This is a genomic window from Sphingopyxis sp. YF1, from assembly GCF_022701295.1.
Taxonomy (GTDB): Bacteria; Pseudomonadota; Alphaproteobacteria; order Sphingomonadales; family Sphingomonadaceae; genus Sphingopyxis.
The window spans coordinates 953795-1410564 of sequence record NZ_CP033204.1 but is presented as its reverse complement, the minus strand read 5'-3'; the positions used below and the strand labels follow the sequence as shown (position 1 = coordinate 1410564).

General features: G+C 66.2%; 423 protein-coding genes, 7 tRNA genes, 2 other RNA genes and 4 pseudogenes (2 of these 436 running past the window's edge). 204 read left to right on the top strand and 232 right to left on the bottom strand.

Features of this window, described 5'->3' with window-relative positions:
• Positions 1-658: the 5' portion of a response regulator transcription factor gene (locus tag EAO27_RS06840; RefSeq protein ID WP_242778657.1), read on the bottom strand. 65 nt of this gene lie to the left of the window's left edge; 658 of the gene's 723 nt are visible here — the first part of the coding sequence; its start codon is at positions 656-658; the stop codon falls past the left edge of the window.
• Positions 659-820: 162 nt separating this feature from the next.
• On the opposite strand from EAO27_RS06840, the gene EAO27_RS06835 reads away from it, so the two are divergent.
• The 3 genes from EAO27_RS06835 to EAO27_RS06825 all read left to right on the top strand — a co-directional run bounded on the left by EAO27_RS06835 (position 821) and on the right by EAO27_RS06825 (position 6147).
• Positions 821-3181: a TonB-dependent receptor gene (locus EAO27_RS06835; RefSeq protein ID WP_242778654.1), complete on the top strand. Its 2361-nt coding sequence runs from the start codon at positions 821-823 to the stop codon at positions 3179-3181.
• A gap of 534 nt (positions 3182-3715) precedes the next feature.
• Positions 3716-4282: an isoprenylcysteine carboxylmethyltransferase family protein gene (locus EAO27_RS06830; RefSeq protein WP_242778651.1), complete on the top strand. Its 567-nt coding sequence runs from the start codon at positions 3716-3718 to the stop codon at positions 4280-4282.
• A gap of 98 nt (positions 4283-4380) precedes the next feature.
• The gene (locus tag EAO27_RS06825) at positions 4381-6147 is read left to right on the top strand and encodes a hypothetical protein (protein ID WP_242780474.1); all 1767 of its coding nucleotides are present in this window, start codon (positions 4381-4383) and stop codon (positions 6145-6147) included.
• 15 nt (positions 6148-6162) lie between these two features.
• On the opposite strand, the gene EAO27_RS06820 is transcribed toward EAO27_RS06825, so the two are convergent.
• The gene (locus EAO27_RS06820) at positions 6163-7551 is read right to left on the bottom strand and encodes a short-chain fatty acyl-CoA regulator family protein (RefSeq protein WP_242778648.1); all 1389 of its coding nucleotides are present in this window, start codon (positions 7549-7551) and stop codon (positions 6163-6165) included.
• Between the two features lie 141 nt (positions 7552-7692).
• On the opposite strand from EAO27_RS06820, the gene EAO27_RS06815 reads away from it, so the two are divergent.
• The 4 genes from EAO27_RS06815 to EAO27_RS06800 all read left to right on the top strand — a co-directional run bounded on the left by EAO27_RS06815 (position 7693) and on the right by EAO27_RS06800 (position 12665).
• Complete coding sequence (locus EAO27_RS06815; RefSeq protein WP_242778645.1) at positions 7693-9285, top strand: isocitrate lyase; 1593 nt, start codon at positions 7693-7695, stop codon at positions 9283-9285.
• Between the two features lie 519 nt (positions 9286-9804).
• A complete protein-coding gene (locus tag EAO27_RS06810) occupies positions 9805-10476 on the top strand; it encodes a hypothetical protein (protein ID WP_242778642.1) in 672 nt (223 codons plus the stop codon).
• Between the two features lie 139 nt (positions 10477-10615).
• Positions 10616-12175, top strand: a complete 1560-nt coding sequence (locus EAO27_RS06805; protein ID WP_242778640.1) for an NAD(P)/FAD-dependent oxidoreductase — start codon at positions 10616-10618, stop codon at positions 12173-12175.
• Between the two features lie 190 nt (positions 12176-12365).
• Positions 12366-12665 carry a WYL domain-containing protein gene (locus EAO27_RS06800; protein WP_242778637.1) on the top strand — a complete coding sequence of 100 codons (300 nt, stop codon included), beginning with the start codon at positions 12366-12368 and terminating at the stop codon, positions 12663-12665.
• A 36-nt stretch (positions 12666-12701) separates the two neighbouring features.
• On the opposite strand, the gene EAO27_RS06795 is transcribed toward EAO27_RS06800, so the two are convergent.
• A complete protein-coding gene (locus tag EAO27_RS06795) occupies positions 12702-13688 on the bottom strand; it encodes a TerC family protein (protein WP_242778634.1) in 987 nt (328 codons plus the stop codon).
• A 77-nt stretch (positions 13689-13765) separates the two neighbouring features.
• On the bottom strand, positions 13766-13942 hold the full coding sequence (locus tag EAO27_RS06790; RefSeq protein ID WP_242778631.1) for a hypothetical protein: 177 nt from the start codon (positions 13940-13942) through the stop codon (positions 13766-13768).
• A gap of 254 nt (positions 13943-14196) precedes the next feature.
• Between EAO27_RS06790 and EAO27_RS06785 the strand changes: the two genes are divergently transcribed.
• Both EAO27_RS06785 and EAO27_RS06780 read left to right on the top strand, forming a co-directional pair.
• Positions 14197-14994 carry a crotonase/enoyl-CoA hydratase family protein gene (locus tag EAO27_RS06785; RefSeq protein ID WP_242778628.1) on the top strand — a complete coding sequence of 266 codons (798 nt, stop codon included), beginning with the start codon at positions 14197-14199 and terminating at the stop codon, positions 14992-14994.
• An 85-nt stretch (positions 14995-15079) separates the two neighbouring features.
• Positions 15080-15985, top strand: a complete 906-nt coding sequence (locus EAO27_RS06780; RefSeq protein ID WP_242778625.1) for an alpha/beta hydrolase — start codon at positions 15080-15082, stop codon at positions 15983-15985.
• 48 nt (positions 15986-16033) lie between these two features.
• Here EAO27_RS06780 and EAO27_RS06775 read toward each other — a convergent pair whose 3' ends face one another.
• The 6 genes from EAO27_RS06775 to EAO27_RS06750 form a co-directional block, all read right to left on the bottom strand.
• Positions 16034-16858 (bottom strand): helix-turn-helix transcriptional regulator, encoded by an 825-nt coding sequence (locus EAO27_RS06775; RefSeq protein WP_242778622.1) that lies wholly within the window; start codon positions 16856-16858, stop codon positions 16034-16036.
• A gap of 260 nt (positions 16859-17118) precedes the next feature.
• Positions 17119-18348 (bottom strand): serine hydrolase domain-containing protein, encoded by a 1230-nt coding sequence (locus EAO27_RS06770; RefSeq protein WP_242778619.1) that lies wholly within the window; start codon positions 18346-18348, stop codon positions 17119-17121.
• Positions 18349-18353: 5 nt separating this feature from the next.
• On the bottom strand, positions 18354-19694 hold the full coding sequence (locus EAO27_RS06765; RefSeq protein WP_242778616.1) for an amidohydrolase: 1341 nt from the start codon (positions 19692-19694) through the stop codon (positions 18354-18356).
• Between the two features lie 141 nt (positions 19695-19835).
• Positions 19836-20450: a DUF4893 domain-containing protein gene (locus EAO27_RS06760; RefSeq protein WP_242778613.1), complete on the bottom strand. Its 615-nt coding sequence runs from the start codon at positions 20448-20450 to the stop codon at positions 19836-19838.
• 277 nt (positions 20451-20727) lie between these two features.
• A complete protein-coding gene (locus EAO27_RS06755) occupies positions 20728-21513 on the bottom strand; it encodes a 3-hydroxybutyrate dehydrogenase (RefSeq protein ID WP_242778610.1) in 786 nt (261 codons plus the stop codon).
• Positions 21514-21547: 34 nt separating this feature from the next.
• A complete protein-coding gene (locus EAO27_RS06750; RefSeq protein ID WP_242778607.1) occupies positions 21548-22702 on the bottom strand; it encodes a patatin-like phospholipase family protein in 1155 nt (384 codons plus the stop codon).
• A 166-nt stretch (positions 22703-22868) separates the two neighbouring features.
• Here EAO27_RS06750 and EAO27_RS06745 point away from each other — a divergent pair, with 166 nt between their 5' ends.
• Genes EAO27_RS06745 through EAO27_RS06735 form a run of 3 tightly spaced genes read left to right on the top strand, consistent with a single transcriptional unit; the run spans position 22869 to position 25692 of the window.
• Complete coding sequence (locus EAO27_RS06745) at positions 22869-23774, top strand: neutral zinc metallopeptidase (RefSeq protein ID WP_242778603.1); 906 nt, start codon at positions 22869-22871, stop codon at positions 23772-23774.
• A complete protein-coding gene (locus EAO27_RS06740) occupies positions 23747-25033 on the top strand; it encodes an amidohydrolase family protein (protein ID WP_242778600.1) in 1287 nt (428 codons plus the stop codon). The genes EAO27_RS06745 and EAO27_RS06740 overlap by 28 nt, the downstream gene beginning before the upstream one ends.
• Positions 25030-25692, top strand: coding sequence for a hypothetical protein (locus tag EAO27_RS06735; RefSeq protein ID WP_242778597.1), 663 nt, complete (start codon positions 25030-25032; stop codon positions 25690-25692). The genes EAO27_RS06740 and EAO27_RS06735 overlap by 4 nt, the downstream gene beginning before the upstream one ends.
• Before the next feature lie 28 nt (positions 25693-25720).
• Here EAO27_RS06735 and EAO27_RS06730 read toward each other — a convergent pair whose 3' ends face one another.
• The gene (locus EAO27_RS06730; RefSeq protein WP_347567131.1) at positions 25721-26410 is read right to left on the bottom strand and encodes an HPP family protein; all 690 of its coding nucleotides are present in this window, start codon (positions 26408-26410) and stop codon (positions 25721-25723) included.
• Positions 26411-26551: 141 nt separating this feature from the next.
• On the opposite strand from EAO27_RS06730, the gene EAO27_RS06725 reads away from it, so the two are divergent.
• The 5 genes from EAO27_RS06725 to EAO27_RS06705 all read left to right on the top strand — a co-directional run bounded on the left by EAO27_RS06725 (position 26552) and on the right by EAO27_RS06705 (position 35081).
• Positions 26552-28621: a S9 family peptidase gene (locus tag EAO27_RS06725; protein WP_242778594.1), complete on the top strand. Its 2070-nt coding sequence runs from the start codon at positions 26552-26554 to the stop codon at positions 28619-28621.
• Between the two features lie 165 nt (positions 28622-28786).
• Positions 28787-31609, top strand: coding sequence for a valine--tRNA ligase (locus tag EAO27_RS06720; RefSeq protein WP_242778591.1), 2823 nt, complete (start codon positions 28787-28789; stop codon positions 31607-31609).
• A 17-nt stretch (positions 31610-31626) separates the two neighbouring features.
• Positions 31627-33069, top strand: coding sequence for an MATE family efflux transporter (locus EAO27_RS06715; RefSeq protein WP_242778588.1), 1443 nt, complete (start codon positions 31627-31629; stop codon positions 33067-33069).
• 108 nt (positions 33070-33177) lie between these two features.
• Complete coding sequence (locus EAO27_RS06710; protein ID WP_242778585.1) at positions 33178-34350, top strand: histidine kinase; 1173 nt, start codon at positions 33178-33180, stop codon at positions 34348-34350.
• 2 nt (positions 34351-34352) lie between these two features.
• Entirely contained in the window at positions 34353-35081 is a 729-nt protein-coding gene (locus EAO27_RS06705; RefSeq protein WP_242778581.1) for a response regulator transcription factor, read from the top strand.
• 40 nt (positions 35082-35121) lie between these two features.
• Here EAO27_RS06705 and EAO27_RS06700 read toward each other — a convergent pair whose 3' ends face one another.
• On the bottom strand, positions 35122-35466 hold the full coding sequence (locus EAO27_RS06700; RefSeq protein WP_242778578.1) for a UrcA family protein: 345 nt from the start codon (positions 35464-35466) through the stop codon (positions 35122-35124).
• Between the two features lie 236 nt (positions 35467-35702).
• Between EAO27_RS06700 and EAO27_RS06695 the strand changes: the two genes are divergently transcribed.
• The gene (locus EAO27_RS06695) at positions 35703-36200 is read left to right on the top strand and encodes a hypothetical protein (RefSeq protein ID WP_242778575.1); all 498 of its coding nucleotides are present in this window, start codon (positions 35703-35705) and stop codon (positions 36198-36200) included.
• Between the two features lie 63 nt (positions 36201-36263).
• On the opposite strand, the gene EAO27_RS06690 is transcribed toward EAO27_RS06695, so the two are convergent.
• Positions 36264-36635, bottom strand: coding sequence for a hypothetical protein (locus EAO27_RS06690; RefSeq protein WP_242778572.1), 372 nt, complete (start codon positions 36633-36635; stop codon positions 36264-36266).
• 131 nt (positions 36636-36766) lie between these two features.
• Between EAO27_RS06690 and EAO27_RS06685 the strand changes: the two genes are divergently transcribed.
• Positions 36767-38305 carry a BCCT family transporter gene (locus EAO27_RS06685; protein ID WP_242778569.1) on the top strand — a complete coding sequence of 513 codons (1539 nt, stop codon included), beginning with the start codon at positions 36767-36769 and terminating at the stop codon, positions 38303-38305.
• Positions 38306-38312: 7 nt separating this feature from the next.
• Here the strand turns inward: EAO27_RS06685 and EAO27_RS06680 are convergent, their stop codons facing one another.
• Positions 38313-40397: a M13 family metallopeptidase gene (locus tag EAO27_RS06680; RefSeq protein ID WP_242778566.1), complete on the bottom strand. Its 2085-nt coding sequence runs from the start codon at positions 40395-40397 to the stop codon at positions 38313-38315.
• Positions 40398-40639: 242 nt separating this feature from the next.
• Between EAO27_RS06680 and uvrA the strand changes: the two genes are divergently transcribed.
• Positions 40640-43540 carry an excinuclease ABC subunit UvrA gene (gene uvrA / locus EAO27_RS06675; RefSeq protein ID WP_242778563.1) on the top strand — a complete coding sequence of 967 codons (2901 nt, stop codon included), beginning with the start codon at positions 40640-40642 and terminating at the stop codon, positions 43538-43540.
• A 33-nt stretch (positions 43541-43573) separates the two neighbouring features.
• On the opposite strand, the gene EAO27_RS06670 is transcribed toward uvrA, so the two are convergent.
• From EAO27_RS06670 to EAO27_RS06660, 4 genes are all read right to left on the bottom strand, one after another.
• Positions 43574-44122, bottom strand: a complete 549-nt coding sequence (locus EAO27_RS06670; protein WP_242778560.1) for a hypothetical protein — start codon at positions 44120-44122, stop codon at positions 43574-43576.
• A 767-nt stretch (positions 44123-44889) separates the two neighbouring features.
• Complete coding sequence (locus EAO27_RS20915) at positions 44890-45012, bottom strand: hypothetical protein (RefSeq protein WP_278190133.1); 123 nt, start codon at positions 45010-45012, stop codon at positions 44890-44892.
• Positions 45013-45018: 6 nt separating this feature from the next.
• Positions 45019-45927, bottom strand: a complete 909-nt coding sequence (locus tag EAO27_RS06665; RefSeq protein ID WP_242778557.1) for a retron St85 family RNA-directed DNA polymerase — start codon at positions 45925-45927, stop codon at positions 45019-45021.
• Entirely contained in the window at positions 45917-46822 is a 906-nt protein-coding gene (locus tag EAO27_RS06660) for a retron St85 family effector protein (RefSeq protein WP_242778553.1), read from the bottom strand. The genes EAO27_RS06665 and EAO27_RS06660 overlap by 11 nt, the downstream gene beginning before the upstream one ends.
• Before the next feature lie 357 nt (positions 46823-47179).
• Between EAO27_RS06660 and EAO27_RS06655 the strand changes: the two genes are divergently transcribed.
• The 6 genes from EAO27_RS06655 (at position 47180) to phoB (ending at position 53352) form a co-directional block, all read left to right on the top strand.
• Positions 47180-48241, top strand: a complete 1062-nt coding sequence (locus EAO27_RS06655; protein WP_242778550.1) for a substrate-binding domain-containing protein — start codon at positions 47180-47182, stop codon at positions 48239-48241.
• Between the two features lie 257 nt (positions 48242-48498).
• Positions 48499-49875 carry a phosphate ABC transporter permease subunit PstC gene (pstC, locus tag EAO27_RS06650; protein WP_242778547.1) on the top strand — a complete coding sequence of 459 codons (1377 nt, stop codon included), beginning with the start codon at positions 48499-48501 and terminating at the stop codon, positions 49873-49875.
• Positions 49868-51124 (top strand): phosphate ABC transporter permease PstA, encoded by a 1257-nt coding sequence (pstA, locus tag EAO27_RS06645; RefSeq protein ID WP_242778544.1) that lies wholly within the window; start codon positions 49868-49870, stop codon positions 51122-51124. Before pstC ends, pstA begins: the two co-directional genes overlap by 8 nt.
• A gap of 2 nt (positions 51125-51126) precedes the next feature.
• Positions 51127-51909, top strand: coding sequence for a phosphate ABC transporter ATP-binding protein PstB (gene pstB / locus EAO27_RS06640; protein ID WP_242778541.1), 783 nt, complete (start codon positions 51127-51129; stop codon positions 51907-51909).
• 25 nt (positions 51910-51934) lie between these two features.
• On the top strand, positions 51935-52654 hold the full coding sequence (gene phoU / locus EAO27_RS06635; protein WP_242778538.1) for a phosphate signaling complex protein PhoU: 720 nt from the start codon (positions 51935-51937) through the stop codon (positions 52652-52654).
• Complete coding sequence (gene phoB / locus EAO27_RS06630; RefSeq protein WP_242778535.1) at positions 52654-53352, top strand: phosphate regulon transcriptional regulator PhoB; 699 nt, start codon at positions 52654-52656, stop codon at positions 53350-53352. Before phoU ends, phoB begins: the two co-directional genes overlap by 1 nt.
• 72 nt (positions 53353-53424) lie before the next feature.
• Here phoB and EAO27_RS06625 read toward each other — a convergent pair whose 3' ends face one another.
• Together EAO27_RS06625 and EAO27_RS06620 are read right to left on the bottom strand one after the other, a co-directional pair.
• On the bottom strand, positions 53425-53799 hold the full coding sequence (locus tag EAO27_RS06625; protein WP_242778532.1) for a hypothetical protein: 375 nt from the start codon (positions 53797-53799) through the stop codon (positions 53425-53427).
• Positions 53800-53866: 67 nt separating this feature from the next.
• Complete coding sequence (locus EAO27_RS06620; RefSeq protein ID WP_242778528.1) at positions 53867-55234, bottom strand: porin; 1368 nt, start codon at positions 55232-55234, stop codon at positions 53867-53869.
• A 199-nt stretch (positions 55235-55433) separates the two neighbouring features.
• On the opposite strand from EAO27_RS06620, the gene EAO27_RS06615 reads away from it, so the two are divergent.
• From EAO27_RS06615 to EAO27_RS06605, 3 genes are all read left to right on the top strand, one after another.
• Entirely contained in the window at positions 55434-56336 is a 903-nt protein-coding gene (locus tag EAO27_RS06615; RefSeq protein ID WP_242778524.1) for an SDR family oxidoreductase, read from the top strand.
• Positions 56337-56397: 61 nt separating this feature from the next.
• Positions 56398-57054, top strand: a complete 657-nt coding sequence (locus EAO27_RS06610) for a DUF4328 domain-containing protein (protein ID WP_242778521.1) — start codon at positions 56398-56400, stop codon at positions 57052-57054.
• Positions 57055-57131: 77 nt separating this feature from the next.
• Positions 57132-58202, top strand: a complete 1071-nt coding sequence (locus EAO27_RS06605; protein ID WP_242778518.1) for a hypothetical protein — start codon at positions 57132-57134, stop codon at positions 58200-58202.
• Here EAO27_RS06605 and EAO27_RS06600 read toward each other — a convergent pair.
• The 6 genes from EAO27_RS06600 to EAO27_RS06575 all read right to left on the bottom strand — a co-directional run bounded on the left by EAO27_RS06600 (position 58180) and on the right by EAO27_RS06575 (position 63042).
• Positions 58180-58521 carry a DUF2794 domain-containing protein gene (locus tag EAO27_RS06600; RefSeq protein WP_242778515.1) on the bottom strand — a complete coding sequence of 114 codons (342 nt, stop codon included), beginning with the start codon at positions 58519-58521 and terminating at the stop codon, positions 58180-58182. The genes EAO27_RS06605 and EAO27_RS06600 overlap by 23 nt on opposite strands.
• Complete coding sequence (cysE, locus tag EAO27_RS06595; RefSeq protein ID WP_242778512.1) at positions 58521-59228, bottom strand: serine O-acetyltransferase; 708 nt, start codon at positions 59226-59228, stop codon at positions 58521-58523. Before cysE ends, EAO27_RS06600 begins: the two co-directional genes overlap by 1 nt.
• 83 nt (positions 59229-59311) lie before the next feature.
• Positions 59312-59956, bottom strand: a complete 645-nt coding sequence (locus EAO27_RS06590; protein ID WP_242778509.1) for a hypothetical protein — start codon at positions 59954-59956, stop codon at positions 59312-59314.
• Positions 59957-60100: 144 nt separating this feature from the next.
• Positions 60101-61495, bottom strand: coding sequence for a pyruvate dehydrogenase complex E1 component subunit beta (locus EAO27_RS06585; RefSeq protein ID WP_242778506.1), 1395 nt, complete (start codon positions 61493-61495; stop codon positions 60101-60103).
• 1 nt (position 61496) lies between these two features.
• Positions 61497-62525, bottom strand: coding sequence for a pyruvate dehydrogenase (acetyl-transferring) E1 component subunit alpha (pdhA, locus tag EAO27_RS06580; RefSeq protein WP_242780470.1), 1029 nt, complete (start codon positions 62523-62525; stop codon positions 61497-61499).
• A 190-nt stretch (positions 62526-62715) separates the two neighbouring features.
• Entirely contained in the window at positions 62716-63042 is a 327-nt protein-coding gene (locus EAO27_RS06575; protein ID WP_242778503.1) for a septum formation initiator family protein, read from the bottom strand.
• A gap of 124 nt (positions 63043-63166) precedes the next feature.
• On the opposite strand from EAO27_RS06575, the gene EAO27_RS06570 reads away from it, so the two are divergent.
• Complete coding sequence (locus tag EAO27_RS06570; protein WP_242778499.1) at positions 63167-65098, top strand: S9 family peptidase; 1932 nt, start codon at positions 63167-63169, stop codon at positions 65096-65098.
• Positions 65099-65378: 280 nt separating this feature from the next.
• On the opposite strand, the gene eno is transcribed toward EAO27_RS06570, so the two are convergent.
• Positions 65379-66653 carry a phosphopyruvate hydratase gene (gene eno, locus EAO27_RS06565; RefSeq protein ID WP_242778496.1) on the bottom strand — a complete coding sequence of 425 codons (1275 nt, stop codon included), beginning with the start codon at positions 66651-66653 and terminating at the stop codon, positions 65379-65381.
• Between the two features lie 192 nt (positions 66654-66845).
• On the opposite strand from eno, the gene EAO27_RS06560 reads away from it, so the two are divergent.
• From EAO27_RS06560 to EAO27_RS06540, 5 genes are all read left to right on the top strand, one after another.
• Positions 66846-67385 carry a hypothetical protein gene (locus EAO27_RS06560; protein WP_242778493.1) on the top strand — a complete coding sequence of 180 codons (540 nt, stop codon included), beginning with the start codon at positions 66846-66848 and terminating at the stop codon, positions 67383-67385.
• 14 nt (positions 67386-67399) lie between these two features.
• On the top strand, positions 67400-67852 hold the full coding sequence (locus EAO27_RS06555; RefSeq protein WP_242778490.1) for a phage holin family protein: 453 nt from the start codon (positions 67400-67402) through the stop codon (positions 67850-67852).
• Positions 67852-68244: a hypothetical protein gene (locus EAO27_RS06550; RefSeq protein ID WP_242778487.1), complete on the top strand. Its 393-nt coding sequence runs from the start codon at positions 67852-67854 to the stop codon at positions 68242-68244. Before EAO27_RS06555 ends, EAO27_RS06550 begins: the two co-directional genes overlap by 1 nt.
• On the top strand, positions 68228-68617 hold the full coding sequence (locus EAO27_RS06545; protein WP_242778484.1) for a hypothetical protein: 390 nt from the start codon (positions 68228-68230) through the stop codon (positions 68615-68617). The genes EAO27_RS06550 and EAO27_RS06545 overlap by 17 nt, the downstream gene beginning before the upstream one ends.
• Positions 68618-68699: 82 nt before the next feature.
• A complete protein-coding gene (locus EAO27_RS06540) occupies positions 68700-68915 on the top strand; it encodes a DUF4170 domain-containing protein (protein ID WP_242778482.1) in 216 nt (71 codons plus the stop codon).
• A 153-nt stretch (positions 68916-69068) separates the two neighbouring features.
• Here the strand turns inward: EAO27_RS06540 and EAO27_RS06535 are convergent, their stop codons facing one another.
• The 4 genes from EAO27_RS06535 to EAO27_RS06520 form a co-directional block, all read right to left on the bottom strand.
• A complete protein-coding gene (locus tag EAO27_RS06535) occupies positions 69069-69347 on the bottom strand; it encodes an ETC complex I subunit (protein WP_242778479.1) in 279 nt (92 codons plus the stop codon).
• Positions 69348-69414: 67 nt separating this feature from the next.
• Positions 69415-71880, bottom strand: a complete 2466-nt coding sequence (gene hrpB / locus EAO27_RS06530; protein WP_242778476.1) for an ATP-dependent helicase HrpB — start codon at positions 71878-71880, stop codon at positions 69415-69417.
• Entirely contained in the window at positions 71877-72263 is a 387-nt protein-coding gene (locus EAO27_RS06525; RefSeq protein WP_242778474.1) for a DUF1801 domain-containing protein, read from the bottom strand. Before EAO27_RS06525 ends, hrpB begins: the two co-directional genes overlap by 4 nt.
• A gap of 9 nt (positions 72264-72272) precedes the next feature.
• Positions 72273-73286 carry a polyprenyl synthetase family protein gene (locus tag EAO27_RS06520; RefSeq protein WP_242778471.1) on the bottom strand — a complete coding sequence of 338 codons (1014 nt, stop codon included), beginning with the start codon at positions 73284-73286 and terminating at the stop codon, positions 72273-72275.
• Positions 73287-73390: 104 nt separating this feature from the next.
• On the opposite strand from EAO27_RS06520, the gene EAO27_RS06515 reads away from it, so the two are divergent.
• Together EAO27_RS06515 and EAO27_RS06510 are read left to right on the top strand one after the other, a co-directional pair.
• Complete coding sequence (locus EAO27_RS06515) at positions 73391-73678, top strand: chorismate mutase (RefSeq protein WP_242778468.1); 288 nt, start codon at positions 73391-73393, stop codon at positions 73676-73678.
• Positions 73675-74370 (top strand): glutathione S-transferase N-terminal domain-containing protein, encoded by a 696-nt coding sequence (locus tag EAO27_RS06510; protein WP_242778465.1) that lies wholly within the window; start codon positions 73675-73677, stop codon positions 74368-74370. The genes EAO27_RS06515 and EAO27_RS06510 overlap by 4 nt, the downstream gene beginning before the upstream one ends.
• Before the next feature lie 219 nt (positions 74371-74589).
• On the opposite strand, the gene EAO27_RS06505 is transcribed toward EAO27_RS06510, so the two are convergent.
• The 12 genes from EAO27_RS06505 to EAO27_RS06450 all read right to left on the bottom strand — a co-directional run bounded on the left by EAO27_RS06505 (position 74590) and on the right by EAO27_RS06450 (position 85035).
• Positions 74590-75894 carry a HAMP domain-containing sensor histidine kinase gene (locus tag EAO27_RS06505; protein WP_242780468.1) on the bottom strand — a complete coding sequence of 435 codons (1305 nt, stop codon included), beginning with the start codon at positions 75892-75894 and terminating at the stop codon, positions 74590-74592.
• A gap of 113 nt (positions 75895-76007) precedes the next feature.
• Positions 76008-76673, bottom strand: a complete 666-nt coding sequence (locus EAO27_RS06500) for a response regulator transcription factor (RefSeq protein ID WP_242778462.1) — start codon at positions 76671-76673, stop codon at positions 76008-76010.
• A 94-nt stretch (positions 76674-76767) separates the two neighbouring features.
• The gene (locus EAO27_RS06495; RefSeq protein WP_242778459.1) at positions 76768-77079 is read right to left on the bottom strand and encodes a hypothetical protein; all 312 of its coding nucleotides are present in this window, start codon (positions 77077-77079) and stop codon (positions 76768-76770) included.
• Between the two features lie 74 nt (positions 77080-77153).
• Positions 77154-77228 (bottom strand) — tRNA-Val (locus EAO27_RS06490).
• Between the two features lie 163 nt (positions 77229-77391).
• The gene (locus EAO27_RS06485) at positions 77392-77664 is read right to left on the bottom strand and encodes an HU family DNA-binding protein (protein ID WP_242778456.1); all 273 of its coding nucleotides are present in this window, start codon (positions 77662-77664) and stop codon (positions 77392-77394) included.
• Between the two features lie 161 nt (positions 77665-77825).
• On the bottom strand, positions 77826-80222 hold the full coding sequence (gene lon, locus EAO27_RS06480; protein ID WP_242780466.1) for an endopeptidase La: 2397 nt from the start codon (positions 80220-80222) through the stop codon (positions 77826-77828).
• 158 nt (positions 80223-80380) lie between these two features.
• Positions 80381-80716 carry a YbaB/EbfC family nucleoid-associated protein gene (locus EAO27_RS06475; RefSeq protein ID WP_242778452.1) on the bottom strand — a complete coding sequence of 112 codons (336 nt, stop codon included), beginning with the start codon at positions 80714-80716 and terminating at the stop codon, positions 80381-80383.
• The gene (locus EAO27_RS06470; protein ID WP_242778448.1) at positions 80713-82476 is read right to left on the bottom strand and encodes a DNA polymerase III subunit gamma/tau; all 1764 of its coding nucleotides are present in this window, start codon (positions 82474-82476) and stop codon (positions 80713-80715) included. The genes EAO27_RS06475 and EAO27_RS06470 overlap by 4 nt, the downstream gene beginning before the upstream one ends.
• Positions 82477-82573: 97 nt before the next feature.
• Positions 82574-82671, bottom strand: an RNA gene (ffs, locus tag EAO27_RS06465) — signal recognition particle sRNA small type.
• A gap of 434 nt (positions 82672-83105) precedes the next feature.
• Positions 83106-83531: a hypothetical protein gene (locus tag EAO27_RS06460; RefSeq protein ID WP_242778445.1), complete on the bottom strand. Its 426-nt coding sequence runs from the start codon at positions 83529-83531 to the stop codon at positions 83106-83108.
• Between the two features lie 77 nt (positions 83532-83608).
• On the bottom strand, positions 83609-83947 hold the full coding sequence (locus tag EAO27_RS06455) for a 2Fe-2S iron-sulfur cluster-binding protein (protein ID WP_242778442.1): 339 nt from the start codon (positions 83945-83947) through the stop codon (positions 83609-83611).
• Complete coding sequence (locus EAO27_RS06450; RefSeq protein WP_242780463.1) at positions 83944-85035, bottom strand: aminotransferase class V-fold PLP-dependent enzyme; 1092 nt, start codon at positions 85033-85035, stop codon at positions 83944-83946. The genes EAO27_RS06455 and EAO27_RS06450 overlap by 4 nt, the downstream gene beginning before the upstream one ends.
• 253 nt (positions 85036-85288) lie before the next feature.
• Here EAO27_RS06450 and EAO27_RS06445 point away from each other — a divergent pair, with 253 nt between their 5' ends.
• Positions 85289-85945, top strand: coding sequence for an alpha/beta hydrolase (locus tag EAO27_RS06445; RefSeq protein WP_242778439.1), 657 nt, complete (start codon positions 85289-85291; stop codon positions 85943-85945).
• Positions 85946-85985: 40 nt separating this feature from the next.
• On the opposite strand, the gene EAO27_RS06440 is transcribed toward EAO27_RS06445, so the two are convergent.
• Entirely contained in the window at positions 85986-86150 is a 165-nt protein-coding gene (locus EAO27_RS06440; RefSeq protein ID WP_242778436.1) for a hypothetical protein, read from the bottom strand.
• A 151-nt stretch (positions 86151-86301) separates the two neighbouring features.
• Here EAO27_RS06440 and rpiB point away from each other — a divergent pair, with 151 nt between their 5' ends.
• The 5 genes from rpiB to EAO27_RS06415 are packed head-to-tail and all read left to right on the top strand — an operon-like array spanning position 86302 to position 89477.
• A complete protein-coding gene (rpiB, locus tag EAO27_RS06435; protein ID WP_242778433.1) occupies positions 86302-86754 on the top strand; it encodes a ribose 5-phosphate isomerase B in 453 nt (150 codons plus the stop codon).
• Positions 86751-88058: a serine hydroxymethyltransferase gene (glyA, locus tag EAO27_RS06430; RefSeq protein ID WP_242778430.1), complete on the top strand. Its 1308-nt coding sequence runs from the start codon at positions 86751-86753 to the stop codon at positions 88056-88058. The genes rpiB and glyA overlap by 4 nt, the downstream gene beginning before the upstream one ends.
• Before the next feature lie 4 nt (positions 88059-88062).
• Complete coding sequence (locus EAO27_RS06425) at positions 88063-88281, top strand: hypothetical protein (RefSeq protein WP_242778427.1); 219 nt, start codon at positions 88063-88065, stop codon at positions 88279-88281.
• 3 nt (positions 88282-88284) lie between these two features.
• Positions 88285-88752, top strand: a complete 468-nt coding sequence (gene nrdR / locus EAO27_RS06420) for a transcriptional regulator NrdR (RefSeq protein ID WP_242778424.1) — start codon at positions 88285-88287, stop codon at positions 88750-88752.
• Positions 88749-89477, top strand: a complete 729-nt coding sequence (locus tag EAO27_RS06415; RefSeq protein ID WP_242778421.1) for an RNA methyltransferase — start codon at positions 88749-88751, stop codon at positions 89475-89477. Before nrdR ends, EAO27_RS06415 begins: the two co-directional genes overlap by 4 nt.
• Before the next feature lie 73 nt (positions 89478-89550).
• On the opposite strand, the gene EAO27_RS06410 is transcribed toward EAO27_RS06415, so the two are convergent.
• Positions 89551-89865, bottom strand: coding sequence for a chorismate mutase (locus tag EAO27_RS06410; protein ID WP_242778418.1), 315 nt, complete (start codon positions 89863-89865; stop codon positions 89551-89553).
• Between the two features lie 198 nt (positions 89866-90063).
• Between EAO27_RS06410 and rpsD the strand changes: the two genes are divergently transcribed.
• Entirely contained in the window at positions 90064-90675 is a 612-nt protein-coding gene (gene rpsD / locus EAO27_RS06405; RefSeq protein WP_242778415.1) for a 30S ribosomal protein S4, read from the top strand.
• A gap of 68 nt (positions 90676-90743) precedes the next feature.
• Here rpsD and EAO27_RS06400 read toward each other — a convergent pair whose 3' ends face one another.
• Positions 90744-92711, bottom strand: a complete 1968-nt coding sequence (locus EAO27_RS06400) for a S9 family peptidase (RefSeq protein WP_242778413.1) — start codon at positions 92709-92711, stop codon at positions 90744-90746.
• A 154-nt stretch (positions 92712-92865) separates the two neighbouring features.
• Here EAO27_RS06400 and EAO27_RS06395 point away from each other — a divergent pair, with 154 nt between their 5' ends.
• Together EAO27_RS06395 and EAO27_RS06390 are read left to right on the top strand one after the other, a co-directional pair.
• Complete coding sequence (locus tag EAO27_RS06395) at positions 92866-94554, top strand: M28 family metallopeptidase (RefSeq protein ID WP_242778410.1); 1689 nt, start codon at positions 92866-92868, stop codon at positions 94552-94554.
• Between the two features lie 53 nt (positions 94555-94607).
• Positions 94608-95138 (top strand): hypothetical protein, encoded by a 531-nt coding sequence (locus EAO27_RS06390; protein WP_242778407.1) that lies wholly within the window; start codon positions 94608-94610, stop codon positions 95136-95138.
• 36 nt (positions 95139-95174) lie between these two features.
• On the opposite strand, the gene EAO27_RS06385 is transcribed toward EAO27_RS06390, so the two are convergent.
• The gene (locus EAO27_RS06385; protein ID WP_242778404.1) at positions 95175-95567 is read right to left on the bottom strand and encodes a hypothetical protein; all 393 of its coding nucleotides are present in this window, start codon (positions 95565-95567) and stop codon (positions 95175-95177) included.
• Positions 95568-95652: 85 nt separating this feature from the next.
• Here EAO27_RS06385 and EAO27_RS06380 point away from each other — a divergent pair, with 85 nt between their 5' ends.
• On the top strand, positions 95653-96636 hold the full coding sequence (locus tag EAO27_RS06380) for an agmatine deiminase family protein (protein WP_242778401.1): 984 nt from the start codon (positions 95653-95655) through the stop codon (positions 96634-96636).
• 7 nt (positions 96637-96643) lie between these two features.
• Positions 96644-97495 carry an N-carbamoylputrescine amidase gene (gene aguB / locus EAO27_RS06375; protein WP_242778398.1) on the top strand — a complete coding sequence of 284 codons (852 nt, stop codon included), beginning with the start codon at positions 96644-96646 and terminating at the stop codon, positions 97493-97495.
• A 26-nt stretch (positions 97496-97521) separates the two neighbouring features.
• Here the strand turns inward: aguB and EAO27_RS06370 are convergent, their stop codons facing one another.
• Positions 97522-98196, bottom strand: coding sequence for a hypothetical protein (locus EAO27_RS06370; protein WP_242778395.1), 675 nt, complete (start codon positions 98194-98196; stop codon positions 97522-97524).
• Positions 98197-98252: 56 nt separating this feature from the next.
• On the opposite strand from EAO27_RS06370, the gene EAO27_RS06365 reads away from it, so the two are divergent.
• A complete protein-coding gene (locus EAO27_RS06365; protein WP_242778392.1) occupies positions 98253-99053 on the top strand; it encodes an HEXXH motif-containing putative peptide modification protein in 801 nt (266 codons plus the stop codon).
• 99 nt (positions 99054-99152) lie between these two features.
• Positions 99153-99800, top strand: coding sequence for a heme-binding beta-barrel domain-containing protein (locus EAO27_RS06360; RefSeq protein ID WP_242778389.1), 648 nt, complete (start codon positions 99153-99155; stop codon positions 99798-99800).
• Positions 99801-100004: 204 nt separating this feature from the next.
• On the opposite strand, the gene EAO27_RS06355 is transcribed toward EAO27_RS06360, so the two are convergent.
• From EAO27_RS06355 to EAO27_RS06260, 20 genes are all read right to left on the bottom strand, one after another.
• Positions 100005-103772 (bottom strand): DUF6519 domain-containing protein, encoded by a 3768-nt coding sequence (locus EAO27_RS06355; protein ID WP_242778386.1) that lies wholly within the window; start codon positions 103770-103772, stop codon positions 100005-100007.
• Between the two features lie 11 nt (positions 103773-103783).
• Complete coding sequence (locus EAO27_RS06350) at positions 103784-106066, bottom strand: hypothetical protein (protein ID WP_242778383.1); 2283 nt, start codon at positions 106064-106066, stop codon at positions 103784-103786.
• Positions 106059-109151: a putative baseplate assembly protein gene (locus tag EAO27_RS06345; RefSeq protein WP_242778379.1), complete on the bottom strand. Its 3093-nt coding sequence runs from the start codon at positions 109149-109151 to the stop codon at positions 106059-106061. Before EAO27_RS06345 ends, EAO27_RS06350 begins: the two co-directional genes overlap by 8 nt.
• A gap of 2 nt (positions 109152-109153) precedes the next feature.
• Complete coding sequence (locus EAO27_RS06340; RefSeq protein WP_242778376.1) at positions 109154-111721, bottom strand: baseplate J/gp47 family protein; 2568 nt, start codon at positions 111719-111721, stop codon at positions 109154-109156.
• Entirely contained in the window at positions 111718-112077 is a 360-nt protein-coding gene (locus EAO27_RS06335; RefSeq protein WP_242778373.1) for a GPW/gp25 family protein, read from the bottom strand. Before EAO27_RS06335 ends, EAO27_RS06340 begins: the two co-directional genes overlap by 4 nt.
• A complete protein-coding gene (locus tag EAO27_RS06330; protein WP_242778370.1) occupies positions 112074-112409 on the bottom strand; it encodes a hypothetical protein in 336 nt (111 codons plus the stop codon). Before EAO27_RS06330 ends, EAO27_RS06335 begins: the two co-directional genes overlap by 4 nt.
• Complete coding sequence (locus EAO27_RS06325) at positions 112406-112924, bottom strand: phage baseplate assembly protein V (protein ID WP_242778367.1); 519 nt, start codon at positions 112922-112924, stop codon at positions 112406-112408. Before EAO27_RS06325 ends, EAO27_RS06330 begins: the two co-directional genes overlap by 4 nt.
• Positions 112921-114078: a hypothetical protein gene (locus tag EAO27_RS06320; protein WP_242778365.1), complete on the bottom strand. Its 1158-nt coding sequence runs from the start codon at positions 114076-114078 to the stop codon at positions 112921-112923. Before EAO27_RS06320 ends, EAO27_RS06325 begins: the two co-directional genes overlap by 4 nt.
• A complete protein-coding gene (locus EAO27_RS06315; RefSeq protein ID WP_242778362.1) occupies positions 114075-114380 on the bottom strand; it encodes a hypothetical protein in 306 nt (101 codons plus the stop codon). Before EAO27_RS06315 ends, EAO27_RS06320 begins: the two co-directional genes overlap by 4 nt.
• Before the next feature lie 12 nt (positions 114381-114392).
• Positions 114393-115046 (bottom strand): hypothetical protein, encoded by a 654-nt coding sequence (locus EAO27_RS06310; RefSeq protein WP_242778359.1) that lies wholly within the window; start codon positions 115044-115046, stop codon positions 114393-114395.
• The gene (locus EAO27_RS06305; RefSeq protein ID WP_242778356.1) at positions 115043-118585 is read right to left on the bottom strand and encodes a DUF4157 domain-containing protein; all 3543 of its coding nucleotides are present in this window, start codon (positions 118583-118585) and stop codon (positions 115043-115045) included. The genes EAO27_RS06310 and EAO27_RS06305 overlap by 4 nt, the downstream gene beginning before the upstream one ends.
• Positions 118582-118848: a hypothetical protein gene (locus EAO27_RS06300; protein WP_242778353.1), complete on the bottom strand. Its 267-nt coding sequence runs from the start codon at positions 118846-118848 to the stop codon at positions 118582-118584. The genes EAO27_RS06305 and EAO27_RS06300 overlap by 4 nt, the downstream gene beginning before the upstream one ends.
• Entirely contained in the window at positions 118845-120740 is a 1896-nt protein-coding gene (locus tag EAO27_RS06295) for an ATP-binding protein (RefSeq protein ID WP_242778350.1), read from the bottom strand. The genes EAO27_RS06300 and EAO27_RS06295 overlap by 4 nt, the downstream gene beginning before the upstream one ends.
• Positions 120737-122014, bottom strand: coding sequence for a DUF4255 domain-containing protein (locus EAO27_RS06290; RefSeq protein ID WP_242778347.1), 1278 nt, complete (start codon positions 122012-122014; stop codon positions 120737-120739). The genes EAO27_RS06295 and EAO27_RS06290 overlap by 4 nt, the downstream gene beginning before the upstream one ends.
• Positions 122011-122937 carry a hypothetical protein gene (locus EAO27_RS06285; protein WP_242780698.1) on the bottom strand — a complete coding sequence of 309 codons (927 nt, stop codon included), beginning with the start codon at positions 122935-122937 and terminating at the stop codon, positions 122011-122013. The genes EAO27_RS06290 and EAO27_RS06285 overlap by 4 nt, the downstream gene beginning before the upstream one ends.
• A complete protein-coding gene (locus tag EAO27_RS06280; protein WP_242778344.1) occupies positions 122934-123614 on the bottom strand; it encodes a hypothetical protein in 681 nt (226 codons plus the stop codon). Before EAO27_RS06280 ends, EAO27_RS06285 begins: the two co-directional genes overlap by 4 nt.
• 9 nt (positions 123615-123623) lie before the next feature.
• Positions 123624-124157, bottom strand: coding sequence for a phage tail protein (locus EAO27_RS06275; protein WP_242778341.1), 534 nt, complete (start codon positions 124155-124157; stop codon positions 123624-123626).
• A 20-nt stretch (positions 124158-124177) separates the two neighbouring features.
• Positions 124178-125755: a phage tail sheath subtilisin-like domain-containing protein gene (locus tag EAO27_RS06270; protein WP_242778338.1), complete on the bottom strand. Its 1578-nt coding sequence runs from the start codon at positions 125753-125755 to the stop codon at positions 124178-124180.
• A gap of 38 nt (positions 125756-125793) precedes the next feature.
• Positions 125794-126174 (bottom strand): hypothetical protein, encoded by a 381-nt coding sequence (locus EAO27_RS06265; RefSeq protein WP_242778335.1) that lies wholly within the window; start codon positions 126172-126174, stop codon positions 125794-125796.
• A gap of 283 nt (positions 126175-126457) precedes the next feature.
• Entirely contained in the window at positions 126458-127078 is a 621-nt protein-coding gene (locus EAO27_RS06260; protein ID WP_242778332.1) for a PilZ domain-containing protein, read from the bottom strand.
• Between the two features lie 832 nt (positions 127079-127910).
• Between EAO27_RS06260 and rlmJ the strand changes: the two genes are divergently transcribed.
• Positions 127911-128735, top strand: a complete 825-nt coding sequence (gene rlmJ, locus EAO27_RS06255; protein WP_242778329.1) for a 23S rRNA (adenine(2030)-N(6))-methyltransferase RlmJ — start codon at positions 127911-127913, stop codon at positions 128733-128735.
• A 154-nt stretch (positions 128736-128889) separates the two neighbouring features.
• Here rlmJ and EAO27_RS06250 read toward each other — a convergent pair whose 3' ends face one another.
• Both EAO27_RS06250 and EAO27_RS06245 read right to left on the bottom strand, forming a co-directional pair.
• Entirely contained in the window at positions 128890-131301 is a 2412-nt protein-coding gene (locus EAO27_RS06250; protein ID WP_242778326.1) for a TonB-dependent receptor, read from the bottom strand.
• A 137-nt stretch (positions 131302-131438) separates the two neighbouring features.
• Positions 131439-132311 (bottom strand): alpha/beta hydrolase, encoded by an 873-nt coding sequence (locus EAO27_RS06245; RefSeq protein WP_242778323.1) that lies wholly within the window; start codon positions 132309-132311, stop codon positions 131439-131441.
• A gap of 78 nt (positions 132312-132389) precedes the next feature.
• Between EAO27_RS06245 and EAO27_RS06240 the strand changes: the two genes are divergently transcribed.
• Positions 132390-133109: an SDR family oxidoreductase gene (locus EAO27_RS06240; protein WP_242778320.1), complete on the top strand. Its 720-nt coding sequence runs from the start codon at positions 132390-132392 to the stop codon at positions 133107-133109.
• Positions 133110-133188: 79 nt separating this feature from the next.
• A complete protein-coding gene (locus EAO27_RS06235) occupies positions 133189-133821 on the top strand; it encodes a TetR family transcriptional regulator (protein WP_242778317.1) in 633 nt (210 codons plus the stop codon).
• Positions 133822-133879: 58 nt separating this feature from the next.
• Here the strand turns inward: EAO27_RS06235 and EAO27_RS06230 are convergent, their stop codons facing one another.
• The 5 genes from EAO27_RS06230 to EAO27_RS06210 are packed head-to-tail and all read right to left on the bottom strand — an operon-like array spanning position 133880 to position 139391.
• Positions 133880-135043: a transporter gene (locus EAO27_RS06230; RefSeq protein ID WP_242778314.1), complete on the bottom strand. Its 1164-nt coding sequence runs from the start codon at positions 135041-135043 to the stop codon at positions 133880-133882.
• Positions 135043-135441: a zinc ribbon domain-containing protein gene (locus EAO27_RS06225; protein ID WP_242778311.1), complete on the bottom strand. Its 399-nt coding sequence runs from the start codon at positions 135439-135441 to the stop codon at positions 135043-135045. Before EAO27_RS06225 ends, EAO27_RS06230 begins: the two co-directional genes overlap by 1 nt.
• A 2-nt stretch (positions 135442-135443) precedes the next feature.
• The gene (locus EAO27_RS06220) at positions 135444-136664 is read right to left on the bottom strand and encodes a cytochrome P450 (protein ID WP_242778308.1); all 1221 of its coding nucleotides are present in this window, start codon (positions 136662-136664) and stop codon (positions 135444-135446) included.
• 10 nt (positions 136665-136674) lie between these two features.
• On the bottom strand, positions 136675-138174 hold the full coding sequence (locus EAO27_RS06215; protein ID WP_242778305.1) for an AMP-binding protein: 1500 nt from the start codon (positions 138172-138174) through the stop codon (positions 136675-136677).
• A 38-nt stretch (positions 138175-138212) separates the two neighbouring features.
• Positions 138213-139391, bottom strand: coding sequence for an aromatic ring-hydroxylating dioxygenase subunit alpha (locus tag EAO27_RS06210; RefSeq protein ID WP_242778302.1), 1179 nt, complete (start codon positions 139389-139391; stop codon positions 138213-138215).
• 144 nt (positions 139392-139535) lie between these two features.
• Here EAO27_RS06210 and EAO27_RS06205 point away from each other — a divergent pair, with 144 nt between their 5' ends.
• Both EAO27_RS06205 and EAO27_RS06200 read left to right on the top strand, forming a co-directional pair.
• The gene (locus EAO27_RS06205; protein ID WP_242778299.1) at positions 139536-141152 is read left to right on the top strand and encodes a GMC family oxidoreductase N-terminal domain-containing protein; all 1617 of its coding nucleotides are present in this window, start codon (positions 139536-139538) and stop codon (positions 141150-141152) included.
• A gap of 1 nt (position 141153) precedes the next feature.
• Complete coding sequence (locus EAO27_RS06200) at positions 141154-142158, top strand: acyl-CoA dehydrogenase family protein (RefSeq protein WP_242778296.1); 1005 nt, start codon at positions 141154-141156, stop codon at positions 142156-142158.
• A gap of 102 nt (positions 142159-142260) precedes the next feature.
• On the opposite strand, the gene EAO27_RS06195 is transcribed toward EAO27_RS06200, so the two are convergent.
• Both EAO27_RS06195 and EAO27_RS06190 read right to left on the bottom strand, forming a co-directional pair.
• On the bottom strand, positions 142261-143466 hold the full coding sequence (locus EAO27_RS06195) for an acyl-CoA dehydrogenase family protein (RefSeq protein WP_242778293.1): 1206 nt from the start codon (positions 143464-143466) through the stop codon (positions 142261-142263).
• A gap of 4 nt (positions 143467-143470) precedes the next feature.
• Positions 143471-144883 carry an aldehyde dehydrogenase family protein gene (locus EAO27_RS06190; protein ID WP_242778290.1) on the bottom strand — a complete coding sequence of 471 codons (1413 nt, stop codon included), beginning with the start codon at positions 144881-144883 and terminating at the stop codon, positions 143471-143473.
• A gap of 118 nt (positions 144884-145001) precedes the next feature.
• Between EAO27_RS06190 and EAO27_RS06185 the strand changes: the two genes are divergently transcribed.
• Both EAO27_RS06185 and EAO27_RS06180 read left to right on the top strand, forming a co-directional pair.
• Positions 145002-145418: a GFA family protein gene (locus EAO27_RS06185; RefSeq protein ID WP_242778287.1), complete on the top strand. Its 417-nt coding sequence runs from the start codon at positions 145002-145004 to the stop codon at positions 145416-145418.
• Positions 145415-147628 carry a CoA transferase gene (locus tag EAO27_RS06180; RefSeq protein WP_242778284.1) on the top strand — a complete coding sequence of 738 codons (2214 nt, stop codon included), beginning with the start codon at positions 145415-145417 and terminating at the stop codon, positions 147626-147628. The genes EAO27_RS06185 and EAO27_RS06180 overlap by 4 nt, the downstream gene beginning before the upstream one ends.
• 41 nt (positions 147629-147669) lie before the next feature.
• On the opposite strand, the gene EAO27_RS06175 is transcribed toward EAO27_RS06180, so the two are convergent.
• The 5 genes from EAO27_RS06175 to EAO27_RS06155 all read right to left on the bottom strand — a co-directional run bounded on the left by EAO27_RS06175 (position 147670) and on the right by EAO27_RS06155 (position 155142).
• Entirely contained in the window at positions 147670-149694 is a 2025-nt protein-coding gene (locus EAO27_RS06175) for an acyltransferase family protein (RefSeq protein ID WP_278190132.1), read from the bottom strand.
• Between the two features lie 145 nt (positions 149695-149839).
• Positions 149840-151081: a cytochrome P450 gene (locus EAO27_RS06170; protein ID WP_242778279.1), complete on the bottom strand. Its 1242-nt coding sequence runs from the start codon at positions 151079-151081 to the stop codon at positions 149840-149842.
• On the bottom strand, positions 151081-152790 hold the full coding sequence (locus tag EAO27_RS06165; protein WP_242778276.1) for a PEP-utilizing enzyme: 1710 nt from the start codon (positions 152788-152790) through the stop codon (positions 151081-151083). The genes EAO27_RS06170 and EAO27_RS06165 overlap by 1 nt, the downstream gene beginning before the upstream one ends.
• A gap of 52 nt (positions 152791-152842) precedes the next feature.
• Positions 152843-153892, bottom strand: coding sequence for a hypothetical protein (locus EAO27_RS06160; protein WP_242778273.1), 1050 nt, complete (start codon positions 153890-153892; stop codon positions 152843-152845).
• Positions 153893-153924: 32 nt separating this feature from the next.
• Positions 153925-155142, bottom strand: a complete 1218-nt coding sequence (locus EAO27_RS06155; RefSeq protein ID WP_242778270.1) for an amidohydrolase family protein — start codon at positions 155140-155142, stop codon at positions 153925-153927.
• A gap of 164 nt (positions 155143-155306) precedes the next feature.
• Between EAO27_RS06155 and EAO27_RS06150 the strand changes: the two genes are divergently transcribed.
• From EAO27_RS06150 to EAO27_RS06140, 3 genes are all read left to right on the top strand, one after another.
• On the top strand, positions 155307-155969 hold the full coding sequence (locus tag EAO27_RS06150; RefSeq protein WP_242778267.1) for a TetR/AcrR family transcriptional regulator: 663 nt from the start codon (positions 155307-155309) through the stop codon (positions 155967-155969).
• 102 nt (positions 155970-156071) lie between these two features.
• Complete coding sequence (locus tag EAO27_RS06145) at positions 156072-158192, top strand: PEP/pyruvate-binding domain-containing protein (protein ID WP_242778264.1); 2121 nt, start codon at positions 156072-156074, stop codon at positions 158190-158192.
• Between the two features lie 188 nt (positions 158193-158380).
• Complete coding sequence (locus tag EAO27_RS06140) at positions 158381-160756, top strand: TonB-dependent receptor (protein WP_242778261.1); 2376 nt, start codon at positions 158381-158383, stop codon at positions 160754-160756.
• 439 nt (positions 160757-161195) lie between these two features.
• Here the strand turns inward: EAO27_RS06140 and EAO27_RS06135 are convergent, their stop codons facing one another.
• On the bottom strand, positions 161196-161945 hold the full coding sequence (locus tag EAO27_RS06135) for a transporter (RefSeq protein WP_242778258.1): 750 nt from the start codon (positions 161943-161945) through the stop codon (positions 161196-161198).
• Entirely contained in the window at positions 161935-162690 is a 756-nt protein-coding gene (locus EAO27_RS06130; RefSeq protein ID WP_242778255.1) for a hypothetical protein, read from the bottom strand. Before EAO27_RS06130 ends, EAO27_RS06135 begins: the two co-directional genes overlap by 11 nt.
• A 160-nt stretch (positions 162691-162850) precedes the next feature.
• On the opposite strand from EAO27_RS06130, the gene EAO27_RS06125 reads away from it, so the two are divergent.
• Together EAO27_RS06125 and EAO27_RS06120 are read left to right on the top strand one after the other, a co-directional pair.
• The gene (locus tag EAO27_RS06125) at positions 162851-163339 is read left to right on the top strand and encodes a hypothetical protein (RefSeq protein ID WP_242778253.1); all 489 of its coding nucleotides are present in this window, start codon (positions 162851-162853) and stop codon (positions 163337-163339) included.
• Positions 163340-163589: 250 nt separating this feature from the next.
• Positions 163590-165725 (top strand): TonB-dependent siderophore receptor, encoded by a 2136-nt coding sequence (locus tag EAO27_RS06120; protein WP_242778250.1) that lies wholly within the window; start codon positions 163590-163592, stop codon positions 165723-165725.
• 43 nt (positions 165726-165768) lie between these two features.
• Here the strand turns inward: EAO27_RS06120 and EAO27_RS06115 are convergent, their stop codons facing one another.
• A complete protein-coding gene (locus tag EAO27_RS06115; protein WP_242780460.1) occupies positions 165769-166551 on the bottom strand; it encodes a sulfite exporter TauE/SafE family protein in 783 nt (260 codons plus the stop codon).
• Between the two features lie 279 nt (positions 166552-166830).
• Complete coding sequence (locus EAO27_RS06110) at positions 166831-167112, bottom strand: hypothetical protein (protein WP_242778247.1); 282 nt, start codon at positions 167110-167112, stop codon at positions 166831-166833.
• A 260-nt stretch (positions 167113-167372) separates the two neighbouring features.
• On the opposite strand from EAO27_RS06110, the gene EAO27_RS06105 reads away from it, so the two are divergent.
• The 5 genes from EAO27_RS06105 (at position 167373) to EAO27_RS06085 (ending at position 173245) form a co-directional block, all read left to right on the top strand.
• On the top strand, positions 167373-168086 hold the full coding sequence (locus EAO27_RS06105) for a virulence factor (protein WP_242778245.1): 714 nt from the start codon (positions 167373-167375) through the stop codon (positions 168084-168086).
• Between the two features lies 1 nt (position 168087).
• Positions 168088-168486, top strand: a complete 399-nt coding sequence (locus tag EAO27_RS06100) for a DUF2147 domain-containing protein (protein WP_242778242.1) — start codon at positions 168088-168090, stop codon at positions 168484-168486.
• Positions 168483-171107 (top strand): bifunctional lysylphosphatidylglycerol flippase/synthetase MprF, encoded by a 2625-nt coding sequence (gene mprF / locus EAO27_RS06095; protein WP_242778239.1) that lies wholly within the window; start codon positions 168483-168485, stop codon positions 171105-171107. The genes EAO27_RS06100 and mprF overlap by 4 nt, the downstream gene beginning before the upstream one ends.
• A 65-nt stretch (positions 171108-171172) precedes the next feature.
• Positions 171173-171859: a response regulator transcription factor gene (locus EAO27_RS06090; RefSeq protein WP_242778236.1), complete on the top strand. Its 687-nt coding sequence runs from the start codon at positions 171173-171175 to the stop codon at positions 171857-171859.
• Between the two features lie 6 nt (positions 171860-171865).
• Complete coding sequence (locus EAO27_RS06085; RefSeq protein ID WP_242778233.1) at positions 171866-173245, top strand: HAMP domain-containing sensor histidine kinase; 1380 nt, start codon at positions 171866-171868, stop codon at positions 173243-173245.
• 198 nt (positions 173246-173443) lie between these two features.
• Here EAO27_RS06085 and EAO27_RS06080 read toward each other — a convergent pair whose 3' ends face one another.
• On the bottom strand, positions 173444-174628 hold the full coding sequence (locus EAO27_RS06080) for a lipase family protein (protein WP_242778230.1): 1185 nt from the start codon (positions 174626-174628) through the stop codon (positions 173444-173446).
• A 23-nt stretch (positions 174629-174651) separates the two neighbouring features.
• Positions 174652-177552 (bottom strand): TonB-dependent receptor, encoded by a 2901-nt coding sequence (locus tag EAO27_RS06075; RefSeq protein WP_242778227.1) that lies wholly within the window; start codon positions 177550-177552, stop codon positions 174652-174654.
• Between the two features lie 306 nt (positions 177553-177858).
• Between EAO27_RS06075 and EAO27_RS06070 the strand changes: the two genes are divergently transcribed.
• Both EAO27_RS06070 and EAO27_RS06065 read left to right on the top strand, forming a co-directional pair.
• A complete protein-coding gene (locus EAO27_RS06070) occupies positions 177859-178431 on the top strand; it encodes a TetR/AcrR family transcriptional regulator (RefSeq protein WP_242778224.1) in 573 nt (190 codons plus the stop codon).
• 35 nt (positions 178432-178466) lie between these two features.
• The gene (locus EAO27_RS06065) at positions 178467-179852 is read left to right on the top strand and encodes an amidohydrolase (protein ID WP_242778221.1); all 1386 of its coding nucleotides are present in this window, start codon (positions 178467-178469) and stop codon (positions 179850-179852) included.
• Between the two features lie 99 nt (positions 179853-179951).
• Here the strand turns inward: EAO27_RS06065 and EAO27_RS06060 are convergent, their stop codons facing one another.
• From EAO27_RS06060 to EAO27_RS06050, 3 genes are read right to left on the bottom strand one after another with little or no spacing between them, the layout of a single operon-like run.
• A complete protein-coding gene (locus tag EAO27_RS06060) occupies positions 179952-181163 on the bottom strand; it encodes an NnrS family protein (RefSeq protein ID WP_242778217.1) in 1212 nt (403 codons plus the stop codon).
• Positions 181160-183409: a nitric-oxide reductase large subunit gene (locus tag EAO27_RS06055; RefSeq protein ID WP_242778214.1), complete on the bottom strand. Its 2250-nt coding sequence runs from the start codon at positions 183407-183409 to the stop codon at positions 181160-181162. Before EAO27_RS06055 ends, EAO27_RS06060 begins: the two co-directional genes overlap by 4 nt.
• A gap of 52 nt (positions 183410-183461) precedes the next feature.
• Positions 183462-183794, bottom strand: coding sequence for a cupin domain-containing protein (locus EAO27_RS06050; RefSeq protein WP_242778211.1), 333 nt, complete (start codon positions 183792-183794; stop codon positions 183462-183464).
• A 256-nt stretch (positions 183795-184050) separates the two neighbouring features.
• Here EAO27_RS06050 and EAO27_RS06045 point away from each other — a divergent pair, with 256 nt between their 5' ends.
• Positions 184051-184794, top strand: a complete 744-nt coding sequence (locus tag EAO27_RS06045) for a Crp/Fnr family transcriptional regulator (protein ID WP_242778208.1) — start codon at positions 184051-184053, stop codon at positions 184792-184794.
• A gap of 156 nt (positions 184795-184950) precedes the next feature.
• Here the strand turns inward: EAO27_RS06045 and EAO27_RS06040 are convergent, their stop codons facing one another.
• From EAO27_RS06040 to EAO27_RS06020, 5 genes and pseudogenes are all read right to left on the bottom strand, one after another.
• Complete coding sequence (locus EAO27_RS06040; protein WP_242778205.1) at positions 184951-185136, bottom strand: hypothetical protein; 186 nt, start codon at positions 185134-185136, stop codon at positions 184951-184953.
• Between the two features lie 90 nt (positions 185137-185226).
• Positions 185227-185943 (bottom strand): MFS transporter, encoded by a 717-nt coding sequence (locus tag EAO27_RS06035; protein ID WP_278190131.1) that lies wholly within the window; start codon positions 185941-185943, stop codon positions 185227-185229.
• Positions 185892-186035: pseudogene (locus EAO27_RS06030) on the bottom strand (transposase); the annotation flags it as partial. The gene EAO27_RS06035 and the pseudogene EAO27_RS06030, both read right to left, overlap by 52 nt.
• A 119-nt stretch (positions 186036-186154) precedes the next feature.
• Entirely contained in the window at positions 186155-186433 is a 279-nt protein-coding gene (locus EAO27_RS06025) for a hypothetical protein (RefSeq protein WP_242778199.1), read from the bottom strand.
• 58 nt (positions 186434-186491) lie between these two features.
• Positions 186492-186576: transfer RNA gene (locus tag EAO27_RS06020), tRNA-Leu, on the bottom strand.
• A 133-nt stretch (positions 186577-186709) separates the two neighbouring features.
• Between EAO27_RS06020 and EAO27_RS06015 the strand changes: the two genes are divergently transcribed.
• The gene (locus EAO27_RS06015; RefSeq protein ID WP_242778196.1) at positions 186710-187807 is read left to right on the top strand and encodes an AI-2E family transporter; all 1098 of its coding nucleotides are present in this window, start codon (positions 186710-186712) and stop codon (positions 187805-187807) included.
• A 121-nt stretch (positions 187808-187928) separates the two neighbouring features.
• Here EAO27_RS06015 and EAO27_RS06010 read toward each other — a convergent pair whose 3' ends face one another.
• The 3 genes from EAO27_RS06010 to EAO27_RS06000 all read right to left on the bottom strand — a co-directional run bounded on the left by EAO27_RS06010 (position 187929) and on the right by EAO27_RS06000 (position 191171).
• On the bottom strand, positions 187929-189383 hold the full coding sequence (locus EAO27_RS06010; protein ID WP_242778193.1) for a coniferyl aldehyde dehydrogenase: 1455 nt from the start codon (positions 189381-189383) through the stop codon (positions 187929-187931).
• Between the two features lie 640 nt (positions 189384-190023).
• A complete protein-coding gene (locus tag EAO27_RS06005) occupies positions 190024-190701 on the bottom strand; it encodes a hypothetical protein (RefSeq protein ID WP_242778190.1) in 678 nt (225 codons plus the stop codon).
• A gap of 71 nt (positions 190702-190772) precedes the next feature.
• Positions 190773-191171: an Imm39 family immunity protein gene (locus tag EAO27_RS06000; RefSeq protein WP_242778187.1), complete on the bottom strand. Its 399-nt coding sequence runs from the start codon at positions 191169-191171 to the stop codon at positions 190773-190775.
• A gap of 227 nt (positions 191172-191398) precedes the next feature.
• Here EAO27_RS06000 and EAO27_RS05995 point away from each other — a divergent pair, with 227 nt between their 5' ends.
• The 4 genes from EAO27_RS05995 (at position 191399) to EAO27_RS05980 (ending at position 194571) form a co-directional block, all read left to right on the top strand.
• Positions 191399-192586, top strand: coding sequence for an acetyl-CoA C-acyltransferase (locus tag EAO27_RS05995; protein ID WP_242778184.1), 1188 nt, complete (start codon positions 191399-191401; stop codon positions 192584-192586).
• Complete coding sequence (locus tag EAO27_RS05990; protein WP_242778181.1) at positions 192583-193413, top strand: hypothetical protein; 831 nt, start codon at positions 192583-192585, stop codon at positions 193411-193413. Before EAO27_RS05995 ends, EAO27_RS05990 begins: the two co-directional genes overlap by 4 nt.
• A gap of 176 nt (positions 193414-193589) precedes the next feature.
• Positions 193590-194054, top strand: coding sequence for a hypothetical protein (locus EAO27_RS05985; protein WP_242778178.1), 465 nt, complete (start codon positions 193590-193592; stop codon positions 194052-194054).
• 121 nt (positions 194055-194175) lie between these two features.
• Positions 194176-194571, top strand: coding sequence for a hypothetical protein (locus EAO27_RS05980; protein WP_242778175.1), 396 nt, complete (start codon positions 194176-194178; stop codon positions 194569-194571).
• A 31-nt stretch (positions 194572-194602) separates the two neighbouring features.
• Here the strand turns inward: EAO27_RS05980 and EAO27_RS05975 are convergent, their stop codons facing one another.
• Positions 194603-195064: an SH3 domain-containing protein gene (locus EAO27_RS05975; RefSeq protein ID WP_242778172.1), complete on the bottom strand. Its 462-nt coding sequence runs from the start codon at positions 195062-195064 to the stop codon at positions 194603-194605.
• Positions 195065-195186: 122 nt separating this feature from the next.
• Between EAO27_RS05975 and EAO27_RS05970 the strand changes: the two genes are divergently transcribed.
• Positions 195187-196185: a D-glycerate dehydrogenase gene (locus EAO27_RS05970; RefSeq protein WP_242778169.1), complete on the top strand. Its 999-nt coding sequence runs from the start codon at positions 195187-195189 to the stop codon at positions 196183-196185.
• 39 nt (positions 196186-196224) lie between these two features.
• On the opposite strand, the gene EAO27_RS05965 is transcribed toward EAO27_RS05970, so the two are convergent.
• The 3 genes from EAO27_RS05965 to EAO27_RS05955 all read right to left on the bottom strand — a co-directional run bounded on the left by EAO27_RS05965 (position 196225) and on the right by EAO27_RS05955 (position 199781).
• Positions 196225-197628: a nitronate monooxygenase gene (locus EAO27_RS05965; RefSeq protein ID WP_242778166.1), complete on the bottom strand. Its 1404-nt coding sequence runs from the start codon at positions 197626-197628 to the stop codon at positions 196225-196227.
• 84 nt (positions 197629-197712) lie between these two features.
• Positions 197713-198891 (bottom strand): glycosyltransferase family 4 protein, encoded by a 1179-nt coding sequence (locus tag EAO27_RS05960; RefSeq protein WP_242778163.1) that lies wholly within the window; start codon positions 198889-198891, stop codon positions 197713-197715.
• Complete coding sequence (locus EAO27_RS05955; RefSeq protein ID WP_278190154.1) at positions 198888-199781, bottom strand: alpha/beta hydrolase; 894 nt, start codon at positions 199779-199781, stop codon at positions 198888-198890. The genes EAO27_RS05960 and EAO27_RS05955 overlap by 4 nt, the downstream gene beginning before the upstream one ends.
• Before the next feature lie 215 nt (positions 199782-199996).
• Here EAO27_RS05955 and astD point away from each other — a divergent pair, with 215 nt between their 5' ends.
• The 6 genes from astD (at position 199997) to EAO27_RS05925 (ending at position 205529) form a co-directional block, all read left to right on the top strand.
• Positions 199997-201442 carry a succinylglutamate-semialdehyde dehydrogenase gene (gene astD / locus EAO27_RS05950; protein ID WP_242778157.1) on the top strand — a complete coding sequence of 482 codons (1446 nt, stop codon included), beginning with the start codon at positions 199997-199999 and terminating at the stop codon, positions 201440-201442.
• Positions 201443-201612: 170 nt separating this feature from the next.
• Positions 201613-202410 carry a uroporphyrinogen-III C-methyltransferase gene (gene cobA, locus EAO27_RS05945; RefSeq protein WP_242778154.1) on the top strand — a complete coding sequence of 266 codons (798 nt, stop codon included), beginning with the start codon at positions 201613-201615 and terminating at the stop codon, positions 202408-202410.
• The gene (locus EAO27_RS05940) at positions 202398-202694 is read left to right on the top strand and encodes a DUF2849 domain-containing protein (RefSeq protein ID WP_242778151.1); all 297 of its coding nucleotides are present in this window, start codon (positions 202398-202400) and stop codon (positions 202692-202694) included. Before cobA ends, EAO27_RS05940 begins: the two co-directional genes overlap by 13 nt.
• Before the next feature lies 1 nt (position 202695).
• Positions 202696-204330, top strand: coding sequence for a nitrite/sulfite reductase (locus EAO27_RS05935; protein WP_242778148.1), 1635 nt, complete (start codon positions 202696-202698; stop codon positions 204328-204330).
• Entirely contained in the window at positions 204323-204745 is a 423-nt protein-coding gene (locus EAO27_RS05930) for a DUF934 domain-containing protein (protein WP_242778145.1), read from the top strand. Before EAO27_RS05935 ends, EAO27_RS05930 begins: the two co-directional genes overlap by 8 nt.
• A complete protein-coding gene (locus EAO27_RS05925) occupies positions 204738-205529 on the top strand; it encodes a phosphoadenylyl-sulfate reductase (RefSeq protein ID WP_242778142.1) in 792 nt (263 codons plus the stop codon). Before EAO27_RS05930 ends, EAO27_RS05925 begins: the two co-directional genes overlap by 8 nt.
• Before the next feature lie 84 nt (positions 205530-205613).
• On the opposite strand, the gene EAO27_RS05920 is transcribed toward EAO27_RS05925, so the two are convergent.
• Together EAO27_RS05920 and EAO27_RS05915 are read right to left on the bottom strand one after the other, a co-directional pair.
• Positions 205614-205904 (bottom strand): GIY-YIG nuclease family protein, encoded by a 291-nt coding sequence (locus EAO27_RS05920; RefSeq protein WP_242778139.1) that lies wholly within the window; start codon positions 205902-205904, stop codon positions 205614-205616.
• Between the two features lie 67 nt (positions 205905-205971).
• A complete protein-coding gene (locus tag EAO27_RS05915) occupies positions 205972-207483 on the bottom strand; it encodes a replicative DNA helicase (protein ID WP_242778136.1) in 1512 nt (503 codons plus the stop codon).
• 131 nt (positions 207484-207614) lie between these two features.
• Between EAO27_RS05915 and EAO27_RS05910 the strand changes: the two genes are divergently transcribed.
• The 8 genes from EAO27_RS05910 to EAO27_RS05875 all read left to right on the top strand — a co-directional run bounded on the left by EAO27_RS05910 (position 207615) and on the right by EAO27_RS05875 (position 213006).
• Entirely contained in the window at positions 207615-208112 is a 498-nt protein-coding gene (locus EAO27_RS05910; RefSeq protein ID WP_242778133.1) for a UPF0262 family protein, read from the top strand.
• Positions 208113-208114: 2 nt separating this feature from the next.
• Positions 208115-208867 carry a GH25 family lysozyme gene (locus EAO27_RS05905; RefSeq protein ID WP_242778130.1) on the top strand — a complete coding sequence of 251 codons (753 nt, stop codon included), beginning with the start codon at positions 208115-208117 and terminating at the stop codon, positions 208865-208867.
• Entirely contained in the window at positions 208864-209319 is a 456-nt protein-coding gene (locus EAO27_RS05900) for a cytidine deaminase (RefSeq protein WP_242778127.1), read from the top strand. Before EAO27_RS05905 ends, EAO27_RS05900 begins: the two co-directional genes overlap by 4 nt.
• Positions 209320-209357: 38 nt before the next feature.
• A complete protein-coding gene (gene dcd / locus EAO27_RS05895; RefSeq protein ID WP_242778124.1) occupies positions 209358-209912 on the top strand; it encodes a dCTP deaminase in 555 nt (184 codons plus the stop codon).
• Between the two features lie 73 nt (positions 209913-209985).
• Entirely contained in the window at positions 209986-210141 is a 156-nt protein-coding gene (locus EAO27_RS05890) for a hypothetical protein (RefSeq protein ID WP_242778121.1), read from the top strand.
• Positions 210142-210310: 169 nt separating this feature from the next.
• Positions 210311-210823 carry a DoxX family protein gene (locus tag EAO27_RS05885; RefSeq protein ID WP_242778118.1) on the top strand — a complete coding sequence of 171 codons (513 nt, stop codon included), beginning with the start codon at positions 210311-210313 and terminating at the stop codon, positions 210821-210823.
• Positions 210824-211025: 202 nt separating this feature from the next.
• Positions 211026-212198 carry a saccharopine dehydrogenase NADP-binding domain-containing protein gene (locus EAO27_RS05880; RefSeq protein ID WP_242778115.1) on the top strand — a complete coding sequence of 391 codons (1173 nt, stop codon included), beginning with the start codon at positions 211026-211028 and terminating at the stop codon, positions 212196-212198.
• 7 nt (positions 212199-212205) lie between these two features.
• Positions 212206-213006: a thioesterase family protein gene (locus tag EAO27_RS05875; protein ID WP_242778112.1), complete on the top strand. Its 801-nt coding sequence runs from the start codon at positions 212206-212208 to the stop codon at positions 213004-213006.
• On the opposite strand, the gene EAO27_RS05870 is transcribed toward EAO27_RS05875, so the two are convergent.
• From EAO27_RS05870 to EAO27_RS05850, 5 genes and pseudogenes are all read right to left on the bottom strand, one after another.
• Positions 212997-214358, bottom strand: coding sequence for an ATP-binding protein (locus tag EAO27_RS05870; protein WP_242778108.1), 1362 nt, complete (start codon positions 214356-214358; stop codon positions 212997-212999). The two genes, EAO27_RS05875 and EAO27_RS05870, sit on opposite strands and share 10 nt — an antisense overlap.
• Positions 214355-215089: a response regulator gene (locus tag EAO27_RS05865; protein ID WP_242778105.1), complete on the bottom strand. Its 735-nt coding sequence runs from the start codon at positions 215087-215089 to the stop codon at positions 214355-214357. Before EAO27_RS05865 ends, EAO27_RS05870 begins: the two co-directional genes overlap by 4 nt.
• A gap of 132 nt (positions 215090-215221) precedes the next feature.
• Positions 215222-215851 (bottom strand): hypothetical protein, encoded by a 630-nt coding sequence (locus tag EAO27_RS05860; RefSeq protein WP_242778102.1) that lies wholly within the window; start codon positions 215849-215851, stop codon positions 215222-215224.
• 553 nt (positions 215852-216404) lie between these two features.
• On the bottom strand, positions 216405-217706 hold the full coding sequence (locus tag EAO27_RS05855) for a DUF6596 domain-containing protein (protein ID WP_242778099.1): 1302 nt from the start codon (positions 217704-217706) through the stop codon (positions 216405-216407).
• A gap of 94 nt (positions 217707-217800) precedes the next feature.
• Positions 217801-218154 (bottom strand): annotated as a pseudogene (locus tag EAO27_RS05850) (YciI family protein); the annotation flags it as partial.
• A gap of 310 nt (positions 218155-218464) precedes the next feature.
• On the opposite strand from EAO27_RS05850, the gene EAO27_RS05845 reads away from it, so the two are divergent.
• Positions 218465-219478: a GGDEF domain-containing protein gene (locus tag EAO27_RS05845; RefSeq protein WP_242778094.1), complete on the top strand. Its 1014-nt coding sequence runs from the start codon at positions 218465-218467 to the stop codon at positions 219476-219478.
• Positions 219479-219520: 42 nt separating this feature from the next.
• A complete protein-coding gene (locus tag EAO27_RS05840; protein ID WP_242778091.1) occupies positions 219521-220060 on the top strand; it encodes a GNAT family N-acetyltransferase in 540 nt (179 codons plus the stop codon).
• An 8-nt stretch (positions 220061-220068) separates the two neighbouring features.
• Here EAO27_RS05840 and pgi read toward each other — a convergent pair whose 3' ends face one another.
• On the bottom strand, positions 220069-221574 hold the full coding sequence (gene pgi, locus EAO27_RS05835; RefSeq protein ID WP_242778088.1) for a glucose-6-phosphate isomerase: 1506 nt from the start codon (positions 221572-221574) through the stop codon (positions 220069-220071).
• Positions 221575-221767: 193 nt separating this feature from the next.
• On the opposite strand from pgi, the gene lepB reads away from it, so the two are divergent.
• The 4 genes from lepB (at position 221768) to EAO27_RS05815 (ending at position 224782) form a co-directional block, all read left to right on the top strand.
• Positions 221768-222586 (top strand): signal peptidase I, encoded by an 819-nt coding sequence (lepB, locus tag EAO27_RS05830; RefSeq protein WP_242780458.1) that lies wholly within the window; start codon positions 221768-221770, stop codon positions 222584-222586.
• Complete coding sequence (rnc, locus tag EAO27_RS05825; protein ID WP_242778085.1) at positions 222583-223266, top strand: ribonuclease III; 684 nt, start codon at positions 222583-222585, stop codon at positions 223264-223266. Before lepB ends, rnc begins: the two co-directional genes overlap by 4 nt.
• Positions 223263-224156, top strand: a complete 894-nt coding sequence (era, locus tag EAO27_RS05820) for a GTPase Era (protein ID WP_242778083.1) — start codon at positions 223263-223265, stop codon at positions 224154-224156. The genes rnc and era overlap by 4 nt, the downstream gene beginning before the upstream one ends.
• 83 nt (positions 224157-224239) lie before the next feature.
• Positions 224240-224782, top strand: coding sequence for a hypothetical protein (locus tag EAO27_RS05815; RefSeq protein WP_242778080.1), 543 nt, complete (start codon positions 224240-224242; stop codon positions 224780-224782).
• A 40-nt stretch (positions 224783-224822) separates the two neighbouring features.
• Here the strand turns inward: EAO27_RS05815 and EAO27_RS05810 are convergent, their stop codons facing one another.
• From EAO27_RS05810 to plsY, 7 genes are all read right to left on the bottom strand, one after another.
• Positions 224823-226628 (bottom strand): VWA domain-containing protein, encoded by a 1806-nt coding sequence (locus EAO27_RS05810; RefSeq protein ID WP_242778076.1) that lies wholly within the window; start codon positions 226626-226628, stop codon positions 224823-224825.
• 103 nt (positions 226629-226731) lie between these two features.
• Positions 226732-227862 carry an alpha/beta fold hydrolase gene (locus tag EAO27_RS05805; protein ID WP_242778073.1) on the bottom strand — a complete coding sequence of 377 codons (1131 nt, stop codon included), beginning with the start codon at positions 227860-227862 and terminating at the stop codon, positions 226732-226734.
• A gap of 66 nt (positions 227863-227928) precedes the next feature.
• Complete coding sequence (topA, locus tag EAO27_RS05800; protein ID WP_242778071.1) at positions 227929-230520, bottom strand: type I DNA topoisomerase; 2592 nt, start codon at positions 230518-230520, stop codon at positions 227929-227931.
• Between the two features lie 186 nt (positions 230521-230706).
• Positions 230707-231699, bottom strand: coding sequence for a hypothetical protein (locus tag EAO27_RS05795; RefSeq protein ID WP_242778068.1), 993 nt, complete (start codon positions 231697-231699; stop codon positions 230707-230709).
• 112 nt (positions 231700-231811) lie between these two features.
• Positions 231812-233395, bottom strand: coding sequence for a vWA domain-containing protein (locus EAO27_RS05790; protein WP_242778065.1), 1584 nt, complete (start codon positions 233393-233395; stop codon positions 231812-231814).
• Positions 233396-233510: 115 nt separating this feature from the next.
• Entirely contained in the window at positions 233511-234596 is a 1086-nt protein-coding gene (dprA, locus tag EAO27_RS05785) for a DNA-processing protein DprA (protein WP_242778063.1), read from the bottom strand.
• On the bottom strand, positions 234593-235195 hold the full coding sequence (gene plsY, locus EAO27_RS05780; RefSeq protein ID WP_242778060.1) for a glycerol-3-phosphate 1-O-acyltransferase PlsY: 603 nt from the start codon (positions 235193-235195) through the stop codon (positions 234593-234595). The genes dprA and plsY overlap by 4 nt, the downstream gene beginning before the upstream one ends.
• A 116-nt stretch (positions 235196-235311) precedes the next feature.
• Here plsY and murI point away from each other — a divergent pair, with 116 nt between their 5' ends.
• Entirely contained in the window at positions 235312-236118 is an 807-nt protein-coding gene (gene murI / locus EAO27_RS05775; protein WP_242778057.1) for a glutamate racemase, read from the top strand.
• A gap of 7 nt (positions 236119-236125) precedes the next feature.
• On the opposite strand, the gene EAO27_RS05770 is transcribed toward murI, so the two are convergent.
• Positions 236126-236647 carry a hypothetical protein gene (locus EAO27_RS05770; protein WP_242778054.1) on the bottom strand — a complete coding sequence of 174 codons (522 nt, stop codon included), beginning with the start codon at positions 236645-236647 and terminating at the stop codon, positions 236126-236128.
• Between the two features lie 204 nt (positions 236648-236851).
• On the opposite strand from EAO27_RS05770, the gene hemA reads away from it, so the two are divergent.
• The 4 genes from hemA to EAO27_RS05750 are packed head-to-tail and all read left to right on the top strand — an operon-like array spanning position 236852 to position 239377.
• On the top strand, positions 236852-238066 hold the full coding sequence (gene hemA / locus EAO27_RS05765; protein WP_242778051.1) for a 5-aminolevulinate synthase: 1215 nt from the start codon (positions 236852-236854) through the stop codon (positions 238064-238066).
• A complete protein-coding gene (locus EAO27_RS05760) occupies positions 238063-238527 on the top strand; it encodes a DUF695 domain-containing protein (protein ID WP_242778047.1) in 465 nt (154 codons plus the stop codon). Before hemA ends, EAO27_RS05760 begins: the two co-directional genes overlap by 4 nt.
• Positions 238514-239194: a nitroreductase family protein gene (locus EAO27_RS05755; RefSeq protein WP_242778044.1), complete on the top strand. Its 681-nt coding sequence runs from the start codon at positions 238514-238516 to the stop codon at positions 239192-239194. The genes EAO27_RS05760 and EAO27_RS05755 overlap by 14 nt, the downstream gene beginning before the upstream one ends.
• A 15-nt stretch (positions 239195-239209) precedes the next feature.
• On the top strand, positions 239210-239377 hold the full coding sequence (locus EAO27_RS05750; RefSeq protein ID WP_242778041.1) for a hypothetical protein: 168 nt from the start codon (positions 239210-239212) through the stop codon (positions 239375-239377).
• Here the strand turns inward: EAO27_RS05750 and EAO27_RS05745 are convergent.
• From EAO27_RS05745 to EAO27_RS05735, 3 genes are read right to left on the bottom strand one after another with little or no spacing between them, the layout of a single operon-like run.
• On the bottom strand, positions 239374-239970 hold the full coding sequence (locus EAO27_RS05745; protein ID WP_242778038.1) for a GNAT family N-acetyltransferase: 597 nt from the start codon (positions 239968-239970) through the stop codon (positions 239374-239376). The genes EAO27_RS05750 and EAO27_RS05745 overlap by 4 nt on opposite strands.
• A 29-nt stretch (positions 239971-239999) precedes the next feature.
• The gene (locus EAO27_RS05740) at positions 240000-240446 is read right to left on the bottom strand and encodes a hypothetical protein (protein WP_242778035.1); all 447 of its coding nucleotides are present in this window, start codon (positions 240444-240446) and stop codon (positions 240000-240002) included.
• 38 nt (positions 240447-240484) lie between these two features.
• Positions 240485-241489 (bottom strand): pyridoxal-phosphate dependent enzyme, encoded by a 1005-nt coding sequence (locus tag EAO27_RS05735; RefSeq protein WP_242778032.1) that lies wholly within the window; start codon positions 241487-241489, stop codon positions 240485-240487.
• 67 nt (positions 241490-241556) lie between these two features.
• Between EAO27_RS05735 and EAO27_RS05730 the strand changes: the two genes are divergently transcribed.
• From EAO27_RS05730 to EAO27_RS05710, 5 genes are all read left to right on the top strand, one after another.
• Positions 241557-242765, top strand: a complete 1209-nt coding sequence (locus tag EAO27_RS05730; RefSeq protein ID WP_242778029.1) for a saccharopine dehydrogenase family protein — start codon at positions 241557-241559, stop codon at positions 242763-242765.
• Between the two features lie 163 nt (positions 242766-242928).
• Positions 242929-244023 carry an alpha/beta hydrolase gene (locus EAO27_RS05725; RefSeq protein ID WP_242778026.1) on the top strand — a complete coding sequence of 365 codons (1095 nt, stop codon included), beginning with the start codon at positions 242929-242931 and terminating at the stop codon, positions 244021-244023.
• Entirely contained in the window at positions 244020-244370 is a 351-nt protein-coding gene (locus EAO27_RS05720) for a DMT family protein (RefSeq protein WP_242778021.1), read from the top strand. The genes EAO27_RS05725 and EAO27_RS05720 overlap by 4 nt, the downstream gene beginning before the upstream one ends.
• A gap of 153 nt (positions 244371-244523) precedes the next feature.
• Positions 244524-245525 (top strand): N(4)-(beta-N-acetylglucosaminyl)-L-asparaginase, encoded by a 1002-nt coding sequence (locus EAO27_RS05715; protein ID WP_242778019.1) that lies wholly within the window; start codon positions 244524-244526, stop codon positions 245523-245525.
• 45 nt (positions 245526-245570) lie between these two features.
• On the top strand, positions 245571-246758 hold the full coding sequence (locus EAO27_RS05710) for a carboxynorspermidine decarboxylase (protein WP_242778016.1): 1188 nt from the start codon (positions 245571-245573) through the stop codon (positions 246756-246758).
• Here EAO27_RS05710 and EAO27_RS05705 read toward each other — a convergent pair whose 3' ends face one another.
• Positions 246759-247499, bottom strand: a complete 741-nt coding sequence (locus EAO27_RS05705; protein ID WP_242778013.1) for a hypothetical protein — start codon at positions 247497-247499, stop codon at positions 246759-246761. It abuts the gene before it with no gap.
• 55 nt (positions 247500-247554) lie between these two features.
• Positions 247555-249225, bottom strand: a complete 1671-nt coding sequence (locus tag EAO27_RS05700) for an FAD-dependent oxidoreductase (protein WP_242778010.1) — start codon at positions 249223-249225, stop codon at positions 247555-247557.
• A gap of 234 nt (positions 249226-249459) precedes the next feature.
• On the opposite strand from EAO27_RS05700, the gene EAO27_RS05695 reads away from it, so the two are divergent.
• From EAO27_RS05695 to EAO27_RS05670, 6 genes are all read left to right on the top strand, one after another.
• Positions 249460-250653 carry a type III PLP-dependent enzyme gene (locus tag EAO27_RS05695; protein WP_242778007.1) on the top strand — a complete coding sequence of 398 codons (1194 nt, stop codon included), beginning with the start codon at positions 249460-249462 and terminating at the stop codon, positions 250651-250653.
• A 183-nt stretch (positions 250654-250836) separates the two neighbouring features.
• The gene (gdhA, locus tag EAO27_RS05690; protein WP_242778004.1) at positions 250837-252186 is read left to right on the top strand and encodes an NADP-specific glutamate dehydrogenase; all 1350 of its coding nucleotides are present in this window, start codon (positions 250837-250839) and stop codon (positions 252184-252186) included.
• A 67-nt stretch (positions 252187-252253) separates the two neighbouring features.
• Positions 252254-253603 (top strand): MFS transporter, encoded by a 1350-nt coding sequence (locus EAO27_RS05685; protein ID WP_242778001.1) that lies wholly within the window; start codon positions 252254-252256, stop codon positions 253601-253603.
• A 78-nt stretch (positions 253604-253681) separates the two neighbouring features.
• A complete protein-coding gene (locus EAO27_RS05680) occupies positions 253682-254839 on the top strand; it encodes a CoA transferase (RefSeq protein ID WP_242777998.1) in 1158 nt (385 codons plus the stop codon).
• Positions 254840-254907: 68 nt separating this feature from the next.
• Positions 254908-255339 carry an MAPEG family protein gene (locus EAO27_RS05675; protein WP_242777995.1) on the top strand — a complete coding sequence of 144 codons (432 nt, stop codon included), beginning with the start codon at positions 254908-254910 and terminating at the stop codon, positions 255337-255339.
• Positions 255340-255353: 14 nt separating this feature from the next.
• Positions 255354-255788, top strand: coding sequence for an MAPEG family protein (locus EAO27_RS05670; protein ID WP_242777991.1), 435 nt, complete (start codon positions 255354-255356; stop codon positions 255786-255788).
• A 40-nt stretch (positions 255789-255828) separates the two neighbouring features.
• Here EAO27_RS05670 and EAO27_RS05665 read toward each other — a convergent pair whose 3' ends face one another.
• The 5 genes from EAO27_RS05665 to EAO27_RS05645 all read right to left on the bottom strand — a co-directional run bounded on the left by EAO27_RS05665 (position 255829) and on the right by EAO27_RS05645 (position 260829).
• Positions 255829-257028 (bottom strand): class I SAM-dependent RNA methyltransferase, encoded by a 1200-nt coding sequence (locus EAO27_RS05665; RefSeq protein WP_242777988.1) that lies wholly within the window; start codon positions 257026-257028, stop codon positions 255829-255831.
• A gap of 1 nt (position 257029) precedes the next feature.
• Complete coding sequence (locus EAO27_RS05660; RefSeq protein WP_242777985.1) at positions 257030-258391, bottom strand: NAD(P)H-hydrate epimerase; 1362 nt, start codon at positions 258389-258391, stop codon at positions 257030-257032.
• An 86-nt stretch (positions 258392-258477) separates the two neighbouring features.
• Complete coding sequence (locus EAO27_RS05655) at positions 258478-259278, bottom strand: SDR family oxidoreductase (RefSeq protein ID WP_242777983.1); 801 nt, start codon at positions 259276-259278, stop codon at positions 258478-258480.
• Between the two features lies 1 nt (position 259279).
• Complete coding sequence (locus EAO27_RS05650; protein ID WP_242777980.1) at positions 259280-259900, bottom strand: glutathione S-transferase; 621 nt, start codon at positions 259898-259900, stop codon at positions 259280-259282.
• Positions 259897-260829 carry a DMT family transporter gene (locus tag EAO27_RS05645; RefSeq protein ID WP_242777977.1) on the bottom strand — a complete coding sequence of 311 codons (933 nt, stop codon included), beginning with the start codon at positions 260827-260829 and terminating at the stop codon, positions 259897-259899. Before EAO27_RS05645 ends, EAO27_RS05650 begins: the two co-directional genes overlap by 4 nt.
• A gap of 110 nt (positions 260830-260939) precedes the next feature.
• Here EAO27_RS05645 and EAO27_RS05640 point away from each other — a divergent pair.
• The 3 genes from EAO27_RS05640 (at position 260940) to ndhC (ending at position 261941) form a co-directional block, all read left to right on the top strand.
• Positions 260940-261015 (top strand) — tRNA-Trp (locus EAO27_RS05640).
• A 92-nt stretch (positions 261016-261107) separates the two neighbouring features.
• Positions 261108-261428, top strand: a complete 321-nt coding sequence (gene sugE / locus EAO27_RS05635; RefSeq protein WP_242777975.1) for a quaternary ammonium compound efflux SMR transporter SugE — start codon at positions 261108-261110, stop codon at positions 261426-261428.
• A gap of 90 nt (positions 261429-261518) precedes the next feature.
• Positions 261519-261941, top strand: a complete 423-nt coding sequence (gene ndhC, locus EAO27_RS05630) for an NADH-quinone oxidoreductase subunit A (RefSeq protein ID WP_242777972.1) — start codon at positions 261519-261521, stop codon at positions 261939-261941.
• A gap of 25 nt (positions 261942-261966) precedes the next feature.
• On the opposite strand, the gene EAO27_RS05625 is transcribed toward ndhC, so the two are convergent.
• The 3 genes from EAO27_RS05625 to EAO27_RS05615 all read right to left on the bottom strand — a co-directional run bounded on the left by EAO27_RS05625 (position 261967) and on the right by EAO27_RS05615 (position 263633).
• Positions 261967-262320, bottom strand: coding sequence for a YbaN family protein (locus EAO27_RS05625; protein WP_242777968.1), 354 nt, complete (start codon positions 262318-262320; stop codon positions 261967-261969).
• Between the two features lie 74 nt (positions 262321-262394).
• Positions 262395-263447: a Glu/Leu/Phe/Val dehydrogenase dimerization domain-containing protein gene (locus EAO27_RS05620; RefSeq protein WP_242777965.1), complete on the bottom strand. Its 1053-nt coding sequence runs from the start codon at positions 263445-263447 to the stop codon at positions 262395-262397.
• A 109-nt stretch (positions 263448-263556) separates the two neighbouring features.
• Positions 263557-263633, bottom strand: a tRNA-His gene (locus EAO27_RS05615).
• Between the two features lie 104 nt (positions 263634-263737).
• On the opposite strand from EAO27_RS05615, the gene EAO27_RS05610 reads away from it, so the two are divergent.
• Positions 263738-264415 (top strand): 2OG-Fe(II) oxygenase, encoded by a 678-nt coding sequence (locus EAO27_RS05610; RefSeq protein WP_242777962.1) that lies wholly within the window; start codon positions 263738-263740, stop codon positions 264413-264415.
• Between the two features lie 69 nt (positions 264416-264484).
• On the opposite strand, the gene EAO27_RS05605 is transcribed toward EAO27_RS05610, so the two are convergent.
• The gene (locus tag EAO27_RS05605) at positions 264485-265234 is read right to left on the bottom strand and encodes an SIMPL domain-containing protein (protein ID WP_242777959.1); all 750 of its coding nucleotides are present in this window, start codon (positions 265232-265234) and stop codon (positions 264485-264487) included.
• Between the two features lie 133 nt (positions 265235-265367).
• Here EAO27_RS05605 and EAO27_RS05600 point away from each other — a divergent pair, with 133 nt between their 5' ends.
• Both EAO27_RS05600 and EAO27_RS05595 read left to right on the top strand, forming a co-directional pair.
• Positions 265368-267146 (top strand): ATP-binding cassette domain-containing protein, encoded by a 1779-nt coding sequence (locus EAO27_RS05600; protein ID WP_242777956.1) that lies wholly within the window; start codon positions 265368-265370, stop codon positions 267144-267146.
• Between the two features lie 63 nt (positions 267147-267209).
• A complete protein-coding gene (locus tag EAO27_RS05595; protein ID WP_242777953.1) occupies positions 267210-267710 on the top strand; it encodes a DUF2569 family protein in 501 nt (166 codons plus the stop codon).
• Positions 267711-267712: 2 nt separating this feature from the next.
• Here EAO27_RS05595 and EAO27_RS05590 read toward each other — a convergent pair whose 3' ends face one another.
• Positions 267713-268120 (bottom strand): DUF6456 domain-containing protein, encoded by a 408-nt coding sequence (locus EAO27_RS05590; RefSeq protein ID WP_242780456.1) that lies wholly within the window; start codon positions 268118-268120, stop codon positions 267713-267715.
• Between the two features lie 172 nt (positions 268121-268292).
• On the opposite strand from EAO27_RS05590, the gene EAO27_RS05585 reads away from it, so the two are divergent.
• On the top strand, positions 268293-268853 hold the full coding sequence (locus tag EAO27_RS05585) for a helix-turn-helix transcriptional regulator (protein WP_242777950.1): 561 nt from the start codon (positions 268293-268295) through the stop codon (positions 268851-268853).
• 106 nt (positions 268854-268959) lie between these two features.
• Positions 268960-270126 carry a glycosyltransferase gene (locus EAO27_RS05580; protein WP_242777947.1) on the top strand — a complete coding sequence of 389 codons (1167 nt, stop codon included), beginning with the start codon at positions 268960-268962 and terminating at the stop codon, positions 270124-270126.
• Positions 270127-270174: 48 nt separating this feature from the next.
• Here the strand turns inward: EAO27_RS05580 and secF are convergent, their stop codons facing one another.
• Genes secF through yajC form a run of 3 tightly spaced genes read right to left on the bottom strand, consistent with a single transcriptional unit; the run spans position 270175 to position 273158 of the window.
• Positions 270175-271155, bottom strand: a complete 981-nt coding sequence (secF, locus tag EAO27_RS05575) for a protein translocase subunit SecF (protein WP_242777944.1) — start codon at positions 271153-271155, stop codon at positions 270175-270177.
• A gap of 12 nt (positions 271156-271167) precedes the next feature.
• A complete protein-coding gene (gene secD, locus EAO27_RS05570) occupies positions 271168-272778 on the bottom strand; it encodes a protein translocase subunit SecD (protein WP_242777941.1) in 1611 nt (536 codons plus the stop codon).
• Between the two features lie 50 nt (positions 272779-272828).
• The gene (gene yajC / locus EAO27_RS05565; protein WP_242777938.1) at positions 272829-273158 is read right to left on the bottom strand and encodes a preprotein translocase subunit YajC; all 330 of its coding nucleotides are present in this window, start codon (positions 273156-273158) and stop codon (positions 272829-272831) included.
• A gap of 256 nt (positions 273159-273414) precedes the next feature.
• On the opposite strand from yajC, the gene EAO27_RS05560 reads away from it, so the two are divergent.
• Both EAO27_RS05560 and EAO27_RS05555 read left to right on the top strand, forming a co-directional pair.
• Positions 273415-273491, top strand: a tRNA-Pro gene (locus EAO27_RS05560).
• 76 nt (positions 273492-273567) lie between these two features.
• Positions 273568-274131 (top strand): hypothetical protein, encoded by a 564-nt coding sequence (locus EAO27_RS05555; protein WP_242777935.1) that lies wholly within the window; start codon positions 273568-273570, stop codon positions 274129-274131.
• Here the strand turns inward: EAO27_RS05555 and EAO27_RS05550 are convergent.
• From EAO27_RS05550 to EAO27_RS05540, 3 genes are all read right to left on the bottom strand, one after another.
• A complete protein-coding gene (locus EAO27_RS05550; protein WP_242777932.1) occupies positions 274128-274694 on the bottom strand; it encodes a hypothetical protein in 567 nt (188 codons plus the stop codon). The two genes, EAO27_RS05555 and EAO27_RS05550, sit on opposite strands and share 4 nt — an antisense overlap.
• Before the next feature lie 291 nt (positions 274695-274985).
• Positions 274986-275291: an EF-hand domain-containing protein gene (locus tag EAO27_RS05545; RefSeq protein WP_242780454.1), complete on the bottom strand. Its 306-nt coding sequence runs from the start codon at positions 275289-275291 to the stop codon at positions 274986-274988.
• Between the two features lie 139 nt (positions 275292-275430).
• Entirely contained in the window at positions 275431-276408 is a 978-nt protein-coding gene (locus EAO27_RS05540) for an NADPH:quinone oxidoreductase family protein (RefSeq protein WP_242777929.1), read from the bottom strand.
• Between the two features lie 95 nt (positions 276409-276503).
• Here EAO27_RS05540 and EAO27_RS05535 point away from each other — a divergent pair, with 95 nt between their 5' ends.
• Together EAO27_RS05535 and EAO27_RS05530 are read left to right on the top strand one after the other, a co-directional pair.
• Positions 276504-277043: a glycosyl hydrolase 108 family protein gene (locus EAO27_RS05535; protein WP_242780452.1), complete on the top strand. Its 540-nt coding sequence runs from the start codon at positions 276504-276506 to the stop codon at positions 277041-277043.
• Positions 277044-277107: 64 nt separating this feature from the next.
• Positions 277108-277521 (top strand): holin family protein, encoded by a 414-nt coding sequence (locus tag EAO27_RS05530; RefSeq protein WP_242777926.1) that lies wholly within the window; start codon positions 277108-277110, stop codon positions 277519-277521.
• Here the strand turns inward: EAO27_RS05530 and EAO27_RS05525 are convergent.
• The 14 genes from EAO27_RS05525 to dapA all read right to left on the bottom strand — a co-directional run bounded on the left by EAO27_RS05525 (position 277484) and on the right by dapA (position 292443).
• Positions 277484-278008, bottom strand: coding sequence for a hypothetical protein (locus tag EAO27_RS05525; RefSeq protein WP_242777923.1), 525 nt, complete (start codon positions 278006-278008; stop codon positions 277484-277486). The genes EAO27_RS05530 and EAO27_RS05525 overlap by 38 nt on opposite strands.
• Positions 278005-278496 (bottom strand): SRPBCC domain-containing protein, encoded by a 492-nt coding sequence (locus EAO27_RS05520; protein WP_242777920.1) that lies wholly within the window; start codon positions 278494-278496, stop codon positions 278005-278007. The genes EAO27_RS05525 and EAO27_RS05520 overlap by 4 nt, the downstream gene beginning before the upstream one ends.
• Positions 278493-281156: an alanine--tRNA ligase gene (alaS, locus tag EAO27_RS05515; protein ID WP_242777917.1), complete on the bottom strand. Its 2664-nt coding sequence runs from the start codon at positions 281154-281156 to the stop codon at positions 278493-278495. The genes EAO27_RS05520 and alaS overlap by 4 nt, the downstream gene beginning before the upstream one ends.
• Before the next feature lie 63 nt (positions 281157-281219).
• A complete protein-coding gene (locus EAO27_RS05510; RefSeq protein ID WP_242777914.1) occupies positions 281220-281957 on the bottom strand; it encodes a hypothetical protein in 738 nt (245 codons plus the stop codon).
• Positions 281958-282067: 110 nt separating this feature from the next.
• Positions 282068-282652 carry a hypothetical protein gene (locus EAO27_RS05505; protein WP_242777912.1) on the bottom strand — a complete coding sequence of 195 codons (585 nt, stop codon included), beginning with the start codon at positions 282650-282652 and terminating at the stop codon, positions 282068-282070.
• Between the two features lie 7 nt (positions 282653-282659).
• The gene (locus EAO27_RS05500) at positions 282660-283307 is read right to left on the bottom strand and encodes a glutathione S-transferase (RefSeq protein WP_242777910.1); all 648 of its coding nucleotides are present in this window, start codon (positions 283305-283307) and stop codon (positions 282660-282662) included.
• Positions 283308-283319: 12 nt separating this feature from the next.
• On the bottom strand, positions 283320-284156 hold the full coding sequence (locus tag EAO27_RS05495) for an agmatinase family protein (protein WP_242777907.1): 837 nt from the start codon (positions 284154-284156) through the stop codon (positions 283320-283322).
• A gap of 120 nt (positions 284157-284276) precedes the next feature.
• On the bottom strand, positions 284277-285350 hold the full coding sequence (recA, locus tag EAO27_RS05490; RefSeq protein WP_242777904.1) for a recombinase RecA: 1074 nt from the start codon (positions 285348-285350) through the stop codon (positions 284277-284279).
• Between the two features lie 123 nt (positions 285351-285473).
• On the bottom strand, positions 285474-285827 hold the full coding sequence (locus EAO27_RS05485) for a response regulator (RefSeq protein ID WP_242777901.1): 354 nt from the start codon (positions 285825-285827) through the stop codon (positions 285474-285476).
• Positions 285820-288183, bottom strand: coding sequence for a response regulator (locus tag EAO27_RS05480; RefSeq protein ID WP_242780450.1), 2364 nt, complete (start codon positions 288181-288183; stop codon positions 285820-285822). Before EAO27_RS05480 ends, EAO27_RS05485 begins: the two co-directional genes overlap by 8 nt.
• A gap of 106 nt (positions 288184-288289) precedes the next feature.
• Positions 288290-290356 carry a M13 family metallopeptidase gene (locus EAO27_RS05475; protein ID WP_242777898.1) on the bottom strand — a complete coding sequence of 689 codons (2067 nt, stop codon included), beginning with the start codon at positions 290354-290356 and terminating at the stop codon, positions 288290-288292.
• 91 nt (positions 290357-290447) lie between these two features.
• Positions 290448-291077 (bottom strand): DUF2062 domain-containing protein, encoded by a 630-nt coding sequence (locus tag EAO27_RS05470; protein ID WP_242777895.1) that lies wholly within the window; start codon positions 291075-291077, stop codon positions 290448-290450.
• Positions 291074-291559: an SsrA-binding protein SmpB gene (gene smpB / locus EAO27_RS05465; protein ID WP_242777892.1), complete on the bottom strand. Its 486-nt coding sequence runs from the start codon at positions 291557-291559 to the stop codon at positions 291074-291076. The genes EAO27_RS05470 and smpB overlap by 4 nt, the downstream gene beginning before the upstream one ends.
• An 8-nt stretch (positions 291560-291567) precedes the next feature.
• A complete protein-coding gene (gene dapA, locus EAO27_RS05460) occupies positions 291568-292443 on the bottom strand; it encodes a 4-hydroxy-tetrahydrodipicolinate synthase (RefSeq protein WP_242777889.1) in 876 nt (291 codons plus the stop codon).
• Between the two features lie 101 nt (positions 292444-292544).
• Here dapA and EAO27_RS05455 point away from each other — a divergent pair, with 101 nt between their 5' ends.
• Together EAO27_RS05455 and greB are read left to right on the top strand one after the other, a co-directional pair.
• Positions 292545-294578, top strand: a complete 2034-nt coding sequence (locus tag EAO27_RS05455) for a lytic transglycosylase domain-containing protein (RefSeq protein WP_242777885.1) — start codon at positions 292545-292547, stop codon at positions 294576-294578.
• 5 nt (positions 294579-294583) lie between these two features.
• Positions 294584-295066, top strand: coding sequence for a transcription elongation factor GreB (gene greB / locus EAO27_RS05450; protein ID WP_242777882.1), 483 nt, complete (start codon positions 294584-294586; stop codon positions 295064-295066).
• A 3-nt stretch (positions 295067-295069) separates the two neighbouring features.
• Here greB and EAO27_RS05445 read toward each other — a convergent pair whose 3' ends face one another.
• The 3 genes from EAO27_RS05445 to rnpB all read right to left on the bottom strand — a co-directional run bounded on the left by EAO27_RS05445 (position 295070) and on the right by rnpB (position 297686).
• Positions 295070-296773 (bottom strand): caspase family protein, encoded by a 1704-nt coding sequence (locus EAO27_RS05445; RefSeq protein WP_242777879.1) that lies wholly within the window; start codon positions 296771-296773, stop codon positions 295070-295072.
• A gap of 297 nt (positions 296774-297070) precedes the next feature.
• The gene (locus tag EAO27_RS05440; protein ID WP_242777876.1) at positions 297071-297226 is read right to left on the bottom strand and encodes a hypothetical protein; all 156 of its coding nucleotides are present in this window, start codon (positions 297224-297226) and stop codon (positions 297071-297073) included.
• Between the two features lie 73 nt (positions 297227-297299).
• Positions 297300-297686, bottom strand: an RNA gene (rnpB, locus tag EAO27_RS05435) — RNase P RNA component class A.
• A 160-nt stretch (positions 297687-297846) separates the two neighbouring features.
• Between rnpB and EAO27_RS05430 the strand changes: the two genes are divergently transcribed.
• Entirely contained in the window at positions 297847-298392 is a 546-nt protein-coding gene (locus tag EAO27_RS05430; RefSeq protein ID WP_278190153.1) for a cytochrome b, read from the top strand.
• A 288-nt stretch (positions 298393-298680) separates the two neighbouring features.
• Here the strand turns inward: EAO27_RS05430 and EAO27_RS05425 are convergent, their stop codons facing one another.
• From EAO27_RS05425 to nadC, 3 genes are all read right to left on the bottom strand, one after another.
• A complete protein-coding gene (locus EAO27_RS05425) occupies positions 298681-298914 on the bottom strand; it encodes a hypothetical protein (protein ID WP_242777869.1) in 234 nt (77 codons plus the stop codon).
• 94 nt (positions 298915-299008) lie between these two features.
• Positions 299009-299731, bottom strand: a complete 723-nt coding sequence (locus EAO27_RS05420) for a ribonuclease T(2) (RefSeq protein WP_242777866.1) — start codon at positions 299729-299731, stop codon at positions 299009-299011.
• On the bottom strand, positions 299718-300563 hold the full coding sequence (nadC, locus tag EAO27_RS05415) for a carboxylating nicotinate-nucleotide diphosphorylase (RefSeq protein WP_242777863.1): 846 nt from the start codon (positions 300561-300563) through the stop codon (positions 299718-299720). The genes EAO27_RS05420 and nadC overlap by 14 nt, the downstream gene beginning before the upstream one ends.
• Positions 300564-300668: 105 nt before the next feature.
• On the opposite strand from nadC, the gene EAO27_RS05410 reads away from it, so the two are divergent.
• A complete protein-coding gene (locus EAO27_RS05410; RefSeq protein ID WP_242777860.1) occupies positions 300669-301805 on the top strand; it encodes a nitronate monooxygenase in 1137 nt (378 codons plus the stop codon).
• A 163-nt stretch (positions 301806-301968) separates the two neighbouring features.
• Here the strand turns inward: EAO27_RS05410 and EAO27_RS05405 are convergent, their stop codons facing one another.
• Complete coding sequence (locus tag EAO27_RS05405; protein ID WP_242777857.1) at positions 301969-302418, bottom strand: peptidylprolyl isomerase; 450 nt, start codon at positions 302416-302418, stop codon at positions 301969-301971.
• A gap of 169 nt (positions 302419-302587) precedes the next feature.
• On the opposite strand from EAO27_RS05405, the gene mgtE reads away from it, so the two are divergent.
• Positions 302588-304033: a magnesium transporter gene (gene mgtE / locus EAO27_RS05400; RefSeq protein WP_242777854.1), complete on the top strand. Its 1446-nt coding sequence runs from the start codon at positions 302588-302590 to the stop codon at positions 304031-304033.
• Between the two features lie 217 nt (positions 304034-304250).
• Positions 304251-304376, top strand: a complete 126-nt coding sequence (locus tag EAO27_RS05395; RefSeq protein WP_242777850.1) for an entericidin A/B family lipoprotein — start codon at positions 304251-304253, stop codon at positions 304374-304376.
• 21 nt (positions 304377-304397) lie between these two features.
• On the opposite strand, the gene tatC is transcribed toward EAO27_RS05395, so the two are convergent.
• The 9 genes from tatC to EAO27_RS05350 all read right to left on the bottom strand — a co-directional run bounded on the left by tatC (position 304398) and on the right by EAO27_RS05350 (position 311698).
• Positions 304398-305189, bottom strand: a complete 792-nt coding sequence (gene tatC / locus EAO27_RS05390) for a twin-arginine translocase subunit TatC (protein ID WP_242777847.1) — start codon at positions 305187-305189, stop codon at positions 304398-304400.
• Positions 305186-305566: a Sec-independent protein translocase protein TatB gene (gene tatB, locus EAO27_RS05385; RefSeq protein WP_242777844.1), complete on the bottom strand. Its 381-nt coding sequence runs from the start codon at positions 305564-305566 to the stop codon at positions 305186-305188. The genes tatC and tatB overlap by 4 nt, the downstream gene beginning before the upstream one ends.
• A gap of 32 nt (positions 305567-305598) precedes the next feature.
• Complete coding sequence (locus EAO27_RS05380) at positions 305599-305832, bottom strand: twin-arginine translocase TatA/TatE family subunit (protein ID WP_242777841.1); 234 nt, start codon at positions 305830-305832, stop codon at positions 305599-305601.
• Positions 305833-305903: 71 nt separating this feature from the next.
• Positions 305904-306503, bottom strand: coding sequence for an SMC-Scp complex subunit ScpB (gene scpB / locus EAO27_RS05375; RefSeq protein ID WP_242777838.1), 600 nt, complete (start codon positions 306501-306503; stop codon positions 305904-305906).
• A complete protein-coding gene (locus EAO27_RS05370; RefSeq protein ID WP_242777835.1) occupies positions 306500-307267 on the bottom strand; it encodes a ScpA family protein in 768 nt (255 codons plus the stop codon). Before EAO27_RS05370 ends, scpB begins: the two co-directional genes overlap by 4 nt.
• A gap of 18 nt (positions 307268-307285) precedes the next feature.
• Positions 307286-308293 carry a beta-N-acetylhexosaminidase gene (gene nagZ, locus EAO27_RS05365; RefSeq protein WP_242777832.1) on the bottom strand — a complete coding sequence of 336 codons (1008 nt, stop codon included), beginning with the start codon at positions 308291-308293 and terminating at the stop codon, positions 307286-307288.
• A 105-nt stretch (positions 308294-308398) separates the two neighbouring features.
• On the bottom strand, positions 308399-309163 hold the full coding sequence (locus tag EAO27_RS05360; RefSeq protein ID WP_242777829.1) for an SPOR domain-containing protein: 765 nt from the start codon (positions 309161-309163) through the stop codon (positions 308399-308401).
• Positions 309163-310890: an arginine--tRNA ligase gene (gene argS, locus EAO27_RS05355; RefSeq protein WP_242777826.1), complete on the bottom strand. Its 1728-nt coding sequence runs from the start codon at positions 310888-310890 to the stop codon at positions 309163-309165. Before argS ends, EAO27_RS05360 begins: the two co-directional genes overlap by 1 nt.
• A gap of 136 nt (positions 310891-311026) precedes the next feature.
• On the bottom strand, positions 311027-311698 hold the full coding sequence (locus EAO27_RS05350; RefSeq protein WP_242777823.1) for a hypothetical protein: 672 nt from the start codon (positions 311696-311698) through the stop codon (positions 311027-311029).
• 144 nt (positions 311699-311842) lie between these two features.
• Between EAO27_RS05350 and ispH the strand changes: the two genes are divergently transcribed.
• From ispH to rnhA, 3 genes are read left to right on the top strand one after another with little or no spacing between them, the layout of a single operon-like run.
• The gene (gene ispH / locus EAO27_RS05345) at positions 311843-312829 is read left to right on the top strand and encodes a 4-hydroxy-3-methylbut-2-enyl diphosphate reductase (protein WP_242777820.1); all 987 of its coding nucleotides are present in this window, start codon (positions 311843-311845) and stop codon (positions 312827-312829) included.
• A gap of 6 nt (positions 312830-312835) precedes the next feature.
• A complete protein-coding gene (thrB, locus tag EAO27_RS05340; RefSeq protein ID WP_242777817.1) occupies positions 312836-313798 on the top strand; it encodes a homoserine kinase in 963 nt (320 codons plus the stop codon).
• Positions 313795-314253 carry a ribonuclease HI gene (rnhA, locus tag EAO27_RS05335; RefSeq protein ID WP_242777814.1) on the top strand — a complete coding sequence of 153 codons (459 nt, stop codon included), beginning with the start codon at positions 313795-313797 and terminating at the stop codon, positions 314251-314253. Before thrB ends, rnhA begins: the two co-directional genes overlap by 4 nt.
• 21 nt (positions 314254-314274) lie before the next feature.
• On the opposite strand, the gene EAO27_RS05330 is transcribed toward rnhA, so the two are convergent.
• On the bottom strand, positions 314275-314451 hold the full coding sequence (locus EAO27_RS05330) for a DUF1508 domain-containing protein (RefSeq protein WP_242777811.1): 177 nt from the start codon (positions 314449-314451) through the stop codon (positions 314275-314277).
• Positions 314452-314526: 75 nt separating this feature from the next.
• On the bottom strand, positions 314527-315657 hold the full coding sequence (locus tag EAO27_RS05325; protein WP_242777808.1) for an FAD-dependent oxidoreductase: 1131 nt from the start codon (positions 315655-315657) through the stop codon (positions 314527-314529).
• Positions 315658-315752: 95 nt separating this feature from the next.
• Here EAO27_RS05325 and EAO27_RS05320 point away from each other — a divergent pair, with 95 nt between their 5' ends.
• The 7 genes from EAO27_RS05320 (at position 315753) to EAO27_RS05290 (ending at position 322900) form a co-directional block, all read left to right on the top strand.
• Positions 315753-316241: a prepilin peptidase gene (locus EAO27_RS05320; RefSeq protein WP_242777805.1), complete on the top strand. Its 489-nt coding sequence runs from the start codon at positions 315753-315755 to the stop codon at positions 316239-316241.
• Positions 316242-316288: 47 nt separating this feature from the next.
• On the top strand, positions 316289-317332 hold the full coding sequence (gene cpaB / locus EAO27_RS05315) for a Flp pilus assembly protein CpaB (protein ID WP_242777802.1): 1044 nt from the start codon (positions 316289-316291) through the stop codon (positions 317330-317332).
• A 34-nt stretch (positions 317333-317366) separates the two neighbouring features.
• Positions 317367-318887, top strand: a complete 1521-nt coding sequence (locus tag EAO27_RS05310; protein WP_347567124.1) for a type II and III secretion system protein family protein — start codon at positions 317367-317369, stop codon at positions 318885-318887.
• 25 nt (positions 318888-318912) lie between these two features.
• Entirely contained in the window at positions 318913-319554 is a 642-nt protein-coding gene (locus EAO27_RS05305) for a CpaD family pilus assembly protein (protein ID WP_242777796.1), read from the top strand.
• Positions 319551-320825, top strand: coding sequence for a pilus assembly protein CpaE (locus tag EAO27_RS05300; protein ID WP_242777793.1), 1275 nt, complete (start codon positions 319551-319553; stop codon positions 320823-320825). Before EAO27_RS05305 ends, EAO27_RS05300 begins: the two co-directional genes overlap by 4 nt.
• 64 nt (positions 320826-320889) lie before the next feature.
• Positions 320890-321861, top strand: a complete 972-nt coding sequence (locus EAO27_RS05295) for a type II secretion system F family protein (RefSeq protein WP_242777790.1) — start codon at positions 320890-320892, stop codon at positions 321859-321861.
• Positions 321862-321874: 13 nt separating this feature from the next.
• On the top strand, positions 321875-322900 hold the full coding sequence (locus EAO27_RS05290) for a type II secretion system F family protein (RefSeq protein ID WP_242777788.1): 1026 nt from the start codon (positions 321875-321877) through the stop codon (positions 322898-322900).
• A gap of 60 nt (positions 322901-322960) precedes the next feature.
• Here the strand turns inward: EAO27_RS05290 and EAO27_RS05285 are convergent, their stop codons facing one another.
• Together EAO27_RS05285 and EAO27_RS05280 are read right to left on the bottom strand one after the other, a co-directional pair.
• Positions 322961-323962: a fumarylacetoacetate hydrolase family protein gene (locus EAO27_RS05285; RefSeq protein ID WP_242777786.1), complete on the bottom strand. Its 1002-nt coding sequence runs from the start codon at positions 323960-323962 to the stop codon at positions 322961-322963.
• A 48-nt stretch (positions 323963-324010) separates the two neighbouring features.
• Positions 324011-324436 (bottom strand): hypothetical protein, encoded by a 426-nt coding sequence (locus EAO27_RS05280; RefSeq protein ID WP_242777784.1) that lies wholly within the window; start codon positions 324434-324436, stop codon positions 324011-324013.
• A gap of 141 nt (positions 324437-324577) precedes the next feature.
• Between EAO27_RS05280 and EAO27_RS05275 the strand changes: the two genes are divergently transcribed.
• A complete protein-coding gene (locus EAO27_RS05275) occupies positions 324578-325834 on the top strand; it encodes an ATP-binding protein (protein WP_242777782.1) in 1257 nt (418 codons plus the stop codon).
• 48 nt (positions 325835-325882) lie between these two features.
• Here the strand turns inward: EAO27_RS05275 and EAO27_RS05270 are convergent, their stop codons facing one another.
• The 4 genes from EAO27_RS05270 to EAO27_RS05255 form a co-directional block, all read right to left on the bottom strand.
• Positions 325883-326989, bottom strand: coding sequence for a choice-of-anchor A family protein (locus EAO27_RS05270; protein ID WP_242777780.1), 1107 nt, complete (start codon positions 326987-326989; stop codon positions 325883-325885).
• A gap of 134 nt (positions 326990-327123) precedes the next feature.
• A complete protein-coding gene (locus EAO27_RS05265; RefSeq protein ID WP_242777778.1) occupies positions 327124-328440 on the bottom strand; it encodes an aspartate aminotransferase family protein in 1317 nt (438 codons plus the stop codon).
• Between the two features lie 21 nt (positions 328441-328461).
• A complete protein-coding gene (locus EAO27_RS05260) occupies positions 328462-329400 on the bottom strand; it encodes a DUF808 domain-containing protein (protein ID WP_242777776.1) in 939 nt (312 codons plus the stop codon).
• A 76-nt stretch (positions 329401-329476) separates the two neighbouring features.
• Positions 329477-330448, bottom strand: a complete 972-nt coding sequence (locus EAO27_RS05255) for a glucokinase (RefSeq protein WP_242777774.1) — start codon at positions 330446-330448, stop codon at positions 329477-329479.
• Between the two features lie 234 nt (positions 330449-330682).
• Here EAO27_RS05255 and EAO27_RS05250 point away from each other — a divergent pair, with 234 nt between their 5' ends.
• Both EAO27_RS05250 and EAO27_RS05245 read left to right on the top strand, forming a co-directional pair.
• Positions 330683-333034 (top strand): hypothetical protein, encoded by a 2352-nt coding sequence (locus tag EAO27_RS05250; protein WP_242777772.1) that lies wholly within the window; start codon positions 330683-330685, stop codon positions 333032-333034.
• Between the two features lie 123 nt (positions 333035-333157).
• The gene (locus EAO27_RS05245) at positions 333158-334009 is read left to right on the top strand and encodes a class I SAM-dependent methyltransferase (protein WP_242777770.1); all 852 of its coding nucleotides are present in this window, start codon (positions 333158-333160) and stop codon (positions 334007-334009) included.
• A 304-nt stretch (positions 334010-334313) separates the two neighbouring features.
• Here the strand turns inward: EAO27_RS05245 and EAO27_RS05240 are convergent.
• The 6 genes from EAO27_RS05240 to EAO27_RS05215 all read right to left on the bottom strand — a co-directional run bounded on the left by EAO27_RS05240 (position 334314) and on the right by EAO27_RS05215 (position 341489).
• Positions 334314-334390, bottom strand: a tRNA-Arg gene (locus EAO27_RS05240).
• A 44-nt stretch (positions 334391-334434) separates the two neighbouring features.
• Positions 334435-334962, bottom strand: coding sequence for a DUF1254 domain-containing protein (locus tag EAO27_RS05235; RefSeq protein WP_242777768.1), 528 nt, complete (start codon positions 334960-334962; stop codon positions 334435-334437).
• Between the two features lies 1 nt (position 334963).
• A complete protein-coding gene (locus EAO27_RS05230; protein WP_242777766.1) occupies positions 334964-335539 on the bottom strand; it encodes a DUF1214 domain-containing protein in 576 nt (191 codons plus the stop codon).
• Positions 335540-335552: 13 nt separating this feature from the next.
• Positions 335553-338207, bottom strand: coding sequence for a pyruvate, phosphate dikinase (ppdK, locus tag EAO27_RS05225; RefSeq protein WP_242780448.1), 2655 nt, complete (start codon positions 338205-338207; stop codon positions 335553-335555).
• A gap of 223 nt (positions 338208-338430) precedes the next feature.
• Complete coding sequence (glyS, locus tag EAO27_RS05220; RefSeq protein WP_242777764.1) at positions 338431-340611, bottom strand: glycine--tRNA ligase subunit beta; 2181 nt, start codon at positions 340609-340611, stop codon at positions 338431-338433.
• Complete coding sequence (locus EAO27_RS05215) at positions 340608-341489, bottom strand: glycine--tRNA ligase subunit alpha (protein WP_242780446.1); 882 nt, start codon at positions 341487-341489, stop codon at positions 340608-340610. Before EAO27_RS05215 ends, glyS begins: the two co-directional genes overlap by 4 nt.
• A gap of 235 nt (positions 341490-341724) precedes the next feature.
• Here EAO27_RS05215 and EAO27_RS05210 point away from each other — a divergent pair, with 235 nt between their 5' ends.
• The 5 genes from EAO27_RS05210 to EAO27_RS05190 all read left to right on the top strand — a co-directional run bounded on the left by EAO27_RS05210 (position 341725) and on the right by EAO27_RS05190 (position 345079).
• On the top strand, positions 341725-342111 hold the full coding sequence (locus EAO27_RS05210; protein WP_242777762.1) for a UrcA family protein: 387 nt from the start codon (positions 341725-341727) through the stop codon (positions 342109-342111).
• A 236-nt stretch (positions 342112-342347) separates the two neighbouring features.
• Complete coding sequence (locus EAO27_RS05205; RefSeq protein WP_242780444.1) at positions 342348-342563, top strand: helix-turn-helix transcriptional regulator; 216 nt, start codon at positions 342348-342350, stop codon at positions 342561-342563.
• Entirely contained in the window at positions 342553-343182 is a 630-nt protein-coding gene (locus EAO27_RS05200; RefSeq protein ID WP_242777760.1) for a hypothetical protein, read from the top strand. The genes EAO27_RS05205 and EAO27_RS05200 overlap by 11 nt, the downstream gene beginning before the upstream one ends.
• 62 nt (positions 343183-343244) lie before the next feature.
• Positions 343245-344177 (top strand): TraB/GumN family protein, encoded by a 933-nt coding sequence (locus EAO27_RS05195; RefSeq protein ID WP_242777758.1) that lies wholly within the window; start codon positions 343245-343247, stop codon positions 344175-344177.
• 92 nt (positions 344178-344269) lie between these two features.
• The gene (locus EAO27_RS05190; RefSeq protein WP_242777756.1) at positions 344270-345079 is read left to right on the top strand and encodes a TraB/GumN family protein; all 810 of its coding nucleotides are present in this window, start codon (positions 344270-344272) and stop codon (positions 345077-345079) included.
• A 20-nt stretch (positions 345080-345099) separates the two neighbouring features.
• Here the strand turns inward: EAO27_RS05190 and EAO27_RS05185 are convergent, their stop codons facing one another.
• Positions 345100-345666 (bottom strand): septal ring lytic transglycosylase RlpA family protein, encoded by a 567-nt coding sequence (locus EAO27_RS05185; protein ID WP_242777754.1) that lies wholly within the window; start codon positions 345664-345666, stop codon positions 345100-345102.
• Positions 345667-345845: 179 nt separating this feature from the next.
• Between EAO27_RS05185 and EAO27_RS05180 the strand changes: the two genes are divergently transcribed.
• The 4 genes from EAO27_RS05180 (at position 345846) to EAO27_RS05165 (ending at position 350915) form a co-directional block, all read left to right on the top strand.
• The gene (locus EAO27_RS05180) at positions 345846-346472 is read left to right on the top strand and encodes a 50S ribosomal protein L25/general stress protein Ctc (protein WP_242780442.1); all 627 of its coding nucleotides are present in this window, start codon (positions 345846-345848) and stop codon (positions 346470-346472) included.
• 62 nt (positions 346473-346534) lie between these two features.
• On the top strand, positions 346535-347104 hold the full coding sequence (gene pth / locus EAO27_RS05175) for an aminoacyl-tRNA hydrolase (protein ID WP_242777752.1): 570 nt from the start codon (positions 346535-346537) through the stop codon (positions 347102-347104).
• 801 nt (positions 347105-347905) lie between these two features.
• Positions 347906-348901 (top strand): SDR family oxidoreductase, encoded by a 996-nt coding sequence (locus EAO27_RS05170; RefSeq protein ID WP_242777750.1) that lies wholly within the window; start codon positions 347906-347908, stop codon positions 348899-348901.
• Between the two features lie 148 nt (positions 348902-349049).
• Complete coding sequence (locus EAO27_RS05165) at positions 349050-350915, top strand: PhoX family phosphatase (protein ID WP_242777748.1); 1866 nt, start codon at positions 349050-349052, stop codon at positions 350913-350915.
• Positions 350916-350975: 60 nt separating this feature from the next.
• On the opposite strand, the gene EAO27_RS05160 is transcribed toward EAO27_RS05165, so the two are convergent.
• Complete coding sequence (locus EAO27_RS05160; protein WP_242777746.1) at positions 350976-351641, bottom strand: CAP domain-containing protein; 666 nt, start codon at positions 351639-351641, stop codon at positions 350976-350978.
• A 142-nt stretch (positions 351642-351783) separates the two neighbouring features.
• Here EAO27_RS05160 and ychF point away from each other — a divergent pair, with 142 nt between their 5' ends.
• Complete coding sequence (gene ychF, locus EAO27_RS05155) at positions 351784-352881, top strand: redox-regulated ATPase YchF (protein ID WP_242777744.1); 1098 nt, start codon at positions 351784-351786, stop codon at positions 352879-352881.
• Positions 352882-352920: 39 nt separating this feature from the next.
• Here the strand turns inward: ychF and EAO27_RS05150 are convergent, their stop codons facing one another.
• Positions 352921-354318 (bottom strand): GGDEF domain-containing protein, encoded by a 1398-nt coding sequence (locus EAO27_RS05150; protein WP_242777742.1) that lies wholly within the window; start codon positions 354316-354318, stop codon positions 352921-352923.
• Positions 354319-354437: 119 nt separating this feature from the next.
• Between EAO27_RS05150 and EAO27_RS05145 the strand changes: the two genes are divergently transcribed.
• The gene (locus tag EAO27_RS05145) at positions 354438-354893 is read left to right on the top strand and encodes a globin (RefSeq protein ID WP_242777740.1); all 456 of its coding nucleotides are present in this window, start codon (positions 354438-354440) and stop codon (positions 354891-354893) included.
• Here EAO27_RS05145 and EAO27_RS05140 read toward each other — a convergent pair.
• Positions 354884-355306: a MerR family DNA-binding protein gene (locus EAO27_RS05140; protein WP_242777738.1), complete on the bottom strand. Its 423-nt coding sequence runs from the start codon at positions 355304-355306 to the stop codon at positions 354884-354886. The two genes, EAO27_RS05145 and EAO27_RS05140, sit on opposite strands and share 10 nt — an antisense overlap.
• Before the next feature lie 41 nt (positions 355307-355347).
• Between EAO27_RS05140 and EAO27_RS05135 the strand changes: the two genes are divergently transcribed.
• The gene (locus tag EAO27_RS05135; protein ID WP_242777736.1) at positions 355348-356085 is read left to right on the top strand and encodes a glutaredoxin; all 738 of its coding nucleotides are present in this window, start codon (positions 355348-355350) and stop codon (positions 356083-356085) included.
• A gap of 88 nt (positions 356086-356173) precedes the next feature.
• The gene (locus tag EAO27_RS05130; RefSeq protein ID WP_242777734.1) at positions 356174-357739 is read left to right on the top strand and encodes an alkaline phosphatase D family protein; all 1566 of its coding nucleotides are present in this window, start codon (positions 356174-356176) and stop codon (positions 357737-357739) included.
• A 12-nt stretch (positions 357740-357751) separates the two neighbouring features.
• On the opposite strand, the gene EAO27_RS05125 is transcribed toward EAO27_RS05130, so the two are convergent.
• A complete protein-coding gene (locus EAO27_RS05125) occupies positions 357752-358240 on the bottom strand; it encodes a hypothetical protein (RefSeq protein ID WP_242777732.1) in 489 nt (162 codons plus the stop codon).
• 638 nt (positions 358241-358878) lie between these two features.
• Positions 358879-360693 (bottom strand): DNA mismatch repair endonuclease MutL, encoded by a 1815-nt coding sequence (mutL, locus tag EAO27_RS05120; RefSeq protein ID WP_242777730.1) that lies wholly within the window; start codon positions 360691-360693, stop codon positions 358879-358881.
• A gap of 186 nt (positions 360694-360879) precedes the next feature.
• Here mutL and EAO27_RS05115 point away from each other — a divergent pair, with 186 nt between their 5' ends.
• The 6 genes from EAO27_RS05115 to EAO27_RS05090 all read left to right on the top strand — a co-directional run bounded on the left by EAO27_RS05115 (position 360880) and on the right by EAO27_RS05090 (position 366597).
• On the top strand, positions 360880-361926 hold the full coding sequence (locus tag EAO27_RS05115; RefSeq protein WP_242777728.1) for a rod shape-determining protein: 1047 nt from the start codon (positions 360880-360882) through the stop codon (positions 361924-361926).
• 17 nt (positions 361927-361943) lie between these two features.
• Positions 361944-362837 (top strand): rod shape-determining protein MreC, encoded by an 894-nt coding sequence (gene mreC / locus EAO27_RS05110; RefSeq protein WP_242777726.1) that lies wholly within the window; start codon positions 361944-361946, stop codon positions 362835-362837.
• Entirely contained in the window at positions 362834-363358 is a 525-nt protein-coding gene (gene mreD / locus EAO27_RS05105; RefSeq protein WP_242777720.1) for a rod shape-determining protein MreD, read from the top strand. The genes mreC and mreD overlap by 4 nt, the downstream gene beginning before the upstream one ends.
• Before the next feature lie 34 nt (positions 363359-363392).
• Positions 363393-365306, top strand: a complete 1914-nt coding sequence (gene mrdA / locus EAO27_RS05100) for a penicillin-binding protein 2 (RefSeq protein WP_242777719.1) — start codon at positions 363393-363395, stop codon at positions 365304-365306.
• Complete coding sequence (gene rodA, locus EAO27_RS05095; RefSeq protein WP_242777718.1) at positions 365303-366409, top strand: rod shape-determining protein RodA; 1107 nt, start codon at positions 365303-365305, stop codon at positions 366407-366409. The genes mrdA and rodA overlap by 4 nt, the downstream gene beginning before the upstream one ends.
• Positions 366410-366521: 112 nt before the next feature.
• Positions 366522-366597: transfer RNA gene (locus EAO27_RS05090), tRNA-Lys, on the top strand.
• A 161-nt stretch (positions 366598-366758) separates the two neighbouring features.
• Here EAO27_RS05090 and EAO27_RS05085 read toward each other — a convergent pair.
• Complete coding sequence (locus EAO27_RS05085) at positions 366759-367979, bottom strand: site-specific integrase (RefSeq protein ID WP_242777717.1); 1221 nt, start codon at positions 367977-367979, stop codon at positions 366759-366761.
• A gap of 365 nt (positions 367980-368344) precedes the next feature.
• Positions 368345-368446: pseudogene (locus tag EAO27_RS05080) on the bottom strand (transposase); the annotation flags it as partial.
• A 659-nt stretch (positions 368447-369105) separates the two neighbouring features.
• Between EAO27_RS05080 and EAO27_RS05075 the strand changes: the two are divergent.
• Together EAO27_RS05075 and EAO27_RS05070 are read left to right on the top strand one after the other, a co-directional pair.
• Positions 369106-369675 (top strand): hypothetical protein, encoded by a 570-nt coding sequence (locus EAO27_RS05075; protein ID WP_242777715.1) that lies wholly within the window; start codon positions 369106-369108, stop codon positions 369673-369675.
• A gap of 266 nt (positions 369676-369941) precedes the next feature.
• Entirely contained in the window at positions 369942-370109 is a 168-nt protein-coding gene (locus tag EAO27_RS05070; protein WP_242777713.1) for a hypothetical protein, read from the top strand.
• An 8-nt stretch (positions 370110-370117) separates the two neighbouring features.
• Here EAO27_RS05070 and EAO27_RS05065 read toward each other — a convergent pair whose 3' ends face one another.
• The 10 genes from EAO27_RS05065 to EAO27_RS05020 form a co-directional block, all read right to left on the bottom strand.
• Positions 370118-370387 (bottom strand): hypothetical protein, encoded by a 270-nt coding sequence (locus EAO27_RS05065; RefSeq protein WP_242777711.1) that lies wholly within the window; start codon positions 370385-370387, stop codon positions 370118-370120.
• 74 nt (positions 370388-370461) lie between these two features.
• Complete coding sequence (locus EAO27_RS05060) at positions 370462-371031, bottom strand: hypothetical protein (RefSeq protein WP_242777710.1); 570 nt, start codon at positions 371029-371031, stop codon at positions 370462-370464.
• On the bottom strand, positions 371025-371948 hold the full coding sequence (locus EAO27_RS05055) for a hypothetical protein (RefSeq protein WP_242777708.1): 924 nt from the start codon (positions 371946-371948) through the stop codon (positions 371025-371027). The genes EAO27_RS05060 and EAO27_RS05055 overlap by 7 nt, the downstream gene beginning before the upstream one ends.
• Before the next feature lie 18 nt (positions 371949-371966).
• Positions 371967-372842 carry a hypothetical protein gene (locus tag EAO27_RS05050; protein ID WP_242777707.1) on the bottom strand — a complete coding sequence of 292 codons (876 nt, stop codon included), beginning with the start codon at positions 372840-372842 and terminating at the stop codon, positions 371967-371969.
• On the bottom strand, positions 372839-373852 hold the full coding sequence (locus tag EAO27_RS05045) for a hypothetical protein (protein WP_242777706.1): 1014 nt from the start codon (positions 373850-373852) through the stop codon (positions 372839-372841). Before EAO27_RS05045 ends, EAO27_RS05050 begins: the two co-directional genes overlap by 4 nt.
• Before the next feature lie 250 nt (positions 373853-374102).
• Positions 374103-374468: a hypothetical protein gene (locus EAO27_RS05040; protein ID WP_242777704.1), complete on the bottom strand. Its 366-nt coding sequence runs from the start codon at positions 374466-374468 to the stop codon at positions 374103-374105.
• 25 nt (positions 374469-374493) lie between these two features.
• Positions 374494-374874: a hypothetical protein gene (locus tag EAO27_RS05035; protein ID WP_242777702.1), complete on the bottom strand. Its 381-nt coding sequence runs from the start codon at positions 374872-374874 to the stop codon at positions 374494-374496.
• Between the two features lie 31 nt (positions 374875-374905).
• Positions 374906-375394 (bottom strand): hypothetical protein, encoded by a 489-nt coding sequence (locus EAO27_RS05030; RefSeq protein ID WP_242777700.1) that lies wholly within the window; start codon positions 375392-375394, stop codon positions 374906-374908.
• 125 nt (positions 375395-375519) lie between these two features.
• Positions 375520-376167, bottom strand: a complete 648-nt coding sequence (locus tag EAO27_RS05025) for a response regulator transcription factor (protein ID WP_242777698.1) — start codon at positions 376165-376167, stop codon at positions 375520-375522.
• A gap of 2 nt (positions 376168-376169) precedes the next feature.
• Positions 376170-378296: an ATP-binding protein gene (locus EAO27_RS05020; protein WP_242777696.1), complete on the bottom strand. Its 2127-nt coding sequence runs from the start codon at positions 378294-378296 to the stop codon at positions 376170-376172.
• A gap of 92 nt (positions 378297-378388) precedes the next feature.
• Between EAO27_RS05020 and EAO27_RS05015 the strand changes: the two genes are divergently transcribed.
• From EAO27_RS05015 to EAO27_RS05005, 3 genes are all read left to right on the top strand, one after another.
• The gene (locus tag EAO27_RS05015) at positions 378389-378595 is read left to right on the top strand and encodes a hypothetical protein (protein WP_242777694.1); all 207 of its coding nucleotides are present in this window, start codon (positions 378389-378391) and stop codon (positions 378593-378595) included.
• A 57-nt stretch (positions 378596-378652) separates the two neighbouring features.
• A complete protein-coding gene (locus EAO27_RS05010; protein ID WP_242777692.1) occupies positions 378653-379231 on the top strand; it encodes a hypothetical protein in 579 nt (192 codons plus the stop codon).
• A 429-nt stretch (positions 379232-379660) separates the two neighbouring features.
• A complete protein-coding gene (locus EAO27_RS05005) occupies positions 379661-381112 on the top strand; it encodes a hypothetical protein (RefSeq protein ID WP_242777690.1) in 1452 nt (483 codons plus the stop codon).
• 106 nt (positions 381113-381218) lie between these two features.
• Here the strand turns inward: EAO27_RS05005 and EAO27_RS05000 are convergent, their stop codons facing one another.
• Positions 381219-381848: a tyrosine-type recombinase/integrase gene (locus tag EAO27_RS05000; protein ID WP_033073847.1), complete on the bottom strand. Its 630-nt coding sequence runs from the start codon at positions 381846-381848 to the stop codon at positions 381219-381221.
• A 480-nt stretch (positions 381849-382328) separates the two neighbouring features.
• Here EAO27_RS05000 and EAO27_RS04995 point away from each other — a divergent pair, with 480 nt between their 5' ends.
• The 5 genes and pseudogenes from EAO27_RS04995 to EAO27_RS04975 all read left to right on the top strand — a co-directional run bounded on the left by EAO27_RS04995 (position 382329) and on the right by EAO27_RS04975 (position 384243).
• The gene (locus tag EAO27_RS04995) at positions 382329-382625 is read left to right on the top strand and encodes a hypothetical protein (RefSeq protein ID WP_242777688.1); all 297 of its coding nucleotides are present in this window, start codon (positions 382329-382331) and stop codon (positions 382623-382625) included.
• A 517-nt stretch (positions 382626-383142) separates the two neighbouring features.
• Entirely contained in the window at positions 383143-383349 is a 207-nt protein-coding gene (locus tag EAO27_RS04990) for a cold-shock protein (RefSeq protein ID WP_079640318.1), read from the top strand.
• A gap of 8 nt (positions 383350-383357) precedes the next feature.
• Positions 383358-383611, top strand: a pseudogene (gene infA, locus EAO27_RS04985) (translation initiation factor IF-1).
• 182 nt (positions 383612-383793) lie between these two features.
• Entirely contained in the window at positions 383794-384006 is a 213-nt protein-coding gene (locus EAO27_RS04980) for a hypothetical protein (protein WP_242777686.1), read from the top strand.
• Positions 384007-384045: 39 nt separating this feature from the next.
• Positions 384046-384243, top strand: coding sequence for a hypothetical protein (locus EAO27_RS04975; protein WP_184101809.1), 198 nt, complete (start codon positions 384046-384048; stop codon positions 384241-384243).
• Positions 384244-384559: 316 nt separating this feature from the next.
• Here the strand turns inward: EAO27_RS04975 and EAO27_RS04970 are convergent, their stop codons facing one another.
• The gene (locus EAO27_RS04970; RefSeq protein WP_237835924.1) at positions 384560-385285 is read right to left on the bottom strand and encodes an SDR family NAD(P)-dependent oxidoreductase; all 726 of its coding nucleotides are present in this window, start codon (positions 385283-385285) and stop codon (positions 384560-384562) included.
• 100 nt (positions 385286-385385) lie between these two features.
• Complete coding sequence (locus EAO27_RS04965) at positions 385386-385958, bottom strand: PAS domain-containing protein (RefSeq protein ID WP_237835923.1); 573 nt, start codon at positions 385956-385958, stop codon at positions 385386-385388.
• A gap of 217 nt (positions 385959-386175) precedes the next feature.
• On the opposite strand from EAO27_RS04965, the gene EAO27_RS04960 reads away from it, so the two are divergent.
• The 3 genes from EAO27_RS04960 (at position 386176) to EAO27_RS04950 (ending at position 390283) form a co-directional block, all read left to right on the top strand.
• Positions 386176-387120 carry an FAD-dependent oxidoreductase gene (locus tag EAO27_RS04960; RefSeq protein WP_242777684.1) on the top strand — a complete coding sequence of 315 codons (945 nt, stop codon included), beginning with the start codon at positions 386176-386178 and terminating at the stop codon, positions 387118-387120.
• On the top strand, positions 387117-388679 hold the full coding sequence (locus EAO27_RS04955; RefSeq protein WP_242777682.1) for a phytoene desaturase: 1563 nt from the start codon (positions 387117-387119) through the stop codon (positions 388677-388679). Before EAO27_RS04960 ends, EAO27_RS04955 begins: the two co-directional genes overlap by 4 nt.
• Positions 388680-388909: 230 nt before the next feature.
• Positions 388910-390283, top strand: coding sequence for a deoxyribodipyrimidine photo-lyase (locus tag EAO27_RS04950; RefSeq protein ID WP_242777680.1), 1374 nt, complete (start codon positions 388910-388912; stop codon positions 390281-390283).
• A gap of 18 nt (positions 390284-390301) precedes the next feature.
• Here the strand turns inward: EAO27_RS04950 and EAO27_RS04945 are convergent, their stop codons facing one another.
• Together EAO27_RS04945 and EAO27_RS04940 are read right to left on the bottom strand one after the other, a co-directional pair.
• Complete coding sequence (locus EAO27_RS04945; RefSeq protein WP_242777678.1) at positions 390302-390640, bottom strand: putative quinol monooxygenase; 339 nt, start codon at positions 390638-390640, stop codon at positions 390302-390304.
• The gene (locus EAO27_RS04940) at positions 390637-391059 is read right to left on the bottom strand and encodes a nuclear transport factor 2 family protein (protein ID WP_242777676.1); all 423 of its coding nucleotides are present in this window, start codon (positions 391057-391059) and stop codon (positions 390637-390639) included. Before EAO27_RS04940 ends, EAO27_RS04945 begins: the two co-directional genes overlap by 4 nt.
• Positions 391060-391278: 219 nt before the next feature.
• Here EAO27_RS04940 and EAO27_RS04935 point away from each other — a divergent pair, with 219 nt between their 5' ends.
• Positions 391279-391833, top strand: a complete 555-nt coding sequence (locus EAO27_RS04935; protein WP_242777674.1) for a fasciclin domain-containing protein — start codon at positions 391279-391281, stop codon at positions 391831-391833.
• Positions 391834-391893: 60 nt separating this feature from the next.
• On the opposite strand, the gene hemH is transcribed toward EAO27_RS04935, so the two are convergent.
• Entirely contained in the window at positions 391894-393102 is a 1209-nt protein-coding gene (hemH, locus tag EAO27_RS04930) for a ferrochelatase (RefSeq protein ID WP_242777672.1), read from the bottom strand.
• A 184-nt stretch (positions 393103-393286) separates the two neighbouring features.
• Here hemH and EAO27_RS04925 point away from each other — a divergent pair, with 184 nt between their 5' ends.
• Positions 393287-393766 carry an Hsp20 family protein gene (locus EAO27_RS04925; protein WP_192648991.1) on the top strand — a complete coding sequence of 160 codons (480 nt, stop codon included), beginning with the start codon at positions 393287-393289 and terminating at the stop codon, positions 393764-393766.
• A gap of 102 nt (positions 393767-393868) precedes the next feature.
• On the opposite strand, the gene EAO27_RS04920 is transcribed toward EAO27_RS04925, so the two are convergent.
• Both EAO27_RS04920 and EAO27_RS04915 read right to left on the bottom strand, forming a co-directional pair.
• A complete protein-coding gene (locus tag EAO27_RS04920; RefSeq protein ID WP_242777670.1) occupies positions 393869-394138 on the bottom strand; it encodes an usg protein in 270 nt (89 codons plus the stop codon).
• Entirely contained in the window at positions 394135-394362 is a 228-nt protein-coding gene (locus EAO27_RS04915) for a hypothetical protein (protein ID WP_242777668.1), read from the bottom strand. The genes EAO27_RS04920 and EAO27_RS04915 overlap by 4 nt, the downstream gene beginning before the upstream one ends.
• A gap of 260 nt (positions 394363-394622) precedes the next feature.
• Here EAO27_RS04915 and groES point away from each other — a divergent pair, with 260 nt between their 5' ends.
• The 5 genes from groES (at position 394623) to EAO27_RS04890 (ending at position 399261) form a co-directional block, all read left to right on the top strand.
• Entirely contained in the window at positions 394623-394937 is a 315-nt protein-coding gene (gene groES, locus EAO27_RS04910; protein ID WP_242777666.1) for a co-chaperone GroES, read from the top strand.
• A gap of 47 nt (positions 394938-394984) precedes the next feature.
• The gene (gene groL / locus EAO27_RS04905) at positions 394985-396604 is read left to right on the top strand and encodes a chaperonin GroEL (RefSeq protein ID WP_242777664.1); all 1620 of its coding nucleotides are present in this window, start codon (positions 394985-394987) and stop codon (positions 396602-396604) included.
• A 276-nt stretch (positions 396605-396880) separates the two neighbouring features.
• On the top strand, positions 396881-397480 hold the full coding sequence (folE, locus tag EAO27_RS04900) for a GTP cyclohydrolase I FolE (protein WP_237835911.1): 600 nt from the start codon (positions 396881-396883) through the stop codon (positions 397478-397480).
• Between the two features lie 115 nt (positions 397481-397595).
• A complete protein-coding gene (gene trpB / locus EAO27_RS04895; RefSeq protein ID WP_242777662.1) occupies positions 397596-398837 on the top strand; it encodes a tryptophan synthase subunit beta in 1242 nt (413 codons plus the stop codon).
• An 88-nt stretch (positions 398838-398925) separates the two neighbouring features.
• Positions 398926-399261 carry a response regulator gene (locus EAO27_RS04890; RefSeq protein ID WP_242777660.1) on the top strand — a complete coding sequence of 112 codons (336 nt, stop codon included), beginning with the start codon at positions 398926-398928 and terminating at the stop codon, positions 399259-399261.
• A gap of 88 nt (positions 399262-399349) precedes the next feature.
• Here the strand turns inward: EAO27_RS04890 and EAO27_RS04885 are convergent, their stop codons facing one another.
• Positions 399350-399415 carry a DUF1993 domain-containing protein gene (locus tag EAO27_RS04885; protein WP_242780440.1) on the bottom strand — a complete coding sequence of 22 codons (66 nt, stop codon included), beginning with the start codon at positions 399413-399415 and terminating at the stop codon, positions 399350-399352.
• On the opposite strand from EAO27_RS04885, the gene EAO27_RS04880 reads away from it, so the two are divergent.
• Positions 399395-399841 (top strand): hypothetical protein, encoded by a 447-nt coding sequence (locus EAO27_RS04880; RefSeq protein ID WP_242777658.1) that lies wholly within the window; start codon positions 399395-399397, stop codon positions 399839-399841. The genes EAO27_RS04885 and EAO27_RS04880 overlap by 21 nt on opposite strands.
• 146 nt (positions 399842-399987) lie before the next feature.
• On the opposite strand, the gene EAO27_RS04875 is transcribed toward EAO27_RS04880, so the two are convergent.
• The gene (locus EAO27_RS04875; RefSeq protein WP_176141507.1) at positions 399988-400572 is read right to left on the bottom strand and encodes a LuxR C-terminal-related transcriptional regulator; all 585 of its coding nucleotides are present in this window, start codon (positions 400570-400572) and stop codon (positions 399988-399990) included.
• 190 nt (positions 400573-400762) lie between these two features.
• On the opposite strand from EAO27_RS04875, the gene EAO27_RS04870 reads away from it, so the two are divergent.
• The 6 genes from EAO27_RS04870 to EAO27_RS04845 all read left to right on the top strand — a co-directional run bounded on the left by EAO27_RS04870 (position 400763) and on the right by EAO27_RS04845 (position 407257).
• A complete protein-coding gene (locus EAO27_RS04870; protein WP_079637433.1) occupies positions 400763-401734 on the top strand; it encodes an FAD-dependent oxidoreductase in 972 nt (323 codons plus the stop codon).
• Positions 401735-401769: 35 nt separating this feature from the next.
• Positions 401770-403254 (top strand): phytoene desaturase, encoded by a 1485-nt coding sequence (locus EAO27_RS04865; RefSeq protein ID WP_242780438.1) that lies wholly within the window; start codon positions 401770-401772, stop codon positions 403252-403254.
• A 143-nt stretch (positions 403255-403397) separates the two neighbouring features.
• On the top strand, positions 403398-404243 hold the full coding sequence (locus EAO27_RS04860; RefSeq protein WP_079637432.1) for a MipA/OmpV family protein: 846 nt from the start codon (positions 403398-403400) through the stop codon (positions 404241-404243).
• 62 nt (positions 404244-404305) lie between these two features.
• Positions 404306-405355, top strand: a complete 1050-nt coding sequence (locus tag EAO27_RS04855; RefSeq protein ID WP_242777653.1) for an efflux RND transporter periplasmic adaptor subunit — start codon at positions 404306-404308, stop codon at positions 405353-405355.
• A gap of 1 nt (position 405356) precedes the next feature.
• Positions 405357-406562, top strand: coding sequence for an ABC transporter permease (locus tag EAO27_RS04850; protein WP_079637430.1), 1206 nt, complete (start codon positions 405357-405359; stop codon positions 406560-406562).
• Complete coding sequence (locus EAO27_RS04845; RefSeq protein WP_079637429.1) at positions 406559-407257, top strand: ABC transporter ATP-binding protein; 699 nt, start codon at positions 406559-406561, stop codon at positions 407255-407257. The genes EAO27_RS04850 and EAO27_RS04845 overlap by 4 nt, the downstream gene beginning before the upstream one ends.
• 143 nt (positions 407258-407400) lie before the next feature.
• Here the strand turns inward: EAO27_RS04845 and EAO27_RS04840 are convergent, their stop codons facing one another.
• From EAO27_RS04840 to EAO27_RS04820, 5 genes are all read right to left on the bottom strand, one after another.
• Entirely contained in the window at positions 407401-408858 is a 1458-nt protein-coding gene (locus EAO27_RS04840; protein ID WP_242777651.1) for an alpha/beta fold hydrolase, read from the bottom strand.
• A 219-nt stretch (positions 408859-409077) separates the two neighbouring features.
• Positions 409078-410463, bottom strand: coding sequence for an IS66 family transposase (locus tag EAO27_RS04835; RefSeq protein ID WP_242777649.1), 1386 nt, complete (start codon positions 410461-410463; stop codon positions 409078-409080).
• Positions 410464-410516: 53 nt separating this feature from the next.
• Positions 410517-410864, bottom strand: coding sequence for an IS66 family insertion sequence element accessory protein TnpB (gene tnpB, locus EAO27_RS04830; protein WP_242777647.1), 348 nt, complete (start codon positions 410862-410864; stop codon positions 410517-410519).
• A complete protein-coding gene (locus EAO27_RS04825; protein ID WP_242777645.1) occupies positions 410861-411217 on the bottom strand; it encodes a transposase in 357 nt (118 codons plus the stop codon). Before EAO27_RS04825 ends, tnpB begins: the two co-directional genes overlap by 4 nt.
• Before the next feature lie 134 nt (positions 411218-411351).
• Entirely contained in the window at positions 411352-414327 is a 2976-nt protein-coding gene (locus tag EAO27_RS04820) for an EAL domain-containing protein (protein ID WP_242777643.1), read from the bottom strand.
• Between EAO27_RS04820 and EAO27_RS04815 the strand changes: the two genes are divergently transcribed.
• The 5 genes from EAO27_RS04815 to EAO27_RS04795 all read left to right on the top strand — a co-directional run bounded on the left by EAO27_RS04815 (position 414328) and on the right by EAO27_RS04795 (position 424974).
• Entirely contained in the window at positions 414328-414642 is a 315-nt protein-coding gene (locus EAO27_RS04815) for a hypothetical protein (protein WP_242777641.1), read from the top strand. It begins immediately after the preceding gene.
• A complete protein-coding gene (locus EAO27_RS04810) occupies positions 414639-416072 on the top strand; it encodes a ThiF family adenylyltransferase (protein ID WP_242777639.1) in 1434 nt (477 codons plus the stop codon). The genes EAO27_RS04815 and EAO27_RS04810 overlap by 4 nt, the downstream gene beginning before the upstream one ends.
• 365 nt (positions 416073-416437) lie before the next feature.
• Positions 416438-421192 (top strand): DUF3320 domain-containing protein, encoded by a 4755-nt coding sequence (locus tag EAO27_RS04805; RefSeq protein ID WP_242777637.1) that lies wholly within the window; start codon positions 416438-416440, stop codon positions 421190-421192.
• A gap of 24 nt (positions 421193-421216) precedes the next feature.
• Positions 421217-422335 carry a metallophosphoesterase gene (locus tag EAO27_RS04800; protein ID WP_242777635.1) on the top strand — a complete coding sequence of 373 codons (1119 nt, stop codon included), beginning with the start codon at positions 421217-421219 and terminating at the stop codon, positions 422333-422335.
• A complete protein-coding gene (locus EAO27_RS04795) occupies positions 422335-424974 on the top strand; it encodes an AAA family ATPase (RefSeq protein ID WP_242777633.1) in 2640 nt (879 codons plus the stop codon). The genes EAO27_RS04800 and EAO27_RS04795 overlap by 1 nt, the downstream gene beginning before the upstream one ends.
• Positions 424975-425325: 351 nt before the next feature.
• Here the strand turns inward: EAO27_RS04795 and EAO27_RS04790 are convergent, their stop codons facing one another.
• From EAO27_RS04790 to EAO27_RS04735, 12 genes are all read right to left on the bottom strand, one after another.
• Positions 425326-425763, bottom strand: coding sequence for a RidA family protein (locus EAO27_RS04790; protein ID WP_242777631.1), 438 nt, complete (start codon positions 425761-425763; stop codon positions 425326-425328).
• Between the two features lie 8 nt (positions 425764-425771).
• The gene (locus EAO27_RS04785) at positions 425772-426905 is read right to left on the bottom strand and encodes an alanine racemase (protein WP_242777629.1); all 1134 of its coding nucleotides are present in this window, start codon (positions 426903-426905) and stop codon (positions 425772-425774) included.
• Positions 426906-427003: 98 nt separating this feature from the next.
• Entirely contained in the window at positions 427004-428446 is a 1443-nt protein-coding gene (locus tag EAO27_RS04780) for a CapA family protein (protein ID WP_242777626.1), read from the bottom strand.
• Positions 428443-429720, bottom strand: a complete 1278-nt coding sequence (locus tag EAO27_RS04775; RefSeq protein WP_242777624.1) for a M20/M25/M40 family metallo-hydrolase — start codon at positions 429718-429720, stop codon at positions 428443-428445. The genes EAO27_RS04780 and EAO27_RS04775 overlap by 4 nt, the downstream gene beginning before the upstream one ends.
• Before the next feature lie 34 nt (positions 429721-429754).
• On the bottom strand, positions 429755-431077 hold the full coding sequence (locus EAO27_RS04770) for a dicarboxylate/amino acid:cation symporter (protein ID WP_242777622.1): 1323 nt from the start codon (positions 431075-431077) through the stop codon (positions 429755-429757).
• Between the two features lie 142 nt (positions 431078-431219).
• Entirely contained in the window at positions 431220-432158 is a 939-nt protein-coding gene (locus tag EAO27_RS04765; protein WP_242777621.1) for a hypothetical protein, read from the bottom strand.
• Positions 432158-435007, bottom strand: a complete 2850-nt coding sequence (locus EAO27_RS04760; RefSeq protein ID WP_242777620.1) for a TonB-dependent receptor — start codon at positions 435005-435007, stop codon at positions 432158-432160. Before EAO27_RS04760 ends, EAO27_RS04765 begins: the two co-directional genes overlap by 1 nt.
• Before the next feature lie 747 nt (positions 435008-435754).
• A complete protein-coding gene (locus tag EAO27_RS04755) occupies positions 435755-436738 on the bottom strand; it encodes an isoaspartyl peptidase/L-asparaginase (RefSeq protein WP_278190130.1) in 984 nt (327 codons plus the stop codon).
• 124 nt (positions 436739-436862) lie between these two features.
• Positions 436863-437999 carry an FAD-binding oxidoreductase gene (locus EAO27_RS04750; RefSeq protein ID WP_242777618.1) on the bottom strand — a complete coding sequence of 379 codons (1137 nt, stop codon included), beginning with the start codon at positions 437997-437999 and terminating at the stop codon, positions 436863-436865.
• On the bottom strand, positions 437996-439219 hold the full coding sequence (locus EAO27_RS04745) for a P1 family peptidase (protein WP_242777616.1): 1224 nt from the start codon (positions 439217-439219) through the stop codon (positions 437996-437998). The genes EAO27_RS04750 and EAO27_RS04745 overlap by 4 nt, the downstream gene beginning before the upstream one ends.
• 151 nt (positions 439220-439370) lie before the next feature.
• Positions 439371-440267, bottom strand: coding sequence for a LysR family transcriptional regulator (locus EAO27_RS04740; protein ID WP_242777614.1), 897 nt, complete (start codon positions 440265-440267; stop codon positions 439371-439373).
• Positions 440268-440411: 144 nt separating this feature from the next.
• Positions 440412-440873 carry an Lrp/AsnC family transcriptional regulator gene (locus EAO27_RS04735; protein ID WP_242777612.1) on the bottom strand — a complete coding sequence of 154 codons (462 nt, stop codon included), beginning with the start codon at positions 440871-440873 and terminating at the stop codon, positions 440412-440414.
• 131 nt (positions 440874-441004) lie between these two features.
• Here EAO27_RS04735 and EAO27_RS04730 point away from each other — a divergent pair, with 131 nt between their 5' ends.
• From EAO27_RS04730 to EAO27_RS04720, 3 genes are all read left to right on the top strand, one after another.
• Positions 441005-442066: a Glu/Leu/Phe/Val dehydrogenase dimerization domain-containing protein gene (locus tag EAO27_RS04730; RefSeq protein ID WP_242777610.1), complete on the top strand. Its 1062-nt coding sequence runs from the start codon at positions 441005-441007 to the stop codon at positions 442064-442066.
• Positions 442063-442293, top strand: a complete 231-nt coding sequence (locus EAO27_RS04725) for a hypothetical protein (protein WP_242777608.1) — start codon at positions 442063-442065, stop codon at positions 442291-442293. The genes EAO27_RS04730 and EAO27_RS04725 overlap by 4 nt, the downstream gene beginning before the upstream one ends.
• Before the next feature lie 123 nt (positions 442294-442416).
• Complete coding sequence (locus EAO27_RS04720) at positions 442417-444234, top strand: arylsulfatase (RefSeq protein ID WP_242777606.1); 1818 nt, start codon at positions 442417-442419, stop codon at positions 444232-444234.
• Positions 444235-444251: 17 nt separating this feature from the next.
• Here EAO27_RS04720 and EAO27_RS04715 read toward each other — a convergent pair whose 3' ends face one another.
• Positions 444252-444869: a TetR/AcrR family transcriptional regulator gene (locus EAO27_RS04715; RefSeq protein ID WP_242777604.1), complete on the bottom strand. Its 618-nt coding sequence runs from the start codon at positions 444867-444869 to the stop codon at positions 444252-444254.
• A 116-nt stretch (positions 444870-444985) separates the two neighbouring features.
• On the opposite strand from EAO27_RS04715, the gene EAO27_RS04710 reads away from it, so the two are divergent.
• Positions 444986-446620, top strand: a complete 1635-nt coding sequence (locus EAO27_RS04710) for a sulfatase-like hydrolase/transferase (RefSeq protein ID WP_242777602.1) — start codon at positions 444986-444988, stop codon at positions 446618-446620.
• 45 nt (positions 446621-446665) lie between these two features.
• Here the strand turns inward: EAO27_RS04710 and EAO27_RS04705 are convergent, their stop codons facing one another.
• The gene (locus EAO27_RS04705) at positions 446666-447604 is read right to left on the bottom strand and encodes a helix-turn-helix domain-containing protein (RefSeq protein ID WP_242777600.1); all 939 of its coding nucleotides are present in this window, start codon (positions 447602-447604) and stop codon (positions 446666-446668) included.
• A gap of 132 nt (positions 447605-447736) precedes the next feature.
• Positions 447737-450025, bottom strand: coding sequence for a TonB-dependent receptor (locus EAO27_RS04700; RefSeq protein WP_242777598.1), 2289 nt, complete (start codon positions 450023-450025; stop codon positions 447737-447739).
• 115 nt (positions 450026-450140) lie between these two features.
• On the opposite strand from EAO27_RS04700, the gene EAO27_RS04695 reads away from it, so the two are divergent.
• The 6 genes in view from EAO27_RS04695 to EAO27_RS04670 are tightly spaced (at most 41 nt apart) and all read left to right on the top strand, a layout consistent with a single transcriptional unit that may run on beyond the window.
• The gene (locus tag EAO27_RS04695) at positions 450141-451109 is read left to right on the top strand and encodes a nitronate monooxygenase (protein ID WP_242777596.1); all 969 of its coding nucleotides are present in this window, start codon (positions 450141-450143) and stop codon (positions 451107-451109) included.
• Positions 451106-452602, top strand: coding sequence for a carotenoid oxygenase family protein (locus tag EAO27_RS04690; protein WP_242777594.1), 1497 nt, complete (start codon positions 451106-451108; stop codon positions 452600-452602). The genes EAO27_RS04695 and EAO27_RS04690 overlap by 4 nt, the downstream gene beginning before the upstream one ends.
• Before the next feature lies 1 nt (position 452603).
• Positions 452604-454295, top strand: a complete 1692-nt coding sequence (locus tag EAO27_RS04685) for a class I adenylate-forming enzyme family protein (RefSeq protein ID WP_242777592.1) — start codon at positions 452604-452606, stop codon at positions 454293-454295.
• A 1-nt stretch (position 454296) separates the two neighbouring features.
• Positions 454297-455526, top strand: coding sequence for an acetyl-CoA acetyltransferase (locus EAO27_RS04680; protein WP_242777590.1), 1230 nt, complete (start codon positions 454297-454299; stop codon positions 455524-455526).
• A gap of 1 nt (position 455527) precedes the next feature.
• Positions 455528-456685: a beta-ketoacyl synthase N-terminal-like domain-containing protein gene (locus tag EAO27_RS04675; protein WP_242777588.1), complete on the top strand. Its 1158-nt coding sequence runs from the start codon at positions 455528-455530 to the stop codon at positions 456683-456685.
• Positions 456686-456726: 41 nt separating this feature from the next.
• Positions 456727-456770: the 5' end (the start) of a hypothetical protein gene (locus tag EAO27_RS04670; protein ID WP_242777586.1), read on the top strand. 556 nt of this gene lie beyond the right edge of the window; the window shows 44 of its 600 coding nt (coding positions 1-44); the start codon lies at positions 456727-456729; the stop codon falls past the right edge of the window.

The window sequence follows — 456770 nt, the reverse complement described above, 5'->3', positions numbered from 1 at the left end:
GCGACTTGCGACCGTCGCCGATCTTGCGCCGGAGCCGGCTGATCAGCACGTCGATGCTGCGGTCGGTCGACGTCGCGATCCGGCTGCGCGACAGCTCAAGCAACCGCTCGCGCCCGATCATCCGCTGCGGGTAACGCAGCAATGTCAGCAGCAGTTCATGCTCGGCGGCGGTCAATTCGACCTCGGCGCCCGACGGCGCGACCAGCTCGCGGCGCCGCGCATGATAGCGCCAGCCCGCAAAGTCGAAGCATTCGGGCGCGGGCACGTCGAGCGGCACATGCGCGTCGCCGGCGCGGCGCAGCACCGCGCGCACCCGCGCCAACACCTCGGCGCGGCCGAAGGGCTTGGCGACATAGTCGTCGGCGCCGAGGTCGAGCCCCGCGACGCGGTCGCTTTCCTGCCCGCGCGCGCTGATCATGATGATCGGCACGCGGCTGCGCGCGCGGATCGTGCGGCAGATGTCGAGCCCGCACGCCCCCGGCAGCATGATATCGAGCAGCAGCAGGTCGACCTGCCGCGCCGCCATCGCGGCTTCCAGCTCGGCGCCGTCGGCCGCGCCGGTGACGTCGTAACCGCATTCGCGCAGGATGCGCGACAGCAGCGTGCGCACCCCGGCATCGTCCTCGACGACGACGATATGCGGCGGGACGGACGGCACGCGTCCGCCCGCCCCGGGGTCCGGCCCGTCGATCGCTGCCGAATGTAACAAAGTATTGCTCCCGCGCTGCGCCGCCGTCTTCGCAATTGACCCGGCGCGCCGTCCGCACCAGTTCGCCCCTCGAATGTCAATGATAATCATTCGCATTATCGGGGGTACCAGATGATCAAGCCGCTTCGCTCTTCCACCGCACGCAACGCCAGCATCGCCGCGATCACGATCGCGACCATGCTCGCCGTGCCCGCCGCCGCCGAAGAGGGCGACGCGCCGGGCAGCGACATCGTCGTCACCGCCACCGGCTATGAACAGAAGATCACCGACGCCCCCGCGAGCATCACCGTGGTCAGCGAGGCGGAGCTGCGCCAGCGCCCCTATATGACGCTGATCGACGCGGTCCGCGACATCGAGGGCGTCGACGTCGGCGAGACGTCGGACAAGACCGGCCAGCGCACGATCAGCATCCGCGGCATGGGGTCCGACTATACGCTGGTCCTGATCGACGGCCGCCGCCAGAACAACCATGGCGACATCTATCCGAACAGCTTCGGCGGCAATCAGTTCAACCACATTCCGCCGCTCGACGCGATCGAGCGGATCGAGGTCATTCGCGGCCCCGCCTCGACCCTCTACGGCGCCGACGCGCTCGGCGGGGTGATCAACATCATTACCAAGAAGGTGCTCGATCGCTGGAGCGGCTCGGCGACCTTCGGGCGCAGCATCCAGGAAGACAGTGACTTCGGCGACGACATGACCTTCGACGCCAATGTCAGCGGCCCGATAGTCCCCGGCATCATCGGGATGAAGCTGCGCGGTTCCTATTACAAGCGCTACCCGTCGGAACCCGATTTCGCGCCCGTCGCCGATCCGGCCGGCGTCTCGCACGTCCGCGGGCTCGGCTTCGGCGGCGGCGGCAAGACGGTGCGCAACACCAACCGCAGCTATGGCGGCTCGCTGACCTTCACCCCGTCGCCCGACCACAGCTTCCTCTTCGACATCGACTATTCGAAACAGGTCTATGACAACACCCCGATCGTCGATCCCGATACCGGCGCAATCACCTATCCGCTCGGCACGCTCGACGGTATTGACAGCATCTGGCGCGCCTCGGGCGGCATCGTCCAGCCGCGCGTCGGCTATACCGAGGATCAGGTCTTCGACCGCCTGAACTGGGCGGTCAGCCATCATGGCGACTGGGGCTTCGCGCGCAGCTTCGTCTCGTTCGCGCATATCAAGACCAACAACAAGGGCCGCACCATGCCCTTCTCGGTCGCCGAACGCCTGCTCCTGCAACAGATGTACAGCGGCACCGGCCCTTATGCCGGCATCCCCACCGCCGAGCGCCGCGCGCTCGCCGAACGCACCTTCCTGCCGCGCCCGCTGCGCACGCTCGAAAGCGCGCAGTCGACACTCGACGTACGCATCGACATCCCGGTCGAAAACCTCGCGGGACGGCATAATTTCGTGATCGGCGGGCAGTATATCGACGGCACGCTCGACGACGGCGTATTCGGGCTCGAAGCCGCGGTGGGCGGGATCGACGCGGTACAGGACCACCGCCTCTGGTCGCTGTTCGCCGAGGACAACTGGACCATCTTCGAAGGCTTCAGCCTCACCGGCGGCATCCGATACGACAACCACAATCTCTTCGGCGGCCATGTCAGCCCGCGCCTCTACGCCAATTATGCGATCACCCCGACGCTCACGGTCAAGGGCGGGGTGAGCACGGGGTACAAGACGCCGAAGACCACCGACCTCTACGACGGCATCCGCGGCTTCGGCGGCCAGGGCACCAGCCCGTTCATCGGCAATCCCGACCTCAAGCCCGAAACCAGCGTCAACAGCGAGATCGCGCTCTACTGGAATCCGACCGCCGCCAGCGGCTTCAACGTCACCCTGTTCCACAACAAGTTCAGGGACAAGATCGACACGACGCTCGTCGAACCCTGCGCGCTCACCAACTTCGTGCGCCCCTGCGCCAATCTCGGCGATTATTGGGAAGTCCTCGGGCTCGGCCGCACGATCAGCATCCCGTTCAACATCGACAGGGCGCGGATCAAGGGGGCCGAGGTCGCGGGCCGCTATGAATTCTTCACCGGCCTGTCGATCCGCGCCAATTACACCTACACCGACAGCAAGCAGCTCACCGGCGCCTCGGCGGGCCAGCCGCTGACCCAGTCGGCGCGGCATATGGCGAACGCAACGCTCGACTGGCAGCCGCTCGACGGCGTGTCGGCGCAGCTCTCGGCCGAACATCGTTCGCGCCGCTATCGCGGTGTCGCGACGAACGGCGACCATCTCTATTACAAGAGCTACACGGTGCTCAATTTCGGCGCGCAATATCGGATCAACGATCATTTGACGATCAGCGGCCGGGTGAACAACCTGCTCGACCAGGACTTCCGCGCCTATGACGTCGATTTCGGCGATCCGGTGAACGGCGCCTACACGCCGACCTACATCGATCACTACAACAACAAGGACAAGGCGCGCAGCTATTGGGTCAGCGTCAGCGCGCGTTTCTGACGCACAGCGGATCGCGTCACGATCGGCGCCGTCGAGCGGCCACTACCCGAGCCGGACGCCCGCCGCTCCTCCCTGTCGCGCAGCGATGGAAAGGAGCGGCAGCAAGCGACCGGAAGCGGACATCGCCTTCAAATAGGCCGTTCCAAAATTGTCCGGCCGTGCCGGCCTTCGTGCGGTACTTTGATTTGGCGGATAAAGGCCGTTGCGGCCCGGCTTGCCGATGCGCCACGGCGCGCCGGACCGGGCACGTCCAGCCCCGCGCGAGGTGCCAATCGGGGGCGCGCAGGGCTGAACTTTACTGAACTTTGGAAGGCCGCGCGGCGCGTGCGCCGACGCGTCCAACCCGGGACGACGAAAGAAGACCACAGCGGTTTGTCATCCCCTTCCCGTCAGTCGGCACCATGGGCGACGCCAGACCCGGCAACGCCGCCCCCTCTCTGCCCCGGCGCCGCCGCGTCCACAAAACCACCTTGACCCTGTAGTCGCTACAGACTGTATTCCACCCGGCATCGCAACCCTTCCGGGAGATCTTCGATGCTGTCCTTCGTTCCGCTTGTCCTGTTCCTGCTCGTCACCCTCGCCACGCTGATCCGCGGCCGGTCGGTCCGCGCGCGCACCGGCGTGAGCGCCTTCGCCTTCCTCGAAGCCCGCGGCCTCCAGCGCGTCGCGGGGTTCGTCTTCGGACTGGCGATCACCGCGCTCGTCGCGGCAAGCCTGCTCCTCGCACTCGGTCGCCTCGCAGCCCCGCCCGCGGCGCTGGCCGCGGGCAGCGCGCTCATGGGGCTCGGCGCGCTCGCCGTTCTCGTCGCCCAGCGCCAGATGGGCGACGCCTGGCGCATCGGGGTGCGCGCCGGCGACGCGCCGCTCTTCGTCACCCGCGGCCTCTTCGCCTTCAGCCGCAACCCGATCTTCGCCGGCATGATCGCGATGGCGATCGGCGCCGCGCTGGCGGTCGCGACAGCCTGGGGCTGGGCCGCCGCGATCGTCTTCGCGCTCGCCTGCCATGTGCAGGTGCGCCTCGAGGAAGCGCATCTCGCCGCGCGCTTCGGTACCGCCTATGCCGATTTCCGCCGTGCCGTTCCGCGCTGGCTGCTGCGCTGACGCGAGCCACCCGCCCGGCCACGGGCTTGGGCACCTCCCGCTTTCATGATAGGCTCCCGCGCTGTTTCGGGTTCGCCTTGAGGGGAAGGGGAATGATGATGCATCCGTTCAGGGCGGCCGCGATCGTCGGCATCGGTTTTTCGCTCGCCAGTTTCGCGCCGCCGCCGGGCTTTTCGGCCGCCGCGCTCGACGCGCTCGATCCGAGCCGCCTTGCCTCGCTGTCGTGCGGAATCCGCCGCGGAGGGTCGACGCTCGCGCGCGACCTGCTCGTCGCCGCGGCCTTCGCCGCTCCCGCCAGTTCGGCGGGGTCGATGCCGCTCTATCCCGACCTCGCCGCCTCGCCCTTCCCCGTTTCGACGCGCGACGCACAGGCGCGGTCCTATTTCAGCCAGGGCTTGCTGCTGACCTACGGCTTCAACCATGCAGGCGCGGTGCGTTCGTTCCGCGAAGCACAGCGCCGCGACCCCGGCTGCGCGATGTGCTGGTGGGGCGAAGCACTGGCGCTCGGCCCGAACATCAACGCGCCGATGGACGACCGCGACCGCGACGCCGCGCTCGCCGCGATGGACAAGGCGATGGCGCTGCGCAGCGGTGCCGCCCCGGTCGAACGCGCACTGATCGAAGCCGTCGCCAAACGCTATTCGCGCGATCCGGGCGCCGAGCGCGCCGCGCTCGATGCCGCCTATGCCGATGCGATGCTCGACGTCGCGCGGCGCTTCCCCGCCGACGACGATGTCGCCGTCCTCGCGGCCGAAGCCGCGATGGACACCAGCCCGTGGAATTATTGGGAGGGCGACGGGAAGACGCCGGTGGGGCGCAGCGGCGAAGCGGTGCGGCTGATCGAAGCGGTGCTCGGCCGCAATCCCGGGCATGTGCAGGCGAACCATCTCTATATTCATCTGATGGAATCGAACGATCCGCAGCGCGCCGAAGCCGCGGCCGACCGGCTGGCGAACCCGCGCGCGCCCAGCGCCGCGCATCTCGTCCACATGCCGGGGCACATCTTCCAGCGGCGCGGCCGCCACGCCGACTCGATCCGCGTCAACGTCGCCGCCGCACGCGCCGACGAGGCCTATATCCAGAGCACGGGCGACCGCGGCCTCGTGCGCTACGGCTATTATCCGCACAATATCCACTTCATCGTCACCTCGGCGCAGATGGCGGGCGACATGGGCACCGCGATCCGCGAGGCGAAGCGCCTGCGCACCATACTCGATCCCGAAACCTCGGCGCGGATCGCGTGGATCCAGGCCATCGACGCCGCACCCTTTTTCGCGATGGCGCAGTTCGCCGACCCCGAGGCGATACTGGCGATGCCCGCACCCGACGCGCGGCTCGCCTATCCGACCGCGATGCGCCATTATGCGCGTGGCATCGCCTATGCGCAGCGGCGCGATCGCAAGGGCTTCGACGCCGAAATGGCGGCGCTCGCGCGCCTGCGCAGTTCGGACGCGCTGAACGCGATGATCGAACAGGGGGTGCCTGCCCCCGACCTGCTGACGCTTGCCGAACAGGTTGCGCGCGGCCGTTTCGCCGCGGCGCTGGGGCGTCACGACGAAGCGATCGCCCATTATCGGACAGCGGCGGCGATCGAGGCCCGCCTTCCCTATCAGGAACCGACCTACTGGTACTTCCCGGTCAATCAGGCGCTCGGTGGCGTCCTCTATCGCGCGCGGCGCTACGACGACGCCAGCGCCGCCTTCCGCGCCGCGCTGGCGCAGGCGCCGAACAACGGCTGGGCGCTCTACGGTCTTTCCCGCAGCGAGGCCGCGCAAGGACGCAAGCTCGAGGCGGCAGCGGCGGACAAGGCGCTCGCCAAGGCCTGGCTCGGCGACCGGCGCTGGCTCCGCATGGACCGGCTGTAGCCGCTCGCCCGCGCTTCAATCGCCCGCGAAGTCGAACGCCGACACCCCGCGCTCGCCCTCGCGAAAGCGCAGCGGACGGCCGAGCGGCGGCACCGAACGCTGGACGCACCCCGTGCGCGTGCAGCGGCGGCATCCGAGCCCGATCGGGGTCGCGGGCGATCGCATCAGGTCGATGCCGCGCGCGGCGATCAGCGGTGCCGCAACCTTGGCGTCGACCCCGACGCACACCGCGAAGCGCGCGGGCGTCCCGCTGCCGCTTGCTCCCGGCGCGGCAACCGAGCGGCTCTGCGTAAACCAGCGGCTGCCATCTTCCAGTTCGACCAGGTCGGCGACCACCTCGCCCGGCCGCGCAAAGGCTTCGTGCACGCCCCACAAGGGACAGCGCGCATCGCCGTCGACCAGCGGCGACTGGCTCGCCCCGGCGTAACGCTTGCTCCCCTGCCCCGCGCGGTCGATGCGCAGCATGAAAAAGGGCAGCCCCCGCGCACCGACGCGCTGGAGCGTCGTCAGCCGGTGCGCCACCTGCTCATAGCCCGCGCCAAAGCGCCGCTGGAGGAGCAGCAAATCATAGCCCGTCGCATCACACGCGCGCAGGAAGCGGCCGTAGGGCATCATCAGCGCGGCGGCAAAATAATGGATCAGGTGGCGCTCGAACAGCCGCGCCGCGGCGGGCTCGGCGAATTCGGCGCCCGCGACCAGCGCGTCGATCTCGCCCTTCGCCTCGACCTGCGCCAGCGTCGCCGCCGCCTGGAAGGTCCGCGACGCCGGGCGCAGCAGTTCGTTCAGCATTAATTGCCGCGCGTGCCAGTCGAGCCAGCGCAGCCGGTCGGGCATCACGTCGGCGGGCAGGATGCGGATGCCGAGCTGGTGCCGCGTACGCAGCCGCTCCGAAATCGTGCCGTACAGGTCGCCGCCGGCGAGGCGCAGTTCGTCGGCCAGTTCCTCGGCGCGCGCGTCAAGGTCGGCGAAATGGTTGCGCCATTTCTCGATCGCGCGGCGGACGGCGGCAACTTCGGGCGCGTCGCCTTCCCCTTCCGCGCGCCCCTCGGGCGCCGTATCGAACAGCCGCGCAAAGGCGGCGGCGGTCGCGGGTGCGGTCTGCAACCACTCCTCGACTTCCTGCGCACCGATCCCGAGGTCGGCGAAGCGCGGGTCGGCGAGCCGCCGCCGCAGCCCCGCGAGACCGCCCGGCACCTCCTCGGCCCCGAGCTTCGCCGCATCGAAGCCGAAGCGCTCGGCCAGCCGCACGATCACCGTCGCCGACAGCGGCCGCTGCCCATGCTCGATCAGGTTGAGATAGCTCGGCGAGATATCGAGCGCCTCGGCCATCGCCGCCTGCGTCATCCCTGCCTCGCGCCGCACCTTGCGCACCGCCGGCCCCGCAAACACCCGCCGTTCCGCCATGAAATTGTAACTTTCTTTACTGATTTACACGCACATTACCACCAAACTCGGATATTTCACAAATATTATTGACAAAGCTTTTCACATTCCGCGGCACTTTCGCCAACTTCCACCCATCACCTCTCCACAAGGACTCGAACGATGGGCTATCAGGAAGACATGGCACAGGCAGGCCGCCTCATCCGCGATTACGACGGCACGTGGGACGGCATCAGCGGCGAGAGCGTCGCCCGCATGCGCGCCCAGAACAAGTTCCGCACCGGCATCGACGTCGCCCGCTACACCGCGCGCATCATGCGCGCCGACATGGCTGCCTATGACGCCGACCCCGCCAACTACACCCAGTCGCTCGGCTGCTGGCACGGCTTCATCGCGCAGCAGAAGATGATCTCGGTCAAGAAGCATTTCGGTACTGTCAAGGGCCGCTACATCTATCTCTCGGGCTGGATGATCGCCGCGCTGCGCAGCGAATTCGGTCCGCTGCCCGACCAGTCGATGCATGAAAAGACCAGCGTCCCGGCGCTGATCGAGGAAATCTACACCTTCCTGCGTCAGGCCGACGCCCGCGAACTTGGGCTTCTGTTCCGCGACCTCGACGCCGCGCGCGCCGAAGGCGACGAACTCAAGGCGAAGCAGGTCCAGGCCGCAATCGACAATCACGAGACGCATGTCGTGCCGATCATCGCCGACATCGACGCGGGCTTCGGCAACGCCGAGGCGACCTATCTGCTCGCCAAGAAGATGATCGAAGCCGGCGCCTGCGCGCTCCAGATCGAAAATCAGGTCTCGGACGAAAAGCAGTGCGGCCACCAGGATGGCAAGGTCACCGTGCCGCACGAGGACTTCATCGCGAAGATCCGCGCCTGCCGCTACGCCTTCATGGAACTCGGCGTCGAGGATGGCATCATCGTGACGCGCACCGACAGCCTCGGCGCGGGCCTCACCAAGCAGATCGCCTTCTCTAAGGAGCCCGGCGACCTTGGCGACCAGTATAACAGCTTCCTCGATTGCGAAGAGGTCGACGGCGCGGGCAACCCCGGCGACGTCCTGATCAACCGCGACGGCAAGCTGATGCGCCCGAAGCGCCTGCCCTCGAACCTCTATCAGTTCCGCTCGGGAACCGGCGAGGACCGTTGCGTGATGGACTGCATCGCGTCCTTGCAGAACGGCGCCGACCTGCTCTGGATCGAAACCGAAAAGCCGCACATCGAACAGATTGCCGGCATGGTCGACCGCATCCGCGAAGTCGTCCCCAATGCAAAACTCGCCTACAACAACTCGCCGAGCTTCAACTGGACGCTCAACTTCCGCCAGCAGGTGTTCGACGCCTGGCAGGCCGAGGGCAAGGACGTCGGTGCCTACGACCGCGCCAAGCTGATGAGCGCCGATTATGACGCGACGCCGCTGGGCGAAGAGGCCGACAACCGCATCCGCACCTTCCAGCGCGACGCGGCGAAGCGGGCGGGCATTTTCCACCACCTCATCACCCTGCCGACCTATCACACCGCCGCGCTGTCGACCGACAATCTGGCGAAGGAATATTTCGGCGACGAAGCGATGCTCGGCTACGTCAAGGGCGTCCAGCGCGCCGAAATCCGCCAGGGCATCGCCTGCGTGAAGCACCAGAATATGAGCGGAAGCGACATCGGCGACGACCACAAGGAATATTTCGCCGGCGAAGCGGCGCTGAAAGCGGCGGGCAAGGACAATACGATGAACCAGTTTGCGGCCTGATGGCCGCGGCGGGGAACGGTTCCCCGCCTGACCACCAGTTTGGCGCGCCGCCGCCTTGCAGCCGGCGCGCCTCCCGAGCTTTCCTGGGGAGGAAAGCCTGTCCGTCGGAAGCCTCCGGGCTTCCGGCGGGCATTTTTTGTCGTCCGACCACAGCGAAGCCCCGGGGGCACCGCGCCGGGCGCTGGCTTCCACCCCCTTTCCGTCCCCGCTGATCGAGCCGCGCGGGTGCGAAGCGGACCTTCTGATCCCCTCTGCGGCGAAACCACGGAGAGGATATCGGGCGCCTTCCGGTCACGGACCGACATCCTTCGCCCGCGTCCATCGGCGCTCGCCCTTGTCAAAGCCCGGGTGCCTCACTATCCCGCCCCTGCCGCTCCGGCCGATTGGCCCCGCGGACGCCGCCACCAAAGATCGCCTCCGCTGAACCCTCATCCAGCCTCTCCCGACGCCAATCTGCTCAACATCGGGGCGGGGCGCCGCACACTCGCCATCGGCCTCGCTATCGTCATCGCGGGTTTGATGCTGTTCCTGCTGCTCGCCTTCGGTGTCGGAGACCAGCCTGAAAAGACCGCGACACCGATCAGCGTGATCACCCTCGAAGCCGCCGAGATTCCGGAAGACGCGCCCGAACCCGGCCCTGCCGCGAGCGAAAAAGCCGAAACGCGGCCTTCACCGCCGGCCCCCGTCAGGAACGAACCGCTGCCCACGCCGCCGTTACCTTCGCAAGTCACCGAACCCAGTCCCGCGTCGCCCCCGCCCGTCGCGGCCGAACGGCTACCGACGCCCACCACTCCGACGATCGGTGTCCGCCCCCCGAACGGACAGGTCTATGGTCCCCCGAACCGGGGCGGCTCGCCCTCCGCCGGCGACACCGCGCGCGTCGGAACCGCCCCCAATGGCGAACCGCTCTACGCCGCGGCGTGGTACCGCGAGCCGAGCGACGACGAACTGCGCGGCTTTCTGTCGACCGCCAGCGGCCCGGGCTGGGGGCTGATCGCGTGCCGCACCGCGCCCGACTATCGCGTCGAGGATTGCGTCGGGCTCGACGAATATCCGAACGGATCGCAGATCACGCGCGCGGTGCTCGCCGCCGCATGGCAATTCCGTGTCCGCCCGCCGCGCCTCGGGGGAAAGCCGATGGTCGGCGCATGGGTCCGGATTCGGATCGATTACGGCATAAAACGGCGCTAGCGCCGCATCGCAGACAGGCGTTCCTGCCAGGCCCAAGCCACGGTGCCCCCGCGATGACGAGGCGAACTGCACCACCTGTTCGTACCCGCGGCCAACCATGCTACACTTGCCCTTGGGCGCAACAACAGGGAGGCGACCGATGCGGGGTTCCGGGCCATTGTGGGGGCTGCTCAATCAGGCCCGCCGTGCCAATCTTGCGGATGCGGGCGCACCCCCGCCGATCGCCGTGCATCAAGGGATCACCCGGCGCCGGATGCTCGCCGCGCTCGGCGCCGCGGCGGCACTGCCGCTGATCGGCTGGCCCACCCGGTCGCGGGCGGCATCGGGCCTGCGCGTCGCAATCATCGGGGGCGGCCTCGCAGGACTGACCGCGCTCGACGCGCTGACCGCGGCGGGGGTGGAGGCGCATCTCTACGAAGCGCGCGGCCGCCTCGGCGGGCGCGTGCTCACCGCGAACAATGCTCCCGAACCGGGGCTGAACATCGAGGATGGCGGCAACCTCATCAACACCGACCATGACGACATGCTCGCGCTGGCGAAACGCTTCGGCATCCCGCTGATCGACCGCCAACCCATGGTCGCACACACGCGCTATGTCGCCGACGGCCGTCTGCTCGCCGACACCGAACTGATCGAGGATCTGCGTCCGATTGCCGAGCATATCGGCCGGGACGCGGCGATCCTCGACGCCGATTACGCGGTTGCCGCGATCGGGCTCGACTCGATTTCGGTCGCCACCTATCTCGACGCCAATGCCGGGTTGATGAAGCCGCATATCCGCGCACTGATCGAAGCGACGATCCGCACCGAATTCGGCGCCGAACCCGATCAGGCCTCGGCGTTGGAACTGCTGTTCAATCTGCCCGTCGTCGACGGCGAACAGGCCGAACTGATCTCGCTCAGCGACGAGCGCTTCATCCTGACCGGCGGCTCGTCGAGCATCGTGCGGGCCTTGTCCGAACCGCTGATGCCGCGCATCTCCACCGGCCATGCGCTGCGGTCGATCGCCCCAGGCAAGGATGGACTCGACCTGCGCTTCGCCAACGGCAAGCGCGACCGAGTCGATCGCGTGATCGTCACCGTGCCCGCGCCGCTGATGCGCACGATCGACTATGGCGGGCTGCTGTCCAAAGAATGGGCGGCGCTGGTCGGCGAGATCAATTGCGGCCGCAATGAAAAGATCAACGCCGGCTATGCGGCGCGCGTCTGGGAGCCGGCGACCGGCACCGCGGGGTCCGCCTGGGCGGTCGACACTAAGGGGCCGGGCATCTTCTCCGAATTTTGGGATGCGAGTTCGGGCCAGCCGGGCGATGCCGGGGTGCTCACCTGGTTCTTCGGCGGCGATCAGGTCGATGCGCTGATGGCCGCCAGCCCCGAAACCACGCTGCGACGCGCCGAAGCGGCGATCGCACCCGCCGTCCCGGGCCTCGAGGCGCGCTCCATGCGCCGCACCGCGTGGGGCCAGGACCCGTTCGCGCGCGGCGCTTATTCGACCTTCAGGCCCGGCCAGCTCACGCGCTTCGCGCCGCATTTCTGGGTCGAGGAGGATGGCACCGCGACGCGGCAGGCGGTTGCCGGGCCGATCGTCTTTGCCGGCGAGCATCTGTCGGACGCCTTCCCCGGCTATATGAACGGGGGCGCCCAGACCGGGCGGCTGGCGGCGGCGGCGATATTGGCCGCGCTCGAGGTCGCGGCCTGACGCAACGCCGGGCCGCGCGCGCGAAACCGGGGCAAAACCGGCATGCCGCGATGCCGCCCGGCGCGCGCGCGTCGCATAATCATCAACTTTTTTGTCGATTCCGACCTTGAACCTTCATGCGCGCGTGGGTTATGGTGCATTGCACAATCAATCAGAAACTTCTCCCTCCCCCTCCCCGAGCCTGCCGATCATGAACGACACCCGCCTCAAACTGATGGAAGCCATCGCGCGCCGCCGCATGGTCACTGCGCAATATAACGGCAACATCATGCAGCTCGCGCCGCACCAGATGTTCGAACGCCGCGGCGACCTGTTCATCAGCGCGCTCAACCTCAGCAAGAACTGGCGTTCGCCCGACGACTGGCGGCTCGGCCATTTCAAGCTCGACGGCCTCGCGGTCACCGAATTGCAGGACGAGGAATTCGAACCCCTGCCCTCGTTCGAGGCCGCTGCGCCGCACGAGGACGACACGTTGCTCCTCGCCGTCTGACCGAAAAGGGGCGAGCCTTGCGGCCCGCCCCTTTCGCTATTTCTCGATCACCAGCGGCTCGTCCTTCGTCTTGACGAGCGACCAGATCACCCCGCCCGCGATCAGCGCGACGGTAACGCCCAGGCTGACCAGCGGCGGGAACTTGTCGCCGCCGAGGATGAAATCGGCGACGAAGATCTTCGACCCGATGAACACCAGCACCAGCGCGAGCGCATATTTGAGGTAATGGAAGCGGTGGACCATCGCCGACAGCGCGAAGTACAGCGCGCGCAGGCCGAGGATCGCCATGATGTTCGAGGTGTAGACGATGAAGGTGTCGGTGGTGATTGCAAAGATCGCCGGCACGCTGTCGACGGCGAATACCAGGTCGGCGAGGTTGATCACCACCAGCGCGAGGAACAGCGGCGTCGCGGTCAGCGCGAGCTTGCCCGTCTTGCTGTCGGGCAGCTTGACGAAGAATCTCTCGCCGTGCAGTTCGTGCGTCAGCGGGATGTGACGCAACAGCCACTGCACCACAGGGTTGCCCTTCACGTCCATCGGCGTGTCGCTCGCGAAGAGCATCTTCACCCCCGTAAACACGAGGAAGGCCGCGAAGACATAGAGCACCCAGCCATATTCGTTTACCAGCGCCGCGCCGCCCGCGATCATGATGCCGCGCAGCACGATCACCGCGACAATGCCCCACAGCAAGGCGCGATACTGGTAACGCGGCGGGATCGCAAAGGTCGTGAAGATCAGCGAGATGACGAAGATGTTGTCGATCGACAGCGCCTTCTCGATGAAGAAGCCGGTGTAATATTGCAGCCCCGCCTCGCCGCCCTTGGCAAGCCAGACCCAGACGCCGAACGCCAGCGCGATGCTGATGTAGAAGGCCGAGAGCTTCAGGCTCTCGCCGATGCCCATCTCCTTGTTTTCCCTGTTGAGGACGCCAAGATCGAAGGCGGTGAGCAGAACGACCAGCCCGATGAAGGCCAGCCAGAACCAGGCCGGAGTGCCCAGCCAGTCCGCGGTCAGAAATTCCATGAAATTCATCCCTGAACAGGCCGTGCGTGCCGCCCGCGAAGGGGCGGCACGCACGGCCGCTTGTCATGATTGCCGGTTCAGCGCGCGAGCGCGGGCTGCATCTGCGCGGCGAGCCGGCGCTTGACCGCCAGCTTGGCACTTTTCAGCCGCAGCAGGCGAAAGGCATCGGCGCCGCGGCGCGCTTCGCTGCGCACGGCATCGTCGAGCTGCCGGTACAGCAGCGAAAGTCGGTAGAAACGCGAAATGGAACGCATAGGGGCCTCCTGATCGAGCAAGCTCAAGAAACAGGTGACGCCGACGCAGGGGCCCGTGGTCAGGGGGGAGAGGAGGGCCGCAAGCATCGGTGTCACCCGATGCGGTCCGACATCACGAGGGCGGGAATATCCCGCCGACGCCAGAGGGGCCCGGCCCGCATGACCCATACCTAGGCACGCGGGGACTCGCTTTCAACCCCCGCCCGCGCCATGGTCGCGAAAATTTCGTCCGACCGCCCGGAGAAGCGCTGCCCATGTCCATCCAGATCGACCGCGACGGCGCGATCACCGTCATCGCCATCAACCGCCCGGCCAAGCGCAACGCGGTCGACCCCGCAACCGCCGGGGCGCTGCGCGACGCCTTCGCCGCCTTCGCCGCAGACGAAACCGCGCGCGTCGCGATCCTGACCGGTTGCGGCGGCCATTTCTGCGCGGGTTTCGACCTCACCGCGGTCGGCGCGACGCGCTACGATCCCGAAGCCCCCGGCCCGATGGGTCCGACGCGCATGCTGCTCGAAAAGCCCGTGATCGCCGCGGTCGAAGGCCATGCCGTCGCCGGCGGGCTCGAACTTGCCTTGTGGTGCGATCTCCGCGTCGCGGCCGAATCCGCAATCTTCGGCGTCTATTGCCGCCGCTGGGGCGTTCCGCTGATCGACGGCGGCACCGTTCGCCTGCCGCGCATCGTCGGCCAAGGCCGCGCGCTCGACATGATCCTCACCGGACGCCCGGTCGACGCTGCCGAAGCGCAGCGCATCGGCCTCGCCGACCGCGTCGTTCCCGACGGCACCGCCCTCCCCGCAGCGATCGCGCTCGCCAGACAGATCGCCGCTTTCCCGCAAATCTGCATGAACAGCGACCGGATGAGCGCCTACCGCCAGTGGGATTTCGACCTCGAAGCCGCGCTCACGCACGAAGCCCATGCCGGCGTTCGCCCCCTGCGCGAAGGCGCCGCCGCGGGCGCCCGGCGTTTCGCCGAAGGCGAAGGCCGCAGCGGCAGCTTTGCGGCGTTCGGGGAAAGCGAGATGCGCCTTCCGCCCAATTCATCGCCATAGCCCTGAGCCTGCGAAGGGCGCTTCCCGGACGGTCCCCTTCGGACAGGCTCAGCGCAATGGTTCAATTCAGGGGAGACAAGCCAGCATGAACCGCAAACTCGCCGTCGTCACCGCGCTCTCGATCGCGGCGCTGCCCGTACCCGCTCTCGCCCAAAGCGCCGGCATTCCCGCCGCAATCTACACCGACCCGCCCGCCGACAAGGCGTTTCCCGCCGCGATGGAGGTTCTCCATATTCCAACCGGAGGGCCGACCGGCGGGGTGGAGGTCAACGGCGTCGCCTATATCCCGGCCGGCTCCGGCCCGCACCCGGCAGTCATCATCTGCCACGGTCTGCCCGGCATCGAAAAGAATCTCGACCTCGCACAGGCGATCCGCCGTGCCGGCTGGACCGTCATCACCTTCAACTATCGCGGCTCGTGGGGCAGCCCCGGTGGCTATCGCTTCGCGCAGAATCTCGAGGACGCGGGCGCCGTCCTCGCCTTCGCGCGCGACCCCGCCAACGCCGCGAAGCTGCGTATCGACCCCAAGCGCCTCGTCATCATGGGGCACAGCATGGGCGGCTGGGTCACCGCGATCACCGCCGCGAAGGACAGGCGCCTGCTCGGCGCCGCGATGATCTCCGCCGCCAACCTCGGCGCCTTCGGCAAGGCCCCGCGCGACCAGCTCGCTGCAGGGATGAAGGCCAACGGCCAGGAAGCCCTTGCGGGCACCTCGCCCGAGGTCATGGCCGACGAGCTGATCGCGAACGCGAACGCCTTCGACTGGACCAGGGGCGCCTCCGCACTGAGCGGGACGAACCTCTTCCTCCTCTCGTCCGACGACGGCCTCGCCGCGGGCACCGACGCGCTCGCCGAAGCGATCCGCAAGGAGGGCGGCGGCGCGAAGCTCAGGACGCTGCACGTCGCGACCGACCACAGCTGGTCCGATGCGCGCGTGCGGTTGCAGGCGGAGCTGTTGGGGTGGCTCGAAACCCTGAAAACCAGCGAATGAACCACCCCCAACCCGCCGGGGCGCCGGCGCATGCGCGCCGGGTGACGGTCAATCGATGCGATTGAACCGCGTCGCTTCCAGTTTTTCACGATTGCCGCCCGACCAGACGATCGTTTCGGTCATGGATTTGCGATCCGCGGCGACCGTATAGACCCGCGTCGACACCCGCGCGCCGGCCTTGCCCAATGTCATGACCAAGGTGTCCGGCGCCGGCTGGCGCAGCGCGACGCTGTCGATGAAGCCCATATTGCCGGTGACCGGCACCGGGGTACCGTCGAGCGCGGCGGTCGATTCCGCATGCCTGCTCGTCCCGTCGGGAGCGACGATTTCGACGCGCGTCGTCCATTTTCCGTCCTGCGCTGCGCGGAACGTCATCGTCACCCGTTGCGGCCGCTCCTGTTCGGGCATCTCCGAGGCGTCGAGCGACCAGCGCCCGACGAGCGGTAGCGGCTGCGACGCGGCGCTGAAAACCGCGGCGGGCGTCGCGACCTGATCGGTGGAGGGGGTGCCGGCGACCATCAATCCGGCGGCGGCCATGGGTATTGCGATGAGCATGACGATCATTCCTTTCGAACCGCGAACCCCGATGGTCGCGGTGTGCGCCGACTCCTTCCCGGCGGAACGCGGTTTCGAAAGATCGATTTTCTTGTCACAAATTTCCTGGACGTCGAGCAGGCGCGCCAGTTCGCGGCTGCTACCGACCCCTGTCTTGCGGCGCGCGGTGCGCAAACGCTCGTTGATCGAGGTTTCCGACCGGTCGAGCCGCGCGGCGATCGTCTTCACCGTATGCCCGGCGGCGAGAAGGCGCAGAATTTCGACTTCCCGGTCGGTAAGGCATGCGGACAAGCCCGGCAGGGGGTGGTTGGCAGACATGGCTGTTGCTCACCATAGCGCCACGAACAGGTCCATCCCAATAAATTTGGGAAACGGCGGCGCGCCCCGACCGGGCGCCGCGAGGCGGGGCCGGGCTGCCATTGCCGGCGTTGCCGCCGCCGACGGGACGAAGGGCAATGCGTACCAGGCGGCGCGACCTCCTCACGCTCTCCGTGACGACGGCGTCGCCGCGCACGACGCGCGGGCGGTTGCAGGCGCAGGTTCGGAGATGGCTGACGGCGCCGACGCCGAAAAACGGATCAGATCAACGACTTCAGTCGGTCGATTCCCGTTGCCTCGCGAACGATCCGGGCCGCGAGTACATTGCCGTTCGCGCCATTGGTAAAGACGACGATCGCGCGCCCGTTCGGGGCATCGCCGACGCCCAGCGTCTTGAAAATTCCGTAATTGCTGCCGCTATGCTGGAACAGCCGGCCCGCGGGTGCTTCCTCGAGTTCCCATCCCAGCCCGCGCGAAATGTCGCGCCCGCGCACGTCGATCCGGGGGGTGAGCATTGCCTGCCGCGCCATATCGCTGATCTCCCAGCCTGCCCGGTCTCGCCGCTCCATCATGAGGATCATGAACCTCGCATAGTCGGACGCGGTCATCAGCAGACCTCCGGCCGAATTGACCAATAGATCGTGTGTCGACGGCGGCGTCTTTGGGTCGCTCTCCTGCATCGCGCGCATCGAATCTTCAAAACTCCACGATGCGATCGGCTTGCCCCACTTCGTGGCGACCCGCAGCAGCCGGTCGCCCAGCTCGCGCGTCGGCTGGGGCGGAAGCGTCGTTTCGCCTTCCGGGGGCTCGGAATGGCCGAACACAGCCGATCGGGCGATCTCCTCGTCCCAGCCGAAACTGCTGCGGGACATTCCGGCCGGATCGAACAGCTTGGCCCGCATCACGCTGCCAAGGCTCGTTCCCGTGATCGTCTCGACAACCAGCTGGAGCCAGATGAAGGCCTCGCCGGAGTAGCTGTAGCCCGATCCGGGCGCGCTGTTCGTGACGAGCGGCTCCGACGCCCAGTTGGGCAAACCGGTCGAATGCTCCAGCACATGCCGCGCCGTGATGCGCTCGAGATTCGGATCCTTGCCCAGATAGGCCGGGCGACGATATGCGACGAGCGGTGTGTCGAGGTCGAGGCGCTTCTCGTCGGCCAACCGCATCACGACATAGGCAAAGACCGGCTTGGTCATCGAAGCCGCCTCGAACAACGTGTCCTCGCGTACCGGGTCGCGGGCGAGGATGCTCTTGACGCCGAAGCTTCCGCTCCAGGCGAGCCGCCCGCGATCCACGACCGCGATGGCCACGCCGGGCACCCCCGCAATCCGCATGAGGCGCGGAAGCGCCTCGACCAGCGCATCCGACGGCACCCAGCCGGCCTTGCCGTCCGGACAGGGCGCGCCCGTCCCGGCGCGGGCAGGCGCTGCACCGCCGGCGATCAGCGCGGCGGATCCGACCAGCAGGGAACGCCGCCCGAATGCCGTCATTGCCCCTACCCCTTCGGCATCAGCTTCATCGCCATCCCCGTCAGCGCCTCGGTCGCGGTCGAGATCACCGTGTCCGCCTCGGGTGCCCAGAAGGGCGAGTGCAGGCTCGGCAGGGTGCGGCCTTCCTTCTTCGCCGCGTCATATTCGGCATGCGGGACGCCGCCGACCCAGATGATCAGGCTCTTCACATCCTTGTTCGGTTCGCGGGAAAAGCGGCCGAAATCCTCGCCGCCCATCACCGGCTGCATCGCAGTCAACCGCGCCTCGCCGAACTGCGTCTTCAGGAAGCCCGCCATCTCTTCGGTGAATTCGGGGGTGTTGTACGTGGCGGGCGTATATTCGTCCTTCTGCACGCTCACCACCGGCATCCGGTCCTCGGGCATGCCCGCCGCGATCGCCTCGCCCTTCGCGATGCGCGCAATGCCGTCCAGCAGATGGCCCCGCACCTCGTCGGTGTAGCTCCGCACCGTCAGTTGCAGCCGCGCCTCGTCCGAAATAATGTTGTGCTTCGCGCCCGCGTGGAAGCTGCCGACGGTCACCACCGCGCTGTCGAGCGGGCTGATCTCGCGCGACACCAGCGTCTGCAGCGCGCCGACGATGCGGCTCGCCAGCACGATCGGGTCCTTGGTCGTCTGCGGATAGGCGCCGTGCCCACCGACCCCCTTCACGAGGACATCGACGCTGTCGACATTGGCGAGCGCATAACCCGCGGTGTAGCCGATCTGCCCCGCCGGGAACTGCGCGGCGTCATGGAAAGCGAGCGCATATTGCGGCTTGGGAAAGCGCGTATAGAGCCCGTCCTCCAGCATCATCCGCGCGCCTGCGCCGCGCTCCTCGGCGGGCTGGCCGATCATCACCAGCGTTCCCGACCATTTGCCCTTGTTCGCCGCCATACGCCGCGCGACACCGATCCACGCGGTCATGTGTGTGTCGTGACCGCACGCGTGCATCACGCCCGTTTCGACACCCTCCTTGGTCGTCACGCGTACCTTCGACGCGCCGGGCAGCCCGGTCTGCTCGATCACCGGCAGCCCGTCCATGTCGGCGCGCACCAGCACCACCGGGCCGGGGCCGTTTTCCATCACCGCGACGACACCGGTACCGCCGACCTTTTCGGTGACCTTGAAACCCAGCTTGCGCGCCTCGGCCGCCAATATGCCTGCCGAACGCACTTCCATGAAGCTCAGTTCGGGGTTGGCGTGCAGGTCGCGATAGATCGCCATCAGCGACGGCATGTCCTGCTTGATCTCCGTCCCGATCGCGCTGTCGGTCGCCTGCGCCGCCGCAGGCGATGCCGCAAGAGCCGAGAGAGCAAGGGCTGCCGCGCCCGCCAGTAAAGTCCGCATCTCAATCCCCTGCCTTCAAGCGTGATGCCCCCCCCCTTATCCGTTCGTGTCGAGCGAAGTCGAGACACCCAGAGCGAGCGCATGCCTTCGCGTATCTCGACTTCGCTCGACACGAACGGGGATTGGGGCGTTTAAAATCCTCTATCGGCCCTCCGGCACCAACTCGATGACGTCGAGCAGACTTTCATACGCCGGCGCGGGCAGCACCAGCCGCCAGCGATTGTCGCCGATCCGCTCGACCAGCCCCGCCATGTCGCGCATCCGGTCGCTGCCATAGCTGACCGCCATCGTCTCGTCGCCGAGTTCGAGCGTCCCGAGAAAGACCTGCCGCGTCAGATTGTCGGGAAAGATCAGTCCGACCGGCCGCTGCGATCCGGTCAGCTTGGTCAGGCTGAACAGCCCCTGCTCGGCCGCCACGCGGCAGCGGAACCAGCCATAGGCGACATAGCCCAGCGTCCCGCCGCCCTGCGACCCGACCTTGATCGTGCGGCAGCGATATTGCCCCGCGGGCAGGTGCGGATTGGGCAGCGCCGCGGTCGGGTGGAGCAAAATGCCCTCGCGATCGACCTGCGCGCCATGGCCCTTGGCGCGCGCGTCGGCCAGCGCGGCCTCCCAGCTGCGATACCAATTGCGGATACGCCCGCGATCCTGTTCGGTCGCGGTCGCGCGCCACGTCCCCTCGGTCGACGGCGCATCGGCCGCCGACGGCGGCACCGACGGTACCGTCTGGCACCCCGTCAACACGGGCGCGGTCAACGCCCCCAGGATTATCGAATAACGACCCCACATGATCCGTCTCTCCTGTCCGGTTATGGTTAACCTTAGGGGACGAAAGAAAATTGCTCAAGGCTGCCAAAGCGCAGCAACGCACGCAGACACGTAAATGCGTCCCGAAATGACCGCATTATGTATGACGCGAACCGTCTTCCATCCCCGTTCGTGGCGAGCGAAGTCGAGACACGAACGGGATTATGGAACGCCCGAAAGCCGCCGACCCACCATTCTGCGGGGAAGCGTGGTCCCTGCCCCGCGCCTACGCCGCGGTCCAGCCGCCGTCGACGCTCAGATTCGCGCCGGTGATGTTCGCGGCCTCGTCGCGCGTCAGGAATGCCGCGAGCGCAGCGACCTGCTCGATCGTCACGAACTGCTTGGTCGGCTGCCCGGCGAGCAGCACGTCGTTGATCACCTGTTCGCGCGTCATGCCGCGCGCCTTCATCGTGTCGGGAATCTGGTTCTCGACCAGCGGCGTCCAGACATAGCCGGGGCTGATGCAGTTCACCGTGATGCCCGCATCGGCGACTTCGAGCGCGACCGTCTTGGTCAGCCCGGCGAGACCGTGCTTCGCGGTGACATAGGCCGATTTGAACGGCGAAGCGACGAGCGAGTGCGCCGACGCGGTGCCGATGATCCGGCCCCAGCCCTTCCCCCGCATCCCCGGCACCGCGTGGCGGATCGTGTGGAACGCCGCGGTCAGGTTGAGCGCGATGATCATGTCCCATTTCTCGACCGGAAAACTCTCGATCGGCGACACGAACTGCATGCCGGCATTGTTGACGAGGATGTCGACCCCGCCGAAATCGGCATCGGCGCGCTTGAACATTTCCTCGATGGCTTCGGGCTTGGTCAGGTCGGCGCCGTCATACGCCGCCTTGCCGCCGCTCTGCGCCGCCAGCGCCGCGCGCTCGGTCTCGATTGCGTCGGCATCGCCGAAACCGTTGATGATGATGTTGGCGCCCGCCGCCGCATAGGCCTTGGCGATCCCGAGCCCGATGCCCGACGTCGATCCGGTGACGAGGGCGGTTTTGCCTTTCAGGTGCATGATGTTGTCCTTTGTGCCTTGGGAGAGATATTCTTCATTTTTCAGGGTCTTGTTTCGGCGTCAGCCCGCCTGCCTGCACCGCGAAGCTGTTCGAGCGCCCCTCGGCGATGCTTTCCGCAAGCAGATGCCCGTCGTTCATCGCCGCCTCGACCGCCGCGCGTCCCTGCGCCCAATTGGCCTCGACGCCGGCTCGCGAGAATTCGAAATCGCGCGCACCCGTCTGCCATTTCAAGGGATTGTGCACCAACTGCACCACGTTGAGCGCCTTGCAATCGATCATCTTCCGGACCATCCGAACCTCGGGCAGCGCCATCACGTCGGGCGGCAACTTCGCCAACATGCGGTCGATCGCCCGATGCTCCTTCCGCCGCCGCACCAGCCCGTCCGAAATCCGCCGCGTCCGGCTCGAAAAACGGATGTCCTTCTCGCGCGACCAGGCCTCCTCCAGATCGTGCGGCCGCTCGCCGCGCGCCGGGAACAGGTCGACCTGGAACACCAGCATATCCGCGCTCGCACTCTCAACGACATGCTCGAGCGGGGTGTTCGAGACGAGCCCGCCGTCCCAATACCAGTCGCCGTCGATCTCGACCGGCGGCAATCCGGGCGGCAGCGCTCCCGACGCAAGGATGTGCCGCGCATCGATGCGTTCGACGGCGGTGTCGAAATAGCGGAAATTGCCCGTCTCGACCGCCACCGCGCCGACCGAGAGCCGCACCTTGCCGTCGTTGAGCCGGTCCCAGTCGATCAGCCGGTTCAGCGTCTCGACCAGCGGCGCGGTGTCGTAGAAGCTCACCGCCCCCGGCGTCTGCCGCTCGGCGAGCGCCGGGGGCGGCCAGCGCGGCGCGAAAAAACCCGGCACGCCGAACGCCATCACCTGCCCCGCCGCCGCGAGGTGGCTCCATTCGCGAGCGAGATCATTGTCGGGAAGCGGAAACGACGGCAGCGCCGAAGAAACCCCGTCCCAGAAGGCGCGCAACCGGCCGACGGCCTCGTCGCGCGAATTTCCCGCGATGATCGCGGCGTTGACCGCACCGATCGAGATCCCCGCGACCCAGTCGAGTTCGATCCCGAGTTCGATCAGCGCTTCATAGACCCCCGCCTGATAGGCACCGAGCGCGCCGCCGCCCTGCAACACCAGCACGACCAGATCGGGCAGCGGCAAGGCGGCGGAGGCGGCGCGGCGCGGCATGGACTCGGGACAATCCTTCGATCGGCGGGACGCGCGATTGGTGCACCGCAACACGGCCCATTGCAAGCCCAAGCCCGTGCGCCCGGTCGCGAAGCCTCTTCCAATTGCCCCATGCTGCTGCCACAATCTGCCAAGGACCGAACCATCAGCGCTGGAGACCCCGACGATGCGCCTCGACGACTATGATCCCGGCGACGACATCCGTGACCTCGGCCGCGGCGGCGGGGGATTCGGCGGCGGCGGGGGCGGCGGCATGGGCGGACTGCTCGTCGGGCTGCTGCCGATGCTGCTCGGGCGCAAGATGGGCTGCGGGACGATCCTGATCCTTGGCGCGGTCGCCTTTTTCCTGCTCGGCCCCGGCGCCAACATGCTCAGCACCGGCGGCGGCACCGCCGATCCGGCGGCGGGCAGCCGCGGCGGCGCCAATGTCGCGTGCGACACGCAGGCCGAACGCTTCGCGTGCAACGTCTTCGGATCGACGCATCAGGTCTGGGAAAGCACGATCCGCGGCTATCAGCGCCCGACGCTCAATTTCTTCACCGACCAGAACCGCTCGGGCTGCGGCGCGGCGCAGGCGGCCATGGGCCCCTTCTATTGCCCCGCCGACCAGGGCGTCTATCTCGACACCGCCTTCTTCGACGAACTGGCGCAGCGCTTCGGCGCCGCGGGCGACGCGGCGCAGGCCTATGTCGTCGCGCACGAGGTCGGGCACCATATCCAGACGATCACCGGCACCTCCGAACAGGTGCGCCGCGCGCAAGGCCGGGCGTCGCAGGCCGAGGGCAACGCGCTGCAGGTGCGCATGGAGTTGCAGGCCGACTGCTACGCCGGGGTCTGGGCCAACCGCGCACGCACGCGCGACGGCCAGCCGGTGATGGAACCGGGCGACATGGAGGAAGCGATGCGCGCCGCGAACGCGATCGGCGACGATACGCTGATGCGCTCGGCGGGGCAGCGCCCCGTCCCAGAAAGCTTCACGCACGGCACCAGCGAACAGCGCATGACCTGGCTCCGCCGCGGGCTGCAGACCGGGGACCCCGCCCAGTGCAACACCTTCGACACCGCCATCTGATCGCCGCCCTCGCCGCGGCTCTGGTCGCGGCAGCGTCGGCTTCGGCCGAAACGCTCTATGTCGAGGCCGGACGGCTGATCGACGGCGTGACCGACGAGGTTCGCACCGGGCATTGCATCACGATCGTGGCCGAGCGGATCACAGCGGTGGCGCCGTGCGGCGCGACCCCGGCGGGTGCGACGCGGCTCGACTGGTCGGGCTTCACCGTGCTGCCCGGGCTGATCGATCTCCACACCCATCTCGCCGACCTCGGCCAGAGCGCCGACCTCGCCGCGCCGATGAAGGCCTCGCCCGCCGAGACCGCGCTCGTCGGCGCACGCAACGCGCGGGTTACGCTGAATGCGGGCTTCGCCAGCGTGCGCGATGTCGGCACCTATCGCGGGCTCACCGACGTCGCGCTGCGCAACGCGATCGAGCGCGGCGATGTGCCAGGTCCGCGGATGTGGGTCGCGGGGGCCTATCTGACCATCCCCGGCGGCGGCGGCGAACTCAACGGTGTCGTCCCGAACGACCAGCTCCCCCCCGACATGCGGCTCGGCGTGGCGGCGACGCCTGAGGAAGCCGCGGCGAAGACCACTTACCTGCTCGATCATGGCGCCGACTTCATCAAGACGATCGCAACCGGCGCGGTGCTGGCGATCGGGACCGAACCGGGAGCGCCCGAACTCACCGTCGAACAGCTCCGGGCGATCGTCGAGGTCGCCCATGCACGCGGCAAGAGGGTTACCGCGCACGCGCACGGCGCGGTCGGCATCCGCAATGCGATCACCGCCGGGGTCGACAGCATCGAGCATGCCAGCCTCGCCGACGAAGCGACGCTGCAGCTCGCCAGGAAGCACGGCACCTGGCTCGCGATGGACATCTACAACGGCACCTACATCGACGATATCGGCACGAAGGAAGGCTGGCCCGAGGAATATCTGCGCAAGAACCGCGAGACGACCGACGCGCAGCGCGCCGCGTTCCGCCGCGCGGTCGAACTGGGCGTGAACATCGGCTTTGCGACCGACGCGGGCGTGTATCCGCACGGGCTCAACGCCCGGCAATTCTCCTATATGGTGCGCTATGGCATGACCCCGATGCAGGCGATCCGCTCGGCGACCGGCCGCGCCGCGGAGGAAATGGGGCGCAGCGACATCGGCGCCATCGTTCCGGGCCGCTACGCCGACATGGTCGCGGTCCGCGCCGATCCGCTCGCCGACATCGCGGCGCTCGAACGGATCGACCATGTGATGAAGGGCGGGACGCTGGTCCGATGATCCGTGCGCTGCTCACCACCGCCCTGCTCGCAGCCCCGATACCCGCGATGGCGCAAAATGAGGAGCGCGTGTGCACCGCGGTCGTCAGGGGCAGCCGCGACGCGCAAGTCACCGTCGTGGCGGAGGTCGACGGCGACGGCGATATCTGGTCGCGCTCGGTGCGCTGGACACCACCGATGCTCGATGCCAGCCCGCCCCGGTATCGCGACCTCGACCGTCCCGAACTCGTCCTGCAATATGACGATGCCGAGGCCGGTGCGATCGGCGAACTGACCGAAGCGATCGGCGAGATATCGAGCGTCGGCGGTCCCGCCGGCGCACTTCGCCAGCTCACGCTCCTGCTGTGGATGGACAGCGGCGAGAGCTGGTCGGTCGAACTCGAGCCGTCGGGCGTCGCCTACCGGATCGGCGGAAGCCCTTTCCGCTATGCCTCGGCGTCGATTACCGATGGCGGCGGGGACGGCGATCCGTACGAGCGCCTCGAAACTGGCACCGCCCTGACGCTGTCGCTGCAGGACGCGATGGGACGGCCGGTCGCGCAGGCGCGCTACGATATCGGCGCGCGGGCCGAGCGCGATCGCCTCTTCCGTTCGGCCTGGCGCAAATCCGAAGCGATGGCCCGGAACCCGAAGCAGTGCGACAAGGCGGACGACGGCTAAAGCCGGCCGGGGGTTTCGAACCGCGCGCCTAGCGCCGCTCCGCCCGCGCCGCCGCATGCACCTCCGCGCGCGCCAGCAACAGCACCAGGTCCTCGCGGCCGATGTCGAACGTCTCGCCGAGATCGGCGAGCGCGCTGTCGATATCTTCGACCAGCAACCCCGCCGGCTCGTCGGTCGGCGGCTTGCCCTCGACCGGTCGCGCGCGATGCGGGTAGCTGTGCCCCGAAAAGCGGTGGAACACCGCCCCGATCCCGATGAGGACGAGCGAGTTCAGCAGGACCGGGACCAGGAACTCGCTCGCATGCCCCGCGATGTCGGGCCAGCCGAGCACCGCGCTGAGCGCCACCGCTCCGCCCGGCGGGTGCAGGCAGCGCAGCAGCGACATGACCAGTATCGCGGCCGAAACCGCGAGCGCGGCTGCGAGCGCCGGCGAACCCACCGCCTGCGCGACGCACACCCCGATCAGCGCCGACGCGGCGTTACCGCCCGCGATCGACCATGGCTGGGCGAGCGGACTCGACGGGACCGCGAACAGGAGGACCGCCGACGCCCCGATCGGCGCGATGATCCACGGCATCGAAACGGGGACCATCGCGGCACAGGTCAACCCCGCAAGGCCGATGCCGACGAGCGCCCCGATGCTCGCGATCATCCGGTCGCGAAAGCTCGCGCCCGCCAGCAGCGGAGAGAAAAATCGACTCGGACCAGACTTCGGCACGCGCACCTCCTCGGGACGCGGGCCGATGCAGCGCGGCGCGCGGCGGTGCCAGAGAGGTTTGATTTTTCCCGGACAAGCTGGATTTTCCGGCCGCACCCGCTTGGTCCTTGAACAGCGGCGTCGCATCGCTAAACCGCTTGCATGCGAAACTATCTGCTCCCGAGCGCGATCGCGCTTGCCGCCGCCCTTTCCACCCCCGCGCTGGCCCGGCCGATGACCGAGGTCGATCTCGCAACGCTCAAGCGCGTCGCTGCGCCAACCGCCTCGCCCGACGGACGCTGGGTCGTGTTCCAGATGACCGAGACGGCGGCCGAAACCTACAAGCGCTCGACCGGCCTGTGGCTCGTCGACCGCAATGCCAAGGACGCCAAACCCGTCGCGATCGCCGACACCGCGGGCAAGAACGAGACCAGCCCGTCGTTCCACCCCGACGGCTCGCTCTTCTTCCTGTCCGACGCCTCGGGCGCCAGCCAGGTCTGGCGCATCGATCCCCGGGCAGCGGGCACCCCCGCCGCCCAGGTCACCGACACCAAGGCGGACGTCGAAGGTTTCAAGATCTCGCCCGACGGCAAGCGCCTGCTCGCATGGGGCGACATCGCGAAAGAATGCACCGACTTCGGCTGCGAGGCGAAGGACAAGGGCGCGCTGGTCGGTCCCGGCACCGGCCGCCTCTACAAGGATGGCGCGGGCTTCGTGCGCCACTGGGACCATTGGGAAACCCCCGGCACTTACAGCCGCCCCTTCGTCTTCGACCTCGAAGGCGGCAAGGCGACCGCCGCACGCCCGGTCGACGCCGGTCTCGTGGGCGACAGCCCGTCGAAGCCGTTCGGGGGCGGTGAGGAACTTGCATGGGGTGCCGACAGCCGCACGGTGTTCTTTACGCTGCGCAAGGCCGATCGCAACGAACCGCTGTCGACCAATCTCGATATCTACAGCTGGCTGGTCGACAGCCGGATGATGCCGCAGAATCTGACCGCGGACAATCAGGCGACCGACACCCTCCCCACCCCCTCGCCCGACGGCAAATGGCTCGCCTATGCAGCGATGGCGCGGCCGGGATACGAGGCCGACCGCCAAGTGCTGATGCTGCGCGACCTGTCGACCGGCGACACGCGCAAGCTGACCGACGCGTGGGACCGCTCGGTCGGCTCGATCGCCTGGGCGCCCGACGGCAAGTCGCTCTATGTCACCGCGCAGGACGTGCTCGACCACCCGGTCTTCCGCGTCGATGCGGCGAGCGGCGAGGTCGAGAAACTGAAGGCGTCGACCGACGCCTTCGACGGCAATGTCGGCGACGTCACCCCGCTCGCCGGCGGCAGCCTGCTCTATTCGCGCAACAGCGCGCTCGCGCCGACCGACCTCTATGTCCGCGACGCCAAGGGCAAGGTTTCGCAGCTCACCAAGGTCAATGCAGCGCAGCTCGCCGAATTCGATCCGGTCGAATTCGATCGCATGCAATTCGCGGGTGCGAACGGCGACAAGGTTTGGGGCATCATCCTGAAGCCGGTGAACCCGGCACAGAAAATCCCGGTAGCCTTTGTCGTTCATGGCGGGCCGCAGGGCAGCTTCGGCAACAGCTGGTCGACGCGCTGGAACCCGCGCCTGATCGCGCAGCAGGGCTATGGCGTCGTCTCGATCGATTTCCACGGCTCGACGGGATACGGGCAAGCCTTCACCGACAGCATCAACAAGGATTGGGGCGGCAAGCCGCTCGAAGACCTCAAGCTCGGCCTCGCCGCGGCGGGCAAGCAGGACATGCAACTCGACATCAGCAACGCCTGCGCGCTCGGCGCCTCCTACGGCGGCTATATGATGAACTGGATCGCCGGCCAGTGGACCGACGGTTTCAAATGCCTCGTCCAGCACGACGGCGTCTTCGACCTGCGCGCGATGGCGTTCGAGACCGAGGAATTGTGGTTCGACGAATGGGATCATGGCGGTCCGTGGTGGGAGCGCACCGATCCCGAAAAGTGGAACCCGGTCAATCATGTCGCCAAGTGGAAGACGCCGATGCTGGTGATCACCGGCGAAAAGGATTTCCGCATCCCCTACAGCCAGGGCCTCGCCGCCTTCACCGCACTCCAGCGCCGCGGCGTCGAGAGCCAGTTGCTCGTCTTCCCGGACGAAAACCACTGGGTGCTGAAGGGCGCGAACAGCGTCCAGTGGCACCGCACCGTGTTTGACTGGATGGGCAAGCATCTGAAGAAATAGCACATGGCCTGTTCCCCGGCGAAAGCCGGGGCCCAGAGCGTTCGCATGCCAACCTTGCCTGACATGTCTGGACCCCGGCTTTCGCCGGGGAACATCTGAGATGGCGAGATGCGGGCAATCACCCCCTTGCCGCGCTGCACCATGGCTGGCAAAGCGCGGGCCATTATGCCGATGGAAAAAACATTCGATCCCGCCGCTATCGAGGCGAAATGGGCCCATGAGTGGGAGAGCCGCGGGCTGTTCCGCCCCGAGCGTCCCGACGCCACCCCATTCACGATCGTCAACCCGCCGCCCAACGTCACCGGCGCGCTGCACATCGGCCATGCGCTCGACAATACGTTGCAGGACGTGCTCGTCCGCTACGAGCGCCTGCGCGGCAAGGATGCCCTGTGGGTCGTCGGCATGGACCATGCCGGGATCGCGACGCAGATGGTCGTCGAGCGCCAGCTCGAAGCGCGGCAGGACAAGCGTACCAACTACAGCCGCGAGGATTTCGTCGACAAGGTCTGGCAGTGGAAGGCGGAAAGCGGCGGCCAGATCACCGGCCAGCTCCGCCGCCTCGGCTGCTCGATGGACTGGTCGCGCGAACAATTCACGATGGACCCGCATTTCACGCGTGCCGTGGTCAAGGTCTTCGTCGACCTGCACAAAAAGGGCCTGATCTACCGCGACAAAAGGCTCGTGAACTGGGATCCGAAGCTCAAGACCGCGATTTCGGACCTCGAGGTCGAGACGCACGAGGTCCAAGGCGGCTTCTGGCACTTCAAATATCCGCTCGCCGACGGCGTGACGCTCGACGCCAATAATCCTTTAGGGGCACGCGATTATATCGAGGTCGCGACGACGCGCCCCGAAACGATGCTCGCCGACATGGCAGTCGCGGTGCACCCCGACGACGCGCGTTACAAGAGCGTGATCGGCAAGGACATTCTCCAGCCGATCACCGGGCGCCGCTTCAAGGTCGTCGCCGACGAACATGCCGATCCCGAACTGGGGTCGGGCGCCGTGAAGATCACTCCCGGGCATGATTTCAACGACTTCGATGTCGGCAAGCGCGCGGGCTTCAAGCCCGGCGAGATGCTCAACATGCTCGACGGCGACGCGAACGTCATCCAGACCGCCGACGGGCTGATCCCCGCCGAATATCTCGGCCTCCACCGCTTCAGGCGCGACGGCATCGACGGCGCGCGCGAACTGGTCGTGCAGCGGATGAAGGAACAGGGTTTCCTGATCCCGCATGTCGTCAAGTCAAAGGACGGCGACGTCACCGAGCATGACGCCGAGCCGCGCACGATCCAGACGCCGTTCGGCGACCGCGGCGGCGTGGTGATCGAACCCTGGCTGACCGACCAATGGTATGTCGACGCCGAAACGCTCGCGCAGCCGCCGATGGCGGCGGTCCGCGACGGGCGCATCAATATCGTGCCGAAGACTTGGGAAAAGACCTTCTTCAACTGGATGGAGAATATCCAGCCCTGGTGCGTGTCGCGCCAGCTCTGGTGGGGGCACCGAATCCCGGCTTGGTATGCCGACGATGGCCGCATCTTCGTTGCCGAAACCGAAGAACAGGCGCAGGCCGAAGCAGGCGCGGACGTCACCCTGACGCGCGACGAGGACGTCCTCGACACCTGGTTTTCTTCCGCCCTCTGGCCCTTCGCCACGCTCGGCTGGCCCGAAAACACCGAACTGCTGAAGCGCCACTACCCCAACGACGTCCTCATTTCGGGCTTCGACATCCTTTTCTTCTGGGATGCGCGTATGGCGATGCAGGGGATGGAGTTCATGGGCGATGTGCCGTGGAAGACGCTCTATCTCCACGGCCTCGTCCGCGCGCCCGACGGCGCGAAGATGTCGAAGTCGAAGGGCAATGTCGTCGACCCGCTCGGGCTGATCGACCAGTACGGCGCCGACGCGCTGCGCTTCTTCATGGCGGCCATGGAAAGCCAGGGCCGCGACATCAAGATGGATGACGCGCGCCTCGCGGGCTATCGCAACTTCGCGACCAAGCTGTGGAACGCCGCGCGTTTCTGCGAAGCCAACGGCATTTCGGCCTCGACCAGCTTCGAAGCCCCCGCCGCGACGCTGCCGGTCAACCGCTGGATCATCGGCGAGGTCGCCGCGACCGTCGCCGCGATGGAAAGTGCCTTTGCCACCTACCGTTTCGACGAAGCCGCGAACGCGATCTACAGCTTCGCATGGGATCGCTTCTGCGACTGGTATCTCGAACTGATCAAGCCTGTGCTCAATCCGAGCACAGACCCCAATTTCGTTCGGGCTGAGCCTGTCGAAGCCCCGTCCTTGTCTTTGACCGAGAGTGAAGAAAAGGACGGCCCTTCGACAAGCTCAGGGCAAACGGAGGTTGAGGAAACCCGCGCCGTTGCCGGCTGGGTGCTCGACCAGATCCTCGTCATGCTCCACCCCTTCATGCCCTTCATCACCGAAGAGCTGTGGACCGGGCTCGGCGAGCGCGCAGACTATCCGCTGATCACCGCCAAATGGCCTGCGCCGAACGCCGAACGCGACATCGACGCCAGCGCCGACATCGACTGGCTGATCAAGCTCGTCAGCGAACTGCGCACCGCCAAGGCCGAACTCGGCCTGCCCCCGGGCGCGCGCCTGACCGCGCATTTCCCCGCGTCGCTCAAGAGCCGCACCGACAAGCTCGCGGCACAGCTCGATCGCCTCGCGCGCCTCGAGACGGTCAGCTTCGCCCCCGCCCCCGCGGGCGCTTCGGCGCAGCTCGTCGTCGAGGGCGAGACGATCACCGTCCCGCTCGAAGGTGTGATCGACATCGCCGCCGAGCGCGACCGCCTGACCAAGGCGCTTGCCGCTGCGGCGAAGGAGCGCGACGGTCTCGCCGGGCGCCTGAACAACCCGTCGTTCGTCGAGCGCGCCAAGCCCGAAGCGGTCGAAAAGGCGCGCGCCGACCATGCCGCCAAGGAGGCCGAAGCCGACCGCCTGACCGCCGCGCTCGCACGCCTGGGGTGAGCGACGCCGAGCCTGTCATGCCGACGCCCGTCGCGGCGGCGAGCGATCCGGCCGCGAGTCCGGTGCCCCCGCGCCAGACGGCGCGCGGCGGCGGGCGAATGGACCTGACCGATGGTCCGATCGCGAAGACGCTCATCCTCTTCGCGCTGCCGACGCTCGCCTCGAACATCCTCCAGACGCTGTCGGGTTCGGTCAATTCGATCTGGGTCGGGCAGTTTCTCGGCGAAAGCGCGCTCGCCGCGACGGCCAACGCCAACATCATCATGTTCCTGATGTTCGCGACCTTTTTCGGTTTCGGCATGGCCGCGACGGTGCTGATCGGCCAGGCGATCGGACGCGGCGACATCGACGCGGCGCGGCGCGCGAGCGGCGGCGCGATCGGGCTCGCCTTGCTCTTCTCGGTCGTCATCTCCCTCGTCGGCTGGTTCGCGTCCGACGCGATCCTGCGGCTGCTCGAAACCCCGCCCGAAGCCTTCGATTTCGCGCACGACTATCTGCGTGTGACCTTTGTCGCCGTGCCCGCCTCGATGCTGATGGTGACGTTGATGATGGCCTCGCGCGGCGCCGGCGACGCGGTGACGCCGCTGCGCTTCATGATCCTGTCGGTAGTGCTCGATATCGTGCTGAACCCGCTGCTCATCCTCGGCGTCGGTCCCTTTCCGCGGCTCGGCATCGCGGGCAGCGCGCTCGCGACCGCCATCGCCGGAACGATCAGCCTCGCGGGGATGATCGTCTGGTTCTACGCCAGGGATCATGTGCTGCGCCTGCGCGGCCGCGAGCTCGCCTACCTGCTCCCCGACTGGAACGAGCTGCGCTTCGTCATCGGCCGCGGCCTGCCGATGGGCGCCCAGATGCTCGTCATTTCGGGCGCCGGGCTGGTGATGGTAGGGCTCGTCAACCGCGAGGGGCTCGTCACCGCCGCCGCCTATGGCGCGACGCTGCAGCTGTGGAACTATATCCAGATGCCCGCGCTCGCCGTCGGCGCCGCGGTCAGCGCGATGGCGGCGCAGAATATCGGCGCCAACCGCTGGGACCGCGTGGCGGCGATCACCGGCGGCGGGATCAGGATCAACCTCGCGATGACCGGTGTCCTCATCGCGATCCTCCTCGCCTTCGATCACGCCGCGCTCGCGCTCTTCCTCGGCAGCGAAAGCCCGGCGATCGCGGTGTCGCGCCACATCCAGTATATCGCGACCTGGACCTTCCTGCCGTTCGGCACGACGATCGTCATCATCGGCACGCTGCGGGCCAACGGATCGGTGGTACCGCCGCTCGTCATCCTTTTCCTGTCGATGTTTCCGATCCGGTTCGGCATCTACTGGTTCGCCTATCCCTGGATCGGGGCCGACGCGATCTGGTGGAGCTTTCCGCTGTCCTCGCTGGCGTCGCTGGCGATGGCCTGGGCGGTCTATCGCCATGGCGGCTGGCGCAGCGCGATGCGATCGGCGCCGGGTGGCTGACCGGCGCCGTTCATCTGGGCTTCAGCTTTCGACCAACTCCCGGCGCCGTTCGACTGGCGTTCGCACGCCGACTCGCAAGCGGCACCGGACTGCGATAGGAGGACGGCAATGACCATGTCCGACCGCAAGCTGGCCCAGAGCGATCGCCGCGCCAGATTCCTCGCCGCCGCGCCCGACTGGCGCGCTTCCGACGCCCGCGTCAATCCGCGCGTGGCGATCGGTTCGATCATCGCGATGTGGCTGCTCTACTTCCTGATCACGACGGGTCTCGCTGTGCTGGCCGATGCGAGCGAGCAATGGGCCTATATCGGCCGCCGGGCGATCGTCGTCGTCGCCGGCATATTGTGTACCTTCGTGCTCTACCAGCTGCTCCAGCGCGTCCAGCCGCGGAGCTTCGGTGCCCGCCTCGCTGCGGCGATGGGTACCGCCGTGCCGCTGGTGATCGTCTATGCCACGATCAACATGTTCGTCTTCTTCTACTGGTTCCCCGCGCCCGATACCGAGAAGATCATCGCGGAGGTGCAGGCCAAATTCCCTGTCGCATGGGAAACCGTATTGGTCCTCGACAGTTCGATCCGCTGGTATTTCTTCTTCGCGGTGTGGGCCGCGCTCTATGTCGCCTTCGGCTATGCGAACGAGATGCGCGCGGTCGAACGCCGCGCGAACAATTACCGGATCGAGGCCCAGACCGCGCAGCTGCGGGCCCTCCATTACCAGGTCAATCCGCACTTCCTGTTCAACACGCTGAACTCGCTTTCGACGCTCGTCCTGCGCGGGTCGAAAGCCGAGGCGGAGACGATGATCATGAATCTCTCCTCCTTCCTGCGATCGAGCCTCGCGATCGACCCCGAACAGCTCGTCAGCCTCGACGAGGAAATCGCGCTCCAGCGCCTCTACCTCGACATCGAACAGGTCCGCTTCCCCGACCGGCTGAAGGTCGAGGTCACGATGCCGCAGGAACTGGAGCGCGCCTGCGTACCGGTGCTCATCCTGCAGCCGATCATAGAAAATGCGATCAAATATGGTGTCGCCCCCAGCCAGGGCACGATCGCGATCCGCCTGACCGCCAGCGCCGAATATGGCCTGCTGGTGCTCCGCATCGAGAATGACATCGATCCGAAGGCACCGGTGCCCGAGCCCGGCACCGGCCTCGGCCTCGGCAATGTTCGCGAACGGCTGCTGACGCGCTATGGACCGACCGCGGGCTGCGAATGGGGCAAGTCCGACGACGGCGGGTTCGTCGTCTCGCTGTGGTTGCCGCTCGCACAACTGGGGTGCTGACAATGCTGACGCTACGAACCTTGATCGTCGACGACGAACCGCTTGCGATCGAGCGGCTGCAGATCCTCGCGGGACAGCAGGAAGGCGTGTCGCTCGTCGGCACCGCGACCGATGGCGCATCGGCGCTGCGCATGGTCGATGCCCTCGCGCCCGACCTCGTGCTGTGCGACATCGCGATGCCGGGGCTCAACGGGCTCGATGTCGCCGCCGCGGTGGACAAGCTCGACAATCCGCCCGCCGTGATCTTCGTGACCGCCTTCGATCAATATGCCGTGGCTGCGTTCGACGTCGCCGCGGTCGACTATCTGCTCAAGCCGGTCTCGCCCGACCGGCTGGGCCGTGCGCTGGGGCGCGTGCGCGAATGGCGCGCGACCGATCGCGTCCGGACGCCAAAGAGCAAGTGGATCGGGGAATTCTGGGTCCAGAACCGCGGCGAGATGCTGCGCATCGACGCCGGGCAGGTCGACCTGATCGAGGCCGAACGCGACTATATGCGCCTGCACGTGGGCGGGCGCAGCTGGCTGATCCATCAGACGATCAAGTCGCTCGAAGCGCGGATGGATCCCGACCAGTTCATGCGCATCCACCGTTCGAAAATGGTGCGCCGCGACGGCATCGCCGGGTTGAAGCATCACGGCGACGGTGCGTGGAGCGTCGATCTGGGCGAAGGCGGCGTGCACCGCATCGGCCGCACCTACCTCCACGACGTCAAGGCGATCATGCAGAGCTGACCGCCTTGACCCTTTGTGGTTGAGCGCAGAGATCGACTTTTTAAGGTGCAGACACCACGATCTTGCCGCCACGGTCCGCAAGTGCAGTGCCATTGCCGTTCAGCAAGGATGCCAGCTTGACCTCAGCGTCGCGCGCCGCTGTCTTCGCACATTGTTGCGAATAGGCACGTTGACGGAGATCGGGCCGGAAACTGGGCCGCGTCTCGCAAACCGTCTGGATCGCATATTTGATCCGCGTGTTGAGCGTTGCGCGGCCTGTGGCACTCGCGAGGTTGAGATCATCGTATCGTACGACGACGCTCATCGTTTCCTGCGCGGCGGCAGGCATGGAAAGGCTGGTCAGGGCAAGCGGTGCCGCCAGCAGGGTCAGAACAAGTTTCGCCATGGGGGAGTCCTCTCTTCGGGGATGCGGGATACGAAGACCCGGACCGGGGAAGGCCGCGGCCTCCGCATCCCGCATTTGAAGGAATAGGCGCTCGCGCCGCGGCCCGCATTCGTCCTTCGACCGGACGGAACGAACGGTCGATTGGCCGGACCAAAGGCCTTCGGGTATCGACGAATGGCCGAAGGCCGCCACCCGAACCGCATGCAACTTTCGTCCCGAACGTGCGTTTCGCTCGCATGCGCGGCAAGGGGGTCCCTATCAGAAGCCTTGGCTGGATCGCGATCGCCGGGATCGGTGTGATCGGGGGCTGGGTGCTTGGCCAGTTCACCGTCGGCGAGAATCCGGCATCGGCGGACGGGAGTTCCTACGCGCAGCTCTCCGGCAATCCCGATGCGCTCGGCGTCGAGGTTGCGGCGGCAGAACCCTGCTTCGGGTGCGCTGACGGCTACGTAGCGCCCCCTCCCGCCAGAATCCGCGCGGCGCGGATGGACGATGCCTTCCGCGATCTGGGCACGGTTACCGTCGACGATCCGTCGATGCCGGATCAGGACTATGAATATGGCGGTCGTTTCGACGAACCCGCTGCGGCCCGCGACCTCAAGTTGCGGATACCGGTTCCCCTCACTGTCACGGACGACGCCGACACGGGAGCGGCGCGCCCCACCCCCGTTCCGGCGCTGCCTCCGCCTCCCGCGATCGAGGACGCCGAAGCCGAAAATCAACCGCTCGACTAGAACGTCCGTCTATCGGCGCCGACCTCGGGGTTCGTTCGTCCGGAGGGCCTCAGCCCCGCGCCGTCATGGCTGCGGCGGCGCGGCCGGTTGGGCGCAGCGCGCGACGTCGCCTGCCTTGCAGGCGGCGACATCGGCCTCCCATTTGGTCCGCTCTTCGGCAGCTTCCGCCGCAACGCGCGCCTTTTCCGCTTCATAGGCAGCGGTTTCCTGTTCGAAAGCCGCCTGTGCATCGGCCTGCTGCTTCGCCGCGGCAGCGACGCTCTGGTCATAGGCGGAGGTTTCGGCGTCAGCTTTGGCGCGCTGTTCGGCGTTGAGCCGCGCAGTGTTCGCGCGCTCTTCGGCCGTCGTGCCGTCGGGCTGCCGTTCGAAGGCTCCGGCCTGCGCCGCGGTGATCAACGCCAGGGCGCCGGCGGCGGCAAATAACATCCTGCTCATCGAAGCTCTCCTTCCAGGGGATGGTTTCCGTCCCACAAAACGCGCGCTCGCGCCAGCCGTTCCAAAGCGATTTGACCCGCTGCCTGCGTCCCTTATGCTGAGTGCTCGCCCGCCCGGAGCCTGCCGAAACCTTGACCATCGCCCCGCCCCGCCGCATCAACCGCCCGGTATTCCTGATACCGCTCGCCGTGCTCACGGCAGCGGTGCTGACCAGCTTGTGGCAACGCGAGGCATTCCTCGCCGCCGAGGTCGCGATCAACGACTGGGTGCTGACGTGGTTCGGTCCCGCCTTCGCCCTCGCGGGTGTCGCCTTCCTAGCGCTGCTCGCCGCGGTCGCCTTGTCACCGCTCGGCAGGACGATCATCGGCGGCCCCGAAGCGAAGCCGCTGCTCGGCCGCTGGCGCTGGTTCGCGGTGATGCTGTGCACGACCATCGCCACCGGAATCCTGTTCTGGGGCGCTGCCGAACCACTGTTCCACCTCAACGCCCCGCCCCCCATGCTCGGGCTGGAGCCCGGCAGCGACGGGGCGGCCGCCTTCGCGATGTCGACGATGTTCCTGCACTGGACGCTGACGCCCTACGGGATTTACACCGTCGCAGCGCTCGCCTTCGCGCTCGTCTATTACAACCGCCGCGAACCGTTCAGCCTGTCGTCGCTCTTCGTCCCGCTGATCGGTCCGCGCGCGCACGGCCCCGTCGGATCGGGCATCGACATCATCTGCCTCTATGCGCTCGTCGCCGGCATGGCGGCGTCGATGGGCGCAGGCATCCTGGCGCTCGCGGGCGGGATCGAGGGCCTTGGGGGTTTTGCGGGCGGCGCCGGGCTGCGCTGGGCGATCATGGCGCTGATCGTCGCGAGTTTCCTGATCTCCGCGGCCACCGGACTGCAAAAGGGTATCGCCGGGCTGTCGCTGCTCAACACCTGGATCTTCTTCGCGATCATCGTGTTCGTGCTGCTCGCCGGCCCGACGGCGCAGATGCTCGGCCTGTCACTGCGCGGCGGCGCCGACTATGCCGCCACCTTCGTGCCGCGCAACCTCGGGTTCGACGTCGACCGCGACTGGCACCGGCAATGGACGATCTTCAACTGGGCGAACTGGATGGCCTGGGCCCCGGTCACCGCGCTGTTCCTCGGGCGGCTCGCGGTCGGCTACAGCGTGCGCGCCTTCATCCTGTTCAACCTCGTCCTGCCCGCACTGTTCGGCGCGGTGTGGATGACGGCGATCGCGGGCGCGACGATCCTGATCGACCAGCAGAGCGGCGCCAGCCTCTATACGCTGCTCGTCGAACGGGGCCCCGACCCGGTGCTGTTCGGGCTGTTCCATGCGCTCGGCGGCGGGCCGGTGGTGACGGGGATCGTGCTCTTCACCATCTTCCTTTCCTACGTCGCGGGCGCCGACGCCAACGTCTCGGCAATGAGCGCGCTATCCACGCATGGCATTTCGCCCGAACGACCAGAGGCACCGCTGTGGGTGCAGGCGGTCTGGGGCGTGACGGTGGGCCTTGTCGCGATGGTGCTCGTCGCGGCGGCGGGGATCGACGGCATCCGCATGATGTCGGTGCTCGGCGGCTTTCCCGCGCTGTTCGTCATCGTCGGCGCGGCGCTGTCGCTTGCGGCGATGATGGTGCGGGGACGGCCGACGGCCGCCCCCGCACCATCATCGGGATAGCAGCCGTTTACCAGATCTTCGTCCGATCCTCGGGCTTCAGATAATATTTGGCGCCGGCATCAATCGCAAACGCCTGGTACCAGCTGTCGATGTTGCGCACCGGCCCAATGATGCGCCAGCGCGCCGGGCTGTGCGGGTCGCTCGCAACCTGCTGCTTCACCGCATCCTCGCGCTGCTTGGTGCGCCAGGCCTGCGCGAAAGCGAGGAAAAAGCGCTGGTCGCCGGTCAGCCCGTCGATCACCGGCGCCTCCTTGCCGCCCAGCGAGCGGTGATAGGCGTCATAGGCGACCTCGAGCCCCGCCAGATCGGCGATATTCTCGCCCATCGTCAGTTCGGGGTTGATGAACGCGCCCGGTGCGGCCTCATAGGTCGCATATTGCGCACCGAACGCCTTGGCCGCGGCGTCGAACTTCGCGGCATCCTCGGGTGTCCACCAGTCGCGCACCGCGCCATTGGCGTCGATCTTGCGCCCCTGGTCGTCGAAGCCATGGATGATCTCGTGACCGATGACGGCGCCGATGGCGCCGTAATTGACCGCATCGTCGACGCTCTCGCTGAAATAGGGCGCTTGCAGGATGCCTGCGGGAAAGACGATCTTGTTCTCGAGGCCGCCGTTGTAGGCGTTCACCTCTTGCGGGTTCATCGCCCATTTCTTGCGATCGACGGGCTTGTTCATATCCGCCAGCGCATAGGCATATTCGAACGCCGAGCTGCGTTTGACGTTGCCGTACAGGTCGGCGGGATCGATCTTGAGCGCGCCATAGTCGCGCCACTTGTCGGGATAGCCGACCATCACGTCCATCTTGCCGAGCTTTGCGAGCGCGGCTTCCTTGGTCGCGGGCGCCATCCAGCTGTTGGCGCGGATGCGGTCGCCCATCGCGAGCTTCAGATTGGCAACCAGCGCCTCCATCTTCGCCTTGGCGCTCGCGGGGAAATATTGCTTCGCATAGGTTTCCCCGACCAGTTCGCCGAGGCTGTCGTCGACCAGCGTCAGTCCGCGCTTCCAGCGCGGACGAAGTTCGCCGACGCCGCTCAGCACCTTGGTATAGTCGAAACGGCTGTCGACGAAGGCCTTCGACAGATAGGGCGCGGCGCCGTTGGCGACGTGGAACTGCTGCCACAGCTTGATCGTGTCGAGCGGTGCCCTGGCATAGAGTGCGACGATGTCACGGATGGCCGTATTCTCATTGACAATGATCCGCTTCTGCGGCGCGATGCCCGCGCCCGCAAACCATGCCGTCCAGTCGAGCCCCGGCGCATAGGCGGCGAGCTCGGCCGACGACATCGGGTTGTTGATCTTTCCGATATCGCGGCGGTCGGCGATCGCCCAGCTGACCTTCGCGATTTCGGTCTCGAACGCGAGCACCGCGTCGGCGGCCTTTTCGGGGTCGGGGTTGCCGACCATCTTCAGCGTGCGCGCGACATAGGCGCGATAGGCGTCGCGCTGCGGCTTGAAATCGTCGGAGAGATAATATTCGCGTTCGGGCATGCCGAGCCCGCCCTGTCCCAGCCACAGCACGTTGACCGTCGGATCATCGGTGTCGGCATAGGGGCCGCCGCCGACGATCGAGGCGCCGAACGTGCCCTGCGACTGGCCCATGAAGCGCGCCATGGCGCTCTTGTCGCCGATCGCCGCGACCGCCGCGATGTCGGCCATCAGCGGCTTGGCGCCGAGCACCTCGGCGCGCGCCTCGTCCATGAAGCTCTGGAACAGCCCGCCGACCTGGCTCGTCGCGGCAGCACCGGTGACGAGTTGGCGCAGCTGGCGCTGGGTGAGGTTGTAGACGTCGTAATCGACCCCCGCCGAAGCCTGATCCGACGGAATTTCGGTGCGCGCGGACCAGCCGCCGTTGGCGAAGCGGTCGAAATCGTCGCCCGGCTTGACGCTCGTGTCGCGCGCCGTCAGGTCGACGCCCCATTTGCCGAAGGTCAGCGCCGTCAGTGACGCGTCATCGCCGCCCTTTGCACCCGGCGCATCGCCGGTTTCGGCACCATGGGCCGCGGTCGGCACCGCATCCTTCGCCAGCGCGGGCCCTGCCACAAACGCCGCCGCCATCGCGAGGCCCGCGGCCCCGGTCAAAAGTCTCTTCATTTCCCCAGCTCCTTATCGTGCGCCATCCCGTTCCCGTCGGGCGGCGGACATGGGGCGGTTGTCCGCCCGGCGGCGGTGCTGGTCAAGCGAGCCGCCCGACATTGGTCGAAGCCTTTGGGGAGTTGGTGGAAAGCCCGGATCGGGCTGCGGCGTTGCGGGTCACACCTGCGCTTCCTATCTAGACCGTCGCCGGTCGCAAACGCCCTTGCGCCCCAAGAACAAATCTGGAACACACCCCTCCCATGAGTCTCACCCACATCTCCGTGCGCGGCGCGCGCGAGCATAATCTGAAGGGCATCGACGTCGACCTGCCGCGCGATGCGCTCGTCGTCATCACCGGTCTCAGCGGCAGCGGCAAGTCGAGCCTCGCCTTCGACACCATCTATGCCGAGGGGCAGCGGCGCTATGTGGAGTCGCTCTCCGCTTACGCGCGCCAGTTCCTCGAGATGATGCAGAAGCCCGACGTCGAGCATATCGACGGGCTGTCGCCGGCGATCAGCATCGAGCAGAAGACGACGAGCCGCAACCCGCGCTCGACCGTCGCGACGGTCACTGAGATCTACGACTATATGCGCCTCTTGTGGGCGCGCGTCGGCATTCCTTACTCTCCCGCCACCGGCGAGCCGATCAGCGCGCAGACGGTCAGCCAGATGGTCGACCGCGTGATGGAATTGCCCGAGGGCACGCGCGCCTATCTGCTCGCTCCCGTCGTGCGCGGGCGCAAGGGCGAGTATAAGAAGGAACTCGCGCAGTGGCAGAAGGACGGCTTCACGCGCGTCCGCATCGACGGCGAATTTTACGAGATCGGCGACGCGCCGACGCTCGACAAGAAATACAAGCATGACATCGAGGTCGTCGTCGACCGTATCGCGGTGCGTGAGGGTCTCGAAACACGGCTCGCCGACAGCTTCGAGACCGCGCTGAAGCTCGCCGAGGGGCTCGCCTATGTCGACCTCGCCGACGGCCCCGTGCCGGGGCGCGAGGAGGAGGACACCGGCGGCGCGATGAAGGGCGCGGGCATCCCTGCGAACCGGCTGATCTTCTCCGAAAAATTCGCCTGCCCCGTGTCGGGCTTCACGATCGCCGAGATCGAACCGCGGCTGTTCAGTTTCAACGCGCCGCAGGGCGCGTGCCCCGCGTGCGACGGGCTCGGCGAGCGGCAGGAGTTCGACCCCGACCTCGTCGTCCCCAACCATGCGCTGAGCCTGAAAAAGGGCGCGGTGGTGCCGTGGGCGAAATCGAACCCGCCCTCGCCTTACTATATGCAGGTGCTCGAAAGCCTCGGCAAAGCCTATGGTTTCGACATGACCACGCCGTGGCAGGACCTGCCCGGCGAGGTGCAGCTGATCATCCTCTACGGCACCGGCGGCAAGCCCGTCGAACTGACCTTCAAGGACGGCAAGCGCAGCTACACGACGATGAAGGCATTCGAGGGCGTGATCGGCAACTTGGGCCGCCGGATGCTGCAGACCGAGAGCGCGTGGATGCGCGAGGAGCTGTCGAAATACCAGACGCCGCAGCCGTGCGAGACGTGCCACGGCGCGCGGCTGCGCCCCGAACCGCTCGCGGTCAAGATCGCGGGCGAGAACATCAGCATGTCGGCGCAGCGCAGCGTCGCCGACGCGCTCCGCTGGTTCGCCGGCCTCGACGAAAAGCTCAACGACACGCAGCGCCAGATCGCCAAGGCGATCCTGAAAGAGATCAACGAGCGGCTCGGCTTTCTCAACAATGTCGGACTCGACTACCTCAACCTCAACCGCACCAGCGGCACACTCAGCGGTGGCGAGAGCCAGCGCATTCGCCTCGCCAGCCAGATCGGCAGCGGGCTGTCGGGGGTGCTCTACGTCCTCGACGAACCGAGCATCGGGCTCCACCAGCGCGACAACGACCGGCTGCTCGCGACGCTGAAGCGGCTCCGCGACCTCGGCAACACGGTGATCGTCGTCGAGCATGACGAGGATGCGATCCGCCACGCCGACTATGTCGTCGACATGGGCCCCGGCGCGGGGCTGCACGGCGGCGAGATCGTCGCGCAGGGCACGCTCGACGAGGTGCTCGCGAACAAGAAGAGCCTGACCGCGGCGTACCTCACCGGTGCGAAGCGGATCGAGGTGCCGGGGCACCGGCGCAAGGGCAATGGCTTCGACCTCGTGCTCAAGGGCGCGCGCGCGAACAACCTCAACAATGTCACCGCGACGATCCCGCTCGGCACCTTCACCTGCGTCACCGGCCTGTCGGGATCGGGCAAGTCGAGCCTGATCATCGATACGCTCTACGCCAGCGCGGCGCGCGTGCTCAACGGCGCGCGGATGGTCGCGGGGCCGCACGACAGCCTGTCGGGGCTCGAACATTGCGACAAGGTCATTGACATCGACCAGTCGCCGATCGGCCGCACCCCGCGCTCGAACCCCGCGACCTACACCGGCGCCTTCACGATCATCCGCGACTGGTTCGCGGGGCTGCCCGAAAGCCAGGCGCGCGGGTACAAGCCCGGGCGCTTCAGCTTCAACGTCAAGGGCGGGCGCTGCGAGACCTGCACCGGCGACGGGCTGATCAAGATCGAGATGCACTTCCTGCCCGACGTCTATGTGACGTGCGAGACGTGCCACGGCAAACGCTACAACCGCGAGACGCTCGAGGTGAAGTTCAAGGGGCACAGCATCGCCGACGTGCTCGACATGACGGTCGAGGACGCCGCGGACTTCTTCAAGGCGGTGCCCGCGATCCGCGACAAGATGGCGATGCTCGTCCGCGTGGGGCTCGGCTATATCAAGGTCGGGCAGCAGGCGACGACGCTGTCGGGGGGCGAGGCGCAGCGGGTGAAGCTCGCCAAGGAACTCAGCCGCCGCTCGACCGGACAGACGCTCTACATCCTCGACGAGCCGACCACCGGCCTCCATTTCGAGGATGTCAGGAAGCTGCTCGAAGTGCTCCAGGCGCTCGTCGACCAGGGCAACAGCGTCGTGGTGATCGAGCATAATCTGGATGTCATCAAGACCGCCGATTACATCCTCGACCTCGGCCCCGAAGGCGGGGTCAAGGGCGGCGAGATCGTCGCCGCGGGGACGCCCGAAGAGGTGGTCAAGGAAAAGCGCAGCTTCACCGGGCAATATCTGGCACCGCTGCTGGCGGCAGTGAAATAGGCCCTTCCCCCTCCCGCCCGCGGGAGGGAGTCATCAATGCCACACCGCCGACAGCGGATAGAGCGCGATCAGCCACAGCAGGCAGGCGACGGCCACGCGCCGGTCCTTCGTCGCGATCGCCAGCGCGGCGACGGGGAAGAAGCTCCAGGTCACCACCGCGCGGCGCAGGGTCAGTTCCGGCATGCCGTCGAGCGCGAGGACCGTCGCCACCAGCGCGGCGTTGCACAGCAGCAGCGCGCCGATCACCTTGCGGCGATGCTTGTCGAAATGCGCGGTGAGGTCGGTCCATTCCTCGGGATCGTCGGGGAAGACCAGCGATGCCGCGACATAATAGGTCGCGGTGACGAGGAAGCCGCCGAACAGCACGGGCCAGCTGATCGGGATCAGGTCGCGCACCGCCCAGCCGTACATCCAGAAGGTCACGACGTCGCACGACACGAACAGGCCGAGCAGCGCGGTCGGCCAGCCGATGCGGACGCGGTGGCTGGCCTTGAGCGCGCGCGCCAGCCCGCCCAGCCCCTCGGCGAGCGCGAGGCCGAGGATCAGCCCGAACAGCGAAAAGACGAATTCGAACCCGCTCATACGCCCCCGCGATTCGCACGGCCGCCAGCCGCCCCGTGGACGCGCATCGACAGTCGAAAGGTCACAAAGGTCACGCCACGTACCCCTTCCATGGCGCCCCTCGCGATCCGCCGCCCGCGCATGCGCGGCGCCAGTCCGCCCCGGGGCGGCCGCCCGTTCGTCGATGAAATGCCCCAGCCACGCGCAACGCTGGCACAGCGACATAATGTAGGAAAGCGTTTTTGGGGCCGCGCGTCCCTATTTCGTCACCACGGCTCCCGCGACCCCGGCGGGAACGGGCATGGTCCCTCCGGCCCCGCTCGAGGAGGCCGGGATGGTTCGGGAAAGGTCTATCTCACGCGAAGCTTGTCCTGCGCGCCTGCCGAGGCCGTCGAAGGGGCGCAAAGGCGGGAAGAAGGACGAAAAAGGGATGTCTCACCCGAAGCCTGTCCTGCGCGCCTGCAAGGCAGTCGAAGGGACACGAAGGCACGAAGTGCCTCCACAACCCCGTTTGTGCCGAGCTTGTCGAAGCACCTCTTCCTTGCATGGCGAAGGAAAAGAGCGACCCTCCGACAAGCTCAGGGCGAACGGAAGCGGGTGATCTTTGTGCCTTCGTGTCTTTGTGCGACTCCCTGTCCGCGAGCGGCCCGGCGCGCCACGCGACACCGCGAACCACCATCATCGCGTCTTTGCGTGAGATGATCTTCCCAAGCTCCCATCAGCTTCGCGGTGATATCCTCAACGGCATGGATGCGGATCGCGGGTGGCTGCGGCGACAGCGCACCCCATCATCCCGGACTTGATCCGGGGTCGGCGCCGAGCGCGATCATGCGCTCGCGATGCGCGGGGGTAAGGATGACGTGGCCGATGATGAGGCTCATATTCTCGTTCTCGCCACGTCTGGATGCCATACATGGCTATCCTATTAGCCTGCCCATGACTTTCTTCCCGTATTTTTTTTCGAGACTTAGAAAAAAAACATTGTCGGCATCACAGGCAAAAGAAACCATACCCTTCAAGTACATCTCTTTTTCATCATCCAATTTACCATAAATATAAGAGTTAATTAATGATTTAATTTCTTTTTTTCTTGGCCTCCCAATCGAAATTTTCCGATCTGAAGTGATAACAATACCAGTTATTGTCCTCCTGTATTTTCTAGAAAGAAATTTAGTCTTATTGTGATTGATTGAAAGATTGGCATAAGGAAATTTATTAGCCGCAGAGCATAGGAAATCATAAGCCTGCGCCAGATTCCCCGGATTATGGGACGATACAAAAATATCATCTGCATATCTAGTGTATACAAGACCTGAAGCATCACAAAAAAGCGATACCTCTTCGTCGAATGAATACATCATCGCATTTGTAATAAAAGGAGATGATGGAGAGCCTATTGTCAATCTCCCATTTCGAGTGATAATATCAGTAATGAATTTTAAGTCCACCTTGTCGAATTTTTTCCCTCCATTCGGTTGGTCTGAAATGAATTTCTCAATTCCCTTTGCCTGGAATGAAGGAAAGAAGTCTTTGAAATCTACTCGCAGCGTAAAGTTTGTTTCCGCATGCCTCAGCGCGTTTAATCTAATGCTAGCCCCTCGCTGATATGCAGTCGCCGCGTCATGCACTTTCCAAGATTTGATAACCCTAGAATTTAGCCAACGCTGAATCCCCTTCAAGGGTTTCGCAGGATGAGCAATTTGGCGCTCCGATCCATCACGCTTCTTAATCCGGAATACGAAATATCTTTTCGACGCTGAAGCTGCAAAGGCAATCAAGCGCTCACGCTGCAATCCAGTTTCTGCGCAAAGCCAATCAATGAGCATTTGCGCGCTCCATCAAAAGCTCCGCAAATTCCGGCTCGCCATTCATCAATATGTCGGAAATCTCGAGCCTTAGCTCCAATTCCTTCGCCGCATGCCCTTTTCGCATTTCGACAAAAGAACTGTCCTTCGCGTTCGCGATATAATGGCCAAATTCCCCGATCGGGCGAAGGTAGCCCGCGCCAACTAGGATTGATGCGATATCTCGCGCCCGCTTGCGCGGAGGATGGCCTTTCGTAATAGCCTGCAAAACAAAAAGCATGTCGTCGCAGGTAGATATATTGAGAATATCAAATATCTTGTATACGAGACAAAAAAGATCGTAAGGATCTTCCAGATCTTCCACATCTAGAAGTTTTCTAGTTTTCGATGTTCCTATTCTGTTAATTCTATCAGATATTAAAGAAAAATCTGGATCACTGTAGTTAATTTGAATGTTTGGTGAGTACTTTGATGTTTTTTCATAATTTCTTGCTGGCCCCATCATTATGAAGCTATCATTTCTCTGGCGATCAGCATCCAGTACCAAAATGACTTTCTCTGCCAGTTTTTCTATATTCGAGAAATAACCGGTTTCCGCAAAAGAACCGGGCGCCTCAGGAAATATTACTATCGCGTGAGACAAATCCCCTATTAGAGTTTCAAACTCACCAAGGTCTAGCTGCCTTCCACCCATGTCGGAAAAATAATTCTCCATAGCAAACTCTGGCTGAAATATTTGAAATTCAGTCAAATTATATTCTGAGAATGATTTGAACTGTGGCCGTAAATCTGTCTGCGCATTGCCGCCACAAACGAAAATGAGGTTCCCCGCTCTACGGACCATCAAGCCTTCCCGGAGCAACGCGAACATCCGCTTCCGAAGCTCAACGGAAGAACTCAGAAGCGGATGTCGCATTCAAACCCCTTACTTGAGCGCGCCGATTTCGGAATCCGAAGTCGGCGCCGAGGCGACTGAGCCCGGGGTCGACTTCGGATTCCGAAATCGGCGCCCATTGTCGCGCAATTTAATTCAGCCTGGCTAAACACCCGGCGTAGAGTTGGCCTTCTATTAGGCTTCACCCAGCTAAGAGGCGAAGCCATTCTAAATGATCAACAGAGGAGGTGCAAGATGTGGGGCGCAGCACCCCATCTCCATGACACTTCCATGACAATCCCTGTCACAAACGCGTCACACAAAACCCCCATTGGCCACTCAGCGAGTCGCCGCGGGGGTGGCGGCTCGGTCCGTTAACGACCCCCGACAGGATCTGTCATGATCAGGAAATTCACCCGCTCCACCGGCCTGCTCGCCTGCGCCGCGACCGCCGCCCTGACGCTGTCGGCGTGCCAGGATCAGGCCTCCTCGGGCGGAGCCGCGCGCGATTATATCAGCGCCGTCGGCTCGTCGACCGTCTATCCCTTTGCCACCACCGTCGGCGAGCGCTTCGCCGAAGCGACCGGCAACAAGAAGCCCAAGATCGACAGCACCGGCACCGGCGGCGGCTTCGAGCGCTTCTGTTCGGGCGTCGGCGGCGACACCCCCGACATCATCAACGCCTCGCGCCGGATGAAGAAGAAGGAATTCGACACCTGCGCCAAGAACGGCGTCACCGACATCGTCGAGGTCCAGGTCGGCATCGACGGCATCGCGCTGGGCGAGGCGTCGCGCGGCCCCGGGTTCAAGCTGAGCGAGGAAGACGTCTACAAGGCGCTCGCGGCGAACCCCTATGGCAAGCCGAACACCGCGAAGACGTGGAAGGACGTCAACCCGGCGCTGCCCGCGGTCGCGATCTCGATCTTTGGCCCGCCGTCGACCAGCGGCACCTATGATGCGTTCAAGGAGCTGATCATGGGCAAGGGTTGCGACGCCAACCCCGAGATGAAGGCGCTGAAGGACAGCGACAAGGACAAGCACGAGGCGGTGTGCACCGGCCTGCGCGGCGCGCCCTTCTATGTCGAGCAGGGCGAGAACGACAATCTGATCATCTCGAAGCTCGACAAGAACCCGACCAGCCTCGGCATCTTCGGCTTTTCGTATCTCGATGCGAACAAGGACAAGATCAAGGCGGTGCCGGTGCAGGGCGTGTCGCCGACCTATGCGACGATCGCCGACGGCAGCTATCCCGGCTGGCGCCCGCTGTATATCTACGTCAAGAAGGCGCATGTCGGGGTGATCCCCGGGCTCGCCGACTATGTCGCCGAATTCCTGAAGGGTGCGGGCGAAGGCGGCTATCTGGGCGCCAAGGGCCTGATCGTGTCGCCGAAGGAGGTCGCCGCGACCGCCGCCGCGAACGCGAAGGGCATGACCCCGCTGAATGGCGCCGACCTCAAATAACGGGCTCTCCCCCGCCTGGTGGCCGGGGACGGGTCCGCCCCGCCCGGCCGCCGTTTTTCCTTCTTCCCCTCCCCTGCGGGGAGGGGACCGAGGGGTGGGGGAGCGAAACCGCAGGGTTTCGCGTCACCGCCAGCGGGGGCACACCCCCACCCGGCCTCCCCCTCGAGGGGGAGGGGACCAAATTATGACCGCGAGTCACGAAACTGCCACCTCGCCCCGCTTTGGGTCGGCGTGGGCATGATGATAATGGGGACAATGTGACCTTCAACGCCGCCGCCTTGCTGCTCCTGATCGTCGGCCTCGCGCTGATCGGCTGGCTTGCCGGCCGCGCGCGCTCGGCGATGCTCGCGGGCCGCGCCAACGCCCGGCTGCATTCGCGCCCGCAATATCACGGCTGGTACGTCGCGCTGTGGCTGTTCGCCCCCGCGGTGCTGTTCCTCGGCGTGTGGAGCGCCGCGTCGCCCGCGCTCATCACCAACGACGTGCTGGCGAGCCCCGCCGCCGAGAGCCTGCCCGCCTTCGGTTTCGAGCGCGGCGCGATCCTGTCCGACGCGCGCAACGTCGCGCAGGGGCGCCAGGCCGCGGTGCGGCTGCCCGCCGCGGCGCCGCTGGTCGCGCCCTACGCCGCCGCGACGCACAAATATGCGTGGATCGGCATCGCCGCGATGCTCGCGCTCGCGCTCGCGGGGGGACTCTATGCCTTCACGCGGATCAGGCCCGATTTCCGCGCCCGCACGCGGGTCGAAAAGATCGTGATGGGGCTGTTGCTGCTCGCCTCGCTCGTCGCGATCCTCACCACCTTCGGCATCGTGCTGTCGCTGCTCTTCGAATCGATCCGCTTCTTCCGCCTCGTCTCGCCGATGGAGCTGCTGTTCGGCACCCACTGGAACCCGCAGAGCGGCGCCGCGGTCAAGGATACCTTCGGCGGCATCCCGCTGTTCTGGGGCACGGTGCTGATCGGCGCGATCATCGCGATGATCGTCGCGATCCCGATCGGCATGATGACCGCGGTGTACCTGACCCAATATGCCGCCCCCGCGGTGCGCAAATGGGTGAAGCCTTTGCTCGAGATCCTCGCCGGCGTGCCGACCGTCGTCTACGGCTATTTCGCCGCGCTGACCGTCGCCCCTGCCCTGCGCGAGTTCGCGGTGATGCTGGGCATTCCGAACGCCTCGACCGAAAGCGCGCTCGCCGCGGGCATCGTGATGGGGGTGATGATCATCCCCTTCGTCTCGTCGATGGCCGACGACAGCATCAACGCGGTGCCGCAGGCGATGCGCGACGGGTCGCTGGCGCTGGGCGCGACGCCGAACGAGACGATCCGCCAGGTGCTGATCCCCGCCGCGCTGCCCGGCGTGATGGGCGGCATCTTGCTCGCGGTCAGCCGCGCGATCGGCGAGACGATGATCGTCGTTATGGCCGCGGGGCTTTCGGCCAACCTCACCGCCAACCCCTTCGCCAGCGTCACCACGGTGACCGCGCAGATCGTCAAGCTGCTCACCGGCGACCAGGAATTCGACAGCGCCAAGACGCTCGCCGCCTTTGCGCTCGGTCTCGTGCTGTTCATCGTGACGCTGCTGCTCAACATCGTCGCGCTGCGCATCGTCAAAAAGTATCGCGAAGCTTATGAATAGGGACACCTCCCCGACCGACTGGAAGGGCGCGGCGATGCAGAAGCGCATCGCGGGCCGCTACGCCGCCGAGCGCCGTTTCCGGCTGTTCGGGCTGGGCGCGGTGCTGCTCTCGGGCCTCTTCCTCGCCTTCCTGCTGTTCGTGATGGTGGGGAACGGCCTGCGCGGCTTTACCTACACCAATGTCGCGGTGCCGGTCGATTTCAGCGCGATGCCGCTGACGGTCGACCCGGCGCGGCTGTCGGACCCCGACGCCGACCAGATGATCGCGGGCGCCGGCCTTTCCGATATCGTCGCCTTTGCCGCCGACGAGGCGCTGGGCGACGGCGGCGCGGCGCTGATCAGCGAGAATGCGTGGAAGGAAGTCCGCAGCGCGATCAAGGACGATCCCGAACTGCTGCGCGGCAAGACGCTGTTCCACCTGCCCGCCGCGAGCGCGGTCGACGTCATCGCCAAGGACGGCGGCAAGGGCGAGCTCGCGGCGCGCGTCGACGCGCTCGAGCGCGACGGCAAGCTGTCGACGGGCATCCACTGGCCCTTCTTCAGGAACGCCGACGCCACCGACCCCGCGGTCGCCGGCATCTGGGGCGCGCTCAAGGGGTCGGTGCTGACGATCTTCATCGCCTTCCTCATCGCCTTTCCGACCGGGGTGCTCGCCGCGCTCTACCTCGAGGAATATGCGCCGAAGAACCGCTGGACCGACCTGATCGAGGTGTCGATCAACAACCTCGCCGCGGTCCCCTCGATCATCTTCGGGCTGCTCGCGCTGGCGGTGTTCATCAACTGGTTCGGCCTGTGCCAGGCGAGCCCGCTCGTCGGCGGGCTGACGCTGGCGCTGATGACGATGCCGGTGATCGTCATCGCCAGCCGCAACGCGATCAAGGCGGTGCCGCCGTCGATCCGCGACGCGGCGCTCGGCGTCGGCGCCAGCCCGGTGCAGGTGGTGTTCCACCATGTCCTGCCGCTCGCGCTGCCCGGCATCCTGACCGGCACGATCATCGGCATGGCGCGCGCGCTGGGCGAGACCGCGCCGCTGCTCCTCGTCGGCATGCGCGCCTTCATCGGCGACGTGCCGGGCGGCATCTGTTCGCCCTCGACCGTGCTGCCGATGCAGATCTTCCTCTGGTCGGACGAGGTCGACCGCGGCTTCGTCGAAAAGACCTCGGCGGCGATCATCGTGCTGCTGATCGTGCTGCTGTCGATGAACGCCCTCGCCATCTATCTCCGCAACAAGTTCGAAAAACGCTGGTGAACATGACCCAAGAAGACCTGACCATCCTCGACCCCAAGATGACCGCGCGCGGCATCGACGTCTTCTATGGCCAGAAGCAGGCGATCAACAATGTGTCGATCGACGTCGGCACCGACCTGGTCACCGCCTTCATCGGCCCGTCGGGCTGCGGCAAGTCGACCTTCCTGCGCTCGCTCAACCGGATGAACGACACCGTCGCCGGCGCGCGCGTGACCGGAACGATCCTGCTCGACGGCGAGGATATCTACGCCCCCTCGATGGACGTGGTGCAGCTGCGCGCGCGCGTCGGCATGGTGTTCCAGAAGCCGAACCCCTTCCCCAAGTCGATCTACGACAATGTCGCCTATGGCCCGCGCATCCACGGCCTCGCGCCGGCGAAGGCCGACCTCGACGGCGTCGTCGAACGCGCGCTGACCCGCGCGGGCCTCTGGGACGAGGTCAAGGACCGGCTCGGCGAGAGCGGCACCGCGCTGTCGGGCGGCCAGCAGCAGCGTCTGTGCATCGCGCGCGCGATCGCGGTCGACCCCGAGGTCATCCTGATGGACGAGCCCTGTTCGGCGCTCGACCCGATCGCGACCGCCAAGATCGAGGAACTGATCCACGAACTGCGCGGCAAGTTCGCGATCGTGATCGTCACGCACAACATGCAGCAGGCGGCGCGCGTGTCGCAGCGCACCGCCTTCTTCCACCTCGGGACGCTGGTCGAATATGGCAAGACCACCGACATCTTCACCAACCCGAAGCAGGAACGCACCAAGGATTATATCACCGGCCGCTACGGCTGAACCGCGGCGCAAGAGGACAAGAGTGATGGCATTAACCAATGATCATACCGTCAAGGCCTTCGACGAGGATCTGAACCGCCTGCGCGGGCTGATCAGCGAGATGGGCGGCCGCGCCGAACAGGCGCTGCTCCAGGCGATGACCGCGCTGAGCAAGGGCGACCTCGACCTCGCGGCGCAGGTCGTCCGCGACGACAAGAAGATCGACGCGCTCGAAAGCGAGGTTGAACAGCTCGCGGTCCAGACGATCGCGCTGCGCGCGCCAATGGCCGACGATCTGCGCGAGATGATCGCCGCGCTCAAGATCGTCTCGGTCGTCGAGCGGATCGGCGACTATGCGAAGAATATCGCGAAGCGCGTCGCGCTGATGGACCAGACGCGCTCGATCGAGGCGATCCCGCTGCTGATCTCGATGTCGAACATCGTCGTCGAACTGGTCCACGACGCGCTCGACAGCTTCGCGGCGCGCGATGCCGACCTCGCGGTGCGGGTGACGGTGCGCGACAAGATCGTCGACGATTTCTACAACAGCATCTTCCGCACGCTCGTCACCTTCATGATGGAAAATCCGAAATATATCTCGGAAAGCGCGCATCTGCTCTTCGTCGCCAAGAACCTCGAACGCATGGGCGACCATGCGACCAACATCGCCGAGATGGTCTATTATGTCGTCACCGGCGAGCGGATGGAGGAACGCGAGCGCGGCGAACAGCCCGAAGACGGCGCCGCGGAGCAGGAGCAAGGCTGATGCCGCAGCCCGACCTGCTGCTGATCGAGGATGACGAGGCGATCGCCGAGCTCATCGTCTGGCATTTCGCGCGCGAGGGTTTCTCGGTCCGCCAGACCCCCGACGGCGAACAGGCGCTGATCCTCGTCGAGGAACGCGTCCCCGACATCGTCCTGCTCGACTGGATGATCGAGAGCCTGCCCGGGATCGAGGTCTGCCGGCGCCTCCGCCGCAACCCCAAATCGGCGAACGTGCCGATCATCATGCTCACCGCGCGCGGCGAGGAAGAGGATCGCATCCGCGGGCTCGAGACCGGCGCCGACGATTATGTCACCAAGCCGTTCAGCCCGCGCGAGCTGGTCGCGCGCGTGTCGGCGGTGCTGCGCCGCCTGCGCCCCGCGCTCGCCGGCGAGCTGCTCGCCTATGCCGACATCGAACTCGATTCGGTCGCGCACAAGGTCGTGCGCGGCGGGCAGATCGTGAACATGGGGCCGACCGAATTCCGCCTGCTGCGCCATTTCATGGAGCATCCGGGCCGCGTCTTCTCGCGCGGGCAGCTGCTCGACAGCGTGTGGGGACAGGACAGCGACATCGAACTGCGCACGGTCGATGTCCACATCCGGCGCCTGCGCAAGGCGATCAACCTGCCCGGCACCGCGGACATCATCCGCACCGTGCGATCGGCAGGCTATGCACTCGATGCGGGCAAGAGCATCTGATTTCGCCCGCCGAGGGATATTGCCGACCGATTCCTGTCCTCCAGCCTGCGGCCCCGCGCTGTCCCGGAAACTTCAGTTCCGGGGCGGCGGTCTTTCGCCTCGCGCGCCCTCGGGCGCCTCGCGAGGAAGGCTGAAAATGCGACAGCGGCCCTGCTCGTCCAGGACCGTTTTCCCGTCGTGCGTCACCAGGTGCCGATAGGTGAGCGCGCGCCGGTCTATGACATAGCCACCCGCAAAGGGCTTCGGCCAGTCATCGGGGAAGGCCACCGCGTCGGCGCTGAAGGTGGCGGCGACGCTGGTCATCCCCGCAGCGGCCGAATAGCTGACCCGGCCCTCGCCTTCGAGCAGCGTGAATTCCGTGGTGGCGAGCAGGCCGGCGCCTTCGGCCCGGCAATGCAGGACAACCGGTTCGGACGTTGTCGCGAGGAGCAGCGCAAATACGAACATCGCCCCTAGCTATAGCAAGACGGCTCCGCGTCAATCGGCCGTCGCCGCGCCGAACCGCCGCCGCGCGTCAGAAATCGATCTGCGTCCTGAGCCCGAAGGTATCCGCCGAATAGTCGCGGTCGCCGCCCGCCGCGGCGATGCGCGCATCCTCGACCCGCACGCGGCCGTAGCTCGCGGTCAGGCGGACATATTCGACCGGCGCCCACACCAGCGACATGAGCCCCGTCCGTTGCCGCCCGCCGACCAGCCCGGCGTCGTTGAGGTCGAGATAGTCATAGCGTGCATTGACCTCGATCGCGCCGATGCCGCCCGCGGTGATCGGGTTCGACGGCTTGAGCCGGTCGAAGGCGCCGTCCTTGTATCCGCGCCGGTCGCCGCCGGTCAGCACCATGCCGACCTCGGCATAGCCGCCGAAGAAGGTCGGGTCGGCGGCGCCGGTGCGCTGCACTTTTTGCCAATAGCCCTCGGCCGCGGCGTGGAACGGACCGGTGATCAGCGCGCCTTCGACCCCCAGCCCGCGCTCGCTGTCGACGTCGAGTTCGCCCGTATCGACCAGGCGGACGTCGGTCGTGTGGACGAACGGCCGCGCGCGATAGCGCCCGATCGCCGCGGGGTTGTTCGGGTCGCGGTAATGGATCGAGCCGCCGAGATGCAGCTGGGTCTCGCCGAATTTGGGCATCCACACCGCGCGCGCATCGACCCCGATCGCATGGTTGCTGTCGGTCAGGTCGCGCGCATTGTCGCCGAACACGCCGCCCTGCAGCAACACCGCCTTGCCCTTGTACTGCGCCGACAGGCCGACGCGGCGCTCGAAGCCGAAGGCCGAGGCAAAGGCGGCGCGTTCGAGATGGCTGGTGAACAGGTCGCTCGTCAGCTCGTCGAGCCCCCAGAAAGGTTTGACCTGCCCCACGGTGACCGAGACCGGGCCCGGACCATAGGTCAGATAGACATCGGTCAGTTCGACCTCGCTGTTCGCGACATCGGCCTCGACGCGATAGGAAAAGCCGCCGGGAATCTTGCCGTCGACGCCAAGATAGACGCGGCGGAATTCGGTCGCGGTGCCGCCGCGATTGCCGAGCACGCCCGCCGGGGCGTCGATCCCCGCGACGTCGACCTGCACGCGCCCGCGCGGCTTGAAGCTCCAGCCGTCGGCGGTGCGGATTTCGGGTGCGCCCTTCCACGCGATTTCGGTCGCGGGCTTCGCGGTGGCAGGCGGCGTCGCCGGAGCCGGAACGGGTGCGGGCGTCGCAGCGGGCGCCGGGGCAACCGCCGCCGCGTCGAGCCGTGCCTCGAGCGTCTGGACCTGGGCTTTCAGCGCCGCGAGTTCGGCGCGCAGCGCGGCCGCCTCCTCGGCGGTCATCGCCTGCGCGTGCGCCGCGGTCGGCAGCGTGAACATCGAGGTTGCGAGCAGCGCGGCAGTAAAAAGAGGACGCATGAGGAATTGCTCCGTTGCGAAAGGGTGACAAGCTCGCGGCGCTGTTATGACGCATAGATGACAGATGCACGTCAATTGCATGACATTTTCGTTGCAGTCGGCGCTTTTCCGATCGGCCCTTGCCTGCGGCGGACGAACGGTTAAGGACGTGCCAGTTTTTTCGGGCAACCTATCGGGCGGCCCTTTCCGGGAGACCATCATGACGATCAATTTTGACGGACGCGTTGCCATCGTTACCGGCGCCGGCGGCGGGCTGGGCCGCGCCTATGCGCTCGAACTCGCGCGCCGCGGCGCCAAGGTGGTCGTCAACGATCTTGGCGGATCGCGCGACGGCACCGGCCATTCGGACGCCGCACTGCAGGTCGTCGAAGAGATCCGCGCGGCGGGCGGCACCGCGATGTCGAACGGCGGCAGCGTCACCGAATATGAGCAGATGGTCGAAATGGTCGCCAGGGCGAAGGAAGAATGGGGAGGCGTGCACGTCCTGATCAACAATGCCGGCATCCTGCGCGACAAGAGCTTCGCCAAGATGGAGCCCGCCGATTTCGACCTGGTGTTGAAGGTTCACGTCAGCGGCAGCGCCAACGTCACCAAGGCGTGCTGGGACCTGATGCGCGAACAGGCCTATGGCCGCATCCTGATGACCGCCTCGTCGACCGGCCTCTACGGCAACTTCGGTCAGGCCAACTACGGCGCGGCCAAGCTCGGCCTTGCGGGCCTCACCAAGACGCTCCACCTCGAAGGCGCCAAATACAACATCCGCTGCAACACGATCGCGCCGGTCGCGGGCACGCGGATGACCGAGGACATCTTCCCCGCCGAACTGTTCGAGAAGTTCACGCCCGAGAATGTCGTGCCCGCCGCGCTCTACCTTGTCAGCGAAGATGCGCCGACCAACATGATCGTCGGCGCCGGCGCGGGCGCGTTCCACGCCGCCTATGTCACCATGACCCCCGGCGTCGCGCTGCCCGAAGATGAGCGCACCCCCGAGGGCGTCGCCGCGGCATGGGACAAGATCATCGACCGCGCCGGCGAAACCGTGCCCCAATCGGGCAGCGAGCAGTCGATGGCGGTGATGAAGGCGTTGCAGGCCCTCGGCTGAGCCTGATAGACGTCTTCGCATCGGCGGCCCCCGGGCGGGGCCGCCGATTGCGGGGGCGCCGATGACCGACATGACCCTGGGCGACGGAATCGCCCTCCTCCAGCAACGCGGCCGTTTCGTGCAGCGCCTGCTCATCGTCGGCTTCGTCGTCCTGGCGCTGGCACTGATCGGCCAGATTGCCGAACTCGGCGGGCTGGTGTCGCTCGACGACGATGCCCCGGTCGTCGGCCTCAACGCGCTCTACCTCGGCATATCGGCCAGCGATGCGCTGCTGGCGCTGACCACCTATGTCTTCTTCTGCATGTGGACCTATCGCGCCGCCGCCAACATCAAGGCGGCGCGCGTACCCGGATTCGGCTTCACCCCCGCGTGGGCGGTGGGCTGGCATTTCGTGCCGATCGCCAATTTCGTCAAACCGTTTCAGGCGATGCGCCAGATCTGGAACTTCAGCCACGGCGGCGACCGCGAAAGCGTCGACGGCGGGCAATCGCTGCTCATCGGCTGGTGGGGGCTATGGTCCTTCTCGATCGCGGTCGGAACGATCCTGACGCTGGCGACGGCCGATGCCCGCTCCCCCGCCGAAAAGCACGAGGTGATCGTCCTCAGCATCCTCTATTCGGGCATCAACCTGATCCTCTACCCGCTCGCGCTGCGCCTCGTCGCGCGCGTCACCGCGGCGCAGCGCGACCGGCTGGTCGCGGCGCATATCTTCACCTGATTTATCGTATTGCATCACCAACACAGTCATGCCATAAACGCTGCGGGGCAAGGGGATCGGACAGAAGGACGACCCCAATGTATAGCGAAAGCGACCTGCAAGCCGCGGTCGACGCAAAGGTCATGACGCCGGAGGCCGCAGCCGCCTTCCGCGCCCATATCGCGTCGGTCCGCGCCGCCCCCGGGGCGGACGAGGAATCATTCCGCCTCATCACCGGTTTCAACGACATCTTCGTCAGCATCGCGGCGGTGATCCTGCTCGTCGCGGTCGCGTGGATCGGCGAATCGATCCATCCCGCGATCGCGGGCGTCGGCGTCGCCGCGGCCGCGTGGGGCCTTGCCGAATATTTCACCCGCCAGCGCCGCATGGCGCTCCCCAGCATCGTGCTCGTCCTCGCTTTCGCGGGCGGCGTGTTCGGATCGATGGTCGGCTTCCTCGTAAAACATGGCGAGGCGATCTTCGGCAATCATCCGGCCGAATCGACGATGGCGATCATCGGCGGCGCGATGGCGCTGGTCACCGCGGGGGCGACCTGGCTGCACTGGAAACGCTTCATGGTGCCGATCACCGTCGCCGCCGGAACCGCGGCGCTCGCCGCGACCGCGGTGGCGCTCGTGCTGTCGATCGTCGGCGCGTCGGCCTCGCCCGATCTCGTCATGACGCTGGTGCTCGTCGCCGGGCTCGGCGTCTTCACCCTCGCCATGTGGTGGGACCGCAGCGACCGGGTGCGCCAGACGCGGCGCAGCGATGTCGCCTTCTGGCTCCACCTGCTCGCCGCACCGATGATCGCGCATCCGATCTTCCACCTGCTCGGCGTGACGCAGGGCGACGATATCGGCAGCGGCGCCGCGGTACTCGTCGTCGGCATCTACATCCTGTTCGGGCTGATCGCGCTCGCGGTCGACCGCCGCGCGCTGCTCGTCTCCGCCCTCGCCTATGTGCTGTTCGCGCTGACCCAGCTGTTCAACACCTTCGGCGCGGTCGAACTCAACGTCGCGCTGACGGCCTTCGTGATCGGTTCGGCGCTGCTGCTGCTCTCGGCCTTCTGGCAGAATGCGCGGAGCGTGGTGGTCGGGTTCCTGCCCGCCGGCCTCGCCGACCAGCTGCCCGCGACGGGACGGCCCGTCAGTCCGATACCAGCTTCATAAGCTTGCGTTCGACGGGGGCGAGCACGTTCGAAAGCTCGTCCCCGCGTTTCAGGACCGCCCCGGCTTCGGAGACAAGGGCCCACATGCCCTGCCGGCTCCTGAGCGCGGGGCGTTTTTCGATGCGGTATTCGGGACGCTCGGCGGCGCGGCGAAAGGCCGAAAAGGTCGCGACGTCACGCTGGAAATCCATCGCATAGTCGCGCCACTTCCCCGCCGCCACCATACGCCCGTAAAGGTCGAGAATGCGCGTCAGTTCGCGGCGGTCGAACGCCGTCTGCGATTGCGGATGCGGATGCGGCCAGGGGGTGACGATCCCCATCAGGCGCGGCTGCGTCCCTTGCGCGACGCCGGGTCGGCCGCGGCGGCATCGCGCTCGGCCATCAGCGCGGCGAGCTGCTTCTGCATCTGCTCGAGCTGGCACTGGAGGATCTCGACTTTTTGCGTCGCGGGGTCGAAGGTTTCGTGGCACGTGCCGTAGGGCACGAATTCGCGGGCATATTCGGCGGCATCGACCAGCGTCGAGCGCGCCGGAATACCGACCATCACCGCGCCCTCGGGCACGTCCTTGGTCACCACCGCATTGGCGCCGACGCGCGCGCGCGGGTTGACGGTGACGGGGCCCAGGATCTGCGCGCCCGAACCGACGATGACATCGTCGCACAGGGTCGGGTGGCGCTTGCCGCCGATGCCGTTGGCGGGATCGGTGCCGCCCAGCGTCACCCCCTGATAGATCGAGACATTGTCGCCGATCTCGGCGGTTTCACCGATGACGACGCCGAAACCATGGTCGATGAACAGATGCCGGCCGATCGTCGCACCGGGGTGGATGTCGATCCCGGTGAGCCAGCGCGACAGGTGATTGACGAAGCGTGCGAGGAAGAACAGGTCGGCCTCGAACAGCCAGTGCGCGACGCGGTGCAGGCCCACCGCGAGCAACCCGGGATAGAGCAGAATTTCCCAACGCGAGCGCGGCGCGGGATCGCGCGCCTTGATCGAATCGAGATAGGCGACCAGCCCGTTGAACATCAATCGTCCCCTGCGACCCTATTCTGTACCGCGCAAGATAGATGTTCGGCGGCGCCATTTCCACCCCCGGCGCGCGATAATCGTCAGCGGCCGAGCAATCCGACGCGAAACAGCATCAGCCCCTCGCTCCGCCAGCGCCGTTCGCCGCGCGCCGCGGCGATCATCGCGGCCCAGCGATCGAGGAGCAGCAGCGCGCGCTCGCCGGCAAAGGCCGCCCGCGAAAAGGGCAGCTCCCGCGCCGCGGTGAAGAGCGTTTCGGCGGCTTCCGCTTCCGTCTGCCGGACCGCGCCCCACAGCAGCCCCCAGCGCCGCCCGCCCGTCCCGGCGTCGCCCGCCGCCGATAGCGCGAACAGCCGCTCGCCGAAATCGCCCGCGGCCTCACGCCGCGCATCGGCGGTCTCGGCGAGCAGTACCGCCTCGGCGGTGTCGACCAGCGCGTCGAGGCCGCCCCGCCCCGCCCAACTCGCCTGCAGTTCGGCGAGCAAAGGTTCGCCCTTGGGCAGCGCGGCGGGATCGGTCGCGAGCAGCGCCATCATGTCGCGCCACCAGGCGAGCTTGATCTGCCCGATCAGCGGCTCGCGCGCTTCGTCGAGCAATCTGGTCAGCCGTCCGGCAAGCGCCCAGAGCGCCCCCACCGCCGCGCGCCGCGCGTGCGGCACCGCGACCATCACCCGCGGATCGCGGATGTCGGGGTAGAGAGGGAGTTCGGGAAGAGCGTCGACTGTCATGCGAGGGCTGCAGTAGAGGAGGCCGCCCAAAATATAAACCGTTCGCCCTGAGCCTGTCGAAGGGCCGTTCTTTCTTCAAACGAGGTCAAAGAAAATACGGTGCTTCGACAAGCTCAGCACGAGCGGTTTATTGAAACTAGATTGTCAGGCGCGGTTGCAGACCGCCTTCACCGCCTTGATCACCCGCGGGGTGTCGACCAGCGCCGCCTTTTCGAGGTTGGCGGCATAGGGCAACGGCACGTCCTCGTTGCACACCCGCATGACGGGTGCGTCGAGGTCGTCGAAGCCCTGCTCCATCGCGACCATCGCGATTTCGCTGGCGATCGAGCACACCGGCCAGCCTTCCTCGACGACGACGAGGCGGTTGGTCTTCTTGAGGCTGGCGAGCACCGTCGCGGTGTCGAGCGGGCGCAGCGTGCGCAGGTCGATCACCTCGGCATCAATGCCCTCGCCCGACAGGCTCTCGGCGGTGTCGAGCGCGAGCCCGACCCCGATCGAATAGCTGACGATCGTCACGTCGCGGCCTTCGCGCATCACGCGTGCCTTGCCGATCGGCAGGACGAAATCGGCGACGTCGGGAACCTCGAAGCTGCGGCCGTAGAGAAGTTCGTTCTCGAGGAAGACGACGGGATCCTCGCTGCGGATCGCCGCCTTCATCAGCCCCTTGGCGTCGGCGGCGTCATAGGGCGCGATCACGATCAGCCCGGGGACGCTCGCATACCAGGGCGCGAAGTTCTGGCTGTGCTGCGCCGCGACGCGCGACGCGGCGCCGTTGGGACCGCGGAACACGATCGGACAGCGCATCTGGCCGCCCGACATGTAATTGGTCTTCGCCGCCGAGTTGATGATGTGGTCGATCGCCTGCATCGCGAAGTTGAAGGTCATGAACTCGATGATCGGCTTGAGCCCGCCCATCGCCGCGCCCGAACCAAGGCCCGCGAAGCCATATTCGGTGATCGGCGTATCGACGACGCGCTGCGCGCCGAATTCCTGGAGCAGTCCCTGCGTGACCTTGTACGCGCCCTGATATTCGGCGACTTCCTCGCCCATAACGAAGACACGGTCGTCGGCGCGCATTTCCTCCGCCATCGCGTCGCGCAGCGCTTCGCGGACGGTCAGCTTGACCATCGCGGTGCCTTCGGGAATCGCGGGATCGGATACGCGTTCGGTGGGGGCCGGAGCCTTAGCCGTCGTCCCAGCGGAAGCTGGGACCTCAGGCGTGGGAGCACTGACGGCAGCGGCCCCAGCTTCCTCTGGGGCGACGTCCTTGGCGGGCGCCGCAGGTGCGGCCGCCTCGCCCTCGCCCGTGATCATCGCGATCACGGTGCCGACCTTCACATTGTCGGTGCCCTCGGCGACGAGGATCTGGCCGATGACGCCCTCGTCGATCGCTTCGAACTCCATCGTCGCCTTGTCGGTCTCGATCTCGGCGAGAATGTCGCCCGACTTCACCGTGTCGCCTTCCTTGACGAGCCACTTGGCGAGCGTGCCCTCTTCCATCGTCGGCGACAGCGCCGGCATCTTCAATTCGATGGCCATCTCAATATTGCTCCACCAGCACGTCGGTATAAAGTTCCTGCAGTTCGGGCTCGGGCGCGCTTTCCGCAAAGTCGGCCGATTCCGCGACGATCTGACGGATTTCCTTGTCGATATCCTTGATCTTGTCCTCGGTGATGCCCGCGTCGATCATCAGCTTTTTCAGATGCTCGATCGCGTCGCTCTTGTCGCGCACCGCCTGCACTTCCTCGCGACTGCGATATTTGGCGGGGTCGGACATCGAGTGGCCGCGGTAGCGATAGGTCTTGAGCTCCATCAGCACCGGCCCCTTGCCCGCGCGCACCCATTCGAGCGCCGCCTCGGCCGCGCCGCGCACCGCGAGCACGTCCATGCCGTCGACCTGCATGCCGGGAATGCGGAAGCTCTCGCCGCGGCGATAGAGCTGGTCCTCGGCCGAGGAGCGGTTGACCGAGGTGCCCATGGCGTACTGGTTGTTCTCGATCACGAAGATGATCGGAAGCTTCCACAACTCGGCCATGTTGAAGCTTTCGTAGACCTGCCCCTGGTTCGAGGCGCCGTCGCCGAAATAGGCCATGGCGACGCCACCGTCGCCGCGATATTTGTGCGCGAAGGCAAGCCCGGTGCCGAGCGACACCTGCGCCCCGACGATGCCGTGGCCGCCATAGAATTTATGCTCGACGCTGAACATATGCATCGAGCCGCCCTTGCCCTTCGAGATGCCGGCGGCGCGGCCGGTCAGCTCGGCCATGATCACCTTGGGATCGATGCCATAGGCGAGCATGTGGCCATGGTCGCGGTAACCGGTGATGACGCTGTCCTTGTCGCCGTCGAGCGCCGACTGGAGGCCCACGGCGACCGCTTCCTGACCGATGTAGAGGTGGCAGAAGCCGCCGATCAGGCCGAGCCCGTAGAGCTGGCCGGCCTTTTCCTCGAAGCGGCGGATGAGCAGCATCTCGCGGTAGAAGGTTTCGAGTTCCTCCGGCGATGCGTCATAGGGCGCGGGATCGCGCGGCTGGTCGCGATTGGTCGCGGGAGCTGGGGTGGAAGCGATTTTTTTTGGCGCGGCAGTCTTGCGCGCGGGTGCTTTGGCCAAGGCGATTTCCTTTGCGATTAGCCGTTACGGCAAGGCTCCCTATAGGAGCCGCGCGCCATGTTTGGCAACGTCCGCTTCGGCGCCGCGAAGGCGCAACATTACGTATGCAGCATATCCGCGCCCGCGCCCCGAAAGGGAGTGGCCGCGGCTATTCGGCCGCGTCGGGCTCCATCGGGATCGCCACCTCGTCGGGGTGCATCACGCCCAGTTTTTCGCGCACATATTCGTCGGCAAGATCGGGGTCGACGCGCCGCCGGTCGAGCAGGTTGACGCGGTTCTTGAGCTCGTTCTGCTTCTTGGTGAGATCGGCGAGGATCACACGCTGCTTTTCGACCGACTGGCTGTAGTCGCCCCAGGCATAGAGGCCGGTCGGCCCGAAAATCGCATAGCCGATCATCGCCAGCACCGCGAGCACGGCGATGGTCGGCCCGATGGCCCGATTGACCGATTTCCGTATCTTGTGGCGCTGCGTCATCGGATTCGCTTGAATCACAACTGATTCGCCGGGTCAAGCGCCCAGCGACCGCTTGTCCACACTATCCTGTGGCCGCGAAGCGCCGGCTCTGCCACTATCGCGCGATCATAACAGGGAGATTCCGATGCGTTCGATCCTCACCCTTGTCCTGCTCGCCACCGCCTCGCCGCTCGCGGCGCAGGTCGCGACCCCCGACCGGCCCGTCACCGACCCGCAATCGCTCGCCTCGCCCGCCAATGCGGCGGCGCGCCCGGTGCCGCTCGACGATATCGGCGTGACGCGCTCGCTCTACGATGCGGTGTGGAGCGCCGACGGCAAGACGGTCTTCATCGCCACCGACCTGACCGGCCGCGTCAACATCTGGCGCATGGATGCCGGCGGCAGCTGGCCGGTCCAGCTGACGCAGTCCGACGAGGCGCAGGCGGGGCTTGCGACCGCACGCGACGGCAAATGGCTCTATTTCACGCAGGATGCGGGCGGGAACGAATATTATGACGTGTATCGCGTGCCCACGACGGGCGGCGCGCCCGAGAATCTGACCAACACCCCCGAGCGCAGCGAAAGCGGCCTGCTCGTCGGTCCCGCCGGCGGCCTCGTCGCGCTGTCGACCAAGCTCAGGAGCGAGGGCCAGACCAACCTCGCGGTGATGGACGCCGCCGGCAAGGTCCGCAACCTGACCGCGGAGAAGGACCCCGCGTATAATTGGGCACCCGCGGCGTGGATCGACGGCGGCAAGGCGATCATCGCCAACCGCAGCCTCGTCGACAGTTCGGTCAGCGAAGTGTGGAAGATCGACGTCGCCAGCGGCGCCGCGACGATGCTGCTCGGCAAGGCGAAGACCATCTACGCCGCGACGGGGGCGACCGCCGACGGCGCGACGCTGGCGGTGACGACCGACGAGGGCACCGGCCAGCTCCACGCCGGCGCCTATACCGTCGGGACGAAGAAATGGCGCTGGCTGGCGCCGACCCCGTGGGAGGAATCGAGCGACATCGTCACCCCCGACGGCAAGGCGATGTTCGTGCGCACCAACAACGACGGGCGCTCGACGCTGGCGCGCGTCGACCTCGCCACCATGGCGAAGACCGACCTCGCGCTCGATCCCGGCCGCGCCGCCATCCCAGGCGCGGCGGCGATCTCACCCGACGGCCGCACGATGTTCGTCACCCGCAGCGGCGCGGATTCGCCGACGATGCTCTATGCCTATGACCTTGCGGCGAACAGGGCGGTGCCGGCGGTGCCGCTCGCGATGGCCAGCCTGACCCCGGCGACGCTCCCCAAATCGCAGATCGTGACCTACAAGAGCTTCGACGGCACGCTGATCAGCGCGGTCGTCACCATGCCGTTCAACCTCAGGCGCGACGGCAGCAACCCCGCGATCGTGCTTCCGCACGGCGGCCCGACCGGCCAGTCGCAGGACGGCTTCTCGCGCTTCGCCACCGCCTTCGCGACGCGCGGCTATGTCGTGATCCAGCCCAATTTCCGCGGCTCGACCGGCTATGGCAAGCCGTTCCAGGAAGCGAATTTCAAGGACCTCGGCGGCGGCGACCTCAAGGACACCGTCGCGGCCAAGAGCTTCCTCGTCCAGTCGGGCTATGTCGACGCGAAAAAGGTCGGCATCTTCGGCGGTTCGTACGGCGGATTCATGACGCTGATGGCGATCGGCCGCACCCCCGACGAGTTCGCTGCGGCGGTACAATGGTACGGCATCATCAACTGGCGGACGATGTACCGTGACCAGGACGAGCTGCTCAAAGCCTATCAGCGCACGCTGCTCGGCACGCCCGAGGACAGTCCCGGCGTCTACGACGCCGCCTCGCCGCTCTCCTATATGAAGGCCGCCAAGGCGCCGCTGCTCACGATCCAGGGCGAGAACGACATCCGCGTGCCCAGAGGCCAGGCGCAGGAGGTCCACGACCTGCTGAAAGCCAAGGGCAATGTGGTCGAGACGATCTACTACCCCGGCGAGGGCCATGGCTTCCAGAAACGCGAAAACCAGCTCGACTCGCTGCGCCGCACGATCGGCTGGTTTGACAAATATCTGAAGAGGGAGTGAGGACGAAGGCCCTCGTCGCGTCGCCACCCCGGACTTGATCGGCGGCGATCCCTCGGCTTCCGTAGCCCCTTTATCGTCATTGCGAGGAGCGAAGCGACGAAGCAATCTCCAGCCATCGGCAAAGCGGAGCGATAGCTGGAGATTGCTTCGCTTCGCTCGCAATGACGCCATACGGATACGAGCGGGATAGCGGCCGACCTGATCCGGGGTCCACGCTCGCAGCGCCGCGCAAATGGATCCCGAATCAAGTCCGGGATGACGATGGTCGCGAAGGACGGATTTACCCGAAAATCGCCGCTCCCGGATAGCGCGCCATATCGCCCAGTTCTTCCTCGATGCGGATCAGCTGGTTGTATTTCGCGAGCCGGTCCGAGCGCGCGAGGCTGCCCGTCTTGATCTGGCCGCAATTGGTCGCGACCGCGAGGTCGGCGATCGTCGCATCCTCGGTCTCGCCCGAGCGGTGCGACATGACGGCGGTGTAGCGCGCGCGGTGCGCCATATCGACCGCGTCGAGCGTTTCCGAAAGCGTGCCGATCTGGTTGACCTTGACGAGCAGCGAGTTGGCGAGGCCGGTCTTGATGCCATCCTCCAGACGCGCGGGGTTGGTGACGAACAGGTCGTCGCCGACGAGCTGGCACTTGTCGCCGACAAGGTCGGTGAGCGCCTTCCAGCCCACAAAATCATCCTCGCTCATGCCGTCCTCGATCGACTTGATCGGGTAGTCCTTGACGAGCGCGGCGAGATATTCGGCCATCTGTTCGGGGCTGAGCGACAGCCCTTCGCCGCTGATCTCATACTTGCCGTTCTTGAAGAATTCGGTCGCGGCGCAATCGAGCGCGAGCACGACGTCGGTGCCGAGCTTGAAGCCCGCCTGATCGACCGACGCGGCGATGAAATCGAGCGCGGCGCGCGTCGAGGCGAGGTTCGGGGCGAAGCCGCCCTCGTCGCCGACCGCAGTCGCGAGGCCCTTCGCCGACAGGCCCTTCTTCAGCGTGTGGAAAATCTCGCTGCCCCAGCGCACGGCTTCGGCGATGCTGCCGGCGCCGACGGGCATGATCATGAATTCCTGCACGTCGATCGGGTTGTCGGCATGTTCGCCGCCGTTGATGATGTTCATCATCGGAACGGGGAGCGTGCGCGCCGAGACGCCGCCGACATAGCGATAGAGCGGCAGGCCGCGCGCGTCGGCCGCGGCCTTGGCGGCGGCGAGGCTGACGCCGAGGATCGCATTGGCGCCGAGGCGGCCCTTGTTCGCGGTGCCATCGAGCGCGATCATCGCCATGTCGAGTTCGCGCTGATCCTCGGCATCGAGGCCGATCAGCGCGTCGGCGATTTCGCCGTTCACCGCCGCGACCGCCTGGGTCACGCCCTTGCCGAGGTAACGCCCCTTGTCGCCGTCGCGCAGTTCGACGGCTTCGTGCGCGCCGGTCGAGGCGCCCGAGGGCACCGCGGCGCGACCGAAACTGCCATCCTCCAGCAGCACATCGACTTCGACCGTCGGGTTGCCCCGGCTGTCGAGGATTTCGCGGCCGTGAATGTCGAGGATGGCGGTCATGGAATTTGTCCTGCTGGCGGCGCCGGACGCGCCGGATGGGAAAGGCGCCCGCCTGTTATCGACGCCCTGCCCTTAGTGCAACCGCCGGGGGAGGAATTTTGCGGGGCTATGGAACCATTCACCGGCTGTTGCTATATAATCCTGGAGACAGGGACGGGCCCGCGCGCCCGGAATAAGAGAAGAGGACGAACCATGGCCAAAGCCGCTACTCCCGCTGCCAAGAAAGCCACGCCCAAAGCCCCTGCGAAGGCCGCTGCCACCAAGGCCGCGCCCGCGCGCAAGCCCGCTGCGGCGAAGGCGGCCGCAAAGGACCATCCGATCCGCGACCAGCTCGCCGCCACCGGCGCGACGATCAAGAGCGAAGCATCGAAGAAGGCGGCGTCGCTGAAGGAAGAAGCGTCGGCGCTCGCCAACCAGGCCTCGACGCGCGCGCGCGACGCCGCGACCAAGGGCAAGGACAAGGCGGCCGAAGCCGTCGGCAGCCTCGCCAAGATGCTTGAGGACAGCGCGGGCACCGTCGACACGAAATTCGGCAAGCAATATGGCGACTATGCGCGCTCGGCCGCGTCGACCGTCGCCGGGCTCGCCTCGACGCTCGACAAGAAGGATCTCGACGAACTCGCCGCGGCGACCAAGGACATGGTCAAGAAGAACCCGGCGGTTTCGGTGGGTGCTGCGGCGGTGCTCGGCTTCGTGCTCGCGCGCCTGCTCAAGGGTTCGGGCAGCGACTGATCCGACCCAGCGAGATGCCGTCCGCCAAGCCTGAAACCCCCGCGCCGTCCGAACCGGCCGGCTACGACCGCGTGAGCCACGGCTACGCCCCCGACGGGCGTCCCGTGGACCCGCCGCCGGTGCCGCTCGAAAAGATCATCGCCGATGTCGTCGACAATGTGTCGGCGACGGCGAAGGCCGAACTGGCGCTGCTCGAAGCGCGCGGCGAACTCGCGCTGCACGGTGCAACCTGGACGGCGGGCTGGGGCACGATCGCGGCCTGTGCACTGGGCGTCGCGATGCTGGCTCTCGCCTTCGGCGCGATCCTCGTGCTCGCGCCGCACGTCGGGCCGCTGCTCGCGACGCTGATCGTCGTGGCGGTGCTGCTGCTCGTCGCCGCCTTTGCGGGGTGGCGCGCACGCGCCAGCTATGCCGACATCCGCACGGCGCTCCGCCGCAACCTGGCTGACGAAGGAATCGGCGACTGATGCCCCGCACCCGCACCCGCCTGATCAACGCCGCGCGTCGCTCGATGATCCAGCGCGCCGAACTGCAGCGCAAGCTCGGCATCGCCGGCGACGCGTTCAAGCCCCGGGCGCTCTACAATCGCGGCAAATACCGGCTCGGCGCCAAGGTCGACGACACGGCGGCGGCGGTGCAGAAGCAGTTCAGGGACAACCGCCTGCCGATCGCGATCGCCGCGGCGGCGGGGCTCGCCTGGCTGCTTCGCGAGCCGATCAAGGAGCATGCCCCGCGCCTCGGCCGCAAATTGCGCGATCTCGCCGAGGCGGGACTCGACAGGATACGCCCCGGCCCTGCGCCGGATGAAGAGACCGAAGAATCGAACGAGACGGAGAAACCCGATGAAGCCGCTCAGTAAAACCGCCCGCGAAACCACCGCAAAAGTGAGTGAAGTTGCGCAGAAAACCGCCGAAAATGCCAAGCTGACCGCCGAGGCGGCCAAGGCACGCATCCAGGACGGCTACGGCCGCGCCCGCGCGGCAACGGGCGAACTCGCCGATCGCACCCGCGTCGCGACCAGCGAACTCGCCGCCAAGGGCCGCGAGCAGGCGGGCGCCGCGCGCGAGGCGGCCGGCGAAGCCCTTGAAAAGGGCAAGGCACAGGCGAAGCGCGCGAACAGCAAGCTCAAGGACGTCGCCGAAAAACAGCCGCTGGCACTCGTCGCGGGCGCGGTCGCGATCGGCGCGCTGCTCGGCTCGCTGCTTCCCAAGGGCGGCAACAAAGACGCGTGAGGCACACTTGCCCGAAAGGCGCGGCGCTGGTAGGGGGCGCGGCTTCTCCCCTCCCCCGCGCTAACCTGCAAGGAAAGCCTCGATGAGCAAATTGCACCTCGTGTTCGGCGGACGCGTCAGCGATCCGCAGGGCCTCGACTTTGTCGATCTCAACAATCTCGACGTCGTCGGCCTGTTCCCCGATTACAAGACCGCCGAAAAGGCGTGGCGCAGCGCCGCGCAGCGCACCGTCGACGACGCCGAAATGAAATATGTCGTCGTCCACCTGCACAAGCTGCTGCAGCCCGACGCCGAGTAACGCTCCCCGTCGTTGCGAGCGAAACCGGAAGGCCTATTGAACCGCAGCCCTGAGCCTGTCGAAGGGCGCCTCACCGAGAAGCGCCCTTCGACAGGCTCAGGGCTGCGGTGATGCGCCAGCTCCCCCAACAGGGCAGGCGCAAGAAACCAAAGCTCAGCGGAAATTGTCGGCGTAGGCCTGGATCTTCAGCGTCCGCACCGGCGTCGCGATGACCTCGGCGTCGATCCCGTTGCGCTCCGCATAGGCCACCGCTTCCTCGCGGCTCGCAAAGCCGAGGCGCAGCTGGCGCTGCGTGTCGCCGCTGCCGGCCCAGCCCATCAGCGGGTCGGCCTTGCGCGCCTCGGCGGGCGCATATTCCAGCATCCAGCGCTGCGTTCCGGCGCGGCCGGACTGCATGGCGTTCTTGGGCTTCTGGAAAATGCGGGCCTTCATGCGGATCGTCCTCGATTGGTGCGTCGTCGCCCCTTAGCCGCTGTCGGCACGGGCGGGAAGAGGCATATCATGACCCGTCGCGCCGCGCCTGCGCCGCCTTGGTCAAAAAGGTCGGCCGGGCGTTCGCGGGGTCGTCGGGCCACGGATGCTTCGGATAGCGTCCGCGCATCTCGCGCGCCACGTCGTGCCAGCTTCCGCTCCAGAAACTCGCGATGTCGCGCGTCGTCTGGATCGGCCGGTGCGCGGGGGATGTCAGCGACAGGATGAGCGGCACCGGCGGTTCGCCCACCACCGGGTGCCGTGCAAGACCGAAAAGCTCCTGCACCCGCACCGCGACCTGCGGCCCGCCTTCGGCGCCGTAATCGATCGCATGGCGGCTGCCCGCGGGGGTCAGATACTCCGACGGCGCCCGCTTTTCGAGCGATTGCCGCGCGGGCCAGTCGAGCAGCCCCGCCAGCGCGTCGGCGAGCCGGCCGTCGCCGATGTCGCGCAGGCCGCGGCACTTGCCGAGCAGCGGCGCCAGCCAGATGTCGAGACTGTCGGACAACGCCGCGGTCGACAGCGTATCGATGCCGGCAAAGGACGCGCGCAACCGCAGCGCCTGCGATGCCGCCCCCCAGCCGATCAGTCCCAGTCCCTTCTCGCGCACCGCCGCGAGCCGCAGCGCGACATCGTCGTCGGGGCCCTCGCCCGGCCCCGCCTTGCCGCTGGCGAGCGCGATCGCGCCGAGCCGCCGTTCGCGGCGATGATCGACGCGGTCGGCGGCGGCATCGTAGCGGCTCGCCGAGTGGGCGACGATGCGGTCGGCAAAAATCGCCTCCACCTCGGCCTGCGCGATCGGCGCGGCGGCAAGGATGCGCACCCCCGCCGCATGCCCCTGCGCATCGGCGATGGCGATCCACTCGCTGCCTGCGAGTGGATCGGCGGGGTCGATGCGATAGGCGCGCCCGCCGACGCTCAGATAGTCGCCGCGCTGCCCCGCGCGCTGGCGCGCCACGCGGTCGGGCCAGGCGGTCGCGATCCAGCCGCCGATCGATCGAGCGGTCAGCGGCTCCACGCCTTCGGCGCGCTTCCCGGCCAGGGCCGCCAGGCGGCGGGCGAGCCGCCAGGCCCCTTCGGCGCGATCGTTGCGACTGCCGCGCCAGCGCTGGAGCCGCGCCTCGACATCGAGCCCGCGTCCGCCGAGGCCCGGTTCGGTGAGCAGCACCGCGAGCCGTGCAGCCAGTTCGGCTTCGCCCGTCGCCGCCGCTTCGATCAGCATATGCGCGAGCGGCACGGGCAGCGGGATCGACGCCAGCGCCTTGCCGTGTGCCGTGATGCGACCGTCGGCGGCCAGCGCGCCGATCGCCTGCAACCGCGTCTTCGCCTCGGCAACCGCCGCCGGGGACGGCGGGTCGAGCCAGCCGAGCTGGCGCGGATCGACGATGCCCCAGCTGGCGCAGTCGAGCACGACCGGCATCAGGTCATTCTCGTGAATCTCGGGCGGATCGAACGGCGGCATGCCCGCGGTCGCGGGTGCCTCCCACAGGCGATAGGCGGCCCCGGGCCCCTGCCGCGCCGCGCGCCCGGCGCGCTGCGTCGCCGACGCCTGGCTCGCGCGTTCGGTAACCAGCCGTGCGATCCCCGCCGCCTTGTCGAAGCGCGGCCGGCGCGACAGGCCGGCATCGATCACGATACGCACCCCGTCGATGGTGAGGCTGGTTTCGGCGATGCTCGTCGCGAGGATCAGCTTGCGCCCGCCGCCGGGATCGCGGACGAGCGCCTTGCGCTGGACCGCAGGGTCGATCTGCCCGTGCAGCCGGTGGACGACGAGCGGCAGTCGCGCGTCCTCGACCGCACTCGCGGCGCGCTCGATCTCGGCGACGCCGGGCAGAAAGGCGAGCATGTCTCCCTCGGCTTCGTCGCCCATCGCCTGCCGCACCGCTCCGACGATGCTCGCCTCCAGCCGGTCCTCGGCGCGGCGGCCGATATGGCGGATGTCGAGCGGCCAGCTCTTGCCCTCGCTCTTCACCACCGGCGCGTTGCCGAGCAGCGCGCCGAAGCGCGCGCCGTCGAGCGTCGCCGACATGGCGACGAGGCGCAAGTCGTCGCGCAGCCCCTGTTGCGCGTCGATCGCCAGCGCGAGCGCGAAATCGCCGTCGAGGCTGCGTTCGTGGACTTCGTCGAACAGCACCGCCGACACGCCCGCCAGTTCGGGGTCGTCGAGGATGCGGTTGCGGAACAGGCCGGGGGTCATCACCAGCAACCGGGTCGCGTTCGACTGCTTGCTGTCGAGCCGCGTCGCATAGCCGACCAGGCCGCCGACCGGCGTGCCCATTTCTTCCGAGATCCGCTCGGCGGCGGCGCGCGCAGCCAGACGGCGCGGCGACAGCAGCCACACCGCGCCCTTGCACCACGGCTGGTCGAGGATCGCCGGAGCGACGCGCGTCGTCTTGCCCGCGCCCGGCGGCGCGACGACGACCGCATTGGGCTTCAGCGTCAGCGCCGCCATGATATCGGGCAGCACGGCGTCGATCGGCAGGTGCAGGGTCATGTTCGTGTCGACGGATTGCCGATGTCGAAATTAAGCCGGTACGCCTCCGCCGCGAGCCGTTCGACGACCGCGGGATCGACCTCGGTCGCCTCGGTCATCACCAGGTTGCCGAGCTCATATTTGCCGCTCGCCCTGATCCGCGGCTCGATGCCGCGCAGCCTTTTGCCACGCCAGAAACCGAGCAGCACGCGATGCGCCTCGGCGCGGATCAGGATGCACGGCCCGTTCGCCATGAAGACAAGATTGGTCCATTTGATCGTCTCGTCGAACGCGGCGGCGCGCATCACCGCAGCGCGGAGCATGGTGCAGCGTTCGAACTGCCACCCCGAAAGCGCGGCGATATAGGCGTCGGGGCTTTCCGCCGCTGGGCCCGTCATCGCCATCGCCGCGCCTCAATAAGCGCGCGCGACCGCGAAGGCGACCGCTTCGGTCAGCGCCGACTTCGCCTGGCTGGCGCGGAAGCCGCCGATCGCGTCGACCGCGCGCTGGCCGTAATGGCGCGCGCGCGCCAGCGTGTCGGCGATCGCGTCATGCTTGTGCAGCAGGCTGGTCGCATGGGCGAGGTCCTCGTCCGACGTGCGGTGGCCGACGATCGCGAGTTTCCAGAACTCGCGCTCCTCGGGCGTACCGCGCGCATAAGCGAGGATGACCGGCAAGGTGACCTTGCCGTCGCGGAAATCGTCGCCGACACCCTTGCCCATCGTCTCGGCATCCGAAACATAGTCGATCGCGTCGTCGACGAGCTGGAAGGCGATGCCGAGGTTGCGGCCATAGGCGTCGAGTGCCGCCTCGGTAGCGTCGTCGCGCTCGGCCACCACAGCGGCGATCTTGCACGCCGCCGCGAACAGTTCGGCGGTCTTGGCGTTGATGATCGCGAGATACTGGTCTTCGCTCGTCTCGATCCGGCGCTGCGCCGACAGCTGGTTGACCTCGCCCTCGGCGATCACCGCCGACGCGCGGCTCAGGATCTTCAGTACCTTGAGCGAGCCGTCCTCGACCATCACCTCGAAGGCACGGCTGAACAGGAAGTCGCCGACCAGCACCGACGCGCTGTTGCCCCAGATCAGGTTCGCGGTCTTGCGCCCGCGACGCAGATCGGATCCGTCGACGACATCGTCGTGGAGCAAGGTCGCGGTGTGGATGAACTCGACCGCGGCGGCGAGCTTGCAGTGGCGGCGCCCCGGATAGTCGAGCAGCTTGCCGCACGCGAGCGTCAGCATCGGCCGCATGCGCTTGCCGCCGCCCGCGATCAGATGCCCGGCGAGTTCGGGGATCAGCGGCACTTCGGACTGCATGCGATCCAGAATGACCGCATTGACCTCGTTCATGTCGGCGGCGACGAGCGCCATCATCGGGTCGAGCGAAGGCGGCGTGTCGCCGTGAAGACGGTAGATTTCGGCACTCATGACGCGGCGACCCTTGGCCCCGCAAAGGCCAATTTGCAACGACTTTCGGCTTGCCAGCGCCCCCTGCCGGGTGCCAAGCGGGCCGTGCATAAGAGGAGCCGCACATGGACGACCAACTCAGCCGTTACCGCCAGAGCATCGACAATATCGACGCGGCGCTCGTCTATATGCTCGCCGAGCGCTTCAAGGTGACCAAGGCGGTCGGCGAACTCAAGGGGAAGGGCGGCCTGCCCCCCGCCGATCCGCTACGCGAGGAGCGCCAGATCGGGCGGCTGCGCGAACTGGCGCGCGACGCCGACCTCGACCCCGAATTCAGCGAGAAATTCCTGCGCTTCATCATCGACGAGGTGATCCGCCACCACAAGCAGGCGAAGCGGGAGCAGGAAGCATGAGCCTCGACCACCCGATTTTCGCCAAATGGCCCGCCGCGCATCCCGACCGGCTCCAGCTTTTCTCCGCGCCGACCCCGAACGGGGTCAAGGTCGGCATCATGCTCGAAGAGACCGGCCTGCCCTATGAGCCGCACCGCATCGACATCATGGCGAACGAAAGCCACGACCCCGCCTTCCTCGCGCTCAACCCCAATGGCAAGATCCCGGCGATCTACGACCCCGACGGGCCCGGCGGCAAGCCGCTCGCGCTGTTCGAATCGGGCGCGATCCTGATCTATCTCGCCGACAAGACCGGCCGGTTCCTCTCGGCCGATCCCGCGACGCGCTATGAGACGATCCAGTGGCTGATGTGGCAGATGGGCGGCGCCGGGCCGATATTCGGCCAGCTCGGCTTTTTCCACCGCTTCGCCGGCAAGGACTATGCGGACAAGCGCCCGCGCGACCGCTACGCGACCGAATCGGCGCGACTGCTCGGCGTGCTCGACGAGCGGCTGGCGACGCGCGAGTGGATCATCGACGAAGGCTACAGCATCGCCGACATTTCGCTGCTCGGCTGGGTCCGCAACCTGATCGGTTTCTACGATGCCGCCGAGATCGTCGGGTTCGAACGCTTCGGCCATGTGCAGCGCTGGCTCGACGCCGGGCTGGCGCGGCCGGGCGTGCAGCGCGGATTGGTGGTAACCGCTGCCTGAGGCGGGTTTCGACCGTTAGTCGCCGATAGAGATGCGCACCCCGGCGAAAGCCGGGGCCCAGAATGCCGACACGAACCCGGCGTGTTTCTGCAATGGACCCCGGCTTTCGCCGGGGAGCACGGAGGGCGGACTTCGGTCATTTTCCGTCATCCCGGCGAAGGCCGGGATGACGACTGGAAATGGACGAGTCCGCTTCCCACCCCAAAACCGACCTTTGCCCTACCCCGCCGGCAGTCTGAGCCGCACGAGCAGCCCGCCCAGATCCTCGCTCTCCTCGAGCGCGATGCTGCCGCCGTAGATTTCGGCGACGTCGCGCACGATCGCAAGGCCGAGCCCAGTGCCGGGCTTGTTGCTGTCGAGGCGGACGCCGCGGTCGATGACGCGGACGCGGTCGGTCGGCGAAATGCCCGGGCCGTCATCCTCGACGAGGATTTCGGCCATGCCTCCCTCGCGGCGGACGGTAACGAACACACTGCCCCCGCCATATTTGGCGGCATTTTCGAGCAGGTTGCCGATCAGCTCGTCGAGATCCTGCCGTTCGACGCGCGCGACCAGCGCCGGATCGCCTTCGGCGTCGAGCCGCACGTCGGGATAGAGCAAGGCTACCGCGCGCGAGACGCTGTCGACGCTGTCGCGGACGTTCGCGCGCGCCTGCGTCGACCCGCGACGGCCGACGGCGCGCGCGCGCGCGAGGTGGTGCTCGACCTGTCGCTGCATCGTCGCGGCCTCGCGCCGCACCGTTTCGGCGAGCGGCGAGGTATCGCCCGTGGCGCTGTTGACGAGCACCGTCAGCGGCGTCTTGAGCGCGTGCGCGAGGTTGCCCGCATGGAGCCGCGCTTCCTCGGCCTGTTTCTCGTTGTGCGCGAGCAGCGCGTTGAGTTCATCGACCATCGGCTGCACTTCGAGCGGTAGCGGCGCGACGACGCGGCGCTGCTGCCCGCCGCGCATCGCGGCGATCGCGCGGCGGATGTGACGCAGCGGCCACAGGCCGTAGAAGGTCTGGAGCGCCGCCAGCACGATCAGCCCGAGCCCGAGCAGCGCAAGGCTGGGGACGAGCGTCTGCCGCACCGCGCGGTTCTGAAGATCGAGCGCCTCGCGCGACTGGGCGATCTGGAAGCGCCAGTTGACCTTGCTGCCCGGAAGGATGACGTTGCGTTCAAGCACGCGAAGCTCCTCGTCGGGAAATTGCGCGCTGTCATAGGTGTGGATGTCATTGTCGATATGCGGCACCGGCGCCTTGAGCGTGCGTTCCCACAGCGAGCGCGAGCGATACGGCTCCTGATTGCCGCCGCTGATCTGCCAGTAGAGGCCCGAATAGGGTTCGAGGAACCGCTGGTCGCCGAGCGGCTCGATCAGCCGCACCTCGCCGTCGGGGCCGATTTCCGACGAGCGGATCATCGCGATCAGCACATATTCGAGGCTCGAATCGAAATTGCGCGTGATCGCGCCGGTCAGCACGCGGTCGAGCGCGAACCCGCCGCCGATCAGCAGCACCGATATCCACAGCGCCGCGATCGCGATCATGCGCCGCGCGAGCGAGCCGGTGATCCGGCTCGCCAGCACGACCGGCTTCACCGCCTCCCCGGCGCCGGTCGTATCGATCGGGGCAGCTTCGGCGTCGGCCATGGCCGGCCGGCTCAGCCCTGCGGGTCGTCGAGCTGGTAGCCGAGACCGCGGATGGTGGTGATGATGTCGGCGCCCAGCTTTTTGCGGATGCGCGTCACGAACACCTCGATCGTGTTCGAATCGCGATCGAAGTCCTGATCATAGATATGCTCGATCAGCTCGGTGCGCGACACGACCTTGCCCTTGTGATGGAGCAGATAGGACAGCAGCTTATATTCCTGCGCGGTGAGCTTGACCGGCGCGCCGTCGAGCGTGACGCGGCCCGAACGCGTGTCGAGCCGCACGCTGCCCGCGATCAGTTCGCTGGACGCATTGCCCGACGCACGGCGGATCAGCGCGCGCAGGCGTGCGATCAGTTCCTCGGTCTGGAACGGCTTGGCGAGATAATCGTCGGCACCGGCATCGAGTCCGGCGACCTTGTCCGACCAGCTGTCGCGCGCGGTGAGCACCAGCACAGGAAAATTGCGCTTTTCCTTGCGCCAGCGGTCGAGCACGGTCAGCCCGTCGATTTCGGGCAGCCCGAGATCAAGGATCGCCGCATCATAGGTTTCGGTCGAGCCGAGAAAATGCCCGTCTTCGCCGTCGGTCGCCAGATCGACGGCATAGCCGGCTCCTTCCAGCGTCGCTTTCAGTTGCGGACCCAGCGTGGGTTCGTCTTCGACAATCAAAATCCGCATGCGCACGCCTTTCCTTCGCGCCGGTGGTATCCGGCATCTGTCGACCGTTGTGTATCACCCGCAACGGCCATCGCAAATTGTCGTTGCAGGAATGTCAGGGTTTGCGGCCGACGATCCGTCCGGTCCGCGCGTCGACATAGACGACGACGACCTGGCTGCCATCCATGAATTTGAGCGCATAGACCATTCGCTGCGCGTCGAACTGCGGCCCGCCGAGATAGGTCATGTCGCTGTAAGGCGGGCGCGACTTGACGTCGGCGATCAGCCGGTTGAGCGGAATGACCTTCCCCTGCGCGGCGGCTTCGCGCAGATGATCCTGATCGCGGTCGCCGCGCGCTTCGGCGGGGCTTCCCGCGGCGACGAGCAACAGGGCAGAGGCCAGTGAAGTGGTCAGAGTGCGGAACATGGCCGGATTCCTAATGCGAATGCATTGAATAGGCGATGAATGGGCTGGTCATCCGGGGTTTTGCCCCGGCGCCGTGGTGGGCGCGACAGGGATTGAACCTGTGACCCCACCCGTGTGAAGGGTGTGCTCTACCGCTGAGCTACGCGCCCGTCCCGGACCGAAGCGGCAGCGCCGCGTCCGAAAGCCGGACGTCCATAGCCGCTGCGGCGGCGATTGCAACGGCGATTTTGCCAATAAAGGCCCCTCAAAACAAATCGGGCCGCAGCTTGCGCCGCGGCCCGAGATGTTTTTCACCAAAAGGTAGCGCCAAGCTTAGTTGACGGCATCCTTGAGGGCCTTGCCGGCCTTGAACTTCGGCTGGTTCGACGCCGCGATGGTCATCGTTTCGCCGGTGCGCGGGTTGCGGCCGGTCGACGCCTTGCGCTGGCTGACGGCAAAGGTGCCGAAGCCGACGAGACGGACTTCGCCGCCCTTCTTGAGCGAGCCGGTGATCGCGTCGAAGACCGCTTCGACCGCCTTGCTCGCGTCACCCTTGGTCAGGCCGCTCGAGTCAGCGACGGCGGCGATCAGGTCTTGTTTGTTCATGCCTAAGGAACCCCTGTGGATTGTTGAATGAATGATTCATGGCCCGGAGCCATGGCGCGCCACTAACGATGTTTAGCCATGCCTTGTCAAAGCAAAAAATGGCCGGAAACTCCATAAAATGACGATTTTGCGACGAAGAGTGCGTTCGCTGCCGACCAAGGTCAGTGGCGAATCGCGCTCTCGGGGTCGGTCGCGGTCGCGATCGGCGGCGACGCCGCCAATTCGTCGGCCTCGGTCCACTCGATCGGCTCGACCGGCGCGACGAGGGCTTCGGCCAGAACCTGGTCGACGTGGCTGACCGGAACGATGCGCAACCCTTCGGTGATGTTCTTCGGAATCTCGACCAGATCCTTCTCATTTTCCTCGGGAATCAGGACGGTCTTGATCCCGCCGCGCAGCGCCGCGAGCAGCTTTTCCTTGAGCCCGCCGATCGCCAGGACGCGGCCGCGCAGCGTCACTTCGCCCGTCATCGCAACGTCCTTGCGCACCGCGATGCCGGTGAGCGTCGAGATCATCGCGGTGACCATGCCGACGCCCGCCGACGGACCATCCTTGGGAACCGCCCCTTCGGGCAGGTGGATGTGGATGTCCTTGCGCGCGAACAGGCTGGGCTTGATGCCGTAGGACGGCGCGCGCGCCTTCACGAACGACAGCGCCGCCTGCACCGATTCGGTCATCACCTCGCCGAGCTTGCCCGTGGTGCGCACCTGCCCCTTGCCCGATGCGGTCACCGCCTCGATCGTGAGCAATTCGCCGCCGACCTCGGTCCAGGCGAGCCCGGTGACGGCGCCGATCTGGTCCTCGAGATCGCTGATGCCGTGCTTGTATTTCCGAACGCCCGAGAAGTCGGCGAGATTTTCGGGCGTGATCACCACGCTTTCGATCTTGCCCTCGAGGATGCGGCGCAGCGCCTTGCGCGCGAGCTTGGCGATCTCGCGCTCGAGCGTGCGCACGCCGGCTTCGCGGGTGTAGTAACGGATGAGGTCGCGCAGGCCTTCGTCGGTCAGCTCGAACTCGCCGGCCTTCAGCCCGTGCGCCTCGACCTGCTTCGCGATCAGGTGACGCTTGGCGATCTCGACCTTCTCATCCTCGGTATAGCCTTCGAGCCGGATGATCTCCATGCGGTCGAGCAGCGGCTGCGGCAGGTTGAGCGAGTTTGCCGTGGTGACGAACATGATGTCGCTGAGGTCGACGTCGATTTCCAGATAATGGTCCTGGAACTTCGCATTCTGTTCGGGGTCGAGCACCTCGAGCAGCGCCGAGGCCGGATCGCCGCGGAAGTCCTGACCCAGCTTGTCGATCTCGTCGAGCAGGAACAGCGGGTTCATCGTGCCCGCCTTCTTGAGGTTGGTCACGATCTTGCCCGGCAGCGAGCCGATATAGGTGCGGCGGTGGCCGCGGATTTCGGCCTCGTCGCGCACGCCGCCGAGCGACTGGCGCACGAATTCGCGGCCGGTCGCCTTCGCGATGCTGCGGCCGAGCGAGGTCTTGCCGACCCCCGGGGGGCCGACGAGGCACAGGATCGGGCCCTTGAGCTTGTTGGTACGCGCCTGCACCGCCAGATATTCGACAATGCGGTCCTTGACCTTTTCGAGCGCGAAATGGTCGGCGTCGAGAATGTCCTGCGCCTTGGCGATATCCTTCTTGAGCTTCGACTTCTTGCCCCACGGCAGGCCGATCAGCGTGTCGAGATAGTTGCGCACGACGGTGGCCTCGGCCGACATCGGCGCCATCGCGCGCAGCTTCTTGAGCTCCGCCTGCGCCTTGGCCTTGGCTTCCTTGGGCATTTTCATGCCTTCGATCTTGGCCGCGAGTTCGGCGAGGTCGTCGCCGCCCTCGCCATTGTCGTTGCCGAGCTCGCGCTGGATCGCCTTGAGCTGCTCGTTCAGATAATATTCGCGCTGGCTCTTTTCCATCTGGCGCTTCACGCGGCCGCGGATCTTCTTTTCGACCTGCAGCACGCCGAGTTCGCCCTCCATGAAGGCGAAGACCATTTCGAGCCGCTTGGCGGGCGCGTCCTCGACGAGCAGCGCCTGCTTGTCGGACACCTTGATGTTGAGATTGCCCGCGACCGAATCGGCGAGGCGCGAGGCATCGTCGATCTGCGACAGCTGGACCGCGGTTTCGGCGGGCATCTTCTTGTTGAGCTTGGCGTAGTTTTCGAACTGGTCGACCACCGAACGCATCAGCGCGGCGGTATCGACGCTGTCATCCTCGGCATCGGCGACCGCGGTCACATGCGCGAGCACCGCCTTGTCGTCATTTTCGAGGCCGACGAGCTTCGCGCGTTCCTTGCCCTCGACGAGCACGCGGACGGTGCCGTCGGGCAGCTTGAGCAGCTGGAGGACGGTCGCGATCACGCCGACGTCGTACAGGTCGTCGCGCTGCGGATCGTCTTCGCCCGGATCGAGCTGGGCGACGAGGAAAATCTCCTTGTCGGCTTCCATCGCGACTTCGAGCGCGGCGACCGAGCGGTCGCGGCCGACGAACAGCGGCACGATCATGTGCGGAAAGACGACGATGTCGCGCAGCGGCAACAGGGGAAAAGTCTGGCTCATCATGGCTCCTGGACAAGCGCCCGCGATCGGCACGCCGTCCTCAAAATAGGATGGTCATGGCTAATATGGCGTAACTTGCGCCGCATTCAATGTCGCTGAGGTGAACGGGAGGTTCGGGCGGCGCCCCCGCGCAGGCACGGCACGGCACGCGCGATGGATCAAAACGGCAGCTTGAAACCCGGGGGCAGCGGCAGGCCGCTCGTCATCCTGCCCATTTCCTCGTTGCTCGCGGCATCGGCCTTTTCGCGCGCATCGTTGAACGCCGCGGCGAGCAGGTCCTCGAGCATCTGCTTGTCCGCGGGCACCATCAGGCTGTCGTCGATCGCGATCGCCTTGATGCGCCCCTTGGCGCTGGCGCGGATCTTCACGAGCCCGCCGCCCGACACGCCCTCGACCTCGACGCTGTCGAGCTTCGCCTGCGCCTCCTGCATCTGGGCCTGAACGGTGGCGGCCGCTTCCTGCGCCGCCTTGAGCATTTCTTCCATCGACTTCATGACGTGGACCTATGGCGATTGTCGTCGTCTTCGACAAGCCTTGCGTCGGGAAAAGCCGCCAGGGCGGCCTTGACGACAGGCAGTTCGCGGATGCGCTGGTCGTTGTCGGCGAGGCTCGCGGCACGCACCTGACCGAGGCTCGGCCGCCCTTCGCCCTCGCCGGCGCGCACCTGCCAGCGACTGCCCGTGGCGGCGAGCATGGCCTCGCCAAGGTCGCGCGCAAAACCGCCTTCGAGCGCCGGCACCGCCGCAAAGACGAGCAGCCCGGGTTCGAGCTCAAGGATTCGCATATGATCGTAAACATCGACCGCAAGTCGATGATTTCCGGTACTTTCGAGCAACTGGTGAATCTGCGCCACGGTGAGCGCCGTCGCGGGCGCCTCGGGCACTGCAGCGGCGGCCTCGGCCGCGACCGGTTCGGCCGCGAGCGGCTCGGCAGCTGGCGGCGCGGCGTTCGCGGCGGCTGCACCGGCAGGTCCAGCGGCGGGCATCGCCAGGGGCATCGTCGGAAAATGGCCCGTTTCGAGCAATTTCGCGAGCTCGCCCGGGTCGGGCATCGACGCCGCGTAGATCACGCGCAGCAGCAGCATTTCGAGATGTTCGAGCGGATTGTTCGCGCGCAGCACCTCGTCGTGCCCCTTGAGCAGCAATTGCCACAGCCGGTTGAGCGGCGCGAAACCCAGCTTCTGCGCCCAGTCGGCGATGCGCTCGCGGTCGGTCGCGGCAAGCGCCGGATCCTCGTGGCGCGACACTTTCGCGAGCGTCACCGCATGGGTCAGGTCCATCAGCCCGCGCACCATCGCGACGGGTTCGATCCCCAGCGCATATTGCGCGCGCGCCAGGTCGATCGCCCCGCCCGCATCGCCCTCGAGGATCGCCGCCATCAGCGACGCGATCGACGAACGGTCCGACAGGCCGAGCATCACGCGCACCTGATCGGCGCTCACCTTGCCGCCGCCCCCCGCGCCTCCGGATTCCAGGTCGGCGTGCGCGATCGCCTGGTCGAGGATCGACAGTCCGTCGCGCACCGACCCCTCGGCGGCGTTGGCGATCAGCCATACGGCGGGGGCTTCGGCCTCGACGCCTTCCTTTTGCAGGATCGCGCTGAAATGCGCGAACAGCATGTCGGGGGTGATGCGGCGCAGGTCGAAACGCTGGCAGCGCGACAGCACCGTCACCGGCACCTTGTTCACTTCGGTGGTCGCGAACAGGAATTTGACGTGCGGCGGCGGCTCTTCGAGCGTTTTCAGAAGCGCATTGAAGGCGTTACGCGACAGCATGTGCACTTCGTCGATGATGTAGATCTTGTAGCGCGCCGACACCGCGGCGTAACGCACCGCCTCGATGATCTCGCGCACGTCGTCGACGCCGGTGTTCGACGCGGCGTCCATCTCGATCACGTCGATGTGGCGCCCCTCGGTGATCGCGCGGCACGGTTCGCACACACCGCACGGGTCGATCGTCGGTCCGCCGTGCCCGTCGGGCCCGATGCAGTTGAGCGCCTTGGCGATCAGGCGCGCGGTCGAGGTCTTGCCCACCCCGCGCACCCCGGTCATCAGGAAGGCATGCGCCAGCCGGTCGCGCGCGATCGCATTGCCCAGCGTCTTGACCATCGCATCCTGTCCGATCAGCTCGGCAAAGGTCTGCGGGCGATATTTGCGCGCAAGCACACGGTACGGCCCCGACGAGGCCGCGGGCGCGGGTGACTCGGGCAAATCCATGCCCAGCATCGTCGGTTCGTCGTCGGCGGAATCGCTCATGCGAACCGTATTAGGGACGAGCCGCACGCTTGTCGAAGGGGAATGCGGGTGAGAGCGCCCTTGCGGCGGCCCTGCCCGCTCTTGCCGGCGATGTGGTGAGGGTGGGAGCCGGAACGACCCGCAGCGAATTCGTTGCGGCTGCTTCCTTCCGGACCTGACCGGGTTGGCGAAGACTGCGTCCGCCCGACTCCCGCCGCGCATATGGCGGCGGCGGACGCGAAATGCAAGCCGGTGGGTCGCGATCGTCGATGGGAGCTTTGGGGTGGGGAAGCGGACTCATCTCCTGCCTTCGTCATCCCGGACCTGATCCGGGATCCATGGCAGCGTCGAAGTCATGGACCCCGGATCAGGTCCGGGGTGACGATGAAAGACCGGCCCGTAGCCGGTCGAGGCGATCGCGTTCCTCCCTGTCGCGCGGCGATGGGGAGGTGGCAGCGGCGTCAGCCGCTGACGGAGGGGCAGACGCCGTCAGGCGTCGCGCGGCCTTTCGGCCCCTCCACCACTCGCTGCGCGAGCGGTCCCCCTCCCCATGGCTTCGCCACAGGGAGGATTTATGTCTGCAATCGGTCGTTTGCTGTCATCGCATCCAGATCGGCGGCCAGCGACGCAAATGGGATGGAAAGCGGAGGTTAAGCCGATCCGGCGACGATGCCCGATTCGCGTTGAGAAAATCTGGGCCATTCGAGCACCGCAAATGCGAATCCGGACATGAAGGATGCCACCGGAAGCAGAGCGCCCCGCGACCAATTGATAGCGGGGAATAGACCGGTCATGTAGAACTCAAAAAGGTACATGCTGGCGCCCGTCCCAACTAAGCACCCTAAGGTGAGAACCGCCGCTCGCCGCCGCCCCGTGATTGATAGCAGGCGGACCAGACCTATGCCCGCGAAAGCAATGGGAGCCGTTGTTCCGCCTATGACACCAAGCCACAACAAAAATTCCCAGCCAAACACCAAAACGTGCACGTTCCAAAGCGCATAAACCAGCGCGGCCGTAACGGCTGCCAAAGCTGTTTGAGCCAGGGCCGTAGCTCCCCAATAGCCGTAGCTCGTCATCACCGTCGCCCTCCGCTTCCTCGCATTATCATGCCAATTACAAACGCCCGCAACCGGTCGGAGGCGGTCGCTCCCGGTCAGCGCGGCCCTTGCATATTGCGGCTTTCGGCGGGGATATGGACGGTCAGCCCGTCGAGGTCATCGGTCAGGACGATCTGGCACGACAGGCGGCTGGTGCGGCGCGCGCCGGCGGCGAGGTCGAGCATATCCTCTTCCATCTCGCTCGCTTCGGGCAGCCGGTCGAAGTCGGCCTTGTCGACGATCACGTGACAGGTCGAGCAGGCCATCTGCCCCTCGCACGTCCCTTCGAGCGGCATCAGATGCGCTTGCGCGACATCGAGCAGGATGCTGCCCGGCGCGGCATCGACCTCGGTCCGCCCCTTGCCGTCGGCGTGGATGAAGGTGACGCGCATCAATTCACTCCCTGAAGGCGGGCGGCATCCTTGATGGCGTTGATGCCGTCGCGCAGTTCCTGCTCGCTGGTATACCGCCCCCAGCCGAGGCGGATCGAGGCGCGCGCGTCGGCTTCGCGCACCCCCATTGCGCGCAAGACATGGCTGACCTTGCCCGACCCGCTGCCGCACGCGCTGCCGAGCGAAAAGGCGACGTCGCGCGCGTCGGACATCAGGCGAAGGCCGTTCACACCCTCGCGACGGATGTTGAGATTGCCGTGGTAGCGCCGCTCGGCCGATCCGTTGATCGTCCATTCGGGAAGCATGTCGGTCGCCAGCGACCAGAGCCGCTCGGCGTGCGCGGCATCCGCATCGAAGCGTTCGGCCGCGAGCGCGGCGGCGGCGCCGAAGCCGGCGCAGAGCGCGGGCGACACGGTGCCCGACCGCATTCCCTGTTCCTGTGCGCCGCCGAACATCAGCGGGGGCAGGTCGACCCCGTCGCGGACCCACAAGGCACCGATGCCCTTGGGCCCGTGGATCTTGTGCGCCGACAGCGCGATCAGGTCGGCGTCACCTGGGATCGCGACGCGGCCATAGCCCTGCACCGCGTCGCACAGCAGCAGGCTGTTCCTGGCATGCGCGGCGGCAGCGAAATCGGCGACCGGCTGGATCGTGCCGACCTCGTTGTTGACCAGCATCGTCGCGACGATGCCGCCCTCGGGGATCAGCGCGGCGTCGGGCGCCAGCGCCACCCCCGCGCCATCGACCGGCAGGATCGCCGCGTTCAGCCGTTCGAGGCATTGCAGCGACGCGGCATGTTCGATGCTCAGCCCCGCGACGCCGCCCGGCATCGCCTCAGCGCCGCGCAGCAACGCCCAGTTGAGCGCCTCGGTCGCGCCCGAGGTGAAGAAAACCCGCCCGCCCCGGGGCAGCAGCGCCGCGACCTGGTCGCGTGCGACCTCGACCGCGGCGGCGGCGGCGCGACCGGCCTTGTGCGTGCTCGACGGGTTGGCGAACCCGTTACCCTGCCCCGGCCCCTCGAGCCAGCGCAGCATCGCTTCGCGCGCCTCGGGAGCGAGCGGCGTCGTGGCCTGATAATCGAGGTAGATCATGCGCGGCATTTGCCCCCTAAACCCGTTCGTGTCGAGCATAGTCGAGACACATTTGGGTCGCACATGCCTTCGCGTGTCGTGACTTCGCGCGACACGAACGGAGAAGGGTTGGCCGGAATCCGCCACCTCTATTGCGAACGATTCGCAAAAGTTGCATGTTGAGACCTATTTTCTATATAGGCGCGTGTCCTCGCTCCGCCACCCCGCCGTCCGGCGAATCGGTGGCAAGCCCCAGAAACATAAAGGTGCGCCCATGCCCGACGTGATTTTCCCCGGCCCCGAAGGCCGTATCGAAGGCCGTTTCTCGCCGCCGCCGCGCCCGCGCGCGCCCGTCGCGCTGATCCTGCACCCGCACCCGCAGGGCGGCGGCACGATGAACGACCGCATCACGCAGGCGATGTACAAGAGCTTCGTCGCGCGCGGCTTTGCGGTGCTGCGCTTCAACTTCCGCGGCGTCGGCCGCAGCCAGGGCACGTTCGACAACGGCATCGGCGAACTCAGCGACGCCGCCTCGGCGCTCGACTGGGTCCAGTCGATCCATCCCGAGGCGCAGACCACGTGGATCGCGGGCTTCAGCTTCGGCGCGTGGATCGGCATGCAGCTGTTGATGCGCCGCCCCGAAATCCGCGGCTTCCTGTCGGTCGCACCGCCGGCGAACATGTACGACTTCAGCTTCCTCGCCCCCTGCCCCTCGTCGGGCATCATCGTCGCGGGCGGGCAGGACGAGATCGTGCCGCCGAACGCCGTGCAGAAACTGGTCGACAAGCTGCGCACGCAGAAGGGGATCACGATCCATCACGACGAGATTCCGCGCGCGAACCATTTCTTCGAGCATGAACTCGACCAGCTGATGAAGTCGCTCGACAATTATCTCGACATGCGGCTCGCGCCCGATTCGCCGATCCGCTGACATTCTGTTCCTCCCCGTGCCGCAAGCATGGGGAGGATTTTCATTTCGTCGGGATCATCCAGATCGCGACATTGGCGAACATCACCAGCGCCGCGATGATCATCAGCAGCGCGCGACGCCGGTCGCCGCTGCGGAACACGAACAGCGAACCGACGAGCAGCGCAAGCCCGCCCAGCATCAGGATCGAAAGCAGAAGGTCGCCCATGCGACCGTCGCTTAGGGCGACGCGCCCGGGCGGTCAAACGGGCAATATGACAAAAGTGCTGCAAAAAGGCGCCGCGGCTTATGGCAAAGTCGAGCGCCTTCGCCTAAAGCGCGCTCACCGATTCCCTCCAGCCCAGCGGGAGCCCGCGCCGATGCGCATCGCGATTGCATCCGACCACGCCGCCTACGAACTCAAGGCCCAGCTCGCCGACTGGCTGCGCGCCGAAGGCCATGAGGTCGAGGACCTCGGCACCAACGGACCCGACAGCGTCGACTACCCCGATTACGGCTATCGCCTTGCCGAAGCGGTGGCGACCGGGGCGGCCGAAAAGGGCGTCGCGCTGTGCGGGTCGGGGATCGGCATCTCGATCTCGGTCAACCGCAACCCCGCGTGCCGCTGTGCGCTCGTGTCCGAACCGCTGTCGGCGAAGCTCGCGCGCGAACATAATGACGCGAACGTGATCGCAATGGGCGCGCGCCTGACCGGCATCGACATGGCCAAGGCGTGCCTGACCGCCTTCCTGAGCACCGGCTTCGCGGGCGACCGTCACGCGCGCCGCGTCGACAAGCTTTCCCACCCTCCCCAACTGGAGACCAGCCGATGACCACAGAAACGCTCGACAAGCCCATCAAATCGGCCGGCTATTTCACCGACGGCGTCGACAAGGTCGATCCCGCGGTCGCCGCGGCGATGAAGCATGAACTCGACCGCGAGCAGCACCAGATCGAACTGATCGCATCGGAAAACATCGTCTCTAAGGCCGTGCTCGAAGCGCAGGGCAGCGTCTTCACCAACAAATATGCCGAAGGCTATCCTGGCCGCCGCTATTATCAGGGTTGCGGCCCGTCGGACGAGGTCGAGACGCTGGCGATCGACCGTGCCAAGAAGCTGTTCGACTGCAATTTCGCGAACGTCCAGCCGCACTCGGGCGCGCAGGCGAACGGCGCGGTGATGCTCGCGCTGACCAAGCCCGGCGCGACGATCCTCGGCATGAGCCTCGACGCCGGCGGCCACCTGACCCACGGCGCGGCTCCGGCGATGTCGGGCAAATGGTATAACGCCATCCAATATGGCGTGCGCCCCGACGACCATCTCGTCGATTTCGACCAGGTCGAGGCGCTGGCCAAGGAACACCGCCCGACGCTGATCATCGCGGGCGGTTCGGCCTATCCGCGCACGCTCGACTTCGCGCGCTTCCGCGCGATCGCCGACGATGTCGGCGCGCTGCTGATGGTCGACATGGCGCATTTCGCGGGGCTCGTCGCCGGCGGCGCGCATCCGTCGCCGATGGAGCATGCGCATGTCGTCACCACCACGACGCACAAGACGCTGCGCGGCCCGCGCGGCGGCATGATCCTGACCAATGACGAAGCGATTGCGAAGCGCATCAATTCGGCGGTTTTCCCCGGGCTTCAGGGCGGCCCGCTGATGCACGTCATCGCCGCCAAGGCGGTCGCGTTCGGCGAAGCACTGCGCCCCGAGTTCAAGGATTATGCCAAGGCGACGATCGCCAACGCACAGGCACTCGCCAACCGGCTGCAGGCGCGCGGCGCCGATGTGGTCGCGGGCGGCACCGACACGCACCTCGCGCTGATCGACCTGCGCCCGCTCGGCGTCACCGGCCGCGACGCCGACGAGGCGCTCGAGCGCAGCGCGATCACCTGCAACAAGAACGGCATCCCGTTCGACCCGCTGCCGCCGATCAAGACCAGCGGCATCCGCGTCGGTTCGCCCGCGGGCACGACGCGCGGCTTCGGCATCGCCGAATTCGAGAAGATCGGCGATATGGTCGCCGACGTGCTCGAAGCGCTGCGCGACAAGGGCGAGCACGGCGACGCCGATGTCGAGGCCGATGTTCGCAAGCGCGTCCGCGCGCTGTGCGAGCGCTTCCCCATCTATCAGGGCTGATCCGGTGGCGCGCCAGCATCCCGAGGAGCCGACGCTTGCCGAGCTGACGATCGAAGAGATCAAGGCGATGGGCAAGCAAGGGATGGACCATCCCTCGACGCGGCCGGTGCTGATCGGCGGCGGCCTCGGCGCGGCGGCGAGCCTGATGCTCGACGTCGCGAGCTGGCCCGTGGGGATGTTCGCGGGCGCCGCGATCGCGCTGCTGATGCGGGTGAAACGCTGACCGATGCGCTGCCCCTATTGCGGACATGAAGACAGCCAGGTGAAGGACAGCCGTCCGACCGAGGACGGCGCGGCGATCCGCCGCCGCCGTCAGTGCGAGGATTGCGGCGCGCGCTTCACCACCTTCGAGCGCATCCAGCTGCGCGAAGTCGGGGTGCTCAAGGCCGACGGCGGCCGCGAGCCCTTCGACCGCGAGAAGCTGATGCGCAGCGTCCAGATCGCGTGCCGCAAGCGGCCGATCGACGGCGCGCGCATCGAACGGCTGGTGTCGGGAATCCAGCGTCAGCTCGAAACGTCGGGCGAGAATGAGGTCAAGGCGTCGCAGATCGGTGCGATGGTGATGGAGGCGCTCAAGGGTTTCGACAACGTCGCCTATATCCGCTTCGCCAGCGTCTATCGCGACTTCACCGAAGCCAAGGATTTCGAAGACTTTGCGTCGACGATCACCGAGGCCGCGAGGCCCGCGAAATGACCGCGGCGGCCCCGCCCCCCGTCATCGTCCTCGTCCGCCCCCAGCTCGGCGAGAATATCGGCAAGGCGGCGCGCGCGATGCTCAATTTCGGGCTGACCGAGCTGCGCCTCGTCGCCCCGCGCGACGGCTGGCCCAACCCCGACGCCGGGCCGGCGGCATCGGGGGCCGATATCGTGCTCGCCAATGCGGCGGTCTATGACAGCCTCGCCGCGGCGACGGCCGACTGCACGCACATCTATGCGACCACGGTGCGCAAGCGCGGCGTGACCAAGCCGGTGATGACGCCCGAAGCGGCGGCGACGCAGGTCCACGCGACCGCGGGCCGCTCGGCCTATGTCTTCGGCCCCGAACGCTCGGGGCTCGAAACCGACGATGTCGCGCTCGCGCACAGCATCGTGACCGTGCCGATCAACCCCGAATTCGGATCGCTCAACCTCGCGCAGGCGGTGATCCTGCTCGCCTATGAATGGTCGAAGGGGGTCGCGCTCGCGAGTCCGCCCGAAGCTCCGCTCGACCCGCCTGCCCCGCACGCCGAGCTGGAAGAGCTGATGCAGCATTTCGTCCGCGACCTCGACAAGGCGGGCTATTTCTTCCCTGCCGAACGGACCGATGCGACGCTGCGCACGCTGCGCACCACGTTGACCAAGACCGGCTGGTCGCACAACGATATCCGGATGATGCACGGCATCGTGACCGCGCTCGGACGCACGCCTCGCGCCCGATAGCCGGCATGCCGGCAGTGTCGGCGCGTGTGCAAATCCCCCGTTCAGGGACGACGACGCCCAGCCGAAGACCCCTTCAGTCCCCGGCGCGGATACGATCCCAGCGCACCGCTTCATAGGCGATCGACTGCTCGACCAGCTCGTTCCACACCGCGCGCAGCCGCGCGGGCTCTAGCCCGACGGCCTCAGCTTCGCTGGCGACATTGTCGAGCACCTGCGCCTTGCGCGCTTCGTCGCGCACCGCGCCGCGGTCGGACTTGATGCGCGCGGCGGCATCCATATATCCGAAACGGCGCACGAGCAGCGCGACGAGTTCGCGGTCGACCTGATCGACCCCGGCGCGCACGTCGGTCATCGTCTGGCAGTCGTCGGGAGATTTGGCGGCGGTCATGCGCGCAGCCTTTAGCGGCTTTTTCCGCGCTGTCGAGCCGTCCACGCCCCTTGACTCGGGGCCGCTCCCCGTCTAACCGCGCGCCTTCGCAATGGACCCCGCACCCCGGTGAAGCGGCGGTCGCATATGGAGCCTTCCATATGGTGCGACCCGGGACCCGCCGAAATCCTTCGGCACACAGCATATTGGAGACGACATATGTCGAAGCGCCAGAGCGCCAAGTATAAACTCGACCGCCGGATGGGCGAAAACATCTGGGGTCGCCCGAAGAGCCCGGTCAATCGTCGCGAATACGGCCCCGGCCAGCACGGCCAGCGCCGCAAGGGCAAGATGTCGGACTTCGGCATCCAGCTCCGCGCAAAGCAGAAGCTCAAGGGCTATTACGGCGATATCACCGAAAAGCAGTTCAAGAAGAACTATTTCGAAGCCAGCCGCATGAAGGGCGACACCGGTCAGAACCTGATCGGCCTGCTCGAGCGCCGCCTCGACGCGGTCGTCTACCGCTCGAAGTTCACCCCGACGATCTTCTCGGCGCGCCAGCTCGTCAGCCACGGCCACGTCTATGTCAACGGCGTGAAGTGCAACATCGCGAGCCGCCTCGTGAAGCCGGGCGACGAAATCACCCTCGGCAAGAAGGCGCAGGAAATGGCGCTGGTTGCCGAAGCGCAGAGCCTGCCCGAGCGCGACCTGCCCGAATATCTGTCGGTCGACGGCACCAAGGCGACCTACATCCGCGTCCCGACGCTCGACGAGGTCCCCTATCCGGTGAAGATGGAACCGAACCTGGTCGTCGAATTCTATTCGCGCTGATCCGGCGGTTCATCGCACGAAACAAAGGGGCGGTCCGGCAACGGGCCGCCCCTTTCGCATGTCCGCCGCTAGGGCAGCTGCAGCGCGTTTTTCAGGAAGGCGTCGGACCGGCGCAACATATCCGCCCGCGCGATCGAATCATGGATTTGATGATCCAGGCCCGGATAGGTCACGAACTCGACCGGCTTGCCCGCCTTCTTCAGCGCCGCTTCCATCGCTTTCGACTGTGAAATGTCGACGTTCAGGTCCTGGTCGCCGCTGAACAGCAGCACCGGCGCCTTGATCTGCGCCGCCTGCTGCGCCGGCGAGCCTTCGACGAGATGGGGCCCGGTCCCGATATAATCGCCGATGATCTTCGCATTGGTGAAATTGCCCGCCCGGCCGACCAGAGCCTTGAGGTCGGTCACCGGCGCGATCGCCACCGTCGCCTTGAAAAGATCCGGATCGAGCACCCCCGACTGGAGCGCCGCATATCCGCCATAGGACCAGCCGACCACAGCGAGTTTCGCAGGATCGGCGATGCCTTCCTTCACCATCCACCGCGCGGCGTCATTGACGTCTCCGACAGCGATCTTCCACGACTTGAAGCCGTTTTCGACATACCAGTCATCGCCATAACCCGCCGACCCGCGAAAATTGGGCTGGATCACCGCATAGCCCTGCGCGGCATAATATTGCGCCAGCCAGTCGAAGCCCCATTCGTCGCGCGCCGAAGGCCCGCCATGCGGCATCACGATCGCCGGCAGCTTTTTCGTCTCGCGACCCGGCGGCAGCGTCAGATAGGCGGGAATCATCGTGCCATCGGTGGCGGCATATTGCACCGGCTTCACCTCGGCTTGCGTCCGCCCCTCGAGTTCCGGCCGCGCGAGCGCCACTTCGTTCAGCTGCCGGCTCGTCTTGTCATAGACATAGTAGCGGCCAGGATCGATATCGCTGCCCGCAAAGAGCAGCAGCCGGCTTTCGTCACGACTGGCATCGACGAAGCGGATGAGGGGTAGGCCGGGCAGCGCCTTTTGCAGCCTCCCCGCAAGCGCCGCATATTCGGGGTCGAACAGCTTATGCTCCGGCTTGTCGGTCGAATAGGCAACACCGATCACCCGCCCCGTTCGGCCGATCCGCAGCACTTCACCCGCATCGACCTGATCGTGCGCGAACAACAATTCCTCGGTCGCCGTTTCGCCCAGCGTAACGGCGTAGACCGCGCTACGTCCATCCTTGTCCTTGAAACCATAAGCAAGGTTGCGCTTGCCGTCGACCGCAACGGGGACGAACGCATCCCCGTCGCTGGTCGCGCGCGAAAGCGGCTTCCAGTCGCGCGAACCCGGCTTGCGATAACTGTAGATCATCAGGTCGCGCATCATGCCCTGCCCATCGGTCGCGCGTACGCCCACGATGCGGACGGCCCCGGTCTCGTCGGCAAGGTAGCGCGAGGCGTCGATGCGCGGGGATTCGATCCGCCGGACGCGCAGGCTCGCCGTGTCGACCATATCGACGCCCAGCCCCTCCTCGACGCTCGAAAGCCGGGTGTTGGTCTGCTCCTCTTGCCGGTATTCGCGGGTCATCACCACCTGCCCGTTGTCGGTAACCGGCCAGGCGATGATCTGGCCATCGAACTGATGCAAACCATAGGCGCCCTTCAGACTGTTCTGGCCGAGCTGCTTGACGTTAGAACCGTCCGTCCCGACCGCGACCATTCGCGTGAAGGGTACGGGATGGCCGACGCCGGGATCCGACACGCCAAAGAGGGTGCAGACAAGCCGCACATTCGAGGCCCAATTGCATCCCGCGAGGTTCCAGGGCGCACCGTCGGACTGAAACACGGCTTTGGGCACTCCCCCATCGACACCCGCCACGAACAGGACCGATCCGCGATTGCGCGCGGGCTGGATGAAGGCGAGTTGTGTTCCGTCGGGCGACATGCTGATATCGCCGATACTTTCACGCGCACCATAGAGCGCCGCATTGTCCGTCTGCGCGGTCGCAGGCACTGCTTCGAGCGCAACCAGAGCGCCGGCCAAAATCCATTTTTTCAGCATGATATCTCCCCCGCTGAACGATGTTTGACGACCGAAATGCCGGGACACAAGGCCAATTCACGCCGGAACGGCACTTTCCCCCGCCACCTTGCATCGACGCTTCCCGGCTGGCACAAGCCCGGTCGTCGCAAACGAAACTTTCCAAGGATTTTCCATGCTGCGTTCCCCCCGATCCACCGCGGCTTTCGCGGTCCTTCTGTCGCTTGCCGCGTGCGGCGGCTCCGACAAGGCAGCGAGCGATGCCGCCGTCACCGCCATCCCCGACGTCCAGATCCCCGAACTGTCGCTCAAGACGCTGCAGGAAGTGACCAGGGAGCTGTCTTCGGACGCCTATGAGGGCCGCGCCCCGGGCACCCCGGGCGAGGAAAAGACCGTCGCCTATATCATCAAGAAATATGAGGAAGCCGGGCTGAAGCCGGGCAACAACGGCAAGTGGACGCAGGATGTGCCGCTGGTCGAGATCACCGCACAGAACGCGACCCCGCTCAGCTTCACCGGCGGCAAGACCCCGGTCACCGCGCAATATGCCAAGGACTATGTCGCATTCAGCTGGCGCGTCCAGCCGAAGACCGCGGTCAAGGACAGCGACGTCGTCTTCGTCGGCTATGGCATCAACGCCCCCGAAAAGGGCTGGAACGACTATGCCGGGCTCGACGTGAAGGGCAAGACCGTCGTCGTCCTCGTCAACGATCCCGACTGGCAGACCAAGGAAACCAAGGGCGATTTCAACGGTCGCGCGATGACCTATTACGGCCGCTGGTCGTATAAATATGAGGAAGCCGCGCGGCAGGGCGCCGCCGCCGTCCTCATCGTCCACGACACCGAACCCGCCGCCTATGGCTGGAACGTCGTCGAATCGAGCAACACCGGCACCCAATATCTGGCCGAAAGCAAGGACGGCGGCGCGAAGGAAACCGTCGCCAACGGCTGGATCCAGCTTGCCAAGGCGAAGGAACTCTTCGCCAGCGCCGGTCAGGATTTCGACAAGCTGCGCGACGCGGCAAAGGTCAAGGGCTTCAAGCCCGTCGCGCTGACCGGCGTGAAGGCGAACTTCGCCTTCGACAACCAGATCGCGAAAAAGATGTCGCGCAACGTCATCGGCGTGCTGCCGGGGGCCAAGCGCCCCGACGAATATGTGCTCTACACCGGCCACTGGGACCATCTCGGCCGCTGCACACCCGTGGGCGGCGACGACATCTGCAACGGCGCGGTCGACAATGCGAGCGGCATCGCCGGTCTCGTGACGCTGGCACAGGCGTTCAAGACCGCCGGCGCGCCCGACCGCAGCATCGTGTTCCTCGCGGTCACCGCCGAGGAATCGGGGCTGCTCGGTTCGAAATATTATGCCGAGAACCCGGTCTTCCCGCTCGCGCAGACCGTCGGCGGGGTGAATATGGACGCACTCAACGCGGTCGGCCCGGCCAAGGACATCGTCGTTGTCGGCGGCGGCAAGTCCGAGCTCGACGCCTATGTCGAAAAGCTCGCCAAGATGGAGGGCCGCACGATCAAGGCCGAACCGACCCCCGAAAAGGGCTTCTACTACCGGTCGGACCATTTCAGCTTCGCCAAGCTCGGCGTGCCGATGTTCAACTTCGGCAGCGGCGACGATCTGGTCGAGGGCGGGGTCGATGCCGGCAAGAAGGCATCGGAAGACTATGAAAAGAACCGCTACCACGCTCCCGGCGACGAATATGACGCGATCACCAACTGGGGCGGCATGATGGCCGACCTCAAGCTCTATTACGCCGCGGGCCGCATGCTCGCGATGACCGACGCCTGGCCGAACTGGAACGAGGGCGACGAATTCCGCGCCGCCCGCGACAAGTCGCGCGCCGGCAAATAAGCCGATCTTAACCGAAGCCGTGCCATGGCGCCGCCGTGGCACGGCTGAACAACATGGCACTGAAAAACGCCCGGGCGACCCTCCACCGATGGATCGGAGAGTCGCCCGAAGGCCCGTGTTTCCTGCCGGGGAATGGCAAGGCCATTCCGCTGCGACCCGATGAAAAACAGGCGATCTGCGCAAGCGCCGAACATTATATCAGCCAGCGCTACGAGGATTTCGAAAAATCGATCCTGCTGTCGCTGATGGCGCTGACGGGCAGTTGGCTCTATATTTTCGTGTTCAAGCCGTCGCAGTTTCCCGGCGCATTCTGGACGATCTACGCCTATATCCTCGTCCTCGCGGCGCTGATCTATATCGCCTATGAAGCATGGCGCTACGAACAACGCCTGCTGATCCTGCGCAAGGCGATCGGCCATGCCCTGCGGCAACGCATCCCGCTGTCCACCGGCTTCGACGACAAGGCGGCGCGCGTCGAACCCGACTATGAAAAGCTGGGCCCGATCATCCTGTTCGGATCCGCTATCCTGTTTGCATTGCCGTTGCTGGTACAAATCGTCCGCACGATCGGATCGCTGCTCTAGGGGCCCGACCCTAGCGTTCGCGTCCGATCCGCGCGTTCACGAAGCCGTCCCGTCATCCGGCCGCGCCCCCTTCCTGCCGAAGACCGGCCTCTCGGGTATCGCACGGCGCGCTTCGTCCCCGGCATCCAGCGTCTCGGGAGGGCGGCGGTTGATATAGTTGCTCAGCGCCGCATCGATGTCGAAGCTGACCTCGCCCGCTTCGGTCGGCCGATCCTTCAGCCTTTCTGGCGCGCGCATCTTCATGACCTGGAAAACGAAACCGCAAAATGCGACCGACGCAATGACCAGACCGACCACCCGAAGCGGGAAATAGCCCTGATCGGGCGCTTCGCCGGCGCCGGAGAAACCGCCGCCGGCCCAGAACAGACCGCCGCCCCAGGCAAGCCCGAAGGCCGCCATGAAAAGCGCCTTGGGCACTGCGATCAGCAAGGGGGTTTTACTTGTCGTCATGCGCCGCCAGCGATAGACGCGAGGCGTTAATTTTTGGCTCCCCTGAACGAAAGACACCCGCCCGATGACGCTGCTTATGCCCGCCGAATGGGCGCCCCATGACGCCGTCTGGATCGGATTTCCGCATATGGCGGAGGAATGGTCGGGCCAGATCGACGCGGCGCGGCGCGACGTCGCGGCCTTTGCGAACGCCGTTCATGACGGCGGGCGGGGCGAAAAGGTGCATCTTCTCGTTCGCGACCATGACAATGCCGATATCGCCGAGGCGCTTGTCGATGAGGGTGTGCAGTTATTCGTCGCGCCCTTCGGCGATATCTGGCTGCGCGACACGGGCCCGATCATCGTCGGCACCGGCGCGCGGCGCGAGGCGCGCAATTTCGATTTCAACTGGTGGGGCAACAAGTTCGTGATGCCCGGCGACCGTGAGATTGGCGCTATTCTCGCTGCACACGCGGACCTGCCGACGCAGCATCTCGACTGGGTGCTCGAAGGCGGCGGCATCGACGTCGACGGCACCGGCCTTGCCGTCACCACCGAGGAATGCCTGCTCAACCCCAACCGCAACCCGTCGCTGACGCGCGACGATATCGCGGTGCGGCTGCACCAGTCGCTCGGCATCGACCGGCTGCTGTGGCTCGGCGACGGGCTGATCGGCGACCACACCGACGGCCATGTCGACAATCTCGCGCGCTTCGTCGGCGAAGGGCGGCTGGCGATCCCGGTCGCGGCGGGCGACGACGATCCCAACGCCGCCATCTATGCCGACGCGCGCGCGCGCGCCGCGGCGTTCGGCGGGATCGAGATCGTCGACCTGCCCTCGCCCGGCCGGGTCGAACTGGACGGCGAGATCGCGGCGGCGAGCTATATGAATTTCTATATCGGCAACAGCAGCGTCGTCGTGCCGACCTATGGCGTCGCCAACGACACCGCCGCGGTCGATGCGATCGCCGCGTTCTTCCCCGGCCGCCGCGCAGTCGGCGTGCCCGCGCGCGGCATCATCGCCGGCGGCGGCAGCTTCCATTGCTCGAGCCAGCAGCTTCCGGCATAGCGCGCGCATGACCCGCACCCTCACCGTCGCCGCGCTGCAACTCGCCCTGCCCGGTCCCGTCCGGCCGAACGTCGACGCCGTCACCGCGCTCGTCGAAGAGGCCGCCGCGAAAGGCGCGCACGTGATCCTGCCCCCCGAACTCTTCGAAGGCCCCTATTTCTGCCAGGCCGAAGAGGAGGAATTGTTCGCGACCGCGCATCCGACCGGCGAGCATCCGAGCGTGATCGCGATGCAGGCGCTCGCCGCGAAGCTTCGGGTCGCGATCCCGACGAGCTTCTTCGAGCGCGACGGCCATCATTATTACAACACGCTCGCGATGATCGGCCCCGACGGCGCGATCATGGGCACGTACCGCAAATCGCACATCCCTGACGGCCCGGGCTATGAAGAGAAATATTATTTCCGCCCCGGCAACACGGGCTTCAAGGTCTGGGACGTCTTCGGCGCGCGGATCGGCGTCGGGGTGTGCTGGGACCAATGGTATCCCGAATGCGCGCGTGCGATGGCACTGATGGGCGCCGAACTGCTCTTCTACCCCACCGCGATCGGCAGCGAGCCCTATGACGCCGAGCTCGACACCAGCCGCATGTGGCGGCGCGCGATGCAGGGCCATGCGGTATCGAACTGCATGCCGGTGATCGCCGCGAACCGCATCGGGACCGAGGGCGCCGCGAACTTCTATGGCCACAGCTTCATCAGCGACGAATGGGGCGACCTGACCCAGCACTATGGCGCGAGCGAAACCGGCGTCCTGGTCGAGACGATCGACCTCGACCGCGCGGCAAAGCACCGCGCGGGAATGGGCTTCTTCCGCGACCGCCGCCCGCAACTCTACGGCCGGCTCGTCGAAGACATCTGAGCCGGCCGCACGAGCCGATCCCTCGCCTAGGGTTGGAGCTCGCCCGTAAAATCTTCGGACGGTTGGGGCTGTTCGTCGGGAACCGGCCTGTCATCGCCCGGCAATGGCGGGCCGTCCGGATCGTCGGGAACCTTCAATACCCAATGATGCGCCATGTGCGACATGACGACCAGCAACTGGTGCCGCTCCCCACAGGCGACGCATTCGGTCGGCTGGGTATTTTCGACCCAGATCGTCCCCGTCGGCAGCTTCGCGCGATCTTCCGATGTGCCGTCGGTGCCGCAAATCAGAAAATGCCCGCGCTCGCCGCTCATCACGTCGCGCATGAAACCGATCGAGTGCGCCGAGTTTCCCAGCGCCTTCACGATGACATCAAAAATGGACAGATCCCGGCCGCACGCGCAGGTCCCACGGACGCTCTTGGTCCGGGAGCGCCCCAATTCGGCAAGGGATTCCTTGTCGAAGAGCGTGGTGAGTTGCTCGAGTTCTTCCAGCGTCGGCGAGTGAGCGGGTTGCGCAACCCGATCGAAAACGAATTTGGCTTCTTCAAACTCCTGGCTGGAAACCACATGCGTCTTCCAGTCGAGCCGGCGCTCCATCTTCGTCAGCGCCTCGACCGATATCTCACGGACCGGTGTCGCCGCGGCATCCGCATTGGCGCGATCCAGATAGCGTTGAATTGTTTCGTGTAGCCGTGCCATATTCCCCTCCCACAAAGACTGGCAAGTCAACTTCGCCTTTGGGAAGATCGATGTCAATGGAACTTCTGCAGCCCGAACGATTGATCGGCAATATGGAGAAGATCGTCGGGAGATCATACGCCAGCGCAACCGGAGACATATTCGAAGATATTTTCTGGAGCAGGATTTCAACCATACAAAATACGTCGTCTATATTTCAAAATGACCGGTTCGAGTTCGAAAAATACAAGAATTTCAAATCGCTTTCGATGCTTGGGCTGGTTTCCGGAGAGTCCGGCCTGCTGCGGATCAGCGAGGAACAGAAGGCCATGGTGGCCGGGGCGATGACCGCACTCGCCCGGGATCACCCCTGCCTCGATCGCGCGATACAGCTGTCCACACCGCGCAACGCCTTCATAAACGCACCCAGCCTGGTCGCGATGAGCGGATCATCCTTCTCCGCCATCGGATTTTCCTTCGTCAATCTCAACGAATTGAAGAAGAGCGATGTGGTCAAACTGATGATCCATGAATCAGTTCACAACGCCATCAACATAGAAGACATATGCGAAGGAATTTTCACAGAAAAGCATATCGTAGAGGATAAAAGATATCATTTCCTGTCGTCGATAAGAAAGACGGCAAGGCGATTCGACTATGCCTTTCATGCACTCATGGTCGATATTGCCCTTTATCAATTTGACATGATCGCGGCCTCCCGACCGGATCGGGAGCGGGAGCGCAATATCGCCCTTTGCCTGGACGCGGCACGCCGTACCCGGGATCGCAGCGTCGCTGACGGCAAACCCTTGCTGACCGCGAATGGCGACAATCTTCTCGAGACGGTGGCCGCATCGTGGCAAACCGCCTTGCCCTGACGTCACGGCAACGCAGCGCAGCGCAGCGGAAATATGCCCGCGAGCGCCCCTGCGAGCCTGCCCGCTGTTGCAAACAGCCGATTGAATCTGCAATCTGATATGATGGAACTTCCCGCGGATATTTTCACCGAGCCCGATGACGTCGATCCCGAAACGCTGCGCAATCTCGGGCCGCTGCGGCGGCTCGCCGGCGTGTGGGAGGGGCAGCGCGGCGTCGACATCAACCCCAAGGCCGACGGTCCCGAAACGCGCGAATATTACGAGCGGATCGAGATGCAGCCGATCGACGCGCAGGCGAACGGTCCGCAGCTCTTCTACGGACTGCGCTACCACGTCCATATCAACACGCCCGAAGAGGACATCACCTTCCACGACCAGGTCGGTTACTGGCTGTACGAGCCCGCGACCGGGCTGATCCTGCAATCGCTCGCAATCCCGCGCGGGCAGATCGCGATCGCCGCGGGGCACGCCGCGCCCGATGCGACGCAGCTGGTGCTCAAGGCGACGCGCGGGCAGACCGACTATGGCATCTGCTCGACGACCTTCCTCGAACTCGCGTTTCGCACCGACAGCTATGAAATCACGGTCGATTTCCACGACGACGGATCGTGGAGCTATGTCTCCGATACCATGCTGATGGTGAAGGGCCGCGACGAGCCCTTCCTCCATCGCGACCGCAACCGGCTGGTCAAGACCGGCGAACCCGACCTCAATCCGTGGGCCAGGATCGCCCGCCGGCAAGGATGAGTCCGTCGCGGGCCGTCTCCCGAACGAAGAAATGTCCGCACCCGAACGAGTAAGGGCGAGCCTCACTGGACTCGCCCCATGGCTCCAAAATGGACTCGAACACATTACGGCACCAAATCACACCGCCGTTTTATCAATTGAAGCCGTATCGATATTACGCGATTCCCTTACGGATCACAAGAAAAAACGCCATCTCGCGCATCGCTATTGGGGCCGATTGTCGCGACGCAGCAGAAATTCGGGCCCGCGCACGACATTATTCGATGCGGACGGTTCGGACAGATTGTCCGACGCGACCCACAGATAGCGCACATGCTCCTCGGGATGGATGACCGGCTGCACCGCGATGCCGATATAGGCGATGGAAATACGGTTGTCGGATATCTTGAGATAGCGCCCGATATCGCCCCACACGCGGATGCCGTGCCGATAATAATTGTCGGTCGCCTGCCCCGCCCAGTCGAGCGTGTTGCGCTGGATGCGCACCGTATCGACATTGCCGACGAACAACCCCATCGGGACATAGACATCGTCGGCGGACTTGCGCAGCGACAGGTGGTTGTCGGCGACATAGACATGCCCGGCGCGGCGCATCCGCACGCGCCCCTCCTCCTCTTCGCGGCCGCTGGTCCCGACATGGACGCCGCGCACAAAGCCATAAACCTTGTTGCCGCGCACCTGCACCATGCCCAATGTCCGGCCGCCGCAGGTGATCGCCTGCCGCGCATAGCTCGGCAGCCGGCTCGTGAAGCGGTCGAACCACGCGGCCACGGTCGGCAGCGTTTCGCGCAGCCGGTCATCGGCGACCAGCCGCCACGCGAGCTTCTTGAGATAACGCACCAGCTCGGCGACCGTGGTGATGCCCTCAGGCGGCGGGTTGAGCCGCAAGATCCTGGTCCAGTCGGCCTGGCTGACCGGGGAATCGAAACTGACCGCGACCGCGCCGGCGCGGACCGTCACCCGGCCTCCCCCGCCTGCGCTGCTGCCTTCGCCGCCACCGTCCCCGTCGCGCGCCCCCCGCCGTGCGCGTTCGGTCCGCGCGGCGGGTTCGCCGATCAGGACGAGCGAGCGCTTCACCTCATTGTCGAGCGCCGCCATGCGCGGCTCGCCCAGTCGTGCGCCCATCGTGCGGATCGCGCGCTTGAAGGTCGGCGAGCGCTCGGCGTCGGCGATGACGACATCGCTCAGCCGCCGGATATAGGCCTGTACGCCGGCGATCGTCCGGCTCTCGTCGGGGCGCGGCGGTTCGGCGGCGAACAGCCCCTCCCATTCGGCCTGCGGCATCGGCGATTCGAATTCGGCAAGCAGCGTTCCGACGCGAAAGAAACGCTTACCCCCGCCGCTCGGCTCGGCCTCCTCGGCGCGCGCGACAAGCTGGTTGACGAGATGCTTGCGCCAGCGCGGGCTTTCGAACTGCTTGCCGGGGCGGAGCCCCGCCTTGCCCGGAACCACCGCCAGCTCGTTGTCGGCGATCAGCACATGCTTTGCGTCGGCGACGAGGATGCCATCCTGCGCCAGCCCGATCGCGAGGCGATTGTTCGTCACGCGCACCGAGTCGAGCGGCGTGCTGATGGTCTTGCGGTTGGAGGAGCTGCGGATCGTCAGCCCCGTGCGCTCGGTCTCCGCCCCGCCGCCGCAGCGCAGCGACAGGTCGGACACGTCGACCATCGGCGTATCGACGATCGTCACCACCCCCTGGCGAAACGCGATCTTGCCGATCGCCCCCGATCCGTCGGGCGCGGACACATCGAGGTCGCGGAGCGTCACGCTGGCGCAATCCTGAAAATGCAGCGCGCATTCGGCGCGCCGTGCCACGATCCGCGTGCCACCGCCCGCACCGTGGATCATGATATGGCCCTTGCCCCGGATCTCGACCGGCACGCCGGTTTCATAGGTGCCGCGCTGGAAACAGATCGCGGCATCCTCGCCGTCCTTGATCGCCTTCAGGATCGCAACCCAGTCGCTGCCCTCGGTGACGATATAGGTCGAACATCCCGCCTGCGACTGGTTCGCCAGCTTTTCGATCGCCTTTTGCACCGTATTCTCGCCCGCGAGTGAGGGGGTGTTGGCGGGATCGAAGGACGTCGTCGCCGCGGTGCTGAGCTTTGCGGTAAAGCGGATCGGAAGATGGGTGGGGTTGCCCGCCGCGTCGAGCAGGCGTGCGGTGACATGCTGGACCGGCGTCGTCGCATCGGGCCACCAGTCCATCGTCGCGACGCCGTCGGGGCCCGTCGTTGCCTTGCGCGTCTTGAGCGTTCCGGCAGCGCCGTCGAGGCGCCCGTCGCCGTCGCCCGCGCCGATCTCGAACTGGACGTCGAGCCCCTGCAGCGGCGTCCTGCCGCGGATCACCCCGACGCGCAGCGGCGCCGGGACTTTCGGGCGGTTGGCGGGAAGCAGCGGGTCGGGCATCGCCTCCTGCCCGTCGCCGCCGAGATAGAGGAAGCTGCGCAGCGCGGTGAGCGGCGGAAAGAGGTTGCGGCAGTCGCTGACCACCGTCCACAGCCCGTTCGCGTCGCGCGTGACGAGCGCGAGCGCGGCATAATGGTGCGCGACCCCCCTGGGCGGCAGCAAGGCCTCGGCGCCGGTCGCCTCGTCGGCGGGCCATTCGATCGTCGCCGCGAGCGAGCGCGCCGGAATTTGCCAATGGTCGCCGGTCGCAAGGCGCCCGCTCGCAAAGCATATCTCGACCCCCTGCTCGACCGCGACCCACGCGCCGGGCGCGATGTCGACCGGCAGGCCGCCTTCCCAGCGGCGGACGATACCCTGCGCGGGCAGGCCGCCGAGGTCGGGCGCCGTCCCGTTCGTCAGCGCGACGAGCGTTTCGGGATGATGCACCGCGTCGAGGCTGGCGCGGGTGCCGTTGATGTCGGCGATATGCGCAAAAAAGCCGGGCTCGCCGCGAAGCCGTCGCCCCTCGTCGACGATCTCGATCCAGTCGCCCCGCCGCAACGCGACGACGTCGTCGGGCCCCAGCCCGTCGAGCAGCAGCGCGCCATTGTCGATCGCAGCATAGCGCGCGGTGACCCCGCCATTGTCGCGCGACCATTTCCAGCGCCCGCCCGCCGCGCCGCCATTGTGGATCTCGATGCGATAGAGATGGTTTTCGAGGCTGCGATAACCGCCCGTCGCGGGCAGGGCGCACGGGTTCGCGCTGGCCGCGGCGGCGCGCGCGCGCGCGGCCATCCGCCCCGTCGCCGCAGGACCGAAGGGCGACCAGCCCGGCGCAAAGCCGGCGCAGGTCACCGGCGCGGTCGCGGCGCCCGCCGCGACGAGCGTCGCGGTCGAAACGAAGCGCATCTGCCACACGATCTGGTCGCGGATTGCCGTGTCGGGGCCGCCGAACGCGCTCTCGCGGATCAGCGGATCGTCGGCGGCGGTCACCGGGCGTTCCCAGACGTCGAGATAGGCGAGATAAGTGTCGGCGGCCCCCGGGAGCGCATTGCCCGGCCAGAAGGGCTGGCTTTCGGCGCTGCGATAGAGGTCGACCGCCACGCTGGCATTCGCCGAGATTGCCGCAGCGGCCTCGAAGGTTCGGACGTCCCCGGTCTGCTGGAGCGCCGTGACGCGCACCGCCTGCGCCGCCGTACCGCCGACGGCGACCAGATAGTCGCCGACCGCGACCTGCGTCCCCGCTTCGACGCGCCACCGCGTCGCCGCCCCCTGCCCCGACTGGCGCACCAGAGCCAGCCGGACCGGCGCTGCATGGATCACGCCGATGCCGTCGACCCACGCCTGTCCGCCGCCGATCAGCAGCGTTGCCTTGTTCGCGCCCTCGATGACCGCAAAGCCCGGCGCATGTTCGGGAAAGCCGCTGGCGCCGATCACGGCGCGCGTCGTCGTGCGCTCCACGCCGCGCTGAATATCGCCTTCCTCGTTCCAGTCGGCGTCGGTGAACAGGCGTCCCTGCTGCATCCGGACGGCGCTGTACCCCTTGGCGGGGCGGAAGGTGTCGCGCGTGAAATCGCCAGTCATCGTCTTTGTCCTCAGGTCTGGAACAGGGGGGCCGCGACCAGGCCGAACGGAAGATATTCTTCGAGCATGTCGGTCAGGTTCGCGCGGCGGAACGGCTCGCCGGCGGCGAATCCCGCGCCCATTTCGGCGCCGCCAAAGGCGCCTGCCGCAACCGCCCCGGGACAGGCCGGCGCGAGCTGGCCGAACGCACTGCCCGGATAGGTGCTCTCGGTGAAAATCGGCTGGACGCCCCGCGCGACCACGGTGCGCTCGGCCGCCGACAGCTCGGCTCCCGCTTTCTGCTCGGCCGCCGCGATGGCGAGGTCGGGCTGGCACCGATAGCGGCGCGGGACGCGCGATGTCGGCGGCGCATAGCTGAAACGGACGCAGCCCCGCTGGCGCTGCGCCGCGCGCGCCGTTCCGAGGAAGAGGCTGTTCCCGGCCTCGATCGAACGCACGGTCATCCGCCCGAAGATCGTGCTGCGCGCGATCTCGGTGTCGGTCGCAGCGGCGTCGATCGCCAGCGGCAACAGGTCGGGATCGGCCTCGAGGTCGCGATCCTCGCCGACGATCGAGTCGCGGACCGTCAGCATGCCGTCCATGGCGCCGCACGCGAGGGAACCGGCAATACAATGATCGATCTCGATGGCGAGCCCGGCGTTCTGCGAAATGACGCGCACGCCCTTGGCGAGGCCCGCGGCCGAAGCGCCGACCGTGCAATGGCGGATCGTGAGCCGGCCGAGGCGGCCCGCCATCACCGCAACCTCGCCCTCGATCAGCAGCCCGTCGAGGATCAGTTCGCCGCCCTCGCCCTCGTCGCCGCCGTTGTTCGGCACCGCGGAACGGATACGCAGGTCCGAACGGATATGCGGGCGGCGATGTGCCGGGGCGAGCGCGGCCAGATCGCGGGTGACGACGCCATTGTCGTGCTCGATCGCCGGCCACGCCGCCGCCGTGATGGCGAGCGCACCGCCCTGGGGGATGCGCAGGATATGCGCGGCGTCCGACAGATCCTCTGTATGACTCGCATTGTCGAGCAGCACGATCAGCCCGCGCGCGCCGGGAACCGCCGCGCCGTTCCACCGGACGATCGCCTCGGCAAGCGAAGCGACCACCACGCCGCCCTGCTCCGGATCATTTGTCTGATCCTCCGCCCGCGCCGATACGCCGACGACCCACGGGGCGATGCCGCTGTCGCCGAATATCCGGATCCGCCAGGCGCGCAGGCTGTCGCCCCGGTCATAGGGGCCGCCGCCGATCGCAAAGGGCGCGGCAAAGGCGCAGCTCGTCTCGACGCTCTTGGCTTCGTCGGTGCCGTGCAGCGCAAGGCGTCCGCGTTCGGGATCGAAGAGGACATGCCCGGCCTGCGCGGGACGCCGCCAGGTCGGGTTGCCCGATCCGTCGTCGCGCGTCTCGAGGTTGCAGCTGTGCAACTGCTCCGGCGGGACGTCGGTGCCGCCCAGGCGGATGCGCAGCACCGGATTGTCGTCGAACCAGCGGCTCGCCGCGCCGCCGCGCAGCCGTTCGAGGTCGCGATGAAGCAGGCGCCGGTCGAGCGGCGCAGGGACCATGCGCATGTCGACGCGCGCGGCGATAGAACGGTCGGCCTGCGGCGGGTTGAACAACGCCCTGTCGGCGCCGAGCGGATCGAAATGGCGGAAGCCGGGCCCGATCGCCGAAGCGCGGGGAACGAGGCCGCCGCGATAGCCCGCCGTCTCGTCGGACAGGAAGCCGAGCGGAAAGGCATCGAGCCGCCAGACGAAAAGTCCGACGTGCGGGATGGCGTAGCGGCCTGCCGCGCCATCCGCGACCCCCGCGGCGGCACTGTGGCACGCGTCGCTGAACGGGGATTCGGACAGTCGCGCCGCTTCGGCGTCGCGCACCGATGCGGTGCCGGCCGCGCCGGGACGGACATGGTTGACGTGCTGGCTCCAGATCAGCCGCTGGAAGAATTCGACCGCGACGACCGGCCAGCCGGTGACGTCGCGCGCCACCTGTTCGAGCGCGGCGGCGGTGCCCTTGGCCTGCCGGTAGCCCAATGTGTTGGCGATATAGCTGCGCAGCCCGACCTCGCCGGCGCCGAAGCTCCGCATCGGGCGGGCGCCGATCAGCGCACCGATATAGGGGATCACCCACGGCTCGCAGCTTTCGATGAACCAATTGTCGTAAAGCTGGTCGAGATCGCGTTCGACCTTGGCGAGTTCCTCGCCAAGCAATCCCATCAGCGCTTCGAGCGCCCGCCCCTCCCCCGCGTCGCGGTTGCGCAGATGCTGGGGCAGCAATTCGATCAACGCGGCGGGCGGGCGATCATGCACGAGCCATCTCCACAGTCAGCGCGACGCCGGCATCGAGCAGGGTGAGCAGTTCCGCCGCGGCGGGGGTCGCGCCATCCAGCCGCGCGCCCTCGACCGGGAGCACCGCCGCCAGGTCCGCGCCTTGAACGGACGCGCCGCCGCTTTCATCGATCAGCGCGAGCGCGTCCAGATCGACCCCGACCACGCCCGGCACGGACTGAAGCGCGGCAATCACTTCGGCGGCGCTGACCACCTGCCCGATGTCGCGGCGCGCAAAACCGAACATCTCCAGCAAGGTGTCGCGTGCCGCCAGTTCGACATCCTCGGGCCGATGATCGGGATGATGGAACAGCTTCGCCCTGAGTTCGAAAAAGCGCCGCGCCGCGGGCAAGATGAAGAGTCCGTGCGACCGGTCGCGTGCCGCGTCGGCGGCCGCCAGCAGGTTTTCGATCACAGCGGCATTGGCATCCAGTATCGCGTCGCTGGTGCCCGTGATGCTGACGATGATGACCTGCTTGTCGCCCGACCAGAGCCGGGCGGCCTGCGCCTTGCCGACGCCCGCAAAATTGGCGGCGAAATCGCGATAGTCGACCAGCGAGACGATGCGGTCGAGCGTCTTGACGTCGCGCGGCGCGGCAAGACGGATTTCGGCGAGGCTTTCGGGCGCGGCGCTACCGCTGGCACGGCTGGGGTTCACCACCGCCCGAATGCCGAGCGGGCGCGTCTTCAACTGGATGATCGCTTCGTCGGCGACTTCGCCGGCAAGGCCGATGCCGGCGCGGTAGCGGGCCACGATGTTGAGTTGGCCCGTCGGCAAGCGGCTGCCCCGCACCCCGTCGCCGAACTGCACCCATGTGCTCGCGTCATCCTCGCAGCGAACCGCATAGACCCGGTCGTCGGGACCGGCGTCATAGAGCGTCGGCACCTCGTGCCACAGGATGCCGTCGACGCGGATCGCGAGCGAAGAGGCGCGGCCGGTCGCGGTTTCCGCGCTGACATAGGTCAGCGGCGCCTTGGCAAGCTTGAAGCGCTGGAAGCCCTGCGCCGCGTCGCCCGAACCGAGCGGCTCCTCATACCCCTCGCCATGCGTCGCTGCCGCCATATTGGCGTTCACCGTCACGCTGGCGCGGCGATACGCATATTCGGGCCCGCTTTCGAGCAACAGGCGGGTGAAGCCGCCGATGTGAACCACATCGCGGACCTTCAGCGTCTCGCTCGCGGCGAGACCGTCGGCGTCGCTGCGCTCCCCCGCGATCGATATGGTCTGCCCATCGACGAGGTCGAGGTAGAGCGCGTCGAGATCGATCGCATCGGCGCCCGCCCTGACGTCGTCGCGGATCGGGGTTCCCGCAAGTTCGAGCGGCGCGCTGGCCGCGAAGATGTGCGCCGTGCGGAATGTGAAGGCGTTGAGTGGCGACGTGTCATCGGCTTCGGGCGGGTTCAACAGATCGTCAGCGCCCGGTGCCGCTCGCAATTTCAGCGCGGTCGTCTTCGCCGTCAGCGCATAGTCGGCGCGCGAATGCGTCGCCGCGGCCGCCACGCGGAACACCATCGCCTCGCCATCGCCGGTTTCGATCACAACCCAGCCGTCGGGAAGGATGTCCTTGACCTCGCGCTCCAGATAAATGTGGTTGCCGGACAGCAACATGCCCTGACTGTCGGTCCAGATGCGACGCGGACGATCGCGATCGGTGCGGTCTTCGGGCGCCCCATCGCCATGGGCTCCACGGGGGTCCGCGTTCGGGTCGACCGGGTCGGCATCCCACGGCTTCGGATACGGCCCCTTGTTGTCGCCGAGCATCTCCTGCGGCGGCGCACTGGCGCCAAAGAAGCCGCAATCGTCGCGCAGGATATAGAGGCCCGGCCGCGCGTCGGACGTTTCGGGTACTTCGACGGGACGCGGACGCCGAACGAGGTGCATCAGCTTGGCGCGCGACCAGGACTGGCTCCTGACCAGGGCGGTGAGCGCGGGGCCGGTCCACACCGCCTGCCGGACGACGTTGGTCACGGTGTCGCTGGTGAAGGCGAGCCGCGCGGTCGGCATCCCGATCCGCTTGAAACGCGGCGAGCGGCGAACGGGGGCGCTTCGCACCGCGGCGGGCGGTTCGCCGCCGCGCGTCGCGACGAGCCGGGTGACGCCGAACTCGCGATCGTCGGACGCGCTGACGACGCGGAGGGTCGAGGCGGCGACCTTGCGGGGACCGCCGCCGGGAAGCGCCACGCCGATGACGACGATCCGCTGCCCCGCCTTCAACCCGAGTCCCGTTCCGCGCAGATAGATTTCGTCGACCGGCAGCGCGCGCAGCAGCGGTTCGACTTCGGCGTTGAGCGCGTGCGCTTCGATCCGCTGTTCGAGCGCCCTGACGAGGTCGGTTTCGCCGTCGAGCGGATGATAGGGGGCAAGGCTTGCGATCGTGTCGAATATGCGCAGATCGGGATCGCCGAGCGCCGCCTCGCCAAAGCTGTTGTCGAGGTCGAAGAGGAAAATGCCGCCATTGCCGGCGTCGTCGCCGTCGTGGAACAGCGCGAGCGGCTGGTCGTAGAGCGTGCGCGCGGGCATCGCATTCCATTCGGCGCGCGCAGTGATCGGCTGGGTGGTCTCGAAGACCTGCGGCAATTCGCCCTTGCGCGTCGGCACCGACATCGCCTGCACCCCGACGGGGATCTCGACCGCGCGATAGGGATCGTCGGACGCCTCGACCGTGAAGCTCAAGGCGACCGAGGCGGCGACGCCGGGCGCGGGTTCGTAGCCGATCATCCGCGCCATCTCGACGAGCGCGCGGCGTTGCGTCGCGGTGCCGAGATAGGCTTCGTTGGCGACGCGCTCGCTGTAGAAGCTGAGCACGTCGAGCGTCGCGGCGAAGCCGTCGAACAGAGCGATCGTCGGGTCGCCGGCCGCGCGCGCGCGCAGCGCGGCGAGCGGAAAGAGCGGCGGCTCATCCTCGCCGTTCACATTGTGCCGCGGCAGTTGCCACTGCATGCGGTCGAAAAATTCGGGGTGCGTGCCGATGCGATAGGCGATCGACGCGAGCCCCGGACGATTGTCCGGGCGCTTCACGCCGCGTTCGACGGCGCCGCAGATATTGGCGGGGGGCTTGTGCGCCATGATCAGCGCCCTCCCGCCATCAGAAAGGCGATCCGGCCGCGGTCGGGGAAGGTCGGGTCATTGTCGAGCCGCGCGACTTCGCTCGGCGCGATCGCGATTTCGGCGTCGTCGGCATAGTCGATCGCCGGCTGGTCGAGCCGGCCGAACCAGCCCTGCACCGCGCCCGCACCGTCGCGCGTGCCGATCCATTGGACCCCCGTCACCTGCATCGCCCGCGCGATGATCGGCGAGAGCAGGATATTGTCGCCGAAGCTGAAGCGATCGGGGTGGAAATAGCCCGGGCGCCCGTCGCGCGTCGATCCGGCGGTGAAGGCGTCGAGCAGGTCGCGTTCGACGTCCCCCGCATAATGATCGCCGCACACGCAGACATAGAGGCGGATGTCGAGCGGGACGTAACGCGGCGGCACGACTTCGAGATCGTGCCCCGCGAGGCGGTAGCTCGCGAGATGGTCGCGCAGCCCCGCCTCGAACAGCGCGTCGACCGCGCCGCCGCCGCGCCGGTCGATCGCGAGGAAGATCGTGTTCCAGCTGCCCGTCCAGCGCCGTTCGGCATAGGCGCGCTGGACGTCGCCATAGGCTTCGGCGGCGGCGACATAATCGGCGGGGGTGACGGCGCGGCGCTGCCGGCGAAAATGTCGCGGAGCGGCGACGCGAATCGCCGCAACGGGTTCGCGGTCGCGACCGCCGATTGCGGGCAAGGGATTGCGAACGCGCGATACTATCCCGCCGTCGGCAGCAACGACGTAAGCGATCGCATCGGCGCCGATATTGCCCCGCCGACCGCCGCCGTGGCGGATCACCGCGGTCATCGCGCCCGGATTGGCGGGTTTGCGTCCCCCCGCCCCGTCGCCGAAGCGCGCATAATGCGCGGCATCGGTCGCCTCGACGCAGAATTCGGCGGTGAAGGGATCGGCCGCGAGCAGATCGGGCACCGCGCGCCAGCGCTGGCCGTCGCCGCGGATCAGCACCTGCGCGACCGGCGCTTCCGCGGGCGCAAGCGTCGCGCGCGCGGGTTCGTCCGCGGCGCGTTCGGGATCGAAGCCGGGCGCGTGAACGATCGCGTCGCCGCGCAGCCGCAACCGGACGAGCGTACCGGGAGCGTCGTCGCGGGTGAGACCGCGGCGTTCGATGTCGCCGACGACAAAATCATCCTCCGCGGCCTGCCCCGGATTGAGCGCATAATCGACGGTGCGCCCCTCGTCGGCGAGCAGGATGTTGCCGATCGCGACCGCACCCGGAGGGCCGTCCTCGACCCCGTCGCCATCGGCATCGGGCGCCGGCGCAAGGTTGAGCGGAAAGGTCAGCGCGTCGTCGGCGTGCCATTCGATACGCACGAGATCGTCGGCGGTCAGCGGGTCGCGGACCTCGACCGGATCGGCCGACAGCCGCACGAGCTGGCGATGCGCAGGGTCCGGCGGATCGCCCGCACGGCCACCGAAGGGCACCAGTTCCTCGAACAGGATCAGGTCGCCCTTCGCGAGCCCGAGCCCGGCGCGGGTGCCTACGAGGTGCGCGGCGGTGGCCCCGGCGGGCAGGCAGCAGGCGCTGTCGCCCCAATCGTAGAGGCGCATGGCGTTGCGCGCGACGCGCAGCGAACGAAGATCGTGCAGCGCTTCGAAGACGATCGCCCCTGCCCCGACCATATCCTCGAAAATCCGCGGATCGCGCGGCTGCACCGTGGCGAGCGGGCCGGCACCGCGCGACGGTCGCGTGAGCAGGCGTACCCCCTTTGCCAGGATCGGCGCGGCGAGCGGGCCGACATCGAGATTGTCTTTCGCCTCGACCGCAACCGCAACGCGCGCGTTGCAGCCTTCGGATGCGCTGTAGCCGAGCAGCCGCGCGTGGCGCAGCACCGACTGGCGCAGCCGCGCGCGGCCGAAAAAGGCCTCGGTCCCGACGGCGTCCTGGAACCAGCTCGTCTGGTCGGCGGCGTGTGCCAGCGCTTCGACCAGAGTGACGCCAAGATCGGCGGGGCTGCGTTCGGTCCAGTCGGGCAGGCTGACCGCCATGCGGTCGAGCATCATCTGGCGGAAACTGTCGTAGTCCTTCGCCAGATAGTCGATCGGCGGGCCGAACGCGCGCGGCGCGGGTGGAGCATCGGGTGCGGCGCAATCGAAGGTCGAGGGACATTCGGCCTTGAAGCTGAAATCGACCGCGGCGAGCAGCGGGTCGAGAAAGGGCGGCCGGTCGTCGTTCACCGCCGACAGCCGCACCGACAGGCGATAGGGCGAATAGTCGCCCGCTGCGTCGAGTGTCAGCGTCAGGCTGTGCGGCACCGCGGCCGGTCCCGGATCGACGTCGGTGACGCGGATGCCGGTGACGCGGGTGCCGCCCGCGATCGCGAAATTGTCGGGTCCGAGCAACGGCACGCCCGCGGCGAGCACGCCGTCATCGCGGAGGAAGACGAGCGTCAGCAGCCGCTGGCGCATTTCGGGCGCGGGCGCGTCGCGGTCGATCACCTCGACATAGTCGATGCCGTTCAGCAGCACCCCGCCGCCGGTATCGACGGTCGCGGCGGCCACGCTCTGGCGGCGCCTTTCGGTGCCGCAATATTGGATGGTGCCGGTCAAAACAGCTGCTCCACGGTGACGAGCCGTTCGCGCGCCTCGTCGAGCGGGCGGTAGCGCACGGTGATCGACAGGCGGCTGTCGACCGCCGCGGTTTCGACCCCGCGCACCTCGATCGCAGCCGACAGCCACTGCTGCAGCGCCGCCATCACCATATGCTGCGCCGCTGCCGCGAGTTCGGGGGCGTTTTCGGAAAAGATGAGTTCGTTGACCCCGGCCCCGAAATCGGGGCGATTCACGCGCTCGCCGCGCCGCGTGAAGAGCAGTTGCTCGATCATTCCGCGGATATGATCTTCATGATCGGCGCCCGCCGTCATGCCGTTCGCGTCGATGCGATAGGGGAAGCCGAACCGGGTCATGTCGCGAGCACCTTGGCCTGGATGCTCGACCAGACGACGGGCCCCTGCGGCGTCTGGGTCGCAGCCACTCCCATGTCGGACGGGTTCATCTTGAGCGCGGGCTTGCCCTCGACCAGCACCTTGCTCGACGCGCCGGTGAGCATCAGCGTGACGCACGGCGACGGCGTCGCGCTGGGCAAGGTGAAGGGGCAGCCCGCGACCATGCCCTTGTCGCCCATGACCAGCGGCGGGACGCCCATCACGAGCACCTTGGTCGCCGACGACACCATGGTCGCGGGGATCGCATGCGGGCATTGGGCGAGTGTCGCCATGGTGACCAGCGGGACCGTCATGGCAATATCTTCAGATTGGCGCCGTTGATCGACACACCGTCGAGCGCGAGCTTGACCGTACTGGCGCCATGGGTGAGCGTCATTCCGTCGGCGCCCGCCTCGATTTTTGCGGCGCCGGTGGCGGTCGTCAGTTCGAGCGTCAGCGTCGGCGCGCCGGGGATGTCGAAGATTTCGAGGCTGAAATTCTCCCCTTTCCACGCCTTGGTCAGGAAGCCGACGGGTCCCGGTGGCGCCGGGGTGTCGCCAAGGTCCCAGAATCCCCCCGACCAGATCGGATAGTCGGGGTTGCCCGCCTCGAACTCGACCCAGATTTTCGCGCCCTTGGGCGGGATGGCGTACAGGCCGACCCCCGACCCGGCGCCGGGCAGGCACGGCATCGCCCAGGCGAGCGTGCCGTCGCCGAACACGGACGGGCAGCTGACCTGGACACGGCCGAGCCCCTGGACGTCGGCGGGGTTTTCGACCGTTCCGCGATATTTGCCATAATAGGTCGCGCAGTCGTCGGCCGGGTTCATGGCAGCACCATCGGGGTCATCGGGCCGCGCTCGGCACGGCTGAGCGTGAAGCCCTGTTCATAACTGCCCGGCTTGATCAGGTGGCGCACCTCGGACACCTTATAGGCGCCGCCATAGGTCAGCCCGGCACCGCGCAGAAAAACCGGATCGCGCGCCTTGAGCGCGGCATTGTAGCGCGTCGAATCGAGCGTCCCGGTGACGGTGAAGGCGCATTTGGCGCCGCGATCGACCTCTGCCTGCGCGCGTCCGAAGGCCTGCCCGGCGTTGAGCCCGGTGGTGACGATCGGCTGTTTGCGCGTCGAACCGAAGCGAAAGACCGTTTCGGGGATCGCCCCCATCGGCGCGTTCGACCCGACGAGCCCGACCACCGGAATCTTGGCCCCGGTGATGCGGTCAAGCACGGTGGTTTCGACGGTGCGCAGCACTTCGTCATCCTCCGACGTCGTGACGTCATAGGCGTCGCTGGCCGGCCCCATGTCGATCGTCATCGTGCGTTGCGGCACCCCCGGCTTGGTCGGCGGCCCCCAATAGAGGGTGTTCATCCCGGGCAGCGGCCCCGGATCGACATAGGTTTCATAGCCGTGCCGCCGCGCCATCTGGTTGAGATAGGCCCAGTCGGAGCAGGTCTGTTGCGGGACGCGGTCGATCGGGATCGGCGGATCGATGAACTTGGGCGGCAGCACCATCGGCAGCATGCCGAATTGCGGATAGGACACCCCGATCAGCGTCGCGATCATCGTTTCGTCCATCGCCGGATGCTCGGTCTGCTTGACCTCCTTGTCGAGTTCGTAGCTCAAATCGCGGCCGAGCAGGGTCAGCGTCCCCGAACCGGCGTCGCTGCCGGGGCGATATTCGCGCTTGGTCACGATGCCGTCGAAGATCACATAGGGAATGACATCAAAGATCATCGTCACGATCGCGCGCGCGCCCTTCATCAGTTGCGGATGGGTGATGAACGGCGCCTCGATGAAATCGGCGACCCCCGAGCGCCCGGTGTTGAGCACGAGTTTGAACCCCGACGGCGCGCAATCGGACAGCTTGACCTCGACCTCGGCGATCGCGTTCATCACCTCGGCGGGCGCGGGCAGCGCAACCGGGCTCGGCCCGATCAGCAGGTTCATGCGCACGCCGAGGATGTTGCCGAGCAGGCTCATCCGCCAACGCCTCCGGTGCCGGGAACGGGGATCACCACCGTGTCGCCGGGCGCGCCGGGCAGCGCCGCGGGATGCGTCACGCGATTGGCGTCGGCGATCATCCACCAGGCGGTCGGGTTGCCGAGGTTGCGAAAGGCGATCAGGTCGAGCCGGTCGCCCTCGATCGTGCGGTGGCGCGTCGCGATGGTCATCGTGGCGGGATCGGGCAGCCATCGCGGCAGGACGTAACGCACCGTCACCCCGTCGCCGCGGTCGGCGGCGAGCACCGGCTGGTTGGCGTAACGGCTGGTCAGGGTGAACATCGCGCGGTCCTTTCAGAGCAGTTTCACGTCGCCGCCGAGCACCGCGCCGACATTGTCGACCCCGGCGACGGTCGCGAGCACTTCCTTGACCACCTGATGCGCCATGAAGGCCCAGTAGCCGGGGTGGGTGATCGCGAGATCATTGTAGGTGAGCACTTTCATCGACAGCGACACGTCGGCGCGGATCGGGTTGAGCGCGGGGTCGTGCATCGTCTCGGTGATCGACAGGCTTTCGAGCTTCACCGGGACGACGCGTTTCCAGCCGTAGATGAACAGGGTGAGCGGCGCGGCGGGCGGGATGACCTCCATCGTGCCGATCTGGAGCAAGATCTGGTTGGCGGCGACGAGCAGCGATTTGGGATAGGTCAGCATCTCGATCGCGGCGAGATAGCCGGTGAGCCCGGCACCTAGCGGCCCCGCCTCCCCGCGTTCCATCTGGTCGACAAGGTCGAGCGTCAGATTGGCGCTGATCGTTTCGGCGGGCGGCCCGGCGAGCCGCAGCGCCTCTGCCCGGCCGCCGCCGGCCTGCGAATATTGCGGTGCGAGGCTGCGCGAAATCTGGTCAGGATTATATTGGAAGATCGCAACCGAGGCGAGCGGGTTGAACAGGTCGAGCCCGACGATCGCGCCCTTGATCAGCTTGGGAGAGCCGGGGAAGTTGGTCATTTCCCGCTCCCCCGGATCGGGAAGGCGGCCTTGTGTCTGGGCCCGCGATTGGGGCTCCAGTTATAGGGGGCCTCGCCCGGCAGCATGATGACGAACGTGCCTTCGGTCTTCTTCAGTTCGGCATCGTCGGGGAAATAGAAATAGGCGAGCTTGCCGCCGCCTTCGGCGGGGCCGAGGTTGATCACGCGGATCGTGCAGGACTGGTCGCGGATGATGCGATCGCCAAGGTTGATCGTGATGCGGACCTTCACATTTTCATTGTTGTAGGCGCGCTGCCAGTTGATCCCCGATTCAATGAAGCCCGAGCCGACCTTGGGATCGCCCGTGACGACGGTGCCGCCCTTGACCGAGCTGGTGCCCGCTGGCGGCGACGCACCGCCGTTGCTCTCGGCCTCGCCGCCGCTGCCCGCGATGCCGGGGGTACCGGTCGATCCGCTTTGCCCGCTGTCCTTGGCCGGCGCATCGCCGCCCTGCTCTTCGCCCTTGCTGCCCCCGCCGTCGGCGGCATCGCCCTCCTGCGGCGCCGGTCCGCCGCCATCGCCGCTACCACTGCCCTCGCCTTCGCCGTCGGACTCGTCGCCCGACCCCATCTTGCACTGATAGTCCTTCAGCTCGACGTCCTCGGCCACCATCTTGTCGATGTCGCACAGCATCGGCTGGATCGGCGCGGGCAAGATATCCTTGAGCTTTGACAGAATCTTCTGCGCCAGCATGGTCGGCAGCTTGCGCACCGTGTCGACCGCAAGGATCGCCTTGGCCATGACCTGGCGCGCGGGGCAGCTCTTCATCATCCGCTGGACGAGCCAGTCGAGCGGCGAATAGCCGAATTTCGACGCGACATAATCGGCGAGCGAGAGAATGCAGGTGACGATCGCGCCGACCCCCGCGGCCCCCAGCCCGGCGAGGCAGAAGCCGAGGCGGACGACCTTGATCGCTTCGACCACCGCGCCGGTGATGCTGGCGATCATCTTGGCGCCGCTCACGATCTCGTCGAGTTCATCCTTGAACGGTTTGATGATCGCACCGAACTCGGTCTCGATCGTCGCGAAGATATCGTCCTTGATCTGGGTGATGAATTTTTCGGCTTCGGCGGCTTGGGCCAAAAGATCCTCGAGCCCGCCTTCGACCTTGGACTTGATGAAATTGACGAAGCCGCTTTCGATGCATTTGACGACGGCGGAGGTGGTCTTGGCGATCACGATCTTGCCGATCGTCATGAAGACCGCCTTGGCGACCCGCATCGCAGCCTGCGCCGCGGGCGAGCTGTTCGACGTCTTGAACGGCGCGCCCTTGAAGGTCGCATGGAACCGCGCCTTGACCTTTTCATAGGCCTGCGCCGCCTTGATGAACACGCCGCCGAGCGTCTTGCGCAGGATGCCGAAGATCCGCGCGACGTCGCCCACCGGGGTTTCGCCCGCCCAGAACATCATCTTTTCGAGCAGGTCGCGGCCCGCGACCATAGCGTCCGAATCTTTGGGTTTGGTGCGCTCGACGCCGAGCGACTTCTTCATCCAGTCGATCGATTCGACGGCGCGCCCCTGGAAGCGGACCCTTTCGCGGACGTCCTTCTTGAAATCCTTGTCGAGCTGCGTCTTCAGGCTGACGCCCTTGCTCGACCCCGCGGTGCCGCGGCGCAGATTGTTCCAGTTTTCGAGATTGAAATGGTCGGTCTTGGGGACCGGGGTCTTGCGCTGGACGCGCACGGGCGCGGCCGCGCGGGCGAGCGGGCGGCGATGCGCCTTCGGCAGCGGTCGCTTGCACGCGGCCTTGCGGCTCGACGGCGGCGCGGTCAGGCAGCCGATGATCTTGTCGATCTTGGCCTTCGCCGATTTCACGCCATGCTTCTTCGCCTCAGGCGTCTTCATCGCTGCGGCGAGGCTGGCGGGTTCGGGGGCCAGGAAATAGGTCCATATCCCGGCGTTGAGCGGGTCCTTGGCGATCGACCAGCGCCCCTTGATTCCCGGCGGCGAAAAATCGTTGAGCGGCCCCATATGCAGCCGGATATTGTTGACCGGCCAGTCGCCGCCCTTCTGGTTCGGGTCCCATTTGTCCGGGATGTTCGGCATCAGCGTCCGCGGCATCAGCTTCGGATTGCCGAACTGGTAGATGCTGGCGCCGCCGGCCCCGCGTGCCTTGTCGCGCACGAGCGTCATGCCGTCGAAATAGCTGCCGAGCTGCTCGACGCCCTTGGCGCGCGCCGATTCATTGTGACCGGGCTTCATGTCGGCGAGCTGGATGCCCGAAACACTGCCGACCGGAGCCCCCGCGGCCAGCGTCGGCGCCCGCCCTTTGCCCGTCGATGCCCCTGCGACCGCCGCCCCCTTCGCGGCGAAGGCGCAGCTCGACGTCGTTGTGGCGTCGAAGACTTTCAGGCCCGCTGCCGCTTTCGGCGCGGTCGGCGGTACGGTCTTGCCGCAATCGAGTTCGACGCCGGGGACGGTGCCCTGGTCGGAACGATAGAGGTCGGCAAAGCCGCAAAGGCCGCATCCCGCGCCGTCGGCCTTGGCGTTGGGCATCATGACCTCGGTCAGGATATTCGAGCTGGTGTTGGCCTTGGCGAGCGCCGTGACCGCGGCATGATGTTTGCCGGTGTTGGTCATCAGCGCCGACATCGGTTCCGCGGCGCCCGGCAGCGTGAACTCGGCGGGGAGCCAGAAGGGTACGCTGGCACGCCGGACACCCGCGCGCGAGGCGCTGGCCGGACGGCGCGCCAAGCCCGGCCCGACCGGTCCCGGCGCGGTCTGCTGCATCACATGCGCGAGTTCGTGCGCCATGGTGAAGCTGGGCCCCGCCCCCTCGCCCGCGCCGAGCCAGACGTGGTTCTTGTAGGTGAAAGCGCGCGCCGAAATGCTCGCATTCTTGCCCTGCGCATCGCCGCCCTGATGGACGCGGACGTCACCAAGATCGCGTCCCATGCGGCTTTCGAAGAAGCTGCGCGTCGAGGCCGGGAGCGGCGAACCGCCGCGCGTCAGCTCGCCGTCCGACGCCGCGATCGTTTCGGCGCCGTCGTCGCGCCGCGCGCGGACGAGCGGGTCCTTTTCCTCTTCCCTAGGCTCGGCGAAGCGGCGCGCGCGCGGTTCGTCGTCGGACGCCGAGGCGCAGGCCGAACAGGCGCGCCGTACCGCGCCGCCCGCCGGCGAGGCGTCGTCCGCCGACGTTGCGCCCGCGCCCGGATCGGGCATCGCCATCACCTGCGCCGCGATGCCGTCGGCTTCCTGCTCGTAGCGGTCGCCAACCGGGCCGACCTCGAGCCGCGGCTGGACCGCGCTTTTTTCCTCGGCCTCCTCCTCGCACGCCGCGCATTTGCGCCGCACGGCGGCATCCGCGCGCCGCGCCTCCGGCCGCCGCCGGACCGGCGCCTCCTCGTCACGGTCGCACGCGGCACATTGGCGCTGGACGGCAGGGGTCGCGGGGATGGCGGCAAGCGACGCGACCGGCGGCGGAGCATAGCGGCTTTGCGGCGCGGCCTTGCGCATCACCGGCGGAGCGGCCTGCGGCGTCGCGGTCGTTCGCGCAGCGGTGGCGTGGAGCGCGCTCATCGCCCGCCCCCTGCCAGATGCGCGCCGATCGCCCGGCCCGCCGCCCGGCCGAGCGCCGCCGGGCCCTGTCCCGGCGCGACGGTCAGCGACAGGCGCGACCGGTCGCCGCCCAGCGATGCGACATCGGCCCCCGCGAGCCGCGCCTCGACCGCCGCCGCTAGCGCGCGGCGCACCGCGGCGGCATCGCACGGAGCAACGCCGACGAGCGTCAGCCGGTCGATCGTCAGGCGGATGCGCGGCGAGACGGCCGGGGGTAAGCTCATGTCGCCCACCCCCTGAGTTCGGCGCTGGTCAGCGAGCGCCCGCTTTTTTCATATTCCAGCCGCGCAGCGGCGAGGATATGTCCCATGCAGACATCCTCGCCGCGGTCGGCGGCGACGAACGCGGCCGCCATCGCGACGTTGCGGATCGAACCGCCCGCGAGGTTGAGCTGCGCGAGCCGCGCGAAATCGAGCCCGGCCTTCGGCGTGTCTTTCGGGAAGATGCGCTGCCAGATCTCAGCGCGCTCGCCCATTCCCGGAAAATCGAAGTCGATGATGAAGCGCAACCGGCGCAGGAAGGCGGTGTCGATGTTCGAGCGAAAGTTGGTCGTCAGGATCGACAGGCCGCGATATTCCTCCAGCCGCTGGAGCAGATAGCTCACCTCGATGTTCGCGTGGCGGTCGCGGCTGTCGCTCACCTCGCTGCGCTTGCCGAACAGCGCGTCGGCCTCGTCGAACTGGAGGATCGCCGATCCGTCCTCGGCGGCGTCGAACACGCGGCGCAGATTCTTTTCGGTCTCGCCGATCCATTTCGACACCATCGACGCCAGATCGATGCGGTAGACGTCGAGCCCGAGTTCGGCGCCCAGTATTTCGCCCGCGAGCGTCTTTCCGGCGCCCGACGGCCCCGAGAAGAGCACGCTGACCCCGAGCCCGCGCCCGCCGCTGCGCCGGGCAAACCCCCAGCTTTCGTATACGGTCGCCCGGTTGCGCACCTGCGCGACGATCGCTTTCAATACATCCTTTTGGTTCGGCGGCAGGACAAGGTCGTCCCATTGCGCCTCGCCCTCGATCCGCCGCGCAAGATCCTCCATGCGCGGCCGCGCAAAGCGGCGTGCGGCATCCCACGCGATATCCTCGAGCTTCGGCGCGCCCTTCTTCGGCTTCGAGGCCCTGCCCCGGCCGGGCGCAAGAACCGCAAGCTCGGCGGCGACGCTGTCGGCAAGTTCGGGCGAAACGGGGAAATGCCCTGCAAGCCGTTCGATCGTACCGTTGAGGCGCTTCGACCAGGGACCGAGCCGATCGCGCCAGACGGGGATCTGTTCCTTTGCGGTCATGCGCGGCATATCGAGCCGCACCGTCGGCGCCTGCCCGAGCAGCAGCGGATCGGGCGTCGCGACGATCATCGGCAGCCGCAGCAGTTCGGCGAATTGCGCGAGCGGCCCCGGATCGCCGCGGGCAGCGTCGACGAAGAGCAGACCGTCGGTGAGCATCAGGTCGCGCCGCCAGAGCTGCGCGAGGCGGGCGAGATCGAGCGGCGCCGCGGGCAGCATTGCCGCGCCGATCGCATAGAGCGGGCGTTTCGAGGCGATGAGCGCCGCCGCGGCCGCCTGTTCCTTGCCGAGCGGATCGGGGCCGCAGAGCTGGAGCGTCATGCCGGGTTCGCCGAGCACGCGCAGCCGGATCGCCTCGGACAGCCGCGCGCGCGAGGGCGAGAGATCGGCGGGCGGATCGACGCGCCGCGCCTGCAGCGCCAGTTCCTCGGTCAGCGACGGCGCATCGAGCAGCGCGAGGAGCAGCGCCTCGGCGAGCGCGAAGGGTGCCGAGCCGAGCCCGTCGCCGCCATCGATGCGGATCAGGCCGAAAGCGCGCAGCGGCGCGTCAGCGGCGAGCGCGCGCCAGTTGGCGCCGGGAAGCGCGACGAGCGCGAGGCCAAGCGACGGGACGGTGCGGCGCGGGTCGGCGTGGAGCGCCGCGATCCGTTCGCCCGCCGCCGGATCGAGCGCCGCCCACGCTCCGAGCAGGAGCAGGTTGCGCCCGAAGGGATCGAGCCCGAAGCGGTCGGCGATCGCGTCGGCACGCGTCGCGGGCGGCGTTCCCTTCTGGCCGTCGAGCCAGCCGGCAACGGTCGCAAAAGCCTCGGCGAGCGGGCGCGATCGGGTTCCGGCGCTCATGCGAGATCGACCAGCGGGCCGGTGATGCGGCCGAAATCGGGTTGCGCGGGGTCGGCGCCGACCTCGGGCTGCGAGGCGAAGCCGTCGACGTCGATCCGCGCGAGATAGGCGCCTGCGGCGAGGTCGGTGAAGGCGAATTTGAGCTGGCTCGTCGGGAAGGCGGCGGGAGGCTGCATGTCGAGCGCGGCGTTACCGATCTGCCCCGCACCGGCCGCATTGAGAAGCAGCGCCGCCGACTGGCCCGCCTGAAGCGGGGGATCGATCGTCACGCCGATCGTGCCCGACCGGAGGCCCGCCGCGCTGCCCGCACCGCTCGTCACCGTGCCCGGGGTCATCACCGGCAGGATCGCGAAGGCGACGACGTTCGAGCCCCGGCGCAACCGTTCGGGCATCGCCGGATTGGCCGGCGCCGCGACGACCTCGATCTGATGAGCGCCCGCCGGGGGCAGCGCGCCGCCGAACAGCGCGGGATCGAGCGGCAGTGCGAGACCGTCGCCGACGATCGCCGCGTCGGCGAGCGCACGCGGTTCGCCATCGACGCGCAGGCTGTTGCCGAACCGCGCGATGCCGCTGCCGGTGAGGTGCAGTGTCGCGCCCCACGGCACCGGCCCAGACTGGCCGGGCGACGGCCCGATGCTGCGGATCTGCAGCGGGCCCATCGGTGCCGAATATATCTCGGGCGTCGCCACCGGGATCGCCGCGGCGGGGCGTTCCTGCGTTTCGATCGCGATGTTGCGAACGATATATGTCGCCGAGAGGCCATAGGGGACCTGAAAGAAGACCGACCAGAGTTTCGACAGATCCTCGAGCGAGAGCTGGTCGGGTTCGAGGCCATAGGGGCGGCCATCGTCCGCGAGATCGGCACCGGCGAGCATCGGCTGGTTGGCGGCGTCGCTGCTCGCCGCCTCGATCGCGTCGAGCGACAGGCCGGGCGCATGTTCGAGCGCGAGCGCCGCGGCGCCGTAAAGCCGCTCGGGCTCGAACTTCGCGGCATTGCCATAGAAGCTCAGCACATAGTGGAGATCGAGGGTCAGTTTCGCGCGCGCGCGCGGAGCGCCGGCGCCGTCGCGGCTCGGGAAATGATCGTTGCGATGCTGGCTGTTCGGCAGCACGCGAAAGAGGAAGATGTTGATGACGGGCTTGCCCTCGTCGGCGAGCGCCGCGGTGGGCGCGCCGATGCGGACATCGGTTTCGGCGACCGCCTGGTTCGCGGCATCCTGGAGGATATGTTTGAGCGTCGCGGTGACGACGGCGAGCGAGCGGAAATTGCTCATGTCGCCCTCCCTCCCGCAAGAAAGGCGTCGAGCGACGACGGCGCCGGGCCCGATCGCGGCGCGGGCGCGGCGGGCGCGGCAGCGGCGCGCACCTCGATGCTACCGATATGAATCTCGACCACCGGAGGCGCGGCAGCCGCGGCCGCGGGCGGCGGGGCGGCCGGTCGAAGCGAGGAGGAAGCAGGCGCGCCGACCGGCGGACGGCTTCCCTCGACGGCGAAGCGCGCGGCGGCGGCGGCATCCCCGGTCGGCGCGATCGGGCGCGACGCGGGCGCCTGCTGCGGTCCGGCGCCCTCCCGCGGGGTGGCAAGCCGAAGCGCGTCGCGTGCGGGCGCCGCGATGGTTTCACCAACTTGCAGGGCACGCGCCGGATGCGATAGCGGGGCCGAGCGGATGGCGGGCGAAATCGCCCCGGTTGCCGCGCTGGTCTCCGGCCCACCGGCGTCAGGGGGCGCCCCCGGCAGCGCGGGGGTCTCCCGGGCGGTGGACGTCTCGATGCGGATCGGGGCAGCGGCGACCGCATCCCGGGGGGTGGGGGCCGCGGCGGCGGGGGCCCCCGGATCGGCTGCGGCCACGGCGGCGGCCGGGGCATGGGCTTCGCGGCGCCGCACCATTGCGGCGGGCTGCGCCGCCGCGACGGGTGACGGAGCGGGCGACGGCGCCGCGGGAGCCGAAAGCGCAGCTGGACCGGTTGACGCCGGGACGGCGGCGGCGATGGCAGGGGCAACGGACACCGGGGACAGCGGCGCGGCAGGCGCCGCCGCCGGGGCGGGCGAAGGCGGCGCGGCGGGTTCGCTTGCCGCCACCGGTTCGGGCAGTCCCATCTCCTCGGGCAATGGCTCGAAGCGCGACGGGACGCGCGGCGCGGCGACCGGTGTGTCGCCCGCGGCGCGCGCGGCGATGCGGGCGAGCAAGCCGGTCATGCGCCCGCCGCCGTCAGGTAAAAGCGCCGCCGCGCGGGCGGCAGCGACAGGATATCGCGTTCGGACCAGTGGTTGACGCGCGCGAGATCGGCGACCTGCTGGAGCAGCCGCGGCACGCGCAGTATGATCTCGTCCCAGAAGAAGGCGGCGATGTCGAAAACGATGTCGGCCGCCTGCCCGCATTCGGGGCAGCGCGCGGCGATGGCGAGTTCGGCGTCGGGGTCGAGCGCGGCGAGCGCGGCGTCGAGCGCGGCGTCTCCGATGGCATCGCCGCCCGGCGCGACCCGCCGGCGTAGCAGCGCCCGCGCGGCCTCGGCGTCCCCCTGCCCTTCGCCGAGCGCCAGATCGCCCGCGGTGAGCGCGCGGACCGCGACGCCTTCGACGGTCGCGGGCGGCGCGGCTTCGCCGGGCGTGTCGCGGCCGAGGTCGGCGGCGGTGAGCGTGAATTCATAGTCGGCGCCGCATTCGGGACAGCGCTGTCCGACCTCCAGCCGCGCTCCGAACTGGCGCGCACGCAAGGCGAAGAGTGCGCGGTCGCGCTGGCCGAGCGACAGCGCCTCGGCCGCATCGCGGGGCATGCCTCCGGCCTCGAGCAGCAGCAGCGCCCGGCCGGCGGGGCCCAGCGACGCGCCGCTCTCGCCGATCTCGATCAGCTCCAAGGCGGTCCAGCGGCGCACCGGCCGGCCCTAGAGCGTCGGCTCGCTGAAGCTCGGCTCGGCGGGCTCGGCGACGTCATAATCGCGTTCCCAGCCCTCATTCTCCAGCTTCAGCGTCTGGATCGCGACCGCGCTCGCCGAGGCGTCGAGGTCGGGAAAGGCGACGAATTCGGAGGGCCAGCAGCGGAACAGCCTGTAGGCGAGCACGAGTTGCCCCGCCTCATTGTAGATTTCGAGGACGAGGTCCTTGCGGAAATCCTTGAGCGAGACCTCGGCGCCGAGACCCGAGCCGAAGTTCCAGACCTTGTTCGCCCATTGCTCGAACATCGTGTCGTGGGTGACCCCGCGTTCGAGCGTGATCGCCTCATAGTCGGTCTGCCCCGGCGACTTGCGCGAGGTCGACGGGTCGCCGCCCTCGCGGAATTTGACGACCTCGGTGCTGCGCTTGAGCGCGCTCATCTTCGAAAGTCCCGCGACATAGGCGCCATCGGGCAGGCGCAGGCGGAACTTGTAGGTCTTGTACGGATCGCGCCGTTCGGGGTTGACGCTGAAAGGTGGTGCCATGATCGCTCTCCCCTAAAGGCTCAGGCCGCGTTGCGGATCTGCTGGATGGAAATGACGACGAACTCGGCGGGCAGCAGCGGCGCGAAGCCGACGACGATGTTGACGATGCCCTGGTTGCGGTCGTCCTGCGTCGTCGTGCCGCCGTCGCATTTGACGAAATAGGCGTCGCGCGGGCTCGCGCCCTGGAAGGCGCCCTGCTTGAACAGGCGTTGCATGAAGGTGCCGACCGACAGCCGGACCTGCGCCCATAGCGGTTCGTCATTGGGCTCGAAGACGACCCATTGGGTGCCGCGATAGAGGCTCTCCTCGATGAACAAGGCGAGGCGGCGCACCGCGAGATATTTATAGTCGTCGGAGAGCTGGTCGGCGCCGCGCAGCGTCCGCGCGCCCCAGACGGTGAGCCCGGTGCCGGGGAAGCTGCGCAGGCAATTAACCCCGATCGGGTTGAGCAGGCCGTTCTCCTGATCGGTCATCGGCACCGTCAGTCCTTCGGCGCCGGAGATCGTCGCCGCCATGCCCGCGGGCGATTTCCACACCCCGCGGTTGACGTCGGTGCGCGCGATGATCCCCGCGACCGCACCGCACGGCGCGAATTTGTCGATCTGACCACCGCGCAGCGGGTCGCGGCGAAGCAGCCGCGGAAAGAAGAGCGCGGCGTGGTCGGCGTTGGTCAGCGACAGGACGCGATTGTCGCTGAGCTGCGCATCCTTGACCTTTGCCACCGCAGTTTCGGGATTGGCGTCCCATTCGACCGGCGGGTCGACGATCAGCACCGCACGCTCTTTCTTGCACAGCTCGGCGGCGGCTTCGTAGACGCCGTCGGGCAGCGTCGCGTCGCGCTGGTCGGGCGGGATGCAGAGCAAGTTGAACAGGTCGGCCTTGAGCAGCGCGTGGATGCCGGTCTTCTTGTCGGCGTCGCCCTTGTAGTCGAGGTCGGTGAGTGCAGCACCGTCGTTGCCGCCGGTCGCGGTCGCCTTGGTGTCATGCGCCGGGCGGTTGCCGAGCTTGGGCGATCCGTTCGCGTTGACCTGACACTCGACGAGGCTCGATTCGGCGGCGAGCACGCGATCGAAGCGCCGCGCGCCGCCGCTTTCCTTAACCGTCAGGTTGCGGAACACCTCGACCGCCTTGGTCGCCGTGTCCTCGACGCGCAGATCGAACAGATCGTCGACGGTGAGGCCGAATTTCTTGGCCGCTTCCTTCGCGCCCTCGGGATCGACCTGCCCCGGATGCGTCACCTCTCCTGCAAGTTTCCTGCCCCATTCGCCGGGGCTGCGCGCGCGCAGGCCAAGCGCGCCGATGTTGAGCTGGGCGACGCCGTCGTCGCCGGGGGCGAGCGGCTTGAACAGGCGGACGATTTCGGCCTGGCCGCCGCCGTTGGCGTAGAAATCGTCGACCGCATAGGTCACCGGCGCATCGGACCACAGTCCGCCGAAGCGGCGGTTATATTCGCCGAAGCCGAAACAGGTCACGGGCTGGTTCACCGGCCCGCGCAACGCGCGGCCGACAAAGGCGGCGATCGAGGTGGCGACGCCGCTGACTGTGCGCACCCCCGATCCGACTTCCTGAATATAGACACCGGGATAGGATACGGACATGGCTGCGCTCCCTTTTCAAGCGATGACGGCGTGGCGGATCAGCCGAGCTTCGAGCCGACGAGGATGCGGATGTCCGCCGGCGTGGTGGTCGAGAGGTTCTTGAGCGTGATCGTCTCGAGGCTGCCGGCGAAAAGCTTGATCGCGGCGCCGAAGAGGATGATCGGGCCGGTGAGCCGGGTGCGCGTCGCGGTATCGGTCTTGACCTCGACCGAACCGTCGATGAGCGACGAGGTCAGGACGAAAAAGGCGAGCTGGTCGACATCGTCGATCTGGAGCGCGAGTTCGCGGTCGGCGGTCATGCCCTTGACGAGCTGGACCTCGGCGGTGGTGATCGCATCGACGTCGAGCTCGCCGCCCGCGTTGATGCCGACGCCGGCGGACGAATTTCCGCCGAACGACCAAAAGAATTTCTGGGGCATGACTGCACAACCTCCCTTTGCCGAAACGCAAGCGACGAAGTTTGTGCGACCGATTTTTATTGAGGTTCGCGGGTTAACATGAGTCGGCCCGGACCCGATTGGACGAATACGCCAAATCCGTCGCCGGCAAGGTCCGGCGCGACCCGATGCTTCATCGCGATAGTGCGCGGTTTCTGTTCCCGCAGCCATCAGACTGGGCGACGGGACTTAAGCAAAGCTTGCCGGGCATGGTTAACCGCACGCGCCCCGTAACGGCGCGCGGGCAGCCTCTGGTCGCCTGCGTTCAGCCCTGGAAGTGGCGGATGCTTTCGAGGTCGGCGCGGCCGAGCGGCTCGGTGAGCCACAGCCCGCCGCGCCCCTTGCGCGACCAGCGGACGATCGCCTTGCGCCGGATCCCGCCGGGCAGCACCAGCTCGAGCGGCTTGCCGACCTCGAAATGCCCGTCGTGGATGAACCCGGCGCCGCTCTGCGACAGGTCGGCGAGCTCGATGTCGCTCGTTCCGTCGTCGGTGACGAGCTGGGCGCGCGTGTGCACAGGCAGGCGCGGCGCGCGATAGTCGCCCGACTGCTGCTCGGCGGCGAGGCGGCGCAGCACCTCGGCGCCGTCGATCTCCGAATCGAAGGCGACGCCGCAGCGCCCCGCTTCGCACCAGGCGACGCGGCCGTGGATCACGATGGTTTCGGACAAGGCGATTTCGAGCCGCTCGCCGACGGTGACCGGCACGTCGACCGCGAGCATCATCCCGCCGTCGGACATGTTGCGGACGCGCCAGAGCCCGGCGTCGCCGTCGCGCGTCACCTTGGCGATACGCCAGACGGTCCTGAAACGGTCGCCGCCGCGCCGATCGTTTTCGGTCGCGGGGTCTTGCTCCTCTGCGGGGTCCGAGAAGCGGGGTTCGATCATGTCATCCTCCTGATTCCAACAGCGCCCAGAAGAGACATTTCGGCTGCCAAAAATCGTCTAAAACACTCTAACCCCACCACTTTACCGTCGGTCCGTTCGCTTCGCCGGCTGGTCCTCCGGCAACAGTCAACGATCCCGTACGGGCTTAAGATCAGCATGGCTTTAGAATATGAACAAATTTCTCACTAAGAGGAAATTAATGCTGCCGAAGTGGCGGCGTCTTGCCGCAGCGGCAAGGACAAGCCGACGACCACGGCGTCAATGCCACCACCCCGGCAACGATCGAATGAGAAAAATCACATGATTAGCGAATTATGATCCGAGGGTCGCGCGCCGGCGACATTCCTGGCGCCCGCGAGGACGATGCCGGGACGAGCGAGTCGCGGTACCTTTCGCGGCTTTTCCCGCGGCCGGTTGCGGACGTCGATCCTCCCTGCGGCGAAGCCATGGGGAGAATTGGCGGAAAACGACCGATCCCGGTCGTTCGGCATTGAGCGGGCGCAGATCCGCTACTGACAGACGCGGACGTCGAAGCGCCGCAGCTAATATGCTGTTATATGAACGTTCGGCCGACATCAGGCGACCATGCGCTTCGCGGCAATGCCAGTCGCATCCGGCTCCTCGATGATCGAACATTCCTATGCGGAAAGGAGGCCTGTATCTCCGCCTCCGGTGACGATCGCCAACGCGGGCTTGAGGCCTTGTGCAGAATGCTTTGAAGGTTGCCGCCCGACGCTATACGGGCACCGGATTGGTTGCTTGCATTGCCTCGCGCCCGGTTTCCGCGCCCAGTCGTTCGCATGAAGGCAGATCGCCAGGATCTTGAATAACAATGAATTATCGTCATTCCTTTCATGCTGGCAACAGCGCCGATGTCGTGAAGCACAGCCTGCTGATCGCCCTTGTGCGCGCCTTGCAGCAAAAACCGGGTGCGCTGACACTGATCGACACCCATGCCGGCTGCGGGCTCTACGACCTTGGCGGCGACGAGGCGCAGCGCACCGGCGAGGCGACGCACGGCGTGCTCCGCGCCTTTGCCGACACCAATCTCTTATTGGACGACTATCGCGCCGCCGTGCAGGCTGTGAATGCCGGGGCCGAGCCACGCCTCTACCCCGGCTCGCCGCAGGTTCTGGCGCAGCTTTTGCGCCCGCAGGATTTCCTGATCCTCAACGAAAAACACCCCGACGACGCCTATACGCTACGCGGCGCAATGCGCGGCATACCCGCCGCGGTGCACCAGCGCGACGCCTACGAGCTTTGGCTGGCGCTGCTGCCGACGCGTACCCCGCGCGGCGTCGTGGTGGTCGATCCGCCGTACGAACAGACCGACGAACGCGTGCGCATCGCTGCTACCCTTGCCGCGGCGCACCGCAAATGGGCGCATGGCGTGACGGTGATCTGGTATCCGCTGAAGGACCGCGAGACGCATTGGCGGTGGAAGCAGCAATTGCGGAAACTCGGCATCCCGAAGTTTCTGGTGGTCGAGCATTGGCTGTACGATAGCGATCAGCCCGGCGTCTACAACGGCGCGGGCCTTTTCATCGTCAACCCGCCCTACGCCTTCACGCAGGCGCTGCCGCCTCTGCTGGAAGCCCTGCGCACCGCGCTGGCGCCGGAGGGACACCGGGGCGAGATCACAACCGACTGGTTGTAAAATACACCCTCATCTTCCCCTTCCCCCAAAGGAGGATCGGCAGCTTCCCACCCCGAACCGGCCTCTCCGTCCCGGTTTGATGACCGGGCCGCCAACGGCAGAAAGGCGCCGTTCTGATCCGAACGGCGCCCTTCCCATCCCGGCCGGGATCGGTTCAGAATTTGAATCCGACCTCGACATAGATTTCGCGCGGATTGTCGACGAAGGCCGACATGTCGGCGAGCACGCCGGGAGTCCCGCCCGCAAACGGAATGTCGTTCGCCGCGGTCACCACCAGCTTGTCGGTGAGGTTGCGGCCGATGAGCCCGATCGTCCAGCGGTCGTCGGGACCGTTGACGCGCAGCGCCGCATCGATCTTCGTATAGGCCTTTTGCACCGCGTCGGGGCGCAACGTGTCGGTGTAATTATATTTGCCGGTGTAGCTGACGTCGCTCGACAATTGCAGCGTCCAGCCCGAATCTGTCAGCGGCATGTCGTAGCTGGCGCCGATCCGCCCCGCGAAGCGCGGCGCCTTCGGCGGCGTGCGGCCGTCGTAATTCTGGCTGGTGCCCGAAACCAACGTACAGCCCTGCGCCGCGGTCTGACCGCCGTAGCACTGGCCGATATAGTCCTTGTATTTGGCGTCGTTGAACGCCGCCGCCCCGCGCAGCGAAAAACCACCCGAGCGCCAGTTGAAATCGCCCTCGATCCCCTTGACGCGCAGCGTACCGGCGTTGGCGACGACCTGACCAATAGTGACCGGGTCGAAATTCTGAACCTGAAGATCGAGATAATCATAATAATAAGCCGTCGCATTGAGCGAAAGCGCACCGTCCATCAGGATCGCGCGGGCGCCGACCTCCCCACCGCGTGCGCGCTCGGCGCCGTACTCGCCCGCCGCGACGGTCGCCGCCGGGGTCAGCGTCTGCGAGATGTTGAAGCCACCCGATTTGAACCCTTCCTTGTAGGCGGCATAGAAAGTCAGGTCGCGCGACGGCTTGTAACGCAACGTCACCTGTGGCGAGACATCGGTCTCGCGGTAACGATCGTCGAGGCGGAGCCCGGCCGGAAACGCGCCTGCGAACGCGACATGCGCGGGAAGCGAGGCCTGAAAACTGTCGCGCGATTCATAGCTCCAGCGCGCACCGCCCGCCAGTTCGAGGCTGTCCGACAGATTGGCCGTGACCTCGCCAAACGCCGACATCGAGCTGCCGGTGAACCCGTTGTCGCGCTTGAAGGTGGTATAGGTGTTGGCGACGGGGCTGATCGGCACCGGAAAGATATAAGCATCGGTATTGAAGATGAACTTGTTGCTCGACGCAAAAAGCCCGAACAGAACGTTGACCGGACCGTCCCATTTCGACTGAAAGCGCAATTCCTCGGCGGTCTGGCGATAGTCCGCAAGCTGCGAGAAGCTGGCCGGATAGGCTTCGCCCGACACATTGTTGAGGTCGGTCTGACGGAAGCGGTAATAAGAGGTGATCGAGGTGACGTCGAACACGTCCGACGTCAGCGTCGCGGTGAGAATGGCATAGCCCGATTTCAGGCGCGAATACATGTGGCCATCGCCGGCATAGCGGAAGTTGGCCTGCGCGACCGCCAGCGGCAGCGTCGAACTGTCGGCGCGACCATCGACACGGCAGTCGGCATTGGGGCTCGGGGGAATTCCGTTCGCCGGGAAGGGCGTGGTACGGCCACCGCCGCAGATGCGTTCGAGAATGTCGGTCGGTCCGCCGTCCTTCTGGTCGGTGTAACCGGTCTTGACCTGGAAGCTCAGATTGTCGGCCGCATCCCATTCGACCGTCGCGCGGCCGCTGTAGGTCCGGCCGCCGCCGCGATATTTGCTGTTGCGGTGACGCTCCATGCCAAGCGGGTCAATGTAAGTCGCCGCGGCGGTGTTGGTGAAGGCCCCCTCGCTGTCCGAAACACGAAACGCGAGGCGTGCGCGCAGCCCCTCGGCGAGCGGACCCGAGATATAGCCTTCGCCATATTTTTCCTTCGCCTCGAAGCCATAGCCCGCCTTGAAGCCAGCCTCGAACACGTCGCGCGGGTTGTTGGTCGACACGGCGATCAGGCCGCCGGTGGCGTTCTTGCCAAAGAAGAGCGCCTGCGGCCCCTTGAGCACTTCGATGCGCTGGACGTCATATTGGCTGAGGCTGATTTCGCGGCCGCGGCTCATCGGCATGCCGTCGACGACAAAGCTGACCGACTGGTCGAAGCCCGCGCTGAGCGCGGTCGAGCCGACGCCGCGGAGAAAGATGCTGGCCGACGACCCCGAGGCCGCCTTGCCCGCGACCATCGTCGGGACGAGCGACGCCATGTCGCTGAATTCGGTAACCGCATAATTATCGAGCTGCGCGCCGCCGAGCGCGGTAATCGCCACCGGCGCATCGATGAGGCGCTCGTCGCGACGGCGCGCGGTGACGATGATCTCGCCTTCTGCCGGAGCGTCGGCACCCTCGTCCGCGGCGACCGGCGCGGTCCCGGCCGGCGCCTGGGCCCAGGCCGGAACGGCGAGCCCTGCCGCCACGACGATCGAGGTCAGATAAGCATGACGAATAGCGCGAAACGAAGCACTGCGATCCATGACGGTCCTCTCCAAAAAGCAGGCCATCACCCGCGGCCTTGATCATTAACCTACGCTCATTAGATTTAATGTCAATCGAGAAAATTAACGGCGTAAGGTTTTGGAGATTCCGAATTTTTCAGTTCATATATAGTTAGTTATGGCAACACCTGGATCGCATTTGCGTGCAGAACGCGTTTGGCGAAATCGACGACTCCGTCGTTGAACGCGTCGTTGCGATCGCCCGCGACCATATGCCCCGCCCCTTCGACATCGAGCAGTTCGAGCCACGGCACCTGCCGGCGGAAGGCCGCGATGCCCGCATCGCCGACGACGTCGCTCGACAGGCCGCGCACGAGCAGCACCGGGAGGTCGGGCAGCGTTTCGAGCACGCGCGCGGCGCGCTGCACATCGCCATGGTGGACATGGGTCGCCGTGTCGATGATCCGCGGATCCCAGTGCCAGCGCAGCCGCCCGTCGGCCCCGGTGCGCAGATTTTTCCTGAGCCCCTGCCCGTCGGCCGCACGACGGCGTTGCGGATTATAGGCGGTCACCGCCGCGACAGCCTCCTCGATCGTTGCGAAACCGTCGGGATGCCCCTGCATGAAGCCGATGATGCGGTCGATGCCCTTCGCCTCGGGCTCGGGCACGATATCGACGAGGACAAGGCCGGCGGGTCGCAGGCCGCGATCGACCGCGACGATCGAGGTCGCGCCGCCGAGCGATGCGCCGACGAACAGGAAGGGCACCGCGAGGCCGGCCGTGATTGCCGCAAGATCGCCGGCGCGGTCGGCCAGTGCATAGGCGCCGTCGGGCGACCAGCCGCTCTCGCCATGACCGCGGGCGTCGAAATTGATGACCTGCAGCCCTTCGGCGAGCAAGCTGTCCACCGCGCGGCTCCAGCTGTGCCGCGTCTGACCGCCGCCGTGGAGCAGGATCACCGCGGGTGCCGCAGCATCGCCACCGCGGTCGGCGACCAGCTCGACCCCGTCGCGCGCGACAAAGACGGTCCGCTGCAAGGGCTGGGTCATCGGTTTCTTCTCCTGCTTGCCAAGTGCCTGCGCACAGCATTATCTAATAATAATAGTTTTACAAACGGGAGAGATGACATGATCCGGTTCGACTTCGCTGGCAAGCGCGTGCTCGTGACCGGCGGCTCGCAGGGGATCGGCCTCGGCATCGCCGCCGCCTTTGCCGACAGCGGCGCCGACGTGGTGATCAGCGGGACGCGGGCGACCGCGGCGGATTATGACGAGGACCTCGCGCGCTTCACCTATGTGCAGGCGCGCCTCGACCGGCCCGGCGATCGCGCAGAGCTGGCCGGGCGCGTCGGCGCGATCGACATCCTCGTCAACAATGCCGGTCAGTCGCATCCACGCGAATATGAGATGGCGGGATATGGCGAGGTCATCGAGGTCAACCTCAACGCCGCGGTCGAGCTCTGTTACCTCTTCCACCCGGTCCTCCGCGAACGCGCGGGGACGATCGTCAACATCGGGTCGTGCGCCAGCTTCATCGCGATCGGCTATGCGCCCGCCTATACGGCGAGCAAGACCGCGCTGCTCGGCTTCACGCGCGCGGTCGCCGACCAGTGGGCGCGCGACGGCATCCGCGTCAACCTGGTCGCGCCCGGCTTCATCGCAACGCGGATGACCGCCGAAGTCCGCGACGACGAACGCAAGCACGGCGCCATGCTGCGCGCGATCCCGGCGCGCCGCTTCGGCACGCCGGGCGAAGTCGCCGCGGCGGCGCTGTTCCTCGCCTCGCCGCAGGCGTCGTACATCACCGGCCAGAGCATCGTCGTCGACGGCGGGCTGATGATCCGCTGAGCGGACAAAACCTTCTTCTTTTAGGCTGGCCCTCGGCGGCGCGCGCTGCCATGAGCGGCGAAGGCAAGAGGAAAATATCGTGGCACGACCGTCCAAACCCCTGATTTCGCGCAGCGGCGCCGCCGAGGCGGCGCTCGCGGTGATCGACGAATGCGGGCTCGAGGCGCTGAGCCTGGGGCTCGTCGCCAAGAAGCTCGGCGTGCGCCCGCCCTCGCTCTACCATCATTTCAAGGACAAGTCCGAACTGCTCCAGGAAGTCGCGCGCATCATGCTGGTACGCATGCCGGTGATTGCGGCGACCGGCGAGACGTTCGAGGAACAGATGATCGCGCGCTGCGTCGCGACGCGCCGCAGGCTGCTCCAGCATCCGCATGCGGCGCCGCTGATCCTACGCTATTTTCCGCGCCACATGCTGCTTGCGGCCTACGACCGCGCCGCGGCCGACGAGCCCTATCCGACGACGGTGCAGATGGTCGTGATCGATGCGGTCGAGAAATACACCTATGGCGCCTCGCTGTTCGAGGCATCGGCGCGCGCGCGCGGGGTCGAACCGATGCCGCCGGTCGACGGCCAGAAATATCCAAAGCTCGCGCAGGCGATCGCCGACAATCCGTTCGACGACGAGCAATTGTTCGTCGAATCGCTGCGCAGCTTCCTCGCCGGGGTGAAGGCGCGGCTGGCGAATGACAGCGTCGGCCAGCCGCTCGCCTAACGTTTGCCAGGCCAGGTGGGCTCAGCGGCCCACCCGGAAAACTTGGCCAGGCAAAAATCTAGAACGCGTTTGCGAAGATCGCCGAGCTGACCGTCGGCGCGCCGGGGCCGCCCGCGAGCAGGCAGGTTCGCGCGCCGGGCACCGGATTGGCGGATTCGCCGCGGAGCTGCTTCACCGCTTCATAGGCGGTGCCGATGCCGTGGATGAAACCCTGCGCGAAATTTCCGCCGCCGGTGTTCACCGGGAGCTTGCCCGTCGGCGCGATCAGATTGTCGAAGCGCACCACTTCGGCGACATTGTCATAGGTGCAGAAGCCGTGGTCGATCAGCGACGCGACGCCCTGCGCGCTGAAATTCTCGTAGAGCTGGACGACGTCGATGTCAGCGGGCGACAGGCCGGTGTCGGCGTAGAGGCGCCGCGCGATCGGGCGGAAACCCGCGGTCGGATAGAGCGCTGCGTCGTCATTCTCGAGCAGGTCGCCCCACCCCTTTTCGGCGCCGTTGGCGCAGCCGAGCAGATAGACCGGCGGCTTTGCCAAATCGCGCGCACGATCGGCCGAAACCATCAGGAAGGCGGCGGCTCCGTCATTCTCGCGGCTGCAATCGAACAGGCGGAAAGGCTCGGCGATCCAGCGCGACCCGCGCATCGCGTCGAGATCGAGTTCGGTATCGTGCGCGATCGCCTCCGGGTTGCGCGCGCCGTGGTAATAGGATGCGCGCACCAGTTCCTCGGCGACCGCGCGCGGTACGCCATGATGTTCGTACATGCGGTTGGCGCGGATCGCGCAGACCTGCGCCGGGGCGACGATACCCGCCGCGAGCATATGGTCGTTGAGGTGGTGCGCCATCACCGCCGCCGACAAGCGGCCGCTCGATCCCTCGACAAGCGCGCGGAAGACGATGACCGCACTCGCCTGCCCCGACAGGATCGCAGCTGCGGCAAGCCCGAAGGCCCCCGCGATGCCGCCCCCGCCGCCGCCCCAGACGACGCTCGACCATTTGAGCTCGCGTGTGCCGAGCGCGGGCATCAGCCGCACCGGCTCATTCTTGTCATCGCCATAGGAGACGAAACCGTCGACCTCGGCCGGATCGAAGCCCGCGTCGGCGCAGGCGGCAAGGATGGCTTCGGCGAGCACGCCCTGTTCGGGGAGCGGCGAGGCGCCGCGCCGGTACTGGCGCAGGCCGACGCCCGCAACCGCGGTGGTTCCGTAAAGCGGGTGCATCAGCCGCGGCTCCAGATGATCGTGGGAATATCGCGGTCCCCGACGCGCGTCGCGCCGATGCGGCCGGCGATCGCCTCGCCGATGACCGGATCGATCCGGTCGGGATCGTCGAGGCGGCCGAGCAGACGGATGCCGCAATCGTCGATCGTCGCGACGATCGAGACGAACGGCAGGTCGAGGCTTTCGGTGAAACCGAAGCGGTGCCAGGTGCGCGTCCATGAAAAAACCGTCGCCGCCATCGCGCGTTCGATCCACGCAATATCCTCGCAGCCGCATGCGCCGCAGCGGCTGATCGCCGGCCACAGCCAGGTTTCACAGCCGCCGCAGCGCGGGAGCAGCAGGCGGCCTTCGGCGAGGCCGTTCCAGTAAGGCGCGTCGGCGCCGTCGTTCATGTGCATGATCAGGCCGCCACCGTCCACTCGATCGGCAGCGTGTCGAGCGCCATCACCGTACCGATCCGGAAGGCGTGCCGCTCGCCCGGCACCGCGCGGAAGGCCGGGATGCGCTTGACCCATTCCTCGGTCAGGATGCGCAGTTCGGCGCGGCCGAGGACATGCCCGACGCACAGGTGCGGCCCCGACGAGAAGGTCAGGTGCGCGGCCTTGCGGCGGTCGAGGTTGAAGGCGTTGGGCGCATCGAATTTCGCGGGATCGCGGCTGCCGAGGCATAGGATGTTGAGCACCATCTCGCCTGTCCGAAATTGCGCCTCACCGATCTGCTGGTCCTTCACGACGAGCCGCGGGGTGTTGACGACGCCATAGAGGCGCACCGCTTCGTCGACGAAAGCCGGGATCAGCGACGGATCGGCAGCGAGCCGCGCCTGTACGTCGGGCATTTGCGCGAGCTGCTGGAAAGCGAAGCCGGTGACGTTGGTGACCGTGTCCATGCCGCCCAGGAAGAGCACGAAGCTCATCGCGAGAATCTCGTCATCGCTCATCGTCCGGCCGTCGACGTCGACGCTGATAAAATGCGACATCAGCTTGTCGTCGGGCGCCGCCTTCTTTTCCTCGATCAGCGCCTTCATCTCGCCGAGGATCGCGGCGCTGAGCCGCCCCATCTCGGCCTCGTCATTCTGCGCCGAGAAAAAGGCTTCGGCGAGCGCGCGGAAATCGCGGAGGCGCGACAGGTCCATCCCCATCAGTTCCATGAAGACGCTGACGGGGAAAAGTTTCGACACATCGGCCTGAAAATCGCATGCCCCCCTCGCGGCGACGGCCTCGACGAGTCCGGCCGCCCATTCGCGGATGCGCGGTTCGAGCGCCTTGATCGCGGTCGGCCCGAACATCGGCATCATCGCCTTGCGATACGGCAGGTTTTCGGGCGGATCGAGGCTGAGCGGAATGAAGAAGGGCGGATTTTCGACGCGCGGAATCTGCATTTCCCGAACCGAAAAATGATCGGGGTCGAGCACGACCTTGCCGATCGCGTCGAAGCTCTTGACGATCCAGTGCCCGCCATTGTGCCGCGTCCAGAAAATGTCGGGCGCACCGGCAAGCGCGGTCGCATAGCTGCCCTGAACATCCTCGCCGATGCGCGGATCGGCATAGATGTCGAAGTCGAAGACGAGATGCGCGGGGATATGCGGCGGCACGGGGGCAGCCGCCAGCGGGGCAGCGGTCATGTCGGGTTCCTCATCGCACACGCTCCATCGTCTCATGTGCGCCGGCATAAAGCTCGCGCACCGCGGGTTTGGACAATTTTCCTGTGGCGAGCCGCGGCAGCGGCTCGGGCGAAAAGGCGACGTAGCGCGGCACCTTGTAGTTCGAGAGATTGGTGTTGCAGTGATCGATCAACGCCGCGACGTCGACCTCGGCCGCGGCGTGATAGACGACGAACGGCGTCTCCCCGAACTTGGGATCGGGCGCGGCGATCGCCAGCGCCTCGACCACGCCCGGAAATTCGCACACGACACGCTCGACCTCGGCCGCCGAAATGTTGAGCCCGCCCGAGATGATCAGGTCCTTCATCCGGTCGACGAAGGTCAGCAGGCCGCGTTCGTCGCGGATGCCGATGTCGCCCGACCAGAGCCAGCCGTCGCGGATCGCCTTCGCGGTCTCCTCAGGATTGCGCCAATAGCCCTGCATCATGCCGGGCGAGCGCATGACGATCTCGCCCGGCTCGCCGGGGTCGCAGTCGCTGCCGTCGGGACGCAGCACGCGCACCTCCATGAAGATACCGCCCCAGCCGCATTTTTCGGGCTCGTCCATCGCGAGATGCTCGGGCATCATCGTGACGTTCCCGCCGACCTCGGTCTGGCCGTAGATCTGGCGGATCGTAATCCCCTTTGCCTTCCAGACGTCGAGCAATTGCCGGCTGACGCGCGCGCCGCCCGCGGTCGCGAGGCGGATCGACGAAAGGTCGGCGTCGGCGAACCCCGGACAGCGCGCAATCGCCTCGAAGAAGGTCGGCACCGCACCGAAGCAATTGATCTTCTCGTCCTGCAGCAATTGCAGGATCGCGTCGGGGACGAAAGCGGGCTCCATGAAGATGGTGCAGCCCTGCATCGTATAGTGGATGAGCTGGACGAAACCCGCCGAGGTATTGAGCGGCGCGAGGCTGATCACGCGCGCGCCCGGCGACGAGGAGGTTTCCTCGAGCGACCAGCAGGCGGCATAGACAGTCATCGAACGGTTGGTGAACACCACCCCCTTCGGCTTTGCCGTCGAACCGCTGGTCGCGATGATCACCACCGCCGCGTCGGGCTCGGGATCGTGTGCGACGGCGGCGGTGTTCCCGTGGCGCAGCGCTTCGACCTCGGCCATGGCGCGCGGCGAGAGCCCCGCCGCGGTCACATTCGCTGCAAAATCGGGTGCGGCAAAGGTGAAGCGCGGCTCGGTCGTCTCGCACAGTTCGCGAATCTCGCGTGGCGTGAACCGGAAATTGACCGGGTTGACGATCCCGCCGGCGCGGATGATCCCCATGATCAGCGCGCAATAGGCCAGGCTGTTGGTCGAACAGATCGCGACGCGATCGCCGGGTTGCAATCCATCGGCCTCCAGCATCGCGGCGATCCGGTCGGACCACGCCTTGTAATCGGCATAGCTCAGCCGGTCGCCGCCGAGCACCACCGCGGGCTGCTCGGGGCGCATCCGTGCCCACCAGGCCAATGCGCTCGATAGCGTCTGCGCCATTCAGTCCCTCTCCATCCGGTCTCTCGCCGGTTTACCGATCACAGCAGCGCTTCGATCGCCTCATAATAGCGGACGATATTGCTCTCGAGCCCGCAATAGACGGTTTCTTCCGGAACGCCCGCCTCGAGACCCTGCTGACTGATCTCGGCCGCCCGGAAATCCTCGCCGCCAAAGACGCCCAGAATCAGTTCGTAGGAGCGCGCAAACACTTCCTCGGCCTTGGGCGTCGTCGCGGCTTCGGGCGTCAGCATGAAATATTCGACCGTCGTGCGACCGGGCGCGCGAGGTATCAGCAGCATGACGCTGGTATAATATTGGCTGGTGATCACGACGCAGTTGGGAAAGGCCGTATAGGCGTGGGTCACGAGCTTGTGGACGTTCGCCGATGGATCCTCGTCGAGCATTTCGGGGACATAGCCGATGCGCCCCGAAACCTGCCGGATGCTCGGCCCGAACATGTCGACGATGTTCGGTGCGTCCTGAAAGCGGTCGCCGATCGACGCCGCGTGGAGCCGCTGGACATGATATCCTTCGAGGAAGGGTTCGAGGACGACCTTCCAGTTCGCCTTGAGGTCGAAGCTCTTGCGACCATAGACATGCGCCGCTGCAATCCCGAGCGCCTCGAAATCCTCGGCCACCTGCGGCGAGAGCTGCGACCAGTCGGCGGGAATGGCACGATTGAGCTGGACATAGACGATGCCCCCCCATTCGCGCGCTTCGAGCTCGACCAGCCCGCGCTTGCCCTTGTCGAAATTCTCGAAGGCCTCACTGCGCGACACGCCGATCAGCTTGCCGTCGATACCATAGGTCCAGGCATGATAGGGACAGGTGACGCGCGCCTGCTTGTGGACCGCGCAATCCTCGATAAGCTTCGAGCCCTTGTGCTGGCAGGCGTTGACGAACGCCTTGATCGCGCCGTCGCGGGTGCGCGACACGAGCATCGGAAAGCCGTAGCTGTCGTTGGCGACGATGCTGCCGGGTTCGAGCAGCGCCGAGACGGTGACCGGCACCGGATAGCGGCGGAAGATCTTTTCCTGTTCGAGGTCGAAACGCGCCTGCCCCGTGAAAATCGCATTGGGGCGGGTCGCGCCGAAGGGTATGACGACGGCATCCTTTTCGGCCGGAATCTTGCGGATCGCCTCGATCTGGCTGGGGGTCAGCTCGGCCAGCGTGGTCACCTTGCGGGCGGGGCGAGCAACTTCTGCAACTTCGCGCATATCGCCAATCCTCTCCTTGTCGTTGCAGACACCCTATTCCACCCTTTACCTAATAACAATAGTTTTTTATGACGGGGTCGTCGATCGATAGCGAACGACGCGAGAAACCGGAAAAAAAACCTGGAATATCAAAGGGAAGAGGCGATGCAATTCGATTATGTCATATGCGGCGCCGGGGCGGCAGGATGCGTGCTCGCCTATCGCCTGTCGGAAAATCCCGCGATCCGCGTCGCGCTGATCGAGGCGGGGCCGCGCGACCGCCATCCCTTTATCGCTATGCCCAAGGGGCTGGCAAAGGTGATGCAGGATTCCAAGCATCTGTGGGTCCATATGAGCGAACCCGAGGCGTCGACCGCGGGCCAGTCCGAAGCCTGGGTGCGCGGGCGCGTGCTCGGCGGGTCGTCGTCGGTCAACGGCATGATGTATGTGCGCGGCCAGCCCGCCGATTTCGACGCGATCGCCGAACAGTCGAGCGACGACTGGAGCTGGACGCATATCGGCGCGGCCTATCGCGCGTTCGAGAATCACGAACTGGGCGCCGACGAAACGCGCGGCGACGCGGGGCCGATGAAGATTTCGATGCCGACGCAGCGCCTGCCGATCAGCGATGCGCAGGTCGCGGCAGGCGAAGCGATGGGCTGGACGAACAAGCGCGACGTCAACGCGCCCGACGATCAGGTCGCAATCGGCTATGCCCCGCGCACGATCTTCAAGGGCAAGCGCCAGAGCGCCGCACAGGCGTTCCTGCGCCCCGCCGAGAAACGCCCTAACCTCACCGTCTTGACCGACCGCACCGTCGACCGCGTGATCTTCGACGGCACGCGCGCGGTCGGGGTCGAGGTGCTGCACAATGGTGCGCGCGAGACGATCGACGCCGCGCATGAGGTGATCGTCTGCGGCGGCGCGATGGCGAGCCCCGCGATCCTCGAACGCTCCGGCATCGGCGACAGCGCGCGTCTCGCCGCGCTGGGCATCCCGCTCGTCCATCACAATCCCGAGGTCGGCGAAGGGCTGATCGAGCATCGCGGCATCATCATGCAATGGAAGCTGACCAAGGAGGCGCTGTCGCAGAACCGGGTCTTCGGCGGCTGGCGCCTGCTGCTCGCGACGCTCAAATATTATCTCACCGGCGACGGCCCGATGTCGGCGGCGGCATACGAGATCGGCGGCTGGTTCAAGACGCGGCCGGGGCTCAACCGCCCCGACGCGCAGATGCTGATCGCGCCGTTCAGCTTCGACATGGCGACGCAGCGCACGCAACTCGAAAAACATCCCGGCATGAATGCAGTCGTCTATCCGCTGCGCCCGACCTCGCGCGGGAGCATTCATATCGCGACGCGCGATCCCGACGCCGCGGCGAGCTTCAAGCCCAATTACCGCGCGACCGAAGAGGATCGCGCCGCGATGACCGGCGCGGTGCGCGTGATGCGCGATTATGCGAAGCAGGCGCCGCTGGCGGGCATGATCGCCGAAGAGACAATGCCCGGTCCCGCCTTCGACGGCGATGCCGAGATCATGGACGCCTATGACCGTTTCGGCACCTGCGGCTATCATGCGGTCGGCAGTTGCCGGATGGGCAAGGATGACGCCTCGGTCGTCGATCCGGCGCTGCGCGTCCGCGGCACGCAAGGGCTTCGCGTCATCGACACGTCGGTGATGCCGGTGATACCGTCGGGCAACACCAATGGCCCGACGATGGCGATGGCATGGCGCGCCGCCGACGTCATCCGGCGCGACGCGCCGCAAGCGAAGGCGGACTGAGATGGAATTGAAGGATGCCCTCGCCGCACGGTTCGACCGGCTGAAGTCCGGTGACGACGGCTGGCAGGCACTGGCCGATGCGGGCGTACTCGGCCTGCCCTTCGCCGAAGCGCATGGCGGGCTGGGCCTGCCGCCGCGCGACGGCTTTGCGGTGCTGGAGGTGCTCGGACCGAGGGCGATCGCCCTGCCCTATCTCGAATGCGTGCTGCTCGCGGGCATCCTGCTCGACCGTGCGGGCGGCGATGCGGCGGCGCGCTGGCTGCCGCGCGTCACCGCGGGCGAGGCGAAGCTGGCCCTTGCATCGATCGACGACCGCGAGCCCGCGCGCGCGGCGATCGACGCCGCAGGCTGGCGCCTGTCGGGCGGCAAGCTGCTGTCCATCGGTGCAGCCGAGGCCGATGCGGTGATCGTGACTGCCCATACCAACGACGGTCCCGCCGCCTTCCTGATCGAACGCGAAGCACTGGCGATGAAGGCCTATCCGACGATCGACGGCCGCCGCGCCGCCGACCTGCTGCTCGACGATGTGACGGTCCCGGCCGACGCGCGACTGGCGGTCGAGCCCGAAGATATCGCAGACATTCTCGATCTGGGCGCCGCCGCCATCGCCGCCGAAGCGGCCGCGATCATGGCGCGGCTCGTTGCCGATACGCGCGATTACTGCGTCCAGCGCGAACAGTTCGGGAAAGCGATCTCAAGCTTTCAGGTCGTGCAGCACCGGCTGGTCGACATGCATATCGAGGCACGCCGTGCCGCTGCCGCCGCGGCGCTGGCTGCCGACGCGCTCGACCTCGATCCGGCCGGACGCACGAAGGCGATCAGCGCCGCCAAGGTCACGATCGCCGACGCCGGGCGCTTCGTCGGGCAAAATGCGGTGCAGTTGCACGGCGGCATGGGCATGACCGAAGAGCTTCCGGTGTCGGCGCTGTTCAAGCGGCTGACGGTGATCGAAAGCGAATATGGCACGCGCGACGAGCATCTGGCGCGCTACATGGCGCTGGGCTGAGCCTAAACAGGCTCGTCATTGTGAGCGGAGCGAAGCAATCCAGGGCGGTTTGCGCCTAATCTGGATTGCCGCGTCGCCTTTGGCTCCTCGCAATGACGAGCTTTAGAGACCCAGTTCCGCCTTCGCCAAAATCCCGCGCTGGATCTCGTTCGTCCCGGCGTAGATGCTGCTCGCGCGTTCGTTGAGGTAATGGAGCGGCGCGATCGCCTGCCACACGTCGCCGCTGCAATAATCGTCGAGAATGTGGCCGGGGATCGGACCGCCGGGCATCGCGATGCCGGGCTGGAATGCGCGGGCGAGCGGCCCCGCGGCATCCAACGCGAGTTCGGTCACGCGCTGCTGCAATTCGGTGCCGAGGATTTTCATCATCGAGGCATCGGCGCCGGTCGGCGCGCCCGCCGACAGGCGCGAGAGGATATCGCTTTCGAGCCGGGCGAGGATATCGCAGCGGATGCGCGCTTCGGCGATCCGCACGTCGAGCAACGTGCGCGCGGGGCCCGCCGGCTGCGCCGCGACCTGCTGCGCCAGTTCGTCGAGCGCGACCTCGATCTCGGGCGCATAGGCGCTGCCGCCGCGTTCGAATTCGAGCAGATATTTGGCGACCGTCCAGCCATTGTCGATTTCGCCCAGGACATTCGCGACCGGCACACGGACATTGTCGAAGAAAATCTGGTTCTGGATATGCTCGCCCGATGCCATGATAATCGGGCGCACTTCGATCCCCGGCGACGTCATGTCGATCAGCAGGAAGGTGATGCCCTGCTGCTTGCGTTCGGTCTTCGTCGTGCGGACGAGGCAGAAGATCCAGTTCGCGACGTTCGCGTGCGTGGTCCAGATTTTCGTGCCGGTGCAGACAAGGTCGTCGCCGTCGCGCACCGCCTTCATCTGGAGCGCGGCGAGGTCCGACCCCGCGCCGGGTTCGGAATAGCCCTGGCACCAGAAATGCTCGCCGTTCAGCATCCGCGGCAGGAAGAACGCCTTTTGCTCGTCGGTGCCGAAGCCGATGATCGCGGGGCCGCACATCTTGATCCCCATCGGCGACACCGGCGGCGCGCCGGCGCGGACGCGCTCGCTCGCGAAGATATGGTGCTGGACGACGCTCCAGTCGCAGCCGCCATGCTCCACCGGCCAGGCGGGCGCCGCCCAACCCTTGGCATGCAGCTTTTCCTGCCAGGCCATTTGCGATTCATGGTCGGCATAGACCGACGTCATCAGCTTGCCCGCGCGGCGCAGCTCGGGCGTCAGCTCGGCGGCGAAGAAAGCGCGAACCTCTTCGCGGAATGCCTCGTCCTGCGCGCTGAGCTGCATCGGATCAGGCCGCTTTCGGAATGAAGATCGCCTTGGGGCGGGTGAATTCGAGCAGACCCGGCACGCCATTCTCCTGACCGAAGCCCGACTGCTTCGCCCCTGCAAGCGGGGTGAAGGGTGTCGACTGGAGATTCTGGTTGATCCAGACGGTGCCGGTGTCAAGCCGGTGCGCGATCGCTGTCGCCGCCGCGACGTCGCCGGACCATACCGCGCCCGCAAGACCATATTCGGTGTCGTTGGCGCGCGCGACGACATCGTCGATGTCGGTGAATTTCAGGAGCGGCAGCACCGGCCCGAACGCCTCTTCGACGACGACGCGGCTGTCCTCGGGCGGATTGTCGACCAGCGTCAGCGGCACAAAATAGCCTTGATCGGGCACCGAACCGCCTTCGAGCAACGTCAGCCCGTTCGCACGCGCATCATCGAGGAGCGCGAGCACCCGGCGATATTGCGGCTCGTTCTGGATCGGGCCGTAACGATTGCCCTGCTCGGCCCCGTCGCCAACCGGCAACTCCCTGGCGAGCTGATGCAGCCGGTCGCGCAGCCGGTCGTAGATGTCGGCATGGATGTAGAGCCGCTTGGTCGCGACGCAGACCTGCGCCGTATTGTGAAAGGCGCCCTCGAACAACTGCTCCGCCACCGCGTCGACATCGACGTCGGGCAGCACGATCGCGGCGTCGTTGCCGCCGAGTTCGAGCGTGATGCGTTTCAGATCCTTCGCCGCCGATTCCATCACGCGGCGCCCGGTCGCGGTCGAACCGGTGAAGCTGATCTTTGCAAAGCCCGGATGCGCGGTCATCAGCGGGCCGAGCGCATCGCCGCCGCTGATGATGTTGATGACGCCGGCCGGAAAAATGTCGCGGACCAGTTCGCCGATGCGCAAGGTACAGAGCGGGGTGAAGGGCGAGGGTTTGAGAACGAGCGTGTTCCCCGCCATCAGCGCCGGGCCGATCTTCCACGATGCGAGCAGCACCGGGAAATTCCACGGAACGATGCCGCACACGACCCCCAGCGGGACATGATGCACCTCGATCCGGCGCGTGTCGCTGTCTTCGGTGACGTCGACGGGGATGTCGAGCATCGTCGTCGCCTTCATCCACATCGCGGCGCCGAGGATTTCCATCTTCGCGCCGGGAAGCGGACGCCCCTGTTCCTTGACGAACAGCGCGGCGAGTTCGTCGGCGTGCGCCTCGATCGCCTCGGCGGCCTTGACGAGGCACGCCTTGCGTTCGGCTGGCGACGTATCGCGCCAGCCGGGAAAGGCGCGGGCTGCAGCGGCGACCGCGGCGTCGAGATCGGCGGCGGAGGCGTCGGGCGCCTGCGCGAATACCGCACCCGTCGCGGGATTGCGCACGTCGAGGGTGGCGGCCGCCTCCACAGCGCGGCCGTCGATCGTCATCGGGAAATTGCTGCTCATAACCTCTCCACCTCTTGCCAGCGCGCCTTGATCGGGCATGGCTGTGCGTTGCTGCCTTTACAAACTAATGACGTTAGATAAAAGCGCAACCGGAAAAGCGAAGGACGGGAGAAGAGCGATGTCGCAGGCCGAAATCGAGGGCGGATGCAATTGCGGGGCGGTGCGCTACCGCCTGTCGGGTCCGCCGATGGCGGTCGCGGTATGCCATTGCAGCAATTGCCGCCGCCAGTCGGGCAGCGCCTTTTCGGTCAATGTCGTCGTGCGCGCCGACGCGATGGCACTCACGGGCGATCTGGCAACATGGGAAGATCGGGACACCGAAAGCGGCCAGCCCGTGCTCCGCCAATTCTGCGCGACGTGCGGATCGCCGATCCGGTCGCTGTCGGCCGCGTCGCCCAAGGTCGCGATCGTCAAGGCGGGCACCGCCGACGATCCCGGGGCATTCGTCCCGGCCATCCATGTCTGGACCGCTTCGGCGCTCCCATGGGTCGACATCCCCGCCAGCTTGCCGCAATTCGCGCGCAACCCGCAATGAGCGTGGAGCGCCCGCTGGCCGGCCTGACCGTCGTCGACCTGGTCGAAGGCCCGCTCGCGCCGATCACGCGCTACCTTGCCGAACTCGGCGCGCGCGTCGACCGCTTCGTGCCCGCAACGGGCGCGTTCGCCGATATCGCAGCCAATGCCGGCAAGACCGTCCACGCGGGGCCGGTGACTAATACCGCGCTGCGCGCCGCCGATATCATCGTCGCGCCCGCGAGCGCAGCGATCGACCGCGACGCGCTCGCCGCCGCCCGACCCGCGCTGGTGCTGATGGACGTCAGTCCGTTCGGAACCGGCAACGACCTCAGCGACTGGCAGGCCAGCGATGCCGTGCTCCACGCGCTGTCGGGGACGCTGTCGCGGTCGGGCATCCGCGGCCGCGCGCCGCTGTTGCCCCCCGGCGAGCTCGCCTGGCAGTGTGCGGCGGCGCAAGGGGCCTATGTCGTGCTGGCCGCCTGTTACCGCGCCCAGCGCACGGGGCGCGGCGACCGCATCGACTTTTCGGCGCTCGACGGCGCGATGCAGGCACTCGACCCCGGATATGGTATCAACGGCAGCGCGACGATGGGGCGCCCGGCGCACCTGCTGTCGCGCGACCGCCCCGCGAAGGGCACCCAATATCCGATCTTCGCCTGCGCCGACGGACAGGTCCGCATCTGCCTGCTCGCGCCGCGCCAGTGGCAGGGCATGTTCCGCTGGATGGGCGAACCGGCAGCCTTTGCCGCGCCCGAGTTCGCGAAGATCAACGTCCGCCAGCAGTCCGAAGCCCTGCAGGACGCGCTTGCGGCCTTCTTTGCGACGCGCACGCGCGCGCTTCTTGAGGCCGAGGGCCAGGCGCACGGGGTGCCGATCGCCGCGCTGCTCAGCTTCGACGAATTCGCGGCGAGCGAACAGGCCGCGGCGCGGCGAGTGCTGACAGACGTCGCGCGGACCGATGGCGGCAGGGTCAAACTGCCCGACGGAATGCTGACGATCGACGGCGTGCGCATGGGGCCGCACCACCCGGCCGGCGCGGCCGGCGTCCCGCCTCCCGGCGGCGAGGATGTCGCCCGACCTTTCGAGGGACTCAAGGTGATCGACCTCGGCGTGATCGTGGTCGGCGCCGAAGCGGGGCGGATGTTCGCCGACGGCGGCGCCGACGTGATCAAGATCGAAAGCACCGCCTTTCCTGACGGAACGCGCCAATCCTACCTGCCCTACGGGCTGTCGGCGAGCTTTGCGGCGGGGCACCGGAACAAGCGCAGCCTTGGCCTCGATCTGCGCAGCGACGCGGGACGCGCGCTGTTCCTCGACCTCGTGCGCCAGGCCGATGTGCTGCTGTCCAATTTCAAGCCGGGCACGATGGATTCGCTCGGGCTGGGCGCCGACATATTGGCGGCGACCAATCCGCGGCTGGTGACCGCAGACAGCTCGGCTTTCGGCGCGACCGGGCCGTGGGCGCAGCGGCTCGGCTACGGCCCGCTCGTGCGCGCGGCGACGGGCCTCACTGGCATGTGGCGCTACGCCGACGACCCCGACAGCTTCAGCGACGCGGTCACCGTATACCCCGATCATGTCGCGGGACGGATCAGCGCGCTTGGCGCGCTAGCGCTGCTCATCCGGCGGCGGCGCACGGGCCGAGGCGGCGCGGCAAGCGTGTCGCAGGCAGAGGTGATGCTCGCGCAGTTCGCGGCGCTGCTCGATCCCGCAGGAAACCCCGCCGAATCGGCGTCGACGATGTTCCCCGCCGCGGGCGACGACGAATGGTGCGTGGTGACGCGCGACGACGGCGACGACGACAAGGTGCTCGCCTTGTTGCCGGGCGAGGCCGCGACGCTCGCCGACTGGATCGCGGCGCGCGAGCCGATGGCGGCGGCGGCGGCCCTGCAGCGCGCGGGCATCGCCGCGGCGCCGATGCTGCGTGTCGGCGACCTGCCGGACTCGGCCTATTGCCGCGCGCGCGGCGCCTATCGCACCGACGTGCACCCGCACCTCGTCGAACCGGTCATCTCCGAACGACGCACCGCCGCCTTCGCCGATGCCCCCGATCCCGCGGCGCGCCCCGCCCCGCTGATCGGCGAGCAGACGCGCGAGGTCGTCGCCGAATGGCTGGGGCTTGACGCGGACGCGATCGCCGCGCTGGTCGAGAGCGGGACGCTCCAGCCGACCGAAGCGTCGGTCTTCGCCGCGATCGATGCCCACCGGGGAACGGCGACCGGTTCGTAGCGACGACGAGAAAGGTCGCCCTGCCCCGGTGCATATCGTCGTTATGGATGATGACGAACGGAAAGGTTGCTGCGCGGTTCCGGCTGGCCTCGTGGCTCCGAAATCGCCGGCAAAATCGGCAGCAGGGAAGGTGCAAGGCGCGACGCACCGGCGCGCGTCAGATGCCCCTGATTGCGATACAGCAGTCGGCCCTCGATCGCGGCTGGGCAATGGTGCCCCGGACACAAAGCATCTATCGGCGACCATATCCGGACATCGGGGCGCGACGCGACAATGGCATCGATCGCCTTGTCCACCGCCGCCGACCGGCCGATGATGCGCGCGCCTGGCTCTGCGCACTCGGCCACTCCGCGGCGGACAGCGCAGCGGAGGAAGTTCTTCGAATGAAGCGGGACGTCACGCGCAATCACCACGGCCAGCATCCGACGATGCGCCAGATCGATGTCCGCCGCGAGCGCCCGGTCCCATCCGGCCTGCGCCGCGTCCCAACCGCCGGCGAAAAGCACGCCGCGCACCCCTTCGCGGCGCTGCAACAGCGGCAGTTCGTTCCGCACGCGATCCAGAAACGCGGCGCATGCCATCCAGCGCGGATCGGCTGCGCGAACGCCCGCTGGAGACCCGCCCGGCGAACAGGCTCCCTTCGTCCGCACGAGGATACGCACACCGGCCTGCCGTCCCGCGACATCGAGCGCGGGCGAAAGCTGCGCCGCATGCGAATCGCCCCATAGCAGCAGAGCCGGGTTGCCGCGCGGCGCGCCGAACTCGCATGGCGCCGCACCGTCGCAGAAGGGAAAGTCCCGCGCCGCGCCGCGCCGGGCCTCACGATATTGCGCGAGCAGCGATCCGGGGGGACTTGGCTGTGCAGCCGAGATCCAGAGCGCGGCGCCCAGTGTCAGACCAGCGCCGAGCAAGACACCCCCGCTCGTCATCGTGGCGGCGTTGCTGCGAAAGCCCGCGACGCGCCGCATCCTTACCGGCGTTTCGACCCATCGGTGCATCGCCGCGGCGAGCGCCAACGGCAGCAAAACGAGCGCGGAATCGCGCACCACGTGCATTTCACCGCCCCACAAGATGCGCGCGAATGCCAGCATGGGCCAGTGCAGAAGATACCAGCCATAGGAAATCGTTCCCAACCAGACGAGCCAGCGTGTCGACAGAAGGCGCGGAACGAACGCGCGAGGATCGGTCATTCCCGCAGCGATGATCGCAACGCCCCCCAGGACGGGCAACAGGGCACGCCACGAAGGAAAGGGCGTCTGTGGACCGAAGGTCGCGACCGCCGCAACGATCGCCGCCAGTCCGACGGGGCCAAACCAGCGGGCGGCGCCCGCGTCGACCGGGCGCGCGAGCGCGAGCAGGCATCCCGCCGCGAGTTCCCAGGCACGCGACGGGATCAGGAAAAAGGCGGCGCGCGAAGCGCCGAGCGCAATCGAAAGCGCGAGCGACGACAGGAATATGATTGAAAGCAGTATCGCAAGAGCCGTCGTGTCCCGCCAGTTATGTCGCCGCGACAGCGCCGCCAGCCCCGACAGCGCAAGCGGCCAGATGACGTAGAATTGCTCTTCGACACCCAGCGTCCACAGGTGCTTGAGCGGCATCAGAACGGTCGCCGGATCAAAATACCCCGTTCCAGCCTGCCAGAAATGGATATTGGCAGCGAAGAGCAGCGACATGACGGCCGACTGCGCAAGCGGGCCCTGTTCGTCGGGGAGGAGCAGCACGAAACCGGCAACCAGGGTCGCCGCGACAACAAGAGCAAGCGCGGGAAACAGTCGCCTGATGCGCCGCGCGTAAAAATCCGCAACGTCGATACGACCGCGCCCGTCCCGCTCGCGCAGAAGCTGGCGCGTGATCAGGAAACCCGAGATGACGAAGAAGATGTCGACTCCGACATAGCCACCCGAAAAAAAGGGAACGCGAATATGGCATGCGAGCACCAGCAAGATCGCCACGCCGCGCAAGCCGTCGATATCGGCCCGGTAGTCGGATGCAGTCGAAGGCCGCCTGAGTTCCGGAACGATGACGAGGCTCCCGTCGGATGATCGATGTCGCTGTCGCGCACGCACATCGTCAGGTCAACCATCGGCCGCCCAGGGGCGAACAGATCAAAGATATCCGCTGCCCCGAGGCAGATGACCTGTTTCGGCGACGCAAACAGCCGCACGACGCTTTTGCGGCCAAACCCGCGCCGACCGTAGCGCCGCGCCGGCCTCACGCCATGGTGAAGCGAATGGGGAGACGTTTCAGCCCGCCGACATTCGTCGAGGCGAGCCATGCCGGATCGCCGGCCAATTCGACATCGGCGATCCGGCGCAGCAACTCCTCATAGAAGATCCGCATCTCCATGCGCGCCATATGCATGCCGAGGCAGAGGTGCGGGCCGTAGCCGAAGGCGATGTGCCTGTTCGCGGGCCGGTCGACGCGAAAGGCGAACGGGTCTTCGAACGCTTCCTCGTCGCGGTTCGCGCTGGGGTAGCACAGCATCAGGCTGTCGCCGGCCGCGATGCGCTTGCCGCGCAGGTCATAATCCTTGGTCGCGGTCCGGAAGAAATGGCGGACGGGGGACACCCAGCGCACCATCTCGTCGACCGCACCGGGCCATAGCGAGGCGTCGGCGCGCAGCCGCTGCAATTCGCCGGGATGCTTGATCAGCGCGAGCAACCCGCCCGCTATGCTTGAGCTCGTCGTGTCGTGCCCCGCCGTCGCGACAAGGATGTAATAGGAGACGCTTTCATGGTCCGCCATCGGCCGGCCGTCGATCTCGGCCTGTGCGAACAAGGTCGCCAGATCGTCGGCGGGATGGCGGCGGCGATCGGCGGTGAGGTCGCGGAAATAGTCGGCGAAGACCTTGACCGTGTCGGCGAGGCTGGCGGTCATCGTGCGCGCCGCCTGCACGTCGGGATCGTCCGACCCGAAGATTTCCTGCGTCAGTTGCAGGATCAGCGGCTCGTCGGATCGCGGCACGCCCAACAGGCGCATGATGACGCGCACGGGGTAATAGGGCGCGACATCGGCCGCGAAATCGCAGGTTCCGCCGCGCGCGGCCATCTCGTCGATCACCTCCTTGGCGAGCGTGCGCAACTCCTCCTCGAGCACCCTGATCCGTCCCGGCATGAACCACGCCTGCGTCAGCTTGCGATATTTGGCGTGGTCGGGCGCATCCATGAAGACGAGGCTGCGCAGCAGCGCGGGATTGCCGCCGGTCGCCGCACGCGCCCGCTCCTCATAAGCGAGCGTGCGCAGGAAGGTGCGCGGGGCATTGAGGAACGCCTCGGGCTGCCGCTCGACCTCCTGGATATCGGCGAATTTGGTGATCGCCCAGAAGGGCCGGTATTCGGGATGCTCGACGCGGTGGACCGGATCGTCGCGGCGGAGCCGGGTAAACAGCGCATCCATCGCGTCCGGATCGGCATAGGTATCGGGCGAGAGGATCGCATCAACGCTCGCCGTCATCACGCCGCCCCCGCCAGAATCTCGACCGTGCCGGCGGCGCCGTCGACGCACAGCAGCATCCCGTCCCTGATCCGGTCGGTCGCGCCCTCGACCGACGCGACGCAGGGGATTCCGAGTTCGCGCGAAACGATGCTGGCGTGGCTGTTGAACAGGCCGAACTCGGTCACCACCGCGGCCGCGACCAGGAACAGCGGCGTCCAGCTTGGGTTGGTGTTCGTCGTCACGAGGATATCGTCGGGTTCGAGCGCGCCGGGGTCCGACGGATCGAGGATGATCCGCGCCCGTCCCGTGACCTGTCCCGGCGAGCAGGCGACCCCCGTCAGACGATCGCCGTCGGCGGCGGCGGCGATCGCGCGCTCGACGCGCTGCGGCCATTCGGCGATCGGCGGGCATTCGCCGTCGATGAAGAATGGCGGCTCCAGCCGGTCGAGCGCGGCATAATCGGCAAGCCGCCGACGCAACGTATCGGAAAAGGCGGCGGGATCGGCCGCCCACGCGTCGAGTTCGCCCGACAGGAGCATGTAGAATTGCCGGCGTTCGTCGAGCGCGCCCGCGGCGATTCCGCGCGCGGCGAGCGCTTCGCAGCCCATGCGCGCTTCATGGACGAGGCGGACGCACATATTCTTCGACCGCTCGCGCGCCGCGAACCAGGTCGCGAGCGCCAGCGCGGCGGCGTCGATCGCATCGGCCTGCGCCGGGAATTGCGCCCGGATGTCGGCAAGGCATGCGCGCCGCAGCGCGGCGTTGCGATGCAGCGCCGCGACCGGATCGGCCTCGTCGCCCTGCTTCGCCATCGCGTCGATCAGCGCCAGCGCGGTGTGCGGCGCGGTTTCATAGGTATCGTAGATCAGGTCCCATTCGTTCGTCGCGCGCGCGCCATGGTCGTAGATAAAATGGCGGAACAATTCGTGGAACGCGGGGTCGGCGATGCGGTCCAGCACGCCGTCGGTGCCCGCCGCGAACGCCGCCCTCAATGCGTCCGAGCCGCGCACGAGGCGGCTGATCGTCCAGAGCTGGCACGCGATGTCGGCCGACTCGACGTCGCCGATCCCCGTCCCCAGCCGGGCGAGATCGTCCGGCCGGCCGATACCCGCCAGCAGCTCGGCGAGCTGGCCGAGCGCGACCATGCCCGCCTGTCCGATCTGGACATGGATGCAGCCGGCGCGGTCGAGCAGCGGGGTGATCGAGCGCAGCCGCGCGACGATCTCTGCCGGCGGGATCGCCGCGAGCGCCGGCCGCTGCGCGCGCAGCTCGAGCGCGGCGCCGTGCAGGATGTCGAGGTCGGGATGGACCTCTCCCGCCATGAAGCGCGCGACATTGGCCGCGATCCGCGCGCCGCAGGCCGGGTTGTCGTGCCAGTCGGCGGCGACATGCGCGGGCATGCCCGGACCGCTGTCGAACATCGCCGCCATCCGCGCCGCGCCGCCGGGCATCATGCGCTCCATCTCGACGAACATCACCGAGATGTTGAGATAGAAATAACCGCCGAAGATGCCGTAGACATCCTCGGGCCCGTCGAACTCGCCGGCATCGAAACCGCCGAAATCGACATAGCCGCGCACGGTGCCCGGCCCAAAGGCGCCCGACCAGACGTACGACCAGCCGAGCGGCGACACCGGCGCGCCCATCACTTCGGCGGCGTTTGAACGCGTATAGATCGGGAAGCGCTTCGATGGCGTGTCGTGAAGCAGCCAGTTGTCGACCGTCATGCAATCCTCTCCCCCGCCGGGCCGCCGGCTTTGCCGGTCGGCCGGGCGGTTCCTATGTCTCCTCGAGCAGGCGATCGAGATCGTCGGCCTGGTGCTTTTCGAGCACCGCGGCCCATTCGAGGCACCCCATGCCGACATGCTCGCCGATCCGGACCCGCGATATCGCATTGTTGTCATACCGGCGGAAGCCCGACCCCGGCAGATATTTGGGGACGTGGACATGCGTCTCGCCGGTCAGCACGACGGGCGTGTCGAAGCCGTAGGTCAGTTCCGACCGGTCGTAGCTGAGCAGCCCCGGCCGCGGCGTGAACCGCCCGCCGACCTGGCTGGTGAGGAAAGCCCCGTCGCGGTTGACGAGGATGCCGGTGCCGATCGCCGAACCGTCGGGCTGCGGAAAGCCAATCGCGTTGCAGAAGATATTGCCGTTGTCGAGCGACGAGGCGGTCCAGAATACGCCCGAGTCAAAGCCGCGCTCGACGCGCTCGCCCCAGCTGTGATCGCGCACGAACAGCCCGCTGGTCTTCACCGTCCGGTCGCCGACGCGCAGCGTGCCGAACCAGCGGCCACCCTGTTCGTAGTGCGCCTGCGCCGAATTGTGCGAGTGCGATCCCGCCGCGGTCAGCGTCTCGGCCCATTCGGCGAGCGCCGCATTGAAGTCGGCGACCGGCAGGTCGCTTTCCATGACGATGTCGATCGCCCCGATCGTGTCGCCCTTCGGCGCGTGGGCGAGGAAGCCGTGCGGGCCGATGCCACCCGCGCCCTCGATTTCGGCGCACAGCCGCCAGCGGCTCCACGGCACTTCGGGTTCGAACAGCAGTTCGGGAATCTCGTCGTTGATGCGCAGCGTGTTGCCCGTCGGCCGGTGCAGGATCGCCGAGGAGGCCATGCCATCGACGAAGACGATGATATGCGCCTCGTGATCGCCCTTCGCGGGCCAGCGCTTGGTATGGATCAGAAAGCCGTGCCCCTCGTCGATATTCCACGCCGCGAGCATCGTGTTTTCCTGCCACCGCTCGGGCAGCGGATCGGGCGGCCGGTGAAAATATTCGTCCGAATCCGGCATGCTGTGCGCCGCCATCCGCTCGGTTGCGGTGAACTTCATCGCCCTCTCCTGCTGCAAATCTGTCCGGAGCCTCAGGCCAGCGCGGGTTCCTTGATGTCGAGCCGGAACAGCCGGTGCGCGTTGCCGAACAGGATCTTGTCCTGAGCATCCTGCGGCAGGTGCGCGACCATCTTTTCGGCCTCGGTCAGGCAGTCGGGCCAGTCGCAGTCGAGATGCGGATAGTCGGTTTCGAACATGATATTGTCGATGCCGATATGCTGCGTCATTTCGAGCCCGACCGGGTCGCGAAAGTAGGAAACATAGCAATTCTGGCGGAAATAGTGCGACGGCTTTTCGGGCAGCGCGCGCTGATCGACCGTCGCGACGCCATCGATGATGATGTTTTCCCAGATGAAGTCGCAGCGGTCGAGCGTGTAGGGGACAAGCCCGAGCTGCGATTCGGCAAAGGACACCCGAAGCTGCGGGAAGCGCACGAAGACGCCCGACCAGAGGAATTCCATCAGGCAGTGCATGACATAGTAGGAGGCGCCGACGTGCGCCACCGCTGCGGGCGCGTCGGGCGCTGCGAGCGTCATCGGCGAGGTGCCGATGTGCACCGAGAGGACCATGTCGGCGTCGGCGATCGCCTCGAACAGCCCGTCCCAATAGCGCGACGAGATCGACGGCAGGCCGTTGCGATGCGGCGCCTCGGGAAAGGAAATGGTCTTGAAACCGAGCTTCGCGAGCCGATGCGCCTCGGCGAGCGCGAGATCGGCGTCCCACAGCGGAACGATGCCCATCGGGATCAGGCGGCCACCCGAACCCGCGCACCATTCTTCGATGACGAAATCATTATAGGCGCGGATGCATTCGAGCGCGAGCGGCTTGTCCGCGGCGAAGCTGAACTGCTCGCCCGCGAACATGACGAACATGTTGGGATAATTGGCCGATGCGAGAATACCGGCCTGGTCCATGTCGGCCAGCCGCGCCTTGCTGTCGTAGCAGCCTTCGCGAATATCGTCGAAGGTGTTGGGCCCGAACTTGACCGACGAGCGCGGATAGAAACCGGCGGCGGCGGCGATCTTCACGATCGGAACCTGTTTCCCGTCATAATGCCAGACGTCGCCGGGAACGCCGTCGGCGGTTTCGCGAAAGCGGAAATTGCCGCCCCCGGCGTCATAGGCAGCGCCCTTCATCCGCTTGATATAGGGTCCCTGATCCCGAAGTCGTGCCGGAAGGCGCGCCTGCCAGAGATGCGCCGGTGCTTGCAGATGGTCATCGGGCGAAATCAGGCGCGGGGGTCGGGGCATGGACGATTTCCTCTCTCGCTTTTAAGTAAGTAAATGCTTACATTGCAATTGCCGGGGCGTCAATCCTCTCGGCGACGCCCTGCCCCGCGTGTCGTTTCACCGTCGGCCGGATTTGCATTTGAGCGGCGCATCACGCTATTTGCGTTCCGCATGGACCGGAGATCATGGTGACCAAAGCGCAAGCCAAGCCGAAGAAAGCGACGAGCCGCTTTTCGTCTGCGGAGCGCCGCGCTTCGATCCTCGCGGCGGCGAAGGAAGTGTTCATCCGCAGCGGATATGCGGGCGCCCGCACCAAGGACATCGCGATCGAGGCGCAGATCAACGAAGCGCTGATCTATCGCCATTTCGCCTCGAAGGAGGAGTTGTTCGACGCCGCGGTGATCGAGCCCCTCGAAAGCTGGCTCGAAACCTATAACCACGCCGGGCGCCAGGTGGCCACCGCCGCCGACACCGGCACGCAGCGCCAGCTGCTCGAGCGCGGCGCCGAGCAATATCTCAGCCATATGGACGAGGTCTTCCCGCTGCTCGGCATCGCGCTGTTCGGCAGCGGCAGTTACGGCCCCGAATTCTATGCCAAGCGAATCGTTCCCCTGATCAACGGCTGGGCGCGGCGGACCGCGACGGCCATGCCGTCGGACGCCCCCGGCAGCCAGCTCGACCAGAATTTCCTCGCCATTGCGGGCATCGGGATCAGCTTCTTCGTCGCGGCGGACGCCTATTTCCGTGGCGCCAGGCTCGACACCGGGGCGAGCGCGAAACAGCTTGCGCAGATGATGCTCCCCCTGTTCGAGCATCGTGGCGACGTCGCGGACCGAAAGCCCGATTGACTTCTCACCGAATCCAGAAGTAAGTGTTTGCTTACAAATAACGAGCCGACCGGACCAGAGCCGGCGGAGGGATGAGGAGAAATTCATGGCGACCGGCCCTGAATGCGGATCCTGCGTGCGCTGTGGAGCATGCCCGGCATGAGCGACGCGATCGCCTTCATGTTCGATGCGCCGCACGCGCTGTCCGACGCCGAACGCCTCCAGCTTCTGGGCGGCAAGGGCAAGAGCCTGTCCGACATGACGCGGACCTTGGGCCTGCCCGTCCCGCCGGGCTTCACGCTCGGTACCGGCGCCTGCCGGCAATATCTCCGATCGGGCTGGTCGCCCGCGTTCGACGACGCGATCGACACGCATCTCGCCCGGATCGAGGCGACTCTCGGGCGCGGCTTCGGCGACGCGGCTCATCCGCTACTGCTCAGCGTACGCTCGGGCGGCGCAGCCTCGATGCCGGGCATGATGGACACGGTGCTCAACGTCGGACTGAACGCCGACATCGTGCCCGGACTTGCCGCGTGCAGCGGCGGCGACACGGCCTTCGCCCGCGACTGCCTGACGCGGCTGCACGAATCCTTCGCCAAATCGGTGGGCCACGCGCCGCCGCACGACCCGCGTATCCAGCTTCGCGCGGCTATCGAGGCGGTGTTCCAGTCGTGGAACAGCGCACGCGCGCAAGCCTATCGCCGGATCGAGAAGATTGCGGGCGACGCGGGCACCGCGGTCAACATCCAGGCGATGGTGTTCGGCAACCGCGATGCGATGTCGGGGACCGGCGTGGTGTTCAGCCGCAACCCCTCCGACGGAAATCCTGCGCGGTTCGGCGACATCCTGTTCCAGGCGCAGGGGGAAGATGTGGTGTCGGGCTCCCGCCAGACGATGGACATCGCCGAGATGGCCGATCGCCTGCCCGAGGCGTCGGCGCTGCTCGACCAAAGTCTCGACGTGATCGAACGCCATTATCGCGACCTCGTCGACGTCGAATTCACCATCGAATCGGGCAAGTTGTGGATCCTGCAGGCGCGCCCCGGCAAGCGGTCGCCCGAGGCCGCGGTTCGGATCGCGCACGATATGGCGCTCGATCCGGACTTTCCCCTCTCGCGCGACGAAGCGCTGGCCCGGGTTCGACACCTGCTCGCCGGCGTCGCGCGATCGCGGCGCATCGCGGGGGAAGAGGTCGCGATCGGCGCGGGCCTTGGCGCGTCGCCCGGTGTCGCCTCGGGAAAACTGGTCACCAGCGCCGAACGCGCCGTCGAACTCGCCGCGCGCGGCGAGGCGGTGATCCTCGCGCGTCCCGAAACCTCACCCGAAGATATCGAGGGCATTGCCGCGGCGGCGGGGCTCCTGACCTCGCGCGGCGGCCTTGCGAGCCACGCGGCGGTCGTCGCGCGCGGCTGGGGCAAGCCCGCCGTCGTCGGCTGGGCTGCAATGTCCTTTGCCGACGGCGGCATCCTCGCCGACGGCATGTGGATCGCCGACGAGGCCATCCTGTCGATCGATGGCGAAACCGGCGAGATCTTCCCGGGCGAGCTTGCCTCCACCACCCAGATCGCGCCCGAGGCCGCGGCCATGGCAGGCTGGGACGATGCACGGGCGGATGATGGCGCGGCGGCGGCGCCACCGGCGTTTTCGGGCGAAGAGTTGCTGCTGCTCGTCGCGTTGAAGGGGTTCTGCCCCAAAGACGCGGCGCGCGAAATCGGCGGGCTGGACGATGCGGGGCTGGCGGCGATGCTCGGCGAACTGCACGACTGTCTCGACGCCGCCTCGCCACGCTTCATCAAGGCGACCGACGCCGGCAAGCGGCGCGGGGAGCAGATCGTTGCGGCGCACGGCGATGCCGTTGGCGGATCCGCGGCGCGCGCCATTCTCGCCGCCTTCCACCCGCTCAACGACGCGTTCAAGACGCTGGTCACGGCCTGGCAAATGCGCCCGTCCGACGGCGCGCCCGTCTTCAACGATCATAGCGATCCCGACTATGACGCCGGCATTTTGGGACAGCTGCCGGGGCTGCATTGCGAAACGACCGCCTGGCTGGCCGGGATCGATCCGCAGGGCCCCCTGCCCTTCTTCCGGTCGCGCTTCGAGACCGCGCTGGCCCGGCTTCGGGCCGGCGACACGGCCTATCTCGCATCGCCCAAGATCGATTCCTATCACAATATCTGGTTCGAATTGCACGAGTATCTGATCCGTCTCGCCGGGATGACCCGCGCCGAGGCCGAGGGCGGCTAGCGTGCGTTCGGCTTTGATCGGATCAGGACAGGCGCTCCGGAGTCCGGTTTGCCCTGTTTTTCCGGGCCGTCAGGCGGGTCCGCCCGACCGGAAAACGCTCCAGGAAGCTGTTGACAGGCGCCACATCAAATGTAAGTAATTAATTACAGACAACATGCGCCGGAAAGGTGCAGAGCCTGGGGAGAGAGATGATGCTGAGATATGCGATCAGCGGAACCGCCGTGGCATTTGCGACCCTGTCGGGTGCGCCATCCGCCTTTGCGCAGGCACCGGGCGAGACCGGCGGCAGCAGCACTATCGGCGACGCCGACATCATCGTCACCGCACAGCGCCGCGACGAAAGCCTGTCGCGCACGCCCGTCGCGGTCGACGTCGTCGGAACCGCCGAACTCGCCGAACAGAATGTTCGTTCGGAAGCCGATCTGCAGTTCGCCGCGCCGGGGCTTTCGGTTCGCGCGGGCGCGACCTCGAACGAGGTCAATTTCTCGCTCCGCGGCCAGTCGGTCGACCAGTTCACCGGCACCCGGCCGGGGGTGCTGCCCTATTTCAACGAGGTGCAGATCAGCAGCAACAGCGGCGGCGGCAGCGGCGCCACCTCCTTTTATGATCTGCAATCGGTCCAGGTGCTCAAGGGCCCGCAAGGCACGCTGTTCGGGCGCAATGCGACGGGGGGCGCGGTGCTGTTCACCTCGGCCAAACCGGTCAATGCGTTCGAGGGCTATGCGAGCGCGCGCTACGGAAACTACGACACGGTCCAGCTCGAGGGCGCGCTCAACGTGCCGTTGGTCGACGACAGGCTGCTCGCGCGCGTCGCGGGATTCTACAGCGACCAGACGGGCTTTCAGCACAACCTGTTCGACGGTTCGCGGCCCGGCTCGATCGAACGCTATGGCGTGCGCGGCAGCCTGACCCTGCGCGGCAACGACGGTTTCGAGAACAATCTCGTGGTCGACTATTACAAGGCCGACGGTACGAGCACGCAATCGGTGCTCTATGCGCTCGACGCGACGCAGCCGGCCGCGCCGCCGGTGACGCTCTTCTATTCACCCGGCCTCGATCTGGTCTTCGGCCCCGGTGCGTGGGCCAATTATCTTACCCTGCACGACAATCCGACGATCCCGGCGGGCGGGCTGGCCGCCTATCTGCCGATCCAGAAGGCGCGCGGACCGTTCACGATCGCGACCAACGACGCCAACGTCTATCAGGCCGAAAACCTGATCGTGACCAATTCGACCTCGGTCGACCTCGGTGACACGATGCAGCTCAAGAACATCATCGGCTATGCGCATCTCGAGACGCATGTCCGCGGGGATTCGGACGGTTCGCCCTTCGGCATCGCGGGCGACGGCGAAATCGACGAGACCGGACGCCCCGGCGGCTATACCACGACCACGATCATGTCGGAGGAATTGCAGCTGCTCGGCACGCTCGCGGGCGACCGGCTGACCTACGCCGTCGGTTTCTACCTCTCGAGCGAGAAATCGACCGTGTTCCGGCAGGTAACCTTCCTCGACGTGTTCGGCGACCTCGGCCTCTCGCCGCTGTCGGTCAATTCGGACGTCGCCTACAACAACAGCCACGCCTTCTACGGACAGGGCACCTATCAGCTCGGCGGCGGCTTCGGGCTCACCGCGGGGCTGCGCTACACCAGCGAAACCGTGCGCGGACGGACGCTTCCCGCCGACAATAATTATGCGACCCCGGCACAGATCGCCAGCGGCGTTGCCGACAACGACCAGCGCAAGACGATCCGCAACCTCAGCTGGACCTTCGGGCTGCAGAACCAGATCTCCGACGACGTGCTGCTCTACGCCGCCACGCGGCGCAGCTATCGCAACGGCGGCTTCAACGGCAGTTCGCCGCCGATCGTCGGCGACGCGACGGTCAACGGCAACAGCTACGGCACCGAAACCGTGACCGATGTCGAGCTCGGCGCCAAATTCCAGGGCCGCCTCGGCACCATGCCGGCGCGGCTCAACCTCGCGCTCTACAATATGTGGATCAGGAACGGCCAGCGGAACGCCTTTGTCGACATCAACGGCCCGGCGTCGCTGGCGGTGAACGTCCCGCGCACGAAGATCTACGGCTTCGAACTCGAGGGCCAGATACGCCCCGCCGACTGGCTGCGCTTCGGCGGCAACCTCAACTATACCCACGCCCGCTTCACCAACGGCCTGACGCCCGTCTTCGGCGGGACGACGCTGCTCGGGACGGTGCCCGACACCCCCGAATGGTCCGGGACCGCCTATGCCGAGGTGTCGGCGCCGCTGTCGGACCGCCTCACCGCGTCGCTGCGCGGCGACCTCTATGCCCAGACCGGGACCTTCTATATCGCGTCGGGCAATCTCAATCCGACGGCGCACCTGCCCGGCTATTCGATCGCCAATTTCCGGATCGGGATCGAGGATGAGGATGCCTGCTGGTCGCTGTCGGCCAATCTCAAAAACGCCTTCAACAAGGTCTATTATGTCGGCGGCATGCCGCTCGCCTCGCTGCTCCAGTTCAACTCGGCGCTTCCCGGCGCGCCGCGAACCTATTCGGTCGAAGCGCGCTACCGCTTCTGACCGGCAAAACTCCGCGCCCGCCGTCCCCGGCGAGCCGGCTTGGCCGTTCGCCCGATGGAGCAACGACCGGCGCGCGCAGGGACTGCGTCAAGAACGGGATTTTCCGGCCGGCTACCGTATCGGCAAGTCGGCAGCCGTTGAAACGCACGCAATGTCCCTCGGCCATGTCCACGATATTATAGTCGAGACCCGCTGTTGCTGCGCCATATGCGGCGAAATGCTTTGCGGCAGCACGGCAGCGCGCGCCGGATACGAGGTTCGCCCGCTGCCCCCCCCCCCTCACCCGCGCCGCGGCATATCGACCATGGGCGCGACGGTCCCAGTCGACGCAGCCCCCGATGCGTTCGCGCGCCATTGCCGGGGGGACCATTGCTGCAATCCACCTCTTGCCCGCGGATGAACCCGGATCGAAACGACCGCGAGTCAGCAAGCGCGGGGTCTAGAAATCCATCCCCAACGTCAGAAAGCCGTGAAACCCGGCTTTGCCTTCGCCATCGGCAAAGCTCGGGCCACCCGACGCCAGGAGCCGCAGGGCCCCGCCCAGCTGATAGATGCCGCCCAGACCAAGGCTGGTGGAAGAGCACCCGTCGATCGTATCGGCTCCCTTCCGGTCGGCTTCGACCCCGATCAGAAGATGGGGGTCGATCCGGCGGGCGACCGCAATGCCGCCTTCCCAATGATCGCGATTTCCCGGCCCGGGATTGATCGCATAACCCCCGCCTCCGAAGATCGACCATGCGCCGATGTCCTTTTGCGCCCAGACCGGCAGAAGCGCCGTCACTCTGCCATTCCCCATGCCGTTGCTCGCCGTCGGCAGGGTCATGCCGGGAAAGGCGGCGACCGAGAGCCCAGCGGCTTCGTCCTGATAAAAACGATATTTTGCGGAGACCGCAACGTCGCCAGCGCCGCGGCGCCACCCGCCCCGATCGTGGGAGAAGGCCATAGGAAGGCCAATGGTAATCTGCAGATCGGGCGCGGCGCCATAGTTCAGCTCGACGCCCGCCGAACCCTCGAAATCCGCGCCGCGGCCTTCGGCTTCGACGAGCGGGGCGTAGATTTCCCAATGTCCGGTATCGGTAGGCTCGGGGTCATCGGTCAGGAACGGTGGTCCCGCCCATGCGTTACCCGATATGAATGCGGCCACAAGCGCGTAGACCAACGCGCCTTTGGAAAGCCGGTTAGGCGCCATGCTCCGCCTCCTTCGTCGCAGCACGCTGGGGAAAGGCGAGGATCAGCACGACGATGGCGATGCCGAGCACCAGCGACGCCCCCGCCCGGCTGAGTTCGAGCCCGCCCTTTGCGACGGGCTTGTCGAGGAAATCGCCAACCACGGCGCCGAGCGGCCTTGTCAGGATGAACGCCGCCCAGAAGAGGCCAACCCGGTCGAACGACGTGCGGCAATAAGCGAAGGCAAGAAGCGCGAGCAACGCCCCGAACAACAGCGCCGAACCCAGATAACCGAACGCCCCGTCGGCAACCCAGTCACCGAGCGCGGTGCCGAGCGTCTGCGACAGGGTGATCGTCAGCCAATAATATATCTCGGCCTTGGGTTCGTGCACCGACTGGACCGAGATGTTACCGAGCGCCCGGTGCCAGACGGCCAACGAAAATAATACCAGCGTCAGCAACATGATCGACCCGCCCGGATAGCCGATACCGAGCGAGCGCGTCGCGAAGTCCGCCATCGTGGTTCCCGCCGTGGTCGAGGCGATGATCGTCGCCCAGTACAGCATGGGGTGAAACCGCCGAGCCGCGATCTGCGCACCGACAAGGACGATCAGCAGGCTCGCGAATATGCAGGTCCCGGCAAGGTAGCCGAGATTCATCGACATGCTGACCGTATCGCCCGCGGTTTCGCCGAAGGTCGTGGCCAATATCTTGATGATCCAGAAACCCAGCGTCACCGCGGGCACTTTTGTCAGCGCCGATTGCACCGCATCCGGCGTGGCATGGTCTCCTCCATCTGAATTTGTCGGTGGAAGAGACGCTAGGTCGCCCGGCGGATCCTGCCTATAAGCAGGCGCTTGAACTCCCCTTGCTAAGCAGAAGTCCATGCCACAACCTGCAAAGACCATCGCCGCATCGCCGAACGGGATGGCAAACCGCACCATCACCCTGCCCGTCATCATCCTGATCATTCAATCGGTCGCCGCCGCCTATTTCGTTATCGACGGCGTCGACGATCTGCTGGGTCAGGCGAAACAGGGCGTTGACCTTGAAGTCGTGATGGAATGCCTCGTCGCCTTTGCCCTGCTCGCCGGCGTCGTCATGGGGTCGCGCTATGTTCGCGCGATCCACCGGGAATTGCACCGGAACGAGCAGTCGCTCGCCAGGGCAAGGGGCGCCCTGTCCGAGCATATCGCATTGCGGTTCGCGGAATGGGACCTTTCCCCCGGCGAACGCGACGTGGCGCTGTTCGCGCTCAAGGGTTTCGAAATCGCCGACATCGCACGGCTGCGCGGCGCCGCGACGGGAACGGTGCGATCGCAACTCAGCCAGATCTACGCCAAGGCCGGCGTGAACAGCGAGGCAATGCTCGTCTCGCTGTTCATCGAGGATCTGGTGGAGATTGACGCGGGATAGGGGCGTCCCCGACCGGCCAAGACAGCGAACCCGCAACGCCGGCCAGCGCGAATGGGTAAACAGGACCGCCAGCATCGGGCAAAACTGCCCGTAGAGGAACCCGCCGCAACATCGCCCCTGCCCCGACCCGCTGGACCGCAACCTCGATTCTTGCAATTCACTCGCAGTTGCGATTAAGGGCGCGCTCCTCTCCCAGCTTCCAGGTGCCTGCATGTTCCTCTCTGGCGTTCGTCCGGTCTCTTTCATCGTCATGTCGGCAACGCTCGCTTCCATTCCGGCGCCGGCGCGCGCGGAGGACGAACAGAAGTCCGGCGGCGATATCGTCGTGACCGCGCAGCGCACCAGCTCGGGCATCGTCGCCCCGACGCACCAGATCACGACGATCGACCGCGAGGAACTGGAGACGGCGCGGGCCGCGTCGGACACGCTTTCGACGATCCTCGCCAAGGCCGTCCCCGGGCTCGCCGATTCGAGCCGCACCATCACCGATTTCGGACAGACGCTGCGCGGGCGCGGCGCGCTCGTGCTCGTCGACGGCGTTCCCTACAACACCAACCGCGACAGCTCGCGCAACCTGATCAGCGTCAATCCGAACGATATCGAAAGCGTCGAGGTATTGCGCGGCGGCAGCGCGATCTATGGCAGCGGTGCGACCGGCGGCATCATCTCGATCAACACCCGACCCGCTGGCGGCCCCTTGCGGATCGAAACCACCCTGTCGGCCGTCACATCGCTTTCGAACCTGACAGACGACAGCCTTGGCGTGCGGCTCCAGCAATTCGCGTCGGGCACCGCGGGCTCGCTCGATTTCGCGCTCAACGGCGGCTACCAGCGCATCGGTGCCGGCTTCGACGGCCATGGCGACCGCCGCGCCCCCGAACCGAGCCAGGGCGACCTGATCGACAGCAATGTCTGGAATATCGGCGGGAAAGTCGGGCACAGGCTCGGCGACGCCGGCTATGTCCACGCCTCGGCGAGCTATTATCGCGCCGACCAGAACAGCGATTATGCCGCCGACCCGGCGCCCGGCCGCCTGCCCGCGGGGAGTGTGCTCGCGCGCCCGATCAAGGGCCTCGAGCTCGCCGACCAGAATCAGGTCCGCAACGTCGTCGCGACCTTCGGCTATCGCAACAGCGACGTCCTTGGCAGCAAGCTCGACCTGCTCGGCTATTACCGCGACATGTTCGTCCGCTTCACGCCGTTCGACGCCCGCGGCGTCGCCACGCGCGGCCGCAACGTCGATCAGGTGTATCAGAACAGCAAAACCTATGGCGCGCGCCTGACCATCGAGACCCCGGTTGCCGAGCGGACCGCGATCAGCTGGGGCGGCGATCTCGGCCGCGAGGTCAGCGACATGCCGCTCGATATCTTCGACCCCGCGGCCTATGACGCGAGCGGCGGGCTCGTCTTCAGGCGCACCGGCACGCTCGTCTATATGCCCGAACTCACGACGGACACGCAGGGCGCCTTCGTCCAGCTCCAGCATCGCTTCTCCGACCTGCTCGCGGTCGAAGGCGGCGTCCGTTACGATCGCGCCGAAGCGTCGTTCGACACCTTCACCCCGCTCTCGCAATATCGCGCGCCCGCCCCCGTCGCGGTTCAGGGTGGCACGATCAGCTTCGACGGCTGGACCTTCAATGCCGGCGCGACGCTGACTCCGGCCGCAAACCAGAGCGTCTACGCCTCCTTCTCGCAGGGTTTCCAGCTTCCCGACGTTGGGCTGCAACTGCGCAACGCCAATGCGGGGTTCAACATCGACAATTCGGACCTGAAGCCGGTCAGGATCGACAGCTATGAACTGGGATGGCGCGGCAACTTCGGCAGAACGAAGGGCGCGGTCGCGCTGTTCCGCACCACCTCCGGCCTCGGCGACGTGCAAAGCTTCAACAACGGGCTGATCCTGCTGCGCACCGCCGAGCGTATCAAGGGCGTCGAGGCGTCGCTCGACTTCGGCGATGCGGGGGACGCAGTGCGGTTCGGCGGCAGCGTCACCTATTTGCGCGGGCGTGAAAAGGCGGCGACCGCGCCCCGCTGGCAGACGATGACCGGTTACCGCATCCCGCCGCTCAAGATCACCGCCTATGCCGAATATGCCCCCACCGACCGGCTGAACCTCCGCCTCCAGGGCCTGTTTTCGGGCGACCGCGACTATCGCCTGAACGGTGTTGCGAGCTTCGGCCGACGCGAGGTCGAAAGCTATTTGCTCGTCGACCTGATCGCCCGTTACGAGGTCACCGAAAAGGATCAGCTGACGCTCGGGGTCGAGAATCTGCTGAACAACCAGTATCTGCCCGTCTACGGCCAGCTCTTGCGCAGCAACACCAACACGAGCCGCGTTCCCGCCAACGGCGCGACACTCACCGTCGCCTACACGCGAAGCTGGTAAGGGAAATGGCGACCCTGGATGTCTGGCACCTTCCCGCCGCGCATCAACCGGTGAGCAGCTTGACCCCGGAAAACAGCAGCACGGCGGCAAGCGCCGGACGCAGCAGGTGATCGGGCGCGCGGCTGGACAGGAGGCTGCCGACGATCACACCGGGGATCGACCCGACCAGCAGGCTGAGGAGCAGCACCGGATCGACATCACCATAGAGCCAGTGTCCCGAACCCGCGACCAGAGCGAGCGGAACCGCGTGAACGATGTCGGTCCCCACGATCCGCGAAACCGGCAGGTTCGGATAGAGCATCAGCAACGCGGTCACGCCGATCGCGCCCGCCCCGACCGACGAAATCGAGACCGCAGCCCCGATGAAGGCTCCGAGTATCACCGTCGGAAGCAACGCGCCCCGGTCGCTCCGACTGCCGCTCCGCCGCGCGAGCCGCATCAGCCAGTTCTGGAATAGCGCCGCGAAGGCGGTCAGGATCAGCATGCAACCGAGAAACAGGATGATGACATGCTCGGCGCGCGAACCGATTTCGCCGAGCCCCTGCAGCGCGACGACCGCAAGAAGCGCGGCGGGGATGGATCCTGCGGCAAGCCGGCGAAAAATGTGCCAATCGACCGTGTCGCGCCAACCGTGAACGGCGCTCCCCACCGTCTTCGTTATCGCGGCAAAGAGCAGGTCGGTGCCCACCGCGGTCTTGGCATTGACCCCGAACATCAACACCAGCAGCGGCGTCATCAGCGACCCGCCGCCAACCCCCGTGAGCCCCACCATGATACCGACGAGCAAACCCGCGGTGACATGCATCACGTCGACATGGCCGAGCATATCGTGGACCACCCCAAGCCTCCTCGCTGACGCCCTGTTGGCAGCGGCCACGCGCTCCTGTCAAACGGCGATCCACGGGATCGCCAACGGTGCCCGATCGCCGCGGTCGTCGCCCGCCGGTTTTTCGTCCCCCAAATCCAGCGCAGCCGGGCGTGCCTCATCCGGCTGCGGAGCGTCGACCTTTGCTCCCGTTGCGGAACGGCCCGCTGCCCGGCCAGCTCCCGGCGGGTTCGGGAACTGGACGGACAGCGGGCCGTCCGCGGCTGGCGGGTGCCGGGGTCAGCTCTTGCAGGCCTGCTTGTTCTTGTTGCCCGCGAGGCTGCAGTTGTAGGTGACCTTCTTGCCGTTGCTCAGCGTCGCCTTTGCGAGATGCGTATTTTGCCGCTTCGCCGCGACGCGCTTGAGCGTTGCGGTCTTGGGAGCCACGGTCTGTTTCGCCAGAGTGTGCGTCGCCGGCTGGGCAGCGGCGGTCGATGCCGCCGGTGTCGATGCGAATACCGGCGCGGTGATCATCAACGTCGATGCGAGACCGAGGCCGATCAGGGTTCCAATGCGTGCCATGCTCTTCTCTCCAGAGGGCCCGCCCGGATGCGGGCGGGTTGATGTGGGGTGTCCAGGCGGGGACCGGGGGGTACAGGGAGCAAGGAAAAACCCCGCCTTGGACGCCCTCCTGCTACCCGCTGCGATCCGACCGGGGCATGGCCGCGACATGACAATATCGTAATCCTCGCGCCAGCTTCCGGACGAGCGCGACCACCTATCCTCGCTCCGTCAGCCCAAAGGCCAGGTGCGATCATCGCCACGACTGCGAAGGAGGTCCCGTGAAAAAATGGCTTTTCGCCCTGCTCTTCGCGCTCGGTATCGCGGCCGGAGTCTATCTCCACGCCGGCTACTACAACGGCCCGCTGTTCCTCGACATGCCGGCTGCCCGCGCCGGTCCCGCAAAACCCGCGATCGTCATCTTGTCGGGCGACATGGGCAACCGGATCGGGATGACTCCGCGCATTGCCGCACGCCTGCACGCGCGCGGATACGCCGTCGTCACCGTCAATTCGCTGACCTATTTTTCGCCGCGCCGGACACCGGAGGAAACGGCCGGCCTGATCAGGATCGCCATGATCCGGGCGATGACGCTTGGGAAGACGGATCATGTCGTGCTGATCGGCCAGTCCTTCGGCGCCGACATGCTCCACGCCGGACTCGCACAATTCACCGAAGCCGCGCGTCAGCCGATCCGGTCGGTGGTGCTGATCGTACCCGGCGAGGATGTCATATTCCGGGCTTCTCCGATCGAACTCGCCGGGCTCGAAACGCCCGATCAGCGCGCCTATCCAACGGCGTCGCGACTCCGCTGGGTGTCCGTGACCTGCATTCACGGCATCGACGAGGCGGGCAGCCTGTGCCCCGAACTCCAGATGCCCAACGTCCGCCGCATAGCCCTGCCCGGCGGGCACAAGCTGAATTCCGACGACCAGGCCCTCGCGGCGGCAATCCTGCCCGCGCTCGGCGCGGCCCAACCGGCAAGGAGCGAATGAGATGAGGCTTTTCCTGAACATCGCATCACTGGCGGCGCTCGCTGGCAGCGCTCAAGCGACAACGACCGCAACACCCTTCGGGCTGTGGCAAAACCCCAGGGGAACGATCCTTGTGCGCACCCATGGTTGCGGCGCGCTGCTGTGCGGCAATATCGTCTGGGCCGGCCCGCAAGCGATCGCCGACGCGCGCGCCGCAGGTGTGAGCGCGCTGGTCGGCACCGAATTGCTCAGCGACTATCGCGCAAGCGGGACCGGCCGCTGGACGGGAAAGGTCTATGTTCCCGACGAGGGGCGTCGCTTTTACTCTACGATTGAACTAAAGAGCGCGAACAGCCTGCGCATATCGGGCTGTATCCTTGGCGGCCTGATCTGCAAGTATCAGGAGTGGACCCGGCGATGACGCTATTGGCGAATGCCATGACGTGGGGGCGGCGCAACAAGCGGGTGCTGTCGATCGCGACCGCGCTGGTGGTCGCGGCGCTCGGACTGGCGGCGCTGTTCAGGCTGCTCCATTCGGTCCGGCCACACGCGGTCCGTCAGGCCTTCGACACGCTATCGGCCGGCCAGATCGGCGCAGCGCTGCTGCTGACCGCCGCAAGCTATCTGATGCTGACGCTGTACGATCGCTTCGCGCTGAAAGTCATCGACCGGAAGCTGCCTTGGCGAACCTACGCACTGGCATCCTTCACCAGCTACACCCTCAGCCACAATCTGGGGCTGGCGCTGCTGACCGGCGGGTCCGCGCGCTACCGCGTCTATCGTGCGGCGGGGCTGAGCGGGGGCCAGATCGGCAGCGTGATCGCGCTGGCGAGCCTCGGTTTCTGGAACGGCGTCATCCTTCTCGCCGGCCTTGCCGCTCTGGCGAGCACCCATATCCTTCCCTTCTTCGATTGGGGACTGTCGCTTCACTGGCTCCATCTCGCCGGCCTTGCGGTGCTGACCCTGTGCCTCATCCCGCCGCTGCTCCGTCATTTCGGACTCGATGCCTTCGTTATCGGCGGCTGGCGCACGCCGCTGCCCCACCTCGGGCAAAGCGCCGGGATGACCCTGGTAGCGGCATTCGATCTCGCCGCCGCGAGCGCGGCGCTCTATGTTCTGCTCCCCGCCCCCGATCCTTCAGCCTACCCCGCCTTTTTCCTCGGCTATGCGCTTGCCATTATCGCCGCGCTGATCAGTCATGTGCCCGGCGGACTGGGGGTCTTCGAGGCGGTGGTGATCGCCACCGTGCCCGGCGACAAGGCGCAGTTGCTCGCGGCGCTGCTGGCCTATCGCGTCGTCTATTACCTGCTGCCGCTGTTGCTCGCAGCGCTGCTGCTCGTCTGGCACGAAAGCAAGGCCTGGCGGCCGCCAGCAAGAGAGATTGCGCAGGCCGGTCAATCGCTCCTCCGCGACCTCGCCCCCCCTCTCCTCGCCGCGCTGGTATTCGCGGGTGGCCTGATCCTGCTGCTGTCGGGCGCGACGCCAGCCGAAGCCGGCCGGATGCACGCCCTCAGGCACGTCCTGCCGCTACCCTTTGTCGAGGCGTCACACATCGCCGCCAGCCTGTCGGGAACGCTGCTGCTCTTTCTCGCGCCCGGACTGCTTCGCCGGCTGGACGGCGCCTTTTTCGCGACCCGCACCCTGCTGCTCGGCGCCATCCTGTTTTCACTCACCAAAGGCTTCGACTATGAAGAGGCACTGATCCTGTCGGCGATCTGCGCCGCGCTCCAGTGGAGCCGGCCCGCCTTTTACCGGACCACGTCCCTGCTCGACGCACCGCTGTCGAGCGGCTGGATCGTCGCGGCGCTGACCGCGGTCATGGCGTCGGCTTTCGCCGGCTTTTTTGCATACAAGCATGTCGCCTACACCAGCAGTCTATGGTGGCAGTTCAGCCTGAACGGCGACGCCCCGCGCTTTTTGCGCGCACTGTTCGGTATCGCGGTGCTGGTGGCCGGCCTCGCACTCTGGAGACTGTTTGCGCCATCGCCGCGCGCCCCGCGCGATGCGATCGTCAATTTCGATCAACTCGCGCCGGCGATGGCGGCCGCCAACCACAGCGACGCCTTTCTCGCTTTCACCGGCGACAAGCATTTCCTGCTCGCCGACGAAGGCGACGCCTTCCTCATGTACCGGGTACAGGGCGCAAACTGGATCGTGATGGGCGACCCGGTCGGACGCGAGGAGCGCTGGGCCGACCTGCTCTGGAAACTTCGCGAACGCGCCGACGCCGCACAGGGCCACATCCTGCTCTACCAGATCAGCGCCGCCTGCCTCCCGCCCGCGATCGATCTGGGCCTGTCGATCGTCAAATATGGCGAGGAAGCGCGGGTCGAACTTGGAGCCTTTTCGCTGGCAGGCCCCCAGGCCAAGTCGCTGCGCCATTCCGAACGCCGCGCGGTGCAGGAGGGCGCCGCGTTCGCCATCATCCCCGCCGCCGAGGTGCCGCAACATCTCCACGAACTCAAAGCGGTATCGGACGATTGGCTCGACGCGAAAAAACAGCGTGAAAAGGGGTTCAGTCTCGGCAGTTTCGATCCCGCCTATCTGGGGCATTTTCCATGCGCCGTGGTGCGCGTCGGCGGGCGCATCGTCGCCTTCGCGAATATTCTCGCGACCCCGAACCACGAAGAAATGTCGGTCGACCTGATGCGCCATGCGCGCGACATCCCCTATGGCGTGATGGATTATCTGTTCGTCCGCCTGATCCTGCATGCGCAGGCCGAAGCCTACCGGTGGTTCACACTGGGGATCGCGCCCCTGTCGGGGATCGACGGGCGCAAGCTTGCCCCGGCATGGGCACGCGGCGCCGCCTTCCTGTTCCGGCATGGCGAGCTGCTTTATGGCTTCGAGGGGCTGAGAAGCTACAAGGCTAAGTTCGCGACGCATTGGGAGCCGCGCTATATTGCCGGACCGCGCGGCATGGCCTTTGCCAGCGGCATGACCGCGATCCATCACATCGTCTCGCGTCCCGCCCGCGGCAAGGAGGAGCGCATGGCACCCCAACCGGCGACCGGAGACCGGGCCCCTGCGGCTTCCTGTTAGCCATGACCGGGCAAACGGGTATAGCCATCGATCGAACACAGGCCTTCGCACTGGAAAGTTTGCCCATGTCGCAAAAGATACTGGTGATCGAGGACGACCGGACCACGGCGGATTTCATCTGCAAGAGCCTGACGGGCCAAGGCTTCCTGGTCGATCATGCCGCCGACGGCCGCGACGGCCTGTTCCACGCGACTGACGGCAGCTACGACGCGATCGTCCTCGATCGCATGCTGCCCGGCATGGACGGCATGGCGGTGCTCGCCGCGATGCGCGCGGCCCGGATCAGCACTCCGGTCATCATCCTCTCCTCGCTCGGCGCGGTCGACGCGCGGGTCGAGGGGCTCACTTCGGGAGCCGACGACTATCTGTCCAAACCGTTCGCCTTTTCGGAACTGCTCGCGCGGTTGAAACTGTTGATCGCAAGACCGTCGGCCGGCGCGGCCACCGAAACGATCCTGGCATGCGAGGATCTGGAGATGAACCTGCTCAATCGCCGCGTGACACGCGCAGGCAAGCGCGTCGAACTGCAGCCGCGCGAATTCCGGCTGCTCGAATATCTGCTGCGCCACAAGGATCAGGTCGTGACCCGGACGATGATGCTGGAGGGAGTCTGGGAATATCATTTCGACCCGGGCACCAACGTCGTCGACGTCCATGTCAGCCGCCTGCGCCGCAAGGTCGACGACGGCTTCGACAAGCCGCTCGTCCACACCATACGCGGCGCCGGCTATATGCTCGGCAGCCCGGACTGACGCGCCGTGCGACGCGGGCTTTTCGGCAGCACGATTGTCCGTCTGACGCTGATGCTCGTCCTCGCACAGGTTGCCGCGCTCGCGCTGGGCCTGACCGTCATCCACCGCTTCACCGCGGCAGCGATCCTGTCCGACGCGCGCACCGCCGCCGAAGTCGCCCGCGACGACCTGATCGACGACTATCGGCAGCTCGGCCTGTCGGGCCTGATCGAGGCGATCGAATATCGCTTGAAGGCGCGCGACGACCGCAATTTCGTCGTGCTGCTGAAGGCCCCCGACGGGAAACGGCTGGTGGGCAATCTGCACGAATGGCCGGCAACGGTCGCCGATACCGCGAACTGGCGACAGAGGTTGCTCACCCGCGAAGGCGCGACCGCTCCCGAACCGATCGGTGTCGTTACCACGCGCCTGCCCGGCGGCTATGCCCTGCTGACCGGCGAGACACTCGAAACGCAGCGCCAGCTGGCCGAAGCCAGCGAAACGGCTTTCTTCTACGCAATCGGCGTCGGGCTCATTATCGCGATGCTGATGGCCACGCTTGTCGCGTGGATCCTTGCACGCCGGATCGATGTCTTTTCGCGCGCGGCGAATGCCTTCGTCGGCGGCAGGCTCGATGCCCGTGTCGAGCGCGACGATACGGGCGATGCCTTCGACCGGCTGGCACTTTCGATCAACGCGATGTTCGGCCGCATCGCGGGGCTGGTGCGCGAACTGCGCATGGTGACCGATTCGATGGCGCATGATTTGCGCTCGCCGGTGTCGCGGATGAAGGCCCGGCTCGAACAGGCGCTCGGGCGAACGGAGGATGCGGAAGTGCAGACGGCGATCGCCGGTGCGATCGAGGAAGCCGACGGCCTGCATCGCCTGCTCGACACCGCCCTCGAAATCAGCCGGGCCGAGGCGGGGATCGGGCGCGACCAGTTCGCGCGATTTGCCCTGCGCCCGATGCTCGACGACATGGCGGAGGTCTATGGCCCGCTCGCCGAGGACCGTGGCTTTGCGATCGCGGTCGACGCCGCGCCCGGGCTCGACATATTCGCGCACCGCGAATTGCTGGTGCGGGCGCTGTCGAACCTCGTCGACAACGCGCTCAAATATGCGGCCGGGGGATCGGTGATCCGGATCGGCGCCCGCGAAGCCGGCGACGGCGAGGTTGAACTGACGGTAAGCGACGATGGCACCGGGCTGAGCCAAAGCCAGATGGCCGAAGCAACCCGGCGCTTTGTCCGCCTCGACCCGGCTCGCGGCGGAACCGGCGCGGGGCTTGGCTTGTCGCTCGTCGAAACCATCGCCCATCTGCACGGCGGGGCGATGCATCTCGAAGCCAATTCTCCGCACGGGCTGGTGGTCCGGCTGACCCTGCCGATAACCCCGGCTCGCCTTTAGCCATTCAAGTTTGAAGTTACCGTTTCATGATCGACAATGCCCGTACTTCGCCCGAACAGCCGCCGCGGCCTTTCGGCACACCGTCGCCACGGTTGCCAAGGCAGGGTCTGGCCGAAAGCACCCTTTCCGCTTCCGGGCGCACGTCACGGGAATAGGACGATCGCCCGGATCGCGCCGCCATATATTCGAACGCGCTATTCAACTTTCCTTGCCGCCGGGCGCACAGGTCGCGGTGATGGTTTCGCCTGCCATGACGCTGCGCGCGAAGAGCCGGGAATCAGCGAATGAGCGGTTGACCGTTCCCGAATGGTCAAGCCCCGGATAGACATGCGCCTCGATCACCGATCCGGCGGCGCAGGCCGCCTCGACAAGGGCTTTTTGCATCGATGCGGGGGTGTCGATGTCCTCCGCGCCGGTGCCGATGAAAATCGGGGTGCGAATGCTAAGCGTCGGGTATCCGGCGTGCGTCAGCATCGGCGCATAATGGCGCCAGAAATCGGTCTTGAATGTATTGGCGCGCGTCAGTCCGGCCTCGACCACCGCGCCGAACATATCGACGACACAGGTATCGGCGGCGCGGTCGAAAAGCGGCATGGCGCGATCGGTCAGGACCGCGGCGGGATCATATTTCGGATCGATCTGCTGCGCCGCCGAGGCGATGTAGAGCAGATAGGCGATGATCCGGTCGACCTTTTCGTCGTCGCCGGCAGCCCCGGCCGGCACCGCCGCAAGGTTGGGGATACCGGTCGCGACCGTGCCACGGATATCGAGGCCGGGCGCATAGTCCGCCGCATAGCCGGCGGTCGCGAAGGCCGCGCCCGCGCCCTGCGACTGGCCGACGAGCAGCACCTTGTTCGCGAGGCCGAAATCGCCGCCGAGTACCGCGCGCACGGCATCGAGGGTCGAATAGGCAGCGGCGCGGCTGTTCAGATAGGGGTGCGGCCCGGGCGCGCCGAGTCCCTGATAATCGGTGGCAACGATGGCATAGCCCTCGCCCAGCCAATGATCGAGATAGGTGCGGTCGCGCGCCGAGCGCGGGTTGCGCGACGGCGCGCAATCATCACCAATGCCGACGGTTCCGTGCGCCCAGGCGATCACCGGCCATCCCCCCGCGGGCGGCGTGCCCCGTGGGATGAACAATGCGCCGGTCACTGGTACAATACCGCTGCCGGTGATGCCGTCGGTCGATCCGTAGCGGATCGCAAAGGCCTGCGCTGCTCCGTCGAGGCCGAATTCGGACGCGAGCGGCCGGCTGTCGATCAGCGCTCCCGCCGCGGGAGCGGGCACCGTCTGCGCTAACGGCGCCTGCGCCGCCAGCGCAGGCTGTACGGTCGCCAATCCCAAAGCGGCGAATATCGCCGCCGATCGCATCCCCTTCGACATGGGTCTTCTCCCTTTTCTGACGCTTAGAAACGCGCGGTGGCGGCGAGATAATAGGTACGGCCAAGCACGTCGTAGGTGCCCGCATCGGTTTGTCCGAGGACGCCGCCGACCACCGGCGGTGTCTTGTCGAACAGATTGTTCACCCCGAAGCGCAGGCTGAACCGCTCGATCGGGTCGATCCGCAGCGAGAGATCGAAATAGTCATGGGCCTTGACCCCCGGTGTCGTGCTTGCCGCGTTGGTCACCTTCGACGCATCCATCATCGCCCCGATATGCCGCCAGCGCAGCAGCGCGTTCACCGTATCGGTGCCGAAGGTAAAGGAGGTCGTCGACCGCCAGCGAGGGAGGGTCGTCCCCGATCCGATCGTGCGGCTGAAATCCTGGAACGGCGTGCCGGGCAGGTTCTGGATCTCGAATGTGTCGAGATAGTTGATCACCGACGAGATGCCGAAGCGCCCCGATCCGTCGCCGAGACCGACATCGGCGAGACGCACCGACCAGTCGAGCTGCACGTCGACCCCCGACGTCTTGTAGCCGCCGAGATTCAGATAAGGCTGGAGCGCATTGGTGATGCCGCCCGAATTGACGTCGCGGCCGATCAGCGAGCAGAAGAAATTATTCGCGTCGTAGCCCGGATTGCTGCCGTCGGCGTTGAAGCATTTGTTCAGCGACACCGACACCGGGATCGTCGCGATCGCGTCGTCGATGGCGATGTTGTAATAGTCGACCGACGCCCGGAAATTCGACAGCCATGGCGAAGCCGCGCGGGGCGACAGGACCGCGCCGACCGTCCAGGTGTCGGCTTTTTCGGGCTTCAGATTCGCGTTGCCCGACAGGAAGGCCGCGACCTGCGTGACGTTGTTGATATAGGAGTCGGCGAGCACATCAGGCATCCCCTGTGCAACGCAGATCGCGCGCACCCGCGCCGCATTGGCGCCGCTCCGGAACGTGCTGCGCGTGTCGCACGGATCGCCGGCGCCGTTGGCCACCGACCCGATGGTCGGGAATACTCCCGTCGTCGCGGTATAGAGTTCGCCGACATTCGGCGCGCGGATCGCGCGCTGATAGCCGCCACGCAGGCGCACGCCGGTAACCACCGTCCAGTCGACATCGACCTTGTAGGTCGAAACGCCGCCGCTCTGCTTGTAATTCGAATAGCGGTAAGCGGCGTCGACCGTAAGCTCCTGAATCAACGGAATGTCGTGGAGCAGCGGGATCAGCAGCTCGGCATAGGCTTCCTTCGCGCTCGTCGAACCCGCGGTCGGCGAGGTGCGCGCGATTGCGACGATATTGCCCGTGACCTGCTCGGGATCGGGGGTGAAGGCGAATTCGTTGCGGCGATAGCCGATGCCCGCCGCGAAGCGCAGCTCACCTGCGGGAAGCTGCGCAATCCCGCCTTGCAGGTTGAGTTCGACGACATCCTGTTTCGTCTCGGTGCGGTTGCGCGTCACGCCGCTGATGAAAGCGACGCATTCGGGCGAGTTGGTGACCGCGAAGGGATTGTAGCCGCCCGCGCAGATCGAAGCGCCGCCGTCGGCCGCCGATGCCAGTTGCTGCACCTTGCTGGTGAAGACCGAACCGTAGGAGATATCGTCGACGACGCTCTTCCCCGTCGAACCGTAGAGCTCCCAGGTGATGCCGCTGTCGCCGAACTTGCCCGATGCGCCGCCGAGCACCTGCCACGTCGTCGCCTTGTGGTCGACGCTGCGCGGCCCCGCCTCGCTGTAGCGCTTGGTCACGAAGACCGGCGCCGCCGGATTGGGCCGCGACGCAAGGATGGGCTGGAGCGCCGCCGGAACGAAGGGATTGGTGACCGGAACACGGATCGTCCACAGCCCGGCGTTGGGGGCCGGGTCCTGGATGGTCGTCGACGTATAGTCGGTGTAGAGTCCCTGGACGAACAGCTTGATATTGTCGGTCGCCTCGAAGGTCGCGCGGCCGAAGGTCGAGATGCGCTCGAGCGGAATCTGCGTATAGGTCGTCGACGGCACCTGCAGCAGCGCCTGCCCGTTGTTGTAGAGATGGGCGACATCGTCACGATAATTGTAGACGCCGCGCCCGTTGGCGAAGAGCGTGCCGTCCGAATTCACCCCGATCCCCGACGCGGGAATCACCGACCCCGGTGCGATCCCATATGCGGCAAAAGCGTTGTCGAGCGCTTGCTGGCTGGCAGGATTGGCACCGGGCGTGAAGATGCCGAACGGGATCGTACCCGAGACGCCCTGATTCCGGCGGAAGAAGGCGCGGTTGTTGATGTGGACGGCATCGCGGTCGGTATAGGCCGCGCCGACGACGATGCGACCCCGGCCATCGGCGAAGCGCGTGCCTGCGCCGATCGCAAGATCGCGAATGCCGCCATCGCCGCGCTCGGTCAGCGTATTCTGGCCCGATATCTCGATACCGTCGAGCTCGCGCACCTTGAAATTGACGACGCCCGAGATCGCATCGGAGCCATAAACCGCGGAGGCGCCGCCGCTGATGATCTCGGTCCCGCCGACGAGGATCGAGGGGATGGTGTTGATGTCGATGACCTGGCTGGAATTCGACGGTTGCAGGCGGCGCCCGTCGAGCAGCACCAGATTGCGCTGCGCGCCGAGACCGCGAAGGTTGAGCGTCGCCTGGCCGGTCGCGTTGAGATCGTTCGAGAAGGCCGTCGTGCCCGCCGAGAATTGCGGAAGCTGATTGAGCGCGCCTTCCAGCGTCGCCTGCCCGGTTGCCGCCACGGCGTCGGCGCCGAGCGTGACGATCGGACTCGTCGCCTCGAAATCACGGCGCGCGATACGCGAGCCGGTGACGACGATCTCGTTCGCACCTGCATCGGCCGCGGTCTCGGCGGCAGGCGCTTCCTGCGCGAAAGCGGGGGTGCCGGCGAATGCGAAAGCCGATGCCGAAATCACGAGCAATAATTTGCGATTGTCCAACATATCGAGAGCCCTTCCCTGTTTGCCCGTCGCGGCGAAGCCGAAGGGTTGGCCCGCCGGACGCCCTTCTGGTCATTATCTGTCGCTGCCGCGATCTATTTCGATACAAATATGCATCGAAATTCGGTCTTGGCGTATAATCGGTGCGCGTGTCAATCCCCGGGCGAAGGCGGAAATGCGGGACTCGGCGACACGAATGGCATGAAGCCCTTGACCGCATTCAATATATCGATACATGAATGTATCGATATTATTCATTCGCCTGTGGCGGCATGATCGGGCATTGCGGGGGCCGCACAGATGGAAGTCATGGCAGTGGGTGAAAGGGACACGACGGCAGGACGGCCCCGACAGGCCGAGCTGGACGAGCGGATCAAGCGCAGTGCCGTCGCCATTCTGGGCGAACAGGGATTCGCGGGCCTGTCGATCAACCGCATCTGCCAGCACGCGGGCATCCCGCGCCCAACCTTCTATCGCCGCTGGCCGTCGGCAGTCGCAGCCCTCGTCGACGCCTTCAACGATCGCTTCGACGATGCGTTGCTCGTCGACAGCGGCGATGCAAAAGCCGACCTGCTCGATTTCGCGGTTCGCGTCCGCAACCGCTACGACGACCCGGTCGTGGGCACCTGCCTACCCGCCATTTATGAGACGCGGCGCGCGGCGCCCGGGTTGATCGCGCCGATCATCGATGCGCAGCGCCAGCGGCGGAAAGCCAATGTCGCGACGCTGGCCCGCGCGCTCGGCGAGCAGGGCATCGCCCCTGTCCTGACGCCCTTCGAAATCAACTTCGCCATCACCGCGGCGATCGATCAGGGCTATCTGGCGGACCGGCCGGTCACCGATGACTTCCTCGAACGCCTCGTCACCGCGCTGCTGCGCTGACCGCCCCCCGTTTCCCATTCAGACGGAGTAATTCCATGCGCGAGATGTTGTTGCCCCTGGCCGCCGGCCTCATCACCATTCCGGCGCTCGCCTGCGCCGCCCCGGCGCTTGCCCGGAACACCGCCGAGCCGTCGGCATCGGCGCAGCCGGGCTTCGACGTCGCCACCGCGCGCGCGCGGATCGACGCCTCGCTCGACCGGCAGTATCCGCACCTCGACGCGCTCTACAAGGATCTCCACGCCAACCCCGAAGTCGGCTTTCAGGAGAAACGCACCGCCGCGCTGCTCGCGGGCGAAATGCGCAAGCTGGGTTTCACGGTGACCGAACAGGTCGGCAAGACCGGAATCGTCGCGATCTTCAAGAATGGCGCAGGACCCACCGTGCTTGTCCGCACCGAAATGGACGCGCTGCCGATGGAGGAGAAAACCGGCCTCCCCTATGCCAGTCGTGCGCAGCAGACGGTCGACGGCAAGCTCTCCTATGTCACGCACAGCTGCGGACACGACAGCCACATGGCGTGGTGGGTCGGCGCGGCGGCGGCACTGGTCGCGATGAAGGACCAGTGGCAGGGCACGCTGATGTTCATCGGCCAGCCGTCGGAGGAATCGGTGAGCGGCGCCGAGGCGATGATCGCCGACGGCCTGTTCACCCGCTGGCCGAAACCCGATGTCGGCTTCGCGGCGCATGTCGCTCCGCTGCCCGCCGGCGCCGTGGTCGTGAAGGACGGCGTGGTCAGCTCGGCTTCCGACGCGATCCACATCACTTTTCACGGCGTCGGAGCGCACGGATCGATGCCCGACAAGAGCATCGATCCGGTGATGATGGGCAGCCGCTTCGTCACCGATGTCCAGTCGGTGATCAGCCGCGAGAAGGATCCCAAGGCGTTCGGCGTCATCACCGTCGGCAGCTTCGTCGCGGGCACGGTCAACAACATCATCCCCGACCATGCCGACCTGAAACTGACGCTGCGTTCGCACGACGATGCGACGCGCAAGCTGCTGATCGACGGCGTACAGCGCACCGCGCGGAGCGTTGCGGACATGGCCCGAGCGCCGGCACCCACGATCGAACGCCCGGGCGCCACCAGTGCAGTCTATAACGACCCTTCGCTGTCGGCACGCTCGGCCGCGGTGCTGAGTGCCGCGTTCGGCAAGGCGGTGACTTTCGTGCCGGCGAGCGAAGCGGGCGGCACCGCGAGCGAGGATTTTTCCGAGTTCATCAACGCGGGCGTCCCGTCGGTCTTCTTTGCAATCGGCGGACAGGATCCGGCGATGGCCGCACAATATAAGGCGGAAGGCAAGCCGATGCCCGTCAATCACTCCCCCTTCTTCGCGCCCGTCCCCGAACCGACGATCAAGCGCGGTGCCGCGACGCTGGCGCTGTCGGTGATGATGGCGATGAACGACGGACGGAAGAGATAGCCGGCGGCGACGCGCTTCCGTTTGGCCACTGGCCACCGCCCGCCGGCCGCGAAGGACAGGCTTGCGCTGCACGGCCATGTCCCCGCTTGAAACCCGATCTCAAGCGCCCGTTCCGGCCCGGGAAACGGGCCGCAGCGCCATCGGCCCGTAGACCGCAACAAACAGCAGGAACGCGGCGCCCCACAGCCCGCCGGCGACTTCGACGGTGCGCCCATAATCGAACGGGAGCAAGGGCGCGCTCACGCGCAGCAGCGCGCCCAGATGCACCAGCGCATAGATGGCGACCGTCGCGCAGTCGGCCTCGAGCGGGCGACCGGTGTGGCCGCGCGTCGCGCGCGTCATCACCGCCAATGTCATCGTCGCCATCGCACCGGCGGCCAGCGCGTGCACGGCACTCGAAACCGGCATGAACGGATACAGGATCGTGCCGCCGAGCAGGATCAGGCCGATCGGCAACCAAGCATAGGAGATATGGAGGACAAGGACGAGCGGATCGCGTCGTGCCCTGATCCCCGCCCAGCGCGCGAGACGAGCCGCCTGCACGCCGCCCGCCAGCACCAGCAGCCCGCCCGCGATCGAACCGGCGGGCGCCAGAACCCATGCCGCGAGCGCGAGCGCGGTAATCCCGATCGCCCCCATGTCGAACCGCCCCGGCATGACCGGCAGCCCCTCGGCCGTGCCCTGCCGCACCAGCCAGTTACGGGTGAAGGCGGGCGTGATCCGGCCGCCGATCAGCGAAATCAGCAGCAGGATCAGCGCAAAGCCCATCCGCATGCCCCACGCAGGGTCGGCGAGTGCCCCCATCATCGCGGCATGATCGAGCGCGTAGGCGATGGCGAACAGGAAGAGGATGACGAGGATCGGCTTGTTACGGTTGCCCGACGCGACGATCTCGCGCGCGGCATAGGCAAGAAGGAAGAGGGGATAGGCGACATCGAGCACCGCCCCGATCGGTAGCGGCACCGTCGCCGAAAACAGGATCGCCAGTCGCGCCGCGAACCACAGGAGGACGACGGCCGCGACGGGCCAGCCCTTCACCGTCGGGCGCCCGGTCCAGTTGGGGATCGCCGCGCTGACGAAACCGCCGATCACCGCGCCGAGATAACCGAACAGCATCTCGTGCTGGTGCCAGGCGAGCGGCGTCATCGCGGTCGGCAGCGTCCAGTATCCGCCGAACGCACCGAGCCACAGGACGACGACTGCCACCGCCCACAACGCGCCGCACCCGAACAACAGCCGATAGCCGCCCCGAAGCCATAGCGGCGGCGCCCTGTCCCGGCCGTCCCCGTCGGCGGCTATCGCCCGGGTCACGCCCGCGCGCCCTTGCGCCACAGGCTGAGGATCACGACCTGCCAGGCCACCGCGACTGCGCCGAGAATGAACACGACATCGCCAAAGGTGCGGACCCAGCGCAGCGTTTCGAGGAAATCCTGCTGCAGGAATTCGTCGCTGCGCGCATACCACATGCCCGTCGTCACGCTGGCTTCGAACTGGAACAGGCCGACGGGCAGCAGGCTGGTGAAGATCATCAGCACGAGGCCGGCGTTGAGCCCCCAGAAACCGGTCCGCATCAACCGCTCGCTGAACGCGATCTCGGGTCGGATGTAGCGCAGCACGAGGAGCGTGAAACCCAGCGCGAGGAAGCCATAGACCCCGAACAGCGCGGCATGCGCGTGGACCGCGGTGGTGTTCAATCCCTGAAGATAGAAGAGCGCGACCGGCGTGTTGATCATGAAACCGAAGACGCCCGCGCCGAGCATGTTCCAGAAGGCGACCGCGACGAAACACATCAGCGGCCAGCGCAGCGGACGCATCCACGGCGCGCGGTTGCGCAGGCTCCAATGCTCCCACGCTTCGTAACCGAGCACGATCAGCGGCACCACCTCGAGCGCACTGAACGCGGCGCCCACCGCCATGACCGGCGTCGTCGTTCCGGAGAAGTAGAGATGGTGGAAGGTGCCCGGCACGCCGCCGACCATGAAGAGCGACGCCGACGCAAGGCTGGCCGCAGTCGCGATGCGCTTCGAGACCAGTCCCATCGACGCGAAGATGAAGGCGAGCGCCGCGGTCGCGAACACCTCGAAAATCCCCTCGACCCACAAATGGACCACCCACCAGCGCCAATATTCCATGATCGTGATGTGCGTGCGCTCGCCATAGAAGAGGCCCGAACCATAGAAGAGCCCGATCGCGACGGTGGCGATGGTGAGCAGCGCGAGCAGGTTCCTGTCGCCCTCCCCCTTGCGCAACGCGGGCAGCATGCCGCGCAGCATCAGCACCAGCCAGAAGAGCAGTCCGCCGAACAGCGCGATCTGCCAGACCCGCCCGAGGTCGAGATATTCATATCCCTGATGCCCGAGCCAGAAGCCGAGTTCGGTCGGCATCGTCTGCGCGATCGCCAGATAATTGCCGGCAAACGACCCGACGACGACGAGGAGCAGCGCCCAGAAGAGGATGTCGACTCCCAGCTTCTGATGCTTCGGGTCGCCGCCGTGGATGACCGGCGCGAGAAACAGGCCCGCGGCGAGGAAGGCCGTCGCGATCCACAGCACCGCGCTCTGCACGTGCCATGTGCGGGTCAGCGCATAGGGAAACCATTGCGAGACATCGATGCCGTAAAAGCTTTGTCCCTCGATCGTATAATGGGCGGTGAAGCCGCCGATAAACACCTGAAAGACAAAGAGCGCGAGCACCACGAACAGATATTTGCCGAGCGCGCGCTGCGACGGCGTCAGCGCCGCGAGGGTCAGCGGATCGCGCTCTGCGGCGACGGGCGGTGTATCGTCGTGCCGGCGCAAAAACGCCCAGCCCCAGATGAGCGCACCGACGCCTGCGATCAGGATGACGACGCAGGCGAGCGACCACAGGATATTTTCCGGCGTCGGCTGGTTGCCGATCAGCGGTTCGGGTGGCCAGTTGTTAGTGTAGGTGGCGATCGTGCCCGGCCGTTCGGTCGACGCCGCCCACGCGGTCCAGAAGAAGAAATCGGTGAGCGCCGCCCGCCTGGCGGGATCGGGCAGCGTGTCCTCCTTCATCGCATAATTGTCGCGCATCGACCGCAGCGCGGGATCGCTGCCGTAGAGGCGGTCAAAATGATCGGCGGTCAGGACGATGGCCCGGGCGCGACGGTCCGAAACGGTGACCGTGCCCGTCGCGGGGTCGAGGCTGTTGTGCCGATATTCCTGTTTCAGCCCGTGCGTCAGCGCGGCTTTCTGTTCGACATCGAGCGCGTCGAACGCCTTGCCGTAGCTCTCCTCGGCCGCAAGGCCGAGCCAGGCGGTCAGTTCGCGGTGCAGCCAGTCGGCGGACCAGTCGGGGGCCTGATAGGCGCCGTGCCCCCAGATCGAACCGAGCTGCATTCCGCCGGTGCTCTGCCATGCCGTCTGGCCGGTCAGAATATCGTCGCGGGTCATCAGCACCTCGCCCGAGGCGGTGACGACCTGCGCCGGGATGGGCGGCGCTTTGCGATAGACCTCGACCCCCGACACCCCCAATATGGCGAAGGTGACGGTCAGGACCGCGATCAACGTCCACCAGAGCCTGCGATATTCGCCCATGAAAACCCCCTGTCCTTTCAACGCGTCCTCGCACGCCCAATGTGGGCGCCAGTCACTTTTTGCCGGATTGATCGAACAATATCGTCAGCAGCAGCGACGTGTCGGTCACCGCCTCCAGCGCGTGCGGTGTGCCGGGATCGAGATACAGCCAGTCGCCGGTCCCAAGTTCGGGCGGCGAACCGCCCTCGAAACGCACATGGCCAGCGATGCAATAAAGCGTCATCGCGCCCGCAACGCGGTGCGAAGCTATTGAATCACCGGCGCGCACAACCAGATGGACGGCCTCGAAAGCCGGCGTGCGCGCAAGCGCCACGGTCCGTGTCGCGGCGTCGCCGATCGACCCCAGACGCACCGGCTCGCCGGATCGCGAATGACGTATCGCCATGATCAATCCTCCCGGACGCAGCGACGTTGCCTGCCCGCGCTCCGCCACGATCGAAACCAATTGCGCCCGCCGAAAATCGCCCGCAACCTGCTCTCCGCGGTTTCAGCCGCGCGGCGACCGGGGTGCCGCAGATCCAGCGGTCCCGGCCCGACGATTTCTCCGCACTCCGGACAGAACATCTGCCATTCTCCATTCGCGCCGAAATCGGGTGTGCATCCGACCGCCCGGAAAATAGCGCGAAACGCACAAGTGCAATTTGCGCTGGCGCAAACAGGGCCTTAGGGTCTGCCCCGTGACGACCATTTCCCGTCCCGACGCCGATGATCTGGCCGGCCTTGCACTGATGGCGGCGCTCCCTGCCGATATCCGGCGCAAGACCGCTGCAGCGGCGCAGATGCGGCGGATTCCCGGGAATATGCGGATCTTCGACCAGGGCGAGCACGCCGGCCGCGCCCATGCATTGCTGTCGGGCAGCGTTCGCATCACGCAATCCGGAAGCGACGGCGAAGAAATATTGATCCGCCTGATCGGCCCGGGTGAAATATTCGGCTGCGTACCGGTACTGACCGACGGACTTTATCCCGCCGATGCAACGACGATGACCGACTCGGTCGAAATCAGCTGGGATCCTCTCGCCCTGCTGGCGCTGATGGAACAGCATTCAGGCGTAGCGATCAACATGATCGCAATCCTCGGCAAGCGTATCGGCGAAACGCAGGAACGGCTGCGCGAGCTGGCGACGCAGAGCGCCGATCGCCGGGTCGCACGCACCCTGTTGCGGCTGCTCGATCAGGCCGGCCGCCCGACCGGTGATGGCATCCGGATCGAATTTCCACTGCGGCGCAAGGACATTGCAGACATTGCGGGAACGACGCTTCACACCGCCAGCCGAATTCTTGCGAATTGGGAGCGTCGGGGCCTGCTGGCCAGCCGGAGGCAGGGGCTGATTATAGTGTCACCCGAGACAATAAGCAGGATCGCCGAGGCCCCGGGCGGCTGAGCCGGCAAAGACGCCACACCATCCCGAGCCGGCATCCTTGCGCAAGCCGGAAATGCGCCCGGGTAGCGGCAGGCGAGGCGGGCCGAAAAGGGCCTAGCAGAAAACCGTCTCTCCGGCCCCGCCGTGGCGCACGCCAATGGAGAGATTACAAGGGCTTCAATCCACCGCTGTGCGGGGCATAAGCTGTGCAGATCGCCAGAATGCCGCGGCGCCGATGACGGAGACGGCGGGAACCAGGATCAGAGCAAAGCGCAAGGTTTCGTCCACCCCGTAATCCTTGAGCACGTCGGAGATCAGACCGACCAAGCCCGCCCTGAGCGAAAGACCGCCCAGGTTCGTCACGATGATCCCCAGCGAGGCGGCAAGGGCGCGCGAGTCATCGGGCGCAAGGTTTTGCTGAGCCGCGTGGATGGGTATCGAGTAGCCCTGAATTCATATCGCCGGCAACGCGAAGGCCAGGATCGAAACCATCGGAGACGGAGCGAAGAGCGTCACGAACATGAAAGGCGCGCCGATCAGCAGCAAAAGCACGCACAGCTTGTTTGGCGCGGCCAAGTCCGTCTTGCTCCAATGACCGGCCAGTGCACCAATGACCAGCCCGCCGCCGATCCCGGTTACGCCGACGACGATCCCCAGCCAGAACCCGGTCGTTGAAGGCGTCCAGTCATGCACCCGCATGTAGAAAGAAGGCAGCCTGGTGAAGGAATACATGGCCATCGAGCCGAACAGCGTCCCGACGAGCAACCACCGGTAGGCGCCGATGGAGAGCAGGCTCCGCGCTTGCACCAGCAGGGGCGGACTCTTGGTGTCGTTCTTGGGCTTCAGCCTGCGAGGCTCCGGCATCAACGCGACGACAAGGATCGCGACCGCAACGCCGATGCCGCCGAACATCACAAACGCCTGGCGCCAGCCCCACTGCTCGATGATGTAACCACCGAACCAGAGGGCCACGAAAGAGCCGATCGACGAGCCCAAGCCGGCAATCGCGAGCGCCAGCGGACGTTTCACCGGAGGAAATACGTCGCCGATGAGAGCGTACATCGTCGGCGTCGCAGCCGCCTCTCCCGACGCGCCTGATCGATCTTCAGGCCACCCTATTCCTTGCGCCAACGACAATAGGTCTGCTCGCTGATCGCGATCCGCCGACACGCTTCCGCCGTCGTGGCGCCCTGCGCCAGCACAACCTCCGCTTCACGCAGCTTGCCGATAATCTCTTCCGGGCGGTGCTTCTTGGCCGGCATTCACATTTTCCTTCGTAATCCAAAATATCATCAATTTTGGACCACTCAGAAGGGGCAGATCAGAACAGCCTCCGTCGTCGACCGTATCCGTGTCTCTTTCACCATGGATTGCAGATAGCTTATTGTTGGGAGAGGCGGAAATCCCATGCGGCGATCTCCATTCCAAAAAGCAGACATTGCGGCGACATGATGCGATCGAAAACGGCATTGCCGGCGTGGACGATCTGGACCTCAAGGATCGCATAGAGACTCTCGAGGCGACAAGCGATCAGGCAGAGACCGCCGCGGCATGGGCGACGGCGTCGCTCAGCGCTGAATGCCCGAAGGCGGTTGCACAGCAGGTGAAAGTGCCGGCTGACGAGGTTCGAATTCTCGGCTCCAAGCGCAATCTGCTGCAAGCGCTCGTCGCGGAGGTTGCGAAAAAAATCGTGCGCGGTGCCCGGCTTTGTTCCGAAATGGTGCCCCTGGCCGGACTCGAACCAGCACTCCTTGCGGAACTCGATTTTGAGTCGAGCGCGTCTACCAATTTCACCACAGGGGCCCGTGGAGGCGCGGTGGTTTCGATTCACCCCCGCGCCGGTGCGTGCAGCCGTTGCCACAACAGCCCCCTCGCCGTCCAGCGATAAGCGCACGGCGGCGGTTGCGTGCGGCGACGGCGCCGATAAGGTGCGCGCATGACCGAAAAAACCAGGCCGCCGACGGCGCCCGCCGCGAAACCCCGTGCAAAAGCCGAACCCGCGCCGGGCTTCGGCCCCGGGCGGATCGCCGGAGCGACGCTGATCATACTCGCGATCACCGGGGTCGCGTTGCTGCTGATCGAGCTCACGCGCTTCTTCATGCTCGTCTTCGCGGCGGTGGTACTCGGCGCGATCTTCGATGCGATCGCCGACTGGATTCACCGAAAGACACGGATCGGACGCGGCATTGCGCTCGCGCTGTCGGTGGCGGGGATCGTCGCGATCTTCGCCGGGGCCTTCATGCTGTTCGGATCGCAGCTTGCCAGCGAGGTCGATACGATCCGCCAGAAAATTCCCGCCGCGCTGCAGGGGGTCGAGGCGTTCCTCGACCGCTACGGGCTCGGTGAACAGGTGCGCGAGCTCGCCGCGGTCGGCGGCGACGACATCTCGCGCCTCGCTTCGCAGGCGGGCGGCTATGCGCTTGCGGCGGGAAGCGGCATCGCCGATTTCGTGCTTGTGCTCGTCGCGGCGATCTTCCTCGCGGGCGATCCCGCGACCTACCGGCGCGGCCTCCTCCTCCTCCTGCCGCAACGCGCCGAGGAAACGGCGTCGCTCGCGATCGGCGATGCGGCGCGCGGGCTCAAGGGCTGGATGCTCGGGCAGGCGGTGTCGTCGCTCGTCGTCGCGGCGCTGACCTGGGCGGGGCTCGCGGCGCTCGGCGTGCCCGCCGCGGGCGGGCTCGGGCTGATCGCCGGGCTGCTCGACATCATCCCAATGGTCGGGCCGATCATCGCCGGGGTGCCCGCGGTGCTGCTCGCCTTCACCGTGTCGCCGATGACCGCGCTGTGGACCTTGCTGCTTTTCCTTGCCATCCAGCAGCTCCAGGGCAATTTCCTGCAGCCGATGATCCAGAAACAGGCGGTCGACGTGCCGCCCGCGGTGCTGCTCTTCGCGGTGGTCGCGGCGGGCATCCTGTTCGGCTTCCTCGGCGTGCTGCTCGCGGCGCCGCTGACGGTGGTCGTCTATGTGCTGGTCCAGCGCATCTATGTGAAGACTTTGCTCGGCAAGGATATCAAGATCGCCGGGAAGGATTGACCTTGCCGCCAAAAAACTTCGTCATTGCGAGGAGCCGGAGGCGACGCGGCAATCCAGAGGAGCGTAAACCGCTCTAGATTGCTTCGCTTCGCTCGCAATGACGAGGTTTAGAAATCGAAGCCTATTTCTTCAATTCCTTCGCCAGCGTCTTTGCGGTCGCCTTGCCATAGGGCGGCTTGAAGCCCGCAAGCCCCGCGACGTCGAGCTTGGGCTGACGATAGACCGCACGCGCATGGCTGAAGGTCCTGAAACCGTCGAGGCCGTGATAATTGCCCATCCCCGACGGGCCGACCCCGCCGAAGGGCAGATCCTCCATCGCATTGTGGAACAGGACGTCGTTGACCGTGACGCCGCCAGAGATGGTGCGCGACAGCACGCGCTCCTCCTCGCTCTTGTCCTGCCCGAAATAATAGAGGCCAAGCGGGCGGTCGTTCGCGTTCACATAATCGATCGCCTCGTCGATCGTCTTGTACGTCTTCACCGGCAGGATCGGGCCGAAGATTTCCTCCTGCATCACCTTCATGTCGTCGGTCGGGTTGCGCACGATGTGGAGCGGCATCTTGTGGCCGTTGGCGCTCGCGAAATCCTCGTTCCCCGGATTGACCTCGATCACCTCGGCGCCCTTCTCGCGCGCGTCGGCGAGATAGGATTGCAGCCGGTCGTAGTTGCGGACGTTGACCACCGAGGTGTAATCGTCGTTCGCCAGCATCGTCGGATAGAGCGCGGCCGCGCCCCTGGTGACGCTGTCGATGATCTCCCCCTCCTGATCCTCCGCGACGAGCAAATAGTCGGGGGCAAGGCAGATCTGCCCCGCGTTCATCAGCTTGCCGAGCGCGACGCGCTGGCCCGCCTGTTCCTTGTTCGCGCTGCGCCCGACGAAGGTCGGCGACTTGCCGCCGAGTTCGAGCGTCACGGGGACGAGATTATCGGCGGCGGCGCGCATGATATGCTTGCCGACGCTGGTGGCACCGGTGAAGATCATATGGTCGAAGGCGAGCTTCGAGAAGGCGACCCCGACGTCGGCATCGCCGGTGAACACTGCCATCTCGCTCTCGTCGAAATAGTCAGGCACCAGCCGCGCGATCAGCCCCGCGACATTTTCGGTATATTCCGACGGCTTGATCATCGCACGATTGCCCGCAGCGAGGATGCCCGCCATCGGCACGAACACCATGCCGACGGGGAAATTCCACGGCGCGACGACGCCGACGACGCCCTTGGGCTGATAGACGACCTCGGCCTTGGCGCCGAGCAGCCCGAGCGGAAAGGTCGGCTTGCGCTTCTCGCCCTTCGCCCACGCCGCCATATGCTTTTTTGCATGTTTGAGCGCACTGACCGAGGGCATGATGTCGGTCATCAGCGTCTGTTCGCGGCTGCGATGCCCGAAATCCTCGCTCACCGCTTTCGCGAATTCCTCGGCATGGTCGACGAGCAGCGCGATCGCGCGGTCGATGCGGTCGGTGCGAACGCCAAGGCTCTCGGGCATGGCGGCGGTAAAGCTCACCTTCTGCGCCGCGAGCACCTCGTGCATGCGCGCGGCTTCGCCGGCGATATCCTGCTTGATGGCGGTGGCCATGACCCGTCTCCCCTATGTTCTGTCGCGCATGTTTGACCATGACGCACGGCGGGTTGCAAGTTGAAACGCGCTGCCACGCGGCACGGAGCGCAGGGGCAAAGCGCGCCGTTTCTTCCGGAAGGTCACAAAGGTCACGCCACGTCCCCCTTCTCTTTCGCTCCCCGGCCCGCGCAGCCAGGGCGCGGCGGCAGAGAATGAGAGAGGCATATGGGTCATCGGCCAGTTTGGAGCATGGCGGGATATTTTAGGAAAGCGAATATTTCGGGACCGTGACGGATGGGTACGGCCCATTGATCCTCCCGGTCGCGCAGCGATGGGGAGGTGGCAGCGCGGAGCGCTGACGGAGGGGCGAAAGACGCGACCTCGCGGCCCCTCCACCACCGCCTGCGGCGGCGGTCCCCCTCCCCATGGCTTCGCCACAGGGAGGATTGGCGGAAAGCGACCGGTCATTGCCGTGCCCCGGCGAAAGCCGGGGCCCAGAGCGGAACTACGCAACGCTGACGTTCTGACGCCCTGGCCCCCGGCTCTCGCCGGGGTACAAATTGAGAGCAAACGTCCGCTTTCCACCCCGAAATCGCCGCTCGGCGTTGGTCGGGGGCAACGCCAAAAACGACCGGTTGCGGACATTGGTGCCACAGATTTACGCATCCCTATGCTCGTCAATCCACTGGCGTGCCAAATGAAAGAAACTTACAACTTTTCCGTCGGCGGTACTGCGAGCGGGGCCACCCCATTGCTTTATGGAAATCGCTAGTTCGCAAAGCTTGGCGGCTTCTTCTCCTTCCCCCGCTAAAATTAGTGCCGCAACTTGATTGGCCGATACATGTCCGGCGGGCGCCGCGGAAAAATCGGCGAAGTCCGCCAGCGTTAACGCTTCGACGCGAACCGGCATCGTCTTTGAAAATTCTGCGGCAAGCTCGATCATGCGATCAAGACCGCCATCGCCTTCGATCGAACTACTGAACATTGGAACGACCAAACAGTGGGGACCACGAGCGCGGAGGGACAATGATGTCCCATCTAATCCTTCGAAGCCGAGAATGCGGCTCATCAGGTCATCAATAGCAAACGGCTTGACCGTGGCAGAGATTTTTGAACTGTTTCGTTCAGTTGAGATTTCTGGATCCAGATAAACGAACCAATCGCCAATCCGCTTGAACGAAGTCGGCTTAAGATAGCCCCAACCAGCAGCCTTTGCTTCCCGTTTCCACGCCGCATCAAACAGTTTTCCGAGTTGGCGGCGCGCCCGCTTCTCTGCTCCGTTTAGCTTCGTTTCACTCATGTGTTTCCCCAATATCGGCTGCATGGCGTAGCTCACATTGTGTCCGCCTCACAGCCCAAAGTCGCCGTTCGCCGCCGATTTGGATTGATTCGACCGACTGCGGACGTTCAAGATGGGCTCAGGAGAGCCCGCAGCGCATCTGTTTTAAGCCCATATTTTTCGCCGGCGTGGATCAACGCCGCCAACGTGGCCCTCCTGTAAACCAGCGCCATATCGTCCTCCGAAACGCCGAGGAGGTTTTGAACGTCGACTTCAATAGCAAGAGGTAAGTCACCGTGCTTCTGATTGATGGCCCCATAAGATGGCTCGGGCTCATCGACTAATCCATACCTAACGATAAGACTTACCCACTTGAACGGAGCGCCTTCGAGATAACCGGACGCAACCATCTCCCGTTCAAGGTCATCGCGCACGCGACTAGCAGCCGCACTGTTTGCACTAGCTGGTCGTATTTTTGCTAAGGTTAGGGATACCCCTCCAAGAACCAGCTTTCTGTCATGGGGCATCTCTGTCCTATCGCTCTACTTGCAGTAGCAATCTACCTGCCTTGGATCGATCAAGAAGGAAACGTCCGCTTCCCACCCCAAAACTGCCCCGCTTGTCGGTGACCACGACCCCTTGTTTCCCGCTCCCGAGAAAGCCTTGGGCCGGCAATCACCCTCCCCCTTTCGCAAGTGCAGCATTTGGGCTAATCGGGCCGCCGAAACTGGTTTCCCCTACGGAGTCTCTCGCCATGACCGCCACCGATCCCGTCGTTTTCCTCTCCTATGCCCGCACCCCGATGGGCGGCATGCAGGGCGCGCTGTCGGACGCGAGTGCGACCGACCTCGGCGCCACCGCGGTCAAGGCGGCGGTCGAGCGCGCGGGCGTGTCGGGCGACGACATCGAGCGCATCTATATGGGCTGCGTGCTGCCCGCCGGGCTCGGCCAGGCGCCGGCGCGCCAGGCCGCGATCAAGGCCGGCCTGCCCAAGTCGGTGCAGGCGACCACCGTCAACAAGGTGTGCGGTTCGGGCATGCAGACCGTGATCATGGGCGCCGAAGCGCTCGCCGCCGGCAGCATCGACCTCGTCGTCGCGGGCGGCATGGAATCGATGACCAACGCGCCCTATCTGCTCAAGAAGCACCGCTCGGGCGCGCGCATCGGGCACGATACCGCCTATGACCATATGTTCCTCGACGGGCTCGAGGACGCTTATGAAGCAGGCCGCGCGATGGGCACCTTTGCGCAGGATACCGCCGACGCCTATCAGCTGACGCGCGAAGCGCAGGATGCCTATTCGATCGAATCGCTGAAGCGCGCGCAGGCGGCGATCGCCGACGGTGCCTTTACCGGCGAGATCGTTCCGGTGACGCTCAAGACGCGCGCGGGCGAGGTCGTCGTCGACACCGACGAGGCCCCCGGCAAGGGCCGCCCCGACAAGATCCCGACACTCAAGCCCGCCTTTGCCAAGGACGGCACGATCACCGCGGCGACCAGCTCGTCGATCTCCGACGGCGCCGCCGCGGTCGTGCTGACGCGCCAGTCGGTCGCCGATGCCAAGGGCGCGAAGCCCGTCGCCCGGCTGGTCGCGCACGCCGCGCACGCGCAGGAACCCAAGGATTTCACGATCGCCCCCGTCGGCGCGATCAACAAGGTGCTGGCCAAGGCCGGCTGGACGATCGCCGACGTCGACCTGTTCGAAGTCAACGAAGCCTTTGCCTGCGTCGCGATGTTCGCGATGCACGACCTCGGCATCGCGCATGAGAAAATCAACGTCCATGGCGGCGCGACCGCGCTCGGCCACCCGATCGGCGCGAGCGGCACGCGCATCATCACGACGCTGATCGCCGCGCTCCAGCGCCACGGCAAGACGCGCGGTATCGCGAGCCTGTGCATCGGCGGCGGCGAAGCCACCGCGGTCGCGATCGAGCTGGTTTGATCCGCACGCTGATCCTGCCGCTCGCGCTCGCACTGGGCGCAGCGGCGCCAGCGCTGGTCAAGCCCGGGGGCGAGGCGGCGGTTTCGCCGTCTGCCGAAGAACAGGCCGACATCGCCCTGGCGACCGCGCGGGCGAAGCTCCTCTATCGCTACGATCAGGCTGCTTGGCACACCACCGACGCCCTGCGGCGCGACGTGCCCGGGGAAGCGCTCGCGACGATCCGCGGCTGGGTCGTCACGCCCGATGGCGACGACTATCGCGTCACCTATTATTCGGGCGACGCCGGGACCGAACATCGCGCCGTCTATTCGGCGGTCTGGACCGGCGCGACAGATATCCGCGACCGCAGGGTCCACGAAGCCGGCGACAGCCAGCTGTCGCCCGAACAGGCACGGCTGGCCGCGGCGTCGGATGCGGTGCCCGAACAAGGGCCGCTTCGCTGCGCCGACCGGCGCTTCAACCGGGTTGTCCTGCCGCGATCGAGCGCCGACGGGCCCGATCTCGTCTATCTGCTCACCCCGCAGACCGAAACCGGCACCATTCCGCTCGGCGGGCATCACCGCAGCGCGGTGAAGGATGGAAAGATCCTGTCGTCGCGCGCCTTCTCCAACAGCTGTATCGCCATGCCGCTCGACGCGAAGGCCGAAGGGTTCGTGATTTCGCACCTCCTCGACCCCACGCCGACCGAGATCCATTTCTTCTCGGTCTTTGCCGGACGGACGCCGGTCTATGTGATCACGACGCAGAATGAACGTTTGTGGATGGCCGAAATCGTCGACGGCGAACCGCGGGCGCGGCTGGTCGACGCGGATGTGCCGATCTTCTGAAAGTTGCACGGTTCGGGCCTGGCCATGAACCGCCTCGTCGCATCGCCGCGACAAATTGCGACACTAATGTCCTCAAAATAAACGCGGCATTCCGGCGGCGTTCAAACCCGCGCGCCTAGTCCTCTTCCTGTCATCGGGCAGATCCCCTCCCCCCTGACGTGAAAAGGAATGGCACCATGAAGAGCAAATTTCTCACCGCCGGCCTGATCGCCGCGATGATGGTCCCCGCGGTGGCGCAGGCCCAGACGCGCGAGATCGAACGCGACCGCCGCGAGGTCCGCGAGGAACGCCGCGACTATCGCGATGCGCAGCGCTACGGCGACCGCAAGGACGTCCGCGAAGCGCGCCGCGACTATAACGACGCGCGCAAGGATTATCGCGAGAGCGTCCGCGACTGGCGCCAGGACAAGCGCTACCAGAATTATCGTGCGCCCTTCCGCTACCAGCAGTTCCGCGTCGGTTCGACGCTGCGATCCAGCTATTACGCGCCGAACTATCGCCCGGCGTGGGACAGCCGCTGGGGCGTGCCGCGCGCGGGCCGGTTCCAGACCTATGTCCGCCACTACAACGACCTGCTGCTCGTCAACACCCGCAACGGCAAGGTGATCCGGGTCTATCGCAACCACTTCCGCTGGCGCTGAACCAGCGGGTCATGGGGAGGGCCGGACGGGAAACCGTCCGGCCCTTTTTGCATGGCAGCGCACGTTGCACGCGCATGGCATGCGGTCTATTCTTCCCGCTCCCAGCAAGGGAGTGACCAACATGCGAACGCTTATCCTGGTCGCGGCGCTGACGGCGTTGGCCGCCTGCTCGCAAAAACCTGAAGAGACGAAGGAAACCGCCGCGCCCGCGACGGCCCCCACGCCGGCGCCGGTGGCGTCCGACTCGGCGACAAAACCCGGCAGCTATGACGTCAAAATGGCCGACGGTTCGGCGGCGACAACGGTGATCAACGCCGACGGAACCTATGTCGATACCGACGCCAAAGGCGGTACTGCCAAGGGTCGCTTTGCGGTCAAGGATGGAAAGGACTGCTTCGACCCCGACGGCGACGAAGGCGAAACATGCTGGACCGTGTCGGCCGCGGGTGCCGACGGCAGCTTTACCGCCACCGATCCCAAGGGAACGACGGTCACGGTATCGCCGAAGAAGAACTGACTGTCGCGGGACTGCCGGTCGCGCGACCGGATCAGTCGCCCCAGATATGGTCGGTCTCGATCCAGCCGCGGCGCCCCCTGACGTCGAACCGGCACCAGCCGTTGGCGCAGTCGGTGATCTTGCCGACCACGCCGGGTTCGGCGCGAAAGGCGACGGCGGCCGAAGCGCTCGGCGCTTCGCGCATCGGGCGGACACCGCCGGTGACGATCGCGGTGCGCGCACGGCTGAGCAGGCGCGCCGCCATCCAGCCCTGCGTCCCGTCGGGATCCTCGATCTTGCGCCAGGTTTCGTGCCGCGCGATCACCTTCACCGGCAGGTCCTTGCGGCGATATTCCCAGATCACCGGAACGTCCTGCGACGGCCCCTTGCGCATGCGCGCCTCGTCGACGCTGATCGACGCCCAATAGGGCAGCTCGGGGTCGGATTGCGCCGCCGCCGGTCCCACCACGGCGAGGCAGAGGATGAAAGTCAGGTATTTTCGGCTGGTCATCATCAACCCTTGTTGCAAGCGCGCCCATTTTTCAACCGTCGGTGTCGGCCGCGCGGCGGCTTTCCCACAATCGTCGTACGCGCGCGCCCCTTGACCGTTCCCGCGCCGCGCGCTCTATCGGCGGCATGCCCGATTCTTCCCGTCCCAAGCGCCCGCGCGTCATCGTCACCCGCCAGTTGATGCCGCATGTCGAGGGCCGCATGGCCGAACTGTTCGACGTCGCGCTGTCGGCGCGCGACCATGCCTTTTCGGTCGAGGAGCTCAAGGCCGCGGTCGCCGACTGCGACGTGCTGGTCCCCACCGTGACCGACGAGATCGACGCCGGCATCATCGCCGCCGCGGGCGAGCGGCTGAAGCTCATCGCCAATTTCGGCGCCGGGGTCGACCATATCGACCTCGCCGCCGCGCGCGCGAAGGGGATCATGGTGTCGAACACGCCGGGGGTCTTCACCGAGGATACCGCCGACATGACGATGGCGCTGATCCTGAGCGTGCCGCGCCGGCTGGCCGAGGGCGAGAAACTGATGCGCTCGGGCCAGTGGGCCGGCTGGGCGCCGAGCACGATGCTCGGCCACCGCGTCGGCGGCAAATTGCTCGGCATCATCGGCATGGGGCGCATCGGCCTCGCCGTCGCGCGGCGCGCGCGCGCCTTCGGCCTGTCGATCCACTACCACAACCGGCGGCGCCTGCCCGAAGCGGTCGAGGAGGAACTGGGCGCGAGCTATCATGCCAGCGTCGACACGCTGCTGCGGATCAGCGACATCGTCACCATCCACTGCCCGCACACGAGCGAGACGCACGAGATGGTGAGCGCCGCGCGCATCGCGGCGATGAAACCCACCGCCTATCTGATCAACACCGCGCGCGGCGAGATCGTCGACGAAAAGGCGCTGATCGCGGCGCTCAAGGCGGGGCGCATCGCGGGCGCGGGTCTCGACGTCTACACCCACGAACCCGCGGTCGACCCCGAACTGCTCGCGCTCGACAATGTCGTGCTGCTGCCGCACCTCGGCTCGGCGACGATCGAGGGGCGCGAGGCCTCGGGCGAGAAGGTCATCGCCAACATCCGCGCCTGGTGCGACGGCCACCGCCCGCCCGATCAGGTGCTGGAGGGGTGGGCGTAACGCCGCCGCCCCCGCCTGCGCGGGGGCGCGACGGCAGCCTCAATCCCCCGTCAAAATCCGGTCGACGAGCTGCTTCACCGTCGGGGTGAAGTTGTTCGAGTAGAAGGGATCGGTCTTGAAGTTGAACGCGGCGTGGCCCGCGAACATCAGATTCTGCTCGACGTCGCCGCCGTGCGCGATGTCCTGGAGCGTCTTCTGGATGCAGAAGCTGCGCGGGTCTGCGAGATAGCCGGTGGTGTAATCGTCATGGTCCTTCCACGACGAGAAGCCGCAATGCGACAGGCACCCCATGCAATCGGTCTGGTCCTTGCGGATCACCGCCTTGTCTTCCTCGGTCACGAAGACGACAGTGTTGTCGGGGGTCTTGAGCGCCGCGGTATAGCCTTCGGCCGCCCAGTCGCGTGCCCTTGCCCGATCATGCGGAGTGACCCAGAAATTCTTGCCCTTCACCCCGACGTCGAGCTGGACGATATGGTCGCCCGCTTCCTGCTTCGAATAGGGAATCTGGCGTTCCGAGCGCGCCTCGAGGTCGCGCAGGAAAGGGGTGCGCACCGCGCTCGAATAAAAGCCGGTGGGCGAAAAACGGTGGAGCAGCACGTCGCCGTCGTCGAGCGTGCGCAGCCGGTCCTTCCAGCCCTGCGGGATCGGGCTTTCCTCGGTCAGCAGCGGCCGGGTACCGAACTGGAAGACGATCTGGCCGAGTTCGGGATTGTCGATCCAGTCCTCCCAGTCGCGCAGATACCAGACGCCGCCCGCCATCACGATCGGCACGCTGTCGGCGATGCCCTCGCCGCGCATCACGTCGCGCACCGCCTTGACCCGCGGATAGGGGTCCTGCGGCACCAGCGGGTCTTCGGCGTTCGACAGGCCGTTGTGGCCGCCCGCGAGCCACGGATCTTCGTAGACCACCGCGCCCAGCAGGTGCGGCACCTTGTGATAGGCGCGCTTCCACAACGCGCGGAAAGCGCGTCCCGAGCTGATGATCGGCAAATAGAGGACATTGTGGCGCTCGGCGATTTCGCTGAGCTTGTACGGCATCCCCGCGCCGCAGGTGACCCCGGCCACCAGTCCCTTGGTCTGCGCCAGCACGCCTTCGAGGATCTGCTGCGCGCCGCCCATTTCCCAGAGCACGTTGATGTTGATCGCGCCCTTGCCGCCCGCAATCTCGTGCGCGCGCTTGACCTGTTCGACCGCGCCCGCGATCGCATATTGGATCAGCTCGTCGTGGCGTTCGCGTCGCGTCAGCGCGTGATAGATTTGCGGGATGATCTTGCCTTCGGCGTCGTAGCTGTCGGCGTTGACCGCCGACACGGTGCCGATGCCGCCCGCCGCCGCCCAGGCGCCACTCGACATATGGTTGGTCGCCGACACGCCTTTCCCGCCCTCGACCAGCGGCCAGACTTCGCGGCCGCCATACAGGATGGGCTTCAAACCTTTGAACACTTCAGACCCTCTTTCTCTCCGCCCGCCGCGTTGTCGCGCGGGTCCCCGATTGCCGTTTCCGTAAGCGGAAGACCGGCGCCTTTGTCAATCGGCGCCGCCCCATCGCCCGCTGAACGGGCCATAACCTTCAAGCGCGCGAGCATAGAGGCTTTCATACGCCGCGACCATCGTTGTTTCGTCGAAGCATTCGCCCGCGACGCGCCTGTTTTCGGCGCCGACGGCCGCCCGCAGCGCCGGATCGCGCGCCATTTGCGCCAGCGCGGCGCGAAACGCCGCTTCGTCGGCCGCGACGAAAGGCCGGTTCGCACCGGACACCATCGCGGCGACGTCGCCGACCGCAGGACTGACGACCGGCAGGCCCGCGGCCATCGCCTCGATCACCGCGATCGGCGCCTGTTCGCTGAGCGACGACAGCGCAAGCAGGTCGAAATGGCCGATCCAGCGTTCGGGGTGCGCCATGAAACCCGGCATGAAGAGCCGGTCTGCAAAGCCGCACGCCGCGGCCTCGGCGGCGATTGCGGCGCGTTCGGGTCCCTCGCCGACGATCACCAGCCTGACATTCCGCGGCAGCTCCGCGACCGCACGCACCAGCCGCGGCAGGTCCTTCACCTTGCGCAGGCCGGCAACGGTGCCGATCACCACCTCGCCCTCGCGCCGCTCGAAACCGGGGATCGGCACACTCGGCCCTTTCCCATATACCGCGGTGTCGATGCCGTTGCGGATCAGGCGGGTGCGGTCGCCCGCCCCCCATTCGTCGGCGGCGATGCGCTGCAACAGCGTCGAGGGGACCACGACCGCCTGCGCGGTACGCAGTCCAATCCGGCGGAACAGGTTGCGTTTCCAGTTACGCCGGACGCTTTCATCCTCGTTGAAGCCATCCTCGTGATGGATCAGTTCGGGCATGCTGTGCCACCAGCGCGAAACATGGCAGCGACGCGCCATCACCCCGTCCATCGCCCCCCAGTTATAGCTGAGGACCAGATCGAAACCGGTCATGTAGCGCGCCAGATCGCGATAGCGTGCGAGCGATGGTTTGCCGTGCAGCGGCGGCGCATCCGCGGGAAAATCGACGACGATCCCCGGCGCGATCGCATCGCGGGCGCCGAGCGCGTCGGGCATCGCCGACAGGATCGTATGATGCGCACGGTCGCCCATCAGGTTCATCAGGCGGACCGCCCGCGCCTCCTTGCCGCCGAGCGAGAAACTCGAATGAAGGTGCAGGATGCGGATCGGCCAGGGCGTTTCGGGCTCTTCCGCGCTCACGTCGCCGGAAGCTCCGCGAGCCAGGTGTCGATCGCGGCGCGCGCCTCGTCCTCGTCCATCGTCGGGGCGTGACCGACCCCCGGGACCTCGACCAGGCGAGCATGCGCCAGTTCCGCGGCCATTTTTTGCGCCGGTCCGCGGGCGAGAATGTCGGACAGCGCGCCGCGCAGGATCAGCAGCGGGATGTCCGCGAGCGCGCGATAGGCAGGCCACAGGTCGACGCCCGCGTCGCCGCCGTTCGGGACGCGCAGCGGTGCCGCGATCTGCTTGTCATAATCGGTGACGATACGCCCTTCGGCGGTGAGGCGGTGCGTGCGCTTGGTCAGCCGCAGCCAGTCGTGAATGCCATATCCCGGATAGACCGCGGCGTTGAGTTCGGCAAAGGCGCGCGCCGCGTGCATCCAGGTCGGCTGGCTGCCGCCGGCGCCGATATAGTCGCGGATGCGGTCGAGCCCCGCCGTTTCCAGTTCGGGGCCGACGTCGTTGAGCACCGCGCCGACCAGCCGGCCGGGCTGCGTCGCCGCGAGCAGCATCGTCACCAGCCCGCCGAGCGAGGTGCCCACGGCGGCGAAACGTCCGATGTCGAGATCGTCCAGCAGCGCCACCACGTCCTGCACATAGGTCAGCGGGACATAGGTCATCGGGTCCTTCGCAAAGGCGCTGTCGCCGCGCCCGCGAAATTCGACCGAGATCACGCGGCGATGCTGCGCCATGTGCGGCGCCAGCCCCTCGAAGTCGCGGGCATTGCGTGCAAGCCCGGGCATGCAGAGGATCGGCGGAGCCCCCGATGCGGCATCGGGTCCGGCATGGATGCGCGCGTGCAGGCGCACGCCGTCGGCGGACCACCAATAATGGTCCGTCCAGTCGCGGAAATCCTGCCTGACCGAAATAGTGCTTCCCCCTTGTCCATCGCGTTGCCCGTCCCGGCGCGCGAGCGCCGGCCGCCTTGCCGCTCTATCGCGAACCGCAGCGTACCGCGCAACCCACGGCGAACTTGCCGGTGCTCGCCTTGCCGCTCTGCGCTTTCACCGATAAGAGGGCCGGCAATGGCCGGATCGCACCACATCGTCGCCCTTTCGCTTCTTCGTTCCGGGCGACCGGGCGCATGACGCAGGAACTGGTCAGCCACAATCCCGCGACGGGCGAGGAAGTCTGGCGCCGCGCGATCAGCGACGTCGATCAGGAGGTCGAGATCGGCCGCCGCGCCTGGCCCGAATGGGCCGCCAAACCGCTCGGTTTCCGCACCGAGACGCTACGCCGCTTCGCCGACCGGGTGAAGGCCGAGGCCGAAACGCTGGCAACGCTGATTTCGCGCGAGACGGGCAAGCCGCTGTGGGAAGCGCGCACCGAGGTGGAATCGGTCGCCAACAAGGTCGACATTTCGATCACCGCCTATGCCGAACGCACCCCCAACCGCCGCACCGAGGGCGCCCTGGGGCTGCGCAGCGCGGTGCGCCACAAGCCGCACGGGCTGCTCGCGGTGCTCGGCCCCTATAATTTCCCCGCGCATCTGCCGAACGGGCATATCGTCCCGGCGCTGATCGCGGGCAATTCGGTGGTGTTCAAACCGTCCGAAAAAACCCCCGCGACGGGCGCGATGCTCGTCGAGCTGTTCCACAGCGCGGGTGTCCCCAGGGAGGTGCTGCGCCTCGTCATCGGCGGGCCCGACGAGGGCAAGGCGCTCGCCGGGCATGCCGGCATCGACGGGCTGCTGTTCACCGGGTCGGCGCGCACCGGCCTCGCGCTCAACCGCCAGTTCGCGAACCGCCCCGACAAGATCCTCGCGCTCGAAATGGGTGGCAACAATCCCGTGGTCGTGTGGGACACGCCCGATATCCCGACCGCGGCAATCCTCGTCGTGCAGTCGGCGTTCCTGAGCGCGGGGCAACACTGCACCAACGCGCGCCGCCTGATCGTGCGCGAAAGCATGGCCGACCGGCTGGTCGAGGAGGTTCGCAAGCTCGCGAACCGGCTGATCGTCGACGAACCCTTCGCGAACCCGGCCCCCTATATGGGGCCGGTGATCGACAACGAGGCGGCCGACGGACTGACCGAGAGCTTCCTGATCCTGATGTCGAACGGCGGCAAGGTGATCCGCCACATGACCCGCCCGGTGCCGGGACGCCCGTTCCTGACCCCCGGCATCATCGACGTCACCGACATGCCCGAACGCCCCGATATCGAATTGTTCGGCCCGCTGCTCCAGATCGTGCGCGTCGACAGTTTCGAGGCGGCGATCGCCGAGGCGAACAATACCGCCTTCGGCCTGTCGGCGGCACTGATCGGCGGCACGCCGCAGCTTTACGACCAGTTCTGGGCGAACGCGCGCGCCGGGGTGATCAACTGGAACCGCCCGACCAACGGCGCCTCCTCCGCCGCACCCTTCGGCGGCGTCGGCCTGTCGGGCAACCACCGTCCGAGCGCCTTCTATGCCGCCGATTATTGCGCCTATCCGGTCGCAAGCTCCGAAAGCGAGGCTGCGCGCGCATCGATCGGCGTCGGCCTGCGCGACCCCGAAGAATCGCAGTTGGTGACCAAGAAGTATCTCTAGCAACCGCGTCATTGCGAGCGAAGCGAAGCAATCCAGGGCGGTTTACGCGGGCGCTGGATTGCTTCGCTTCGCTCGCAATGACGCGGTGATGTGACCGCCCAATTTTACCTTCATGGCCGTCAATAAAGCCTGCTTTGCGATTCCGGGGCCAGTCGACCATTTTTCGCTGCATGGAAAAAACATTCCCTTCTCCGGGCAAGCTGTGGCTGGTCGGCGCCGGCCCCGGCGCCCCCGACCTCTTGACGCTGCGCGCCGCGCGGCTGCTGACAAGCGCCGACCTCGTCGTCCATGACGGGCTGGTCGGCGACGGCGTGCTCGCGCTGATCCCGCCGCATGTCGAGCGGATCAGCGTCGCCAAGCAGCGCAGCCGCCACACGATGAAGCAGGAGATGATCAACGAACTGATCGTCCGCGAAACGCGCGCCGGCCGGCAGGTCGTCCGGCTCAAGGGCGGCGACCCCTTCATCTTCGGGCGCGGCGGCGAGGAACTCGACGCGGCGCGCGAGGCGGGCATCGCCTGCGAAGTCGTCCCCGGCATCACCGCCGCGGCGGGCTGCGCCGCGCAGGCGGGCCTGCCGCTCACCCACCGCGAGGATGCGAGCGCGGTCAGCTTCGTCGCGGGCCAGTGCAAGGACCTGACCGACCAGGACTGGTCCGGGCTCGCGGGGCATGGCCGCACGCTCGTCATCTACATGGGGCTCGCGACCGCGACCGCGATCGCCGACAAGCTGATCGCGGACGGCGTGTCGCCCGCGCTTCCCGTCGCGGTGGTCGAACGCGGCACCACCGCCGAGGCGCGCGTGCTGCGCACCCTCCTCACCGATCTCGGCGACCTCGTCGCGCGCGAACAGGTACAAAGCCCGGCGCTGATCATCGTCGGCAAGGTCGCGGCGCGCGCCGACGCGCTCGACTGCCTCGGCGCGCCGGGCGTCACCGCTTCACTGAAGGATGTTGCATGCGAATTCTGACCGGTAATGACCTGAAAAGCGGGGCTGTCATCTGGTGGACCGGCCACGACTGGTCGATCCATGTCGAGGATGCGGTCGACGTCGGCGACCATGGCGAGGCGATCCTGACCGCCGAGGACGGCGCGCGGCGCGTCAACGGCGGCTACATCGTCGATGCCGAAGCGACCCCCGACGGCCCGCGCCCCGCGCACATCAAGGACCGCATCCGCGCGCTGGGACCGACCGTGCGCGCCGACCTGACATTGAAACCGGCCGACCCCGCGGCCGGCGACTGGGTGATCTGACATGTATCAATATGACAAATACGACCAGGCGATGGTCGACGCGCGCGTCGAGGAGTTCCGCGACCAGGTGCGCCGCCGCATCGCGGGCGACATCAACGACGACCAGTTCAAGCCGCTGCGGCTCAAGAACGGCCTCTACCTCCAGCTCCATGCCTATATGCTGCGCGTCGCCATTCCCTATGGCACCTTCAATTCGGAGCAGATGCGCAAGCTGGCGCACATCGCGCGCAAATATGACCGCGGCTACGGCCATTTCACCACGCGCCAGAACATCCAGTACAACTGGATCAAGCTCGAGGAAGCCCCCGACATCCTCGCCGAACTGGCGACGGTCGAAATGCACGCGATCCAGACGAGCGGCGAGAGCATCCGCAACATCTCGGCCGACCAATATGCCGGGGCGGCCGCCGACGAAATCTGCGACGCGCGCCCGTGGGCCGAACTGATCCGCCAGGCGACGACCTTCCACCCCGAATTCAGCTATCTGCCGCGCAAGTTCAAGATCGCGGTGATCTCGGCGAAGGAAGACCGGGCGGCGCTGCGCTGGCACGACTGCGCGCTGCGCATCGTGCGCAACGAGGCGGGCGAGGAAGGTTTCGAGGTCTACGCCGGCGGCGGCATGGGGCGCACCCCGTTCATCGCCCACCTGATCCGCGACTTCCTGCCCGCGACGCAGATCTTCTCCTACCTGCAGGCGATCCTGCGCGTGTGGAACCTTCACGCGCGGCGCGACAATATCCACAAGCAGCGGATGAAGATCCTCGTCCACGAGCTCGGCGAGGCCGAATTCCGGCGCCAGGTCGAGGAGGAATTCCAGACCTTCCTCGCGCTCGGCACCGACTTCCCGCACGCCGAATATGACCGCATCGCGGCCTATTTCACCCCGCCGCCGTTCGAAAGCGGGCTGGCGGAGGAGATCGACCGCAGCGATCCCGACTTCGCGCTGTGGGTCGACCGCCAGGTCGTGGCGCACAAGGCGCCGGGCTATGCGATCGCCAACATCAGCCTGAAGCCCGTCGGCGGCATCCCCGGCGACATTTCGGCCGAGCAGATGGATATCGTCGCCGACCTGGCCGAACGTTTCAGCTTCGACGAGATCCGCGCGACGCACGCGCAGAACCTCGTCCTGCCGCACGTCCGCAAGGCCGATCTCCACGCGCTGTGGCAGGCGCTCGACGCCGCCGGGCTGGCGAGCGTCAACCTCGACCTCGTCACCGACATCATCGCCTGCCCCGGGCTCGACTATTGCACCCTCGCCAACGCGCGCTCGATCCCGGTCGCGCAGAAGATCGCCGAGCGCTTCGCCGACATGGAGCGCCAGCTCGACATCGGCGAGCTCAAGATCAAGATCTCGGGCTGCATCAACGCCTGCGGCCATCACCACGCCGGCCAGATCGGCATCCTCGGCGTCGACCGCAAGGGCACCGAAAACTACCAGCTGCTGCTCGGCGGATCGGGTGCCGAAGATACGTCGCAGGCGAAGATCACCGGCCCCGGCTTCGACGAGGCGGGCGTGGTCGATGCCGTCGAGCGCACCGTCGAACGCTATCGCGAACTGCGCGAACCCGGCGAACGTTTCCTCGACACCTACCGCCGCGTCGGCCTCGAACCCTTCAAGGAGGCCATCTATGGCTAGTTTCCGTTACCGTGACGACCAACCGCACGAAGAACCCGCCGTCACGCTCGACGCCTTCCTCGAACAGCCCGACGCCACCGCGGTGCGCGTCGAGGCGGGCGAGGATGCGCGCAAGCTGATCCCGCATCTGGACCGGCTGGAGCTCGTCGAAATCTCCTTTCCGCGCTTTCGCGACGGCCGCGGCTTTTCGAGCGCGCGCATCCTGCGCGAAGCCGGCTACACGGGCGAGTTGCGCGCCGAGGGCGACGTGCTGATCGACCTGCTCTTCTTCATGCGGCGCTGCGGCTTCGACAGCTTCGTCTCGCAGCATTCGCTGAACCCCGCCGATGTCGAGGCCGCGCTGAATCGCTACACCCACGTCTATCAGGACGCGACCGATGCGGCGGTGCCGATCTGGAAGCTGAGGCATGGCTGACGTGAAGGCCTCGCCCCACGACCGCTCGCGCGACCGGATCGACGTGGCGCCGCGTTTCACGCAGGCCGACGTCATCCGCCTCAACAACCTCTTCCGCGGCCAGGACGCGGCAGAGGTGGTCGCGAGCGTGGTCGGGGCCGGGCTGCTCGGCGACAGCGCGATCGTGTCGAGCTTCGGCGCCGAAAGCGCGGTGCTGCTGCATCTGGTGAGCCGGGCCGCGCCCGACATGCCGGTGCTGTTCCTCGACACCGGCAAGCATTTCCCCGAAACGCTCGCCTACCGCGACACCCTCGCCGCCCGGCTCGGGCTCCACATCGTCAACCTGACGCCCGACCCCGACGATCTGGCGAAAAAGGATGCGACCGAACTGCGCTGGTCGTACGATCCCGACGGCTGCTGCGAAATCCGCAAGGTGAAGCCGCTCGAAAAGGCGCTCGCCGATTTCGACACCTCGATCACCGGGCGCAAGGGTTTCCAGTCGGCGACGCGCACCGGCCTGCCGCGCTTCGAGCTCGACGGCGGCACCGGGCGGTTGAAGTTCAACCCGCTCGCCAACTGGTCGCGCGAAGAGCTCGACGCCTATTTCGAGGCGCACGACCTGCCGCGGCATCCGCTGGAGGCCGAAGGCTATCCGTCGATCGGCTGCTCGCCCTGCACGTCGAAGGTCAAACCCGGCGAGGATCCGCGCTCGGGCCGCTGGCGCGGCTGGGACAAGACCGAATGCGGCATCCACGCCGAAGTGACCCCGATCGACGACGACCCGGCGAACGACCCGGCGTTTTGAGATAGCCGTCGCCCCAGCGAAAGCTGGGGCCGCTCTCGCCAAAGCGCATCGTGGCAGGCGCGTGTCCGTGCGGAAGGCGTGCGTTCAGAGAAGGTTCGCGCCCAAATCTTCCCAATTGGGATTGGAAGCCTCAATCAACTCGATTTTCCAGGCCCGCTTCCATGCCTTGATCGCCTTTTCGCGCGCAATCGCTTCGGTGATTGTCGGAAAATCTTCGATCAGAACAAGCTGATCCAGCCCATATTTCCGGCAGAATGCCGAACCTGTCCCGGTGCGGTGCTGGAAATTCCGGGCGGCCATTGCGGCGGTGACGCCGGTATAGAGCACGCCCCGCGGCTTGTTCGTCATGATGTAGACGTAACCGCCTTTGGGCATGCAGTACGTGCCGCTCTAAACCGCAAACGATCCCAGCTTTCGCTGGGATGACGTGTTGGCGATCGACCTACTCATAATCCTCATACGCCATGCTGTCGTCGGCGAGGTCGCTGAACTTCGTCGTCTTCGCCTCGAAGTGCAGGCGCACCTTGCCGGTCGAGCCGTGACGCGATTTGGCGACGATGACTTCGGCAAGCCCGAAGACGCGCTCCATTTCGGCCGCCCATTCCTCGTGCTGGGCGTGGATCTTGACGTCGTCGCCCTCGACCGGGCGCTTGGGCTCGCGCGCGGCGACATAATAATCCTCGCGAAACACGAAGAGCACCATGTCGGCGTCCTGTTCGATCGAACCCGATTCGCGAAGGTCGGAGAGCTGCGGACGCTTGTCCTCGCGGCTTTCGACCTGACGGCTGAGCTGCGACAGCGCCATCACGGGAACATGAAGTTCCTTTGCCAAAGTCTTCAATCCACGGGAAATTTCCGAAATTTCCTGAACGCGGTTGTCGCCGCTCTTCGACGACCCCTGCAACAGCTGGAGATAGTCGACGATGATGAAGCCGATGCCATGGCGGCGCTGGAGACGGCGCGCGCGGGTGCGCAGGCCCGCGATCGTCAGCCCCGGCGTGTCGTCGATGAACAAAGGCAGCGTCTGGAGCGCCTGCGCGGCGCGGCTCAGTTGCTGGAACTGCTCCTTGCTGATCTTGCCCATGCGCAGCGCCTCGCCCGACACCCCCGACTGTTCGGCAAGCACGCGCGTCGCAAGCTGGTCGGCCGACATTTCGAGGCTGAAGAAGGCGACCTTCGCGCCCATATTCTTCTCGGCCGGGATGCCGTCCTCTTCGTCGCGGCGCCAGCGTTCGGCGGCATTATAGGCGATGTTCGTCGCCAGCGACGTCTTGCCCATGCCCGGACGCCCGGCGAGGATCATCAAGTCCGAATTGTGCATGCCGCCGATCTTGGCGTTCATGCTGGCGATCCCGGTGGTGATCCCCGACAGATGACCGCCCGAATTGAGCGCGCGTTCCGCCGCCTGCAACGCCACGAGGCTCGCCTGGCTGAAATTCTTGACCGACCCCATCTCGGCCTCGCCGCCCGCGACGCGATAGAGCGCGGTTTCGGCCTCCTCGATCTGTGCCTGCGGGTCGACGCTCTCGCTCGTGTCGAGCGCGCTGTCGACAAGCGTGCGCCCGACGCCGACGAGCTCGCGCAGCAGCGCGAGGTCGTAAATCTGCTGCGCGAAGTCGCGCGCGCCGATCAGCCCTGCCCCGCTGCCGGTCAGCTGCGCAAGATAACCGACCCCGCCGACCGCCTTCATCGCCTCGTCGGCCTCGAAGAAGGGCTTGAGCGTCACGGGCGTCGCGATGCTGTTGCGCTCGATCAGCGCCATCGTCTGCTGAAAGATGCGGCCGTGAAGCGGTTCGAAAAAATGATCGGGATGAAGCTGGACCGGCAGGTCCTCGACGACTCGGTTGTCGATCAGGATCGCGCCGAGGAACGCGGCCTCGGCCTCGATATTGCGGGGCAATTGACGGTCGTCCCCGGACGACACCGGGGCGGGAAACAAGGCTAGCTCGGGCATGGCGACCTTCATGCGTCGAGGCTCGAAGCGACGCAACCGACGATATCGCCGAGCATATCATAACTGTGGAATGCTGTGAATAAGTCGCGCCCCTTGCCCTTCGCGGCGCGCCAAGTAGAAGCGTTCCGACCATGACCGACGCCGACCCTTCCAAACAGCGCATCATTTCGGTCGAGCTCGACGAGGGCTCGATCGTCTGGCGCAATCCCGATGTGGAGCAGGAACGGCGCGTCGCGATCTTCGACCTGATCGAGGACAACAAGTTCGTGCCGCAGCGCGGCCACCCCGACGGCTATGCCGGCCCCTACCGCCTGATGCTGCGTGTCGAGGACGGCCGGTTGATCTTTGAAATCAGCCGCGAAGACGGTTCGCCGCTCGAAGCGATCATCCTCGGCCTCGGCCGCTTCCGCCGTCCGATCCGCGACTATTTCGCGATCTGCGACAGCTATTACCAGGCGATCAAGACCTCGACCGCGCAGCAGATCGAGACCGTCGACATGGCGCGCCGCGGGCTGCACAACGAAGCCGCCGAGATGCTGATGGACCGGCTCGACGGCAAGATTGCGGTTGATTTCGACACCGCACGGCGGCTGTTCACGCTGATCTGCGTGCTGCACATCAAGGGCTGACGATGGCGGCGGGGGCAATCGGAAACCGGACCGGAACTGCGGTCCCGGCGTGGCGGGCGGCGCTGCTGCGCTGGCTGCGCCGGATCGGTGCCGCGGTGCTGCTGATCCTGCTCGCGATCGGCCTCACCCTGTGGTGGGCGGCGCGATGGGCGCCGTCGCGCGATCAATATCCCTGGCAAGGCGCGACGATCGACGCGCGCAACGGCCAGGTCCAGTGGGGATCGGTCAAGGCCGCGGGCGCCGATTTCGCCTATATCGTCGCGACCGACGGCGCCGCGCGCGTCGACCCGATGTTCGCGCGCAATATTCGCGCCGCGCGCGAGGTCGGGGTGCAAACCGGTGCGATCCACCGCTACGACCTCTGCCGGCTCGCGACCGACCAGGCGGCCAATTTCATCCGCCACGTGCCGCGGCGCGCCGACACGCTGCCCGCCGCGGTCTGGCTCGATTACAACGATCGCTGCCCCGACCGGCCGACGCGCGCGCTGCTGTTGTCCGAACTGGCGACCTTCCTTGCGCAGATCGAGGCGCATATGGGCAAGCCGAGCATGGTCGCGCCCAGCCCCGCCTTCGAGGCCGATTACCAGGTCACGCGCGGAATCGCGCGCACCGCCTGGCTGCGCCGCGACTTTTTTGCCCCCGATTATGGCGCGCACCCCTGGGCGATGTGGCAGGCCAACGATTATATGCGGATTTCGGGCGCCGACGGCACGATCGGGTGGAACGTCGTGCGCCCCGACGGAGACATCAAATGACCGACGAACTGCGCGACGCGCTGATCGAGGCGGCGCGCGACGCCGCGACGCGCGCCTACGCCCCCTATTCGGGCTTTCATGTCGGCGCCGCGCTGCTGCTCGACGACGACAGCGTCGTCACCGGCGCGAACGTCGAGAATGCGAGCTATGGGCTGACGCTCTGCGCCGAGACCGCCGCTGTCGCCAAAATCGCGAACGAGGGATGGATCGACCGGCTCGTCGCGGTCGCGATCGTCGGCGGGCGCCCCGGGGACGACGGGCTGGCCGGCAGCGACGCGGTGCATCCGTGCGGGCGTTGCCGCCAGATTTTGAACGAGGCGGCCGAGCGATCGAAAACCGACATTGCGGTGCATTGTGCGTCGGGCGACGGCCGCACGGTCGCGAGCTACAAACTCAGCGAACTGCTGCCGCACAGCTTCGGCCCCAAGGACCTGGGCCTGATCGCCGACTGACCCTTGCGCAACGCGCGCCGCCCCGACAAGACAGCGCCATGGCCATACTTTCCGACAAGTGGATTCGCGACGCCGCTCTCAACCAGGGCATGATTGAACCTTTTGTCGAGGCGCAGCGCCGCGACGGCTGCATCAGCTACGGCCTCTCCTCCTACGGCTATGACGCGCGCGTCGCGCCCGAGTTCAAGATCTTCACCAACATCGACAGCACCACCGTCGATCCGAAGGCCTTCGATCCGAAGAATTTCGTCGACCGCGAAACCGACGTGTGCATCATTCCGCCGAACAGCTTCGCGCTCGCCCGGACGGTCGAATATTTCCGCATTCCGCGCGACGTTCTGGTCATCTGCCTCGGCAAGTCGACCTATGCGCGCTGCGGCATCATCGTCAACGTCACCCCGCTCGAACCCGGCTGGGAAGGTCATGTGACGCTGGAGTTTTCGAACACCACGCCGCTGCCCGCGAAAATCTATGCCAATGAGGGCGCGTGCCAATTCCTGTTCCTCCAGGGCAATGAGCCGTGCGAGACCAGCTACGCCGACCGCGCCGGCAAATATATGGGCCAGCAGGGGGTGACGCTCCCCAAGCTGTAGCGCGGCCGCCCAAAGGTTGACGGCGCCGTCACCATGTTCCAACATGCCCTCTTCTACTGGGAAGGGTGAGAAAATGACCAAGAATGAGGGGCGTCGCGGCAACGAGACGAAGACCGCGAGCAAGAGCTGGAGCACGCCGAGCGTGCGGTCGGTGATTCCCGCGCGCCGGACGCGCGGAGGCGGCGGCACCGCGAACGATCAGGACGACGCGACCTACGATCTTTCGTAATAAAGCAGAAATTTCAAGGTTTTGACGCGCGAACTTGATTCGGTTCGCGCGTTTTTCTTCGTGCGCGAACGTCGCGCGCTGCGCCGGTCCCACTCCTGTAGCGGAACCCTCCCGCACTCCCGCGCGTCCTGATCGACAAGCGGCCGGGGCACGCAGCGGAGGATTCGCCATGTCCATGATCGCCGTCTTTCTCGGACGCTTGTTCATCGCCCTGATCTTTGTCGTGTCGGGGATCAACAAGCTGATCCACGTCACCGACACCAATGCCATGATCGCCGCCGCCGGCCTGCCCGCCGGGCTGGCGATCCCGACCGGCCTGTTCGAACTGGTCGCCGGCGTGTGCATCGCGCTGGGCATCGCGACGCGGCTGTTCGCGATCCTGCTCGCGGGTTTCGTGCTCGCGACCATCCTCTTCTTCCACCGCGAGTTCACCGATCCGGTGCAGGCGATGGCGGCGATGAAGAATCTCGCGATCGCCGGCGGGCTGCTCTGCCTCTTCGGCTACGGCCATACGCGCTGGAGCTACGATGCACTGCGCCAGCGGCGCCGCGACGAAATCGCCAGACACGAGGCCGAAACGCGCGCGGCCGAAGCCGAATTGCGCGCCGCGCGCGCGGAGGGGCATGGCGAAACCGCCCCCGCGCCAATCATTGCGGCGAAGCGCCCCTTCTGGCGCCGCTGACGCTTCCGTCGTGGCGGCGAAGCGTCGCTTCTGGCACCACCGACACTTCCATCGCGGCGGGGGAGTGTCGCTTTGGGCGCCGCCGACGCTTCCGCCGTGGCGGCGGAGCCCCCCCCTTCGGGCACCGCCGACGCTTCGCGCTTGGCAATCCCCGCGGCCTGCGCTAGCCTCCACTTGACGTTTACGTAAAGGGAGGCTGGCCGTGGGCGCGGAGCGTGAATTCGACATCATCGTCTATGGCGCGACCGGTTTTACCGGGCGCCTCGTCGCCGAATATCTGGCGCAACATTATCCCGGGCGCGCCGATGCGCCGCGATGGGCGATGGCGGGACGCAGCGCCGCGAAGCTCGCCGAGGTGCGCGACCTGATCGGCGCCCCCGCGGATACGCCGCTGGTCGTCGCCGACGCGGACGATCGCGCGAGCCTCGACCGCATGGCGGCACGCGCGCGCGTGATCCTGACCACCGTCGGCCCCTACCAGCTCTATGGCAGCGACGTCGTCACCGCTTGCGTAAACGCAGGCACCGCCTACGCCGACCTGTGCGGCGAACCCGGCTGGATGCGCGAAATTATCGACGCGCATCAGGACGCCGCGAAAGCATCGGGCGCGCGCATCACCTTCAGCTGCGGCTTCGATTCGATCCCGTTCGACCTCGGCGTATTGTTCCTCCAGGCCGAGGCGGTGAAGCGCCACGGCGCCCCCGCGCCGCGCGTCAAGGGCCGCGTGCGCAAGATGCAGGGCGGCGCCTCGGGGGGTACGATCGCCAGCCTGACCGAAACGCTGAAGGCCGTCGCGAAAAAGCCGTCGCTCGCGCTGCTGCTCAAATCCTCCTTCGCGCTCACCCCCGGCTTCGAAGGGCCGTCGCAGCCGAGCGGACTGATCCCCGAATATGACAGCGCGACGGGAACCTGGACCGCGCCCTTCGTGATGGCGCCGATCAACACCAAGAATGTCCATCGCACCAATTTCCTGCTCGGTCATCGCTGGGGCTCCGACCTTGTCTATGACGAGATGGTGATGACGACGATCGGCGATGCCGGAAAAGCGATGGCCGAAGCAATGGCAAAGGCGAACCCGTTCGGCGAATCGAAGCTCCAGCCCGGCGAGGGGCCGAGCAAGGAGGAGCGCGAGAACGGATTCTACGACATATTGTTCGTCGGCGAATATCCCGACGGGACGAGCATCCGCGCCAGCGTGCAAGGCGATCGCGACCCCGGCTATGGTTCGACGTCGAAAATGCTCGCTGAAACCGGGATGGCGCTGCTCGAGAACAAGGGCGAAGGCGGCGTATGGACGCCGGGCGCGCTACTCGGCGAGGCGCTGATCGACCGGCTGACCGCCCATGCCGGACTGACATTCGAAATCGAGGAATAGAAACAGGATGACGATTTCTTCCAGCGCGCTTGACGTGCTGCTTACAACGTTGCGCACTGAGGACGGCGTGGCCACCGCGCATATCGATGCGGGCTGGATGCAGGGACGCACCGCCTATGGCGGGATCAGCTCGGCGGTCGCGCTCGCGGGGGCGATGGCGCTGCACCCGACCGACACGCCGCTGCGCTATGCACAGATCAGCTTCGTCGGCCCCGTCGGCGGCGATTGCACGGTCGAAACGCGCGTGCTGCGCCAGTCGAAGTCGAGCCTGTTCGTCGAGGCCGGCGTGTCGAGCGACCAGGGTTTCGGCACCGCCGCGGTCTTTGCCTTTTCGGGCGATCGCGCGAGCCATATCGACCACGACCGGCTGGCGATGCCCGACGCGCCCGCCCCCGAGACGCTGGCGCCCGTTCCCGAACACAAGGCGCGCCCGCCCTTCACGCGGCATTTCGACATGCGCCCGACGACGGGTCCGCGCTTCGACTGGAAAAGCGAGGTCGGCGAATATCTGACCTGGGTGCGCTTCGTCGAGGAACCCGCCTGCCATCCGGCGGTCGCGATCCTCGCGATGGGCGACGCGCTGCCCCCCGCGGCGATGGCGCTGTTCAGCGAATTCGGGCCGATCAGTTCGATGAACTGGACGGTCAACATGCTGACCGGCACGCCACGCACCGACGATGGCTGGTGGCTGTTGTCGGCGAAGACCGCCTATGCTCGCGGCGGTTTTTCGGTGCAGGACATGATGATCTGGAACCGCGCCGGCGAGTCCGTGATGAGCGGCAGCCAGGGAATCGCGATCTACGCCTGACGGGCGTTCAGCACCACCGCCGCGTCGAGCCCGCTTGCATCGGCGCGGTTGCTGACATCGAGCCGCCCGCCCTCGCCTTCCGCGAGTGCATGCGCGATCGCAAGCCCCAGCCCGGCGCCGCCGGTCGCACGGTTGCGCGATGCCTCGCCGCGCGCGAAGGGTTCGATCAATTCGGCGATCCGCCCGGGTTCGATCCCCGGCCCCGCGTCGCGCACGACCAGCCGCAACGCATCGCCGCGCATTTCGGCGAGCAGCGTCGCGTCGCCGGCATAGGCGAGCGCATTGTCGACGAGGTTGCGCAGCGCGCGGCGCACGAGCAGCGGGCGCCCGGTGAGCATCGGCAGGGCGGGCAATGCGTCGGGACCCGAAACCGGCTTGCCCATCGCGCGATATTCCTCGCCGAGTTGCGCAAGCAACGTCGCGGGATCGTAGCGTTCGGGCGCCTCCTTGCCCGCGCCGCTGCGCGCGACCGCCAATATGTCGCTGAGCATCGCGGTCATCTCGTCGATCGTCGCCACCATCTTGTCGCGCAGTCCCTCGTCATCGACCGCCTCGACGCGGACGCGCAGGCTCGCGAGCGGGGTACGCAGATCGTGCCCGACCGCGCCGAGCATGCGATCCTTGTCGGCGAGCATCGTGCCGATCCGGGCGCGCGAGGCGTTGAAGGCGGCGATCACGTCGCGCACGTCCGACGGCCCTTCCTCGTCCAGCGGCGGCCCCTCGCCGGCCGGGTCGCGGCGCACCGCCTGCGTCAGGCTGCGCAGCGGCCGCGCAGCGCGCCACGCGATCAACAGGACGGGAACAAGGATGAGCAGGTACAGCGTCAGCGTCTGCCAGAGGAGAAAGCCCTGCAACCGCTTGCCTTCGGCGGGCAGCCAGGTGCGGACGACGACGAACCGCCCGCCGATCTTCGCCGAGACGACGGCGGTGCGCGCAGGACCGTGCGGACCCACCACGTCGCGCCGCGCGTGCAGCACCCAGGCGTCGACCCGCTCGGCGTGCAGCCCGGCCTCGCCGAGGCGCGCGGCGACGTGCTGGGCGAGCCGCGGATCGGCATGAACGGCACCGCGCGGCGGGTCGAATTGCGTATCGAGAATCTGCGTCCGCGGCAGGCGCCGCGTCGGCTGCGCCTGCCGCGGCTCGTCATCGCCGGAAAAGACCGTGTCGCGGCGTTCGCGCTCGATGGCGTCGACGATCCGGGCGACCGCCATGCCGCCGGCATTGGCGAGGGACTGCTGCCGCTGGCCGCCGACGAGCAGAACATAATTGACCGCCTGCGCAACGAACAGCATCGCCGCGACGGCAAGCACGAGCTGGCCGACGAGACTGCGGGGCCAGAGCCGCAGTTTCACGCCGCGCCGCCCAGCCGCTTGACCTCGCACGCGAGCGTGTAACCACCGCCCCACACGGTCTTGACCAGCTGCGGATGCGCCGCGTCTTCCTCGATCTTCTTGCGCAGCCGGCTGACCAGATTGTCGATCGCGCGGTCGAAAATCTCCGCCTCGCGCCCGCGCACCAGGTCGAGCAGCCGGTCGCGGCTCATCACCTGCCGCGGATGGCGTACCAGCGCGTGGAGCAGATGATATTCGCCCGACGACAGCGCAACCTCGGTCCCGTCGGAATCGACAAGCACACGCTCGGTCTCGCGCAGCACCCACGGCCCGAACGCATAGCTGACCCCGCCCGCGTCGAGCGTGCGCCCGCCGGCCTGCGTCCGGCGCAGCACGGTGCGGATGCGTGCGACCAGTTCGCGGGGGTTGAAGGGTTTGACGACATAATCGTCGGCGCCGATCTCGAGCCCGACGATCCGTTCGGTATCCTCGGCACGCGCGGTCAGCAGGATGACGGGAATATTGCTGGTTTCATGAAGGTGACGCGTGAACGACAGTCCGTCCTCGCCCGGCATCATGATGTCGCTGACGACGAGATCGACGCCCTGCGCGCGCAGCACCGATCGCGCCTCGGCGGCGCTCGCCGCAGCGGTCACCGCAAAACCCTGCCCCGTCAGATAGTCGGAGAGCGGTTCACGGATCGAGGGTTCATCGTCCACCAGCAGGATGCGCGGCGTGTCGCTGTCGGTCATCACTCGTTCGTTTCCAAAGGGTTCGCCCACCGGCCCAAAAGGCCGGTGGGCGATAGCTGGCAGGGACCGGGGGCAAAGGCAATGGCGGGAGGGGGTGTTGAGCCGCCCTCACCCGCCGGTCCCGGCCGGATCTCAATTGGCCGGCGTTGCGGGAGCCGCGCGCTTGGCGCGCCATTCGTCACGCTTGGCCTTGCGCTCGGTGCGCTGGGCCTGGCGTTCTGCGGCGGTCACCTGACCATCCTTGTTCGCGTCGGCGGCGTCGAAACGCGCGAGCGCCGCGGTCTGGAATTCGGCCTGGCTGATCGCCTTGTCGCCATTGGTATCGGCCTTCATCATCATGCCGCCGCGCATGCCGTGATGCCCGCCGCGCGGACCGTGGCGGCCGCCCATGCGGTGACCGCCGCGCTGGCTGGGTTCGCCGGCCTCGGCGTGCTTCTGACCACGTTCGGCACGTTTCGCCGCACGGTCGGCGCCGTGCTGATCCCATTCGGCCTTGCTGATGCTGCCGTCCTTGTTGGCGTCGAGCGCCTCGAACCGCTTGGCCTGCATCGCCGCATGCCGGGCGGTGCGATCGGCCTGGTCGAGCTTGCCGTCGCCATTGGCATCGAGCTTCGCGAACATCTGCGTCGCGCCGGCCTGCGCCTCGGCGCGGGTGAGCACGCCATTGGCGTCGGCGTCGGCCTTGGGTCCCGCCCCCGGGGCGGCGAGAACGGGCACCGCGATCAGCGCGGCACCCAGCGTCAGGAGGGAAATCTTCTTCACGGGCAAAACTCCTCAAGGGCAGCCCTGGGGAGACGGGCTGCGATGGAGCCGGTCTAGGCACCATTTGTCCCAGCGCCGTGTCGGATCGACGAAAAATTGTCGCAATTTGTCGCACAGCGGCGCGTCCGTTCATCGGGGCGCAACGCCGCAGGCGCGTCCGGTCCGTCGGCCCCGGTGCCACGCCGCCGGGCGCCCGCGTCATGCGACGGGACGAGCGGAAGCCCGAGCACGAGCACAAGCTCTTCCGACAAACGGTGCATATCGCCATCGGGCGCCGAGCAGTTATCAGAGTCCAAGGCATGCCCCATCGCATCGAAGCTGACGCACCGGGCTTTCGGAATGTTCAGGACAGGACGCGCGCGCGGGGGAGCGCCCGAAACAGGTAAGCCCCGTCGCATTTCTGCGGCGGGGCTCCCTAGGTTCCGCCCGAAGACAGGAACCAAATTCTACCTTCTCTTTCGATCGGATAGGTATATGAAACGCGATGCGGGGCCGATGGTTCCCGCATTGGCGCATTTTTTTTCGAACGCCCCGGCGGCTGCCCCCTTGGCGCTCAATCGTCGCACGCTGCGGCCTGCGCGAGCAGATAGTCGCGCTCGCGCTCGTTGACCGCAAGCGCAGCCGCTGTCCGATAGGCAGCCCCTGCCTCGGCGCGGCGCCCCGCGCGCAGCAGGAAATGGCCGCGTGCGGCAGGCAGCGGCGCATAGTTGCGCAGCAGCGCTGCGTCGGCGATCGCATCGACCAACGCGAGCCCTGCCTCGGGCCCGAACGCCATGCTGTGCGCGACCGCGCGGTTGAGCTCGACCACCGGCGAAGGCATCACGGCGCGCAGCCGGTCGTAGAGCCCGGCGATCCGTCGCCAGTCGGTGTCCTCGGCGCGGCGCGCCCGCGCATGACACGCCGCAAGCGCCGCCTGCAGCGCATAGGGGCCATCGGCGCCGCCGAGCGCCTCGGCGCGGCCCAGCGCATTCAGCCCGCGCCGGATCAGCAACTGGTCCCAGCGCGCGCGATTCTGCTCGGTCAGCGGGACGAACCGACCGTCGGAACCTGCGCGCGCCGCAAGCCGCGACGCCTGGATCTCGACCAGCGCGAGCAGCCCCTGCACCTCGGGCTGCCCCGGCATCAACCCCGCGAGGATGCGCGCGAGCCGCTGCGCCTCGGCGCAGAGCGGAGGGCGCACCAGCGACGGGCCGGCGGTCGCGGCATAGCCTTCGTTAAAGATGAGGTAGATCACCTCCAGCACCGAGGCGAGGCGCGCGTCGAGTTCGGCGCCGCGCGGCACCTCGAACTGGACGCCCGCCCTGGCGATCGCCTTTTTGGCGCGCGTGATCCGTGCGGCGATCGCCGCCTCGTTCGACAGGAAGGCGCGCGCGATCTCGCCCACCGAAAGCCCGCCGACCAGCCGCAGCGTCAGCGCCGCGCGCGCCTCGGGCGCGATCACGGGGTGGCAGGCGGCAAAGATCAGCGCGAGCAGTTCGTCGCCCAGAGGGTCGTCGATCGCGGCCTCGGTCGCCTCGGCGCTCATATCGGCCTCCCACTCCCGTTCGCGCGCGATTTCGGCATGCTTGCGCGCCTGCATCTGCCGCCGCCGCATGCCGTCGATCGCGCGCCGCTTTGCGGTGGCGGTCAGCCATGCACCCGGATTGGCGGGCACGCCCGATTTCGGCCATTCGGCGAGCGCGACGAGCAGCGCCTCCTGCGCCAGTTCCTCGGCGCGGTCGACGTCGCGCGTCATCCGCGCGAGCGCGGCGATCAACCGCGCGCGTTCGATCCGGAACACCGCCTCGATCGCGCGGTGGGTCTCGTCGGCCGCCATGCCGGCCTTGTCGGACAAAGCCGCGGTCGAGGCAAGCATGGCGGCCGCCCCGCGATCAGGCGCCGCCAAGCTTGTCGGTCAGCCGTTCGTAGCGCTCGACGATTTCGGGGGTGAGTACGTCGCCGAAATCCTCGACCTCGTAAAAGGGCCGGATTTCGAGTTCGCTGGGCCCCGGCATCGGATTGGGGCAACGCTTCGCCCAGGCGACGGCCTCGTCCATGTCTTTGACCTCCCAGATCCAGAAGCCCGCGACCAGTTCGCGGGTCTCGGCGAAGGGGCCGTCGATCACCGCGCGGCTTGCGCCATCGAAGGCGATGCGCTTGCCCGCCGACGAGGGCTTGAGCCCGTCGCCGCTGACCATCACCCCGGCGTTGACCAGTTCCTCGTTGAACTTGCCCATCGCCTCGAACATCGCGGTCGTCTCCGGCGTGGGGTCGATGCCCCGCTCGCTGTCCTCGGTCGCCTTCACGAATACCATCACACGCATCTTGCATCTCCTCACGGACGGAGCCCGAATGGCCTCCCGATCTGACGACGAACGAGTCGGCTCCGGATCGACACCCGGCGCGAATTTATTTCATCCCCCGCGAAACCGCGCCACGATCTTGCGGCTTCACGCGGCATTTTTATGGTGAAGACGGGCTTAATCCTGTTCGCGGCGCGCCGTTAAGGCCGCCATGACCACTTTCGCATCATCCTCTTCGAGGGAGCCGGTCGGGCGGCTTCTGGGTTGGTTGGGGCTTCGCCATTCCCGCGGCGACGAAGCCCTGCAGGCGGATGCGACCGAACCCGGAGGCGTGCGCGATCTCGCCCGGCTGGCGCGCCGCGACCTGATCGAGGCGATCGGCAGCTTCCTGCTCGACAACGACCTCGACGTGACGCCGGCCAATCTGCTCGTCGCGCACAACGCCTTTTCGGGCGCCAATCCGCGCCTCGCGCGCCAGATCACGGCACGCACCGGTACCGGCGAGGTGACCCAGGCCTGGCTCGACGAACTCACCGAAGGGGCAAGCGACACGTCGGCGCAGGCCGAGCTCGAAAAGCTGATGGCGCGGCTCGAAACCAACCTCGACGCCTTTCAGGTCCAGAGCAAGGCCGCGTCGAAAAGCGCGCAGGATTACGGCAGCGAGCTCGAACAGCACGTCACCGACCTCGAGCAGCTCCAGAAGACCGGCCAGATCGTGTCGAGCCTCGCCGACCTTGCGAAGACGATGCTCGAACGCACGCGCAAGGCCGAGGACGAGATGCGCAAGAGCGAGGAAGAGGCCAAGTCGCTGCGCCGCAGCCTCGAACGCGCCAAGCGCGATGCCGAGGTCGACTATCTGACCGGCCTGCCCAACCGGCGCGCCTTCGAGGACCTGCTCGAACGCGAATATCGCGACGCACAGGCCGCGATGGAGCCGCTCAGCATCGCCTTTTGCGACATCGACAATTTCAAGGCGATCAACGATGCGCACGGCCATGATTCGGGCGACCGCGTGCTCAAGGCGATCGCCGACACGCTCGCGCAGATTTCGGACGACCATTGCCATGTCGCGCGCCACGGCGGCGAGGAGTTCGTGATGCTGTTTCGCGGCCGCAATCCCGCCGCCGCCGCCGAGCGGCTCGACCAGGCGCGCGAACATCTTGCGAGCCGCCGCCTGATCAACCGCAAGACCGACGAGCCCTTCGGGCAGATCACCTTTTCGGGCGGCGTCGCCGACGTTTTCGGCCATGGCGATGCGCGCGCGGCGCTCAAGGCGGCCGACGAAGCGCTGTTCACCGCCAAGCAGAACGGACGGAACCGGGTCGAGATCGCGGAGAGCCCCTAGGCGCGGGCTGGACGCGCGCGCCGTGCGGCCTATAGCGGCGCGATGCTCACCGACCGTCTCGCCACCCTCGACGACCTCGACGCGCTGCGCCACGTGATGGCGCTCGCGATCGCCGAACTCCAGAAGGACTTCCTCGACCCCGCGCAGATCGCCGCCAGCCGCGCGGTGATGGGGCTCGATACCCAGCTGATCGCCGATGGCAGCTATTTCGTCATCGAGGCCGGCGGGCGCATCGCCGGCTGCGGCGGCTGGTCGCGCCGCGCCACCCTCTATGGCGGCGACCACAGCACCGACCTGCGCGATCCCGCGCTGCTCGACCCGGCGGTCGATGCCGCGCGCATCCGCGCGATGTACACGCACCCCGACCATGCCCGGCAGGGCGTCGGACGCCGGGTCATGGCGCTGTGCGAAGCGGCCGCGCGCGATGCGGGTTTTGGGCGCGCCGAACTGATGGCGACGCTCTCGGGCGAACCGCTCTACCGCGCCTGCGGCTATGTTCCGATCGAGCGCGTCGAAGCCCCCGGCCCCGACGGCGTGACCGTGCCGCTCATCCGCATGGGCAAGGCGCTCGCCGCGGCCTGACCCGCCGGCTATTCGCCCAGCGCCGCCGCCATCAGCGCCTGCGTCGCAGGATCGAAATCGGCCGTCCCCTCGGCCAGCCCCTTCGCCATTTCCTTGCCCAGCTCGACCCCGAACTGGTCGAACGGGTTGATCCCGAGCAGCACCGCATTGGCGAAGGTGCGATGTTCGTAGAAGGCGATCAGCGCGCCGAGGCTGTGCGGCGTCACCTGGTCGAGCAGGATCGTCGTCGAGGGCCGGTTGCCCGGATAGTGGCGCGCGCCATCGTCGCTCGCCCGCCCCGCCATCAGCGCCGCGCCCTGCGCGATGCAGTTGGCGACGAGCATCTCGTGATGCGCCTCGTCGAGCAGATGATCGGGCTCGCGCGCGACGACGAACTCGACCGGCGTGAGATGCGTCCCCTGATGCAGCAGCTGGAACACCGCATGCTGCGCGTCGGTGCCGACCCCGCCCCATGTGATCGCCGCGCTCGCGCGTCCCAGCGGCGCGCCGTCCCGCGTCACGGACTTGCCGTTCGATTCCATCTCGAGCTGCTGGAGATAGGCAGGTAGCAACCGCAGCCTTTCGTCATAGGCGAAGACCGCGCGCGTCTGGCAGCCGAGCCGGTTCGCATAGATCTGGTCGATGAAGGCCGCGAGCAGCCCGATATTGTCAGCGCCATTGGCGAGGCGGAAATGGCGGTCCATTTCGGCCGCCCCCTCGAGCATGTCGGCGAAGGCGTCCCAGCCGAGCGCCAGCGCCGCGGGAAAGCCGATCGACGACCAGAGCGAATAGCGTCCGCCGACGGTCTCGCTGAACGGCAGGATGCGCGTCTCGTCGACGCCCCACTCCATCGCGCGCTCGGGCATCGCGGTCAGCGCGATGACACGGCCATAGGGATCGGCCACCCCCGCCTCGTCGAGCCATTGCAGCGCCGAGACTGCGTTGAGCAAAGTCTCGGTCGTCGTGAAGGTCTTCGACGCGACCGCGATCAGCGTGTGATTGGGGTCGAATTTCGCGAAAGCTTCGCTGAGCGCGGCGCCGTCGACGTTCGACACCACCGCGACGTCATAGCGCGACCCGTGGCGGCCTAGCGCGTCGATCAGCAGGTCGGGGCCGAGCGCCGACCCGCCGATGCCGATATGCAGCAGGTGGCGCATTTCGCCGAACGCACCGGCCTCGATCGCGTCGACCATCATCCGCATCCGCTGATGCAGCATCTGCGCACGGTGCACGGACTCGGGCGCGCCGTCGCCGCGCTCGGCGCTGTGCTCGGCGGCGCGGTTCTCGGTCGGATTGGCAATCCCGCCCGAAAACAGGGTCTTGCGGTGCCCCGCGAAATCCTGTGCTTCGGCAAGGTCCGACAGGATCGCGATCGCGCCGGCATCGAGGTGCGTCTTCGCGAAATCGAAGCGGATGTCGGCGACGTTGCGCACCAGCGCCTGTAGCCGCGCTTCGGGATCGGCGCCGACGAGCGCGGTCAGCGTCTGCGGCTGCCAGTCGGCAAGGGCCTGCCAAGCCTGGTCGGCGGTCGTCATGTTCGGCATCCTCTTGCGGTCGATGGGGGCTTTTCTCTAGGCCTGCCGCCGCGCGCGCGCCAGTGCCGTCCGCCGATATTTGCTTGCGCGCAGACCTATTCAACGCCAAATGCGCGGCATGACCGACGCCAGCCTGACCGCCGACAGCCCGCCCCCGACCGGCCCCGCCAAGCCGAGCCCCGAACCCGCGCAGATGAGCGCGAAGGAAGAGGCGATCGACACGGTACGCTTTCTCGCCTGGCTCGCGGTCGCGGTACTGGTCTTTCGCAGCTTCTTTCTGTCGCCGTTCAACATCCCTTCGGAATCGATGCAGCCGCGCCTGCTGATCGGCGACTACCTGCTCGTCAACAAGATGGCCTATGGCTATACGAAGCACAGCCTGCCCTTCGGCGTACCGCTGATCCCCGGCCGCATCTTTGCGCGCACGCCCGAGCGCGGCGACGTCGTCGTCTTCAAGGCCCCGCCGCAGAACAAGGATGACTGGATCAAGCGCGTCATCGGACTACCCGGCGATACGGTGCAGGTCATCGACGGCATCGTCTGGCTCAACGGCAAGCCGCTCAAGCGCGAGCCCATGCCCGATTTCGTCATTCCGGTGACCCCGAACATGGAGGAAGTCGCCCGCGCGCAGGGCACGCATGCCTGTTTCTCGATGGCGTTCGAGGAAATCGGCGCCAACGGCCAGCGCCAGTGCCGCTACAAGCAGTTCCGCGAAACGCTGCCCAGCGGGAAAAGCTATGCCGTGCTCGACATCATCGACCTGCCCGTCGACAACACGACGCCCTATGTCGTGCCCGAAGGCCAGATCTTCCTGATGGGCGACAATCGCGACCGCAGCGCCGACAGCCGCGTTCCGATGGAAGAAGGCGGCCTCGGCGGCGGCGTCCCGCAGGAAAATCTCGTCGGCCATGCCCTCGTCGGCATGTTCTCGACCGATGGTTCGGCGAGCTGGATCAACCCGATCAGCTGGTTCACCGCCGCGCGCTGGGAACGCATCGGGGAAGGCTTTTGAGCGAACGCCCGTCCGCTCAGACGATCGCAGCCATCACCGGCACCGACCCGCGCGACCTGGCGCTCTATCACGAGGCGCTGACTCACGGCAGCAGCGGTGCGGGCGATTATCAGCGGCTCGAATTCCTCGGCGACCGCGTATTGGGGCTGGTGATCGCGTCGGAGCTTTTCCGCCGCTTTCCCAAGGCGCATGAAGGCGACCTGTCGTCGCGGCTGCACGCGCTTGCTTCGGGCGAGACCTGCGCGCGCATCGCGCAGCGCCTCGACCTCAACGCGCTGGTCCGCTTCGGAACCCAGGCGATCGGCGACGGCGGACGCTACAGCGACAATATCGCCGCCGACGTGCTCGAAGCCCTGATCGGCGCGCTGTGGCTCGACTGCGGCGAAGCAGCGGCGCGCGCCTTCATCGTCAAGGAATGGGGCGAGATGATCGACGGGCAGGTCGCCGCGCCCAAGCATCCCAAGGCGGCACTCCAGGAATGGGCGGCCGCCAAGGGGCGCAAGCCCCCCGAATATCGCCTGATCCGGCGCGAGGGCCCCGACCATGCGCCGCGCTTTCGGGTGGGTGTCACCGTCGGCAAGCTCGCCGAGGCGGAAGGCGAAGGCGCGTCGAAACAGGCAGCCGAAAAGGCCGCCGCGACCGCGCTCCTCGACATATTGACCCAGGAAGAGAAAAAATGACCCAGCGCTGCGGTTTCGTGGCCGTCGTCGGCGCCCCCAATGCGGGCAAGTCGACCCTCGTCAACGCGCTCGTCGGCCAGAAGGTCGCGATCGTCAGCCCCAAGGCGCAGACGACGCGCACCCGGCTGATGGGCGTTGCAATGGAGGGCGATGCCCAGATCGTACTGATCGACACGCCGGGTATCTTTGCGCCGACGCGCCGGCTCGACCGCGCGATGGTCGCCGCCGCGTGGGGCAGTCTCGAAGAGGCCGAGGCGATCCTCGTCATGGTCGACGCGGCCGCCAAGCTGACCGGCCGCGTCGAGCGCGTGATCGAGGGTGTCGCGAACCGGCCCGAGAAGAAATATCTGATCCTCAACAAGGTCGACCTGACCAAGAAGGACAAGCTGCTCACGATCGCGACCGAGCTCAACGCAAGGCTCGCCTTCGACGAGACCTTCTTCATCGCGGCGAACAGCGGCGACGGCGTCGCCGAGCTCAAGGCGCATCTGGCCACGCTGATGCCCGAGGGGCCCTGGCATTTCCCCGAGGACGAGGTCAGCGACGCGCCCGAACGCATGCTCGCCGCCGAGATCACGCGCGAACAGCTCTATCGCCAGCTCCACGAGGAACTGCCCTACCAGTCGACGGTCGAGACCGAGTTGTTCAAGACGCGCCCCGACGGCAGCGCCGAGATCCACCAGCAAATCTATGTCGCGCGCGACAACCAGCGCGCGATCGTGCTGGGCAAGGGCGGCGCCCGCATCAAGGAAATCGGTGCCCGGGCCCGCGCCGAACTGGCCGAGTTGATGGGGCGCAAGGTCCACCTTTTCCTCCACGTCAAGGTGAAGGAAAACTGGGACGAGGACCGCAGCGTCTATCGCGACATGGGGCTCGACTGGGTCGATTGAGGTTGCCCCTGTGATTCAGGTCATATTCTTGCCTGGATGAATTTCCTAGCGTGCGGCAACGCAACGGATCGGGAGTTCAGCCAGTGAAACGAGCGGCAGCCCTGTTGTCTATGCTGTTGATGTCGAGCTTTTCGGCGCCGGTACAGGCATGTTCGCCGATGGGGCCTCCACTAGAAGAAATGGTCGGAGAGATCGCCGCCAAAGGCGTCATAATCAGCGGCTCATTCGTCCAGTCCATCGATACGGAGAACAAGAAGCCCGAAATCATTCATGCCGAAAAAATATTTGTTGGCGATCCTCATCAGCGGGAATTTGTGATCAGTCGCTCCGAACGCGATTATGAACTGCTGCCACCGCGCGGGAAGCGCGGCGGGGGATGCGGTTCTCGCCGTCTTCCACCAGCCGGAGTGGCATTTGCGCGAATGATCCTGATGCCTGTCGAAGCGACAGATACCCGCAACGCGGGATGGCGCGTTGCAGACTTCTTTCCCGTCGAAGACAGCAAATATCTCGACATGGTCTTCGATCAAGCCAAGCAGGCAGGACGTTTTCAGGACCGACCGCCGCGGCTGGGAAAATATTGGTGGAACGCAAAAGACCCATCGCTGCCGCTACCCGTGCGCTGAGGCGTGCCACGAACTGAGCAGCGGCACACCCCCGCTCCGTTCAGCTGACCGTCTCGCGCTCCAGCACGATCCGGACCTTGCCGTCATCCGACGTCATTCGCATCCGGTCGCCGTCGATCCGGTACCGTACGCGCAGGTCGCCGTCGGGGATATAGATCTCGCGCTCGTTGATCCGGAAATCCTGATACATTTCATCCTCGCCGCGCAGTGGCCGCTGGAAATAGGTGATGAAGGATTCGTCGTCGGTGAATTCGACGACGTCGCCACGCGACAGGTCGTCGACCCCGCCCAGCGCGACGACCCGCCATTTGCCGAGCACGCGCATCGGCTGCATATCCTTCGGCACCTCGCCGCCATAACCCGCATACAGCGCCGCCTTGCCGCGCATCGTGTCGACCAGTTCGCGTTCGGCCTTGAGATCGGCATAGTCGACCCCCGCGAGCCGCGTGTTCAGCCCGTCGAGCAACGCAAAGGCCTGTTTGGGATTGCCGTCGCGATGAAAGGCGCGGGTTGCGGCATCGAGTACTAGATACTGATCGACAAGCACCTGCGCGAGACGAAGGTTCGCCGCCGGGGCTGTTGTCGGCGTCCCGATGCTCAACCGGTCGCCATGCCTGCTGCCGTCGAGCGCGCTGACATAGCTCAGCGACACGTCCATCAGCGGTGCGCCGTCGGACAGCGGCGTGGCGGGCAGATGCGCACGCGCCTCCGCCTTGCCGAGCGACGCATAGATGCCGCCGCCGTTCGACGAGAGGAAGGCGGTCGGCACGGTGATCGCAATCGCCCCGTCCTTGCCCTCGCTCATCAGGCCGTCGGGCACCCCGAAAACGCCGCTGATCCGATAGCCCGCGTGCGGAACCAATGTCATGACGAGATCGTGCGCGACCTCGCTCACCATGTTGCGGAACTCGCTCTTCATCAGTTCGGCGCCCTTGTCGGGACCCGCGATGAAAAAGAGATTGCCGCCGCGCACGCTGGAAACCTTGGTCGCGAGCGCGCCATTATATTGCACCCCGACGCCGATCGTCGTCAGCCCGACCCCGCGCTTCGACGCATCCTCGGCCATCGCCATGAAGCTGCCGGCGTCGGTACGGCCGGTGTTGGGCTGTTCATCGGTGAACAGCATCATGCGCACCTTGCCGCCGAACTGTTCGGCCTCGGCAAAGGCCGCCTGAAAGCCGAGCGTCAGTCCGGCCTCCATCGAGGTCGAGCCGTCGATGGCGATCCCGTCGATCGCGGCGTGCATCGCCTCGCGGTTCCCCTGCACCGTCACCGGCGCAAGGTGCACGTTGGAATTGGTCCCGTAGATGACGATGCCGAGCCGGTCCCGCGGCGCGAGTTCGTCGACCATCTGGTGCAGCGCCGCCTTCACATTGGCGATCGGCGCCCCGGTCATCGATCCCGATCGATCGACCACGGCCATGATGCTGAGCGGTTCGCGCTTCCAGTTGGCGGCGTCGATATTGCTGTCGAAGGCCATGCCGACGAACAACAGGTCGTCGGGCCGGGTCGGCAGGTTGGCCGCCATGGTCTGGACGTTCAGGCAAAAAAGCTGCGCGCAGGCATCGCCGGCGGGCAATGTCAGATCATGCTCGCCGAGCAGTCCCTCGACGGTCAGCGATTCGGGGCGCGGCAGCGTTGACGCGCTGAGCGCGGTCGCCCGGAAATGCTGGATATCCTGCGCGCCGCCCTGCCGAATGCGTGCGCCGGTGACGACGATGCTGCTGTAGTCGGCATCCTCGTCGTCCTGCCCGGCGCTATCCTGTGCCAGCACCGGCAGCGGCGCGGCGGTGGCCAGCAGCGCCAGTGCGGCGAGTGACGTGTGAAGGAATTTGACGCGACGCATATCCGCTCTCCCACAGTCCTTGTCAGACCAGGAAGCTATCACGCACCGCGCCGTTACCGTAACGGAAAATGAAGGCGAATTGCGCCAAACCGGCGCAGTGCGGTCAGATCCGCCGGCAGTCGTCGGGCGGCGTCTTTCCGTCGAAGCGCGCGGTGATCCACGCCAGCGTCTCGCCCGCCCGGTCGCCGCGCGCGCCGTCGATATGGCTGCCCCCCGGAATTTCGATCCAGCGCACCGGTATCCGTCGCTTGCAGACCGCTCTGGCGAAACCCCGCGTCACGGCCGGCGCAACGATCGTATCCTTGCTGCCCTGCGCGATCAGCAGCGGGCCGGCCACGCTCGCCGGATCGACGCTGTTGGCGTGCATCGTCGCGGCAAAGGGCTCGATCCGCGTCACGTCGCGCTTCTTGACCGCCTGCCGCACCGAGAGAATGCCGAGAATCGTCCCGAGCCTCGGATTTTTGCCGAGTTCGAGGCAATTATTCTCCGCCAGCCGGTGGATGACGCCCTGCGTCGCGGCATTGGTGAAGCCGTCGAGCGAATAGCCGAAGCGCTGCGACCAGCTGTGCAGCGTCAGCGCGAGCAGAAAGGCGCGGGCGTTGGGGTCGCTTCCCTCGCGCATGTTCGCGGCCAGATCGGTCGGCGCCGCCGCCGCGGCCGTTCCGGCGAGCACCAGGTCGGGCGCATAGGATCGCGCCGTCGCCGCGGTCCACAACGCCGCATGGCCGCCCTGCGATTCGCCCCACACCGCAAACTGCCCGCCCGCCGCCGCACCCGGTATGGCGCGCGCCGCGCGCACGGCGTCGAGCACCGAATGCGCCGTGTCGCGCCCGACGAGATAGGGGTGCGGCGTCGGCGACCCGAGCCCGGGATAGTCGGGCGCCACGACGACATAGCCCGCGGCGATCATGCTATCGAGCGCGGGGGTGGCTTCGAAGCTTTCGGGATAGGCCGACGGCGCGCATTTTTCGGCGACGCCCGTCGTTCCGTGCGCCCAGGCGATGACGCGGCGCGGGCGCGCCGGCGCCGCCTCGCGCGGGGCGGCGACCAGACCGGTGACCTCGTGCACCTGCCCGTCCTGATCGGTCGTCCAATAGCGGATGCGCCACGCCTGCGCGCCCGCGGGCGCGTCGGGTATCGGGTCGGCCGATATCAGCGTTCCGGGCGGCTGCGCGATCGCTGCCGCCGGCAGCAGGAGGGTCAGGGCATAGAAGACGGCAAGCACGCGGCGCATCGAAACACCTCCCGATGCACCGATGCTAACATGATCGGACCGCGACGAAAATCCTGCCGGCGCGGATTATTCGTCTGCGGCCGGCGCTTCGTCCGTCGCCGCCTTTTTCTTCGCGGGCGCCTTTTTCTTTGCCGGGGCCTTTTTGGCGGGCGCCTTCTTCGCCGCCGCCTTCTTGGGCGCCGCCTTCTTCTTGCCCTTTGCGGGGCCCTTGGCAGCGCGCGCGTCGATCAGCGCGATCGCTTCCTCTTCGGTCAGCGCGTCGGGTTCGATCGACTTGGGCAAGGTGGCGTTGGTGGTGCCATCGGTGACATAGGGGCCGAAACGCCCCGCCATCAGCTTCATGTCGCCGCCGCTCGTCGGATGCGCGCCGAACGTCTTGAGCGGCTCGACCTTGGCCCGCCCGCGTCCGCCGCCCGCCGCGGCTTCGGCGATGCGGACGACCGCGGCGTTCATGCCGATGTCGAAGATCTCGGCGGTGCCCGTCAGCTTGGCATATTTGCCGTCGTGGAGCAGGTAGGGGCCGTAGCGTCCCAGCCCTGCCATGATCGGTTTGCCGCTTTCGGGATGCACCCCGACCTCGCGCGGCAGGCTCAAGAGCCGCAGCGCATAATCGAGGTCGAAATCCTCGCCCGGAATGTCCTTGGGGATCGACGAACGCTTGGCCTCCTTGCCCTCGCCGAGCTGGATATAGGGGCCGAAGCGCCCGCTGCGCCTGGTCACTTCCAGCCCGCTTTCGGGATCGGTGCCCAGCGTTTCGGGGCCGGTGTCGGCCTCGCCATTGCCGCCCGGCTGCGCGAATTTGCGCGTGAACTTGCAGTCGGGATAGTTGCTGCACGCGATGAACGGCCCGAACTTGCCGCCGCGCAGCGCGAGCCGCCCGGTGCCGCAATTGGGGCAGAGGCGCGGATCGGTCCCGTCGCCCTTGTCGGGGAAGAGATAGGGGCCGAGGAATTCGTCGAGCGCCGCGGTGATCTCCGACGGCTTCTGGTCCATCACCTCGCCGGTGCGCGGCTTGAAGTCGCGCCAGAAGCGTTCGAGCACCGCCTGCCACTGCGCGCGGCCGCCCGACACGTCGTCGAGTTCCTCTTCGAGCCCCGCGGTGAAATCATATTCGACGTAGCGGGTGAAGAAGCGTTCGAGGAATGCCGTGAGCAGGCGCCCGCTCTCTTCGGGAATGAAGCGGTTCTTTTCGACCGTCACATAGGCGCGGTCCTTGAGCACCTGGAGGATCGAGGCGTAGGTCGACGGACGCCCGATGCCGAGTTCCTCCATCTTCTTGACAAGGCTCGCCTCCGAATAGCGGGGCGGCGGCTGGGTTTCGTGGCTTTCGACCTCGAACCCCGTCTTCGCAGGAGCGTCACCCTTTGCCATCGCGGGCAGCAGGCGCGCATCGTCGTCGTCGCCCGCCTCGTCGCGGCTTTCGTCATAGAGGGCGAGGAAGCCGGGGAATTTGACCACCTGCCCGGTCGCGCGCAGCATAGTCTTGCCGGTGCCGTCGCTGAGGTCGATGCTGGTGCGTTCGAGCCGCGCCGACGCCATCTGGCTTGCCAGCGCGCGTTTCCAGATCAGTTCGTACAGCCGGCCATGGTCGCCGCTGCCCGCCTTGTCCTTCGAAAAATCGGTCGGACGGATCGCCTCGTGCGCTTCCTGCGCATTCTTCGCCTTGGTCTGGTACTGGCGCGGCTGGTCGGGGACATAGCCGCCGTCGTAGCGCGTCGCGATCGCCTTGCGCGCGGCGCTGATCGCGCTGCCGTCCATCTGGACGCCGTCGGTACGCATGTAGGTGATCGCGCCGTCCTCGTAGAGGCTCTGCGCGATGCGCATCGTGTGGCTCGCCGAGAAGCCCAGTTTGCGCGCGGCCTCCTGTTGCAGCGTCGAGGTCGTGAACGGCGGCGGCGGGTTGCGCGTCAGCGGTTTGGTCTCGACCTGTTCGACGGTGAAATGCCCCGCCTTCACATCAGCCTCGGCGGCGCGGGCGTCGGCTTCGCTGGTGATCGACAGCCGCTCGATCTTGTCGCCGCGCCAGCGCGCGAGGCGCGCCCTGAACGGCGTGCCCGACATTTCGAACAGGCCGGTGATCGACCAATATTGCTGGGCGACGAACGCCTCGATCTCGCGCTCGCGCTCGACGATCAGGCGCAGCGACACCGACTGGACGCGCCCCGCCGACTTGGCGCCGGGCAGCTTGCGCCACAGCACCGGCGACAAAGTGAAGCCGACCAGATAGTCGAGCGCGCGGCGCGCGCGATAGGCGTCGATCAGGTCGGTATCGAGCTCGCGCGGATGCGCCATCGCGTCGGTGACCGCCTGTTTGGTGATCGCGTTGAAGGTGACGCGGTCGACCGAGGCCGGCAGCGCCTTTTTCGCGCGCAACAATTCCTGCACGTGCCAGCTGATCGCCTCGCCCTCGCGATCAGGGTCGGTCGCGAGGATCAGACGGTCGGCGCCCTTGGCGGCATCCTGGATTTCCTTCAGCCGCTTCGCCTTGTCGGGGTACAGCTGCCACTGCATCGCAAAGCCGTCGTCGGGATCGACCGACCCGTCCTTGGGCGGCAGGTCGCGGACATGGCCATAGCTGGCCAACACCTTGAAATCGCGGCCGAGATACTTCTCGATCGTCTTCGCCTTGGCGGGCGATTCCACAATAACCAATTGCATGAAAAACAGATTCCCCGAAACTCTACTCGTACGTACGCGCGAGGGTGGCGGGCGTCCACTCCCCCCGTCAAGCGGTTTCGGAGTCACCGACCCGACCGGACCGCAGCCCGCACCTGTCGAAGCCCGACGATGCCGAGACGCATCCTTCGACAGGCCCGGGACGAGGGGCATGATCCGCCGCGCGCCTCAGCGCAGCGGCGCCAGCCGCCCGATCAGCATCGTGCTCGCGAGATTCGCGGCCTTCGCCGCGCCCTGCTCATAATTGCCGGGCTTCGCGGTGAAGGCGAATTTGCGCGTCTTGCCAAAGCGCAGCCCGCCGAAACCCATCACCGCCGCGACGCCGCCCGCGACATTGGCGCCCGATTGCAGCGCCTTGTCGGTGCCGCTCGACGCGTCGCTCTTTTCGACGAACTCGCCCTCGACCGCGACCGGCGCCTTGACCGTGATCACCGACTGCTTGCCGCTCGGCGCGATCAGCGTGATGCGCGAATAGTCGGCGCTGACCGACAGCGCGCTGTTGACCTGCAGCCCGCCGAAGCTGAACGCGCCGGGGCGTTTCTGCTGCGAGAAGTCGATCAGATAGACGACGTCGATCACCCCGACATTCGCCGCCCTGGCATAGTTGGTCAGCGCCATGCTTGCCTGTCCGGCGGCCATGTTGATCCCCATGCTGCTCATCCCCGACCCCGTGAAATCGCCCGGGATCATCAGCAGCGACGGCAGCGTCGACGGTTTGAAATAAGTCGCCTTGCCCTTGCTCCCCTTTTCGAGCGCGAGGTTGATGTCGAGCGGCACCTCCTGCGATTTGGTCTTGGCAAGCGCGGCGTGACCGAAAAGATCGGCCGGCGCCTGGACGCTGTAGCCGCTCGCGGTCAGCTGTGCGACGAAGTCGGCATAGGCGGCGTCGGTGACCGCCTGCATCATCTCGGGCGTCACGCCGACGAGTTCGCTCTTCGCCTTGGTCGTACCCCCGAACGCGCCCATCAACCCGCCGCTCGCCGCGGTCCGGTCGATCGATTCGAAGATGAAGCCGACGTTGAACGCGCCGACCGTAACGGTCGCGACGCCCTTCGCATTCGCCGGGCCGGCGATCTTCACCGGCTCCTTGTCCCTGGCGATGGCATGGACGGGCTGGATCAGCATCGCCAGGATGGCGATGGCCGACAGCAATTTTTTCATGGACGTTCCTCCGACCCCTGGCGCGGCCGAAAGACAGGCGGGCGCCGGGAGTTTCCCCGAAGCGACCCATGTCCCCTGCATCCATCGGATGCAGGGGGGAGTCAACGCCCGATTAACTCTGCCAGCGGAAGTCGGCGGGCAGGATGCATTTCCCGGCGTCGTAGTTGCCGACGCTGCGGATCACTTCGCGATCCTCGGGTTCGATGCGGCGGCCGCTGATCTGGCTGTCGACCACGCGGCGGACGAGCGCGTCGAGCCGCGTGACGAGGTAACAGTCGATCGCCGGCGGCGCGTGCGGATTGCCAACCCCGCTGTCGTCGGTGAGGAACAGGTAGCGCGACTGGGTCGCCGCCGCCATCGCGCGCATCGCATATTCGGCCTCGTCGGCTACGCCCGACGCCGCGACCGGGGTGATGTGGATGCGCTTGGCGCGCGCGGCCTCGGCCGCCTTCCACGTGCGTCCGAACAGTTCGTTGTGCGGCGGGGCGTCGGCGACGAGCAGCATCGATTTCACCGCGTCGGGGCGCCATTCCTGCCCCACCGCACGGATCAGCGCCTGATCCATCGCCTCGGGATAGTCGCCGCCGCCGGATGCATATTGCTGCGCCAGCACGCCCTGTACCCGCCCGATGTCGCGGTCGAAAGGGACCGTCCGCGTGACATAGTCGTCGCCGACGTCGCGGTAGAAAACAAAGCCGACGCGGATGTCGAGATCGCGATGTTTCGCGGTAATCGCCGCGATGATCAATCGCAGTTCGGCCTGAAGATAGCGAATCTCGTCGCCCATGCTGCCGGTGGTGTCGACGACGAGCATCAGGTCGAGCTTGCTGGCCCGGCTCGCCATCTGGTTTGCGGTCAGGCCGACGACCTGCCCCCCCGGCGCGTCGGCGACGATGACCGGCCGCGCCGCGGCGATGCTGCGTCCGGCCTTGCTCGCCGAAACGGTGATGTGCTCGCTCAACCGGTCAAGCCCGGGGAAGAAGGCGACGCTGCCGTCAGCCTGCGTCGCCATGGTGATGCTGTTGCCGTCGCTGCACGTCAGCGTCACATCGGCGAAAGGCACCGGCTGGCCGTTGCGATCGTTCACCTTCACCGTGACGACGCGCATCGTGTCGACGCGCGGCAGGGCGCGGATATCCTGCCCCAGGTCCGAGCGGTTGACATAGGCGGCGTAGAGTTCGGGGTTGAGCAGGTCGTCATGCTCGCCCGCGGTGAGGATGCCCGATTGCGGCTGCGGCTGGGGGCGCGGCCAGGGACGCGGCGGCACGACGCCCGGCGCGACGCGGTAATCGGCCGACGATCCCGGTGCCGCCTCGGCGGGCGGCGGCGCGGCGCTTTCGCTCGCCGCCCTCTTCGCCGATCCGTCGGCGCGCGCACCGGTGACGACGACCGCATCGACCGCGCTGTCCGGCGCATAGATCGGCGCAGGCGGCGGCGGCGGAGCCGGCGGCGGCGGCGGCGGCGCCATCGACATTTCGGCCGTGGCCTCCTCGGCGTAGCTGGCACCGCCACGCCCGCGAGACTCGCGCTGCTGCTGCGCCTGTTCGGGGTCGAGGCGCGGCAACGGGTCGGCATTGCGGCAATAGCCCTGCGGCGGAAGCGGGGAACGCGCCGCCGCGGTGGTCAGCGGCGCGGGCACCAGCCCGGTCGCCAGCACCGCGATCATCGTCGTTCCGTTCAGAAATCGGCTGCGCATCGTCAAGCTCCCCGGCGATGTAATACAATATCATCGAATTCGGCCCGCGCCGCTGAACCGTGGCTGAACCGCGATGAAACGTGCATTCAAAGGGGGCTGGCGGCTATGCGCGCCGTCATAGGCGCGAGATTCTGGCCCCGGCGTGGCGCTCGATCCGTCCCGCCAGCTCGAGCTCGAGCAGCACCAGCTGCACCGTCGCGGCGGGGCAGCCCGACTGGCGGACCAGCTCGTCGACCGCGACCGGGGTCGGGCCGAGCAGCGCGGCGATGCGGCCGCGATCGCCCTCGCCCGCTTCCGCCGCGGTTGCCGCCGGCGCCGCGAAATCATGCGCGGGCTCGCGTACCATGCGCGCATCGATCGGGCCGAGCGCCTCGATCACGTCGTCGGCCGTCTGGACCAGCGTCGCGCCTTCGCGGATCAGCAGGTTGCAGCCCTGCGCGCGCGGGTCGAGCGGCGAACCCGGCACCGCCATCACCTCGCGCCCGTAATCGCCGGCGCGGCGCGCGGTGATCAGCGACCCCGACCGTGGCGCCGCCTCGATCACCAAAGTGCCGTACGCCAGCCCGGCGATGATGCGGTTGCGCGACGGAAAGTGGCGCGCCAGCGGCTCGCTGCCCGGCGGCTGTTCAGCGACGACAAGCTGCGTCGTCGCGAGCCTTTCCTGCAATTCGGCATTTTCGGGCGGAAAGGCGATGTCGATCCCGCTCGCGATCACCCCCGCGGTGGCGCCGCCGAGCGCGCCGACATGCGCCGCCGTATCGACCCCGCGCGCGAGGCCGCTGACCACGGTGAGGCCGCGCGCCGCGAGCTCGGCCGCCATCTGGCGCGCGAAGCGGCACGCGGCGGCCGACGCGTTGCGCGCGCCGACGATCGCGACGCAGGGCCGCTCGAGCATCGCCGTGTCGCCGCGGACGATCACCACCGGCGGCGCCGCTTCGACCGCGCGCAGCAGTGGCGAATAGTCGCGCTCGTCGCTGAAGATGTGCCGCGCGCCGAGTGCGGCGACGCGCTCGACCTCGCGCTCGGCGATGTCGGCCGGCGCGATGCGCAGCCGGCCGCCGCCGCGCCCCGCCAGATCGGGCAGCGCCGCCAGCGCCGCCTCGCCCGAACCGAAGCGCATCATCAGCTGGTGCCAGCTGACCGGGCCGACCTGCGGGGTGCGGATGAGCCGCAACTGCGCGAGCCGCTCGGCGTGGGTCATTCGGCGCTTTTCCCGGCGCCGACACGCGGCTCGGTTCCCGCGCGCAGCCGCGCGATATTCTCGCGGTGACGCCACAGCACGATCACCGCCAGCCCGGCGAGCCCGATCGCATAGGTCGGATGGCCCAGGGCGAGCGCCGCGACCGGCGCCGCGACCGCACCCAGCATGCCGCCGAGCGACGAGATGCGCAGCAGCAGCACGGCGCCGAGCCAGACGATCGCGAAAACCAGCCCGATCGGCCAGGCGAGCGCGAGCGACAGGCCGAGCAGCGTCGCAACGCCCTTGCCGCCTTTGAATTGCAGCCAGACGGGGTAGCAATGGCCGATCATCGCCGCGGCGCCCGCGATCATCGCGCCGTCGTCGCCCAGCCCGGGCAGGAAATGCCGCGCGAGCAGCACCGCGACGGCACCCTTCGCCCCGTCGAGGATCAGGGTCGCCGCCGCGAGGCCCTTGCGCCCGGTGCGCAGCACGTTGGTGGCGCCGATATTCCCCGACCCGATCTGCCTGAGGTCGCCCGCACCGAAGGCGCGCGTCAGCAGGACCCCGAAGGGGATCGAGCCGAGCAGATAAGCGGCGGCGATCAACAGATAGACGGTCATGATACTCCCTGCTCCCTTTCGCTCCTTTTGGCGGGATTGCAGGCCGCAAGCAACGGATTCGGCGATTGTTGCAGTCAATATGGACTGGAACCGCCACCGCCTGCTAGTGCCGCCCGATGCACGCTCCCGCCGCCGACGCCCCGATCCTCTTCTTCGACTCCGGCCTCGGCGGGCTCACCGTGCTCGGCCCGACGCGCGCGCTGCTGCCGACCGCGCCGATCGTCTACGCCGCGGATTATGCCGGCCTGCCCTATGGCCAGAAGAGCGAGGCCGAGCTGGCGGCGCGCGTGCCCGCGCTGCTCGGGCGGCTCGTCGAGCGTTATCAGCCGCGCCTCGCGGTGATCGCGTGCAACACCGCCTCGACGATCGCGCTCTCGCACATCCGCGCCGCGCTCGACCTGCCGATCGTCGGCACCGTTCCCGCGATCAAGCCCGCCGCCGAAATCACCCGGAGCGGCGTCATCGGCGTGCTCGGCACCGAAGCGACGGTCCGCCAGCCCTATGTCGACGACCTCGGCGCGCGCTTCGCGGCGGGCAAGACGGTGCTGCGGCACGGCAGTCCCGGCCTCGTCACCGGCGCCGAGGCGAAGCTGCGCGGCGAAAAGATCGACCCGGCGGTCATCGCACGCGCGGTCGCGGGACTTCGCGACCAGCCCGGCGGCGACGCGGTGGACGTCGTCGTCCTCGCCTGTACCCACTTTCCGCTGCTTGCCGACGAACTGCAGGCCGAAGTCGGCCCCGATATCCGGCTGATCGACGGCGCGGCGGGGATCGCGCGGCGCATCGCGCATCTTACCGAGGGCCAGTCCTGGCCCGCGGTGGCGGCGCCGGGCATCGCGGTCTTCACGCGCAGCAACGATCGCCCGCCGCCGCCGCCTGGCGTACTCGCGCCCTATGGCATCGGCCGGATCGAAACGATCTGACGCGCGGTCATTCGGCGCCGGCCGCGCAGGACCGGAGCCAGGCCTCCTCCCCGGGCGCCAGCGCCTCGTCGCCCAGCGTCCGCACCCGCGGCAGCCCCGCCGCGGCCGGCGCCGTGGCGCAATCGACTCCCGCACCGCCGGCCGCGCCGTACAGTCGCCCGCCGCAGAGGTGCAGGCTCCGGTCCGAAGCGCCCCAGCCTGTCCTTTCGGCGCCCTGCGGCGCCTCACCCGCGCAATAGGTGTCGGTTTCCGAGCCCGGGTCGCCGCAAATCCGCTCGATCATCATCGATCGTCCCTGCGCCGTGCCGACGAAGCGCTGGCGATACATGCGGTTGGTCGCGAAGTCCTGCTGGACGCCGCACACCCGGTCGCCGCGCTGGACGAGCCGCTTGTATCCGCAGACGCGCGCGCCCTGCCATGTCTCGCACTGCATCCACGCCCCGTCGAAGCGCGCGGGCTCGGGCTTCGACGCAGCGGCCCCGCTGCCCAGCGCCGCGACCGACAGGAACAGCACCCGGATGATGGACATCGACTCAAACTCCCTTGCGACCCGTTTCGTCCTTAGCAAATAGCCGCATTCGTTCGACAATGTCGTGCTGGTGATCACAAGCCGCCCGCGCGAGATGCGAATCGTTCGCACTGGCCTTCGGCATTGATCGGCGCTATTGGCGCGCGTGTTAATAGCCGCTGGAGGGAGCGGCACTGGACTGGCACCTGACTGCGGGGCTGAGACGTGAACTATAACGATATTTTCGCACGCGCGATTGACCGGCTGCACGAAGAAGGACGCTACCGCGTCTTCATCGATATCCTTCGCAACAAGGGCGCCTTCCCCAATGCGCGCTGCTTCGCCGGCCACAACGGACCGAAGCCGATCACCGTCTGGTGCTCGAACGACTATCTGGCGATGGGCCAGCACCCCAAGGTCGTCGAAGCGATGGAAGAGGCGCTGCACGACGTCGGCGCCGGGTCGGGCGGCACCCGCAACATCGGCGGCAACACCCACTATCACATCGACCTCGAGCATGAACTTGCCGACCTGCACGGCAAGGAAGGCGCGCTGCTCTTCACCTCGGGCTATATCTCGAACGAGGCGACGCTGGGCACGCTCGGCAAGCTGCTGCCGAACTGCATCATCTATTCGGACGAACTCAACCACGCCTCGATGATCGCGGGAATCCGCAATTCGGGATGCGAAAAGCGCGTGTGGCGCCACAACGACCTTGAACATCTCGAGGAAATGCTCGCCGCCGACGATCCCTCCGCGGCCAAGCTGATCGCGTTCGAAAGCGTCTATTCGATGGACGGCGACATCGCGCCGATCCATGCGATCTGCGACCTTGCCGACAAATATAACGCGCTGACCTATTGCGACGAAGTCCATGCCGTCGGCATGTACGGTCCGCGCGGCGGCGGCATCAGCGATCGCGACGAGGCCGCGAGCCGGATCACGATCATCGAGGGCACGCTGGGCAAGGCGTTCGGCGTGATGGGCGGCTACATCGCCGCCGACAAGAATGTCATCGACGTGATCCGCAGCTATGCGCCGGGCTTCATCTTCACGACCAGCCTGTCGCCGGTGCTCGTCGCGGGCGTGCTCGCCGCGGTGCGTCACCTCAAGGCTTCGAGCGTCGAGCGCGATGCACAGCAGGCCGCCGCCGCCTACCTCAAGCAGAGCTTCCGCGACGCGGGGCTGCCGGTGATGGATTCGACCACGCACATCGTGCCGCTGATGGTCGGCGACCCGGTACGCGCAAAGAAGATCAGCGACATATTGCTCGCCGAATATGGCGTCTATGTGCAGCCGATCAATTTCCCGACCGTGCCGCGCGGCACCGAACGCCTGCGCTTCACGCCGGGCCCGGCGCACGACGAAGCGATGATGCGCGAGCTGACCGAGGCGCTGGTCGAGATCTGGGACCGCCTCGAGCTGCGCAAGGCGGCGTGAACGAAACCGGCATTTTCCCGACGGACGATTGGGTGATGGCGAGGGGGACGGGTCCGAACGGACCCGTTCTGGCGCGTTATCGAAGCGGAGTGCCGACCAGCGCGGATCGCGCGCTATTTTCGAATCTGGTCATCATTCGCTGGCAATATGCCGACGAGAATGCCGGCACCTTTCCCGACGACGAGACACTCGACCGGATGGCCGAGTTCGAGAACATCGTCCTCGATGCCGCGGACCACGAGAGAGACTGGGCCTCCGGCGTTGCCGTCCTGACCGAAAACGGCATGCGCGAATGGCGTTTCTATACGCCCGATACCGCGGAGTTCATGGACAACCTCAACAGGGTTCTGGCCGGAACGCAGCCCTTCCCGCTCGATTTCCAGGCGTTCGACGACCCCGAATGGCTGGCGCTCACCGAACTTCAACAGGCACCTCGCGGGAACGATCGTGAAGACATTTGACGACGTCGTCGTGGGCCGCCGTTCGATCCGCGGCTTCCTCGACAAGCCGGTGCCGAAGGAACTGGTCGCCGAGGTGATCGCGGTCGCGATGCGCGCGCCATCGTCGTTCAACAACCAGTGCTGGAACTTCTCGGTCGTGACCGGAGAGCCGCTCGCCGCGATCCGCCGCGGCAACACCGAAGGCATCCTTGCGGGCAAGCCCGACAGCCGCGAGTTCCGCCGCTTCGACGGCATCGCCGACGACCATCGCGCGCGCCAGATCGAGATTGCCAAGCAATTGTTCGGCGCGATGGGGATCACGCGCGATGACAAGGACGCGCGGCAGGACTGGGTGCTGCGCGGTTTCCGCCAGTTCGACGCGCCGGTCAGCATCGTCATCACCTATGACCGCGTGCTGCTGGGCAGCGATATCGCGCCCTTCGACTGCGGCGCCGTCACAAATGCGCTGGTCAACGCCGCCTGGTCGCGCGGGCTCGGCTGCGTGATCAACAGCCAGGGCATCATGCAGTCGCCGGTGGTGCGCGAACATGCGCGCATCCCCGACGATCAGGTGATCATGATCTGTGTCGCGATGGGCTGGCCCGACGCGGAATTTCCGGCCAACGCCGTGGTGTCCAACCGCAAGAGTGTTGAAGAGGCCGTGCGGTTCATCGGTTTTGAAGCTTGAAGATTGGCTCGCCCCATGGGTGAGATCCTGTCGGCCAGCATCGAAGTCATCGTGAATGCCTTCTTGCAAGACAAGGTCGATCGGGGACTGCGCAGATATTTTTGGCTACGCGTGGCGGGACTGGCTCTCCTCGCCATCATCGTCGGCCTCGCTGCCGGATTCGCGCTGAGGGAATTCGTCTAGCTCGTCCGATGCGGGCGCATCATTCCCCAGAAATGCGGGCCGCCGCCCGGCACGTCCCATTCGACCTGCGTGACGAACCCCAGCCGCTCGTAAAGAGGGACATTTTCGAGCGTCGCGGTTTCGAGCCAGCAGGGGAGCGCGTCGGCGTCGGCGACCGCGGTCTGCGCGCGGATGATCCGTCCACCATGTCCCTTGCCCTGATGATCGGGGCGCACCCCGACATAGTGAAGATACCAGAAGCGCCCTTTCGGCCGATGTGCGTCGATCCCGGCCTGCACCTTCAGCCCGCGCGGCAAGGCGGAACCAAAAGTCGCGACGAGCGGGATCACCGTGCGCAGGAATTCGAACGTCCCGCTGTGTGCGCGAGCCGGTGCGCGCCACAGCGCGGCGGAGGCATCCTCCTCCGATCGCAGCGCCACGCCCGCGCGCATATCGGCAGGCACGAGGGTTCGAAACAGGCCGCGCAGCGCGCGGGCGCGGTGATCGGCGTCGGGCAATATCCACGACAGCGCCGGATCGGTCTGGAACGCCTGCGCCAGCGTTTCGGCGATCGCCGCCCGGTCGGCCGCGAACGCCCGCACGATATCGCCCATATTGCGCCCCTCCCCTCGATCGGCCGCGATCAGTCGCGGCAATACCCCTCGCCGTCCCTGACGATCAGGCATTCCTTCTTGCCCGCCAGATATTTGAGCCCGGTGTCGTCGCCGTTGCCGCGATGCAGGCTGAGTTGCTCGCCGCCACGCTTGAACTGGATGCCATGCTCGCTGTCGCTGCCGTCGTAGCTACCCCGGGTGTCGAGGTCCGACTGCATCTCCAGCTTGTATTTTCCCGGTTCGCCCGGCGTGATCGTGACATACATGCCCTCGACCCCGGTCCATTTGCCCGCCCAGCTCGCAAAGCGGTGCGGCGCGGTCGCAGGGTCGGCGGCATCGGGTGCCGCCTCGGGCGGCATGGTTTCGACGGGGACCTCGGTGGTTTCGGTCGGCGCCGGGGCCGGCGCCTCGGCCTTTTCGCAGCCCGCGAGCAGCAGGCTCGCCGCCGCGCCGAACAGGATCATACGCTTGTCCATTTCGTCTCTCCTTCGCCTTCACAACGCGCCGGAGCCGATTAGTATCCGGCCAGGATCTCCGCATATTTCTGCGGGTCGACATTGCCGCCCGACAGGGTGACGAGCGTCGCCGCACCGGGCGCGACCTTGCCCGCGAGCAGCGCCGCGAGCGCCGCCGCCCCGCCGGGCTCGACGACGAGGTGCAGTTTCTCGAATGCGACGCGCATCGCATGGCGCACTTCCTCGCGCGTCACCACCGCGCCGCGCACGCCGCGCGCCTGCAGCACCGCGAAGTTGATCGGCCAGGTTTCGGGGGTCTGGAGCGCGTCGCATTCGGTCGGATGGGCCATGTCCTCGACCGACATGATCTCGCCCGCCGCCAGCGAACGCGTCACATCGTCCCAACCCTCGGGCTCGACCGCCACGATCTCGGCATCGGGGAGCGCGAGCGCCAGCCCGGCGGTCAGCCCGCCACCGCCGCAGCAAGCGACGACCTTGTCGAACCCGGCGAACCCGCGCGCCCTCAACTGTCCTTCCGCCTCGAGCCCCGCCGTCCCCTGCCCCTCGATGATCCACGGATCGCCATAGGCATGGACCAGCGTGCCGCCGCGCTCGGCGAGCAGCTTCGCCGCCACGGCATCGCGCGATTCGGTCACGCGGTCGTAGAGCACGACCTCGGCCCCCAGCGCGCGCGTCGCCGCAAGCTTCATCGCGGGCGCGTTGCCCGGCATCACAATCGTCGCCCTGATCCCCAGCCTTTTCGCTGCCCAGGCGACGCCCTGCGCGTGGTTGCCGCTCGATACCCCGACCACTCCGGCCGCCGCCTGTTCGGCGGTCAGGTCGGACAGGCGATGCCAGGCGCCGCGGATCTTGAACGCGCCGACGGGCTGCAGGCACTCGGCCTTGCACCAGACCGTCACCCCATCGATGTCGAGCGGCAGCAGCGGGGTCGGCGGCAGCAATGCAGCGACTTTCGCCGCCGCGCGTTCGACCCCCGCAAGGCTCGGCGCGCGCGCCGGGTCGAGCGCAGGATCGGTCAGGGGTTCGGGGCTTTGCTGTGTCATCGCTTCGTCCTATAGGGCGGCGCATACAAGGCAAGCCGCATAGGTTCGCGGACAGGAGATTTTCACGATGAGCAAGGTTTTGGTGATCGGCGCGGGCGGCGTCGGTTCGGTCGCGGTGCACAAGATGGCGATGAACCCCGACATCTTCCCCGACATCACCCTCGCCAGCCGCCGCAAGTTCAAGTGCGACGCGATCGCCGAATCGGTCAAGGAACGCATCGGGGTCACGATCAAGACCGCCGAGGTCGACGCCGACCATATCGACGCGACCGCGGCGCTGATCCGCTCGATCGGCGCGACGCACGTCGTCAACCTCGCGCTGCCCTATCAGGACCTCACCATCATGGAAGCGTGCCTGTCGACCGGCGCGCACTATATGGACACCGCGAACTACGAACCGCGCGACGAGGCGAAGTTCGAATATCACTGGCAATGGGCCTATCAGGACCGCTTCAAGGATGCGGGGCTGATGGCGCTGCTCGGTTCGGGCTTCGACCCCGGCGTCACCAGCGTCTTCACCACCTGGCTCAGGAAGCATCATTTCGACCGCATCGACACGCTCGATATCCTTGACTGCAACGGCGGCGATCATGGCCAGCATTTCGCAACCAACTTCAACCCGGAGATCAATATCCGCGAAGTGACCGCGGTCGCGCGTCACTGGGAAAATGGCGACTGGGTCGAAACCCCGCCGATGTCGGTGAAGCAGACGTTCGACTTCGAAGCCGTTGGCGAAAAGACGATGTACCTCATGTATCATGAGGAGATCGAAAGCCTGAAAACGCACCTGCCCGAAATCAAGCGCATCCGCTTCTGGATGACCTTCGGCGAGGCCTATATCACCCACCTGACCGTACTGCAGAATGTCGGCATGACGCGGATCGACCCGGTGATCTACGAAGGCCGCGAGATCGTGCCGCTACAGTTCCTGAAGGCCGTGCTTCCCGAACCGTCGAGCCTCGGCGAGACGACCAAGGGCAAGACCAACATCGGCGTCATCGCGACCGGCCTTGGCAAGGACGGCAAGGAAAAGACGCTCTACCTCTACAATATCTGCGACCATGAGGACGCCTATGCCGAAACCGGCAACCAGGCGGTGAGCTACACCACCGGCGTGCCCGCGATGATCGGCGCCGCGATGATGGTCACGGGCGCCTGGTCGGGCGACGGGGTGTTCAACATGGAACAGTTCGATCCCGACCCCTTCATGGACATGCTGAACAAGCACGGCCTGCCGTGGCAGGTGAAGGAGCTGGACGCTCCGCTGGATTTCTGATCGTCGGCCCGGTCCAGGACTAGCGCTAACGACATGAAACCCCGTTCGTGCTGAGCTTGTCGAAGCACCGTTCTTTCTTTCGATGTTGCAAAGACAGAACGGCCCTTCGACAAGCTCAGGGCGAACGGGGTATTTTTGTGCCCGAATGATTGAGAGGCATTTCATGAGACTGGTCTTCGCAATCATCACGGCGATCACATTCGCGTCCCCCGCCGCCGCACAGAGCGAAGACCCCTACGCCCCCGCCCGCGCGATCGTTGCCGATATCGGCCGGATCGTCACCCCGAACGGCGTGGAGGAGACGTTCGAGGCGACGCTCGGCGGCGCGCGTCAGGTCGTCAACGTCCGTGGCGCCGATCGCGACAACCCGGTCCTGATCTTCGTCCACGGCGGCCCCGGCGCGGTCGAGATGCCCTTCGCCTGGGCGTTCCAGCGCCCGTGGGAAGATGTCTTCACCGTCGTTCAGTACGACCAGCGCGGCGCGGGACGCAGCTATCCGCTGAACGATCCCGCGACGCTCGCGCCGACGATGACTCCCGAACGCTATCGCGACGATGCGATCGAACTGATCGAACTGCTGCAAAAGCGCTACGGCAAGAAAAAGGTCGTGCTGATGGGGCACAGCTGGGGCTCGATCGTCGGCCTGTCGGTCGCGGTGAAGCGCCCCGATCTGCTCCATGCCTATGTCGGGGTCGGCCAGGGCATCGATTTTCGCGAGGGCGAAAAGGCCGGCATGGCGTGGACGCGCGCGAAGGCGCTTGCGGCGGGCGACACCGAAGCCGTCGCCGCGATCGACGCGCTCGCCCCCTATCCGGCGGGCGACTTCACGATCGCCAAGGCCGACGGCTGGCGCAAATATGCGATCCCCTACGGCTCGCTCATCTACAACAAGCCTGACCTCAAACTCTATTTCCAGACCCCGCGCCTCTCGCCCGAATATGACCCCGCCGACATCGCCGCGTGGGGCAAGGGCAGCGAATTTTCGGTAACGACGCTGTGGCCGCGCCTCGCCGACGTGAGTTTCAAGCGCGTGCACACGATGGACGTGCCGATCGTGTTCCTTCTCGGCCGCCACGATTACACCGTCCCCTCGCCCGTCGCGGCCGACTGGTTCGCCAAGGTGAAGGCGCCGTCCAAAAAGCTCGTCTGGCTCGAACATTCGGCGCATATGCCGATGGTCGAGGAGCCGGGGCATTTTTTCGCCGCGCTGCTCCGCGACGTGCTGCCGCTGACGCGCGAGACGAAGGACGCCCCATGACACCCTATCTGCTGCCCATCGGCCTGCTCGTCCTCTCGAACATCTTCATGACCTTCGCCTGGTACGGCCACCTCGGCGACCTTTCGCGCCCGATGTGGCTCGCGATCCTGCTCGCCTGGGGTATCGCCTTTTTCGAATATTGCCTCGCGGTCCCCGCCAACCGCATCGGCCACAGCGTCTATTCGACCGCCGAGCTCAAGACGATGCAGGAGGTGATCACGCTGATCGTCTTCGCGGGTTTCGCGGTCTTCTGGCTCGGCGAGAAATTGACGCTCAACCACCTTGTCGGCTTCCTGCTGATTGCGGGCGGCGCTTTCTTCATCTTCAAGGGACCGATTGCGGCTTGAGATGACCTCCCTTTCTCCGTTCGTGCTGAGCTTGTCGAAGCACCGTCCTTCTCTTTGACACCAAAAGAAAGAACAGCCCTTCGACAAGCTCAGGGCGAACGGATTGTGTTTGCGCAGTTTTGGACTAGCCTCTCCCTCAGGGGAGACATCAACATGGCAGACGACAAGGCGATTTCACGGCGCAGATTCGCCGTCGGTGCGGCGGGTCTCGCGGCGCTCCCGGTCGCGGCCGAAGCCGCAAAACCGGCCAAGCCGGCCCCCATCCCCGTCGGCAAGCCCTTCATCCTCACAACCTGGGATTTCGGTCCGGGCGCCAACGCCATCGGCTGGCCGATGCTCGCAGAGGGAAAATCCTCGCTCGACGTCGTCGAGGCCGCGATCAACCATGTCGAACTGCTCGGCGACTATTGGGTCGGCGCCGACGGCGTGCCCAACGAAGTCGGCGAAACGACGCTCGACGCGATGATCCTGTGGGGACCGACGCACGACATCGGTGCCGTCGGCTGCCTGAAACGCGTCAAGAAGGCGATCTCGGTCGCGCGCAAGGTGATGGAAGAAACGCAGCACACGCTGATCGTCGGCGACGACGCGACGCGCTTCGCCGCGCGCATGGGCTTCACCGAAACCTCGCTCACCGGCCCCAAGTCGCAGGCAGCCTTCGCCAAATGGGCCGAAAAGGGCGAAAGGTCCGATGCCTTCGGCCCCGAACCGATCGCGCGCGACGACAGGCTCGCGGGGCACGACACCGTTGGCAGCATCGCGCTCGACGCCGCGGGCAATCTCACCGTCGGCTGCTCGACCAACGGCCGCGAATTCAAGATCCCCGGCCGCGTCGGCGACTCGCCCATCCCGGGGGCGGGCGCCTATGGCGACCAGGCGGTCGGAGGCGCGGTCGCGACGGGCAATGGCGACGTGATGATGCGCTTTCTGCCGACCTATCACGCGGTCGAACTGATGCGCGGCGGGATGCACCCGCAGGCCGCGGCCGAAGCGGCGATCAAGCGCATCGAGGACGCGGGCTATCGGATCAGCGGCGGCATCGCGGTCATCCGCCGCGACGGCGTTCACGGCGGCGCCAAGACGGGGTGGAAGGACAATCCTTTCAGCTATTCGGTGCAGACGGCGAGCGGCAATGTGAAGGTACCGGTGGCATAGCGACACCCCTTCCTTCAGCACCCTAAAACCCCTACATGCGCCGCCATGGAAACCAGAGCCGGCGACCCCGGGGCCTTTGCCCATTTCGACCTCACCCGCGTCCCCTCGCCCGCCTTCGTCGTCGACGCGGCAAAGGTGCGCGCGAACCTGGCGGTGCTGCGCCATATCGGCGACGCGTCGGGCGCGCGCGTACTCGCGGCACTCAAGGCCTTTTCGATGTGGTCGCTGGGCTCCACGGTAGCGGGCACGCTCGACGGCGTCTGCGCCTCGGGCCTCTATGAGGCGAAGCTCGGGCGCGAGGAATATGGCGGGCCGCACGGCGACAAGGAGGTCGCGACCTATTGCGCGGGCTACAAGGCGAATGACCTTCCCGAAATCGCCAAGCTCTCCGACCATCTGATCTTCAACTCGCCCGGGCAGATCGCGCGCTTCCGCCCGCTGCTCGATGAGCTTCGCGCCGCCGGCGAAACCTTCGACGTCGGGCTGCGCATCAACCCGCAGCACAGCGAGGGCGAGGTTCCGAAATATGATCCCGCCGCGCCGTGCAGCCGCCTCGGTTTCCCGGTAAGCCAGCTAACCCCCGAGCATATGGCGGGCGTCGATGGCATCCATATGCATGTCCTGTGCGAACAGGATTTCCCGCCGCTCGCGCGCACCTGGGCCGCGGTCGAGCCGAAGCTCGCGCCCTTCTTCGGCCGGCTCAAATGGATCAACTTCGGCGGCGGCCATCATGTCACACGCGCCGATTACCAGATCGATGACCTGATCGCCTTCCTGAAGGGCGTGCGCGAAACCACCGGCTGCGAGGTGATGATCGAGCCCGGCGAAGCCGTCGCGCTCGACGCCGGCATCCTGATCGGCGAAGTGCTCGACCTGTTCGACAACGGCATGCCGATCGGCATCACCGACATCAGCGCAACCTGCCACATGCCCGACGTGATCGAGGCGCCGTACCGCCCCGCGATGCTGGGCGAGGAAGCGGACGGCGCGGTTACGCGTCTCGGCGGCCCCTCGTGCCTCGCGGGCGACGTGATCGGCGACTATCGCCTGCCCGGCGGCGCCCATATCGGCCAGCGCTTCGCCTTCCTCGATCAGGCGCATTATTCGATGGTCAAGACCAACACCTTCAACGGCGTCCCGCTGCCGTCGATCTGGCTGTGGGACAGCGAAACCGATGAACTGAAGCTGGTCCGCGAATTCGGCTACGAGGATTTCAGGACGCGGCTCAGCTGATCAGAAGTGTGAGCCGTTGAAGATCAACCCGACCGCACGGTCGCGCGCGTCGGTCGCGGCGAGCGCGTTCCAGACGTCCTCGCATTCGAACCCGCACGCGATGTTGCGTTCCTCGTGACGGGCACCGATCCGGTACGGACCTGCCGCGGCCTGAACGCAGCCGTTTGCGGCGCGCGCCTTGGCGAAAGCCGCATTCTGCGCCTTGTCGCCTCCCTTGGCCGGGATCGCGCGGACCGCGGCGCGCGCGCCGTCGACCGTCGGGCAGGCATAGACCACGCTCATGTCCCCCGGCGCGTAATCGAGGCGGCCGTCGGGAATGAACTCCGACAGCCAGCGCTCGAAATCGGTCCGCGGATGTTTGTCGTTGCCCGTCTCATCGACGATCCCGACCAGCGCCGCGCCCGTCGCATTGACCCCGCGATAGACGATATAGCTCTCGTTTCCGCCGGCAAGCGCGAGCGTCCGGCGTGCGACGACGCCCTGGATCGTGATCGTCGATGCGGCCTCGGGGCTGTTTTGCGTGCATCCGGTGGCCTTCAGCCCCTCGAAGAACAGGCTGGTGTCGATCACATGGTTCCGCGGCGCCGGCTGGACGCCGTGATATCGGTCGAGCATTGTGCGCGCGGCCGCTTCGTCCGGACAGATGATGGTCGAAAAATCGTTGGGAATATCAATCTTCGCGGGCAGCGGTTCGCCCGCCCCCGACGCGGCCACGACGATCATCAATGCTGCCAGGCTCATCTTCACCCTCTTTTTTTGCTTCGATGCCAAAAACTTACCGCGTGATACGCGCGGATCAATCGCCGGTTCCCGACATTTCCGCCAGCGCGGCATGAATGTCGCTCACCACCACCGACCCCTCACCCACCGAGGATGCGACGCGCTTCACCGATCCCTTCCGCACGTCGCCGATCGCATAGACGCGCGGCCAGCTTGTTTCATAGCGGCTCGGCATGCGGTCGAGCGACCAGCCCGCCCTGACCAGTTCGAGCGGCGCGATATCGGTGCCGGTCTTCACGAAGCCGCGGTCGTCGCACACCATTTCCGCCGGCAGCCAGCGCGTGTGCGGGCGCGCGCCGATGAAGAGAAAGAGGAAACCGCAGTCGCAAGCCCCTTCCTCGCCGTTCATGCGGTCGCGCCAACCGATGCGGCTCAGCCGCCCGTCGCCCGCGTCGGCGCCGTGCAGCGCAACGACATCGGTCGCCGCGTGCAATTCGACGTTTGGATGCTCCTCCAGCCGTTTGACCAGATATTCGGACATCGTCTCGCGCAAATCGGCGCGGCGGTACATCACATGCACCTTGCGCGCGACGCCCGCGAGGTAGATTGCGCCCTGCCCCGCCGAGTTGCCCGCACCAACGACGGTTACCTCGGCATTGCCGCACAGTTGCGCCTCCATCGGCGTCGCGCCGTAAAAGATGCCGCGCCCCTCATAATGTTCGATGCCGTCGATCGGCAGCCGCTCATATTGCGCGCCGCTGGCGATCACCACCGCTCGGCCGCGCAGGCGGCGCCCGTCGGCGAGGCTGAGGCAATAGGCATCGCCGTCGCGGTCGATCGCCGCGGCGCGCACCGGCGCGACGATCCGCGCGCCGAATTTCTGCGCCTGTACCGTCGCGCGCCGCGCCAGTTCGCCCCCCGAAATGCCGGTCGGAAAGCCCAGATAATTCTCGATCTTCGACGAGGTGCCCGCCTGTCCGCCCGGCGCGAGCGAATCGATCGCGATCACCGTCAGCCCCTCCGACGCGGCATAGACCGCCGCCGCCAACCCGCCGGGGCCGCTGCCGACGACGATGACGTCGGCGGTCGCCCCGTCGGGCAGCAGGTCGAGACCCAGCCCCGCCGCCAATTGCTCGGGGGTCGGCTGTACCAGAAGATCGGCGGCGCCGAGGATCACCGCGGGCAATTGCGCTTCCGACAGCCCGCGCTCGGCCATCAGGTGCGCCGCGACCGGTCCTTCGGCGGGGTCGAACCAGCGGTGCGCGACGCCGTGCCGGGCGAGCAGGTCGCGCAGCGCATAGACGCTGCGGTCGAGCGCGGGGCCGAGCACGATCACCGCCGCGAAACCGCGGTTGTTGCTGAACTCGCGCCGCGCCGCGAAGACGCGGACGAAAATATCCGAATAGTGCGAATTGCCCGCGATCAGCCGCTGGAAATCACCGTGCGCGATGCGCAATATCTCGCCGTCGGCGCCCATCTCGACGCGCGACAGGTGCCGCTGTCCGGTCAGCACCGACAGGTCGCCTGCGAACTGCCCGCGCTCCATCCAGCCGACGCGCCTGGTGCCGTCGTCGGTGAAGGCGAAAATGTCGGTGTGGCCCGACAGGGTGACGATGCAGTCGGGCGCCAGCGTGCCCTCGGCGACGATCAGATCGCCCCTGCGATGCGACTCGATGGTGCCGAATGCCGCCAGTTCGGCGAGTTCCGCGTCGGTGAAATCATGGTTGACGTCGGCGCGGGTGGACATGGGCAGCGGCTCCTTGTTCACCGGCGCGCACGGCGCAACCGGCAGAAATGCGTCATTCTGTCGTGCCGGAACCCCCGGCCGGCGCAAAATCACCTCCCGCTTTCATAGGCGATTGCATAGGGTCTTTACAGGGGGGACCCCCGACCATATATGCGCCTCCGCTGCCCCAGGGGGACTTCCAATAACCGCAAGGCAGCCTTGGATGTTTAACGTATTTTTTGGGGGTCCCTTGAGTTGCACCAGCATCATAGCGCCCACGGGCTGATTCAGGCACTTTCGCCGGTCGAACCTGTCACGCTTGTCCGCCCGCACGCCGCGGCGCGCGCAGCGCGTTTCTTCATCGACCATTTTCCCGGCACGACCATGTATGCGGTCAAGGCGAATCCCTCGCCCGACCTGCTGCGCGTGCTGTGGGACAGCGGCGTGACACATTATGATGTGGCCTCGATCGCCGAGGTCCGCCTGGTCGCGCGCACGCTGCCGCAGGCGACGCTCTGCTTCATGCATCCGGTGAAGGCCGAGGAAGCGATTTCCGAAGCCTATTGGAAGCACGGCGTGCGCACCTTCTCGCTCGACACGATGGACGAGCTTGAGAAGATCGTGCGCGCCACCGAGGGCGCGCAGGACCTCAACCTGCTGGTGCGCCTGCGCGTCTCGTCCGACCATTCGAAGCTCAGCCTCGCCGCGAAGTTCGGTGCCGAGCCCGAGGATGTCGCCGAACTGCTGATGGCGACCCGCCAGGCCAGCGACGCGCTCGGCATCTGCTTCCACGTCGGCAGCCAGGCGATGACCCCGCACGCCTATGCGCAGGCGATGGAGCGCGTCCGGGCGGCGATCGTCGCGGCGGCGGTGACGGTCGACATCATCGATGTCGGCGGCGGCTTCCCCTCGTCCTATCCAGGCATGGAACCCCCGCCGCTCGGCGCCTATTTCGACACCATCCATCGCAGCTTCGAAAGCCTGCCGATCAGCTATTCGGCCGAACTGTGGTGCGAGCCCGGCCGCGCGCTGTCGGCGGAATACAGCTCGCTGATCGTGCGCGTCGAAAAGCGCCGCGGCGACGAACTCTATATCAACGACGGCGCCTATGGCGCGCTGTTCGACGCCGCGCACGTCGGCTGGCGCTTCCCCGTGTCGCTGCTCCGCAAGCCGGAGAGCGAGGCGGAGATGCTGGCGTTCAGCTTCTACGGGCCGACCTGCGACGACCTCGACCATATGGCGGGGCCGTTCTTCCTGCCGGCCGACATCCGGGCGGGCGATTTCATCGAGATCGGCATGCTCGGCGCCTATGGGTGTGCGATGCGGACCAGGTTCAACGGCTTCGGGGCGGAGGAAATCCACACCGTCAGCGACGAGCCGATGGCGAGCCTCTATATGGGCGAGGCCGCGCCCGAACGCCGCAGCGCGACGGTGACCAAGCTCTTCTGAGAGCCGCCGAAGCGATCGAAACAGGGGGCCGGTGCAGCGATGCACCGGCCCTTTTTTGCGTTGCGCGCCGCGCTCCCGCGGCACCAAGGCTTTGCCCTTCCCAAAAAAATCTTGCCCGCCGCGCCTTGATGCGCGCGGCGCAATGATCCACACGGCGCCCGATTATGACAATTGGAGGGCGATTTGAGCAAGATTGATGAAAAGTTGCAGCCGGTTCTGGACGAAGTGTTGCGTCGCAACGCCGGCGAGGCCGAATTCCACCAGGCGGTCCGCGAGGTGCTCGAAAGCCTCGGCCGCGTCGTCGCCAAGCATCCCGACTATGCCAGCCACGCCCTCATCGAACGCATTTGCGAACCCGAACGCCAGATCATCTTCCGCGTGCCGTGGGTCGACGACGCCGGGCAGGTCCAGATCAACCGCGGCTTCCGCGTCCAGTTCAACTCGGCGCTGGGCCCGTACAAGGGCGGCATCCGCTTTCACCCGTCGGTGAACCTCGGCATCGTCAAATTCCTCGGCTTCGAACAGATCTTCAAAAATGCGCTCACCGGCATGCCGATCGGCGGCGGCAAGGGCGGATCCGACTTCAACCCGCGCGGGCGCTCGGATGGCGAGATCATGCGCTTCTGCCAGGCCTTCATGACCGAGCTCCAGCGCCACCTCGGCGAATATACCGACGTCCCCGCGGGCGACATCGGCGTCGGCGGGCGCGAGATCGGCTATATGTTCGGCCAGTACAAGCGCCTGACCAACCGCTACGAGGCGGGCGTGCTCACCGGCAAGGGGCTCGTCTACGGCGGATCGCGCGCGCGGACCGAAGCCACCGGCTTCGGGCTCGTCTATTTCGTCCAGCAGATGCTCGCCACCAAAGGCGCGACGCTCGACGGCAAGCGCGTCGTCGTGTCCGGGTCGGGGAACGTCGCCGTCTATGCGATGGACAAGGTCCATCAGTTCGGCGGCAAGGTCATGGCCTGCTCGGATTCGAACGGCTATGTCGTCGACGAGAACGGCATCGATCTCGACCTGATCAAGGAAATCAAGGAGGTCCGCCGCGAACGCCTCTCCGAATATCCGCGCCTGCGCGGCACCGGTGCCCATTATATCGAAGGCGGCACGATCTGGGACGTGCCGTGCGACATCGCCCTGCCCTGCGCGACGCAGAACGAACTGACCGGAAAGGATGCGACGACGCTGATCGGGAACGGCGTGTCGGTGGTCGGCGAAGGTGCGAACATGCCCTCGACCCCCGACGCGGTGGAATTGTTCCAGACCAACGGCGTGATGTTCGCGCCGGGCAAGGCGGCCAACGCCGGCGGCGTCGCGACCTCGGCGCTCGAAATGCAGCAGAACGCCTCGCGCGACAGCTGGACCTTCGACAAGACCGAACAGCGGCTCGCGGAGATCATGCGGAGCATCCACGACAATTGCGCCGCAACCGCCGACGAATATAGCGCCCCCGGCAACTATGTCCTCGGCGCGAACATCGCGGGTTTCGTCCGCGTCGCCGAGGCGATGCGCTCGCTCGGCGTGATCTGACCGGTGCACCGGCACGGGACATGCCCGTGCCGGCCGGCCCGCGGCGAAGCGCTGGCATCGCCGCGGCTTGGCGCTAGACTGGGGCTTCATGCAGCCCTTTCACCAGCTCCTCGCCAACAACCTGGTCGCCAACATCACCAATTTCACGGTGTGGTTCGCGCTGACCTTCTGGATATTCCTCGAAACGCGGTCGGTGTTCGCGACCGGGATGATCGCGGGCATCTATCTCGTGCTCACCGCGATGCTCGGCATGTGGTTCGGCAGCCTCGTCGATCATCATCGCAAGGTCCGCATGATGATCGCATCGAGCCTTGCCTCCTTCGCGCTCTATGCCGCGGCGCTCGGCGGCTACGCCCTGTTTCCCGCGATCCGCACCGCCGCGACGACCGGGGCGGAGCTGTGGCTGTTCGTACTGGTGACGATGCTCGGCGCGATCGTCGGCAACATCCGCAACATCGCACTGCCGACGCTCGTCACCCTCCTGATCCCGGAAGGGCAGCGCGACAAGGCGAACGGGCTTGTCGGCATGGTCACGGGCATCGGCTTCCTGATGACCTCGGCGATCAGCGGCTTCCTCGTCGCCTGGGGAGGGATGGTCGCGACGCTCGGCTTCGCGATGCTGCTGTCGCTCGCAGCGGCGGGCCATTTGCTGTTCGTCCGCGTCGACGAACGCCGCGATGCGGGCGAAGAGGATACGCCGCGGCACGTCGACCTTGCGGGCACCTTCCGCCTGATCGCCGGCATTTCGGGCCTGTTCGCGCTGATCCTGTTCGCGGCCTTCAACAATCTGCTCGGCGGCGTCTTCATGGCGCTGATGGACGCGTACGGCCTGTCGCTGATGCCGGTCGAGCAATGGGGGCTGCTGTGGGCGTTCGTGTCGTGCGCCTTCGTCCTCAGCGGCGCGACGATCGCGCGTACGGGGCTCGGTGCCAATCCGGTGCGCACGCTGCTGCTCGTCAACCTCGTCTGCTGGTCGGTCGCGGCGGTCTTCACCGTCCAGTCGTCGATCCCGCTTCTCGCGGTTGGCGTCTTCATCTGGCTGTTCCTCGGCCCCTATGCCGAGGCCGCCGAACATACGACGCTGCAAAGGGTCGTGCCGTTCGAGCGCCAGGGACGCGTTTTCGGCTTCGCCCAGTCGGTCGAGACCGCCGCCTCGCCGCTCACCGCCTTCCTGATCGCGCCGCTCACCCAGTTCCTCTTCGTGCCGCTGATGACCGACGGCGCGGGCGCCGACGCGATCGGCGACTGGTACGGGCGCGGCCCCGAACGCGGCATCGCGATCGTCTTCACGATCACCGGGTTGCTCGGCATGCTCGCGACCCTGCTCGCCTTCCGGTCGAAATCCTATCGCCGCATCTCGGCCGCCTACGCCGCGGGAAGCGCGGTGCCTGCCGGAACGGGCGCGGCGCGGAACTAGCCGGCCGGGCGATTTTTGTTGCGCCTGTCCGGGGGCTTGGCGAAAGCGGGGACACCACGGAAGAGGAGCCGGCGCCGCATGAGCATGCTAGAGGGTATCCGCATCATCGACCTGACGACGGTCATCTTCGGCCCCTATGCGACGCAGATGCTCGCCGATCTGGGGGCCGAGGTGATCAAGGTCGAGGCGCCCGGGCTCGGCGACGTATCACGCTACCTCGGCAACGGCATTCCCGATCCGACGATGGGGTCGATCCACCTGACCGTGAACCGCGGCAAGCGCTCGATCGCGCTCGACCTCAAGAAGCCCGAGGATGCCGCGGTGCTGCGCGGGCTGATCGCAGAGGCCGACGTCTTTTTCCACAATGTCCGCAGCAAGGCGATCGCGCGGCTCGGTTTCGATTATGAAAGCTGCCGCGCGCTCAAGCCCGACATCATCTATGTCCACGGCACCGGCTTCGGGCAGGACGGCCCCTATGCCGACCTTCAGGCCTATGACGACGTCATCCAGGCCGCAACCGGGACGACCACCCTGCTGCCGCGCGTCGACGGCGATCCGCGCCCGCGCTATTTTCCGTCGCTGATCGCCGACAAGATCGCGGGCCAGTTCGGTGCGCAGGCGATGCTCGCCGCGCTGGTGCACAAGCTGCGCACCGGCGAGGGACAGGCGGTCGAGGTGCCGATGTTCGAATGCTTCGCTGCCTTCATGCTCACCGAGCATCTGCGCGACGACACGCTCGACCCGCCGATCGGCGCCGCGGGCTATCCGCGCCAGCTCGATCCGACGCGCCAGCCCTTCCCGACCGCCGACGGCTATCTCGCGATCGTACCCTACACCCCCGATTCGACCGCGCGGCTGATGGGCCTGCTCGGCAGCGAGGGCCTGCTCGCCTCGCCTGACTATGAAGCCGCGCGCGCGAAGGGCGAGCATATGGCGCTGATCTATACCGAAATCGCGGCGCGAACCCCCGCGAAGACCACCGCTCAATGGCTCGAAATCTTCGCCGCCAACGATATTCCTGCAATGCCGGTGCGCGACCTCCAGGACATTCGCGCCGACCCGCACCTGACCGCCACGGGCTTTTTCCGCCACCGCACCCACCCCGATGTCGGCGGTTATTGGGAAATGCAGCCGCCCGTGAAATATGGCGCCGCAGCGCAGCGCGACCTGGGCTTTGCGCCGAAAATCGACGGCGACGGCGACGCGATCCGCGCCGCGATCGCGGCGAGGGACTGAAACTCCGCCATTGCATAACCGCGCGCGCCGCCTAGCATCGCCGCCGGACAACAAGGGGGAAGCCAATTATGTCGCAAAGCCTTCTCGCGCCCGGTGCCGTGCTCGCGCTGTGGACGCTGGTCATGCTCGTCTGGGTCGCGGTCACGCGCTTCCGCGCGCTCGCCAAATCGGGCATCGATCTGAAAGCCGCGCCGCCGGGCGGCCGCGGCGCCGATCTTGAGGGGATATTGCCCCCCGACACCAACTGGAAATCGCACAATTATACGCATCTGCTCGAACAGCCGACGCTCTTCTATGCGGTCATCGTCTTCCTGCACCTGTCGGGCGGCAATACCGAGCTGACCCGCGGGCTCGCGTGGGCCTATGTCGTGCTGCGCATCGTCCACAGCCTGTGGCAGGCAACCGTGAACCGCATCCCGGTACGCTTCGCGCTCTTCGGGCTGTCGACCTTGTGCCTCGTCGCGCTGTCGGCGCTGGCCGTGATCGCAACCTTGGGCTGAGGGAGGAAGAGACGATGGAAACCAACGCGATATTGGGGCCCGTTGCCGCGCTGGCGCTGTGGTCGATGGTGATGTGGGTGTGGATGTACGCGACGCGAATCCCCGCGATGAGCCGCGCCAAGATCGACGCCGCGACGATGGTCGGCGGTACCGGCAAGAATCTCGACGATGTGCTGCCGCCACACGTCCAGTGGAAGGCGCACAACTACAACCATCTGATGGAACAGCCGACAGTCTTCTACGCGGTTGCGATCGCGCTCGCGGTCGGCGGCATGGGCGGCGGGCTCAACGCGCAGCTTGCCTGGGCCTATGTCGGCCTGCGCATCATCCACAGCCTGATCCAGGTCACGGTCAACCGCGTGATGTGGCGCTTCGCCGTCTTCGCGCTCGCCAGCCTCGCGCTGCTCGCACTGTGCGTGCACGCTTTCATCGGATTTGTGCTGCACTGAGCAAAGAAAGCCGCTCTTCCTTTCAGGGGAGCGGCTTTTGCTAGCGCGAAAACCGCGCCGCCAGCTCGACATGCGTCGACCAGCGGAACTGGCCCACCGGCTGCACCCAGTCGAGCCGGTAGCCACCCGCCACCAGCATCTTCGCGTCGCGCGCAAAGCTTGCCGGGTTGCAGCTGACATAGGCGATCGCGGGCACGCTGGACGCGGCGATCTGCTTCACCTGCTCCTCGGCCCCCGCCCGCGGCGGATCGAGGATCACCGCGCCGAAGCGGTCCAGCTCGGCGGGCACCAGCGGCCGCCGGAACAGGTCGCGATGCTCGGTCGCGACCAGCGCGCGCGCGCGGTTCGCCGCCCCGGTCAGCGCCGCGATCGCGTCGCGCGCGCCCTCGGCGGCATAGATTTTGCGCCCCGCCTGCATCGACAGGGCAAAGGTACCGACGCCGGCGAAGAGATCGGCGACCGCGCCCGCTTCGCCGATAGCTTCGGCAACCGCCGCGATCAGCGCCGACTGGCCCACCGCGGTCGCCTGCAAAAAGGCAAAGGGCGGCACTTCGACCGCGATGTCACCGAACCGCACGGTCGGCGGATCGGGCTGCCACAGCGTCTCCAGCCCATCGCCCTGGTCGATCGCGAAACGCGCAAGCCGGTGCGCGCCCGCGAAATCCTGAAGCGCCATCGCGGCGTCGAGTCCCTCCGCCTTCACCCCCTCGAGGATCAGTTCGACGCCCTGGTCGAGCATCTGCAGCTTGACCTTCACCGGCCTGCGCTGCGGCGCGATCAGCCCCAAGAGCTCGCGCACCGGTGCGACGAGCGCGAACAGCTCGGGGAGCAGCAGCGGGCACATCCGCATGTCGACGATCTGGTTGCTCTGCGCGGCGTTGAAGCCGATCGCGACCTGTTTGCCCGACCGCAGCGCTGTCAACGCCGCACGGCGGCGGCTGTGCGGCGGCGACAGCAGCGCCGGGCGCACCTCGGCGCAGGCGAGCTGCTGTCCTTCGAGCGCCCCGACGACGCGGTCGCGCACGAAGTCGGCAAGCGCGGCTTCGGCGACATGCTGGAGCTGGCACCCGCCGCATTTGCCGAAATGGCGGCACGCGGGTTCGGCGCGGTTCGGCCCCGGGATCAGGATCCCGTCGTCGCGGACGCGGTCGCCTGGCACGCCTCCCGTCACATGGCGGCCATCGGCGGTCACCCCGTCGCCGCGCGCGGCGATCCGCTCGATCAGCGCAGTTTCAACCATTTCATTCCCTAACCAGATCGTCGGCGACAAGGCCGGGGCCTTTACGCACCGCGCGGGCAATATGCCAGCCCACCGCCGCGACCGCCGCGTCGAAGGGATCGCCGCCGCGCGCCAGCATCGCACCGCACGCCCCTGCCAGCACGTCGCCCGTCCCCGCGGTTGCCAGCCAGGGGCTGCCCGGCCAGGCCGCGACGACGCGCCCGTCGGGTGCCGCGATCACCGTATCGGCGCCCTTGTGGATCACCACCGCGCCCGTCGCCGCGGCGGCAGCGCACGCACGCTCGATCTTGCTGCCGCCAAGCCCGGGAAAGGCCTTGGCAAATTCACCCTCGTGCGGGGTCAGGATCGCGGGCGCCGCCCCGCGCTCCAGCACGCGCAGGCGCGGCAGCGCCGACAGGATCGCGGCGGCATCGAGCACCAGCGGTTTCGCTGCGTCGAGCGCAACCGCGACGTCGCCGTCGAGCGCATCGTCCGCGGGATAGCCGGGTCCGATCACCAGCGCGCCCAGCCGCGGATCGTCGAGCCGCGCATCATAGCGCCCGCGCCCCTCCGCGATGATCGCATCGAACGGCGCGTGCTCCGCTCCGCTCAGCACGACATAACCCGCTCCGCCGCGCAACGCGGCGGCGGCGGCCAGCCGCGCGGCGCCCGGCATCGGGCCCGAACGGACCAGCACCATCCCGCGGGTGAACTTGTGCGCTCCCGCGTCGGGCGTCACCGCGGCAGGCACCGGCAGCGTGCGCATCGCGCGTTCGGCCGCGATACCGATCGGCGCGAGCCGCACCGCACCGCACGACGCGGCCGCGGGCAGCAGCACATGCGCCGGCTTGAGCGCGCCGAGCGCGAGCGTCACGTCGGCGGGCAGCGGCGGCGCCCAGTCGTGCTGCGCGTCGGCATCGATCCCGCTCGGCACATCGACCGCGAGAACGCGCGCACCCGCAAAGCGCCGCAGCACCGCAGCAAGACCGGCATCGACCGGTCGCGACAGACCGACGCCGAACAGCGCGTCGACGACCAGCGGCGCCGGTGCGGTCGCTTCGCCCAGCGTTTCGACCGGCCCCGTCCACGCCGCGCGCGCCGCCTTAGCCAGATCGGTCGCCGGATCGGCAAGCGCCGCGACGCGCACGGCCGCCCCGCGCCCGGCGAGCAGGCGCGCTGCGACATAACCGTCGCCACCGTTATTCCCCGGCCCGCACAGGACCAGCACCGGCGCGCCCGCGCTCATCCGCCATACCAGATCGGCGACCGCCACCCCCGCGCGCTCCATCAGTTCGGCAAGCGACGTCCCCGCCCCTGCGCACGCCGCTTCGGCGGCGCGCATCGCAGCGGCGGTTAGGATCGGCGTGTCGGCGGGGATGGTCATGCACCTGTCCTAGCGCTTTCGGACGCGCGTTAGAACCACCCCGCTCGGGTCCGTACGCGCGCCCCATCGTCCGCGACGCGGCACCGTCAGAAAAATTGTGTCCCGCCATCCTGGTTGATGATCGCGCCGGTCATGTACCCCGCGCGCTTCGACAGCAGGAAGGCGAAGAGGTCGGCGAGTTCGTGCGGGCGACCGACGCGCCCCAGCGCGACCTTCATGCCCCATTGTTCGGTCATCCAGCGATCGAGCGCTTCGCCGGGGTCGCCGCCATAGGCCGCCACCGCCTGTTCGGTCGCCCCCGCCAGCGCCTCGGTCGCGACCGCCCCCGGCGCGACACAGTTCACGCGCACACCCCGGGGACCATAAGCCATCGCCAGATTCTTCGACAGCGCCGCGATCCCCGATTTCATCGCGACATAGGGATAGAGGTGCGCCGCCGCCGCGCGGGTCGAATAGGAAGCGGTGAGCACCACCGCCCCGCCACCGCAGTCGGCGATGACCGGCAGCGCGGCGCGGCACGCGCGCACGCTGGTCATCAGCACCGCCTCGAAGCTCGCCGCCCAGACGGCGTCGTCCTGTTCCTCGAAACCGCCGTGGCTGAGCACCGGGCCGGCGGTGACCGCGAGCCCGTAGAGCCCGCCGAAATGATCGGCTGCCGACCGGATGGCGGCTTCGACCTCACCGCCCTGCGTGCCGTCGGCGCCGCGCACGATCACCTCGCCGCCGAGTGCGCGGAGCGCCGCTGCCTTGGCTTCGCCGCGCGCCGTGTCGCGTGCAATCAGCGCGATCCGCGCACCCTCGCGCACGAGCTGCGCCGCCGTCGCATAGCCCATCCCCTGCGTGCCGCCGACGATGACGATCGCTTCGCCCGCCAGCCCGAGGTCCATGTCAGCCCGCCTTCTGCCGCGCGCGCGCGCGAACAAAAGCCTCGCGTGTGATACAGCGCACCAGCCAGGCCTTCGTCGCTTCGCCGAGCACATCGTCGGCCCCGAGCGTGGTCGCGAGGAAGGCGGCGTATCCGATCGCGATATCGGCGATGGTGAAGCGCCCCGCGACGAGCCAGTCGCGCCCGTCGGCGAGCGCCGCCTCGATGCTTTTCGCGCGCCCACCAAAGAAGGCCTTGTAGTCGTCGACCGCCTGCGCGAGCCGCCGCTCGGGCGCCTCGACGCGCGTGTAGCGCAGCATGATCGCGAGCGGAAAGGTCAGCGTCGCATCGCTGCGGTGGAGCCAGTTGCGACAGTCCCAATAATCGGGCTCGTCGCGGCGGACCTCGAGCGCCGTTCCTTCGGCGATGCGCTCGCAGATCGCCGCCGATTCGGTCATCAACCGGCCGTCCTCGACCCAGCCGGGCACCGTCATCAGCGGATTCACCGGGCGATAGTCGGGCGCAAAGGCGCGCGGCGGAAAGGGCAGGACGCGCAGATCGATCTCGAGCCCCGCTTCTTCGGCCGCCCACAAGCAGCGCAGCGAACGCGCGTCGGCGCAATGATAGAGGATCGGAAGGGTCATGCGGGAATATCCGTCTGTCGTTCGATGTGCAGCCGATGCTCGCGCCACGCGATGAACAGGCCGCTGGCGACGATCAGCGGGGCGCCGACCCACGTCGTCTCGGCGGGCAGCGTGCCGAAGAACCACCAGCCGCAGGCGATCGACCACAGCAGGCTCGAATAATCCATCGGGGTCACCACCGACACCGGCGCGAGGCGCAGCGCGCCGGTGAGCGACAGCTGCGCCACCGCGCCGAGCAGCCCCAGACCGACCAGCAGCCCCCATTCGCCTGCGCTGTGCGGCACCATCACGAAGGGAAGCGCCAGTCCGAGCGGCACCAGCGAGATGAGGCTGAACCAGAAGACGATCGTCAGCGCGCTTTCGGTGCGGCCGAGGTCGCGGACCTGGATCGTGATCAGCGCGGTCATCATCGCGCCGCCGAGCGCGATCAGCGTGCCGAGCCCGTGGTCGCCCGCAAAGCCGTTCATCAGCAGCGTCGTCGGATTGAGCACGACCAGCACCCCGACGAAGCCAACGATCACCGCGCCCCAGCGCTGCCACCCGACACGTTCGCCGAGCAGTGCGGCGGCAAGGAAGACACAGATGATCGGCACCGACAGGTTGATCGTCGTCGCCTCGGCCATCGGCAGGAAGATCATGCCGCCGAAATTGAGCGCCATGCCGGTGAGCCCCATCGCGGCGCGACGCGCATGGATGCCGATGCGGTGCGTCGCGAACATCCCGAGCCCGCCGTGCGTCAGCGCCCAGACCGCGAGCAACGGCAGCACCACCGCCTGCCGCCAGAACAGGCTCTCGACGATGTGGATTCCCGCCTCGGCGATATATTTGACCAGCACGAACATCAGCGACAGGCTGAGCATCGCAAGCAACCGGAGCGCGATTCCACCGAGATAATGCTGCGGGGGATCGGAGGCGGGAGCGACGGTCATCTGCAAAGGCGCATATCAGGGCGGCGATGCTTTGCAAGCGAAGGGTCCATCGTTTGTCGCCATTCCGCTTGCCCCGCCGCCACAGTCCCGCTAAGGGCGCACTCCGGCCTAGGGGTATAGCTCAGTTGGTAGAGCATCGGTCTCCAAAACCGAGGGTCGCGGGTTCGAGTCCTGCTGCCCCTGCCAGGTCGGAAACAGAGGCCACGTCCTCGCCCGCGCGTGCCGCGGGTCGAACATGTCCGGGACGGCCCGGCAGCTTTTGAAGGAGGCTGCCCCCAATGGCCTGGATATATCTCGCTATCGCCGGACTGCTCGAAATCGTCTGGGCGTTTTCCATGAAGCAATCGGAAGGTTTCACCCGGCTCGTGCCGTCGGTGATCACGCTGGTGACGATGGTCGCGAGCTTTGCCCTGCTGTCGTTGTCGATGAAATCGCTGCCGCTCGGCACCGCCTACACCATCTGGACGGGCATCGGCGCGGTCGGCGCCTTTCTGGTCGGCATCATGGTGCTGGGCGAGCAGGCGAGCGCGATGCGAATCGGCGCCGCGGTGCTGATCGTGTCGGGACTGGTGCTGATGAAACTGTCTTCGCCCGCCTGACATTTCCGATCATCGAGCGAGGCCACGTCCTCCCCTGCCTGCCGCAGGTTCAAGCCCGGGACGGCCCGGCTCCCACCCACAGGAGCCCGCATGTCCGTCAAACCCGCGTCCGCCGTCGCCACCGCCATCGAACCCGCGAGCTTCGCGCTCACCGACTATCTTCCCATCCTGATCTTTCTCGGGATCGCGCTGCTCCTGTCGGCGCTGTTCGTTTTCCTGCCGATGGCGGTGTCGCGCACGACGCGCACCCACGCGCCCGATCCCGAGAAGCTGAGCGAATATGAATGCGGCTTCCCCGCCTTCGAGGCACCGCGGCGCCCGTTCGACGTGCGTTTCTACCTCGTTGCCATCCTGTTCATCATCTTCGACCTCGAAGCGGCATTCCTGTTCCCTTGGGCGGTCACCGTCTTCGACCTCGGCTGGCAGGCGTGGGGGGCGATGATGGTCTTCCTCGGCATCCTGACCATCGGTTTCATCTACGAATGGAAAAAGGGCGCCCTCGACTGGGATTGAGCCCGTACGGGCTGCCGCGCCTGCCTCACCCCTCGGGCCGGGTCCATATCCATGTTCCGCCGATCGCCGCCGCGACGATCGGCGCCAGCATCCATGGCCAGGGGGCGACGATCAGCGCGAGGACGATGCTCGCGGCGAACGCCAGCGTCGCCGCGAGCTTGCCCTTGCGACTGATCGCGCCCTTGTCGCGCCAGGCGACGATATGCGGACCGAACGCCGGATGCGTCACCAGCCACGCCTCGAGCCGCGGCGACGAGCGCGCAAAACAGAAGGCGGCGAGGATCACGAAGGGAACCGTCGGCAGCAGCGGCAGCACCGCCCCGACCGCCCCCAGTGCGAGCGACAGCCAGCCGCCGATCAGATAGAGATGCCGCTTCATTGCAAGCGACTTAGCCGAATTTGCCGACCGCGCCACCCTCCCCGTCCCGCGGACCGCGAGGGCCCCGGGCGGGGCTACCCCCGTCCGATCAGCTTCTGCGCCATGCGGTCGGCGACGACCGATGCCGGCGTGCCGCTGGTCCTGCTCTCGGCCCAGATATCGGCGAGCCGGCCGGGGATGAGCGCGATACGGCTCTCGACCTCTTCGCGGCTGCCCTGCCCCAGATATTCGAGCGCGACATTGATGATGCCGCCCGCGTTGATCACATAGTCGGGGGCGTACACGATCCCGCGGTCGTGGATGCGCGCGCCATCGGCGGCGGTTGCGAGCTGGTTGTTCGCCGCTCCCGCGACGACCGCGACGCGCAGCTTGTCGATGCTCGCCTCGCTGAGCACCGCGCCCAGCGCATTGGGGCTCAGCACATCGGCTTCCATTTCCATGATGGCGGCCGAATCGGCCAGATCGGCCCCCAGTTCCTCGGCGAGCGCCTTGGCGCGCGCCAGATTGACGTCGGCGAGCGTCAGCTTCGCACCCTCGGCGGCGAGCTGGCGCGCGACATTGCCGCCGACGCTGCCGACGCCCTGGATCGCGACGCGCACGCCCGCGGCGCTGTCGGTGCCGAGCGCTTCGCGGATCGCGGCCTTGATGCCCAGATAGACACCCAGTGCCGTGAACGGCCCGGGATCGCCGCCCGCGGCGGCCCCGCTCGCCACCGGCAGCCCGCTGACATGCTTCGTCTGCCGGGCGATCTCGACCATGTCGGCGTCGGAAATGCCGACATCCTCGGCGGTGACATAGGCGCCACCGAGCGACTCGACCGCGCGCCCGAAGGCGGCGAGCAGTTCGGGGGTCTTTGTCCCCTGTTCGTCGGCGAGGATCACGCCCTTGCCGCCGCCCAGCGGCAGCCCCGCCATTGCATTCTTGTAGCTCATGCCGCGCGACAGACGCAGCGCATCGGTGATCGCCGCGGCGCGCTGCGGATAATGCCAGTATCGCACGCCGCCCGCGCCGGGGCCGAGATGGGTCGAATGGACCGCGATCACCGCGGTCAGCCCGCTGGCGCGGTCGCGGAACATGTGGATATGTTCATGATCGTCGAAATCGGCGAAATCCCATACGGCGGACATCGGCGCCTCCTCACGTTAAAAAATTACGTGCAGGAGTAATAATCGGTCTGCGGTTTTGAGTCACGCCGATTCGACGCCGGTCGGGCCATCGCTCGAATATCGGGAGAAATGGGGCGACCAACGGGGCTCGAACCCGCGACCTCCGGTACCACAAACCGGCGCTCTAACCAACTGAGCTATGGTCGCCACATGCCGTGCGGGAAGCCGCCTCGACAGCGCGCGGCGATAGGCGTGCAACACCCGGTTCGTCAAGCATTGTTCGTGTCACATATGCCCCCTAAACATCGACCATGACCGACAAGACCGTCGATATGGCCACTTCGGGCGCCGACCGCACCGCCGAAAGGCTCGCCGCCGTCCCGGGCATCCGCCGCGCGCCGACACAAAAGCTGGCGCAATTCATGCTGGCGCATTTCCTCGACGCCGAAAGCTGCGCCGCGCTGATCGACCGGATCGACCGCGACGCGCGCCCCTCGACGATCGCCGACCCCAATGGCGACGAGGCGTTCCGCACCAGTTCGACCTGCGACCTCGACCATCGCGACCCGCTTGTCGCCGCGCTCAACCGGCGGCTGCACGACCTGACCGGCATCCCGCTCGAATTTGGCGAACCGATGCAGGGCCAGCGCTACGGCGCGGGCGAGGAATTCAAGGCGCACACCGACTATTTCGACCCGCACGGTGCCGACTGGGAAACCTATTGCGCGGTGCCGGGCCAGCGCAGCTGGACGCTGATGATCTACCTCAACGAACCGCCCGCGGGCGGCGCAACGCGCTTTCTCGCGACGGGCAAGATGCACCAGCCCGAAACGGGCAAGCTGCTCGCGTGGAACAATGTCCTTGCCGACGGCCGCCCCAACCCCGACACGCTCCACCACGGGATGAAGGTGCGCAAAGGGCGCAAATACATCATCACCAAATGGTTCCGCGAACGGCCGTGGCCGTGGGCGGAGGGGGAACTGGGCTAAACGGACGCCCTCAAAACCGTTCGACACGCACGGAAATCGGGGGCGGTTGAGAGGCCGCCCCCGATCCGTTTACTTTACCAGCCGGTACTGGAAGCTCAGCGTCAGCGTGTTTGCGACCTGCCCGGGTTCGACCGGGGTCGCCTTGCCGGCCGCGTCCATCGCCTGCAGGCGCACCATCGGCATCGGCGGCTGCGGCCCGTTGAAGCCGCCCTCACCGATCGACGCCAGCTCGGCGCCGCGATAGCCCGCGAGCCGCGCATAGTCGGCCGCCTTCGCCTCGGCCGCCTTGATCGCCGCGCCGCGCGCGCCGACAAGCTGCGCGTCGGGGTCCTTCATGCCGAACCAGGGCCCGTCGATGTTGGTGCCGCCCGCCGCGACCAGCGCATCGAGCAGCGGCCCGATATCGTCGATCTTCGACGTCGTCGCGCGCACATTGTTGTTGACCTGATAGCCGATGAAGCGCGGCGGCTGGCCGTCGCCGCGATTGTTATAGTCGTACTGCGGCGACAGGCTGATGCCGCTCGTCTGGATATCCTCGGCCTTGATCCCGCGCGCCTTGGCGGCCGCGATCAGCTTGTCCATCGCCGCGGCGTTGAGCCGCATCGCCTCGACCGCGGTCGGAGCGGTCGTCTGTACCCCGGCGCCCACGGTCGCCTGGTCGGGGCGCGAGCGCACCTCTTCGTTCACCGAAAAGCTCAGTATCGGTCCCTGCACCGTCGCCGTCGTCACCGTCGCACCTCCCTGCTGCTGCGCGAGCGCGGGCGTTGCCGCCATCAGCGCGAGTCCACTGGCCATAGCGGCGAGCATCTGCTTCGTCATATTCTTCTCCTGTGGCCGGTTGTCCGGCCGTGATGAATTCCCGCCCCGTAACGCAGACGGAGCGGGCGCGTTCCGGCCTTTGCCCCGACGGCGCTTGCATCACGCTGAACACCTCAGTAGCGAGCCGTTCATCATGGCAGCACCGATCTTATCTTATGAGGGCCTCGGCCTCGTGCAGGGCAGCGGCTGGCTGTTCCAGGACCTCGACATCTATGTCGGCGCGCGCGACCGGCTCGCGCTGATCGGCCGCAACGGCGCGGGCAAGACGACCCTGCTCAAGCTGCTCGCCGGTCGCATCGACGCCGACAAGGGCAAGCGCACGATCGTTCCGGGCACGCATGTCGTGCTGCTCGAACAGGAACCCGACCTTTCGGCGTTCGACACGCTGATGGACTTCGCGATCGCCGGCGAGGACGCTCCCGCCGAACATGAGGTCGCGGCGATCGCCGACCAGCTCGGGATCGACATGAGCCGCACGGCATCGAGCGCGTCGGGGGGCGAGCGCCGCCGCGCCGCGATCGCCCGCGCGCTCGCGCAGAACCCCGACGTGCTGCTACTCGACGAGCCGACCAACCACCTCGACCTCGCCGCGATCGACTGGCTCGAATCGTGGCTCGCACGCTACACCGGCGCCTTCGTCGCGATCAGTCACGACCGCACCTTCCTCACGCGCCTGACGCGCCAGACCCTGTGGCTCGATCGCGGCAGCATCCGCCGCAAGGAAATCGGCTTCGGCGGCTTCGAGGAATGGACCGAGGCGGTCTATGCCGAGGAGGCGCGCGCCGCGCAGAAGCTCGATTCGAAGCTACGGCTCGAGGCGCACTGGCTGGAACGCGGGGTCACCGCGCGCCGCAAGCGCAACCAGGGCCGGCTCGAAAAGCTGAAGGAAATGCGCGCCGCACGCGCCGCGATGGTCGGCGGTCCCGGCGTGGCCAAGCTGGGGCTCGCCAACGACGATGTGCGTTCGAAATCGGTGATCGTCGCCGAAAATGTCACCAAATCCTTCGGCGACCGGACGATCATCAAGAATTTCGATTTCCGCGTCCAGCGCGGCGACCGCATCGGCATCGTCGGCGCCAATGGTGCGGGCAAATCGACCCTGCTCAAGCTGCTTACCGGCGAAATCGAGCCCGACGAGGGTAGCGTCGCGCTCGCCCCGACGCTCGACGGCATCATCATCGACCAGCAGCGCAGCCTGCTCTCTCCCGACAAACGGGTCCGCGACGTCCTCGCCGACGGCGGCGACTGGGTCGAGGTGCGCGGGGTGAAGAAGCACATCCAGGGCTATCTGAAAGAGTTTCTCTTCGATCCCGGCGTGGTCGAGGCGAGCGTCGGCGCGCTGTCGGGCGGCGAACGCTCGCGGCTGCTGCTCGCGCGCGAATTCGCCCGCGAATCGAACCTGCTCGTGCTCGACGAACCGACCAACGACCTCGACCTCGAAACGCTCGACCTGCTCCAGGAAGTGATCGCCGACTATGCCGGCACCGTGCTGCTCGTCAGCCACGACCGCGACTTCCTCGACCGCACCGTCACCGTGACGCTGGGCCTCGACGGGTCGGGCAAGGTCGACATCGTCGCCGGCGGCTATGCCGACTGGGAAGCGAAGCGGGTCAAGCCGAACGCGGCCAAGGTCAAATCGACCTCGACCGAAAGCGCCCCTCCGCCCGCGCAGGCGCGCAAGAAGCTGAGCTACAAGGACCAGCGCGACTACGACCTGCTGCCCGCGCGGATCGAGGCGATCGAAAAGGAAATGGCCGGGATCGAAAACGACCTGTCCGACGGCGCCCTCTTCACCCGCGATCACAAGCGTTTCACGACACTCACCGAAAAGCTCGACGCGCTGCGCGACGAAAAGGCCGCAGCGGAGGATCGCTGGCTGGAACTTGCGGAGGCCGTCGAGGCGCTGGGTTAATGTCCTTGCTCCCCGACGCGCCTTCTCGCACAAAGGCCGTTCAGGAATATGGGGGGCAATATTGTGACCGACTATTCGGATCAGCCGGAACTGAAGGGTGTCGGCGGATGGCTTCTGACCTTCATCGTCATCCTTTCGGTTATCTCCCCGATCCGTATCCTGCTCGAAACCGCCAAGATGCTCGAGCTCGATGCGCAGACGGAAGCCCAGCTCGGCTCAAGTTGGCAGATATACTCACTTTTCAGCTGGGTTCTGGCAGCCGCGACAATCGCGCTTGCGTGGTTCCTGGCCTATAGGCTCGCGCGCGTTCACACCCGGGCATCGGTTCGTCTTGTGGTCCGAGGATTGTGGGTACTCGCCTTCGGCCCTCTGCTCCTCGATCTGATCGTTGCGTGGACGCTATGGCCCGATGTGATGGCGACGGGGCTCGACGCGACCTATTTCGTGGGAATTTTTCAAGCGGCAGTCTTTGCAACAATCTGGTCGCTCTACCTTACCAAGTCCAAACGCGTCGAAAACACCTTCGTAGACGACGAAACCGAAGCGAGAAAAATCTTCGGTTGACCTCACCCCGTCCCGTAGAAGCGCGCCAGCCGGTCGAGCGCGAGCCCCAGCACCAGCTTGCCCGACCGCGCGGGCCAGCCCAGCCCCTTCTCGGCACAGCCAATGCCATCGCCCGCGCAGATCACGCGCCAGCAGATGTCGGCAAGCCCCGGCCCCGCCGCATCGAGCGCGGCGTGAAAGCGCCGGTGCGCGTCGATGCGTGCCAGCGACGCGTGCACCGCGCGCGCTCCGCCGCGACCGCGCGCCGGCGGCGCTGCGTCCCAGCGCATCGTGACCCGCGCAGCGAGCCCCGCGCGCTCATAATCGGCGCGCAGACGCTCGCCCGCGCGCAATTGCACCTCGTCCAGATGCCCCCGCGCCGCGAGCCAGGCGATCGGGCTTTCGGCGACATTGACCGTGACATGCCGCATCACCTGCGGCCCCGCCTTCGCCGGATCGAGCCGGTCATCGGGATGAACGCGCGTTTCGAGTCGGCGGCGGGGCATGCAATTCTCCTCGGACAAGCGAATCGGGCTTGACAGTGGATTATAATTTAGGAAAGAAGAAACCGATTTGGTTATCAAATATCCGTAAGGGGTCGCCATGATCAACAGCATCCGCGCCGTTCGCCGCGCCAAGGGACTGACGCTGGACGAGGTCGCCCAGCGTTGCGACCCGCCGACAACGGCGCAGACGATCGGCCGCCTCGAAACGGGCACCCGCACGCTGTCGCTCGGCTGGATGAACCGCATCGCCAAGGCGCTCGGGGTCGATGCCGCCGACCTCGTCCAGCTGCCGCAAGATACCCAGCTCACCATCACCGCGCTGCTCGGCGCCGACGGGGTCGAGGCGCCGACGCGCGTCGAACAGGCGCTCACCGCGCGCCCCGCCGAGGATATGGTCGCGGTGCGCGTCACCTCGTCGATCGGCGACTATCGCGCCGGCGACGAAATCTGGTGCCGCCGCCTCGACGGCGACTGGGGCAGCGTGCTCAACCGCGACCTGCTCGTCCCCCGGCCCGCGGGCCGCTTCGTCTTCGCGCGACTGCTCAACGTCGACGGCGAAAAACTCCACTTGCTGCCGTTCGGCGTCGGCCAGCGTCAGCAGGTCGTCAGCAATCCGCCATGGGCCGCGGTCGCGGTGCGGCTGATCCGCACGCTGTGATCAAAAGCCCCGTCATTGCGAGCGCAGCGAAGCAATCCAGGGTAGGCGTAAACCGCTCTGGATTGCTTCGCTGCGCTCGCAATGACGGTATGATGGGAAGGGCCGTATGACCGCCCTTCGCGTCCTCTCGATCGCCACGCTCTTCCCCGACACCGCGCGTCCCAATTTCGGGCTGTTCGTCGAAAAGAGCCTGCGCGCGCTTGCCGCTCAGCCCGGGATCGACCTTACCATCGTCGCGCCGGTCGGGCTGCCGCCCTTCCCGCTCTCGCTCCATCCCCGCTACCGCGCGCTGCGCGCGCTTCCGCTCAGGGAAGAGTGGAACGGCCTCACCGTTCTTCGTCCGCGCTTCACCCTGATCCCCAGGATCGGCGCGAAGCGAAACCCGATGGCGATCTGCCAAGCCGTGCTGCATGCCGTGGACGGTTCCACCTTCGACGTCGTCGACGCGCAATTCTTCTACCCCGACGGCCCCGCCGCAATGTATGTTGCGGAAACGCTCGCTCTGCCCTTTTCCGTCAAGGCGCGCGGCGCCGACATCAGCCATTTCGGCCATGCGCCAGCCACCGCGCCGCAACTGCTCGAAGCCGCCGGCGAGGCCGCGGGCCTGCTTGCGGTCTCCGAAGCGATGCGACGCGACATGGCGGCGATCGGCATCGACGCGCAGAAGATCGCGGTCCACTACACCGGCATCGACACCGCGCGCTTTCATCCCGGCGACCGCGCCGCCGCGCGCGCGGCGCTCGGCATGGACGATACCCCCGCCATCCTCACCGTCGGCGCCCTCATCCCGCGCAAGGGGCAGGCGCTGGTGATCGAGGCGCTCGCGGCGCTGCCCGGCGTCCATTACTGGCTCGCCGGCGCAGGCGAAGCCGAGCGCGACTATCGCGCCCTCGCCGCGCGGCTGGGGCTCGCAGATCGCGTCCACCTGCTCGGCCCGGTCGCCAATGCCGACCTGCCACAACTCTACCGCGCCGCCGACGCGGTCGTCATGCCCTCTGTCAGCGAAGGCCTCGCCAATGCCTGGGTCGAAGCGCTCGCATGCGGCACTCCGATCGTGATCAGCGACGCCGGTGGCGCCGCCGAGCTTGTCACCGCACCGGTCGCAGGCCGGATCGTCGCGCGCACCCCGGGTGCGATCGCCGATGCGGTGCACGCCATTCTGGCCGCCCCGCCTTTGTCGGGCGATGTCGCGGCAAGCCTTGGCGGTCGTTTTGACTGGGACCGCAACGGCCGCGAACTTGCGGAACATCTGCGCCGCTGCGCGCAAAAATAAGGGGGGCCGAAGCCCCCCTTGCGGTCTCCCGTTCGGACGCGCGCCCGGTCAGACGACCGCGCCGTCGTCCTTGCGCTCGACGCGCTCGCCGCCGTCGATGCCCGAACTCGTGCGCGGAATGAAGCTGTCGGGACCGACCTTCAGCCACACGAGCACCGGCGTCGACATCAGCACCGACGAATAACCGCCGACGAACACGCCGAACAGCATCGCGGCGGTAAAGCCGAAGATCACGTCGGGGCCGAAGATCAGCAGCATGCCGAGCGCAAGCACCATCGCGAGCGTGGTCATGACCGTGCGCGACAGCGTCTCGTTGATGCTCAGGTTGAGCAGCGGAATAATCTCCATCTTGCGGTATTTTTTCAGATTTTCGCGGACGCGGTCGTACACCACGATCGTGTCGTTGAGCGAATAGCCGACGATCGTCAGCAGCGCCGCGACGCTGTTGAGGTCGAACTGGATCTGCGTCACCGCAAAAAAGCCAAAGGTCAGCGCGACCTCGTGAAACAGGCGTCCGAGCGCCCCGACCCCGAATTGCCATTCGAAGCGGATCCAGATGTAGATCGAGATGCCCAGCATCGCGAGCCCGAGGCTGATGGCGCCGGTGCGCAGCAACTCCTCCGACACCTTGCCCGACACGGTCTCGACGGTGCCCGTCTTGGCGGTCGGGAAAGCCTTCTGGATACCCGTGACAAGCTGTTCGCCCGCGCGGTCGGCGGCCGCCTTGTCGCCTTCGGGCAGCGCGGTGCGGATCGACACCGCCTTGTCCGACCCGAACTGCTGGATCGTCGGATCGCCGAGCCCGATCGCATCGACCTTGTCGCGGATCTCCTCGATCGGCGGCATCGCCTGCGGAAATTCGACGCGGACCGACTGGCCGCCGACGAAATCGACGCCGAGATTGAGCCCCTTCACCGCCACCAGCGCGATCGAGATCGCGACGAGGAAAAAGCTCATGAACGACGCGACCTTGCGCCAGCGCAGGAAGTCGAAATTGGTGTCGTCGGGGACGAGTTTGAGCAAGCGCATCGTATCGCTCCCTTAAATGTTGATCGTCGTCGGACGCTTGGTGCGCAGCCAGTGGGCGACGAACATGCGCGTGACGGTGACGGCGGTGAAGACGCTGGTGACGATGCCGATCGTCAGCACGACCGCGAAGCCCTTGATCGGGCCGGACCCGAAGAAGAACATCAGCGATGCCGCGATCACGTTGGTGACGTTGGCGTCGAAGATCGCCCGGCTCGCCTCGGTATAGCCGAGTTCGACCGCCTGGAATATCTTTCGCCCGCGCTTGAGCTCTTCGCGGATACGCTCGTTGATCAGCACGTTCGCGTCGACCGCGGCGCCGATCGTGAGCACGAAGCCGGCGATGCCGGGCAAGGTCAGCGTGGCGTTGAATGCCGCCATGATCGCGATGATCAGGAACACGTTGAAGATCAGCGCGATGTTCGCGTAGATGCCGAAACGGCCATAGACGACGAGCATCAGAACCAGCACCGACACCGTCGCGATGATGCCGGCAATCACGCCCTTCTCGATCGAATCCTGACCGAGTTCGGGGGTGACGGTGCGTTCCTCGACGACGTCCATCTTCACCGGCAGCGAGCCCGAGCGCAGCGAGATCGCGAGCGCATTGGCGCTCTGGACCGAGAAGCTGCCCGAAATCTGGGCACTGCCGCCGAGGATCGGTTCGTTGATCGACGGCGCCGACAAGACCTTGCCGTCGAGCACCATCGCAAAGCGCTTGCCGACATTCTGGCCGGTGACGCGCGCGAAGGTGTTCGACCCCGCCGAATCGAAGCGGATCGACACGACCGGCTGCTGGTTCTGGTTGAATTCCTGCTTGGCGTCGATCAGCTGGTCGCCGCTGATCATCACCTGCCGGCGCAGCACCTCGCCCGGCTGGCCATAGCCTTCGCCCGGCGCATAGGGAACGAGTTCGCTGCCGACGGGCACATTGCCCGCGAGCGCGGCGTTGATGTCGCCATTGGGGTCGACCATGCGGAATTCGAGCCGCGCGGTCTTGCCGATCAGATCCTTGAGCGCCTTCGGGTCCTGAAGCCCCGGCACCTGCACGACGATGCGGTCATTGCCTTCGCGGATGATCGTCGGTTCGCGCGTGCCGAGTGCGTTGACGCGGCGGTCGACGATATCGCGCGCGGTGTCCATCGCGCGCTTCACCGCCTGGTCGCGGCCCGCGGCGGTCAGCGTCATGACGATCCGCGTCGTGTCGACGACGTCGATCCGCCAGTCGCGCTGGCCGGTCATGCTCGCGCCCTGCGTTTCCTTGAACAAGCGGTCGCGCGCGTCGTCGAGTTGCGTCTGGTCGCGCACGAGGAAGCTGATCGTGCTGCCCGACGCCTTGAAATCGCCGATCGCGATATCGTCGTCGGGGCCCTGCTCGCCGCGCATTGCCGCGCGCACGGTCTTTTCCATGTTGGCGAGCTGGGTCTTGTTGAGGTCGGCGAGATCGGCTTCGAGCAGCAGGTGGCTGCCGCCGGCAAGGTCGAGGCCGAGGTTGACCTTGATCTGCGCAAAGCCCGGGAGGCTGTCGAAGGTCTTTTGCGGCAGGAAGCTGGGGATCGAAAAGAGGATGCCGAGCAGCAGGAGGATGCTGATGCCGACGGTTTTCCAGCGCGGGAAATCGAGCATAGGCTTTGGTCCGGTCTATCGGGGCCCGCCGGGCGGCGGGCGCCGCGGCATCAATCGTTGGCGGGTTTGGCGCCGGGCTGCAAGACGTCCGACAGGGTCGACTTGACGACCTTGATCTTGACCCCCTGGGCGATTTCGACGTCGGCGAAATCATCGTCGACGCGCGTGACCTTGCCGACGATGCCGCCGCCGGTCACGACCTGGTCGCGCGGCTTGACCGCGGCGATCTTGGCGCGATGCTCCTTCATCCGCACCTGCTGCGGGCGGATCAGGAAGAACCAGAAGACCACGAAGATCAGCAGATAGGGTGCCAGCATCAGCAAACCGGCGGCCCCGCCGCCCGATCCGGCCGCCTGGGTCAGAAGCAAATTGGTCGACATCGATGAGAATCTTTCCGTTCGAAAGCAGCGCCGCCCCACCCGGACCGGCACGCAAGATAATGGCGCGGCGCCTATCACGCGGGGGCGCAAGGCGCAACCGGCGGCTGCGCGCCGTCCCCCGCGTCCGGCCGCGTCGAAATGGGGCGGCGGCGCCCGACTTCAAGACGACGGACAGCGAATATGCACGCCGTGCACCTCGCCGCTTGCATCGCCGCGCGGACCGCGCTAGGGGCCTCGCCTGCCCAATCGGGCCGGTCGGGACGTAGCGCAGCCTGGTAGCGCATCACACTGGGGGTGTGGGGGTCGGAGGTTCGAATCCTCTCGTCCCGACCAATTTCTCTTCTACCAGCATCGAAGGCCCGCGGGGCAATCGCCTTGCGGCGCCGCGCCGCCATGCTATGCCTCGCGCATGGATCGCGCGATCTGGTTCGTCGTCACCGGCCTCGTCGGCATGCTCGCGCTGGGCGGCGTCCTGCTGTGGTCCCGGCACGAGCCGCCGGGCTGGCAGGCCGACGATCTCGTCGATCACGAAAGAGACGATCTCACGCGCCGCTACCGCCTCGCCGCCGAGGGCGGCGGCAGCCATCTCTACATGCTTTGCAAACCCGGCGAGCCGATCGCGGTGCGGCTGGTCGCCGACCAGTCCTTCGGCCCGGCGCCGCGCGCCCGCGCCAGGCTGGGGTTCGACGACAGCCCCGCGAGCGAAGCCGACGTCGGCGTCACCGACACACGCATCGACTTCGCCGACGCCGGGGCGGCAACTTCACCGGCCTTCGTCGAGCGGCTCGCCGCGTCGCGCCGCTTCGCGGTCGAACTGCCCCGACCGCCGGGCGACAGCGGCTTCGCCGCACGGTTCGAAACGACCGGCGCCGACGATGTCCTCGCCGACCTGCGCGAAAACTGCACCTCGACCGACGAACTGCTGGACACCATCCTCCACCCGAACGCGCGCCGGCAGCTCCGGGGGTCCTAAGGCAGCCGCCGCGTCCCGCCCATCTGGTCGTTGATCCAGCAGCTCGCGCCGTTCGACCAGCTCGCAGCGCATGTCGCCGCGACCTGCGCGTCGTACCAGCCTTCGGGCTCCTTCGCATAATGATCGTAACCGCGGCTGTGGAGAATCTTCCAGTCGACCGGCTTGTCGATCAGCGTCCATTCGGGAATCCAGCACGGATTGCCGAAACGGTCGATCAGCGCCCAGCCCGGCTCGCGCGCGACGACCTCGACGCGGGCGCCCTGCCCGACCGGGATACCGCCCTTGCGCGCGAGGCGCGGCTGGCTCCAGCAGCGTCCGAATCGCGCGCCCATATACCTGACCTCGCCCCCGCCGGCGCGGACGAGGCGCGTCCATTCGTCGCGCTTGTCCTGATAGGACAGGATCGAGGGGACCAGAAACCAGGCGACGAGTCCGAGCAGCAGCAACGCGATCACGCCGCGGATGCGCCCGCGACGCCGCCACGCCGCCAGATCGCGCGCGACGGTCGCGTCGTCGGGGAAATCCCCGCGCCCATCGGGGTCGACGCCCCATCCCGGCCGCAAGCTTCCCCGTTTCCTTCTCGGTTTGCGCATCGCCATGCTCCCCCGGCGCTTTCACCGGCAGCTTGCCCTGTCGGGCGCCGAAGGGAAAGCCTCATCCGGCCGATGCCGGCTGGCCCCCGTTGCCGCGCTGGTACCCGTGCTGCTGGATGCGATGGCGCTCTGTTTCCTGCGCGCGCCGCCGTTGAGCGCGATCGACCGCGCCGCCCGGCGCGATCCGGCCAATCCGATCCGGACGCTGTTCTGGGCGCAGGGCTGTGGCGGCGCGCCCGACCGCGCCGCCACAGCTTTTCGTTATTTTTCGGCCGCGGGTTTCGCCTCATTCGCGGCGCGCAACGCCGCGAGTTCGCCCGCATCGATTCCGCCGTCGCCGTTCGCGTCCGCCTTCTGGAAAAAGGCGTCGACCTTGGCCGGGTCGACCGGCGCGGTGTCGCCCCTCTTCGCGGCGCGCGCCTCGAACAGCTTGGTGAGTTCGGCCTTGTCGAGCCTGCCGTCGCCGTTGGCGTCGGCTTTGGCGAGCATGCCGCCGCCGTCCTTCGCCGGTTCGGCGGCCTGCACCGCGGGAGCGGCAAGGACGAGCGCGGCTGCGACCATCATCATTGTCTTCACGTCATTTCCTCTCGATAGGATCGCGGGTCGCCGGGCCGAAGCCACGGCGCCCGGTGGCACATTCCCTGTCGCAGGATCATCGTAGCGGCCGCCCGGCGCTCCGCGACGCGATTGCGTCGGCACGTGCGCTTCAGGGGGTCAGAATCACCTTGCCCACCACCTCGCGCCGTTCGAGCATCGCAAAACCCGCGCGCCATTCGGCCAGATCGAGCACGGCGTGGACGTGCGGACGGATCCGCCCCTGCGCCGCCAGCGCGTCGATCGCCGCGATATTTTCGGCGCCGCGATCGGGAAAGCGGCGGCCATATTCGCCCGCGCGCACCCCGACGACCGCGAACCCCTTGATCAGCGGCATGTTCACCGACACGTCGGGAATCCGCCCCGACGCAAAGCCGACCACCAGCAGTCGGCCGCCGAAAGCGATGCAGCGGATCGATTCGTCGAAGACGTTGCCGCCCACGGGATCGAAGATCACATCGGCGCCGCGCCCGCCGGTCAGCGCCTTCACCGTCTCGCGAAACCCCGGTTCGGCGGCGATCACCGCATCGGGCGCGTAAAGCCGCTCGATCGCGGCGCGCTTTCCGGCGCTCCCCGCCGCCGCAATCACCCGCGCGCCCAGCGCCCTTGCAAGGTCGACCGTCGCGAGCCCCACGCCCCCCGCGGCGCCGTGCACGAGGACCCACTCGCCCGCCTCGACCCCCGCGCAGCGGGTGAGCGCGACCCACGCGGTCAGATAGGCGACGCCATAGGCGGCCGCCTCGTTCCACCCCAACCGCTCGGGTTTGGCGCGCAGGTTCGTGGCGGGCACCACCGCATATTCGGCCATCGCGCCGAAGCGATTGCCGCCGATCACCGCGTCGCCGGCGCGCCAGCGATCGACACCCTCGCCCACCGCTTCGATCTCGCCCGAAAACTCGAGCCCGGGCACGAACGGCAGTTCGGGCTTCAGCTGATATCCGCCGCGGGTCATCAGCAGGTCGGGGAAATTCACCGCCGCCGCGCGCACCCGCACGCGCACCTCGCCCGGCTCCGGCGCGGGCACCGGCAGCTCGACCAGCGATGCACCGCCGTGATTTTCCACCAATTCCCTGACCTGCAAAGCCCGCATGGCGAAAATCCTTTCCTAATTTATTCCTATATGGTTCGTTTTGACGGTTCAACCAACCGGAGACACGAATCATGCCCAGACCATCCCGAACCGAAATCGACGTCGAGGCGCTGATCGACGCCGTCATCGACCGCGAAGGCCGCTATGTAAACCATCCCGCCGACCGCGGCGGCGCGACCTGCTGGGGAATCACCGAGGCGGTCGCGCGCGCCGAGGGCTTTGCCGGGGCCATGCGCGACCTGCCGCGTGCCGAGGCGGCCGCGATCTACCGCCGCATCTACTGGCTCCGCCCCGGCTTCGACCAGATCGCCCGGCGCGCCCCCGCGATCGCCGCCGAACTGTTCGACACCGGCGTCAACATGGGCACCGCGACCGCGACCGCCTTTCTCCAGCGTGCGCTCAACGCGCTCAATCGCGCCGCGCGCGACTATCCCGATATCGCGGTCGACCGCGCGATCGGGCCGCGCACCCTCTCCGCGCTCGACGCCTTCCTGCGCGTGCGCGGCAGCGAAACCGTCCTCCTCCGCGCGATGGAGGCGCTGCAGGGCGAACGCTACATCGCGCTCGCCGAACGCCGCCCCAGCCAGGAAGCCTTTCTCTACGGCTGGCTGGCCAACCGCATCGGCCAGGACTGACGCCGCCGAACATATGAATCGCGAATGAAGTTCCGCAGTTTTCCGGGAAAAATGGAGAATCGACATGAGCATCATCGAAGGCCTGATTGGCCCCATCGCCAAGCTGATCGACAAGATCATCCCCGACCCCGAAGCGCGCGATCGCGCCAAGCTCGAACTGATCAAGCTCGAGGGCACGCAGGAAATGGAGGCGATCCGCACCCAAATGACCGCAATCGTCGCCGAAGCCAACAGCGCCGACCCGTGGACCAGCCGCGCGCGGCCCAGCTTCCTCTACGTCATGTATGCGCTCTTGCTGTGGGCGATCCCGATGGGCCTGATCGCCGCCGCGCGGCCCGAGATGGCAAAGGGGATCGCCGACGGCATGAACGCCTATCTCGCGGGGATTCCCGAACCGCTCTACGCGCTCTTCGGGACCGGCTATCTGGGCTACACCGCCGCTAGGGCGTGGGGGAAGGCACGGGGTGTGGAGAGCTAGGCGCCAGCAGCCCGTCATGCGCTGACGGCGGAGCCGCGCCGCCGGCCTTGCCTCTGGCGGCGGCCAGGCCGACCTCGCGCTGGATCCGGGGCAGGCGGTGCGTTTCCAGCCCGCGGCCGCGATCGACGTTCAGTTCCACCGCGTCCGGCCCGGCCGGGTTCACGATCACGTCGACGGTGCGGCCGCCGTCGTCGATCGTGAAGGCGATGCCGTTGAGCCCGCGGCGGAGCGGCCGCTCGACGGCCCCGTCGCAGCCGCGCTCGCACTGGATGAAATCGACCGTTTCGCTTTCGCTGCCGTTGTCGAGCGACAGTTCGATCCCGCCCAGATCGCCGCCATTCTCGCCGGGGGCGACGTTGCCGTACACCCCCGCCGGAATGCGCCAGCCGCCCTGCCCGGCCGCTGCCGGATCGCCACCGTCGTCCCCGCCGCACCCGGCAGCGAGAAGGAAGACCAGACCGAGCAAAACGGGTCGAACCGGCATCATGCGCCCCCCGCCCCGCCTTCGACCACCGTCGCCAGATTGGCGAGCGAACTGGTCAGCCCGGCCTCATGGTCCTTCGCCGATATCCCCGGCGGCACCTGATGGGCGTCGATCGTCACCAGCGTCCCGCCGGGCTGGCGCGACAGATACCAGTGCATCGCCATCGTCCCCGAAAAGCGCGGATCGTCGGACACGAAATCGACCTCCCACACAATCAGCCGGCCTTCGTCGAGAACCGGGATATGCACATCGACCACGTCGCTGTCGTCGTCGCTCTTGGTCTCGACGTCGGGATCGTCAAAGGTCAGCCGCAGGCGGAACCCGCCCCCGGCGCGAAGGTCGCGATGCTCGAATGCGCCGGTCGCGCCTTCGGGCGGCAACCAGCGCGCCAGCTTGTCGGCACTGGTGAAGGCCGCAAAGACGTCAACCAGCGGCGCCGCGATCAGCCGTTCGGCATGATCGGTGCGCCGCGTCTTTCTGGTCGGTTTCAAATCGTCGCCGCCAGCGCCGCGATCACCGCCGCGACGGCATCGTCCGCCGCCTTGCCGTCGGGACCACCGCCCTGCGCCATGTCGGGCCGCCCGCCGCCGCCCTGTCCGCCGAGCGCCGCAACCGCGGCCTTGACCAGATCGACCGCGCTGTGGCTGGCGGTCTTGTCGTCGGTCACCCCGACCGCGACCGAAGCGCGCCCGTCGTTGACCGCGACGAGCATCGCGACGCCGCTGCCGACCTGCTTCTTCAGGCCATCGACCGTGCCGCGCAATTCCTTGGGATCGAGCCCGTCAACGACCTGCGCGAGGAACGCCGTGTCGCCGACCTGCTCGATCGCCGGACCGGCAGCCGCACCGCTGCCGCCGCCGGCACCGCCAAGCGCGAGCGCCTTCTTTGCGTCGGCAAGCTCGCGTTCGGCCTTCTTGAGCTGTTCGGTCAGCGCGGCGACGCGCGCCGGGACATCGTCGGGCGCCGTCTTGAGCGCCGCCGCGGCCGCCTTCAGCGCCTCGTCGCGGGCGTTCAGCCACTGGCGCGCCGCTTCGCCGGTCAGCGCCTCGATACGCCGCACACCCGACGAGACCGCCGATTCGCTGATGATCTTGAGCAACGCGATGTCGCCGAGCGCGCGGACGTGCGTCCCGCCGCACAGCTCGACCGAATAGCTTTTGTCGTCGGCATGCCCCATCGACAGCACGCGAACCTCGTCGCCATATTTCTCGCCGAACAGCGCCAGCGCGCCCGCCGCGACAGCGTCGTCGGGAGTCATCAGCCGCGTCGTCACCGCTTCATTGCCGCGGATCTGCGCGTTCACTTCGGCCTCGACGTCCGCAATCTCCTCCGCGGTCAGCGCCTTGGGGTGCGAGAAGTCGAAACGGAAACGGTCCTCGGCGACGAGGCTGCCCTTCTGCGTCACATGCCCGCCCAGCCGGTTGCGCAGCGCGGCATGGAGCAGGTGCGTCGCGCTGTGGTTGGCGCGGATGCGGTCGCGACGCTCGGCGTCGACGACAAGCTGCACCGTATCGCCGACCTTCAGGCTCCCCGCTTCGAGCTTCGCCTGATGCGTGTGCAGACGGCCGAGCGGCTTGCCCGTGTCGCTCACCACAGCCTTCGCGCCTTCGAGCGTCGTGATCGTCCCCGCGTCGCCCATCTGGCCGCCGCTTTCGCCATAGAAGGGCGTCTGGTTGGTCAGCACGGTGACCGCGTCGCCCGCCTTCGCCTCGTCGACCGGCTTGCCGTCCTTGACCAACCCGATCACCGTCGCCTCGCCCGCGGTCGAGCTATAGCCGGTGAACTCGGTACTGCCGTTCGTTTCGGCAAGGTCGAACCAGATTTCGTCCGATGCCTTCTCGCCGCTGCCCTTCCACGCGGCGCGCGCTGCGGCTTTCTGCTGCGCCATCGCCGCGTCGAAACCGGCGCGATCGACCGCGATGTCGTTCGCGCGCAGCGCATCCTCGGTCAGGTCATAGGGGAAGCCGTAGGTGTCATAGAGCTTGAACGCCACCTCGCCGGGCAGCGTGTCGCCCTTGTCCATGCCGACGGTCGCTTCGTCGAGCAGGCGCAGCCCCTTGTCGAGGGTCTGGCGGAACTTGGTCTCCTCGCGCTCGAGTGTCTCGGCGATCAGCGGCTGCGCGCGGATCAGCTCGGGATAGGCGGCGCCCATCTCGGCGGTCAGCGACGGCAGCAGCCGGTGCATCAACGGGTCCTTGGCGCCGAGCAGATGCGCGTGGCGCATCGCACGGCGCATGATCCGGCGCAGCACATAGCCGCGCCCCTCATTCGACGGCAGCACGCCGTCGGCGACGAGGAAACTCGATGCGCGCAGGTGATCGGCGATCACGCGGTGGCTGGCCTGCGTCGCGCCCTCCGCAGGGACGCCGGTCAGGTCGACCGATGCCGCGATCAGCGCCTTGAAGGTGTCGGTGTCGTAATTGTCGTGGACGCCCTGCAGCACCGCCGCGATCCGTTCCAGTCCCATGCCGGTGTCGATGCTCGGCCGCGGCAGGTCGACGCGCTCGCCGCTCGGCAACTGCTCATATTGCATGAACACCAGGTTCCAGATCTCGACGAAGCGGTCGCCATCCTCTTCGGGGGATCCCGGCGGGCCGCCCCAGATATGGTCGCCATGGTCGTAGAAGATTTCGCTGCACGGCCCGCACGGCCCGGTGTCGCCCATCGACCAGAAATTGTCGCTCGTCGGGATGCGGATGATCCGGTCGTCGGGCAGGCCTGCAATCTTCTTCCACAGGTCGAAGGCCTCGTCGTCGGTGTGATAGACCGTCGCCGTCAGCTTTTCGGGCGCGAGGCCCCAGGTTTTGGTGATCAGCGTCCACGCGTGGTGGATCGCCTGCTCCTTGAAATAGTCTCCGAAGGAGAAATTCCCCAGCATTTCAAAGAAGGTGTGATGCCGCGCCGTATAGCCGACATTGTCGAGATCGTTGTGCTTGCCCCCCGCACGCACGCATTTCTGCGACGATGCAGCGGTGCTGTACGGGCGCTTTTCCAGCCCCGTGAAGACATTCTTGAACGGCACCATGCCCGCATTGACGAACATCAGCGTCGGGTCGTTGTACGGCACCAGCGGCGCCGAAGGCTCGATGTGATGCCCGGCTCCCCCGAAATAGTCGAGGAACGAGCGGCGAATGTCGTTGGTCGATGTCATGCGCGCGATCTAGTGCGACACGGCGCGTTTCTCAAGCATTACGCGCGAGCGATACGCCGCGCGTCAACGCGCGCACAGCCGGTCGAGTTCCGCGTCGCTGAGTCCCTGCTGGTCGGCAAGCGCCTGCGAGATAAATTGCACGTCATATTGGGCGACCCGATATTCGCCGTCGCGCACGCGGTGCAGCAAAATGCCGCCGCAGGTCCCGACAATGCCCGGATGGTCGTCGATCACCGAAAACAGCGCATAGGCGCCCGGATAGGCGGCGCCTTCGGGGTTGTTGAGCCATCCCCGCAACTGTGGCGTCAGCGTGCCATCCTCGCTTTCGCGATGCTGGATGACGCCTTTGCGCAGTTCGTCCCAATCGGCCTTCTTGATCTCGATCAGCGGATCCATCATCGCCATTCCGGCGGCGTCGCCCCGGTTGAGCCGGTCGAGGAAGCGCGTCGCAAAGACCGACGCACTGGCGGTCTCGGCGGCGCTTGCGGTCCAGTCGGCAGGCACCGGTTTGTAGGGATCGGTCGCGGGATCGAAGCAGAAAAAATTCTGCTTCAGGTTTTCGATGAGCATCACGTTGCGCGTCGTGTCGACCCGGCTGTCGAAATAGTGGCGGCCGAAACGCACCCCCTGCCGTCCGCAGCGTTGCTGCGCGATGACCTTCACCCGCTCCATCACGCCGGTGAAATCTCCCGAATCGAACGTTCCCACCACGGCGCTGTACCCGCGGCCGGGCACGGCATCGATCCGGACGCTCGGATCGGCCGGTGCCACCATCAGCAGCGCGATCGCCGTCATCATCATATTGCTTCAGCCCCCAACCAAAGGCCGCCGGACGGCGGCAGCGGGCCAATAGTGCGCAGCCCGATGCGCGGCGGCAAGCCGAATTTCATTGGGTACGCCCACCCACGGGTTCAAAAGGCGGTCGCGATCCCCTTGCCAAGGTAGCAGGGCAACTGCCCCAGCACATCGGCTTTCGGCACCCCGTCCTCGATCAGCTCGGGCGGCACTTCGGATGCATCGGTCCGCACGACGGTGAAGGCCGACCCCGGCGCCGACCGGTGCACGACGACATAGCCGCAATCCATCGTCCCGTCGGCCCGATCGCCACGAAAATCGAAAGCCGCATAGAGCCCCGGCGGCTGTCCGGCGGGATCGTGGTACCAGCTCAGGCGCAGGATACGGAGGGTCCCGTCGGCCCATAAAGCCTCGCGTTTCCGCAGGTTCATTTCCCACTCGATCCGCGGGTTCGCGGCCTGGAACGACAGCCGCAGCATTGCATAGGCCGACGCGAAATCGCGTCGCGCGAGCGCCATCGTATAGGCCGCCATCCGGCCCATCGCCTCGGCCTCGTCGGCCGCCGTCGGCGCGGCGTTGTTTGCGGTATTCGCCGTGGCGGGCGGATGGACGACGCGCTCGACCTCGGCGCCCAGCGGCGGAACCTCGGCCGCGGCCGGAGCCGCGAAGCCCAGCAGGCAGGCGAGGGCGGCCGCGCGCATGACGGGATCAAAAGACAAAATAGGCCCCACCCTTCGCACGTGCCGCCTGCCATGCGGGACGCGCGTGCATCGCCGCCACGAAGGCCGCCAGCCTGGGATAGCGCCCCGCGCCGCCCATCGCCGCGACCTCGGCGGGGAAGCTCAGCATGATGTCGGCGACCGACAGGCGATCGCCGATAAAATTGCCGGCATCGTTGAGCTCGCCGTCAAGGTAGCGGAAATGGGCATCGAGTTGCTCGTCGATCCGCGGCTTGACCGGCGCGGCGGCGTCGCCGAGGCGCCCGAGATAAAGGTTGAGAATGATCGGGGTCATCGCCGACCCTTCGGCAAAATGGATCAGTTCGAGGTGGCGGATGTGATCGTCGGTGCCGCGCGCGGGAACGAGCGCCTGACCGTCATGATGTTCGCACAGATATTCGGCGATCGCGCCCGATTCCTGGATCACGCGTCCGTGCCCAGCCGCCGCCATATCATCGACGACCTCGAGCAGCGGCGATTTCCCGAGCGGATGGATCGCCTTGAGTTCGGCGGGCGCCAGATTGGTCGCCGCGTCGCGCTGATAGTGGCGGATCGCATAGGGCGCGCCGATTTCCTCGAGCAGCCACAGGATGCGCTGCGAGCGGCTGTTGTTGAGGTGGTGGACGATCAGGTGCATGTCGCTCTCCTCTTAATCCCGCCACGGTCCGTTGCGGTCGATCAGCGCCGCGAGCTCGCGCACCAGCTTGGCGCCGAGGATCGCGGTGACGTCGCCGACGTCGCGGCCGGGGTGATGCTCGACGATGTCGGCGCCGACGATCGGCGCGGTCTGCTTGTGGAGGACCGCGAGCAGTTCGCGTACCGTCAATCCGCCGGGTTCGGGGTGTGCGACACCCGGCGCTGCCGACGGATCGATGCCGTCGAGGTCGATCGAGACATAGAGCGGGCCGCGCAGCACCGGCACCGCATCGGGCGTGAAGCCCGTCATCGGGACGATCTCGACCCCGAAACGCGCCGCCTGTTCGCGGCAATGGGCGTTGAGCGTCCGGATGCCGACCTGCACCAGCCGCGCCGCATGCCCCGCCTCGCAGATGCGCGCGAAGGGCGACGCATGGCTGCGCGGATTGCCGCCGAAATCGTCGTAAAGATCGGGATGCGCGTCGATATGGAGGATGTTGAGCGGCCCGAAGCAGGTCGCCGCCGCCGTGACGAGCGGAAAGGTCACCGCATGATCGCCGCCGAGCGCGAGTGGCACTTCGCCATTTTCGTACGTCATCACGACATGGCGCCGGATTGCGGCATCGTCGCGCGCGACATCCTCGGTCAGCGGCAGGTTGCCGTCGTCGGCGAAAGCGATGTCGGTCCCGAGTTCGGCGCCCAGCTCGCTCGCCCGATTGCCGCGGTCGCTCCATAGCTGCGTCCGGATCGCCGCCGGCCCCGCAGCAGCGCCGCGCTCGAAGCTGCTGTTGACGTCGGTGGGCAGGCCGAAGAGGCGGATCGCGGGCATCGCGTGCTTGTAGCCGCTCAAGGCCCCCGCGCAAGGATCAACGGCAGGCGGGCTGGTCCGCGAGAGGGCGCAGACCCAAGGGGCAAGGAGCCCGCCGCCGTTGCCCGGCCGGTCGCGCGAGCGCGAACCGGCCGGATCACGTCAGATATCGTCGCCGTCGTCGGGACCCGCCATCATCTCCTCGGCCACCGCGTCGGTACGGCCGCGGATCGCGGCTTCGAGCCGTTCGCGCAGTTCGGGATTTTCGGTCAGGAAATTCTTGGCATTTTCGCGGCCCTGTCCGATGCGGATCGAGTCATAGCTGAACCACGCGCCGGCTTTCTCGACGAGGCCGGCCTTGACGCCGATGTCGAGGATTTCGCCGATCTTCGAGATGCCCTGGCCGTACATGATGTCGAATTCGACCTGCTTGAACGGCGGCGCGACCTTGTTCTTGACGACCTTCACGCGCGTCGTGTTGCCGACGATCTCGTCGCCATTCTTGATCTGCCCGGTGCGGCGGATGTCGAGGCGCACCGACGCGTAGAATTTGAGCGCGTTGCCGCCCGTCGTGGTCTCGGGATTGCCGTACATCACGCCGATCTTCATGCGCAGCTGGTTGATGAAGATCACCATGCAGCGCGAGCGGCTGATCGAACCGGTGAGCTTGCGCAGCGACTGCGACATCAAACGCGCCTGGAGCCCGACGTGGCTGTCGCCCATCTCACCCTCGATTTCGGCGCGCGGAACGAGCGCGGCGACCGAGTCGACCACCAGCACGTCGATCGCGTTCGAACGCACCAGCGTGTCGACGATCTCGAGCGCCTGCTCGCCCGTATCGGGCTGCGACACGATCAGTTCGTCGATGTTCACCCCGAGCTTGCGCGCATAGACCGGGTCGAGCGCATGTTCGGCATCGACGAAGGCGACGGTGCCGCCAGTCTTCTGCGCCTCGGCCAGCGTGTGCAGCGCGAGCGTCGTCTTGCCCGAGCTTTCGGGACCATAGATTTCGATGACGCGGCCGCGCGGCAGGCCGCCGACGCCCAGCGCGATGTCGAGCCCGAGCGAACCCGTCGAGATCGCCTCGACCTGCATCGCTTCCTTCGATCCGAGCTTCATCACCGAGCCCTTGCCGAAGGCGCGGTCGATCTGCGCCAATGCGGCGTCGAGCGCCTTCTGCCTGTCCGTGCTGTTCACTGATTTCCCCGATTCGACGAGTGACAATTGTCCGGCCATTTGCCGTCCCTTTCCTGCTCTAGAGCGAAGGCAGAAGCATCGCAACGCCGCACCTGTGTACGACATTTGTTCTACAGGAACAAGAGGGGAACGAAATTTGTTCCCCTACCACCCGAAACCCGGTTATCCGGCGAAAAATTCGTTGAGCACCGTCTCGATCTCGCTCAGCCGGAACGGCTTCGACACCAGCTTGCGATGCGCATGCGCCGGCGGGATCACATCGCCGCCGCCCGATGTGAAGGCGAAGGGAATGTCCTGCGCGGCGAGCGCGTCGGCGACCGGCCAGCCTTTCGCCTCGCCGAGGTTGATGTCGATCAGCGCCGCCGCGATCGGCTCGGCATCGAGCACCGCGAGCGCATCGGCGACGCTCGCGGCCTGCGCGGGCTCGGGAAAGCCCAGCGCGTCGAACATGTCGACCAGCATCATCGCGATCAGCACGTCGTCCTCGACGAGCAGGATACGGCGCGCGTCAGCCATGCGCCGCTCGCTGCGCCGCGGCGTCGAGCGCCGCCGAGGTCGCTTCGGTCAGTTGTGCGACCGAGAAGGGTTTGGGAAGAAAGGACACATCGGCAATATCGATCGACTGGCGCAATTGTTCCTCGGCATAGCCCGACATGAACAATACGGGCAGCGTCGGCTGCTTCGCGCGAAGCGCGCGCACCATCGTCGGCCCGTCCATCGTCGGCATCATCACGTCGCTGATGATCAGGTCGACCTTATCCATCGCGGCAAAACGTTCGAGCCCCTCCTCGCCCTGCGACGCGGTCACCACCGTATAGCCCGCGCGCGCCAGCGCCCGTTCGGCGACCGCGCGCACCATGTCCTCGTCCTCGACGAGCAGCACCGTACCCGTTCCCCACTGGCTCTTCTTCGGTTTCACCGGCGGCGGCGGTGCGACGCTCGCCCCGCTCTCGGCGCGGTGGACGGGCAGATAGATGGTGAAGCTGGCCCCCTCGCCCGGCTTGCTGTCGGCGAAGATGAATCCCGCCGACTGCTTGATGATTCCATAGACGGTCGACAGCCCGAGCCCGGTGCCCTTGCCGACGTCCTTGGTCGTGAAAAAGGGTTCGAAAATCTTGGGGAGCACATCGGCGGGAATCCCCCCACCGGTATCGCTGACCTTCAGGGCGCTGTAGTCGGCGGGCGGCATGATCTCGCTGCCCATCGCGCGGACGTCGGCGGAGCTCACCGGATAGGTTTCCATCGTCAGCGTGCCGCCGCCCGGCATCGCATCGCGCGCGTTGACCGCGAGGTTGATGATCACCTGTTCGAGCTGCCCCGGATCGGCGCGCACCGCCCCCAGCCCGCGCCCGTGGCGCACCGACAGCTGCACCGTCTCGCCGATCAGCCGCTTGAGCAGGTGTGACACTTCCGAAATCACGTCGGGCAGTTGCAGGATCTGCGGCCGCAGCGTCTGCTGGCGCGAGAAGGCGAGCAGTTGCCGCGTCAGGCTCGCGGCCCGATTGGCGTTGCTGCGGATCTGCTGGATATCGTCATAATCGCTGTCGCCCGGCGTGTGGCGCATCAGCATCAGGTCGCAGCTGCCGAGCACCGCGGTCAATATATTGTTGAAATCATGCGCGACACCGCCGGCGAGCTGACCCACCGCCTGCATCTTCGACGCCTGCGCGACCTGGCGCTTGAGCCGCGATTCCTCGCTCGAATCCTTGAGGCTGAGCAGCACCGCCGCCTCGCCCAGCCCGCGCACCCCGACGATGCGCATCGACACGGGCTCGTCGCCCTGTGCCGCGAGCCGGATCGACAGGTCGCCGCCGACCTGCTGCCCGCTGCTGTGGCGGCGGACCATGTCGGCGAGCGGCCCCTTGTCCTCGCGCACGACTATGTCGCCCGGATAGCGCGGCATCTTCCCCTCGGACAATCCGGCGGCGCGGACGAAGGCGCGGTTCATGTAAAGGAAACGCCCGTCGCGATCGACCATCGCCAGCCCGAAGGGCAGCAGCGACAGCAGGGTCTCGACATAGGTCTGCGCGGTGCCGCGGTCGGTGACGCCGATCTCCTCGTCGAGCAGCGCGAGCAGCACCGGGCCGTTGGAGTCGGCGGGGACGAGCGGGATCTGGATCAATCGCACCGGGGCGGCGCGGTCGCCCTCGCGCCCGAAATAGAGCGTACCGGCATCGTCAAGGCGAAGCAGCGGCGCGACGTCGCGTCCGGCATAATGCGCCTGGTCGCCCTCGCCGAGCGCGCGGAGCAGAAAGGCCTGGTTCGCGACGCGCAGCCGGCCTTCGCTGTTGACCAGCGCCGCCATGATCCCCGCCTGCCCCAGCGTGCGTCCGGCGGGTCCGTCGAGGTGGCGGCTGATCTCGGTTACGAGGTCGAGGCGTTCGAAGGCCGAAAAACGCCAGACGAGATAATCTTCGGCGTGCCCCGCGCGCAGCACCTGCGCGCGCAGGCGGAGGGCGCCGATCGCCAGTTCTTCGACCTGCCCCTCGCCATCGCGCCAGGCGGCGCGGCCGGCGTTCTTGAGCAGTTCGGCGCCGCGCCCTTCGAGCGGCAGCCCGGGCGGGGTGGCGAACCCGCCCATCCACGTCGCGAACAGATCGTTCGCGCAGACCAGCCGGCCGGCGCGATCGGTGATCGCGATCGCGACGTCGTCATGATCGACTGCCAGGCGCAGCATCGTCCAGTCGGGCAGCGCCGTCTCGCCGCCCGCCACCGCGGGAAACAGCCGGCGCAACAGGATCGCGGCGCCGGCGGCGACCGCCAGCCCCGCGACGAAGCCGGCGGCGACCACCATGTCGCGAGTCGCCCAGAACAGCAGCCCGACCGACAGCAGCGCGAGCCCGCCGAGCAGCGCGGCGTCGAAGCGCGACAGCCCGCCGGGCAGCAAGGCCGCCGCGCCGGGGCCCACCCCCCTGCCGATGTCGGGATCAGCGGAAGGCAGGCTCGTCACGGTCAATTCACCCTATCCCCTTGTTGCGTCACCAGATGCGGACGCGGTTCGTCGGCGCCAGATACAGCTTCTGGCCCTCCTTGATCTGATAGGCTTTGTACCATGGGTCAAGGTTGCGAACGACCCAGGCCCGCTGGGTCGAGGGCGAATGCGGATCGGTCGTGATGCGCTGCGACAGATTCTGCTCGCGATAGTTGCGCCGCCACACCTGCGCCCAGCCGAGGAAGAAGCGCTGATCGCCGGTCAAACCGTCGATCACGGGAGCCTCCTTGCCGTTCAGCGAAGCCTTGTACGCGTCATAGGCGATGGTCAGGCCCGCAAGATCGCCGATATTCTCGCCCAGCGTGAACTTGCCGTCGAGATGCTCGCCGGGCAGGACCTCATAGGCGCCATACTGGTCGATCAGCGCCTGCCCGGCCGCCTCGAACGCCTTGACGTCCTCGGGCGTCCACCAGTCGGCGAGCTTGCCCGTCTCGTCATATTTCGCGCCCTGATCGTCGAAATGATGGCTGACTTCGTGCCCGATCACCGCGCCGATACCGCCATAGTTGATCGCCGGGTCGGCGTGCGGGTCGAAAAAGGGCGGCTGCAGGATCGCGGCCGGGAAAACGATCTCGTTCATGACGGGGTTGGCATAGGCGTTGATCGTCATCGGCGTCATGAACCATTCCCAGCGGCGGATCGGACCGCCCAGATGGCCGATATTGTCGTCGTGCGCGAACTGGTTGGCGCGCAGCGCATTGCCGAACAGATCGTCGGTGCGGATCACCAGCTTGCTATAATCCTTCCACTGGTCGGGGTAGCCAATCTTCGTGGTGAAATTGGCGAGCTTCTGGCGCGCCTTGACCTTCGTCGCGGGCTGCATCCAGGCCAGACCGTCGATCCGGCGCCCCATCGCGGCGACGACATTGCGAACAAGCTCGTCCATCACCGCCTTGGTTTCGGGCGGATAATATTTCGCGACATAATCCTTGCCGACCGCGTCGCCCAATGTGTCGGCGGTGAAATCGACCGCACGCTTCCAGCGTTCCTCGCGCTCCGGAGTCCCCGAAAGCACCCCTTCATAGAAAGAGAAGGTTTCATTGGCGATCGCGTCGGGCAGGACGTTCGAGAAGCTGTCGAGGCTGCGCACGATCAGCAGGTCGCGAATGACCTCGATCGGCGCGTCGGCGATCAATTTCGCTTCGCCGGTGAAAGCGCTGGGCTGGGCGACGAGGATCGCATCCTCCTTGACGCCAATGCCGCGAATGAAGGTCGTCCAGTCGAATCCCGGCGCCGCCTGCGTCAGCTCGGCAATGGTCAGCTTGTTGTAGGCCTTGGTCGCATCGCTGCTGTCGTTCTTGTCCCAATGGACGGTCGCGATCGCCTTTTCGAAGTCATAGATCGCCTGCGCGCGCGCCGCGGCATTGCTCTCGCCCGCCAGCGTCAGGACATTTTCGAGATGCTTGAGGTAGGCGGCCTGCGTCGTCGCATTACGCTCGCCATCCTTCAGGTAGAAATCGCGATCGGGCATGCCGATGCCGCCTTGCCCCATCTGATAGATATAGACATCGGGGTTCTTGTCGTCCTGATTGACATAGCCGCCGAAGAAATGCGGAATCCCGCTGCGGTCGGCGGTGGCCAGCAATGTCGCGAGGCCCGCCTTGTCGACCGCCTTGACCTGCTTCAACCAGGGCTGGATCGGTTTCAGACCGAGCTTTTCGATGCGCGCGCTATCGAGATAGGAGCTGTACGCGCGACCAATGATGCTCTTCTTGTCGCTCTTCGCGGCATCGAGGATGTCGCGCGTGCGCTGCTGCGACAGGTCGCCGAGCGCCGTGAACATGCCGTAGTTCGACTTGTCGGCCGGGATCGGCGTGTTCTTCGCCCAGCTGCCGTTGGCGAAGGCATAGAAATCGTCGCCCGGCTGAACGCTCGTCTCCATGCCCTTCATGTCGAAACCGAAATCGCCGATTTCGGGCTTGGCAACGGCGGCGGCGGGTGCAGCTTCGGTTGTCACCGCCTTGTCCTTGGCGACGGCCGGAACGGCGGCGATGAGCATGGCGCCAAGCGCCGCGGTCGCCAGCAGGCGATGATGTTGTGTCAGACGGATCATGATATTCCCCGGTAATCGAACGGAACGAACCCGTCGCCCATGCGGCGGGTCGTGCGATGGGGAGGGCTATAACCGCCCGTGGTGGAGCCCTTCAACCGGCGCCCGTGTCGCTCGTCGATGCCTCAAGTCGTTGGTCGCGCGCGCGGTGCAGTTTGCGGCGCCAGCGCAGCCGGATCCAGTTGTCCCAGAAGATCGACGCAAGGATATAGCCGACAACCGAGGAGACCACCGATATGACGAACAGCCCCGCGAGGCCGCCGAGCAGCGTCGACCCCGCATTGGCGGTGAACCAGTGCCACCATTCGAGGAGCGACGCGCCTTCGTCGTAGAGGATATAGAGGTTCGACACATTGGTGTGCAGGCCGAACAGCGTGCTCCCCAGCCACACCGACGCGGCGAGGATCAGCGGCGTCGTGACCGGGTTCGACAGGAAGGTCATCGCCGCCCCGATCGGGATGTTCGCGCGAAAGGGCAAGGCGAGCAGCGCGACGCCCAATATCTGGACCCCGGGGATCAGGAAAAAGATGCCGACGAACAGCCCGAGCGCAGTTCCGCGCCGTACCGAGGTGCGCGTGAAGCGCCACAAATGGCTGTGCGCGACGCGATGCGCGAAAGGCTTGATGAACCGGCTTTCCAGCAGCTCCTCGCGCGTCGGCGAGTTGCGACGGATCCAGTTCATCACCATCGCCTTGTCGCGCGGCTTCTTGCCCCGATCGCTCATCCGCGATCCTTCATCAACCGCTGCTTGTCGCGCTTCCAGTCGCGCTCCTTGATCGACTCGCGCTTGTCGTGCGCCTTCTTGCCCCTGGCGAGCGCGAGCTCGACCTTCGCGCGGCCGCGGCTGTTGAAATAGACGGTGAGCGGGACCAGCGTCATCCCCTGCCGCGCGACACCGGCGTGCAGCTTGTTGATCTCGCGCCAGTTGAGCAGCAGCTTGCGCGGGCGCTTGGGTTCATGGTTGAAACGGTTGCCGTGGCTGAATTCGGGGATGTTGGCGTTGATCAGCCAGACCTCGCCGCCGGTCACCTCCGCATAGCTTTCGGCGATCGTTCCCTCTCCGAAGCGCAGCGACTTCACCTCGGTGCCCTGGAGCGCGATTCCCGCCTCGAACACCTGTTCGATGGCATAGTCGTAGCGCGCGCGCCGGTTCTCGGCGACGACCTTTTTCTTGTCGAATTCGGCGGCGGACTGCGGACGGGCCATTATGAAACCTAGATTACTCCGGCCGCGGACAGCGCGGCGTCGACGGCCGCGCGCGATGCCTCGGACGCCGGAATGATAGGTAGGCGCACTTCGGGCGAAAACCAGTCATGAACTCGCGACAGCGCATATTTCACCGGTGCGGGCGACGCGTCGGAGAACATCGCCTGGTGCAGCGCAAAGAGGCGGTCGTGCAGGCTCCGCGCGCGCGTCCACTCATCCGCGGCGCAGGCGGCGGCGAAATCGGCACACAGCCGCGGCGCGACATTCGCGGTGACCGAGATGCAGCCGGCACCGCCCATCACCGCGTGCGGGAGCCACAGATCGTCATTGCCGCTGAGCTGGCAGAAATCCGTTCCGGCACCGGCGCGATGCACGGTCACGCGCGCCAGATCGCCGCTCGCATCCTTGATCGCGACGACCGTCGGCATTTCGGCAAGCCGGCACATCGTCTCGGCGCTGATGTCGGCGACGGTGCGGCCGGGAACATTGTAGACCACGATGGGCAGGTCGCACGCGTCGGCGAGCGCGGCAAAATGGGCGAGCATGCCCGCCTGCGTCGGCTTGTTGTAATAAGGCGCGACCACCAGCGCGGCGGCTGCGCCGGCCGCCTGGGCATGGCGCATATGGCGGATCGCGGTGGCGGTATCGTTCGATCCGCAACCCGCGATCACCGGCACGCGCCCCGCCGCCGCCTCGAGGCAGGTGTCGATGACCTGATAATGTTCGTCGAAGCCGAGCGTCGGGCTCTCACCGGTCGTGCCGCACGGGACGAGCGCGCTCGTGCCCTCTTTGATCTGCCAGTCCACAAGGCGTGCGAATGCCGGGGCGTCGAACGCACCGTCGCGAAATGGCGTCACCAAGGCGGGAATCGACCCCGAAAACATGCTCCGCTCCTTTACAAAGACCGTGCCGCAATCGATACGAATGGACGGCGCGCCGCCTAATGGACGCCTATTCAGCGCCCCGCAAGGAGTTTGGCACTAACATGTCCGGCATGATTTCGTTGCCCCGCATTTCCCGCCTGGCGCTCGCCGCCGCCCTCCTCTTCCCCACCCTTGCCCATGCGAGCGAGCTGACTCCGGAGCAAATGGCGTGGTATCGCGCGCAGATGGGGCTCGCCTCGGCATCGGCGTCGCCGCCGACGAGCAGCAATTCGGTCGGCGATGCGGTGCTCGAATGGCGCCGCCTGACCGCGAACAGCGGCGCCTCGTTCGACCAGCTCTCGCGCTTCCTGATGTCGAACCCCGGCTGGCCCGACGCCGACAAGATGCGGTCCCGCGCCGAAAAGGCGATCTCGCTCGACAGCTATGACCCCGCGCGCACGCTCGCCTATTTCAAGGCCTATCCGCCGCAAACCGCGAGCGGCCACCTCCGCCACGCGCTCGCGCTCAACGCGAGCGGACGCCGTGACGAAGCCAATGCGGCGCTCCGCCGCGCCTGGACCGGCGGGGCGCTCGACGATTTCGAGACGAGCCGCGCGCTCTCGATGTTTCCGGGGGCGCTCAGCCCTGCCGATCACGATGCGCGCATGGATCGCCTCCTGTGGTCGAATGCGACCGGCGCCGCATCGCGCCAGCTCGCCTATACCTCGCCCGACAAGCGCGCGATCTTCGCCGCGCGGCTCGCGATGCGCAGCAGCGCCGTCGACGCCGCCCTGCAGGCTTCGGCGGTCGAGGCCGCCAACCCCGGGCTCACCCGCACCGATGCGGGCTATATCACCGACAAGGCGACCTGGCTGCGCAAGTCGGGCCGTGTCGGCGAGGCGCGCGCGCTGCTCTCTGCACCGCGCTCGCTCGCCAAAGCGCCGACCGACGCCGAGGAATGGCTCGAAACCCTTCTCACCAACGCGCGGCAAGCCGATGCCGGCGGCGACAAGGTCGCGGCCTATAATATCGCCAGGCAACTCGACGACGCGCTGCCGCCGGGCACGGTGGTGCGCGAAACCCCGCTCGGGGTGCGCGACGATTATACGTCGCTCGCGTGGCTCGCGGGACAGCTTGCCTTCAAGGATCTCCGCCGCCCCGGCGAGGCGGTCCGCCTGTTCCGCACCTATGGCGAGGCGGCACGCTCGGCGCAGACGCGCACCAAAGGCTTCTACTGGGCGGGCCGTGCCGCGCTCGCGGCGGGCGACCGCGCGACCGCCGACGCGCATTTCCTCGACGCCGCCCAGCATTATGACCAGTTCTACGGCCAGCTTTCGCTCGAACGGCTCGGCCGTGCGCAGCCCAAGCCGATCCCCGAACCCCGCATCCAGGTCGGCGCCACCGAACGTACCAGCTTCAACGACGACCGCCTCGTCCGCGCGGCGCGGGCGCTCGGCGAGATCGGCGCCTGGCGCGAACAGTCGCTTTTCCTGCGCGCGATCGCGCAAAAGGCGACCTCGCCCGGCGACCATGTGCTCGCGGGACAGCTCGCATCGCAAATCGGCCGCCCCGACCTTGGCGTGATGATCGGGCGCAGCGCACAGGCGAACAGCCTCGACGCGGTCGAAGTGTCGGGTTTCCCGACCGTCCGCGTTCCCGCGGGACACGAGGGCAACTGGACCTTCATCCACGCGATCACCCGGCAGGAAAGCCAGTTCGACCGCGCCGCGGTCAGCCATGCCGGCGCGCGCGGCATGATGCAGCTGATGCCGGGCACCGCGCGCGAGGTCGCCGGTAAGCTCGGGCTCGGTTACGACGCGGGGTCGCTCACCACCGATACCAACTACAACATGACGCTGGGCTCGACCTATTTCCAGCAAATGCTCCGCTATTTCGGCGGCAGCTATCCGCTCGCGGTCGCGGCGTACAACGCGGGCCCTGGCAATGTGAACAAATGGCTGCGCGCCAACGGCGACCCGCGCTCGGGCACGATCGAGATGGTCGACTGGATCGAGGCGATTCCGATCTTCGAGACGCGCAACTATGTCCAGCGCGTGCTCGAAAACGCCGTCGTCTACGACACGCTGCGCGACGGCAATGCGTCGATGCCGCAGGCGCCGCTGAGCTTCTATCTCGGCAAGCGCACCCCCGGCTGACGACCATGCAAGGGGGCAAGACGAATATCATCAGCCCGGCGGGCTTCGCCGCGCTGCGCGCCGAATATCAGGCACTGCTCGGCGACGAGCGGCCCAAGCTGGTCGAGGTGATCAGCTGGGCCGCGGGCAATGGCGACCGCAGCGAGAATGGCGACTATATCTATGGCCGCAAGCGGCTGCGCGAGATCGACCGGCGTCTCGGCTTCCTCGCGCGCCGCATGAAGGCAGCGCGCGTCGTCGACCCGTCCGAACAACCCGACAAGAGCCGCATCTGGTTCGGCGCCACCGTCGAACTGGCCGACGACGATGATGCCCGGCGCACCGTCACGCTGGTTGGCGACGACGAGGCCGAGGCGGGGGACGGGCGCATCGGCTGGAACAGCCCCCTCGCCCGCGCGCTGCGCGGCGCCGCGGTGGGCGACCTGCGCACCGTGCAGCTTCCCGCCGGTCCCAAGGAGTGGGAGGTGATGACGATCAGCTACCCCTGATCGTCACTCGCCGATCCCGGCGATCAGCTCGCGCTGGTCCGCACGCAGTTCGGGAAGGTCGCGCGCGAGCTTCGCCCAATGCGCGGCTTCCCCCGCGTCGGCGGGAATCCCGCTCCCTTTCGCATAGGCATAGGCGAGGATCGCCCGCGAGCCCGCGAAACCCGCGCGCGCGCCCACGGCGCAATCCTCGATCGCATCGCGGAGCATCCGGTCGGTGAAATCGGCCTCGCACAGCCAGTGATTGCCTTCGGGATTGCCCGCGTCGGCAAGCGCCCGCAGCCGCGCCACATTCGCCGCCCGGCTGTCCGAAAAGGCGGTCAGCGCAAAGATCGCGGCCGGGTGTCCCTTCGCGGCCGCTTCGGCATAGAGTGCCTGCGCGCGCGCATAGTCGGGCGCGCCGAACGTCCCGGCCGACAGATGATAGGCGAGATGCGTCTTAGCCTTGGCAAAACCGGCGCCGGACGCCGCTTCGTACAGGTCGCGCGCGCGGTTCCGCTCATCCGCGGAGGGCCCGGCGCCGGACAGCAGAAGGTAGGCGAGCTCGGTCTGGCCCGCGGCAAAGCCCTGCCCCGCCGACTGCTCAAGATAGGCGCGCGCACGCGCCGCGTCCTTCCGCACGCCGACCCCGAGCGAGAACATATAGCCCGCCAGCTGCTGCGCGAGCGGATACCCCGCGTCGGCCAGCCCGACAAGCTCGGCCGCCGGATGGCGCGTCAGCACGTCGGCCAGCAGCAGCGGCTCGTCCTCGACCGCCAGCCGGTCGGGCGAAATGTCGGCCAGCGGGTCGGCGGCGGCGCCGCGCGTCGCGCCCGCCGCGACCGCAGGAACGGCAGACATCGCTGGCGGGGCCGCTGCAACGGACGGCAGGTCGGCGGGCGCCACCAGATAATAGTCGTCGAACCAGCTGCCATAATGGAAGGGCTGCTGGGGGCCGTGATCCATGCCGAAGGTGCGCTTGTACACGTCGCGCGAGACGACCTTGAAATAATCGGCGATTTCGAGGCCGGGGACCGCGAGTTCCTTGACTACCGCGGCCGCAAAGGGGCTCACCGGCGACCCTGCGGGCGCATAGTCGAGCGCGGGGCGTCCCTTCGCGGTCGAATAGAAGACCGCCCCCTGTCCGATGTCGAGCAGCCCGAGCGGCGCCGAACCCGCTTCCCCCGCCGCAGCATCGACATCCTCGATGCGCACCACCGGATCGGCGGTGCGGCAGGCATCGACGAACAACAGGGTGAAGGCGCCGGGCGGTACGACGCGCTTCACCAGCGCCTCGATCGACAGATAGCGTCGTTCGACGTCGGCGCGGCGCGTCGCGGGCGGCGCGTCCATCGGGACCAGCCAGTTGCGACCGCCATATTCGAATCCATGCCCGGCATAGTAGAGGATGACCGATTTCGCGCCCTTCGCCTCGGCGGCGAAACCCGCCAGCGCCGCATCGAGCCCCTCCCTGTCGGCGTTGCGGACGATCCGCGGCACGATGCCGGCCCGCGCGAACGCGCCGCAGACCTGGTCGATATCGTTGCCGGCGTTCTTCAGCGAGGGCCATTCCCAGTCGTTATAGTCGCTGTTGCCGATGAGCAGCGCGACGCGCTCGCCCGTCAGCGGCGCGGTGCCGCAGGCCGGCTCCTGCGCGGCGGCGTCCGGCGCGATCGCGCCCAGTCCCAGCCACAGCGCCGCCATCGCGCCCATCCATCGCGTCCGTTTCATGCCGCCCATCCCTTCCCCCGCGCGAAACGCCGTCCGACCGATGGACGCCTGTCCCCGATTCGCCCCCTGCACGGCCATCGACCGGTGATCGCACAGGCAGGCTAGGCGCGCGTCCCGGTCCGCGAAAGCCCGAAAAACATCGGTGACGCACCCGCGCCGGGCGCGCGTCGGGCGCCGCGCCATCGATCTGCGATGCAAAAAGAGGAAAGCCCGATCATCGGCGGGCCAGTCGCCCCAACGGGCACGGCCGCACCCGACGCGCGCGCCGCGCTTGCCGGAGGCGATCGGACGTTCGCGTCAGGGCTCGAGCAGCACCGGCACGATCCAGATCGCCGACAGCACGACGATCACCGCGATCAGCGAAAAGGCCAGAACATAACGGACATTGTGCCCCTTGACCCCGCTGCTTGCCTCGGTTTCGGTCACCTCGACATGGTCATCGACGACTTTCATGGTTCGTCTCCCTTTCTGGTCCGCCTAATACGCGGAACGGCCGGGCGCGGTTCCGCGCCTGCGATGGGGAGAGAATGCCAGAGGGTCTGTAAGCCGGGTTCTGTCCACCCCTTTTGACGGGGGATGGGCGATCATTCCTCTAGGCGGCCGGTTGCCCGGACGCTCAAGCAGTCAACCCGGACGGCGGGACCGGAACCAGTCCTGGATTGCTCCGTGCCATCCCTATTCGACCTTGCTCCCGGTGGGGTTTGCCGTGCCGCGTCCGTTACCGTCCGCGCGGTGCGCTCTTACCGCACCCTTTCACCTTTCGCCGGACCGAGGCCCTTGGCGGTCTGCTCTCTGTGGCACTTTCCCTGACTCCGGCTTCCCGGAGCCGCCGGACGTTATCCGGCACCGTGGTTTCCGTGGAGCCCGGACTTTCCTCCCCCGCTTGCGCGGCGGCGATCGCCCGACCCTCTGGCGGACACATCATAGCGCGGTCCGCCAGCCTTTGCGAGCGTTTGCGAAGACAGCGGCTTCGGGGTGAAGCTGACGTTGACGTGTGACCAATCCCGTACTGATTGATGCGGATCAATGCAGTGCGGATTCATGCGGGGCAGCTTGGCCGCAGGAGGATCGTCATGGTGAGCGAGCGAAAACCGGATTCTTACAGTCTGCCGTCGATAACTCTCCACTGGCTTATGCTGCTGGTCATCACAGCGGTGTATGCGGCAATCGAGCTGAGGGAGTTCTGGCCCAAAGGCAGTGTACCACGCGACACGCTCAAGAATTGGCACTTCATGCTGGGATTGTCCGTCTTCGGGCTTGTCTGGCTCAGGGTCGCGGCGCGGCTCATATGGCCGGCACCAGCGCCCCTGGACGGGCCGGGCTGGCAGAAGCTGACCGCAAACGTCACTCACGTTGCTCTTTATCTTCTTATGATCGGAATGCCGATTGCCGGCTGGCTCATCCTCAGCGCCGAGGGGAAACCCATTCCCTTCTTCGGTTTCGAGCTCCCGCCGCTCACCGGTCCGAACGAGGCACTGGCGGAAGAGATCGAAGACCTTCATGGCCTCGGCGGCACGATCGGATATTGGCTGATCGGCTTCCACGCCGCGGCATCGCTGTTTCATCACTATGTTCTGAAAGACAAGCTCCTCTTGCGGATGCGCCATGCTCGAACTTGAACGTCCGGAAACGGTCGGATACCGCCTCATGAACATTGTACGCTGCGGCCGCAAAGATCGCGGCGTTGAATGACTTCTCTTTGCTCCGCGAGCCTTGCGACCGCTGCGCGAATTTTGTTCAACGCCATCTTGGTGGGCATGCCCGCAACCGATCATTTTCAGACCTTCGCTACCCCGGACTGAAATCCGGAACACATTCCGTCGGCGTTGCGAGAATGCCCGCCGGATCCAATCCGGAGTCACGACGAAAGCAAGGCTGATCTCCACCCTGCACCGGCCGACCGCCACCTAGATCAGGAACATCATCGTCGCGGTGAAGAAGATCAGGAAGCTCTGCACGAAGAGCCGGAGGTCGGACCCGTGAAAGATCGTCACCGGCTCGCGATGCTGGGCGATCGCGTGGCGCAGCGCGCCTTCCCAGTCCGCCGGCGCGTTCAGCCGCGCGATCGCCACCTGCCGCGCGCCATGGGCGCGGACGCGGTCGCGGATGTCGATGCGGATTTCTGGGTCGAAGGCGTCCATGCCCCGCAGGCTAGGACGCGCTTAACGAGTCGATAAGGTTAAAAATGCGTTAACGCGCACGCGTCCCGCCGCGGGACGCCGCGCGGCGCAGGGGTTAACGCGGCGCCGGACGGACGCGGACACTGCGCCTGTCGGCCAGCCCGCGCTGGAACGACCGGCACGCCTGCGGCTTCATCCGCGGACCGAGGCACAGGCGCACTTCGGTCAGCCAGCCCTGTTTGTCCGCCGCCACCGCCAGCATGTCGGGGCGCAGCGTCGGGTTCGCCGTGACGAAGGCGCGGCGGACCGCCCCCGCAGTCTGCGGCTTCGCCGCCAATGCCCGCATGTCGGGAAAGCGCACGCTCCCGAACATGATCGCCGCGGCGCGGAAATAGGCGTCGGGATGGGGACTCATGCAGGTGCCGTGCTTGGCCCATTCGTGCTGGAGCAGCTGCGCCGAGGGGGTCATGCACATGTTGCGGCGGAGCACCGGCTGCGGCACGATCTTCGCCGGGCGGCACCATTGCGGATAGCCGGGCGTCGCCGCCTCGGGCCACAGCCCGTGCAGTACCCAGCCGAAGCGGCCGTTCTCACCCGAACATTGGAAACGGTCGCGCGCGTCCCTGACATTACGCACCCCTGCGCAATGCTGCGGCGACCAGCTCATGCTGAGCAGATAGCCCGCGATCGGCGGATCGCGCACGGGTTCGCCGCGGCGCGGCTGTTCGAGCCGCGGGACGGGCACGCGATCGGGGGCGGTGCAGGACGGCGCCTGCGCAAGCGCGATGGTGGGCGTCAGCGCCAGCAGCGCCGCCGCGACGACCTCAGGCCAGCGCAAAATCGAGCCCGATGTCGGCCGCCGGCGCCGACTGGGTCAGCCGCCCGACCGAGACATAGGTGACGCCGGTCGCGCCGATCGCACCGATCGTGTCGAGCCGCACCCCGCCCGATGCCTCAACCGGGACGCGGCCCGCGACGATCGCGACCGATTCGCGCAGCTGATCGAGGCCCATATTGTCGAGCAGCAGGTGCGTCGCGCCCGCGCTGAGCGCGGGTTCGACCTGGTCGACGCGGTCGACCTCGACGATGATGTTCGCGATCCCCGCTGCGACCGCGCGGCGCACCGCTTCCTCGACCGATCCGGCGACCGCGACATGATTGTCCTTGATCATCGCCGCGTCCCACAGGCCCATGCGGTGGTTGGTCGCTCCGCCCATGCGCGTCGCATATTTTTCGAGCACGCGCAGGCCCGGGATCGTCTTGCGGGTGTCGAGCAACGTCGCCTTGCCGCCGAGCGCGTCGACATATTCGCGCGTCAGCGTCGCGATGCCCGACAGGTGCTGCACCGTGTTGAGCGCCGAGCGCTCGGCGGTGAGCATCGCGCGGGCATTGCCCGACAGCCGCATCAGATCGGTACCCGCGGACACCTGCGCGCCCTCTTCGACCAGGATTTCGATGGTCATGGCAGGATCGAGCGCGCGAAAGAAGGCTTCGGCGATCGGAAGGCCCGCGACGGTGATCGCGTCGCGGCTGTCCATCACCCCCTCGAACCGCGCGTCGGCAGGGATCACCGCCAGCGAGGTGACGTCGCCACCTTCGCCCAGATCTTCGACAAAAGTAGCGCGGACGAAGGCGTCGAGATCGAAGCCGGGGAGCGAGAAATCGGTCATGCCGCCCGCGATAGACGCCCCTTCGCGCAAATCAACTTGACGTTTACGTCAACTGGCGCTGACATGCACGTTCCGTGGCAACTTAGATAACATCCGGAGAGGTCCATGCTGTCCCCCATTTGCGCGATGCTCGGCATCGAATTCCCGCTCCTTGCCTTCTCGCACTGCCGCGACGTCGTCGTCGCAGTGTCGAAGGCCGGCGGCATGGGCGTCTTCGGCGCCGCCTCGCTTCCGCCCGAACGGCTCGAGGAAGAGCTGGCATGGATCGACGACCATATCGGCGGGCGTCCCTATGGTGTCGACCTGATCGTCCCCAACAGCTTCGTCGGCAAGGGCGAGGCACCGTCGGCCGCCATCCCGCAGATCCCCGAAACGCACCTCGCCTTCGCGGCCGGGCTGCTCGCGAAACATGGCGTCGATTCGTCGGGCCTTACCGAAGCGATGGCGGGACGCCAGAGCTTCGGCGACAACATGCACGAAGACGGCGCGGCAAAGCTGCTCGAGGTCGCCTTCCGCCATCCGATCGGCCTGATCGCCAACGCGCTCGGCGTGCCGCCGCCGCTGATGCTCGAACTCGGCAAGCGCAACAACGTCCCCGTCGCCGCGCTCGTCGGCACCCGCGACCATGCGCTCGCCCAGGTCCGCGCTGGCGTCGACATTCTCGTCGTCGCCGGCGGCGAGGCCGGCGGCCATTGTGGCGAGGTGGCGACGATGGTGCTGGTGCCCGAGGTTGCGGCGGCGCTCGACGCGGTCGGCGCGACGACGCCGATCCTCGCCGCGGGCGGCATCGTCACCGGGCGCCAGATGGCGGCATCGATGGCGATGGGCGCGCACGGCGCCTGGACCGGGTCGGTGTGGCTGACCACTGCCGAGGCCGAGACCAATCCGGTGGTAAAGGAAAAGATGCTAGCCGCCTCGTCGCGCGACACGGTGCGTTCGAAGAGCCGCACCGGAAAGCCTTCACGCCAGCTCCGCTCGCCGTGGACCGACGCATGGGAAGCCGAGGGCGCACCCAAGCCGCTGCCGATGCCGCTCCAGTCGCTGGTCAGCGAACCCGCGCTGCGCAAGGTCGACAAATTGTCGGAAGGTGGCCACGAGGGCGCCCGGACGCTCGCGACCTACTGGGTCGGGCAGGGCGTCGGCCTGATGAACGAGGCGATGAGCGCGGGGCAGGTCGTGCAGGCTTTCAAGGAAGACTGGATCGCCGCCTGCGAACGGCTGAACGGGTTCGTCGGGGATTGACCGTTCCGATCCTCCCTGTCGCGCAGCGATGGGGAGGTGACAGCCCGGAGGGCTGACGGAGGGGCCGAGCAGCGACAAGCGCTCGCTATCTCACGGCCCCTCCACCATGCTTCGCATGGCCCCCTCCCCATGCCTGCGGCACGGGGAGGATTGGCTAGATCGCTTACGCGACGGTCGCCTTGACGATCTTGCCAGGTTCGCGCGGCGGCTCGCCCTTGGGCAGCGCGTCGACATTGTCCATGCCTTCGATCACTTCGCCCCAGACGGTGTACTGGTTGTCGAGGAAGCGCGCATCGTCGAAGCAGATGAAGAACTGGCTGTTCGCGCTGTTCGGGTTCTGCGCGCGCGCCATCGAGCACACCCCACGAACGTGCGGTTCGGCACTGAATTCCTGCGGCAGATCGGGAAGCTTGCTGCCCCCCATGCCGGTGCCCGTCGGGTCGCCGCCCTGCGCCATGAAGCCGGGGATCACGCGGTGAAAGACGACACCGTCGTAAAAGCCTTCGCTGGCGAGACCGGTGATGCGTTCGACATGCTGGGGCGCGAGATCGGGACGCAGGCGGATGACGACGTCGCCGGTCGACAGCGACAGGGTGAGGGTCTGGTCGGTCATAAAAGCTCCTGTAAGCGGGATGGCCGGTGCCATAGCCGCGTGACGCGCCAAAGCCACGTATAATTTGCGGACGCCGGCCCGCACGGCGTTGCCATCGCGGCGGGCGGCGACTAGGGGGTAGAGCGTTTCGCCGCCGGGTCTGCCGGCATCTGACAGGGAAGGCCGCGCGATGGACAAACGCGAAGACTCCCTGCCCGCCGAGGATGTGCGGATCGATGACGGCCGCGACACGGCACCCGTCGCCGAGACCGAGCTCGACGAAGACGACCGGCTGAAACCCGAATTCGTCCGCGACGTCATCGACCTTGCCGAATCGGGCGAGGAAGAAGCCGCCCGCGAACGCGTCGGCCGCCTCCATCCCGCCGACATCGCCGACCTTTTCGAACTCGCGAGCGCCGACGAACGCCCGATGCTCGCCGCGGTGCTCGGCGACCTCCTCTCCGCCGACGTGCTCGCGGAGATGAACGACTATGTGCGCGAGGAACTGATCGACCTCCTCGGGCCCGAACAGGTCGCCGAACTGGCGTCCGAGATGGATACCGACGACGCCGTCGCGATCATCGAGGATCTTGAAGAAGACGAACAGCAAGCGGTGCTCGAGGCGATGGAGCCCGAGGATCGCGCGGCGATCGAGGATGCGCTCTCCTTCCCCGAGGAAACCGCCGGCCGACTGATGCAGCGCGAATTCGTCGCGGTGCCCGAACATGTCACTGTCGGCGACGTCATCGACCGCCTGCGCGAAGATGTCGAACTGACGAGCGACTTCTGGGAAATCTTCGTCGTCGATCCGATGCACAGGCCGGTCGGCACCTGCCAGCTCAGCTGGATCCTGCGCACCCCGCGCGACATCGCGATCAGCGACGTGATGAAGCGCGAACAGACGCTCATCCCGGTCGACATGGACCAGGAAGAGGTCGCGCTACGGTTCCAGAAATATGCGCTGATCTCGGCCGCGGTCATCGACAAGGCGGGCCGGCTGGTCGGCATGATCACCGTCGACGACGTCGTCCACATCATCCAGGAAGAAGCAGGCGAGGATATCCTGCGCCTGTCGGGCGCCGGCGACGGCGACATCAACGAACCGATCCGCGAAACCTATGTCGCGCGCGTGCGCTGGCTCGTCGCCAATCTCGGCACCGCGCTCGTCGCCTCGTCGATCGTCGGGTTTTTCGGCGGCGCGATCGAACATATGGTCGCGCTCGCCGCCCTGATGCCGATCGTCGCCGGGGTCGGCGGCAACGCCGGCACGCAGACGCTGGCGGTCACGGTGCGCGCGCTGGCGATGAACCAGCTCACCGATTCGAACAGTTGGCGCGCCATTTTTCGCGAGATGAAGATCGCGCTGCTCAACGGCGGGACGATCGCGGCGATCGCCGGCGTCGCCACCGCGCTATGGTTCGGCAACCCGCTGCTCGGCGGGGTCATCGCCGCGGCGATGATCGTCAACATCTTCGTCGCCGGGGTTGCCGGGGTCGCGATCCCGCTGCTGCTCGACCGGCTCGACCAGGACCCCGCTGTCGCCAGCTCGATCTTCGTCACGATGACGACCGATTCCATGGGCTTCCTAGCCTTTCTGGGGCTCGCCGTGGCCAGCGGGCTCACCTCGTTCGCGTGACAAAGCGCTGGAATCGCAAACAATTCAAATGAATCGGAAAAAATTTCGCCTCACGCATTTTTTTCGGGAACTTATCGGCACGCTGGGCCGTTTCCCATTCGAGCAGCGGTCATCGCCCCCCCGCAGCGCTGCTCAGCAACATTGGCCCGGCCCGCATTCCCTCCCCCCCCTCGAAGCGTGCCGGGCCATTTTGCACTCAGCTTCAAACGAGGTTCCCATGACGAGTTTTCGCGCAATCCTCTTGGCCCTGCTTGCCAGCCTTCTGGTCTCTGGCTGCAACACGGTGAAAGGCGTCGGCCGCGACATTGAATCGGTCGGCGATGCGGCAGACCGGGCCATCTAGGACCCGGGCTGCACTTGCCCCCTAGGCCTCTTCGAGAGGCTCGACAGGCGCCGCTTCGGCGCCTGTTTTGCGTCGGCGCCGGGTGAACCAGATCGCAAAGATCGACAGTTCGTAGAGCAGGATCAACGGCACCGCGAGCAGGAACTGGCTGAGGATATCGGGCGGCGTCGCCACCGCGGCGATCGCAAAGGCCGCAACGATCATGTAGCGCCGCGCCGAGATCAGCTGCTCGCGCGTGACGATGCCGGCGCGTTCGATGAGCATCAGCAGGATCGGCAGCAGGAAGGCGATGCCGAACGCCATGATGAACTGCATGATGAAGCTGAGATAGTTGGCGACCGAGGGCAAGGCTTCCTGCTGGATACCGCCGAGGTCGCCCTGGAAACCGAGCAGGAATTTGAGCGCGACCGGTACCGTCACGAAATAGGCGAGACAGGCGCCCGCCGCGAACAGCAGCGGCGTCGCGAGAAGAAAGGGCAGCAGCGCGCGCTTTTCCTGGCGATAGAGCCCCGGCGCGACGAATTTCCAAAGCTGGTTGGCGATCACCGGAAAGGCGATCATCATCGCCGCGAACAGCGCCACCTTGATCTGGACGAAAAAGGCCTCGAACAGCTGGGTATAGATGATCTTGCCCTGCCCCGCATCGACGAGCGGACGGACGAGAACGCGGAAGATATCCTCGGCGAAATAGAAGCAGACTCCGAACGCGATCGCGATCGCGAACAGCGACTTCAGCATGCGCGAGCGAAGCTCGATCAGATGATCGAGCAGCGGCATCTTGCCGCCCGCGCCGTCCTCTGCGTCCGCACTCATGGCAGCGGTCCGTCCTTCGGCGGGACGGCGTGGGTTTCGGGTGCCGGATCGGGCTTGGTCGCCGCGGCCGCCTCGTCCGCCGATGCGTCGGACGGCGTGCTCGTCGCCGGATTCACCGACGGTGCGTCCGGGCCGTCGAGGCGCGGAAATTCGCGCATGATCGCGTCATTCTGGGCGCGCCACTGCTTCTCCAGTTCCTCGAGCTCGGCTTCGCGCATCATCGTGTCGAGCCCCGAGCGGAAATGCCGCGCCATGCCGCGGGCCTTGCCGACCCATTTCCCGACAAAGCGCATCGCCTTAGGCAGGTCCTTGGGGCCGATGACGACCAAGGCCACCACCACCACGAGCAGCAACTCGGTGGGCGCTACGTCGAACATCTACTGTGATTTCCCCCGCAGGCGGAACGCGATCAGAGCGTGTCGCGGTCGGCCGTCGCGGTCGGCGACGGGGTCACATCGGGTGCACGCTGGCCTTCGAGATGCTTGGGCGCCGGCGGCGGCACATCGTCGTCGGCCATGCCCTTCTTGAAGCTTTTGATACCCTTGGCAACGTCGCCCATCATGTCCGAAAAGCGCCCCTTGCCGAACAGCAACAGGACCAGAATCCCGACGATCAGCCAGTGCCAGATGCTCAAACCACCCATCTCAAATTCTCCTTGAGCCGCCCATATAGGAGCAAGCCCTGCCGAATGCACGTCTGCGATTGAAAAAAGCGTCAGGCCTCTTCGCCGTCCTTGACCAGATCGAGCTCGCCCATCGCCTCTTCGAAAGCAAGATCGACCGGGTCGAGCAGCCCCGCGGCGCGCAGGTCCTCGATTCCCGGTAAATCCCTGCGGCTGCTAAGACCGAAATGCTGCAAAAATGCGTCGGTGGTCCTGTAGATCAGCGGGCGCCCGGGCACCTCGCGCCGCCCCGCCGGGGCTATCCATTCGGCCTCCATCAGCACGTCGAGCGTACCTTTCGAGGTCTGGACGCCGCGGATCGCCTCGATCTCCGCGCGACTGACGGGTTCGTGATAGGCGACGATCGCCAGCACCTCCGACGCGGCACGCGACAGTTTGCGCGGGTCGTCGCGCTCGCGGCGCAGCAAATGCGCAAGGTCGGCCGGGGTCTGGAAATGCCAATGTCCGCCGCGCTCGACCAGCTCGATACCGCTGCCCGCATGGCGCGCGGCGATCACCTGGATGACCGCCCTGACTTCGGAAACCGGCATATCCTCGGCGAACCGCGCCGCGATCTGGCGCGCGTCGAGCGGGGCATCGCTGGCAAAGAGCATCGCCTCTATCGCCCGTTCGCGGTCGTCGATTGCCATCATCCCTGCGCTGCTTTCAGGTAGAGCGGTTCGAACGCGCCGTCCTGCCGGAGGTCGACGCGCCCCTGCCGCGCGAGCTCGAGTGCGGCGACAAAGCTGGACGCGATCGCCGACCGGCGCAAGGGGCCCCGATAGTCGGCGGGCAGGAAATCGGAGAGTTCGGCCCAGTCGAGCTTCACCCCGATCAGCCTTTGGAGATGCTGGAGCGCAGCGTCGAGCGTGACGACGGGGCGCCGCGCGACCATATGGACGACCGGCTCGTTGCGGGCCTTCACTTGGCCATAGGCGGCGAGCAAGTCATAAAGGCTGGCGTCCCAGCGCCGCATCCGGACATCGTGCAGTCCCTCGGGCGCGGGGCGCAGGAAGACATCGCGCCCGACCCGGTCGCGCGCGAGCAGGCGCGCCGCCGCCTCGCGCATCGCTGCGAGGCGCTGGAGCCGCAATTGCAGGCGCAGCGCGAGTTCGTCAGGCGAGGGCTCCTCGAGCGGATCCTTGGGCAGCAGCAGAGCCGATTTGAGATAGGCGAGCCACGCCGCCATCACCAGATAATCGGCCGCCACCTCCAGCTTCGCGCGCATCTCGGCGATGAAGCCCAGATATTGCTCGACCAGCTGGAGAATCGAAATCTGCCTGAGGTCGACCTTCTGGCTGCGCGCCAGCGTCAACAAAAGGTCAAGCGGACCTTCCCAGCTCTCGAGGCTGAGCTGGAGCGCGTCCTCACGCTCGGCCGCGGGTGCCACGTCGAAAGCGAGCGGCAATTCCTCCATCGGCGGCTCAGGCTCCCGTCATGCGAGCGCCAGCAACGCGTCGCGCTGGTCGACGAGCATCGCGAACTGGCGTTCGTCGTGCGTTCCTGCAATGCGGTCCATCGCGCCTTCCAGCCGTGCCAGCGACACGGTGCTGATCGGGTCGAGGCTGTTGGCGATGCCGACCATGTCGTCCATCTTGCCCCAGCAGTTGAGCGCGATGTCGCAGCCCGCGGCGACCGCAGCGGCGGCACGCGACGGGACGTCGCCGGACAGCGCCTCCATGTCGAGGTCGTCGCTCATCAACAGGCCGTGGAAACCGACGCGCTGGCGGATGACGCTGTCGATGACCAGCGGCGACAGCGTCGCCGGCCGATCGGGATCCCAGGCTGTGAAGACGACGTGGCACGTCATCGCCATCGCCGCGTCGCGCAGCGCGGCGAAGGGCGCGAGATCGCTCTGAAGGTCGCGGTCGGACGCCGCGACCACGGGCAGTTCCTTGTGCGAATCGAGCATCGCGCGGCCGTGCCCCGGAATATGCTTGACGATGCCGACAACGCCGCCGTCCTGCAGGCCCGACAGGATCGCGCGGCCCAGCGCCGCCACGCGCATCGGCTCGCTGCCGAGCGCGCGATCGCCGATCACGTCGCTGGCGCCCGGCTGGCGAACGTCGAGAAGCGGCAGGCAATCGACCGTGATCCCGACCTCCGACAGCATCGACGCAAGCGCCATCGCGTTCAGGCGCGCCGCCTCGATCGCGCTCGCGGGTGCGCGGTCGTAGAGCGCATCGAACGCCGCTCCGCTCGGAAAGGCGGGCCATTCGGGGGCCCTCATCCGCGCGACGCGCCCGCCCTCCTGATCGATCAGGATCGGCAGGTTCGCTCGTCCGTCGAGATCACGAAGGCTGTCGGTGAGCCTTCGCAACTGATTGCGGTTTTCGATGTTGCGGCCAAAGAGGATGTAGCCAGCCGGATCGCTGTCGCGAAAAAAAGCGCGCTCGTCGTCGGTGAGGGTCAGGCCCGAAAGGCCGAAAATGGCAGGTATCATTATACGTCAGCCTCCATCGGTCGCCGCCCCCGACAGCGACCCACGGCACAAAAATGGCACGGCAAGCTTGTCAATCCAATCACTACTGCGGCGGACCGGGCCGATTCAGCGAACGATGACGCAATTTTCGCCGGCAACGCGCAATTTCCCGCAAAGGGCCTGAGCGTTGGCGACCGAACCGGCCGACACGCGCAGGCGATAGACATGTCCGCTTTCGACCGTCGCAGGCGAAACCGATTTGCCGAGATCGGCGAGATAGGCGAAGCGCTTCGACAAATTGGTCCAGGCCTGGTTTGCCGCCGCTTCGCTGCGAAACGCACCAAGCTGGATCATCGCCGCACCCGACGCAGGGGGCGGCGCCTTTTCGGCGGCGGCGGTCTTGATCGACGTCGCCGCGGGCTTGTCCTTGCCCTTTTCGACGGCCTTTGCCGCCAGCGCCTTTGCTGCCGCGGCCTTGTCGGCTTCGACCTTCTGAGCCGCCTTTGCAGCGGCCTCGCGCTCGGCCGGGGTCGCGGCGGGTTCCTCGGGCATGCGGCTCGGGTCGACCTTGCCCGCCGGCAGGACGCCCTCGGTCGCGGCGAAGCTCGCGTCGCCTTCGCCTTCGAAGGTCTTCGCCGAGTCATTCTTGGGCGCGACCTTGTAATCGCCCTTCTGCGCGACGATCAGTTCGCCCTGCCCGCGCGCGCCGCCGTTCTGGATCCACCACAGCCCGCCCAGAACCGCGCCGATCAACACCAGCCCGCCCAGCACCATGACGAGCAGGCGCGTCGGCGAAACCTCGCCGTCATCCTCATAGTCGTCGGCCGCTTCGAGCCACGGCAACCGGTCTTCGTCCTCCAGCCCCAGTCCGGCGTCCTTGTCCTCGGCCATCAATGCAACTCCTCGAGCGCCTCCACCCCCATCAAGTGAAGCCCGTTGCGGATAACCTGCCCGATTCCATCGGCCAAATAAAGCCGCGTCGCGGTAAGTTCGGGATCGTTCGGCAGAACGATCCGCGCCTCCGGCTCGTCGTTGCCGAGATTGTACCACGAATGGAATGCAGCCGCGACCTCGGCGAGGAAGAATGCGATCCGGTGCGGCTCGCGTGCCGACGCCGCCGATTCGACGGTGCGCGGGAATTGCGCCAGCAGTTTGACCAGGCCGAGCTCGTGCGCGCCCAGCCGGGCCGGCGCGGGCGCAGGAAGCACGATGCCGGCATCGGCGGCCTTCTGGCGAAGCCGCGAAATACGGGCATGGGCATATTGCAGGTACCACACGGGATTATCGCGCGAGGCCTCGACCACCTTGGCGAAATCGAAGTCCATCTGCGCGTCGGCCTTGCGGGTAAGCATGGTGAAGCGCACCGCATCCTTGCCAACCTCGTCGACGACGTCGGCGAGCGTGACGAAATTGCCCGCGCGCTTCGACATCTTGAACGGCTCACCATTCTTAAGCAGCCGCACCATCTGCACCAGCTTGACGTCGAACTTCTTCGTGCCGCCGGTCAGCGCGGCAACCGCCGCCTTGATCCGCTTGACGGTGCCGGCGTGGTCGGCGCCCCAGATATCGATCAACTCGTCGGCGTCCTGCGCCTTCTGGAAATGATAGGCGAGGTCGGCGCCGAAATAGGTCCAGCTTCCATCCGATTTCTTGATCGGGCGATCCTGATCATCGCCGAATTTCGTCGAGCGGAACAGCGGCAGTTCGACCGGCTCCCAATCCTCGGGCGTCTCGCCCTTGGGCGCTTCGAGCACGCCGTCATAGACTAGGTCGTGCTCGCGCAGCCAGGCTTCCGCAGCCGCTGGCTTCCCCGCCGCCTGCAGTTCCGCTTCTGACGAAAAGAGGTCGTGGTGGATGCCGAGCTTGGCAAGATCGGCGCGGATCATATCCATCATCGCGCTCACCGCTTCGGCACGGAACAGGCCGAGCCAGGCGCTGTCGGGCGCGCCGACGAAACGGTCACCATATTCGGTGGCGAGCTTCTGCGCGACGGGGATCAGATAATCGCCGGGATAGAGACCCTCGGGGATCGCGCCGACCTCCTCGCCCAGCGCTTCGCGATACCGCATGTGCACCGACCGCGCGAGGACGTCGACCTGCGCGCCCGCATCGTTGACATAATATTCGCGGATCACGCGATGCCCCGCATATTCGAGCAACGCCGCGAGCGCATCGCCGACGACCGCACCGCGGCAATGACCCACGTGCATCGGACCGGTCGGGTTTGCCGAGACATATTCGACGTTGACGGTGCGCCCCTGTCCCGTCGTCGAGCGGCCATATTCGCCGGCATCGGCATGGATCGAAGCGAGTTCGTCGCGCCAGCTGTCGTCGACGAGGCGCAGGTTGATGAAGCCGGGACCCGCGACGCTCGCCTCGACGACTTCGTCGAGCGCGCCGAGTTCGGCAACCAGCAGGTCCGCAAGCGCGCGCGGGTTCATGCCTGCCGGCTTGGCGAGCACCATCGCCGCGTTGGTCGCGACATCGCCGTGCGCGGGATCGCGCGGCGGTTCGACGCTGATCGCGCGGCGATCGAGCCCGGCGGGGATCGCACCGCGCGCGGCCAGCGCGTCGAGCGCGGCGCCGATATGGTCGGAAAAACGGCTGAACAGGGTCACGGGTCTAGCCTAACTTTGAACGAGGGGGATTGCCGCGCGCCCTATAACAGCTTGGGCAACGCGAAAAGCCCTGCGTCGCCCGGATGGCGCGCAGGGCAAAAACGAAGCGCACGGCGCGGGGCGCCGCCGCCGGACCTTATCGTCGGACGTTATATTCGAGCTGGTCCTGCGTCAGCTGGAAACCGACGAGCAGCTCGAAGCTCGCGCGCTGCACCGCGGTGCGGACCTCCGGAATGCTCAGCGGATCGACCGCGGCGTCCTGGTCGCCCGCTTTGCGCTTGCGCGTGATGCGTTCCATGATGTCGGCGGGCAGCGTCGCGGCGGAGCGGTCGACATAGGCCGAGGCCTGTCCCTTGCCGGTGCCGCGCGTCTGGCCATCGGCAAAATTGACGGTCACGCTGCCCAGCCGCTTCGACACGACGGCGGTGCCGCCCTGCACGACGGTGGCGAAATAGGGGATGGTGATCTGGCGCGCGGGACCGGCGTCGCGCCGCGTCGCCACCACGTCGAAATCGGCGAGCTGATAGACTTTCTCGCCGCTGTCGTTGCACTGCGGCACCAGGTTGGTGATCGCCGCGACCACGTCGATCGCCGCGGCGTCGCGGCTGGTCGCAGGGTCGAACAGCGTGATGTCGCCGGTGTGCAGCGGCACCGCGACGGCGGGGCATGCCGACCGCGTCGAGGTGATGCCGACGCCGCCCGAAACGTCGATTTCATTGTCCTTCGCGCAGCCCGCCACCGTCGCCATGGCCGCAGTGCCGCAAAGCACGGCGAGAAACTTGCGCGGCGGAAACGAAATGGGGTTCATGATGGTCAGGCTTTCCAATTTGGGCGAAGCGGGGACGGACAATCCCAACTCCATGCGCGCCGCTTCTTATCGGTGCGATGAACGGCGCGCAACCGGACAAGCCGCTTTACCCCAATGGCCGTGCTGGGCTAGAGCGCGCGCACCATGAACGCACCCCTTTCTATCGACCCTGCGGACGGTGGCGAACCGGCCCTGCTCAAGGTCCTGATCGCCGCGCCGCGCGGTTTCTGCGCCGGCGTTGATCGCGCGATCCGGATCGTCGAACTCGCGCTCGAACGCTATGGGGCGCCGGTCTATGTCCGGCACGAAATCGTCCACAACCGCTATGTGGTGGAATCGCTGAAGGCCAAGGGTGCGATTTTCGTCGAATCGCTCGACCAGGTTCCCGACGGCGTCCCCGTGGTGTTCAGCGCGCACGGCGTCCCCAAGGCGGTGCCCGCCAAGGCCGAGGCGCGCGGGCTCGACTATATCGACGCGACCTGCCCGCTGGTGTCGAAGGTGCACCGCCAGGCCGAACGCGCGAACGAGAGCGGGCGCCACATCATCTTCATCGGCCACGCCGGCCATCCCGAAGTGATCGGAACCCTCGGCCAATTGCCCGAGGGCGCGATGACGCTCGTCGAATCGGTCGACGATGTCGCGAGGCTGGCGCCCGCCGATCCCGACCGGCTGTCCTTCCTGACCCAGACCACCTTGTCGGTCGACGACACCCGCGACGTCGTCACCGCGCTGCGCCACCGCTTTCCGGCGATTGCGGGTCCGCGCGGCGAAGACATCTGCTACGCCACCTCGAACCGCCAGGAGGCGGTCAAGGCGATCGCCGGCCGGTGCGACCGGATGATCGTGATCGGCGCCCCGAACAGCTCGAACAGCCTACGCCTCGTCGAGGTCGCCGAACGGCTCGGCACGCCGGCGCACCTGGTCCAGCGCGGCAGCGACGTCGCCCCCGAATGGCTGGCGGAGATCGGGACGCTGGGCATCACCGCCGGCGCGAGCGCACCCGAAACGCTGGTCCGCGAAGTGATCGACGCGGTCGCGGCGCACCGCATGATCGACGAGGATGTCGTCGTCACCGCTGAAGAAAATATGGTCTTCAAGCTCCCCCGCGGGCTCGAACCGGCGGCGGCCTGACGCTCCATGGCCGTCTATACCGAAGTCGATCCCGACGATCTCGCCGCGCTGGTCGCGCGCTACGACATCGGCACGGTCCGGTCGTGCAAGGGCATCGCGGAAGGGGTCGAAAACAGCAATTTCCTGCTCGAAACGAGCGGCGGGCGCTTCATCCTGACACTCTACGAAAAGCGCGTGAGCGTCGGCGACCTCCCCTTCTTCGTCGACCTGCTCGCGCATCTTTCGGCCAGCGGCTCGCCGGTTCCCGCGATGATCAGCGACCGCGATGGCACCGCGATCCAGCAGATTTCGGGCCGCGCGGCGTGCATCATCCAGTTCCTGCCGGGAATTTCGTTGACCAGGCCGACCCCGGGGCAATGCGCCGCGGCGGGCGCCGCGCTCGGCGCGATGCATCGCGCGCTCGCGACCTATGCCGGCGAACGGGAAAACAGCATGGGGCATCGCCACTGGCGCACGATCGCCGAGGCGACGGGCGATCTCGATGCCGTCCGGCCGGGGTTGGCGGCGATCGTCGCCGACGAACTCGACTATCTCGACGCGCACTGGCCAAAGGACCTTCCCGCGCATGTCATTCACGCCGACCTGTTTCCCGACAATGTCCTGATGCTCGGAGAGACGGTCACCGGCCTGATCGACTTCTATTTCGCGGCTACCGATTATCGCGCGTACGACGTCGCGGTGACGCACGCGAGCTGGACCTTTTCGGGCGATGGCACGCGCTGCGACGCCGATCGTGCCGGGGCGCTGATGAGCGGCTATCTCGGCGAGGTCGCCCTCGACGACGCCGAACGCGCCGCGCTGCCGCTGCTGGCACGCGGGGCGTCGCTGCGCTTCCTGCTGACCCGCGCGCACGACTGGATTCACACCCCCGCCGACGCGCTGGTCACACGCAAGGACCCGTCGCCCTTCCTCGAGCGGCTGCGCCGTTACCAGGCCGCCGACGCCCACAGCCTGTTCACCGCCGTATGAGCGACACCGGCATGAAAACCGTGATCGTCGCGACCGACGGCGCGTGCAAGGGCAACCCCGGCCCCGGCGGCTGGGGCGCCGTGCTGCGCTGGGGCGATGTCGTGAAGACGCTGTCGGGCGGCGAACGCGACACGACGAACAACCGCATGGAACTGATGGCGGCGATCGAGGCGCTCGCGGCACTCAAGCGCCGCTGCAAGGTCGAGTTGTCGACCGACAGCGTCTATGTGCGCGACGGCATCACCAAATGGATATTCGGCTGGCAGAAGAACGGCTGGAAGACCGCCGCGAAAAAGCCGGTGGCGAACGCCGACCTGTGGCAGCGGCTGGTCAAGGAAGCCGCGCGGCACGATATCGAATGGCTGTGGGTCAAGGGCCACGCCGGACATGGCGACAACGAAATCGCCGACGGGCTGGCAAGCGACGCGGCGCTCGAAATCGCGCGGGCGCGCTGAGGCGCCCGCGCGGTCTCGTGATTATTCGACCTCGCGCGTTTCGGCGCCCGGACCGTTCTTCTTGATCGACTCGATGGCGTTCACCGCCGAGGCCTTGCTCGAATAGCCCTCGGTCCAGAACATCGTTTCGCTGTTATATTTGAAGTAGGCGACATATTCGCCGGCCTTGTTCTTCTTGATCTCGAAATAATGGGCCATTCGGGGTCCTCCACAGATTGCGCCGCGGGTGACGCGGCTGATCCATGTTAACCCGCCGTTCCGCGGACGCAAGGATCAGGAAAAACGGCCCGGCGCATATAGCGCGGGGTCGAGCGCGGCGATCGCGCCGCGCGGCGCGGGCGCGCCGAGCTGCCAGGCGAGCAGGCCCGCGATCGCGGGCGCGGTCTGGATCCCGAAACCGCCCTGCCCCGCGCACCAGACGAAGCCGGCTTCGGACGTATCGGGCCCGAAGACGGGCAGCCGGTCGGGGGCGAAACTCCGCAGCCCCGCCCATTTGCGTTCGATCGCGGCGACCGGCCAGTCGACCACCGACTGCAACCGGTCGATGGCCAGCGCGACGTCGAGTTCGTCCGGCGCCGCATCGCACGGGTCGCACGCGGTCTCGTCGTGCGGACTGAGCCAGATCCGGCCCTCGCTTTCGCCTTTGAAATAAAATGTCCCGCCGACATGCGCGATCAGCGGGAGCGCAGCCGGCGTCGGCACGCCCAGCCGCACCTGCAAGACCGTGCGGCGATAGGGCTGAATAGCCAGCGGAGCGACCCCGCAAGCCGTCGCGACGCCGTCGGCCCAGGCCCCTGCCGCATTGACGATCAGCGCCGCGCGGAGCGACCCTTGCCCGGTTTCGACCGCCCACCCGTCACCCGATCGGCGCGCGGCGACAAGCGGTGCGCGCGTGGCGAGCAACGCCCCCGCGCGCTTCGCCGCACGCAGGCAGGCGGCATGCAATCCGCCGACATCGATGTCCCGGCACGACGGTTCAAACGCCGCCTCGCTCCAGTCGGGACGCAGCCCGGCAACGCGGCCCGCCAGATCGCGTGGCGACAGGCGCGATACATCGACCCCCTGCGCCCCGAAACGCGCGACGAAATCATCGACCGCACCGGCTTCCTCGCTTCGTCCGACCACCAGCGCGGTGCGCGGCGCCAGAAACGCGCGATCCGAAAAGACCGGATCGGGATCGGCGAGCGCCGCGAACGAGGCCGCGGTCAGCGGCTGAACCCCGACGCCGCCATAGCTCTCCTGCCAGAAGGCGGCCGAGCGCCCCGTCGCATGAAAGCCCGCGACCTCTTCGCTCTCGATCATCAGGACACGGCGATGGGGGGCCAGTTCGGCGGCAAGGCTCGCGCCGGCGATCCCCGCGCCGATGATCAGGACATCAATGTCAGACGGGAACGTGGCCACCATGGGTGCCGCATATCGGCTGTCTCCCGGAATGCAAGGCTCGCCCGGCCTCGACATGGTTACGATTTCGTAAGCCATGATGGCTAGGGACGCGGGTGATGACCGGCAATATTCTCCAGTTCACGCTCATGCTGCTCGCCGCGATCCTGATGGTCTGCTCGGCGATCAGCGACTTGCGGTGGCGGGAGATTTCGAACGGACTCAACGGGCTGATCGCCATTCTCGCGATCCCCTTCTGGCTCGCTGCCGGCTGGTCGCTGTGGCCCGACGTCACCTGGACGATGGGCGCCGCGCTGATCGTCTTTGCCTTCTTCATGCTCCTGTTCGTCCTCAACGCGATGGGCGGCGGCGATGTGAAGAACGTCTTTGCGGTGATGCTGTGGGTCCCCTTGCCGCTGGTGATGCCGGCGCTGACCGTGATGGCGCTCACCGGCGCGGCGGTCTCGGGCGCGATGCTCGTCTGGCTCATCGTCAAGCGCCCCGAACACAAGCCGGAGGTGCCTTACGGGATCGCGATCGCCGCCGCCGGGCTGTGGGCGCTTCACCAACAATATCTTAACCAGTTTCAGTCTATCGCATCGAGCTGAGGGTAAGCACCGCCGCATCCGGCAGGTGCAGGAGGCGAAAAATCGTCATGGATACGCGAAAGATAATGCTGATCGTCGGCGCGCTGGTGATTGCCATCGGCGCCGCTTTCGGGGTCAATCAGATGATGCGGGGCGCATCGACACCAGAGGCGCGCGCCGCCGCGGCTCCCAATGCGAACGGCCCGATGATCCTCGTCGCCACGCGGCAGCTGCCGCTCGGCACGATCATCGGTCCCGACAGCTTCCGTTTCCAGCCCTGGCCCAAGGAACTGGTCGAAAAGGCCTATTTCCTGAAGGACAAGACCGACGCCAACAGCCTTGTCGGCACGGTCGTGCGTTATCCGATCACCGCCGGCCAGCCGCTGACGCAGGGAGCTCTCGTCCATCCCGACGATCGCGGCTTCCTCGCCGCGGCGCTCGGCCCCGGCATGCGCGCCGTGACGGTCAAGGTGTCGCAGGAACAGGGGGTTGCCGGCTTCGTCTTCCCCGGCGACCGCGTCGACGTCGTGCTGTCGCAGGAAATCCGGATCAGGGCAGGCAGCAGCTATCCCGACGACCAGCTCTTCACCGCCGAGACGATCGTGCGCAACGTCCGCGTGCTCGCCACCGACCAGCGCTACGACGCCGAGGACGAGACGGGCAAGACCCCCGTTCGCACCTTCGGTTCGGTGACGCTCGAAGCGACGCCCGAAATCGCCGAGAAGATAGCGGTCGCACAGAATATGGGACGCCTGTCGCTCGCATTGCGCCCGCTGGCCGAAAGCGCCGGCGATCTCGACGCCGCGATCGCCTCGGGCGAAGTCAACGTTCCGATCAAGGGCGGCACCGCCGCCGAAAAGAAGATGATGGCCGAAGCCGCCGGACGCCCCTCCTCGGGCCGCGGCTCGGCGACCACCGGCGGCGACGTGTCGCGCTTCTGGGTTCCGGTCAGCGGCCGTGTCCAGGCGCCGCGCCAGGAACAGAACAACAACTACTACGGGGGGCGCTCGGCGCCATCGATGGGAGGCGCCGCACCGGCGGCCCCCAGCGGTCCGGTCGTGCGCGTCACCCGCGGCGACAAGATGACCGAAGTGCCGGTGGGGGGTAAGTAAGATGAAAAGCAAAGCCAATTTCCGAATCACGGCCGTGGCCCGCACCCTCGCCGTCGGGCTGATCGCGGCGACCTTGGTGTCCGCACCCGCGCAGCAGGCGGTGGCACAGGCGGTGCAGAATGCCAGCAGCAGCGTCGACCTGTCGGTCGGGCGCGGCCGCCTGATCAGCCTGCCCGCGCCGATGACGGACATCTTCGTCGCCGACGACAAGGTCGCCGACGTCCAGGTCCGCTCGAGCCGCCAGCTCTACATCTTCGGCAAGACGCCCGGCGAAACCAGCATCTATGCCACCGACGCCAGCGGCCGGGTTGTCTATTCGACCGTCGCCCGCGTCGGCAACAATATCGAGACCATCGACCAGATGCTCTCGCTAGCGATGCCCGAAGCGACGATCGCGGCCAACACGATGAACGGTTTCGTGCTGCTGACGGGGACCGTCCAGTCGCCCGACGACGCCGCCGAAGCCGAACGGCTGGTCCAGGCGTTCGTCGGCGAAGGCACCAAGGTTCTCTCGCGCCTGCGCACGGCGACGCCGCTGCAGGTCAACCTCCAGGTCCGCATCGCCGAAGTGAACCGCACGCTCGTCAAGGAAATCAGCGGCAACCTGCTGACCCGCGACAAGGACGGCCCGCTCGGCAACGGTTTCCTCGGCGGGGTCTTCAGCGGCCGCACTCCGGGTACGATCACCGACGTTCCCTATCCCACCGCGGTTTTTCCGGGCAGCCCGGTTCCGCGGCCCTATGACCCCGTTACCGGCCAGATCGTCAACCAGACAATCATGGGCACCAACTATCAGTTCACCAACCCCTCGGGCGCACGCGGCCTTGCCGGTGCCGGGCGCCTGTTCGGGCTCGATCTGATGGCTTCGCTCGACATCGGCGAGCGGTCGGGACTCGTCGCCACGCTGGCGCAGCCCAACCTCACGGCGATCTCTGGCGAAACCGCCGATTTCCTCGCCGGCGGCGAATTCCCGATCCCGATCCCCGGCAACTTTGCCGGCACGACGATCGAATATCGCAAATATGGCGTCAGCCTCGCTTACACGCCGACGGTGCTGTCGAACGGCCGCATCAGCCTGCGCGTCCGCCCCGAAGTGTCGGAACTGTCGACCGAAGGCGCGATCGAAATGCAGGGGTTCCAGATCCCGGCGCTGACGATCCGGCGCGCCGAGACGACGGTCGAACTGGGGTCGGGCGAAAGCTTCATGATCGCCGGGCTGATGAACAACCGTTCGATCGGTGCGATCGACAAGCTCCCGGGACTCGGCGACGTGCCGCTGCTGGGCACGCTGTTCAAATCGGACAGCTTCCGCCGCGGCGAGACCGAACTCGTGATCGTCGTGACGCCCTATCTGGTCCAGCCGGTGTCGGCGAACGAGATCAAGCTGCCGACCGACGCATTCCAGGATGCGAACGACCTGTCGCGCCTGCTGCTCGGCCAGACGAGCAACGGCGTCACCGGCGGCGAACGTCCGAAACCACGGCTCGAGGCGGTCGCCCCCGATGCCGACCGCCCGCGCGGGGCCGATGCCTCGCCCGGTTTCAGCATCAAGTGAAGCGCGCGTTTTCAGGAGCAAGAGCATGAAGAAGATCGCAACTTGGACGATCCTGGGCCTGGCGACGGCGCTCGCGGGATGCACGGGTACCGCGCACACCAACAGCAGCCTCGATTCGGTGCACCAGCCGGTGGTCCGCAACAGCATCCACCAGTTCGACGTCGCGACCAGCGGCGGTGAACTGCCCCCCAGCGAACAGGGCCGCCTGCAGGGATGGCTCGACGCGATGGGCGTGCGCTACGGCGACCGCATCGCGATCGAAGACCCCTCGCCCTATGGCTCGGGTGCGGCGACCGCGACGATCCGGGCGATGGTCGGCCGCCGCGGGCTGCTCCTCAGCGACGCGGTGCCGGTCACGACCGGTCTCGTACCCGAAGGCAGCGTGCGCGTCATCGTGACCCGCGCCTCGGCGCACGTTCCCGGCTGCCCCGACTGGTCGAGCAAGTCGTCGATCAACTTCAACAACGCGACCTCGTCGAACTACGGCTGCGCGACGAACAGCAATCTCGCCGCGATGGTCGCCGACCCGAACGACCTGATCAAGGGTGCCAGCGAAGTGAACCAGGACCCGCTCACCGCGACGCGGGCGATCAAGACCTATCGTGAAAAGGCGCCGACGGGCGCCGGCGAACTCAAGGGAACGCAAACGAGCGGAGGTAGCAAGTGAACGCGCCTTTCAAAGCAGCCGGGCTGCGTGAACCCTTCAACGCCTTCGTGTGCGACGACGACACGCTGGAGCTGATCCGCGTCGCCGCGAACGACATGGGCTGGCCGATCGAGAAGTGCAACAAGGGCGGCCTGCGCAACGCCGTCCAGTCGCTCTCGGTCTCGGCAAGCCCGAACATCCTGTTCGTCGACATGTCCGAATCGGGTGATCCGATCAACGACATCAACGCGCTTGCCGAAGTCTGCGAGCCCGGCACGGTGGTGATCGCGGCGGGGCAGGTCAACGACGTCCGCCTGTACCGCGACCTGCTGTCGAGCGGCATCCAGGACTATCTGCTCAAGCCCTTGTCGCTCGACCAGGTCCGCGAATCGCTGACCATGGCGCAGGCGATGCTGACAGCGCCGAAACATGCCGAGATGCTGGACGACAAGCCGCACCACATGATGGCGGTCGTCGGCGTGCGCGGCGGCGTCGGCGCGTCGCTGGTATCGACCTCGCTCGCCTGGGCAATGAGCGAACAGGCCAGCCGCCAGACCGCGCTGCTCGACCTCGACGTCCATTTCGGCACGGGCGCGCTGACGCTCGACCTCGAGCCCGGCCGCGGCCTCATCGACGCGATCGACAACCCGAGCCGCATCGACGGGCTGTTCATCGAACGCGCTATGGTGCGCGCGTCGGACAAGCTCAGCCTGCTGTCGGCCGAAGCTCCGATCCACCAGCCGGTGCTGACCGACGGCTCGGCCTTCTTCCAGCTCGAGGAGGAATTGCGCGGCGCCTTCGAAATGACGATCGTCGACATCCCGCGCCACGTGCTCGTCCCCTTCCCGCACCTCGTGTCGGAAGCGGGAACGATCGTGCTGGTCAGCGACGTGACACTCGCCGCGGCGCGCGACACGATCCGCCTCCTGTCGTGGTTCAAGCAGAACACGCCGGGTGCGCGCGTGGTGCTGGTCGCGAACAAGTTCCAGAGTGCGGTCGGCGAATTGTCGCGCAAGGAGTTTGAATCTTCGATCGAACGCCCGATCGATGTCGTCATCCCCTTCGACCCCAAGCTGGTCAGCCAGTCGGCGAAGCTCGGAAAATCCTACGCGGAAATCTGCAAGGGAACCAAGGCAAGCCAGGTCTGGACGCAATTGATGCGGCTAATCCTCGACGGCGCCGATTCCGAAGACGAAGCTCCGGCACCCGCCGCAAAGGCCAAGTCGGGCGCCTCGCTGCTCGGCAAGCTCGGCGGCCTCGGCGGCATGATGGTCAAGAAAGGCGCGAAATAGCGCGCCGACCCGACCCTATCGGCCGCCGCCGGCGCCGGAAACCAAAAGCGGATAAACACCCATCATGGACCTGTCAGTCATCCTCATCATCGCGAGCATCTTCCTGGCGCTGACGATGCTCGTGATCGCCTTCGGCGGACCGTCGGTGGGCAAGGCGAAATCGCGCCGCATCGCCGGTTTCAAGGATCGCCACGCCGCCTCGACCGAGGCGGTGGTGGCGGCGCAGATGCGCAAGACGATCCAGGCGTCCGGCGGTCAGGGCAACACCAGCCTGTCGAACCTGATGCCGCGCCGCGAAGAGATGGAAAAACGGCTGCGGCGCACCGGCAAGGGCTGGACCGTCAGCCAGTATATGCTGGCATCGATGCTGATCTTCATCGTCGCCACCGGCGCGCTGCTGGTGCTGCGCGCGCCGCTGCTGCTCGGCGGGCTGGTGGGGCTGATGGCCGCGCTCGGCCTGCCCTATGCCGTCGTCGGCAGCCTGATCAAAAAACGCGTCGCAGCGTTCAACACGCGCTTCCCCGACGCGATCGACCTGCTCGTGCGCGGCCTGCGGTCGGGTCTTCCCGTCACCGAAACCTTCCAGGTCGTCAGCCAGGAACTCCCCGGCCCGGTGGGCGAGGAGTTCAAGGGCGTGGTCGAACGCATCCGCATCGGCAACACGATGGAGGCCGCGCTCCAGGAATCGGCCGAAATGCTCGGCACGCCCGAATTCCAGTTCTTCTGCATCACCATCGCGATCCAGCGCGAGACCGGCGGCAACCTCGCCGAAACGCTCGCGAACCTGTCCGACGTGCTGCGCAAGCGCGCGCAGATGAAGCTGAAGATCAAGGCGATGTCGTCGGAAGCCAAGGCATCGGCCTATATCGTCGGCGCGCTGCCCTTCTTTGTCTTCGGCCTCGTGTGGACGATGAACCCCTCATATCTGGAGGGCTTCTTCTACGAGGAGCGGCTGATCATCGCCGGGCTCGGCGGCCTTCTGTGGATGAGCATCGGCGCCTTCATCATGGCCCGCATGATCAGCTTCGAAATCTAGGAGGAGCCGAACGATGAACAGCAATCTCCTCCTCACCGCCTTTTCGGGCGCACAGGCCGGTCCGACGATCATGGGGATCGACGTCGTGTGGGTCGCCACGATGATGGCCGCCGTCGGCGTCATGGCCGTCCTCGTCGCCATCTACGGCGCGATGACCGTCCGCAACCCGATGACCAAGCGCGTCAAGGCGCTCAACGAACGCCGCGAGCAGTTGAAGGCCGGCATCACCGCGTCGACCGCCAAGCGTCGCGCCAAGCTGGTGCGCAAGAACCAGACCGCCGACCGGATGCGCAGCGTCCTCGGCCGCTTGCAGGTGCTGCAGGACGACCAGATCAAGGACGTCCAGCAAAAGCTCGCGCAGGCAGGCATTCGCTCGAAGGATCTCGCCGTCGCGGTGATCTTCGGCCGCATGATCCTCCCGATCGTGCTCGGCGCGATCGCCGCCTTCCTGATCTACGGCCTCGACATGTGGCCCGACATGACGTCGACGAAGCGCTCGGGCTCGCTGATGCTCGCGCTGATCCTGGGCTACAAGGCGCCCGACCTCTTCGTGCAAAACAAGCGTACCAAGCGCACCGATGCGATCCGCAAGGGGCTTCCCGACGCGCTCGACCTGCTCGTCATCTGCGCCGAAGCCGGCCTGACCGTCGACGCCGCCTTCAGCCGCGTCGCCAAGGAACTGGGCCGCGCCTACCCCGAACTGGGCGAGGAATTCGCGCTCACCTCGATCGAACTCGGCTTCCTGACCGAACGCCGTCAGGCGTTCGAGAACCTAGCCTATCGCGTCGATCTGGAATCGGTGAAGGGCGTCGTGACCACGATGATCCAGACCGAAAAATACGGCACGCCGCTCGCCAGCGCGCTGCGCGTCCTGTCGGCCGAATTCCGTAACGAACGCATGATGCGCGCCGAGGAAAAGGCCGCGCGCCTGCCGGCGATTATGACCGTGCCGCTGATCCTCTTCATCCTGCCGTGCCTGTTTATCGTCATCCTCGGTCCGGCCGCCTGTTCGCTCAAGGACGCGCTGGTCGACGCCTGAACAACGGCAGGACGCCAGAAAGGGAAAGGGCTCCCGCCGGTGGCGGGAGCCCTTTCGCGTTCATCCGACCATCTGTTCGATCGCGCCGAAGATGCTGTGGTGGCGGTCGTCGTCCATCCAGATGCGGACGGTATCGCCCTTCTGCATGAAGGGCGTCTTCGCCTCGCCGGTCAGGATCGTCTCGACCGTGCGCACTTCGGCGAGGCAGCAATAGCCAAGCCCGCCCTCTGCGATCGGCTTGCCCGGACCGCCGTCGGCGTCGCGGTTCGACACCGTGCCCGATCCGATGATCGTCCCCGCCCCCAGGTCGCGCGTCTTGGCGGCATGCGCGATCAGTTGGCCGAAATCGAAGGTCATGTCGACGCCCGCATCGGCGCGGCCCAGCGGCGCGCCGTTGAGGTCGACCGACAGCGTCCCGTGGAGCTTGCCGTCCTTCCACCGGTCGCCGAGCGCGTCGGGGGTCACGAACACCGGCGACATCGCGCTCGACGGCTTCGACTGGAAAAAGCCGAACCCCTTGGCCAGTTCGGCCGGGATCAGCCCGCGCAGCGACACGTCGTTGGTCAGGCCGACGAGCAGGATTTTCTCGCGCGCCGCGACCGCGTCGATGCCGGCGGGAACGTCGCCGGTCACCACGATCACCTCGGCCTCCATGTCGCAGCCCCACGCGGGATCGCCGAGCGGGATCGGGTCGCGCGGCGCCAGAAAGGCGTCGCTGCCGCCTTGGTACATCAGCGGATCGTGCCAGAAACTGTCGGGCATTTCGGCGCCGCGCGCCTGCCGTACCAGCGCGACATGATTCACATAGGCGCTGCCGTCGGCCCATTGATAGGCGCGCGGCAACGGCGAAGCGGCATCACGTTCGTGGAAGCGCTCCTTGGGAATCGCGTCATGGTTGAGATCCTCGGCCAGCGCAGCGAGCCGCGGCGCCGCATAGGCCCAATTGTCGAGCGCGGCCTGCATCGTCGGGACGACCTGTCCGGCGTCGGCGTACCAGGCGAGATCGTCCGAAACGACGACGAGCCGGCCATCGCGACCGGATTTGAGCGAGGCGAGTTTCACATGGGTTCCTTCGTGCGGCGATGGGCGCATCGCCGCCGCAAAGGACGGTCAGCGCGGCATCTGAATCGATGCGTAACAGGTAAAGCCGCTCTGCCCTGCCCGCAAGCGCCGGATATATTGGAGATAGGCCTGCGACTGGTCGTAGCTCGTTCCGGGCAGCGACTGGCCGCCGAACGCGCGCTTGACCTCTTCGCCGGTAAAGGGGCGCGGCGCCCCCGGGAACGCCCCCTTGGTGCCGGGGGCGACCAGCTTGCCGTTCTTATCGATATATTTCCCCGCGCCCGACGCGTCGGGAACCGGAATCTGGCAGTTCATCACCGACACTGCGGTCTGGGCAAAGGCGGGCCGGATCGTCAGCGCGGCCGATACGCCGACCGCACCGAGCGCGAGCATGCGACGGCGCGAGGGAATAGCGGCGCCGGGCTCGCTGTGTTCGGGGATATTCCCGCCGGTCGGCTGATCGTCGCTGTCCATAAATGGCGCATAAACCAGCGAAAGCCGAAGGAAAAGCAAAAGACCGCCCGACGCGGGCCGCTTCCCGTTTCGGGACATTCGCCCGCGAAGCGTTAATCCTCTGCCCGCATCCGTAAAGCGGCTTGCGACCGCTCCGGCTTCGTGCGACGCGAAGCGACGATGTTCGATCGCCTCTCCAGCCTGGTCGTCGCCCTCACGCTCGTCGCCATCGCGGTCATTCTGGCGGCGCTGTCGGGCGGCGACGCGCTGACCATCGCCATTCTGGCCGTGGCGGGCGCCGCGGCCGTCGCCGTCGTGCATGGCGCCGCGCCCGATCCGCTGCCCGAGGGCCGCGGCGAAGCGATCGCCGAAGCCCCGCCCCCGCCGCCTTTATCGCTGCTCCGCCACCCCGATTTCGCGCGCTGGGCCGATCAGGAACGCGGCCCGCTGATCGGGACCGACGACCATATCGTCACCATCGCCAACGACGCGGCGGTACGCCTGCTCGGCCGCCATATCGTCGGCGCCGACATTCGCACGGCAATCCGTCACCCCGGCGCAATCGACGCGTTGACGCGCGCGGACGCGACCGACGGGGCCCAGGAGGTTCATCTCGCCGACTTCCCGCGTCCCGGCCAGCGCTGGACGATGCGCATCGCAGCGCTGTCGGGGCATGAACGCATCCTGTTCCTGATCGACCGCTCGGCGCTCGACGCCGCCGACCGCATGCGGTCCGATTTCGTCGCCAACGCAAGCCACGAACTGCGCACGCCGCTGGCGGCGATTCTCGGCTATGTCGAAACGCTTCAGGACATGAACGACGACGGCGATGCCGGCACGCGCCATCGCTTCCTCGCCATCATCGAGCGCGAGGCGCGGCGGATGCAGCAACTCGTCATCGACCTGCTCTCGATCTCGCGCGTCGAGGCCGACCGGTTCCGCCGCCCGACGACGCCGGTCGATCTGGCCGCGATCGTCCGGACGACGATCGCGTCGCTCAGGGACAGCGAAGCCGAACGACCGCACGATATCGACGCGCGGATCGCCGAGGGCTCGCTGCCGATGCTCGGCGACGCCGCGCAACTGGGGCAACTCGCCCACAATGTCATTTCGAACGCGATGAAATACGGCCGGCCCGGCACGCCGGTGACGGTCGAACTGGTACGCGATGGCGCGCGCGCGCGCCTCTCGGTCACCGACGAAGGCGACGGCATCGCGCCCGACCATCTCCCGCGTCTGACCGAACGCTTCTATCGCGTCGACGAAGCGCGCAGCCGCTCGGTCGGAGGCACCGGTCTGGGTCTTGCGATCGTCAAGCACATCAGCGAGCGCCATCAGGGGCAGCTCGACATCGAGAGCGAGGTCGGCAAGGGTACGCGGGTCTCGGTAGCCTTCCCGCTCGCCGACGAAGCCCGCTAACAGCCCTCCGATCGGGTCCGGCTTTCTACGGCGAGCTATATGGCGAGGTCAGGCGTCGCCGCGGTCGGCTTCCTGCTTCGCGCGCCGCCGCCGCCAATAGATCAACCCGCCGGCGCTCAGCGCGAAAAGGCCGAACATGCCCGGTTCGGGAACCGGCGTCGCACCGCCCGAGCTCGACCCGCCACCCGACGAACCGCCTCCCGACGACGAACCGCCGCTGGGCGGACCGATGTCGCCCCCCTTGTAGGTGCCGATGTGCATCTCGCCGTTCTGGATCAGGTTGCCGAAAACCGCCGACCCCTGGATATAATTTCCGGTCTGGGCGTCGGCGAGCGGCGCCAGAACCGACCCGCCCCACGCCGTGGTCAGGCGCAGATCCTCCGCCTCGGGAAAGTTCCAGATCAGATGCTCGCCGAGATTGTTGGTCCCGCCGAGGAAATTGTCGTTGAGATTGATCGAACGCCCGCTGACGTTGACGATCGCGGTCGTTGCGGCGTTGAGGTTGAACTGGATCTCGCCGATCTTGTCGAGATCGGCCGCGGTGATGTTGAACACGGCCATGCCCTGCGCGTCGGGTTGCGCGTTGAAGACGCCGCGATTGCCTTGCGCGACGAACTGGCTGTTCGACGTCAGCGTGCCCATGTCAAAGGACAGGCTGGTCAGGCTGCTGTTCAGCTGGTTCTTCTGGTTCTGCAGCCCCGACACGAACGACGGGTTGCTCGTGCCGAGGTTCGACACCACCACATTCTGGTTGACGTTGGTGTTACTGATCGTGCCGCCGACCTTCACCGTCTGCGCCGCCCCGTTGAGATTGAAGCCGCTGTTGACGTTGCCGCCGACGATCGCGCCGCCGCCGTTGTTGAGATTCTTGTGCCCGCCGTCGACATTGCCGACGACCGTCAGCCCGGGCTGGCCGGTCGGCGACGTTCCGAGCGGACGGATGGCATAATTCGACGAATTGCCCGAAAGATTGCCGCCGACGAAGGTGCGCCCTTCCACCTCCGACGAGGACTGGAGATTGCCGAGGACGACGAGATTCCATTCGCGCAGCGCATCCATGCCCGACACGAGCGACGCCGACTGGGCGAGTACGGGCGCAGCGGCAAGCGTCGCGACCAGCGCGACGGGGGCAAGCGAACGGAAAGCAAAAGCCACGATAAATTTCCGGTTTTCAGAGGGAAGAGAGGTTGCTCCCTAACCGGTCAGCGCCGTCAAGGGTAGCCAGGTGCGGCGAATTGCTGTCTTGATTCGGGACAACGACATCGCCGCCGCCCACCCCGGTGCATATGCTAATCGATTTTGCCCAGCAGCTCGGCCAGCAGGCCGAACATCGTGTCGATCTGTCCGGTTTCGACGATCAGCGGCGGCGAAAGCGCGATGATGTCGCCGGTGGCGCGGACCAGCAGGCCGTTGTCGAAGCAGGCGTGGAATAATTCGGTGGCGCGGGCGGTCGGGGCGCCGGGGCGCGGTTCGAGTTCGATCCCGGCGACGAGGCCGATGGTGCGGATATCGATGACGTGACGGCAGCCCCGCAGGCTGTGCGCGGCATCCTCCCAATAGGCCGCGAGCGCGTTCGCGCGCTCGAACAGCCCGTCGCGCGCGTACAGATCGAGCGTCGCAAGGCCCGCCGCGCTGGCGAGCGGGTGCCCCGAATAGGTATAGCCGTGAAAAAGCTCGATCCCGGCCGCGACGCCGTCGACCACCGCGTCATGATGGTCACGCCGGACCGCGACCGCGCCCATCGGCACCGCGGCGTTGGTCAGCCCCTTCGCCATGGTGAGGATGTCGGGGGTCACACCCCAGGCCTCGGCCGCCGTCGCGCCCCCCACGCGGCCGAAGGCGGTGATCACTTCGTCGAAGATCAGCAATATGCCGTGCCGGTCGCAAATGTCGCGCAAACGCTGAAGATAGCCGACGGGCGGAATCAGCACGCCGGTCGAACCCGCCATCGGTTCGACGATCACCGCCGCGATCGTCTCGGCACCGTGCAGATCGACGAGGCGTTGAAGATCGTCGGCCAGTTCGGCGCCGCATGGTGGAAAGCCGCGTGCGAAAGCGTTTCCGGGCAATCCGTGCGTATGCCGGATGTGATCGGTACCCACGAGCCCGGGACCGAAGGCGCGGCGGTTGTTGACGATACCGCCGACGCCGACGCCGCCGAACCCTGTCCCGTGATAACCGCGCTCGCGCCCGATCAGGCGGGTACGGCTCCCCTGCCCGCGCGCGCGCTGCACCGCGAGCGCGATCTTGAGCGCGGTATCGACCGATTCGGAACCGCTGTTGGTGAAGAAGATGCGGTCGAGCCCGGCGGGCATGATCGCCGCGACACGACTGGCGAGTTCGAACGCCAGCGGGTGGCCGAGCTGGAAGGTCGGCGCGAAGTCGAGGCTGCGCGCAGTCTCGGCGATCGCCTCGGCGATCTCGGGGCGGCAATGACCGGCGTTGCAGCACCAGAGGCCTGCCGTGCCGTCGAGTATCGCGCGACCATCAGCGCTTTGGTAATACATCCCGCTGGCCGAGACGAGTTGGCGGGGCGAGGCCTTGTAGGCCTTGTTCGCGGTGAAGGGCATCCAGAAGGCCGCCAGCGGATCATTCTCGCCCTGCATGATGCTCCTCCGTTCTTGCCGTCAGTGTGCCGCCTTGCGGCCGGGCACGAGATGAAGCAGCCCGACGATCGCTCCGCCCAACGCCAGACCGAAAAGCCCGGCGCCTCCCGCGTTGATCAGCCATTCCCAGACCCCGGCACCGGGCAGGTTTCCTGTCACCGCCTGTGCGAAATCATGGAGCGCATGGCCGATGCCGCCAATATGATATTCATCGAGGCCGTGGAGGAATATCTGGCCGCCGACCCACAGCATCGCCGCGGTGCCGATCAGCGCGAGCGCGGCGAGCAATTTGGGCATCAGCGTCACCAGTCCGCGGCCGATCGCGCGGCCGCCACCGGTGCGCCCCTTGCTCATTGCGAGGCCGATATCGTCCATCTTCACGATCAGCCCGACGACGCCGTAGACGGCAATGGTGATCGCAAGCGCGACGACGGCGAGCGTCGCAGCCCGCATGCCGAGCGGCTCGTCGAGCACTTCGTTGAGCGCAATCACCATGATCTCGGCCGAAAGAATGAAGTCGGTGCGGATCGCCCCCTTCACCATCGTTTCTTCGTGATTCTTGTCGGCGACGGTCGCGGCATCCTCGGCCAGGCTCGTCTTGTCCTTCTGCAGCGAATGCCACACTTTCTCCGCGCCTTCGAAGCAGAGATAGGCGCCGCCCACCATCAACAGCGGCGTGATCGCCCATTGCGCGAGCGACGACAACAGCAGCAGCACCGGCAGGATCAGCACGATCTTGTTGAAGATCGAGCCCTTGGCGATGCGCCAGATGATCGGCAGTTCGCGGTCAGGTGTGAAGCCCGTCAGGTAGCGCGGCGTGACCGCGGTGTCGTCGACCACGACCCCCGCCGCCTTCACCCCCGCCTTCGATGCCGCCGCACCGATATCGTCGATGCTCGCCGCCGCGACCTTGGCGATGGTCGCGACGTCGTCGAGCAGCGCGAAAAGTCCTGAAGGCATGAGTATTCGATCCCCTTGTGCGTTTCGCCCGCTCTACCCAGCGAAACTCCCATGCGAAAGAGGATGTTGCGCCGCCTCAGGGATAAAGCCGCGCAAAGGCCGCTGCGGCACCGAACAGCCCCGGCTGCGGATGGGTGATCAGCTTGACCGGCAGCGCGCTCATGAAGCCCTCGAAGCGCCCCTTCTCAACGAAGCGCTCGGGGAAGCTCGATTTGATCAGGCTGTCCTTGATGCGCAGCCCCAGCCCGCCAGCGATCACCACCCCGCTTGCGCCCTGCGCCAGCGCGAGATCGCCCGCGACGCTGCCGAGCGACAGGCAGAAACGGTCGACCGCCGCCGCGGCGAGGCTGTCGGCGCCGCTGGTGCCGTTGGTCCAGATCGTCCGGTCGTCGAGCGGGGTCACCGCGCGCCCTTCCATCGCTGCCAGCGTCTCGTAGATGTCGACGATGCCGGGGCCCGACACGATCCGCTCGATCGACACGCGGCGGTGGCGCTTGCGAAGGCGCGCGAGGATCGCGTCCTCGATGCTGTCGAGCGGCGCGAAGTCGATGTGCCCGCCTTCGGTCGCCTGCACCCGATACTCCGCCCCGTCGCGCCAGATATGCGCAACGCCGAGCCCGGTGCCCGGGCCGATCACGCTGATCGTGCCGCTGTCGGGAAGCGCCACGTCGGGGCCGCACAAAGTCTCGAAATAGCCGGCGTCGGCCTGCGCGACCGCATGCCCCACCGCCTCGAAATCATTGACCAGCACCCAATGGTCGACGCCCAGCTTCTCGCCGACGAGCGCGGGGCGGATGATCCAGGGATTGTTGGTGAAACGGATCACCTCGCCGCGCGCCGGCCCGGCGATCGCGATCGCGACAGCGCGCGGCAGCGCGCCGCCCGCACGCCGCGCGAAATCCTCCCAGGCGGTCTCGAGGCTCGCATGGTCCCGGGCATGCAAAGTCGTCGCCTCGCCTAGCGCGACGACACCGCCACTATCGATCTCGGCGATCGCGAAGCGGGCGTGAGTTCCACCGATATCCACCGTTACGATCCGTTCGCGCATGACTCTCCCCGGCGCCGCAGCCTGTCCCCGACCTTTGCACCGACGCGAAGGAAAGCAACAGACATAGCTATGCGCAATTTGGAATCGGTTCAAATCTCTTGACTTAATAACCAATTTGGTTCAAATGCTTCATCTCAACGTCCATATCGGAAACATCGCACCGAGGCGCAGCGCGTCCTCGGCACAGGGACGTTCGACACCAGAAATGTGACATCATCGGAAGGAAGAAATTTCATGCCAGCAAACTGGATCGAAGTAACCGAAGCCCCCTATTTCTTCGGCGCGAGCGGCAACACGCCGGCGCAGAACCGCACCGCAGCACAATCGGCGATCGATGACGCAATCGCAGCCTTCAAAAGCGACAAGATTCCGCGCACGCTTACCTTTTTCGGAATGACCGGTCGGGTCGATATCGACGGCCCGATTATCGTCGCGGATTTCAATGGATCCGCCTACGCCTCGATGGTGACGGTGCATTTCAAAGGACCAGGCTGCTATAATTCCGACTTGGGCGCTCATATCCGGCAAATCAGCGGCGAACTGCCGTGCCTGATCTTCCAGTACACACGTGCATGCAAGGTCGAAGGCATGAACCTGGGCGGTCGAATCGCGACGGCTCCTAGCTTCCAGGCGCTTTTCCATGACGACAATGTCGAAACTGCATGGTGGCGACAGGGCGGCCTGGTTTCAAACCGCGCTTATGCCCCCCACGCCGGGATTGTGACGGACCCCTTTTCGTCGGGCATCGCCAGCAACGACCAATATCCGGGACTTGCTGCCTATTATGTGAGCAGCAGCGGGTCGAACAGCCTCTACATCGACAATTGTGCCTTCACCGGCTTCGACGTAGGTGTTGGCTGGTCACTGTCTTTTACCAACCAGGGTGACGGCTGCGTGCTAAGCAACAGCCGCTTCTTCCGCTCGCGCACCTGTCTGGCCATTGGGCGCGATCAGGCGCGAATGTGTTCCTTCGTCAATCCGTTTGCCAATTTCTGTACGACACTCGTTGACTGCCGCAGCTATGGCCAAGGCATCGGGCAGATGCCCGAAATCCGCGGTGGTCAGGTGACGATCGCCAAGCAAGTCTTCATCGGATCGGGGCAGCGTTACTCGGGAAACATTGTCGGGCTCGCCACCGAGAATATCTGGCGGCTTGGTAGTTGGAAAAGCGGATCCACGCTCAATCTGGTCGGGTGTCAGATTAAGATGGCTAATCCGGTCGATGCTGCCGGGATCGCCCCCGATGCGTGGCTGTTCGCCGAAGGATCAGTCGCGTTCTTCGGAGGGCGCATCTGGATCAACAACGATGCCCGAAACGTTTTTAACATCTACACGACTTCGCGTGTCTCCCTGAATGGCGTAAGCATCGACGATGAATTCGCCTATGCAAATCAAGGTGCCGCGAACGGAGCACATGTTCACTATGACAATTGCAGCGTCATAGATTCAGCACAGGGTGAGATTTTTGGTCTCTCGATGCTAACCCGCGGCAGGACGGTCGAAGCGGGCAAGCGCCGCCTCTACATGCCTGTCGGCTCGAAGCTGATCGAGAACGGCTCAACGGACAGTGTCGAATATGTCGAGTGGACATCCCAGGGCAACCCTCCGCTCACACTTGACAGCGCAGCTACCATCACCGTGGCAACCGACGGCACGGCAACTTTCGTCTCAACCAATCCTGCAGCCTATATCATTGGCGAATTCGTCCATACGAACACACCGTTGCAACTGACGCCGTTCGTCAACGGCGAAACAATGCCTTCGTCGGGAAGCGGAGGCCATTTGACGATCGGCGAGGTCGTCTCGGTGATCGGCAATGTCGTGACGTTACGCAATGTCCCAAAAGCTCTTCCCGTCGGGGTCGGTACTTATAGTGTCACGCTCTCCCGTTCCGGGTTTTTCCGACCGCGCATGATGGCCGCGATCACCAATGGCAGCACCAGCGCGACGCTGTCGGCAGCGGCGGGCTACGCTGTGGGGGACCGGATCCGGGGGCAAGGCATCCCGGCAGGCGCCTGGATTACGGCAATGTCGGGCACGAACATTACCTTGTCTCACCCGACGACCGCAACCGAGACGGTCGAAGTCTATGATGTACGCCTCAGCGTTTCAGGCAAACGCAGTTGGACCAACGGCGAACCGAACGGAACCTGGTTCAAGGGCGATCGGTTCGAAGTGTTTGGCTATGATATCAACCCAGGTTCCAGAACTGCCAGTCACAAAGCCTATCGCTGTGTGAAATCGGGCACCTCATCCATCTGGATTCGGGAATATGAAGGCGTGCCCAGCACATCCTCGACCAGCACCACCTACACGCCGGTCACCAGCGACATCGGCAGTCGCAAGCGGATGAACGCGGCCGGCGCAATTGCGTTCAGTTGGCCGAGTGACACCACGCTGGATGTGCCGATCGGCAGTTGGATCGAGGTCGAAGCGGCGAATACGGGCGCCATCACCCACACGGCAGGCGCAGGCGCCACGCTTCAGAGCCGCGGTAGCCTGGTCGCCAGCAACGGCCGCTATTCGGTGCAACGCGGCACCAAAGTCGCATCGAACACCTGGTCGCTGTCCGGCGATCTCGCATAATTGTTACCGGGGAAGCGGGCGCGTTCGCGCGCCCGCTTCTGCGCTTGTGTCCGTTGGCCTTGGCATCCCGGCCCCGAACGATTATTGCGAATCAGTCGCAGCAAGATCTCGAAAGAGCAAAGAATGGCAATCAACTCGGGAAGCACCCACGAATGGACGGGCACCAGCGGGGACAATTGGGTGCTGCACCAACAAAGGCTCGACCGGATGCTCCAGACTTTCGGCGACGCGGCGCTCGCCGTGGCGGGGCCTCGACCAGCCGAGCACGCCCTCGACATCGGGTGCGGCGCGGGAACGACCAGCTTTGCCCTCGCGGAGCGCGTCGGCACGAGCGGCCATGTGCTGGGCGTCGACATATCGCCGCAACTGATCGCGCGCGCCGAGGCCGATACGCCGGACGGCGCATCGGTCGCGTTCCAGCGCGCCGATGCCGCGAGCGCGCCGCTGCCGCCTGCCGCCTTCGACCTGCTCTTTTCGCGCTTTGGCGTGATGTTCTTCGACGCCCCCACCCCCGCCTTCGCCCATATCCGGAAAGCCCTGAAGCCCGGCGGACGGCTTGCCTTCGCCTGCTGGCGAAGCGCGGCAGAGAATGACTGGGTGCGTTTGCCGATGACCACGATCCGGCATCTTTTGGCGCCACCGCCGTCCGATCCTGAAGCGCCCGGCCCCTTTGCCTTCGGCGATCCGGCGCGCATCGAACAGATCCTGACAGATGCGGGGTTCGACGACGTCGCGATCACGCCGTTCGACGCCGATATCCCCTATGGCCATGGCGCAACGCGCGCCGAGGCGATCGAAGACGCACTGGGCTTGGCTTTTGCGGTCGGGCCATTGTCGCGGGCGCTGGCAGGGCAGTCCGAAGACCTCCGCGCGGCGGCGGAAGATGCGGTACGGGCGGCTTTCGGACAGCGGCCGGGTGCGACATCGATCCTGCTCGAAGGCGCCGCATGGATCGTCACCGCCCGCAACCGCTGAGCGGTCGCGCGGCAGGGTGTCCCGATCCCGGAAAAATGCGACAAACGGCGCGATGACGGTGCTGTCCGTCGCGCGCGAATCACGCTATGACAGGGATGATCACGGGGAGGGAACGACCACGGACGTTCTGCCTGGGGGGCAACGCAGGCACCGCGATCAATGCGAGACGTTTCGGACGTATTGCCCGGGGTATTCATCCACTTGCATCGGGCCTCGCAGCTGATCCCGCCCGACAACGAAAATCAGGACCGCGGCCGACCAGAACGCTTCGCGATTCCGGGCTGTTTTCAACGATTTTGGGAAATGGCGCACCCGGAACGATTCGAACGTCCGACCCCCAGATTCGTAGTCTGGTGCTCTATCCAGCTGAGCTACGGGTGCGTGGTGAGGGGCCTTTAAGGGGCAGCGACCGGGCGCGCAACCCCCTATTTCGGATTTGTGGCCGGCGCGCAGGACGACTGGCGCCGAACCGCGTCGAGCTGGCCGATTTCCGCCGGATCCTTCAAAAGCAACCGGATCAGCGCAATGCCGTGATCGTGGTTCGTCCGAACCACTTCGGCGCCCGCCGGAACCGGCTGCCCTTCGCGCGCGAGAATGATTCGATACGGCTTGCCCGCCGCCTCGACATCGTTGCGGACGAAGATGACGTCCGTCGCGGCGTCGAAGATGCTGAGCGAACTGTAACGGTCCGGCACCGGCACGACATGGATCGCGATCGGCCCGCCTGACAGGTCATAGGGGCAACTCGAATAGGCGAGGTCCGGGCTCGGTCGCACGACCGGCTGGCGCGCAGGATTGGCAAGGTTGGCATAGGCCATCGTGTTGACGCCGCCCTGCCCCAGCCGGTCGATCGCAACATTCATCAGGGCATAGGGAATCGCGCCGACGGCGACCCAGGCGGTCGCGGCTGCAAGAACGAAACCGAAGACGAGCGGGCCGAACCAGGTGCGCATATCAGCAGCCCTCCTTCACGATGCTTGGCAGGACCGCCTTGGTGGGGGCAGCGCGAAACCCGTCGCCGGGGTTGTACATGCGCAGGGTCAGGTGAAAGGGCTGCCCCTTCGCCGCCGGCAGCCAGGCTCCGTCGGCCGGCTTCGCCGGTGCGATCGTGACGCGCCACTCGCCTTCGGCGTCGAGCGCGACGTTGGCACCGTTCACCGACCAGCTGTTGGCTGGATTGGCGACGAGATAACCCGCCTCGTCATAAATGGTGACGCTCCACCAGCGCGCGTCGAGCGGCCTTCCCGACAGGCGGTAGCGGCAATTGCCGTCGAGCGGCGCGCCCGCCGCGTCGGTGGTGGCCGACCAGTAGACGGTTTCCCTGGCCGGAAGCGCGAGCAGGCCCGCGCGCGCGACCATGGCGCGCGTCACCCGGTCGGTCGCCTTGGTGCCGAAGCCGAGCGACGTGGTCCAGGGGCCGTTGCCGATCTGCCCGTCGGCGAGCCCCCGGCCCGTGATCGCCCAGGCAGCGCCGAGCCCCACCGCCAGCCCTCCCACCAAAGTGATCGCATAGCGGTGCCAGCTCTTCATGCCCTACCCCCTGTTATTTGGCCTTCTTCAGGGCCGCCTGCGCTGCCGCAAGGCGCGCAATGGGGACACGGTAGGGTGAGGCGCTGACATAGTCGAGACCCGTCTTTTCGCAGAAATGGATGCTCGGCGCATCACCGCCATGCTCGCCACAGATGCCGAGCTTGATGCCCGTCCGCGTGGCGCGACCGCGATCGGCGGCGATCTCGATCAGCTGGCCGACGCCCTCGACGTCCAGACTGACGAACGGATCGGTGACGAAAATGCCCTTGTCGACATATTGCGTCAGGAACCGCCCCGCGTCGTCGCGGCTGATCCCGATCGTCGTCTGCGTCAGGTCGTTGGTACCGAAGCTGAAGAATTCGGCGCTCTCGGCGATCTCGCCCGCCATCAGTGCGGCGCGCGGCAGTTCGATCATCGTGCCGACGAGATAGGCGATCTCGCGGCCCTTTTCGGCAAACACCGCCTTCGCCTGTGCATCGACGACCGTCTTCATCAGGTCGAACTCGCGGCGCGTTGCGACGAGGGGGATCATCACCTCGGGGATCGGCGCGGCGCCGGTTTCGGCGGCGATATCGCACGCCGCCTCGAAGATCGCGCGCGCCTGCATCTCATAGATTTCGGGATAGGTCACGCCCAAGCGGCAGCCGCGATGGCCAAGCATCGGGTTGAATTCATGGAGTTCGTTCGCGCGCCCCTTGAGCGCCTCGATCCCGACACCCGCGGCCTCGGCAACGACGGCGAAATCCTCCTCGCGCGTCGGCAGAAACTCGTGAAGCGGCGGGTCGAGCAGGCGGATCGTGACCGGCAAGCCGGCCATCACGCCGAAGATCGCGGCAAAGTCGCCGCGCTGCTCGGGCAGCAGCTTGGCGAGCGCGGCGCGGCGGCCTTCCTCACTGTCGGCGAGGATCATCTCGCGCACCGCGGTAATCCGCGCGGCGTCGAAGAACATATGCTCGGTGCGGCAAAGCCCGATGCCCTCGGCGCCGAAATCGCGCGCGACCTGCGCATCGGCCGGGGTCTCAGCGTTCGCGCGCACCTTCATGCGGCGCACCTTGTCGGCCCAGCCCATCAGCGTGCCGAAATCACCGACGAGTTCGGGGAGCAGGGTCGGAACCTCGCCCGCCATCACCTCGCCGGTGGAGCCGTCGAGGGTCAGGATATCACCCTCGCGAAGCTCGCGCCCGGCGACGCGCAGCACGCGCGCATTGCCGTCGATCGACAAGCCGCCGGCCCCCGAGACGCAAGGACGGCCCATGCCGCGCGCGACGACCGCCGCGTGGCTGGTCATCCCGCCGCGCGCGGTGAGAATGCCCCTCGCGGCGTGCATGCCGTGAATGTCCTCGGGGCTGGTTTCGACGCGGACGAGGATCACCGCTTCGCCCATGCCCGCAGCTTTCTCCGCGCTGTCGGCGTCGAACATGATCTTGCCCGATGCCGCGCCGGGGCTGGCGGGCAACCCCTTCGTCAGCACGTCACGCGGGGCTTTCGGGTCGAGCGTCGGGTGGAGCAGCTGGTCGAGCGCGCCGGGGTCGACGCGCTGCACCGCTTCCTCTTCGGTGATCAGCCCCTCGCCCGCCATGTCGACCGCGATCTTGAGCGCCGCCTTGGCGGTGCGCTTGCCCGAACGCGTCTGGAGCATCCACAAAGTCCCGCGTTCGACGGTGAACTCGATGTCCTGCATGTCGCGATAATGGGTTTCGAGCGTGTCGAAGACCCGGCCGAGCTCGCCGAAGGTCTCGGGCATCGCCTCTTCCATCGACAGCGGCTTGGCACCCGCCTTTTCGCGCGCGGCGAGGGTCAGATATTGCGGGGTGCGGATGCCCGCGACGACATCCTCGCCCTGTGCGTTGATCAGCCATTCGCCGTACCAGGCGCGCTCGCCGGTCGCGGGGTCGCGCGTGAAAGCCACGCCGGTTGCCGAGGTGTCGCCCATATTGCCGAACACCATCGCCTGCACATTGACCGCGGTGCCCCATTCGCCGGGGATCGCATTGATGCGGCGATAGACTTTTGCGCGGTCGCTTTCCCAACTGGCGAAGACCGCGCCGACCGCGCCCCACAGCTGGTCCCTGGGTTCCTGCGGGAAGGGCGCGCCGGTCTCGCGCTCGACGATCGCCTGATAGGTCTTGACCAGCGCCTGCCAGTCCTCGGCCGACATCTCGGTGTCGAGGTAGAAGCCCTTGTCTTCCTTGGCGACTTCCAGCGCTTCCTCGAACTCGGCATGGTCGAGCCCCATGACGACGTCGGCATACATCTGGACGAAGCGGCGATAGCTGTCCCACGCGAAGCGCGGGTCGCCCGAGGCTTCGGAAAGACCGACGACGGTGAGGTCGTTGAGCCCGAGGTTGAGCACGGTGTCCATCATCCCGGGCATCGAGACGCGCGCGCCCGAACGGACCGAGACGAGCAGCGGGTCGGCAGCGTCGCCGAACGCCTTCCCCGTGATGCCCTCGATATGCGCGATACCGGCCGCAACCTCTTCGGCGAGCCCCGCCGGGAACTGTTCGCCATTAGCGTAATAGGCGGTGCAGACGTCGGTGGTGATCGTAAAGCCCGGCGGAACCGGCAGCCCGATCGAGGCCATTTCGGCAAGGTTCGAGCCCTTGCCGCCCAGCAATTCCTTCGAACGCTCGGCCGTGGTGGCCGCGCCGCCGAACAAATGCACCATGTTGGTCTGGGTAGGCGTCGTCATCATATGCTCCTGCTGCCCCGGGGAGGAGGTTGGCGGGGGAATAGTTATGCAGTCCCGGTTGGTCGAATCAGTTTTGCTTTGTCATTTTCAAGGCTTCTCAAATCCGTTCGCATCGAGCGAAGTCGAGATGCCCATCTGTCGTTCGTGCCTTCACGGTGTCTCGTCTTCGCTCGACACGAACGGGATTTCTAACGCGGTCTCAGACCTCGATCTTCGAGAAATCGGCGACCCCGTGCACCGCGCCGGTAAAGCGCGCCAGCAGGCCGAGGCGATAGGCGCGGACCGCTTCGTCGGGATCGTTGACCATCACGCCTTCGAAAAAGGCATCGATCGGCGCGCGGAGCGACGCCAGCGCGGCCATCGCGTCGGTGAAACGTTCGTCTGCGACCGCCACGGCGGCAGCGGGTTCGGCAGCGTCGAGGGCGGCGAGCAGCGCCTTGTCCATCTCCGTCGCCCCAGCGAAAGCTGGGGCCGCTATCGTTGGCGCACCATCGCCAGCGATCCCAGCTTTCGCTGGGATGACGGTATCTTTGCCCGCCTGCTTCAGGATATTCGCCGCGCGCTTGTAGCCCGCGAGCAAATTGGTGCCGTCCTCGGTCGCCATGAACGCCTGCAGCGCCTTCACGCGCGCGAGCAGCCGAACGAGATCATCCTCGCCGCCGAGCGCAAAAACCGCGTCGATCAGGTCGTGCCGGACCCCGGCTTCGCGCTGCTGGACCTTGAGGCGGTCGATAAGGAAGCCAAGAACCCCTATCGCTTCTTGCTCAACCGCAAATTCCAATGGGTTTGTAGCAGCGGCGCCAAACTTGATCGCCGCAACGCCCTTGCTCTCTAGAGATTCCGCAACCGGCGAATATGCGGCAGTTCCACTCATAGCGGATATGAGGATCGCCAGCAAAGAGCCTCGCAGTTCGGCCACCTGCCAAAGGCTAAGCCCGCCCAATGCTGCGCGCCGGAGCGCGAACGGGTCTTTGGAGCCTGTCGGTCGCTCGTCGATCGCGAAAAAGCCGACAAGCGTATCCAGCTTATCCGCCAGCGCCACAGCCACCGTCACCGGCGCCGTTGGCACGTCATCGCCCTGCCCGACCGGCTTGTAATGATCGCGGATCGCGTCGGCGACTGCATCGGGCAGGCCTTCGGCGCGGGCGTAATAGCCGCCCATCAGGCCCTGCAATTCGGGGAATTCGCCGACCATTTCGGTGACGAGATCGGCCTTGGCCAGTTCGGCCGCCTGCCGTGCAAGGGCGGGGTCGCAGTTGGGGACGATGCCTTCGCTCGCCAGCCATTCGGCGAGCTTCGCGACGCGCTCGACCTTGTCGGCGACGGTGCCCAGCTTTTCGTGGAAGGTGATATTCGCGAGCTTCCCGGCGTGCTCGGCGAGCGTCTTCTTCTGATCCTGTTCCCAGAAGAAGCGCGCGTCGGACAGCCGCGCCGCGAGGACCTTGCGGTTGCCCGCGACGATCTCCGCGCCGCCATCCTTCGCGTCGATGTTCGCGGTGCAGACGAAGCCGTTCGCCAGCTTGCCGTCCGCGCCGTTCACGACGAAATATTTCTGGTTCACGCGCGCGGTCAGCTGGATGACCTCGGGCGGCACCTCCAGAAACGCTTCGTCGAAGCGGCCCAGCAAGGGCACAGGCCATTCGGTGAGGCCCGCATTCTCGACCACCAGCCCCTCGTCCGCGACGAGGCTCAGCCCCGCATCGGCCGCGGCCTTGGCGGCGCCGTCGCGGATGATCGCCTGCCGCTCCTCATGGTCGACGATGACATGGCACGCGCGCAGCTTTTCGGCATAGTCCGAAGCCGACCCGATGGTGATCTCGCCCGGGCAGTGGAAGCGGTGGCCGCGCGTCGCGAAGCCCGCGGAAATCCCGCTGACTTCACACGGAACGAGCGCCTCGCCGAAGATCGCGACGATGCCCGAAAGCGGGCGCACCCAGCGCAGGCTCTCGCTGCTCGCGCTTTCCTTGCCCCAGCGCATCGACTTGGGCCAGGCGAAGGCGCGGACGATCGCGGGGATCGCCTCGGCGAGCACCTCGGCGGTTGCGCGGCCCGGCTTGTCGATCACGGCGAAATACACGCCGTCGCGATCTTCGAGCTGGTCCTGCGTCAGGCCCGTCTTGCGAAGGAAACCTTCGAGCGCCTGCGGCGGCGCGCTGCTGCGCGGACCTTTCAGTTCCTCACTGACGGCAGCGGTCGCTTGCGGAAGCCCCTTCGCGATCAGCGCCAGACGCCGCGGCGTCGACCAGATGGTAAGCTCGCCCGCTTCGAGCCCCGCCGCGCTCAGCTGCGCGCGGAACAGTTTTTCGAGTTCGGCGCGCGCGCCGGCCTGCATCCGCGCCGGGATTTCCTCGCTGCGCAGTTCGAGAAGCAAATCGGTCACAGCGTCCACCCCGGATATTTTGCGGTCCAGTTTTCGGACTGGCTGTCGATCCACGCCTTGCAGCTGCCCTTTGCGAGGTCGCGGACGCGCGCCATATAATTGGCGCGTTCCTGCACGCTGATCACGCCGCGCGCCTGGAGCAGGTTGAACAAATGGCTCGCCTCGATCGCCTGATCATAGGCGGCGAGCGGGACATTCGCGGCGATCGCGCGCTGGCACTCGGCCTCGGCCGACCTGAAGCCCGCGAAGAGCGTGTCGGTGTCGGCGACCTCGAAATTCCATTTCGAGAACTGGCGCTCATTCTCCAGAAACACGTCGCCATAGCTCACCGCCGCGACGTCGCCGACCGCGTCGGAGAAGCGCAGGTCGTACACATTGTCGACATTCTGGATATACATGGCGAGGCGTTCGAGCCCGTAGGTGATCTCGCCCGCGACCGGCTTGCAGTCGTAACCACCCATCTGCTGGAAGTAAGTGAACTGGGTGACTTCCATCCCGTCGCACCAGACTTCCCAGCCCAGCCCCCACGCGCCGAGCGTCGGCGATTCCCAGTCGTCCTCGACGAAACGGATGTCGTGGAGCAGCGGGTCGATGCCGATCGCGGCGAGGCTGCCCAGATATTGCTCCTGCAGGTCGGCGGGCGACGGCTTCAATATCACCTGATACTGGTAATAATGCTGGAGGCGGTTCGGGTTCTCGCCGTAACGGCCGTCGGTCGGGCGGCGGCTCGGCTGGACATAGGCGACGTTCCACGGCTCGGGACCGAGGCTGCGCAAGGTCGTCGCGGGATGGAACGTCCCCGCCCCCACGCGCATGTCATAGGGTTGCAGGATCGCGCAGCCGCGCGCCGCCCAATAGGCATGCAGCGTCAGGATCATGTCCTGAAAACTCAAGGGATGCTTGGCGTCCGCTTCGGCCACGGCCGGTCTTCCTTCGCAGGTGCAAAAATCGCCGCCGCATTGGCGCAGCGCGGCGCGAGGGTCAAGGCTCCCTGCCGCCCGGCAGGTCGGGAAAACCGGGCATCCTGTCATGGTTGCAAAACTTTTTGTCAGGCGTTGTTGACATAGTCAGCGAATCACGACATATAGTCATGGAAACCTGACATAAAGACAGGTGGACGTGACCGACACTTTGAAGACGCAACCCAGGAGAAGACCCATGATGACCCGCACGATCGCCCTCGCCCTCTCGCTGACCATCGCCGCCGCCCCCGCAATGGCCGCGCCGCTGGCCGAAACCAGCACCCACGAAATCCGCATCGACGACCTCGACCTGACCTCCGCCCGCGACCAGCGACGCCTCGAAATCCGCATCAAAAGCGCGGCACGCCGGATCTGTGACAATGGTGTCGGCGGCGTCGCCGGGCGCGCGCAGCAGTCCGAATGCATGGCCGACACGCTTGCCGCGGCGCGCCCGCAGACCGACCGCGCCATCGCCCGGGCGCAGGGCAGCCAGAACGACACCCGGCTTGCATTGCTGATGCTGCACAGCGCCCGCTGATCCCGCTCGCAAATTTCGTGCTTTGCCTCGACCGATGCTCCCCGGTGTCGGCAGGTGACTCGAGCTGGAGCGTCATCCGCCGCGACGGCGCTCCAGCCTCTTGCCGCTCCCTTGAAAGCGAAGACATGATTTCCGCGACACCCGAACCCGCCCGAAGGGCCGAAACCAATTTGCCGTTTGCGGACATGGCGCAGCCTTGCCATGTCGATGCGAAGGCTATGACTGGCGAGGCGCCAATGAACAACAAACTGAAAGTGCTGCGCGCAATGCGAAACTGGAGCCAGGCCGAACTGGCCGATCGGCTCGACGTTTCGCGGCAGGCGGTGAATGCGATCGAAACGGGAAAATACGACCCGTCGCTACCGCTCGCCTTCAAGCTCGCGCGGCTGTTCGACATGCCGATCGAGGAGATTTTCGACGATGGCAACGAAGGACATGACGATGACAAATGATGCAGCCCGGCCCAGCGCCGTCGCGTTGATCGGCTGGCCGATCGTGATCATCCTCGGCTCGGCGATGCTGCTGGGTGGTTTCGCCGGATATAATCAGGCGACGATCGACAAGGGCGGCGTGCCCCTGCCGCTGTGGGCCGGTCCGCTCGCGGCGCTGGGCTTCGCAGCCCTGGGTTTTGGCGGTTATTTCCGCCGCTATGCGCCGTCCTGGCGCAGCTGGTCGCCCCGCAAGCGCCGCTATTGGCTGGCGCTGGGCTTTTGCGGCATCATCGGCGGCATCATCGGGGGACTGCTCGTTTCAGACAAGTCCGGCAGTGGTGCGGCGATCGACATGATGAGCAACGGCCCGCTGAGTCCCGGATTTGCGATCAGCGCCGCAGGCATCTGGGTCGCCGGGCTGGCGATCGGCATGGTCGCCTACCACCGCTCGATCGACGATCATGAAGAACGCGCCTGGCTGTGGGCCTGCGTCGCGGGCTGGTATGCCTTCGTCTTTCCGGCCCCGGCATGGTGGATGCTGCATCGCGCGGGTCTGACGCCCCCCGTCGATGTGGTGGTGTTGTTCAGCCTGTCGCTGATCGTCAACGCCGTCGTCTGGCTGTGGCTGAAATTCCGCTGACCGGGCGCGTCCCGCCCTCTCCCTTTTTCCCGGCCGCACGGCCAAGCTTCGAAAGATTTCCCGTGAAAAAATGGATTAAGACCCTCGCCGCGAGCTGCGCGCTGCTTCCCCTCGCGCCCTTCGCGGCACTCCACGCCGCCGAGCCGGTCACGGCGCCCGCCGTGGCGGCTTCCGTACCGACCGTCGACGCCGATCCCGCGCTGTGGGTGGTCAAGGACAAGGACACGACCATCTATCTTTTCGGCACGGTGCACGTGCTGAAACCCGGCCTCGGCTGGTTCGATGAAGCGGTGAAGGACGCCTTCGACCGCTCGGACGAACTGATGCTCGAAATGATCCTTCCCGAGGATCAGGCCGACGTCGCAAAGCGGATGATGCCGTTGGCGATCGACCAGACCGGCAAGACGATCCCGCAGCGCCTGACTCCCGAACAGCTCGCCGCCTATCAGGCCGCGTTGACCAGCGTCGGGCTGCCCGCCAACGCCTTCGACGCCTTCGAGCCCTGGTTCCCGGCGATCACGCTGTCGGTGCTGCCGCTGTCCAAGCTCGGCTACGATCCCGAACAGGGCGCCGAAAAGCTGCTGACGCGCTTCGCCAAGGAAGCGAAGAAGCCGATCGCGGGATTCGAAACGCTCGAGGAACAGCTCGGCTATTTCGACACGCTTCCCGAAACGCTGCAGGTTGCCTATCTCAACGTCGTCGTGCGCGACATGGACAAGCTGGGGCCGACGCTCGACACGCTCGTCGCGCAATGGGCCAAGGGCGACCCCAAGACGCTCGCCACGACGATGAACGAAAGCATGACCGAAACGCCCGAGATCGCCAAGGTGCTGTTGTGGGATCGCAACCAGCGCTGGGCCGATCAGATCAAGACCCGCATGGCACAGCCCGGGACGGTCTTCGTCGCGGTCGGGGCGGGCCATCTTGCCGGCAAGAACAGCGTGCAGGACTATCTGAAGAAGCGCGGGCTGTCGGCGAAGCGGGTCAAATATTGACCGGTGCGCCACGCCCGTCCGCCCGATGGGGTCGCCGCGCCGCGGCGGCCCTTCTGGCGTGTCTGCTGGCCGGATGCGGAGCGCCGCAGACGGTGACCGAAGCGCGCCCGGCGATGTGGCTGGTCGAGGACGACGATACGCGCATCTATCTGCTCGGCACGATGCACGCGCTGCCCGCCGGGACGGAATGGGACCGCGGCCAGATCGCGCGCGCGATCGCCGATGCCGACGAACTGATCCTCGAACTGTCGCCCGAGCAGCTGGCGGCGGCGGGCGGCGTCTTCCGGAACCTTGCCCCCCGCAAGGCGCCGCTGGCGATCGACAAGCGCCTCGCCGGCCCCGCACTCGCGCGCTACCGCCAGCTCGAAGCCAGCGGCACCGGCCAGCCCTTCGGCGGCGACGCGCTCGACGACTGGGCGGTGATGGTCGCGATGGGCCAGCGCGTCGCGCAGAATGCCCGGCTTCTGCCCGCCAACGGCGTCGAAACGCGGCTGACCGAACGCTTCCGGGACGATCGCAAGCCGGTCGGCGGGCTCGAGACCGCGCAGGAGCAGCTGATGCTGTTCGAAACGCTCGATCCGGCAACCCAGCGAACCCTGCTTGCCCGTGCGGCCGAAGGCGCGGGCGACGCCGTGCAGGAGGTCGCCACGCTCACCGATGCCTGGTCGCGCGGCGACGTCGCGGTGCTCGAACGCATGATCAACGAAGATGTCGTCGCGGTGCCCGCGGCGCGCGCGGCGATCATCACCGACCGCAACCGGCGCTGGAGCGCGTGGGTCGTACGGCGGATGGACAGGCCGGGCACGCTGCTGGTCGCGGTCGGCGCGGGGCATCTGGTCGGGGCGGACGGGCTGCCCGCGCTGCTCGAAGCACAGGGATTGAAGGTTATCCGCATCCAGTGATGCGGGGCGCCCCGGCCCCGCTAGCGGCCACGCACCGGAAGCTGCGCGCGCAGCCGCTGCAAGTTGCGCTCGGGGACCCGCTCCAGCCCGGCCGCAGGCTTGCCCTCGCGGAGCCGCTTGCGATCCTTCTCCGACGGCTCGACGCGGCGCACGCGGACCGCGGCATGCCCCTGCGCCTTGATTCCGAGCTCCTCCGCCGCGCCGCGCGACAGGTCGATGATCCGGCCCGGCGCGAACGGCCCCCGGTCGTTGACCCGCACGACGATCCGCCGCCCGGTATCGAGCGCCGTCACCTCGACATAGGTCGGCAGGGGCAGAGTGGTGTGCGCCGCGGTCACCCAGCCCGGCCGGAATTGTTCGCCATTGGCGGTGCGGTTGCCCGACTCGTTTCCGTACCAGCTGGCATAACCGACCACGTCATAGGCGGGCGCAGCGGCCGGCACATAGGTGGTCCCGCGGACCGTATAGGCCGGCCCGATCCGCACCGGCGCGTCGGCCACCGGCCGGTATTTGGTCCCGGCACACGCCGCGAGCGTCAGCGAAACCGCCACGATGCCCGCCATCCGGAGTCTTCGCCCTGTCTGCATGCGGCGACCCTAGATGTCCGGCCCGCCGATAGAAAGCCTCCGCAACCGTTCGCACGCATACGCCGGTTTTGCGGCCGGGCGCTTGCATTTCCGCCGCTTCCCCGCTATGCGCCCGCGCTTCCGTCATGGTCATCCCTGGAGGCGTGGCGGACTGTGTAACTATTTCTCGGAGAAATATGATGAGCGATCAGCTGACGCTGACGGCCGAGACGCGCGAACGCGGAGGCAAGGGAGCCTCGCGTGAACTGCGTCGTGAAGGTCGTGTCCCCGCCGTTGTCTATGGCGGCAAGGAAGAACCCCTGATGATCCACGTCGAAGAAAAGCTGCTGATGAAGCAGCTGATGACGGGTCACTTCATGAACTCGGTCGTGATGATCGAAGTCGGCGGCAAGACCATCCGCACGCTGCCGAAGGACGTCGCTTTCCACCCGGTCAAGGATCGCCCGATCCACGCCGACTTCCTGCGCATCACCAAGGATGCCAAGGTCCATGTCGCGGTGCCGGTCGTGTTCCAGAACGAAGACGCCTCGCCGGGCCTGAAGCGTGGCGGCGTGCTGAACATCGTTCGCCACGAGCTCGAACTGGTCTGCGACGCGGCCAACATCCCTGACGACATCGCGATCGACGTCACCGGCTTCGACGTCGGCGATTCGATCCACATCAGCCACGTCAAGCTGCCGAAGGGCAGCGAGAGCGCGATCACCGACCGCGATTTCACCATCGCGACGATCGTCGCCCCGTCGGCGCTCAAGTCGAGCGACGGCGACACGACCAAGGATGACGGCGAAGGCGCCGAAGAAGCCTGAACCTGATCGGGCCGCCTTCGCTTGCGGAGGCGGCCCCTTCCGGACCCCGAGAAAGGCACGAAATGCAACTCTGGGTCGGCCTCGGCAATCCCGGGCCCCAATATGCGATGCACCGTCACAATGTCGGCTTCATGGCCGCCGACGTCATCGCCGACATGCACGGCTTCCCCGCCCCGGCCAAGAAATTCCAGGGCTGGTTTCAGGACGGCCGCATCGGGCGGCATCGCATCCTGCTGCTCAAACCCGGCACCTATATGAACGAAAGCGGCCGCAGCGTGCGCGCCGCGCTCGATTTCTACAAACTGACCCCGCAGGACGTCACCGTCTTCTATGACGAACTCGACCTCGCGCCGATGAAGGTCAAGATCAAGCAGGGCGGCGGCGCCGCGGGGCATAACGGCATCCGCAGCATGATCCAGCATATCGGCGACGATTTCCGCCGGGTGCGCATCGGCATCGGCCATCCGGGACACAAGGACCGCGTCACCGGCCATGTGCTGGGCAATTACCACAAAAGCGAGATGGAACCGCTGATCGACCTGCTCGGCGCGATCGCGGCCGAGGCGCCGTCGCTGGCCGACGGCAATGACGCACGCTTCCTGAGCGATATCGCGCTACGCCTGCAGGCGTAGCGAACGCGCAAGCCTGCCGGTCGGCTTCGACCGTTAGTCGCTGCTGGAGATGTGCACCCCGGCGAAAGCCGGGGCCCAGAATGCCGACGCGAACCCGGCGTGTTGCTGCAATGGCCCCCGGCTTTCGCCGGGGCGCTCGGAGGCCTGGATTCGCTCATTTTCCGTCATCCCGGCGAAGGCCGGGATCCCGCCCTGCAAGCCATGATGCGCCGGTGAGATCCCGGCCTTCGCCGGGATGACGACGGAAAATGGACGCGGTCCGCTTGCCACCCCACATCAGCCATTCGGCGCCGATCCGACCGAAATGACGACTAACGCCCGGTTGCGGTCAGTCGCTCCCCCTGTGGCGAAGCCATGGGGAAGTGTCAGCGCGCAGCGCTGACCGAGGGGCGAAGGACGCGACCTCGCGGCCCCTCCACCACCGCCTGCCGCGGTGGTCCCCCTGAGCGCTAGTGATACCCCCCCCAGTCGACATCGCCGTCAAATAGGCCTTTCCCATATTATCCGGCTGTGCCAGCCTTCGTCCGGCGCTTTGATTTGGCGGATAAAGGCGGTCGCTTCCCGATGCGATCGCGACGCGCCGAGCCAGGCGCATTCAGCACGGCGCAAGGTCCCAATCACGGCGCGCGCAAGGCTGACCTTTGCTGAACTTTGAAAGGCCGCGCGGCGCTTGGCCGGCCGGATTCAGCCCGGAACGACGAAAGAAGGCCATGGCGATTTGCCACTCCGACGCTGTCTTTTCACGGCCGATTTTGCACCGCCCGCGCTTTCATGCATGATGACCCTCGAAAGGAGCCGTCCATGCCCGATCCTGCCTCCCCCGGCCGCCGTCAACTGCTCGCAGGCGCCGCCATGCTCACCGCCGCCACCCCTGCGCTGCTGCGCGCCGCCGAGCCGCTGGCGCCCGACGCGCTGAAAGGCCGCACCGTGCTGATCACCGGCGCGTCGAGCGGTTTCGGCCGCATCGGCGCGCTGCTCTACGCACGGCATGGCGCGAAGGTCATCGCGACGATGCGCAACCTGCCGCGCCCCGAAGCCGAAACGCTCGCCGCCGAGGCCGCGAAGGACGGGCTCGACCTGCATGTCGTCGAGATCGACGTGACCGACGACGCGTCGGTCGCCAGCGGCACCGCCGCGGCGCTGAAGATCGCAGACGGCCGGATCGACACGCTCGTCAACAACGCCGGGGTCGGCATCACCGGGCCGGTCGAGGTGCAGGACATGGAAGCGACGCGCCTGATCTTCGAGACCAATGTGCTGGGGATCCAGCGGATGCTGCGCGCGCTGCTGCCCCAGATGCGCGCGGCCAGAGCGGGACAGGTCTTCAACATCTCGTCGCAGCTCGGCCGGGTGATCGTGCCGGGCGGCGGCCATTATTCGGCGACCAAATTCGCGGTCGAGGCCCTGTCCGAACAACTCGCCTATGAACTCGTCCCGCACGGGATCGAGGTGACGATCATCCAGCCGGGCGGCTATCCGACCAGGGTCTGGGTCAACCGCAATATCTATACCGGCGTGCTGCGCGACCGCAGCGCCCCCGCGCTGCTCAAGGCGTATGAGCCCTTCACGCGCGGCATGGGAACCGAGGACGGCAGCGGACGCAGCGCCGACCCCGCCGACGTGCCGCGCGCGATCGCCGAGATCATGGCGATGCCGGCCGGATCGCGCCCGCTGCGCCGCGCGGTGCACCCAGGCAACAAGCCGCAGGAGGCGATCAACAAGGTCGCGGCCGAGGTCCAGCTCGCCTGGCTCGGCGGCGGGGCATTGGGCCCGCTGGTCCGCGCCGTGCACGACTGACGCGGGCGCCCCTGTCACACGAGCGTCACGCAAGTCCTTTCGACATGACATGCTGAAGCAACAAGGCTGACACCTCCCCCTGTCATCGGGAGCCACCGCATCGGCGCGATCCCGCCCCGATGGGCCCAACCGATTACAGGGGTATTGCATGTCACATCTTACCGACGAAGCCCGCGCGCCCTATCGCCGCGCGACCGCCGATCTCGACGGGCCGAACAGCCTCGAGGCGATCGTCGCCAGCAATCCGTCGCGACGCTCGCTGCTCGTGGGCGGCCTGTTCGGCCTGTCGGCCCTGCCCGTGATCGCCGCGTGCGATTCGGACGGCGATTCGACGGTGACGCTGCCGACCCCGACGCCGACTCCCACGCCGACCCCCACCCCGACGCCGACCAGCTATGCGGTCAATTTCACCTCGGTGAACGCCAACCGCAACGACATCGTCACGGTGCCCGCAGGCTATACCGCCGAAGTGCTGCTGAAGGCCGGCGATTCGATCGAGGCGGGCACGCCCTATTCGGGTAGCTATCCCACCGCCGCGGTCGCCGAAAAATGGGCCGGCGGCAACCATGACGGCATGGAATATTTCGAGCTGAGCGGGGTCGATCCCAACAATGGCGGCCTGCTGGCGATCAACTTCGAATATCCCGATTTCAACATCCTGATGGCGAGCGTTCCCAACATCGCGACCGCGAGCGCCGAGCAGAAGGCGCTCGCGCTGTCGGCCGTCGGGATCGGCGTCATCGAGGTCGCCAAGGGCAGCGACGGCAAATGGGCCGTGAAATCGGGCTCGCGCTACAACAAGCGCTACACCGGCAATTCGAGCTATCGCGCCGGCGGCCCTGCCGCGGGCCTGCTGTCGGGTTCGATCAAGGGCATGCTCAACAATTGCGCCAGCGGCCGCACGCCGTGGGGCACCTACCTCACCTGCGAGGAAACCACCGACAATTATTTCGACCCCAGCCAGCCCGCCAGCAATTATGGCTGGGTGGTCGAGATCGATCCGCAGCTCGAACTGGCGCCGCCGACCAAGCGCACCGCAATGGGCCGCTTCGATCATGAAAATGTCGCGTTCATGGCGAACGCCGACAACCGCGTCGCATTCTACATGGGCGACGATTCGACCCCGGGGTGCATCTATAAATTCGTGCCCGACCGCGCGTTCAGCAAGACCAACCGCGCCGCGAACACCGACCTGCTCGACTATGGCACGCTCTATGTCGCGCGCTTCAACGGCGACGGCACGGGCGAATGGCGCGCGCTGGTCGTCGGCCAGAACGGCCTGACCACCACCGCGCAGGACCCCGGCAACGTGAGCCAGAGCACGACGCCGCCCGCGCCGGTGACCGTCGCCTTCAACAACCAGGCCGACGTGCTGATCAACTGCAAGGCCGCGGCGCGCGTTGCGGGCGGCACGGTGATGGACCGCCCCGAATGGATCACGGTCGCCCCCGACAACAAGGCGGTGTTCGTCACGCTGACCAACAACAGCGGCCGCCGCGTCACCGACGCCGCCAATCCGCGCGTCACCAACCGCCACGGACATATTCTGAAGTTCCGCGAAGAGGGCGATTCACCGCTCGCGACCAAGTTCAGCTGGGAAATATTCGTGCTGGCGGGCGATCCGGCCTGGGCATCGGGCGGTGCCAACCTGACCGGCGACATCAAGGGCGACACCTTCTCCAGCCCCGACGGCATTCGCATCGATCCGCAGGGTCGCCTGTGGGTCCAGACCGATCACAGCGTTCCCGGCACTTCGGGTGCGTCGGGGGTCAGCATCGAGGATACCGTCGGCCACAATGCGATGTTCTACCTCGACCAGGCGACGAAGCAATCGAAGCGCTTCCTCGTCGGCCCCGAGGGCTGCGAGATCACCGGCCTCGCCTACACGCCCGACCTCAAGACCTTCTTCGTCAACATCCAGCATCCGACCGGCAACTGGCCGGTATCCGGACAGGAACCGCGTTCGTCGACCGTCGTCGTGCGCCGCACCGACAGCCAGCCCGTCGGCAACTGATCGTCGCGAATGTCCGGAAGGGCCAGTCTCTCTTCGAGGGGCTGGCCTTTTCCCTTCTCGTCATTGCGCTTTCGCCGCCGGCCGCACAGGCGGCGGCGGCGGCGATCCGTCGGGGGTCGGCGCCATCAGGATCACACACATGGTGCGGTGAACCTTGTGCGGGCCGCAGGCCACCCCGGCGTAACGATGCGTCTCACGCAACAGGCTGTGGCGATGGCCGCGGTCGGGCACGCCGTCGTCGATCAACAGCTGGTGGACGACCGAGGCGGGGCCGTGATGGCCGTACGTGATGACCTCGCTGACATAGGGTCCGCCGCCCCGCGCCCGGACGCGTTCGCCCGGCCCGCGACCCTTCGTATAATGGCCGACCGCGCCCGACCGCGATTGCACCGATACATGATCGGCGGCCGCGCGCGCCAGCACCTCGCCGCGTTCGAGCCGCGCGAGCGGACGGGCGGGACGCAGGTCGCGGATCGCTTCGTCGACCGCGGCCACCCCTTCGTGGGTCAATATGTCGATTTCCCCCTCATCCTCGCCCCGCAGCAGCTTGCCGGCGAAGCGCGGCCGATAGCCGCGCAGCACCCGCGCATAGCCCGCCGGATCGCCGCGAAAGCGGTTGAGTTCGGCCAGCACATCGGCTTCGAAGGAGCGCGGGGTCGCCACCGCGGCCCCGCCGACGAGCGCCAGCGTCAGGATCGGCAGGGCGTATCGGAGGCATCGCGTCATGACGGGGCTGATAAGAGCGCAAGGCTGAACACCGCGCAACCGCGCTCGATCCGACCCACGACCGCGTCGGGGCTGGCGTCGCGGCGCAATGGGCGCTAGGGGCGCGGGCGATACCGGCAGCTGCCGGAACGACGGAGTTCTTATGGGTTTCAAATGCGGGATCGTCGGCCTTCCCAATGTCGGCAAGTCCACCCTCTTCAATGCACTGACCGAAACGGCGGCGGCACAGGCGGCGAACTACCCCTTCTGCACGATCGAACCGAATATCGGGAACGTCGCGGTCCCCGATGCGCGGCTCGAAAAGCTCGCCGCGATCGCGGGCAGCAAGAAGATCATCGCGACCCAGCTCGCCTTCGTCGACATCGCCGGCCTCGTGCGCGGCGCGTCGAAGGGCGAAGGCCTCGGCAACCAGTTCCTCGGCAACATCCGCGAAGTCGACGCGATCGTCCACGTGCTGCGCTGCTTCGAGGATGACGACATCCAGCATGTCGAAAATCGCGTCGATCCGGTCGCCGACGCCGAGACGGTCGAGACCGAGCTGCTGCTCGCCGACCTCGAAAGCCTCGAAAAGCGCGTCCCGGCCTTTGCCAAGAAGGCCGCGCAGGGCGACAAGGAAGCCAAGATCGCGGCGTCGGTGCTCGGCCAGGCGCTCGACCTGCTGCGCGAGGGCAAGCCCGCGCGGCTGACCCAGCCCCGCGACGACGAGGAAGCCCGCGTGCTGCGCACCGCGCAGCTCCTGACCTCGAAACCCGTCCTCTATGTCTGCAACGTCGACGAAGGCAGCGCCGCCAACGGCAACGCCTTCTCCGAAAAGGTCTTCGCCAAGGCCACCGCAGAGGGCGCGCAGGCTGTGGTCGTTTCGGCCGCGATCGAAAGCGAACTGGTGACGATGGACATGCCCGACCGGATGGAGTTCCTGTCCGAAATGGGCCTCACCGAAACCGGCCTCGCGCGTGTCATCCGCGCCGGTTACGAACTGCTCCACCTGATCACCTTCTTCACCGTCGGGCCGCAGGAAGCGCGCGCGTGGACCGTTCACACCGGCGCCACCGCGCCCGAAGCGGCGGGCGAGATCCACAGCGATTTCCAGAAGGGCTTCATCCGCGCCGAAACGATCGCCTACGATGACTATGTCACGCTGGGCGGCGAAGCGAAGGCCCGCGAGGCGGGCAAGCTGCGCGCCGAGGGCAAGGCCTATGTCGTGCACGACGGCGACGTCATGCATTTCCTGCACAGCTGACGTCGGTCCGGTCCGGTTCGCCTCGAACCGGACGGAAGGCTATGCGAAATTGCGGACCAGCGCCGCTTCCCGTGCCGCACCCTCGTGCACATGCACGCGATCGCGGCCGAGACGCTTGGCCTCGTACAGCGCGCTGTCAGCATTGTTGACCAGATATTGATAGTCGGGGTGCCCTTCAAAGGCCGCCACCCCGATCGATACCGTCAGGCGCAGCGCGTCGCGGTCGCTGACAGGCAGCGGCTTCTGCGACAGCGTTACCCGCAACCGTTCTGCCATCCGCGCCGCGGCGTCGCGGTCCGTTTCGGCAAAAACCAGCAGAAACTCCTCGCCGCCGTAACGAAAGACGAAATCGCTCGTGCGAACCGCGCTCATCAGCGCATCGGCGACATGTCCCAGTGCGACATCACCGGCGGCGTGGCCATAGTCGTCGTTGATGCGCTTGAAATGATCGACGTCGACCAGCGCGACCGACAGCGGCGTGCCGTGCGACTTGGCAAGCGCGATCTCGCGTCCCAGCACCGACGGCAGAAAGCGCCGGTTGAGCGTGCGCGTCAGCGGGTCGCGGCCATTCTCCAGCGTCGCAGCCGCCTGGAACATGTCGTTGAGCAGATAATCAATCTCGTCGATCCGCTCCTTCAGGCGGCCGAGCGCGTCCGCGCCGCCGCGATTTTCGGCGACCGCCGGCAGGCATTCGTCGTCGACCACCGCCATGACGCGCTCGATCCCCGCGAGGGAGGGAGAATCCTGGAACAGAACGCCAGCACGGTGACGCATCCACAGTCCGAACGCCGATGCGCCGAGCTTCTTGGGCTCGTCATGCTCGCTGGCGCCGAACAGATTGAACAGCGCCTCCTGGCTCCATTCCATCAGCGCCGCGCGCTGCGTCTCGCGTTCCAGATTAATGTCCTGGCCCAGCGAAAAATGCCGGAACGCCTCGTCGACCTGCGCGCGTTCGCGCGCATCGGACAGATAGGCCTTGCTCATAGCACAGATCGAAAAGTCGACCAGTTCGTCGATCATCACCAGCGTTGAGGCCATGTCGTCACCGGCGCCGCGGTCGGCCAACAGGTGCGACGCCATTCGGCTCTTGAGCAGGCTCGCGCCCTGATGGACCAGATGATCGGGCACCTTCATCCGCGCGTGGATCGCGCCGATCTGCATCTGGACCGCGACAAATTCGGTCAGGTCGCCCAGGGGGTCGATAGCGGCCAGGCGGCGAAGCCATCCTGCCATCGAATGGCTCAGCCGCTGCTGGACGAGCGAATGCTTCAGGAAGACGCGGCCTTCCTCATGCCCCAGGAACGCCCCGTAAAAGGTTGCGACCAGATCGTCACCATGCGCGTCGACGACATGCGTCAGCCGCTCGCGGGTTCTGGTTCGCGTCCCGTCGTCGACCGCCTTCCAGAAACGCAACCCCGCATATTCGTCGACCGTCACACACACCTCCGCGCGGAACCGTCCGCGTGGCGGGCTCCATAGGCCAACGGCCCCCGATCGTCGAGGCGCCGAACGCCTGTTTCCGAAGGACAATGTCGGGAAACAGTGCCTCTTCATCGTTGATCGAGCGCAAAGACGCCGGCCGCCAATCGGCCATAGCGGCGGCGATGACACAGAATGGACTGCCCTTTCATCGCCTCGGAGGCCGCGCTCCGATCGCGCAACTCGTCGCGCGCTTCTACGAACTGATGGACAATGAGAAAGCCTATGCCGAACTGCGGGCGATACACGCGCCCGACCTGGGGCCGACGCGCGAGTCCCTGACCGATTTCCTGATTGCGTGGACCGGCGGCCCACGCCAGTGGTTCAAGCAACGACCCGGCGTGTGCGTCATGTCGGCCCATGCCGCGCTGTCCGGCATGACCCACAACGTATCGCGGCAATGGATCGACGCGATGGCCCGCGCGATGGACGAAGTGCGTCCCGGCGATCCCGAAATTCGCGACGCGATGATGGAAACCCTGACCCGGATGGCCAACGCAATGGCCTCTCGCAGCGCCGCGGCTCAGGCTTGACGTACCGCAGCCGTCGTCTCGAACGCCCGCAGGATCGGGCACGGTCCCGTATCGCTGGCCGCGCATTGGTCGGCGAGTCGCGCCAGCGCCGCGCGGGTTTCTGTCATCTGAGCGATCTTGGCATCCAGCGCGTCGATCCGCAGCCGCGCAAGACGGCGCACCCGCGCCCGGTCGTCGCCGCCTTCGAGCGCGAGCAATTCGCCGATTTCTTCGAGGGTGAAGCCGGCCCCCTGCGCCGCGCGGATGAATTTGAGACGGCCCAGATCATCCTCGCCATAGCGTCGGATGCCGCCGCCCCAGCCGTCACCGCCACTGCGCACCGGCGTCGCGAGCAGTCCGCGGCGCTGATAATAGCGGACGGTCTCGACACCGACACCGCCCGCGGCGGCCAGTTTTCCGATCGTGAACTGCATCGCTTGACTCCGTACCATAGTACGGATGCGATATGGGGGGCATGACAAAGCAAGCAACCCTCCATCGCATGGTCATGCCCGGCCACACCTGCCCCTATGGCCTCAAAGCCAAATATTTGCTCGAACGAAAAGGCTACACGGTCGACGACCGCTGGCTGACGACGCGCGAGGAAACCGACGCGTTCAAGGCCGAACATGACGTCAAGACGACACCGCAGGCCTTCATCGATGGCGTGCGGATCGGCGGCTACGACGATCTGCGCCGCCATTTCGGTCTGAAGGTCGCCGATCCCGACGCGACCAGCTATCGCCCGGTGATCGCGCTGTTCGTCATGACCGCGCTGATGGCGCTCGCGACCTCGCACGCGGCCTATGGCGACGCCCTCACGCTGCGCGCCGCCGAATGGTTCATCTCGTTCAGCATGATCGTGCTGGCGCTGCTCAAATTGCAGGACATCGACAAATTTTCGACGATGTTCCTGAATTACGACCTGCTGGCGAAACGCTGGGTACCCTATGGCACCATCTATCCCTTTGCCGAGGGGCTGGCGGGCGTGCTGATGACCGCGCATGCGCTGCCGTGGCTGTCGATCCCCGTTGCGCTGTTCATCGGCGGCATCGGCGCCGTGTCGGTTTTCTATGCGGTCTATGTCGAAAAGCGCGAACTCAAATGCGCCTGCGTCGGCGGCAGCAGCAAGGTGCCGCTGGGCTTCGTCTCGCTCACCGAGAATCTGGCGATGGTCGGCATGGCGGTCTGGATGCTGTGGATGTTGATGTGACGCGCCAAAGCCTTCGCTTCGGTCATTGAAGTCCCACATGGCTGGTTTATCGAGGGTCGCATGATTCGCCTCCCAGAGGAAACCAGCCATGTTTGACCGCCGCCATTTCCTCGCCACCGCCGCACTGACCGGCCTTGCCGCGCCGGCGATCGTCCGCGCGCAGGGCATACTGCGCGACTTCCCGTTCAAGCTGGGCGTCGCGGCGGGCGATCCGGCGAGCGACGGCTTCGTCATCTGGACGCGCCTCGCGCCCGAGCCGATGGAACGCCACGGCGGCATGCCGCTGACCAATGTGCCGGTCGAATGGGAGGTCGCGAGCGATACCGGGTTCCGCGACGTCGTTGCCAAGGGTACCGAGCTCGCGCGTCCCGAACTCGCGCACAGCGTCCATGTCGAGGTCGCGGGACTGCTCCCCGACCGCCCCTATTATTACCGCTTCACCGCCGCGGGCGAGCGCAGCCTGCGCGGTCGCGCGCGTACCCTGCCCGCTCCCGGCGCGCGGATCGACGCGCTGAAGTTCGGCGTCGCTGGATGCCAGCATTTTGAATCGGGCTTCTACGGCGCCTATCGCCACCTCGCGCGCGAAGACCTCGCCTTCGTCTATCATTATGGCGATTTCATCTACGAATATCAGCAGGACTATCTGTTCGACAGCGGCCTGCCGATCCGGCCGGTGCGCGCCTATGCGCAGCGCGCCTTGTTCGACGTCACCGATTTCCGGGGCGCCTATGCCCAGACGCTGCTCGACATCGACCAGCAGGCGGTGCGGGCCACCCACGCCTTCCTGTCGAGCTTCGACGATCACGAAATCCGCAACGACTGGGTATCGGACATCGACAATTGGAAGATGGGGCTGCCCGGCAACGATCCCGACGCCGCGCCGCCCGAGGTCTTCATGCTCAAGAAGCAGGCCGCGATGCAGGCCTGGTACGAGCATATGCCCGTGCGCAAGGCGCTGCTGCCGCGCGCGGGCATGGTCACGGCGCACCGCGAGTTCCGCTATGGCGACCTGATGGCGATGCAACTGCTCGACACGCGGCAATATCGCGACGACCAGCCATGCGAAGACGGCTTCAAGCCCGCCTGCCCGGGCGTCTTCGACAAGAATGCGCAGGTCCTCGGCAAGGCGCAGGAGGATTGGCTGAACCGCAACCTTGCGAAGGGCGGCGCGACGTGGAACGCGATCGCACAGCAGGTGACGATGATGTCGCTCGACCGGCGCCGCAAGCCCGACGAACCCGCGAAAATCCTAAATCTCGACAGCTGGGCGGGCTATGAGGCGCCGCGCGAACGCATATTATCGCGCTTTGCGGGCCTGAAGAATTGCGTGGTGCTGACCGGCGACGAGCACCAGAATTTCTGCGGCGACCTGGTGCTGAAAGACAAGGTCGTCGGCGCCGAATTCGTCGCGACCTCGATTTCGTCGGGCGGCGACGGCAGTGACAAGCGCCAGGGCACCGACGACTGGCTGAAGCTAAACCCCGAGCTCAAATTCGCCAACGACCAGCGCGGCTATGTGGTGTGCGAAGTCGGCCGCGAGGCGTGGCAGACGCACTTCATGGTGGTCGACAAGGTGACGACGCCGGTCAACACGCTGTCGAAGCGTGCGACCGGCGTGGTCGAGAATGGCGTCGCCGGGATCAAAATGGCCTGACGCCGCGACGCGTCAGGCGTCGCACTTCCAGACGCCGTCGAAGCTGCGCTCGCCGCCATAGGTGCGGTGCGCGACAAGCTTCGCAGCACTTCCCGACGCGCGCTCGATCTCGAGCTTGAGGCCCGGGCCCGACAGCATCATGCCCTTTTCAAGGGCGGCAAAATCGCCCGAACCGGCGACACGCTGAACGCGCGCGCCGACCTTGACGGCTCCCTGGGTCATTGCGTCGGCCCCGGCACCGGCCTTGGCAACGAGCGCCGGCGCGGCCTGCCCGTCGATCGTGAAGCTGCAGCCCCGCTCGCCTTCGAGCGCAAGCAGTTCGCCCTTGCCGATCGCGCTCAATTCGATCGGCGCCTTGCCGCCGGTTTCGGGAAGCTTGCTTTCGGCGGTCTTTGCGGGCGCGGTGACCGCCGGTGCGGTCGTCGTCTCGGGTTCGGAAGGGCCGGAACAGGCAGCGAGAAAAAGCACGGCGCCGAGCGACGCCGCAATCGTCAACTTCATTGATGAATCTCCTTTGCTCCCGGCGAACGATCCGCAGGGCGATTCCGTTCCGTGCCGGGACAAATATTCTCTCTTTGCGGCCGATTAGCCGCCCGACGCCCTTCGTCGCCGGCTTCGTCCAAGTCAACCCGTCGGAGGGTTCGCAAATGCCGGCGTGAGTTGGGAAACCGATGCCACCCCATCCGGCGTCCCGGCGAAGGCCGGGATCTCACCGGTACGTCATGGCTTGCGGGGCGGGATCCCGGCCTTCGCCGGGATGACGTAAAATGACCGAAGTCAGCCCTCCGTGCGCCCCGGCGAAAGCCGGGGTCCATTGCAGCAACAGGCTGGGTTTGCGTCGGCATTCTGGGCCCCGACTTTTGCCGGGGCGCACATCCCTAGCGGTGACTAACGGTCGTTGGCGGATATCTAAATCCTCCCTGTGGCGAAGCCATGGGGAGGGGGACCGCCGCCGCAGGCGGTGGTGGAGGGGCCGCGAGGTCGCGTCTTTCGCCCCTCCGTCAGCGCTCCGCGCTGCCACCTCCCCATGGCTTCGCCACAGGGAGGATATCTGCCCGCTACCAGTCGTTTGCAGTCCTCAATCATGGTCGTCCGAGCTATCGACGATAGTCGATTAAAACATCAACGTCCTAACCCATTCATTTACGGCCAAAAAGTCGCTCAACGTCAGCCATCTGTAATTTCACCCACGTCGGGCGGCCATGGTTGCACTGGCCCGAATGCGGGGTGATCTCCATCTGGCGGAGCAGCGCATTCATCTCCGCGACGGCCAGCGTCCGGCCGGCGCGCACCGAGCCGTGGCACGCCATCGTCGCGGCGACAAGTTCGAGCCGTTCCGACAGTCCCAAGGCGGCATCATAGCCCGCAAGATCGTCGGCGATGTCGGTGATCAGCTTGTGACAGTCGATCGCGCCGAGCATCGCGGGGGTCGCGCGGACCATCACCGCCGCAGGGCCGAAGCGTTCGATCTCGACGCCGAGCGCCGCAAGCTGGAGCGCCGCGGCCTCGAGCCGGTCGCATGCCGGTTCGTCGAGTTCGACCACCTCGGGAAGCAGAAGCCCCTGCGACGGCACCGCCCGGCCCGCCATCCCGGCGCGCAATTGTTCGAGCACAAGCCGCTCGTGCGCGGCATGCTGGTCGACGATGACCAGCCCGTCCTCGGCCTCGGCGACGATATAGGTGTTGGCAATCTGGCCGCGCGCGATACCGAGCGGATGCGCCTCGGCCTGCGGCGGCGGGACGACGGCAACCTCGGCGCGCCCGGCAAGCGGCGCAGGTGCCGCCGCAAAGGGCACGAGGCGATCGTAGACGCGCGCGACGTCCTCGGCGGGCGGCGCGACGTCGGCCCCGAACAGGTGCACTGCGGGCTCGGCCCGGTGACCGAAGAGAAACCCCGTCGCGGGCGCGGGTGCGACCGGCTCCTGCTGCCAGGCGCCAAGCGCCGCTTCGGCAGGACGCTGGACGCTGCGGAACCCGTGTTCGTCGAGCGCGCGGCGCAGTCCGCCGACGATCATGCCGCGGATCAGCTGCGGGTCGCGGAAGCGTACCTCGGTCTTCGCGGGATGGACGTTGACGTCGACCTCGCTCGTCGGCACGTCGAGGAACAAGGCCACGACCGGATGGCGGTCGCGCGCGAGCAGGTCGGCATAGGCGCCGCGCAGTGCGCCGACCAGCAGCCGGTCCTTCACCGGACGCCCGTTGACGAACAGATATTGATGGTCGGCGATCCCCCGGTTGTATGTCGGCAGGCTGATCACCCCGCCCAGATGCACGTCGCCGCGATCGAGATCGACCCCGATGCTGTTGCCCGCAAGATCGCGGCTGGTGAGCGCCGCGACGCGGCTGAGCCGATCCTGCCCGCCCTGCACGTCGAGCACGCGACGCCCGTCATGCTCGACCATGAAGCCGATGTCGGGTCGCGCCATCGCAAGGCGCTTCACCATGTCGAGGCAGGCGGCATATTCGCTGCGCCCGCTGCGCAGGAATTTGCGACGCGCGGGGATGCGCGCAAACAGATCCTCGACGAGCACGCGGGTGCCCTGCGCCAATGCCGCCGGTCCTTCGCTCACGACCGCGCCATTGTCGACGACGCGCCGCCAGCCGTCGGCCCCCGGCCGCCGGCTTTCGAGCGTCAGCCGCGCGACGCTGGCGATCGAAGGCAGCGCTTCGCCGCGGAAACCGAGCGTCGTGACATCTTCGATCGCGTCGTCGGGAAGCTTCGAAGTGGCGTGGCGCTCGAGCGCGAGCGCCATGTCGGCGGGCGTCATGCCACAACCGTCATCCTCGACCTCGATTCGCGCAATCCCGCCATCGGCGATTCGCACCGAAATACGGCGCGAACCCGCGTCGATGGCGTTTTCAACCAGTTCCTTGAGCGCCGCAGCCGGTCTTTCAACCACTTCACCGGCTGCGATCCGATTTACGAGCGTTTCCGGCAGGCGGCGTATTGACATGACGCGTCTCCTAGCGCAGTCGGACGGAAATCGCGACCCACCCGCACAGCCTCATCATTTTGTCCAGCCAGCCCCCCATGGACAGGCCGGAGTCTCCCCCTGATTTGGTCCTGTTGACGGACGGGCATGCGCCTTCGATGATGGCGGCGGGGCGGCCCGTTCGCACGAATGCAGGAATGACGATCGATGTCCTTTTTTTCGCGTTGGCTTAAGTTCAATTCCCAAGACATGGCAATCGACCTCGGCACCGCCAATACGGTGGTTTACGTCCGCGGCAAGGGCATCGTGCTGAACGAGCCTTCGGTGGTTGCGGTCGAGACGCTGAACGGGGTCAAGCGCGTCAAGGCGGTCGGCGACGACGCCAAGCTGATGATGGGCAAGACCCCCGACAGCATCGAGGCGATCCGCCCGCTGCGCGACGGCGTCATCGCCGACATCGACGTCGCCGAACAGATGATCAAGCACTTCATCACCAAGGTGCACGGCGGCAAGCCCAACGCGTTCCGCAGCCCCGAAATCGTGATCTGCGTACCCAGCGGCTCGACCAGCGTCGAACGCCGCGCGATCCGCGACGCCGCGTCGAACGCGGGCGCGAGCGAAGTGTGGCTGATCGAGGAGCCGATGGCCGCCGCGATCGGCGCCGACATGCCGGTGACCGAACCGATCGGGTCGATGGTCGTCGACATCGGCGGCGGCACCACCGAAGTTGCGGTGCTCTCGCTCCGCGGCCTCGCCTACACCACCTCGGTTCGCGCCGGCGGCGACAAGATGGACGAAGCGATCGTCTCCTATGTCCGTCGTCACCATAACCTGCTGATCGGCGAAGCCACCGCCGAACGGATCAAGAAGGATTTCGGCATCGCCCGCATCCCCGCCGACGGCGTCGGCATGACGATCCACATCAAGGGCCGCGACCTCGTCAACGGCGTGCCCAAGGAAATCTCGATCAACCAGGCGCAGATCGCCGAAGCGCTGTCGGAGCCGATCGGCACGATCGTCGAGGGCGTGCGCATCGCGCTCGAAAACACCGCCCCCGAACTCGCCGCCGACATCGTCGACCAGGGCATCGTCCTGACGGGCGGCGGCGCGCTGATCGCCGAGCTCGACGAACTGCTCAAGGACGCAACGGGCCTGCCCGTCACCGTGGCCGAGGATCCGCTGACCTGCGTCGCGATCGGGACCGGCCGCGCGATGGAGGACCCCGCCTTCCGCGGCGTGCTCCAGCAGGCCTGATCGTCTAGGCTCGCATCATGGTCCGCCCGGCACATCGGCGTCCGGGGCAATCCCGAAAGGCCCAGACCAGCCTGTTCGTCGCTTATGTCATCGCGGTGACAGGGGCGGTCGCGGGGCTGTTGCTGGCGATCCTGTCGGTTGCCGACCCCGTGGGTTTCGCAGCGCTGCGCGTCGCGAGCCATGAGGTGACGGCACCGATCGCGCGCGGCACACGCTCGGTGATCGGCTCGATCTCGGGCATCGACGATGCCGTGTCGGCCTATGTCGGCGCGGGATCGCAGAATCGCCGCCTGCGCGCCGAACTGGCCGACGCACGCCGCCAGATCGTCGCGACGAGTGCGCTGCAGGAAGAGAATCGCCAGCTGAAGGCGCTGCTCCAGCTGCAGGAGGCCGACAAGCGCGGGATCGCCAACGGCTACCTCCTCACCTCGACCTCGACGAGCAGCAAACGCATCGCGCTGCTGAGCATCGGACGCAACGTCGGGGTCGGCCCGGGACAGCCGGTGCGCGGTGCCGACGGGCTGATCGGGCGCGTACTGACCAGCGGCCCCTCGGTCTCGCAGGTGCTGCTGCTGACCGACGTCGACAATATCGTCCCCGTGCGGCGCGCGCGCGACGGGCTCCCCGCGCTGTCTTCGGGGCGCGGCAACGGCGACCTCGACGTGCGCACTCTCAACATCGCGAACAACCCGTTCAAGCCGGGCGACATCCTCGTCACCTCGGGCACCGGCGGCCTCTACCCGCCCAATATCCCGGTCGCGATCGTCGTGCGCCGGACGAACGAAGGCGCCCTCGCCCGCCCGCTCGCCGACCCTGCCAAGGTCGATACCGTCGCGGTGCTCCGCCCCTACACCCCCGACACGATCGAAGCGGCGTCGACCGCGGCCGCGGCATCGGCGCCCGCCCAATGACCAAATATGACACGCGCCGGCTGGGCGAGCCCGCCTCGCGCTGGCGCATGCAGACGGTCCCCGTCGTCACCGTGATGCTCGCCTCGGCGCTGCCGCTGATGCTGCCGATGGTCGCGAGCTCGCCCGTACTGCCGCCACTCGGCCTGCTCATGTTCCTGTGCTGGCAGCTTTTGCGCACCGAAATGTGGCCCGTGTGGATCGGGCTGCCGCTCGGTCTGTGGGACGATCTGTTCAGCGGTGCATCGATCGGTACCGCGGTCGGACTGTGGACGCTCGCGAGCATCGCGATCCATTATTTCTCGCAGCGCATCTATTGGCGCGGTTTCTTCCACGACTGGGCGATCGGTGCACTGCTCGTCGCGACGGTGCAGGCGCTCGCGGCGCTGATCGCACACCCCGACGCGCATTTGGGCCGCGTGCTCGGCCTGGTCGCGCCGCAGATGGTCATCTCGGCGCTGCTCGTACCGCTCTTCCTCCGCCTGACCGGCAAGTTTGACAATTTCCGCCTGAAACGCCGATAATCCTTCTCCCCCTTTTCGCCGATTGCCTCACCCGATGCCCCGCAAAAAGAGCCCGCCGATCACCGAAGCCTGGAGGGGCCTGACCTTCACGCGCCGCGCCCTCGTCGTCGGCGGCGCCCAGATGGCCGTCGGTGCCGCGCTCGCCGCGCGCATGGCCTATATTTCGGTGATCGACAACGATCGCTATGTCCTTGAATCGGAAAGCAACCGCGTCAATCTGACGCTGGTCCCGCCGCGTCGCGGCTGGATCGTCGACCGCCATGGCAAGGCGCTTGCCAACAATCGCGTATCGCTGCGCATCGACCTCATTCCCGACCGGCTGCACAAAAAGGAGATGGTGCTCGGCCAGCTCAAGACGCTGTTGCGGCTCGACGGCGATGCGATGGAACGCATCGAGCGCGACCTCAACGCGGCATCGGGCTTTCAGCCGGTCGCGGTCGCAGAGGACCTGTCGGAGGCCGACTATGCCTCGATCCTCGTCCGCCTGCCCGACCTTCCCGGCGTCGCGCCGCAGCGCGGCTTCGCCCGCAACTATCCCACCGGCGCCGCGGTCGGTCATCTGATCGGCTATGTCGGTGCCCCGACCGCCGAGGAATATCAGGCAGCGAACAAGGACCCGCTCTACATCACGCCGGGCTTCCGGGTCGGAAAGGACGGGCTGGAAAAATATTTCCAGCCGATGCTGCGCGGCAACCCGGGCGCCAAGCGCGTCGAAGTCACCGCGCGCGGCAAGGTGGTACGCGAGCTCGATACGACCGAGGACCGGCAGGGCAAGACCGTCCACCTGACGATCGACGCCGACCTGCAGGAATATGTCGCGCGGCGCATGGGGCGCGAATCGGGCGCGGCGATCGTCATCGACTGCCAGAACGGCGACATCCTCGCCTTTGTCTCGATGCCGAGCTTCGATCCCAACAGCTTTTCGGACGGGATCAGCAACAGCGAATATAGCTGGTTGCGCGCGGACGATCACCAGCCGCTGATCAACAAGGCGACGCGCGGGCTGTATCCGCCCGGCTCGACGCTCAAGCCGATGGCCGCGATCGCCGCGGTCGAGCATGGCGTCGATCCCAGCGAACGCCATACCTGCGTCGGCGGATACCGGCTCGGCAGCCGCTTCTTCCGCTGCCTCGGCACCCACGGCAGCCTCGACATGGCGTCGGCGATCATGAAGAGCTGCAACAGCTATTTCTACTGGCTCGCGCACCGCCTCGGCTACGACGCGATCGCGCCGACCGCCAAGCTGCTGGGTCTCGGCGAGGAATTTCAGCTCGCCGGCAGCAACCAGCGCTACGGCACCATCCCCGACAGCGCCTGGAAGATGCGCAAGTACGACCAGCCATGGTCGGCGTCGGACTCGCTGAATGCCGTCATCGGCCAAGGCTATGTCAGCGTGAATCCGCTCCAGCTCGCGGTGATGACGGCGCGGATCGCATCGGGCCGGCGCCTCTATCCGCGCCTCATCAACCGCCAGTTCCAGAATGAGGCCCTGCCCTTTTCGCCCGCGGCGCTAGCCGTCGCGCGCAAGGGCATGGACCTCGTCGTCAACGGTGCCGGAACCGCGGTACGCAGCCGCCTGCCGCTCGACGGCATCACGATGGCCGGCAAGACCGGAACCGCGCAGGTGCGCGGCTTGGCGTCGGGCTCGCGCGGTCAGGGGGGTGCGTGGAAATATCGCGACCACGGCCTGTTCGTGGGCTTCGCGCCCGTCGACAATCCGCGCTACGCCACCGCGGTGGTGATCGAGCATGGCATGGGAGGCAGCCGCGCGGCCGCGCCGGTCGCCAAGGATTTCATGACCTATCTCTACGATCGCGAAAAGGCGATGGCCGCGCTCGAAGGCTTCGAGGCGGGCTGGGGCGGCACGATCAAGGAACGCATGGACCGCGACTATGCGGCATGGAAGTCGGGCGCGTCGAGCGACCCCGATCCGGGGGTGCCGCAATGATCCCGATTCCTCCCGCCGTCCAGCGCGTCCCGTGGAAGCTGATCGCCATCCTCGGCGGTATCACCGGCTTCGGCCTGCTCGTCCTCTATTCGGCAGCGGGAGGCAACTGGTCGCCCTGGGCGTGGCAACAGGGGGTGCGCTTCCTCGTCTTCCTCGGCGTCGCACTCGTCATCGGCCGCTTTCCGATCCGCATCTTCGAGGATTTCGCCTATCTCGGCTATATCGGGATCCTGGTCCTGCTGATGGCGGTCGAATTTCTCGGCTTCGTCGGCGGGGGCAGCCAGCGATGGCTCAACCTCGGCTTCATGAACCTCCAGCCCTCCGAACTGATGAAGGTCGCGATCGTTCTCGCGCTCGCGCGCTTCTATGCGCAGTTGCCGCCGGGCAATACGCGGACGTGGACCGCGCTGTGGCCCGCGCTGATCCTGATCGGCTTTCCGGCCGCGCTGGTGATGCTCCAGCCCGACCTCGGCACCGCGCTCGCCATCTGCGCGGGCGGCGTGATCGTGATGTTCGTCGCCGGCCTGCCCTTCTGGTGGTTCGGCAGCGTCGCGGTCGCGGGAATCGCGGCGCTGCCCATCCTCTTCTCCTTCCTCCACGACTATCAGCAGAAGCGCGTGCTGATCTTTCTCGACCCCGAAAGCGATCCGCTCGGCGCGGGCTACCATATCAGCCAGTCAAAGATCGCGATCGGTTCGGGCGGGATCGGCGGCAAGGGCTTCCTCAACGGCTCGCAGAGCCATCTCGACTATCTTCCCGAAGGCCACACCGACTTCATCTTCGCGACGATGGCGGAGGAATGGGGGCTGATCGGCGGGCTGGCCCTGCTCTTCGGTTTCTTCCTGCTGCTGCGCTGGTCGACGCGCGTCGCGCTCAAATCGCGCACGCGCTTCGGCCAGCTGACCGCCGCGGGGCTGACCATGACGATCTTCTTCTACATCGCGATCAACCTCGCGATGGTGATGGGCATGGCCCCGGTCGTCGGCATCCCCTTGCCGCTCTTCTCCTACGGCGGCTCGTCGATGCTGACGATCATGACCTGCGTCGGCATCGTCCTGGCGATCGAAAATGACGGCAAAAAACGCGTCGGGGGGCTGCAATAGGAAAAAAATTCGGCAAGGCCATTGCCAAGCCCAGAACAGCATGATAGCGGGCCGCTCTCTTCGCAGCAAAGGGCTCCGCCCGCCGCCGCAAAGATAGCCGAAAACCGGCAGTGGACGCATAGCTCAGTTGGTAGAGCAGCTGACTCTTAATCAGCGGGTCCTAGGTTCGAGCCCTAGTGCGTCCACCATTTATTTCAAAGACTTAGCGACCAATCTTCAGATAAATATCAAATACTCCAGATGCCGTGTAAGCACCGGGTAAGCACGCAATGGGCAGTAACCGTCAAATCTTATCAAACATTATCAGTGGCTTATGCCAATTCTCGCCGCCTAATTGCGTGCCGAAATGTCACGACGCGGTCAGCTTTTTGATGTGTCTTCCCCATCGCTTCATCGCTTGGCGCTTCTCCTCCTGATACGGGTAGCATTGGTACACACCAACAATACCGCTCATCGTCCCGGAGAGATGATTGAGAACGGACTCGATGATTTCCGTCCTGATCTGCAAGGCTTGCATTCCCGTCGCCACCGTTCGGCGGATATCGTGAATGCGCCAAGGCGCCAAAGCGGCGCCCTCCTCCCCCGCTGACCTCATTTTTCTAACGATCATGGCGTCCCATTTCTCTTTAGCTTTCGAGAATGCACTCAGGCGCGTCCCGTAGCTCGACTGAAACACCAAGCCATTTGACGGCCAATCTTTCCCGCAGGCTACCGCATCAAGCAGCGCAATTGCCTGCTTGCTAAGCGGGATAAGATGCGAACGGCCGTTCTTTGACCTTTCGGCCGACAAGTCCCATCGACTGCTTTCACGTCGCAATTCCGACCAGTCCAACCCGATCACTTCGCCGCGCCGCTGTCCGGTCAAAATCATCAACCGAAATGCCGGACCATATTGCCCCGCAAGCTGGAAGCTGGTTTCCCAAGCGCAGCGCAATTCTTCTGTTGAGAGGTAGCGATTACGGGGTTTCGGCGGCGGAGGGGCATCCACTCCTTGAACCGGCGAATGCTTGAGATCGTCCCGGCTCATAGCCCATTTGAACATTTTACGCAGGGTCGCGTGCATCGCCCGCGCGACCGAAGGTCGGTTGTCCAGCCTTCGATAGATTGCGGTAAGGTCTGACCGCCGGACTTCTGAAATCCGCTTAGTTCCGATCGTCGGCACCGCATAGTGGACCAGCATCGAGCGGATGCGCGACCAGTCCTTCCAACGACGCTTGAGATACTCTTCGGTGAAAAGTTCGACGTACCGATCAAATCGAAGCTCAACCTGCTTCCGACGGCGTTCGCGACGCCTTTCTAGCGGATCTTTACCCTTTGCGACCTGCTTCGCGAGATCAAGCGCCTTGTTTCGCGCGCTTTGGGCTGTCCACGGCGCGCGATGGCGGCCAATAGTAAAGCGCCGCGAGATCGAGCCCCTACCTCCCAACCGATATTGATAGATGTAGGACTTTGTGCCGCCTTGCGTCACGCGGACGCCAAATCCAGGAAGCACCTTATCCCAAAGGAAAATGTTGCCGCTCCGGGGAGCGAGATGATCCACTTCGATAGTAGTTACATTTCCGACGGGCATGGCTCGTCCTCCTTTCCTAAGTCGGGAAAACTTCCGGACCGGAGAGCAACGCATAGCCATCTTTGAATGTTGACCGCTGGCCGTTGGTAGAGCCTCTCGGTGCAAACGAGATGCCCTGCCACTGCGGTCTTGGCCGGTTGCAGACCGTCCGCTCTTGGCACTCGATCGCGAATAGCTGCCGTTTAGGCCGATCAAACTGAACCGCCTTGCTAATTCATCTTGGCCGACATACGCGTCTTCGAACCGGGGCGAAGCAACCTCCCGGACAAGCGCAGCGTGCGCTCAAGCGTTGCCTTTTGATCTCTGCTACGCGGGGATGAGGAGGTTTGTTTGAAGCGCTTTTCTCTCCCAGTCTTGCTGCTCGTTGCTATCCCGATCTGCCGGATCAAATCCTTCACCGGCAGCCCCATCTCCGCCTGCTTCAAAACAGACACGATCTGCTCCGTGGAAAATCGCTGCTTCTTCATCGACGAACCTCCTCTTCAAGGAAAATCCGCCGGAAATACTAACATTACGTCTGGACCACTTTGGCCGTTTCACCTCAAAGGAGCTTTCATCCATCCACTCCTGTCGGGATGCAGCAGGGAGATGAGCGAGTCCCGGCACGGACACTCCCACGGGAGAGGTCATCGGAAACGAAGTAGGCCCCTTCGAATTGCCCCCCCCGGTCCCCGACACATCGATGCCGCATTGATCCCGCACAGAGAAGAGCTTGTGGCTGCGTATCATAGCGCTCAGTGAAATCGATGCAGTGCAGTCAGGCTCGACGCGTGGTCTGCGGCCCCGGCAAGCCGGCGAGCCCGATCGGCAATAGCATGCTCGACTGCGCCTCCCCTGTTCCGGGGGTTCCGCGTGAGAAGGTTCCGCAATATGACCACATTCGATCGACAGTCCGGGGGCCGGTCAATTGAGCAATGGGAAGATTCTCTCCATCCTGCCGGCGCTTGGCTTGTGTCTCGCCGGCCCGGCTTTATCAGCAGCCGAGCCATGTAGGTCTGTCCGAATTGAGCGCCCGTCACAGGGCGGCGAGGCCCGGGCGATGCGGCCCGCGCCACCTAATGCGGCCGACTGCGTGGCGGGCGTGCCCTTGACGGTAGAGCAGGGCGCGACTCTTTGGCGATGCGCCGTGGAAACGCCCGACGGGCAGGAGCCGATGTGGGACAAGTGGACCGACGCGCTGCTGCTGGTGCGCGACGGCGAATGGACACGTGCCTGGCAAGACAGCGTCATGGCGGGCCGATATGATGCCTATCATGTGGCGACCGCCGATCTCGACGGCGACGGAACCATGGAACATATCGTCGCGACCTGGAATGCGCAGGGGAATGGACTGGGCATAAACCACTGGACGATAAGGGTCTTTTCGCAGTTGTGGGACGAGATCGGCCTCTATCCGGACGTGCAGGACTGGGGGCCGTCCTCCATCGTCGCAGCGCCTTCATATCGGGCAGGCTGCGACCTTGCGATCACCCGCTATGTCGAGGCGGGCGGGGATAAGGAAGAGTCCGGTTCGACGATTCTGGAAGCCCGTTTCGTGCGCATGACCGCGGGGCGCATGGTCAACGCCACGGACCGCGAGCGCTTGCGCAAGCGACTCACGACGGCTTTTCAGCGCCAGCGCGAGGCGCATTTCGAGCGGTCCGGCGATGACATCGAGGGCGATGCGGCCGGGTGGTTGGAGGATGAGAGCCCGTGACGAGGATGACGGCCACTACTGCCTGCTTAGCTTGCCTGTGGGCTGCAACCCCCGTTCAGGCCGCACCCGCCCCCGCCTCGGCGGCAGACATGGCGTTCTTTGCCGGGCGATGGGCGACCGGTCCGGCGCCTGCGGACAGGTTTGAGACGCTGTCCACGCGAACGCCGGACTGCGCGCGCGCGGTTCGGATCGAGGCAGGCCCCAGCAATGAAGTCGTTCGCTCCGTAACGCGGGGCGATGGGACGAAATCGACAGCGCGTTTTCGGGTGATGCAGTTCGCAGGCAATCATCCATGGTGGCCGGTCGAGGGCGGCCCCGGTCCCGTCGCGCGCAAAGTGGATGCCGACAGCTTCGACCTTGCGCCGACGCAGGTTGGCCGCGCAGACTGGGCACGGGCGATCCGCCATTATCGCTGCCCTGTGGCGGTTGATTGACGTACCGGTCAATCCGCGACCAGGCGAACCCCCGCATAAAGGCAAACGGCGACCAATAACGCGGCCATGATGGCGAACCACGCTATCGACGTCCAATAGGCGGCGGGCTGCCGTGCACGCTCGATGGGTCGGCGTCCGACCGCGATCAGCCCGTCGCCCAAAGCGTCCAGCAGATAATATCCCAGAAAGATGCTCAGCGGCCCGGCGAGAAGGATCGCCCACCAATATTGAACGCGCGGCTGTTCTGCCAGCCATGCTATGAGCAGATAGAGCGCCATACCCGACGGCACGATGATCGCCGCCGTCCGGGCAAGGCTCCACCAGACCGAAGACCTGCCATTCACCCGGAGTGTCAGCGGTCTTGCCGAGGCAGCAGGCCAAATTGGAGGGTGGATGTCGCCGTGCCATCCTTGTGCTGCGTCAGTGACAGCCGCAGCCGCTGGACGGCTCCGCCCGCCGCCCGTTCCCACACCCACTGGGCGTCGCGCGTCTTGGCGGAAGAGGGAGCCGCGATCTGCTGGAACGCGGGCGAAGCCTTCGCCGCCCATGCGCCGACTTGTTTCTCCAGCTCCCCGATGCGTGCGATCGGGACGCTCGCCGCTACCCGGCAGGCCGAACCCGGCTCACCAAGGTCACGGCCGACAACCAGCACGGCCTCGGCAAACTCGAACAGCCACCAGGACATTCCTGCGCCTCCCCCCAGCGCGGCGCGGTTGTCGCCCGTGACTTCCAGGAAGCCAGCTGCGCTTGCGGTTTCGGCCAGCGATTCCCCGCGTTCGATCACGGGAACGCAGACATCACCCAACCCGGCAAGCACGAAGGTGCCAAGGCTGGGCGCATCGTCCTGAGCCCGCGCCGGCGCTGCCGCGCAAAGCAGCAGCGCGCAGCCACCGACGACCAGATTAAGCGCGGAACTCAGCATTTGCCGCTGCCGCAGCGATGATAATTGTCCCACCATGCCTTGTCCTTCAATCTTTGTTCGTTGCTGCGATTATCGCCATTCCGGGCGGCCGCGCCGATGCCGGAAAAGGGCAGGGTCCAGTTCGTCGAATCCCGCGCCCGTGCCGCTGCGGCCTGATCCAGTTGCCGCTGCTGCTGCGGCGTCAGACAGGCATGGGGATTGAGGTCGCAGAAGGCGGCTTCCCAGCGGCCGTTGACAAATGCCTGTATGTCCCTTCGCCCCGATGGTTCGGTTCCAAGGTCGGCTGTCGCTGGATCGTTGATCACGACACGAGCGCCATGGGCATAGAGGAATTCATAATCCCGCGCGCCTTCCTCGACATAGATCATGCGCGCGCGCTGTCCCTGCTCCGCCCGCAGCAGCGTACGCTTGCGGCCGGGGCGGCCGGGATGCGGCTGGCGCAGGATCACGACGCGATAGCCGAACCCCATGGCCTGTGCTTCCCGGACAATGACATCGATCAAGTCTCCGGCTGCGGGCAGGATCGCCTGACGTGGGGCATAGGGCGTGTCGAGTTGCGGCTTGAGTATGGTGATGCGGCAGGCGGGTTCGGGCCTGCCGTCCGAGCCCGGCCCGAAATCGGCGGCGAGGAAGAGCACCGAGCCCATCACGTCGCGATAGAAATTCGCGCCTGTCTGCTGTGGTGAAGGGGAAAACCCCGCATCCGTCGCCAGCCGCGCGAGATTGCCTCCCTCCTCCGCTGACCAGCAGACATTGAAACTGGAAAGGACGGCCCTTTCGGTGGGACCCAGCGCTTGGGCATGAGTGGGCGCGGCGGCCAGGCCGATCCCTGACAGTGTCGCCGACAGCACGGCGATGAACCTCCCCGCCCCCTTTCCACGGCTGCGGTTCAAAGACAGCTTTTCCTTTTCGATCATAAATCTCCCCTCAGAGGTTCAGCGCGTTGCGGGAGCGATTGCGATGCTGTCATTGATCGCCTTGAAATCGCGCGCCTGCCCCGGCCAATAGACGTTCGCCGCCGACTGGCTTTTTACCGCCATCGTGCACTGCATCTCATATCCATGCTTTCCCGCCGCGAATGTTGTCATCTGGGATATGATGCGCGGGAATTTTTCCATGCTGGGCAAGGTGTAGGCCGCGACGCAGACCTCCCGCGGACCGAGCGGCGCATTCTCCAGCAAGGCGCCATAAAAGGTCATGTCAGTGGCCGATGACGGATAGATTGCCGCCTCGCAGCGTGCTCGTCCATCGACCTTGCCGCCATCAGCACTCGCGCGGCTGGCGGTGAGAAGCCCCCTTAGCCGATCGCCCTGGTTTTCATAGCGGCGCCGCATCACGCAGGTCGTGACCCCTGCCAATACAGGAAATGCCGAGTCGTTATTCATCAGCATGGGCCGGGTCAGCACAAAGAGCTGGTCGCCGGTCAGCGGCCTGTCATTGGCCGTAAAGCTACGCATTGGATCATCGCCTGTGGGAAAGGCGATCGAAACGCCTGCGGCCTTGTCGATCCAGTAGCGCGCCAGGGCTTCGGCGGCCCCCGCCAAACCCGCCGTCAGGATCGTTCCGATCAATGCGCCGACCACGATTATCGAACGCCTTTTCATTTCTTGGCCCCCCTCCATGTAACGCTTAGCTTCGCGGGACATGCTGCCGCGCATGGCGCCGGGCGCCGCTTCGGCGACCGGCCAGTGAACCTGCGCAGCGACTTCGCTGGAGGCCGCCGGCGAACAGTTGAAAATGCAAGGTTTTGACGCCCGCCATGTGCCGCCGAGCACCGCTGCACCCGCGAGGACGACGGCCGCCTGCTTCACCTCCGAGCCTTTCTCAGTTCGTCGACCGCAACCTGATTCTGCAAGGCCAGCGCCTGAAGCGCCAGTCGCGCATAAGCTTCCGGATCGACCTCGAAACGGCCGGTCGCCGTGAGCTGGCTGTTATAGCCGAGACGCCCCTCCCAGGTATCGACGCCGGCACCGCCTGTACTCGTCGCACGCGCATCGCCGCCCCGGCCGGATACAAGACCGAAATCACCAGGCGCCTCCAACGAGCCGTCAACCTTATATTCCATGAAGCCGCCATGCTGGCCGACGCGCACGCGCCACGGCTCCATCGAGAAGCCGCCGATAACCGGTCCGCCGTGGATCATCGGCCGGAACGAAGCCTGCGCACCGCGCGACAGGATCGCCATCGATCCGCCGCCTTTGGCCTGCACATAGGCATAGTTCACAGTGAAGCGCGGGGCGACCATCGTCGCGTCGAGTTCCCGCGTCATGGTGCGGACCGCGCCAAGATTGACCGGCATCGCGCTTTCCGGCCAGGCGGCGAGGCCCGTGGGATGCACCAGCGCATAGGATTGCCGCGCGCCATTGGATGACATCTTCTGGATTTCAATCTCGCCGGGCTTCGCCTTCAGCGAAGTCGCGCCGGACGTGCTGCTCCATTCCCCCTGGGGCACGACTGAAAAGCCTGCTGCGGTCAACCGCTCGACGAGATCTGCATAGGCGCGGTCGGTGATCGCCTGGATCAAGGCAGGCTCCGCTCCCGACAGGACCGTTTCCACGTTGGCGCGCGTATCGGTCGTGCGCGCGGATGCGCTGGCACTGATCAGGAACGACACGCGATAGGATGGAATGAATATGCGCTGACGCACCTTGTCGCCTGCGAAGACATTGCGTGTAAATTTCTGCGGTGGGGCAGACGGAAGTTCGATCGGGGTCCTCAGGGCACCGACCATCTGCCCGGCCTGTTCAGACTGTTCAAGCGCCTGGGCACTGGCACCCACGCAGATGGAGGTGGCCAGCAGGATAGGAATGGTGTGACGCATGAAGACGACCTCCAGTTTGGAACAGAGTCACCTTGATCTAAGACGGAGTCTTGCGGCCCGCGCCCCCCTGAACAGGGGTGCGGCCTTGTTCACTCATCGAACACGCTCGCCCGCAGCAATCGTCCCGTTTCGTGCGGCATGCCTACCGCCCGTCCGCGTCTGGACCGAAGGCTCGCTTCCGTGCCGGTTTAGGGACGATCCCCTACCGGCAATCCCGCGCCCGCGGCGCCCAGGAGACCTGGAAAGAGTTTCATTGCCACAACGCGGGGTCGATGCCTTTGCATACGTCGGCCATCGACGCGGCGGCATTGCCGTAATCCGCGACATCATACCATTCATCCAGCAGTTCCGATACCTCGTCTTCAGTCCAGCCTTTTGCCGTCAGTACTTCATAAATGCGGCGTTCGATCCGGTCGTAGATCTTCATATGCGGCACCCCGGCAAGCAGCTTGCCCGAGGTTCTAACGGCTTCGCGAGCTTTCGTGACGGCCTGCATGGCGCAGGATAGCAAGCTACGCTCCTCCGGGGTCATCGGTTGCTCTTCGGCGCGGGCCGTGCCGGCCAGGGCGCAGAATGCCGCGACGGCGGTGCAGAATTTCAACCCATATGATGCCATCCATGTGACCCTTTAAGACAGACTATCAGTGATTGGCGGTATCGGGATGCGAGACGGTCGATCCCGCGTCCAGTTTGCGTGCGGCATCCAGCAATGTGTCGTTGCCGCGCAACGCGCCGATGATCGCACCGCATTTCGACATCATGGCCTGTTCCGCATCTCCGCCCGGCAAGCGGCTCTTCACCTCCGCCACGGCCGCATCGTCGCGCCCGCCGAGTTCATCGAGCCGCTCGGCGAACATCGCGGAAAATTCGCGCAGTACCCGGACATTGATGTCATCAGCGCCCTTCGCCGCCGCCCGGTCGGCCAGCAGGTCGAAACCCGCAGCGCAGATACGGACGTCGTCCTTGTTGCCGAGCAAGTCGATATGGCTTGCCAGCAGTAGCGCGATCGTCGTCACAAACATCGCCCATCCCCCAAAGTCGTTCCACGAACAGCTAAACGCCCTCACGGGACAGAGTCAGGATCAATATGCCGTTCGGCGCCCTTTTCAGTTCCAGCGAGGTTCCGCTCTTTGATCCATCCAACAGGAGATCCATCCCCAATATGGGGTTGTACCGATCCAGATCGAATCCGTTCGCCTGGCCCCAGGCCGCGACATGATCGCTGACCACCTCGGCCCTCGCGCCCGGCCCGATGAGGAGGATGTCGCAATCGGGGCCCCGCGCCTTTACCACCACCATGTCGCTGCCCTGTCCCCATTTCCAGGTGCTTTGAGCAGAGTCGTAGGCAAAGCCCCTTTCCTTCGCGGCGCGCTCAGGGAGGTTGGCCATCGCGAGCCTTATGCCGATGCCGCACAGGTCGATGGCGTCCGCCAGCTTGCTTGCGACCGGGGCTGGGAGTTGCGCCTGCACAGGCGCTGCGCCCGAAAGCACCGCTCCGGCAAACAACGCCGAATATCCCAGATTCTGTCCGGTTTTCGTCATGATCCGTCCCTGCCCCACTCCTACCGCCACGATGTTCCGGCACCGCACGGGTCGCAGATGCGGTGCCGGGACAACGGCCGCTTACAGCTTTGGCAGGGCGCGATCTCTCCCCTGAACAGGGGTATTCACTCGCTGGATGGCACGCCGAGGCCCAGCTTGGTCGCGTGCCAGGACGCCTCCGCCCTGCTGGATATGCCGAGCTTGCGATAGATGGTCTTGATATAGCTCGCGACCGTGCTTTCAGCGAGGCCGAGCGCCGCGGCGACGTCGACATTACGCATGCCCCGGCCGATCAGCGCCAGCACGTCCTTTTCACGTGCTGTCAGCCTTTCATCGGGTTCCGCACTTGGTCCGGTCAGGCGGAAATGCGCCATGATCCGGCGCGCGACAGCGGGCGACAGCGCGGGCACGCCCTCCGAAATCTGGCGGAGTTGGCGCACGACGCTCGCGGACATTTGCTCCTTAAGCAGATAGCCGTCGGCCCCGGCAGACAGGGCGGCGACGATATTGGCATCGTCGGCCATCACCGTCGTGACGACGCAGATGGTTTCAGGCCGTAGCAACCGGATGTTCCGCATGACTTCCAGGCCTGAACCATCCGGCAGACCGAGGTCGATCAGCGCGACGTCGAAGTCGCCGCGCGCAACCGCCGCGATACCCTCACGCATATTGGCCGCGACGGTGATATCGCAGTCGGCGAACGCCTCTGCGGCGACATCGGCCAGCCAGCAGCGGGTTTCAGAGATGTCCTCGACGATCAGAATGCGCTGCATTGTCATGCTTCCACCGGAACATGGACCGTGATCCGCGTTCCCGGCGCTGCGGGCTCGATCGCCAGTCGACCTTTCAGCGCCGCGACGCGCGCACGCATATTCTCCAGTCCATGCCCCGGCACGACGGCGTCGGGAACAAAGCCGCGGCCGTCGTCCTCGACGGTCAGCACCAGGCCATCACCCGCACGCACCAGCGTAACGCGGATCGTCGCAGCGTCGGCATGGCGGAGCGCGTTGCCTACCGCCTCTCGCAGGATCGACCGCATCGCCGGAACGGCGCGGGCCGGAAAGTCGGGCACCATCTCCATGTTCCAGACCAGCGTCAGTCCGGCGCTCGACAGAAGGTCTGCCATGTCCGCGCGAAGTTCGGCCATGAGTTCGTCCGGCGTAAGGCCCTGCCCGGCGCTATTGTTGATGATCTCGCGCAGGTCGACGAGCGTGTCGCGGATGAGTGCGTCCTTGCGTGTAGCGTCGCGGCTGTGCAAGGCACCGAGCAATTGGACGCCGATATTGTCGTGCATATCGCGCGTGATGCGACCCCGCTCCGCCGCCACCCCCTGTTCATAGGCGATGCGGCTGTCCAACGCGTGGGCCAGCATTGCACAGAGCTCGGCGGCGCGCGATACATCGCGCGGTGAAAAGAGTCGGCGGCCGTGCATGGCATGGTCGAGTCGCCGCGCGGGGAGCGCCCCGATAGCCGGGATAACCAGTGCCGTCCCTTCCTCCAGCAAGGTCGGCGCGCCGCGATCCGGCCCCGGCGAAATCCGTAGCGGGCGAAACACCGTATTCAACAGGGCTTGCCAGCGCAAATCGCGATCCTTGTCGGACGGGGCGAGCGCCACTTCGATCATGTCGGGAAACCATGCCTCCTGTCGCGGTTCGCTGCGCCCAGAAAGCCGGCGTGCCAGCGTGTCACGCAGCGGCAGATAAAAAAGGGCGACCAGGAGCAGTGCCAAGCCGAACGCGGGGGCACGGCCGATCGCGATCCACGAGATCAGCATGGCGTCGACCAGCAGCAGCAGCGCCGCCGCCGTCATGTAGAACAGGATGCGAAACGCCCAGCGATCAAGGTCGAACAATCGATAGCGAGCCACGCCAAGTGCCAGCCCGACATGAATGAGCAGGAAAAAGATGAAGGCGTAGGATTGCGGCAGCAGCGGCGGCAGCCCGATCAGGCTCGGCGCGATGACGGTCAGAGCAAAACTGCCTGCACCGACCGTGATCGAAAGGCCGAACCAGCGTATGATGGCCCTTGCGCCCGGATCGCCCGATGCCCGCAAATATTGCAGGGCGGCGCACGCTATGATGGCTGCCATCGACAACAGGATCGGCAGATGAACCCCCACCGGCGGTCCGCCCAATATTTCCAGGGAATCGGCGATCCACCACGGACCGAGGATGAAGAAGGGGGCATATCGCCACCCCCCCGAAACGAGCGGTCCCGGATAGCTGAGGAGGAGCGCGATCATCGCAGCGGCGAACATCAGCGCGCCGCCGTGGTTCAGGATCGACAGGAACCGAAACAGGCCACCGTCGATCGCCAGTTCGCGCGTGCTATAGAGTGCGGCGGGAAAGGTGGCGAGGAGAATTGCAAAGCTGGCGAGCGCGAACAATGCGGTTGCGGGGTCGCTGCGGCGCAAGGACCACACCCATGCACCCACCAGCCACGCCGCCAGCCCTACGCAAAGCTGAACCCAGAACTCGCCCGGCAAGTCTCCCAGCGGCCGCAGTGTCGAGGGTGTGACGGTGGCGCTCTTATTGTCCGTGCCGCGAAGCGTCACCGTCGCTTGTCGCAGCGTCCGGTCGATCTCCGTCTGGCGGGCGAAGAAGCGCGCCATTTCATCATAGGTGGCGGCTATGTCGGGCTCGTCGACAAGGTCGTTCGCTTCGATCGTCACACTCTCCTCACCGGCTCCTTCGACAGCAATGAGGCGCTGGGGCGCGGTGATGCCCTGCGCGGGTCCGTCCGCGCGAACGTGGGCTATCCGGATTTCTCCGGCTGGCGTGCCGGTGATAGCGACGCCCAGCCATGGCTGATGGATCGTGAGATACAGCAAGGCGACGACGGCCACGACGCCCATCAATACGGTCCCGATCAGGATCGCCGCCGGTGGAAAGCGTATCGTCATGCCAAGCAATCCCTGTCCCCAAGTCCATGTCGCGTCATGATCGGCTTTGTACCGTTAAACGGCAACGCGCCATCCCCCGAACGGGGTTATTGATGGCGCCAGACGTCCAAAGCCGAACTGTTCCAGCCCTGTCCGCCGGCCATATTTTGACCCTGGGCTATCTGAAGATTGTCATTACGACCGGATTGAGTCGTCGACGAAGCGAAGAAGAACATTTAGCAGCCGCCTCACCGGTGAACGTCGGCACCTCAATTTTGCCAGCGCGACGGCCGCAGAAAATTGAACAGCGAGGGATGTAAGAAGTGAAGCATATCAGGTACGGACTCGGTTCAGCAGGCCAGTCGAGGCGTTACGCCATGCACAGGCGAGCCATGGTTGGGGCGGCACTGATTGTTTGCGTCCTGAACCCATCGGGCAGACTGCTGGCGGCCGAAGAACAGGTACGTCGCGACAGCACGATCTCGCCTGGTCGAGATGAGTTCCTGGGCAGATTTCTAGACTATTATGTAGGATGGGCGGGAAAAATAGAGGAGCGCGGTCAATCGACAGGAACGCCTCTGGATCCGGAGCAGACGCGCCTTGCCCTGGAAATCGGCATAAAGCATCCCGAAAGAGTGCGCCTGGTCTTTGTCGATGAAGTTCCCTTCCCAACGGACAATCCCGAAATCAAGCTTGCAGGCGAGAAATTCGGCTTCATCGGTCCCGGGATTACCAACAATGCGCAGGCTTTTGGATACTCGGTCTGGATACGCAATGGCTTCTCGCTCGATCGACCGCGCCTCGCGCACGAGCTTGTGCATGTGATGCAGATCGAGCGAAGCACCGGCTTCGCCGCCTATGCGCGCCAATATGTATCAGAACTGCTTCAATATGGGCATGAAAAATCTCCGCTCGAACTCGAGGCATATGAGGCCAATCGAAGATATGCCGACTGATCCGGCTTTTGGCGCATCGGCTTGCCTGGCTGATTTTATTGGCACCGACAATGAGGCTCGCTCGATGTCCAAAGTTCTCCTGATGTAATTTCTGGGGCCGCACCGCCGCGCTCCGGCGGCCACATGGAGGCGTGTCCCGACAGCGGGCATGGAGGATCGCCTGCAACAGCTGCCGCAACCGGCACTGCCCCAGGATCCCAGGGCGTCGGCGCGCGCAATTGGAGACAGCCGCTTTTGGGGACCAAAGAAAGAGAACGGACATGCTGCAACGTCCCAAAGCGCTCGCTATCGACGCTATCGAGATTTGACCGAAAGACTTCCATGTCTTCCGCTCACCTGAAGCTATCGCTACGATGGCAAAGGGTCGTGCAAATTGGGGATGTCATGACCGTGCAGCGCTTTTTCCTTGCCTTGGCCCTTGCTACCGGCTTGCCTGTCGCAGCCACTGCCCAGCCCTGCTTCGATGCGGCCGGGCTCGTACCCTATGGCTGTCCGACGGCGGTCAACTATCTCTACAGGCCCCAGTCCAATGGCCAAGTGATCCTTAACGACGAAAAGGGGAAGCCGCTCTACCGAGCGGTGGTGGTGCCCGGCGCGAAGAAGAAGGATTTGCCGCTGGTCGGGATCGCCGACATGAGCGGGCGAGAGATCGTACCGCCGCGCTTCGAGCGCGTCTATGCCGTTGGCCGCAATCTCGCAGTCGGAGAGGCCCCGCTGAACCCGAAGGATACCGCAGAATCGCAGCGCGCCTTTCTGATCGATCTCCGCACGGGCGAATATCGTCCAACGCCTTGGCGGCGCATCATCACGACCTTGACATATAATGCCGACGGACCGCCCTGGCTGATGGGCGTGCTCCCGCACACGCGCACTCATCCCTATGATGTCGCGATCCTCACGCCGATCGGCACCGACACCAGCCTCAGGGTCGACAATTTCAATCCCTTCTCCGGTGGCACCAAGGTTCTCACCGTGCCTTATAATCTTCTCGAAATCGGCGGCGCGATCGTCAACGAGCGCGGCGAGGATCCGTTCGCGGGCATGGAGATGGTGAAGGTCGCGAGCGGGTTCGGCTATTTCGTCAAGCGCGGCCCGCCGCCCGCCGAGGTGAAGGGCCCGGGTGCGGGGCCGCTCCTGACCCCGATCGGCAGCGACTTACGTCCGCAGACGCATCCTGCCGATGTCATCGGTATGGTTCAGGCCGGATCCTGGATGTGGATCATCCGGCGCACCCCGAAAGGTGTCCGCTTCTATCAGCATGTCGGCGGAAAGCCGATCCTCGCGGCGCCGCCCGTCGGCGAAGCCTATCTCGATCTCTATGTCGACAAGGATGGCGATGTCGCGGTGCGCACGGCGGCAGGCTGGATCGATCCGTTCCACCGCAAGCCCTTTCCGACCGCCGAAGCCGTGCTCGCGGCGCGCAAGGCCGAAACCAGGGAGTTCGTAGCCGCAGTTAGGGCCGAGGAGAATGCCCGCTTCGCCGCGCAGGCACGCGCTGAGGTCGATGCGAAAGCGGCGCAGGCCGCCGCGGCGCAGGCCTATCGCGAGCAGGTGCGTGGCCGCATCCGCGAGGCTAAGGCGGGGCGGCTGACCGGCCTCCCGCTTATCCTCCTGCAGCGCGATGTGATGACGGCAGGGCTTGAGGGAGAATATGAAAGCGCGGGCATGACGCTCAGCGACGACATCCGGCGCGAGATCTGCTGGCAGCGCCAGTCGGTCGTCTGCAGCAGCGCTGCCGCGCCCTCGTCTTCTTCCGGGTCGAGCTTCGTTCCGTCATGGGAGAAGGCCTTCGAGAATGCGCGCGCACTCAGCCAGCGCCAGTATCAGGAGAATTGCGCCGCCGCGGCCAAGGGCGCCAGTCGCATTTGCACAAAATATTGATAAGTTGGCCGGTTGGAGACAGTCGGCTTTCGGTAGGCAAATAGAGAGAGCGGACGTTCCGAGAAAATCAAGATCGCTCGCTCTCTAGGTTATCGAGATTTGACGGTCAGACTTCGATGCCTTCCGCCAATGTTAGCGCATCTTCAACATCGACGCCGAGGTATCGCACGGTATTCTCAATCTTGGTGTGACCCAACAGAATCTGCACGGCACGCAAATTGCCGGTCGCCTTGTAAATGATCGACGCCTTTGTTCTGCGTAACGAATGCGTCCCGTAATCTTCGCTTCGGAGGCCAACAGCCGTGACCCATTCATCGACGAGACGCGCATATTGACGCGTGCTCATATGAGCAGAGTGGTCGACCCGGCTGGGGAACGCAAAATCCTCGATTGATCCACCGCGCCGCTCAAGCCATGCCAAGAGGCTTCCACGAGCATCCGACATGATTTCGAATTGAACTGGTCGATTGGTCTTTTGCTGGATCACCATTGCCCGCGTTCTCAACTCACCGCCGGCGACGAGATCGCCGATCTTGATCTTTACAAGATCGCAGCCTCGCAACTTGCTGTCGATTGCGAGATCGAACAGCGCCCGGTCTCGAAGCCGGTGCTCTCGATCCAAGTGGAAGCGAATTGCCCATATCTGCCGTGGTTTTAGCGGCCGCTTTGCACCTACCTTTCGACCGGCATTCCACGCCGGTCGTGGAGGTAAATAGTCGAATTCTGATCTACCCATGATCGTTCTCCTGTGGCCAAAATGGCCAAAAAGGGAAACGCTCGAGTCAAACCGGTTGGCCGAAAGTGGACTGGCAGCGTCCGGACCCCGATATTGCGTAGCCGACATTCGTTCAGCCCCTCTTCGACCCGACGTCCGTGGCGAGAGATTCCGAGCGATTACCGTCGTCGACGGGAGTCTTTTGGCGCTTCCGTACAATTGCCTTTCCGCCCGCGCGCCTATCCGCGCCGGGCGACCCAGAGAGCTCTTCCTTTCAGGAAATCCGAGTTCTTCATCTGACGCCCGCCCGGTTCCGATCGTGCGGGCGTCTTTTTTTGTACACGCAGGTCGAACAGACTGCCAAATGCCGCTCGAGACGCTGCCGGACACCTTACAATCCCGTCGACAACCCCCATATCATAGTTATCGCCGCTCTCGTTCCCGTAGGCCGCCGCGACTGAGAGACATAGTGCTCCCGCTTACACGCAGGGGCTTAGCGCCATGACTTCGCAAACCGATCCAACTCCGGAGACTTCGACGGGCACCAAAGCCCGGTCAGGCCGCTTCTTCCAAAAGAGCCGCACGCCGCTGGCACCCGCCGATGCCCGCCGCCAAGGCGACATCAGCCAGCTCGCCTTCCTGACCATGGGCGGCCGCGATCCCGCAATCGCGTTTCTTAACAGCGAAAACACAGAGCTTGGTGGTCGTCCGATCGCGATCGCGACCGAGAGCCCGGAAGGCTATGAGCGCGTCGCCACAGCGATCCGGTCCTTGGCCCGCGACCCGGAGTTCGATTGAGCCGCGCGCTGAGCATCGCGCTGCCCGAGAGGCAGGTTCACGTCTCTGCCTTCTTCAAAGCCTCAGTATGAGCGCGATCGAGCCGCTCTGATCAGACTACATTCGGCAAATTTGCTCTACGGGCGCCGACGCGGCGGAAATAGACCTCGGGCTCCACGTCCCTGTGATAGACGACGAAGTGATGCGCCATCTCCTCTATCGCCCGCCGGACCTGAACAAGCCTATGCAATAAAAAAGGCGGGAAGAATCTTCGATAACGCGGCATATTTCCTTCCGAAAAATTCAGCAAACCGGTGAATAAATTTGCCAGCGCCTTCTAGAACAAAACTCGTCGGCGACGCATGAAATCAAGGAATTTCTTGACTTTTATATAATCTCGATCCATACGCATCTGGCTAACGTCGCCTGCGACGGAATTTTGATGCCCTTTACCGGGTCTATTTCTTCCCTTCTCACGCTTCCAGCTCTGTCGGTGCTTTTGCCGGCGGATACCCTGTTTTCGTGAAAGGAAACAATCATGCCGATCGGCAACGTCAAATTCTTCAATTCCGATAAGGGCTATGGCTTCATCGCGAACGCGGATGGTTCGGGCGACAGCTTCGTTCACATCTCCGCGGTCGAGCGCGCCGGCATGGCGACTCTCAATAAAGATCAGCGCGTAAGTTACGAGCTCGAGACCGGTCGCGATGGCAAGGTTTCGGCCGTCAATCTCGAAGCGGCCTGACGCTTTAGATGGCCAAGGAAGAGGTCCTCACCTTTGAGGGCATGATCGACGAGATTCTGCCCGACGGGCGATTCCACGTCGAACTCGAAAACGGCCATCGACTCATTGCCTACACAGCCGCCGGATGCGGCGTTTCCGCATCCGGTCCGTTGTCAGCGACGCCGTGCGCGTCGAAATGACACCCTATGATCTGACCAAGGGCCGCATCGTTTATCGCGATCGTGGTCCGGGCAGTCCGGGCGCCGCGAGCAAGCGGCGCTGACATCTAACCCAAGAAGACCAATATGTTTCAGAATAGCAGTATTATCCCGAGCCTTTCTGGCCTTCCGCTAGCAGGAAAGCCGATGCAGCCGAGCCAACGAGCGCTGCCCTCCTCGACGCTCTCGCGGCGCGAACTCAGACGCCTCATCGCTCACATGATCGATTGATCGAAAGGATAGCAGCATGGCAGCAACATCGACGAGTGAACATTATCGTGAGCAGGCCGAACGCTGCGAAGCCGATGCCGCCGCGTCCGATCTGATGGAGGTGCGGGACCGCAACCTTCGTTCGGCCGCCGCCTGGCATGCCATGGCGAGCAGGCAACAGAAGTCCGAGGCAGCACGCGCCGAAAAGGACCGGATTGCCAAGGCTCTGCGGGCCCAATGCCTCGCCTGAGCAGGGCCACCCATTCCCGGACCGATTAAGGACAAAGCCATGGATATGAACCAGCTTTTCTACCACCATCAGATTGCGCTGATGGAAGCCGGCCGCGCACGCCAGACTGGACTCGCCACCACCAATTTCGACCTCGCGCGCCACTATGCGAAGCGCATCAACCGTTTCCGCGAAGGTCGCGGCCTTGCACCCAATTTCCTTGGCTACAGTGTTGCGGAAGGATCGGTTGCAGCCTGATCGCCGCCAATGAAGCGCACGGGAGAATTATATGCGAGAGACGATAGCTGCCGGCGAGAAGAAGGATCGAGCCAGAAAAACCCCCGTGCAACCTTCAGAAGAAGTGCCGCCTCATCCTGATCCCGCGCGCCACATTCCCGAGAAGACCAATCATATCAACGGCCACTCTCCCAAACCCACGTTACAATAGACCGACCTCTGCAGACTATCGATCGGTAGCTATTGCTGGCCGATTGCCGTCAGTCTGCTTCTGGCACAATGTTCGCTAAAGCGGACAGGCAAAGAGGCGGAGACTCTTGAAGCGCCTGCTGGCTCGTTAATACGGGATAGGCCTTCCATCCCAGCCGAAGAACCCGCCGCTATCCATCGGCGATAGCTGGTCGATGACGGCCAGGATGTGCATCGCGCTATTATCCGCACTAAAGAGCGATGATTCAGCTACTCGCGCCTGAAACGGCTCCGAGAGCGGCGTGTCGACTGTTCCGGGGTGCAGTGCCGCGACTATCGCTTCCGGATTGCTGCGGCCGAGCTCTATCGCGAAGCATCGCACCAGAGCATTGAGCGCCGCCTTGGAAGCGCGGTAGCTGTGCCATCCGCCAAGTCTGTTATCCGCAATCGAACCAACGCGAGCAGAGAGAAATATCGCGACCGCTCGTTGCCGCCGGGCAAGCAAGGGAAGAAAATGCTTTGCGACGAGCGCGGGCCCGATGCTGTTCACAGCGAAGACCTCGGCCATCACCGATGCTTCAAGCTGCCGGAGGCTTTTTTCAGGACGGATGTCAGTCCTGCGATGCAGCAGCCCCGTCGCCACGATCAACAGGTCGAGAGCGCCATCTTGGGCAATCTGGCGACCTGCCTCGGCAAGCGTGTCGTCGTCCAATATGTCGATCGTCAGCCTAGTTACATTGGAATGGTGCGCCGCATGGGGCCGCCTGTTCCCGGCATAGATGCGGTCAAATCGCCCCGACGCCACGAGTTGATTCACAAGCGCGGCACCGATACCGCCGCTGCTTCCGATCACCAAGGCGCGCTTGACGCTCACATGCTGCTCCTCGGGCCATGACGTCAGTCCGGCATCCCGACGCTCTTAATCGGCAGCAGCGCGATATCCCATATGCCTCAAAGGGAAGATGGAGCGGTGGCTAGAAACCGGCCTCGACCGCGAGCCGGATCGCATCGGCCGTGGTTTCGACGCCGAGCGCGCGCAGCAGCGCAGCGCGGTGCATCTTGATCGTCCGCTCCGACAGCGACAGCGTGAAGGCAATCTGCTTGTTGAGCTGTCCGCTCGCCATCAGCTTCAACACCTCGCGCTGCCTCGGCGAGAGCGCCTCAATTTGGGCGCGCGCTCGCGTGCTCCGTCCTCCAACGGCCTCGCCAGCCTCGTCGACTTCGATCTGCGAGCCGAGAAAATATTCGAGATTGCCGCCGGGGCCAAAGATTGGCGCCACCAGCACGGCATTGCGGAAGGGCGTCCCGTCTTTCCGGTAATTGAGGATCTCGACGAGCGCCGGCCTCTGCTCCCGGATGGAGGCCCGCAAGGTCTCGGTCAGTTCAGGTTCGGTATCCGGCCCGGAGAGAAAGCGGCAATTGCGCCCAAGGATTTCGTCCGGCCCATAGCCGGTGAGCGCCGAGAAGGCAGCGTTGCACTCAACGATCGGATTGTCAGGTAGGCGCGGGTCGCTGATCACCGCGGCGATCGGGCTGGCCGCGATCATTGTCTTCAATGACATAGTATCTGCCTGCTCTCCCCTGGGTGCCCCAAGGGACATGTTGCGACACTTCCCCTCGCTCATGCAAGCCTGCGTCGATGACAATTGCGACGAACCGGAAAAAATCGCGCATGACGCCTTGCACGTCGACAGCGCGGACATCCCTGCAGGCGGAGGTCGGACATTGTCCGTGCCACATCGGTGATCGCGAGGCCATGGTCTGATGCGGGTCGCGATCATTGGAGCCGGCATTGCCGGGCTCGCCTGTGCGCGGCGGCTGCGCGATGCGGGGCTGGAGGCAACGCTCTTCGACAAATCCCGCAGCGTCGGCGGCCGCCTCGCGACCCGTCGCGCGGAGCCGGGCGTTCCCGAGGTCGCATTCGATCATGGCGCAACCCATTTCACGGCACGCTCGGAAGGCTTTACCAGGCTCGTAGCAGCGTGGGAGAAGGCAGGCCTCGCCGCGCGTTGGCCGGCCGCCGGCGCGGACAGCTGGGTCGGCACGCCGACCATGACCACGCCGCTCAAAGCTCTCGCGGACGATCTCGATGTCCGCCTGTCGCGACCGGTCACAGCCCTGACCAAATCGCCCGCGGGCTGGACGCTCCACAGCGAGGCAAAACGGCTCGGCAAATATGATGCGGCGGTGATCGCCATCCCCGCCGAGCAGGCAGCGCCGCTTCTGTCGCTTCATGATTTCGAGATGGCGCGCGCGGCCATGGCGGTGCGCTACAATCCCTGCTGGACCGCGATGTTCGCCTTCGATGAGCGGATCGAGGAGCTTCCCGATTTCCTCCGCGGCGCCGGCTCGCTTGTGACCGCTGCGCGCGACAGCGCGAAGCCCGGCCGCGCGCCGGGCGAGCGGTGGGTCGTGCAAGCCGACTGGACTTGGTCGGAGGCACATCTCGCCTGCGACGGCGCGAGCGTGGCGCCAGCGCTTCTCGCCGAACTTGGCAAGATCGCCGGACGCGACATGCCCACCCCAAGCCATATCGCGGCCCATCGCTGGCTATTCTCGCAGCCCTCGGGACAGGATCTGAAGCTGCTCTGGAACCCTGCCATTGGTCTCGGCGCCTGCGGCGACTGGCTCTATCACGGCTTTGCCGAATATGCGTGGCTGTCGGGCCATGTACTCGGCGCGGCGATTGCGGCAGAGGCGCCGCGATGATGCGCGCGATCGTAATCGGAGCCGGCATCGGCGGCCTCGCCCTCGCCATCCGGCTCCAGTCGGCGGGCCTCGATACGCTGCTCGTAGAAGCGCGCGACCGCCCGGGCGGCCGCGCCTATGTCTTCGAGAAGGATGGTTTCACCTTCGATGCCGGGCCGACGGTGATCACCGACCCGGCCTGCCTCGCCGAGCTCTGGGAGCTGAGCGGCCAGCGGCTCGAGCGCGATGTCGACCTCGTCCCGGTGTCGCCCTTTTATCGGCTGAGCTGGCCCGACGGATCGACCTTCGATTATGGCAATGACAAGGAGGCGCTCGCCCGTCAGATCGCCGCGCTCGATCCCGCCGATGTGGCGGGATATGAGCGATTTCTTCGCTATTCCGCGTCGGTTTACGAGGAAGGCTATGTGAAGCTCGGCGCCGTGCCCTTCCTCGATTTCCGCTCGATGCTGAAGGCGGCACCCGCGCTCCTGCGGCACCGGGCCTGGCGCTCGGTCTATAAAACCGTCGCGAGCTATGTTCGGAGCGAGAAGCTGCGCGAGGCTCTATCCTTCCACACCTTGCTTGTTGGCGGCAACCCGATGGCGACGAGCAGCATCTATGCGCTCATCCACAAACTCGAGCAAGATGGCGGCGTCTGGTATGCGCGCGGCGGCACCAATCAGCTCGTCGCCGGCATGGCCGCGCTGTTCGCGCGTCTCGGCGGTACGCTGAGGCTTGGCGATCCCGTCGCCCGCATCGAAACTAAGGGCGACCGGGTGACGGGCATCGTGACGCGGAGCGGGTTTACCGCACGCGCCGATCTTGTCGCCTCGAACGCCGATCTCATGCACAGCTACCGCGACCTGCTCGCGCATCCGCGCGGCAAGCGCGAGGCGAAGCGCCTTGCGCGCAAGAGCTGGTCGCCGAGCCTCTTCGTCCTCCATCTGGGGGTTCGCGGTACCTTCCCCGAAATACCCCATCATATGATATTGTTCGGTCCGCGCTACCGCGGGCTTCTCGACGACATCTATCGGAACGGCACCCTCGCCGAGGATTTCTCGCTTTACCTTCATCACCCGAGCGCAAGCGATCCGGGCGTGGCCCCCGCGGGCCACAGCAGCTTTTACGCGCTTGCGCCGGTTCCCCATCGCGGCCACGCCTCGCTCGACTGGGAGGTCGAAGGGCCCAAATTGGCGAAGCGCATCATCGCCGAGATCGAGCGGCGCCTGATCCCGGACCTTGGCGAGCGGATCGTCACGCAAATCCAATATGCCCCGCCGGACTTCGAACAGGATCTCGCCGCGCATCTCGGGAGCGCCTTCAGCCTTACGCCAACACTGTTGCAGAGCGCCTATTTTCGGGGGCACAACCGCGACGCGCGCATCGAGAACCTCTATTTTACCGGCGCGGGCACGCATCCCGGCGCGGGTATTCCGGGGGTCGTCGCGAGCGCGAAGGCGACGGCGAGCCTCATTCTCGGCGACTTCGGCATCAGAACTGCGGCAGCCCGCGATCCGGGCGCTCGCGACCGAATATTCTCCGGGCGTGATGACACGGCAGGAGATGTCATGCCCGGCTGATCGCAAGGACATTCCGGTTCTGCCGGCGGCCAGCGCCTTGCGACCCGCGTCTGGCCGCGGCGGGGGGCGGTGATTGCTCACCGCCCAACCTTCCCCTTGCTCGCGCTCGCAAAGCGGCTCTTCATTGCCTGAACTGCCCGAAAGGTCATCTTTTGCGGAGGTCGGAGCCTGCCAGATGAGGAAATCCGCGATCGCCCGCACCCCAGCCCGCCAAAAAGGGAACCGTCGCCATGCCGCCCGCCATATTGTGGCTCCGTCAGGACCTCCGCATCACCGACCATCCGGCGCTCCTCGCGGCGATCGCCGAAGGTCCGGTCATTCCGCTCTACATATTGGACGACGGGAGCCCCGGAACGCGCGCGATCGGCGGCGCGCAGCGCTGGTGGCTCCATCACAGCCTCACCGCGCTCGATGCGAGCCTTCGCAAACGCGGCAGCCGGCTCGTCCTGCGCCGCGGCCCTGCCGCCGAAATACTCGAACGCGTCGCGGCGGAAGCCGAGAGCACAAGGGTTCACGCGACCCGCTGCTACGAGCCTTGGTGGCCGCGCTGCGAAGACGCGCTGGACGCCAGGCTTGCGCTGCGGCTCCATGACGGCAATTATCTCGCGCCGCCCGAGAGTATCACCAATGCGCAAGGCGCCCGCTACCGCGTCTTCACGCCTTGGTATCGCGCGCTTCTGGGGCGCATGCCGCCCGCCCTTCCCTATGCGGCGCCCGACCATATTCCGGCGCCTGGCGTCTGGCCGGCGTCGGACAATCTTGCCGATTGGGGGCTGACCCCGACCAGCCCCGACTGGACCACAGGATTTGGCGACTGGAGCCCGGGCGAGAAGGGCGCCTGGCGGGCGCTGCGCGACTGGCTGCCGCTCGCCGGCGACTATAAGTCCCGTCGCGATTTTCCCTCGCTCCCCGCGACATCGCGGCTGTCGCCGCATCTTCATTTCGGCGAAATAAGCCCCCGGTCGATCTGGCATGCGCTCGGCGAGCGCGACGATGCGGGTGCCGAAACCTTTCGGTCGGAGCTCGGCTGGCGCGAGCATGGCATCAATCTCGTCGACCAGATGTCCGATTATGGCGATCGAAACGGGCGCCCCACCTTCGATAATTTCGGCTGGCGGAGCGGCCCCGAAGCCGACCGGGACTTTGCTGCCTGGACCCGGGGACGGACCGGCTACCCGGTGGTCGACGCGGGCATGCGCGAGCTCTGGCACACGGGCTGGATGCACAACCGCGTGCGGATGGTCACCGCCTCCTTCCTCGTCAAACATCTGCTGATCGACTGGCGCCGCGGTGAACGCTGGTTCTGGGACACGCTGCTCGACGCCGATCTCGGGTCGAATGCAATGAACTGGCAATATGTCGCGGGCACCGGCGTCGACGCGCCGGTCTTCTCGCGCATCATGTCGCCGCTGCTCCAGAGCGAGCGGTTCGCGATGGGCGATTATGTCCGCACCTATGTTCCGGAGCTTGCACATCTGTCGGATGCCGAGATCACCGCCGCCCATGGACAGGAGGCCGGGGTGCCCGCCTATCCCGCGCCGCTTATCGGCCATGAGGCGGCGCGGGCGCGCGCCCTGACTGCCTGGGAAGCGCTGCGCAGCTAGCGAACGAGGACCACCAAGCTAGTCGAAGGCGGCGCTTGCCACGCCGTGGCTGTTGTAAACAGGGCCTTCGCGCGACACACCGAACTTGCGGCTTGAGGAGGAACGTACACCAAACGCGCCGATATGCCCCAGCATTCCCCTGTACTGCGGCCCGGCCAGATGCGCTGCGAGCGCCGCTTCGCCGTCCCATTCCTCGAACACGTGGATGCGCGTCGCCACATGCGGATCAAGGGTCCAGGCGTAAGCGAGACAACCCGGCTGGGCGAGCGCGCCTTCGATCCAGCCGCGCGCACCCGCTAGCGCGTCCCCGCGCGTCTCGGGATCGATATCGATGACCGCCTGGATCAGGATCTTCATGACTGCACCTCACTTCTTGAAAGCTGCGGCAAAGGCCGAAACCGCCGCTCTGTAAACAGCCACCGGCCATCGATTCGGCGGCAGACGTCGTCATAGATGCCAAGGGTCCGGTGAAGGGTGCCGTCGCGCAGGAAGACTTCCTCGGTGTAGGACCGCATGGCCGCGGTCTCGCCATGGACCTCGATCGAACCCGGCCAGGCGCGAAAGACGATGTCGGGAAAAGCGCGCATCGCCGCGCGCCAGGTGTCGACGATCTTCGCCTTGCCCTCGAATATCCCGAAACCCGGAAGCGACCATCGGCCGCCTTCGTCCCAAGTCGCGGCCCAGGCCTCGCTGTCGGCCCGGTTGACCGCATCGGCATAGGCGTCGAGCAGGTCGCGAAGCGCCAGCCGGTCTTCGAACGACCCCTCAAACGGCATGGAAGCCCCCTTTTCGCCCGGCTGCGTCGATGGTCCAGCCTGCCGCCGGTTTGCCTGCAGCCGATGGGAGGGAGAACTGCCGTTATCGCTAGCGGCGATGGGCCGCGGAGGGCGGGCCGGATAACCCGCCCCAAAGGACAGGTCGCCCCGGCGGGGCGGCGCGCCTAATTTCATGCCCGTCCTATCCCCCCGGGACGAACATTCGAAAAGGAATGACCAATGGCTATTTCCCGTATCTCTCTTTCGCTCGCCGCAGCAGCGCTCGCGCTCGCCGGCGGCATTGCAGCCGCCAAGAACCCGATGGTCGGCGGCGCCGCGATGTATGAGACCAAGACCATCGTCGAAAATGCCGCCAATTCGAAAGATCACACGACGCTGGTCGCGGCGGTCAAGGCCGCTGGCCTCGCCGAGACCCTTTCGGGAGCCGGCCCGTTCACGGTCTTTGCGCCTACCAACGCTGCCTTTGCCAAGCTTCCCGCCGGCACCGTCGATACGCTGCTCAAGCCCGAGAACAAGGCGATGCTGACGGGCATATTGACCTATCATGTCGTGCCGGGCCGCCTGACCGCGACCGATATTGCCGCGCAGGCCAAGGCCAATGGCGGCAAGGCGGTGCTCACCACGGTGCAGGGCGCCATGCTCACCGTCTGGGAGAAGGATGGCAGCTGGTATGTGAGCGACGCCAAGGGCGGCACGGCGAAGATCGGCCCTGCCGACGTTCTTCAGTCGAACGGCGTGATCCACGTCATCGACGGCGTGCTGCTTCCCGCCTAATGACCTGTCGGGGCTGCGCGACGCTTGTTAGCGCAGCGCGGCCCCGACAATCAAAAGCCCTCAAAGCCAGCCCGAAAGCTCGCTCCTTATCAGGGCGGCGAGCATATCCATCCCGACATCGCTATCGTTGAGACAGGGCACATAAGCGAAATGGCGTCCGCCGGCGGCAAGGAACTGCTCGCGTCCGCGGATGGCGATTTCCTCGAGGGTTTCGAGGCAATCCGCGGCGAATCCCGGCGCGATCACGGCCACCGACCGGCCTTCGCGCCCTAGCGTTTCGAGCATCATGTCGGTTGCCGGCGTCAGCCATTTGGCCTGGCCGAAGCGCGACTGAAAGCTCGGAATAACATTCTTCCCCAAAACTTCGCCCAACCGACGCGCGGTCTTGAGGCACATGCAGTGATAGGGATCGCCGAGACGAAGGGTGCGCTCGGGCATGCCGTGGAAGCTCGCGACGATCGTATCGGGCATAAAGTCGAGGCCGCCGATCGCACGTCCGAGCGACGACGCCAGCGCCTCGACATGGCGATCGTCATCATAATAGGGCGGAAGGACACGCAGCGCCGGCTGCCAGCGCAGGCGCGCCATATGCGCCTGGACGGCATCGCCAACGCTCGCGGTCGTTGCGGCGCAATATTGGGGATAAAGAGGCGCAACGAGAATGCGGCGACATCCTGCCGCAAGAAGCGCGTCGATGCCGTCCGCGATCGAGCTGCTGCCATAGCGCATCGCATGCGCAACCACCGCACCACGTCCGAGCGAAGCCTCAAGCGCCCTTGCCTGGCGGCGGGTGATCGCGGCGAGCGGCGAGCCTTCTGAAGTCCAGATTTCGCGGTAGGCATGCGCGGATTTCCGCGGCCGAACCGCAAGGACGATCCCGCGCAGGATCGGTTGCCAGATCAGCGAAGGCAGTTCGACAACGCGCCGGTCGGAAAGAAATTCCGCGAGATAGCGCCGAACCGCACGGCTCGTCGGCGCGTCGGGCGTCCCGAGATTTACGAGAAGCACGCCGATGCGGTCGACCGGCACGGCGGGGTGACCCGTCGGCAATCGGGCGGGATCCGCTTCTTCGTAACGTTCCCCGATTCTGGCCGTTACCAGAGGCCCTTCGACAGTCATTGCAATCTCCCGCGGACAAGACGCCTCGCGGCGACCATGCCGCGCGATGTGGATCGCATGTCTCCGACTTGCCCCGCGCCGCCAAGCTGCACCAAGGGGCAGACGGGATGCCATTTCCCGCCTCCCGGCAGGCCCCCGGGATCCCGGCACCGCCCTGGCTGCCGCGACACGTCAGCCGACGTTCCGAGCGGCACCCTCGCTCTTGAAACGGCAAAACGGCTTTCCTAACTCATTCCCGGACGCGGGATTTTCCGCGTCCTAGGACAGAGAGAGCGCCGGCTCTAAGTCCCGGCGCATCTCATGCCCGAATTGCTTCAATCAGGAGGATTTGGAAATGAGAACCGATTTTGACTTCACCCCCTACCGCCGCTCGACGGTGGGCTTCGATCATCTCTTCGACCTGCTCGAGAAGGGCCAGCGCGGCGAGACGTCGGACGGCTTTCCTGCTTTCGACATCGTGCGCGACGCCGACGACCGTTTCCGCGTCACGCTGGCGGTGCCCGGTTTCAAGGCCGACGAGATCGAGATCGTCGCGCAGCAGAACCAGCTCAGCGTCACGGGCAAGCCGGCCGAGGAGGATGCGACACGCGCCTATCTCCACCGCGGCATCGCCCGCCGCGCGTTCGAGCGCCGCTTCCAGCTTGCCGACTATATCGAGGTCGGGCGCGCGAGCTTCGCCGACGGGCTGCTCACGATCGAACTGAGCCGCGTCGTCCCAGAGGCGATGAAGCCGCGCAAGATCGAGATCGGCAGCAGTGCCGGCAAGCCGCAGCGGATCGAAGCGCCGATGGATAAGGCGCTCGAAAGCGCCTGAGTTCGACAAGGGAGGCACGCCAACGGCGTGTCTCCCTCTCTTGCTGAAGCGCGATCGCCTCAGACCTGCTCCGGCGCGCCGCGTGTCCCTGGAACCGCCAGGCTAATCAAGCGAGTGAATGATGTCCGCCGCGCGCCACTCGGCGGGCCCGATCAGGGCGTCGTGCGCGATGCGGACCGAGTGGAGCGCGGCTTCGATCTGGCGCCTCCACATGGCAAGAAAATCGAACAGCACCGGGAAGTCCGGCGGCAGATCATAGTCCTGCCAGACGAAGAGCTGGAGCAGCGAGGGATGATCGGGCCGGTAATAATGGATCTCGGCGGTTGTCAGCCCATAGCCGTCCAGCTGCGCGATCAGCGCCCGGTCGGTCATGGCGCGCGCGCCTCGCCGCCGTCGAGCGACCGGAGCGCGGCGAGCACATCTTCGACCGGCACGGCGCGGCGCGCGCCGGGCGGCTTTCGGAGCGCGGGCTTGTTGCGGACCGCCGAGTGGTCCGATGCCCAGGATGCCAGAAGTGCGCGCTTGACCTCCGGCTCGAGGCTCGGGTGACGCGCCACGTCGAAGGGGTGAAGAAAACGGGAAAATGGCTCGGACATGATCGTGCCTCCTTCCTTATAGCCTTTCCTTTCCTGTTGTGCGGCAGGCTGCCGCGACCAGAGATTTTGGAAAGGAAGCGAGTCGAGTCAAGATGTGTCAGCCCCTTGATAAGGGGCATTTGTTTTGCGCTGGCGCGAATGCGAAAAAATTTTCGTCGACCCTCTTGAAGCAAAAAATTCCGCTTCCTAGCTCATCGGCGCCGCGCGTCCCGGACAGGCGCGCCGGCTTGTCATATCGTTATGCAACATGGAGGTTATGCATGCATTTCCGTCCCTTGCACGACCGTGTGGTCGTCCGCCGCATCGAAGCCGAGGAGAAGACCTCGGGCGGCATCATCATCCCCGACACCGCCAAGGAAAAGCCGCAGGAGGGCGAAGTCGTCGCCGTCGGTCCGGGCGCCCGCGCCGAGGACGGCACCGTCACCGCGCTCGACGTCCAGACCGGCGACCGCATCCTGTTCGGCAAATGGTCGGGCACCGAGGTGCGCATCGACGGCGAAGAGTTGCTCATCATGAAGGAGAGCGACATTCTCGGGGTCATCGAACAGGCCGCGGCGCTCAAACAGGCGGCCTGACGCCGCATCCATCCAGCAACTGAAAGGACATCAAGAAGGAGGTACAAATGGCTGCCAAGGAAGTGAAATTTGCGTCGGACGCGCGTGATCGCATGCTGCGCGGCGTGGATACGCTTGCGAATGCAGTGAAGGTCACGCTGGGCCCCAAGGGCCGCAACGTCGTGATCGATAAAAGCTTCGGCGCGCCGCGCATCACCAAGGACGGCGTGACCGTCGCCAAAGAAATCGAGCTTGCCGACAAGTTCGAGAATATGGGCGCGCAGATGCTGCGCGAAGTCGCCAGCAAGCAGAACGACAAGGCCGGCGACGGCACCACGACCGCGACCGTGCTCGCGCAGGCGATCGTCCGCGAAGGCTCTAAGGCGGTCGCCGCGGGCATGAACCCGATGGACGTCAAGCGCGGCATCGACCTTGCCGTGACCACCGTCGTCGAGGACCTCAAGGCCCATGCCAAGTCGGTCGAGGCGAACAGCGAGATCGCGCAGGTCGCGACCATTTCGGCGAACGGCGACGAAGAGGTCGGCCGCATCCTCGCGGAAGCGATGGAGACGGTCGGCAACGAAGGCGTGATCACCGTCGAGGAAGCGAAGAGCCTCGCGACCGAACTCGAAACGGTCGAGGGCATGCAGTTCGATCGCGGCTATCTGAGCCCCTATTTCATCACCAACGCCGAAAAGCTCAAGGTCGAGCTCGACGATCCGTATATCCTCATCCACGAGAAGAAACTCTCGAACCTGCAGGCGATGCTGCCGCTGCTCGAAAGCGTCGTGCAGTCGGGACGTCCGCTGCTCATCATCGCCGAGGATGTCGAGGGCGACGCGCTCGCGACGCTCGTCGTCAATCGCCTCCGCGGCGGGCTCAAGGTCGCGGCGGTCAAGGCGCCGGGCTTTGGCGATCGCCGCAAGGCGATGCTTGAGGATATCGCGGTACTCACCGGCGGTAATGTCGTCAGCGAGGAGCTTGGCATCAAGCTCGAGAGCGTGACGATCAACATGCTCGGACGCGCCAAGAAGGTCGTCATCGACAAGGATAATACGACGATCGTCGACGGCGTCGGTTCCAAGTCCGACATCGATGGCCGGGTCGCGCAGATCCGCCAGCAGATCGAAACGACCACAAGCGATTACGACCGCGAGAAGCTGCAGGAGCGGCTTGCCAAGCTCGCGGGCGGCGTCGCGGTGATCCGTGTCGGCGGCGCGACCGAGGTCGAGGTCAAGGAGAAGAAGGATCGCGTCGACGACGCACTCCACGCAACCCGCGCGGCCGTGGAAGAAGGCATTCTTCCCGGCGGCGGTATCGCACTGCTCCGCTCGCTGAAGGCGCTCGAAGGCGTCAAGGCCGCGAACGACGACCAACAGTCGGGCATCGACATCGTCCGCCGCGCGCTCCGCGCGCCGGCGCGCCAGATCGCCGACAATGCCGGCGAGGATGGTGCCTGGATCGTCGGCAAGCTGCTCGAGAGCGACGACTATAGCTGGGGTTTCAACGCCGCGACCGGCGAGTATCAGGACCTCGTCAAGGCCGGCGTGATCGATCCTGCGAAGGTCGTACGCACCGCGCTGCAGGATGCCGCGTCGGTCGCCTCGCTGCTGATCACCACCGAGGCGCTCGTCGCCGAGCTGCCGAAGGAAGAGAAGGCCGCACCGATGCCGGCGATGGACTTCTGACAGACCGGGGGCGGCGGGCCACCGCCGCCCCCGCATTTCCATACCGCCCTATTCACCCAACCACCGCGCACCGCGCCTCGTCAAGCGAGCGAAGGGCATTTCTGCGTTCGGGGGTTCACCCCAGGTCCGTGCACGAAACGGGCTTCCAACCGGCGATCTGCCCCAAGGGACATGTTGCGACGCCATGCTGCGCTCGGGCATGCGCCGATCCGGCGGTCCACCTCCCTCTCCTCCCCTCCCGGACCGCCAACACTTCGCCGTCAGGAGGCCAAGACCATGCTTCACGTGCCCCCTTCCAGCCCCACCGTTGACGGCGCGATACCCCCCGAGGTTCTCGCGTCGGTGGAGACGCTGCTGCGCTGGGTCGGCGAGGATCCTCATCGCGAAGGCCTGCTCGACACACCGAAGCGCGTCGCGCGTGCCTGGAAGGATTATTGCCAGGGGTATGACGAGGATCCGGCGGTGCATCTCTCGCGCACCTTCGAAGAGGTCGGCGGCTATGACGAGATCGTCTTGCTGCGCGACATCCCTTTCCAGTCGCATTGCGAGCATCATATGGCGCCGATCACCGGAAAGGCGTCGATCGCCTACCTCCCCCGCGACCGCGTCGTCGGCATCTCCAAGCTCGCGCGCGTGCTGAACGGCTATGCGCGCCGGCTGCAGGTGCAGGAGCGGCTGACCGCCGAGGTCGCCCGATGCATCTGGGACAATCTCCGTCCGCACGGCGTCGCCGTGGTGATCGACGCCCAGCATGGCTGCATGACCGGGCGCGGCGTGCGCACGCCCGGCGTCGGCATGGTCACGAGCCGGCTCCTCGGCTGCTTCCTCGACGACCAGCGGAGCCGCAAGGAAGTGCTCGCACTGATGGGCTATTGATGCGCCGGTCGAGAATCCGGACCGGTCTCGCGAGCGTTACCCGCCCCCATGAGGCGCTCGCCGGAATTCTGTGCGGCGCCGCCTCGCGCGGGTCTCCTGCCGGGATTGCACCGACATGACGCGGTCTCCACAACCATCCGACGATCTTGGTCATCTTCCGAACAGCTTGCGTGGGCAGCCGGACGAAGCGGGTCATTTCGGGAAATTCGGGGGCCGCTTCGTCCCCGAAACGCTCATGCCCCTCATCCTCGATCTGGAGCGCGAATATCGAGCCGCAAAGCGCGACCCGGCCTTCCAGGCCGAGTTCGACGACCTGCTCGAACATTATGTCGGCCGTCCCAGTCCGCTATACTTCGCGCCGCGCTTGACGTCCGCGCTCGGCGGCGCTCAGATCTGGTTCAAGCGCGACGAACTCAATCACACCGGCGCCCACAAGATCAACAATTGCGTCGGCCAGATCCTGCTGGCGATCCGGATGGGCAAGACCCGCATCATCGCGGAAACGGGCGCGGGCCAGCACGGGGTGGCTACTGCAACCGTCTGCGCGCGCTTTGGCCTGCCCTGCGTCGTCTATATGGGCGCCGCCGATATCGCGCGCCAGGCGCCCAATGTCTTCCGCATGAAGCTGCTGGGCGCCGAGGTCGTGCCCGTCACGGCCGGCGCCGCGACCCTCAAGGACGCGATGAACGAGGCGCTGCGCGACTGGGTCACCCATGTCGAGGACACCTTCTACATCATCGGCACCGCAGCCGGTCCCCACCCCTATCCGGAGCTTGTGCGTGATTTCCAGAGCGTGATCGGAAGGGAAGCGCGGGCCCAGATGCTGGCCCGTGCCGGCCGCCTACCCGATCTCCTGGTCGCCGCGATCGGCGGCGGATCGAATGCGATCGGTCTCTTTCACCCGTTCCTTGACGACTCGATGGTGAAGATGCTTGGCGTCGAGGCGGCCGGCCATGGCCTCGACAAGGAACATGCCGCCTCACTGGCCGGCGGGCGTCCCGGCATTCTTCACGGCAACAAGACCTATCTGCTGCAGGATGACGACGGGCAGATCGTCGAAGGCCATTCGATCAGCGCAGGTCTCGATTATCCGGGCATCGGCCCCGAGCATGCATGGCTCAAGGACATCGGGCGGGTGGACTATACCTCCGCGACCGACGCCGAAGCGCTCGAAGCGTTCCAGCTGCTTTGCAGAACAGAGGGTATCATCCCGGCGCTTGAGCCCAGTCACGCCGTCGCCGCGGTTGCCAGGATCGCGCCGACGATGCCGAAAGATAGCATCATCATCGTCAACATGTGCGGACGAGGGGACAAGGACATATTCTCGGTGGCCCAGCATCTCGGCGTGGAACTTTGAGCGCGACGAAAGGTAGGGGCACGGGACATGTGATCGAAGACACTGGCGCAACAGATTTCGGATCTATGAGGGACGGATGATGATAAGGGTGTTTCTTGTAGAAGACGATCCGCTGGTGGCGATGATGCTTGAGGGGTATCTCGACGTGCTTGGACACGAGATCGTAGTAACCGCAGCGACCGTCGCGGAGGCACTGGATCTCGTCTCGAAGCAAGATTTCGACCTCGCAATATTGGATGTTCACCTTGCCGATGGCAAAACGAGCGAGGCGGTCGCTGCCGCGTTGAGCGATGCCGGGAAGGCGTTCATAGCGACGAGCGGAGATGCGACGATCATGGCGGCTGAATTTGATGGCCGGCCAGTTCTTCGCAAACCTTTCAGGATTGCCGAGCTCGAACGGGCAATCGCCGCTATAACGGGGTAGCCCGCGGTCACAGGCCGGAGCCTGCTCGACGGTCGTTATTCGGGCGCAACTTGGTGACGGGCCATGTGCGGCATGAAATCCATCTTGCCTATGGCAACACCTGCGTTGCGCGCGGCGCGTAAGCCATCGTCACATGAAAGTAGAAATTTGGCATGATCCAGTCGCGGACTCAAAGCCGCGATTGCAGCCGCAGCATTCTCGTGGCAGATTGTCGTCGATGGGGTCGTTTCGTACTTTTTTGATCATCCTTTGGCTGGCGCTGGCCGCCTACACCGCTGTAGTCATTTCCCGCCATGGCCTTGGATTGTTACCGATCTTTTTCGGAGACGTGGCGAAGCTGGGATGGCCCGGGCAGTTCAACCTCGATTTTCTCTGCTTTCTCATCCTCTCTGCTCTTTGGACGGCTTGGCGGAATGGATTCAGTGCGATCGCCCTGCTCCTCGCGCTCATCGCCTTTTTCGGAGGCGCGGGTTTCCTGCTTCCCTACCTCGTCTTTCTCACAGTTCGTGAACGAGGAAACATGCCCCGGGTGCTGATCGGCGCGCGAACCCGAAGAGATGAGCCTTACAGCGGACGATGAGCGCGACGGCATTTCGCCGTCATCGAACGAACTGCGCTTCTCGCGGCGCCGCTTGGCCGTTTTCGGCCTGACGGCTTTTGGCGATCGAACAGAAAAAGCGGACATTTCGAGCGCAGGCTGTGCACCTTGGCGGATCGCTCGGTGAATCAAAAGCCGGCTTCTACGGCAAGCCGGATCGCATCGGCATTGGTTTCGACGTCAAGGGCGCGGAGCATCGCAGCGCGATGCATCTTGATCGTCCGCTCGGAGAGGCCGAGTTGAAAACCCATCTGCTTGTTGAGCTGGCCAGCCGCCATCAAAAGTAACACCTCGCGCTGGCGAGGGGAGAGGCGCTCGATCCTACGGCGCGCTTCGCCTTGCCGGTCGGCGAACGAAGATGGCGCCTCGACCTCCATCTGTGACCCGAGGAAATATTCGAGCGACCCGTCGCTCCCAAAGATCGGTGCGACAAGCACGGCATTGCGAAAGGCATGTCCGCCCTTCCGGTAGTTGAGTATCTCCACCAGCGCCGGGCGATGTTCGCGTATAGCCGCGCGCAGTTCGGCGGTCAGCGAGGCCTCCGTCCCCGGTCCCGCGAGAAAGCGACAGTTGCGGCCGATAACTTCCGACGCCGCATAGCCGGTCAGGGCCACAAAGGCTTCATTGCATTCGACGATCGGATTATCCGGCAACCGCGGATTACTGATCACCGCCGCGATCGGGCTCGTGGCGATCATCGCGCTCAAAGACATGAGACCCTATCCTTACTCTTTTTGACGTTCAACCTGCCCGAACGGACATGTTGCGGCAAGACCGGACGCGAGCGAAATCCTGGCGCATGTCTCGGCACGCGCTTCCCTGTTGCCCCTCCGGGTCCCATTCTTGCGCAGCGGAGCACCGCGCCCCCCGCGTCCTCGCGCGCCAACGGCGCGAAGGCCGGGAATGATGCGCGTCGCGGTGATCGGTGCCGGGATTGCCGGCCTCGCCTGCGCGAACGCACTGCGCGCGGCCGGACACGTCCCCGCGATATTCGAAAGGTCGTGCGCAGTCGGCGGCCGCATGTCGACGCGTAAAGCCGCGAGCGGTTACGCCGACATCAGTTTTGACCATGGCGCGACCCACTTCACCGTCCGTTCGAATGCATTCAAGGCGCTCGTCGACGACTGGCACGCGCGCGATCTCGCGGCACCTTGGCCAGCGGCGGGTCTTCACGCCTGGGTTGGAACCCCGACGATGGACGCTCCGCTCATGGATATGGCGCGCCATCACGATATTCGCTTCGATACCGCGATTACCGCCGTTACGCGCCAAGGGCCGCGCTGGACGATTCATAGCGAGAAGCAGCGCTTCGATGATTTCGACGCCGCGGTCCTCGCAATCCCGGCCGAGCAGGCGGCGCCGCTGTTGTCGCTCCACGATTTCGACATGGCGCGCGCGGCCATGGGCGTTACCTCGCGGCCGGTGTGGAGCGCGACGTTTCTGTTTCCCGAGCGCATCGCCGTCCTGCCCGACTTCCTGCGCGGACCGGCGCCGCTCGTCCATGCCGTGCGCAGCAATGCGCGGCCGGGACGGGGCGATGCCGAACATTGGGTGGTTCAAGCAGACTGGAACTGGAGCGACGCCAATATTGCACAGGAGCCTTCGGCGGTATCTTCTGCCTTGTTTGCGATTTTCCAAGATGTCGCCGGCGAGCCTTTGCCCGAACCGCTGCTCGCCGACGCCCAGCGATGGCGTTTCGCCCACCCGTCGGGAAGCGATCTCGGTCATCTGTGGAACGGCGCCATCGGCATCGGCGCATGCGGTGATTGGCTCTCGCACGGATTCGTCGAATATGCATGGCAAAGCGGCAATGCCCTCGGCGTGGCGATCGCGTCAGAGGCGGTCGGCACCCCAATAGTTCCGGCGCAATCCTGAACATCGCCCCAGCCACTCCAGACATCGAGGATCGAATATTGAAAGACGCCGTCGTCATCGGCGCCGGGATCGGCGGCCTGGCACTTGCCATCCGGCTCCAGGCGGCCGGAATCTCCACGACGGTCGTCGAAGCGCGCGACCGTCCCGGCGGCCGAGCCTATGTCTGGCAGCGCGAGGGTTTCACATTCGATGCTGGACCGACCGTCATCACCGATCCGTCGTGCCTGGCGGAATTATGGGATCTGTCCGGTCATCGCCTGTCCGACGATGTCGACCTGCTTCCCGTCATGCCCTTCTATCGGCTGCAATGGCTCGATGGCACGACCTTCGACTACAGCAATGACGAGAACGCGTTGGAGCGCGAAATTGCCGCGCTGAACCCGGCGGATGTCGCCGGATACCAGCGCTTTCTGGATTATTCGGCTGCCGTCCACGCCGAAGGATATGTCAAGCTCGGCGCCGTCGCCTTTCTCGATTTCAAGTCGATGCTCAGGGCCGCGCCCGCGCTGGCGCGGCAACGGGCATGGAAGTCGGTATATGCGCGGGTGAGCGACTTCATTGCGAACGACAAGCTTCGTGAAGCTTTCTCCTTCCATACGCTGCTGGTCGGTGGCAACCCGCTGGAGACCAGCGCCATCTACGCGCTGATCCACAAGCTCGAGAAGGACGGCGGCGTCTGGTATGCCCGCGGCGGCACCAACCGGCTCGTCGCGGCCATGGCAACCCGTTTCGAACGGCTGGGCGGTACCACGATCCTGGGCGATGCCGTTACCCGGATACACACGCACGACAACCGCTGTACGGCAGTCACGCTTGCCAGCGGCCTGCGCCTCAAAGCGAGCGCGATCGCCTGCAATTCCGACGTCATGCATAGCTACCGCGACCTGCTCGATCACCCCCGTGGGGCTCGATCGGCGCGCCGTCTCGTACGCAAGTCCTGGACACCGAGCCTTTTCGTGCTTCACCTTGGAGTTCGTGGCCGGTTTTCCGATTTGCCCCACCATATGATCCTTTTCGGCGAGCGCTATCGCGCGCTGCTCGATGACATCTACAAGCGCGGCGTAATCGCCGACGATTTCGCACTTTATCTGCATCATCCGAGCGCCACCGACCCATCGGTTGCCCCGCCCGGCCACAGCACGCTTTATGCACTTGTTCCGGTCCCGCACCTCGGCCACGCGCCGGTCGACTGGACGGTCGAAGGCGACAGGCTTGCCCTTCGCATCCTCGACATGCTCGAAAAGCGGCTGCTCCCAGGACTCGCCGACCGCATCGTCACCTGTCACCACTATGCCCCCAACGACTTCGCCGCTGACCTTGCCGCCCATCAGGGGAGCGCGTTCAGCCTGTCGCCGACACTGACGCAAAGCGCCTTTTTCCGGACGCACAATCGCGACGATGTCATCGACAATCTCTACTTCGTCGGCGCCGGCACCCACCCCGGGGCTGGTATTCCGGGCGTCGTCGCCAGCGCCAAGGCGACCGCCGCGCTCATCTCGGCCGACGCGAAAGCGCGATGAGCGCATGACGCCGGAGCGCATCTTTTGACACGAGCGAGGATGACGAACTGCCCAAAGGGACATGTTGCGGCGGCACCCCTGTCCCGCTCAGCACCAATGACCGGCAGAACTCCCTTCCCCCTTCCCCTGTCACGGAGAATTTCATGTTACGCGCCATCCGGATAATCGGCAGCATCCTGACCACAATGTTGGCCACCGCCGCCGCCGCGCAGGAACGACCCGAGAGCGCCGCGTCCGCCCGACCCGCGGGCGACAGGATTCTCTTCGGTCTCGGCGCCGGTATCACGCCAACTTACGATGGCTCGGGAGATTATAAGATTATTCCGGGAGGGGTTTTGAGCGGCACCGTCGCGGGCCATGATTTCCAGTTGAACGGTCCGCAGCTCTTTGTCGATGCGATCCCGAACCGTGACGCCCGCAAGATCGACCTTGAACTGGGTCCTGTAGTCGGGCTCCGGCTCAACCGGACCAGCCGGGTCGATGACGCGCGCGTCGCTGCGCTCGGAAAACTCGACACCGCAGTCGAACTCGGCTTACGCGGATCGATCGGTCTGCGCGGGGTGTTCGACCGCACCGATCGCCTCGCGCTGGCCGTCACCGCTGCGTGGGATGTCGCAGGCGCCCACAGCAGTCACATCGTCAGCCCCTCCGTGGAATACAGCCGACTGGCGAGCAAGCGCGCCTTTGTGCGAGCAGCCCTGACCAGCGAGTTCGTCGGTGGCGGCTATGCCGACTATAATTTCGGTGTGACCTTGGGCGGCGCGGCCGCGAGCGGCCTCGCCGCCTATCGAGCGAAGGGCGGACTGGCGAGCATCGGCGCCAATATGCTTGTTACCCGTTCGATCGGGCGTCCGGGAAGCCGCTGGTCGCTGTTCGGCATCGCCAGCTATAAAAGATTGCAGGGCGATATCGCGGCCAGCCCGATCGTCGTCGATACGGGCACCCCGAACCAGTTCTTTGCGGCTGGCGGCATCGCATATAGTTTTTGACCGACGCTTCCGCATTCGTCGCGAGACTTGGCGGGACCTCCTCGACATGACATGGAACGGCGATGGCTAGCAAAACCAAATGGTTCGTCGGCGCCCTGGCCGGTTTGCTGCTTGCGCTGACGGCAGTCTGGCTTCTGGCTCCACGCGACGAGGACGTTCCGGTCCTCACCGTCACCGTCGCCCCTGCCGAGCGGGTGCTCGCACTCAACGGGCGGGTTCGTCCACGGCTCGAAATCGACATCCGGCCTACTGCGGGGGGCGAACTTGTGGCGCTGCCCTTTGACGTCGGCGACCGCGTCAGCCAGGGACAGATACTGGCCCGCATCGACGATGGCCCCGAAACCGCTGCGATTACCGAAGCCGAAGCGTCCGTCCAGACCCAGCGAGCGGTCGTCGCGCAAGCACGGCGCGACCTCGCTCGGTTCGAGGCGCTGGGTCAGTTCACCACCCGTCGCGAGGTCGAACAGCGGCGGCTCGCTGTGACCGAAGGCGACCGCGAGCTAAAGCGGCGCGAGGCGAGCGTCGTCCAAGCCCGCGAGTTGCGCGATCGCCGCACTTTGAGGGCGCCGTTCAGCGGCGTAATCCTCGAGCGCCCGGTTGATCCGGGACAGGCCGTTGGAGCAGAATCGGTGATCTACCGGCTCGCCGACCTTGCGAACCCGGAAATCCGGATAGAGGTTGACGAGCTTTATTCGACAACGATCCGGCCCGGCATGGCCGCCAAGGTCATGATCCCCGAACTGGGCATGCGGACGGCGCGGGTCGCGCATGTCGAACCGCGCATCGATCCCGAGACGGGCGCGCGGGAAGTCCGGCTCAGGCTCGACGCCGCCGATGTCGTCGTCCCCTCGGGCCTGACGGTGTCGGTCGATCTGACGATCGAGCGGCGCGAGCGCGCAATCAGTATTCCGCGCAGTGCCATCGTCCAAGCCGCCGACGGCGCGCGGGTGCGCCTGCTCGGCCGCGACGGCGTCGTCGCCGAACGCAGCGTCCGCTTTATCGACTGGCCGTCCGAAAAGGTGATCGTGACGGCGGGCCTCTCCGCCGGCGAGCGCATCCTGCTCGACCCTTCCGCCGCAGCTCCCGGCGACAAAGTGCGCGCGGCCGACTGACGTGTCGCCCTATGCATTCAAACTGGCGGTCAGGCATCTCCTGTCGCATCGTGGCCAGACCGCGCTGCTCGTGACCGGCGTTGCGCTGGGCGTGAGCGTGTTCGTCTTCATGAGCGCGCTGATCGGGGGCCTCGCAGAGCTGCTGACCGCCCGGACGGTCGGCAGCATCCCGCACATCGTGCTCGAAGCGCCCGAGCGCGGCCCGCTTCCCATCGCGGCGGGCGACGCCGTCCAGCGCGTGCGCCAGAAGGACCTTGGACGCCGCGACCAGATTCCGGTGTGGGAACCGCTGATCGCGGTCATCGAAGGAACGGGGAAGGTCACCGCCGTGTCCCCGCAAATCACCGGCGGCGCCTTCATCGAGCGCGGCCAAGCGGTCGCGCCGGTCGGCGTGGTCGGCGTGACGCCCGACAAGCTGTCGGCCATAGCAGACATCGCCGGCGCCGTCGTCAGCGGCACCGCCGATCTGCCGCCCGACGGCATCCTGATCGGCAGCCGCCTTGCCCGCCATCTCGACCTGCGCGCCGGACAGGTCATTCGGATCGCGTCGGACCGTGGCCGCTCGCGCTCGCTCCGGGTCCAGGGGATTTTCACGCTCGGCATCGGCAGCGCTGACCGGCAGGCGGTCTATATGAACTTTACCGCGGCCCGCGCCCTGTTCGACCTCCCGACCGGCGTCACGCGGATCGAGGTCAAGGTAAACCCTGCGACCGACGCCGATGCGATCGCCGCGCGCCTCCGCCGCTCGACGGGGCTCGATGCGATCCCGTGGACGAGCGAAAACAGCCAGCTCTTCGAAGGTCTCGACGCCCAGGCGCGAACGGGGCTGATCATCAAGAGCTTTGCGCTCGTCACGATCATCGTCGGCATCGCCAGCGCGATGCTGCTGTCGATCGCGCGGCGCCAGGCGGAGATCGGGATCATGCGCGCAATGGGTGCCACCAAGCGCCTCGTTGTCTCCATCTATGTCATCGAGGGCACGCTGCTCGGGCTCGTTGGCGGTGTGGTCGGCGCCTCGATCGCGTGGCTCGCGCTGCTCCCCTTTCCCCCGGTCAGCGAAATCGAGAGCGGCGCCCTCCCCATCGACCGCAACCAGGGAGATTTCCTGCTGGCAATCCTGCTGACCTCGCTCGCCGCAATGCTGGCGTCGCTGCTTCCTGCCCGCCGCGCCGCGCGGATCGACCCGGTGGAAGCGATCGGCGCATGACCGCGGCCTCGATCCTGATCGTCGAAGCACTTACCAAGAGCTTCGGCAGCGGCGAGAATGAGGTGCAGGTTCTCAAGGGCGTCGATCTCGCGATATCGCCGGGTGAAATGGTGGCTCTGCTCGGTCCGTCGGGGTCGGGCAAAAGCACCTTGCTCAACATCCTTGGCACCTTGATGCGCGCGACGGGCGGCAAGCATGCGATGCTCGGCGTCGACCTGTCCGTGGCCTCCGACGCCGAGCGCACCGTATTCAGGAGCACGCGCCTCGGCTTCGTGTTCCAGTTCCATCACCTGCTCCCGGACCTGTCAGCGCTCGAAAATGTCATGATGCCTGCGGCCGCCGCCGCTGGCCGCGAGACCCGGGCGATGCGCCAAAGGGCGGCCGAACTGCTCGACGCGGTCGGCCTCGCTCATCGCCGCGATTACCGGCCTGCCGCACTCTCGGGTGGCCAGCGCCAGCGCGTCGCGGTGGCGCGTGCGCTGATCAACGAACCGGCGCTTGTGCTCGCCGATGAACCCACGGGAAATCTCGACCGCGAATCCTCCGACCTCGTGATGGAATTGCTACGACGCATCAATTCGGAAACCGGCACCAGCTTTCTGATTTCAACGCATGACGAGCGTATCGCAGCGCAGTGCGACCGGCGCATCGAAATTCTGGACGGAAAGGTGAGTGCTGATCGTACCGAGCGATGACGGAGAGCCACGACTGGCCATTAACGGTCGGAAGCTTTCAGTCGAGAGCCTAAGATCGCTGACATCCGAGACGCGTTCTTAAGCAGACCTCAGGGAGTCGAGATCGCCGCGGCATCATCTGCGGTAGCTCCGCAGAGGTGACGCTACTCTTTATTCGGCGACAACAACTCATCCAGACCGTCAGTTGCGAATGCAATGGCGGACCGTCGAGCGATACAGGTCCGATCAATGTTGGCGCGCGGCGTAGCGAGGAATGACCTTGCGATATCCGAGGTACAGGCATCCACCACCATCGGCCCATGCGATGCCCCGCTTACGCCGATTAGGGTCGCGCGAGAGAGAAGGCGCGCGGTCTGATAAGCGTCGATCTCAGGGGTGGCCGGATCGAAAGATCCGAAATATATCAGGGTCGGGATGTCGCTCTCTACGGGCGCCAGAAACGATGCCTCAACGAACCCGGGACGGAAAGTCGCACACAAGCGATCCCATCGGTCATCAGGGTCTTGCCCAGCGATCACGGGATAGCGCTCGCGCGCACGGGCGAACCACTCTGCCGTTCGTCCGCTTTCCGGGCACATGATCGCGTGCGCTTGCGCAGGGGAATAGTCTCCGAAGCTGCCTCCGCCTCCGAATGCAGCAACGATCTTTTTGACGAGCTCGGTATCCCCCGAATGCGCACGGTCTATGGCCAATGGAACATATTTCACCGTCGCAGAGCGGACCGCCAAAGGCCAGAGGGCCTTCATGAACTGGCGCCCGGTGATACGCTTGTCACCGTCTTGAAGGGGAGTGTTTTCCAGCCGCGCCAATGTTTCCTCAAGCTTCATACCCAGCGCGCCGAACCGCGCGCGACACGAAGGTTGCGCCGCGCACTCGCGATCAATCGCCGCGAATCCGGCACCCACCGCAGTTATCTGCTCGGCCCACGATGCACTATTGGGCGGATAAGGCGAATTCAGTATGACCGATCGTATCGAGCCCGGCGAAACGCGCATGGCATCCAGCGCCACCAGCGTACCATAGGAGATGGCAGCAAGATTCCATTGCTCCACCCCCATGGCGCGCCGAATCACGTCCATGTCCCTGACCGTCGTGCGCGTGCTGTACGCGCCGAGATTGATCCCCTCGGTTTCCAGGCTCGCCTTACAGTCGGCGAATGCGGCCAGCTCGCGCTCACTTTGGCCGGCTGGCGCCAGTCCCTGCGACGCGATTTCATTGAGGCGACCAGCAAGGTCGGGGCAAAGCCGTTCTTCCGACCGGCCTGAACCGCGCTGATCGAACAGAATCAAATCGCGGCCCTCGCGCAGGAGCGCCGCCGACTGGCTCTCTTCAAGATGAGGCAGCATACTGTCGACGGTGGCAATACCCGGGCCGCCGTTTATATAGAGAACCGGGTCGGCAAGTCGCGCCGTTCCCGTACCTCGTACGCGGGCGACCCAGAGACGGATCGACTTACCGTCAGTTTTACCGTGATCACGCGGAACAGAGATCCATCCGCATTCGATCCCGTGCTTCTTCTCATACCCCGCCGGCACGTTCTCGAGGCGGCAGGGCGCCGATTGGAAGGTCGCGACAGTGGCTGCAAGCGCTGCGAGTATCATAGGCCCCTCCCACCGCGATCATGCGGCAATTCTGCGCTTGCAGCAACCCAGGCCGAAAGACTGTGCTAAATGGAGGACTCGTCCAACTCCTCATGGCCGTTTGCTGACTGGCCGCTTTTGGCGTCCAAACAAGCAGAGCGGACGTTCAGCTACACGTCAGAGCGCTCCGCCTCAGGGTGTTCAAATCGACACGTCAGACTTCGATGCCTTCCGCCAACGTCAGCGCATCTTCCAAATGAACTCCGAGGTACCCCACCGTGTTTTCAATGCTGCTGCGACGCCTTGGCGGCCGCCTCTTTCGATCATGCCAAGCGTGTAGGCGGTTCGTAAGCGTGGTCTGCCCTCGCCCGTGTAGCGGGTCAGCGCATCCCAGCGCTTACGGCCATAGGCGAGCGCCTTGGCCATCGCCGACTTGGGCGACAGGCGGCGCAGGGCGTCGTCGATCGCGCCGCGAAGCGCGTCGATCTGGGACCTTGCCTGCTCTTGTCGGTGCCGGCGCCGGACATCGGGTGGCTGGCCGCGGACGTCCTCTTCGATCCGGTAGAGGCCGGCGATACGATCGAGCAGGTCGGTGGTGAGTGGCGTCGGACTCGTCTGGTGGCACTCGAAGATCTTGCGACGAAAGTGCGCCCAGCAGGCGACCTCCTGGATGCGACCTCCCTCGTACAGCTTCTCATATCCGGCATAGCCGTCGGCCTGGAGGAGGCCGGTGAACGGCCCCAGCTCGCTCTGCGGATGGATGCCGCTGCGATCGGGAGTGAACCGATACCAGGCGAGCGCCGGGGTGGCGGCGCCCGATGCACGATCATCGACGACATAGGCCCAGAGCCGCGCCTGCGCGGTACGGCCCTTGCCGGGCACGAGCATCGGCACCGGCGTGTCGTCGGTGTGGAGCTTGGCGGCCTTCAGTCCTTCCTCGCGGATGCGGCTCACGATGGGATCGAGCAGATGCGCGGCCTGGCCCGCCCATCCGGCGAGGGTCGAACGATCGATGTCGATGCCCTGCGCCGCCATCATCTCTGCCTGGCGATAGAGGGGCAGATGGTGATCGAACTTGTTCACGACGACATGGGCGAGCGTCGCGAAGCTCGCCTTGCCGCGTGCTATGGCCTTCACCGGCGCCGGTGCCTGGACGATCCTGTCGCAGGCGCGGCAGCTATACTTGGGCCGCACGGTGCGGATAACGCGCCACTGGACCGGTGCGACGTCGAGCTGCTCGTCGCTGTCCTGCCCGAGCGGGCGCAGCGCGCCGCCGCAATCGGGACAGGTGCAACTGCCGGCCTCGGGCTCGATCCGCCGTTCAGCGCGCGGTAGATGATCGGGCAAGGCGCGCACCGGTGAGGGTCGCTCTGCGGATGCCCGTTCGGTCGTCCGGCTGTCGGCGACTTCGGCTTCGCCTTCGAGCTCTTCCAGGGCAAGCTCGAGCTGTTCGATCTGCAGCGCGAGCTTCTCCGACGACTGGCCGAAGGTCATGCGGCGAAGCTGAGCGAGCTGGTGGCGGAGGGTATCGATCAGCGTATCGCGGGCCGCGAGAGCGGCTTCGAGCTCGGCGATCCGGGCGTCCTTGTCGATGCTGGAAGAGGCTGGTTCCGACACCCGGAACACTTAGCAAAACGGGCATCTCGATGCCAGTAAAACCCTCAATAATCCGCCGATTTTTACCCCGCAAGCACGGGCGCCGCAGTGCGTTCGGGACGCCGCCAGTCGATGCCTTCGAGTAGCATCGAAAGCTGCGCTGCGGTGAGGCTGACCTTGCCCGCTTTGGTGATGGGCCAGATGAACCGGCCCCGATCCATGCGCTTCGAGAATAGACACAGGCCCTGGCCGTCGTACCAGAGCAGCTTGACCAGATCGCCCCGCTTGCCGCGGAACGCGAACAGCGCGCCTGAGTGCGGACTCTGCTCCAGCACCTGCTGCACCAGCACCGCGAGGCCGTCGAACCCCTTGCGCATATCGGTGGCGCCGCAGGCCAGATAGATGCGTGTCGTCGGCGGTAACGGGATCATCGGGCAAGGACGGACATCACCCGTGCCAGCGCATCGGCATCCACCGTCGCGTCGACCGTGAGCCGCACGCCCGACGGCAGCTCAATCCCGATCTGGCCGCTGCCTGCCGTCGCCGCGGTCGGCACCGACACCTCGACCTCGGCGAACGAGGGCGGCTGCGTGCGCTTCGCTCCCGTCAGGTCGCCCGACAGGGCCTGACGGCGCCACGTATAGAGCATCCCGCTGCCGACCGCGTGCCGCTGGCACGTCGCCGAGACCGAACCGTCGGGGCCGAACGCCTCGCGCAAGATCGACAGCTTCTGATCCACCGACCAGCGACGGCGGCCACCGACGACCGCGATCCGACTGCTCATACGATCACTCATATAACCGGTCGTAAGAGCACTCGCTCCCGACGCTCCAACATCCTCGTTCATCACCGCTCCTCGCAAAGAGCGGCTAACAGCACCCCAGAGCGACTTCCCGCAAGGCGGCCTTCACACCACGGTTACGGCGGTTCGGCGGTCGCTCGATCAGCCGCCGCCTCTGACCACACAGGACGGTTCTGTCCCCACTTCCGCAGCCAAGCCGGCACTCGCTCGAAGCTGATCGCGCGGCTGAACAGATAGCCTTGCGCGATATCGCAGCCGAGATTGCGCAGCTGAACTAGCTGGTTATCGTTTTCCACGCCCTCCGCGACCGTGACGATGTTCATACGATGCGCGATGTCTATCACGCCGTGAACGATTGCGAAATCCGCGCTGTCTGCGCTGTCGAGCCGTGAAATGAACGATCTGTCGATCTTCAGAACGTCGACCGGAAACTGCTGTAGGTGCGTCAAGGATGCATAACCGGTACCAAAGTCGTCGAGAGCGATCGACACGCCCTCGGCTACCAAGGCTTGCAACGCACGCTCTACATTGAGGGCAAGATGATCGACGAAGACGCTTTCGGTAACTTCCAGTTCGAGCAGCGTTGGCGGAATGCCGGCGCGGTGAAACTTGCCGAGAATACGGTCCGCGAAGTCGTCGCGCCGGAAATCCGCGAGCGAACCGTTGATTGCGATACGGCCGAAGGCGACGCCCTTATCGCTAAAGTCCGCTACGTCAGCAAGTACGCGGTCGATCATCCGGTCGGTCAGTTCGCTCGCGAGCAGACTGTCGTCGAATGCAGCCTGGATGCTATTGGGAGGCAGAAGGCCACGCCGATGATGGTGCCAGCGTAGCAGCGCTTCGAAACCGATGACGTCGCCGCTGCGAAGGTCGACTTTTGCTTGATAGAAAGGGATGATCCGGTCGTCGCGAAGAGCCTCGCGCGCCTCGCGCAACATGGCCTTACGGCTCTCAGCGGCCTCGCGCATCTCGGAGCGAAATTCGCGTACGACCCCCGCACCTTCTGCCTTCGCCGCGTAAAGCGCAAGGTCTGCGCTCTTCAGAATCCCTTCGGCGTCGTCGCTGTCGGCCGGCCACACTGCGGCGCCCGCGCTAATGCTGACGGGCAAGACACTCTCGTCGATGGTCAGTGTATCCGCGACTCCCTTGAGGATTGCTTCAACAGCCGAGGCGCGCGCGGAGTCAGGAGCCAGCCCCGGCACAATCACCGCGAATTCATCGCCGCCGAGCCGAGCCACCGTCGCTTCGGCAGGAAGGTTTCCCTGCAGGCGTCGCGCTATGGTTTTAAGAAGCTCATCGCCCGCCGCATGCCCCATGCTGTCGTTGAGGAGCTTGAACCCATCGACATCTATAACGATGACGCAAACGCACGAGGTGTCTGCGGCGGCCGCGGCGAGCGCCTGTTCCAGTACTTCGCTAAAGAGCTTGCGGTTGGGCAGTCCCGTGAGGGGATCATGGTTCGCAGCCCATCGCAGCTCCTCCTCGGACCGGCGCGCGGCGGTGACGTCAAGAAGCGCGCCGATCGACCGTACTGCATGCCCTTCGTCATCGCGCACGACGTAGCCCCGCGAAAAGAGGTTGATGAAATTGCCATGCGCAGCGCGGAACCGATATTCATGACTCCAGCTATCCTGGAGGTTGCGCAGCACCGCGTCATACGTCGCGTCCACACCGGGCAAGTCATCTGGATGTACCCGCTCCTTCCACCAGCTGGCCGGCGTGCCTTTCGACGCTTCCGGATAACCCAGCACGTCTACCGCGCCGTTGCCCCATTCGATGCGATCGGTGCGGTGCGACCAGTCCCAGATCACATCGTTCGTGGCGTGGGAAGCCAAGCGGTAGCGCTCCTCGCTCTCCCGCAGGGCCAGTTCCGCAGTCACCTGGTCGTGAATATCTTCCAGCGTTCCATACCAGCTGACGATCCGCCCGTCGGAGTCGCGACGGGGATTGGCTCGCGCGCGGCACCATCGGTAACTGCCGTCCGTGTTACGAACTCTGTACCGCACGTCGGCAACAGCATTGTCGACCGATGTCAGCGCCTCGCTCCAGTGCGCGAGAACGCAGGGCAGGTCGTCGGGATGGAGATAATTGGTCCAGCCCCCCCCGAGCGCCCCCTCAGCAGGCACGCCGGTGAGCTCGGTCCAGCGCGGCCCCACTTCGACGATCTGTCCTTCGGGATCACCGATCCATGGTATCTGGGGGTTGAGTTCGACCGAAAACCGATAATGTTCCTCGCTTCGCCGAAGAGCTTCGATCAGCGCAGACATTTCCGACCGCGACCGAAGCGATTCATACACCGCCGACCGCGTGGTCGCGATTGTTCGCAGGATGACCCCGGCTCCGAGCAGGAACGTCAGGCCCATCCCCGTGAAATACCAGTCACGCGAGACGAGGAGGCCGATGGTGACCGGCAAAGCTCCGAACAGGAGAACAAGCCGGGCCGCGGCGGGGAGGGCCTGCAGGCAATAGCAACAGCTGATCGAACCAACGAATATGAACAGCGCGATAGCGGTCGTGTGAAACGGGTCGGCCACCAGGAAAAGATACAGGCCCCAGCCTCCGAACATGAGACTGAAGGCACCGGCTCGAAGGACCGTGCCGCGCAGATATCGGCGAATATGATCATCGGTGGCGACGGTGCCTCTTCGAACATACCACGCTGCTCCGCGCACCCCGATGATCGCTGTCAAGGCCAGCGGCGCCACGAAGCTGATGGCCCAGGATTCGACGTCGGCGGTTACGAGCGCGAGAAACAAGACGTTGAGGAACATGAGCGCGTACATGAGCGGAACTTGCCGCGCCAAGCTCGCATATTGCTCGCGTAGGACAGCGTCCGTTTGAACGGACAAATTACCGCTGGCGCCGAGGACCATTTTTACTGCAATCCCGCAAATAGTGGTCAGAGACGATAGTGCTTCCCGGCTTAACGAAGCGTTTAGCCACTCGTTGCGCGAAAAGCAGAATTGCGCGCGGTTTCGGGCGAAAGCCTTTGATGTTTCGCACGGCGAGTCACGGCTGCCATCGCGGAGCTGCGCGAGCAATTCGCGCAGCTCCCGCTCCACATTTATCCGTCTCCCTGCGGCGGCGCGCATGTGCTGATCGAGGATATCCCCCTTGGCGAGCCGTTCGCACAGGAAACCACGTGGGTCGGCTTCTTCCTGTCCAACGCATGTCCGGAAGACGACACCTATCCCTTCTGGGTCCGCCCGGACCTGAGCTTTGCCGATGGCCGGGCTCTCTCGCCGCCGATCCACGGTGGCAATCACTTTCCGGCAGCCGACACGCCCGGCCTTCCCCAGCGGCCAGCCGTGATGATCTCCCGCCGACAGCGGAACCAGTCGGTCTGGATCCAGGAATCTCCGCTGCTGAAACTCCTCTCCGTCATGAAGTGGATGACCGAACGATGAAAACACGCTGCGAACTGCGGATGCCGCGATCGATGTATGAAGAACTCGCCGCCCACCTTTTTCCCGGTGACGGGGACGAGCATGGTGCGGTCATCCAGGCCGGGCTGCTGCAGACCCGGTCCGGGCCGGTGCTCACCGCGCGGTCGCTCGTTCTCGCCGAAGAAGGCAAGGACTGGGTGCCTGGAAACCGCGGGTACCGAATGTTGCTTGCGCCCTTCATCGCGAAGCAGGCGCGCCTCTGCCGCGACGAGAAGCTCGTCTATCTCGCCGTGCACAACCACGGCGGCAACGACAGCGTCGCCTTTTCGAGCGTGGACATCGAATCCCACGAACGCGGCTTTCCGGCGCTGCTGGATCTCGTCGAAGGCATGCCCGTCGGTTCGCTTGTCTTCGCGCCCAATGCAGTCGCAGGCGATATCTGGTTTCCCGGCGGAGAGCGGTTGACCCTCGATCGCCTTGTTGTGGTCGGCGCAAAGCGAAAGATCTTGCGACCCCGACCGGAGCACATGGCTGTGGGGGATGACGGCCGTTTCGACCGGCAGGTCCGGTTGTTCGGCGTCAAAGGGCAGGCGATACTGGCAGGCAGCCGTGTGGCGATCATCGGTCTGGGCGGCGTTGGTTCGCTGCTGGCCGAGCTGCTCGCACGGCTCGGTGTCGGACATTTCGTCCTCGTCGACCCCGACCGCGTCGATCCCACAAACGTGCCGCGCCTCGTCGATGCGACATCATGGGATGCGATGGCCTGGCTGGTCGACAAACGTCGTCCGGAATGGCTTCGCAAGCTCGGCAGGCGCCTCGCCACCAAGAAGGTCGACCTTTCGCGGCGCGTGATCCGCCGCGCCAACCGCAAGGCGCGTGTCGAGCGTCACTTCTCGGTCATGGAGAAGCCTGAAGTCGCCGAGGCGATCAAGGACTGTGACTACATCTTCCTCGCTGCCGATGGGCACAGGGCGCGCCGGTTGTTTAATGCGCTGGTTCATCAGTATCTGATCCCGGGCGTTCAGATGGGGACGCGCATCCAGGTCGATCCCGAGACCGGTGCCGTGATCGATGTCCACACGACGACGAGGCCGGTCACCCCCGCCAAGGGTTGCATGCTGTGCAACCAGGCCGTCAGCCAGGCGCGCCTTCGCGATGAGAGCATTACGCAGGAAATGCGCGCGGGCCAGCGCTACGTCGATGAGGATGAATCGCCCGCCCCGAGCGTCATTACCCTAAATGCTCTGAGCGCCTCACAAGCGGCAAATGACTTCCTGTTCTACATCACCGGGCTGGTGAACGACGATGCATTCGGTGGAACGATCCAGGGCCGACCGCTTAAGCGGACCCTACGTTTCGTTGATCCTCGGCGTGGCAAGGGATGTCCTGACTGTGGCTCCGGCGGACGACTTGCTCGTGGCGACAAAGCGCGACTGCCGTTGATCGAATGAAAGTCATTCCCGCTTGGACCGTGATTTCCTTGTTGCGGGGAATTTCGCTGAGCTCGATGCCATGCAGAAGCGGCGACGGCGGGCAGCAACAGTAGTCGAGCCGGGTACGGTTCGGAGGCGTAGTCATAACTCTCCTTTCTGCCCCAGCCCTTCGTCGCTCATCTCGGTATCGTTTCCGCTGTCACCACGCTGGCGAGGCCGTTGCGCAAACTCTAGAACGAAAAAATGATCCGATGTGGCTGATAGCTCAGGCAGAATCTAAGAAAATGTCTGATTTACTTGTCTAACCGAGACAAAGTTTGACTTTCGGCGCTTGGCGTGACCGTCGCTGACGGTGTAGCCCTTGTATAGGGGGAAGAGAATCAATGGCCGATATGGAACCGCTCGCGTCGATCCGCGACCGCCTGCTCAAGGAGCGTCACGCGCTTCTCGATCTGTCGACGCGCAATCGTCTGCTTAACACTCCGCTTCGAACGCGAAACAATCGCGCGATTGAAATCGTCGACGAGAAATCGACCGAGGTGTTCAGGCTCCTCGATGACGGCAAGGCCCTGAGCTTTCTCCCCGGCGTCAAGCTCAGTGAGGAAGAGCGCGCCGAACTCGATCCCGACGACGATGTCACCGGCGGCATCCCGCAGCCCGACGAGGATGTCGTCGATGCGCGCGGCGTCGCGGGGCGGCACAGCGATCTCCGCCTCCAGACGCGCCTCACCTCCGAAGGGCTGCAGAAGCGGCTCTTCGACATCTGGTACGACGCCCAGACTCTCGAACAGGAGCAGGGAGTCAATATACTCTACCTCGCGATCGGGTTGCTGCGCTGGTACGACAGCGACACCTCGGACATCGCGCGCCACGCCCCGCTCGTGCTGCTGCCCGTCCGCCTCGATCGCAGCAGCGCGGCCGACCGGTTCAAGCTCAAGGGGCGCGACGAACCCCCGTCGCCGAACCTCACGCTGCAGGCGAAGATGAGGGTCGAGTTCGGGCTCGCCATCGAGGATTTCAAGGACGAGGACGAAGTCGATCTCGCCGCCTACTGCGCGCGGGTCGCTGCTACAGTGTCGAGCCAGGCGCGCTGGGAAGTGCTGCCCGACGCCATGGTCCTCGGCTTCTTTTCCTTCTCCAAATTCCTGATGTACCGCGATCTCGATCCCGACAATTGGCCGGCGGACGGCGCAATCGACGCGAAGGCGACCATCGCCGCACTGCTGCGCGACGGCTTTCCCGCGACCGAGCCGATCGTCGCCGACGACGTCCGGATCGACGACGCCATTCGTCCGATCGAACTTCATCATGTCGTCGATGCCGACAGTTCGCAGACCGTGGTCATCGCCGAGGCCGCCGGCGGGCGGTCGCTCGTCGTCAAGGGGCCGCCCGGAACCGGCAAGTCGCAGACCATCACCAACATCATCGCCGCCGCCGTCGCGCGCGGCAAGAAAGTGCTGTTCGTCGCCGAGAAGATGGCGGCGCTCGAAGTCGTCCACCGCCGGCTCCAGCAGGTCGGGCTCGGGCCGCTGACGCTCGAGCTTCACTCCAACAAGGCGAACAAGCGCTCGCTCCTCGAAGAGCTCAAGCGCACCCGCGATGCCCAGCATCGCGGCGCGCGCGGCGACCTCACCGTTGTCGACAAGCTCGGGGCGACGGGCGACGATCTCAATCGCTTCGCCGCCCGTCTCCACACGCCGCTCGCACCCTCCGAGCTCTCGCCTCACGCGATCCTAGGACGTCTCGCGTCCGTGGGGGACCGTGTGGGCATGGCAGCCTATCCGCTGGATAAGGCCGAAAGCTGGTCGCGGCAGCGCGCCGCCGAGGTTCAGGCGCTTGCGGCGGAAGTCGCCGAGCGCGCGAAGGCGCTGGGCGAGCCGGCCGCGGATCCCTGGATCGGCGTTCACTGCGGGCCGCTCGATCCCGTCGAACGCGAAGCGCTCGGCGCGCGGATCCGGATCGCCGCGGAGGCGCTCGCGCGCGTGCGATCGGTCGCGGGCGTCGCGGCGCGCGAACTTGGCACCGACGAGGCTTCGCTCTTCTCGGATCTCACCGTCGCACTCGGCGAGCTGTCCGTGACCCCGATCCCCGCGGGCACCGATCTTGCGGCGATGAGCGATCCGCTCTGGTCGTCCGATGCGGAGCGCGCCGCCGAGTTGATCGCGGCGGGCCGGCGGCTCGCCGCGCTCTGGGGCGACGCCGAAGCCAAGGTCAATGCCGCGGGTCTTGGCGCGGACTGGTCGGCGATCCGCCTCGCGGTCGTGACCAAGGGCGCCAGTCTCTTCCGCATCCTGGACAGCAATTACCGGGCGCAGCTCGCGCTGCTCCGCTCCTATCTGAAGACCGAACTGCCCGGCTCGCAGGACGAGCGGATCGCGCTCATCGACGAAGCGGTCGAGGCGCAGGCGGCGCGAACCGCGTTCGAGAAGGCGAGCGCTACGGGCGCGATGTTCGGCAGCGCGTGGAAAGGCGAGCGGTCCGACTGGGACCGGCTCGAGGCGGTCCACGCCTGGCGCGTTCGCCACGAGGGACAGCCGGGCAGTATCTGGTCACGCCTCGCCGCGGGCGCCGACATCGACTCGATCGAAGATGCGCGTACCGACCTCGCGGTCCAGCTTCCCAATCTCGATGCATCGCTGCGCGATCTGTTCGGGCATCTCCATCTGGATCTGAAGCGCTCGTTCGGGGCGGAGGCATTGTCGGGAACCGGGCTTGATCGCCTCGCCGCGCGGCTCGAAGGCTGGTCCGTCAATCTTGAGGGGCTGAGCCGCTGGACCGCCTTCCATGCGCGGGCCCGCGCGCTTGCCGATGCGGGCGGCGCGAGCCTCGTCGCGGCGCTCCTCGATGGAGCGGTTGCGCCTGGCGAGCTGCCCGGCGCCTATGCGCACGCCTATGCCGAAGTGCTGCGGGTGGCCCTGTTCGAGGCCTGGCCCGAGCTTCGCGGGTTCGACGGCGATCATCATAATGCCATGGTTGGCGACTTCCGCCAGCTGGACCGGGCGCGGATCGCGCTCGCGCAGGAACAAATCGTCGCGACGCATGCCGCCGGCCGCCCGTCGGGCGCCGCGGGCATCGGCCCGCTCGGTATCCTCAACGCCGAGATCGCGAAGAAGCGCCGCCACGCGCCCATCCGCATCCTGCTCGACAAGGCGGGTCCGGCGATCCAGCAGCTCAAGCCCGTCTTCATGATGAGCCCGCTCTCGGTCGCGCAGTTCCTCAAGCCCGGCGCGATAGAGTTCGATATTCTGGTCATGGACGAGGCGAGCCAAATCGAGCCCGTCGATGCGCTCGGTGCCATCGCGCGCGCCGGCCAGCTCGTCGTCGTCGGCGATGAAAAGCAGCTGCCGCCGACCGCCTTCTTCAAGAAGCTCACCGGCGAGGACGATGGCGAGGAGATCGACGAGGGGATCCCGATCGAGGCCAAGGACGCCGAGAGTATCCTCGAGCTCTGCCTCGCCAAGGGCGTGCCCTCGCGCATGCTGAGCTGGCATTATCGCTCGAAGCACCAGTCGCTGATCGCGGTGTCGAACCGCGAATTCTACGAGAACAAGCTCTTCATCGTGCCGAGCCCCTACGACGCGGTCGCGGGCATGGGGCTGAAGTTCAATCTCCTCAAAGATGCGCACTACGACCGCGGTGGCACGCGGACCAACATCCGCGAGGCGCGGCACGTCGCCGAGGCGGTGATCCGCCACGCGCGCGAACATCGCGGGCAGTCGCTCGGGGTCGCGACCTTCTCGGTCGCGCAGCGTCAGGCGATCCTGAAAGAGCTCGAACTGCTGCGCCGCGAGAATCCGGACGTCGAGGAGTTTTTCCTGGGCGGCGGCGCCGAGCCCTTCTTCGTCAAGAATCTGGAGAATATCCAGGGCGACGAGCGTGACATCATCTTCATTTCGGTCGGTTACGGCAAAACCGAGCAGGGCTATCTCGCTCATGCCTTCGGTCCGCTGAGCGGCGAGGGCGGCGAGCGCCGTCTCAATGTGCTCATCTCGCGCGCCAAGCTGCGCTGCGAGATTTTCTGCAACTTCACCGGCGCCGATATCGATCTCGAGCGGACGAAAGCGCGCGGCGTCGCGGCGCTCAAGCTCTTCCTGACCTTCGCCGAGACCGGTCATTTCGGGATGGGCGAAGTGTCGGGCGAGGATTTCGACAGCGAGTTCGAAATCCAGGTCTGCGAGCGGTTGCAGGCCCTCGGCTATGACGTGAAGCGCCAGATCGGGGCGTCGGGCTTCCGGGTCGATCTCGCGATATCGGATCCCGAAAAACCCGGACGCTTCCTTCTCGGGATCGAATGCGACGGCGCCCAATATCATTCCTCACGTTCGGCGCGCGACCGCGACCGGCTGCGCCAGCAGGTGCTCGAGGCGCATAACTGGATCATCCACCGCGTCTGGAGTGCCGATTGGTATCTGCGGCCGCAAGCCGAACTCGCGAAGATCGAGGCGGCGGTCGCCGGCGCGAAGGCGGAATGGGCGGCGCGCGACGAGGAAGGCTATCGCGCACCACCAGCCGTGCCCGTCAGCTTCGAGACCGAGACGGTCGGCGACACCGATATCGTGACCGCGATCGTCGGTGACAGGCCGCGGCACGAGGTGCGACCTTCGGCCTATGTCGAGGCCGACTTCCCCGTCATGCGCGCCTCCGAGCCGCATGAGACCTCGCTCGCGCTGATGGCCGATTATGTCGCGAAGATCGTCGAGATCGAGTCGCCGATCCATGGCGACGAAGTCGCCGCGCGCATCCGGATGCTCTGGGGCCTCGCGCGCGCCGGAAGCCGTATCCGCGGCCATGTCGACCGGGCGCTCGGCGTCGCGATTCGCAAAGGGATGATCGTGGGCGGACCCTTTTACGTCTGGCCGGGCAAGCCGCTCGTCGTGCGCGATCGCTCGGGCGTGACCTCACCGACGCTGCGCAAACCCGAAATGCTGCCGCCCGCCGAAATCCGGCAGGCGGTCCTCGATATCGTCAACGCCAACTATGGCGCTGGTCGCCACGATCTCGTACTCGCGGTATCGCGAAGCTTCGGCTTCCTCTCTACGAGCGCGCAGCTTCGGGCGGTCATCGAAGCTGCGATCGACCGCACGCTCGAGTCAGGCGATCTGGAAGATCGCGGGGACTTGCTGGTGCTCGTCAAATGAAGCCCGTCCGAATCGGAGAAACCAATGCGTTTCATTCACACGTCTGACTGGCAGCTCGGCAAGCCGTTCGGACGCGCATCGGAACAAGCGCGCGCTGCTCTGCTCGAAGCGCGGCTGGACGCGATCGATGCGCTGGCGGCCGCGGCGCGACGCGAAGGTGCCGGCCTCGTGCTGGTGGCCGGTGACGTATTCGACAGCCCTGAGCCCGGCGACCGGATCTATCGCCAAGCGCTGACGCGCATGAAGGCTGCCGCCGACATCCGCTGGGTTTTATTGCCCGGGAACCATGATCCGGCGCGCGCGGACGGTCTGTGGAGCCGTCTGGCCGGCGAGGCGCCGGAAACGGTGGTCGTCTGTGTCGAACCGCAGCCGATCGAACTCGCCGAAGGATTTTGGCTGCTGCCCGCGCCGCTCCAGTATAAGCGGACGCAGGATGATCCGACGGCCTGGTTTGACCATGCCGAAACGCCGGATGGCGCCAAACGGATCGGCCTCGCCCACGGCCCGATCCGCGATTTCGGGTCGAGCACGCCCGCGGCGAACCTGATAGCACCCGACCGCGCCCGCCGCGCCGGTCTTGCCTATTTAGCGCTCGGCGACTGGCATGGCCGCCGCGAGATTGATCCTCTGACCCACTATTCCGGAACACCCGAACCCGACGATTTCGATCGCGAGGTGAGCGGCGTGGCGCTCCGCGTCGATCTGGCCGGCGAAGCGCCGGACGTCGCGCAGGTGAAAATCGGCCGCTATCATTGGATGTCAGAAAACTGGTCGCTTGGCAGCGCGGCTGAGCTCGACAGACTCCTCGTCAATCTCGCGCCCGGCATTGAGCGACAGCATCTCGTGCTCCGGCTCCGGCTGTCTGGCCTGCTCACGCTCGCCGAGCGCGTCGCGCTTCGTGATCGTCTCGAAAGCGAGTTGGCCCACGAGGTCCGCTGGCTCGATCTCAATCTCGACGATCTCTACGCTCGTCCGACCGACGCCGATCTTGCCGACATCGACGCCAACGGCGTGCTGCGCGTCGCCGCCGAGCGGCTGCAAGCGCTGTCGGCAACCGACGATGCCGCCGGTAAGCGCGCGGCGGCGGCGCTCGAACGCCTCTATGTCGAGCAGCGCCGCGCCGACCGGCTGGAGGCGCGTTGATGAGAATTCGCGAGCTTCGCATCGAGAATTTCCGCAAATTCCGCCAGCCGCTGCTTCTGACCGGGTTCGAGGACGGGCTGAACCTCGTATGCGAGCAGAATGAGGCCGGAAAATCGACCGTCCTCGAGGCCCTGCGCGCCGTGCTGTTCGAGCGGCACGGCTCCCGGAGCGATCGCATCCGCTCGTTTCGGCCGCATGGCGATGAGGTCGCGCCGACCATCGAGCTCGGTTTCGATCTCGGCGACGCGAGATGGAAACTGCGCAAGCGCTTCCTCCAGAACCCCTTGGTCGAACTCGAAGGTCCGACCGGGCGAGCCACCGGCGATGAGGCGGAGGAACGCTTGCAGACTTTGCTTGGCTTTGCACGTGCTGGAAATCGCGGCGCCGACGACGACAGCCGTGGCGCCTTGGGCCTGCTCTGGGTCGAGCAGGGTCAATCCTTCGTGCTCGGAACGCCAGGCCAAGGCGCCCGCCGGACGCTGGAAGAAGTCCTCGCTGGCGAAGTCGGCGCCGTGACCGGCGGCCAGCGCACCACTACCGTTCTGCAGGCCATCGAACGCAGCCTCGCCGAATATCAGACTCCGACTGGCCGGCCTGCCCGCCGCCTTCTCGATTCGCAGGAGGCCGCCGCATCGGCCGCTGAGGACGCCCGCGCCGCACAAGCCGAGTTGGAGCAATTCGACAGCGTACTTGAGCGCCTAGAGGCGAAACGCAATGAACTACGGCGGCTCGTTGCCGAACTCGACGATCCGGAGCAGCACCAGAAACTAGCCCAGCTTGAGGCCGACCTCGATCGCGCCAGAACCGCAGGCCAGGCGCTGCGCACCGCTGAAGCGTTGCTCCGCGAAGCAGCTGGCGAACGCGCGCGTCTAGAAGCGCGCCAAACCGCCCGCCGCGATCTGCGCGCGCAGGTTGAGCAGGCCGAGCAGGCTGCGGCGACGGCACGCGCCGCCGCCAATGATCACGAGCCAATCCTGGAAACCGCACGCCAGAGTGAAAAAGATGCAAATGCCGCGCTCGAAACGGCACGCACCGCCCTCCGGACGGCCGAAGAACGACGGTTGGAGGTGCAGCGTAGCCAAGCCGCTCAGGCACGGCAGCGCGCGCTGGCGACCGCCTTTCTCCGGCTCGATGCGGCCGAGGACATCGCGGTCCAATTGCAGACACGCCGCGAGGCACTGGATGCCAACTGGATGACGCCGGACGCGCATAGCGAATTGCTAAACCTCGAACAAACGGTCGCCGAGACCCACGCCGCCGCTTCCGCCGGAGCAGCGGTCCTCTTGGTCGAGCTGCTACCCTCCGCGCCCGCTGTGAAGCTCAACGGCGCGCTGATCGAAGGCAGTCTGCGCGTTCCTATCAGTGAACCGCAGAGTCTCGAGTTGGACGGAATTGGCTCCGTGTCGGTCATGCCGCCGGCTTCGGGCGAACCGGCGCAGGCCAGGCTGCGCGCAGCCGAACAGGATCTCGCCGCCTTTCTCGCCAACGTCGGCTGCGCCACGCCGCTCGCGGCCAAGGAAGCGGCCCAGGCGCATCGCGACGACACGCAGGCCGTCGTGCTGCTCGCGGCCCAGCTTGAAGCCGCCTGTCCCGAAGATGCGGCGCTCGACATAGGCGCCGGCTTGGAAATCCTGCGCGGAGCCCTCGCGTCGGAAACGCGGCCGGGCGCGAGCGCGTCGCCCGGCATAGGCGCTGCTGGGGCCGAGGATGTCGATGGCGCGTGGCAGACAGCGCGCACGGCCGAACGCGAGGCCGAAGGTCGTCGCCAGGCCGCGCTCGATACCTTGCAGGAAGTCCAGATCGCCAGCGTCAAGCTAACCGGCCAGGTCGAACGCACGGCGGGCGACGTGTCGCGGCTCGGCGAGCAACTGACCGCCGATCTCGATGCGATGGACGACGACGCGCTCACCGCCGCGCTCGATGCAGCGAAAACGGAGGAATCCCGCGCGATCCTGGCCCGCGACGAGTCGCAGCGCGCCGTTGAAGGGCTGGACGAGACCGCCTTGCTCCAGCGCCGGGACACCCTTCGCAAACGACGGGAGCGGCTGGTCAACGACCGGCTCGGGCTCGTCGGTGAGATCGCCCAGCTTGAGGAACGCGCCAAGACGCTCGGCGGCGCCGGCCCCGCCACCCGGGCCGCCGCGGCCGCCGAGCTCGCGGAGGCTGCGGCCGCAGCCCATGACCGGCTCAAGGAAGAGGCGGAGATGCTCACGCTCCTTGCCGAGACGATCCGGGATGCCCAGCGCGAGACTGCCCGACGATTCCTCGCTCCGATCACCCAGCGCGTGGCCCCCTTCATCGAGCGCTTGCTGCCCAATGCCGGCATCGTCTTCGGAGAGGACTTGCGGCCCACCCTGCTCACGCGGCGCGGCCGGGAAGAAGCCACCGACGATCTCAGCAAGGGAACCCAGGAACAACTCGCTGTCCTGACGCGCATAGCTTTCGCCGACCTGCTGATCGAGAAGGGTAAGCCCGCATCGCTCATGCTCGACGACGCGCTGGTCTTTGCGGACGACGACCGCTTCGAGGTTATGCTCGAGATTCTGGCCGAAGCCGCCCAGCGGATGCAGGTTATCGTTCTGAGTTGCCGCACTAGCGCCTATCGCGGTCTCGATGCCAATCGGATTCTGCTCGCGTGAAGAACTGAGCCCGGGCATCGGCAGCTTTCGACGTTGAGTGAAGGGCTATAATTAGCTGTGTAGCGGCTCGCGATCGCCTACGAATCTACCGTCTGCTTTCGGGCTCCTTCCACAGACGACCGCAATGACCGACATCAGGCGCAAAGTCGCCAATCGAACCGGGACAGAATGTAGGTGATTTCGTGACGTCGCTAGTTGTTGCTCGACGTCATTCCTTATCTTTCGTTGTCATTCAAACCGTACACGAATGCAGCTAAGTACCTGATTTATTTAAATGAATTAGCGGCCTCTTAATCAGCGGGTCCTAGGTTCGAGCCCTAGTGCGTCCACCATTTTTCAATCACCTAAACCTCACTTCGGATCGATCACCGGAACAGGCCGGTCGTTCATCCCGTCCACTTCCGCCCGGACGGCGATAGCGTCGATCTCCACGAGATAGCCGTGGTGGAGCTCAGGGACGGGCACCACCGTCCGCGCAGGTTTTGCTGCGCCGAAAACCTCGGCGTAGATGCGGTTGAATTCGGGCCAGTTGTCGACCCCGACGATATAGGCGGTCACGCGCAGCACCTGGCCGGGGCCCGCCCCTGCCCGGTCGAGGATCGCGAGCAGGTTCGCGAGCGTCTGGCGGACCTGCACCTCGAAGGACTGATCTGCGGTATGCCTCCCGTCGCTTCGCGGTCCGAGCTGGCCCGACACGAAGATGAGGTCACGCCACGCGGTGGCCTGCGAATAATGCCCCGCAGGCGCCGGAACCGCCTCGGTGGCGATGCGATCGATCGATGTTGTCATGCCTGCTCCTACCAGCCGTTGATGCGCGACCAAACCGCGGTCACATCATCCCCGCCGTTCAGTACATGATAGCGATCATATTGCGCGGCCGTCGCGCACGCATGGTTCGGCAGGATGCGCAACTGCGTGCCAACGGGAAGGTCTGGCAATACGGCCGCCGATCCGGGCCGCAGGGCGACGATGCCATGTTCCTGATTGGCTTCGACCAGAACCAGATCGCCAAAAATCCGCCCCGTCGCATCGCAGACAAGCCCGTAGCCCTGATCGACCGCCTGGTTCGCGGTGCCGCGATCGCGCGACATCGCCATCCAGCCCGCGTCGACGAGGATCCAGCCCTTGGCGCGCTGATGCCCGATAACGCTGCACAGCACCGACAGGGCGATGTCGTCGAGCGCGACGGCGCCTACCCCGGCCTGATAGAGGTCGCCGAACATGAACACCCCGGCGCGCACTTCGGTCACGCCGTCAAGATTTCGAGCGAAACATGCGGTCGGGGTCGAGCCGATGCTGACCACCGGGCACGCTAGGCCGGCGGCGCGAAGCGTGCCGGCGGCGGTCACCGCCGCCAGCCGCTCGGCCTCGGCCGCCGCTGCCAGAGCCTCGGGGTCGCTGAGCGCATAGCTGCCCCCGGCATGGATGAGCACGCCGCGCAGTTCGGCGCCACCGGTCTCCAGCGCCCGGCCGATCGCGACGAGCGTCGCACCATCGCCGGGTGCGGCCCCCGAGCGGTGGCCATCGCCGTCGATCTCGATCAGCGCCGGGACGCTGTCGCCGCCGGCGCTGGCATGGCGCGCGACGGCCTCCGCCTGCGCGACGCTGTCGAGAATGATCGCCAGATCGACCCCGCGGCGGCGGATCGCCGACACCCGTTGAAGCTTGGCGGGGGCAATCCCGACGCCGTAGATCATGTCTCGGACGCCGCCGTCGGCGAAATATTCGGCCTCGCGCAGCGTCGAAACCATCGCCGGGCCGCCCGGCGCGGTCATCGCGATCTGTGCGACGTCAAGTGATTTCGCGGTTTTCAGATGCGGACGAAAGGCGACGCCGGGCCGCGCAAGGCGGCGATGCATCGCTTCGATGTTGTGCCGCAGCTTCGCCTCGTCAAGAAGCAGGCAGGGCGTCTGCAGTTCCGGTAATTTCATGCCATCCTACCTTTGGGGTCGTCCTTGTCGCCGAACGCCGTCGCGGCAGCAAGCGCGCTCATGCCACTTCATGCGACGGCAACCCGACGGGCAAGGGATTACCGGCGCCCGCTTCCACCTTCGCCTACCCGGATGATCCCGATGCCCCTTTCGATGACGATCGTCGTTCCGAACGGCGCCGAGAGCCGTTGCAGTCGTTCGAGGATGGTTTGCCCGCGCGCAGGCGAGGCCATCGCGGGAACGCCCTTACCCGCCCCCTGCGCATCGACGCCAAGATCGATCGGATACAGCCTGATCTCGACCACCTGCCCGCCGACATAGCGGCTGGTCGCGATCACCGATTCATACAGGTTGGGATCCGAAAATGATCGCGCGTTGCGCGCCTGCAACAGCTCGGGAACGGTGGCGGCGCCCGGTTCGACGCCATATTGCTGGAACATGTCGTCGGGAATTTCGTCGAGCGAATTGTTCATCATCGCGAAGTTGCCGAGCGAATAGAAGATCGGCCGCCCCTTGTAGATCTCGATCCCGCGCAGCTGGTGCGGACCGTGGCCCATATAGACGTCGGCGCCCGCGTCGATCACGTCGTGCGCCAGCTTGATCGCGAAGCCGGCGGGTTCCTGCGACGCGTTCGACGGTTCGTGATTGTGGACCGAGAAGATGACAAAATTGCCGTTCTGCTTCGCTTGCCGGACCGACATCAGATTCTGGTCCACGTCGCGCTGGTTCGGGCGATAGCTGAAGGCGAGTTTTCCTTCGCCCGCAGTCCCGGGCATGTAGTGGCTGCCCATCAGGGTGACGCCGTCGGCCTTGCGGCCATCGCTGCGCAGCGGCGAGCGCGCGGCGAGATCGGCGAGCGCATCGATCGCAGCCGGCGACACGATCGCCGAGCGCCGGGTGCGCAGGCTGTTGACCCCCGGGCGCCCCGGTACACTGCCGACCGGATCGGCCGCGACCGACATCGGTGTGAAGGTGGATGTGGCGGCGACGATCGCCACGCGCCCCTTGGCGGTATCGAGATAGCGCGGCGCGCGGGCGGCGGCCATGGTCTTGCCGGTGCCCGCCCAGACGAGTTTTGCCGCTGTCAGCGCGCGGCCCGTTTCCGCCATCCCCTCGACGCCCCAGTCGGTCGCATGATTGTTCGCGTGGCTGACGATGGTGAAGCCCATCGCGCGCACGTCGGCGGGCACGCCGGGGTCGGCGTGCATCCAGGTGCCGCCCGATTCCGCCTGCGGCACCGCCTGCGTTTCGGCAAGGTCGATCACGCTCGTCTCGAAATTGCCGAAGGTCACGTCGGCGCCGCGAAGCAGCCGCAGCAGGTCGGGGCTGCGCGCCTCGATCGTCGCGAGCATCGGGCGCAGATAGATGAGGTCACCCGCGCCGGCGATGGTGAAGCCGTCGGCGACCGGCACCGTCGGCACGGGGGGCGTTTCGAGCTTTTCCTGCGCCGCCAGCGACAGCGCGAGTGCAGCAGCGAGGCCGGCCACCCCGCTGCCGGCGACCCGCAGGACACGGAAGCGGCGCGACCGGCCCCGGGTCACTGGGCGCCTGCGGTCGCGAGGAGGATGCCGAGACCGACGGTGGCGCCGTGCAGGCTCTTCGTCTTTTCGACGTCAATCCATTCGTCGAGCGAGTGCGCGCGTGCGCCTTGCCCGCCCGAGCCGATCGTCACTGCGGGAATCCCGAGGCTCATCGGCATGTTCGAATCGGTCGACGAGAAGGACGGCCGCGGCTCGAGCCCGTTGGCGCGGATGATCGCGTCGGCGTTGCGGACGATCTGTTCGGTCGCCGCAGTCTGGCCCGCCGGACGATCGCCGATCATCTTGACGTCGGCGGTGATCGGCCCTTCCCTGGTCGAGCGTGCGGCATTCTCACCCTCGACGCTCTTTTGGACGATTGCGAGAAACGCCTGCTCGACCTTGGCGAGTTCCGCGGGGTTTTCCGAGCGCATGTCGAATTCCATATACACTTCGTTCGGGATCGAATTGACCGAAGTCCCGCCGCCGGTGACGCTGGCGGCATAGGTCGTCTTGGGCTTGGCGGGGACGGGGATCTTGTAGAAATCGACGACCGTCTGGCTCATCGCCGCCATCGGGTTGACCAGCCCGAAGGCGCCATAGCTGTGACCGCCGGGCCCCTTGTAGGTGATACGATAGCGTTTCGAGCCGACGCCGCCGGTGACGATGCGCGACGCGTCGGTTCCGTCCATTGAGAAAAAGGCCTTCACCCGGTCCTTGTACTTGCCCTTGGTGAGCAGGTAACGGACGCCGCGAAGGTCGCCCGGTCCCTCTTCCCCGACATTGCCGACGAAGATGATGTCCTGCTTCACCTTGATGCCGGCCTCCTTCATCGCGCGTGCATAGGCGAGCAGCACGGCCAGGCTGCGCGTGTCGTCACCGATGCCGGGAGCATAGAGGCGCGTACCGTCGCGGCGGACCTTGATCGGCGTGCCTTCGGGGAAGACGGTGTCGAGGTGCGCGGCGATCATCACCGCGGGACCGCCGGCCGGACCGGTGCCACGATAGACGCCCATCGCATTGCCCTCGGCGTCGATCTCGACGTCCTGAAGCCCCGCATCCTTCAGCATTTCGGCGTAGGCGGCAGCGCGCGCGGCTTCCTTGAACGGCGGCGCCGGAATTTCGGTCAGCTTGACGATCTCGTCGATCAGCCGGTCGTGGTCGCGATCGAGAATCTTGATCGCCGTGCCATAACCCTTGGTCTTGAGCACCGCTTCGGGTTTCACCTTCGGCGCCGCCTGCGCGGGCGAAGCCGCCAGCAGGAGCGCGGCAAGGGTCAGCAACGCCGTGTTACGCATGAATATTCCTTTCGCAAAAAGGGGAGAATGCCATTCAGGTCTTGGAGACCGGCGGAGTTTCGATTTCAAGTGTCATGGGCGAAGGTACAGGCATTGCGGCGCGTCCGTCCCCCTCTTCGATCCCCAGCACACCCTCCCAGCGCGCGACCGCGGTACAGGCGACCGCGTTGCCGACGACGTTGGTCGCCGTGCGCCCCATGTCGAGGAAATGGTCGATCGCGAGCACGAGCAACAGCCCGGCCTCGGGCAGGTTGACGAACGACAGCGTCGCCGCGACCACCACCAAGCTCGCGCGCGGCACACCCGCCACCCCCTTCGACGTCACCATCAGGATCAGCAGCACGGAGAATTGCTGCCACAAATCCATTTCGACGCCATAGGCCTGCGCGATGAACATGATCGCAAAGGCCATGTACATCATCGATCCGTCGAGGTTGAACGAATAGCCGAGCGGCAGCACGAAGCTGGAAATCCGGCGCGGCACACCGCTGCGGTCGAGTGCCTCGAGCGTGCGCGGAAAGGCGGCTTCGGACGAGGCGGTCGAAAAGGCGAGCAGGATCGGTTCTCGGATATGCCGCAGCAGCGCGACCGGGTTGGCACGCAGAAGCGCCCATGCAGCCGCGAGCAGCACCAACCACAGCGCGGCAAGCCCAAGATAGAAGACCCCGATGAAATAGCCGAAGGTGACGACGATCCCGACGCCGCGCTCGATCACAGCGGCGGCGACGGCCGCGAACACCGCGATCGGCGCGACGCGCATCACATATTCGGTGATCTTCAGCATCACCGCGACCATTTCCTCGACCAGGCCGGCAAGCCGCCGGCCGCCGCTACCCAAGCTGGTGATGCCGACGCCAACGAACAGCGACAGCACCACGATCTGCAGAATTTCGTTGTTCGCCATCGCATCGAACATCGATGTAGGGACAAGGTGAGTAACGAATTTGGCGATACTGAAATCGGCGGTCGCGATATCGGCCGACGCGGTCGCCACCGGCAGGTCGAGATCGAGACCGACGCCGGGTTTGAAGACATTGACCAGCAACAGGCCGAGCAGAAGCGAGACGAAGCTGGCGCCGACGAACCAGCCGAGCGCCCGCCCGCCGATCCGCCCAAGCGCCGAGGTATCCGCCATATGGACGATGCCCGACACCAAGGTGGCGAACACCAGCGGCGCGATGATCATCTTGATCAACCGCAAGAACAGGTTGCTGACGACCGAAAAATAGCTGGCGATCGTCGCGAGCTCGGCCTGTCCGGCGGCGGTACCGTCGGCGAGCGCGGCGTTGATCGCCCAGCCGACAAGCAGGCCGAGCGCAAGGCCGACGAAGATGTAGAGCGTCAAGCGCTTTGCCATGGTGCGTCCTCCTGACGGAATACGGCTTGCCCCGCCAACGGCGGCGCAAACACCGGATCAGCGCGCACGATCACCACGCGAACGCGCGCGCCTCCGCGAACTGCGGACGGTCACCGGCCCCGGCACCGCCCCGGCCCCGCCGCTATTCCCAGACGAGCTTCTGGGCGTATTGGCTCATCCCCGTATTGCTGTGCGCAATGCCAAGCGCATAATCGAGCTTCCACGCGAATTTGGCGCCCAGTTCGTGCGCGACCTTGCGGCCATAGGCATGGAAGAACTCGCCGCGCGCCAACCGGTGGGCGCCTTGTGTCATCGCTTCGGGGGTGCGCGACAACTGGTGATGGTTGGGATCGGTATCCGCCGTTCCGAGCAGAATCGTCAGCGGCCGTTCCAGCGTCGCCTTCAGCCCCGCCGCATCGGTCGGCGCGTCCTTCAGGCCATAGGGATATTTGATCGCCAGATCGGGCATCGTGTACCAGCCGGCATTCGCTGCGACCGCCCGGCTGTAGCGGGCATCGGGCCAGAGTTCGACGAAGCGGTGCACGAACTGCCCGCCCGCCGAGTGGCCGTAGATCGCATATTGCGGAACCTTGGTTCCCGTCGCCTTGCGAACGAGGTCGAACATCGGCTCGATCGACGCGAACGACCATTGCTCGCGCGGCCGCGGATGCCCCGTTTCGTCGACGATATGGCCGACATTGTAGGTCAGCGAGGTCGGGAAATCGGCCATCGAATATTCGGGGGTCAGGACGATATATTGCCCTTCGGTGGCATAGGGGACCCAGGCGTCGCGATAGCCGTCGGCGTTGCGACCGGCGCCGTGGATGACGAACAGGATGCGCGTCGTCTCGGTCACCTTGTCGGGCCGATAGTAATGGACGCGCAGCGGCTTGCCGGCCCAGCCCGTGAAGAGAAAGCTTCCTGTCCCGGACTTTAGGTCAGGCGAGGCCGGCGCCTTGCTGCCCTTCGCCGCTGCAGGTGCCGCCCCGGCCGGGGCGGCGGGCAGAAAAACGCCCCCCGCCACCGTCAGAGCAAGCGTCGCAAGACCGAGCGTGCGTGCGATGGCTTGCCGCGCGCGCATCAGAACTTCACCTCGATCGAGGCGAAACCCGACCGTCCGACGACGCCATAATCGAGGATATAGCCGTTGTCGTCATAGGGGGTAGCGCCTTCGGGCACGTTCGGCCCCGTCTTGTTGAACAGGTTGGTGATGCCCACCGACAGGCGCCATTTGCCACCGCCGAACTCCGGACGGATGCTGGCACCGATGTCGTGGCGCCAATAGGCCTTGTAGTTGAGGTAGAGCGGATTGGCGAAACCCGCCGCCTTGGCCGCCGCGACGCGATCGTTCGACGACACCATCGGGCCGATGTAGCGAACGCGCCAGTCGATGTTCCACAGCTTGTTCGTATAACCGACGCGCGCGCGGACAACGTCGGCCGGCGAGGAGATCTGGCCGTTGTTGTCCGAAATCTCGGTGCCGTTGATCCCCTGATACTGGGTTTCCTTCTTGATGACATGCGTCCAGTTGACATCGAAGCGCAGGTCACCCGTCACGCCAACGCCCGTGAGCGGCAGGCGATAGGCGAGCGAGGTGTCGATACCCGAGGTCGAGATCCGATCGAGGTTCTGCGGGACCTGGTTGATCTGCAAGATCTGGCCGTCGGCGCCGCGGATGACCGACTGGCAGAATTCGTTGCCCGCGAAATTCGAAGCGTCCGAATAGCATTGCCGCAGCAGGATTTCGTTATCGAGCGCCGAGATCGCGTTCGTGACCTTGATGTTATAATAGTCGACCGACAAGTTGAGACCCGGCAGCGCGCGCGGCGACAGCACCGCACCGAGCGTGAAGGTCGTGCCCTTTTCCTCGCGCAGCGCGAGGCTGCCCATGTTCGGCGACTGGATCGACGTCGTCGACTGGGTGAACACACCGTTCGAGGCGATCGCCGCGGCGATGCCCGCGTTGCTGCGGCAGTTGACCGCGACCGTCCCGGTCGTCGCAGCGGTGATGCCCGAACAGATGTCGACGACGGTGTCGGTATCGTCGCGCGGCGGCGAATAGAGTTCGGGAAGGCTCGGCGCGCGCTGCGCCGTGCCATATTGGGTGCGAATGCGCAGCCCCTCGACCGGCATCCAGTCGGCCCCCGCGTGATAGCTGTACACGGTGCCGACATTCTTCTGGCTATAGTCGGAGATGCGGCCCGCGAAATCGACCTTCAACTCTTCGAAGAAGGGTTTGCCGCTGAGCACCGGAACCGACAGTTCGGCAAAGGCTTCCTTGACGTTGAAGCTGCCGCTGAAGCTTGGCACCGCTGCGACGTTCGAGATGCTCGACAGCGTCAGCGCATCGCTGCCCGACGTGCCTTTTTCGCGGCGATATTCGCCGCCGACCGCGAGCTGCACCTTGCCCGCGGGGAGCTCGAAGATCGAACCGGTGGCAAAGGCCTGGAACACGTCCTGGCGCAATTTGGTCGTAAAGGTCGAATCGAGCCGGATATAATTCGCGGCATCCGACGTGATCGTACCGACCCCGAACAGGTTGATCGGAACGCAGCCTGCCGCGCGCGCGGTCGCATCGCGGCACTGGATCGCACCGCTCGGCAGACGCTCGGCATCGAGGGCGTATTTCAGATTCTGCAGGTTGATGTTGTTGAGCCGCTGCTGGACCTGATCGAAGGTGCCGTAGGTATAGGTGGCGTCATAGGTCCAGTCGCCGCCGAGCTTGCCGCGAACACCGCCCCAGACGCGCAGCGTGTCGCGGTCGCTGATCGTGTCGCGGTTGCCCAGTTCGTCGAACCGGCGGCGCCAGTCGATGCCGCTGGCAGGCGCACCCGCACGGATTTCGGCGGGAACGAAGGGGTTATCGCGTGAGATGCGGCCAATGGCGAAGGTCGGCAGGCCGGGAAGCGGCACCCCGATCTCATCGCGCAGGAAGACCGTGCTCGAATCGCGATAGCCATAGGGCGCGCGGGTGTAGAAGGTGTCGAGGTCCGAAAACTGGACCTCGACATAGGGAACGAAGGCATCCGAAAATTCGAAGCTGGCCTTGGCCGCGACCGCGGTGACGGTCCGCGGCAGGCGCAGCGTGTCGTCAAACCGGTCATTATAGCCGTCGCGGTTGGTGACGAAGTTGCGCTGCAGCGTGCCGGCATCGTCGTAGAAGAAAGCACCGCCGCGGAAGCGACCACCGGGCGTATCGGTGCTGAGTGCGGGATCGGTGATCGTGTTGGTCCCCGCTGCGAAGGTCCAGTTCTTCGTCGCGCGGGCCAGGCGGTCGCGCGCCAGCAGGCCGCCATCGTCATCCCAGCTGCCGCTGATCGCGAAATAGCCGCGTCCGTCGCCGAATTTGGTGCCGAAGGTCGCCGCGACCATCGCCTCTTCGGCGCCACCGCCGCCGGTCAGCGCCGAACCGATACGGCCGCGCAGGCGCAGCCCTTCGAGCTTCGATTCGGTGATGACGTTGACCACGCCCGCGATCGCGTCCGACCCATAGACCGCCGACGCGGCGCCGGTGATCACGTCAACGCGTTCGATGAAGTCGACGGGGATGGTGTTGAGGCTGACCACGCTGCGGTTGGCGGCGTTGGCGACCGTGCGGCGGCCGTTGATCAGGGTCAGCGTGCGCGAACTCGACAGCCCGCGCAGCGCGACCGTGCTGGTGCCCGCGTTCTGGATCGTCCCGTTCGGCTGGCCGACGGTCGTGTCGACCAGGTTGACGCCCGGCATTTCGGCCAGGATCTGGCCGAGGTCGGTCTTGCCCGACGCTTCCAGTTCCTCGCCGCCGAGCACGCTGATCGGCACCGTTGCCGAAAAACCGTCCTGCTTGATGCGCGTGCCGGTGACGACGATGCTCTCGCCTTCGTCTACCGCGTCAGCGCCGGTACCCGACGCGAGATCCTGCGCCATCGCCGTGCTCGACACCATCGTCATCAGCGCGACCGCAAAAGATTTCCTGAGACTTACCACCTTAACCCCCTATTCCCCGTCCTACGGGCGACGTTGCGCATCAATTATGGGATGAAACAGACGTTATCCCGCCCTTTGAATCATCCCGTTCCTCCAGACAAAACCGTCCAGAACCAAAGAATATTCGGATATTTCACACGAAAATTCGTTCGTTCCGGCAACAAAATCCCATTCTCGGCTGCCATGCGAAATGCCCGCGAAGCTCCGCCTGATTCATTGACGGCCGGAACCGGCGCTTTTTGGCGCCCGCAACTCGCGAACCGGCAAGAATCCTGGAAACAGGCAGCGACCGCGTTGCTCCGCGCTCCTTTCTGGTCGGCTCCGGATGTATCGCGAATGGAGCGGGCAACCCGCCAATCCGTCCGCGACAGTCGGAGCGTGAAACAGCTGCTGGTCGACCGAGCAGAACAGGGCGACCGATCACAGGAGTTTGACCCGCGGAAGCAGGGCAAGGCCAATATCAAGGCTTCCCCAACATATAGAAGACTTCTATACAAGATCCTGTCGACCATGCTTCTCCGGCACCCGAACGTCGCGGCGTCGGGCCTGACCCAAACCCTATCGCCGCCTGCCACGCTCCATTCGCTTCACGCCGCCCGCGATCCAAACGCAGACGGCCGCCGGACATAGTCCGACGGCCGCGCACAGCGATCGCCTGTCATGCGGGAACCGGTGCGACCGCCCTCGTTCGGCGGGGCGCCCCGCCAGCGGTCAGTCCTCGTCCTTGTAGATCGCGACTTCTCGTTCGCCCGTGCTGGAGGCCTTACCACGATGCATACCCGGCGTGTTGAACGACCAGTCGGCGGTGCCGCCCGGTCCGGTCACGATCACTCCGCCGGTGCCGCCCAGCTGTCCGATTTCGGCCATCACGCCGTCCGCCGCCTGTTTCGGAGTTTCGCCTTTCAGGCGGATGCGGACGCAAATCTCGTGCGCGGCGGCGACGCGGATGAAATATTCGCCGGCGCCCGTGGCGGAAACCGCGCAGGCCCGGTCGTCGGCATAGGTGCCGGCACCGATGACCGGCGCGTCGCCGATACGCCCCCAGCGCTTTCCCGTCCGGCCGCCGGTCGAGGTTGCCGCAGCGACATGACCGGCCGCGTCGATCGCGACCGCACCCACGGTGCCATATTTCTGGTCGACGTCATAGAAGCTCAGCTTTTCCGCCTTCATCCGCTCGAGTTGCTGCAACCGTTCGGGGGTCGCGAACCAGCTCGGATCGACCTGGGGCAGGCCTTTTTCCAGCGAAAAGCGGTCGGCGCCTTCACCCGCCAGGAACACATGCGGGCTGTCCTCCATGACCGCACGCGCGAGGCCGACCGGATTGCGTGTCCGCGTCACCCCCGCGACCGCTCCCGCCGCACGCGTCCGCCCGTCCATGATCGCGGCGTCGAGTTCGTTGCGCCCTTCCCAGGTGAACACCGCGCCGCGACCGGCGTTGAAGCGCGGATTATCCTCGAGCACCCGCACCGCCGCCTCGACCGCGTCGAGCGCGCTGCCGTTCGCGGCGAGAACCCCGGACCCGGCATCGAGCGCCGCGTTCAAACCGTCTCGAAAGGCCTTGTCTTGCTCGGGCGTAAGGCGATCGCGCTCCATGCCGCCGGCGCCGCCGTGGATCACGATGGTCCACGTCGGCTCGGCATGAGCGACGGGAATGGCGGCGAGACAAAGCGCGCCGAACAATGACAGGAAACGCATCAGAAACCTCCTGACTCAAGGGATTCAAACAGCCGCCACCGCGCGGCATCGGCCAGTCCATCCGTTCGCCGGAAGTTCGGGCATGCGGCGGCGGTACGAAGCACCGCCCTTCGCCTCCCGGACTTCAACCGAACAGTCGCTCGGGGCGAATCTGGTGCGGCTCGACGCCATGCTCCGAAAGCAGTTCGGGCCAGGGCAGGCCGAACAGCAGCGCCTCGGCCGCCAGCGCCATCGCGGGCGACGTCTGGAGGCCATAGCCCCCCTGCCCCGCGAGCCAGAAGAAACCCGGCGCATCGGGCGCGAAACCGGCCGTCGGGACCTTGTCGGCGACGAACGTCCGCAGTCCCGCCCAGCGAGCCGCGATCCGTTGCACCGACAGCGTCGTCGCCTCCTCGACCCGCCAGGCGGCCAGCGCCATTTCATAGTCGTCCGGCTGGACATCGCACGGCGGCGAGGGCGTGACGTCCATCGGCGACGCCAGCAGCAGTCCGGCGTCGGGAAGCATGTAGAAACCGTCGTCGAAGACGGTCTTGAGGAAGGGCCAGCCGGACACGTCCAGCCCCTGCGGCGGATCGAAGCCGATAATGGTCCGGCGAAGCGGCGTCAGCCCCAACGGCCGAACACCCGCCATCACCGCCAGTTCGTCGGCCCAGGCCCCGGCGGCATTGACGACGGTCCGCGCCGCGTAGCGCTGATCGGGGGTATCGACGATCCAGCGATCGCCTTCGCGCACGATGCCTGTCACGCAGGCGTTGAACATGACCTCGCCGCCCGCCGCACGGAGCAGGCGCATGTTCTTCTGGAGCAGCAGGTCGGCGTCGAGCTTGCGCCCGCCGGTGTCGACCAGCCCCGCCACCGCACCGCCGTCCCCGACTTTCATGACGGGCACGATCGCCTGCATCTCGGCCGGACCGACCCGCGAGATATTGTCCGAAAAGCGGCGCATCTCGGTTTCGAGCGCTTCCAGCTGATCCATCGTTTCGGAGGTGGCAAAGAATAGGGCGGATTTTTCCTGCCACAGGGGCGACCCTGCCTCCTCGCCCGGCGGATTGGCGAAAAAGAAGCGACTGGCGGCGGTCAGGCCGCGCACGGCATCGTCGCCGATCCCGAAATGATAGAAGGTCGCGCTGCGCCCCGACGAATGATAGCCGAGCGCGCTTTCGCGTTCGAGCAGCACCGTACTCGCGCGCTGCGCGAACCGCGCCGCCGCCGAAACGCCGGCAATGCCGCCGCCGATCACCAGAATGTCGACCTGTTTCAACGCTGCGTCCCCTTTTTGGGCGCCTGCCGGGGCGACGACGGTTGCGGCCGATGGCGCGCGATCACGCCTTTGACCGCTGCGATGTCGAGCGCGTCGCCGCGCGCAGCTCCCGCGTCCGGGGTCGCCTGCCGCTCGATGGTCGTCGCCATCAGCAGCGAATTGTAGATCGCCTCCTCGGCGGCTTCGGCGACAGCCACGAACAGCGGCGACATCGCATCATTGGCTATCTCGGGATAGGTGGTCACCGCGCCGCGCCGTTCGGCCGTACGCCGCACATCGTCGGCGGTTGAAAAGGCGATCGCATAATCGCCCGATCCGTTGGAAAAGGCAGCGCCTGTCCGCGCCAGTCCGGCAATCGCGCGATGCGCCAGCCGCGTGAGGTTCCGGTCGCTCAGCGGCGCATCGGTCGCCACGACCAATATGATCGAGCCATCGGCCGATCCGCGATCGCTGTGCTCGCGCAGATAATATCGACCCAGCGCCTGGCCGACCGGGACGCCGTCCATCGTCAGCACGCCGCCGTAGTTCGACTGGACAAGCACCCCGACCCGATAACCGCCCAGCGCCTGCGGCAGCACGCGCGAACTGGTGCCGATGCCGCCCTTCCAGCCAAAGGCCATGGTGCCCGTCCCCGCGCCCACGCTGCCCTCGGCCACCGGGCCGCCGGTTGCATTCGCGAGAGCGGCGAGAATGTCCTGGCGACCGATCACACGCTTGCGGATGTTGTTGAGCACCGAATCATTGGTCTCGCCCACGACCGCATTGACCGACCGCACTTCGGGATTGCCCGGCTGCGCCAAGGTCCAGTCGAGGATACCGTCGATCGCCGGCGCGACGCTCAGCGTGTTGGTCAGGACGATCGGCGTTTCGACCTCGCCGAGTTCGGCGACCTGCGTGGTGCCCGCGAATTTGCCGAAGCCGTTGGCGACGACCACGCCCGCAGGCACCTTGTCCTGAAACAGGTTACCGCCGTGCGGCAGAATGACGGTCACCCCGGTCCGAACATCGGCGCCCTCGATCCGCGTGACCTGTCCGACACGGACATCGCCGACATCGGTAATCGCGTTGAGCGGGCCGGGCCGGAAGATGCCGGGGGCGATGCCGAGATCGCGGGCGTGGACGCGGGGCGGCTCGGCAACCTGTGCCGCCAGATCGCCCGCACTTCCCGCTCCCCCGGCGACGGCCAGCGCCACCAGCACCGCAGCAGCAAGCGGCGGCATTCGGCGCGCCTTGCCGCGTCCGACCGGGTCACCAGCGATGGATCTATCAAGGGAAATGGACGACGGGCGCAACGAACCGCTTTCGATATCCGACATGGCCATTCGATTAGCTCCCCCCGGGCCGATCGAACAATATAGATCGGAGATTCGTCTATAGAGAAAGTCTATACGCCTCGAAAGCGGTCTTGAGATGCTTGAGAAAGACCGTCGCGAGCTTGGAAAGCGGACGGTTCTGCAAATAGACGGCATGGACGTTGAACGGGATCGCGGGCTGCAGCGGCTTGAAGGCGATGTCGGGCGCGGCGGTCGCCTGCGCCGTGAAATTGTCGACGATCGACACCCCGACACCCGACCGGACAAGCGCCGCCGCGACGAAAAAGGTCTGCGACGACACGATGTCGTTCAGCATGACGCCCGACTTGTCGAGTTCTTCGGAAAGGAGCCGCCCCATCGGCCCGCTCTTGACGGTCGTGATGAAGCGATGCCCCTCCAGCGCCGCCAGCGGCAGGCGCGGTGCTTCGCATTCGATCGCGCCCCTGGCGTACATCGCGACGAGTTCGCCCTTGCCCAGCCAGCTGAAACCGACCGGCGCGGTCGACGGCACGTCGTAGCTGATCACGATGTCGGTTTCGCGCTCGTACAGCTTGCGCACCATATCCTCGTGATGCGCGGTGTGAAGTTCGAGCGACACGCCTTCGTGCTTGGCCAGAAACGCCGACACCGCCTCCGGGATCGCGCCGAGCCCCAGCGACGGAAGGACCGAGACGCGCAAGGTCCGCCCCTGTCCAAACCGCAGATTGCGGCTGGCCCGTCGCAGCTGCTCGACGCGCTTCTGGACCTCTTCCACCTCGACGAACAGCTCGTGCGCATCCTCGGTCGGCACCAGCCGCCCCTTGGTCCGCTCGAACAGCGACAGGCCGAGGCTCGATTCGGCATAGCGCAAGATCTTCGTCACCGACGGCTGCGAGATGTTGAGGAGACGCGCGGCCGCGCTCACCGAGCCCGTGACATAGACGGCGTGGAAAATTTCAATCTGGCGAAGTTTCACGGCGCATCCTGTTATCGGTCGGTAAGGCGTCGATGCGCCCCGCGCCTACCATAGCCCCCGCCGATGCAGATCGGAAAGGCCAAGACGACCGGCGTCGCCGCGGGCCCTCGACTTCCACCCGGACAGCGGCGCCAAGCCGCGCGGTCAGGCGATAGGCAGCGCGGTCGTGCTCTTGATTTCGGACAGCGCGATTGCCGAGTTGATCTCCTGCACCCCCGGGAGCCGCGACAATTTTTCGAAGAAGAGCTTCTCATAGGCTTCGACATTGGCCGCGACGATACGCAGCAGGAAATCGACCGTGCCCATCAGCACATGGCATTCGATGACTTCCGGAATATCGGCTATTGCGGTTTCGAAATCGGCAAGGTGCGCACGGCCGTGTGCCGACAGCCGGACCTGCGCAAAGATCTGCGCGCTGAGTCCGACCTTGCGGCGATCGACCAAGGCGACGCGCTTGCGGATGATCCCCGCCTGTTCGAGCGCCGCGACGCGGCGCCAGCACGGCGATTGCGACAATCCGACGCGCTCCGCCAGTTCGGCGATCGAGATGTCGGCATCGTCCTGCAGAACGGTCAGGATCGCCTTCTCATGGCGGTCGAGTTGCATAAAACATCCCCAAAATCACGAAAGGCAGAAAAATTTTCTCGATAAATACATGGATCGCGCGGAAATGCGACCATATCTTCCGCGAAATTTCCGGCATTGATGCGGTCCCTGTCCCTTGCCGGAGCCGATCGATGTCCTCTCGCCCGCTGCCCGAATTGCCGCACGAAGCCGTGCACCTGTTCCACGACGACGAAACGGGACTGCGCGCGGTCATCGCGATTCATTCGACCGCGCTGGGTCCGGCGATCGGCGGGTGCCGCGTCCAGCGCTATGCGAGCGAGACCGCGGCCACGCAGGACGCGCTACGTCTGTCGGAAGCAATGACCTGGAAGAACGCACTCGCCGGCCTCCCCTTCGGCGGCGGCAAAGCGGTCATCCTGTGGCCCGAACACGGCGTGGCCGACCGCACCCGGCTGTTCGAAGCCTTCGGCCGCTGCGTCCACTCGCTCGGCGGGCGTTTCGTCACCGCCGAGGATGCGGGAAGCGGCGTCGCCGACATGCAGGCGGCGGCGCGATCCACATCCCACGTCGCCGGGCTGCCACGCCGCGCCGACGGTGTCGGCGGCGATCCGTCCCCCTGGACCGCCCGCGGCGTGTTCGCCGCAATGCAGGCCGCCGTGGCGGAGCGCGACGATAGAGCCCTCGCCGGCATGACGGTCGGCGTGCAGGGCCTCGGCCACGTCGGCATGGCACTTGCGGCCCTGCTCCACCGCACCGGCGCAAGGCTGCTCGTCGCCGACGTCGACAACGGCAGGGTGGCGGAGGCGGTGCGGCGCTTCGATGCCGAGCCGGTCGCCGCAGACGCGATCGTCACCGCGCCGATGGACATATTGGCCCCCTGCGCGCTCGGCGGCGCGATCAATCCGGCAACCGTCCACAAGCTGCAGGCGCGCCTTGTCTGCGGCGCCGCAAACAACCAGCTCGAACACCCCGGGCTCGCGGCCGAACTGGCACGGCGCGGGATTCTCTATGCGCCCGACTATCTGGTCAATGCCGGCGGCATCATCGCGGTCTGCGCCGAATATGGCGACGGCGACCTCGCGTCGGTCGAACGCGCGGTCGAGGCGATCGGGCCGGGGCTGGCGGCGCTGATCCGCGATGCCGAAGCGAAAGGCGAAACACCCGCCCGGTTGGCCGACCATCTCGCGCGGACGCGGGTCGCCGATGGCTGGTCGCGGCGCCGCGCGGCATGAGCGGCCGCTTTTCGCTGTCGGGCGACGGCGATCTCGCCAGCGCGCTGCGCATCCTCAACCTCTTTGCGCAGCGCGGACTGGCACCCCAATCGGTTGCCCTCAAGCTTGGTGGCGGCGGCTACGATCTTGCGATCGATCCGGGCGACATCGACGCCGCGGCCGTGTCGATCATCCGCGAAAAGATCGCCGCGATGCCGCTCGCCGTCCGGTTCCGCGAGGAACGCTAACCTCGGACCGGCACGGCGACGGCACGCGCTCCGGCCGACGCGCCCCATTGCGCTACCGGATATATTGACATAGCATATGCCACTATATCCGGCGGAGGGGCTATGACGATATCGGCTGAAAGCATGGGCGCGCGTCCCCGCATCGCGCGGCGGATTGCGGCCCTCCTCGCCCTCTCGGTCGCGACGCCGCTCCATGCGGCGCCTGCGCCGGCAGCGCCGCGCCAGCCCAATATCGTCATCCTGCTCGCCGACGACTGGGGCTTTTCCGATGTCGGCGCCTTCGGGGCCGAATTCGCGACGCCCCATATCGACGCGCTCGCGCACGCGGGGGTGCGCTTCGCCAATTTCCATGTCGCAGGATCCTGTTCGCCCACGCGCGCGATGTTGCAGACGGGCGTGATGAACCACCGCGCGGGGCTGGGCAACATGCCCGAAACCATCCCCGACGCCCATCGCGGCAAGCCGGGCTATGACACGGTGATGAACTTCCGCGTCGTGACGATCGCCGAACGGCTCGGCGCCGCGGGCTATCGCACCTATCTGACGGGCAAATGGCATCTCGGCAGCGACGCGAAGCGCCTCCCCGAAGCGCGCGGTTACGATCGCGCCTTCAGCCTGGCCGATGCGGGCGCCGACAATTTCGAGCAACGTCCGATCGAGGGCATGTACGACACCGCGGCGTGGACCGAGAACGGCAAACCGGCAACACTGCCGAAGGATTATTATTCCTCGACCTTCGTCGTCGGGAAGATGATCGACTATATCGAAAGGGACCGGCCGAGCGGCAAACCCTTTTTCGCGTCGATCAACTTCCTGGCCAATCACATTCCGGTGCAGGCGCCCGACAGCGACATCGCGCGCTATTCGGCGATGTACAAGGATGGCTGGACAAAATTGCGCGAGGCGCGCGCAAAGCGAGCGGCGGCGCTCGGCATCATGCCCGCCGGCGCGCCGATGGTCACGATGAAGACGACTCCCGACTGGCTGCGCCTCGATGCCGAGGAACGCGCGGCGCAGGTGCGGGTGATGCAGGCCTATGCCGGCATGGCGACCGCGATGGACCGCGAGGTCGGCCGCCTCGTCGCGCATCTCAAGGCCACCGGCGACTATGACAATACGATCTTCGTCTTTCTGTCGGACAATGGCGCCGAGCCGACCAATCCTTACAGCATCCGCCGCAACCGCCTGTTTCTGAACATGCAGTACGACACGTCGACGGCGAACATCGGCCAGCGCGGCAGCTTCAGCGCGATCGGCCCCGGCTGGGCGAGCGCCGCGGCCTCGCCGTTGTCGGGGTACAAGTTCAGCGCCACCGAGGGCGGGCTGCGCGTGCCGCTGATCGTCGCCTGGCCGGGCAACCGGGCGATCCGCGCGGGGTCCATCAGCCATGGCTTCGCACATGTCACCGACATCGTTCCGACCCTGGCCGAACTGGCGGGCGTTTCGATCCACGGCGGACGCTGGCAGGAACGCCCCTCCGAGCCCGTGACCGGCCGCAGCCTCGTCCCGATGCTCGAAGGCGGAAGCGGCAGCGTCCACGGCGACGCGCCGCTCGGTTACGAACTGTCGGGCAACGCGGCGCTGTTCCGCGGCGACTACAAGCTGGTGCGCAACCTGCCCCCGACGGGCGACGGCCGATGGCGGCTCCATGACCTGAAATCCGACCCGGGCGAAACGCGCGACCTCGCGGCGGCGATGCCCGACCGTTTCGCCGCGATGATGGCCGACTACCGCGCCTACGCCAAGGCGAACGGCGTGCTCGACATGCCCCCTGGCTACACCGCCGATGCGCAAATCAACGCCTATGCGTGGAAACAGCAGGGTCGGAAGCGGGCGATCCAGGCCGGACTGTGGGCCGGTGCGATCGTCGCGGCCCTGGCGCTGCTCATCTGGGGTTGGCGCCGCAAGCGCCGAACCAGGGCGGCGGCACCGCCCGGCTGACGCAAGATTTGCGTCGATCAGCCGGGCGCGACGGCGAGCAACGTTTCAACCATGTGCGCGACCGCAGCGCCGGCCTCGCCGGAATCGAGCCCTTGGTCGTGACGCAGCGCGCGCCACGTCTGGAAACTCAACGCGACGCACAACGCCTCGACTCCGACGCGATCGGCGCGCACCGCCTCGGGAAGCAACCGCATCAGAAAATCGCGTTCGAGCGCGACCACCTGGCCATATTGCCCCATCAGGAAGGGCGACTGGTAACGCTTGATGTTCGCGGCGAGCCGAAAGGGCAGCATCGTCTCGAACACGCGCACGCGCCGCCCCACAAGATCGCGAACGTCGGCGCGCCAGTCCGATCCGGCGTAAGGAGCCGCGATGATCGGCATGACCCGCTCGGCGATGGTTTCGGACATTTTCCGGTACAGCGTATCCATGTCGTCGAACTGGCGAAACACCGTCCGCAGGCCGACGCCCGCCTCCTCGGCGACGCGTGCCGCGCTGGGCGTCAGGTCGCCGCGCTCGATCAGTTCGAGCATCGCCGCGACGATCCGCGCCCGGCTCGACCGGCTGCGCTCGCGCCGGCCGTCGACGCGTGCGGACGTTGCGCCTTCGGACTTTGCTTTCGCTTTCGGTACCATGGCCACTCCGCTGGCCCAGCTTCGCGCCGGGGTCAATGCCGCACCGAACGATCTTGCGCCGGCCCGATTATAATGACACACATAGTGTCACTACATAATATGGAATCGGGGGCGGAATGAAGAAGCGCTGGATCGCACTGGGCGTCGTCGCGCTGATGGGAGCCGCGGGATATTGGGGCTGGGAAGCGAACAAATATCGCGTGCCAGGCCTGATGCAGGACTGGAACGATCCGGTGCAGCCCAACCACCCCGTCGCATGGCAGACGGGACCCGCGGTGGCTCCCGCGGGCAACCGGCCGCCCAACATCATCCTGATCGTCGCCGACGACCTGGGATGGAACGATATCAGCCTGAACGGCGGCGGCGTCGCGGACGGCACGGTGAAGACACCCAACATCGACGCATTGGCGCGCGAAGGTATGAACTTCACCACTGCCTATGCCGCCAACGCGACCTGCTCGCCCTCGCGCGCAGCAATGATGACGGGGCGCTACGCGACGCGTTTCGGCTTCGAATATACGGCGGTGCCGGTGCAATTCTCCGAAAACCTCGCGCACGGCGACGGGGTCGGCCCGCTGAAGGCGGTGTTCCACAAGGAACTGATCACCCCCGACATCCCGGATTATCCCGACATGGGCGTGCCCGCGAGCGAGGTGACGATCGCGGAGGCAGTGAAGACCGCCGGCTATCACACGCTGCATATCGGCAAATGGCACCTGGGCGAGGCGCCGAAACTGCAACCGCATGCGCAGGGTTTCGACGAGAGCCTCGCAGTGCTCGGCGGCGCCGCCATGTTCCTGCCCGAGGATGATCCCGACACGGTCAACGCCAAACTGCCGTGGGATCCGATTGATCGCTTCCTGTGGGCGAATTTGCGCCATGCGGTGACTTTCAACGGCAGCAAGCGCTTTCACCCCAAGGGCCATATGACCGACTATTTCGCCGATCAGGCGATCGCGGCGATCGAGGCGAACAAGAACCGCCCCTTCTTCATGTATCTTGCGTTCAACGCGCCGCACACGCCGTTGCAGGCGACGAAGGAGGATTACGCGCGATACCCGCAGATCAAGGATCACAAGACGCGCGTCTATGGCGCGATGATCGCGCAGCTCGACCGGCGGATCGGCGACGTGATGGCAAAGCTGAAGGAAGCGGGGATCGACGACAACACGCTCGTCATCTTCACCAGCGACAATGGCGGCGCCTGGTACAATGGCATGGCCGATCTCAACAAGCCGTACCGCGGATGGAAGGCAACCTTCTTCGAGGGGGGCATCCGCACGCCCTTCTTCATGCGCTGGCCTGCAAAGATCGCGGCGGGGTCGACGCGCGCCGACATGACCGGACATATCGACATCTTTTCGACCATCGCGGCGGTGGCGGGCGCGAAGCTGCCGGCGGGGCGGATCATCGACAGCGAGGACATATTGGCAGGGCCCGCGAAACGACAGGCGCTCTTCTGGCGCTCGGGCGACTATCGCGCGGTGCGCGCGGGCGACTGGAAACTGCAGGTGACGAAACGCCCCGAAAAGGCGCGTCTCTACAATCTCTCGGCGGATCCCACCGAGCGCCACGATCTGGCGGCCAGAGAACCGCAGCGCGTCGCGCAGCTGAAGGCGATGCTCGAAGCGCAGAACAGGGATATGGCGAAACCGATCTGGCCAGGGCTGGTCGAAGGGCCGGTTCGGATCGACGTACCGCTCAACACGCCTTGGCAGGACGGACAGGATTATATCTACTGGACGAATTGACCAATCGCCGTGACCTCAACCTTCGACAGGCTCGAGGGCACGGTTTCAGGTGTCGCCCTCACCCGCCATTTCGACCGTGAACCCGCTGTTCGAAAGCAGCAGTTCGTCCCCGCAATGGCTGCACGCGGCGATCATATGAAGATCGTGACCGCATGGACTGTGGGTGAGAAGCAACGGCGGGCCGCGCTCGTCGGCAAACCAGCGGTCGCCCCATTGCAGCAGCGCGAGCAGCACCGGGTAGAGATCGCGCCCCTTGGCCGTGAGCCGATATTCGACGCGATCGGCGTGCGCCGAATAGGGAACGGTTTTCAATATGCCCTGCCGCACCAGCCGCTCGAGCCGGCCGGTCAGGATATTCGTCGCCATCAACGTGTCGCGCTGGATGTCGTCGAAGCGGTTGATCTGTGTGAACATCGCGCGGACGACGAGCGTCGCCCAGCGATCGCCGAACAGCTCGATCATCGTGTCGACGAGCGGGCGGCCGCCGGGGCGCCGGACATCGCCGTTGAAGCGGCGGCGCTCGTAATGCGGGATCACCTGCGCGAGCCCCGGCCCCTCGCGCCAGGCGACGTCGCGCGGGTCGATCTCCGCCCCGCAATGGCCGCAGGCGGGCACGGGTTCGGTGGCATGACCGCAGGTCGCATGGCGTAGCCGGACCTGGAAATCGCGCTCCGCCGCTTCCCACCGATGCTGCCAGCGCAGCATCATCAGCGCGTTGGGGAACTGGTCGCGCCCCTTCTGGGTCAGGACATAATGGAAACCGCGCCCGCCCTGTTTGGGCTTTTTCGCGAGGCAATCCTCCTCGACCAGCTTCTTGAGTCGCCCGTTGACCACCGAGCGCGCAAGGCCGGTGCGAGCGACGAATTCATCGAAGCTGTGGGTGCCGAGAAAGGCCTGCTCCATGATCAGCAGCACCGGCACGTCGCCAACGACGTCGAGCGCGCGCCAGATCGAACAGGCCCTTATCGTGCGGTCGTGTTTCAAAGCTCCGCCATTCCTTGCTTCACCTCGCCCCTAACCCGGCGGCGCGGCGGCGACAAGACAGGCGAAGCCGGGCGATCGGGTCGGAGAGCGAGGAAGCGCGGTGCCTGCGCCTCCCCTTCTCGGAGGATCCCCTCAAAAGCGGCCGGTCAGCTGCACCGCGATCGTCCGCGGCCGGTCGACGATGCCATTATAGGCATTGCCGGCGTTGCGGGTGATGGTCGTCGCGAGCGGCATCGAACTCGCCGTCTGCAGGATGCGCTGGTTGGTCAGATTGCGACCGATCAGCGCGACTTCCCAGCGATCATCGACCTGTGCCAGCGCAAGGCGCGCACCCAGCTTGGCATAGCTGTCCTGTCGCGTGCGCGGATCAAGGTTCGCCGAGGCGATATAGGATGAGGAGAAGTCGGCATTCAGATTGACCGCCACCTTCATGTCCGACGAGACCGGCGTCGTGTAGTCGAGATTGAGGTTGCCCGACCATTTGGGGCTGAGCGCGTTGCGCTTGCCCGTATAGTCGCAGAAGCCCCCTGCCCCCGGTGTCTGCAGATAATAGCATTGGCCATCGGTAAAGTTGGTGAACTTGAAGTCGAGATAGGCGACCGCGCCGCTGATCGTCAGCCCGTCGGCGACCGCGGCGCGGAAGTCGGCTTCGACTCCCTGCGTCTTTGCGCCCGCGGCGTTGCGGACGTTGAAGTTCAGCGTGCCGTCGAAGATGTTGACCTGAAGATCGTGATATTTGGTGCGATAGAGCGACAGGTTGAACGCGACGTTGCGCCCCTTGTATTTCAGCCCCGCCTCGAAATTGTCGGCGCTTTCATCCTCGAACATGAAGGCACCGGGTTTCGCGACGGTCTTGGAGGTCGGCAGCGAGTTCGAGCGGATGTCGAAGCCCCCCGCCTTCGTCCCCTTGGCATAGGAGGCGTAAAGCATCAGGTCGTCGGTCGCGTCGTACTGGACGTTCACCATCGGGTTGAAGCTGTCCTCGCTGAGCTTGCCCGAGATGCTGTGCGCCTCGATGTTGAGCGCGCGAAATGTGGCCGCGACCACCAGCGGATTGAAACTGTTGAGCGGCCCCTGGACGATCGCGAGGGTACGGCTGCCGCTTTTCTTCTCGTGATTGAAGCGCGCGCCCGCGGTGACGCGCAACTGGTCGGTCAGCGACACTTCGCCCTGCGCGAAGGCCGAGATCAGGTCCGATTTTTGCGCATAGTCGCGATCGTTGCGGGTGTCGCCGAGCGCGTTGAACGGCGCCCCCAGCGCCAGGAAGGTCGCATTGAAGCGGGTGAAGTCCTGCACGTCGAGCTTGGCATGCTGGTAATAGACGCCCGCGATATAGTTGAACGCCTCGCCGCCCGGCGACGCGAGCCGCAACTCCTGGCTGAACTGGCGATAATCTTCGCGCAAATTGGTGCCGTCGAGGAAGCTGATGCCCGAAAAGTCGACGTCGACGATCTCGCGCGTCTTGTAATCGAGCAGCGACGAGGTCGACGTCAGCGTATGGTCGCCGAGTTCGAGGTCCATGTTGAGCGTCGCCCCGAACACCTTGTTGCGGCTTTCATAGCCATTATCCTCGCGGACATAATCGGGGTCGGTGCTGACGAAAAAGGGCCCCTGAAAGACCGTGTTGTAATTGCCGACCGCACCGAACACGTCGCGCGGCTGCCCCTTCGCCTCGAAGTCGGCATATTCGAGCTTGAGTTCGGCCGCGAACGGCCCGCCCTGATCGAACTCCAGCTTGCCGCGGACATATTTCTCGTCGACGTTCGGCTCGTCGCGGTCGAGCTTCGCGTTGTAGAAATAGCCGTCCATCTTGCGATAATAGCCGACGACACGCGCTTCGACGCCCTCGCTCAGCGGCCCCGACAATACGCCGGTCAGCTGCAATTCCTTGTGGTTGAACTCATAGAGGCCGCTCACCGATCCTTCGAATTCGTCGGTCGGGCTGCGCGTCGTGATGTTGACCGCGCCGGCGATCGCATTCTTGCCGAACAGGGTCGGCTGCGGCCCGCGCAGCACCTCGACGCGCTCCATGTCGATCAGCGGCAAGCGCGACAGCTGGTCGCGGCCGTAATAGACGCCGTCGACGAACATCGCGACCGACTGTTCGAACCCCTTGTTGTCGCCCGAGGCGATGCCGCGGATCGCGATGCGGTTGGCGATCGCGGTCTGGGTGATCTTCAGGTTCGGAACCGACGAACTGATCTGTTCGAGGTTGGTCTGGCCGTAATTCTCGATCTGTTTGCCGCTCACCGCCGAGATCGAGATCGGCACGTCCGACAGCCCCTCGGCGCGCTTCTGCGCCGTGACGATGATCTCCTCGAGTCCGCCCTGATCCTGCGGTGCGGCGGCGTCCTGCGCGAATGCGAGTCCGGGCGCGGTGAGCGCGGTCGCGGCGAACAGCATGGCAAAGCCGGTCTTCATAATCTCTCTCCCTCCCACCATCGTCGGGTTCGCCCCGCGATGTTTTTCTGGCCTTGCGACTCTTATCGTCTTTAAGTATCGTTATGCAAGTCAGATAATTTGGAGAGGATCAAAGGTGCCGAAAAACGGCCTTCCACCCGCGCTGACGCGCAATTTGCGGCTGCCCGCAATCGCCGCGCCGATGTTCCTCGTGTCGGGTCCGGAGATGGTGATCGCAGCGTCGCGCTCGGGCGTGATCGGCAGCTTCCCCGCTCCCAACGCCCGCACGTCGGCGGACCTCGAGGATTGGGTGAGCCGGATCGACGCCGCGCTGTCGAACGATGCCGAAGCCGCGCCCTGGGCGGTCAATCTGGTCGTCCATCCGTCGAACAGCCGCCTTGCCGAAGACCTCGCCTGCGTCGTGCGGCACAAGGTACCGCTGGTGATCACCGCGCTCGGCAGCCCGGCGCGGGTGGTCGAGGCAATCCACAGCTATGGCGGCCTTGTCTTCGCCGACGTCAATTCGGTCGGCTTTGCGCGCAAGGCCGCCGCGGCCGGGGTCGACGGGCTGGTGCTCGTCGCTGCCGGCGCGGGCGGCCACACCGGCGCAACCGCCGGCTTCGCCTTCGTCGAGGAGGTACGGCAATTCTGGGACGGCCCGCTCGTACTCGGCGGCGCAATCTCGACCGGCCATGCGGTGCGCGCGGCCGAAATCCTCGGCGCCGACCTTGCCTATCTTGGCACTTCGCTGATCGCCTGCAGCGAAAGCATGGCGGTTCCCGGCTACAAGGAGATGGTCGTCGCCGCGGGCGCCGAGGATATCGTGCCGTCGAAGGGCATCACCGGGGTCACCGCCAACTGGCTGAAATCGAGTCTGGTCGCGGCGGGCTATGACCCCGCGAACATGCCCGAGGACAAGCGCCCGAATTTCTCGGACGCGCAGGACGACGCCAAGGCCTGGAAGAATGTCTGGTCCGCCGGGCAAGGCGTCGGTGCGGTGCGCGGGGTCGAACCCGTCGCCGCGATCGTCGACCGCCTGATTGTCGAATATGATGCCGCCGCCGCGAGGCCGCGCTTTGCAGCCGCCGAAGGAGTCCCCGCATGACCGCCGAACTCGTCGACACGATCCGAACCACGATCCAGCCGAACGACCATCCCTATATGAAGGACGCGTGGCGGCCGACGTACAATGAATGGAACGCGATTTTCGCCAACGGCGATGCCGAGGTGATCGGGACGATCCCGGCCGACATCGATGGCGTTTACGTGCGCACCGGCGAAAACCAGATCCACGAACCGATCGGCCGCTATCATCCGTTCGATGGAGACGGTTTCATCCATTCGATCAGCTTCAAGGACGGCCGCGCGAGCTACCGCAGCCGCTTCGTGCGCACCAAGGGGTTCGAGGCCGAGAAGGAAGCCGGCCATTCGCTCTGGGCCGGACTGATGGAACCGCCGCACAAATCGACGCGCCACGGCTGGGGCGCGCAGGAATGGCTGAAAGACAGCAGCTCGACCGACGTCGCGATCCATGCCGGCAAGATCATCTCGACCTTCTACCAGTGCGGCGAAGCCTATCGGCTCGATCCCTTCACGCTTGAACAGTTCGGCACCGAAAGCTGGGTGCCGCTCGACGGGATTTCGGCGCATTGCAAGGTCGACCTCGCGACCGGCGAGCTGATGTTCTTCAACTATTCGAAGCACGCGCCCTACATGCACTATGGCGTCGTCGGCGCCGACAACCGGCTGAAACATTATGTCCCGGTCCCGCTGCCGGGGCCGCGACTGCCGCACGACATGGCGTTCACCGAAAATTACGCGATCCTCAACGACATGCCGCTCTACTGGAATCCGGAACTGCTCGAAAAGCGGCTCCACGTCGTCCAGTTCCACCCGGACGAAAAGACGCGCTTCGCGATCATCCCGCGGCATGGCCAGCCCGAGGATATCCGCTGGTTCGAGGCCGAGCCCACCTACACGCTCCACTGGCTCAACGCGTGGGAGGAAGGCGACGAGATCATCCTCGACGGCTATTATCAGGAAGAGCCGATGCCCAAATCCTACCCGAACGCGCCCGAAGGGCTCGAACGGATGATGGCGTATCTCGACCAGGGACTGCTCAAGCCGCGCCTCCATCGCTGGCGTTTCAACCTGAAGACCGGCGAGACGGTCGAAGAGCGGCTCGACGAGCGCGACCTCGAATTCGGCATGTTCAACCAGCGCTATGCGGGCAAGCCGTATCGCTACGCCTATAGCGCGATCCCCGAGCCCGGCTGGTTCCTGTTCCGCGGGCTGGTGAAGCATGATTTGAACGCGCGGACGAGCGAGGAATATCAGTTCGGCCCCGGCCGCTTCGGCAGCGAAGCGCCCTTCGCGCCGCGCATCGATGCGAAGGACGAAGACGACGGCTATCTCGTTTCCTTCATCGCCGACCTTGAAGCCGATACGAGCGAATGCGTGCTGATCGACGCGAAGAATATCGCGGCGGGGCCAGTCTGCCGGATCATCCTGCCCGAGCGCATCTGTTCGGGCACGCACACCGCCTGGGCGAGCGGCGACGAGATCGGCATGGGTCCGAACAGCGTACTGGCCGCCTGAGATGATCGTTGCGGGAGAGGACAAGCGGCAGCGATACCGGGACAGCGGCTGGTGGGGCGACAAGAGCTTTGCCGATCTGTTCACGGCCAATGCAGCGGCGCATCCCGAGCGGCTCGCGCTCGTCGACGCGCCGAACCGCGGCGATTTCGCTTTCGGGGAACCGCGGCGACTGAGCTATGCGGCGCTCGCAGCCGAGATCGATCGCCTCGCCGGAGCCCTGATCGCGGCGGGAATCGCCAAGGACGATGTGCTGCTCGTTCAGCTCCCCAATATCAGCGAGTTCGTCGCGCTCTATTTCGCGGCGGCAAAGATCGGCGCGATCGTCAGCCCGGCGGCGGTGCAATATCGCAGCCATGAACTGAAGGGCATGATCGGCGTCGTCGAACCCAAGGCCTTCGTCTGCGCAACGCGGGTGAAGGGCTGCGACCATATCGGGGTCGCAGCGCCGTTGCTGGGTGGCATCCAGTTGATGACCTTCGGCCCCGACGCCCCGGCCGGAGCGCTCGACCTCTCGACCACCGAAGGCGACGCCGCAGCGCTGGCCGCGCACGTCGCGGCGAACCCGGTCGATGCCGACGACATCTTCACCATCTGCTGGACGTCGGGCACCACCGGCGTCCCCAAGGGCGTGCCGCGCAGCCACAATCACTGGATCGCGGTCGCGGGCGCGGGCTATGAGGCGATGAAGGTCGGGCCGGGCGATGTGCTGCTCAACCCCTTCCCCCTCATCAACATGGCGAGCATCGGCGGCATCACCATGTGCTGGTTGACCAGCGCAGGCACGATGGTGCTGCACCATCCTTTCGATCCCGGCATCTACCTGAAACAGATCGCAACCGAACGGCCGAGCCTGACAATCGCGCCGCCCGCGGTGCTCAACATGCTGCTCCAGAACGAGGCGTTGCTCGCCTCGGTCGATCTTTCCAGCCTGCGCGTCATTGCCTCGGGCTCGGCACCGCTCGCACCCGCAATGGTCCGCGGCTTCCAGGAAAAGCTCGGCATCATCATCGTCAATGTCTTCGGGTCGAACGAGGGGATGAGCTTCATCACCGGCGAGGGCGACATGCCCGACCCCGACAGGCGCGCGAGCCTGTTCCCGCGCCGCGGCACCTATCAGCGCCCTTATGGCGAGGGCCGCGCGCCGAATATCGAAAGCCGCCTCGTCCCGCCCGGCGGTGGCGATGCGATCGAGGAAGACGGCATATCGGGCGAATTGCAGATCCGCGGGCCGACGCTGTTCGAAGGCTATCATAATGCCCCCGAACGCACCGCCGAGGCCTTCACCGACGACGGCTGGTTCCGTACCGGCGATCTGTTCGAGATTGCCGAGGGCGGCGATTTCTATCGCTTCGTCGGGCGCTGCAAGGATCTGATCATCCGCGGCGGGGTCAATATTTCGCCCGAGGAGATCGACCAGTTGCTCGGCGGCCACCCGCTGCTCGCCGAGGCGTGCGTCTTCTCGCTTCCCGATCCGACGATGGGCGAGCGTATCGGCCTCGCCTATGTCCCGCGCGGGGCGGAAGAAGTCGGGATCGGCGAGGTCGCCGACTATCTGCGCGGCCACGACCTCGCGGTGTTCAAACTGCCCGAACGCCTGTTCCGCTTCGACGCGCTGCCGCGCAACGTCACCAACAAGGTGATGCGCAGCGAAGTGCGCGACATGGCGCTCGCAACCCTCGAAAAGGAAGCCTGACATGGCGAAAGACGTCTTCATCCTCGGCGGCGCGCAGACCGACTTTGCACGCAACCTCGAGCGCGAAGGTGGCGGGCTCTTCGAACTGTTCCGCGACGTCGCCGAAGCGGCATTCGCCGCGACCGGGATCGAACCGAAGGAAGTCGAGACCGCGCATGTCGGCAATTTCGTCGGCGAACTCTTTGCCGGACAAGGCCAGCTCGGCGGCTTCTTCGGCCATGTCCATCCCGACCTCGCAGGCGTCCCCGCCTCGCGCCACGAAGCCGCCTGCGCGTCGGGCAGCATCGCGATCCTGGCCGCGGCGGCGGAGATCGAGGCCGAGCGCTACGGCCTCGCGCTCGTGCTCGGGATCGAGCTGATGCGCAACGTCCCCGGCCAGCGCGCCGCCGAATATCTCGGCGCCGCGGCATGGGCCGGGCGCGAGGCGCAGGAGGCGCGTTACCTCTGGCCGTACATGTTCGCGCGCGTCGCCGAGGAATATGACGAGCGCTTCGGGCTCGACCGCGCACATCTGCGCGGGATTTCGGCGAACAACTTCGCCAATGCGAAGAAGAACCCCAATTCGCAGACGCGCGGCTGGGCGGTCACCGACGACCATCTGGGCGAGAATGACGAGGTCAATCCGCTGATCGAGGGTAGCCTGCGCAAGTCCGATTGCGGGCAGGTTACCGACGGTGCCGCGGCGATCTTCCTCGCCTCGCGCGAGGTCGCCGAAGCCTATGCAAAGCGCCGCGGCATCCCGCTCGACAGCATCCCGCGCATCAAGGGCTGGGGCCATGCCACCGCCCCCCTGCTCTATTCGACCAAGGTCGCGGACAGCCGCGGCGGCGACTATGTCTTCCCCAGCGTTCGCAAGGCGATGATGGACGCGCTGCGCCGCGCCGACATGCCCGACATTTACGCCTGCGACGGGGTCGAGGTGCATGATTGCTTCTCGATCACCGAATATATGGCGATCGATCATTTCGGGATCACCAAGCCGGGCGAAAGCTGGCGTGCGGTCGAGGACGGGACGATTGCGCTCGGCGGCAGGCTACCGGTCAATCCGTCGGGCGGGCTGATCGGGCTCGGGCACCCCGTGGGGGCCACCGGCGTGCGCATGCTGCTCGACAGCTGGCGGCAGGTGACGGGCAATGCCGGAGACTATCAGGTCGAGGGTGCGAAGAATTTCGCGACCTTCAATGTCGGAGGCAGCGCAACGACGGCCGTCAGCTTCGTGATCGGCACCTGATTTGCCGCATCCGGTCTATCTGTACGACGCCGTGCGCACTCCGCGCGGCAAGGCGCGGCCCGACGGCGGGCTCGCGGCCCTGAGCCCGCAGGAACTGGTGCGCGGACAGGCGGCGGCGCTCGCGGAACGCTGCGGCGCCTTCGCCCCCGAAGCACTGATCCTCGGCTGCGTGACGCAAAGCGGTACGCAGGGCGGCCATGTCGCGCTGGTGTCGAAACTCCACGCCGGCCTGCCCGACGCCTGCGCCGCGCACAGCCTCAACAATTATTGCGCCTCCGGCCTGTCGGCGATCGGCCAGGCGGTCGCGAAAGTCGCAAGCGGCGAGATTGCGGTCGCACTCGCGGGCGGGGTCGAGTCGATGAGCAGCGCGCCCTTCCTCGGCGACCGCGCGGGCTTTTATACCAGCGACGACCTGCCGCCGCGCACGCGTTTCGTGCCGCCGGTGCTCGCCGCCGATCGGCTGGCACACGGCGAAGGGATCGCGCGCGCCGAACTCGACGCGGTCGCCCTCGCCTCGCAGCAAAAGGCTGCCGCAGCGGAAGCCGACCCTGCGCTCCAGCGCTCGCGGATCGCCACCGGCACGCTGAGCGGCGAGGAATGCATCCGTCCGCAAACCACGGCGGAATCGCTCGCCGCCGCGCCGGCCGCGTTCGGCGAATTGCAGGCGCAATATGCGGGCGCGCTCGAAGGGGCGACCTTCGAGGCGCTCCACAGCATCGCGCATGCCCCGCCGATATGCGACGGCGCGGGGCTCGCGCTCGTCGGCGGCGAAGGGCTCGGCATTGCGCCGCGCGCGCGCGTCATTGCCTTTGCCGAAAGCGGCGGCGATCCGGCAGCATCGCTGACCGCGGGATTCGCGGCGATGGACAAGGTGCTCGCGCGTGCCGGGCTGGCGCTCACCGATATCGACCGCATCGAGTTTATGGAGGCGTTCGCCGTCACCATCGCCAAATTCCTCCGCGACCGTGACGCCGACCCGGCGCGGGTCAATGTGAGCGGGGGGCATCTCGCCAAGGGGCACCCGATGGGGGCAAGCGGCGCGATCCTGACCTCGTCGCTGCTCGATGCGCTCGACGCCTGCGGCGGCCGCTTCGGCCTCGTCGTCCTGACCGGGGCGATGGGAGTCGGCGCGGCGATGGTGATCGAACGCATCGCCTGATTCCGGCTGGACAGCCGACCGCTCCCCGCGCACAAGATGCCGTGCCGGACCCCGGCATGCTCGCCCATGGCCGGGACGGGACGTT

Excerpts from the sequence above, each read along its gene's own strand:
- EAO27_RS06835 (WP_242778654.1), top strand. The coding sequence starts at position 821 with ATGATCAAGCCGCTTCGCTCTTCCACCGCACGCAACGCCAGCATCGCC.
- EAO27_RS06830 (WP_242778651.1), top strand. The coding sequence starts at position 3,716 with ATGCTGTCCTTCGTTCCGCTTGTCCTGTTCCTGCTCGTCACCCTCGCC.
- EAO27_RS06825 (WP_242780474.1), top strand. The coding sequence starts at position 4,381 with ATGCATCCGTTCAGGGCGGCCGCGATCGTCGGCATCGGTTTTTCGCTC.
- EAO27_RS06820 (WP_242778648.1), bottom strand. The coding sequence starts at position 7,551 with ATGGCGGAACGGCGGGTGTTTGCGGGGCCGGCGGTGCGCAAGGTGCGG.
- EAO27_RS06815 (WP_242778645.1), top strand. The coding sequence starts at position 7,693 with ATGGGCTATCAGGAAGACATGGCACAGGCAGGCCGCCTCATCCGCGAT.
- EAO27_RS06810 (WP_242778642.1), top strand. The coding sequence starts at position 9,805 with ATGCTGTTCCTGCTGCTCGCCTTCGGTGTCGGAGACCAGCCTGAAAAG.
- EAO27_RS06805 (WP_242778640.1), top strand. The coding sequence starts at position 10,616 with ATGCGGGGTTCCGGGCCATTGTGGGGGCTGCTCAATCAGGCCCGCCGT.
- EAO27_RS06800 (WP_242778637.1), top strand. The coding sequence starts at position 12,366 with ATGAACGACACCCGCCTCAAACTGATGGAAGCCATCGCGCGCCGCCGC.
- EAO27_RS06795 (WP_242778634.1), bottom strand. The coding sequence starts at position 13,688 with ATGGAATTTCTGACCGCGGACTGGCTGGGCACTCCGGCCTGGTTCTGG.
- EAO27_RS06790 (WP_242778631.1), bottom strand. The coding sequence starts at position 13,942 with ATGCGTTCCATTTCGCGTTTCTACCGACTTTCGCTGCTGTACCGGCAG.
- EAO27_RS06785 (WP_242778628.1), top strand. The coding sequence starts at position 14,197 with ATGTCCATCCAGATCGACCGCGACGGCGCGATCACCGTCATCGCCATC.
- EAO27_RS06780 (WP_242778625.1), top strand. The coding sequence starts at position 15,080 with ATGAACCGCAAACTCGCCGTCGTCACCGCGCTCTCGATCGCGGCGCTG.
- EAO27_RS06775 (WP_242778622.1), bottom strand. The coding sequence starts at position 16,858 with ATGTCTGCCAACCACCCCCTGCCGGGCTTGTCCGCATGCCTTACCGAC.
- EAO27_RS06770 (WP_242778619.1), bottom strand. The coding sequence starts at position 18,348 with ATGACGGCATTCGGGCGGCGTTCCCTGCTGGTCGGATCCGCCGCGCTG.
- EAO27_RS06765 (WP_242778616.1), bottom strand. The coding sequence starts at position 19,694 with ATGCGGACTTTACTGGCGGGCGCGGCAGCCCTTGCTCTCTCGGCTCTT.
- EAO27_RS06755 (WP_242778610.1), bottom strand. The coding sequence starts at position 21,513 with ATGCACCTGAAAGGCAAAACCGCCCTCGTCACCGGATCGACGTCGGGC.
- EAO27_RS06750 (WP_242778607.1), bottom strand. The coding sequence starts at position 22,702 with ATGCCGCGCCGCGCCGCCTCCGCCGCCTTGCCGCTGCCCGATCTGGTC.
- EAO27_RS06745 (WP_242778603.1), top strand. The coding sequence starts at position 22,869 with ATGCGCCTCGACGACTATGATCCCGGCGACGACATCCGTGACCTCGGC.
- EAO27_RS06735 (WP_242778597.1), top strand. The coding sequence starts at position 25,030 with ATGATCCGTGCGCTGCTCACCACCGCCCTGCTCGCAGCCCCGATACCC.
- EAO27_RS06725 (WP_242778594.1), top strand. The coding sequence starts at position 26,552 with ATGCGAAACTATCTGCTCCCGAGCGCGATCGCGCTTGCCGCCGCCCTT.
- EAO27_RS06720 (WP_242778591.1), top strand. The coding sequence starts at position 28,787 with ATGCCGATGGAAAAAACATTCGATCCCGCCGCTATCGAGGCGAAATGG.
- EAO27_RS06715 (WP_242778588.1), top strand. The coding sequence starts at position 31,627 with ATGCCGACGCCCGTCGCGGCGGCGAGCGATCCGGCCGCGAGTCCGGTG.
- EAO27_RS06710 (WP_242778585.1), top strand. The coding sequence starts at position 33,178 with ATGACCATGTCCGACCGCAAGCTGGCCCAGAGCGATCGCCGCGCCAGA.
- EAO27_RS06705 (WP_242778581.1), top strand. The coding sequence starts at position 34,353 with ATGCTGACGCTACGAACCTTGATCGTCGACGACGAACCGCTTGCGATC.
- EAO27_RS06700 (WP_242778578.1), bottom strand. The coding sequence starts at position 35,466 with ATGGCGAAACTTGTTCTGACCCTGCTGGCGGCACCGCTTGCCCTGACC.
- EAO27_RS06695 (WP_242778575.1), top strand. The coding sequence starts at position 35,703 with ATGCGCGGCAAGGGGGTCCCTATCAGAAGCCTTGGCTGGATCGCGATC.
- EAO27_RS06690 (WP_242778572.1), bottom strand. The coding sequence starts at position 36,635 with ATGAGCAGGATGTTATTTGCCGCCGCCGGCGCCCTGGCGTTGATCACC.
- EAO27_RS06680 (WP_242778566.1), bottom strand. The coding sequence starts at position 40,397 with ATGAAGAGACTTTTGACCGGGGCCGCGGGCCTCGCGATGGCGGCGGCG.
- uvrA (WP_242778563.1), top strand. The coding sequence starts at position 40,640 with ATGAGTCTCACCCACATCTCCGTGCGCGGCGCGCGCGAGCATAATCTG.
- EAO27_RS06670 (WP_242778560.1), bottom strand. The coding sequence starts at position 44,122 with ATGAGCGGGTTCGAATTCGTCTTTTCGCTGTTCGGGCTGATCCTCGGC.
- EAO27_RS20915 (WP_278190133.1), bottom strand. The coding sequence starts at position 45,012 with ATGGCATCCAGACGTGGCGAGAACGAGAATATGAGCCTCATCATCGGC.
- EAO27_RS06665 (WP_242778557.1), bottom strand. The coding sequence starts at position 45,927 with ATGCTCATTGATTGGCTTTGCGCAGAAACTGGATTGCAGCGTGAGCGC.
- EAO27_RS06660 (WP_242778553.1), bottom strand. The coding sequence starts at position 46,822 with ATGCGACATCCGCTTCTGAGTTCTTCCGTTGAGCTTCGGAAGCGGATG.
- EAO27_RS06655 (WP_242778550.1), top strand. The coding sequence starts at position 47,180 with ATGATCAGGAAATTCACCCGCTCCACCGGCCTGCTCGCCTGCGCCGCG.
- pstA (WP_242778544.1), top strand. The coding sequence starts at position 49,868 with ATGAATAGGGACACCTCCCCGACCGACTGGAAGGGCGCGGCGATGCAG.
- pstB (WP_242778541.1), top strand. The coding sequence starts at position 51,127 with ATGACCCAAGAAGACCTGACCATCCTCGACCCCAAGATGACCGCGCGC.
- phoU (WP_242778538.1), top strand. The coding sequence starts at position 51,935 with ATGGCATTAACCAATGATCATACCGTCAAGGCCTTCGACGAGGATCTG.
- phoB (WP_242778535.1), top strand. The coding sequence starts at position 52,654 with ATGCCGCAGCCCGACCTGCTGCTGATCGAGGATGACGAGGCGATCGCC.
- EAO27_RS06625 (WP_242778532.1), bottom strand. The coding sequence starts at position 53,799 with ATGTTCGTATTTGCGCTGCTCCTCGCGACAACGTCCGAACCGGTTGTC.
- EAO27_RS06620 (WP_242778528.1), bottom strand. The coding sequence starts at position 55,234 with ATGCGTCCTCTTTTTACTGCCGCGCTGCTCGCAACCTCGATGTTCACG.
- EAO27_RS06615 (WP_242778524.1), top strand. The coding sequence starts at position 55,434 with ATGACGATCAATTTTGACGGACGCGTTGCCATCGTTACCGGCGCCGGC.
- EAO27_RS06610 (WP_242778521.1), top strand. The coding sequence starts at position 56,398 with ATGACCGACATGACCCTGGGCGACGGAATCGCCCTCCTCCAGCAACGC.
- EAO27_RS06605 (WP_242778518.1), top strand. The coding sequence starts at position 57,132 with ATGTATAGCGAAAGCGACCTGCAAGCCGCGGTCGACGCAAAGGTCATG.
- EAO27_RS06600 (WP_242778515.1), bottom strand. The coding sequence starts at position 58,521 with ATGGGGATCGTCACCCCCTGGCCGCATCCGCATCCGCAATCGCAGACG.
- cysE (WP_242778512.1), bottom strand. The coding sequence starts at position 59,228 with ATGTTCAACGGGCTGGTCGCCTATCTCGATTCGATCAAGGCGCGCGAT.
- EAO27_RS06590 (WP_242778509.1), bottom strand. The coding sequence starts at position 59,956 with ATGACAGTCGACGCTCTTCCCGAACTCCCTCTCTACCCCGACATCCGC.
- EAO27_RS06585 (WP_242778506.1), bottom strand. The coding sequence starts at position 61,495 with ATGGCCATCGAATTGAAGATGCCGGCGCTGTCGCCGACGATGGAAGAG.
- EAO27_RS06575 (WP_242778503.1), bottom strand. The coding sequence starts at position 63,042 with ATGACGCAGCGCCACAAGATACGGAAATCGGTCAATCGGGCCATCGGG.
- EAO27_RS06570 (WP_242778499.1), top strand. The coding sequence starts at position 63,167 with ATGCGTTCGATCCTCACCCTTGTCCTGCTCGCCACCGCCTCGCCGCTC.
- eno (WP_242778496.1), bottom strand. The coding sequence starts at position 66,653 with ATGACCGCCATCCTCGACATTCACGGCCGCGAAATCCTCGACAGCCGG.
- EAO27_RS06560 (WP_242778493.1), top strand. The coding sequence starts at position 66,846 with ATGGCCAAAGCCGCTACTCCCGCTGCCAAGAAAGCCACGCCCAAAGCC.
- EAO27_RS06555 (WP_242778490.1), top strand. The coding sequence starts at position 67,400 with ATGCCGTCCGCCAAGCCTGAAACCCCCGCGCCGTCCGAACCGGCCGGC.
- EAO27_RS06550 (WP_242778487.1), top strand. The coding sequence starts at position 67,852 with ATGCCCCGCACCCGCACCCGCCTGATCAACGCCGCGCGTCGCTCGATG.
- EAO27_RS06545 (WP_242778484.1), top strand. The coding sequence starts at position 68,228 with ATGAAGCCGCTCAGTAAAACCGCCCGCGAAACCACCGCAAAAGTGAGT.
- EAO27_RS06540 (WP_242778482.1), top strand. The coding sequence starts at position 68,700 with ATGAGCAAATTGCACCTCGTGTTCGGCGGACGCGTCAGCGATCCGCAG.
- EAO27_RS06535 (WP_242778479.1), bottom strand. The coding sequence starts at position 69,347 with ATGAAGGCCCGCATTTTCCAGAAGCCCAAGAACGCCATGCAGTCCGGC.
- hrpB (WP_242778476.1), bottom strand. The coding sequence starts at position 71,880 with ATGACCCTGCACCTGCCGATCGACGCCGTGCTGCCCGATATCATGGCG.
- EAO27_RS06525 (WP_242778474.1), bottom strand. The coding sequence starts at position 72,263 with ATGGCGATGACGGGCCCAGCGGCGGAAAGCCCCGACGCCTATATCGCC.
- EAO27_RS06520 (WP_242778471.1), bottom strand. The coding sequence starts at position 73,286 with ATGAGTGCCGAAATCTACCGTCTTCACGGCGACACGCCGCCTTCGCTC.
- EAO27_RS06515 (WP_242778468.1), top strand. The coding sequence starts at position 73,391 with ATGGACGACCAACTCAGCCGTTACCGCCAGAGCATCGACAATATCGAC.
- EAO27_RS06510 (WP_242778465.1), top strand. The coding sequence starts at position 73,675 with ATGAGCCTCGACCACCCGATTTTCGCCAAATGGCCCGCCGCGCATCCC.
- EAO27_RS06505 (WP_242780468.1), bottom strand. The coding sequence starts at position 75,894 with ATGATCGCGATCGCGGCGCTGTGGATATCGGTGCTGCTGATCGGCGGC.
- EAO27_RS06500 (WP_242778462.1), bottom strand. The coding sequence starts at position 76,673 with ATGCGGATTTTGATTGTCGAAGACGAACCCACGCTGGGTCCGCAACTG.
- EAO27_RS06495 (WP_242778459.1), bottom strand. The coding sequence starts at position 77,079 with ATGTTCCGCACTCTGACCACTTCACTGGCCTCTGCCCTGTTGCTCGTC.
- EAO27_RS06485 (WP_242778456.1), bottom strand. The coding sequence starts at position 77,664 with ATGAACAAACAAGACCTGATCGCCGCCGTCGCTGACTCGAGCGGCCTG.
- lon (WP_242780466.1), bottom strand. The coding sequence starts at position 80,222 with ATGAGCCAGACTTTTCCCCTGTTGCCGCTGCGCGACATCGTCGTCTTT.
- EAO27_RS06475 (WP_242778452.1), bottom strand. The coding sequence starts at position 80,716 with ATGAAGTCGATGGAAGAAATGCTCAAGGCGGCGCAGGAAGCGGCCGCC.
- EAO27_RS06470 (WP_242778448.1), bottom strand. The coding sequence starts at position 82,476 with ATGAGCGATTCCGCCGACGACGAACCGACGATGCTGGGCATGGATTTG.
- EAO27_RS06460 (WP_242778445.1), bottom strand. The coding sequence starts at position 83,531 with ATGACGAGCTACGGCTATTGGGGAGCTACGGCCCTGGCTCAAACAGCT.
- EAO27_RS06450 (WP_242780463.1), bottom strand. The coding sequence starts at position 85,035 with ATGATCTACCTCGATTATCAGGCCACGACGCCGCTCGCTCCCGAGGCG.
- EAO27_RS06445 (WP_242778439.1), top strand. The coding sequence starts at position 85,289 with ATGCCCGACGTGATTTTCCCCGGCCCCGAAGGCCGTATCGAAGGCCGT.
- EAO27_RS06440 (WP_242778436.1), bottom strand. The coding sequence starts at position 86,150 with ATGGGCGACCTTCTGCTTTCGATCCTGATGCTGGGCGGGCTTGCGCTG.
- rpiB (WP_242778433.1), top strand. The coding sequence starts at position 86,302 with ATGCGCATCGCGATTGCATCCGACCACGCCGCCTACGAACTCAAGGCC.
- glyA (WP_242778430.1), top strand. The coding sequence starts at position 86,751 with ATGACCACAGAAACGCTCGACAAGCCCATCAAATCGGCCGGCTATTTC.
- nrdR (WP_242778424.1), top strand. The coding sequence starts at position 88,285 with ATGCGCTGCCCCTATTGCGGACATGAAGACAGCCAGGTGAAGGACAGC.
- EAO27_RS06415 (WP_242778421.1), top strand. The coding sequence starts at position 88,749 with ATGACCGCGGCGGCCCCGCCCCCCGTCATCGTCCTCGTCCGCCCCCAG.
- EAO27_RS06410 (WP_242778418.1), bottom strand. The coding sequence starts at position 89,865 with ATGACCGCCGCCAAATCTCCCGACGACTGCCAGACGATGACCGACGTG.
- rpsD (WP_242778415.1), top strand. The coding sequence starts at position 90,064 with ATGTCGAAGCGCCAGAGCGCCAAGTATAAACTCGACCGCCGGATGGGC.
- EAO27_RS06400 (WP_242778413.1), bottom strand. The coding sequence starts at position 92,711 with ATGCTGAAAAAATGGATTTTGGCCGGCGCTCTGGTTGCGCTCGAAGCA.
- EAO27_RS06395 (WP_242778410.1), top strand. The coding sequence starts at position 92,866 with ATGCTGCGTTCCCCCCGATCCACCGCGGCTTTCGCGGTCCTTCTGTCG.
- EAO27_RS06390 (WP_242778407.1), top strand. The coding sequence starts at position 94,608 with ATGGCACTGAAAAACGCCCGGGCGACCCTCCACCGATGGATCGGAGAG.
- EAO27_RS06380 (WP_242778401.1), top strand. The coding sequence starts at position 95,653 with ATGACGCTGCTTATGCCCGCCGAATGGGCGCCCCATGACGCCGTCTGG.
- aguB (WP_242778398.1), top strand. The coding sequence starts at position 96,644 with ATGACCCGCACCCTCACCGTCGCCGCGCTGCAACTCGCCCTGCCCGGT.
- EAO27_RS06370 (WP_242778395.1), bottom strand. The coding sequence starts at position 98,196 with ATGGCACGGCTACACGAAACAATTCAACGCTATCTGGATCGCGCCAAT.
- EAO27_RS06365 (WP_242778392.1), top strand. The coding sequence starts at position 98,253 with ATGGAACTTCTGCAGCCCGAACGATTGATCGGCAATATGGAGAAGATC.
- EAO27_RS06360 (WP_242778389.1), top strand. The coding sequence starts at position 99,153 with ATGATGGAACTTCCCGCGGATATTTTCACCGAGCCCGATGACGTCGAT.
- EAO27_RS06355 (WP_242778386.1), bottom strand. The coding sequence starts at position 103,772 with ATGACTGGCGATTTCACGCGCGACACCTTCCGCCCCGCCAAGGGGTAC.
- EAO27_RS06345 (WP_242778379.1), bottom strand. The coding sequence starts at position 109,151 with ATGGCGCACAAGCCCCCCGCCAATATCTGCGGCGCCGTCGAACGCGGC.
- EAO27_RS06335 (WP_242778373.1), bottom strand. The coding sequence starts at position 112,077 with ATGACCCGGTTCGGCTTCCCCTATCGCATCGACGCGAACGGCATGACG.
- EAO27_RS06330 (WP_242778370.1), bottom strand. The coding sequence starts at position 112,409 with ATGACGGTCCCGCTGGTCACCATGGCGACACTCGCCCAATGCCCGCAT.
- EAO27_RS06325 (WP_242778367.1), bottom strand. The coding sequence starts at position 112,924 with ATGAACCCGGCCGACGACTGCGCGACCTATTATGGCAAATATCGCGGA.
- EAO27_RS06320 (WP_242778365.1), bottom strand. The coding sequence starts at position 114,078 with ATGAGCCTGCTCGGCAACATCCTCGGCGTGCGCATGAACCTGCTGATC.
- EAO27_RS06315 (WP_242778362.1), bottom strand. The coding sequence starts at position 114,380 with ATGTTCACCCTGACCAGCCGTTACGCCAACCAGCCGGTGCTCGCCGCC.
- EAO27_RS06310 (WP_242778359.1), bottom strand. The coding sequence starts at position 115,046 with ATGACCAACTTCCCCGGCTCTCCCAAGCTGATCAAGGGCGCGATCGTC.
- EAO27_RS06305 (WP_242778356.1), bottom strand. The coding sequence starts at position 118,585 with ATGAGCGCGCTCCACGCCACCGCTGCGCGAACGACCGCGACGCCGCAG.
- EAO27_RS06300 (WP_242778353.1), bottom strand. The coding sequence starts at position 118,848 with ATGAGCTTACCCCCGGCCGTCTCGCCGCGCATCCGCCTGACGATCGAC.
- EAO27_RS06295 (WP_242778350.1), bottom strand. The coding sequence starts at position 120,740 with ATGAGCGCCGGAACCCGATCGCGCCCGCTCGCCGAGGCTTTTGCGACC.
- EAO27_RS06290 (WP_242778347.1), bottom strand. The coding sequence starts at position 122,014 with ATGAGCAATTTCCGCTCGCTCGCCGTCGTCACCGCGACGCTCAAACAT.
- EAO27_RS06285 (WP_242780698.1), bottom strand. The coding sequence starts at position 122,937 with ATGACCGGCTTGCTCGCCCGCATCGCCGCGCGCGCCGCGGGCGACACA.
- EAO27_RS06275 (WP_242778341.1), bottom strand. The coding sequence starts at position 124,157 with ATGGCACCACCTTTCAGCGTCAACCCCGAACGGCGCGATCCGTACAAG.
- EAO27_RS06270 (WP_242778338.1), bottom strand. The coding sequence starts at position 125,755 with ATGTCCGTATCCTATCCCGGTGTCTATATTCAGGAAGTCGGATCGGGG.
- EAO27_RS06265 (WP_242778335.1), bottom strand. The coding sequence starts at position 126,174 with ATGCCCCAGAAATTCTTTTGGTCGTTCGGCGGAAATTCGTCCGCCGGC.
- EAO27_RS06260 (WP_242778332.1), bottom strand. The coding sequence starts at position 127,078 with ATGATCGAACCCCGCTTCTCGGACCCCGCAGAGGAGCAAGACCCCGCG.
- rlmJ (WP_242778329.1), top strand. The coding sequence starts at position 127,911 with ATGAATTATCGTCATTCCTTTCATGCTGGCAACAGCGCCGATGTCGTG.
- EAO27_RS06250 (WP_242778326.1), bottom strand. The coding sequence starts at position 131,301 with ATGGATCGCAGTGCTTCGTTTCGCGCTATTCGTCATGCTTATCTGACC.
- EAO27_RS06245 (WP_242778323.1), bottom strand. The coding sequence starts at position 132,311 with ATGACCCAGCCCTTGCAGCGGACCGTCTTTGTCGCGCGCGACGGGGTC.
- EAO27_RS06240 (WP_242778320.1), top strand. The coding sequence starts at position 132,390 with ATGATCCGGTTCGACTTCGCTGGCAAGCGCGTGCTCGTGACCGGCGGC.
- EAO27_RS06230 (WP_242778314.1), bottom strand. The coding sequence starts at position 135,043 with ATGCACCCGCTTTACGGAACCACCGCGGTTGCGGGCGTCGGCCTGCGC.
- EAO27_RS06225 (WP_242778311.1), bottom strand. The coding sequence starts at position 135,441 with ATGCACATGAACGACGGCGCCGACGCGCCTTACTGGAACGGCCTCGCC.
- EAO27_RS06220 (WP_242778308.1), bottom strand. The coding sequence starts at position 136,664 with ATGACCGCTGCCCCGCTGGCGGCTGCCCCCGTGCCGCCGCATATCCCC.
- EAO27_RS06215 (WP_242778305.1), bottom strand. The coding sequence starts at position 138,174 with ATGGCGCAGACGCTATCGAGCGCATTGGCCTGGTGGGCACGGATGCGC.
- EAO27_RS06210 (WP_242778302.1), bottom strand. The coding sequence starts at position 139,391 with ATGCGCGAAGTTGCAGAAGTTGCTCGCCCCGCCCGCAAGGTGACCACG.
- EAO27_RS06205 (WP_242778299.1), top strand. The coding sequence starts at position 139,536 with ATGCAATTCGATTATGTCATATGCGGCGCCGGGGCGGCAGGATGCGTG.
- EAO27_RS06200 (WP_242778296.1), top strand. The coding sequence starts at position 141,154 with ATGGAATTGAAGGATGCCCTCGCCGCACGGTTCGACCGGCTGAAGTCC.
- EAO27_RS06195 (WP_242778293.1), bottom strand. The coding sequence starts at position 143,466 with ATGCAGCTCAGCGCGCAGGACGAGGCATTCCGCGAAGAGGTTCGCGCT.
- EAO27_RS06190 (WP_242778290.1), bottom strand. The coding sequence starts at position 144,883 with ATGAGCAGCAATTTCCCGATGACGATCGACGGCCGCGCTGTGGAGGCG.
- EAO27_RS06185 (WP_242778287.1), top strand. The coding sequence starts at position 145,002 with ATGTCGCAGGCCGAAATCGAGGGCGGATGCAATTGCGGGGCGGTGCGC.
- EAO27_RS06180 (WP_242778284.1), top strand. The coding sequence starts at position 145,415 with ATGAGCGTGGAGCGCCCGCTGGCCGGCCTGACCGTCGTCGACCTGGTC.
- EAO27_RS06170 (WP_242778279.1), bottom strand. The coding sequence starts at position 151,081 with ATGACGGCGAGCGTTGATGCGATCCTCTCGCCCGATACCTATGCCGAT.
- EAO27_RS06165 (WP_242778276.1), bottom strand. The coding sequence starts at position 152,790 with ATGACGGTCGACAACTGGCTGCTTCACGACACGCCATCGAAGCGCTTC.
- EAO27_RS06160 (WP_242778273.1), bottom strand. The coding sequence starts at position 153,892 with ATGAAGTTCACCGCAACCGAGCGGATGGCGGCGCACAGCATGCCGGAT.
- EAO27_RS06155 (WP_242778270.1), bottom strand. The coding sequence starts at position 155,142 with ATGCCCCGACCCCCGCGCCTGATTTCGCCCGATGACCATCTGCAAGCA.
- EAO27_RS06150 (WP_242778267.1), top strand. The coding sequence starts at position 155,307 with ATGGTGACCAAAGCGCAAGCCAAGCCGAAGAAAGCGACGAGCCGCTTT.
- EAO27_RS06145 (WP_242778264.1), top strand. The coding sequence starts at position 156,072 with ATGCGGATCCTGCGTGCGCTGTGGAGCATGCCCGGCATGAGCGACGCG.
- EAO27_RS06140 (WP_242778261.1), top strand. The coding sequence starts at position 158,381 with ATGATGCTGAGATATGCGATCAGCGGAACCGCCGTGGCATTTGCGACC.
- EAO27_RS06135 (WP_242778258.1), bottom strand. The coding sequence starts at position 161,945 with ATGGCGCCTAACCGGCTTTCCAAAGGCGCGTTGGTCTACGCGCTTGTG.
- EAO27_RS06125 (WP_242778253.1), top strand. The coding sequence starts at position 162,851 with ATGGCAAACCGCACCATCACCCTGCCCGTCATCATCCTGATCATTCAA.
- EAO27_RS06120 (WP_242778250.1), top strand. The coding sequence starts at position 163,590 with ATGTCGGCAACGCTCGCTTCCATTCCGGCGCCGGCGCGCGCGGAGGAC.
- EAO27_RS06115 (WP_242780460.1), bottom strand. The coding sequence starts at position 166,551 with ATGCTCGGCCATGTCGACGTGATGCATGTCACCGCGGGTTTGCTCGTC.
- EAO27_RS06110 (WP_242778247.1), bottom strand. The coding sequence starts at position 167,112 with ATGGCACGCATTGGAACCCTGATCGGCCTCGGTCTCGCATCGACGTTG.
- EAO27_RS06100 (WP_242778242.1), top strand. The coding sequence starts at position 168,088 with ATGAGGCTTTTCCTGAACATCGCATCACTGGCGGCGCTCGCTGGCAGC.
- mprF (WP_242778239.1), top strand. The coding sequence starts at position 168,483 with ATGACGCTATTGGCGAATGCCATGACGTGGGGGCGGCGCAACAAGCGG.
- EAO27_RS06090 (WP_242778236.1), top strand. The coding sequence starts at position 171,173 with ATGTCGCAAAAGATACTGGTGATCGAGGACGACCGGACCACGGCGGAT.
- EAO27_RS06080 (WP_242778230.1), bottom strand. The coding sequence starts at position 174,628 with ATGTCGAAGGGGATGCGATCGGCGGCGATATTCGCCGCTTTGGGATTG.
- EAO27_RS06075 (WP_242778227.1), bottom strand. The coding sequence starts at position 177,552 with ATGTTGGACAATCGCAAATTATTGCTCGTGATTTCGGCATCGGCTTTC.
- EAO27_RS06070 (WP_242778224.1), top strand. The coding sequence starts at position 177,859 with ATGGCAGTGGGTGAAAGGGACACGACGGCAGGACGGCCCCGACAGGCC.
- EAO27_RS06065 (WP_242778221.1), top strand. The coding sequence starts at position 178,467 with ATGCGCGAGATGTTGTTGCCCCTGGCCGCCGGCCTCATCACCATTCCG.
- EAO27_RS06055 (WP_242778214.1), bottom strand. The coding sequence starts at position 183,409 with ATGGGCGAATATCGCAGGCTCTGGTGGACGTTGATCGCGGTCCTGACC.
- EAO27_RS06050 (WP_242778211.1), bottom strand. The coding sequence starts at position 183,794 with ATGGCGATACGTCATTCGCGATCCGGCGAGCCGGTGCGTCTGGGGTCG.
- EAO27_RS06015 (WP_242778196.1), top strand. The coding sequence starts at position 186,710 with ATGACCGAAAAAACCAGGCCGCCGACGGCGCCCGCCGCGAAACCCCGT.
- EAO27_RS06010 (WP_242778193.1), bottom strand. The coding sequence starts at position 189,383 with ATGGCCACCGCCATCAAGCAGGATATCGCCGGCGAAGCCGCGCGCATG.
- EAO27_RS06000 (WP_242778187.1), bottom strand. The coding sequence starts at position 191,171 with ATGCCCCATGACAGAAAGCTGGTTCTTGGAGGGGTATCCCTAACCTTA.
- EAO27_RS05995 (WP_242778184.1), top strand. The coding sequence starts at position 191,399 with ATGACCGCCACCGATCCCGTCGTTTTCCTCTCCTATGCCCGCACCCCG.
- EAO27_RS05985 (WP_242778178.1), top strand. The coding sequence starts at position 193,590 with ATGAAGAGCAAATTTCTCACCGCCGGCCTGATCGCCGCGATGATGGTC.
- EAO27_RS05980 (WP_242778175.1), top strand. The coding sequence starts at position 194,176 with ATGCGAACGCTTATCCTGGTCGCGGCGCTGACGGCGTTGGCCGCCTGC.
- EAO27_RS05975 (WP_242778172.1), bottom strand. The coding sequence starts at position 195,064 with ATGATGACCAGCCGAAAATACCTGACTTTCATCCTCTGCCTCGCCGTG.
- EAO27_RS05970 (WP_242778169.1), top strand. The coding sequence starts at position 195,187 with ATGCCCGATTCTTCCCGTCCCAAGCGCCCGCGCGTCATCGTCACCCGC.
- astD (WP_242778157.1), top strand. The coding sequence starts at position 199,997 with ATGACGCAGGAACTGGTCAGCCACAATCCCGCGACGGGCGAGGAAGTC.
- cobA (WP_242778154.1), top strand. The coding sequence starts at position 201,613 with ATGGAAAAAACATTCCCTTCTCCGGGCAAGCTGTGGCTGGTCGGCGCC.
- EAO27_RS05940 (WP_242778151.1), top strand. The coding sequence starts at position 202,398 with ATGCGAATTCTGACCGGTAATGACCTGAAAAGCGGGGCTGTCATCTGG.
- EAO27_RS05935 (WP_242778148.1), top strand. The coding sequence starts at position 202,696 with ATGTATCAATATGACAAATACGACCAGGCGATGGTCGACGCGCGCGTC.
- EAO27_RS05930 (WP_242778145.1), top strand. The coding sequence starts at position 204,323 with ATGGCTAGTTTCCGTTACCGTGACGACCAACCGCACGAAGAACCCGCC.
- EAO27_RS05925 (WP_242778142.1), top strand. The coding sequence starts at position 204,738 with ATGGCTGACGTGAAGGCCTCGCCCCACGACCGCTCGCGCGACCGGATC.
- EAO27_RS05920 (WP_242778139.1), bottom strand. The coding sequence starts at position 205,904 with ATGCCCAAAGGCGGTTACGTCTACATCATGACGAACAAGCCGCGGGGC.
- EAO27_RS05915 (WP_242778136.1), bottom strand. The coding sequence starts at position 207,483 with ATGCCCGAGCTAGCCTTGTTTCCCGCCCCGGTGTCGTCCGGGGACGAC.
- EAO27_RS05910 (WP_242778133.1), top strand. The coding sequence starts at position 207,615 with ATGACCGACGCCGACCCTTCCAAACAGCGCATCATTTCGGTCGAGCTC.
- EAO27_RS05905 (WP_242778130.1), top strand. The coding sequence starts at position 208,115 with ATGGCGGCGGGGGCAATCGGAAACCGGACCGGAACTGCGGTCCCGGCG.
- EAO27_RS05900 (WP_242778127.1), top strand. The coding sequence starts at position 208,864 with ATGACCGACGAACTGCGCGACGCGCTGATCGAGGCGGCGCGCGACGCC.
- dcd (WP_242778124.1), top strand. The coding sequence starts at position 209,358 with ATGGCCATACTTTCCGACAAGTGGATTCGCGACGCCGCTCTCAACCAG.
- EAO27_RS05890 (WP_242778121.1), top strand. The coding sequence starts at position 209,986 with ATGACCAAGAATGAGGGGCGTCGCGGCAACGAGACGAAGACCGCGAGC.
- EAO27_RS05885 (WP_242778118.1), top strand. The coding sequence starts at position 210,311 with ATGTCCATGATCGCCGTCTTTCTCGGACGCTTGTTCATCGCCCTGATC.
- EAO27_RS05875 (WP_242778112.1), top strand. The coding sequence starts at position 212,206 with ATGACGATTTCTTCCAGCGCGCTTGACGTGCTGCTTACAACGTTGCGC.
- EAO27_RS05865 (WP_242778105.1), bottom strand. The coding sequence starts at position 215,089 with ATGACCGACAGCGACACGCCGCGCATCCTGCTGGTGGACGATGAACCC.
- EAO27_RS05855 (WP_242778099.1), bottom strand. The coding sequence starts at position 217,706 with ATGCTTGCCTCGACCGCGGCTTTGTCCGACAAGGCCGGCATGGCGGCC.
- EAO27_RS05840 (WP_242778091.1), top strand. The coding sequence starts at position 219,521 with ATGCTCACCGACCGTCTCGCCACCCTCGACGACCTCGACGCGCTGCGC.
- pgi (WP_242778088.1), bottom strand. The coding sequence starts at position 221,574 with ATGACGACCGCCGACCAGGCTTGGCAGGCCCTTGCCGACTGGCAGCCG.
- lepB (WP_242780458.1), top strand. The coding sequence starts at position 221,768 with ATGAGCGCGAAGGAAGAGGCGATCGACACGGTACGCTTTCTCGCCTGG.
- era (WP_242778083.1), top strand. The coding sequence starts at position 223,263 with ATGACCCAGCGCTGCGGTTTCGTGGCCGTCGTCGGCGCCCCCAATGCG.
- EAO27_RS05810 (WP_242778076.1), bottom strand. The coding sequence starts at position 226,628 with ATGCGTCGCGTCAAATTCCTTCACACGTCACTCGCCGCACTGGCGCTG.
- EAO27_RS05805 (WP_242778073.1), bottom strand. The coding sequence starts at position 227,862 with ATGCGCCGCGTGCTTGCCGTCTTCTATGCCCTGACCCTCCTGCTGCCG.
- topA (WP_242778071.1), bottom strand. The coding sequence starts at position 230,520 with ATGCAATTGGTTATTGTGGAATCGCCCGCCAAGGCGAAGACGATCGAG.
- EAO27_RS05795 (WP_242778068.1), bottom strand. The coding sequence starts at position 231,699 with ATGAAAAAATTGCTGTCGGCCATCGCCATCCTGGCGATGCTGATCCAG.
- EAO27_RS05790 (WP_242778065.1), bottom strand. The coding sequence starts at position 233,395 with ATGCGCAGCCGATTTCTGAACGGAACGACGATGATCGCGGTGCTGGCG.
- dprA (WP_242778063.1), bottom strand. The coding sequence starts at position 234,596 with ATGACCCACGCCGAGCGGCTCGCGCAGTTGCGGCTCATCCGCACCCCG.
- plsY (WP_242778060.1), bottom strand. The coding sequence starts at position 235,195 with ATGACCGTCTATCTGTTGATCGCCGCCGCTTATCTGCTCGGCTCGATC.
- murI (WP_242778057.1), top strand. The coding sequence starts at position 235,312 with ATGCACGCTCCCGCCGCCGACGCCCCGATCCTCTTCTTCGACTCCGGC.
- EAO27_RS05770 (WP_242778054.1), bottom strand. The coding sequence starts at position 236,647 with ATGTCCATCATCCGGGTGCTGTTCCTGTCGGTCGCGGCGCTGGGCAGC.
- EAO27_RS05750 (WP_242778041.1), top strand. The coding sequence starts at position 239,210 with ATGGGTGAGATCCTGTCGGCCAGCATCGAAGTCATCGTGAATGCCTTC.
- EAO27_RS05745 (WP_242778038.1), bottom strand. The coding sequence starts at position 239,970 with ATGGGCGATATCGTGCGGGCGTTCGCGGCCGACCGGGCGGCGATCGCC.
- EAO27_RS05740 (WP_242778035.1), bottom strand. The coding sequence starts at position 240,446 with ATGGACAAGCGTATGATCCTGTTCGGCGCGGCGGCGAGCCTGCTGCTC.
- EAO27_RS05735 (WP_242778032.1), bottom strand. The coding sequence starts at position 241,489 with ATGACACAGCAAAGCCCCGAACCCCTGACCGATCCTGCGCTCGACCCG.
- EAO27_RS05730 (WP_242778029.1), top strand. The coding sequence starts at position 241,557 with ATGAGCAAGGTTTTGGTGATCGGCGCGGGCGGCGTCGGTTCGGTCGCG.
- EAO27_RS05725 (WP_242778026.1), top strand. The coding sequence starts at position 242,929 with ATGAGACTGGTCTTCGCAATCATCACGGCGATCACATTCGCGTCCCCC.
- EAO27_RS05720 (WP_242778021.1), top strand. The coding sequence starts at position 244,020 with ATGACACCCTATCTGCTGCCCATCGGCCTGCTCGTCCTCTCGAACATC.
- EAO27_RS05715 (WP_242778019.1), top strand. The coding sequence starts at position 244,524 with ATGGCAGACGACAAGGCGATTTCACGGCGCAGATTCGCCGTCGGTGCG.
- EAO27_RS05710 (WP_242778016.1), top strand. The coding sequence starts at position 245,571 with ATGGAAACCAGAGCCGGCGACCCCGGGGCCTTTGCCCATTTCGACCTC.
- EAO27_RS05705 (WP_242778013.1), bottom strand. The coding sequence starts at position 247,499 with ATGAGCCTGGCAGCATTGATGATCGTCGTGGCCGCGTCGGGGGCGGGC.
- EAO27_RS05700 (WP_242778010.1), bottom strand. The coding sequence starts at position 249,225 with ATGTCCACCCGCGCCGACGTCAACCATGATTTCACCGACGCGGAACTC.
- EAO27_RS05680 (WP_242777998.1), top strand. The coding sequence starts at position 253,682 with ATGAGCATGCTAGAGGGTATCCGCATCATCGACCTGACGACGGTCATC.
- EAO27_RS05675 (WP_242777995.1), top strand. The coding sequence starts at position 254,908 with ATGTCGCAAAGCCTTCTCGCGCCCGGTGCCGTGCTCGCGCTGTGGACG.
- EAO27_RS05670 (WP_242777991.1), top strand. The coding sequence starts at position 255,354 with ATGGAAACCAACGCGATATTGGGGCCCGTTGCCGCGCTGGCGCTGTGG.
- EAO27_RS05665 (WP_242777988.1), bottom strand. The coding sequence starts at position 257,028 with ATGGTTGAAACTGCGCTGATCGAGCGGATCGCCGCGCGCGGCGACGGG.
- EAO27_RS05660 (WP_242777985.1), bottom strand. The coding sequence starts at position 258,391 with ATGACCATCCCCGCCGACACGCCGATCCTAACCGCCGCTGCGATGCGC.
- EAO27_RS05655 (WP_242777983.1), bottom strand. The coding sequence starts at position 259,278 with ATGGACCTCGGGCTGGCGGGCGAAGCGATCGTCATCGTCGGCGGCACG.
- EAO27_RS05650 (WP_242777980.1), bottom strand. The coding sequence starts at position 259,900 with ATGACCCTTCCGATCCTCTATCATTGCGCCGACGCGCGTTCGCTGCGC.
- EAO27_RS05645 (WP_242777977.1), bottom strand. The coding sequence starts at position 260,829 with ATGACCGTCGCTCCCGCCTCCGATCCCCCGCAGCATTATCTCGGTGGA.
- sugE (WP_242777975.1), top strand. The coding sequence starts at position 261,108 with ATGGCCTGGATATATCTCGCTATCGCCGGACTGCTCGAAATCGTCTGG.
- ndhC (WP_242777972.1), top strand. The coding sequence starts at position 261,519 with ATGTCCGTCAAACCCGCGTCCGCCGTCGCCACCGCCATCGAACCCGCG.
- EAO27_RS05625 (WP_242777968.1), bottom strand. The coding sequence starts at position 262,320 with ATGAAGCGGCATCTCTATCTGATCGGCGGCTGGCTGTCGCTCGCACTG.
- EAO27_RS05620 (WP_242777965.1), bottom strand. The coding sequence starts at position 263,447 with ATGTCCGCCGTATGGGATTTCGCCGATTTCGACGATCATGAACATATC.
- EAO27_RS05610 (WP_242777962.1), top strand. The coding sequence starts at position 263,738 with ATGACCGACAAGACCGTCGATATGGCCACTTCGGGCGCCGACCGCACC.
- EAO27_RS05605 (WP_242777959.1), bottom strand. The coding sequence starts at position 265,234 with ATGACGAAGCAGATGCTCGCCGCTATGGCCAGTGGACTCGCGCTGATG.
- EAO27_RS05600 (WP_242777956.1), top strand. The coding sequence starts at position 265,368 with ATGGCAGCACCGATCTTATCTTATGAGGGCCTCGGCCTCGTGCAGGGC.
- EAO27_RS05590 (WP_242780456.1), bottom strand. The coding sequence starts at position 268,120 with ATGCGGCATGTCACGGTCAATGTCGCCGAAAGCCCGATCGCCTGGCTC.
- EAO27_RS05585 (WP_242777950.1), top strand. The coding sequence starts at position 268,293 with ATGATCAACAGCATCCGCGCCGTTCGCCGCGCCAAGGGACTGACGCTG.
- EAO27_RS05580 (WP_242777947.1), top strand. The coding sequence starts at position 268,960 with ATGACCGCCCTTCGCGTCCTCTCGATCGCCACGCTCTTCCCCGACACC.
- secF (WP_242777944.1), bottom strand. The coding sequence starts at position 271,155 with ATGCGCTTGCTCAAACTCGTCCCCGACGACACCAATTTCGACTTCCTG.
- secD (WP_242777941.1), bottom strand. The coding sequence starts at position 272,778 with ATGCTCGATTTCCCGCGCTGGAAAACCGTCGGCATCAGCATCCTCCTG.
- yajC (WP_242777938.1), bottom strand. The coding sequence starts at position 273,158 with ATGTCGACCAATTTGCTTCTGACCCAGGCGGCCGGATCGGGCGGCGGG.
- EAO27_RS05555 (WP_242777935.1), top strand. The coding sequence starts at position 273,568 with ATGGATCGCGCGATCTGGTTCGTCGTCACCGGCCTCGTCGGCATGCTC.
- EAO27_RS05545 (WP_242780454.1), bottom strand. The coding sequence starts at position 275,291 with ATGATGATGGTCGCAGCCGCGCTCGTCCTTGCCGCTCCCGCGGTGCAG.
- EAO27_RS05540 (WP_242777929.1), bottom strand. The coding sequence starts at position 276,408 with ATGCGGGCTTTGCAGGTCAGGGAATTGGTGGAAAATCACGGCGGTGCA.
- EAO27_RS05530 (WP_242777926.1), top strand. The coding sequence starts at position 277,108 with ATGAGCATCATCGAAGGCCTGATTGGCCCCATCGCCAAGCTGATCGAC.
- EAO27_RS05525 (WP_242777923.1), bottom strand. The coding sequence starts at position 278,008 with ATGATGCCGGTTCGACCCGTTTTGCTCGGTCTGGTCTTCCTTCTCGCT.
- alaS (WP_242777917.1), bottom strand. The coding sequence starts at position 281,156 with ATGACATCGACCAACGACATTCGCCGCTCGTTCCTCGACTATTTCGGG.
- EAO27_RS05510 (WP_242777914.1), bottom strand. The coding sequence starts at position 281,957 with ATGATGATGACGGCGATCGCGCTGCTGATGGTGGCACCGGCCGATCCG.
- EAO27_RS05505 (WP_242777912.1), bottom strand. The coding sequence starts at position 282,652 with ATGCGCGCGGCCGCCCTCGCCTGCCTGCTGGGCTTCGCGGCTCCGGCC.
- EAO27_RS05500 (WP_242777910.1), bottom strand. The coding sequence starts at position 283,307 with ATGCACCTGATCGTCCACCACCTCAACAACAGCCGCTCGCAGCGCATC.
- recA (WP_242777904.1), bottom strand. The coding sequence starts at position 285,350 with ATGGCCGGACAATTGTCACTCGTCGAATCGGGGAAATCAGTGAACAGC.
- EAO27_RS05485 (WP_242777901.1), bottom strand. The coding sequence starts at position 285,827 with ATGGCTGACGCGCGCCGTATCCTGCTCGTCGAGGACGACGTGCTGATC.
- EAO27_RS05475 (WP_242777898.1), bottom strand. The coding sequence starts at position 290,356 with ATGATCCGTCTGACACAACATCATCGCCTGCTGGCGACCGCGGCGCTT.
- EAO27_RS05470 (WP_242777895.1), bottom strand. The coding sequence starts at position 291,077 with ATGAGCGATCGGGGCAAGAAGCCGCGCGACAAGGCGATGGTGATGAAC.
- smpB (WP_242777892.1), bottom strand. The coding sequence starts at position 291,559 with ATGGCCCGTCCGCAGTCCGCCGCCGAATTCGACAAGAAAAAGGTCGTC.
- dapA (WP_242777889.1), bottom strand. The coding sequence starts at position 292,443 with ATGTTTTCGGGGTCGATTCCCGCCTTGGTGACGCCATTTCGCGACGGT.
- EAO27_RS05455 (WP_242777885.1), top strand. The coding sequence starts at position 292,545 with ATGTCCGGCATGATTTCGTTGCCCCGCATTTCCCGCCTGGCGCTCGCC.
- greB (WP_242777882.1), top strand. The coding sequence starts at position 294,584 with ATGCAAGGGGGCAAGACGAATATCATCAGCCCGGCGGGCTTCGCCGCG.
- EAO27_RS05445 (WP_242777879.1), bottom strand. The coding sequence starts at position 296,773 with ATGAAACGGACGCGATGGATGGGCGCGATGGCGGCGCTGTGGCTGGGA.
- EAO27_RS05440 (WP_242777876.1), bottom strand. The coding sequence starts at position 297,226 with ATGAAAGTCGTCGATGACCATGTCGAGGTGACCGAAACCGAGGCAAGC.
- EAO27_RS05430 (WP_278190153.1), top strand. The coding sequence starts at position 297,847 with ATGGTGAGCGAGCGAAAACCGGATTCTTACAGTCTGCCGTCGATAACT.
- EAO27_RS05425 (WP_242777869.1), bottom strand. The coding sequence starts at position 298,914 with ATGGACGCCTTCGACCCAGAAATCCGCATCGACATCCGCGACCGCGTC.
- nadC (WP_242777863.1), bottom strand. The coding sequence starts at position 300,563 with ATGACCGATTTCTCGCTCCCCGGCTTCGATCTCGACGCCTTCGTCCGC.
- EAO27_RS05410 (WP_242777860.1), top strand. The coding sequence starts at position 300,669 with ATGCTGTCCCCCATTTGCGCGATGCTCGGCATCGAATTCCCGCTCCTT.
- EAO27_RS05405 (WP_242777857.1), bottom strand. The coding sequence starts at position 302,418 with ATGACCGACCAGACCCTCACCCTGTCGCTGTCGACCGGCGACGTCGTC.
- mgtE (WP_242777854.1), top strand. The coding sequence starts at position 302,588 with ATGGACAAACGCGAAGACTCCCTGCCCGCCGAGGATGTGCGGATCGAT.
- EAO27_RS05395 (WP_242777850.1), top strand. The coding sequence starts at position 304,251 with ATGACGAGTTTTCGCGCAATCCTCTTGGCCCTGCTTGCCAGCCTTCTG.
- tatC (WP_242777847.1), bottom strand. The coding sequence starts at position 305,189 with ATGAGTGCGGACGCAGAGGACGGCGCGGGCGGCAAGATGCCGCTGCTC.
- tatB (WP_242777844.1), bottom strand. The coding sequence starts at position 305,566 with ATGTTCGACGTAGCGCCCACCGAGTTGCTGCTCGTGGTGGTGGTGGCC.
- EAO27_RS05380 (WP_242777841.1), bottom strand. The coding sequence starts at position 305,832 with ATGGGTGGTTTGAGCATCTGGCACTGGCTGATCGTCGGGATTCTGGTC.
- scpB (WP_242777838.1), bottom strand. The coding sequence starts at position 306,503 with ATGATGGCAATCGACGACCGCGAACGGGCGATAGAGGCGATGCTCTTT.
- EAO27_RS05370 (WP_242777835.1), bottom strand. The coding sequence starts at position 307,267 with ATGGAGGAATTGCCGCTCGCTTTCGACGTGGCACCCGCGGCCGAGCGT.
- nagZ (WP_242777832.1), bottom strand. The coding sequence starts at position 308,293 with ATGATACCTGCCATTTTCGGCCTTTCGGGCCTGACCCTCACCGACGAC.
- EAO27_RS05360 (WP_242777829.1), bottom strand. The coding sequence starts at position 309,163 with ATGGCCGAGGACAAGGACGCCGGACTGGGGCTGGAGGACGAAGACCGG.
- EAO27_RS05350 (WP_242777823.1), bottom strand. The coding sequence starts at position 311,698 with ATGAACCCCATTTCGTTTCCGCCGCGCAAGTTTCTCGCCGTGCTTTGC.
- ispH (WP_242777820.1), top strand. The coding sequence starts at position 311,843 with ATGAACGCACCCCTTTCTATCGACCCTGCGGACGGTGGCGAACCGGCC.
- thrB (WP_242777817.1), top strand. The coding sequence starts at position 312,836 with ATGGCCGTCTATACCGAAGTCGATCCCGACGATCTCGCCGCGCTGGTC.
- rnhA (WP_242777814.1), top strand. The coding sequence starts at position 313,795 with ATGAGCGACACCGGCATGAAAACCGTGATCGTCGCGACCGACGGCGCG.
- EAO27_RS05330 (WP_242777811.1), bottom strand. The coding sequence starts at position 314,451 with ATGGCCCATTATTTCGAGATCAAGAAGAACAAGGCCGGCGAATATGTC.
- EAO27_RS05325 (WP_242777808.1), bottom strand. The coding sequence starts at position 315,657 with ATGGTGGCCACGTTCCCGTCTGACATTGATGTCCTGATCATCGGCGCG.
- EAO27_RS05320 (WP_242777805.1), top strand. The coding sequence starts at position 315,753 with ATGACCGGCAATATTCTCCAGTTCACGCTCATGCTGCTCGCCGCGATC.
- cpaB (WP_242777802.1), top strand. The coding sequence starts at position 316,289 with ATGGATACGCGAAAGATAATGCTGATCGTCGGCGCGCTGGTGATTGCC.
- EAO27_RS05305 (WP_242777796.1), top strand. The coding sequence starts at position 318,913 with ATGAAGAAGATCGCAACTTGGACGATCCTGGGCCTGGCGACGGCGCTC.
- EAO27_RS05295 (WP_242777790.1), top strand. The coding sequence starts at position 320,890 with ATGGACCTGTCAGTCATCCTCATCATCGCGAGCATCTTCCTGGCGCTG.
- EAO27_RS05290 (WP_242777788.1), top strand. The coding sequence starts at position 321,875 with ATGAACAGCAATCTCCTCCTCACCGCCTTTTCGGGCGCACAGGCCGGT.
- EAO27_RS05280 (WP_242777784.1), bottom strand. The coding sequence starts at position 324,436 with ATGGACAGCGACGATCAGCCGACCGGCGGGAATATCCCCGAACACAGC.
- EAO27_RS05265 (WP_242777778.1), bottom strand. The coding sequence starts at position 328,440 with ATGCAGGGCGAGAATGATCCGCTGGCGGCCTTCTGGATGCCCTTCACC.
- EAO27_RS05260 (WP_242777776.1), bottom strand. The coding sequence starts at position 329,400 with ATGCCTTCAGGACTTTTCGCGCTGCTCGACGACGTCGCGACCATCGCC.
- EAO27_RS05255 (WP_242777774.1), bottom strand. The coding sequence starts at position 330,448 with ATGCGCGAACGGATCGTAACGGTGGATATCGGTGGAACTCACGCCCGC.
- EAO27_RS05250 (WP_242777772.1), top strand. The coding sequence starts at position 330,683 with ATGCCAGCAAACTGGATCGAAGTAACCGAAGCCCCCTATTTCTTCGGC.
- EAO27_RS05245 (WP_242777770.1), top strand. The coding sequence starts at position 333,158 with ATGGCAATCAACTCGGGAAGCACCCACGAATGGACGGGCACCAGCGGG.
- EAO27_RS05235 (WP_242777768.1), bottom strand. The coding sequence starts at position 334,962 with ATGCGCACCTGGTTCGGCCCGCTCGTCTTCGGTTTCGTTCTTGCAGCC.
- EAO27_RS05230 (WP_242777766.1), bottom strand. The coding sequence starts at position 335,539 with ATGAAGAGCTGGCACCGCTATGCGATCACTTTGGTGGGAGGGCTGGCG.
- ppdK (WP_242780448.1), bottom strand. The coding sequence starts at position 338,207 with ATGGTGCATTTGTTCGGCGGCGCGGCCACCACGGCCGAGCGTTCGAAG.
- EAO27_RS05215 (WP_242780446.1), bottom strand. The coding sequence starts at position 341,489 with ATGATCCTGACGCTGCATGCCTATTGGGCGGCGCGCGGCTGCGCGATC.
- EAO27_RS05205 (WP_242780444.1), top strand. The coding sequence starts at position 342,348 with ATGAACAACAAACTGAAAGTGCTGCGCGCAATGCGAAACTGGAGCCAG.
- EAO27_RS05200 (WP_242777760.1), top strand. The coding sequence starts at position 342,553 with ATGACAAATGATGCAGCCCGGCCCAGCGCCGTCGCGTTGATCGGCTGG.
- EAO27_RS05185 (WP_242777754.1), bottom strand. The coding sequence starts at position 345,666 with ATGCAGACAGGGCGAAGACTCCGGATGGCGGGCATCGTGGCGGTTTCG.
- EAO27_RS05180 (WP_242780442.1), top strand. The coding sequence starts at position 345,846 with ATGAGCGATCAGCTGACGCTGACGGCCGAGACGCGCGAACGCGGAGGC.
- pth (WP_242777752.1), top strand. The coding sequence starts at position 346,535 with ATGCAACTCTGGGTCGGCCTCGGCAATCCCGGGCCCCAATATGCGATG.
- EAO27_RS05170 (WP_242777750.1), top strand. The coding sequence starts at position 347,906 with ATGCCCGATCCTGCCTCCCCCGGCCGCCGTCAACTGCTCGCAGGCGCC.
- EAO27_RS05165 (WP_242777748.1), top strand. The coding sequence starts at position 349,050 with ATGTCACATCTTACCGACGAAGCCCGCGCGCCCTATCGCCGCGCGACC.
- EAO27_RS05160 (WP_242777746.1), bottom strand. The coding sequence starts at position 351,641 with ATGACGCGATGCCTCCGATACGCCCTGCCGATCCTGACGCTGGCGCTC.
- ychF (WP_242777744.1), top strand. The coding sequence starts at position 351,784 with ATGGGTTTCAAATGCGGGATCGTCGGCCTTCCCAATGTCGGCAAGTCC.
- EAO27_RS05140 (WP_242777738.1), bottom strand. The coding sequence starts at position 355,306 with ATGCAGTTCACGATCGGAAAACTGGCCGCCGCGGGCGGTGTCGGTGTC.
- EAO27_RS05135 (WP_242777736.1), top strand. The coding sequence starts at position 355,348 with ATGACAAAGCAAGCAACCCTCCATCGCATGGTCATGCCCGGCCACACC.
- EAO27_RS05130 (WP_242777734.1), top strand. The coding sequence starts at position 356,174 with ATGTTTGACCGCCGCCATTTCCTCGCCACCGCCGCACTGACCGGCCTT.
- EAO27_RS05125 (WP_242777732.1), bottom strand. The coding sequence starts at position 358,240 with ATGAAGTTGACGATTGCGGCGTCGCTCGGCGCCGTGCTTTTTCTCGCT.
- mutL (WP_242777730.1), bottom strand. The coding sequence starts at position 360,693 with ATGTCAATACGCCGCCTGCCGGAAACGCTCGTAAATCGGATCGCAGCC.
- EAO27_RS05115 (WP_242777728.1), top strand. The coding sequence starts at position 360,880 with ATGTCCTTTTTTTCGCGTTGGCTTAAGTTCAATTCCCAAGACATGGCA.
- mreC (WP_242777726.1), top strand. The coding sequence starts at position 361,944 with ATGGTCCGCCCGGCACATCGGCGTCCGGGGCAATCCCGAAAGGCCCAG.
- mreD (WP_242777720.1), top strand. The coding sequence starts at position 362,834 with ATGACCAAATATGACACGCGCCGGCTGGGCGAGCCCGCCTCGCGCTGG.
- mrdA (WP_242777719.1), top strand. The coding sequence starts at position 363,393 with ATGCCCCGCAAAAAGAGCCCGCCGATCACCGAAGCCTGGAGGGGCCTG.
- rodA (WP_242777718.1), top strand. The coding sequence starts at position 365,303 with ATGATCCCGATTCCTCCCGCCGTCCAGCGCGTCCCGTGGAAGCTGATC.
- EAO27_RS05085 (WP_242777717.1), bottom strand. The coding sequence starts at position 367,979 with ATGCCCGTCGGAAATGTAACTACTATCGAAGTGGATCATCTCGCTCCC.
- EAO27_RS05065 (WP_242777711.1), bottom strand. The coding sequence starts at position 370,387 with ATGGCGCTCTATCTGCTCATAGCATGGCTGGCAGAACAGCCGCGCGTT.
- EAO27_RS05060 (WP_242777710.1), bottom strand. The coding sequence starts at position 371,031 with ATGCTGAGTTCCGCGCTTAATCTGGTCGTCGGTGGCTGCGCGCTGCTG.
- EAO27_RS05055 (WP_242777708.1), bottom strand. The coding sequence starts at position 371,948 with ATGATCGAAAAGGAAAAGCTGTCTTTGAACCGCAGCCGTGGAAAGGGG.
- EAO27_RS05045 (WP_242777706.1), bottom strand. The coding sequence starts at position 373,852 with ATGCGTCACACCATTCCTATCCTGCTGGCCACCTCCATCTGCGTGGGT.
- EAO27_RS05040 (WP_242777704.1), bottom strand. The coding sequence starts at position 374,468 with ATGGCATCATATGGGTTGAAATTCTGCACCGCCGTCGCGGCATTCTGC.
- EAO27_RS05035 (WP_242777702.1), bottom strand. The coding sequence starts at position 374,874 with ATGTTTGTGACGACGATCGCGCTACTGCTGGCAAGCCATATCGACTTG.
- EAO27_RS05030 (WP_242777700.1), bottom strand. The coding sequence starts at position 375,394 with ATGACGAAAACCGGACAGAATCTGGGATATTCGGCGTTGTTTGCCGGA.
- EAO27_RS05025 (WP_242777698.1), bottom strand. The coding sequence starts at position 376,167 with ATGCAGCGCATTCTGATCGTCGAGGACATCTCTGAAACCCGCTGCTGG.
- EAO27_RS05020 (WP_242777696.1), bottom strand. The coding sequence starts at position 378,296 with ATGACGATACGCTTTCCACCGGCGGCGATCCTGATCGGGACCGTATTG.
- EAO27_RS05015 (WP_242777694.1), top strand. The coding sequence starts at position 378,389 with ATGGCGCCAGACGTCCAAAGCCGAACTGTTCCAGCCCTGTCCGCCGGC.
- EAO27_RS05010 (WP_242777692.1), top strand. The coding sequence starts at position 378,653 with ATGCACAGGCGAGCCATGGTTGGGGCGGCACTGATTGTTTGCGTCCTG.
- EAO27_RS05000 (WP_033073847.1), bottom strand. The coding sequence starts at position 381,848 with ATGGGTAGATCAGAATTCGACTATTTACCTCCACGACCGGCGTGGAAT.
- EAO27_RS04995 (WP_242777688.1), top strand. The coding sequence starts at position 382,329 with ATGACTTCGCAAACCGATCCAACTCCGGAGACTTCGACGGGCACCAAA.
- EAO27_RS04990 (WP_079640318.1), top strand. The coding sequence starts at position 383,143 with ATGCCGATCGGCAACGTCAAATTCTTCAATTCCGATAAGGGCTATGGC.
- EAO27_RS04980 (WP_242777686.1), top strand. The coding sequence starts at position 383,794 with ATGGCAGCAACATCGACGAGTGAACATTATCGTGAGCAGGCCGAACGC.
- EAO27_RS04975 (WP_184101809.1), top strand. The coding sequence starts at position 384,046 with ATGGATATGAACCAGCTTTTCTACCACCATCAGATTGCGCTGATGGAA.
- EAO27_RS04965 (WP_237835923.1), bottom strand. The coding sequence starts at position 385,958 with ATGATCGCGGCCAGCCCGATCGCCGCGGTGATCAGCGACCCGCGCCTA.
- EAO27_RS04960 (WP_242777684.1), top strand. The coding sequence starts at position 386,176 with ATGCGGGTCGCGATCATTGGAGCCGGCATTGCCGGGCTCGCCTGTGCG.
- EAO27_RS04955 (WP_242777682.1), top strand. The coding sequence starts at position 387,117 with ATGATGCGCGCGATCGTAATCGGAGCCGGCATCGGCGGCCTCGCCCTC.
- EAO27_RS04950 (WP_242777680.1), top strand. The coding sequence starts at position 388,910 with ATGCCGCCCGCCATATTGTGGCTCCGTCAGGACCTCCGCATCACCGAC.
- EAO27_RS04945 (WP_242777678.1), bottom strand. The coding sequence starts at position 390,640 with ATGAAGATCCTGATCCAGGCGGTCATCGATATCGATCCCGAGACGCGC.
- EAO27_RS04940 (WP_242777676.1), bottom strand. The coding sequence starts at position 391,059 with ATGCCGTTTGAGGGGTCGTTCGAAGACCGGCTGGCGCTTCGCGACCTG.
- EAO27_RS04935 (WP_242777674.1), top strand. The coding sequence starts at position 391,279 with ATGGCTATTTCCCGTATCTCTCTTTCGCTCGCCGCAGCAGCGCTCGCG.
- EAO27_RS04925 (WP_192648991.1), top strand. The coding sequence starts at position 393,287 with ATGAGAACCGATTTTGACTTCACCCCCTACCGCCGCTCGACGGTGGGC.
- EAO27_RS04920 (WP_242777670.1), bottom strand. The coding sequence starts at position 394,138 with ATGACCGACCGGGCGCTGATCGCGCAGCTGGACGGCTATGGGCTGACA.
- EAO27_RS04915 (WP_242777668.1), bottom strand. The coding sequence starts at position 394,362 with ATGTCCGAGCCATTTTCCCGTTTTCTTCACCCCTTCGACGTGGCGCGT.
- groES (WP_242777666.1), top strand. The coding sequence starts at position 394,623 with ATGCATTTCCGTCCCTTGCACGACCGTGTGGTCGTCCGCCGCATCGAA.
- groL (WP_242777664.1), top strand. The coding sequence starts at position 394,985 with ATGGCTGCCAAGGAAGTGAAATTTGCGTCGGACGCGCGTGATCGCATG.
- folE (WP_237835911.1), top strand. The coding sequence starts at position 396,881 with ATGCTTCACGTGCCCCCTTCCAGCCCCACCGTTGACGGCGCGATACCC.
- trpB (WP_242777662.1), top strand. The coding sequence starts at position 397,596 with ATGACGCGGTCTCCACAACCATCCGACGATCTTGGTCATCTTCCGAAC.
- EAO27_RS04880 (WP_242777658.1), top strand. The coding sequence starts at position 399,395 with ATGAAAGTAGAAATTTGGCATGATCCAGTCGCGGACTCAAAGCCGCGA.
- EAO27_RS04875 (WP_176141507.1), bottom strand. The coding sequence starts at position 400,572 with ATGTCTTTGAGCGCGATGATCGCCACGAGCCCGATCGCGGCGGTGATC.
- EAO27_RS04870 (WP_079637433.1), top strand. The coding sequence starts at position 400,763 with ATGATGCGCGTCGCGGTGATCGGTGCCGGGATTGCCGGCCTCGCCTGC.
- EAO27_RS04860 (WP_079637432.1), top strand. The coding sequence starts at position 403,398 with ATGTTACGCGCCATCCGGATAATCGGCAGCATCCTGACCACAATGTTG.
- EAO27_RS04855 (WP_242777653.1), top strand. The coding sequence starts at position 404,306 with ATGGCTAGCAAAACCAAATGGTTCGTCGGCGCCCTGGCCGGTTTGCTG.
- EAO27_RS04845 (WP_079637429.1), top strand. The coding sequence starts at position 406,559 with ATGACCGCGGCCTCGATCCTGATCGTCGAAGCACTTACCAAGAGCTTC.
- EAO27_RS04840 (WP_242777651.1), bottom strand. The coding sequence starts at position 408,858 with ATGATACTCGCAGCGCTTGCAGCCACTGTCGCGACCTTCCAATCGGCG.
- tnpB (WP_242777647.1), bottom strand. The coding sequence starts at position 410,864 with ATGATCCCGTTACCGCCGACGACACGCATCTATCTGGCCTGCGGCGCC.
- EAO27_RS04825 (WP_242777645.1), bottom strand. The coding sequence starts at position 411,217 with ATGAGCAGTCGGATCGCGGTCGTCGGTGGCCGCCGTCGCTGGTCGGTG.
- EAO27_RS04820 (WP_242777643.1), bottom strand. The coding sequence starts at position 414,327 with ATGCGCGCCGCCGCAGGGAGACGGATAAATGTGGAGCGGGAGCTGCGC.
- EAO27_RS04810 (WP_242777639.1), top strand. The coding sequence starts at position 414,639 with ATGAAAACACGCTGCGAACTGCGGATGCCGCGATCGATGTATGAAGAA.
- EAO27_RS04805 (WP_242777637.1), top strand. The coding sequence starts at position 416,438 with ATGGCCGATATGGAACCGCTCGCGTCGATCCGCGACCGCCTGCTCAAG.
- EAO27_RS04800 (WP_242777635.1), top strand. The coding sequence starts at position 421,217 with ATGCGTTTCATTCACACGTCTGACTGGCAGCTCGGCAAGCCGTTCGGA.
- EAO27_RS04795 (WP_242777633.1), top strand. The coding sequence starts at position 422,335 with ATGAGAATTCGCGAGCTTCGCATCGAGAATTTCCGCAAATTCCGCCAG.
- EAO27_RS04790 (WP_242777631.1), bottom strand. The coding sequence starts at position 425,763 with ATGACAACATCGATCGATCGCATCGCCACCGAGGCGGTTCCGGCGCCT.
- EAO27_RS04785 (WP_242777629.1), bottom strand. The coding sequence starts at position 426,905 with ATGAAATTACCGGAACTGCAGACGCCCTGCCTGCTTCTTGACGAGGCG.
- EAO27_RS04775 (WP_242777624.1), bottom strand. The coding sequence starts at position 429,720 with ATGCGTAACACGGCGTTGCTGACCCTTGCCGCGCTCCTGCTGGCGGCT.
- EAO27_RS04770 (WP_242777622.1), bottom strand. The coding sequence starts at position 431,077 with ATGGCAAAGCGCTTGACGCTCTACATCTTCGTCGGCCTTGCGCTCGGC.
- EAO27_RS04765 (WP_242777621.1), bottom strand. The coding sequence starts at position 432,158 with ATGCGCGCGCGGCAAGCCATCGCACGCACGCTCGGTCTTGCGACGCTT.
- EAO27_RS04760 (WP_242777620.1), bottom strand. The coding sequence starts at position 435,007 with ATGACGATGGTGTCGAGCACGGCGATGGCGCAGGATCTCGCGTCGGGT.
- EAO27_RS04755 (WP_278190130.1), bottom strand. The coding sequence starts at position 436,738 with ATGCGTTTCCTGTCATTGTTCGGCGCGCTTTGTCTCGCCGCCATTCCC.
- EAO27_RS04745 (WP_242777616.1), bottom strand. The coding sequence starts at position 439,219 with ATGCCGCCGCTTGCTGCTGCGGTGCTGGTGGCGCTGGCCGTCGCCGGG.
- EAO27_RS04735 (WP_242777612.1), bottom strand. The coding sequence starts at position 440,873 with ATGCAACTCGACCGCCATGAGAAGGCGATCCTGACCGTTCTGCAGGAC.
- EAO27_RS04730 (WP_242777610.1), top strand. The coding sequence starts at position 441,005 with ATGTCCTCTCGCCCGCTGCCCGAATTGCCGCACGAAGCCGTGCACCTG.
- EAO27_RS04725 (WP_242777608.1), top strand. The coding sequence starts at position 442,063 with ATGAGCGGCCGCTTTTCGCTGTCGGGCGACGGCGATCTCGCCAGCGCG.
- EAO27_RS04720 (WP_242777606.1), top strand. The coding sequence starts at position 442,417 with ATGGGCGCGCGTCCCCGCATCGCGCGGCGGATTGCGGCCCTCCTCGCC.
- EAO27_RS04715 (WP_242777604.1), bottom strand. The coding sequence starts at position 444,869 with ATGGTACCGAAAGCGAAAGCAAAGTCCGAAGGCGCAACGTCCGCACGC.
- EAO27_RS04710 (WP_242777602.1), top strand. The coding sequence starts at position 444,986 with ATGAAGAAGCGCTGGATCGCACTGGGCGTCGTCGCGCTGATGGGAGCC.
- EAO27_RS04700 (WP_242777598.1), bottom strand. The coding sequence starts at position 450,025 with ATGAAGACCGGCTTTGCCATGCTGTTCGCCGCGACCGCGCTCACCGCG.
- EAO27_RS04690 (WP_242777594.1), top strand. The coding sequence starts at position 451,106 with ATGACCGCCGAACTCGTCGACACGATCCGAACCACGATCCAGCCGAAC.
- EAO27_RS04685 (WP_242777592.1), top strand. The coding sequence starts at position 452,604 with ATGATCGTTGCGGGAGAGGACAAGCGGCAGCGATACCGGGACAGCGGC.
- EAO27_RS04680 (WP_242777590.1), top strand. The coding sequence starts at position 454,297 with ATGGCGAAAGACGTCTTCATCCTCGGCGGCGCGCAGACCGACTTTGCA.